The 459,508-nt window shown below is 70.5% G+C and carries 384 protein-coding genes, 1 tRNA gene, 23 pseudogenes and 3 riboswitches (1 of these 411 cut by a window edge); of the genes and pseudogenes, 205 read left to right on the top strand and 203 right to left on the bottom strand.

Features of this window, described 5'->3' with window-relative positions; genetic code table 11:
- From ACIQRL_RS25380 to ACIQRL_RS25355, 6 genes are all read right to left on the bottom strand, one after another.
- Positions 1-1,620, bottom strand: the 5' portion of a protein-coding gene (locus ACIQRL_RS25380) for a PP2C family protein-serine/threonine phosphatase (protein ID WP_401335397.1). The gene continues 180 nt to the left of window position 1, outside the view; the window shows 1,620 of its 1,800 coding nt (coding positions 1-1,620); it begins with the start codon at positions 1,618-1,620; the stop codon falls past the left edge of the window.
- A complete protein-coding gene (locus ACIQRL_RS25375; RefSeq protein ID WP_401335394.1) occupies positions 1,617-2,690 on the bottom strand; it encodes a SpoIIE family protein phosphatase in 1,074 nt (357 codons plus the stop codon). Before ACIQRL_RS25375 ends, ACIQRL_RS25380 begins: the two co-directional genes overlap by 4 nt.
- Positions 2,687-3,082, bottom strand: coding sequence for an anti-sigma regulatory factor (locus tag ACIQRL_RS25370; RefSeq protein WP_401335540.1), 396 nt, complete (start codon positions 3,080-3,082; stop codon positions 2,687-2,689). Before ACIQRL_RS25370 ends, ACIQRL_RS25375 begins: the two co-directional genes overlap by 4 nt.
- A gap of 47 nt (positions 3,083-3,129) precedes the next feature.
- Entirely contained in the window at positions 3,130-3,549 is a 420-nt protein-coding gene (locus ACIQRL_RS25365; RefSeq protein WP_401335392.1) for an STAS domain-containing protein, read from the bottom strand.
- Positions 3,546-4,445: an STAS domain-containing protein gene (locus tag ACIQRL_RS25360; protein ID WP_401335391.1), complete on the bottom strand. Its 900-nt coding sequence runs from the start codon at positions 4,443-4,445 to the stop codon at positions 3,546-3,548. The genes ACIQRL_RS25365 and ACIQRL_RS25360 overlap by 4 nt, the downstream gene beginning before the upstream one ends.
- 111 nt (positions 4,446-4,556) lie before the next feature.
- On the bottom strand, positions 4,557-5,810 hold the full coding sequence (locus ACIQRL_RS25355; protein WP_401335388.1) for a PP2C family protein-serine/threonine phosphatase: 1,254 nt from the start codon (positions 5,808-5,810) through the stop codon (positions 4,557-4,559).
- A 212-nt stretch (positions 5,811-6,022) separates the two neighbouring features.
- Between ACIQRL_RS25355 and ACIQRL_RS25350 the strand changes: the two genes are divergently transcribed.
- Entirely contained in the window at positions 6,023-6,454 is a 432-nt protein-coding gene (locus ACIQRL_RS25350; RefSeq protein WP_401335386.1) for a MarR family winged helix-turn-helix transcriptional regulator, read from the top strand.
- A gap of 147 nt (positions 6,455-6,601) precedes the next feature.
- Here the strand turns inward: ACIQRL_RS25350 and ACIQRL_RS25345 are convergent, their stop codons facing one another.
- Positions 6,602-6,970, bottom strand: coding sequence for an STAS domain-containing protein (locus tag ACIQRL_RS25345; protein ID WP_401335383.1), 369 nt, complete (start codon positions 6,968-6,970; stop codon positions 6,602-6,604).
- 200 nt (positions 6,971-7,170) lie between these two features.
- Here ACIQRL_RS25345 and ACIQRL_RS25340 point away from each other — a divergent pair, with 200 nt between their 5' ends.
- From ACIQRL_RS25340 to ACIQRL_RS25330, 3 genes are read left to right on the top strand one after another with little or no spacing between them, the layout of a single operon-like run.
- The gene (locus ACIQRL_RS25340) at positions 7,171-7,626 is read left to right on the top strand and encodes a MarR family winged helix-turn-helix transcriptional regulator (protein WP_401335381.1); all 456 of its coding nucleotides are present in this window, start codon (positions 7,171-7,173) and stop codon (positions 7,624-7,626) included.
- Positions 7,623-8,630, top strand: coding sequence for an ABC transporter ATP-binding protein (locus ACIQRL_RS25335; RefSeq protein ID WP_401335379.1), 1,008 nt, complete (start codon positions 7,623-7,625; stop codon positions 8,628-8,630). Before ACIQRL_RS25340 ends, ACIQRL_RS25335 begins: the two co-directional genes overlap by 4 nt.
- Complete coding sequence (locus ACIQRL_RS25330; RefSeq protein ID WP_401335376.1) at positions 8,590-9,450, top strand: ABC transporter permease; 861 nt, start codon at positions 8,590-8,592, stop codon at positions 9,448-9,450. The genes ACIQRL_RS25335 and ACIQRL_RS25330 overlap by 41 nt, the downstream gene beginning before the upstream one ends.
- Positions 9,451-9,645: 195 nt before the next feature.
- Here the strand turns inward: ACIQRL_RS25330 and ACIQRL_RS25325 are convergent, their stop codons facing one another.
- Positions 9,646-10,308, bottom strand: a complete 663-nt coding sequence (locus tag ACIQRL_RS25325; protein WP_401335374.1) for a hypothetical protein — start codon at positions 10,306-10,308, stop codon at positions 9,646-9,648.
- A gap of 514 nt (positions 10,309-10,822) precedes the next feature.
- Positions 10,823-11,005 (bottom strand): hypothetical protein, encoded by a 183-nt coding sequence (locus ACIQRL_RS25320; protein ID WP_401335373.1) that lies wholly within the window; start codon positions 11,003-11,005, stop codon positions 10,823-10,825.
- Here ACIQRL_RS25320 and ACIQRL_RS25315 point away from each other — a divergent pair.
- Together ACIQRL_RS25315 and ACIQRL_RS25310 are read left to right on the top strand one after the other, a co-directional pair.
- Positions 11,004-12,680 (top strand): trypsin-like serine peptidase, encoded by a 1,677-nt coding sequence (locus tag ACIQRL_RS25315; protein ID WP_401335370.1) that lies wholly within the window; start codon positions 11,004-11,006, stop codon positions 12,678-12,680. The genes ACIQRL_RS25320 and ACIQRL_RS25315 overlap by 2 nt on opposite strands.
- A 301-nt stretch (positions 12,681-12,981) precedes the next feature.
- Complete coding sequence (locus ACIQRL_RS25310) at positions 12,982-14,583, top strand: MFS transporter (protein ID WP_401335368.1); 1,602 nt, start codon at positions 12,982-12,984, stop codon at positions 14,581-14,583.
- Positions 14,584-14,787: 204 nt separating this feature from the next.
- On the opposite strand, the gene ACIQRL_RS25305 is transcribed toward ACIQRL_RS25310, so the two are convergent.
- Positions 14,788-17,520 carry a SpoIIE family protein phosphatase gene (locus ACIQRL_RS25305; RefSeq protein WP_401335365.1) on the bottom strand — a complete coding sequence of 911 codons (2,733 nt, stop codon included), beginning with the start codon at positions 17,518-17,520 and terminating at the stop codon, positions 14,788-14,790.
- A 189-nt stretch (positions 17,521-17,709) separates the two neighbouring features.
- On the opposite strand from ACIQRL_RS25305, the gene ACIQRL_RS25300 reads away from it, so the two are divergent.
- The gene (locus ACIQRL_RS25300; RefSeq protein ID WP_401335363.1) at positions 17,710-17,946 is read left to right on the top strand and encodes a DUF6296 family protein; all 237 of its coding nucleotides are present in this window, start codon (positions 17,710-17,712) and stop codon (positions 17,944-17,946) included.
- Between the two features lie 149 nt (positions 17,947-18,095).
- Here the strand turns inward: ACIQRL_RS25300 and ACIQRL_RS25295 are convergent, their stop codons facing one another.
- Positions 18,096-20,378, bottom strand: coding sequence for an MMPL family transporter (locus ACIQRL_RS25295; protein WP_401335360.1), 2,283 nt, complete (start codon positions 20,376-20,378; stop codon positions 18,096-18,098).
- 225 nt (positions 20,379-20,603) lie between these two features.
- Between ACIQRL_RS25295 and ACIQRL_RS25290 the strand changes: the two genes are divergently transcribed.
- Entirely contained in the window at positions 20,604-21,455 is an 852-nt protein-coding gene (locus tag ACIQRL_RS25290) for an SMP-30/gluconolactonase/LRE family protein (protein WP_401335357.1), read from the top strand.
- A 514-nt stretch (positions 21,456-21,969) separates the two neighbouring features.
- Positions 21,970-24,363 carry a M4 family metallopeptidase gene (locus ACIQRL_RS25285; protein ID WP_401335355.1) on the top strand — a complete coding sequence of 798 codons (2,394 nt, stop codon included), beginning with the start codon at positions 21,970-21,972 and terminating at the stop codon, positions 24,361-24,363.
- Between the two features lie 85 nt (positions 24,364-24,448).
- Here the strand turns inward: ACIQRL_RS25285 and ACIQRL_RS25280 are convergent, their stop codons facing one another.
- The gene (locus tag ACIQRL_RS25280; RefSeq protein ID WP_401335352.1) at positions 24,449-25,069 is read right to left on the bottom strand and encodes an L-threonylcarbamoyladenylate synthase; all 621 of its coding nucleotides are present in this window, start codon (positions 25,067-25,069) and stop codon (positions 24,449-24,451) included.
- Positions 25,070-25,150: 81 nt separating this feature from the next.
- Between ACIQRL_RS25280 and ACIQRL_RS25275 the strand changes: the two genes are divergently transcribed.
- Positions 25,151-26,224, top strand: a complete 1,074-nt coding sequence (locus ACIQRL_RS25275) for a dihydrodipicolinate reductase (RefSeq protein WP_401335349.1) — start codon at positions 25,151-25,153, stop codon at positions 26,222-26,224.
- 9 nt (positions 26,225-26,233) lie between these two features.
- Positions 26,234-26,713, top strand: coding sequence for a carboxymuconolactone decarboxylase family protein (locus ACIQRL_RS25270; protein ID WP_401335538.1), 480 nt, complete (start codon positions 26,234-26,236; stop codon positions 26,711-26,713).
- Positions 26,714-26,782: 69 nt separating this feature from the next.
- On the opposite strand, the gene ACIQRL_RS25265 is transcribed toward ACIQRL_RS25270, so the two are convergent.
- A complete protein-coding gene (locus tag ACIQRL_RS25265) occupies positions 26,783-28,426 on the bottom strand; it encodes a GMC oxidoreductase (protein ID WP_401335346.1) in 1,644 nt (547 codons plus the stop codon).
- Between the two features lie 251 nt (positions 28,427-28,677).
- Here ACIQRL_RS25265 and kstD point away from each other — a divergent pair, with 251 nt between their 5' ends.
- Positions 28,678-30,480, top strand: coding sequence for a 3-oxosteroid 1-dehydrogenase (gene kstD, locus ACIQRL_RS25260; protein WP_401335343.1), 1,803 nt, complete (start codon positions 28,678-28,680; stop codon positions 30,478-30,480).
- A 67-nt stretch (positions 30,481-30,547) separates the two neighbouring features.
- Here the strand turns inward: kstD and ACIQRL_RS25255 are convergent, their stop codons facing one another.
- Positions 30,548-31,699 (bottom strand): PP2C family protein-serine/threonine phosphatase, encoded by a 1,152-nt coding sequence (locus tag ACIQRL_RS25255; protein ID WP_401335340.1) that lies wholly within the window; start codon positions 31,697-31,699, stop codon positions 30,548-30,550.
- 288 nt (positions 31,700-31,987) lie between these two features.
- Between ACIQRL_RS25255 and ACIQRL_RS25250 the strand changes: the two genes are divergently transcribed.
- The gene (locus ACIQRL_RS25250) at positions 31,988-33,664 is read left to right on the top strand and encodes a sulfite oxidase (RefSeq protein ID WP_401335338.1); all 1,677 of its coding nucleotides are present in this window, start codon (positions 31,988-31,990) and stop codon (positions 33,662-33,664) included.
- 82 nt (positions 33,665-33,746) lie between these two features.
- On the opposite strand, the gene ACIQRL_RS25245 is transcribed toward ACIQRL_RS25250, so the two are convergent.
- Entirely contained in the window at positions 33,747-34,616 is an 870-nt protein-coding gene (locus tag ACIQRL_RS25245; RefSeq protein ID WP_401335335.1) for an ANTAR domain-containing protein, read from the bottom strand.
- A gap of 299 nt (positions 34,617-34,915) precedes the next feature.
- Here ACIQRL_RS25245 and ACIQRL_RS25240 point away from each other — a divergent pair, with 299 nt between their 5' ends.
- Both ACIQRL_RS25240 and ACIQRL_RS25235 read left to right on the top strand, forming a co-directional pair.
- Entirely contained in the window at positions 34,916-35,773 is an 858-nt protein-coding gene (locus tag ACIQRL_RS25240) for a DMT family transporter (protein WP_401335333.1), read from the top strand.
- A 123-nt stretch (positions 35,774-35,896) separates the two neighbouring features.
- Entirely contained in the window at positions 35,897-36,610 is a 714-nt protein-coding gene (locus ACIQRL_RS25235; protein ID WP_401335330.1) for an HAD family hydrolase, read from the top strand.
- A 207-nt stretch (positions 36,611-36,817) separates the two neighbouring features.
- On the opposite strand, the gene ACIQRL_RS25230 is transcribed toward ACIQRL_RS25235, so the two are convergent.
- From ACIQRL_RS25230 to ACIQRL_RS25220, 3 genes are all read right to left on the bottom strand, one after another.
- Positions 36,818-39,235 (bottom strand): SpoIIE family protein phosphatase, encoded by a 2,418-nt coding sequence (locus ACIQRL_RS25230; RefSeq protein WP_401335327.1) that lies wholly within the window; start codon positions 39,233-39,235, stop codon positions 36,818-36,820.
- Between the two features lie 98 nt (positions 39,236-39,333).
- Positions 39,334-43,611: a HAMP domain-containing protein gene (locus tag ACIQRL_RS25225; RefSeq protein ID WP_401335325.1), complete on the bottom strand. Its 4,278-nt coding sequence runs from the start codon at positions 43,609-43,611 to the stop codon at positions 39,334-39,336.
- Positions 43,612-43,967: 356 nt separating this feature from the next.
- Positions 43,968-44,849 (bottom strand): RNA polymerase sigma factor SigF, encoded by an 882-nt coding sequence (locus ACIQRL_RS25220; RefSeq protein WP_401335322.1) that lies wholly within the window; start codon positions 44,847-44,849, stop codon positions 43,968-43,970.
- 430 nt (positions 44,850-45,279) lie between these two features.
- On the opposite strand from ACIQRL_RS25220, the gene ACIQRL_RS25215 reads away from it, so the two are divergent.
- Positions 45,280-46,215: an anti-sigma factor RsbA family regulatory protein gene (locus tag ACIQRL_RS25215; RefSeq protein ID WP_401335320.1), complete on the top strand. Its 936-nt coding sequence runs from the start codon at positions 45,280-45,282 to the stop codon at positions 46,213-46,215.
- Positions 46,216-46,310: 95 nt separating this feature from the next.
- On the opposite strand, the gene ACIQRL_RS25210 is transcribed toward ACIQRL_RS25215, so the two are convergent.
- Positions 46,311-46,880 carry a Dps family protein gene (locus ACIQRL_RS25210; protein WP_401335317.1) on the bottom strand — a complete coding sequence of 190 codons (570 nt, stop codon included), beginning with the start codon at positions 46,878-46,880 and terminating at the stop codon, positions 46,311-46,313.
- Positions 46,881-47,150: 270 nt separating this feature from the next.
- Between ACIQRL_RS25210 and ACIQRL_RS25205 the strand changes: the two genes are divergently transcribed.
- The 8 genes from ACIQRL_RS25205 (at position 47,151) to ACIQRL_RS25170 (ending at position 54,451) form a co-directional block, all read left to right on the top strand.
- On the top strand, positions 47,151-47,510 hold the full coding sequence (locus ACIQRL_RS25205) for a DUF5133 domain-containing protein (protein WP_401335314.1): 360 nt from the start codon (positions 47,151-47,153) through the stop codon (positions 47,508-47,510).
- 726 nt (positions 47,511-48,236) lie between these two features.
- Positions 48,237-48,584 (top strand): hypothetical protein, encoded by a 348-nt coding sequence (locus tag ACIQRL_RS25200; RefSeq protein WP_401335313.1) that lies wholly within the window; start codon positions 48,237-48,239, stop codon positions 48,582-48,584.
- Between the two features lie 289 nt (positions 48,585-48,873).
- Complete coding sequence (locus ACIQRL_RS25195) at positions 48,874-49,050, top strand: hypothetical protein (protein WP_385404471.1); 177 nt, start codon at positions 48,874-48,876, stop codon at positions 49,048-49,050.
- A 161-nt stretch (positions 49,051-49,211) separates the two neighbouring features.
- Entirely contained in the window at positions 49,212-49,577 is a 366-nt protein-coding gene (locus tag ACIQRL_RS25190; RefSeq protein WP_401335310.1) for a PRC-barrel domain-containing protein, read from the top strand.
- Between the two features lie 624 nt (positions 49,578-50,201).
- Complete coding sequence (locus ACIQRL_RS25185) at positions 50,202-50,861, top strand: fasciclin domain-containing protein (protein ID WP_401335307.1); 660 nt, start codon at positions 50,202-50,204, stop codon at positions 50,859-50,861.
- A gap of 709 nt (positions 50,862-51,570) precedes the next feature.
- Entirely contained in the window at positions 51,571-52,494 is a 924-nt protein-coding gene (locus tag ACIQRL_RS25180; RefSeq protein WP_401335304.1) for a YihY/virulence factor BrkB family protein, read from the top strand.
- Between the two features lie 81 nt (positions 52,495-52,575).
- Positions 52,576-52,854 carry a GlsB/YeaQ/YmgE family stress response membrane protein gene (locus tag ACIQRL_RS25175; protein WP_401335302.1) on the top strand — a complete coding sequence of 93 codons (279 nt, stop codon included), beginning with the start codon at positions 52,576-52,578 and terminating at the stop codon, positions 52,852-52,854.
- Between the two features lie 388 nt (positions 52,855-53,242).
- Positions 53,243-54,451, top strand: a complete 1,209-nt coding sequence (locus ACIQRL_RS25170) for a cysteine desulfurase-like protein (RefSeq protein WP_401335299.1) — start codon at positions 53,243-53,245, stop codon at positions 54,449-54,451.
- Between the two features lie 111 nt (positions 54,452-54,562).
- Here ACIQRL_RS25170 and ACIQRL_RS25165 read toward each other — a convergent pair whose 3' ends face one another.
- The 4 genes from ACIQRL_RS25165 to ACIQRL_RS25150 all read right to left on the bottom strand — a co-directional run bounded on the left by ACIQRL_RS25165 (position 54,563) and on the right by ACIQRL_RS25150 (position 59,244).
- Positions 54,563-55,597 carry a MerR family transcriptional regulator gene (locus tag ACIQRL_RS25165; RefSeq protein ID WP_401335297.1) on the bottom strand — a complete coding sequence of 345 codons (1,035 nt, stop codon included), beginning with the start codon at positions 55,595-55,597 and terminating at the stop codon, positions 54,563-54,565.
- 466 nt (positions 55,598-56,063) lie between these two features.
- Positions 56,064-56,951 carry an oxygenase MpaB family protein gene (locus ACIQRL_RS25160; protein WP_401335294.1) on the bottom strand — a complete coding sequence of 296 codons (888 nt, stop codon included), beginning with the start codon at positions 56,949-56,951 and terminating at the stop codon, positions 56,064-56,066.
- A 320-nt stretch (positions 56,952-57,271) separates the two neighbouring features.
- The gene (locus ACIQRL_RS25155) at positions 57,272-58,222 is read right to left on the bottom strand and encodes an ornithine cyclodeaminase family protein (protein WP_401335291.1); all 951 of its coding nucleotides are present in this window, start codon (positions 58,220-58,222) and stop codon (positions 57,272-57,274) included.
- Positions 58,219-59,244, bottom strand: a complete 1,026-nt coding sequence (locus ACIQRL_RS25150) for an IclR family transcriptional regulator (RefSeq protein WP_401335288.1) — start codon at positions 59,242-59,244, stop codon at positions 58,219-58,221. The genes ACIQRL_RS25155 and ACIQRL_RS25150 overlap by 4 nt, the downstream gene beginning before the upstream one ends.
- A gap of 154 nt (positions 59,245-59,398) precedes the next feature.
- On the opposite strand from ACIQRL_RS25150, the gene ACIQRL_RS25145 reads away from it, so the two are divergent.
- The gene (locus ACIQRL_RS25145; protein ID WP_401335285.1) at positions 59,399-60,790 is read left to right on the top strand and encodes an amidohydrolase family protein; all 1,392 of its coding nucleotides are present in this window, start codon (positions 59,399-59,401) and stop codon (positions 60,788-60,790) included.
- Positions 60,787-61,866 (top strand): dipeptidase, encoded by a 1,080-nt coding sequence (locus ACIQRL_RS25140; RefSeq protein ID WP_401335283.1) that lies wholly within the window; start codon positions 60,787-60,789, stop codon positions 61,864-61,866. Before ACIQRL_RS25145 ends, ACIQRL_RS25140 begins: the two co-directional genes overlap by 4 nt.
- A gap of 87 nt (positions 61,867-61,953) precedes the next feature.
- Here the strand turns inward: ACIQRL_RS25140 and ACIQRL_RS25135 are convergent, their stop codons facing one another.
- A complete protein-coding gene (locus tag ACIQRL_RS25135) occupies positions 61,954-62,646 on the bottom strand; it encodes a hypothetical protein (RefSeq protein ID WP_401335282.1) in 693 nt (230 codons plus the stop codon).
- 342 nt (positions 62,647-62,988) lie between these two features.
- On the opposite strand from ACIQRL_RS25135, the gene ACIQRL_RS25130 reads away from it, so the two are divergent.
- Both ACIQRL_RS25130 and ACIQRL_RS25125 read left to right on the top strand, forming a co-directional pair.
- The gene (locus ACIQRL_RS25130) at positions 62,989-64,338 is read left to right on the top strand and encodes a transaminase (protein WP_401335279.1); all 1,350 of its coding nucleotides are present in this window, start codon (positions 62,989-62,991) and stop codon (positions 64,336-64,338) included.
- Between the two features lie 44 nt (positions 64,339-64,382).
- A complete protein-coding gene (locus ACIQRL_RS25125) occupies positions 64,383-64,823 on the top strand; it encodes an Lrp/AsnC family transcriptional regulator (RefSeq protein ID WP_328557476.1) in 441 nt (146 codons plus the stop codon).
- An 84-nt stretch (positions 64,824-64,907) separates the two neighbouring features.
- Here the strand turns inward: ACIQRL_RS25125 and ACIQRL_RS25120 are convergent, their stop codons facing one another.
- Both ACIQRL_RS25120 and ACIQRL_RS25115 read right to left on the bottom strand, forming a co-directional pair.
- Positions 64,908-67,181: an FUSC family protein gene (locus ACIQRL_RS25120; RefSeq protein ID WP_401335276.1), complete on the bottom strand. Its 2,274-nt coding sequence runs from the start codon at positions 67,179-67,181 to the stop codon at positions 64,908-64,910.
- On the bottom strand, positions 67,178-67,315 hold the full coding sequence (locus tag ACIQRL_RS25115) for a hypothetical protein (protein WP_401335274.1): 138 nt from the start codon (positions 67,313-67,315) through the stop codon (positions 67,178-67,180). The genes ACIQRL_RS25120 and ACIQRL_RS25115 overlap by 4 nt, the downstream gene beginning before the upstream one ends.
- A gap of 18 nt (positions 67,316-67,333) precedes the next feature.
- Here ACIQRL_RS25115 and ACIQRL_RS25110 point away from each other — a divergent pair, with 18 nt between their 5' ends.
- Positions 67,334-68,047: a GNAT family N-acetyltransferase gene (locus ACIQRL_RS25110; RefSeq protein WP_401335271.1), complete on the top strand. Its 714-nt coding sequence runs from the start codon at positions 67,334-67,336 to the stop codon at positions 68,045-68,047.
- 149 nt (positions 68,048-68,196) lie between these two features.
- Here ACIQRL_RS25110 and ACIQRL_RS25105 read toward each other — a convergent pair whose 3' ends face one another.
- Complete coding sequence (locus ACIQRL_RS25105; RefSeq protein WP_401335269.1) at positions 68,197-69,651, bottom strand: MFS transporter; 1,455 nt, start codon at positions 69,649-69,651, stop codon at positions 68,197-68,199.
- 184 nt (positions 69,652-69,835) lie between these two features.
- On the opposite strand from ACIQRL_RS25105, the gene ACIQRL_RS25100 reads away from it, so the two are divergent.
- Together ACIQRL_RS25100 and ACIQRL_RS25095 are read left to right on the top strand one after the other, a co-directional pair.
- Positions 69,836-70,291 carry a MarR family winged helix-turn-helix transcriptional regulator gene (locus ACIQRL_RS25100; protein WP_261705405.1) on the top strand — a complete coding sequence of 152 codons (456 nt, stop codon included), beginning with the start codon at positions 69,836-69,838 and terminating at the stop codon, positions 70,289-70,291.
- A gap of 86 nt (positions 70,292-70,377) precedes the next feature.
- Positions 70,378-70,965, top strand: a complete 588-nt coding sequence (locus ACIQRL_RS25095) for an exonuclease domain-containing protein (RefSeq protein WP_401335266.1) — start codon at positions 70,378-70,380, stop codon at positions 70,963-70,965.
- A gap of 7 nt (positions 70,966-70,972) precedes the next feature.
- Here the strand turns inward: ACIQRL_RS25095 and ACIQRL_RS25090 are convergent, their stop codons facing one another.
- Both ACIQRL_RS25090 and ACIQRL_RS25085 read right to left on the bottom strand, forming a co-directional pair.
- The gene (locus ACIQRL_RS25090; protein ID WP_401335264.1) at positions 70,973-71,707 is read right to left on the bottom strand and encodes a hypothetical protein; all 735 of its coding nucleotides are present in this window, start codon (positions 71,705-71,707) and stop codon (positions 70,973-70,975) included.
- Between the two features lie 117 nt (positions 71,708-71,824).
- Positions 71,825-72,418, bottom strand: coding sequence for a DinB family protein (locus tag ACIQRL_RS25085; RefSeq protein WP_401335262.1), 594 nt, complete (start codon positions 72,416-72,418; stop codon positions 71,825-71,827).
- Between the two features lie 571 nt (positions 72,419-72,989).
- Here ACIQRL_RS25085 and ACIQRL_RS25080 point away from each other — a divergent pair.
- Together ACIQRL_RS25080 and ACIQRL_RS25075 are read left to right on the top strand one after the other, a co-directional pair.
- The gene (locus ACIQRL_RS25080) at positions 72,990-73,364 is read left to right on the top strand and encodes a VOC family protein (RefSeq protein ID WP_401335260.1); all 375 of its coding nucleotides are present in this window, start codon (positions 72,990-72,992) and stop codon (positions 73,362-73,364) included.
- Positions 73,365-73,708: 344 nt separating this feature from the next.
- On the top strand, positions 73,709-74,419 hold the full coding sequence (locus tag ACIQRL_RS25075) for a beta-glucanase (RefSeq protein ID WP_401335258.1): 711 nt from the start codon (positions 73,709-73,711) through the stop codon (positions 74,417-74,419).
- Between the two features lie 747 nt (positions 74,420-75,166).
- On the opposite strand, the gene ACIQRL_RS25070 is transcribed toward ACIQRL_RS25075, so the two are convergent.
- Positions 75,167-75,970: a maleylpyruvate isomerase family mycothiol-dependent enzyme gene (locus ACIQRL_RS25070; RefSeq protein ID WP_401335255.1), complete on the bottom strand. Its 804-nt coding sequence runs from the start codon at positions 75,968-75,970 to the stop codon at positions 75,167-75,169.
- 354 nt (positions 75,971-76,324) lie between these two features.
- Between ACIQRL_RS25070 and ACIQRL_RS25065 the strand changes: the two genes are divergently transcribed.
- Positions 76,325-77,071 carry an alpha/beta hydrolase gene (locus tag ACIQRL_RS25065; protein ID WP_401335252.1) on the top strand — a complete coding sequence of 249 codons (747 nt, stop codon included), beginning with the start codon at positions 76,325-76,327 and terminating at the stop codon, positions 77,069-77,071.
- Here the strand turns inward: ACIQRL_RS25065 and ACIQRL_RS25060 are convergent.
- The gene (locus ACIQRL_RS25060; protein ID WP_401335249.1) at positions 77,068-77,298 is read right to left on the bottom strand and encodes a hypothetical protein; all 231 of its coding nucleotides are present in this window, start codon (positions 77,296-77,298) and stop codon (positions 77,068-77,070) included. The genes ACIQRL_RS25065 and ACIQRL_RS25060 overlap by 4 nt on opposite strands.
- 511 nt (positions 77,299-77,809) lie before the next feature.
- Positions 77,810-77,982, top strand: a riboswitch (cyclic di-AMP (ydaO/yuaA leader).
- Between the two features lie 1,372 nt (positions 77,983-79,354).
- Between ACIQRL_RS25060 and ACIQRL_RS25055 the strand changes: the two are divergent.
- A pseudogene (locus tag ACIQRL_RS25055) lies at positions 79,355-79,699 on the top strand (C40 family peptidase); the annotation flags it as partial.
- An 82-nt stretch (positions 79,700-79,781) separates the two neighbouring features.
- Here the strand turns inward: ACIQRL_RS25055 and ACIQRL_RS25050 are convergent.
- Positions 79,782-80,099, bottom strand: a complete 318-nt coding sequence (locus tag ACIQRL_RS25050; RefSeq protein ID WP_401335246.1) for a hypothetical protein — start codon at positions 80,097-80,099, stop codon at positions 79,782-79,784.
- Between the two features lie 357 nt (positions 80,100-80,456).
- Positions 80,457-80,621 carry a hypothetical protein gene (locus tag ACIQRL_RS25045; protein WP_401335244.1) on the bottom strand — a complete coding sequence of 55 codons (165 nt, stop codon included), beginning with the start codon at positions 80,619-80,621 and terminating at the stop codon, positions 80,457-80,459.
- 259 nt (positions 80,622-80,880) lie between these two features.
- On the opposite strand from ACIQRL_RS25045, the gene ACIQRL_RS25040 reads away from it, so the two are divergent.
- Positions 80,881-81,573 (top strand): hypothetical protein, encoded by a 693-nt coding sequence (locus tag ACIQRL_RS25040; RefSeq protein WP_401335241.1) that lies wholly within the window; start codon positions 80,881-80,883, stop codon positions 81,571-81,573.
- Between the two features lie 72 nt (positions 81,574-81,645).
- Here the strand turns inward: ACIQRL_RS25040 and ACIQRL_RS25035 are convergent, their stop codons facing one another.
- Positions 81,646-82,824 carry a PP2C family protein-serine/threonine phosphatase gene (locus ACIQRL_RS25035; protein ID WP_401335535.1) on the bottom strand — a complete coding sequence of 393 codons (1,179 nt, stop codon included), beginning with the start codon at positions 82,822-82,824 and terminating at the stop codon, positions 81,646-81,648.
- Positions 82,825-83,242: 418 nt separating this feature from the next.
- Between ACIQRL_RS25035 and ACIQRL_RS25030 the strand changes: the two genes are divergently transcribed.
- The 4 genes from ACIQRL_RS25030 (at position 83,243) to ACIQRL_RS25015 (ending at position 86,988) form a co-directional block, all read left to right on the top strand.
- Positions 83,243-85,336, top strand: a complete 2,094-nt coding sequence (locus ACIQRL_RS25030) for a DUF1996 domain-containing protein (RefSeq protein ID WP_401335238.1) — start codon at positions 83,243-83,245, stop codon at positions 85,334-85,336.
- 201 nt (positions 85,337-85,537) lie between these two features.
- On the top strand, positions 85,538-85,969 hold the full coding sequence (locus tag ACIQRL_RS25025) for a hypothetical protein (protein WP_401335235.1): 432 nt from the start codon (positions 85,538-85,540) through the stop codon (positions 85,967-85,969).
- Positions 85,970-86,178: 209 nt separating this feature from the next.
- Positions 86,179-86,252: transfer RNA gene (locus tag ACIQRL_RS25020), tRNA-Met, on the top strand.
- Positions 86,253-86,394: 142 nt separating this feature from the next.
- On the top strand, positions 86,395-86,988 hold the full coding sequence (locus ACIQRL_RS25015) for a uridine kinase (RefSeq protein ID WP_401335232.1): 594 nt from the start codon (positions 86,395-86,397) through the stop codon (positions 86,986-86,988).
- Positions 86,989-87,011: 23 nt separating this feature from the next.
- Here the strand turns inward: ACIQRL_RS25015 and ACIQRL_RS25010 are convergent, their stop codons facing one another.
- Positions 87,012-90,059 carry an AfsR/SARP family transcriptional regulator gene (locus ACIQRL_RS25010; protein WP_401335229.1) on the bottom strand — a complete coding sequence of 1,016 codons (3,048 nt, stop codon included), beginning with the start codon at positions 90,057-90,059 and terminating at the stop codon, positions 87,012-87,014.
- A 396-nt stretch (positions 90,060-90,455) separates the two neighbouring features.
- Here ACIQRL_RS25010 and ACIQRL_RS25005 point away from each other — a divergent pair, with 396 nt between their 5' ends.
- The gene (locus ACIQRL_RS25005; RefSeq protein ID WP_401335226.1) at positions 90,456-91,160 is read left to right on the top strand and encodes an IclR family transcriptional regulator; all 705 of its coding nucleotides are present in this window, start codon (positions 90,456-90,458) and stop codon (positions 91,158-91,160) included.
- A 353-nt stretch (positions 91,161-91,513) separates the two neighbouring features.
- Positions 91,514-91,966: a flavodoxin family protein gene (locus ACIQRL_RS25000; RefSeq protein ID WP_401335223.1), complete on the top strand. Its 453-nt coding sequence runs from the start codon at positions 91,514-91,516 to the stop codon at positions 91,964-91,966.
- A gap of 90 nt (positions 91,967-92,056) precedes the next feature.
- Here the strand turns inward: ACIQRL_RS25000 and ACIQRL_RS24995 are convergent, their stop codons facing one another.
- Positions 92,057-93,685, bottom strand: a complete 1,629-nt coding sequence (locus tag ACIQRL_RS24995) for an FAD-dependent monooxygenase (protein ID WP_401335220.1) — start codon at positions 93,683-93,685, stop codon at positions 92,057-92,059.
- A gap of 230 nt (positions 93,686-93,915) precedes the next feature.
- Between ACIQRL_RS24995 and ACIQRL_RS24990 the strand changes: the two genes are divergently transcribed.
- Positions 93,916-94,512 (top strand): hypothetical protein, encoded by a 597-nt coding sequence (locus ACIQRL_RS24990; RefSeq protein WP_401335218.1) that lies wholly within the window; start codon positions 93,916-93,918, stop codon positions 94,510-94,512.
- 47 nt (positions 94,513-94,559) lie between these two features.
- Here the strand turns inward: ACIQRL_RS24990 and ACIQRL_RS24985 are convergent, their stop codons facing one another.
- Positions 94,560-95,738 (bottom strand): PP2C family protein-serine/threonine phosphatase, encoded by a 1,179-nt coding sequence (locus ACIQRL_RS24985; RefSeq protein ID WP_401335216.1) that lies wholly within the window; start codon positions 95,736-95,738, stop codon positions 94,560-94,562.
- Positions 95,739-95,908: 170 nt separating this feature from the next.
- Positions 95,909-96,364, bottom strand: a complete 456-nt coding sequence (locus ACIQRL_RS24980) for a hypothetical protein (RefSeq protein WP_401335214.1) — start codon at positions 96,362-96,364, stop codon at positions 95,909-95,911.
- A 222-nt stretch (positions 96,365-96,586) separates the two neighbouring features.
- Between ACIQRL_RS24980 and ACIQRL_RS24975 the strand changes: the two genes are divergently transcribed.
- On the top strand, positions 96,587-97,234 hold the full coding sequence (locus ACIQRL_RS24975) for a TetR family transcriptional regulator (protein ID WP_401335533.1): 648 nt from the start codon (positions 96,587-96,589) through the stop codon (positions 97,232-97,234).
- A 472-nt stretch (positions 97,235-97,706) separates the two neighbouring features.
- Here the strand turns inward: ACIQRL_RS24975 and ACIQRL_RS24970 are convergent, their stop codons facing one another.
- From ACIQRL_RS24970 to katG, 6 genes are all read right to left on the bottom strand, one after another.
- Positions 97,707-99,269: an MFS transporter gene (locus ACIQRL_RS24970; protein ID WP_401335212.1), complete on the bottom strand. Its 1,563-nt coding sequence runs from the start codon at positions 99,267-99,269 to the stop codon at positions 97,707-97,709.
- A 376-nt stretch (positions 99,270-99,645) separates the two neighbouring features.
- A complete protein-coding gene (locus tag ACIQRL_RS24965; protein WP_401335209.1) occupies positions 99,646-100,368 on the bottom strand; it encodes an FAD binding domain-containing protein in 723 nt (240 codons plus the stop codon).
- 252 nt (positions 100,369-100,620) lie between these two features.
- Positions 100,621-101,343 (bottom strand): ABC transporter ATP-binding protein, encoded by a 723-nt coding sequence (locus ACIQRL_RS24960; RefSeq protein ID WP_401335530.1) that lies wholly within the window; start codon positions 101,341-101,343, stop codon positions 100,621-100,623.
- Positions 101,344-101,467: 124 nt separating this feature from the next.
- A complete protein-coding gene (locus ACIQRL_RS24955) occupies positions 101,468-102,202 on the bottom strand; it encodes a hypothetical protein (protein WP_401335206.1) in 735 nt (244 codons plus the stop codon).
- A gap of 18 nt (positions 102,203-102,220) precedes the next feature.
- Positions 102,221-103,621, bottom strand: a complete 1,401-nt coding sequence (lpdA, locus tag ACIQRL_RS24950) for a dihydrolipoyl dehydrogenase (protein ID WP_401335203.1) — start codon at positions 103,619-103,621, stop codon at positions 102,221-102,223.
- A 138-nt stretch (positions 103,622-103,759) separates the two neighbouring features.
- Positions 103,760-105,982, bottom strand: coding sequence for a catalase/peroxidase HPI (gene katG, locus ACIQRL_RS24945; RefSeq protein ID WP_401335200.1), 2,223 nt, complete (start codon positions 105,980-105,982; stop codon positions 103,760-103,762).
- A 595-nt stretch (positions 105,983-106,577) separates the two neighbouring features.
- On the opposite strand from katG, the gene ACIQRL_RS24940 reads away from it, so the two are divergent.
- Positions 106,578-106,988 carry a Fur family transcriptional regulator gene (locus ACIQRL_RS24940; protein WP_401335198.1) on the top strand — a complete coding sequence of 137 codons (411 nt, stop codon included), beginning with the start codon at positions 106,578-106,580 and terminating at the stop codon, positions 106,986-106,988.
- Between the two features lie 173 nt (positions 106,989-107,161).
- A complete protein-coding gene (locus tag ACIQRL_RS24935; protein WP_401335528.1) occupies positions 107,162-107,653 on the top strand; it encodes a GNAT family N-acetyltransferase in 492 nt (163 codons plus the stop codon).
- Here the strand turns inward: ACIQRL_RS24935 and ligA are convergent.
- Positions 107,641-109,725: an NAD-dependent DNA ligase LigA gene (gene ligA / locus ACIQRL_RS24930; RefSeq protein WP_401335195.1), complete on the bottom strand. Its 2,085-nt coding sequence runs from the start codon at positions 109,723-109,725 to the stop codon at positions 107,641-107,643. The genes ACIQRL_RS24935 and ligA overlap by 13 nt on opposite strands.
- A 148-nt stretch (positions 109,726-109,873) precedes the next feature.
- Between ligA and ACIQRL_RS24925 the strand changes: the two genes are divergently transcribed.
- Both ACIQRL_RS24925 and ACIQRL_RS24920 read left to right on the top strand, forming a co-directional pair.
- Positions 109,874-113,629 carry a S8 family peptidase gene (locus tag ACIQRL_RS24925; protein WP_401335192.1) on the top strand — a complete coding sequence of 1,252 codons (3,756 nt, stop codon included), beginning with the start codon at positions 109,874-109,876 and terminating at the stop codon, positions 113,627-113,629.
- Positions 113,630-113,718: 89 nt separating this feature from the next.
- The gene (locus ACIQRL_RS24920) at positions 113,719-114,693 is read left to right on the top strand and encodes a helix-turn-helix domain-containing protein (RefSeq protein WP_401335190.1); all 975 of its coding nucleotides are present in this window, start codon (positions 113,719-113,721) and stop codon (positions 114,691-114,693) included.
- 27 nt (positions 114,694-114,720) lie between these two features.
- On the opposite strand, the gene ACIQRL_RS24915 is transcribed toward ACIQRL_RS24920, so the two are convergent.
- The 9 genes from ACIQRL_RS24915 to ACIQRL_RS24875 form a co-directional block, all read right to left on the bottom strand.
- Positions 114,721-115,140: an ArsR/SmtB family transcription factor gene (locus ACIQRL_RS24915; RefSeq protein ID WP_401335188.1), complete on the bottom strand. Its 420-nt coding sequence runs from the start codon at positions 115,138-115,140 to the stop codon at positions 114,721-114,723.
- 199 nt (positions 115,141-115,339) lie between these two features.
- Positions 115,340-115,714, bottom strand: coding sequence for a hypothetical protein (locus ACIQRL_RS24910; RefSeq protein ID WP_261705830.1), 375 nt, complete (start codon positions 115,712-115,714; stop codon positions 115,340-115,342).
- Between the two features lie 225 nt (positions 115,715-115,939).
- Complete coding sequence (locus tag ACIQRL_RS24905) at positions 115,940-117,943, bottom strand: acetoacetate--CoA ligase (RefSeq protein WP_401335184.1); 2,004 nt, start codon at positions 117,941-117,943, stop codon at positions 115,940-115,942.
- Between the two features lie 29 nt (positions 117,944-117,972).
- Entirely contained in the window at positions 117,973-118,554 is a 582-nt protein-coding gene (locus tag ACIQRL_RS24900; RefSeq protein WP_401335181.1) for an RBBP9/YdeN family alpha/beta hydrolase, read from the bottom strand.
- On the bottom strand, positions 118,551-119,903 hold the full coding sequence (locus tag ACIQRL_RS24895) for an MFS transporter (RefSeq protein WP_401335178.1): 1,353 nt from the start codon (positions 119,901-119,903) through the stop codon (positions 118,551-118,553). Before ACIQRL_RS24895 ends, ACIQRL_RS24900 begins: the two co-directional genes overlap by 4 nt.
- Positions 119,904-119,937: 34 nt before the next feature.
- On the bottom strand, positions 119,938-120,846 hold the full coding sequence (locus ACIQRL_RS24890; protein WP_401335175.1) for a TauD/TfdA dioxygenase family protein: 909 nt from the start codon (positions 120,844-120,846) through the stop codon (positions 119,938-119,940).
- A 50-nt stretch (positions 120,847-120,896) separates the two neighbouring features.
- On the bottom strand, positions 120,897-121,871 hold the full coding sequence (locus ACIQRL_RS24885; protein ID WP_401335173.1) for a quinone oxidoreductase family protein: 975 nt from the start codon (positions 121,869-121,871) through the stop codon (positions 120,897-120,899).
- Between the two features lie 534 nt (positions 121,872-122,405).
- Positions 122,406-123,458 carry a 3-keto-5-aminohexanoate cleavage protein gene (locus tag ACIQRL_RS24880; RefSeq protein ID WP_401335171.1) on the bottom strand — a complete coding sequence of 351 codons (1,053 nt, stop codon included), beginning with the start codon at positions 123,456-123,458 and terminating at the stop codon, positions 122,406-122,408.
- 378 nt (positions 123,459-123,836) lie between these two features.
- Complete coding sequence (locus tag ACIQRL_RS24875) at positions 123,837-124,838, bottom strand: AraC family transcriptional regulator (RefSeq protein WP_401335168.1); 1,002 nt, start codon at positions 124,836-124,838, stop codon at positions 123,837-123,839.
- A gap of 156 nt (positions 124,839-124,994) precedes the next feature.
- Here ACIQRL_RS24875 and ACIQRL_RS24870 point away from each other — a divergent pair, with 156 nt between their 5' ends.
- Positions 124,995-126,074: a TauD/TfdA family dioxygenase gene (locus ACIQRL_RS24870; protein WP_401335166.1), complete on the top strand. Its 1,080-nt coding sequence runs from the start codon at positions 124,995-124,997 to the stop codon at positions 126,072-126,074.
- Positions 126,071-127,564: a long-chain fatty acid--CoA ligase gene (locus tag ACIQRL_RS24865; RefSeq protein WP_401335163.1), complete on the top strand. Its 1,494-nt coding sequence runs from the start codon at positions 126,071-126,073 to the stop codon at positions 127,562-127,564. The genes ACIQRL_RS24870 and ACIQRL_RS24865 overlap by 4 nt, the downstream gene beginning before the upstream one ends.
- 183 nt (positions 127,565-127,747) lie before the next feature.
- Here ACIQRL_RS24865 and ACIQRL_RS24860 read toward each other — a convergent pair whose 3' ends face one another.
- The 4 genes from ACIQRL_RS24860 to ACIQRL_RS24845 all read right to left on the bottom strand — a co-directional run bounded on the left by ACIQRL_RS24860 (position 127,748) and on the right by ACIQRL_RS24845 (position 131,448).
- Positions 127,748-129,358, bottom strand: a complete 1,611-nt coding sequence (locus ACIQRL_RS24860; protein ID WP_401335161.1) for a cation acetate symporter — start codon at positions 129,356-129,358, stop codon at positions 127,748-127,750.
- Complete coding sequence (locus ACIQRL_RS24855) at positions 129,355-129,789, bottom strand: DUF485 domain-containing protein (RefSeq protein WP_401335158.1); 435 nt, start codon at positions 129,787-129,789, stop codon at positions 129,355-129,357. Before ACIQRL_RS24855 ends, ACIQRL_RS24860 begins: the two co-directional genes overlap by 4 nt.
- 381 nt (positions 129,790-130,170) lie before the next feature.
- Positions 130,171-130,812: a hypothetical protein gene (locus ACIQRL_RS24850; protein ID WP_401335155.1), complete on the bottom strand. Its 642-nt coding sequence runs from the start codon at positions 130,810-130,812 to the stop codon at positions 130,171-130,173.
- Positions 130,813-131,079: 267 nt separating this feature from the next.
- Positions 131,080-131,448 (bottom strand): winged helix-turn-helix transcriptional regulator, encoded by a 369-nt coding sequence (locus ACIQRL_RS24845; protein ID WP_401335153.1) that lies wholly within the window; start codon positions 131,446-131,448, stop codon positions 131,080-131,082.
- A gap of 682 nt (positions 131,449-132,130) precedes the next feature.
- On the opposite strand from ACIQRL_RS24845, the gene ACIQRL_RS24840 reads away from it, so the two are divergent.
- Positions 132,131-132,865 (top strand): alpha/beta fold hydrolase, encoded by a 735-nt coding sequence (locus tag ACIQRL_RS24840; protein ID WP_401335151.1) that lies wholly within the window; start codon positions 132,131-132,133, stop codon positions 132,863-132,865.
- Positions 132,866-133,189: 324 nt separating this feature from the next.
- Here the strand turns inward: ACIQRL_RS24840 and ACIQRL_RS24835 are convergent, their stop codons facing one another.
- Complete coding sequence (locus tag ACIQRL_RS24835) at positions 133,190-133,681, bottom strand: peptidylprolyl isomerase (protein ID WP_355841877.1); 492 nt, start codon at positions 133,679-133,681, stop codon at positions 133,190-133,192.
- 432 nt (positions 133,682-134,113) lie between these two features.
- Between ACIQRL_RS24835 and ACIQRL_RS24830 the strand changes: the two genes are divergently transcribed.
- On the top strand, positions 134,114-134,488 hold the full coding sequence (locus ACIQRL_RS24830; protein WP_401335148.1) for a hypothetical protein: 375 nt from the start codon (positions 134,114-134,116) through the stop codon (positions 134,486-134,488).
- Between the two features lie 440 nt (positions 134,489-134,928).
- Here the strand turns inward: ACIQRL_RS24830 and ACIQRL_RS24825 are convergent, their stop codons facing one another.
- Positions 134,929-135,279 (bottom strand): ArsR/SmtB family transcription factor, encoded by a 351-nt coding sequence (locus ACIQRL_RS24825; protein ID WP_401335145.1) that lies wholly within the window; start codon positions 135,277-135,279, stop codon positions 134,929-134,931.
- 206 nt (positions 135,280-135,485) lie between these two features.
- Here ACIQRL_RS24825 and ACIQRL_RS24820 point away from each other — a divergent pair, with 206 nt between their 5' ends.
- Entirely contained in the window at positions 135,486-135,749 is a 264-nt protein-coding gene (locus tag ACIQRL_RS24820) for a hypothetical protein (RefSeq protein WP_401335143.1), read from the top strand.
- 16 nt (positions 135,750-135,765) lie between these two features.
- Here ACIQRL_RS24820 and ACIQRL_RS24815 read toward each other — a convergent pair whose 3' ends face one another.
- From ACIQRL_RS24815 to sigK, 10 genes are all read right to left on the bottom strand, one after another.
- Positions 135,766-136,158 (bottom strand): STAS domain-containing protein, encoded by a 393-nt coding sequence (locus ACIQRL_RS24815; protein WP_401335140.1) that lies wholly within the window; start codon positions 136,156-136,158, stop codon positions 135,766-135,768.
- Positions 136,159-136,216: 58 nt separating this feature from the next.
- Entirely contained in the window at positions 136,217-136,633 is a 417-nt protein-coding gene (locus tag ACIQRL_RS24810; RefSeq protein ID WP_401335138.1) for an ATP-binding protein, read from the bottom strand.
- Entirely contained in the window at positions 136,633-137,049 is a 417-nt protein-coding gene (locus tag ACIQRL_RS24805) for a pyridoxamine 5'-phosphate oxidase family protein (RefSeq protein WP_401335135.1), read from the bottom strand. The genes ACIQRL_RS24810 and ACIQRL_RS24805 overlap by 1 nt, the downstream gene beginning before the upstream one ends.
- Positions 137,046-138,776 carry a SulP family inorganic anion transporter gene (locus ACIQRL_RS24800; RefSeq protein WP_401335133.1) on the bottom strand — a complete coding sequence of 577 codons (1,731 nt, stop codon included), beginning with the start codon at positions 138,774-138,776 and terminating at the stop codon, positions 137,046-137,048. The genes ACIQRL_RS24805 and ACIQRL_RS24800 overlap by 4 nt, the downstream gene beginning before the upstream one ends.
- Positions 138,773-139,114 carry an ArsR/SmtB family transcription factor gene (locus ACIQRL_RS24795; RefSeq protein ID WP_401335131.1) on the bottom strand — a complete coding sequence of 114 codons (342 nt, stop codon included), beginning with the start codon at positions 139,112-139,114 and terminating at the stop codon, positions 138,773-138,775. Before ACIQRL_RS24795 ends, ACIQRL_RS24800 begins: the two co-directional genes overlap by 4 nt.
- 153 nt (positions 139,115-139,267) lie before the next feature.
- Positions 139,268-139,627, bottom strand: coding sequence for a zinc ribbon domain-containing protein YjdM (locus tag ACIQRL_RS24790; protein ID WP_401335128.1), 360 nt, complete (start codon positions 139,625-139,627; stop codon positions 139,268-139,270).
- Positions 139,628-139,831: 204 nt separating this feature from the next.
- Positions 139,832-141,349: a glycerol kinase GlpK gene (gene glpK, locus ACIQRL_RS24785; protein WP_401335126.1), complete on the bottom strand. Its 1,518-nt coding sequence runs from the start codon at positions 141,347-141,349 to the stop codon at positions 139,832-139,834.
- 33 nt (positions 141,350-141,382) lie between these two features.
- A complete protein-coding gene (locus ACIQRL_RS24780; RefSeq protein WP_401335123.1) occupies positions 141,383-142,228 on the bottom strand; it encodes an MIP/aquaporin family protein in 846 nt (281 codons plus the stop codon).
- A 154-nt stretch (positions 142,229-142,382) separates the two neighbouring features.
- Positions 142,383-143,129 carry an anti-sigma factor domain-containing protein gene (locus ACIQRL_RS24775; RefSeq protein ID WP_401335121.1) on the bottom strand — a complete coding sequence of 249 codons (747 nt, stop codon included), beginning with the start codon at positions 143,127-143,129 and terminating at the stop codon, positions 142,383-142,385.
- Complete coding sequence (gene sigK, locus ACIQRL_RS24770; RefSeq protein WP_401335119.1) at positions 143,129-143,722, bottom strand: ECF RNA polymerase sigma factor SigK; 594 nt, start codon at positions 143,720-143,722, stop codon at positions 143,129-143,131. Before sigK ends, ACIQRL_RS24775 begins: the two co-directional genes overlap by 1 nt.
- 527 nt (positions 143,723-144,249) lie before the next feature.
- Between sigK and ACIQRL_RS24765 the strand changes: the two genes are divergently transcribed.
- The 5 genes from ACIQRL_RS24765 (at position 144,250) to ACIQRL_RS24745 (ending at position 147,918) form a co-directional block, all read left to right on the top strand.
- Positions 144,250-144,609 carry a hypothetical protein gene (locus ACIQRL_RS24765; RefSeq protein ID WP_401335116.1) on the top strand — a complete coding sequence of 120 codons (360 nt, stop codon included), beginning with the start codon at positions 144,250-144,252 and terminating at the stop codon, positions 144,607-144,609.
- A gap of 115 nt (positions 144,610-144,724) precedes the next feature.
- Positions 144,725-145,084, top strand: a complete 360-nt coding sequence (locus tag ACIQRL_RS24760; protein WP_401335114.1) for a DUF6204 family protein — start codon at positions 144,725-144,727, stop codon at positions 145,082-145,084.
- A gap of 61 nt (positions 145,085-145,145) precedes the next feature.
- Entirely contained in the window at positions 145,146-145,604 is a 459-nt protein-coding gene (locus ACIQRL_RS24755) for a MarR family winged helix-turn-helix transcriptional regulator (RefSeq protein WP_401335111.1), read from the top strand.
- 219 nt (positions 145,605-145,823) lie between these two features.
- Positions 145,824-146,582, top strand: a complete 759-nt coding sequence (locus ACIQRL_RS24750; RefSeq protein WP_401335108.1) for an IclR family transcriptional regulator — start codon at positions 145,824-145,826, stop codon at positions 146,580-146,582.
- A gap of 91 nt (positions 146,583-146,673) precedes the next feature.
- Positions 146,674-147,918 carry a PP2C family protein-serine/threonine phosphatase gene (locus ACIQRL_RS24745; protein ID WP_401335106.1) on the top strand — a complete coding sequence of 415 codons (1,245 nt, stop codon included), beginning with the start codon at positions 146,674-146,676 and terminating at the stop codon, positions 147,916-147,918.
- A gap of 72 nt (positions 147,919-147,990) precedes the next feature.
- On the opposite strand, the gene ACIQRL_RS24740 is transcribed toward ACIQRL_RS24745, so the two are convergent.
- Positions 147,991-148,626, bottom strand: a complete 636-nt coding sequence (locus tag ACIQRL_RS24740) for an expansin EXLX1 family cellulose-binding protein (RefSeq protein ID WP_401335102.1) — start codon at positions 148,624-148,626, stop codon at positions 147,991-147,993.
- 10 nt (positions 148,627-148,636) lie between these two features.
- Between ACIQRL_RS24740 and ACIQRL_RS24735 the strand changes: the two genes are divergently transcribed.
- The gene (locus ACIQRL_RS24735) at positions 148,637-148,825 is read left to right on the top strand and encodes a hypothetical protein (RefSeq protein WP_401335099.1); all 189 of its coding nucleotides are present in this window, start codon (positions 148,637-148,639) and stop codon (positions 148,823-148,825) included.
- A gap of 426 nt (positions 148,826-149,251) precedes the next feature.
- Here ACIQRL_RS24735 and ACIQRL_RS24730 read toward each other — a convergent pair whose 3' ends face one another.
- Positions 149,252-150,673: an MFS transporter gene (locus ACIQRL_RS24730; RefSeq protein ID WP_401335097.1), complete on the bottom strand. Its 1,422-nt coding sequence runs from the start codon at positions 150,671-150,673 to the stop codon at positions 149,252-149,254.
- A 162-nt stretch (positions 150,674-150,835) separates the two neighbouring features.
- Here ACIQRL_RS24730 and ACIQRL_RS24725 point away from each other — a divergent pair, with 162 nt between their 5' ends.
- A complete protein-coding gene (locus ACIQRL_RS24725; RefSeq protein ID WP_401335095.1) occupies positions 150,836-151,126 on the top strand; it encodes a hypothetical protein in 291 nt (96 codons plus the stop codon).
- Between the two features lie 170 nt (positions 151,127-151,296).
- On the opposite strand, the gene ACIQRL_RS24720 is transcribed toward ACIQRL_RS24725, so the two are convergent.
- Complete coding sequence (locus tag ACIQRL_RS24720; RefSeq protein ID WP_401335092.1) at positions 151,297-152,094, bottom strand: glutathione S-transferase family protein; 798 nt, start codon at positions 152,092-152,094, stop codon at positions 151,297-151,299.
- A gap of 113 nt (positions 152,095-152,207) precedes the next feature.
- Positions 152,208-152,318, bottom strand: a complete 111-nt coding sequence (locus tag ACIQRL_RS24715) for a putative leader peptide (RefSeq protein ID WP_401335089.1) — start codon at positions 152,316-152,318, stop codon at positions 152,208-152,210.
- Positions 152,312-152,458, bottom strand: a riboswitch (SAM riboswitch). It overlaps the preceding gene by 7 nt.
- Before the next feature lie 461 nt (positions 152,459-152,919).
- Here ACIQRL_RS24715 and ACIQRL_RS24710 point away from each other — a divergent pair.
- The 9 genes from ACIQRL_RS24710 to ACIQRL_RS24670 all read left to right on the top strand — a co-directional run bounded on the left by ACIQRL_RS24710 (position 152,920) and on the right by ACIQRL_RS24670 (position 161,954).
- Positions 152,920-153,924 carry an amino acid ABC transporter permease gene (locus ACIQRL_RS24710; protein WP_401335086.1) on the top strand — a complete coding sequence of 335 codons (1,005 nt, stop codon included), beginning with the start codon at positions 152,920-152,922 and terminating at the stop codon, positions 153,922-153,924.
- A gap of 98 nt (positions 153,925-154,022) precedes the next feature.
- Positions 154,023-154,787 (top strand): amino acid ABC transporter ATP-binding protein, encoded by a 765-nt coding sequence (locus ACIQRL_RS24705; protein ID WP_401335525.1) that lies wholly within the window; start codon positions 154,023-154,025, stop codon positions 154,785-154,787.
- A gap of 141 nt (positions 154,788-154,928) precedes the next feature.
- Positions 154,929-155,954: a transporter substrate-binding domain-containing protein gene (locus ACIQRL_RS24700; RefSeq protein WP_401335083.1), complete on the top strand. Its 1,026-nt coding sequence runs from the start codon at positions 154,929-154,931 to the stop codon at positions 155,952-155,954.
- A gap of 91 nt (positions 155,955-156,045) precedes the next feature.
- The gene (locus ACIQRL_RS24695) at positions 156,046-156,819 is read left to right on the top strand and encodes a GNAT family N-acetyltransferase (protein WP_401335081.1); all 774 of its coding nucleotides are present in this window, start codon (positions 156,046-156,048) and stop codon (positions 156,817-156,819) included.
- 110 nt (positions 156,820-156,929) lie between these two features.
- Entirely contained in the window at positions 156,930-157,046 is a 117-nt protein-coding gene (locus ACIQRL_RS24690) for a putative leader peptide (RefSeq protein ID WP_401335079.1), read from the top strand.
- A 71-nt stretch (positions 157,047-157,117) separates the two neighbouring features.
- Positions 157,118-158,326 carry an LLM class flavin-dependent oxidoreductase gene (locus tag ACIQRL_RS24685; protein WP_401335077.1) on the top strand — a complete coding sequence of 403 codons (1,209 nt, stop codon included), beginning with the start codon at positions 157,118-157,120 and terminating at the stop codon, positions 158,324-158,326.
- Positions 158,327-158,345: 19 nt separating this feature from the next.
- Complete coding sequence (locus ACIQRL_RS24680) at positions 158,346-159,722, top strand: NtaA/DmoA family FMN-dependent monooxygenase (protein ID WP_401335075.1); 1,377 nt, start codon at positions 158,346-158,348, stop codon at positions 159,720-159,722.
- Positions 159,719-160,810: an LLM class flavin-dependent oxidoreductase gene (locus ACIQRL_RS24675; RefSeq protein ID WP_401335074.1), complete on the top strand. Its 1,092-nt coding sequence runs from the start codon at positions 159,719-159,721 to the stop codon at positions 160,808-160,810. The genes ACIQRL_RS24680 and ACIQRL_RS24675 overlap by 4 nt, the downstream gene beginning before the upstream one ends.
- Before the next feature lie 16 nt (positions 160,811-160,826).
- Complete coding sequence (locus ACIQRL_RS24670) at positions 160,827-161,954, top strand: LLM class flavin-dependent oxidoreductase (protein WP_401335071.1); 1,128 nt, start codon at positions 160,827-160,829, stop codon at positions 161,952-161,954.
- Between the two features lie 28 nt (positions 161,955-161,982).
- Here the strand turns inward: ACIQRL_RS24670 and ACIQRL_RS24665 are convergent, their stop codons facing one another.
- The 13 genes and pseudogenes from ACIQRL_RS24665 to ACIQRL_RS24605 form a co-directional block, all read right to left on the bottom strand.
- Entirely contained in the window at positions 161,983-163,134 is a 1,152-nt protein-coding gene (locus ACIQRL_RS24665) for a homoserine O-acetyltransferase (RefSeq protein ID WP_401335522.1), read from the bottom strand.
- Positions 163,131-164,494 (bottom strand): annotated as a pseudogene (locus ACIQRL_RS24660) (bifunctional o-acetylhomoserine/o-acetylserine sulfhydrylase). The gene ACIQRL_RS24665 and the pseudogene ACIQRL_RS24660 overlap by 4 nt, the downstream one beginning before the upstream one ends.
- A gap of 363 nt (positions 164,495-164,857) precedes the next feature.
- Positions 164,858-165,415 carry an NADPH-dependent FMN reductase gene (gene ssuE, locus ACIQRL_RS24655; protein ID WP_401335068.1) on the bottom strand — a complete coding sequence of 186 codons (558 nt, stop codon included), beginning with the start codon at positions 165,413-165,415 and terminating at the stop codon, positions 164,858-164,860.
- A 251-nt stretch (positions 165,416-165,666) separates the two neighbouring features.
- Entirely contained in the window at positions 165,667-166,440 is a 774-nt protein-coding gene (locus ACIQRL_RS24650) for an alpha/beta hydrolase (protein ID WP_401335065.1), read from the bottom strand.
- A gap of 1 nt (position 166,441) precedes the next feature.
- A complete protein-coding gene (locus tag ACIQRL_RS24645; protein ID WP_401335062.1) occupies positions 166,442-167,476 on the bottom strand; it encodes an LLM class flavin-dependent oxidoreductase in 1,035 nt (344 codons plus the stop codon).
- A gap of 113 nt (positions 167,477-167,589) precedes the next feature.
- On the bottom strand, positions 167,590-168,930 hold the full coding sequence (locus ACIQRL_RS24640; protein WP_401335061.1) for an LLM class flavin-dependent oxidoreductase: 1,341 nt from the start codon (positions 168,928-168,930) through the stop codon (positions 167,590-167,592).
- Positions 168,931-168,983: 53 nt separating this feature from the next.
- Positions 168,984-169,865 (bottom strand): ABC transporter ATP-binding protein, encoded by an 882-nt coding sequence (locus ACIQRL_RS24635; RefSeq protein ID WP_401335058.1) that lies wholly within the window; start codon positions 169,863-169,865, stop codon positions 168,984-168,986.
- The gene (locus ACIQRL_RS24630) at positions 169,862-170,770 is read right to left on the bottom strand and encodes an ABC transporter ATP-binding protein (protein ID WP_401335056.1); all 909 of its coding nucleotides are present in this window, start codon (positions 170,768-170,770) and stop codon (positions 169,862-169,864) included. Before ACIQRL_RS24630 ends, ACIQRL_RS24635 begins: the two co-directional genes overlap by 4 nt.
- Positions 170,767-171,663, bottom strand: a complete 897-nt coding sequence (locus ACIQRL_RS24625) for an ABC transporter permease (protein ID WP_401335053.1) — start codon at positions 171,661-171,663, stop codon at positions 170,767-170,769. Before ACIQRL_RS24625 ends, ACIQRL_RS24630 begins: the two co-directional genes overlap by 4 nt.
- A 2-nt stretch (positions 171,664-171,665) precedes the next feature.
- On the bottom strand, positions 171,666-172,694 hold the full coding sequence (locus ACIQRL_RS24620; protein ID WP_401335051.1) for an ABC transporter permease: 1,029 nt from the start codon (positions 172,692-172,694) through the stop codon (positions 171,666-171,668).
- A 31-nt stretch (positions 172,695-172,725) separates the two neighbouring features.
- On the bottom strand, positions 172,726-174,288 hold the full coding sequence (locus tag ACIQRL_RS24615; RefSeq protein WP_401335049.1) for an ABC transporter substrate-binding protein: 1,563 nt from the start codon (positions 174,286-174,288) through the stop codon (positions 172,726-172,728).
- Between the two features lie 702 nt (positions 174,289-174,990).
- Positions 174,991-175,908, bottom strand: a complete 918-nt coding sequence (locus ACIQRL_RS24610) for a DsbA family protein (protein ID WP_401335046.1) — start codon at positions 175,906-175,908, stop codon at positions 174,991-174,993.
- Positions 175,905-176,339: an RrF2 family transcriptional regulator gene (locus tag ACIQRL_RS24605; RefSeq protein ID WP_401335043.1), complete on the bottom strand. Its 435-nt coding sequence runs from the start codon at positions 176,337-176,339 to the stop codon at positions 175,905-175,907. Before ACIQRL_RS24605 ends, ACIQRL_RS24610 begins: the two co-directional genes overlap by 4 nt.
- A gap of 139 nt (positions 176,340-176,478) precedes the next feature.
- On the opposite strand from ACIQRL_RS24605, the gene ACIQRL_RS24600 reads away from it, so the two are divergent.
- From ACIQRL_RS24600 to ACIQRL_RS24580, 5 genes are all read left to right on the top strand, one after another.
- A complete protein-coding gene (locus tag ACIQRL_RS24600; protein ID WP_401335041.1) occupies positions 176,479-177,003 on the top strand; it encodes a cupin domain-containing protein in 525 nt (174 codons plus the stop codon).
- Between the two features lie 217 nt (positions 177,004-177,220).
- The gene (locus tag ACIQRL_RS24595) at positions 177,221-178,309 is read left to right on the top strand and encodes an enoyl-CoA hydratase/isomerase family protein (protein ID WP_401335038.1); all 1,089 of its coding nucleotides are present in this window, start codon (positions 177,221-177,223) and stop codon (positions 178,307-178,309) included.
- A gap of 163 nt (positions 178,310-178,472) precedes the next feature.
- A riboswitch (cobalamin riboswitch) is annotated at positions 178,473-178,619 on the top strand.
- 40 nt (positions 178,620-178,659) lie between these two features.
- Entirely contained in the window at positions 178,660-178,881 is a 222-nt protein-coding gene (locus ACIQRL_RS24590; protein WP_365877220.1) for a CbtB-domain containing protein, read from the top strand.
- A 21-nt stretch (positions 178,882-178,902) separates the two neighbouring features.
- The gene (locus tag ACIQRL_RS24585; RefSeq protein ID WP_401335035.1) at positions 178,903-179,664 is read left to right on the top strand and encodes a CbtA family protein; all 762 of its coding nucleotides are present in this window, start codon (positions 178,903-178,905) and stop codon (positions 179,662-179,664) included.
- Positions 179,665-179,941: 277 nt separating this feature from the next.
- Positions 179,942-180,157, top strand: a complete 216-nt coding sequence (locus ACIQRL_RS24580; RefSeq protein WP_401335032.1) for a histone-like nucleoid-structuring protein Lsr2 — start codon at positions 179,942-179,944, stop codon at positions 180,155-180,157.
- Between the two features lie 123 nt (positions 180,158-180,280).
- Here ACIQRL_RS24580 and meaB read toward each other — a convergent pair whose 3' ends face one another.
- From meaB to ACIQRL_RS24565, 3 genes are read right to left on the bottom strand one after another with little or no spacing between them, the layout of a single operon-like run.
- Positions 180,281-181,264, bottom strand: coding sequence for a methylmalonyl Co-A mutase-associated GTPase MeaB (meaB, locus tag ACIQRL_RS24575; RefSeq protein ID WP_401335029.1), 984 nt, complete (start codon positions 181,262-181,264; stop codon positions 180,281-180,283).
- Positions 181,261-183,435, bottom strand: coding sequence for a methylmalonyl-CoA mutase (gene scpA / locus ACIQRL_RS24570; RefSeq protein WP_401335027.1), 2,175 nt, complete (start codon positions 183,433-183,435; stop codon positions 181,261-181,263). The genes meaB and scpA overlap by 4 nt, the downstream gene beginning before the upstream one ends.
- Complete coding sequence (locus ACIQRL_RS24565) at positions 183,435-185,243, bottom strand: methylmalonyl-CoA mutase family protein (RefSeq protein WP_401335024.1); 1,809 nt, start codon at positions 185,241-185,243, stop codon at positions 183,435-183,437. Before ACIQRL_RS24565 ends, scpA begins: the two co-directional genes overlap by 1 nt.
- A 131-nt stretch (positions 185,244-185,374) precedes the next feature.
- Here ACIQRL_RS24565 and ACIQRL_RS24560 point away from each other — a divergent pair, with 131 nt between their 5' ends.
- Positions 185,375-185,878, top strand: coding sequence for an NUDIX hydrolase (locus ACIQRL_RS24560; RefSeq protein WP_401335022.1), 504 nt, complete (start codon positions 185,375-185,377; stop codon positions 185,876-185,878).
- A gap of 78 nt (positions 185,879-185,956) precedes the next feature.
- Here ACIQRL_RS24560 and ACIQRL_RS24555 read toward each other — a convergent pair whose 3' ends face one another.
- Positions 185,957-190,138 (bottom strand): molybdopterin-dependent oxidoreductase, encoded by a 4,182-nt coding sequence (locus ACIQRL_RS24555; protein WP_401335519.1) that lies wholly within the window; start codon positions 190,136-190,138, stop codon positions 185,957-185,959.
- A 1,080-nt stretch (positions 190,139-191,218) separates the two neighbouring features.
- On the opposite strand from ACIQRL_RS24555, the gene ACIQRL_RS24550 reads away from it, so the two are divergent.
- The 6 genes from ACIQRL_RS24550 (at position 191,219) to ACIQRL_RS24525 (ending at position 208,260) form a co-directional block, all read left to right on the top strand.
- Positions 191,219-195,235 (top strand): amino acid adenylation domain-containing protein, encoded by a 4,017-nt coding sequence (locus ACIQRL_RS24550; RefSeq protein ID WP_401335020.1) that lies wholly within the window; start codon positions 191,219-191,221, stop codon positions 195,233-195,235.
- The gene (locus ACIQRL_RS24545; RefSeq protein WP_401335017.1) at positions 195,232-204,681 is read left to right on the top strand and encodes an amino acid adenylation domain-containing protein; all 9,450 of its coding nucleotides are present in this window, start codon (positions 195,232-195,234) and stop codon (positions 204,679-204,681) included. Before ACIQRL_RS24550 ends, ACIQRL_RS24545 begins: the two co-directional genes overlap by 4 nt.
- A 26-nt stretch (positions 204,682-204,707) precedes the next feature.
- Positions 204,708-205,778, top strand: coding sequence for a GSCFA domain-containing protein (locus ACIQRL_RS24540; RefSeq protein WP_401335015.1), 1,071 nt, complete (start codon positions 204,708-204,710; stop codon positions 205,776-205,778).
- Positions 205,723-206,421: a hypothetical protein gene (locus ACIQRL_RS24535; protein WP_401335013.1), complete on the top strand. Its 699-nt coding sequence runs from the start codon at positions 205,723-205,725 to the stop codon at positions 206,419-206,421. Before ACIQRL_RS24540 ends, ACIQRL_RS24535 begins: the two co-directional genes overlap by 56 nt.
- 111 nt (positions 206,422-206,532) lie before the next feature.
- Positions 206,533-207,405 carry a TauD/TfdA dioxygenase family protein gene (locus ACIQRL_RS24530; RefSeq protein ID WP_401335011.1) on the top strand — a complete coding sequence of 291 codons (873 nt, stop codon included), beginning with the start codon at positions 206,533-206,535 and terminating at the stop codon, positions 207,403-207,405.
- A gap of 69 nt (positions 207,406-207,474) precedes the next feature.
- Positions 207,475-208,260: a hypothetical protein gene (locus tag ACIQRL_RS24525; RefSeq protein WP_401335009.1), complete on the top strand. Its 786-nt coding sequence runs from the start codon at positions 207,475-207,477 to the stop codon at positions 208,258-208,260.
- Between the two features lie 131 nt (positions 208,261-208,391).
- Here the strand turns inward: ACIQRL_RS24525 and ACIQRL_RS24520 are convergent, their stop codons facing one another.
- Positions 208,392-209,900: a hypothetical protein gene (locus tag ACIQRL_RS24520; protein WP_401335006.1), complete on the bottom strand. Its 1,509-nt coding sequence runs from the start codon at positions 209,898-209,900 to the stop codon at positions 208,392-208,394.
- A 678-nt stretch (positions 209,901-210,578) separates the two neighbouring features.
- Between ACIQRL_RS24520 and ACIQRL_RS24515 the strand changes: the two genes are divergently transcribed.
- Both ACIQRL_RS24515 and ACIQRL_RS24510 read left to right on the top strand, forming a co-directional pair.
- Positions 210,579-210,782 (top strand): cold-shock protein, encoded by a 204-nt coding sequence (locus ACIQRL_RS24515; RefSeq protein WP_037751662.1) that lies wholly within the window; start codon positions 210,579-210,581, stop codon positions 210,780-210,782.
- A gap of 990 nt (positions 210,783-211,772) precedes the next feature.
- On the top strand, positions 211,773-212,342 hold the full coding sequence (locus ACIQRL_RS24510) for a lamin tail domain-containing protein (RefSeq protein WP_401335002.1): 570 nt from the start codon (positions 211,773-211,775) through the stop codon (positions 212,340-212,342).
- A gap of 183 nt (positions 212,343-212,525) precedes the next feature.
- Here ACIQRL_RS24510 and ACIQRL_RS24505 read toward each other — a convergent pair whose 3' ends face one another.
- Positions 212,526-213,404 carry a UbiA family prenyltransferase gene (locus tag ACIQRL_RS24505; RefSeq protein WP_401334999.1) on the bottom strand — a complete coding sequence of 293 codons (879 nt, stop codon included), beginning with the start codon at positions 213,402-213,404 and terminating at the stop codon, positions 212,526-212,528.
- A 144-nt stretch (positions 213,405-213,548) separates the two neighbouring features.
- On the opposite strand from ACIQRL_RS24505, the gene ACIQRL_RS24500 reads away from it, so the two are divergent.
- The 4 genes and pseudogenes from ACIQRL_RS24500 to ACIQRL_RS24485 all read left to right on the top strand — a co-directional run.
- Positions 213,549-214,607, top strand: coding sequence for a type III polyketide synthase (locus tag ACIQRL_RS24500; protein ID WP_401334997.1), 1,059 nt, complete (start codon positions 213,549-213,551; stop codon positions 214,605-214,607).
- 41 nt (positions 214,608-214,648) lie between these two features.
- Positions 214,649-215,182, top strand: a complete 534-nt coding sequence (locus ACIQRL_RS24495) for an isoprenylcysteine carboxyl methyltransferase family protein (RefSeq protein ID WP_401334995.1) — start codon at positions 214,649-214,651, stop codon at positions 215,180-215,182.
- Positions 215,179-216,192: an NAD(P)/FAD-dependent oxidoreductase gene (locus ACIQRL_RS24490; protein ID WP_401334992.1), complete on the top strand. Its 1,014-nt coding sequence runs from the start codon at positions 215,179-215,181 to the stop codon at positions 216,190-216,192. The genes ACIQRL_RS24495 and ACIQRL_RS24490 overlap by 4 nt, the downstream gene beginning before the upstream one ends.
- 494 nt (positions 216,193-216,686) lie before the next feature.
- Positions 216,687-216,873, top strand: a pseudogene (locus tag ACIQRL_RS24485) (fic family toxin-antitoxin system, toxin component); the annotation flags it as partial.
- A gap of 51 nt (positions 216,874-216,924) precedes the next feature.
- Here the strand turns inward: ACIQRL_RS24485 and ACIQRL_RS24480 are convergent.
- The gene (locus ACIQRL_RS24480; RefSeq protein ID WP_401334990.1) at positions 216,925-217,713 is read right to left on the bottom strand and encodes an SAM-dependent methyltransferase; all 789 of its coding nucleotides are present in this window, start codon (positions 217,711-217,713) and stop codon (positions 216,925-216,927) included.
- Between the two features lie 378 nt (positions 217,714-218,091).
- Here ACIQRL_RS24480 and ACIQRL_RS24475 point away from each other — a divergent pair, with 378 nt between their 5' ends.
- Both ACIQRL_RS24475 and ACIQRL_RS24470 read left to right on the top strand, forming a co-directional pair.
- The gene (locus tag ACIQRL_RS24475) at positions 218,092-218,859 is read left to right on the top strand and encodes an alpha/beta hydrolase (RefSeq protein ID WP_401334988.1); all 768 of its coding nucleotides are present in this window, start codon (positions 218,092-218,094) and stop codon (positions 218,857-218,859) included.
- A 314-nt stretch (positions 218,860-219,173) separates the two neighbouring features.
- Entirely contained in the window at positions 219,174-220,127 is a 954-nt protein-coding gene (locus ACIQRL_RS24470; protein WP_401334985.1) for an Ig-like domain-containing protein, read from the top strand.
- A 57-nt stretch (positions 220,128-220,184) separates the two neighbouring features.
- On the opposite strand, the gene ACIQRL_RS24465 is transcribed toward ACIQRL_RS24470, so the two are convergent.
- Entirely contained in the window at positions 220,185-221,066 is an 882-nt protein-coding gene (locus ACIQRL_RS24465) for a diacylglycerol kinase family protein (RefSeq protein ID WP_401334982.1), read from the bottom strand.
- 181 nt (positions 221,067-221,247) lie between these two features.
- Complete coding sequence (locus ACIQRL_RS24460) at positions 221,248-222,837, bottom strand: FAD-binding oxidoreductase (protein WP_401334980.1); 1,590 nt, start codon at positions 222,835-222,837, stop codon at positions 221,248-221,250.
- Between the two features lie 74 nt (positions 222,838-222,911).
- On the opposite strand from ACIQRL_RS24460, the gene ACIQRL_RS24455 reads away from it, so the two are divergent.
- The 4 genes from ACIQRL_RS24455 to ACIQRL_RS24440 all read left to right on the top strand — a co-directional run bounded on the left by ACIQRL_RS24455 (position 222,912) and on the right by ACIQRL_RS24440 (position 227,139).
- Complete coding sequence (locus ACIQRL_RS24455; RefSeq protein WP_401334978.1) at positions 222,912-223,520, top strand: TetR/AcrR family transcriptional regulator; 609 nt, start codon at positions 222,912-222,914, stop codon at positions 223,518-223,520.
- On the top strand, positions 223,517-225,115 hold the full coding sequence (locus ACIQRL_RS24450; protein ID WP_401334975.1) for a glycerol-3-phosphate dehydrogenase/oxidase: 1,599 nt from the start codon (positions 223,517-223,519) through the stop codon (positions 225,113-225,115). The genes ACIQRL_RS24455 and ACIQRL_RS24450 overlap by 4 nt, the downstream gene beginning before the upstream one ends.
- Positions 225,116-225,457: 342 nt before the next feature.
- Positions 225,458-226,195: a YoaK family protein gene (locus ACIQRL_RS24445; protein ID WP_401334972.1), complete on the top strand. Its 738-nt coding sequence runs from the start codon at positions 225,458-225,460 to the stop codon at positions 226,193-226,195.
- Between the two features lie 158 nt (positions 226,196-226,353).
- The gene (locus ACIQRL_RS24440) at positions 226,354-227,139 is read left to right on the top strand and encodes a hypothetical protein (protein WP_401334969.1); all 786 of its coding nucleotides are present in this window, start codon (positions 226,354-226,356) and stop codon (positions 227,137-227,139) included.
- Positions 227,140-227,201: 62 nt separating this feature from the next.
- Here ACIQRL_RS24440 and ACIQRL_RS24435 read toward each other — a convergent pair whose 3' ends face one another.
- The gene (locus tag ACIQRL_RS24435; RefSeq protein WP_401334968.1) at positions 227,202-228,059 is read right to left on the bottom strand and encodes a ribonuclease BN; all 858 of its coding nucleotides are present in this window, start codon (positions 228,057-228,059) and stop codon (positions 227,202-227,204) included.
- Positions 228,060-228,238: 179 nt separating this feature from the next.
- On the bottom strand, positions 228,239-230,140 hold the full coding sequence (locus tag ACIQRL_RS24430) for an arabinofuranosidase catalytic domain-containing protein (protein WP_401334965.1): 1,902 nt from the start codon (positions 230,138-230,140) through the stop codon (positions 228,239-228,241).
- 516 nt (positions 230,141-230,656) lie between these two features.
- Here ACIQRL_RS24430 and ACIQRL_RS24425 point away from each other — a divergent pair.
- The 7 genes from ACIQRL_RS24425 (at position 230,657) to ACIQRL_RS24395 (ending at position 239,993) form a co-directional block, all read left to right on the top strand.
- Positions 230,657-233,440, top strand: a complete 2,784-nt coding sequence (locus ACIQRL_RS24425) for a phosphoenolpyruvate synthase (protein WP_401334962.1) — start codon at positions 230,657-230,659, stop codon at positions 233,438-233,440.
- Positions 233,437-235,134 (top strand): hypothetical protein, encoded by a 1,698-nt coding sequence (locus ACIQRL_RS24420; RefSeq protein WP_401334960.1) that lies wholly within the window; start codon positions 233,437-233,439, stop codon positions 235,132-235,134. Before ACIQRL_RS24425 ends, ACIQRL_RS24420 begins: the two co-directional genes overlap by 4 nt.
- A 67-nt stretch (positions 235,135-235,201) precedes the next feature.
- Complete coding sequence (locus ACIQRL_RS24415) at positions 235,202-236,353, top strand: SDR family oxidoreductase (protein WP_401334957.1); 1,152 nt, start codon at positions 235,202-235,204, stop codon at positions 236,351-236,353.
- Positions 236,350-237,294 (top strand): nucleoside-diphosphate kinase, encoded by a 945-nt coding sequence (locus tag ACIQRL_RS24410; RefSeq protein ID WP_401334954.1) that lies wholly within the window; start codon positions 236,350-236,352, stop codon positions 237,292-237,294. The genes ACIQRL_RS24415 and ACIQRL_RS24410 overlap by 4 nt, the downstream gene beginning before the upstream one ends.
- Positions 237,295-237,305: 11 nt before the next feature.
- Entirely contained in the window at positions 237,306-238,289 is a 984-nt protein-coding gene (locus tag ACIQRL_RS24405; RefSeq protein ID WP_401334951.1) for a ScbA/BarX family gamma-butyrolactone biosynthesis protein, read from the top strand.
- A 169-nt stretch (positions 238,290-238,458) separates the two neighbouring features.
- Positions 238,459-239,358 carry a hypothetical protein gene (locus tag ACIQRL_RS24400; RefSeq protein WP_401334949.1) on the top strand — a complete coding sequence of 300 codons (900 nt, stop codon included), beginning with the start codon at positions 238,459-238,461 and terminating at the stop codon, positions 239,356-239,358.
- Positions 239,355-239,993 (top strand): nitroreductase family protein, encoded by a 639-nt coding sequence (locus tag ACIQRL_RS24395; RefSeq protein WP_401334947.1) that lies wholly within the window; start codon positions 239,355-239,357, stop codon positions 239,991-239,993. The genes ACIQRL_RS24400 and ACIQRL_RS24395 overlap by 4 nt, the downstream gene beginning before the upstream one ends.
- Before the next feature lie 108 nt (positions 239,994-240,101).
- On the opposite strand, the gene ACIQRL_RS24390 is transcribed toward ACIQRL_RS24395, so the two are convergent.
- Positions 240,102-240,842, bottom strand: a complete 741-nt coding sequence (locus ACIQRL_RS24390; protein WP_401334944.1) for a DUF4142 domain-containing protein — start codon at positions 240,840-240,842, stop codon at positions 240,102-240,104.
- 362 nt (positions 240,843-241,204) lie between these two features.
- Between ACIQRL_RS24390 and ACIQRL_RS24385 the strand changes: the two genes are divergently transcribed.
- The 3 genes from ACIQRL_RS24385 to ACIQRL_RS24375 are packed head-to-tail and all read left to right on the top strand — an operon-like array spanning position 241,205 to position 244,745.
- The gene (locus ACIQRL_RS24385) at positions 241,205-241,882 is read left to right on the top strand and encodes a TetR/AcrR family transcriptional regulator (protein WP_401334941.1); all 678 of its coding nucleotides are present in this window, start codon (positions 241,205-241,207) and stop codon (positions 241,880-241,882) included.
- Positions 241,879-243,243 carry an MFS transporter gene (locus ACIQRL_RS24380; RefSeq protein ID WP_401334938.1) on the top strand — a complete coding sequence of 455 codons (1,365 nt, stop codon included), beginning with the start codon at positions 241,879-241,881 and terminating at the stop codon, positions 243,241-243,243. Before ACIQRL_RS24385 ends, ACIQRL_RS24380 begins: the two co-directional genes overlap by 4 nt.
- A complete protein-coding gene (locus ACIQRL_RS24375; protein ID WP_401334936.1) occupies positions 243,243-244,745 on the top strand; it encodes a pyridoxal phosphate-dependent decarboxylase family protein in 1,503 nt (500 codons plus the stop codon). Before ACIQRL_RS24380 ends, ACIQRL_RS24375 begins: the two co-directional genes overlap by 1 nt.
- 179 nt (positions 244,746-244,924) lie before the next feature.
- On the opposite strand, the gene ACIQRL_RS24370 is transcribed toward ACIQRL_RS24375, so the two are convergent.
- The 4 genes from ACIQRL_RS24370 to ACIQRL_RS24355 all read right to left on the bottom strand — a co-directional run bounded on the left by ACIQRL_RS24370 (position 244,925) and on the right by ACIQRL_RS24355 (position 247,329).
- Positions 244,925-245,098 carry a hypothetical protein gene (locus ACIQRL_RS24370; RefSeq protein WP_401334934.1) on the bottom strand — a complete coding sequence of 58 codons (174 nt, stop codon included), beginning with the start codon at positions 245,096-245,098 and terminating at the stop codon, positions 244,925-244,927.
- A 44-nt stretch (positions 245,099-245,142) separates the two neighbouring features.
- Positions 245,143-245,499, bottom strand: a complete 357-nt coding sequence (locus ACIQRL_RS24365; protein WP_401335516.1) for a PRC-barrel domain-containing protein — start codon at positions 245,497-245,499, stop codon at positions 245,143-245,145.
- Positions 245,500-245,625: 126 nt separating this feature from the next.
- Complete coding sequence (locus ACIQRL_RS24360) at positions 245,626-246,387, bottom strand: vitamin K epoxide reductase family protein (RefSeq protein ID WP_401334931.1); 762 nt, start codon at positions 246,385-246,387, stop codon at positions 245,626-245,628.
- 519 nt (positions 246,388-246,906) lie between these two features.
- Positions 246,907-247,329, bottom strand: a complete 423-nt coding sequence (locus tag ACIQRL_RS24355; protein ID WP_401334928.1) for a pyridoxamine 5'-phosphate oxidase family protein — start codon at positions 247,327-247,329, stop codon at positions 246,907-246,909.
- A 90-nt stretch (positions 247,330-247,419) separates the two neighbouring features.
- Between ACIQRL_RS24355 and ACIQRL_RS24350 the strand changes: the two are divergent.
- A pseudogene (locus ACIQRL_RS24350) lies at positions 247,420-247,733 on the top strand (MFS transporter); the annotation flags it as partial.
- 29 nt (positions 247,734-247,762) lie between these two features.
- Here the strand turns inward: ACIQRL_RS24350 and ACIQRL_RS24345 are convergent.
- Entirely contained in the window at positions 247,763-248,206 is a 444-nt protein-coding gene (locus ACIQRL_RS24345) for a GNAT family N-acetyltransferase (RefSeq protein WP_401335513.1), read from the bottom strand.
- Positions 248,207-248,588: 382 nt separating this feature from the next.
- On the opposite strand from ACIQRL_RS24345, the gene ACIQRL_RS24340 reads away from it, so the two are divergent.
- A complete protein-coding gene (locus tag ACIQRL_RS24340) occupies positions 248,589-249,404 on the top strand; it encodes a DUF427 domain-containing protein (RefSeq protein WP_401334926.1) in 816 nt (271 codons plus the stop codon).
- A gap of 60 nt (positions 249,405-249,464) precedes the next feature.
- On the opposite strand, the gene ACIQRL_RS24335 is transcribed toward ACIQRL_RS24340, so the two are convergent.
- The 5 genes from ACIQRL_RS24335 to ACIQRL_RS24315 all read right to left on the bottom strand — a co-directional run bounded on the left by ACIQRL_RS24335 (position 249,465) and on the right by ACIQRL_RS24315 (position 256,001).
- A complete protein-coding gene (locus tag ACIQRL_RS24335) occupies positions 249,465-250,865 on the bottom strand; it encodes an FAD-dependent oxidoreductase (RefSeq protein WP_401334923.1) in 1,401 nt (466 codons plus the stop codon).
- A gap of 125 nt (positions 250,866-250,990) precedes the next feature.
- Positions 250,991-252,298 carry a DUF6545 domain-containing protein gene (locus ACIQRL_RS24330; protein WP_401334920.1) on the bottom strand — a complete coding sequence of 436 codons (1,308 nt, stop codon included), beginning with the start codon at positions 252,296-252,298 and terminating at the stop codon, positions 250,991-250,993.
- 106 nt (positions 252,299-252,404) lie between these two features.
- A complete protein-coding gene (locus ACIQRL_RS24325; protein WP_401334917.1) occupies positions 252,405-253,583 on the bottom strand; it encodes an MAB_1171c family putative transporter in 1,179 nt (392 codons plus the stop codon).
- Positions 253,584-253,586: 3 nt separating this feature from the next.
- Complete coding sequence (locus ACIQRL_RS24320) at positions 253,587-254,165, bottom strand: toxin-antitoxin system, toxin component (protein ID WP_401334916.1); 579 nt, start codon at positions 254,163-254,165, stop codon at positions 253,587-253,589.
- 279 nt (positions 254,166-254,444) lie between these two features.
- Entirely contained in the window at positions 254,445-256,001 is a 1,557-nt protein-coding gene (locus ACIQRL_RS24315; RefSeq protein WP_401334913.1) for an alpha/beta fold hydrolase, read from the bottom strand.
- 98 nt (positions 256,002-256,099) lie between these two features.
- Between ACIQRL_RS24315 and ACIQRL_RS24310 the strand changes: the two genes are divergently transcribed.
- The gene (locus ACIQRL_RS24310; protein ID WP_401334910.1) at positions 256,100-257,014 is read left to right on the top strand and encodes a MerR family transcriptional regulator; all 915 of its coding nucleotides are present in this window, start codon (positions 256,100-256,102) and stop codon (positions 257,012-257,014) included.
- A gap of 150 nt (positions 257,015-257,164) precedes the next feature.
- On the opposite strand, the gene ACIQRL_RS24305 is transcribed toward ACIQRL_RS24310, so the two are convergent.
- Both ACIQRL_RS24305 and ACIQRL_RS24300 read right to left on the bottom strand, forming a co-directional pair.
- Positions 257,165-257,722 carry a pyridoxamine 5'-phosphate oxidase family protein gene (locus ACIQRL_RS24305; RefSeq protein ID WP_401334908.1) on the bottom strand — a complete coding sequence of 186 codons (558 nt, stop codon included), beginning with the start codon at positions 257,720-257,722 and terminating at the stop codon, positions 257,165-257,167.
- Positions 257,723-257,937: 215 nt separating this feature from the next.
- Positions 257,938-258,195 carry a hypothetical protein gene (locus tag ACIQRL_RS24300; protein WP_401334906.1) on the bottom strand — a complete coding sequence of 86 codons (258 nt, stop codon included), beginning with the start codon at positions 258,193-258,195 and terminating at the stop codon, positions 257,938-257,940.
- A gap of 549 nt (positions 258,196-258,744) precedes the next feature.
- On the opposite strand from ACIQRL_RS24300, the gene ACIQRL_RS24295 reads away from it, so the two are divergent.
- Positions 258,745-259,494, top strand: coding sequence for a hypothetical protein (locus ACIQRL_RS24295; protein WP_401334905.1), 750 nt, complete (start codon positions 258,745-258,747; stop codon positions 259,492-259,494).
- A gap of 151 nt (positions 259,495-259,645) precedes the next feature.
- On the opposite strand, the gene ACIQRL_RS24290 is transcribed toward ACIQRL_RS24295, so the two are convergent.
- The 3 genes from ACIQRL_RS24290 to ACIQRL_RS24280 all read right to left on the bottom strand — a co-directional run bounded on the left by ACIQRL_RS24290 (position 259,646) and on the right by ACIQRL_RS24280 (position 262,705).
- Positions 259,646-260,932: an MFS transporter gene (locus ACIQRL_RS24290; RefSeq protein WP_401334902.1), complete on the bottom strand. Its 1,287-nt coding sequence runs from the start codon at positions 260,930-260,932 to the stop codon at positions 259,646-259,648.
- Between the two features lie 289 nt (positions 260,933-261,221).
- Positions 261,222-262,145 (bottom strand): RNA polymerase sigma-70 factor, encoded by a 924-nt coding sequence (locus ACIQRL_RS24285; RefSeq protein ID WP_401334899.1) that lies wholly within the window; start codon positions 262,143-262,145, stop codon positions 261,222-261,224.
- 86 nt (positions 262,146-262,231) lie between these two features.
- Positions 262,232-262,705, bottom strand: a complete 474-nt coding sequence (locus ACIQRL_RS24280) for a carboxymuconolactone decarboxylase family protein (RefSeq protein WP_401334897.1) — start codon at positions 262,703-262,705, stop codon at positions 262,232-262,234.
- A gap of 173 nt (positions 262,706-262,878) precedes the next feature.
- On the opposite strand from ACIQRL_RS24280, the gene ACIQRL_RS24275 reads away from it, so the two are divergent.
- Positions 262,879-263,379, top strand: a complete 501-nt coding sequence (locus ACIQRL_RS24275; RefSeq protein ID WP_401334895.1) for a GNAT family N-acetyltransferase — start codon at positions 262,879-262,881, stop codon at positions 263,377-263,379.
- A gap of 139 nt (positions 263,380-263,518) precedes the next feature.
- On the opposite strand, the gene ACIQRL_RS24270 is transcribed toward ACIQRL_RS24275, so the two are convergent.
- The 4 genes from ACIQRL_RS24270 to ACIQRL_RS24255 all read right to left on the bottom strand — a co-directional run bounded on the left by ACIQRL_RS24270 (position 263,519) and on the right by ACIQRL_RS24255 (position 266,836).
- Complete coding sequence (locus ACIQRL_RS24270) at positions 263,519-264,004, bottom strand: 2'-5' RNA ligase family protein (RefSeq protein ID WP_401334892.1); 486 nt, start codon at positions 264,002-264,004, stop codon at positions 263,519-263,521.
- A gap of 218 nt (positions 264,005-264,222) precedes the next feature.
- Positions 264,223-264,828 (bottom strand): hypothetical protein, encoded by a 606-nt coding sequence (locus ACIQRL_RS24265; protein ID WP_401334890.1) that lies wholly within the window; start codon positions 264,826-264,828, stop codon positions 264,223-264,225.
- Positions 264,829-265,177: 349 nt separating this feature from the next.
- Positions 265,178-266,140 (bottom strand): NAD(P)H-dependent flavin oxidoreductase, encoded by a 963-nt coding sequence (locus tag ACIQRL_RS24260; RefSeq protein WP_401334887.1) that lies wholly within the window; start codon positions 266,138-266,140, stop codon positions 265,178-265,180.
- A 78-nt stretch (positions 266,141-266,218) separates the two neighbouring features.
- Positions 266,219-266,836, bottom strand: coding sequence for a TOPRIM nucleotidyl transferase/hydrolase domain-containing protein (locus ACIQRL_RS24255; protein ID WP_401334885.1), 618 nt, complete (start codon positions 266,834-266,836; stop codon positions 266,219-266,221).
- Between the two features lie 243 nt (positions 266,837-267,079).
- On the opposite strand from ACIQRL_RS24255, the gene ACIQRL_RS24250 reads away from it, so the two are divergent.
- Complete coding sequence (locus ACIQRL_RS24250; protein ID WP_401334883.1) at positions 267,080-267,628, top strand: DUF1062 domain-containing protein; 549 nt, start codon at positions 267,080-267,082, stop codon at positions 267,626-267,628.
- Between the two features lie 264 nt (positions 267,629-267,892).
- Here the strand turns inward: ACIQRL_RS24250 and ACIQRL_RS24245 are convergent, their stop codons facing one another.
- The 5 genes from ACIQRL_RS24245 to ACIQRL_RS24225 all read right to left on the bottom strand — a co-directional run bounded on the left by ACIQRL_RS24245 (position 267,893) and on the right by ACIQRL_RS24225 (position 280,523).
- A complete protein-coding gene (locus ACIQRL_RS24245) occupies positions 267,893-269,833 on the bottom strand; it encodes a hypothetical protein (RefSeq protein WP_401334880.1) in 1,941 nt (646 codons plus the stop codon).
- Positions 269,830-273,477 (bottom strand): DUF5682 family protein, encoded by a 3,648-nt coding sequence (locus ACIQRL_RS24240; RefSeq protein WP_401334878.1) that lies wholly within the window; start codon positions 273,475-273,477, stop codon positions 269,830-269,832. The genes ACIQRL_RS24245 and ACIQRL_RS24240 overlap by 4 nt, the downstream gene beginning before the upstream one ends.
- A complete protein-coding gene (locus ACIQRL_RS24235) occupies positions 273,474-274,634 on the bottom strand; it encodes an AAA family ATPase (protein ID WP_401334875.1) in 1,161 nt (386 codons plus the stop codon). The genes ACIQRL_RS24240 and ACIQRL_RS24235 overlap by 4 nt, the downstream gene beginning before the upstream one ends.
- 115 nt (positions 274,635-274,749) lie before the next feature.
- The gene (locus ACIQRL_RS24230) at positions 274,750-279,660 is read right to left on the bottom strand and encodes a DNA-binding protein (protein ID WP_401334873.1); all 4,911 of its coding nucleotides are present in this window, start codon (positions 279,658-279,660) and stop codon (positions 274,750-274,752) included.
- Entirely contained in the window at positions 279,657-280,523 is an 867-nt protein-coding gene (locus ACIQRL_RS24225) for a DUF4132 domain-containing protein (RefSeq protein ID WP_401334870.1), read from the bottom strand. The genes ACIQRL_RS24230 and ACIQRL_RS24225 overlap by 4 nt, the downstream gene beginning before the upstream one ends.
- 166 nt (positions 280,524-280,689) lie before the next feature.
- Here ACIQRL_RS24225 and ACIQRL_RS24220 point away from each other — a divergent pair, with 166 nt between their 5' ends.
- The 3 genes from ACIQRL_RS24220 (at position 280,690) to ACIQRL_RS24210 (ending at position 282,083) form a co-directional block, all read left to right on the top strand.
- Complete coding sequence (locus ACIQRL_RS24220; protein ID WP_401334867.1) at positions 280,690-280,812, top strand: DUF6368 family protein; 123 nt, start codon at positions 280,690-280,692, stop codon at positions 280,810-280,812.
- Between the two features lie 41 nt (positions 280,813-280,853).
- The gene (locus ACIQRL_RS24215) at positions 280,854-281,645 is read left to right on the top strand and encodes an inositol monophosphatase family protein (RefSeq protein ID WP_401334865.1); all 792 of its coding nucleotides are present in this window, start codon (positions 280,854-280,856) and stop codon (positions 281,643-281,645) included.
- A gap of 99 nt (positions 281,646-281,744) precedes the next feature.
- Positions 281,745-282,083, top strand: a complete 339-nt coding sequence (locus tag ACIQRL_RS24210) for a hypothetical protein (RefSeq protein WP_401334863.1) — start codon at positions 281,745-281,747, stop codon at positions 282,081-282,083.
- A gap of 77 nt (positions 282,084-282,160) precedes the next feature.
- Here the strand turns inward: ACIQRL_RS24210 and ACIQRL_RS24205 are convergent, their stop codons facing one another.
- Both ACIQRL_RS24205 and ACIQRL_RS24200 read right to left on the bottom strand, forming a co-directional pair.
- The gene (locus tag ACIQRL_RS24205; protein WP_401334860.1) at positions 282,161-282,619 is read right to left on the bottom strand and encodes a hypothetical protein; all 459 of its coding nucleotides are present in this window, start codon (positions 282,617-282,619) and stop codon (positions 282,161-282,163) included.
- 495 nt (positions 282,620-283,114) lie between these two features.
- Positions 283,115-284,089, bottom strand: a complete 975-nt coding sequence (locus tag ACIQRL_RS24200; RefSeq protein WP_401334858.1) for a hypothetical protein — start codon at positions 284,087-284,089, stop codon at positions 283,115-283,117.
- Between the two features lie 594 nt (positions 284,090-284,683).
- On the opposite strand from ACIQRL_RS24200, the gene ACIQRL_RS24195 reads away from it, so the two are divergent.
- Positions 284,684-285,427, top strand: a complete 744-nt coding sequence (locus tag ACIQRL_RS24195) for a phosphotransferase family protein (protein ID WP_401334856.1) — start codon at positions 284,684-284,686, stop codon at positions 285,425-285,427.
- A 479-nt stretch (positions 285,428-285,906) separates the two neighbouring features.
- On the opposite strand, the gene ACIQRL_RS24190 is transcribed toward ACIQRL_RS24195, so the two are convergent.
- Positions 285,907-286,554, bottom strand: coding sequence for a TetR/AcrR family transcriptional regulator (locus ACIQRL_RS24190; protein ID WP_401334853.1), 648 nt, complete (start codon positions 286,552-286,554; stop codon positions 285,907-285,909).
- A 135-nt stretch (positions 286,555-286,689) separates the two neighbouring features.
- On the opposite strand from ACIQRL_RS24190, the gene ACIQRL_RS24185 reads away from it, so the two are divergent.
- The 12 genes and pseudogenes from ACIQRL_RS24185 to ACIQRL_RS24130 all read left to right on the top strand — a co-directional run bounded on the left by ACIQRL_RS24185 (position 286,690) and on the right by ACIQRL_RS24130 (position 301,485).
- Entirely contained in the window at positions 286,690-287,835 is a 1,146-nt protein-coding gene (locus ACIQRL_RS24185) for a VOC family protein (RefSeq protein WP_401334850.1), read from the top strand.
- 26 nt (positions 287,836-287,861) lie between these two features.
- Positions 287,862-288,800 carry a fumarylacetoacetate hydrolase family protein gene (locus tag ACIQRL_RS24180; RefSeq protein WP_401334848.1) on the top strand — a complete coding sequence of 313 codons (939 nt, stop codon included), beginning with the start codon at positions 287,862-287,864 and terminating at the stop codon, positions 288,798-288,800.
- A 40-nt stretch (positions 288,801-288,840) separates the two neighbouring features.
- Positions 288,841-290,433: a bifunctional 3-(3-hydroxy-phenyl)propionate/3-hydroxycinnamic acid hydroxylase gene (locus tag ACIQRL_RS24175; RefSeq protein ID WP_401334845.1), complete on the top strand. Its 1,593-nt coding sequence runs from the start codon at positions 288,841-288,843 to the stop codon at positions 290,431-290,433.
- A complete protein-coding gene (locus ACIQRL_RS24170) occupies positions 290,430-292,406 on the top strand; it encodes an acetoacetate--CoA ligase (RefSeq protein ID WP_401334843.1) in 1,977 nt (658 codons plus the stop codon). The genes ACIQRL_RS24175 and ACIQRL_RS24170 overlap by 4 nt, the downstream gene beginning before the upstream one ends.
- 259 nt (positions 292,407-292,665) lie before the next feature.
- Positions 292,666-293,205 (top strand): ArsR/SmtB family transcription factor, encoded by a 540-nt coding sequence (locus ACIQRL_RS24165; RefSeq protein WP_401334840.1) that lies wholly within the window; start codon positions 292,666-292,668, stop codon positions 293,203-293,205.
- On the top strand, positions 293,202-294,497 hold the full coding sequence (locus tag ACIQRL_RS24160; RefSeq protein WP_401334837.1) for an MFS transporter: 1,296 nt from the start codon (positions 293,202-293,204) through the stop codon (positions 294,495-294,497). The genes ACIQRL_RS24165 and ACIQRL_RS24160 overlap by 4 nt, the downstream gene beginning before the upstream one ends.
- A gap of 495 nt (positions 294,498-294,992) precedes the next feature.
- The gene (locus ACIQRL_RS24155) at positions 294,993-295,826 is read left to right on the top strand and encodes a helix-turn-helix domain-containing protein (RefSeq protein ID WP_401334835.1); all 834 of its coding nucleotides are present in this window, start codon (positions 294,993-294,995) and stop codon (positions 295,824-295,826) included.
- A gap of 152 nt (positions 295,827-295,978) precedes the next feature.
- The gene (locus tag ACIQRL_RS24150; RefSeq protein ID WP_401334832.1) at positions 295,979-296,671 is read left to right on the top strand and encodes an SDR family NAD(P)-dependent oxidoreductase; all 693 of its coding nucleotides are present in this window, start codon (positions 295,979-295,981) and stop codon (positions 296,669-296,671) included.
- A 90-nt stretch (positions 296,672-296,761) separates the two neighbouring features.
- A pseudogene (locus tag ACIQRL_RS24145) lies at positions 296,762-296,987 on the top strand (IS5/IS1182 family transposase); the annotation flags it as partial.
- 114 nt (positions 296,988-297,101) lie between these two features.
- Entirely contained in the window at positions 297,102-298,181 is a 1,080-nt protein-coding gene (locus ACIQRL_RS24140) for a protein kinase family protein (RefSeq protein ID WP_401335510.1), read from the top strand.
- Between the two features lie 199 nt (positions 298,182-298,380).
- The gene (locus ACIQRL_RS24135; RefSeq protein WP_401334831.1) at positions 298,381-299,139 is read left to right on the top strand and encodes a DUF899 domain-containing protein; all 759 of its coding nucleotides are present in this window, start codon (positions 298,381-298,383) and stop codon (positions 299,137-299,139) included.
- A gap of 702 nt (positions 299,140-299,841) precedes the next feature.
- On the top strand, positions 299,842-301,485 hold the full coding sequence (locus ACIQRL_RS24130; RefSeq protein WP_401335509.1) for a dolichyl-phosphate-mannose--protein mannosyltransferase: 1,644 nt from the start codon (positions 299,842-299,844) through the stop codon (positions 301,483-301,485).
- 354 nt (positions 301,486-301,839) lie between these two features.
- Here ACIQRL_RS24130 and ACIQRL_RS24125 read toward each other — a convergent pair.
- A pseudogene (locus ACIQRL_RS24125) lies at positions 301,840-302,055 on the bottom strand (hypothetical protein); the annotation flags it as partial.
- Between the two features lie 430 nt (positions 302,056-302,485).
- Between ACIQRL_RS24125 and ACIQRL_RS24120 the strand changes: the two are divergent.
- Positions 302,486-302,629 (top strand): annotated as a pseudogene (locus tag ACIQRL_RS24120) (DUF6192 family protein); the annotation flags it as partial.
- Between the two features lie 94 nt (positions 302,630-302,723).
- Here ACIQRL_RS24120 and ACIQRL_RS24115 read toward each other — a convergent pair.
- The 3 genes from ACIQRL_RS24115 to ACIQRL_RS24105 all read right to left on the bottom strand — a co-directional run bounded on the left by ACIQRL_RS24115 (position 302,724) and on the right by ACIQRL_RS24105 (position 304,640).
- Complete coding sequence (locus ACIQRL_RS24115; RefSeq protein ID WP_401334830.1) at positions 302,724-303,563, bottom strand: RNA polymerase sigma factor SigF; 840 nt, start codon at positions 303,561-303,563, stop codon at positions 302,724-302,726.
- A 214-nt stretch (positions 303,564-303,777) separates the two neighbouring features.
- Complete coding sequence (locus ACIQRL_RS24110) at positions 303,778-304,131, bottom strand: PRC-barrel domain-containing protein (protein ID WP_401334829.1); 354 nt, start codon at positions 304,129-304,131, stop codon at positions 303,778-303,780.
- A gap of 338 nt (positions 304,132-304,469) precedes the next feature.
- Complete coding sequence (locus ACIQRL_RS24105) at positions 304,470-304,640, bottom strand: hypothetical protein (RefSeq protein WP_033279275.1); 171 nt, start codon at positions 304,638-304,640, stop codon at positions 304,470-304,472.
- 181 nt (positions 304,641-304,821) lie between these two features.
- Between ACIQRL_RS24105 and ACIQRL_RS24100 the strand changes: the two genes are divergently transcribed.
- Positions 304,822-304,998 carry a CsbD family protein gene (locus ACIQRL_RS24100; RefSeq protein ID WP_401335506.1) on the top strand — a complete coding sequence of 59 codons (177 nt, stop codon included), beginning with the start codon at positions 304,822-304,824 and terminating at the stop codon, positions 304,996-304,998.
- A 1,687-nt stretch (positions 304,999-306,685) separates the two neighbouring features.
- Complete coding sequence (locus ACIQRL_RS24095) at positions 306,686-307,000, top strand: MerR family transcriptional regulator (RefSeq protein ID WP_401334826.1); 315 nt, start codon at positions 306,686-306,688, stop codon at positions 306,998-307,000.
- A gap of 406 nt (positions 307,001-307,406) precedes the next feature.
- Here ACIQRL_RS24095 and ACIQRL_RS24090 read toward each other — a convergent pair whose 3' ends face one another.
- A complete protein-coding gene (locus ACIQRL_RS24090) occupies positions 307,407-307,766 on the bottom strand; it encodes a hypothetical protein (RefSeq protein ID WP_401334823.1) in 360 nt (119 codons plus the stop codon).
- Between the two features lie 445 nt (positions 307,767-308,211).
- On the opposite strand from ACIQRL_RS24090, the gene ACIQRL_RS24085 reads away from it, so the two are divergent.
- Entirely contained in the window at positions 308,212-308,997 is a 786-nt protein-coding gene (locus ACIQRL_RS24085; RefSeq protein ID WP_401335504.1) for a hemolysin III family protein, read from the top strand.
- Between the two features lie 567 nt (positions 308,998-309,564).
- Here the strand turns inward: ACIQRL_RS24085 and ACIQRL_RS24080 are convergent.
- Together ACIQRL_RS24080 and ACIQRL_RS24075 are read right to left on the bottom strand one after the other, a co-directional pair.
- A complete protein-coding gene (locus ACIQRL_RS24080; RefSeq protein ID WP_401334820.1) occupies positions 309,565-310,002 on the bottom strand; it encodes a DUF2267 domain-containing protein in 438 nt (145 codons plus the stop codon).
- A gap of 200 nt (positions 310,003-310,202) precedes the next feature.
- Positions 310,203-310,517 (bottom strand): annotated as a pseudogene (locus tag ACIQRL_RS24075) (Hsp20/alpha crystallin family protein); the annotation flags it as partial.
- Between the two features lie 334 nt (positions 310,518-310,851).
- Between ACIQRL_RS24075 and ACIQRL_RS24070 the strand changes: the two are divergent.
- The 5 genes and pseudogenes from ACIQRL_RS24070 to ACIQRL_RS24050 all read left to right on the top strand — a co-directional run bounded on the left by ACIQRL_RS24070 (position 310,852) and on the right by ACIQRL_RS24050 (position 315,069).
- Positions 310,852-311,739 (top strand): hypothetical protein, encoded by an 888-nt coding sequence (locus tag ACIQRL_RS24070; protein ID WP_401334817.1) that lies wholly within the window; start codon positions 310,852-310,854, stop codon positions 311,737-311,739.
- Between the two features lie 472 nt (positions 311,740-312,211).
- Positions 312,212-312,676, top strand: a complete 465-nt coding sequence (locus tag ACIQRL_RS24065; protein ID WP_401334814.1) for a hypothetical protein — start codon at positions 312,212-312,214, stop codon at positions 312,674-312,676.
- 326 nt (positions 312,677-313,002) lie between these two features.
- The gene (locus ACIQRL_RS24060) at positions 313,003-313,584 is read left to right on the top strand and encodes a transposase family protein (protein ID WP_401334811.1); all 582 of its coding nucleotides are present in this window, start codon (positions 313,003-313,005) and stop codon (positions 313,582-313,584) included.
- Positions 313,585-313,687: 103 nt separating this feature from the next.
- Positions 313,688-313,981, top strand: a pseudogene (locus tag ACIQRL_RS24055) (integrase core domain-containing protein); the annotation flags it as partial.
- 665 nt (positions 313,982-314,646) lie between these two features.
- Positions 314,647-315,069 carry an Imm1 family immunity protein gene (locus tag ACIQRL_RS24050; protein ID WP_401334808.1) on the top strand — a complete coding sequence of 141 codons (423 nt, stop codon included), beginning with the start codon at positions 314,647-314,649 and terminating at the stop codon, positions 315,067-315,069.
- Positions 315,070-315,350: 281 nt separating this feature from the next.
- Here the strand turns inward: ACIQRL_RS24050 and ACIQRL_RS24045 are convergent, their stop codons facing one another.
- Complete coding sequence (locus ACIQRL_RS24045; RefSeq protein ID WP_401334806.1) at positions 315,351-316,730, bottom strand: Fic family protein; 1,380 nt, start codon at positions 316,728-316,730, stop codon at positions 315,351-315,353.
- A gap of 259 nt (positions 316,731-316,989) precedes the next feature.
- Here ACIQRL_RS24045 and ACIQRL_RS24040 point away from each other — a divergent pair, with 259 nt between their 5' ends.
- On the top strand, positions 316,990-317,616 hold the full coding sequence (locus ACIQRL_RS24040) for a class I SAM-dependent methyltransferase (protein ID WP_401334803.1): 627 nt from the start codon (positions 316,990-316,992) through the stop codon (positions 317,614-317,616).
- Between the two features lie 492 nt (positions 317,617-318,108).
- On the opposite strand, the gene ACIQRL_RS24035 is transcribed toward ACIQRL_RS24040, so the two are convergent.
- Complete coding sequence (locus ACIQRL_RS24035; RefSeq protein ID WP_401334801.1) at positions 318,109-319,344, bottom strand: serine hydrolase domain-containing protein; 1,236 nt, start codon at positions 319,342-319,344, stop codon at positions 318,109-318,111.
- Positions 319,345-319,559: 215 nt separating this feature from the next.
- Positions 319,560-321,749 carry a recombinase family protein gene (locus ACIQRL_RS24030; protein WP_401334799.1) on the bottom strand — a complete coding sequence of 730 codons (2,190 nt, stop codon included), beginning with the start codon at positions 321,747-321,749 and terminating at the stop codon, positions 319,560-319,562.
- Between the two features lie 301 nt (positions 321,750-322,050).
- Here ACIQRL_RS24030 and ACIQRL_RS24025 point away from each other — a divergent pair.
- The 5 genes and pseudogenes from ACIQRL_RS24025 to ACIQRL_RS24005 form a co-directional block, all read left to right on the top strand.
- Positions 322,051-322,179, top strand: a pseudogene (locus ACIQRL_RS24025) (IS5/IS1182 family transposase); the annotation flags it as partial.
- 62 nt (positions 322,180-322,241) lie between these two features.
- Positions 322,242-322,571 carry a hypothetical protein gene (locus ACIQRL_RS24020; protein ID WP_401334796.1) on the top strand — a complete coding sequence of 110 codons (330 nt, stop codon included), beginning with the start codon at positions 322,242-322,244 and terminating at the stop codon, positions 322,569-322,571.
- A gap of 50 nt (positions 322,572-322,621) precedes the next feature.
- A complete protein-coding gene (locus ACIQRL_RS24015; RefSeq protein WP_401334794.1) occupies positions 322,622-322,876 on the top strand; it encodes a hypothetical protein in 255 nt (84 codons plus the stop codon).
- Between the two features lie 345 nt (positions 322,877-323,221).
- Positions 323,222-323,715: pseudogene (locus tag ACIQRL_RS24010) on the top strand (DUF6879 family protein).
- Positions 323,712-323,834, top strand: a complete 123-nt coding sequence (locus ACIQRL_RS24005) for a hypothetical protein (protein ID WP_401334791.1) — start codon at positions 323,712-323,714, stop codon at positions 323,832-323,834. The pseudogene ACIQRL_RS24010 and the gene ACIQRL_RS24005 overlap by 4 nt, the downstream one beginning before the upstream one ends.
- A 418-nt stretch (positions 323,835-324,252) precedes the next feature.
- On the opposite strand, the gene ACIQRL_RS24000 is transcribed toward ACIQRL_RS24005, so the two are convergent.
- Both ACIQRL_RS24000 and ACIQRL_RS23995 read right to left on the bottom strand, forming a co-directional pair.
- On the bottom strand, positions 324,253-324,654 hold the full coding sequence (locus ACIQRL_RS24000; RefSeq protein ID WP_401334788.1) for a hypothetical protein: 402 nt from the start codon (positions 324,652-324,654) through the stop codon (positions 324,253-324,255).
- 134 nt (positions 324,655-324,788) lie between these two features.
- Positions 324,789-325,355, bottom strand: a complete 567-nt coding sequence (locus tag ACIQRL_RS23995) for a thioredoxin family protein (protein WP_401334785.1) — start codon at positions 325,353-325,355, stop codon at positions 324,789-324,791.
- Between the two features lie 658 nt (positions 325,356-326,013).
- Between ACIQRL_RS23995 and ACIQRL_RS23990 the strand changes: the two genes are divergently transcribed.
- Positions 326,014-326,268, top strand: a complete 255-nt coding sequence (locus ACIQRL_RS23990) for a hypothetical protein (RefSeq protein ID WP_401334782.1) — start codon at positions 326,014-326,016, stop codon at positions 326,266-326,268.
- A gap of 246 nt (positions 326,269-326,514) precedes the next feature.
- Here the strand turns inward: ACIQRL_RS23990 and ACIQRL_RS23985 are convergent, their stop codons facing one another.
- Positions 326,515-327,747: an MFS transporter gene (locus ACIQRL_RS23985; RefSeq protein WP_401334780.1), complete on the bottom strand. Its 1,233-nt coding sequence runs from the start codon at positions 327,745-327,747 to the stop codon at positions 326,515-326,517.
- A complete protein-coding gene (locus ACIQRL_RS23980) occupies positions 327,744-328,199 on the bottom strand; it encodes a hypothetical protein (RefSeq protein WP_401334777.1) in 456 nt (151 codons plus the stop codon). Before ACIQRL_RS23980 ends, ACIQRL_RS23985 begins: the two co-directional genes overlap by 4 nt.
- Positions 328,200-329,413: 1,214 nt before the next feature.
- Here ACIQRL_RS23980 and denD point away from each other — a divergent pair.
- The 5 genes from denD (at position 329,414) to ACIQRL_RS23955 (ending at position 335,209) form a co-directional block, all read left to right on the top strand.
- Positions 329,414-330,442 carry a D-erythronate dehydrogenase gene (gene denD, locus ACIQRL_RS23975; RefSeq protein WP_401334774.1) on the top strand — a complete coding sequence of 343 codons (1,029 nt, stop codon included), beginning with the start codon at positions 329,414-329,416 and terminating at the stop codon, positions 330,440-330,442.
- Positions 330,443-330,698: 256 nt separating this feature from the next.
- A complete protein-coding gene (locus ACIQRL_RS23970) occupies positions 330,699-333,098 on the top strand; it encodes a beta-L-arabinofuranosidase domain-containing protein (protein WP_401334772.1) in 2,400 nt (799 codons plus the stop codon).
- A 647-nt stretch (positions 333,099-333,745) separates the two neighbouring features.
- Positions 333,746-334,276: a hypothetical protein gene (locus ACIQRL_RS23965; RefSeq protein ID WP_401334770.1), complete on the top strand. Its 531-nt coding sequence runs from the start codon at positions 333,746-333,748 to the stop codon at positions 334,274-334,276.
- Positions 334,277-334,402: 126 nt separating this feature from the next.
- Complete coding sequence (locus ACIQRL_RS23960) at positions 334,403-334,591, top strand: hypothetical protein (protein ID WP_401334767.1); 189 nt, start codon at positions 334,403-334,405, stop codon at positions 334,589-334,591.
- A 219-nt stretch (positions 334,592-334,810) separates the two neighbouring features.
- Complete coding sequence (locus tag ACIQRL_RS23955) at positions 334,811-335,209, top strand: DUF4440 domain-containing protein (protein WP_401334764.1); 399 nt, start codon at positions 334,811-334,813, stop codon at positions 335,207-335,209.
- A gap of 93 nt (positions 335,210-335,302) precedes the next feature.
- Here ACIQRL_RS23955 and ACIQRL_RS23950 read toward each other — a convergent pair whose 3' ends face one another.
- The 4 genes from ACIQRL_RS23950 to ACIQRL_RS23935 form a co-directional block, all read right to left on the bottom strand.
- A complete protein-coding gene (locus tag ACIQRL_RS23950; RefSeq protein ID WP_401334762.1) occupies positions 335,303-335,884 on the bottom strand; it encodes a hypothetical protein in 582 nt (193 codons plus the stop codon).
- An 85-nt stretch (positions 335,885-335,969) separates the two neighbouring features.
- The gene (locus ACIQRL_RS23945) at positions 335,970-336,854 is read right to left on the bottom strand and encodes a NucA/NucB deoxyribonuclease domain-containing protein (RefSeq protein ID WP_401334759.1); all 885 of its coding nucleotides are present in this window, start codon (positions 336,852-336,854) and stop codon (positions 335,970-335,972) included.
- Between the two features lie 816 nt (positions 336,855-337,670).
- Entirely contained in the window at positions 337,671-338,888 is a 1,218-nt protein-coding gene (locus tag ACIQRL_RS23940; RefSeq protein WP_401334756.1) for a bifunctional class I SAM-dependent methyltransferase/NUDIX hydrolase, read from the bottom strand.
- A gap of 245 nt (positions 338,889-339,133) precedes the next feature.
- A complete protein-coding gene (locus ACIQRL_RS23935) occupies positions 339,134-339,640 on the bottom strand; it encodes a DUF6584 family protein (RefSeq protein WP_401334753.1) in 507 nt (168 codons plus the stop codon).
- A 117-nt stretch (positions 339,641-339,757) separates the two neighbouring features.
- On the opposite strand from ACIQRL_RS23935, the gene ACIQRL_RS23930 reads away from it, so the two are divergent.
- Positions 339,758-340,258, top strand: coding sequence for a GNAT family N-acetyltransferase (locus ACIQRL_RS23930; RefSeq protein ID WP_401334750.1), 501 nt, complete (start codon positions 339,758-339,760; stop codon positions 340,256-340,258).
- 107 nt (positions 340,259-340,365) lie between these two features.
- On the opposite strand, the gene ACIQRL_RS23925 is transcribed toward ACIQRL_RS23930, so the two are convergent.
- The gene (locus tag ACIQRL_RS23925; protein WP_401334747.1) at positions 340,366-340,932 is read right to left on the bottom strand and encodes a hypothetical protein; all 567 of its coding nucleotides are present in this window, start codon (positions 340,930-340,932) and stop codon (positions 340,366-340,368) included.
- 334 nt (positions 340,933-341,266) lie between these two features.
- Here ACIQRL_RS23925 and ACIQRL_RS23920 point away from each other — a divergent pair, with 334 nt between their 5' ends.
- The 4 genes from ACIQRL_RS23920 to ACIQRL_RS23905 all read left to right on the top strand — a co-directional run bounded on the left by ACIQRL_RS23920 (position 341,267) and on the right by ACIQRL_RS23905 (position 345,468).
- Positions 341,267-341,773, top strand: a complete 507-nt coding sequence (locus ACIQRL_RS23920) for a hypothetical protein (protein ID WP_401334744.1) — start codon at positions 341,267-341,269, stop codon at positions 341,771-341,773.
- Between the two features lie 40 nt (positions 341,774-341,813).
- On the top strand, positions 341,814-343,970 hold the full coding sequence (locus ACIQRL_RS23915) for a hypothetical protein (RefSeq protein WP_401334741.1): 2,157 nt from the start codon (positions 341,814-341,816) through the stop codon (positions 343,968-343,970).
- 626 nt (positions 343,971-344,596) lie between these two features.
- Entirely contained in the window at positions 344,597-345,031 is a 435-nt protein-coding gene (locus tag ACIQRL_RS23910; protein ID WP_401334739.1) for a MarR family winged helix-turn-helix transcriptional regulator, read from the top strand.
- Entirely contained in the window at positions 345,028-345,468 is a 441-nt protein-coding gene (locus tag ACIQRL_RS23905; protein WP_401334736.1) for a hypothetical protein, read from the top strand. Before ACIQRL_RS23910 ends, ACIQRL_RS23905 begins: the two co-directional genes overlap by 4 nt.
- A 475-nt stretch (positions 345,469-345,943) precedes the next feature.
- On the opposite strand, the gene ACIQRL_RS23900 is transcribed toward ACIQRL_RS23905, so the two are convergent.
- A complete protein-coding gene (locus tag ACIQRL_RS23900) occupies positions 345,944-347,320 on the bottom strand; it encodes a serine hydrolase domain-containing protein (RefSeq protein ID WP_401334734.1) in 1,377 nt (458 codons plus the stop codon).
- 115 nt (positions 347,321-347,435) lie between these two features.
- On the opposite strand from ACIQRL_RS23900, the gene ACIQRL_RS23895 reads away from it, so the two are divergent.
- Positions 347,436-348,134: a TetR/AcrR family transcriptional regulator gene (locus ACIQRL_RS23895; RefSeq protein WP_401334731.1), complete on the top strand. Its 699-nt coding sequence runs from the start codon at positions 347,436-347,438 to the stop codon at positions 348,132-348,134.
- A gap of 76 nt (positions 348,135-348,210) precedes the next feature.
- Positions 348,211-349,338 carry a methyltransferase domain-containing protein gene (locus ACIQRL_RS23890; RefSeq protein WP_401334729.1) on the top strand — a complete coding sequence of 376 codons (1,128 nt, stop codon included), beginning with the start codon at positions 348,211-348,213 and terminating at the stop codon, positions 349,336-349,338.
- Positions 349,339-349,664: 326 nt separating this feature from the next.
- Here ACIQRL_RS23890 and ACIQRL_RS23885 read toward each other — a convergent pair.
- The 5 genes and pseudogenes from ACIQRL_RS23885 to ACIQRL_RS23865 all read right to left on the bottom strand — a co-directional run.
- Positions 349,665-349,829 (bottom strand): annotated as a pseudogene (locus ACIQRL_RS23885) (glyoxalase); the annotation flags it as partial.
- A 161-nt stretch (positions 349,830-349,990) separates the two neighbouring features.
- On the bottom strand, positions 349,991-351,751 hold the full coding sequence (locus ACIQRL_RS23880) for an ABC transporter ATP-binding protein (protein WP_401334727.1): 1,761 nt from the start codon (positions 351,749-351,751) through the stop codon (positions 349,991-349,993).
- 290 nt (positions 351,752-352,041) lie between these two features.
- Positions 352,042-352,179, bottom strand: coding sequence for a SapB/AmfS family lanthipeptide (locus ACIQRL_RS23875; protein WP_107065889.1), 138 nt, complete (start codon positions 352,177-352,179; stop codon positions 352,042-352,044).
- 255 nt (positions 352,180-352,434) lie between these two features.
- The gene (gene lanKC / locus ACIQRL_RS23870; RefSeq protein WP_401334723.1) at positions 352,435-355,224 is read right to left on the bottom strand and encodes a class III lanthionine synthetase LanKC; all 2,790 of its coding nucleotides are present in this window, start codon (positions 355,222-355,224) and stop codon (positions 352,435-352,437) included.
- Positions 355,225-356,173: 949 nt separating this feature from the next.
- A complete protein-coding gene (locus ACIQRL_RS23865) occupies positions 356,174-356,731 on the bottom strand; it encodes a hypothetical protein (RefSeq protein WP_401334720.1) in 558 nt (185 codons plus the stop codon).
- A 363-nt stretch (positions 356,732-357,094) separates the two neighbouring features.
- Between ACIQRL_RS23865 and ACIQRL_RS23860 the strand changes: the two genes are divergently transcribed.
- Complete coding sequence (locus ACIQRL_RS23860; protein ID WP_401334718.1) at positions 357,095-358,672, top strand: FMN-binding glutamate synthase family protein; 1,578 nt, start codon at positions 357,095-357,097, stop codon at positions 358,670-358,672.
- A gap of 46 nt (positions 358,673-358,718) precedes the next feature.
- On the top strand, positions 358,719-360,446 hold the full coding sequence (locus ACIQRL_RS23855) for a thiamine pyrophosphate-dependent enzyme (RefSeq protein WP_401334715.1): 1,728 nt from the start codon (positions 358,719-358,721) through the stop codon (positions 360,444-360,446).
- A 166-nt stretch (positions 360,447-360,612) separates the two neighbouring features.
- Here ACIQRL_RS23855 and ACIQRL_RS23850 read toward each other — a convergent pair.
- Positions 360,613-360,747 (bottom strand): annotated as a pseudogene (locus tag ACIQRL_RS23850) (helix-turn-helix domain-containing protein); the annotation flags it as partial.
- A 28-nt stretch (positions 360,748-360,775) separates the two neighbouring features.
- Positions 360,776-361,573 (bottom strand): alpha/beta fold hydrolase, encoded by a 798-nt coding sequence (locus tag ACIQRL_RS23845; RefSeq protein ID WP_401334713.1) that lies wholly within the window; start codon positions 361,571-361,573, stop codon positions 360,776-360,778.
- Positions 361,574-361,609: 36 nt separating this feature from the next.
- Between ACIQRL_RS23845 and ACIQRL_RS23840 the strand changes: the two genes are divergently transcribed.
- The 5 genes and pseudogenes from ACIQRL_RS23840 to ACIQRL_RS23820 form a co-directional block, all read left to right on the top strand.
- Positions 361,610-362,230, top strand: coding sequence for a TetR/AcrR family transcriptional regulator (locus ACIQRL_RS23840; protein WP_401334710.1), 621 nt, complete (start codon positions 361,610-361,612; stop codon positions 362,228-362,230).
- 176 nt (positions 362,231-362,406) lie between these two features.
- On the top strand, positions 362,407-362,973 hold the full coding sequence (locus ACIQRL_RS23835; protein WP_401334708.1) for a GNAT family N-acetyltransferase: 567 nt from the start codon (positions 362,407-362,409) through the stop codon (positions 362,971-362,973).
- Complete coding sequence (locus ACIQRL_RS23830; RefSeq protein WP_401334705.1) at positions 362,933-363,295, top strand: helix-turn-helix domain-containing protein; 363 nt, start codon at positions 362,933-362,935, stop codon at positions 363,293-363,295. Before ACIQRL_RS23835 ends, ACIQRL_RS23830 begins: the two co-directional genes overlap by 41 nt.
- 34 nt (positions 363,296-363,329) lie before the next feature.
- A pseudogene (locus ACIQRL_RS23825) lies at positions 363,330-363,407 on the top strand (winged helix-turn-helix domain-containing protein); the annotation flags it as partial.
- Positions 363,408-363,593: 186 nt separating this feature from the next.
- Positions 363,594-363,815 (top strand): annotated as a pseudogene (locus tag ACIQRL_RS23820) (IS630 family transposase); the annotation flags it as partial.
- Positions 363,816-363,987: 172 nt separating this feature from the next.
- Here ACIQRL_RS23820 and ACIQRL_RS23815 read toward each other — a convergent pair.
- From ACIQRL_RS23815 to ACIQRL_RS23805, 3 genes are all read right to left on the bottom strand, one after another.
- Positions 363,988-364,926, bottom strand: a complete 939-nt coding sequence (locus ACIQRL_RS23815; protein ID WP_401334702.1) for a MerR family transcriptional regulator — start codon at positions 364,924-364,926, stop codon at positions 363,988-363,990.
- Between the two features lie 544 nt (positions 364,927-365,470).
- Complete coding sequence (locus ACIQRL_RS23810) at positions 365,471-365,824, bottom strand: hypothetical protein (RefSeq protein WP_401334699.1); 354 nt, start codon at positions 365,822-365,824, stop codon at positions 365,471-365,473.
- 333 nt (positions 365,825-366,157) lie between these two features.
- Positions 366,158-366,496 carry a hypothetical protein gene (locus ACIQRL_RS23805; RefSeq protein ID WP_401334696.1) on the bottom strand — a complete coding sequence of 113 codons (339 nt, stop codon included), beginning with the start codon at positions 366,494-366,496 and terminating at the stop codon, positions 366,158-366,160.
- Positions 366,497-366,832: 336 nt separating this feature from the next.
- Here ACIQRL_RS23805 and ACIQRL_RS23800 point away from each other — a divergent pair, with 336 nt between their 5' ends.
- The 4 genes from ACIQRL_RS23800 to ACIQRL_RS23785 all read left to right on the top strand — a co-directional run bounded on the left by ACIQRL_RS23800 (position 366,833) and on the right by ACIQRL_RS23785 (position 371,575).
- Positions 366,833-367,147, top strand: a complete 315-nt coding sequence (locus ACIQRL_RS23800; RefSeq protein WP_401334693.1) for a hypothetical protein — start codon at positions 366,833-366,835, stop codon at positions 367,145-367,147.
- Between the two features lie 226 nt (positions 367,148-367,373).
- Positions 367,374-367,769 carry a hypothetical protein gene (locus ACIQRL_RS23795; protein WP_401334692.1) on the top strand — a complete coding sequence of 132 codons (396 nt, stop codon included), beginning with the start codon at positions 367,374-367,376 and terminating at the stop codon, positions 367,767-367,769.
- A gap of 405 nt (positions 367,770-368,174) precedes the next feature.
- Positions 368,175-368,522, top strand: a complete 348-nt coding sequence (locus tag ACIQRL_RS23790) for a hypothetical protein (RefSeq protein WP_401334689.1) — start codon at positions 368,175-368,177, stop codon at positions 368,520-368,522.
- The gene (locus ACIQRL_RS23785; protein ID WP_401334687.1) at positions 368,519-371,575 is read left to right on the top strand and encodes a tetratricopeptide repeat protein; all 3,057 of its coding nucleotides are present in this window, start codon (positions 368,519-368,521) and stop codon (positions 371,573-371,575) included. The genes ACIQRL_RS23790 and ACIQRL_RS23785 overlap by 4 nt, the downstream gene beginning before the upstream one ends.
- Positions 371,576-371,849: 274 nt before the next feature.
- Here ACIQRL_RS23785 and ACIQRL_RS23780 read toward each other — a convergent pair.
- The 3 genes and pseudogenes from ACIQRL_RS23780 to ACIQRL_RS23770 form a co-directional block, all read right to left on the bottom strand.
- Positions 371,850-372,948 (bottom strand): annotated as a pseudogene (locus tag ACIQRL_RS23780) (tyrosine-type recombinase/integrase); the annotation flags it as partial.
- 251 nt (positions 372,949-373,199) lie between these two features.
- Positions 373,200-373,415: pseudogene (locus tag ACIQRL_RS23775) on the bottom strand (hypothetical protein); the annotation flags it as partial.
- A gap of 24 nt (positions 373,416-373,439) precedes the next feature.
- The gene (locus ACIQRL_RS23770; protein ID WP_401334684.1) at positions 373,440-373,925 is read right to left on the bottom strand and encodes a hypothetical protein; all 486 of its coding nucleotides are present in this window, start codon (positions 373,923-373,925) and stop codon (positions 373,440-373,442) included.
- A gap of 276 nt (positions 373,926-374,201) precedes the next feature.
- Between ACIQRL_RS23770 and ACIQRL_RS23765 the strand changes: the two genes are divergently transcribed.
- The gene (locus ACIQRL_RS23765) at positions 374,202-375,140 is read left to right on the top strand and encodes a MarR family transcriptional regulator (protein ID WP_401334682.1); all 939 of its coding nucleotides are present in this window, start codon (positions 374,202-374,204) and stop codon (positions 375,138-375,140) included.
- Here the strand turns inward: ACIQRL_RS23765 and ACIQRL_RS23760 are convergent.
- The 3 genes from ACIQRL_RS23760 to ACIQRL_RS23750 form a co-directional block, all read right to left on the bottom strand.
- Entirely contained in the window at positions 375,080-375,790 is a 711-nt protein-coding gene (locus ACIQRL_RS23760) for an IS701 family transposase (RefSeq protein ID WP_401334679.1), read from the bottom strand. The two genes, ACIQRL_RS23765 and ACIQRL_RS23760, sit on opposite strands and share 61 nt — an antisense overlap.
- An 881-nt stretch (positions 375,791-376,671) precedes the next feature.
- On the bottom strand, positions 376,672-377,463 hold the full coding sequence (locus ACIQRL_RS23755; RefSeq protein WP_401334676.1) for an SDR family NAD(P)-dependent oxidoreductase: 792 nt from the start codon (positions 377,461-377,463) through the stop codon (positions 376,672-376,674).
- Positions 377,460-378,380, bottom strand: a complete 921-nt coding sequence (locus ACIQRL_RS23750) for an alpha/beta hydrolase (protein WP_401334674.1) — start codon at positions 378,378-378,380, stop codon at positions 377,460-377,462. Before ACIQRL_RS23750 ends, ACIQRL_RS23755 begins: the two co-directional genes overlap by 4 nt.
- A gap of 60 nt (positions 378,381-378,440) precedes the next feature.
- Between ACIQRL_RS23750 and ACIQRL_RS23745 the strand changes: the two genes are divergently transcribed.
- Entirely contained in the window at positions 378,441-378,893 is a 453-nt protein-coding gene (locus ACIQRL_RS23745) for a MarR family winged helix-turn-helix transcriptional regulator (RefSeq protein ID WP_401334672.1), read from the top strand.
- 223 nt (positions 378,894-379,116) lie between these two features.
- Here ACIQRL_RS23745 and ACIQRL_RS23740 read toward each other — a convergent pair.
- Positions 379,117-379,371 (bottom strand): annotated as a pseudogene (locus ACIQRL_RS23740) (ATP-binding protein); the annotation flags it as partial.
- A 146-nt stretch (positions 379,372-379,517) separates the two neighbouring features.
- A complete protein-coding gene (locus ACIQRL_RS23735) occupies positions 379,518-380,381 on the bottom strand; it encodes a LysR family transcriptional regulator (protein WP_401334669.1) in 864 nt (287 codons plus the stop codon).
- Positions 380,382-380,474: 93 nt separating this feature from the next.
- Between ACIQRL_RS23735 and ACIQRL_RS23730 the strand changes: the two genes are divergently transcribed.
- The 5 genes and pseudogenes from ACIQRL_RS23730 to ACIQRL_RS23710 all read left to right on the top strand — a co-directional run bounded on the left by ACIQRL_RS23730 (position 380,475) and on the right by ACIQRL_RS23710 (position 383,714).
- Positions 380,475-381,212 (top strand): SDR family NAD(P)-dependent oxidoreductase, encoded by a 738-nt coding sequence (locus tag ACIQRL_RS23730; RefSeq protein WP_401334666.1) that lies wholly within the window; start codon positions 380,475-380,477, stop codon positions 381,210-381,212.
- Between the two features lie 173 nt (positions 381,213-381,385).
- Positions 381,386-381,646 (top strand): annotated as a pseudogene (locus ACIQRL_RS23725) (3,4-dihydroxy-2-butanone-4-phosphate synthase); the annotation flags it as partial.
- 46 nt (positions 381,647-381,692) lie between these two features.
- Positions 381,693-382,082, top strand: a complete 390-nt coding sequence (locus ACIQRL_RS23720; RefSeq protein ID WP_401335501.1) for a 3,4-dihydroxy-2-butanone-4-phosphate synthase — start codon at positions 381,693-381,695, stop codon at positions 382,080-382,082.
- Positions 381,983-382,732 carry an HAD family hydrolase gene (locus ACIQRL_RS23715; protein ID WP_401335499.1) on the top strand — a complete coding sequence of 250 codons (750 nt, stop codon included), beginning with the start codon at positions 381,983-381,985 and terminating at the stop codon, positions 382,730-382,732. The genes ACIQRL_RS23720 and ACIQRL_RS23715 overlap by 100 nt, the downstream gene beginning before the upstream one ends.
- 319 nt (positions 382,733-383,051) lie before the next feature.
- Entirely contained in the window at positions 383,052-383,714 is a 663-nt protein-coding gene (locus ACIQRL_RS23710; RefSeq protein ID WP_401334663.1) for a class I SAM-dependent DNA methyltransferase, read from the top strand.
- A gap of 702 nt (positions 383,715-384,416) precedes the next feature.
- Here ACIQRL_RS23710 and ACIQRL_RS23705 read toward each other — a convergent pair.
- A complete protein-coding gene (locus ACIQRL_RS23705; protein WP_401334660.1) occupies positions 384,417-385,346 on the bottom strand; it encodes an alpha/beta hydrolase in 930 nt (309 codons plus the stop codon).
- 114 nt (positions 385,347-385,460) lie between these two features.
- Between ACIQRL_RS23705 and ACIQRL_RS23700 the strand changes: the two genes are divergently transcribed.
- Positions 385,461-385,907, top strand: a complete 447-nt coding sequence (locus ACIQRL_RS23700; RefSeq protein ID WP_401334657.1) for a MarR family winged helix-turn-helix transcriptional regulator — start codon at positions 385,461-385,463, stop codon at positions 385,905-385,907.
- A 47-nt stretch (positions 385,908-385,954) separates the two neighbouring features.
- Here the strand turns inward: ACIQRL_RS23700 and ACIQRL_RS23695 are convergent, their stop codons facing one another.
- From ACIQRL_RS23695 to ACIQRL_RS23685, 3 genes are all read right to left on the bottom strand, one after another.
- Positions 385,955-387,712 carry an amidohydrolase gene (locus tag ACIQRL_RS23695; RefSeq protein ID WP_401334654.1) on the bottom strand — a complete coding sequence of 586 codons (1,758 nt, stop codon included), beginning with the start codon at positions 387,710-387,712 and terminating at the stop codon, positions 385,955-385,957.
- 312 nt (positions 387,713-388,024) lie between these two features.
- Complete coding sequence (locus ACIQRL_RS23690; RefSeq protein ID WP_401334652.1) at positions 388,025-388,240, bottom strand: hypothetical protein; 216 nt, start codon at positions 388,238-388,240, stop codon at positions 388,025-388,027.
- A gap of 88 nt (positions 388,241-388,328) precedes the next feature.
- Positions 388,329-389,936 (bottom strand): hypothetical protein, encoded by a 1,608-nt coding sequence (locus ACIQRL_RS23685; RefSeq protein WP_401334650.1) that lies wholly within the window; start codon positions 389,934-389,936, stop codon positions 388,329-388,331.
- A gap of 77 nt (positions 389,937-390,013) precedes the next feature.
- Here ACIQRL_RS23685 and ACIQRL_RS23680 point away from each other — a divergent pair, with 77 nt between their 5' ends.
- Positions 390,014-390,310: a hypothetical protein gene (locus tag ACIQRL_RS23680; RefSeq protein ID WP_401334647.1), complete on the top strand. Its 297-nt coding sequence runs from the start codon at positions 390,014-390,016 to the stop codon at positions 390,308-390,310.
- Between the two features lie 85 nt (positions 390,311-390,395).
- On the opposite strand, the pseudogene ACIQRL_RS23675 reads toward ACIQRL_RS23680, so the two are convergent.
- The 3 genes and pseudogenes from ACIQRL_RS23675 to ACIQRL_RS23665 form a co-directional block, all read right to left on the bottom strand.
- Positions 390,396-390,542: pseudogene (locus ACIQRL_RS23675) on the bottom strand (DUF1015 domain-containing protein); the annotation flags it as partial.
- 392 nt (positions 390,543-390,934) lie between these two features.
- Positions 390,935-391,150, bottom strand: coding sequence for a DUF6243 family protein (locus tag ACIQRL_RS23670; RefSeq protein ID WP_393055604.1), 216 nt, complete (start codon positions 391,148-391,150; stop codon positions 390,935-390,937).
- Between the two features lie 212 nt (positions 391,151-391,362).
- Positions 391,363-391,755: a hypothetical protein gene (locus tag ACIQRL_RS23665; protein ID WP_401335543.1), complete on the bottom strand. Its 393-nt coding sequence runs from the start codon at positions 391,753-391,755 to the stop codon at positions 391,363-391,365.
- 21 nt (positions 391,756-391,776) lie between these two features.
- Here ACIQRL_RS23665 and ACIQRL_RS23660 point away from each other — a divergent pair.
- From ACIQRL_RS23660 to ACIQRL_RS23640, 5 genes and pseudogenes are all read left to right on the top strand, one after another.
- Positions 391,777-392,490: pseudogene (locus ACIQRL_RS23660) on the top strand (IS5 family transposase); the annotation flags it as partial.
- A 409-nt stretch (positions 392,491-392,899) separates the two neighbouring features.
- Positions 392,900-393,556: an HAD-IA family hydrolase gene (locus ACIQRL_RS23655; protein ID WP_401335496.1), complete on the top strand. Its 657-nt coding sequence runs from the start codon at positions 392,900-392,902 to the stop codon at positions 393,554-393,556.
- Positions 393,525-394,072 (top strand): annotated as a pseudogene (locus tag ACIQRL_RS23650) (transposase family protein); the annotation flags it as partial. The gene ACIQRL_RS23655 and the pseudogene ACIQRL_RS23650, both read left to right, overlap by 32 nt.
- A gap of 484 nt (positions 394,073-394,556) precedes the next feature.
- Positions 394,557-394,946 (top strand): hypothetical protein, encoded by a 390-nt coding sequence (locus ACIQRL_RS23645; protein ID WP_401334645.1) that lies wholly within the window; start codon positions 394,557-394,559, stop codon positions 394,944-394,946.
- 1,085 nt (positions 394,947-396,031) lie between these two features.
- Positions 396,032-396,868: a transglutaminase domain-containing protein gene (locus ACIQRL_RS23640; RefSeq protein ID WP_401334642.1), complete on the top strand. Its 837-nt coding sequence runs from the start codon at positions 396,032-396,034 to the stop codon at positions 396,866-396,868.
- A gap of 235 nt (positions 396,869-397,103) precedes the next feature.
- On the opposite strand, the gene ACIQRL_RS23635 is transcribed toward ACIQRL_RS23640, so the two are convergent.
- The 3 genes from ACIQRL_RS23635 to ACIQRL_RS23625 form a co-directional block, all read right to left on the bottom strand.
- On the bottom strand, positions 397,104-398,027 hold the full coding sequence (locus tag ACIQRL_RS23635; protein WP_401334639.1) for an ADP-ribosylglycohydrolase family protein: 924 nt from the start codon (positions 398,025-398,027) through the stop codon (positions 397,104-397,106).
- 1,129 nt (positions 398,028-399,156) lie between these two features.
- The gene (locus ACIQRL_RS23630) at positions 399,157-399,804 is read right to left on the bottom strand and encodes a DUF4328 domain-containing protein (RefSeq protein WP_401334636.1); all 648 of its coding nucleotides are present in this window, start codon (positions 399,802-399,804) and stop codon (positions 399,157-399,159) included.
- A gap of 154 nt (positions 399,805-399,958) precedes the next feature.
- A complete protein-coding gene (locus ACIQRL_RS23625; RefSeq protein WP_401334633.1) occupies positions 399,959-400,120 on the bottom strand; it encodes a hypothetical protein in 162 nt (53 codons plus the stop codon).
- A gap of 315 nt (positions 400,121-400,435) precedes the next feature.
- Between ACIQRL_RS23625 and ACIQRL_RS23620 the strand changes: the two genes are divergently transcribed.
- A complete protein-coding gene (locus tag ACIQRL_RS23620) occupies positions 400,436-401,095 on the top strand; it encodes an MSMEG_1061 family FMN-dependent PPOX-type flavoprotein (protein WP_401334631.1) in 660 nt (219 codons plus the stop codon).
- A 194-nt stretch (positions 401,096-401,289) separates the two neighbouring features.
- Here ACIQRL_RS23620 and ACIQRL_RS23615 read toward each other — a convergent pair whose 3' ends face one another.
- Complete coding sequence (locus ACIQRL_RS23615) at positions 401,290-401,976, bottom strand: pyridoxal 5'-phosphate synthase (protein ID WP_401334628.1); 687 nt, start codon at positions 401,974-401,976, stop codon at positions 401,290-401,292.
- 97 nt (positions 401,977-402,073) lie between these two features.
- On the opposite strand from ACIQRL_RS23615, the gene ACIQRL_RS23610 reads away from it, so the two are divergent.
- On the top strand, positions 402,074-402,283 hold the full coding sequence (locus tag ACIQRL_RS23610) for a helix-turn-helix domain-containing protein (RefSeq protein WP_401335493.1): 210 nt from the start codon (positions 402,074-402,076) through the stop codon (positions 402,281-402,283).
- Between the two features lie 183 nt (positions 402,284-402,466).
- On the opposite strand, the gene ACIQRL_RS23605 is transcribed toward ACIQRL_RS23610, so the two are convergent.
- The 5 genes from ACIQRL_RS23605 to ACIQRL_RS23585 form a co-directional block, all read right to left on the bottom strand.
- On the bottom strand, positions 402,467-403,135 hold the full coding sequence (locus ACIQRL_RS23605) for a Type 1 glutamine amidotransferase-like domain-containing protein (RefSeq protein ID WP_401334626.1): 669 nt from the start codon (positions 403,133-403,135) through the stop codon (positions 402,467-402,469).
- A 482-nt stretch (positions 403,136-403,617) separates the two neighbouring features.
- Positions 403,618-404,058, bottom strand: coding sequence for a hypothetical protein (locus ACIQRL_RS23600; protein WP_401334624.1), 441 nt, complete (start codon positions 404,056-404,058; stop codon positions 403,618-403,620).
- Positions 404,059-404,206: 148 nt separating this feature from the next.
- Positions 404,207-406,243, bottom strand: coding sequence for a hypothetical protein (locus tag ACIQRL_RS23595; protein WP_401334621.1), 2,037 nt, complete (start codon positions 406,241-406,243; stop codon positions 404,207-404,209).
- Between the two features lie 146 nt (positions 406,244-406,389).
- Positions 406,390-407,121: a hypothetical protein gene (locus tag ACIQRL_RS23590; protein ID WP_401334619.1), complete on the bottom strand. Its 732-nt coding sequence runs from the start codon at positions 407,119-407,121 to the stop codon at positions 406,390-406,392.
- Between the two features lie 51 nt (positions 407,122-407,172).
- Positions 407,173-407,520 (bottom strand): hypothetical protein, encoded by a 348-nt coding sequence (locus tag ACIQRL_RS23585; RefSeq protein WP_401334616.1) that lies wholly within the window; start codon positions 407,518-407,520, stop codon positions 407,173-407,175.
- 244 nt (positions 407,521-407,764) lie between these two features.
- Here ACIQRL_RS23585 and ACIQRL_RS23580 point away from each other — a divergent pair, with 244 nt between their 5' ends.
- Positions 407,765-408,346 carry an AAA family ATPase gene (locus ACIQRL_RS23580; RefSeq protein ID WP_401334614.1) on the top strand — a complete coding sequence of 194 codons (582 nt, stop codon included), beginning with the start codon at positions 407,765-407,767 and terminating at the stop codon, positions 408,344-408,346.
- Between the two features lie 219 nt (positions 408,347-408,565).
- Here the strand turns inward: ACIQRL_RS23580 and ACIQRL_RS23575 are convergent, their stop codons facing one another.
- A complete protein-coding gene (locus tag ACIQRL_RS23575; protein WP_401334611.1) occupies positions 408,566-409,261 on the bottom strand; it encodes a 2-phosphosulfolactate phosphatase in 696 nt (231 codons plus the stop codon).
- Positions 409,262-409,357: 96 nt separating this feature from the next.
- Between ACIQRL_RS23575 and ACIQRL_RS23570 the strand changes: the two genes are divergently transcribed.
- Positions 409,358-409,501 carry a hypothetical protein gene (locus ACIQRL_RS23570; RefSeq protein ID WP_401334610.1) on the top strand — a complete coding sequence of 48 codons (144 nt, stop codon included), beginning with the start codon at positions 409,358-409,360 and terminating at the stop codon, positions 409,499-409,501.
- A gap of 507 nt (positions 409,502-410,008) precedes the next feature.
- Here ACIQRL_RS23570 and ACIQRL_RS23565 read toward each other — a convergent pair.
- From ACIQRL_RS23565 to ACIQRL_RS23550, 4 genes are all read right to left on the bottom strand, one after another.
- Positions 410,009-410,677: a dihydrofolate reductase family protein gene (locus ACIQRL_RS23565; protein ID WP_401334607.1), complete on the bottom strand. Its 669-nt coding sequence runs from the start codon at positions 410,675-410,677 to the stop codon at positions 410,009-410,011.
- On the bottom strand, positions 410,677-411,183 hold the full coding sequence (locus tag ACIQRL_RS23560) for an SRPBCC family protein (protein ID WP_401334605.1): 507 nt from the start codon (positions 411,181-411,183) through the stop codon (positions 410,677-410,679). The genes ACIQRL_RS23565 and ACIQRL_RS23560 overlap by 1 nt, the downstream gene beginning before the upstream one ends.
- A gap of 3 nt (positions 411,184-411,186) precedes the next feature.
- Positions 411,187-411,528, bottom strand: coding sequence for an ArsR/SmtB family transcription factor (locus ACIQRL_RS23555; protein WP_401334603.1), 342 nt, complete (start codon positions 411,526-411,528; stop codon positions 411,187-411,189).
- A 552-nt stretch (positions 411,529-412,080) separates the two neighbouring features.
- Positions 412,081-412,659, bottom strand: coding sequence for a TetR/AcrR family transcriptional regulator (locus ACIQRL_RS23550; RefSeq protein ID WP_401334602.1), 579 nt, complete (start codon positions 412,657-412,659; stop codon positions 412,081-412,083).
- A gap of 90 nt (positions 412,660-412,749) precedes the next feature.
- Here ACIQRL_RS23550 and ACIQRL_RS23545 point away from each other — a divergent pair, with 90 nt between their 5' ends.
- The 3 genes from ACIQRL_RS23545 to ACIQRL_RS23535 all read left to right on the top strand — a co-directional run bounded on the left by ACIQRL_RS23545 (position 412,750) and on the right by ACIQRL_RS23535 (position 414,995).
- The gene (locus ACIQRL_RS23545; RefSeq protein ID WP_401334600.1) at positions 412,750-413,196 is read left to right on the top strand and encodes an anthrone oxygenase family protein; all 447 of its coding nucleotides are present in this window, start codon (positions 412,750-412,752) and stop codon (positions 413,194-413,196) included.
- A gap of 505 nt (positions 413,197-413,701) precedes the next feature.
- Positions 413,702-414,535 carry a PIG-L family deacetylase gene (locus ACIQRL_RS23540; RefSeq protein ID WP_401334597.1) on the top strand — a complete coding sequence of 278 codons (834 nt, stop codon included), beginning with the start codon at positions 413,702-413,704 and terminating at the stop codon, positions 414,533-414,535.
- A 223-nt stretch (positions 414,536-414,758) separates the two neighbouring features.
- Positions 414,759-414,995, top strand: a complete 237-nt coding sequence (locus ACIQRL_RS23535) for a DUF5302 domain-containing protein (protein ID WP_401334594.1) — start codon at positions 414,759-414,761, stop codon at positions 414,993-414,995.
- A gap of 447 nt (positions 414,996-415,442) precedes the next feature.
- Here ACIQRL_RS23535 and ACIQRL_RS23530 read toward each other — a convergent pair whose 3' ends face one another.
- The 7 genes from ACIQRL_RS23530 to ACIQRL_RS23500 all read right to left on the bottom strand — a co-directional run bounded on the left by ACIQRL_RS23530 (position 415,443) and on the right by ACIQRL_RS23500 (position 421,594).
- Entirely contained in the window at positions 415,443-416,453 is a 1,011-nt protein-coding gene (locus tag ACIQRL_RS23530; RefSeq protein WP_401334591.1) for a DUF6215 domain-containing protein, read from the bottom strand.
- Between the two features lie 152 nt (positions 416,454-416,605).
- Positions 416,606-417,337, bottom strand: coding sequence for an NUDIX hydrolase (locus ACIQRL_RS23525; protein WP_401334589.1), 732 nt, complete (start codon positions 417,335-417,337; stop codon positions 416,606-416,608).
- Positions 417,334-418,425 carry an AAA family ATPase gene (locus tag ACIQRL_RS23520; RefSeq protein ID WP_401334587.1) on the bottom strand — a complete coding sequence of 364 codons (1,092 nt, stop codon included), beginning with the start codon at positions 418,423-418,425 and terminating at the stop codon, positions 417,334-417,336. The genes ACIQRL_RS23525 and ACIQRL_RS23520 overlap by 4 nt, the downstream gene beginning before the upstream one ends.
- Positions 418,422-419,051, bottom strand: coding sequence for a nicotinamide riboside transporter PnuC (gene pnuC / locus ACIQRL_RS23515; RefSeq protein WP_401334584.1), 630 nt, complete (start codon positions 419,049-419,051; stop codon positions 418,422-418,424). Before pnuC ends, ACIQRL_RS23520 begins: the two co-directional genes overlap by 4 nt.
- A 245-nt stretch (positions 419,052-419,296) precedes the next feature.
- Complete coding sequence (locus ACIQRL_RS23510; RefSeq protein WP_401334583.1) at positions 419,297-420,130, bottom strand: fumarylacetoacetate hydrolase family protein; 834 nt, start codon at positions 420,128-420,130, stop codon at positions 419,297-419,299.
- Positions 420,131-420,140: 10 nt separating this feature from the next.
- Positions 420,141-421,022, bottom strand: a complete 882-nt coding sequence (locus ACIQRL_RS23505) for a fumarylacetoacetate hydrolase family protein (RefSeq protein ID WP_401334580.1) — start codon at positions 421,020-421,022, stop codon at positions 420,141-420,143.
- Positions 421,019-421,594 carry a carboxymuconolactone decarboxylase family protein gene (locus ACIQRL_RS23500; protein WP_401334578.1) on the bottom strand — a complete coding sequence of 192 codons (576 nt, stop codon included), beginning with the start codon at positions 421,592-421,594 and terminating at the stop codon, positions 421,019-421,021. Before ACIQRL_RS23500 ends, ACIQRL_RS23505 begins: the two co-directional genes overlap by 4 nt.
- 130 nt (positions 421,595-421,724) lie before the next feature.
- On the opposite strand from ACIQRL_RS23500, the gene ACIQRL_RS23495 reads away from it, so the two are divergent.
- The 7 genes from ACIQRL_RS23495 to ACIQRL_RS23465 all read left to right on the top strand — a co-directional run bounded on the left by ACIQRL_RS23495 (position 421,725) and on the right by ACIQRL_RS23465 (position 430,443).
- Positions 421,725-422,483 carry an SDR family NAD(P)-dependent oxidoreductase gene (locus ACIQRL_RS23495; RefSeq protein WP_401334575.1) on the top strand — a complete coding sequence of 253 codons (759 nt, stop codon included), beginning with the start codon at positions 421,725-421,727 and terminating at the stop codon, positions 422,481-422,483.
- 11 nt (positions 422,484-422,494) lie between these two features.
- On the top strand, positions 422,495-423,274 hold the full coding sequence (locus ACIQRL_RS23490; protein ID WP_401334572.1) for an SDR family NAD(P)-dependent oxidoreductase: 780 nt from the start codon (positions 422,495-422,497) through the stop codon (positions 423,272-423,274).
- Position 423,275: 1 nt separating this feature from the next.
- Complete coding sequence (locus ACIQRL_RS23485) at positions 423,276-424,559, top strand: amidohydrolase family protein (RefSeq protein ID WP_401334568.1); 1,284 nt, start codon at positions 423,276-423,278, stop codon at positions 424,557-424,559.
- Positions 424,556-425,332, top strand: a complete 777-nt coding sequence (locus ACIQRL_RS23480; protein WP_401334567.1) for an alpha/beta hydrolase fold domain-containing protein — start codon at positions 424,556-424,558, stop codon at positions 425,330-425,332. Before ACIQRL_RS23485 ends, ACIQRL_RS23480 begins: the two co-directional genes overlap by 4 nt.
- Positions 425,329-426,801: a glycoside hydrolase family 43 protein gene (locus ACIQRL_RS23475; protein ID WP_401334564.1), complete on the top strand. Its 1,473-nt coding sequence runs from the start codon at positions 425,329-425,331 to the stop codon at positions 426,799-426,801. Before ACIQRL_RS23480 ends, ACIQRL_RS23475 begins: the two co-directional genes overlap by 4 nt.
- Positions 426,802-426,883: 82 nt before the next feature.
- A complete protein-coding gene (locus tag ACIQRL_RS23470) occupies positions 426,884-427,846 on the top strand; it encodes an alpha/beta hydrolase (protein ID WP_401334561.1) in 963 nt (320 codons plus the stop codon).
- The gene (locus ACIQRL_RS23465; protein ID WP_401334560.1) at positions 427,843-430,443 is read left to right on the top strand and encodes a family 78 glycoside hydrolase catalytic domain; all 2,601 of its coding nucleotides are present in this window, start codon (positions 427,843-427,845) and stop codon (positions 430,441-430,443) included. Before ACIQRL_RS23470 ends, ACIQRL_RS23465 begins: the two co-directional genes overlap by 4 nt.
- Here the strand turns inward: ACIQRL_RS23465 and ACIQRL_RS23460 are convergent.
- Positions 430,433-431,254: an IclR family transcriptional regulator gene (locus tag ACIQRL_RS23460; protein WP_401334557.1), complete on the bottom strand. Its 822-nt coding sequence runs from the start codon at positions 431,252-431,254 to the stop codon at positions 430,433-430,435. The two genes, ACIQRL_RS23465 and ACIQRL_RS23460, sit on opposite strands and share 11 nt — an antisense overlap.
- Before the next feature lie 129 nt (positions 431,255-431,383).
- On the opposite strand from ACIQRL_RS23460, the gene ACIQRL_RS23455 reads away from it, so the two are divergent.
- The 6 genes from ACIQRL_RS23455 (at position 431,384) to ACIQRL_RS23430 (ending at position 440,815) form a co-directional block, all read left to right on the top strand.
- Positions 431,384-432,925: an ABC transporter substrate-binding protein gene (locus ACIQRL_RS23455; protein ID WP_401334554.1), complete on the top strand. Its 1,542-nt coding sequence runs from the start codon at positions 431,384-431,386 to the stop codon at positions 432,923-432,925.
- Between the two features lie 90 nt (positions 432,926-433,015).
- Positions 433,016-433,957 carry an ABC transporter permease gene (locus ACIQRL_RS23450; protein WP_401334552.1) on the top strand — a complete coding sequence of 314 codons (942 nt, stop codon included), beginning with the start codon at positions 433,016-433,018 and terminating at the stop codon, positions 433,955-433,957.
- Entirely contained in the window at positions 433,954-435,915 is a 1,962-nt protein-coding gene (locus ACIQRL_RS23445) for a dipeptide/oligopeptide/nickel ABC transporter permease/ATP-binding protein (protein WP_401334549.1), read from the top strand. Before ACIQRL_RS23450 ends, ACIQRL_RS23445 begins: the two co-directional genes overlap by 4 nt.
- Positions 435,912-436,895 (top strand): ABC transporter ATP-binding protein, encoded by a 984-nt coding sequence (locus tag ACIQRL_RS23440; protein ID WP_401334546.1) that lies wholly within the window; start codon positions 435,912-435,914, stop codon positions 436,893-436,895. The genes ACIQRL_RS23445 and ACIQRL_RS23440 overlap by 4 nt, the downstream gene beginning before the upstream one ends.
- A 79-nt stretch (positions 436,896-436,974) precedes the next feature.
- Positions 436,975-438,210 (top strand): family 1 glycosylhydrolase, encoded by a 1,236-nt coding sequence (locus ACIQRL_RS23435; protein ID WP_401334544.1) that lies wholly within the window; start codon positions 436,975-436,977, stop codon positions 438,208-438,210.
- On the top strand, positions 438,203-440,815 hold the full coding sequence (locus tag ACIQRL_RS23430) for a glycoside hydrolase family 78 protein (RefSeq protein WP_401334542.1): 2,613 nt from the start codon (positions 438,203-438,205) through the stop codon (positions 440,813-440,815). The genes ACIQRL_RS23435 and ACIQRL_RS23430 overlap by 8 nt, the downstream gene beginning before the upstream one ends.
- 198 nt (positions 440,816-441,013) lie before the next feature.
- On the opposite strand, the gene ACIQRL_RS23425 is transcribed toward ACIQRL_RS23430, so the two are convergent.
- Both ACIQRL_RS23425 and ACIQRL_RS23420 read right to left on the bottom strand, forming a co-directional pair.
- Entirely contained in the window at positions 441,014-442,636 is a 1,623-nt protein-coding gene (locus tag ACIQRL_RS23425) for a glycoside hydrolase family 76 protein (protein WP_401335491.1), read from the bottom strand.
- 514 nt (positions 442,637-443,150) lie between these two features.
- Positions 443,151-443,573: an ester cyclase gene (locus ACIQRL_RS23420; RefSeq protein WP_401334539.1), complete on the bottom strand. Its 423-nt coding sequence runs from the start codon at positions 443,571-443,573 to the stop codon at positions 443,151-443,153.
- Between the two features lie 192 nt (positions 443,574-443,765).
- Between ACIQRL_RS23420 and ACIQRL_RS23415 the strand changes: the two genes are divergently transcribed.
- Together ACIQRL_RS23415 and ACIQRL_RS23410 are read left to right on the top strand one after the other, a co-directional pair.
- Entirely contained in the window at positions 443,766-444,266 is a 501-nt protein-coding gene (locus ACIQRL_RS23415) for a TetR/AcrR family transcriptional regulator (RefSeq protein ID WP_401334536.1), read from the top strand.
- A gap of 89 nt (positions 444,267-444,355) precedes the next feature.
- The gene (locus ACIQRL_RS23410; RefSeq protein WP_401334534.1) at positions 444,356-444,940 is read left to right on the top strand and encodes a hypothetical protein; all 585 of its coding nucleotides are present in this window, start codon (positions 444,356-444,358) and stop codon (positions 444,938-444,940) included.
- Positions 444,941-445,077: 137 nt separating this feature from the next.
- Here the strand turns inward: ACIQRL_RS23410 and ACIQRL_RS23405 are convergent, their stop codons facing one another.
- Positions 445,078-445,449: a VOC family protein gene (locus ACIQRL_RS23405; protein ID WP_401334531.1), complete on the bottom strand. Its 372-nt coding sequence runs from the start codon at positions 445,447-445,449 to the stop codon at positions 445,078-445,080.
- Between the two features lie 254 nt (positions 445,450-445,703).
- Here ACIQRL_RS23405 and ACIQRL_RS23400 point away from each other — a divergent pair, with 254 nt between their 5' ends.
- On the top strand, positions 445,704-446,828 hold the full coding sequence (locus ACIQRL_RS23400) for a S8 family peptidase (RefSeq protein ID WP_401334529.1): 1,125 nt from the start codon (positions 445,704-445,706) through the stop codon (positions 446,826-446,828).
- A 37-nt stretch (positions 446,829-446,865) separates the two neighbouring features.
- Here ACIQRL_RS23400 and ACIQRL_RS23395 read toward each other — a convergent pair whose 3' ends face one another.
- From ACIQRL_RS23395 to ACIQRL_RS23370, 6 genes and pseudogenes are all read right to left on the bottom strand, one after another.
- Positions 446,866-447,342, bottom strand: a complete 477-nt coding sequence (locus ACIQRL_RS23395) for a GtrA family protein (protein WP_401334526.1) — start codon at positions 447,340-447,342, stop codon at positions 446,866-446,868.
- 14 nt (positions 447,343-447,356) lie between these two features.
- Positions 447,357-448,346, bottom strand: a complete 990-nt coding sequence (locus ACIQRL_RS23390) for a glycosyltransferase family 2 protein (RefSeq protein ID WP_401335489.1) — start codon at positions 448,344-448,346, stop codon at positions 447,357-447,359.
- Entirely contained in the window at positions 448,346-450,928 is a 2,583-nt protein-coding gene (locus ACIQRL_RS23385; RefSeq protein WP_401334524.1) for a YfhO family protein, read from the bottom strand. The genes ACIQRL_RS23390 and ACIQRL_RS23385 overlap by 1 nt, the downstream gene beginning before the upstream one ends.
- 214 nt (positions 450,929-451,142) lie before the next feature.
- A pseudogene (locus ACIQRL_RS23380) lies at positions 451,143-451,250 on the bottom strand (IS5/IS1182 family transposase); the annotation flags it as partial.
- A gap of 103 nt (positions 451,251-451,353) precedes the next feature.
- On the bottom strand, positions 451,354-451,692 hold the full coding sequence (locus tag ACIQRL_RS23375; protein ID WP_401334521.1) for a thioredoxin family protein: 339 nt from the start codon (positions 451,690-451,692) through the stop codon (positions 451,354-451,356).
- 94 nt (positions 451,693-451,786) lie between these two features.
- Positions 451,787-452,986 (bottom strand): hypothetical protein, encoded by a 1,200-nt coding sequence (locus tag ACIQRL_RS23370; protein ID WP_401334520.1) that lies wholly within the window; start codon positions 452,984-452,986, stop codon positions 451,787-451,789.
- Positions 452,987-453,469: 483 nt separating this feature from the next.
- Here ACIQRL_RS23370 and ACIQRL_RS23365 point away from each other — a divergent pair, with 483 nt between their 5' ends.
- Positions 453,470-453,919 carry a spore-associated protein gene (locus ACIQRL_RS23365; RefSeq protein WP_401334518.1) on the top strand — a complete coding sequence of 150 codons (450 nt, stop codon included), beginning with the start codon at positions 453,470-453,472 and terminating at the stop codon, positions 453,917-453,919.
- 367 nt (positions 453,920-454,286) lie between these two features.
- Positions 454,287-454,901: a dihydrofolate reductase family protein gene (locus ACIQRL_RS23360; RefSeq protein WP_401334515.1), complete on the top strand. Its 615-nt coding sequence runs from the start codon at positions 454,287-454,289 to the stop codon at positions 454,899-454,901.
- Positions 454,902-455,342: 441 nt separating this feature from the next.
- Here the strand turns inward: ACIQRL_RS23360 and ACIQRL_RS23355 are convergent, their stop codons facing one another.
- Positions 455,343-456,008, bottom strand: coding sequence for a hypothetical protein (locus tag ACIQRL_RS23355; RefSeq protein ID WP_401334512.1), 666 nt, complete (start codon positions 456,006-456,008; stop codon positions 455,343-455,345).
- A gap of 536 nt (positions 456,009-456,544) precedes the next feature.
- On the opposite strand from ACIQRL_RS23355, the gene ACIQRL_RS23350 reads away from it, so the two are divergent.
- The gene (locus ACIQRL_RS23350; RefSeq protein WP_401335487.1) at positions 456,545-457,534 is read left to right on the top strand and encodes an ornithine cyclodeaminase family protein; all 990 of its coding nucleotides are present in this window, start codon (positions 456,545-456,547) and stop codon (positions 457,532-457,534) included.
- 429 nt (positions 457,535-457,963) lie between these two features.
- Entirely contained in the window at positions 457,964-458,896 is a 933-nt protein-coding gene (gene hemC / locus ACIQRL_RS23345; protein WP_401334510.1) for a hydroxymethylbilane synthase, read from the top strand.
- Positions 458,897-459,508 lie beyond the last annotated feature (612 nt).

Here is a 459,508-nt window from a genome sequence, read left to right as displayed (position 1 = left end):
GATGCCCTGGGCCCGGCGTTCCACCAGACCGTCCGTGTACAGCGCGAGCGTCGATCCCGGCGGAAGCCGCGCCGTGTGGTCCTGGATCTCCTGGTGCAGCGGGATGCCCAGCATGGCACCGGGTTTGGCGTCCAGGACGCGTACATTGCCGTCCGGAGTGCGCAGCACCGGTGGCGGGTGCCCTGCGGCGGCCCAGGTGACGGTGCTCTCGTCCGGGTGGAAGCGGGCGATGACCGCGGTGGCGTACAGATCGGGCTGGAGATGGTGCAGGAACACGTGCAGGCGGGTCAGGAGCCGGCCGGGTGTGCCGCCGTCGACCGCGTACGCCCTCAGGGCGGTGCGCAGTTGGCTCATCATGACGGCCGCGTGCAGCCCGTGGCCGGTGACGTCCCCCATGACGGCGACCAGACCCCCGTCGGGCTGGCGGAACGCGTCGTACCAGTCCCCGCCGATGTTCAGACCGTGGGTGGCGGGGAGGTAGCGCGCGGCCAGGCTGAGCCCGGGTGTCGTGGGGAGATCCGTGAGCAGGGCGCGTTGCAGGGTCTCGGCGATGTCCCGGTTGTGCTCGAAGCGCTGGGCGTGGTCGATCGCGATGCCGGCCCTGCGGGCGAGTTCGACGAGCATGACGGCGTCGTCCGCGCTCCATCGCTCCCGCGGCGGTGTCAGCGTCAGCACACCGAGGGGCGTGTGCCGGCTCGGCAGCGGGATGCACAGCAGGGGCTGCCGCGGGTTCAGCGCGGAGGGGGGCTGGTCGTCGACGCCGGGCAGCGCGCTCGGGTGGTCGGCGGCGTACTGCGGGCGGCCGGTGCGGGCGGCGGCGACGGCGGCCGCCGGGTGGGCGGCGTGCCCGCGGGCCCTGGCGTCGTCGGCGAAGAGCCATACGTCGACGCTGCGGGCGTAGTCCGGCACGAGCAGCCGCGGCAGCCGGCTCAGGATCTCCTCGTGGTTGAGCGAGGCGGTGAGGGCCGCGCTGGCGTCGGCGAGGAAGGTCAGTCTGCGCCGGGCGCTCTCGGCCTCGGTACGGGCCTTGCGCTCGGCGCCGAACAGCTCGCGCTGGACCCGGCCGGCCGCGTCGAGTTCCGCGTGCAGCGCGAGCACCCCCTGGTTGGTCTGGTGCAGCTCCTCCCGGTGGAAGGCGACCAACTGCTCCTGTTCGGCGAGTCGGTCGAGCACCCGGGAGGTGTCCTCGTCGGCGCTGAGCAGGGCGTCGGCGAACGGCGTACGGTCGCGCGGTGCCCGGGCCGCGCCGGCCTCGACGTCGGTGCCGTCGGCGTGGCCCGGCTCCGGGAAGCCGACGCTCGCCTGCCAACTCGGCCTGTTCCCGGCCCCGTTCGCCCCCGCCCCCTTCGCCTCCGTCCCGTTCACCCCGGCGCCGTTCGGCTCCGCGTCGACGGTGACCGTGAGCCGGCCGGGGCGCTGCGCCCCGGCGGAGGCGGTCGTCCGCAGGGTCAGCAGCCAGCTCCCTCCCTTGACCAGGCGCTGCCGGAGCTGAGCGCTCAGCTCGGTGACCAGCCGGGTGCGCTCCACCGTGGAGACGCCGTGCGCCGCGGCGAGCCGAGCGGCGGCGATACGGGCACGGGCGGCGTCGTCGACCGAGGTGATCTGCCAGGTATGGGTCATGATCGGTGATCCTGCGGGGTGGGGGTCAGTACGGCCACGGTGGTGTCGTCCCGCACCGGGCGGGCGGCACTGCTGGAATCCCGCACGATCACGGCGGCGGTGACGGCGGGGTCCCAGGAGGTCAGGGGGGCGACGGGCGGGGGAGTCCAGCGGCTGGGCAGGCCGTCGCTGTGGAGCACGAGCAGGCTGTCCGGGGTCCACGGCAGCCGGCACTGCGGCAGCCGCGCCGGACGGTGGGCGCCGACGATCCCCGGGTGGGACAGCAGCGGACGCCAGCTGTCGCCGGACCGCAGCCGGGCTCCGATGTTGCCGATCCCCGCGAAGTCGAGGTGTTCGGTCGCGAGGTCGAGCCGGGCCACCGCGACGGCGGCTCCACGGGTGTCGCGCAGTGCCGTGTGCAGCGCTCCGAGCAGTTCCGCGGGCGGCAGATGCGCCAGGTGGTGCAGTTGTTCCACGGCGGCTCCGGAGGCCTTCGCGGCGGCAGGGCCGTGGCCGAGACCGTCGGCGAGCAGCAGCGTGATCCGCTCGCCCGAGCGGACACAGGCCCAGGCGTCGCCCGAGTACGCGGCGGCGGCGAGGGGGATGTTGATGCCTCCCGCACGCACCGGGGCGCCCGTGGCGGGGAAGCGGTGTCCGGGCCGGTCCCTGCGGGCCGCGTGGACCCGCGCGAGCGCGATGGTGCCCTGGCCCGGCACGGTGTGCACCTCGAAGTGGTCGGCGATACGGCGGCAGGTGCCGAGCCCCGCGCCGAGCGAGGACGTGGTCGAGAACCCGTCGCGCAACGCGGTCGTGAGGTCGGCGATGCCGGGGCCGTGGTCGATCGCCGCTATCTGGACGGCCGGGCCGCGTCCGGTGCCGGGGTCGGCGAGGTCCGCGTCCACGGTGTCGATCAGTATCTGTCCGCCGCCCCCGTGCTTGAGCAGGTTCGTCGCCAGCTCGGTGGCGACGAGCGCGGCGACGGCCGTACGGTCGCGGCCGAGCCCGGTGTGGGCGGCCGCGTCCTCGGCCGCCACCCGGACGTCCCGGACCCGGGTGGAATCGTGGACGGGTACGTCCCAGACGCGTGTCATCGGCTCTCCTCGCGGGGACGCGGGGGAGCCGCGGTCCAGCAGATCACGGTCACGGCCGTGCCCTCGCCCGGACGGCTGTCGATGGAGAACTCGTGCACCAGGCGCCGGGCTCCGCCCAGCCCGAGGCCCAGACCGCCGCCGGAGGTGTAGCCGTCGCCGAGGGCCCGGTCGATGTCGGGGATGCCGGGCCCCTGGTCGGAGAAGGTCAGGCGCAGCCCCCGGGCGGCCCCCGACTCCAGGACGGTGGACTCGACCTGGCCTCCGCCGCCGTGCACCAGGGTGTTGCGGGCGAGTTCGCTGGCCGCGGTCACCAGCTTGGTCTGGTCCACGAGTCCGAAACCGAGCTGGGCCGCCGCCTGGCGCACATGCTGGCGCACCCACGCGAGATCCATGTCGGTGCGGATCGGCAGGCAGGCGGTGACACGGCCGGAAGTGTCCGTCACGGGCTCTCCTGGCGTACTGGACTGTGGTGAAGTGGCGTCGTCGCCGGGGAGAGCAGTCGCATGGCCTCCTCGGCGTCGAGCGCGGTGCGCAACCCGGGCAGCGTGAGGCCCAGTTCGACCAGGGTGATGGCGACGGCGGGGCGCATGCCCGCGACCACCGTCTGCGCGGCGAGCAGCTTCGCGTGCGCCGCGACCTCGGCGAACACGCGTCCCAGGAAGGAGTCGACGATCTCCACCCCGGAGATGTCGATGACCACACCGGTGACGGAGCTGGCCGCGATGGCCTCGCCGATGTTCCGCTGCAACTGCTCGGCCGCCTCGTCGTACAGGTCGCCCTGCAGCGTGACCAGGAGGACGGTGCCGAGCTTCAGCACGGGCACCTGGGTGCCCGATGAGCCGGGGATCGGGGCGCTCACCGCGCGCTCAGGCCGGAGTGGTCCTGGGCGACGACGGCGATGCCCTGCCGGTGCAGGGCGTACGCGAGGGCGTCGGCGAGGCTGGCCCGCGTCACCACCGTACCGAGGTCGATGCCGAGGTGGACGATGGTCTGCGCGATGGCGGGCCGGATGCCCGAGACGATGCACTCCGCTCCCATCAGACGCGCCGCGGCCACGGTCTTCATCAGGTGCTGGGCCACCAGGGAGTCGACGGTCGGCACCCCGGTGATGTCCAGGATGGCGAACCGGGCCTGCTGGGCGACGACGGCGTCGAGCAGGCTCTCCATCACCACTTGGCTGCGCGCGCTGTCGAGGGTGCCGATCAGCGGGACGGCGACGACACCGGTCCACAGCTTGATCACGGGCGTGGCCACCTCCAGCAGTTGGAGGCGCTGCCGGTCGATGAGTTCCTGTCCGGCACTGAGCGCCGTCTCCAGGACGACCAGACGGAGCGTTCCCAGCAGCGCGGTGAGCGTGACCGCGCACGCCTCGGCGAGTTCGCGGGGCCGGTCGGCGAGGTCGGCGCTCAGCAGCTCGGAGGCCGCGGGGCGCAGAGCCGCCACCTCGTCGGCGATCCGGGCGGAGGTGGCACCCGTCCGCGCGCGGGAGGCGGCCATCCGCCCCAGCTGGTCGCGGACGGTGGCGAACCCGGCGGCACCGAGATCCTCGACCCGGCCGGCGGCCGCGACCGCCGCCAGTGCCTCCACGACGGCCCGGCCGGCCTCCACGGCCTCGTCCCGGGAGACGGTGAAGACGGTGCGGAACAGCGCCTCGTCGGCCCAGCGCTGGGCGATCTGCTCGCGCCGCCGACGCAGGAAGTCACCGACCTCCTGGGCCGACGACTCCTGCTGTACCGCTGCCTGGTGATCCGCCACGTGTTCTTCTCCTAGGTCCGTGCGCCGTGCCGACATCAGGGATCCGCCGTCCGGCGCGATCACTTGTCGTACGACAACTGTAATCATGGTCCGAGCTGGCACGACGGCCGCTCATGTCACGCGGATCGCGCGGGGTGCCGGCCCGGCCGGCCGGGGCTCACGCGTCGCCCGGGGCCGGTCGTGGTCGGCGAGCCGTCGCCCGGTCGGTGGCCCGTGCCAGTCGAGACACACCACGAGGGCGTCGTCCTCCGGCCCCGGCCCGCCCCGGTGACCGGTGAGATCCCTGAGCACGGCGCGGGGCACGTCCGTCGCGGGCAGCAGCCGGGTGGAGGTGATCGCCCTGGCGAGAGCCCGCTGTCCGTACGTCTCCCCGCCGGGCCCGGCGACGGCGTGGACTCCGTCGCTGACGAAGAGCATCCGGTCACCGGGCTCCGCTTGGAACTCCTGAACGAAGTAGTCGGTCTCCTCGAACATGCCGAGGGGCAACTGGGCCTCGAAATCGACGCGTTCGACGGTCCGGCCCCGCAGTCGCAGCATCCGGGGCGACCCCGCGTCGATCACCCGCGTCCGCCCCGTGGACAGCTCGAAGTCGAGCAGGAGCACGGACAGATGGGCGTCGCCGCGGTAGTGGGCGTGGATCGCCTGGTCGGCGAGAGCCGCCTGGTCCTCCAGCGAGATGCCCGCGCGCCGCGCGTTGCGCAGGGCGTTGATTCCCAGGTTGGTCAGCAGCGAGGCCTCGATGCCCTCGCCCATCCCGTTGGTGACGTACAGCAGCAGCCGGTCGGCGCCGGCCGACCAGTCGAAGGTGTCGCCGAAGATCGCGTAGGCGGGCTCCAGTTGGGCGCCGAGTTCGTACTCGGGCCGTGCGCAGGAGCGGCCGGGCAGCAGATGCCACTGCATCTCGGCGGCCAGCGTCAGCCGGTCCTTGCGGCGCGCCCGGAGATAGAGGTCGGTGTCGCGCTCGGCCACGAGCACCTCGTGGCCGAGGACCTCCGCGATGTCGGCGAGCTCGGCGAGCGTCTCCACGTCGCACGCCGAGGACGGCAGGGTGACGGACAGGACACCGAGCCGGTCGCCGCGCACCGTCACGGGGAGGTGTGCTCGTACATCGTCGCCGGAGCGTTCCTCGACGAAGGGTTCCTGCGCCCCGAAGGCCCGGCCCTCGGGGCTGCCGTGCACGGCGACGGGCTCCAGGGTGTGCGGAAGGACCGACACGGGCTGGAGCACGGTGAGCCCGTAGTCGGCCATGAGGAGTTCGACGCGGCCGGCCGCGTAGTGACCGCACAGCACGTCACGGACCGCGTCCGGCAACCGGTGGGGGGCCGCGGTGCGCAACGCCCGCTCCGCGGCCAGGAATCTGTTCACGATGTCGGATACGCCATTCTTCGACTAGTACGATTCCGGGTCCACGCCCGGCGGGTCCGTGCTCCGGTGGAGCCGGTGCCTGACGCGGGGCGCCGGTATCTATCGCTTCGTTCCTGTCGGCGCGCCGACAGGCTGACAGTGCTCTGGAAGACTGGGAGAGTTAGACGGTGACTTCCTCCGGCCCGCGTCCGCAGCCCGGTGAGGTGGCTCACGTGACCGCTGAGGCCGCCGAGCTGCTGGAGATCCTCTGGGGGCGTGCCTCGACGGCTCCCGTCTCCACATCCCAGCTCCGGGTGCTGTTCGTCCTGGAACACGACGAGGGCATCAACCTGAGGACACTGGCCGAGGCGTTGGGCTCGACGCCTCCTTCGACCAGCAGGCTCTGCGACCGGCTGCAGGCCGTGGGGTTCATCGAGCGGACACCGAGCGCCGTCAGCCGCCGGGAGCTGCGGCTCTTCCTGAGCGCGCGGGGCCGGACCTTCCTCACGGAACTGCGCGCACGTCGTGAGCGGGCCGTGGAGGGGGTCCTCGCGCAGATGCGGCCGAGCGAGCGGACGGCACTCGCGGAGGGGCTGGCCGCCTTCTGTGCCGCCGCGGCGGCACAGGTGCGCGAGGGCGCCACGGTGGACGCCCGCCCGGCCTGACCGGCGCGTCCGCCCGGAACCGGCCGTCGGTGATCCGCCTGGCGGTGGTCCGCCCGGCACTGGTCCGCCCGGCACCGGTCCGTCCGCCGAGGGTTCCCCCGGAGCGGCCGTCGCCCAGGGGCGTACGCCCTCGCGCCCCGCGCCACCTCAGGCCTCCTCGCCGATGTGGGCCAGTGCGGCGTCCACGTCGTCCAGCGACGCGATCGTGAGGCTGACGCCGGTCAGGTCCAGAATCCGCCGCACGACCGGCGCCGGGGACACCAGGCACACGCTGCCTCCGGCGCGTCCGGTCGCGTCGTGCGCCTTGAGGAGCGCGTTGAGGCCGGACGAGTCCATGAAGGGGACCGCGGACAGGTCCAGCAGCAGATGCCGCCGGCCGCCGCGTATCTGGTCGGCGAGCCGGTCGCGCAGTTCGGGGGCCGTCTCGACGTCCAGTTCCCCCGCGACGGTGACCAGGGCGATGCCCTCGCCGCACAACGTCACGTCGATGGACACAGGAGCTGGTTCGGCCGACACGGTTACCTCCAAGGGGTCCTGACTTGTCGGGTTCCATCCGGCGCTGAGGACGCCGGCGAGCAGGTGACCGGTTACCCACCGAATCGAGGTGCACACCTCGCGCTCCCTCCCTCGCCCGCGACGACGGCCCCGCCCGGTGCTGGCGACCTCTTGACCGTCCCTTTCCCGTATTACCTCTGATACAGAGATATCTTCGATACGTGGAGTCGGAGAGTTTCCCCGAGGCCCTGGCGGACGCCTTGGCCGGACTGCAGCGGCTGATCAGACGGCGGCTGCGCGTCGGCACGAGCGGACCGCGGCTGCGCGGTGCCGAGGTCGACCTGCTGCGGCTGGTCGTCGACCGGCCCGGCATCGGTGTGTCGGAGGCCGCCAAAGAGCTCTACCTGGCGGGCAATTCCGTCTCGACGCTGGTCAACCAACTCGCCCGGGACGGCTATCTGGTCCGGGAGACGGATCCGGCGGACCGGCGCGCCGCGCGCCTGGTGTCCACACCGGCGGCCGATGCCAGGCTGCGCGACTGGCGGGAACGGCGCGCGGTGCTCGTACGGAGCCAGGTGGCACGTCTCGACGACGCCGACCGCGCCGCGCTGAGGGCCGCCCTACCCGCCCTGCGCAAGCTGGCGGCGAACCTGCACGAGGAGGGCGAGGAGTCATGACACGGTACGAGAGCGAGCGGACGGACCCCGCACGGCGGGGGAGCCCGGCAGCCGACGGCGACGGGACGACCGCGGGCACCGCCGCGGTGGAGGCGGTCCCAGCCACATCGGACGGCGAGGGTCCGTCGGTCGATCGGGCCGCTCCGGGCGGCGAGGGTCCGTCGGGCGAGCCCGCCGCCACGGACGCCGTGTCGTGTGCCGGACTCGTCTACGCCTTCGGTGAGACCACCGCCGTCGACGGTCTCGACCTCGCCGTCCACGACGGCGAGGTGTTCGGACTGCTCGGGCCCAACGGCGCGGGCAAGACCACGGCGCTCCGGTGCATCACCACGCTGCTGCCGGTCCCGGCCGGGAAGGTCCGCGTCTTCGGGCACGACACCACCCGTGAACGCATGTCCGTACGGCGTCTGTTGGGCTACGTACCGCAGCAACTGTCCGCGGACTCCGGACTCACCGGCCGGGAGAACGTGACCCTCTTCGCCCGCGTCTTCGACGTGCCCCGCCGTGAGCGTGCGGCCCGGGTCGCCCAGGCCCTCGCCGCGGTCGACCTCACCGACGCGGCCGACCGGCTCGCCAAGACGTACTCCGGGGGCATGGTCCGCCGCCTGGAACTCGCCCAGGCGCTGGTCAGCGCGCCCCGGCTGCTGATCCTGGACGAGCCGACCATCGGCCTCGACCCGATCGCCCGCACCAGTGTGTGGGAGCACATCAACGCCGTACGGGCCGCCACCGGCATGACCGTGCTCGTGACGACCCACTACATGGACGAGGCCGACCAGTACTGCGACCGGGTCGCGCTGATGCACCGCGGGCGCGTCCGCGCGCTGGGCACACCGCGGCAGCTCAGGACGGGCCTCGGTGAGCGGCGCGGAACCACGGGCGAGGGTGAACTGCCCACGCTGGAGGACGTCTTCCGTGACGTCGCCGGCAGTGGACTCGACGACCATTCAGGAGACTTCAGCGATGTCCGAAGCACCCGCCGTACCGCTTCCCGTGTCGGCTGAGCGCATCCGTCCCGGAGACCTCGACCTGCTCGTGATCCCGCCCAGGGCCCGGACGGGCTGGCGCGTGCTGCCCGCCCGGGTCGCCGCGATGTGCGCGGTCGAACTCCAGAAACTCCGCCACGACCGAACCGAGCTCTACACGCGGGCGATCCAGCCGGCCCTGTGGCTGCTGATCTTCGGCGAGACATTCACCCGGATCCACGCGATCCCCACCGGCGGCATTCCCTACCTCGACTATCTGGCGCCCGGCATCATCGCCCAGTCCGCGATGTTCATCGCCATCTTCTACGGCATCATGATCATCTGGGAACGGGACGCCGGAATCCTCACCAAGCTCCTCGTCACCCCCACACCCCGCTCCGCGCTCATCACCGGCAAGGCGTTCGCTGCCGGGGTGAAGGCACTGATCCAGGCCGTGGTGGTCGTCGTGATCGCCGCGCTGCTCGGGGTGGCGATGACCTGGAACCCGCTGCGGCTCCTGGGAGTGGCCGTTGCCGTCGTGCTCGGTTCGGCGTTCTTCTCCTGCCTGTCGATGACGATCGCGGGCATCGTGCTCACCCGGGACCGGCTGATGGGCATCGGCCAGGCCATCACCATGCCGCTGTTCTTCGGCTCCAACGCCCTCTATCCGGTGGCCATCATGCCCGGCTGGCTGAAGGCCGTCAGTCTGGTCAACCCGCTCAGCTACCAAGTCGACGCCCTGCGCGGCCTGCTGCTCGGCACACCCGCGCACCTGGCCCTCGACTACGGCGTCCTGGTGGTGGCCGCGGCCCTCGGCATCGTGTCCGCCTCCTCGCTGCTGGGCCGGCTGGCCCGGTGAGAGCGGGGCCCGGGATCCGGCCCCGGAGGGGCGTTGCTTGAGGTTGTCGGACGGCCAGGAGAGGCGCATCCCCCGCCCGGGATGTTCTCCCAACTGGTGCCGCCAGTGAGCTTGAGGGTCGGTGCGGGTGCGCGGGCCGCCCGATCGCGTCAACGCAGTAGCGATCCAAGCCGGCCGACGAGCGGCGAGGCGCGCTCAGGCGGAGCGTGTGCGGCGGGAGTTCGCCCACAGGAGCAGTGCGGCGCCCGCTGCGACGACGAGGAGTACGCCACCCGCGGCCCAGGCCACCGTGCCGGTACGGGATGTCCCGGCTGACTGCTTTGCGGCTTGCTGAGCAGCGCAGGCTTTTCCGTGTGCGGCGGGGGCGATCCGCAGACGCGCCCATGGTTTGTCGGGGCCGGCCCGGTCGACGTCGTGCCGGTAGACGACGTAGATGCCGGGTGCGGAGTCGCAGGTCAGAGTGGTGGTGGCGGTCAGGACGGCTTTGGCGCCGCGCAGGACGGGGCGGTCGGTGAAGGCCCGGGAGGTGAGGGTGATGTCTCCGTCCGATCCCTCGTCGTCGTTGTCCGTGATCGTTATGCGGCTGCCGGCCAGGAAGGTCCGCACGTCCCATTCCGACTGGGGCCACGTTCTGTCCGGAGCCCAGCGCTCCTCCAGCCTGGGCGGAGGCAGATTCCTGGCCTTGTTCCGGCAGGCGCGGCGTGCAGCCTCGTCAGCGGGTTCCACGCGCACCTGTGCCCATCGGAACGGATGCTCGTCCGGGCCCACGTCTCCGGCGCCGCGCCGCGTCACCGGGTAGGTGCCGGGCCGCGCGTCGCAGGCGATGGTGACGGTGGTGGTCAGCACCGGATGCATCATGCGCAGTTTCCCTGCCGCAACGAACGCAGGGGAGTTGATCGTTGCGAGGTAAGTGGCATCGCTGGCCGCGGTGTTGACCGTCAGTGGGTCGCCGGGATGCACCGAGCGGACACTTCCGAACGGGAGCGAGGGTCCGGGCGGCGAGGCCGAGGCCGGCCCGGCTGCCAGGAAGGGGAGCAGGAGAGGGAGTGCCGCCCACGCGGTCTTGCGGAGTCGGTCCATCGCCTCGCCCATCTCCTATTTGACGATATGTCGGTTATTGTTCGATAGTGTAGTGCTATAGAACTCGTGTACGGCAAAGGGGAGTTCGGGGCTTGTTCACCGTACGACTCCCTACAAGACGGAAAGGCACCTTGTTGCGTTCCAGACACAGATGGATTCCAGCGCTGGCGCTAGGACTGGGCGTCGGCGTTCTTGGCGCCGGGACGGCATCGGCCGCGACGGGCCATCCGGCACCGGCGCCCTCCGCCCCACCGACGGCGTCCGCGTCACCGGCCGCTCCCAGCGCCAGGCCTCAGGTCCCCCCGAAGTCGTCGGCACCCTCGACGCCGTCGACGGTCGCGGGGGTCTTCGAGTCGACCGGTTCCGCCGCGCCCTCGGCGTCCTCGACGCGGTCCGCCGAGCCAACCTCCGCTCCACCCCCCTCGGACGGGCCGAGTCTGAGCGAGGAAGAGAGGTACTGGACGGCGGACCGCATGGACGACGCGGTCCCGGTCGACTCCCCGTCGACCCCCTCTTCGGCCGTAGCGAAGCCCGGCAGCACGGCCGGCGCCGCCGCCGCGCACCGGCCGCCGCCGTCGGGCACCCCCACTCCGGAGCACTTCCTCGGCCACCCGATGGTGGGCACGTTCTTCTTCGACGGCAAGCCGCTCGGCGGCCCGAAGACGTACTGCACCGGCAGCGTCGTCCACACGGCCGCCAAGGACATCGTCCTGACCGCCGGACACTGCGGCCGCGGCCTGGAGAGGGCCACCCACCGCGTCTTCGTTCCGCGGTACCGCTCAGGCAGGTCCGCCGTCGGGCAGCCGTTCGGCGTCTACCCGGTGTCCCGCCTGTACATAGACCCGCGCTACGACGCGAACACCAAGAAGCCGACCTCCGACTTGGACCTGGCCTTCGCGCAGGTCGGCCCCAACACGCGGGGCAAGGTGGAGGACGTCACGGGGGCTTTGACCTTCACCCCGGCCGGCGGCTTCAAGCACAAGGTCACCGTCATCGGCTATCCCGGCGACGCCGGTGTCAACCCCGACCACGTGCCGGTCCGCTGCCCCGTCAGCACCTCTCGACTGCCAGGATTCCGGCAGATGCGCATGACCTGCACCGGCTTCTACGGTGGTGTTTCCGGCGGCCCGTGGATCGAGGACTACAACAGCACCAACGGCACCGGCAAGGTGATCGGCAACACCGGCGGATACAACGGCGGTGGCAACGACGCCAACGACGACTGGGTGACCTATGCACCGATCTACGGCAAGGACGCCCAGGACCTGTTCGCCGACGCCGCCGCGCATCGGAACGTGGATGACGACAAGCCGCCGTACCGGCCGTCCGGAGATCCCTGGCTGCCCGGCGCGGCGACCACCTGGCAGAACGCCGGCCTGATGGCCTCGGGCGACTTCCGCCGGACCGGCCACAGCGACATGATCGTGGTCTGGTCCGACGGTGAGGTCACGCTCTACCCCGGCAACGGACACGGTGGCTACGACCCCGAGCGGCAGCTGCTGTCCAAGAACTCCACGTGGAAGAACGCCAAGACCATCACGGCGGGCGACTTCACCGGGTCCCACCAGTTCGACCTGCTGGTCCGCTGGGTCGACGGCGAGGTGACACTGTACGGCGACGTCGGCTCCAAGGGACTGAACCGGGCCGGCACCCAGATGATCAAACCCAACGACCTCTGGAAGAACGCGACTCAGATCGCCGCGGGCCGCTTCGCCGCCTCGAAGTACGTCGCCGACCTCATCGTGCGGTGGGTCGACGGTGAGCTGACCCTCTACACGAACGTCAGCGCCGGCACCTTCGGGCAGGAGCACCAGCTGAAGCCGAAGAACGACACCTGGCGGGACGCCACACTCCTGACGGCCGGTGAGTTCTCCGGCAACCAGAAATGGGACCTCATGGTGCGCTGGACCGACGGCGAGCTCGACAACTATGTCGGTACGTCGACCTCGGGCCTCGGCGGCGAGCATCGCATCCTGGACCCCAGCGGGCTCTGGAAGCACGACGCGGCCATGACGACCGGCGACTTCACCGGCAACGGCCGTGCCGACGATCTCGTCATCCGCTGGTCCGACGGCGAGACCACCATGTACACCGATACCCTCGCCGACCAGCTGGGAACCGAACACACGCTCGTCGCCCCGACCTCCTGAGCCCACCCGCACCACGCAGCCGGGCGCGGGACGACCTCCGCGCCGACCAAGGCTTCGCTGGATCGCGCCGGTGGCAGAAGCACGGCGAAGCCCCGGGCCCACAGACCCGGGGCTTCGTGCGGCCTCGGCATCCTGTCCGCCTCCTCGCCGCTCGGCCGGCCGGCCCGGTGAGAGCGGGGCCCGGGCCGGACCCGTTGATCGATTGGTGAGGCCGGGCGGTCAGGCTTAACGTCGATGGAGTGAACATCCATGTTCACCGCCGACCCGAGATGCAGGGCCATCCCCCATGACGGCCGATCACGTGACATCCTCCGAGTCTGCCGACTCCCCGCAGCGGGGACGGGGCAGCGGTATAGCGCTCCTCGTCATCGCCTCGTGTCAGCTGATGGTGGTCCTGGACATCACCATCGTGAACATCGCCCTGCCGCACATCCAGACCGCGCTCGGCTTCTCGACCGAGAACCTCTCCTGGGTGATCAACGCCTACACGCTGACCTTCGGTGGTCTGCTGCTGCTCGGCGGACGCTCCGGAGACATCCTCGGCAGACGCCGGGTCTTCATGTTCGGCGTGCTGCTCTTCGCCTTCGCGTCGCTGCTCGGCGGACTCTCCCAGGAATCCTGGCAGTTGCTCGCCGCTCGCTCGCTGCAGGGCGTCGGCGGGGCCATCGCCTCGCCCACCGCGCTGGCGCTGATCACCACCACCTTCCGTGAAGGGCCGGAGCGCAACAGGGCGTTCGGCGTGTTCGCGGCCGTCTCCGCGGGCGGCAGCGCGATCGGGCTGCTCGCGGGCGGGATCCTCGTCGAGTGGCTCGACTGGCGCTGGGTGTTCTTCGTGAACATCCCCATCGGCCTGCTGATCGTGCTCGCCACCCCCCGCTACATCAAGGAGTCCGAGCGCCACCCGGGCCACTTCGACTTCCTGGGCGCCCTCACCTCCACGCTGGGCATGGTGCTGCTCGTCTACGGCTTCATCCGGGCCTCGGAGAAGGGCTGGAGCAACCCCGTCACCCTCGCGGCCTTCGGGGCGGCCGTGGTGTTCCTCATCGCGTTCATCGCCACCGAGAGGCGGTCGAGACAGCCCATCACGCCGCTGTGGATGTTCCGCGACCGCAATCGGTCGGGTGTCTACGCGATGATGCTGAGCCTCTCCGCCGCGATCTTCGGGATGTTCTTCTTCCTGACCCTCTTCGTGCAGAACATCCTCGGCTTCAGCCCTCTCAAGGCCGGTTTCGCCTTCCTGCCGATCAGCGCGATCATCGCGATCGGCGCGGGAGTGGCCTCGAACCTGCTGCCCCGGTGGGGGCCGAAACCTTTCATGGCCGTGGGCGCGGTCCTCTGCGCCCTGGGCCTCGGCTGGCTGACGCTGACCGACGTCGACAGCACGTATCTCGGCAGCATCCTCGGACCCACCCTGGTCTTCGGCTTCGGCATGGGCCTGCAGTTCGTGTCGCTGACGCTGATGGCCGTGTCCGGAGTCCAGCCCAAGGAGACGGGCGCCGCCTCCGGCATCCTCAACGCCACCCAGCAGGTCGGTGGTTCCCTCGGCCTCTCGGTTCTGGTCACCGTCTTCGGCACGGCGAGCAGGAACGAGGCGACGAGTCAGGTCGCGAACTTCCTGTCGACCGCTACCCCGGCGCAACGGCTGCAGTTCCGAAGAACGGGACAGCTGCCGGCGCCCTGGAGCCAACAGGTGCTGACGTCCGGCGTCTCGGGGGCGTTCGTCGCGGCCGCCGTTTTCGCCGTCTTCGCCGCGCTGGTCGCCCTGTTCGTCATCCAGGTGCGCCCCTCCGACCTGGAGCGGCTCCAGGGAGGCGCCGCTTCCCTCACTCCGGCGGACGGAAGCGCCGACGCGGCGGGCGTGACGGCGCGCGGCACCGACAGAGGATCCGGCGGCAGCCCGTGAGGGACCGTCCGGTTTCCGGCCTCCGGCAAGCCGGCGGTCCGTGAGGGACCGTCCGGTCCCGGGTGTCTCCGGTCGTCGCGCCGCCCCGGCATTCCGGCCGCCGCCCGTCTCGGGCCGCCGCCCGTCTCCGGCCGCACCCGGCATCCCCGCCCCATTCGGCCCGCTCTCTTCTGACTCCTGGCTCCCGCCTGCGGGAAGCCCGGCTCAGGGCAGTGGCTGTTCCGCCCAGATGACCTTGCCCTCGGGCGTGTAGCGGGTGCCCCAGCGGTCGGTGAGCTGGGCGACCAGGAACAGGCCCCGCCCGCCCTCGTCCGTCGTCGCCGCGTACCGCAGATGCGGTGAGGTGCTGCTGCCGTCGAAGACCTCGCAGATCAGCGTACGGTCCAGCACCATGCGCACGCCGATGGGCCCGTTGCCGTAGCGGATCGCGTTGGTCACCAGCTCACTGAGGATCAGCTCCGTGGTGAACGTCAGCTCGTCGAGCCCCCACCGGGCCAGTTGCCGGCTGACCGAGGCACGCACCTCGCCGACGGCGGACGGTTCGGACGGCACCTTCCAGGAGGCGATCCGGTCGGCACCCAGGGCGTGGGTCCGGGCCACGATCAGAGCGATGTCATCGCTCGGCCGGGCCGGCAGAAGGGCGTCCAGCACGGCCCGGCAGGTGTCCTCCGGCGAGCGGTCGGCTCCGGCCAGCGCCGTGCGCAGCAGTTCGAGTCCGACGTCGATGTCCCGTTCCCGGTCCTCGACGAGGCCGTCCGTGTAGAGCACCAGCCGGCTGCCCTCCGCCAGCTCCAGCTCGGCCGTCTCGAACGGCAGACCGCCCAGGCCGAGCGGCGGACCGGCCGGAACATCGGGGAACTCGACGCTGCCGTCCGGACGGATCACCGCCGGCGGCGGGTGCCCGGCGCGGGCCACGGTGCAGCGCCGCGTCGTCGGGTCGTAGACGGCGTACACGCAGGTGGCGCCCGTGACCGCGGCCCTGCTGTCCTCCGTCATCTCGTCCTGGTCGATACGGCCGACCAGCTCGTCCAGGAGCCCGAGCAGTTCGTCGGGCGGCAGATCGAGCGCGGAGAAGTTGTGGACCGCCGTACGCAGCCGCCCCATCGTCGCGGCGGCCAGCAGCCCGTGGCCGACGACATCGCCCACGACGACGGCGACCCGGGCGCCGGGCAGCGGCAGGACGTCGAACCAGTCGCCGCCGACACCCGCCTGCGCGGGCAGATACCGGTAGGCGAGGTCGAGGGCGCTCTGATCGGGCAGCGTGCGCGGCAGCAGACTGCGCTGCAGGGTCACGGCCATCGTGTGCTCGCGGGTGTAGCGGCGCGCGTTGTCGATGGAGACCGCCGCGCGGGCGACCAGCTCCTCGGCGAGGGCCAGGTCCTCCACGTCGAAGGGCTCGGGCCTCTCGGAGCGCCAGAAGTTCACCACCCCCATGACCAGGGGTCCGACCCGCAGCGGAACGGTGATCAAGGAGTGGATTCCGTAGTCGACGACCTGCGCGGTGCGCTGGAGGTCCTGGGCCAGCCAGCCCGGGGCGCCGCCGAGATCCGGTTCGACGACGGCCTCGCCGGTGCGCAGGCTGTGGGCCTGGGGCGTGGAGGGCACGAATCCGATGTGCTCGCCGACCGGATAGAGCGGGGCGTCCTTGCGGATGCCGCCGGAGGCGGTGCGGCGCAGGCCGGCGCCCGCGTCGGGCTCCTGCCCGCGAAGGACCGCGTCCGCCAGGTCCACGGTGACGAAGTCCGCGAACCGCGGGACGGCGACCTCGGCCAACTCCTCGGCGGTCCGCGTGACATCCAGGCTCGTGCCGATCCCCACTCCGGCGTCGTAGAGGAGTTTCAGCCGTTCGCGGGCGATCTCGGCCCGGCCGGAGAGCGCGCGCAGTTCGGTCGAGTCACGGAGCGTGGCGACGCTGCCGGCCGGGCCGCCCTGCAGGTCCGTGGGCCGCTGGTTGATGGCCAGGAGCTGGTCCCCGACGAGATGCACCTCGTCGGTGGCGACGCGTCCCGAGGCCAGCAGATCGGCGGTGGCCGTGTCCAGGCCGAGCTTTTGGACGTGCTGTCCCTCGGCGTCCGCGGGGAGGCCGAGCAGGCGGTTCGCCTCGTCGTTGGCCAGAAGCAGCTGACCCTCCGCGCCGACGATGATCACTCCCTCCCGGACGGAGTGCAGCACGGCGTCGTGGTGTTCGTACATCCGGGTCATCTCGTACGGGCCTAGGCCGTGCGTCTGGCGCAGCAGGCGCCGGCTCACCAGCGCGGTGCTCGTGGTCGCGAGGGCGAGCGCGACGGCGGCGGCGCCCAGCAGGAGCGGCAGCTGGCGGTTGGCGGCGCCGCCCACGTTCGCCGTGGTGATCCCGGCCGACACCATGCCGACGACCTTGCCGTCGGGTGCCTTGATGGGGACAGTGGCCTGCACGAGCGGTCCGAGCGTCCCGGTGATCTGCTCGGTGATGGAGTGCCCGGCCAGCACCGGTGCCGTGGTCCCGACGAACTTCTTTCCGATCCGGTCGGGCTTGGGGTGGGTGTAGCGGATCGCGTCGGTGTTCAGTACGACGATGAAGTCCACGTCCGAGGCTTTGCGGGCGGCTTCGGCGCTGGGCTGCAGCAGGGCCGTGGGGTGCGGCGCCTTGAGCGCCGCCCGCGTGCCCGGCGCGTTGGCGAAGGTCTCCGCGACGGCGAGCGAGCGGTTGCGGGCCTCCTGGGTGCTGTCGTGGCGCACCTGCAGTACCAGTGCGACCACCGCGGCGACGACCAGGAGCAGCACGATCACCACTTGCAGGACGAACACCTGTCCGGCGACGCTGCGCAGGCTGAGAGCGGAACGCAGCCCGTTGGACGGGCCGTGCCTGTGCTTGCCTTCGTGTGACCCACGTTGCTGGTGCGCTGTGCCGGGGCGGCGGGTCGACTGAGCCCGGGTTCGACCCAATAGTCCGACCATGTGCTATGTCTACACTGCCGGGCGCCTGGTGGCGAGAGGCGTCACGCACAGTGAGCTGTCGCCGTCCGGTTCGCGAGGCCGGTCGGCGGGCCGGTCGGGCGCGGGCGACCATGCTCGCACGGGAGTCCGGCCGCATGATGGAGACGTATCTTTTCACCCGGATATGGCGCTTCGGCGCGGGAGGCCCAGATGACGACCGTGGACCGCTACCGGCTGACCTTCACCCACCCCGGACCCGATGCCCGCATGGTGACGGACGAGGTGGTCGTCGAACGGACCAGTACCAGCGGGCCGGGCGGGAATCCGGTGTACAGCGATCCCACCGGCATTCTCCGCGCCGAGATCAGCCCGGCGGGCGAGGTCCGCATGCTGGCCAGCGGCGCCTATCAGTCGCCGATCATTCCGGCCGCCGAACCGATCACCTGACGGGTCGCACGGCGGGACCGGGGTTCCGCCGACCCCGCGCGGCGTCGAGCCCGGCGAAGCGGGCGTCCCGCCGTCGAACCCGGCGAGGCGGGCGTCCGGCCGTCGGGATCGGCGCGGCGGAACAGGGTGTCAGCCGGTGTCCGTCGGTGTCACCCGGCGGCCGAAGGACCCGCGGGGCCCGGGACGGCCGGAGCCTGTTCGCCCTCCGGGTCGAGGTGCGGGAGGATCCGGTCCAGCCAGCGCGGGATCCACCAGGCGTGAGCGCCGAGCAGCGTCATCACGGCCGGCACGAGCAGGAGCCGTACGACCGTCGCGTCGATCAGGACGCTGACCGAGAGTCCGAGGCCGAGCATCTTGACGACGATGTTGTCGCTCAGGATGAACGCGGCGAAGACGCTCACCATGATCAGGGCGGCGCAGGTGATCACCCGGGCGGTGATCTCCAGGGCGTGCGCGACACTCCCCTTGGCGTCCCCGGTGCGCAGCCAGAACTCGTGGACCCGCGACAGCAGGAAGATCTCGTAGTCCATGCTGAGCCCGAAGATGATCGCGAACATCATCATCGGCACATAGCTCTCGATGGGTACCTTGCCCGAGACCCCGAGCGCCGGTCCGCCCCAGCCCCACTGGAAGACGGCGACGACGACACCGTACGAGGCGGCGATGGACAGCACGTTCAGGACCGCGGCCTTCAACGCGACGAGCAGTCCGCGGAAGACGATCAGGATGATGATGAAGGCGAGCGCGACCACCACGAGGATGATGAGAGGCAGCCGGCTCGCGACGATGTTGCGGAAGTCGACCTGGGCGGCCGTGGTCCCGGTGACGTAGCCCTTGGCCTTCGTGCCGGACACCGCCTGCGGCAGCGTGGTGTCGACCAGACGGTTCGTCAGGTCGGTGGTGTACCGGTTCTGCGGGGACACCTTGGAGAAGACGGTGCCCACCAGCACGTCCCCGTCCTTGGTGGCCGTCAGGGGTGTGACCGCGGCGGCGCCCGACACACCGTTGAGTGTCTTCTGCGCCTGCGACGCCAGCGCGGACCGCTGGTCGGACGGAACGCCGGTCTGGTCGATGACCACGGTCAGCGGACCGTTGGAGCCGGGCCCGAAGGCGTCCGACATGATGTCGAACGCCCGCCGGTCCGTGAACGAGGTGGGATCCGCGCCGTCGCCGATGTGCCCGAGCTGGATGGTGAACAGCGGGATGGCCAGCACCAGCACCGTGAAGAGGCCGCCGGACAGGAACCGCCAGGGATGCCGCTGTACACGCAGGGCGTAGCGGTGCCAGGTGCCGTGCGCGGGCGTCCCGGGCTCGGCGTCCGTCTCCGCGACCGGCTTGCGTACGTGAAAGCGGTCGATGTTCTTGCCGACGAGCCCGAGCAGTGCGGGTACGAGGGTCAGCGCGCCGAGGACCGCCGAGACGACGGTCACGGCCGCGGCGAGGCCGAGTTTGCTGATGAAGGAGACGCCGGAGACGGACAGCCCGGCCAGGGCGATGATCACGGTGCAGCCGGAGACGAGGACGGCGCGCCCGCTCGTGGTGGTGGCCCGGCCCGCCGCCCGTACCGGATCGACGCCGTCGAAGAGGTTCTGCCGGTGACGGGTGATCAGGAACAGGGCGTAGTCGATGCCGACGCCGAGTCCGATCATCGTGGCGAGAGTCGGTGACACCGTGGCGAAGGTGAACGCGGCGGCCAGCAGCCCCAGGCAGGCCAGGCCGCCGACCACGCTGATCAGGGCGGTCACCAGCGGCAGACCCGCCGCGATGACACTGCCGAACCCGACGAGCAGCACGACGATCGCCACCGCGAAGCCGATGGCCTCGCTGATCCGGTCGTTCGCGGCGGGCCTGGCCAGTTCGCCCAGCGGGCCGCCGTACTCGACGTCGACGCCGGCCGAACGCAGCGGCTTCACCGCGCTGTCCACACCGTGGAGGTAGTCGTCACCGAGGGTCGAGGGCTGCACATCGAAGCGGACGGTGATGTAGCCGGTCTTCCCGTCGTCGGACAGCGGTCCGACGTTCGGCTGCTGCGACTGCCCGGACGGCGGCTGCGAGCCCGGCGGCGGCAGCGGATTCTGCGCGGACAGGACGTGCGGCAGCTTCTGCAGGTCGCCGACGGTCTGGCTCATCTGGGAACTCAGCGACGTCAGGGGCTTCTGTGTGTCGCGCAGGACGACCTGGCTGCTGTAGCCGCCTGCCGCCGGGTCGTGCTCCTTGAGAACGTCGAGGCCCTCGGTGGACTGCACTCCGGGGAGCGTGAAATTGTCCGAGTACTCTCCGCCGAACGAGCGGTTCAGGGTCTGCAGCACGGCGAGCGCGATGAGCCAGGCCACGATGACGATCACGAAATGGCGGGCGCACCACTCACCCAGCCGCTGCAGTCTCCCGGGCTTGCCCCGCCCGCTCCCCGAAGTGGCTTGCGTCGCCGACATGCGCTGCTCCTGCTGGGAAGACGACACCTCCGACTCCGTCATTAGACGATGTGACGATCGTCGCGGCCCGGCGAGATCCGTGGAGAGCCACCCGTTCCCGGCCGGGTGGGGGACAGCCCCCGGCCGGTTCGGCGTCGGACGGTCCGGGAACTGTCGATCCGGCCGGTGTCCGTTCGTTCTGTCAGTGGGACACCGGTTCCGAGCCGGTACGGAACGAAGGCTGTGATGAGGATGTACGAGGTACGGACGCTGCTCGACGGGCACGGGCTGGTCGAGTCGCCGCGCTGGCACGGGGACCGGCTGTACTTCTCCGACTGGACCGCGGGCGAGGTCGTCGCCCTCGATCCGGCGGCCGGTCGCGCCGAGGTGGTCGCACGGGTGGCGTCGCTGCCGCTGTGCACCGACTGGCACCCCGACGGCCGCCTGCTGATCGTCTCCTCTCGGGACGGCCTGCTGCTCCGGCGGGAATCCGACGGCTCCCTGGTCACGTACGCGGACCTGGGGCGGCCCGGCTGGAACGACATCGTGGTCGACGGCCGCGGGAACACCTATGTCAACCGTGCCGACTTCGACCCGATGACGGGCGAGGCGGCCAAACCGGGCTCGGTCTCGCTGGTCACCCCGGACGGCTCGGTGCGTCAGGTGGCCGACGACATCGCGTTCCCCAACGGGATGGCCGTGACGCCCGACGGCTCCACGCTGATCGTCGCCGACTCCTACCGGCACAGTCTGGTCGCGTTCGGCATCGGCGCGGACGGCGGCCTGTCGGGCCGCCGCGTCTGGGCCGACCTGGGAGAGGGCACCCCGGACGGCATCTGCGTCGACGCGCACAACGCCGTCTGGTACGCCGACGTACCGGGCCGCCGCTGTGTGCGCGTGGCCGAGGGCGGAGCCGTCCTGGACCGGGTCGACCTCGACCGCGGCGGCTTCGCCTGTGTGCTGGGCGGCCACGACAGGCGGACGCTGTTCATCGTGGCCGCCACCTGGCGCGGCATGACGGAGTCCGAGATGGTGACCCCCGGCTCCGGTCGGGTGCTCGCCGTGCGGGTCGAGGTTCCGGGAGCGGGCCGGCCCTGACGTGGCGGCCCGGCACCGGCCCAACAGAGTTGCCACGGCGGGGAGTTCGGCGAGCCGTGCATCAGGGAGGCCGCGTCGGGCATCTCGGGGAGTCGCGCGTCCGGGACGTGGTGGTGTCGGCGCTTCGGGGTGATCGTGCGGCACAGCGCTTACGGCGGACGGCTCGGTGAAGTCATCGACCGGGGCCGCGAGTTGGGTGATTCGGGGAGCAAGTCCGCTCCGGGGAAGGCGGATTCGACGGTGACCGCGCGTCGATCGGCGGCCTTGATGTCCGGGCACGGCGTGCGGCAGGGGTTTCGGCGCGCGGGCGTAGGGATAACCCTCGATTGCCAACGAGTGCATGTCATGCCTAGGTCAACGGTGCGATCCTTCCTCCACCTGTAGGGCAGGTTGCCCCACGTCCTGCCCTCGGTCGCGTACCCGCACGCCCCTGCTCAGCTCTTCCCGGACAGCACATCCCGTCTGCCCGGTCTGTCGCCGGCCGCCGACCGCGGCCGAAGCAGTAGGAGTACGAGTGAGACGTTTCCCCCGTCAGGCGACCGCGGCCGGAGCCCTGGTGGCCACCGCCGCGTTCCTGGCCGTCGGTATACAGACGGTCCCGGCAGTCGCCAAGCCCGCCCCCCACACAACCCCCCTGCGCACCGGGGGACTTGAGGCCAAGCTCAGCCCGGCCCAGCACGCGGCGCTGCTGATGAAGGCATCGAAGCAGACCGCGGCGACCGCCGGCACCCTCGGCCTCGGCCCGAAGGAGAAGCTGGTCGTCAAGGACGTCGTCCAGGACAACGACGGCACCGTGCACACCCGTTACGAGCGCACCTACGCCGGCCTCCCGGTCCTCGGCGGCGACATCGTCGTCCACACCCCGCCCGCCTCGCAGGCCACCGGCACGGTCAGCACGACCTTCAACAACAAGCACACCATCAAGGTCGCCGCCACCACCGCGACGTTCACCAAGGCCGCCGCCGCGGCCAAGGCGCTCGGTGTGGCCAAGTCGCTCAAGGCGGAGAAGCCCGCCGCCGACAGCGCCCGCAAGGTCATCTGGGCCGGCACCGGAACCCCCAGGCTCGCCTGGGAGACCGTGGTCAGCGGCTTCCAGGACGACGGCACGCCCAGCAAGCTGCACGTCATCACGGACGCCACCACCGGCAAGGAACTGTCCCGGTACGAGGGCATCGAGACCGGCACCGGCAACACCCAGTACAGCGGATCGGTCACGCTGAACACCACGCTGTCCGGCTCGACGTACCAGCTCTACGACACCACGCGCGGTGGTCACAAGACGTACTCGCTGAACAACGGCACCTCCGGCACCGGCACCCTGATGACCGACTCCGACGACGTCTGGGGAACCGGCGCCGGCTCCAACACCCAGACCGCCGGCGCGGACGCCGCCTACGGCGCCCAGATGACCTGGGACTTCTACAAGAACACCTTCGGCCGCAGCGGCATCAAGAACGACGGTGTCGCCGCCTACTCGCGCGTCCACTACAGCTCGGCGTACGTCAACGCCTTCTGGGACGACAGCTGCTTCTGCATGACCTACGGCGACGGCACCAGCAGCACCCACGCGCTGACCTCGCTGGACGTCGCGGGCCACGAGATGAGCCACGGTGTCACCTCCAACACCGCCGGCCTGAACTACACCGGTGAGTCCGGCGGTCTGAACGAGGCGACCTCCGACATCTTCGGCACCGGCGTGGAGTTCTACGCCAACAACTCGACCGACGTGGGCGACTACCTCATCGGCGAGAAGATCGACATCAACGGCGACGGCTCGCCGCTGCGTTACATGGACAAGCCGAGCAAGGACGGCAGCTCCGCCGACAGCTGGTACTCCGGCGTCGGCAACCTGGACGTCCACTACTCCTCGGGCCCCGCGAACCACATGTTCTACCTGCTCTCCGAGGGCAGCGGCAGCAAGGTCATCAACGGCGTCACCTACAACAGCTCGACCTCGGACGGTGTGGCCGTCGCCGGTATCGGCCGGGCCGCGGCCCTGCAGATCTGGTACAAGGCGCTCACGACGTACATGACGTCGAGCACCAACTACGCGAGTGCCCGTACCGCCGCCCTGAACGCCGCGACGGCGCTGTACGGCTCCAGCTCCGCGCAGTACGCGGGCGTGGCGAACGCCTTCGCCGGCATCGCCGTCGGCAGCCACGTCACCCCGCCGACGAGCGGTGTGACCGTCACCAACCCGGGCAGCCAGTCCTCCACCGTCGGCACCGCGGTGAGCCTGCAGGTCTCGGCCAGCAGCACCAACAGCGGCTCCCTGACCTACGCCGCGTCCGGACTGCCGACCGGTCTGTCGATCAACAGCTCGACGGGCGCCATCACCGGCACGCCGACCACCGCGGGGACGTACAGCACGACCGTCACCGTGACGGACAGCACCGGCGCGACGGGCACCGCGTCCTTCACCTGGACGGTCAGTACCTCGGGCGGTGGTGGCACCTGCACCTCGGCGCAGCTGCTGGGCAACCCCGGCTTCGAGTCGGGCAACACGACCTGGACCGCGTCCAGCGGGGTCATCACGACGGACACCGGCGAGGCGGCCCACGGCGGCTCCTACAAGGCGTGGCTGAACGGCTACGGCTCCACCCACACCGACACGCTGTCCCAGTCGGTGGCCGTTCCCAGCGGCTGCAAGGCCACACTGACGTTCTACCTGCACATCGACACCGCCGAGACGACCACCAGCTCCGCGTACGACAAGCTGACGGTCACGGCAGGATCGACCACGCTGGCGACCTACTCCAACCTCAACAAGGCCACCGGCTACACGCAGAAGACGTTCGACCTGTCCTCCTTCGCCGGCACGACCGTCGCGCTCAAGTTCAGCGGCGTCGAGGACTCCTCGCTCCAGACCAGCTTCGTCGTGGATGACACCGCCCTGACGACCAGCTGACCGGCAGTACCCCACATCCCCCCACAACGGCAGCGGCGTGGGTCCTCCGCGAGGACGACCCACGCCGCTGGCGCCTTTTCCGGACCTACTCGAACCGGGAGGGGTCACCCGCGCCGAGCCGCACGAACTCGGGCTCGGCGCCGGAGAAGTCGATGACGGTCGTCGGCTCGGTGCCGCAGTCGCCGGAGTCGATGACGGCGTCCACCACGTGATCGAGCCGGTCCTTGATCTCCCAGCCCTGGGTCAGCGGCTTGTCCTCCTCCGGCAGGAGCAGGGTGCTCGACAGGAGCGGCTCGCCGAGTTCGGCCAGGATCGCCTGGGCGACGACATGGTCCGGGATCCGCACCCCGACGGTCTTCTTCTTCGGGTGCAGCAGCCGTCGCGGAGCCTCCTTCGTCGCCGGCAGGATGAAGGTGTAGCTGCCCGGAGTCGCCGCCTTCACCGTGCGGAAGACCGCGTTGTCGATCCGTACGAAGTGCCCGAGCTGCGCGAAGTCCTCGCACATCAGCGTGAAGTGGTGCCGCTCGTCGAGCTGGCGGATCGAACGGATGCGGTCGATCCCGTCCCGGTTGCCGAGCGCACAGCCCAGCGCGAAGCAGGAGTCCGTCGGGTAGACGATCAGCCCGCCGCTGCGGACGATCTCCACCACCTGGGTGATGATGCGCCGCTGCGGGTTCTCCGGGTGGACGTCGAAGTACTTGGCCATGTTTCGAGCTTAGGGGGTGATCCGGCTTTTACCCGGTCACGGCTATAGGAACCTCGACGCCGTCTCGCTACCCTCCGCCGCATGATTTCCACGGTGGTCTGGGGTACCGGCAATGTCGGCCGCGCGGCCATCCGCGCCGTCGACGCCCACCCGAAGCTCGAACTCGCGGCCGTGCTCGTCCACGACCCCGGCAAGATCGGCCGCGACGCGGGCGAGCTCGCCGGCCTCGACCACGGCCTCGGCGTCGCCGCGAGCGACGGCATCGACGCCGTCCTGGCCGCGGGCCCCGGAGCCGTGGTCTACGCGGCCACCGGCGACATCCGCCCCGACGAGGCCCTCGCCGACATCGGCAGGGCGGTCCGGGCCGGTGCGGTGGTCGTCACGCCCGCCCTCTACCCGCTCTACGACCAGCGCAGCGCCCCGCCGGAGTTCCGGGACCCCGTGCTCGCCGCCATCGCGGACGGTGGTGGCTCCCTGTTCGTCTCCGGAGTCGATCCCGGCTGGGGAAATGACGTCCTGCCGCTGATCGTCAGCGGTCTCGGCACCACGATCGACGCCATCCGCTGTCAGGAGATCTTCGACTACTCCACGTACGAACAGGAGGAATCCGTAAGGTACTTGATCGGCATGGGGCAGCCGATGGAGTACGAGCCCCTGATGCTCGCCCCGTCGATCCCCACCATGGTGTGGGGCGGCCAGATACGGCTCATGGCACGCGCTCTCGGCGTCGAACTCGACGACATCCGCGAGACGATGGAACGGCGCCCGCTCACGGACACGGTGAGCACCCGCACGATGGGCGAGTTCGCGGCCGGAACCCAGGGCGCCGTGCGCTTCGAGGTGAGGGGGATCGTCGGGGGAGAACCCCGGATCGTCATCGAGCACATCACCCGTATCCACGCGTCCTGCGCCCCGGACTGGCCGACGCCGCCCGACGGGGACGGCGCCCACCGCGTGATCATCGAGGGCCGCCCGCGCATCGAGGTCACCGTCGCGGCCACCGACGAGGGCGAGAACCGCTCCGCGGGCGGGAACGCCACCGCGGTCGGCCGCCTGGTCGGCGCCATCGACTGGCTGGTGGACGCGGAACCGGGGCTCTACGACGCACTCGACGTCCCGCTGCGCCCGGCAGTCGGCCGACTCGGAAGGAAGTGACCCATGACCCTGCACATCGACATTCCCGAGGGACAGGAACCGATCGGATACGTGTGGGGCGAGATGGTGCCCGGCATCGGCATGGCCGCCGCGAACTTCTCCCTTTCGGTGTACGAGCACACGACACTGGGCCTGCGCGAGTTCGAGGCCGCCCGCCTGCGCATCGCGCAGATCAACGGGTGCCTGTTCTGCCTCGACTGGCGTACGGAACGGGAGGGCCAAAAGGTCGAGGAGGAGTTCGCCGACGCGGTGACCGGGTGGCGTACCACCGACGTCTTCGACGGCCGGACACGACTGGCCGCCGAGTACGCCGAGCGGTACGCCCTGGACCACCACGGTCTGGACGAGGAGTTCTGGTCCCGGATGACCGCGCTCTACAGCCAGCGGGAGATCGTGGAGCTGACCATGAGTATCGGCTCGTGGCTGGCCTTCGGCCGGCTCAACCATGTGCTGGGCCTGGACACCGTGTGCGTGCTGCCGACCCATTGAGCAGAGCCGGGGCGCACGGCGAAGCCGCCCCACTGAGCGGATCCGGGCCGCACGGGCGACCCGGACTCGCTAGAGGTCGACGGCGATGATGTTCTCGATGTTCCGTTCGGCGAGGGCCGTGATGGTGACGAACGGGTTGACGCTGGTGTTGCCGGGAATCAGCGCGCCGTCGATGACGTACAGGCCCGAATAGCCCTTCAGACGGCCGTAGTTGTCGGTCGCCTTGTTGAGCACGGCGCCGCCGAGCGGGTGGTAGGTGAGGTGGTCGCCCCAGATCTTGTACACACCGAAGAGATCGGTGCGGTAGATCGTCCCCTCCTTCGCGTTGATCTTGTCGAAGATCGACTTGGCCATGTCGATGGCGGGCTGCTTCCAGGCGGTCTGCCAGTTGAGGTCGACGGAGCCGGTGGAGGCGTTCCAGGTGAACTGGGCGCGGTTCGGGTTCTTGGTGATGGACAGATAGAACGAGGCCCAGGTCTCGATGCCGGTGGGCAGCGGTGCCACCTCTGCGAAGGCGCCGCCCGCCGTCCAGTTGTCGATGCCGCCGCAGGGGATGCTGGCCTGGAGCGAGCCCGTCGGATCCCAGATCTGGTTCGCCCGGCCGCACATGACGTTGCCGTTGTCGCCCCAGCCCTGGCCGATCTCGCCGTTGAGGCCGGGCAGCGCGCCGGTCGCCTTGAGCTTGACCAGGAGCTTGCTGGTCCCGACGCTTCCGGCCGCGAAGAACACCCGGTCCGCGGTCACCGTCTTGGAGGCCGTGGCGTCGCCGTTGGTGTCGATCTGGTCGATCAGGACGGTGTAGCCGCCACCGGCCGCGGGGGAGACCGAAGTGACCTTGTGCAGCGGTGAGATGGTGACCCGGCCGGTGGCCGTGGCCTGGGCGAGATAGGTCTTCTGGAGCGACTTCTTGCCGTAGTTGTTGCCGTAGAGGATCTCCCCGGCGAGCGCGGACTTGGTGGCCGTGCCCGCGGCCTCCTGCTTCATGTAGTCCCAGTCGTACACGTCGGGCACGAAGACGAAGGGGAACCCGGAACGCTGGGCCTGCTTACGGCCGACCCGCGCGTACTGGTAGCAGTCGGTGGTGTCGAACCACGCCGGGTCGATGAGACCGGTGCCGAGCCCCGCGTTGGCGCGCGGGTAGTAGGTCGCGTACATCTCGTCGGCGTTCACCGACGGGAGGATCGCGCCGAAGTTCTCCCGCTTGGGGGTGACCGCCATGCCCCCGTTGACCAGCGATCCGCCGCCGACTCCGCGGCCCTGGTACACGATGATCTGGCCCATCTCCTCGGCGTCCAGGATCCCGGTGTAGCGGGGGATGTCCTTGTCGATGGGGAAGCCGAGGAAGTTGCTGAGAGGCTGTTTGGTCTTGGTCCGCAGCCAGTACGAACGCTGGTCCGGGCTGGTCGTGTTGGCGAAGATCTTGCCGTCCGAGCCCGGGGTGTCCCAGGCCATGCCCATCTCGACCATCTGCACGTCGACACCCGCCTGGGCGAGGCGCAGTGCGGCGACGGAGCCACCGTATCCGGTGCCGATCACCAGGACGGGGACGTGTGCTCCGGAAGGGATCGACGAGGCCGCCGTGGCGATCCGGGCCGGGGCCGCGACGGCGCGGCCGGCGAGGGACACTGCTCCAAGAATAGAACCTGTTCCAGCAATGAATCGTCGGCGCGAGACACCCCTGGAATCCTCGTTGTGCTGGTTGATGTCGCCCATGCGACACTCCTCACTCTCGATGAGTGGGAACAGGTTCTACTGTTACTGGCTTGTTAAGTCACTACATACCGGTTGGTAACTTGTGTCCGATCTTGGGGTGATCGGCGAGGTCTGATCCGCTTGCCCTTGACTTCACAAGACCCTCGCGCGACATTTCCTGACGCTGCATCAGAACCGGTACGGCGGGGGTCTGTCGGCTCCCGGAGCACGGAACCTCCTCACATTCCTTCGCCCCGCTGGAGCGCCCTGCCATGTCCCCGAGCGCGGACCCCGCCCGACGTACCGGCTCCCTCCCGGCCCCCGGCCCGTCACGGCGCCGGGTGCTCGGCGCGGCCACGGGCGCCTCTCTCGCGCTCGCCGCCGGAGCCGCCGGTGTCGCCGGTCCCGCCGCGGCGGCCGACCTGCCCCTGCTGGGCACGTACGACGTCGTCGTGATCGGTTCCGGAGCCGCGGGGATGACCGCGGCGCTGACCGTCGCGAAACACGGACTGAGCTGCGTCGTCCTGGAGAAGGCGGCCACCTTCGGCGGCTCCGCGGCACGCTCCGGCGCGGGCATCTGGATCCCCAACAACCCGGTGATCCTCGCCGCCGGTGTGCCCGACACCCCGGCGAAGGCCGCCGCCTACCTGGCGGCCGTGGTCGGCCCGGACGTCTCCGCCGCCCGCCAACAGGCCTTCCTCGGCAACGGACCGGCCATGATCTCCTTCGTCCTGGCCAACAGCCCGCTGCGCTTCCGCTGGATGGAGGGCTACAGCGACTACTACCCGGAGCTCCCCGGCGGCCTCCCGGGAGGCCGCTCCATGGAGCCCGACCAGCTCGACGGCACCATCCTCGGAGCCGAACTCGCGCACCTGAACCCCGCGTACATGGCGGTCCCGGCCGGGATGGTCGTCTTCAGCGCCGACTACAAGTGGCTCACCCTCGCCGCGGTGAGCGCGAAGGGCGCGGCCGTCGCCACCGAGTGCCTGGCCCGGGGCACCAACGCGGCGCTGCTCGGCCAGAAGCCGCTGACCATGGGCCAGTCGCTCGCCGCCGGGCTGCGCGCGGGCCTGCTCGCCGCCCAGGTCCCGGTGTGGCTGAACACCCCGCTGACCGACCTGTTCATGGAGAGCGGCGCCGTCACCGGCGCGGTGGTCACCCAGAACGGCGCGTCCGGCCTGGTGAGGGCGCGGCGCGGGGTCGTCGTCGGCTCCGGCGGCTTCGAGCACAACGCGGCCATGCGCGCCGAGTTCCAGCGGCAGCCCACCGGAACCGCCTGGACCGTGGGCGCCAAGGAGAACACCGGTGACGGCATCCAGGCGGGCCGGCGCGCGGGGGCGGCGCTCGACCTGATGGACGACGCGTGGTGGGGCCCGGCCATCCCGCTGCCCGACCAGCCCTACTTCTGCCTCGCCGAACGCACGCTGCCCGGCGGCCTGTTGGTCAACTCCGCCGGAGCGCGCTTCGTCAACGAGGCCGGGCCCTACAGCGACGTCGTGCACACCATGTACGACCGCGACCCGAGCGCTCCGGACATCCCGGCGTGGCTGGTCGTCGACCAGAACTACCGCAATCGCTACCTGTTCAAGGACGTCGCGCCGACCTTCCCGTTCCCCGACTCCTGGTACACCTCAGGCGCCGCGTACAAGGCGTGGACCCTGGACGACCTCGCCGGCCGGATCGGCGTCCCCGCGGCCGCCCTGCGCACGACCGTCAGCCGCTTCAACGGTCTGGCCCTGAGCGGCACGGACACGGACTTCCATCGCGGCGACAGCGTCTACGACCACTACTACACGGACCCCGCGGTCCTCCCCGATTCCTGTCTGACCCCGCTGTGGCTGCCGCCGTTCCACGCCTTCAGGATCGTCCCCGGCGACCTGGGCACCAAGGGCGGCCTGCGCACGGACGCCCGCGCCCGCGTCCTGCGCCCGGACGGCACGGTGATCCCCGGCCTGTACGCGGCGGGCAACGCGAGCGCCGCCGTCATGGGCCACAGCTACGCGGGCGCGGGCTCGACGATCGGCCCCGCGATGACGTTCGGGTACATCGCGGCCCTGGACATCGCGGCGACCTGACGGAGCGGGAGACACGGACGGAGGGCGGGGTCATGAACCCGCCCCGACCCCGCCCCGCCTCAAGCCATCAGTCACTCCTGCCGTTGCCGTCGCCGTCGCTGTCGCCGTTGGAATCGTGCTCGTCGCCCCGGAGACGTGGTGTCAGGACCAGGATCGACACGTCGTCGCGGATCGAGGGGCAGAACGCGACGAGGTCCTGCCACACACAGTCGATGAGCGTGTCCGACGGCTCCTCGGCGAAGGCGGCCAGCCGGTCCGGCAACGGATAGAAGACGCCGGTCTCGTCCCGGCTCTCACTCACGCCGTCCGACGCCAGGAACAGCCGATCGCCGGGCTCCAGGTCGACCGTGCGCCCGTGCGGTGGAGACAGCTCGAAGAATCCCAGCCCCAGCGGGGACCCCGGCTCGGTGTCGAGTTCGAGGGCCTTCGTGCCGCGCAACAGCAACGGGGAAGGGTGCCCGCAGGACACCAGCCGCACCGTATCGGCGCCGGGCGGGAACTCCAGGAGCAGCGCGGTGGCGAACAACTCGGCGTGATCGACCGCGGACGAGTCCACCACCAGCCTGCGGTCGAGCCGGGCCGCGGCCGCCTCCAGATCGCTCTGGTCCAGCACGGTTTCCCGGAACGCCCCGAGCAGCGAGGCGACCGTCCCCACGGCCGACAGCCCGTGTCCCTGTACGTCGCCCATCACGGCCCGTACTCCGAAAGGCCCGTCGCGTACGTCGAAGAAGTCGCCCCCGACCAGCGTCTCCCGTTGCGCGGCCCGGTACAGCCCCGCGCAGCGCACCGCGCCGACCCGTTCGGGGAGCGGCGGCAGGACGGCGAGCTGAACGGCCTCCGCCACCGACCGCACGGTGACCAGATGCGCGTCCCTGCGGCTGCGGACGAGGGACACGAACACGCTGAGCACGGAGATGAAGCAGATGGTGAGCAGGTCCGCGTTGCCCGGATGGTTGAGCTGCAGGGCGGGGATGGTCAGCAGAAATACGACGATCGCGCCGAAGGCGGCCGTCGCGAGGGGCCCGTAGGAGAGGACGGCCAGGGAGGGAATGGCGCCGAGCAGAAAGCCGATGTCCAGGGCGTGGCTGCTCGCGAGCTCAGCGACGCAGACCCCTACCAGCAGGACCGGCGGAAGCAGTCGCACCCAGCGCGGAGGGGGCGAGCCGCGCAGCCATCCCCGGTGGTCGTCCCGCTGACCGGGCGCGGCCTTCGTGGCCATGGCACTCCTCCTTCAGCCACCACGCTCCTCCATTCCGTGCCGCCGCGCATTCCGATCGGCCGCGCGCGGAGCCCCGCCACCACGGGGATGAGGTGACGGGGCTCCACAGGGCGGATGCCCCGTCGACGGCGGTTCATCCCACCGACGTCCTGGATGTGTCGACCGGCGGGTCGACCCTCGTGAGCCGGGGGCCGACCCTTCGAATCCCGGACGCACGGGTCCGGGGCGTGAGTTCGTCGGATCGGGTGAGCGACCAATCCGCCGGACCCGCGGATCCGGATTCCGACCGTGACGACAGGACAGAAGGATCCGCGTGCCCCCGCGACCTGGGTACGGAACGCGCTGGGCGCCCTCAGCGGCGTTCTCGCCGGCCTCGCGGCCCTCGCCGTCGCCCAGGTGGTGTCCGCGCTCGTACGACCCGAAGCGGGCCCGGTCGTGGCGGTGGGGGGCGCCGCGATCGACCGCACCCCGCCCGCGGTGAAGGACTGGGCGATCCGTCATTTCGGCACGAACGACAAGCTCGTGCTCCAGCTCGGCATCCTGGCCGTCCTCGCGCTGTTCGCCTGTGTGCTCGGGGTGCTCGCGGTGCGCCACCGCCGCGCCGGAGCAACGGGAGTGCTCCTCTTCGGTGTGATCGGCGGTGCCGCCGCGCTCGACCGTCCCGACTCGACGAGCTGGACCGACGCCCTGCCGTCGGTGGCCGGAGCCCTGTGCGGCGCACTGCTCCTGTACGCCCTGACCGGCAGGCTCGTCACGGCCCGGCCCAAGCCTTCCGCGCCGGACCGCGCGCCGGGTTCCGATCCGGCCGGGGACGACCCGTTGACGGCCGAGGGGACGGCGGACCCGGCCACCGCGTCGAGGTCTCGGGAGTCCGGCTGGGACCGGCGCGGCTTCATCGTGGCCGCGACGGCGGCTGCCGCCGCTTCGGCCGGGGCCGGGGCACTGGGCAGCTCGCTGAACGGCTCCCGTGGCCGGAACGCGGTGGCCTCCCGCGCGGATCTGGTGCTGCCCGCAGTGGCGTCCCCGGCCGCGCCGATTCCCCGCGGCGCGCAGGTTCGCGTGCCGGGCGTCAGCCCCTTCGTGACGGCGAACGCCGACTTCTACCGGGTGGACACCGCCCTGGTGGTTCCCAGAGTGGACGCCACCGGCTGGCGGCTGAGGATCCACGGCAAGGGCGTGACCCGCCCCATGACCCTGACCTTCGACGAACTGCTGCGGCGCGAGCTGATCGAGCGGGACATCACGCTCACCTGCGTGTCCAACGAGGTCGGCGGCCCCTACGTGGGCAACGCCCGCTGGATCGGAGTGCGCCTGGCGGACCTGCTCGCCGAGTGCGGGGTGCGGCCGCCGTCCCGGGGCGGTCCGGCCGATCAACTGGTGGCGCGCTCGGTCGACGGGATGACGATCGGCAGCCCCGTGGACGACGTGATGGACGGCCGTGACGCTCTGCTGGCCGTGGGGATGAACGGCCGGCCGCTCCCGTTCGAGCACGGTTTCCCGGTGCGGATGCTCGTACCGGGTCTGTACGGTTATGTGTCCGCGTGCAAGTGGATCAAGGACATCGAGCTGACCACCTTCGACGCGTACGACCCGTACTGGGTGCGGCGGAACTGGGCGCGCAGGGCACCGATCAAGACGCAGTCCCGTATCGACACGCCCAAGCCCTTCGCACGGCCCAAGGCGGGCACCGTCATGGTCGCCGGGGTCGCCTGGGCCCAGCACCGGGGGATCGACAGGGTCGAGGTGCGGGTCGACGACGGGCGCTGGCAGGAGGCTCGTCTGGCGGCCGAGGACACCGTCGACACCTGGCGGCAGTGGTCCTTCCCCTGGCGGGCCACCAGCGGCGGCCACACCCTCACGGTCCGGGCCACCGACCGCACCGGTCACGTACAGACCGAGAAACGCACCCGGACCATTCCGGACGGCGCCGACGGCCGGCACTCCGTGGTCGTCACCGTCGACTGAGGCGACTGAGGCGACTGAGGCGACCGAAGCCGACTGAACGCCGGGTCCGGTACGTCCAGCGGGTACGGCGGACCCGGGACGCTCAGCGCTCCTCCGTGGCCGCCGTGTGCAGATGGTCGAGCGCGTCGAGCACGACGGTGTGCCGGTGCCAGGAGAGCCAGCGGCCCACCATCAGGCCGGTGGCCTCCAGGGCGTGGAGCTGGGCGTGGGTGAACCCGGGCAGCGGCCGTTCGTGGTGGGAGGAGGCCATGCCGACCGGCACACCGGCCCGGTTGACCAGGGGCACGCTGTGGCAGGCCCGGCTGCCCGCCCCCAGGATGACGCGCCGGGAACCCTCGTCGAAGACATCGGCCGTCGCCACGTCACGGACGGTCACCTGTCGGCGGTCCTCCGCGGCCTGCGCGCACGACGTGGTGGGCGAGTCGACGAACGCGAAGAAACTCGTGAACTCGCGATCGAGACCCGAGTGCCGCACCATCCGCAGCCGCCCTCCCTCGGCGAGCTGGACATTGCCCATCCCCGTCTGGGTGATGTCCAGGACCCGGTGCAGGGCGGCGCTGAGCACTTCGCCCTGGTGGGTGCGATCGGCCCCGGCGGTCCGCAGACCGGGCAGCGGGGGAGGGGACGTCCGGGTGCCTTCCGCGGCGCGGGCCGGTCCGGCGGGGCTGTGCGGGGTCCGTACGACCGCGTCCGCCAGCGTGTGCAGTTTGATGTTGAACCGCTGCGACGCCTCGCGCAGCAGGGTGAAGGACACCTCGGGCGCGGGCAGCCGGTAACGCTCCATCAGCACGCCCTGGGCCAGCGATATCGCCGGGTGCGCGTGCAGACGCTCCTGAAGGTCGGCGTTGTGCCGGCGCAGCCGGACGATCTCGCGGCGCAGGCCGGCGGAGTCCGCGTCCGGCTCGGGGACACACCCGTCGATGGCGGGCGGGAGCTGTGACTCCTGACTCATGGTGCTCGGCATCCTCACTGACGGCGTCGGTCTCCATCGGCAGCCCGAACGCCCGGGGAAGGCGGAGCAGGCCGCCACCGCGGGGCCGGGGCGCGCGACCGCGCGGCCCGCGGACATCACGCGGTGCGTGCCTGCTTCCCAAGCACTGGCGCCGACTTTATCCCGGGGAGCCGTCCGCTCCGCAAGAGGTCCAGCCGAGATCCGGCCGAGCTCCGCACGACGGTCCCGCCCCGGCATCACGTCGTCCGGCCGGCGGGCCCGGGGAGGCCCGGCCCGCCGGCCCGGGGCATGGTGGAGGGGTGACAGGACTGGCCGTGCTGTTCGCGCTCCTCGGCGCCGCCAGCAATGCCATGGGCACGGCATTCCAGCGCAAGGCGGCCTCCCGGGTGGCCGAAGGCGGCGGACTGCGGCTCATTCTCCGGCTGGCCCGGCAGCCCCCGTGGCTCATCGGCATCGCCGGGGTGGCCGGGGCCGCGCTCTTCCAGGCACTGGCACTGGCGAACGGACCGCTGTCCCTGGTGCAGCCCCTGTTCATCCTGGAACTGCCCTTCGCCCTGATGATCGCCATCCCGGTGATGCACCGCCGTCTGTCCCGCGCGGGGTGGTGGGCCGTCGCCGGCGTGGTGGCCGGTCTCGGTCTCGTCCTCCTGTCGGCCGCTCCCTCGGGAGCACGGTCCGACGCCGCCATGGAGCGCTGGATCCCGGCGTTGATCCTGTGCCTGGGAACCGTGGCGGTCGCGGTCGTCGTCGCCCGTCCGGGCCGCCCGCCGCTGTTCCGCGCCGCCGTGCTGGGATCGGCGTCGGCCATCAGCAACGCGCTGACCGCCGCGCTCCTGAAATCGGCCGTGGGCACGCTCGACGACGAGGGGTTCGTCGCCTTCCTCGGCGTGTGGCAGACCTACGGATTCGTCGTGACCGGTATCGTCGCCGTCCTGCTCCTGGAGAACGCCCTGCAGGCGGGCCCCCTGGTCGCCTCGCAGCCCGCGCTGACCATCGGCGACGCGACGCTGAGCCTGGTGCTCGGCGTCACCCTCTTCGGCGAGACGATCCGCACCGGCTGGTGGCTGCTGCCCGAGCTGATCGGGGCCGGCATGGTCCTGTGGGGCGTCGTGCGGCTGACCAGGGTGGTACCGCACCTCGTGGACATGTCCCACTGACCCGCGATCGACCCGGCCCGCCCCGGCGCCGGAGCACGAACCGAAGCCGGTGCCGGAGCGACGTACCCGGACTGGCCGACACTCGCTCGCTTAGCGACTGCCGGGACTGGACAGACCAAGGTCGTGACGAGTGGGAGCGAGCACGTCCGGGAACTGGTCGCGCGGACACGGTACGTCCTCTTCGGTTTCGACGGGCCGATCTGCCAGCTGTTCTCCCGGCGCCCGGCGGAGGCCGTCGCGCGGGCCCAGGAGGAGTGGCTGAGGGAACGGGGCCTGTACGCGGCGCTCACCGAGGAGGAGCGCGGCCGCGGGGACCCGTACGACACGCTGGTGGCGGTGGCCGGGCGGCAGCCCGGCAGCGAGCTGGTGGCCGAACTGGAGGAGCGACTCACCCGCTTCGAGCTGCAGGCGTCTCGCACCGCGTTGCCGACGGCCTACGCGGATCCGCTGATCCACACCTGGGCGGCGGTCGGGGCGAAACTCGCCATAGCGACCGGCCATTCGGCCCGGACCGTCACCTCGTACCTGGACTCGAGAGGGCTCACCCCCCGCTTCGCTCCGCACATCTACGGCCGTTCCCCGGACCTGGGCCCGCCCGATCCGCGACCCGCGATCCTGGAACGAGCCCTGAACGGGATGGAGGCGGTGCCGGAGGCCTCGCTGATGATCGGCTGCACCCCCGCGGACCACGCGGCGGCACACCGGGCCGGTGTCCCCTTCCTCGGATACGCCCGCAACGACGTCAGAGCGAGCCTGCTGCGCGAGGCCGGGGTCCCCCCGCGGCTCGTCGTGGCCTCCCTGGAGCCGCTGCTGCGTGTCCTGCGCGAGCGTTCCTGAGCCGGTCACTCCGCCATACGAGGGGAATCCCGGCCGGAAACCCGTGTGCATGGATCGCCGGGACCGGGGCAGCAGCATCCTGAGACAGCTCGGGGGAGCTACCCCCCTGGCGAACCCGAGCTGCACGGCCCCGCAGGCAGTCACTCCCCCCGGCTGTCGGCGGGGCCTTTCGTGCGTTTCGCGGCCCGGACCCCGGCCGTCCCAGTCCTACTGGACCTGGATACCGACGATGCACGTGTCGTCGTCGGTGTCGGACCTGCTGTACGTCAGGAGCCGGTCGAGCTGGTGGTCCAGGGTCCTGGAGGTCGTACGGGCCGCGTTGAGCAGTTGGCGCAGCGACACCTCCACCGAACGGTCACGCCGTTCGATCAGGCCGTCGGTGTACATCAACAGCGTGTCGTGGACGGCCAGTTGCACTTCGTCCTCCTCGAACGTCGCCTCGGGGACGGCGCCGAGCAGGATGCCCTTGAGCAGCGGAAGCGGGTTGGCGTCCGCGTCCCGGACCAGAACGGGCGGCAGATGTCCGGCCCTGGCCCAGCGCAGAACGCGGCGACGCGGATCGTAGATCCCGCAGACCGCTGTGGCGGTGACCCCGCCCGTCAGATGGTGCGCCACGATGTTGAGCCACGACAGCAACTGGCCCGGCCCGGCGCCCGTCACGGCGAGTCCGCGCAGCGCGTTGCGCAGCACCACCATGCTGGTCGCCGCCTCGATCCCGTGACCGGCCACGTCCCCGACGCACAGCAGGACCAGGCCGGAGGGCAGGACGACGGCGTCGTACCAGTCCCCTCCGACGAGATGTTCGGTCTCCGCCGGCCGGTAGCGCACCGCCACGTCGAGACCAGGCGCCCGCAACGGCGCATGCGTCGGCGGCATGATCGCGTGCTGCAGCTGAAGGGTCAGCCGGTTGCGCTCGTGCGCCTGCTGTTCGGTGTGCGCGAGCTGGTCACGGGTGACGGCCAGCGCGACCTCGGTCCAGTACTGCGCCGAGATGTCCTGGTAGGCCCCGCGGACCACGAACAGCCGGTCGTCGGCGTCGAGCACCGGCTCGGCCACCATGCGGATGTGCCGGGTGACGCCGTCGGGACGCTGCAGCCGGAACGCGGCCGTGGCCGGCCGGCGATGGTGCAGGACCGTGCGCAGGAAGCGGCCGATGGTGACGGCGTCGTCCGGATGGGCGTGCGCGGCCAGTTCCTCCAGCGGCACGGGAGCGCCCGAGGGGGAGCGGCCGTACAGGTCGAAGAGCGTCTCGTTCCAGATCGTCTCGCCGGTGAGCAGGTTCTCCTCGAAACCGCCGATCCTGCCGAGCCGTTGGGCGTGCTGGAGGAGACTCGCCAGGCGCGCCGTCTCGTCCTCGATGCGCCATATGAGCAGCACGGTTCCGCCGTGCCGGCTGACGTTGATGTCGGCCACGGCCGACAGCGGCACCTGGTCCACCAGCGCCGTGAGGTCCATGCGCCGCGCCCGGAACGGTTCCCCGGTGGCGTAGACCCGTTCGATGCACTGGAAGAGGCCGCTTTCCCCGGCGACCAGCGGATAGGCCTCGAGGAGCAGCGCTCCGTGGACGGTGCCGCGGGGCCTGCCGGCCGGATCGAGGAAACGTCCGTTCACATGGCGGATACGGAAGTCCGCGAGCCGTCCCTGGTCGTCGAGATGGGGCACCAGGACCAGGGCGGGGTCGTGCAACCCGTCGACCAGGTCGATCAGTTCGGACACATCGCTCGTCCCGCGCACGTCATGGCATTCGCCGGGAAGGGAGTGGGTCTCCAGTGTGTGCGAGCACAGCTCCGCGAGCGCCTCGACCTGACGGACGACCTGCGGGGGCTGAGGTTCCAGGACGGACGGCCAGGCGATCTCCAGGACGCCGTGGATGCGGCCCCCGGAGCCGGCCGGTACGGCGACCCTTCCGCCGTCCGGATGGTCCGCGTGCCCGATGGACGGCAGTCCGGTGCTCGCCAGCGAGTCCGCCCACTGGGTCGTACGTTCGGACAGTGCGCGGCGGGCCATCGTCGCGACGCCCGGCGGGACGTAGCGCCACCGTCTGGCCTCGGCCGCCGAGAAACCGGCGCTGCCCGCCAGGGAGAGCGAACCGTCGGCGCCCGCCGCCCAGATGGCGACCGAGACGGCGCCGAGCGGGGTCAGCGCGTGCTGGAGCAGGGAATCGGCCACCGCCTGGGTGTCGTCGGCCGCCAGTGCGCCGCTCTCGGCCGCGCGCAGCCGCACGGCCGGGGCGTCGTCGTCGGGCGTGCGCTCCGCCGTGACGGAGAGGAAGGTGTTGGTCACCTCCGAAAGCCGGTCGTGCGCGGCCTGGTTGATGATCTCGACCGCGAGCTGGAGCTGCGGCACCTTGGCCTGTTCGGCCAACTCGGCGAGCTGGCGGGCGGCTTGTGCCGGCCCGCAGCCCAGCCGCTCGACCAGGATGCCCTTGGCCAGCTCGATCAGGGCCCGTCCGTCGGCCTCCACCTGGGCGGTCCGCACCTCGCGGCGCAGCCGCTCGACGGTGGCCGCCAGCCGGCCCACGGGAGACGTCCCGGCCGCGCCCGGGAGATCGCCCGACTGTTCGCCGTCCGCGACGGTGTCCCCGGAATCGGCGACGTCCGTCTCGGTTGACTCAGGAATGTTCACGGTGCGGCCGCCCCTCTGCGGGGACCCTGTGGAGGGCGGGGGAGGGACGGCGGCGGGCGCCCTGTCGCCCGGCCGCGTGGTGGGTGAGGAGCGCCATGTCAGGCCCCCAGCCAGCGTCGGACGCAGGCGATGAGGTCGTCGGTGTCGACCGGCTTGGTGACATGGTCGCTGGCACCCGACAGCAGGCTCTTCTCCCGGTCGCCGGGCATGGCCTTCGCCGTCACCGCGATGATCGGCAGGTCGGCGTACTGGGGCATCTTGCGGATCTCGGCGGTCGCGGCGTACCCGTCCATCTCGGGCATCATCACGTCCATCAGGATCAGCGCGACCTCCGGCCGGCTCAGCAGCGTCTCGATGCCCTTCCTGCCGTTCTCCGCGTGCAGCACCTGGAATCCGTGCAGCTCCAGGATCCCGCTGAGCGCGAAGAGGTTGCGGGCGTCGTCGTCGACGACGAGCACCGTACGGCCCTGGAAGGCGTTGTCGATCGGCTGCGCGGGCCGGCTCCTCGCCTCCTCGGCGCGGACCAGCGGGACGACGTCGCCCGGCTGTTCCGCGGACAGGTGCAGCGCGATGCGCTCGCGCAACTCGTCCAGACTGGAGAGGAATTCCAGTGACCTGGCTCCGGAGCGGGACTGCAGTGCCTGCTCCTGCGCGAGGTCGACTCGGCTGCCGTTGTGGACGAGGACGGGGACCGTCGCCAGGGCCGAGTCGCCCTCGACCGCTTCGAGGAACCGGGCCGTCTCCCCTTCCGGCATGCCGAGTTCGAGGACCACGCAGTGCCAGGGTTCCGCCGCCAGGGCGCTCGCCGCCTCCTGCGCTCCCACGACCGTGATGACGTCGACGCTCTCCCGCGCGTCGCCCTCGTCCCGGCTGCGGGCGACGTCCCCGACCGCGCTCTCGGCCACGAGCGTGAGCAGACCCCGCGGCCGTTCCTCGACGACCAGCAGCCGCCGTCGTCGCTGGCGGGGCAGGCTGATCGAACCGGCGATGGCGCGCCGCGGTTCGGTGCGCGCCGCGGCACCCCCGTCCGCCGTCGCGTCGGACGTGCGGCCGCCGGCCAGCAGTTCCTCGAAGTCGGGCCGGGCGACCGGCAGGAAGAGGGTGAACGTACTGCCCTTTCCGGGGGTGCTGTCGACGGTGACCGCTCCGCCGAGCAGGTGGGCGATCTCCCGGGTGATGGACAGCCCCAGACCTGTCCCGCCGTACTTGCGGCTCGTGGTGCCGTCGGCCTGCTGGAACGCGCCGAAGATCGTCTCCAGCTGCTGCTCGGGGATGCCGATCCCGGTGTCCTTGACCCGGAAGGCGGCGATGGTGCCGCCACGCCGTACGCCCGCGGGGATCTCCTGGTCGGCCGCCGGCTCGATCCGCAGCTCGACGCGTCCCCGCTCGGTGAACTTGACCGCGTTCGACAGCAGGTTGCGCAGCACCTGGCGCAGCCGGGAGTCGTCGGTGAGGAGGTCGACCGGCGACCCGGGGGCGGTGCTGACCGTGAACTCCAGGCTTTTCTGCGAGGTCATCGGGCGGAAGGTCGCCTCGACGTACTCCAGGAGCTGGCGCAGGGGGACCCGCTCGGGGGTGACGTCCATCTTGCCGGCCTCGACCTTCGACAGATCGAGGATGTCGTTGATCAGCTGGAGCAGGTCGGAGCCCGCGGAGTGGATGATCCCGGCGTACTCGACCTGCTTCGGCGTGAGGTTGCGCGAGGGGTTCTGCGCCAGCAACTGGGCCAGGATGAGCAGGCTGTTGAGCGGGGTCCGCAGTTCATGGCTCATGTTGGCGAGGAACTCGGACTTGTACTTGGAGGCCAGCGACAACTGCTGGGCCCGTGCTTCGAGTTCCTGCCGGGCCTGTTCGATCTGGAGGTTCTTCGCCTCGATGTCGCGGTTCTGGGTCACGAGCAGCGAGGCCTTGTCCTCCAGCTCGGCGTTGGAACGCTGGAGTTCGTCCTGCTGGACCTGCAACTCCTCGGAGCGTGCCTGGAGTTCGGCGGTCAGACGCTGCGACTCGCCCAGCAGCTCGTCGGTGCGGGCATTGGCCACGATGGTGCTGACATTGACGCCGATGGTCTCCATCAGCTGTTCCAGGAAGGTGCGGTGGCCCTGCTTGAAGCGGGTGACCGAGGCGAGCTCGATGACGCCGAGCACCTGTTCCTCGACGACGATGGGCAGCACCACCAGGGCCGTCGGCGCCGTCTGTCCCAGGCCCGAGGAGATGGTGACGTAGCCCGGCGGAACCTCGTCCACCGTGATGGCACGGCGGCTGCGGGCGGCCTGCCCGACGAGCGAGCGGCCCAGCGGGATACGGGTGGGACGCCCGGCCTCGTCGGGATAGCCGTAGGACCCGACCAGCCGCAGCTCCGTCCCCTTCGCGGTCTCCTCGGCGAGGTAGAAGGCGCCGTACTGCGCGGTGACCAGCGGGGTGAGCTCGTCCATGATGAGGTCGGCCACCACGTCCAGGTCGCGATAGCCCTGCATCAGACCCGAGATGCGGGCCAGATTCGTCTTGAGCCAGTCCTGCTCCTGGTTGGCGCGCGTGGTCTCACGCAGCGACTCCACCATGGAGTTGATGTTGTCCTTCAGGTCGGCGACCTCGCCCGAGGCCTCCACGGTGATGGACCGGGTCAGGTCGCCCTCGGCGACGGCGCTGGTGACCTCGGCGATGGCGCGGACCTGGCGCGTGAGGTTGCCGGCGAGTTCGTTCACGTTCTCGGTCAGCCGCTTCCAGGTGCCCGAGACGCCCTCCACCTCGGCCTGACCGCCGAGCCGGCCCTCGCTGCCGACCTCCCGGGCCACGCGGGTGACCTCGGCGGCGAAGGCGGAGAGCTGGTCGACCATGGTGTTGATGGTCGTCTTGAGTTCGAGGATCTCGCCGCGGGCGTCCACGTCGATCTTCTTGGACAGATCGCCCTTGGCCACGGCCGTCGTCACCAGGGCGATGTTGCGCACCTGTCCGGTGAGGTTGTTGGCCATGGAGTTGACGTTGTCGGTGAGGTCCTTCCAGGTGCCCGCCACGTTCGGCACGTGCGCCTGGCCGCCGAGGCGTCCCTCGGTGCCGACCTCGCGGGCGACGCGGGTGACCTCGTCGGCGAACGCGGACAGCGTGTCGACCATCGTGTTGATGACGTCGGCCAGGGCGGCGACCTCGCCCTTGGCCTCGACGGTGATCTTCTGCGACAGGTCGCCACGGGCCACCGCGGTGGCCACCTGAGCGATGGAGCGGACCTGACCGGTCAGGTTCGACGCCATGACGTTGACGTTGTCGGTGAGGTCCTTCCACGTGCCGGACACACCCCGCACCGTGGCCTGCCCGCCCAGATTGCCGGCCGTGCCGACCTCGCGGGCGACGCGGGTGACCTCGTCGGCGAAGGCCGAGAGCTGGTCGACCATCGTGTTGATGGTCTCCTTCAGCTCGAGGATCTCGCCGCGGGCGTCCACGGTGATCTTCTGGGAGAGGTCGCCCTGCGCCACCGCCGTGGCCACCTGGGCGACATTGCGGACCTGGGCGGTGAGATTGCCCGCCATGAAGTTCACCGAGTCGGTGAGATCGCGCCAGGTGCCCTTGACGCCCTTGACGTCGGCCTGGCCGCCGAGGCGTCCGTCGGTGCCGACCTCGCGGGCGACGCGGGTGACCTCGTCGGCGAAGGCCGAGAGCTGGTCGACCATCGTGTTGATGGTGTTCTTCAGCTCGAGGATCTCGCCGCGGGCGTCCACGGTGATCTTCTGGGAGAGGTCGCCCTGCGCCACCGCCGTGGTCACCTGGGCGACGTTGCGGACCTGGGCGGTGAGATTGCCCGCCATGAGGTTGACGGAGTCGGTGAGGTCGCGCCAGACGCCGCCGACACCGGGGACCTGCGCCTGTCCGCCCAGGTTGCCGGCCGTGCCGACCTCGCGGGCGACGCGGGTGACCTCGTCGGCGAACGCGGACAGCTGGTCGACCATGGTGTTGACGGTCTCCTTCAGCTGAAGGATCTCGCCGCGGGCGGGCACGTCGATCTTCTGGGACAGATCGCCCTTGGCGACCGCCGTGGCCACCTGCGCGATGTCGCGGACCTGCGTGGTGAGGTTGCCCGCCATGGCGTTGACGGAGTCGGTGAGGTCGGCCCAGGTGCCGGACACGCCCGGCACCTCCGCCTGGCCGCCGAGCGTCCCTTCCGTGCCCACCTCGCGCGCGACTCGTGTCACTTCGGAGGTGAACAGTGACAACTGGTCGACCATGCCGTTGAACACGGTGGCGATGTCGCCCAGCAGACCACCCGCCTCGTCGGGGAGCCGGGTGCCGAAGTCGCCGTCACGCACGGCGGTGAGGCCGGCCAGCAGTTGGCGCAGTTCCTGTTCGCCCGGCGTCCGTACGGACGTCTCGCTCGCTGCCCTTGTCATGTTCACCCTCGTTCCGCTCCCCTGGAGTCCCGCGTCACGGGACTCGGAACCACGTCGGGCCCACGGTCGGCCCCCGCCCGCCCGTGGAATTCCCGCAGATCACGGGTCTTCCCGTTAAGAAAATACGCCGCAGGCTAACCCAGAAGGCAGGTGGTGAACAAAGCGTGAGGACGAACTCTTCGGCGGCCCAAAAATTTTGCCGGTGACAGGAATAACCGCGAGTGAAGGGGATACACAGAACCCTTTTGGCCCGGGGTCGTCCGGACCGGGTACGCGAAGTCCCGCCGACCCGCTCCGGACCGGAGTCCAGGGGCGGGGCGACGGGACCGTCGTACGGGCCGTTCCGTGCGGAGGTGTCAGGCGACCGCGGGGTCGAGGAGCCCCGCGCGCAGCCGCTTGATGATGCGCGTGATCAGCCGGGAGACATGCATCTGCGAGATACCGAGCTCCTCGCCGATCTGCGCCTGGGTGCGCTCCTCGACGAAACGCATGTGAATGATCAGGCGCTGACGGTCGTCGAGTTCGGCGATCAGCGGGGCCAGCGAGTTGAAGTCCTCGACCAGTTCCAGCGAGGCGTCCTCCTCGCCGATGAAGTCCGCGAGGACGGCCTCGCCGTCCGCGCCGCCGTCGGCCGTGAGCGCGGCGTCGAGGGACGAGGAGTTGTAGCCGTTCGACGCCTTGCGGGCCTCGATGACCTCTTCCTCGGACAGGCACATCAGCTCGGACAGTTCACGGGTGGTGGGCGTACGGCCGAGGCGGGTGCGGAGTTCCTCCGTCGCCTTGGCGAGCTCCACGCGGGCCTCCTGCAGCCGGCGCGGCACGTGGACGGCCCAGCTCGTGTCACGGAAGAAGCGCTTGATCTCACCGACGATGTAGGGAACCGCGAAGGAGGTGAACTCGACCTCGCGGGACAGCTCGAAACGGTCGATGGCCTTGATGAGCCCGATCGTGCCGACCTGGACGATGTCCTCCATCTCACCCTGGCTGCGGCTGCGGAAGCGCGCCGCCGCGTACCGGACGAGGGAGAGATTCATCTCGATGAGGGTGTTGCGCGCGTACTGGTATTCGTGCGTGCCCTCTTCGAGGACGGAGAGCCGGTCGAAGAACTGGCGGGACAGCTCGCGCGCGTCCTTCGGGCTGATCTTCAGCGGCTCGTCGATCTGCGGAAGGACGCCCCCCTCGGCCGTCGCTGCCTGGTATGCCGTGTCCGTTGCCTTCGCTGTCGCCACGGCCGCCATGCCGTCCACCCCAAATCGTCCGAAGGAATTGATGCCAGGGCCCGTCTGCCCCGCATCACACCGCTCATGCCACCCGGTCGCCGAAATTCTTCGGGACGCGTACGTCCCGCCTCCCCTCCGGCGCCGGGTCAGGTCTACTTCTGTCCGGGAACACTGTTCGGATGCGGGCGGCGGCGTCAATTTTCGGTCGGGGCCCGAGCGCTTCTCCCGCGGAGCCGGGGCAGGTGACGACCGGGCGCCGCCGACGCGGTGCGGCCGCGGCTTCCGAGGGGGCCGGATCGCGTGCGGGGGCGGCCACGTAAAATGGGCTCCGAGGTGAGTCCGTGGGCATGGAGCGGCGAGTGGTCCGAGCGCAGACGTTCGTCCCTTCGGCGTGCCCCGACGCGGGGCCCCCCTCGGGACGCGGACTCGGGGGCGCGGTGGTCGTGGCATGACGGCGGCGGCACTTCGCGGCGAACCCTTCGTCCACCCCGCGCTCCTCTATCGCGGCGACCGTGAGTACGTGGAAGGGACGACGCGTTTCGTGTCGGACGGCGTAGCCGCCGGGCAGCCGGTGGCGGTGGCCGTTCCCCCTTCACGACTGGAGCTCATCCGCGGCGCACTGGGACCGCTCGGCGCCGGCGTCCGCTGGATCGACATGACACGGGCCGGCCGCAATCCGGGCCGGATCATCCCCTCCGTTCTGCGGGCGTTCGCCGACACCCATCAGGGTGTCCATGTCCGGATCATCGGCGAACCCGTCTGGGACGGCCGTACGGCGGTGGAGTACCCGGCCTGCGTCCAGCACGAAGCCTTGATCAACACGGCGTTCGGCGGACGGGACGTGACGATCCTCTGCCCCTACGACGCGCGAGCCCTCTCCCGCGACGTGATCGCCGACGCCCACGCCACGCACCCCGTCGTGATCAGCGGAGGGCATCAGAGCGTCAGCCCGTCCTACGACCCGGACGGTGTGCTGGCCCGCTGGAACGAAACGCTGCACCATCCGCCGGGAGCGGCGACGGTCCGCTTCGACGCGGAACTCCTGCCCGCCGCCCGCGACTTCGCGATGGGCGAGGCGCGGGAGCGCGGGATGACACGGGCCAGGCTGCAGGATCTGAACCTGGTCGTCGCCGAGCTGACGACCAACAGCGTGGTGCACGGGGGCGGTTCGGGGACTCTGAGGATCTGGGCCGAGAGCGAGCAGATCGTGTGCGAGGTCCGTGACGAAGGACGGCTCAGCGATCCGCTGGTCGGCCGGCATCCCGTGCGCCCCGATCAGATCGGCGGACGGGGCCTGTTCCTCGTGCATGTCATCTCGGACCTCGTCCGTGTGCACACCGATGTCTCCGGAACGACCGTGCGCAGCTACATCGACCGCGCCTGACGGGTCCGGACCGCGTGAACGGCGGGACACCGTGGCCGCCCCGTGTCACCCCCTGCGTGATGTGACCGTGGGCGACCGCGGCCGGCCCCGTCTCGCTATCGCGCGCTGCCCTGCCGGGCCGCCCGTGCCGCCTGGCGCTCCGTGCGGGTCCCGGCGTGCGACAGTGACCCGCCCGAACTCTCCAGGTGTGCCCGGACGAACCACTGGAACTGTTCGAGTGAGCGCAGCTGTTCGATGAGAAGGTCCTCGGTCACCGGGTCGATCTTGCCGACCTCGGCCAGGGCGGCGCGGTGGTCCTCGACGATTCCCGTGTAGACCAGGTCGAGGGCGCCGAGGTGGGCGATGGCATCGGCACGGCCGACGCCGTAGTCGTCCCAGGTCCGTTCGGCGACGAGCGCGCCCGGTGTGCCGTGCGGCACCCCGCCGAGGGCGGAGATCCGTTCGGCTGCGTCATCGGCCATGTCACGTACGCGGTCCACCTGGGGATCGAGCATTTCGTGAACGGCGATGAAATGCGGACCCACCACATTCCAGTGGATGTGTTTCAGCGTGAGCGAAAGGTCGTTGAGAGCGTGCAGCCGCTTGCTCAGCACGTCGATGATCCGGCCGCCGTCGGTCGTGCTGAGGCCGGGAACCGTGTAATGCGGTGTCGTGGAAGTGGCCATGTTCCTTTCCTTCGCACACAGATCTCTGGTGGATGTTCGCGGTCGCGGATTCCCACGGTGGGATTACCAGCGGCCCCGGCTCCAAGTGCCCTGGTTTCTTTGCGTCACACTTTTCGCCGGCGCCGATCCGTGCCGCCCGTGACGCCGGAGGCGGCGGGATTCCACCGCGGAGACGGCATTGGGCCAAATAGGTTGTCTGGGGCGGCTGTTGCGAATGAACCGTAGTGAACCGGGGCACACGGACGGAAACTCGAGAGAGGAGCCCTCGCCGTGCTCGTGCCCGACCCGAAGGTTGTCCGGAGGCTGCTGACGCGTTACGCGGCCCTGAAGATCGCGTATGCCGAAAGGGAGACGCTGGAGACGGCCCGTCGGCTGGAGGACGTCACGTACACGCTCTGTGTGATGACCGGAACGACCAGTGTGCGCGACGCCGTCGTCGCCGCCGACGCCCTGCTCGTGGCCGGAGGGAACCGCCAGGACCCGCTGAGGGGCGCACTGCTGGGGAACGGGGCATCAACGGCCGGCCCGTCGGACGTGGTGCCCGCGGTCACTTCGCCGCTGACACAGCCGCACATCGAGGTGCGCGCTCTGAACGGACAGGGCGTCGGCACGCCCGATCCCCTCCTCTGATCGCCCGGCGTGTTCATGGGGTGGGGCCCCGCCCGGCCGGGCGGGGCCCCACCCCATGTCCCTAATCGCCGCGATGTCGCCAATACCAGACCAGGCCCGCGACGAAGGCGCACAGGAAGAGGACGGGCAGAATCAGTCCTGGGACGCGGGCCGCCGTCATGACAGGGCTCCGGCAGGAGAACAGGCCCATGGGGACCAGGTGTTGGCCATTGCTATTCGCTTTCGACGAGCTGCCGGCCACCGGGACGCGCGGCGACGGGACCCGTCCCGACGGCGGCCGCGCTCACGTGGCGAGGGCTCAATGATGGCCGGAAGATCGGCCAAAGGATCCCGGCCGGGAGCGGCCGGATGTGTGTGCGAGGAAATCGGGCGGGCGTACCCGTGGCACCGGGGCACGGAATCGATCCGTTTCCCGGCCGTCGACGACGTTCGCGCGATGGCCGTTCGTCCTGTGGAGGAACCGCGGAGCCGAGGAGCCGAGAGCCGAGGAGAAGCGCGTCCCCGGACGGCCGGGCAGGGATTTCACCAGGGCGTCACGCCGCGTGCCTATCCTTCGAACGGCTGAACTACCTTGTCGGCTCTTCCTCGTTCTCCTCCTGTGAGCATCGTCGAGGCGGAGATGAGGAATCGATGAGCCGACACCGCAAGGGCCGTAGGCACCGCAAGGTGAACATGACGCCGCGTCCGGTCGGACCGAGGAGATCACCGCGCGCAGTGCGGGAGCAGGTGAGCACGCGTGAGGCCCGGGTGGTACCGGCCAAGTCCGCGATTCCCGGGCAGAACAAGGACGGGGAGCGGGTCGGCGTCGTGTCCAGGAAGGTCAGCGAAGGCGGTCTGAGCCGCCACGCGGTGCGTACGTGGGAGCGGTTGGCGGAAGCCGGCTCCGGCGGAGCCGAGGTCGCCGAGCTCAGCGCGGCCGTGGGCTTCCAGCGTTCCACCGTGCTCGGGCACCTGAAAGGCCTGGCCGAACTCGGGCTGGCCGAGGACCACGAGAGCGGGTGGCGCGTGATCGGACCGGTGGACGACACGGTGGCGCGTGAGGACGTTCGGGCTTCGGCCGGGAGCGTTTCCTAGGGCGATGGCCCGAGGGCGCGCCTGCCGGGGTGTCTGAGCGGGCGCTTGCCGGGGTGACCGCCCTGGCAAGCGCCCCTCGTCGTCCACAGAGCAGTCCATCGGCTCGCGCCGTCCACCGGGCGATGGATCCGCCGGCCACGCCGCGTTCCCGGCGGGGACGAGGCGGGCGCGCCCGGCGGATGCCGCGGATTCGTCACGCGTCGTAGTGTCGGGCGGCTTTCTCGGGGCATTCGGATCCCATCGTTTCGGCATCGCCTGTCCACCATCGACCATCGACAAGGGAGATCCCATGCTCGGCATCGCTGCCGCCGTACTGCTGTTCATCGCGTTCCTGATCAACGCCGGTGAGGTTTCGACCAATCACGTGTTCACGTCGACCAACGTCATGCTCATAGGGCTCGCCCTGCTCGCGCTTCACCTCTCCGGCGTCGGCGCCGGCTGGACGACGCGCAGCCGCCGTCGCTGACGGGCCCGGCAATTCCGCCGAGTGCGGACGGGGCAGCAGGGTATTTGCAGCGCTGAGGCGGCACGGGGGCGGATTCCCGCCGCGGGGCCTCTCCCTGCCGCGTCCCCGCCACGGGTGGGTTGTCGGCAGGACGAACCGGCGAGCTGACGGAGGAAAAAAAGATGACGGTCGACGGAATCTGGTCGTACGCACCGGAGTTCAACCACCCCGAAGTGCGCGAACTGGCCGGCTTCAGCGTGGAGGCGACCGACGGGACCATAGGGCACGTCGACCGGCAGGTGGACGATGCCGGGATGCGGCACCTCATCGTCGACACCGGCGTGTGGGTGTTCGGGAAGAGCGTGCTGGTACCCGTGGGAGTCGTCGCCGGGATCGACGCGGAATCGCGGAAGATCACCGTCGCCTGTACGCGCGAGGAGATCAAATCGGCGCCCGCGTTCAGGACCGACCGCGAGACGCTCGACCCCGCCTACCTGTCGAGCGTCGGAAGCTACTACCGGGGTCTGCCGCCGAGGCAGCCCGCCTGAGGTGTCGTGAAGCGGGGCGATACGGCGTGAGGGGCGACCGTCGGCCTGACGACGACGGTCGGCGCCGGATCACTTCGGCTTGCGCACGAGCGCGACGGCCTGCGCACGATCGCTTCGGCTTGCGCACGAGCGCGACGGCCTGCGCACGAACATGACGGCCCGCGCACGAGCACGGTCCTTGACACCCGACCAGGAGCCACCGCCTCAACTGCCCTTCTCCGGCAGGTGACCCGCCCGACCAGGGGCCACCGCCTCAACTGCCCTTCTCCGGCAGATGACGCCGGTCCCCGAGCCACGGCCTTCGCGCCGTGGCCTCGCTGCGTCGGAATGCCGGAGCGGAGACAGCCGTGGGCGTCTTCTCCGAAGCTGCGCGCTTCCCGGATTGGTCCCGGGCTGAATTTCCCTCGAATCGGTGATCCCGCATCCGCCGACCAATCCAGGACGGCTCCTGTCACGGATTCCCCGTGTGAGCCGAAATTCGAAGAGTTCGACGCGTGCCCCCGGGCCCTCCGTCGGTGCCTCGCAGAGGTCCGACCGTTCGTTCTCCACGGAATTCCGCTCGAAAACCACGGCATTCCCCGGTCCGCGCCGCGAAATGCCGCTTCGTTCCGACAGGAGAACCTCATGAACATGCGTATCCGTCGTGTCGCGGTGGCTGTCGCCACCGCCGCTGTGCTGCCGATCGTGCTGACGGCTTGTTCCGACGGCGGCAAGGACAGTGGCGCGTCGAATTCGGCGAAGGCATCGGCCTCCGCTCCTGTCTCGGACGGGGAGTCGACCGGTTCGACGGGAATGGCGGGGAGTTCCGACGAGCCGTTCGGTCCTGGGTGCGCGTCGGTGCCGAAGGACGGGGCGGGGTCGTTCGACGGGATGGCCAAGGATCCGGTGGCGACGGCTGCGTCGAACAACCCGGCGTTGTCGACGCTGGTGACGGCGGTGAAGAAGGCGGGTCTGGTGGACACGCTGAACAACGCCGAGAACATCACGGTGTTCGCCCCGACGAACGAGGCGTTCGCGAAGATTCCGAAGGCGACCCTCGACAAGGTGCTGGCGGACAAGGCCCAGTTGACGAAGATTCTGACGTATCACGTCGTGGGCCAGAAGCTGACGCCGAAGCAGTTGGAGAACGGTTCGTTCGAGACGCTGGAGAAAAGCAAGCTGATGACCAGCGGCTCGGGGGAGTCGTACACGGTGAATGACTCCGCCAAGGTGGTGTGCGGCAATGTGAAGACCGCCAACGCGAACGTGTACATCATCGACACCGTCCTGATGCCCAAGAGCTGACGCGACGAATTGTTCCGATCCCGCGGTCGACAGTCGTGGGGCCGGAGGGAGTTTCCTGTGGCGGGCGGGAAAAGGGGAGCGGCCGGGACACACGTCCGTTCCGGCCGCTCCCCGTCGTTGCCCGCCGATGGACGCGCGGGGGCCGCACACGATTCCGCTGACGGCGTCCCGCGCGGACGACCGATTCCCGGACCGATTCCCGGAGAGCGGCGGCGAGGAGGCGTAGGAGAACCCGCGCGTGGAAGGAGAGCCCCGACCGACCTCGCCAGGCATGGGGCCGGGAACGCCGGCCGGACCGGCGCCGAGAGGTGAGGGATGAGCAGACGAATCGTCGGAAGGTTCCCGGAGGCACGGGACGCTGCCGCCCTGCGCCGGAACCTGACCCTGGCCCTCACCCGGGTCCCCGCCCGGCTCCGCACTCGGGTCCTCGCCCGGGTCCCCAGGGGGGTCTCCGCCCGGCTTCGCACGCAGGTCCTCACTCAGGTCCCCACGGGGGTCTCCGCCCGGCTCCGCACTCGGGCCCTCACCCGGGTCCCCACGGGGGTCCTCGCCCGGCTCCGCACTCGGGCCCCCACCCGGGTTCCCGCCCGGCTCCGCGTGGAGGTCCCCGCCGGGGACCCCACGCGACTCCCCATCCGCGTCCCCGCCCGGGATCTCACGCGGCTTCCTACCCGGATACGGACCGGCGACCGCCCCCACCGGACCGCGCATGTCCGCTGAATCCGGGTCGAACAGCGCCGTCGAGGCGGTGCGGCCGGCCCGGCCGCGTCGGTACGGGCCGCGGCGGCCCGCCCTCTGGTGGCCGGCGCTGCGCCGGACCCCCGTCTCGATGTGGAACGACGACGTCGCCGACTGGGCGGCCGCGCTGACGTACTACGCGATCCTGGCCGTGCTGCCCGCCATGCTGGTCATGGTCATCGCCTTCGGCCTGATCAGTCCGGACACCGCCCAGCAGTTCATCGCACACGTCACGGCGTACGCTCCGGCCCAGTCGGGGGCGGAACTGCACCAGGCGCTGGGGGAGATGCTGCGGCAGCGGTCCGCCGCCTGGACACTCCTGGTCGCCGGTGCGGCGAGCGCGCTCTGGTCGGCGTCGAGCTACCTCGCCGTGTTCCGCAGGGCCCTGCACCGCATGCATGACGTGGCGGACCGCCGCTCGGCCTGGCGCACCGCGCACCGGCTGGTGCTCACCGCGCTGGCACTGCTCGGGCTGCTCGTGGTGAGCGCGCTCGTCCTGCTGCTCACCGGCCCCGTGGTCGAGGCCGTCGGCCGCGTCTTCGGCCTGGACGGCCCGGTGGCCGTGGCGTGGGACCTGCTCCGCTGGCCCTTGCTGATGTGCCTGGTGGCTCTGCTGGTCCTCGTCGTCTTCCACACGGGTCCGCCACCCGCCAGGCGTCGCCGGTACAGCCTGCCCGGCGGCCTCCTGGCGGCGTTCCTCTGGCTGGCCGTCTCCGCCGGATTCGCGCTGTACGCCTCGGGCTTCGGCGCCTACAGCAGGCTCTACGGCTCTCTCGCCGGCCCCGTTGTCTTCCTCGTGTGGCTGTGGCTGTCCAACCTCGCCCTGCTCGCCGGGGCGCAGTTCACGGCCGAACTGAACGGGGCGGCGGCGGCGAGGAATCGGGCAACAGTTTGAGGCGGACAGGTTTGTTCCGGCCGGGACGGCGCACACGGAGTGAGGAAGTCACATCTTGTACGGACGAACGGTGGAGGAACTGTGGGAATCATCGCCTGGATTCTGATCGGGTTGCTTGCCGGTGCCATCGCCAAGCTGCTCCTGCCGGGCAAGGACCCGGGCGGGATCATCATCACCATGCTCATCGGTATCGCCGGAGGCCTGCTGGGCGGCTGGCTGGGCAAGGTCATCTTCCACGTCGACTCGATCGACGGGTTCTTCGACGTGTCGACCTGGATCGCCGCCATCGCCGGATCGCTGATTCTTCTGGTTCTGTACCGGGTACTGACCGGCAACCGCCGGTCGCACCGTCACGCGTGAAGGGGCTCAGGCCCGTTCGGCGCGTCATGACGCACGGCCTGGGGCCGGCACCGGAGAACTCCGGTGCCGGCCCCAGGCCGTGCGTCGTCCGCCGGAAGCCCGTTCGAGTGAACGCGGGGCACATTTCGGAGTGTGTTCCCCGACGAGGGGTACCGGTTGCGCCAAGCCGCGGGTTGGGAGCAGCAGTCCCGCGGGCCAGCATTCCTCCGGCGTCCCGGGACGTCCGGGGGTGCGCCCAGGACCCTGAGTCGCCTTCCCACCACGGCGGACGCCCTGTCATGATCACCGGAGATCGTGTGCGCCCGCCCGGTCAGGGGCTCCGGCCCGCCGGACCCCGTTCCGGGCCGACCGGCACGGGCCGCGACGCCGCCGCCCGTGAGGAGCCCTAGTGACGTACGACGTCGGCGCACTGCGTGCCGAGATCCCCGCCCTGCTGTCCGGTGTCGCGCACTTCGACGGTCCGGGCGGAACACAGACCCCGGCCCGGGTCGCCGGTGCGATCGCGGACGCGCTCACCGGACCGCTGTCGATCCGGGGGCGCCTGACCCCCGGAGAGGTGAACGCGGAGGGATGTGTCCAGGGGTTTCGCCAGGCGGTGGCCGACCTGGTGGGCGGACATCCTTCCGGGGTCGTCTTCGGCCGCAGCGCCACCCAGCTCACGTACGACGTCTCGCGCACACTCGCGCAGGACTGGGCCCCCGGTGACGAGGTCGTCGTCAGCCGTCTCGACCACGACGCCAACATCCGCCCCTGGATCCAGGCGGCGGAACGGGCCGGTGCCCGCGTGCGGTGGGCGGACTTCGATCCGGAGACGGGTGAACTCCCGCCGTCGGCGGTGGGTGAGCTGCTGACCGAGCGCACCCGGCTGGTCGCGGTCACCGCCGCCTCGAACCTGATCGGGACCGTGCCCGACATCGCCGGGATCTCACGCCTGGTCCACGGGAACACGAGGGCGCTGCTCTACGTGGACGGGGTGCACTACGCGGCCCACGCCTTCGTGGATCTCGGGCGGCTCGGTGCCGACTTCTTCGTGTGCTCGCCCTACAAGTTCCTCGGCCCGCACCACGGCGTCCTGACCGCCTCCCCGGAACTGCTGGAGGGGCTGCGGCCGGACAAGCTACTGCCGTCCACCGACACGGTTCCCGAGCGCTTCGAACTGGGAACGCTGCCCTACGAGTTGCTCGCCGGCACCACCGCCGCGATCGATGTCCTCGCCGGGCTCGGCACCGTCACGACGGGCGGGCGCAGAGAGCGGCTGAGGTCGGCCTTCGCGGCGATCGAGCGGCATGAGGGGATGCTGCGCGAGCGGCTGGAGGAGGGGCTGGCCGAGCTGCCCGGCATCACGGTCCGCTCCCGCGCGGGCGACCGTACGCCCACCCTGCTGCTGACGTTCGAGCACCGGGACGCGGCCGACGCCTCTCCGTTCCTGGCGGCCCGTGGTGTGCACGCGCCCGCCGGATCGTTCTACGCGCTGGAGGCGTCCCGGCACCTCGGCCTCGGCGACACCGGTGGCCTGCGCGTAGGACTCTCGCCGTACAACGACAAGGACGATGTCGAACGGCTGCTGGAGGGCCTGGCCGCCTTCCTGAGGTCGTAGGCACGGGCGGCTCCCGGCGTCATGGGGCGGGGTCGTGCCGGGCCGGGTTCGGCCTGGCACGGCGGGTATGGAGCCGTCGTCAGGCCCACGAGCGCACCGCGGCCGTCGGGTTCAGTCGTCCGGCGCGGTGATCAGACCGACTGCTTCGGCCAGGTGACGTGGGCGGAGCAGCCCCGGGCTCGACTGTCCGCCCCAGCCCGGTCCGCTCAGCAGGACCCGGCTCCGCGTGCGTGCTCCCCGTACCCCCCAGCGGGTGGCGGCGATGTGACGGGCGAGCGGAAGGTTCGCCGTGGTCGGCGACTGCGACCACAGGACCACCGCCCGTGGCCCGACGCGCTGCACCGCCGCCATCAGCGCCTCGGGCGGGACGGCGGCACCGAGCGTCAGGGCGGGTACCCGCCGTTCCGCCAGCGCCGCGTTGAGCGCCTCCAGCGGCAGGGTGTGCTGCTCGTCCGGAAGGCAGGCCAGCAGTACCGGCGAGGTCATGGTGCGAGGCTCGTGCCCCTCCGTGGACACATAGAGATGCCGCAGGGTGGCGGAGACGTGCCAGGACAGGAGGTGCTCGACCTCGACGTAACGGTCTCCCGAGGACTCCCATGAGCGGCCCACCTCCCGCAGGGTGGGCACCATCACCTCCTCCCAGGCCTTGGTGAGACCGTGGGTCCGGACCACGGCCGCGAGCTGCTCCCGTACGGCGAGGGCGTCCAGGCGGAAAGCGGCACGCGCGAGTCCCCGGCCGTCCCGGCCCACGTCACCCGGCGGCGGCCCGGTGCCCGACCGGGACCCCGTTGGTCCCGGGCCAGGAGCCGTCAGCGCCGCCCGCTCCGGGACCCGGACGCCCGCCCGTGTCCGGTCGGCGAGGAGCGGTGATACCGCGACCCGGCCGCGAGCCGCCTCCTTCGCGGCGCGGGCGGCCTCGGCGGGAGGCAGGCCGGCGGCGGTCAGCCGGCACATCTCCTGGACCATGGCCACGTCATCGGGAGCCCATCGGCGGTGCCGGCCGTCCACCCTCACCGCGGGCCCCAGCCCGTACCGTCGGTCCCAGGAGCGCAGCGTCGTGGGTGAGACCCCGAGCTTCCGTGCCAGGAAGCCGGTGGTCACTCCCACGTCGGCGGTCTCCGCCTCGTCTGGGCTGCTCAGTTCCACGGGGCGGCTCCGGGAGGAACGGTGGACGACGTTCCGGCGGAAGGGGCGCCCCACCCGGGCGTGGCGGGTTCCGGCGCGCGACGGCAGCAGATCATGACGGGGGCCTCGCCTCGATTCCGGAGCCGTCCGGGACCGGCCGGTCCACCGGGCTCACCCGTGCTTCGGCCTGGGGCCGCCCGCCGGATGCAGCGAACGGAACGGTCGTGGCGACGGACCGGCGAGCGCGCCGTCCGCCGTGATGATCGGCTCCGTCTTCCCGCCGCCGTGTTCACCGGGGAGTCGGGCCGCGTGGCGGCTCTGGTTCCTTGCTCCGCACGGTGGGTCCGGAGTCGGGAAGAGGGTCGGCCCCGCAACCCGAACCGCAGGGTCCCTGGGCCTGTCCCATGCCGGTGGGCCTACGACACGATCCCCCGGGAGCGGAGCAGGCACAGGTGGGCTCGGGCGTGCGGGACGGCGCGGTCGCCGGTCACGCGACCGGCGTGAGGGCTCGCGCTCGCTGCGGTGCCATCGCCCAGCGCACGGCCGATGTGAACGCGCAGCCGAGCGGACGTACACAGACACTGTCCACCAACTGCAGCCGGGGAAGCCGCAGTTCGGCAGCGGCCCAGGCGGGCAGCAGGGACACCGCGTTCGCGGCGAGCACCCCGTACGGCAGGCGGGCGACGAGCGGCACCGGCGGGTTCAGCAGGAGGAACCGCGCGGCATCGCGTGCCTCCGGCGTCGCCCGCACCTCCCCGCGGTACGCGGTCAGCCGCTCGGCGAGCTCGGCACGGTTCGTCGGCGGGTCCAGGACGCCGAGAGCGGCGGCCACGCGGGCCGTGTCCGCCACGTACGCGTCGTAGTCGGCGCCGGACAGCGGACGCGCGCCGTACCGCTGATGCGCGCGCAGGAAGCTGTCGACCTCCGCGACGTGGACCCACCCGAGGAGATGTGGATCGGCCGCGTGGTACGCCGTTCCCTCCGAGGTCACCCCGCGCACCCGCTCATGGACCGCCCGTACCCGGTCGCAGGCGTCCTGGGCGCTCTCGGCCGTCCCGTACGTCGTCACCGCGAGGAAGGTGCTCGTGCGCTGGAGTCTTCCCCAGGGATCCCCGCGGAAGCCGGAGTGCGCCGACACGGCGGCCATGGCGAGCGGGTGGAGCGACTGGAGCAGCAGCGCGGAGAGTCCGCCGATGAACATCGACGCGTCCCCGTGCACGGTGCGGATCGGGCGGTCCGGGCCGAACCAGCGCGGTCCGGGCGTGCCGTGGATACGGGCGCGGTTCTTCGGTCCCTCCGGGCCCGCGACCCGGCTGAACAGAGCTCTGCCCAGCCGTTCCCGCACTCCGCCGCCGTCCGCTCCGGTAGGTCTCATGGGGCGATGGCCTCCTCCGCGTCGTGTTCCGCCGGGCCCGTAGCACCGGCCAGGCCGACCGGCCGGTCGGCCCACGTCACACGGCGGGCCTGCCGCGGTGGATTCGCCGCCACGGGGGCTGGCGGATGCGGTCCGCGACCATGGTCCCGGGCCGTGTGCGCACCGGCGGAAGCACTGTTCAGCATGGCCGAACCCAGGGACGAAAGTCCACGGGTGGACGGTGGCCTCCCATCGGCGACGCCCGCGGCGCCCGCGACGCGGGCTCAGTGACCCGTGACCCGTGACGCGGTTCGCCGTGCGCTCGCCGGCACGGATGCGGCTCACATGGCGACGCGGGTGCCCCATGACTTCGCGCGGGCGACGGCGTCGGCGACGTGGGCGGCCGCGACGTCCAGGGCGGCGTGGCCCGTCGACTTGAACAGGGTGAGTTCGGCGTCGTCCCGCCGACCGGGGTGTTCGCCGCCCAGGACCGAACCGAGGAGCGTCACGGTCCGCTCGGGCGGGAGGTCCTGCAACTCGTGGGCGCCGGAGGGGGGAGGGGTCGTGGCGGCGCCGTGCCATTCGGCGAAGAGGGTGGCGTCCCGGACGGTGTCGGCGTCCAGCTCGGGTCCGTGGGAGCCGCCCACCGAACTGATGTGGGTGCCGGGGGCGAGCCACGCGCGACGGATCACCGGTCGCACGGCGCCGGTGCAGCAGAACACCGTGTCGGCCTCGCGCACCGCCTCTTCGATGTCGTCCGCGGCCCGGCCGGCGGGGTGGAGGGCGGCGGCGCTCTCGGCACGCCGGGGATCGCGGCCCGCGACCGACACGGGGGTCTCGGGATCCATGGCCGCCAGCAGGGAGATCTGGGCACGTGCCTGGGCACCGGTACCGATGACGGCGACCCGGGTGGCGCCCGGACGGGCCAGAGCCCGGGCGCTCAGGGTGGCGGTCGCCGCGGTGCGGATCTCGGTGAGGGGCTCGGCGTCCATGAGGGCCAGCGGGCGGCCGTCCGCCGCGTCGAAGAACGCGACGATGCCCCGGTGACTGCTGCGACCGGGCCGCGCCGGATCGGCGAACACGGAGACGAGCTTGGCCGCGAGTCCGAGCCCGGGCACATGACCGGGCATCGCGCCGAGCAGGCCGCCCGGGGCGTGCGCCGCGATCCGCGGCGGTACGGAGACCTCGTCACGGCCGATGGCGACGAGTGCCGTCGCCACGGCGTCCAGGACGCGGTGCGGCTCGAGTGCGGCGCGCGTCTGCGCCCCGTCGAGGAAGAGGATCTCGCTCATGCCGGACCTTCGGTGGACGTGGACGTGGACGGTGGCTGGGGCTGGGACGTAGGTGTGGCCGTGGGCCGGGGCGATGACCCGGGATGGGAGGAGGCGTGTCCAGAACTCCCGGGCCCTTCGGGGCTACCGGATCGTTCGGAGGCACCGGAGGCACCGGAGGCACCAGAGACACCGGAGGCACCGGAGACGCCGGCAGCCCCCGAATCCTGGGAGACCCGGGGCGCCCCCGAGACCTCGGCCGCCTCCGAGACCGCGGGGCCTCCGGACGTTCCGGGATATCCGGGGTCCGAGAGGATCCGCCCCAGCTCGTCCGTCGCTTCGCGCAGTCGCTCCCGCAGGCGGGGCAGCCGGGTCTCGTCGAACTCCGAGCTCAGGCCGACCAGGGTGAGGGCGCAGACAGGGGCGTCCGAGCGCGTGACCACGGCACGGGCGAGCGAGGCGACCGGCTGTTCGTTGCGCCCGTACTCGACGGCGAACCCGGTCCGTTCGGCGCGCTCGATGTCGGCCAGCAGCCCGTCGGGTCCGGACAGCGGGTACCCGGCCTCCTCCGCGGCGCGCAGATAGGGCACCCGGTCGGAGGGGGCCAGGGCCGCGACGAGGGCGAGCGGGCCGGCGAACCGGTGAACGGGCAGCGCCTCGCCGGTCAGACTGCTGATCATCGCCAGGCGGTCCGGGCGTACGACATCGATGACGCGTGAGCGGTCGGCCTCCGGCACCTGAAGGTTCACCATCATCCCGGTGTGCTCGGAAAGCGCCGCGAGAACCGGTCGGGCGAGCGCTCCGAGGGAGTTCCTGGCCGCCGAGGACGACAGTTGCAGGACCGCCGTGCCGGGCAGATAGCGGTCGCCGGCGCGCAGCACCCAGCCGCGCCGGACCAGGTCGACGAGAACCCGGTAGGCCGTCGCGCGATGCAGTCCGACCTCCTCGGCCAGGTCGGTGAGGCGCGGGGGCCGGGACGCGCGGGCCACGGCCTCGACCAGGTCCAGGGCCTTGTCCACCGCGGTACGGGGTGCTTCGGGCACGTCCGCCCCCCTCCTTGTGGCGTGATGAGCTGCGAGCGTACGGTAGCGCATGTTGCGAGAGACGATACGTCTGTTACGTAGAGCGTAACAACGTCGGATCGAGCCACTGATTGGTCCGGACAGAGCGACTACTGAAGCGACTACTGAGGTGAAGATGACGGACGAGGCTTCGGGCGCACCCGCCCCGCACGCACCCGCGGTGAAGGGAGCCGTCGCGGTGTACCGCGGCGCGACGCTGTTCGACGGAACCGGGCGGCCGGCCCGGGGCTCGACGTCGATCGTGGTCGACGGCCCGGTCATCCGCGCCGTCGGGGACGATGCCGTGATCGCCGAGAACCTGCCCGCCGACGCCGAGGTCTTCGACCTCGACGGCCGCTTCGTCGTCCCCGGCCTGATCGACGCGCACCAGCACATCGCGACACCGCCCGACCGGCCCGTCGCCGAGGCGGTGCTGCGCCGGCTCGTCTACAGCGGCGTCACGGCGATCCGCGACATGGCTGACGACCTGCGCCAGGTGGGCGATCTGGCGAGGGCCACGCTCGTCGGTGAGATCCCCGGCCCCGACATCCGCTACGCCGCGCTGATGGCGGGCCCCGGCTTCTTCGACGACCCGCGCACCCACCAGGTGTCCCAGGGCGAGACGCCCGGCGCCGTGCCGTGGATGCAGGCGATCACGAAGGACACCGATCTGCGGCTGGCCGTTGCCCTGGCGCGCGGGACCCACGCCTCGGCGATCAAGGTGTACGCGGATCTCGACCACACCACCGTCGCCGCGATCACCGCGGAGGCGCATCGCCAGGGCGTCCCCGTCTGGGCCCACGCCACCGTCTTCCCGGCGACGCCCGGCCAGATCGTCCTGGCCGGCGCGGACAGCGTCTCGCACGTCACCCTGCTCGCCTTCGAGGGCACGGACTCACCGCTGATCAGCTACAAGAACAAGCCGCGGGTCGAGTACGAGCGGTTCGCCGCCGGCGACGACCCCCGCATCGAGGAACTCTTCGCCCTGATGCGGCAGAAGGGCACCGTCCTCGACGCGACCGCGGGCATGTGGGCGAGCGAGGCACTCGCGGGCGACGGTCCCGAGGACGCGGCGCGCGCGGCGGCCAACACCGAACTCGCCGCCGTGCTCACCGCCCAGGCCCACCGCGCCGGCGTCGACATCGCGACCGGCACGGACTACGAGACCGACCCCGAGGACCCCTTCCCGGCCCTGTACGACGAGTTGGCCTTCCTCGTGCACCGCTGCGGGATGTCACCCGAGCAGGTCCTGCGCTCGGCCACGCTGATCGGCGCCCGGAGTGCCGGCGCGGAGGACATCATGGGCAGCGTCGAAGCCGGCAAGCTCGCCAACTTCGTTGTCCTGGAGGACGATCCGCTGCGGGACATCGAGCACCTGCGCAGCGTCACCCTCACCGTCAAGCGCGGCCGGCGCTTCGAACGGCGGGAGTTCGAGGGTGCCTTCCCCGGCGCCGGGCGGCCCGACCGCGTCCAGAACCCCGAGGCCGTAGAGCCCGCGGCGACCCACCCCGTCGAGGAGACCCGATGACCAACCTCCCCATGATCATCAACGCGCTCGGGCAGCTCGACAACCCGAACGCCCCCCAGTCGGCCGAGGCCGCCGCACAGCTCAATCCCTCCAGCGAGCAACTGACCGTCGACGCCCGCACGTTGGCCGATGCCCACGCCTCGGGCCTCACCGCGGTCAACATCACGCTCGGCTACACGATGGGCGATCTGCCGCCGTACGAGCACACGTTGCACGAGATCGCCGTGTGGGACGGGATCATCCGGGACAACGCGGCCGACCTCCTCAAGGTCCGTACGGTCGCCGACCTCCACCGGGCCAGGGAGGAGGGCCGGATCGGCGTCATCTACGGCTTCCAGAACGCCGTCGCGGTCGGTGAGGACACCGGGCGCGTCGCCACCTTCGCCGACCTCGGCGTGCGGGTCGTCCAGCTCACGTACAACCAGGCCAACCACATCGGCGACGGCTCGATGGCGCCCGCCAACCGGGGGCTGACCGACTTCGGCCGGAGCCTCGTCGAGGCCCTCGACGAGCACCACCTCATGGTCGACCTCTCGCACAGCGGTGAGCGCACCTGCCTGGAGGCCGCCAAGATGGCGCGGCGCCCCGTGTCCATCAACCACACCGGTTGCCGGGCGCTCGCCGACCTCCCCCGCAACAAGACGGACGAGGAACTGCGCCTGGTGGCCTCGCGCGGTGGCTTCGTGGGCATCTACTTCATGCCGTTCCTGAACGTGTCGGGCCATGCGACGGCCGCGGACGTCGTGGAGCACATCGTCCACGCGGTCGACGTGTGCGGCGAGGACCATGTCGGCATCGGCACCGACGGGACCGTCACGTCCATCGACGACCTCGACGCCTACCGCGCGCATCTCGCCGAACACGTGGCCCTGCGCCGCGAGGCCGGTGTCGGCGCGGCGGGGGAGCGGGACGACACGCTCCCCTTCGTGCTCGACCTGCGCGGAGTGGACCAGTTCCGGGACCTCGTCCGCCTCCTGGAACAGCGTGGGTACTCCTCCGAGCGCATCGAGAAGATCCTCGGCAGGAACTTCCTGGACTACGCCGACCGCGTGTGGGCCCCGGAGAATTCCCGCTGACGGCTGTCCCGTCCGATTCCGCACCCGCGTGGCGCGACGGCCGGGTGCCGTCCCGCCGCCCGACCCCGACCCCGATCCCGACCGCGGTCAGCCGAAAGCCGCGAGCCCCGTGAGCCGTACGCGTACGAGCAGGCCTTCGGCCGAGGTCGTTCCGGCGGTCGTGGCGCCGCTCGGGTCCGGGGTCGGTGACGGTGTGGCCTCCCCGGGCGTGCCGCTCGGGGAGGGGGACGGCGAGCCGGACGCCTCGGCGGGCGGGACGGCGGGAGCGACGCGCGGAGGAGTCGCACTGGGCCGGACGCTCGGCGCGACTGCCGAGGGCGAGGGAGTCGCGCTCGCGCCGCGGTGAGAGGGCTGCTGCCCGGACCCGGCCGCGCCGGCCCGCCGGTCGGTGACCGGGTCCGCCGTCGGCAGGGGCATGAACCCGGCGGACGACCCACGCGGACTCGGGGACGCGCCGTCACGTCCCGCGGCCGAGGGGGACGTGGTGTCCGTGGGCCGCGCCTCGACGCGCGACGCGGCACCTGCGGCCGAGGTGTCCTTGTGCGCCTTCTCCGTCCCGTTCGGCAGGGGCAGCCAGGGCGCCGCCGAGTCGCCCCCGCTCACCACGGCCGCGAGGGCCGTGGCGAAGCAGACGCAGGAGACCGCGACGATCCAGCCCATGCTGCGCAGCCAGGAGCGCCGCCGCCCGCTCTCGTCGACGAACACCGCCCCTTCGCCGGACGCGACGACTTCCGTCCGGCTCTGTCCCGCACAGGTCGAATCCCCCGTATTCCCGGTCATGCCCCACTCCTTGACGATGCTTGTCGCCGGTCGCCCCTCGGCGACTGCGCGCTGGTTCGGATGGCGACTCCGCGCTGATCCAGAGATACGAAGGTGATCGCTGGTTGACTCATTCCGACCGGTTGTGATGCATCTGGGGCGGGTTCGCTTCGAAGAGGGTGTCTGGTGCATCCGTCACCGCGACAGATGATTCAGTCGCTGACACGAACGAATCAATCGTGAGTTCTTGCTCTGGCGGCCTTTACATTCGTACTCTTGCTGAATCCGCTCACCGGCGGAGATCGGCGACCGAGTTCGCCGATGGAGTTCATCTCCGGAGTTCACCGACAGAGGAGTCCCGCGATGGACCGCACTCGCCTGCAGCAGCTCCTGGCTCGTGAGAGCGCCGAGGCCGAGCGCCGCAACCCGCGGTCCAGGGCCGCGTACGAGCGTGCCGACCATCTGTTCGGCCGGGTCCCGATGACCTGGATGAACAAGAACGCGGGGGCGTTCCCGCGCTATCTGGACACCGCGCGGGGTGCCCGCATCACCGACATCGACGGACATGAGTACATCGACTTCTGCCTCGGCGACACGGGCGCGATGGCCGGTCACTCCCCGGAGGTGGTGGCCGAGGCGGTGCGGACCCGGTTCGCCGAGAGCGGCGGCGCGACCGCGATGCTCCCCACCGAGGACGCGGAGTGGGTGGGCGCCGAACTGACCCGCCGCTTCGGGCTCGCGCGCTGGAGCTTCTCGCTCACCGCGACCGACGCCAACCGCTGGTCCATCCGGCTGGCGCGGGCGGTCACCGGCCGCCCGAAGATCCTGGTGAACAGCTACAGCTACCACGGCAGTGTCGACGAGTCGCTGATCGTGGTCGGCCCGGACGGGCACGGCACGGCCCGCCCCGGGAACGTCGGCGCGCCCTGCGACGTCACCCTCACCAGCCGCGTCGCGGAGTTCAACGACCTGGCGCAGTTGGAACGCGAACTCGCCCACGGGGACGTCGCCGCCGTCCTCATGGAACCCGCGCTCACCAACATCGGCATCGTGCTGCCCGAGCCTGGCTATCTGGAGGGCGTCCGCGAGCTGACGCGCCGGTACGGAACCCTGCTCATCAACGACGAGACGCACACCTTCTCCGCCGGTCCCGGTGGCTGCACCGCCGCCTGGAACCTGGAGCCGGACATGCTCACCATCGGAAAGGCGATCGGCGGCGGGATCCCGGCCGGAGCGTACGGGCTCTCCGCCGAACTCGCCGACCAACTGCTCGGCCGCGCCGACCTGGATCTGGTCGACATGGGCGGCGTCGGCGGCACCCTCGCCGGGAACGCCCTCTCCGTGGCCGCGACGCGGGCGACCCTGGAACACGTCCTCACCGACACGGCGTTCGACACGATGGCGAAGCTCTCCGAACGCTTCGAGGCCGGGGTGCGGGCGGGCATCGACGCATGGGCCCTTCCGTGGTCGGTGAGCCGGCTCGGAGCCCGTACCGAATACCGGTTCGCCGACCCCGCGCCGCGCACCGGAACGGAATCGGCCGCGGCGGCCGACACCGAGCTGGAGGACTTCCTCCACCTGTATCTCGCCAACCGGGGCATCCTGCTGACCCCCTTCCACAACATGGCGCTCATGTGCCCGGCGACCACCGAGGAGGACGTGGACCGCCACACCGACGTCTTCGCCGCCGCCCTGGCCGAACTGATGGGCTGAACGCCGCCGTTAACCTTGGACCGGGCCAGCCGGAGAGGAACAGCGTGGACGAGATCGACCGGGCCATCCTGCGGGAACTGCAGATCGACGGCCGTATCGCCTATGCCGAACTCGGCCCCAAGGTCGGGCTGTCCGCGTCGGCGGCCCGTCAGCGCCTGCAACGCCTGCTCGACTCGCAGGCGGTCCAGGTCGTCGGGGTCACCGACCCGATGGGCATGGGCGGTCAGGCGATGGCCCTGCTCGGCATCGCCGTCGACGGCGACCCACGAGCGGTCGCCGACGCGCTGGCCGAACGGGCCGAGGTCGTCTACTCGGTACTGACCTCGGGTGGCTTCGATCTGTTCGCCGAGGTGGTCTGCCCGGGCCCGAGGGATCTGCTGGACTTCGTCAACGACGTCGTACGGCAGATCGAGGGCGTCCGGCAGGTGCAGTCGTTCCCCTACTTCGGGATCCACACGCACCGGTTCCTGTGGAACGTGGGCTGAGCCGCCTCCCGCGACGGCCACCGTGCGACAGCCGAACCGTCGCCGCGGTACGACGCCTCCCCGCCGCACAGGTCAAGGATCAAGTCAGCGTGCCGCGCTCCGGGCCGGCTTCTTGGCGGGTGTCGAGATCCGCACCCCGAGCGGGCGGGCCAGACCGATCACGCCCTCGTCGAGACGCTGCAGATGGCGCAGGACGCGGCCCGTGACGCGGTCGTGCCGGGGCGAGTCCGGCGTGTCCAACTCCAGCATGGCGGCGAGGCTCGCCCCGGTCTCCGCGACACCGTCCCCGGCGTCCGCCGCCACCCGGGCGACGAGGACGTCGATGTTGTGGCTGATCCGGCGGCCCGCCAGTTTGAGCCGGGGATCCGCCGCGACCGACCGGCTGTACGGGAGGAGCTCGGCCGTCGCGGCGAGGGACCGAGCGTGATAGGCGCACGTCTCCAGCAGGGCGACGATGTAGCGGGCGGTCTGACGGCGGGCCCGCCACGGAGTGATGGGGTGGGTCAGCGGTTTGGTGGAGGCCCGCAGTTTGTCCAGGGCGACGTCCAGTTCGCGGGCCTTGCCCAGCAGATCGAGGGCGATACCGCCGCTGAGCTGCTCCACCGCCGCACCGCTGACGTCCCCGAGCCGGACGAGCACGGCGGCGAGGAGCTCGTCCGTACGGCGGTCGGTCTGCACCGGAAGGACCACGATCGCCGCGACCATCCCGCAGATCGCGCCGAGCGCCGTCTCCTCGATCCGCAGGACGAGCACCGCCGGACTGTAGGTGTTGAGCACCGTGTACAGCAGCCCCAGCATCGCCGTCACGAAGAAGGACAACAGGACGTACGACACGGGAGCGGTGAAGTACATGGCGAAGATGAACAGCAGGACCAGGGCGAACGCGGTCCAGGTGTGGCCACCCACCACATCTGCCAGAAGGACACCCGCGACCACGCCCAGGACCGTCCCCAGCAGCCGGCGATAGCCCTTCACCAGGATCTCCCCGGTCGAGGAGGTGTTCAGGAAGACGACCCAGCACGTCAGCACGGCCCAGTACCACCGCTGCGGGGAGAGCAGTTCCCCACCGACGATGGCCAGGGTCGATCCGACCGAGACCTGTACCGCCGCCCGGGTCGTAGGCCGGTCCAGTCCCGTGGGGTGCGGCTCCTCCTCTTCGCCCTCCTCCGCGGCGATGGAGGCGTCCTCGGCGTCCAGTTCCTCGCGGGAACGTTTCGTCTCGGGGGAGTCGTCGGATTCGTCCTGGGGGCCGTCGAGCGCCAGCCGCAGTCCGAGGGCCGCCCGCGTCGCCTCGCCGATGCCACGGAAGACGTCCTGCACGGCCGCCGGGGCGTGCGGCAGGTTCTCCTCGTCCCGGTAGCCGAGCAGCCGGTTGCGCAGCTGGGCCACCCCGGCGCCGCGCTCACCCGAGACCGGGCCCGCGACGAGCACTTGCAGTGCTTCGAGGTCGCGGTGCAGCGTCTCGACGGTGTCGTCCTGCTTCAGGAGCCGGTCTCCCGGCTCGGGCAGCGGCGCGTCCGGCAGGTGCAGGGCGAGCGTGTCGGCCGGCTCGGCGCTGCGCGCGGTGAGGATGAGGACGCCGAGCCGTTCCGCGGCGATCTCGGCCTCGGCGACCCGCCGCTGGAGCAGCGAGGCGGTCGCGCCGTCGGCGGTTCCCTCGTCCAGGCGGTCCTGGATCATCATCGCGCTCTCGTGCAGCCGCGAGGTGTGCAGCCGTACGTCGTCCAGAGCCTTCTCGACGTCGTCGGGACCGGCGTCGAGAAGGTCGATCTGGACGGAGACCAACTGGGCCACGCGAGCCCGGAACGCCTTGCGCAGCCGTCTCAGGACCCGCTCGGTCGACTCGACGATCACGGCGAAGCGCACCAGGGCACTGCAGGCGAAGCCGATGGCCAGCGTCGCCCAGAGTTCGCGGAGGGAGGCGTAGGTCGCTCCGCCGAACAGGGACAGGAAGTAGACCTGGAAGGCGATCAGCCCGAGTGCCGTACCGCGGTCTCCGTACCGGCGGCAGTAGACCGCCGCGAAGATCAGGGCGATGAAGCACGCGTCGCTCGCGAACGTATGACCGTGCAGCAGCGCGCCCAGCGACATCGCCGTGATCGCCACGGGCAGGCCGAGCGCCAGTGTGACGGCCTGTTCGCCGCGGTGCTTCTCCTTGATGGAGAACGTGGCGACCATGGCGGTCATGGCTCCGGTCACCATGCGGCTGGGACCGGATCCCATCAGGCCGAGGACGGCGAGGGTGAGGGCGATCGCGCCGACGGTCCGCAGGCCGGCCATGAGCCGCAGCAGGCCCGGGTCGGATGCCACGAACCGGTTCCAGATCGTCGCTCGGTTCGGCCGAGTCACTGTCCTCACGCTGCCGTCGTTCCCTGCTCCCAGGTCGTGATCCGGTACTTCAGCATGGCACCTCGTGGCAGCTCGTGCCGGATGGTGCCCGGGCGTCCCGCCCCGCCGAGGGTGCGACCGACCTCTTGTGGGAGCGCTCCCATGCGAGGGAGGATCCGTCCATGAACCCAGTGCCGACCCTTCGCCCCTACCGGTCCACCGACCGCGCCGCCGTCGCGGAGGTGTGCGTGAGCACCGCGGACCTCGGAGGGGATTCGCGTGCCCTGTATCCCGACGAGGAGCTGATGCCGACGCTCTTCGCGGCGCCCTACTGCCATCTGGAGCCCGCACTGGCCTTCGTCCTGGACGACGGGAGCGGCCGGGCGGTCGGCTACGTGGTCGGCACCGGGGACACCGCGGAGTTCGTCAAGCGGTTCCGCGACGCGTGGATCCCGCGTGTCGCGCACCGCTATCCGGCCCCTACGGCACCGGCCCGCACGCCCGGTGAGGAGATGGTCGGGCTGCTGCACACCCCCGAGCGCATGATCCTGCCCGAACTCGCCGGCTATCCGGCCCACCTGCACATCGACCTGCTGCCGGAGTTCCAGCGGCGCGGTTACGGAAGGGCGCTGATGAACACTTTCCTGACCGCCCTGCACGACCGTGGGGTTCGGGCCGTCCATCTGGGCATGGTCACCGCCAACAGACCCGCGCGGGCGTTCTACGACCGTCTCGGCTTCCACGAGATCCCCGTCGACGACCCCGGACCGCTCACCTACCTGGGCAGGTCGACGCTGGTGGAGGCAGCGGCGGAGACGCCGGCCCGCGCCGAACGGCTGCCGGCCGTGCCCGCGTCGGGAGTCCTGACCGTCCGTAACGGGCTCGGGGGGTTCTGACCGTCCCTGGCCCGGTCGGGAGGTTCCGGGCGTCTGCAGCCGGGCCGGTGTGACGGGCGGTGCGATCGCTTCGGGCGTCCTACGGCGCGAGCGCACCGGTTACGGCGGACAGTGGCCGCCGTAACCGGTGCGCTCGGGGGATGCGAACCTCAGCGTGCGGCCGAGGCGGTCTCCGGCGTGGCGGCGGGGTCGGTCGTGTCGCCGCCGAGGGCGGCGCGGGCCGCCGGGATCACGGCCGCGATGGCGGCGGCCACCAGGGCGACGCAGCCACCGACGATGAGCCCGGTGCGGAAACCGCCCTCGGAGGTGAAGGTGTAGCCGGCCGCGCTGGTCGTCATCTGGGCGAGGATGACCCCGACGACGGCCGCGCCGACCGAGGTCCCCAGGGAGCGCATCAGCGAGTTGAAGCCGTTGGCGGCGGCGGTCTCGGAGAGCGGGACCGAGCTCATGATCAGGGCCGGCATCGCACCGTAGGCGAGGCCGACGCCGCTGTTGATGACCATGCCGGTCAGCATCAGACCCCAGGGCGTACCCATGAGGGCCAGCGCCAGTCCGTAGCCGAGGGCGATGACGAGGACACCGCAGATCAGCGTGAACTTGGGGCCGCGCGCGTCCGTCAGCTTCCCGCCGAACGGGGAGACGATCATCATCATGATGCCGCCGGGCGCCATCCACAGGCCTGCCGCGAGCATCGACTGGCCCAGGCCGTATCCGGTGGCGTCGGGGAACTGGAGCAGCTGCGGGATGATCAGCATGCTGGCGTACATGCCGAATCCGACGAAGACCGAGGCGACGTTGGTGAGCAGGACCCGGGGGCGGGCCGTGGTGCGCAGGTCGACCAGCGGGTCCTTGGTGCGCAGCTCCCAGGCACCCCAGGCGGCCAGGACCACCAGGGCGGAGACGAACAGGCCGAGCGTCGTCGCGGAACCCCAGCCCCAGTCGGCGCCCTTGGAGACGCCGAGGAGCAGGCAGACCAGGCCGACGCCGAGCCCGAGGGCGCCGAGCCCGTCGAAGCGCTGACCCTTGGCGCTGGCCGGCACGTCCGGGATGAGGAACCAGATCAGCGTTCCGATCACCGCAGCGAGCACGGCGGAGCCCCAGAACAGGACGCGCCAGTTCGCGTACTGGGCGACCGCTGCGGAGATCGGCAGGCCGAGGCCGCCGCCGATGCCCATGGAGGCGCTGACCAGCGCGATGGAGGAACTCAGCTTCTCGGCCGGCACCACGTCGCGCAGCAGGGCGATACCCAGCGGGATCATGCCCATGCCCATTCCCTGCAGGCCCCGCCCGACGATCATCGGGACGACGGACGAGGAGAGCGCGCACACGACGGAGCCCACCACGAGCGGGACGGAGCAGGCGAGCAGCATCCGCCGCTTGCCCAGCAGGTCGCCCAGACGGCCGGAGACCGGGACGCAGACGGACGCGACCAGCAGCGTGACGGTGATCACCCAGGCGGAGTTCGCGGGCGTGGTGTGCAGGATCTGGGGCAGCTCGGCTATGAGCGGAGTGACCAGCGTCTGCATGATCGCCGCCACGGTGCCGGCGAAGGCGAGCGTGGCGACCACGCCGCTTGCTCGGGCGGTGGGCTGGGGGGCGTCCATGAGGGACTCCTCGGGTCTGACTGCGGGGCAAGGGATGTGCATCGTACATGCTCTATGTATCACGCATGTGATGTGGCTCATGCATGTGATGTGGCTCGTGCACGCGGGTATGGGACCATGGAGCCGGGCCGTACCGATAGGCGCGGGACGCGCGGCTCAGGTGACAGCGGGAGGCGGCAGGCGGATGGTCAGGCCCACACACGAGGTCGAGTACGAGCAGATGCTGCTCAGCCGCCATGGACTGATGAACCACAGGGGCGGCCGGACCAAGGACGGTGTCCTGGAGCGCAGCGCCTACATTTTGCTCAGCCGGATCCGGGTCCAGGGGCCGATGTCGATCGGTGAACTCAGCGACGCCTTCGGGCTGGACGCCTCCACCCTCAACCGGCAGACCGCCGCCGCGAAGCGCGCCGGGCTCGTCGAGCGCATCCCCGACCCCGACGGCGGCATGGCCCGCAAGTTCCGCATCACGGACGAGGGGGCGCGGCTCCTCGACGAGGAGCGGCAGGGGCTCATCAGTTCCCTGGACCGTGTCATGGCGGACTGGCCGGAGACGGACATCGCCGCCTTCGCCTCCTATCTGCGGCGCTTCAACACCGACATCGAGCGCATCGGCGGACGTCCCTGGCCCCGTCCGTGACCCGGAGCGCCAACTGCCGCCGGACCGAAGCCGCGTAGCGGAAAACCCGGTGACGCGGCAGCGCGCCGCCTCCTACGCTCACTCGCATGAACAGCGCCGGGGGACTGCTGAACGTCGTCGATGTCGAGGCGACCTGCTGGGACGGGCCGCCGCCGCCCGGAGCCGTGAGCGAGATCATCGAGATCGGTCTGACGGTCGTCGACCTGGACATGGGCGTACGGGTGGAGAAGCACCGCCTTGTGGTCCGGCCCGCCCGGTCGACCGTCAGCGCCTTCTGTACGGGGCTGACCGGGCTGACCCCGGGCGAGGTCGAGCAGGGGCTCGAATTCGCCGAGGCCTGCCGTGAGTTGGCCGCGCGTCACGGTACGGGGGAGCGGCCGTGGGCGAGTTGGGGCGACTACGACCGCCACCAGTTCACCCGGCAGTGCGCCGCGACGGCGACTCCGTACCCCTTCGGCCACCGGCACACCAACGCCAAGGCGGTTTTCACCACGGCCCACGGACTGCGCAAGCGCCCCGGGATGGCGCAGGCCCTGGGCCTCGCGCAATTGCCCCTGGAAGGCAGACACCACAGGGGCGAGGACGACGCGTGGAACATCGCCGCCCTGATCCTCGACCTTGCGGGAAGAGGGACTTGGCCGGACGCCTCCGCGTCGCCGGCCGACTTGAGCTGACGGTTCGTCAATCCCCTGTAATCGGGGCGTCGGATTCCCGTTCCAAGCCGAACCAGGGCCCGCGGTCCAGGCGATCCTGAACGACCTCGCGCGCGTCGGCGTCGGCGATCCCGTCGGTGAGGCGCTGGGCACGGGTCTTGAGCTCCCCGGCGTCCGGAGCGCCGGTGGCGGCGGCCGTCCGGGCCAGGATCTCGATGGAGAAGGCGATGTCCCAGTCGGTGAAGGCACCGGGATGCTCGGCGATCAGTTCCGCGTAGCGCGGGGCGTGGTGGGCGGCGATCCCGGGGCGGCCGATGGCCAGGGCGGTCTGGGCGATGGCGTACTCGGCGCGGCCGTGGTTGGCGGGCGTGCCTGCCTCCAGCCAGTGGTAGCACGCCGCGTAGGCCTGGTAGAGGGCGCGGTCCTGCTCGTCGCGCGGGGTGCTGGGGGTCAGGTCGAAGAGCAGGTCCCCGAGTGCGTTGTTGAGCTCGACGGCGAACCAGCGGTGCAGATCGCGTTCTCGTGGCCGGCGATTGCCGAACGCGCTGACGACGTCCTGCCAACGGGCGAAGCCGTGTTCGCGGGCGATGACGTGCTGAGCGTCGCGCAGGGAGAACCGGCCGGGGTCCACCGGGCCGCTTCCGGCGACGCGTTCGGCGGCGCCGGGCTTGCCGTGCAGAACGGCCAGGCGCAGGTCCTTGGCCTGGGTGCGCAACTGCCCCAGGTCGGCCTGGGGCGGAAGATCGGGGGCGGTGCCGGTCATGGATCGATTCCCTTTGGACGGGCCGGGCGTGGAGTGTGCGGGGCATGCGCGGGCCATGCGCGGCGCATGATCAGCGCGATGCACCGCGACGCCGGTCCGCACGGTGCGGGACAGCCCTCAAGTGACGTGGCCGGCTTCCTTGGCCGCGCGCTCCACCCTGTTCCGATAGTCCTCCCACCACGCCGAGTCGCCCGTTGTCATGCTGTCGTTGGCCTTGTCCATCCCGACGGCGCCGTCCAGGAGCTCCCGGATGATGTCGGCGTGCCCGGCGTGCCGTTGAGCGTCCGCGATCACACGCACCACCGCATGATGCAACGTCACCTCGTCCTTCCCGGTGGGCCACCATGGCACCCTGCCGGTCGTCTCCAGCGACAGCGCCTCGATCGTCGCGTCCGCGTGTGCCCAGGCCCGGCGGTAGAGCCCCGTGATGTCCTCGCGTGACTCGTCGGCGGTGGCCCACATGTCCGCGTTCGTCTCAGCGGCGTCCTCGAGCCAGGGCAGCAGTTCACCGGACGGCCGTCCGAAGGTGTCGCCGAGGTAGCCCAGCTCCACGGCGGTCACATGTTTGACCAGGCCGAGGAGGTTGGTGCCGGTCGGTGTGAGCGGGCGGCGGATGTCGTACTCCGAGAGACCTTCGAGCTTCCACATCAGGGCGTCACGAGCCGACTGCAGATAGCGGTGAAGGTCAGCCTTGGGATCCGGTGCGGTCATGGCGGCCAGTCTGCCGCTCACGCGATCCGTCCACCGCCCTTTCCCCGGCTCGTGGCGAACCGGAGCGTCCGACCCGACGAGCGAATCGGAACAGATCGCCTGAAACAGTGGCCAGGTCGCCTGAAGCCGAACGGCTGCGCCGTCATGAGACGTTCGGGTTTCCGCGCCATGAACTGGCGACCGTTCTCTTCGCTCCTTCGCCAGGTTCCTGCAGCAGTCGAGAGGTGACGACGAGTCCGGCCCGCTCCAGCAACGCGACGATGCGCTTCGGGGGTTGCAGGTGAGGAGGGCACCGACAGCCGGGGCGATCGCACACTGCCAGGCGATCTCTGGCGACGACTTCCTCGGGGCCCGTCCCCCGAACCGCACGTTGTCGTGGTCGAGTCGATTGAGTAGGGTCACCGACATGAACACCGGACCGGCGCTACGCCACTCACGGATGGGCCACCCGGTGGACGGCTGATCACGCGGCGGGTGCGCGAAAGGCACCCTCTCGGTTCGTCACGCGGACCTCCCTGTGCACATGCACCGCGAGTCCGTTTTCGTGTCGAACACCATTGAGGTAAGCCGTATGACAGTCACGTTCAACCACACCATCATCGCTTCCAAGGACCGCCACGCGTCGGCACGCTTCTTCCGGGAGCTGTTGGAACTGCCGGAAGCGCCGTCCTGGGGCCCGTTCACCAACATCCAGCTTTCCGATGGTGTGCTGCTGCAGTTCGCCGAGCCGCCGGTGGAGATCCAGATGCAGCACTACGCGTTCCTCATCGACGACGAGCTGTTCGATCGGGCGTACCGGCGGCTCTGCGGCCACGGCATCGAGCACTGGGCCGATCCGCAGATGCGACGCTCGGGCGAGATCAACAGCGAGCACGGCGGTCGAGGCGTGTACTTCAAGGATCCCGCCGGTCACGCGATCGAACTGATCACCCGCCCGTACCTGTAGCCGGACGGAGCCTGGTCGGGCACCCGAGACGCGGCACCCGACCAGGCAATCGGTCGAACCATGCAATCGGTCGAACCATGCAAATCGGCGGAGCCGAGACCATGGTGAGCCGGCCGTGCCACGGCTTCCCTTTCCTGGCCGCACCCAGACGGTCCCCGACCCGCGCGGGTGGGCGACCGCCTGGGCGCGGATACATCGGGAGAAGCAGGGCGTGGTGCGCCGGAGTGCGGCTGGTTCACCCCGTCGGGTTGTTTTGTGGCGGGTCGTGGTGAACGGGGTGTGGGCGCAGGCCCCTCGGGGAGAACCTGGGGCGTACGCGAAACGCCGTCATCGAGGAGTGCCGCGTGTCCGATGTCGTCTTCACGGCGGATTTCGCCTCGGCCCGTCAATGGGTCGCGGGCCACTCCTGGGCCTATCCCGACGGCGGTCCGGTCAATCCGGGCGACGGCAAACTCGACCACCTGGTGACCGACCCCGCCTACTGCCGGACGGGTCTCTTCCGGGCCACCCGGCGAGCGGACGGTGACTGGGACGCGGGCCTCCTCACCACCGAGGGCAGCTCGGACGCGTTCATGGTCCGCACGGGCGACGTGCTGGAGGCGCGGCTCCGGCTGCCCACGGTGACCGGCGCCTGGCCGGCCATCTGGACGTGGCGGGACGGCGGTCAGGAGATCGACGTCTTCGAGTACCACCCCGACAACCCCGACCTGCTGGAACTCTCCAACCATGTTCGCCGCACAGAGCACTACTACCGGGACCCTTCCATCGGGCCGGGCGCTTGGGTCGACCTCGTCGTCGAGTTCGGCGCCCATCGCGTCGTGTGGTGGGTGAACGGAGTCCGGGCCTTCGACGACCGGCACGGGGTGGGCAGAGGCTGGCACGCCTATCTCATCGTCAACCTGTCCGTGTGCTCCGGGCGCTATCACCCGCCACCACCCCCCGAGGCCTCCGAGATGGACTTCGAGGTGGCCCATCTGACCGTCCGCAGGACGCGGTTCGACGGGCCGTTCCCGGCTGTGGCCGAGGACGAGATCGAGGTCGAGATCCTCGACTGACGCCCGGCCTGGGGAGAATCGGCGACTGGAGCCCACGGTTCGCGACGGGGAACGGGTGACTGGTATCCGGCGGCAGACACCCAGCAATTCGGCTGCTCGTCCGATCACCAGGTCGTCCCATCTTCCGGTTTGCGTCGACGGCGGGCAGCAAGTCGCGTACGGCAAGCGGGAATCGGTCCTCGGCAGGTGCATCCGCCGTCGGCCCCGGGGCGGAAGTACGGCATCAGAAGCGGCGATGCGCTCGTGCACGTCGCGCCGACGGGTGCCGAGGGCCATGACGAATCCGCAACCGGGGCAGGACGCCCCCGAGGCCGCGTACGTCGGTCACGTCGGCAGTTGCCGCACGTGTCAGAGGGAGTCGGGACGTTGCCCCCGGGCCGCGCGTCTGTGGCGTCTCTATCAGGAGTGGCGCAACGGCTACCGCGCTCGGCCCGAGGACTCGGACTGAGCGCGAGGACAGACACACTGAGGGCACGCGCGGACGGACCGAGCGCACCGACTGGCCGACCGAGAGCACGGACGGACAGACGGAGGACACGGACAGATGGGCTGATGGCCCGAGCGTGCCCGGATGGATCGCCGTGCCTGCGACCCGGCTGTGACCCGGAACCATGGCCGCCGCCTTCGTCAGCCGCTTCGCAGCCGTGACGGTCCGCTCCCCCCGCGGCCCCGAGGCCACCACCGCGTGGTCGTAGCCGTTGGCGGGAGGCATGCCCCGGGGCGTACGAGGGGGCGCTTCGTCACGTCCTACTCATCCGGGTCCCAGGCGCTGAGCTGGTCGAAGAGACGTCGGTCGCCGTCGAGCTTCAGGGAGTCGAACGGGATACGGTCGTACAGGATGAAGACCAGCTCACTGGCCGTGCCCCGAGCGGAGGCGGAGGCGGAGGCCGCGTCCGGGTCCTGGCCGGTAGCGGTGGCCGATAGGGTGTCGGGCCCGGGGAGACGGGCGGTCCGTGCGCCGTCGGCGGAGAGCGAGAGGCGCCAGGAGCGGCCCTCGGAGGCGTGGAAGTCGATGGCGGCGGGCTTGTGCGGCCAGGCACTCGTCGTTGCGACGCAGGTGGACAGGAACTCGTCGACACCGTCGAGCGCCACCTCGGCCGGCAGCGGCTGCGGGGCACCCACGGTGATCTGGGCGTCGTACGTGTGCACCGCCATCTGCTGGAGCTGGTGCCGAGCTACGGCACCGGAGGTCTGCGGCGACTGCGACGTCTCCCACCACGTCCAGCAACCGCGATCCGGGCCGGCCTTCCGCAGTGCGTCCAGCAGTTGCTCGGTGGACTCCGCCAACCAGGCCAGCAGGGCCTCGCGCTCCCGAGGCGCAGCCGGGGCGCCCTCCGCTGCGGACTTGGCCGGAGCAGGCCCTGCGGCGACGGTGGCGGCCCAGTCGCGGCGCCCCTCGCCGATGTGCTGCGCCAGATCGAACAGCGTCCACTCGGGGCAGGTCGGCACCTGTACGTCGAGGCTGGGCGCGGAGGCGACCGCGGCGCGGAAGGCAGTCGACCGTTCGTCGATCAGTCTCAGCAGAGCGGGGTACTCGAGTGTCGTTGTCACCCTGGATCTCTATCACTGGGTTCCGGCAATCGGACAGCGGTTTTCACAGCCGCCATCGCGGGCGGACCCTCACCACCGCGGAGAAATGATGGAGGACCTCTCCGCCGCCGACCGTGCGTTACACACGGTTATTCTCATAAAGGTTCATCGGTGACCGCCACCGCGAAACGCCACCGCAGGTGCAGGTGCAGGTGCAGGCGCACGCGCGGTCGTCGGTGGCGACGAGGCCAAGACGTGCGAGGTGCTACCCATCCGCCGCTGCTTCGGCTACGGATATCAAATGGTCGGTGAGACGGTCCCTCCTCTCGGTCGGGTGCGAGGCGTGGCGTGGCACCGTGAGGATGGAGAGGTGTCATGCGAGGCTCCGCGCGGATGTCCGCCGATGATGTGTCCGGGTCCGAGGTGACCGGCGCCCCCACGGCGCTGCTGCCGTATCGCCTCACCCGCCCGGACGCGGGTCCGACGCGTGCCGCCGTACTGGTCCTCCATGGAGGCGCCGTCGACAGCAGGGCCCCGTCGCGACCGTGGAATGTCGCGCGTGTGCGCATGCGGCCCTTCGCGCGCGCCGTGACGCGCGCGCTGCCGGCCGAGGACACGTTCGTCGGGCAGGTGCGCTACCGCCACAGAGGATGGAACGGCGCGGACGCCGACCCCGTCGGCGATGTTCTGCGGGCACTGGCCGAACTGGCCGAGCTGGTGGGGGAGGTGCCGGTCGTCCTCGTGGGCCACTCGATGGGCGGGCGCGCCGCGCTGCGTGCCGCGGCCGCACCACAGGTCCGGGCCGTGGTGGCTCTCGCGCCCTGGTGCCCGGAGGGTGAGCCGGTCGCCCACCTCCGGGACAAGCGCGTGATCGTGCTGCACGGTGACCGGGACCGGGTCACCGATCCCGCGGAGTCGTTCGCCCTCGTCCGCCGGGCCGCGGAGGCGGGCTGCTCCGCGAGCGCCGTGCGGGTCGAGGGCGGTGACCACGCGATGCTTCGGCGCGCGCGGACCTGGCATCGGGCCACGGGCACGACGGTCGCCGCCCTGGTGGACCGGATCGACGGTGGGCTCGACCTCCTCTCCGTCGAACGGCCGGGCGGCGAACCGGGCGTTCTCTAGCGTCCGGTCGAGTCCAGCCGTTCGTCGGGGTCCGGGCCCGGGGAGAAGGGGCGGCGGGCGCCGGACGCCAGCCGGGCGGCGGACGCGGGAAGCGGGGCGCCCGTCGACGGATCCCAGCTCAGGATCCACTCGAAGTCGCGTTGCAGCCGACGGGCTTCGCTCCGGACGAGCGTCGGTATGTCGCCGCGTTCGGAGATCAGTTGGGCATAGATCGGCGCATCGTGCACGTGGGGATCCTCGACTCGCTCTCGTGGTCTGACGTGCCTCGAAGGTACGGCCGGGACGTGGCCGCAGCGGTCATCCGGCCAGCTCGGCCAGAACCGGTCGAAGTGTGACCAATGGGCGCCGCAGATGTCGAACGAGATGCCAGGGAACGCCAGTTCTGCGCACACTTCCGACACATCCGAGATGGCGGGGTGCGCGAACGGCGGGTCGGGGCAGGCTGGGCCGGCCGGTCGGACAGGAATGCCGGCGGGAACCCGGACCGAGCGGGTCGGACCGGCGGGACGGGAGTCCGGTCGGGGCCGGGACGGGAGTGGGGTCGCGATCGTCCCAACGGGCGTGCTCAGCCGCCGTTTCGAGCACGGCGTGTGTCCTCACCGTTGCGCTGCGAGGTGATGCGATGAAGGTCACGAAAATGTATCGGACATCTGGGACGTGGATCTTCACATCGGGTGCACAACATGGCTAAGTTGGCGACCAGGCCGCCCGACTCCCTCCGGCGAAGCTCGCCGGGCGGTGCGGCCTCCGCCGAGTCCGGCCTGTCCTCGTGGCAGCTGGAGCCGGGGACCCACCGAACTTGGGGTGAATCGACCCAACTGCCTTACGGGGCAGGGGTCGTAGGGCATACCTTCCGGAATCGTCCGCCCGAACCCGACAGCTAACCCGGTAGGCGGACGACGGAAGGAGCACCACTCCATGGCGCCGGAACGCACCCCGCCGAGCGGCGAAGAAGTCCGCCGACGGCTCTCGTCCCTCTACGACCAGGCGGAGAGCGCCACCGGCAACTTCAACGCGACCCGCGCCGTGGCGAACTCCGGCCGCAAGTCCGAACGGCGCGCCCCCGCCCAGGGCCGCGCGGCTGTCGATCCCGCCCAGGAAGCCCTGATGCGGCAGTGGTTCGACGGGGCGCGCTCCCGGTTCGGACCCTCGGCCCCGGCCATCCTGCCGACCGACAGACTGCCGGACCGCGGTGGGGAGGGCGTCCGCCCGTCCGAGGGTGCGAGAGGTCCGAGGGAGCTCCCGGCGGAGCTTCCGACGGTGTATCAACTGGAGCAGACGGCCCGGCCCGTGGCCGAGTTGACGGCTGCGCCGGTACGAGAGCTGACGGCGGGTCCGGCCGCGGAACTGACAGCGCGCCCCGTCCTGGAACTGACCGCGGGTCCCGTGGCCGAGATGACGGCCGGGCGCGCCCCGGCGGTACCCGGACCCGAGGCGGCCGTCCGCGCGGCGCTCCCGACGGCCTCCGCCCCCGCCGCCCCGTCACAGAAGTCCTCGCTGCACCTCAAGAAGGACAGCGCCCGGCGCAAGCTGGCCGCCGCGCAGGAACTGCTGTCGCGGCACGTGGCACGGCAGAGCACGCCGGTCGTGCAGGCCCCGGCGATGGAGTACCGGCCGGTGGAGGAGCCGCAACTGCCCTCGTTCCAACCGGCGCCTCAGCCCCCCGCGTACGGGTCGGCACCTCAGACCCCCGCGTTCCAGTCGGCGCCTCAGCCCGCCGCGTACGCGTCGACGGCTCAGCCTGCCGCGTTCCAGTCAGCTCCTCAGCCGACGGCGTATGCGTCGGCACCTCAGCCTGCCGCGTTCCAGTCGGCTCCCACGCCCACTGCTTTCGAGTCGGCCCCCCAACCCACCGCGTTCCAGCCCGCGCCGCTGCCCACTTCGTACGAGTCGGCCCCTCAGCAGCCCGAGTACAGGTCGGTGCTGCTGCCTCTCGCGTACGAGTCGGCGCCGCTGCCCCGTTCGTATGAGCCGGCGCCTCAGCAGCCCGAGTACAGGTCGGTGCTGCTGCCCCTCGCGTACGAGTCGGCGGCCCAGTCCGCCTCGTATCAGTCGGCTCCCATGCCTCCCGCGTACGAATCGGCACCCCCGCCTCCCCCGGCCCCCGCGTACGAGCCGGCGCCCGCGCCGGTCGACGACACCTGGCGGCAGTCGTTGCGGACCGGCGGGGAACAGGTGTGGCCCGCCGCGCCCGGGCCCGTCGACACGAATCCGGGGTTCAGCATCGACAGCCTCGTCGCTGCCGCCGCCCCGCCGGTCGTCGGATACGACAGCAGGGCCTCGGAGGCGGTCGCCTTCGCTCGTGCTCAGGTCGGCAGGCCGTGTGTGTGGGGAGCGTCCGGACCCGGCTCGTACGACCCCTCGGGCCTCACTCAGGCGGCCTGGAAGAGCGCCGGGGTGATGCTCCCCCGCGCGACGGCAGACCAGGCGCGGGTCGGTCCGGCGGTCGCCCTGGCAGGCATCCAACCGGGTGACCTCGTCTTCTTCCACGCCAACGTGAGCCACGTCGGCCTCTACGTCGGTGACGGCATGATGGTCCATGCGCCGAGTCCCGGAGCGCGGATCGCCGAGGAGTCGATCAACTACGTCGGGCAGGCGGCCATCCACAGCGTCGTACGGCCGGTCTGAGACCCGCCGCACGGCCGGCCCGAGATCCGGCCCGGCCGTCCGAGGGCGCGGTCGTCCGCGAGGATGACCTGACGGTGAGCCGTCAGAATTCCCGGTCGATCCCCGTGACGGCGGCCGGCCCCAGCGGGGCGTCGTCCTCGGACAGGCCGCTGTCGCGGAGCGCACCGGAGACGAGTCGCACGGCCTCGGCCTCGGCGCTTCTGCGGTCCGCCGCCTCGACTTCGAGCCGGACGGAGAACGTGTTGTTCTCGTCGACGGTCAGCAGGCTCAGCTCCTCGCTCTCGCCCAGGTCCGTGTTCTGCGGGTCCTGAGGGCGAAGCCTGCGCTCCACGTCGGCACGGGAGACGTCCGGCAGTCCGTGGACGAACGTCCCGGGAACGGTGATGACGAAGGTGGTCACAGGAACTCCTAGTGCGGGTGCCCGGCGGGCCTGAAGTGCGGTCGGCTGTGTGATCGCCCGTCTACCCCGCATTGTGCCGGGCACCCGGATCTTCTTCGCGTCGGGCGGAGCCTGCCGTGCGGTGCCCGCGCCCGGTGGTTCCCGCCACCCGGTGATCGCGTGGCGATACGGTCGCCCCATGGCTCACGCCCGGTTGACCACCGCCTCGTATCTCGTCCTCGGCGTCATCGGCAAGCTGGGCGAGGCCAGCGCGTACGACGTCAGGGGGAGGCGGCACGCACCGTCGCGCCCTTCTGGTCGGTTCCGCACGCGCAGGTGTACGCGCAGTGCGACCGGCTCCTCGACGCCGGGCTGTTGTCACAGGTGCGGCAGGGGAGCGCTGCCGGGCGCCGCCGTCGCCGTGTCCGTCGTGCTGGCCTGCCGCGCCTCGGCCGTCAACTGGTCCTCGGGCCCGGCTCTCTGCCTCGACTGCAGGGTGGCCGGGCTACTGCCGGCCGGCGTCGGCGGACGTGTACTGCTCACGAAGTCCTTGGCTCCGCAACCCTGGCTCTGAGGGCGGATGTGGGCAACACCGTTCTGCGTCAAGGTGTTTGACGCTCCGTCGCCTGAAGGTGAGGGTGACGGTCGGCCCCCGGGGAGCGCGGACGGCGGGCTTCGCTGCCGACTCCCGGAAACGTTGTCCACGCCATCTGTTCCGGACGGAGGCAGGGTCGCGGTCCGCCGTGAACGGCAGGATACGAGGCGCTGACCGACGAGGAACGACGCTGGAGGTGGGAGAGGTATGCGCCGGTGGCGTCTTCCTCCGCCCGCCCCGGAGCCGGACCTGACGGAGCACCTGCGGAGCACGGTGTGGGGGCCCGCGGAGTTCGTCGGATGGCCGCCCCGGTGGCTGGTGGGGGAGGGGATCCTCGCCGGGGTTCTCGGGGCCGGGTCCATCGTCGGCGTGGGGGTCGTCGGCGATCGGACCGGGGTGCCCGTACTGGCCAGTGGTGAGGCGGGGCTCGTGTGTGCGGGAGTCCTCGTCCTCCACCTCGTTCGCGTGCGGGCGGGGCGGGCGTTCGTCGGCATCGTCGCGGTGCTCGGCGTGTGCCTCGCCCTCCAGGCCCCGCAGGCCGCCGCGGGTGTGGTGCCGGAGGACGGGGAGCGTGTGGCGCCCATGGTCGTCACATCCGTCGAGGGCGGCGAGCGGGCGGGCGCGGGCCGCTCCCGGTACCTGTGCTCGGTGGTCGCCCGGGACGGCGTACCGCTCAAGGTCCGCGTACGGCGGGGCTGCGATCGGACCGTACGGCCGGGGGACGTACTCGCTGTCGTCTACGACCCCGAGGGGCGCCTGGCGCCACGCGCCCTGGCCGCGGGACCGGTGACGACCGGGCCGCTGCGCGGACTGGCGGCCCTGGCCGCCGCACTCCTCGCCGGATGCGTGCTCGCCGTTGTCCGCGCCCACCGCCTCACCTCCGCGGTCTCCACCGCGTGACGCCGTCCGGAAGCCCTCGTGGCCGGGAGCCGCGGGTCGCGGGCGGTGACCGCCGTACGTCACCGGTCCCGCTCACAGCTGGAGGATGACCAGCGCCGTGTCGTCGGTGGCCCCGCCGGGCGGCAGCAGGTCCGACAGGAGGGCGTCGGCGAGTGCCTCGGGCTCGGCCTCCCGGTGCTGGGTCAGGGCGGTGGCGAGGCGCCCGAGGCCGACATCGATGTCTTCGACGCGGCGCTCGATCAGACCGTCGGTGTAGAGGACCAGGGTGTCGCCCTCGGCGAAGCCCGTGGTGGCCTCGGGGCGGGCCACGTGATCCGGCCGGGCCCCGAGCGGCGGGTCGGTCGCCCGGTCCAGGAACTCCACCCTCCCGTCGCCGTGCAGCAGGGCGGGCGGGAGGTGCCCGGCACTGCTGTACGTGATGGTGTGGGCCTCCCAGTCGATCCAGGCCGTCACCGCCGTGGTGGATTCGGCGCCGTCGACGGAACGCGCGTACAGCCCGAGCACCTCAAGTGCCCGGGCGGGGCCCCGGGAGGCACGGGACGCGGCACTGAGGGCACTGCGCAACTGGCCCATGACACAGGCGGCGGACAGGCCGTGCCCCACGACGTCCCCCACCGCGACCGCCATACGGTCGCCGGTCAGCGCCACCAGGTCGTACCAGTCGCCGCACACGTTCAGCGCACTCGTGGCCGGCCGGTAGCGCACGGCGGCATGATGGGGCCCGATCTGGTGCGGTGAGGGCAGCAGTGCGTCCTGGAGGGCGACGGCGACCTCCCGTTCGTGTTCGTGGGCCCGCCGCAGGCGGTCGTTGACCTCTTGGAGTTCCCGGCCGCGGGTGTACAGCTCGGCCTCCATCACGGGGCTCCGGTCGCCGTGCGTCGGCCCGCCGCGGGCCCGGATGAGTTCGGTGACCTCCTCCACCCGGTGGACCACCAGCACCACGGTGCCGTCCTCGTCGAGCACGGGGGCGTTGACCGGGCTCCAGTACCGCTCCTGCCAGACGCCCGGCCGGTCCAGGGACTCCACGTCGTAGCGCTGCAGGGCCATGGCGTCGCGCTCCCCGGATTCCACCACCCGGCGCAGGGACGCCTCCAGGTTCCGCATCCCGTTGGCGGCCGGATCGTCCGGCCGGTCGGGGAACACGTCGAACAGATACCGGCCGACCAACTGCTCACGGGAGCGGCCGGAGTTGCCCAGGTAGTCATCGTTGGCGTCCACGAAGACCAGATCCGGGGTGAGCAGCGCGACCATGCCGGGCAGGGAGTGAAAGACCCCGCCGTAGTCGATCTCCGCTCCCGCCACCAGTTCACCCGCCTCGACGCCGTGGCCCGGTCGTGCCCACGGTGGCAGCGGCGGAGCACCTGACCCTGCCCCACTCGCCCGGGCCATGGCCGGGCCCGGATCCAGGACGTACGTGTGGTGCAGTGCTCTCATTCGGCCACCGCTCCGCGTCCGGTGCAACCGGACAGCCGCCGCGGGCCGCGTCCGCCCGTGCCCGTTCGCCCGGGACGATCCGGTCTCCCGGCTGTTCGCCGAAGTGTCCTCGGGCCGTTGCTCCGTACGGGGTTGCTGTGAATTCGAGAGACGTTTGAACACGACGCGACCGGCTCGCGTATAGGGGCAGGGGAAATTCCATGCCGAGCCGACCACGACGCGTAGGAGCACCACCTTGGGACGCAACACGCGCAGACGCCCCACGGGCGCACGACGCGCGACCACACTTGCTTTCGCACTGATCTTGGGCGGAGGCGGGCTGGTAGCAGTCAACGTCTACGCATCGGCGACCGAGACCGGGACGGGCGGCGACCCGCTGGGCGTCCACGTCCTGTCCGCCGGCTCCGCCACCATCGACTGCCCTGACGTCGGTGCCCAGTTGACGACGGTCCCGGACGCCGCGAAGGGAGATGTCGACAAGGAACTCGCGCTCCTGGACCAGCAGATCGCCGCGGCCTACCAGCAACTCCAGGCAACCGCCGACCAGATGCAGCAGAGCGGCGACAGCGGCGCCGACGCCGTCATGAATCCGCTGAAGGAGAAGCGGGCCGAGTCGATCGGCCGCATCGTGGCCGCCATCGACGCCGCGGGCGACCCGCCGAGCGGACTCGACGGTTTCGCGGCCTGCACCCTGCGTCCTTCCGGCATGCAGCCCGGCAGCGGGGCAAGCGCCGCTCAGAGCAGCCCGCCGCCGAACCAGAGCGGCGCTCCGCAGACCCAGAGCAGCCCGCCCCAGAACCAGGGCGGCCAGCAGGGCGGCGCCGCTCCGGTCGGCAACGGCCCCGTGGCCGCCGACTACGCGGACATCATGTCCGTCCAGCCCAACGCGCAGACCCCGCAGCCCCAGGGCGACGCCTCCCAGGGCCAGTTCGCCTCCAGTTGCGGGGTGAACGCCAACGGACTGTTCAACTCCGACAACGTGATCGTGGCTCCCGGCGTCTCCAACGGCGCCCACCACTTCCACGACTACGTCGGCAACCAGTCCAACACCGCCTTCGCCAGTGACGACGACCTGGCCAAGGCCGACACCTCCTGCCAGGACAAGGGCGACAAGTCCTCGTACTACTGGCCCGTGGTGCGCCTCCAGAACGGCAAGCAGGAACGCGACGCGGGCGCGCCCGGAGGCGGGACCGAGGGCAACGCCGGGCAGATCGTCACGCCCAAGCAGGTCACCCTGACCTTCGTCGGCAACCCGCGCAGCAAGGTCACGGCGATGCCCCGCCTGCTGCGCATCATCACCGGTGACGCCAAGGCGTTCGTCAACGGCACCGCCAACGCCAACGCCTCCTGGAGCTGCACCGGCTTCGAGGACCGGCAGTTGAAGGACAAGTACCCGCTCTGTCCGCAGGGCAGCGACGTGGTGCGCACCTTCAAGTTCCAGAGCTGCTGGGACGGCGCGAACATCGACAGCGCCAACCACCGCACCCATGTGGCCTTCGCGGACGCCCAGGGCAACTGCCCCGGCAGTTTCAAGGCCATTCCGCAGCTGGTGCAGCGCATCGTCTACGCCATCAACGCCCCGAGCCTCCAGGACGGCGGCCGTACGTCACCGCTGTTCGCGGTGGACTCCTTCCCCGAGCAGGTGCACAAGCCGGTCACGGACCATGGCGACTTCATCAACGTCTTCGACGAGAGCCTGATGAATCACGTGGTCGACTGCATCAACAGCGGCCGGAAGTGCGGCGCGGGCGCCGGCAACGGTGGCGGCAACGGCAACGGCAACGGCGGCGGACAGCAGGGGACCCCTCCGGCCAGCGAAAAGCCGTCCCAGAGTGCCGAGCCGAACCCCTCGGAGGCGGCCCCGAACCCCTCGGAGCCAGACCCGAACCCCACCGGGAACCCGTCGGAGCAGCCTGCACCCACCGCGGCCGACCCGTCCGAGGGTGCGGGGGGCTCGGCCGCCGGTGGTAACGGCGGCGGCCAGACCGAGGAGCCCACGGCCGGAGCGCCGGGCACCGAGCCGGCGGGCGGCGACGCGCCTCCCGTCAGCGTGGAGCCCAAGTCCGACGTGACGTCGGCGGCCGGGGACGGCTCGTCCGCCGCACAGGAGACCCCGGGCACCGACCAGGGCGGCCAGGTGGGGACACCCGCGCAGACGGAGCCGGCGGCCGGGGCCTACCCGTCGGCCACTTCGGGGATCGAGCCGCAGGCGGTCGGGACCGGCGCGCTCGCCGAGACCGGGGCGAACCTGTGGCCGGGCGTGATCGGCGGGATCTTCGTCCTCTCCGGCATCTTCGTGCTCTACCGCATCCGGCGCACCTACATGTGACACGGACCTGACCCGGACGGACGAGCCCGGCGGACGGATCCTGACGGAAGAGTTTGAAGGGGGCTCGTGGCCTGTGCGAACAGGGCACGAGCCCCCTCGGCCGCTTCCCGGGCGCCCGTCTCGACCGGCGGTGTGCGCCGATTCACAGCATGCTGGTGGGAGACGCGATCATGTCGTCCACATTGGGGAAGGCGAAGCTCCATGGACGCATCAGAGCAGGCACCGGATGACCGGCCCCTCGACCTGTACCTCGAAATGCTCCGCCTGCGTATGGCTCCGGCGGACTACGCGCTCTTGCTGCGCATGGTCGAGCCCGTACTCGAAGCGATCAGGGAGGAGAGGGCGGGAGCGATCGAACTGTGCTTGGACGGCGCGGAACCCGACAGTGTCCCGCAGGAGGTCCGCGACGAGGCGTCCCTCGTGGTCGCCGTGGCCGTCACGGGACGCCTGGACAACCGGATCGTCGAGCTGGAGACCGAGGAGATCGGTGTGGTCCGGGTCGTCACGGATTCGGGTACCGCCGATGATCCCGAGCGGTGCAGGGAGATCGCCGAATTCATCGGCGAGCGCCACCGTCAGGACGAGGAACTGCGCGGAATCGCCGAGGTCAGCGGTCTGCCCACCGACGTGTGACAGCCCGCGGAGCGCTCCGGCCCGCCCGCACGGCCGGAGTGTCGCCGGCATGAGCCACTGTGAGCTGCCATGGCCCGCGGCGCGCCGCCACGGGCCGGCCGCAGCACCCGGTGGAACCCGCCCCGCGCTGTCCGGACCCCCTGGTCGCCGGTCCGCGGGCGATCATGGTCGTGGGAGCCGAAAAGATGACGTAGAGTTGAGTTCAACGACGCGGGGTGGAGCAGCTCGGTAGCTCGCTGGGCTCATAACCCAGAGGTCGCAGGTTCAAATCCTGTCCCCGCTACTCGAAGATCGAGGGGCCGACATGAAAATGTCGGCCCCTCGATCGTTTTCGTGCGGTGAGTGACGGTCGGTGCCCGCGAGCCGAGTGAACGCCGGGTGCCGATCGGGCAGCGCCGAGCGCGCGGTGCCGACACAATCACCTGATGACGAAGATCCAGAGCGTCGCCGAGCGGGTCGTGGCCGCCGCCCGCTCCCGCGTCCGCGAAGGGTTGGTGCTGATCGCGGTCGACGGCATGGGCGGTTCGGGCAAGTCGACCCTGGCCGCGGCCGTGGCCGGGCTCGGGGAAGCCACCGTCGTGCACGGCGACGACTTCTACCGTCCCATGGCCGCGGACGAACGCGCGGGACTGACGCCGGCCGAGGGCTACGACCGCTACTTCGACTGGCAACGGCTGCGCGACGAGGTCCTCACCCCCCTCGTCTCGGGCCGGGACGCCCTCTACCGGCGCTACGACTGGTCGACCGGGGCTCTGGCGGCGGACGGGCCGTGTGCCGTGGCCCGGGGCGGCCTTGTCCTCGTCGAGGGGGTCTACACCGCTCGTCCCGAACTGGCGGGCCACTACGGCCTGGTCGTCTACGTCGACACCCCGCCCGCCGAATCCATGCGCCGGCTCCGTGCCCGCGGTGACGACCACGGCCCCATCGACTGGGAGGCCCGTTGGCGCCTGGCCGAGGAGTACTACCTGACCACGACCCGCCCCTGGGAAAGGGCGGATCTCGTGGTCCCGGGAAACTGACCCCGGGACGGTGACATGCGGCCTCAGGCAAGGGCCGAGCCCGGCCGGTGGTGCGACCGGGCGCCGCCGGGACGGGCCTGCCCGCCCGGGCCGGGAATGTGGGGGAGACGGAGTCGGGGGAGCAGACCGGTCCGCAGCGGGTCCGTGTCGGCGAGGCCGAGCCGGTCGGCGATCGTCAGAGCCCGCGCCCACGCGCCGTGGGCGGCGCGGGGAGCGGAGCAGGCGTGATGGATGTCGCCCAGGCAGACGAGGCTCGCGGCCTCGCTGTGGAACTCGCCGGTCCGGTGGAACAGGGCGACGGCCTGCTGGTAGCAGTCGACGGCCTGGGCGTACTGGGCGAGATGGTGGTGGATGTAACCGAGGCTGTCCCAGGTGTGCGCCTGCCCGTTGGGATCACCCGTCTCCTCGGCCAGGACCAGCGCCTGCCTGCAGTAGACAAGTGCCTTCTCCTGATAGCCGAGTTGAGCGTGCAGCCACCCGATGTGGTTGAGGGCGGCGGACTGCCCGGCCCGGTCGTCGGCCGCCCGGTAGTGCGTGAGGCTGTGGTGGGCGTGCGAGAGGGCCTGCTGGTGGAGCTGCTCCGCGGCGCTCATCCGGGCGAGATGCTGATGGGTGCGGGCCTGTCCGGCGTGGTGGCCGAGCGCGCCGAAGAGCTGGAGGGCGAGCAGGTAGTGGGTGCGGGCCTCGTCGCGCCGGGTCAGCCGGTCGTGCGCCAGGCCGAGCCCGCGGTGCGCGTCCGCCTGGCCCGCCGTGTCGCCCTGCCGTCGGGCGGCGTCCAGGGCGGCGGTCTGCACGGCGGCCAGCGCCCGCCAGTGTCCGTGCCGGTCGAGGAAGGTGGTGAGGGCCGAGGCGAGCGTCGAGGTGTGCGCGTCGAAGCCCTCGGCCGCGGCCCGGTGCACGGTGGCCAGGAGCACGGGGAGTTCGCCGCCGAACCATTCCTGAGCCTGTTGATGATCCGTCAATTCTAGGGGCTGAGAACCTGGTTGGGGAGTCGGGAGAGGCACCGGACGGGGCTGGGGGGTCAGCAGTACGTCCGCTCCGTGGGCCGTGTGCGCGTAGTGGTCCAGCATCCGGAGCGTGGCGTCGTGCCGGACGGCCTCGGTGTCGTGCGTGGCGACCAGCTCGGCGGCGTAGGCGCGCAGCAGGTCGTGGAAGGAGTACCGGCGTGCCGCGGTCTCCGTCAGCAGGTGCCCGCGCACCAGTTCCGTGAGCAGCGGACGGGTCTCCGCCGGTCGCGCACCGGCCAGCGCGGCGGCCGCCGCGAGTCCCGTGTCGGGTCCGGGATGCAGCCCGATGAGCCGGAACAGCCGGGCGGCCTCGGGGCGCAGCGCATGGTACGACCAGGAGAACACGGCCCGTATCTGGCTGGCCGGCTCCCCGCCGTCGAGGGCGTCGAGCCGGCTGTCGGCCAGCCGCAGTTCCTGGGCGAGCCGGGAGAGCGGCAGCCGCGGATCGGCGGCGGCGCGCGCGGCCACGACGGCGAGCGCGAGCGGCAGTCCGGCGCACCGGTCGACGATCTCCCGCACCGCCGACGGCTCGGCCTCGGTGCGGCGGGCGCCCAGCCGGGTGGTCAGCAGGTCCAGCGCATCGTCGGGGGTGAGCAGTCCCAGGGCGAGCAGGTGGGCGCCCTCGGCGGCGGCCAGTCCGGTGAGCAGGTTGCGGCTGGTCACGAGCGCCATGCAGCCGGGCGAGCCGGGCAGCAGGGGTCGGATCTGCTCGGCGTCACGGGCGTTGTCGAGGACGACGAGGACGCGCCTCCCGGTGAGCAGACTGCGGTAGAGGCCCGTCTGCGCGTCCAGGCCGACCGGAATGCGGCCGGGCGGCACACCGAAGGCGTCGAGGAAGCCGCGCATGGCTTCCGCCGGGCCCATGACCGGTCCGCCCGGGGCGAATCCGCGCAGGTTGACATACAACTGCCCGTCGGGGAAGGCGCCTTGCGCGGTGCGCGCCCAGTGCACGGCCAGCGCCGTCTTGCCCACGCCGGCGGTGCCGGACACGGCGCAGATCGCCACGGCCCGTGGTGGCCCGGCCGCCGCCGCGAGGAGTCCGTCGAGATGCGCGAGTTCGTCCTGGCGGCCGGTGAACCCTCTTACCCCCATGGGTAGTTGGGACGGTAACTCGCCCAACCGGGCTGTCGCGGTGCGCGACGGCGGAGGCGGCGGAGGAGGCGCCGACGGTGCGGGGGGCGCCGGGGTGAAGGACAGCGCGATGGTGGTGTCGTCCCCCGCGCCGGTGGCCGTCGGCCAGGCCGGGGGAGGGGAGAGGCTGCCGCGCAGGATGGCCTGATGGACGTCCTGGAGGCCGGACGAGGGGTCGGAACCGAGCTCCTCGGTCAGCCGTCGGCGCAGAGCGGCGTAACAGTCGAGGGCCTCGGCGCCGCGTCCCGCCGCGTGCAGCGCGCGCATCAGGACCTCGCTGAGCGGTTCCACCAGCGGATACTCGCCGAGCAGATCGCCGAGCGGGCCGATCACGGTGACCGGGTCACCGGCCCGCAGTGTCAGCCGGGCCCATCCGACGGCGGCGTCCACATGCTGCCGTCGCCATGCCTCGCGCACCCGGGCCGCCCACTGGCCGCTCAGCCCGGCGAGCGGTTCACCGTGCCAGAGCCCGAGGGCCTCGCGCAGCAGGGACGCCCGTGTGCCGTCGGAACGTCCCGAAGCCCGGGCCCGGCCGACGAGTTCGCGGAAGCGCAGGATGTCCACCTGGTCAGGGCCCGCCTCCAGAACGTATCCGCCGGAGCGCCGTACCAGCCTGAACCGTACGTCGTCCACCTCGCCGAGCTGCTCGCAGAGCCGGCGGATCCGGGCGATGTGCGCATGCAGGGCGCGGCGCGCGCCGTCCGGGGGTTCCGTGCCCCAGACCCTCGCGATCAGTGTGTCGGTGGCCACGGGCAGCGCGGTGTCGACGGCCAGTGCCGCCAGTACGGCACGTCGCTGCGGCGGACCCACTTCCCTCGCGTGTCCGTGCTCCGCGAACTCCACCGGGCCCAGCAGCCGTAATTCCACCACGATGTCCGCACCCCCGTGCAGATCGCCCTTCACCGTCGCGCATCCGCAAGTGCTGGGCGACAAGCTATCGACAACGTTGCGACCCACGCTCGGAGGCCACGCTGGTGGCGCGGCGGAATCGCACACGCCCGCGACCGCCGCGGTGCGAAAGGGCGCGTGCAGGAGCGAAGTGCCGCGCGGGACAAGGGAGTTGGGTCAAGAGTTACGACGCCCGTCCCCGCTCCGGCGGTGCCGCGGGCCCGGCAGGCCGGACGGACCGCTCCGGGCATGACCGGCCCGGGGCGGCCGGGTGCGCGTGTCGCACGGACGGCCTGCCGCCGGACCGCACACGGGGAAGTGATCGGGGGAGTGTGACGAGCGATGGACACGCACGAGAGGCACCGCACGGAGACGGCCGGCACGAGGGGTTCGGACAGGTACCCACCACGCCACGCGGACCGGTCGGCGGAGCCGGTCGCCGTGCCGTCCACGGACACCGGTGGCCGGAGCGTACTGGAAGGCGCCTTCGCGTTGCTGGGAGCGCTGGAGCGGGCTCAGGTCGCGGGTCTGACCCGGCTGGCGGCGGACTGCGGTCTGCCCAAGAGCACCGCCTACCGGCTGCTGGAACAGCTGGTGGACCTGGGAGCGGTGGAGCGGTGCGCCGGCGGATACCGGATGGGGCCGAGGCTGTTCCGGCTCGGCCAGCGGTGGCAGCCGCATCCCGGACTCAGGGCGGCGACCTGGGACTCGACCCGCCGTCTGGCCCAGACGACCGGTGCGATGGTCGGGGTCAACGTGCTGCGGGAGGGACAGACGCTGGTGCTGGACTGGACCGCCGGCGCCCCCGACGCCGTACGTGATCAGCTGCGCCTCGACGTGGTGTGGCCGTGGTTCACCGCGGCGGGCAAGGTTCTGGTCGCCGGGGCCCCTTCCCGGCTGCCGCTGGGCCCGCAGCCGGCCGCCTGGCGGCGGGAGGCGGCCGTCATCCGGGAGGAGGGTGTCGCCTTCGACCGGGAGGAGTTGGTGACGGGCGTGTGCTGTGTGGCCGTGCCGCTGAAGGGGCCGGGCGGCGCCACGGTGGCGGCGCTGTCCGTCGTCACCGACGCCGGACGCCGGCTGGACCGCCTCGCCGACGCGGTGCAGCGGGCGGGAAGGACGATCAGCTCGGGGCTGCGGGGCCGCTGAGGTGAGGCCCGGCTCTCGGGCCGTACAAAAGAGCACCGCCTCCGGTATGACCGGAGGCGGTGCTTGTGGAGCGCCGGGCAGGCCTTGCACCTGCATTTCCCCGCAGGAAGCGGGGCGTCTTTCCTTGGACCACCAACGCCGGGCTCGTCACCGAGTGATCGGTGCGGGCTCAAGACCGAGCATATCAGCTCACCACAGGGGCCCGAGCCGACCCCGCCCGTCCGCAACGCACACGGTGAAAGGGAGTGCCTCACGCGGGACGCGGGGGCTTCGGGCGAGCCTCCCCCGGCGGGCCGTCGGCGCGTCGGGGCGGTGCTTGCGGTGGTGGCGGGCGGCGCGGCAGGGTGCGGGGTGTGCCTACTCTGCTGATCGTGCATCACACGCCCTCGCCCAACTGCCAGGCCATGTTCGAAGCCGTGGTCTCCGGCGCGACCGCGCCCGAGATCGAGGGCGTCCGGGTGGTGAGGCGGGCGGCGCTGGAGGCGACCGCTTCGGATGTGCTCGCCGCCGACGGCTATGTGCTCGGCACCCCGGCGAACCTCGGCTACATGTCGGGCGCGCTGAAGCACTTCTTCGATCAGGTCTACTACCCGTGCCTGGACGCGACGGCCGCGCGCCCCTTCGGCTCCTACGTGCACGGCGGAAACGACGTGACCGGGGCGGTGCGCGGCATCGAGTCGATCACGACGGGCCTCGGCTGGCGCCGCGCGGCCGAGGTCGTGAAGGTGACCGGTGAGCCGGGCAAGGCCGATATCGAGGCGTGCTGGGAACTCGGCGCGACCCTGGCCGCCCAACTGATGGATTGACCCGACTGATGCACTGACGCACGGGTGTGGGGACAGTCGGGGTGCGACCTTCGTGGCGTGGTCCCGCTGGTCCTCGGCGTTCTGGCCGTTCTAGGCGTTGGGTGCGAACGTGCGGGCGAGGTGGGCCGTCAGTTGCGCCGCGATCGGCGGGGAGAGCCGGGCGCCGATGTACCCGTCCGGACGGACCAGAAAGGCCGTCCCTCCGTCGGCGATCGCGTAGAGACGGGCGAACTCGCCGAGCGTGTCGACGTACGCCGGTGGACCGGACATGTCCGTGGCGGATCCGGCGGGCCGGATCACACAGGTGTCGACCCGGCCTTCGGAGAACTCGTGCGCCGCGTCGGCGAGTTGCCCGCTCCGCTCGCCGTCCCCGTACACCAGCAGGACATGTCCGCGATCGCGCAGGAGGTCGTACAGGCGCAGGGGAAAGGCGGCGATGCGCGCCGAGAGCCCACCGCAGTCAGGCGCCCGGTCGCCCGGCTGGGGTCCCGGTCCCCCGGACACGGCGTCCACGAGCGGGCTGCCGCGGTAGCCGACGAGGAGTTGGGCCTCGCGCAGCATCATGGTCTGCGGATCGATCCGGTCGGCCTGGACGCCCTGAGCGGCGTGCCGGACCGTGCGCTCGACGACTTCCTCACCGACCGGCCGCCGCTCGGTGTCGTAACTCGCCGTCAGGCCGCGGTGCGTGCCGCCCTCGATGGCGAGGGCGAGCTTCCAGGCCAGGTTCCAGGCGTCCTGGATACCGGTGTTCATGCCCTGGGCGCCGGTCGGGGGGTGGATGTGCGCCGCGTCCCCGGCGACGAAGACACGGCCGTCGCCGTACCGGTCGACGATCCGGTGGCTGATGCGGAACACCGAGGACCAGCGCAGGGCCGAGGCGGTCGTGGGCTGCGGGGACAGCCGGTCCAGTACGGCCTGGATGTCGGAGAGCGCGGGGGCGTGTCCGCTCTCCAGGCCGTGGACGACACCGTCGGCCGGCCCGTCCCGCCGCCCCGCCGTGGAGAGTTCGGGCGGGACCATCATCGACATCCGGTATCGTCCCCGGCCCGGCAGCGGGATGCACACCAGCAGGTCGTCCACCTCGCCGTCGGCGTCCCGGTGCATGGCGCGGACGCCGAACCCCGCGGGCAGGTCCCAGTCCACCTCGACGTCGCCGAGCATGTACTCCTCCGGGAACGCGCTGCCCTCGAAGGTGAGACCCAACTGCTTGCGCACCGTGCTGTGCGCGCCGTCGCAGCCCACCAGATAGCGCGCCCGGACCTCCTCCTCGGCGCCGGACGCCGACCGCAGGGCGACCGTCACGCCGTCGGCGTCCTGGCCGAACGAGACCAGTTCCGTGCCCCGTTCGATCCCGGTCCCGAATCGCGCGAGGAACCCGTCGAGGATGCGCTCGGTCTCGTACTGCGGCAACGCGGCGAAGCCGTACGGCACTTCGGGCGGCAGGACGAGGTCGATCCGGTCCTGTTCGACACCGTTGACGTAGGCCAGTTGCCCGTACATCGGTACCGCGGCCTCCAGGGCCGTGCGGGCCAGCCCCATGTGGTCCCAGATCTCCAGGGTGCGCGGCTGGATGCCCACCGCCTTCGCGTACGGGAGCCGGGCCGCGAGCCGGTCGACGATACGGCAGCGCACCCCGCGTCGGCGCAGTTCCGCGGCGGCGGTGAGGCCCACCGGGCCCGCGCCCGCGACCACCACGTCGGTTCCGAAGGTGTGCGCCACGGGAGCCTCCCTGCGTACGCCCCCTGTGCCGAGTGGATCTCCTTCCATCGTGGCCCTGTGGCGAGCGGCCCCGCTACTCGGGCACGGGCCCGGGCACGGGTGGCCCGCGCGCGACCGGGCGTGACCGAGCGCGATGGCACACCGGATGCGAACAAGGCAGGTGGAAGCCACGATGGTCGAGAGGGGCGGGCACGTGGTCTCACCCTGGACCGCCCCACGGGAGGTGCGCGGTGGCAGGCACCGGACCGGGCAGAAGGACGGGCAACATCTTCTTCGCGTTCGCGCCGTGGATCATCTTCGATGTCGTGGCGGGCCCCAGCACCTGGAAGTACGCGGCGCTGGCCGCCCTGCTGGCGTCGGTCGTGCTGAACGTCGATGACATCCGCCGCGGCCGGCCGAAGATCCTGGAGGTCACGGGCATCGTCTTCTTCGCCGTTCTCAGCGTGCTCGCGCTCGCCGTGGACCGGCACGAGCTCATCTGGCTGGAGACCTACGCACAGGTACTGGCGAACGGTGTGATCGCCGTCGTCGCCCTCGGCTCCCTCGCGTTCGATCCGTTCACGGCTCAGTACGCCCGTGAGTCGACGCCGCGCGAGTACTGGGACTCGCCCCCGTTCCGGCACATCAACCTCGTCCTCACGGCGGTCTGGGGCGGCGTCTTCGTGGGCATCGCCGTACTCGGCCTCGTCGCCGTCCACACCGAGGGCTCCTCGGACTGGCTGAACTGGGTGATCCCGGTGGCCCTCCTGGTCCTCGCCGTCAGGTTCACCGAGCGCTACCCGGACGAGTACACCGCACGGCACGGCACCGAGCGGGCCGCTGTCTGAAGGTCACACAGGTCCGCGCCGCCTCCTACTCCGCACCGCGCGCCGCCTCAGCGTTGCGCGGGAGGCGGCGATCCGTCCGCTTGGAGCCGGTGGTGGCCGTCCAGGGGACGGTGGGGGAGATGGAGGTGGTGGGTCGCGGTGCGCTCGATCACCAGGAAGGCCGCGTCGTCACCGGGCTCATGCCCGACGTGACGTACGAGGTCGTCGTGGATCCGGCGCAGCAGCACCTCGGGGCTGGAGGCGGGAAAGGTGGCGACCCGCTCGGCCAGGGGGTAGAAGGTCCCTTCCGGGGAGCGTGCCTCGATGAGGCCGTCGGTGTAGAGCAGCAGGAAGTCGCCGGGCTCGAAGGTGAACGGGTCGGTGCGGTGGCTGGCGGCGGGCAGCTCGCACATGCCCAGCGGGGGCACGGGGTGCCGTGCGTGCAGGACGGTGACCCGGTGGTCGCGCAGGAGCAGCGGCGGCGGGTGGCCGCAGTTGATCGTTTCGATCTGTGTGCCGTCGTCGGGGATGTCGAGAACGAGCGCGGTGATGAAGTGCTCGCCCGGATCGTGTGCGGTGTCGGCCACCTCGTCCAGGTCCCGGCACACGCTCACCTCCAGGGCCGCGGTCAGCTCCGGCAGGGTGGCGTACCGGTGGGCGCCCTCACGGAAGGCGCCGAGCAGCACCGAGGCCTCACCGATGGCGCCCAGCCCCTTGCCCCGGACGTCGCCGATGATGACGCGGGTGGAGGAGCCGGCGGCACGGGTGACCGCGAACAGGTCACCGCCGATCTGGGTGTCGTCCTCGGCGGCCAGATACAGCCAGGCCACGCGCAGCGGGCCGATCCGGCGCGGCGGGGGCCGCAGCAGAACCCGCTGCGCGGTCTCGGCGACCGAGCGTGCCCGCACCAGCTCCCGGGCCCGCCGCTCCCGTACATGGCACACGAACACCACCAGGGCGGAGAGCACCACCAGGGCGATGATCTGCGCGATGTGGTTGGTGGTGCCGATTCCGCCGTGCAGGATGGCGATGACCACCTGGGCGGCCACGGCCAGCACCCCGACCAGAGCCGTCAGCGCGGGGCCCGCGAGCGAGGCGGTGAGGGTCGGCGCGATGACGAGCAGCGGGCCGAGGTGGACGTCGGTGGGGGAGCGGATGTCCACCACGGTGATCACGACGATCAGCGCGAGCGGGATCGCCACCAGACCGCGGCCCGACGGTCGCTCCACGAGACGGTCCACTGACATGCGCCGGTTACCCACATGCCCCATTTTGTACCTGTTTCTGTGGCTGTGGGCTTCCCCGTGCCGTCCGCCGTCGACGGTCCGTTGCCGGCGTCGGTTCCCGGGTGACCCGGTCCGAGTGATCTCGGGCCGGGTCCGTCAGCCCACGATGCCGGGCCCGCGACGGACGGGCGTCAGTTCCACAGCGGGTAACTGACCGTGTGCGCGTATCCCTCCGGCCGGTCGTGGGGGTACACCAACGTCAACTGCGAGTAGTGCTGCAGTTGGGGCCTCTTCTTCCACTCCTGCGGGTGGTCCAGCAGGACGACGACGGGGTACGAGTGGAACTTGCCCGCCGCGCAGTACGGCTTGCAGTCGTTCACCATGTTGACGCCCTCGGCGACCGCGGAGTGCTGGTTCCAGTGCGACCAGTGGAGTGAGACGAGGCGGCTGTTGCCGTCACCGCAGGCCAGGATGAAGTTGGCGGGGCGCACATCCGGGTGCCAGAGGCAGTCCACGAGTACGGGGGTCGCCTGCCGTTGCTTCGCGGCGTGCGAGGCCGCGGGGGCGGCGGACGCGGTCCCCATCACTGCTGCGAGCGACGCGGCCGCGCAGACGGTGATCGCGGTCCGGATTGAGTTTCTGCGCATATCAGCTCCGTGCGGGACGCTCTGTCATGTGGCCGTCAGCGTTGCGGCTCTGCCTCGACGCTACGGCTTTGATGTGTGATGTTCCACTCGTACGGATTAACGACACCATTTCGTGAGAAGTGCCCAGGACCGGAACGCACCGGAAGTCACGGAGTTACCCGGCATTCCGCCGGGTATCCGGCCCCGGTGTCCCGCCTGGCACCGCCCTAGAATTCCTCCGTGATGAATAAATCCGGGCCGCAGCGCGGGCGCAGGCCGGGAAGCCAGGACACCCGCGCCGCGATCCTGGAGGTCGCGCGGCGCCGCTTCCTCGAGGACGGCTATCACGCGGTGACCCTGCGGTCCGTCGCCGGTGAGGCCGAGGTCGATCTCGCGCTGATCAGCTACTACTTCGGGTCCAAGAAGGGGCTGTTCGGCGCCGCTCTGGCGCTGGGCGCGAACCCGGCCGAAGTCCTCGCGAGAGTCATGGAGGAAGGGGACCCCGGTACGTTCCCCGAACGCGTCGTCCGCCAGGTCGTCGCCGTCTGGGACGATCCCGTGACGGGCCCGCCCCTCCTTGCCATGCTGAAGACCGCGATCGACGACGACTCCCTCGGCGGACTGGTCAGGGAGGCGGTCGAGCGCGAGATCGTGGACCGGATCGCGACCCTCGTGCCGGGACGGGACGCCCGGCAGCGCGCCGCGTCGTTCACGACCGTGGTCGCCGGGCTGATCGTCACCCGCTATCTGCTGCGCCTGGAGCCGATCGCTTCCATGACGACCGACGAGTTGGTCCGCTCCCTGAGCCCGCAGTTGCGGCAGGCCCTGCGCGGCCCCGGCCGCCCGACGCCGAACGCCCGACCGGCGCAGCGACGTGCGCCGCGCCCCTGACGGGCGGGGTGGCTTGCGCCGCGCTTGTGACGGGTGGGGGCGGCCTGCGCTGTGCTCCTGACGGGCTGGGCGCTCGGGGCCGTGTTCCTGGCCGGCGGGGGTGCCTTGCGACGCGTGCCGGAACCGGTGGGGCGCCCCGAGCCGTGTTCCTGACGGGTGGAGCGCCCGGAGCCGTACTCCTGGCCGACGGGGCGGCTTGCCCAGTGCCTTTGGCGGGCGGGGCGACCAGCGGCGAGCCGCTGACCGGTGAGGCGACAGGCCCTGCGTTCCTGACCGGTACGGGACCGGTGCCGTACTCCGGGATCCGCTCCCGGGGTTCTGGCGCACGTACGGCGGGGCGGGGCGGCGTGGCGTGGCGTGGCGAAGGCCGGCGCCTCGCTCAGTGAGAGGCGCCGGTCAGGACAGCTCAGGGGGTCGGCCGGGACAGCTCAGGGGGTCGGCCGGGACAGCTCAGAGGGTCGGCCGGGACAGTTCAGAGGTACGAGGGCTGCTCCGCCGCGCCGACGGCGTGCGGCACCTCGTGGTCGTCGGTGGACAGCTCCGGCCGCGGAGCGGAACGCAGCAGCAGGGCGACGGCGACGGCGGCGAGTACGGCGGCCGCAGCGGCGCCCAGGAGCGCGAGGTGCATACCGTCGATGAAGGCGGTCGTCGCCCGGCCGGAGACCGGGCCGCCGATGGTGTGCGCGGCGGCCAGCGAGGAGCGCGCCGCATCAGCGACCTGCTGCGGCAGACCGGGCAGGCTCAGGTGGTCGCGGTAGGCGGCACTGAGCAGGCTGCCGAGGACGGCGATCCCCAGGGCGCCGCCGAGTTCGCGCGCCAGGTCGTTCATGGCGGAACCGACGTTCTGCAGCGAGCGCGGCAGCGCGTCCGTGATGGACGTCGTGGCCGGTGTCATGGCCAGGCCCATCCCCGCGCCCAGTGGCACGAGACCGGTGGCGACGATCCAGTACGGGCTGGACGCGTCGAGTCGTGAGAGGACCCCCATGCCCGCCGCGACACCGGCCAGTCCGACCACCCACGGCCCCCGGAAGCCGAACCGGGCCACCAGCAGGGGAGCGGCGCGGGAGACCGGCACCATGGTCACGGCCATCGGCAGCATGGCGGTGGCCGCCATCAGGGCGCTGTCGCCCCGCACCAGTTGCAGGTACTGCATCATCACGAAGACGAACCCGAAGAACACGAAGAACTGCAGCATGATCGACAGCGAACCCGCGGCGAAGTGGCGGTTGCGGAACAGCCGGGGGTCAAGGAGCGGGTTCTCTCGGCGCAGCTCGTAGAGGACGAATCCCGTCAGCACGGCCAGGCCCAGCCCGATCCCCGCGAGCGTGACGGGGTCGGCCCACCCGCGGGTCGGCGCCTCGATGACCGAGTAGACCAGCGCGACCAGGCCCACCACGGCGAGGAGGGCGCCTCCGACGTCGAGCCGCGGCTGCTTCGGTTCCGCGGACTCGGGCACGAACAGCAGCGTCCCGACCACGGCGACCAGGGCCAGAGCGACGTTCAGCAGGAACACCGAGCGCCACGACCAGCCCTCCAGCAGGGCTCCGGTGGCGAACAGGCCCACCAGGGCGCCGGCTCCGGCGACCGCGGCCCAGACGCTGACGGCCCGTGCCCGCTGGGCACGCGGGAACGTGCTGGTGATCGTCGACAGGGTGGCCGGCATGACCAGCGCCGCGCCGACGCCGAGGACGCCCCGCAGGGCGATGAGTGTCGAGGGTTCGGTCGTCAGGGCGGCGGCGGCCGACCCGGCACCGAAGATCGCCAGTCCCGCGAGCAGGGCCCGCCTGCGGCCGAAACGGTCACCCAGGGCGCCGGCCGGCAGCAACAGGGACGCGAAGACGAGGCTGTAGGAGTCGATGATCCAGGACAACTGCGTCTGCGTCGCGTGCGTCTCGCGGGCGAGATCGGGCAGCGCCACATTGAGCGAGGCCATGGCCGCGACCACCGTGCCGAGGGCGACGCAGGTGACCACCAGGATCAGATGGTGACGGGCGGCCGGTACGGAACCGGCGGCAGGGGCGCGCGTGGAGGGCATGGTGCTCTGTCCTTCGTCCGAGCGGTCCGGGGGGATCCCGGTGCCTGGACCCAGAGTCGGGAGTCCGCCGAGCGATTTCCACGTTGATGAATTAGAGCTGCGCTCCGATGGACGGTGCCGAGGGACAGCGTTCGTACGCCACCCCTCGGCACCCTGTCGCACAAAAGCGCCGGTCAGCTCATCGCAGAGCCCGGCACGGCGGCCCACCCGGGACGAGTGCGCCGACGCCCCCGCCCCTGGATCGGCACAACTGACCTGCCCCTGTTGAATTTCTCGTCCCCCTGCTCGAAGCGTTCGGGGGAGCGCGCTCCGGATCTCGGGACCTCGGCGCCGTCCGCACGAGGACCCGGACCTCCGCGCGCGCCTAGGACCTGTCCTAAGCGCCGACCGGTCGCGCCAGTAGTTGTGTCACCTGCCGGTCGACGAGCTCCCAGGCCGAGGCCGGAAGCCGTCCGAAGGAAGCGCTCCGCAGTGTCCGTAGATCCTCTTCGACATCGCTGTGGCACACGGTGCTCTCGCTGAACACCTCGTCGTCGTCGCGGACGGCGACGCGCAGGCGCGTCCGCCCGCCGTCTGCGGAGTGCAGGGCGGCGGCGACGACGAGCGGCGATGGTCCGCCCGGCTCGCCCGCGGCCTTGTGGTAGCTGCTGGCGATCGGTGCGCGCCAGCGCAGGCTCAGCAGCAGGTGGCGCTTGGCCAGCACCTCGGCCAGATCGGTCTCGGAGACACCTTCGGGTTCCAGGATCACCGCCCGGGCGTCCAGGACGAGTGCCGCGGGCAGCAGACAACGCAGGGTGCTGCCGACGATGTTGCCGCCCACCGTGGCCGTCCGGCGTACCGCTCCGGTTCCCACGGTGGCGGCCGCCCGGCGCAGTACCTCCGGCACGCGTTCGTCGATACGGTTCAGCACGACGGCCGAGCCCAGGGTCTCGTGCCCGATCGCGTTGGCCTCCGGGAGGTCGCGCAGCGACATGGCGTGGTCGGGGAAGCCGTCCCGTTGCCAAGTGGCCCACACCAGCGTGGCGCCGCCTATCGGCACGGCCCCTTCGGTCATGCACTCCTGCGCTTCGGACAAGGACGTGGGCAGACGCAACAGCACGGCAGCCGACCTGCTTTCCTGGTGACTTGGCGGCGGGTACTCGGTGTCTGGGCCGCATGACCGTCGACAGGCGCATTTTCACCGTGCGGACGGGGGCGCGTACAGGGCACACTCATTCAACTGGTGCGCCCCGCCGGGCGGATGCGTTCACGATGAGGGCCTCCGCCGGTCCCGCACCAGTCGTTCGCACTCGTCGAGCGGCAGCCGCCCGCCACTTCCCTTTCCCACGCCTCGACCTGCTTCGTACCGCTGTCAACTGCCCTGGTGGCGGCCGGAGTAGGCCGCGCATCGCCCCTCGTGCCGGAGCGCGGTGATACGGCGTCCGAAGCAGCTCGTCAGCCAGGAATCGGTCGGGGTGTCCTCGACAGGACCGCGTGCGAGGACGTGCCCCTCGCGCAGGAGCAGGGTGTGGCTGACGGCCGGGGACAGCTCCTCCAGGTGGTGGGTGACCGTCGCGGTGGCCAGGTCCGGGCGGCTCACGGCCAGCCGGTGCATGGCCTCGACCAGGTCCTCGCGGGAGGGCAGGTCCAGGGCGTTGAACGGCTCGTCGAGCAGCAGCAGGGCCGGTTCGGCCATCAGTGCCCTGGCGATCAGGACGCGGGCCCGCTGCCCGCCCGAGCAGACCCCGTACGGCCGGTCGGCCAGCTCCTTGATGTCCAGTTCGGCGAGCAGTTCGTGGCCGTGCCGACGCACCTCGCGGTCGTACTTCCGCCACAGCGGTTGCACGGTGCCGGTGTGGCCCGTCAGGACGACGGCATGGGCGTCGAGGTCCTGCGGCACGCGCTGGGCCGTACTCACATGGCCGATGCGGGCCCGCAGTTCGCGCACGTCGACCCGGCCGAGCCGGGAACCGAGGACCTCGACGCTCCCGGTCGCGGGGTGCATCAGCGCGCCCAGCAGGGTCGTCTTGCCCGCTCCGTCGGCTCCGAGGAGGGCCCAGTGCTCACCGGCCCGGACCGTCCAGCAGCGAGCAATTTGCTGCCCGCGCGTCCGCTTCCTGGACGGTCGCGCGGGCTCGTGTGCGGAGGGAGGGGCGGCCCGTCTCCGGCCGCGACGGGTGGCGGTCGCGGCGGGACGGCGGTGGTGGAGGGGGTGGCGGTCACTGGAGGATATTGACGGCGCGGGCCACCACCAGCACCACGGTCACCAGCGACACCGTGGACTGGAGCATCATCAGCATCTTGGCCCAGCGGGACAGCGGCATCACGTCGGTCGGGCTGAACGCGGTGGAGTTGGTGAACGAGAGGTACAGGTAGTCCAGGAACGCCGGTTCCCAGTCCGGGGGCGCGGATTCGGGGCTCTGCATCTGTACGAAGAGGAAGTCGGGGAACTGATGGTGTCCCATCATCCGGTCCGCCGGTCCGCCGCGGTCCCACTCCCAGTACCACAGGGCGAACACGATGACGTTCGTCAGCCAGATGTTGCCGCCGGTCAGCAGCAGCGTCGCGGCGTCCGACCCCTCGGTGCCGTGCACCAGGCCCGTCACGAGCTGGGCCGCCGCCCAGCCGTTGGCCAGACTGATCAAGCAGATCAGAGCCAGGCCCAGCCACCGCAACCGCTTGTTCCGGGGCTCGACCCGCCGGGGGTTGGCGGCGATGAGACCTATCAGCAGGACCAGTTCCAGGACCGGCAGCGCCCAGGAGGGCAGCAAGGTCAGCCGTTCGGGCACTTTCAGCTGGAGGGCGACCGCCACCAGGATCGCGGCGGTCACCGCCCAGCGCGGCTCACCGCGCGTCACCCTCTGCCAGGCGGGTGCCACTTCGCGCTCGCCGGACTCCAGGAGCCGCTCGATCCTGACGAGCCGGCTCTCGGTGTCGTTCGATCTGTCGTTCATGCAGGTGATTGTCGCGTGTCACATGTTGATCATGTGACCGGCCAGCCCGTGAATGGCCTCCTTGACCGCCTCGCCGAGCGTCGGGTGACCGTGCACATTGCGCGCCACCTCGTGGACCGTCAGGTCCCACTGCTGGGCGAGCGTCAACTCCGGCAGCAGCTCGGTGACTTCGGGGCCGATCAGATGGGCGCCGAGTAGTTCGCCGTGGCGTGCGTCGCTGAGGATCTTGACGAAACCCGCGGTCTCGCCGAGGCCGTGCGCCTTGCCGTTGGCGGTGAACGGGAACTTCGCCACCTGGACGTCGAAGCCCCTGTCGCGGGCCTGCGCCTCGGTCCAGCCGAAGCTGGCGATCTGCGGCTGGCAGTAGGTCGCCCTCGGGATCATGACGTAGTCGAGTTCCATCGTCTCCGCGTCGGCGATCGTCTCGGCCGCCACGATGCCCATCGACTCGGCCGCGTGGGCCAGCATCAGCTTCGCCGTCACGTCACCGATGGCGTAGATGTGCGGCACGCTCGTACGGCAGCGGCCGTCGATGTCGATCGCCCCGCGGTCGGTGAGCTTCACCCCGGTGTTCTCCAGGCCGTAGCCCTGCACCCGCGGCTGGAAGCCGATCGCCTGCAGCACCTTGCCGGCCTCCAGCGTCTGCCGCTGGCCGCCCGTGGTCACCATGACCTTGACCCTGTCCCCGGAGTCGTCGATCGCCTCGACGCGGGTCGACGTGAGGACATTGACGCCGAGCCGCTTGTAGCGGCGGGCCAGTTCGGCGGAGACCTCCTCGTCCTCCAACGGAACGATCCGGTCCAGGAATTCGACGAGGGTGACCTCGACGCCGTAGTTGTGGAGCACATAGGCGAACTCGACGCCGATGGCACCGGCGCCCGCGATGATGATGCTGTCCGGGAGCGTGTCCGACAGGATCTGCTCCTCGTACGTCACCACACGCTCGCTCAGAGAGGTGCCGGGGAGCAGCTTGGTGGTGGCCCCGGCGGCGATGACGCAGTGGCCGAAGGTGACCGTTTCCGCGCCGCCCTCGGACAGGGCGACCTGGAGGGTGTGGTCGTCGCTGAAGGTGCCGTGGCCGGTGTACTGGGTGATCTTGTTCTTCTTCATCAGGTAGTGGACGCCCTTGACCCGTCCGTCCGCCACCTTGCGACTGCGGGTGAAGGCGGCGCCGTAGTCGAAGCTCACCTCACCGTTCACCTGGATGCCGAAGGTCTTGGCCTCCTGGGTGAAGATATGGGCGAGCTCCGCGTTGCGCAGCAGCGCCTTCGACGGGATGCACCCCACGTTCAGGCACACACCGCCCCAGTACTTCTCCTCGACGATCGCCGTGCTGAGTCCGAGCTGCGCGGCTCGGATCGCCGCGACATATCCTCCCGGGCCGGCGCCCAGGACCACCACGTCAAAGTGTGTGCTCATGGCGGCCAGCCTAGAACGCCCCGCCCCGGGATCGCCGATCCTGCTGGTCCGCCGGGCCGTGGCCCCGGCATGCCGAGGGCCCGTGCTCGCCGGGACGTCCGGGCCGGCCCCGCTCGGGGCCGGCCCGGACGCCGGATGTCAGACGAGGTCGAACCGGTCCAGGTTCATGACCTTGTCCCAGGCCGCGACGAAGTCCGACACGAACTTCGCGTGCGCGTCGTCGCTCGCGTAGACCTCGGCGATCGCGCGCAGCTCGGAGTTCGAGCCGAAGACGAGGTCGGCGCGCGTGCCGGTCCACTTGATCTCGCCGGTGGCGTCGTCGCGGCCCTCGAAGGTGGTCGCGTCCTCGGACGTCGGCGTCCACGTCGTGCCCAGGTCGAGCAGGTTGACGAAGAAGTCGTTCGTCAGCGTCCCGGGGGTTCCCGTGAGGACGCCGTGCGAGGAACCCTGGTGGGTCGCGCCCAGGGCGCGCAGACCGCCGACGAGGACGGTGAGCTCCGGCGCGCTCAGGGTCAGCAGGTTCGCCCGGTCGAGCAGCAGGTACTCGGCCGGCAGCCGGTTGCCCTTCCCGAGGTAGTTGCGGAAGCCGTCAGCGCGCGGCTCCAGCGCGGCGAAGGACTCCGCGTCGGTCTGCTCGTCCGTCGCGTCGACGCGGCCCGGGGTGAAGGGCACCTGGACGTCGTGACCGGCGTCCTGGGCGGCCTTCTCGACGGCCGCCACGCCGCCGAGGACGATCAGGTCGGCCAGCGAGACGTTCTTGGCTCCGGCGTTGAAGTCACGCTGGATGCCCTCCAGCGTGCGCAGCACCGACGCGAGCTGGTCGGGGTCGTTGGCCTCCCAGCCGCGCTGCGGCTCCAGACGGATGCGGGCGCCGTTGGCTCCGCCGCGCTTGTCGCTGCCGCGGAACGTCGAGGCCGAGGCCCACGCGGTGGAGACCAGCTCCGAGACCGTCAGGTCCGAGCCGAGGATCTTCGCCTTGAGCGTGGTGATGTCCTCGGCGCCGATGACCTCACCCGCCGCCTGGGGCAGCGGGTCCTGCCACAGCAGGGTCTCCTCGGGGACCTCCGGGCCGAGGTAGAGGGACTTCGGGCCCATGTCGCGGTGGGTCAGCTTGTACCAGGCCCGCGCGAAGGCGTCCGCGAACTCGGCCGGGTTCTCGTGGAAGCGGCGGGAGATCGGCTCGTAGATCGGGTCGAAGCGCAGCGACAGGTCCGTCGTGAGCATCGAGGGAGCGATCTTCTTCGCGGGGTCGTGGGCGGCGGGGACGGTGCCCTCGCCCGCGCCGTCCTTCGGCTTCCACTGGTTGGCGCCCGCGGGGCTCTGGGTCAGCTCCCACTCGTAACCGAAGAGGTGGTCGAAGAAGCTGTTGCTCCACTGGGTGGGCGTGGTGGTCCAGGTGACCTCCAGGCCGGAGGTGATGGCGTCCGCGCCCTTGCCCGTGCCGTACGTGCTCTTCCAGCCAAGGCCCTGCGCCTCGATCGGGGCGGCCTCGGGGTCGTCGCCGACGCTCTCCGCCGGGCCCGCGCCGTGGGTCTTGCCGAAGGTGTGGCCGCCCGCGATCAGGGCGACGGTCTCCTCGTCGTTCATCGCCATCCGGCGGAAGGTCTCGCGGATGTCGCGGGCCGCGGCGAGCGGGTCCGGGTTGCCGTTGGGGCCCTCGGGGTTGACGTAGATGAGGCCCATCTGGACGGCGCCGAGCGGGTTCTCCAGCTCGCGGTCGCCGGTGTAGCGCTGGTCGTCGAGCCAGGTGGTCTCGGGACCCCAGTACACGTCCTCCTCGGACTCCCACACGTCCTCGCGGCCGCCGGCGAAGCCGAAGGTGTCGAAGCCCATCTGCTCCAGGGCGACGTTGCCGGTGAGGATCATGAGGTCGGCCCAGGAGAGGTTCTGGCCGTACTTCTTCTTGACGGGCCACAGCAGACGGCGGGCCTTGTCCAGGTTGCCGTTGTCCGGCCAGCTGTTGAGCGGGGCGAAGCGCTGCTGACCGGCACCGGCTCCGCCGCGGCCGTCGCTGATGCGGTAGGTGCCCGCGCTGTGCCAGGCCATACGGATCATGAAGGGGCCGTAGTTGCCGAAGTCGGCGGGCCACCAGTCCTGCGAGGTGGTGAGCACCTCGGCGATGTCCTGCTTCACGGCCGCGAGGTCGAGGGACTCGAAGGCCGCGGCGTAGTCGAAGTCCGCGCCGAGCGGGTTGGCCACGGCGGGGTTCTTCGCGAGGATCTTCAGGTTGAGCCGCTCCGGCCACCACTGGCGGTTTCCACCGCCCTGGGTCGGGTGCGGGGCGCGCCCGTGCGCGACGGGGCAGCCGCCTCCGGCCTCCGTTTTCGCGTCGGTGACGATCGCATCATGGTTCTCAGACATGGGAATCCTTCCAGGCGGGGCGGATCTCGGTGCTCAGAGACTGCGGGTGGGGGAACAGCCGGGGCGGGGGCCCCGGCGGCCGGCCCCCGAACCATCGACGGAGTCGACGGGGAGGCCATGGTCTTCGGACGGGAACGGGCAGGGGGCGCGGCCGGCCGCACAGCCGGGGGCGGGGCCGCGGCACACCGCGCGCGACGGGCCGGCGGGACCGGTCCGAGGCGGGGTACGCGTCCCGCCGCGGCGAGCGGACGGAGGGCCGAGTACGACGTACGGGGGGATGCGGCGCCCGGTCGGCGCACCCTGGCAGCGAACGCGTCGTCGCCGGGGTGGCCCAGGGCTCCGGGAGGGGCCCGAGCAGCGTGTCATGGGCGGCCGTCACGCGCAGGCCGACGCCGCGTGGTTCCACGGCGGTGGTCCCGACATCTCTGTCTCTCCTGCCCGTACTGGAGTCTCTCTGTCCCTTGGCCAGTGCCAAAACCGATCCTACAATGGACAGAGTCCAAGTCAAGAAGGGCGCCAACCCCGTATCCGATCGGACCCCGGATGCGCACCGATAAACTGCGCGTTCCCCCTGATCCCGAAAAGGTGAACCCATATGAGTGACCTGCTGGAGCGACTGCGAGGACGCGGCTGGCGGATGACCTCCCAGCGGCGTGTCGTTGCGGAGGTCCTCGACGGCGAGCACGTCCATCTCACGGCCGACGAGGTGCACGCCCGCGCGGCGGAGCGGCTGCCCGAGATCTCCCGGGCGACCGTCTACAACGCCCTGGGGGAGCTGGTCTCCCTCGGCGAGGTCATCGAGGTGTCCACCGACGGCCGCGCCAAACGCTACGACCCCAACGCCCACCACCCGCACCAGCATCTGGTGTGCTCCAACTGCGGCACCGTGCGAGACGTCCATCCGACCGGAAACCCGCTGGCCGACCTTCCGGCCACGGAACGATTCGGTTTCACGGTGGCCGCCGTCGAGGTCACCTACCGGGGGCTGTGCCCTTCGTGCGCGTAGGACCCCGTCCGGCGGCCGGCGGGCGCGTCCGTGATCCGGCCGGCGGCGCGCTGTGCTGTGGCGGCCCGCCTCGTGATGCCTAAGCTTCCGCCGTGAACGACACCACAGGGGACATCACCCGGGAGATACGGATCAGGCCGGGCGGCCCGGCCGACGCGCAGGCCATTCTGGACATGCTCGACGCGGCGGTGGTCTGGATGAACGGCCGCGGCAACACCGAGCAGTGGGGCACCACCCCGTACTCGCGGACGTCGGGCGGGGCGGAGCGGGTTCATCGGTACACGACCGAGTGCGCCCCCTACATCGCGGAGTCGGACGGAACACCCGTCGGAGCCATGGTGCTCGACTCCGGGCCCAGCCCGCAGATGCCGATCGAGCCCGCCGGGGAACCCGAGCGGTACGTCCGGCTGCTGGTGTCCGACCGGCGCTGCGCCGGCCGGGGCATCGGGGCGGCGCTGCTGGCCCACGCCGAAGAGGAGACCCGGCGGGCCGGTGTCGCGTTGCTGCGGGTCGACTGCTGGGCGGGCGGCGGAGGCGAACTGGTCGCGTTCTACGAGCGCCAGGGATTCACCCCCACCGACCCCTTCCTGTCCGGGACCTGGCCGGGCCAGGTACTGGCCCGGCGGATCGGCCCACCGCGCGGACCGGGCGATCAGCCGAGGTAGTCGGCGACCAGCGCGGCGAACTCCTCCGGTGCCGCGAGTCTGATCCCCAGAGTCTCGGCCTTGGCGCGCTTGGATCCCGCGCCCTCCCCGGCGACGACCAGGGTGGTCTTCTTCGACACGCTGGAGGAGGAACGCCCGCCGGCCCGCTCGATGAGCTCGTTCATCTGGTTGCGGCTGAGGGGTTCCAGGGCCCCGGTCATCGCACCGGTGACCACCACCGTCATCCCGGCCAGCGGACCGCCCGCGGCTTCGTCGCCCTCGGAGCCGGCATCGCCCTCGACGGCCGGAGCGGGCGGAGTGGCGCCGGGCTCGGTCATGTTGACCCCGGCGGCGACGAGCTTGTCGATGAGCGGGGCCAGTTCGGCCAGCTCGGCGACGATCGAGGGGGCCTTCTCCGTGCCGATGCCCTCCACCCGCTGCATCGTCTCCGCATCCGCCGCGCGCACCAGGTCCATGGTGGCGAAGTACCGGGCGATGCGCCGGGACATGGAACGGCCTGTGCCGCGCACACCCAGCGCGCACAGCACCCGCGACAGCGGCCGGCCCTTGGCCGCCTCGATCGCCGCGAGCAGGTTGTCGGTACTGGTCTCGCCCATCCGCTCCAGACCGAGGAGCTGATCGCGGGTGAGGCCGAACAGATCGGCGAGATCGGCGGCCAGACCGGCCTCGACGAGCTGGACGACCCGTGTGTGGCCGAGGCCCTCGATGTCGAGCTGGTCGCGGCCGGCCGCGTACGACAGCGCGGCGACCAGATGACAGTTGCGGCCCTGCTCACAGCGCCAGCGCTGCTCGCTCGTGTCGATGGCGGACCCGCAGTTCGGGCACGCCTCGGGGAAGACGATGGGCTGTTCCTCGCCGGTGCGCAGATGCGCCACGGGCGCCTCGACGCGCGGGATGACGTCTCCGGCCCGGTGGACCATCACATGGTCGCCCAGCCGCAGATCCCGACGCGTGATGTCCGCCGGGTTGTGAAGGGTGGCGTACGTGATGGTCGAACCGTCGATCTCGACCGGCTCCAGCACCGCGCGCGGGGCGATGATGCCCGTACGGCCCACGTTCCACTCCACCGCCAGCAGCCGGGTGATCTTCTCGACGGCCGGGAGCTTGTAGGCGATCGCCCAGCGCGGCGCGCGGGTCCCGGACCCCGCGGCCCGCTGGTCGGCGGCCAGGTCGGCCTTGACGACGATCCCGTCGATCCCGAACGGCAGCTCGGCGCGCAGCGCCCCGATCTCCTGGACGCGGGCGAGCACCTCCTCGGCGGTCGCGGCGGTGATGCCGGGAACGGCGGTGCCCGCCGTGGTGTTCACACCCAACTCGGCGGCGCGTGCCATGAGTTCGCTGTGCGCGAGCTCGCCCAGCCGGGCGGCCGTATCGGCATCGGTGCCGGACACCGGCAGAAGGCCGTAGCCGTAGAAGGTCATCGGGACGGTGTAGGCACGCTCCTTGGCGCGCAGGGTGCCCGCCGCGGCGTTGCGCGGGTTCGCGAACGGCTGCCCGCCGTGCGCGGTGCGCACCTCGTTGGCGTGCTCGAACTGGGCCGTCGTCATGAGGACTTCGCCGCGCACCTCCAGGGTGAGAGGTTCGGCGAGTTCACCGGGGAGTCCCTCGATCGTCCCGATCGCGTGCGAGACGTCCTCACCGGCCGTCCCGTCCCCGCGCGTGACCAGTCGCGTGAGCCGGCCCTGGCTGTAGCGCGCGGCGATGGCCAGACCGTCGAGCTTCGGCTCGACGCTGAAGTGCTCCACCTCGTGACCGATCCGCCGGGCCACCGACACCGTCCAGGCGGTGAACTCCTCGGGCGAGAACACATTGTCCAGGCTCAGCATCGCCACCGTGTGCGGGACGTCTCCCTCGACGGCGCCGCCCGCGACCTTCCCGGTCGGTGAGTCGGGCAGCACCTGATCGGGATGTTCGGCCTCCCACGCGGCGATGCCGCGCACGAGCCGGTCGTACGCGTCGTCGTCCAGAACGGAGGTGCCGCCCTCGTAATAGGCGGCCGACGCCTTCAACGCGTCCTCGACCGCCTGCGCGTAGGCGACGGCATCCACGATCACTGCGACTGGTGTTGTCATACCCGTCATCCTGCCTGCCACCACTGACAATGCCCTCCGGCCGACCCGCCCGCCCCGGCAGGATCCCGCTGGCACATGTGAGACGTGGCGCTTTGGTGCCAGCCGCCGGGCGTTCCCCGGGCCGTCGCCGCCCGGTAGGACCTAGCCCATGGTTTCCCACATACAGCGCCGCCCACGAGGCAGACGGGCCCTCGCGGCAGCGGCGGCCGTCGCCGCCGTTCTCACCTCAGTCACCGGCCAGGCGGGTGCCGCGAACGGCGCGCCCACGGCTCCCTCCGCCCCCTCCCGCACAGGCGCCGACCACACCGTCACGCTGATCACCGGAGACGTGGTCAAGGTGATGGACCTCGGCGGAGGCAAGCACTCCGTCGACGTACGACGGCCGCGCGGTGCCACCGGCGGCGTACGCACCGAGACGGTCGGCAAGGACCTCTACGTCTACCCGGACGAGGCGTTGCCCTATCTCGCCGCGAACCGGCTCGACCGGCGCCTCTTCGACATCACCGCCCTCATCGAGCAGGGCTACGACGACCAGCACAGCGCCGGACTCCCGCTGATCCTCGGCTACCGCGGCAAGGTGGCCGCGACACTCACAGGCACCACCCGGGTGCGGTCGCTGAAGAGCGTCAACGGCACCTCTGTCCGGGCGTCCAAGAAGCAGGCCAGGAAGCTGTGGAGAGCGGTCGCCACCGACGCCCCCGCGCAGCGCCCCTCGTTGAAGGGCGGCCTCTCCAAGATCTGGCTGGACGGCCGGGTCAAGGCCACCCTGAAGGACAGCACCGCGCAGATCGGCGCGCCGGCCGCCTGGAAGGCCGGTCTCGACGGCAAGGGCGTCAAGGTCGCCGTGCTCGACACCGGCGCCGACAGCCACCACCCCGACCTGGCCGGCCGGATCAGCAGCGCGGTCAGCTTCGTACCCGGTGAATCCGCCGAGGACGGGCACGGGCACGGAACCCACACCGCGTCCACCGTGGGCGGCAGCGGAGCCGCCTCGGACGGAGCCGAGAAGGGGGTGGCGCCCGGCGCCGATCTGCTGATCGGCAAGGTTCTCGCCAATGAGGGCTACGGAGACGACTCCTGGGTCATCGCCGGCATGGAATGGGCCGTGGACCAGGGCGCCAAGGTGGTGAGCATGAGCCTCGGCGGCTCCGAGCCCACGGACGGCACCGACCCGATGAGCGAGGCCCTGGACCGGCTCAGCGAGAAGAGCGGCGCCCTGTTCGTCGTCGCCGCGGGCAACACCGGCACGGAAGCGTCCATGAGCGCCCCGGGAGCCGCCGACGACGCGCTGACCGTGGCCGCGGTGGACTCCGACGACCAGCTCGCGTACTTCTCCAGCACGGGCCCGCGCTACGGCGACTACGCCCTCAAGCCGGACATCGCCGCACCCGGCGTGGACATCCTCGCCGCGAAGGCCGGGGGCAGCGCCGAGACCGGCTGGTACCAGACGATGAGCGGCACCTCGATGGCCACGCCGCACGTCGCCGGCGCGGCCGCGATCCTCGCCGAGGAACACCCGGACTGGACCGCGCCCCAGCTCAAGGACGCCCTCATGAGCACGGCGAAGGAGCTCCCCGGCCTGAGCGCCTATCAGGTCGGCGCGGGCCGGGCCGATGTGGCGGCCTCCGTCGCCGCCACCGTGACCGCCACCGGCTCGGCGTACTTCGGCTTCGACGCCTGGCCGCACAGCGGTCCGGAGACCGTCGACCGCACGCTCACCTACCGCAACACCGGTGACACCGCCGTCACTTTGAAGCTCGCCGTCACCGCGGCCGTGGCCGGCGGACCCTACGACGTCGACCCGGGAGCGGACGCCGGAAGCCCGGCGCCCGAGGGGATGTTCTCCCTCTCCGCCGACTCCGTGACCGTCCCCGCGCACGACACCGCCTCCGTCACCGCCACCGCGCGGCCGAACCTCGGCGCGAACGGCCGCCGTTACCTCGGGCAGGTGTCCGCGAGCGACGCGTCGGGCGCGGTGCGGGCCCGTACCCAGGTCGGCCTGTACCGGGAGGAGGAGCGCTACTCGCTCGACGTCACACTCAAGGACCGCTCCGGCGAACCCGCCTCCGGATACGTCCAGTTGCAACGCTTCGGCAGCGACGCCGACCCGCAGATCGTCCCCGTCGGCGAGACCGGCACGGCGACCGTGCGACTCCAGGCCGGCACCTACAGCGCCCTGACCTACCTCGACGTCGCCGGCAGCCACGGCCCCGACTCGCTCGGCATGGCCCTGCTCGGTGATCCGGAGATCGTCCTCGACCACGACCGGAAAGTGGACCTGGACGGCAGCAAGACCCGCGAGGTCACGGCGGTGGTGCCGCGCAGGGCCGAGGACCGGATGCTCTACATGAACTGGTACCGCTCGGACGGCGGCGTCAGCACCGTGGACTCCGAGTACCTGCTGCCGCCCACGTACGACAGCATGTTCGTACTGCCCACCCGGAAGGTCACCCAGGGCACCTTCGAGTACGAGACACGCTGGCGCAAGGCGTACCCGCTGCTCTCCCTCAGCAGCGACGGCAAGGCCCTCACCCCCCTCGGCCAGGCCGGATCCGCCTTCTACGACGGCCAAAAGCGGATGGACGTGGTGTACGCGGGATCCGGTAGCCCGGCCGACTACGCGGGGCTGCGCGTCAAGGGCAAGGCGGTGCTGGTGACCCGGTCCGACGCGGTCACCGGGACGCAGCGCGCGCAGGCGGCGGCCGACGCCGGGGCCGGACTCCTGCTTGTCGTGAACGACCAGCCCGGCAAGCTCCTCGAATGGGTCGGTACCGACGAGGGCGGCTACAGCGCCGTTCCGGTCGCCTCGCTGACCGCGCGTGAGGGCGCCCCGCTCATCAAGCAGGCCCAGCACGGAACCCCGCGCCTGAACGTCGAGGGCACGCCCAACTCGCCGTACGTGTACGACCTCGTCGACCCGCACCCCGGCCGGATCCCCGACACGGGTCTGACCTATCGGCCGAAGGCCTCCGAACTGGCCGTCGTGGACATGCGCTTCCACGGCACCACCAAGTACCCGAGCGGCGAATACCGTTGGGACTACCGGCCCTACCGCACTTACGCCGTCGGATTCCCGCTGCGCACGGACATGCCCGCGACGCGCACGGACTACCTGTCGGCGCAGCCGGGCACCTCGTGGGCCGAGGACTCGATCACGGGGCCGAACCTGGCCCTGGAATCACGCGGCGGAATGATCACCTACAAGGCCGGGAAGCGGGTCACCAGCGACTGGTTCGCCCCGATCGCGCATCCGCGCAACGGCAGCGGCTTCTGGTGGTCGGAGCGGCAGGCGGGCTTCGTGTCCTTCAACGTCCAGCCCTGGACGGACAGCGGTTCCGACCACGGCGGTTACATGGAGGACGGCAACGACAGCCTGGACTTCAAGGTGTACCAGGACGGGGAACTGGTGAAGACCTCGGCCTGGGCGTCGGCGACCGTGTATCCCGTACCGGACGTTCCGAGCACCTACACGCTGGATCTGCGTGCCGAACGCGACGCGGGCGCCTACCGGTTGTCGCCGCGCACGCACACTGTGTGGAAGGTGCGATCGGCGCCGGTGACCGATCCCATGAAGATCGACCGGATGGCGCTGATGCAACTGGACTACGGCGTCACCACCGACCTCGCGGGCGACGCGCGCGGCGGCCGGCAGACCCTCGGCCTGACCGGGTCGCACCTGCCGGACGCGGCCGGAGCGGGACGGGTCGCGGGCGCGACCCTCGCCGTCTCCTACGACGACGGCCGCCACTGGCTTCCGGTCCGCCTCGACCGTACGGCCGCCGGCCACTGGACCGCCCGATTCGACGCCCCGCACGACGGATTCGTCTCACTCAAGGCCCGCACTTGGGACGATGCGGGCAACAGCGTCATTCAGGAGGTGACACGGGCCTACGGCTTGAAGTAGACCTTGGCGGAACCGTGAGATCCGGCTGGCCCCGGGCGTTCGCAGCCCGGGGCCCGTCGGATTCACCCGCCGACTTCAAGGAGTGGCCCATGCTCGCCGCGCTGGGTCTCGGTCCGGCCGAGGAGGAGATCTACCGCCTTCTGGTGGCCCGGGGACGGGCCGCCGTCCATGAACTGGCCGCCGACGGTGGTCGCCACGAGTCCGAGGTGCGTGAAGTCCTCACCGAGCTGGCCGACCGAGGTCTCGTCGTGCGCCAGGCGAGCGAGGACACGGCCACCATGTTTCTCGCGGCACCACCGGCGGTGGCGCTGGGCGGGGAACTGCGAAGGCGCCGCGACGAGTTGAGCGCGGCGGAGCACGCGGTGCTCGATCTCGCGGAGCAGCACCGCACGGGTGCCGAGGGCGGCGCGGTGGAAGTGATCAGCGACATCGACGCGGTACGGCACCGGTTCAGACAGCTCCAGGAGTCCGCCCGGCAACAGGTGCGGGCGATGATGGTGCCCGAACAAACCGTTGTGTCCCGCAGCGACAACGCCGCTGAGGGGGCCGGAGTCCGGCGTGGCGTGCTCTACCGGACCATCCTGCACCGGGAGACGCTGACCGAGCCGGGAACGGTCGCCCAGGCCCTCGCGGCGCTGGAAGCCGGACAGCAGGTCAGGGTCGCCGACGCCGTGCCGGTCAAAATCATGATCGCGGACCACGAACTGGCGATGCTTCCCCTGTTCAGCGGCCGCAACACCGCGGCCGCCTCGGTGCTGGTGCACGCCGGAGGACTGCTCGACGCGCTGGTCGCCTATTTCGAACTGGCCTGGGAACAGGCGTATCCACTCTCGCCCCACACGACGGGCGACGGCCTCGCCGAGCAACGCCCCGACGCCATAGACGAGTTCGACTCCCGGATGCTCGCCCTGGTCCTCGCGGGACTCACCGACCAGGCGGTCGGCGCGCGCCTCGGCGTATCCCGCCGCACGGTGCAGCGGCGCATCGGTGAACTCATGGCGCGGGCAGGGGCGGAGAGCCGCATCCAGCTCGGCTGGCACGCCGCGCGCAAGGGCTGGGCCTGACGGGCCGCCCGGGGGTCGATCCGGGCGTCAGTGTCCCCGGACGGCGGGCGAAGGGCGCGCGGAGCGGGTGATGACGATGTCCGGTTCGCGTGGACCGGACAGGCCCGTGTCGAGGTCGGCCTGCCGCAGTTCGGCCAGCAACTCGGTCTGGCCGGAGAGCAGTTCGGTGAGGATGCGGCGGGCGGCGCGCAGGAGTTCGGCGACATCGCCGCCGGCCAGCGCGTAACTGACGGTGGAGCCCTCGCGGATGGACACCACGATGCCCGAGCGGCGCAGTACCGCCAGTTGCTGCGAGAGGTTGGAGGGCTCGATCTCGATCTCGCTGAGCAGGTCGCGCACCGAGACGGGGCCGCTCTGCAGCAGTTCCAGAACCCGGATGCGTACCGGGTGTCCGAGCATGCGGAAGAACTCGGCCTTGGCCTGGTAGAGGGGGACCTGCCTGGTCAAATCGTTCGCTCCCTGCCGCCTGGGACGGGCTGTTTCTCCGGCTGGTGCGGTGGCTGTCTGCGCGCCCCCGCGAGCGGTGCCGTGAGCCGATCCTCTCGGCTCCACCTCCGCACACCCACGGGATTGACTTGATCTGGATGTACCCAATTGAAGAAGTCTTCAAGTCGTGGGCATGCGGAGGCGCGGAGAGGGTGGCTGTCTATACCTCTAGTTCGGCCTCGATGCGGGCCAGCTGATGACGGGCCATGGCCAGGTTGGAGGTCGCCTTGTTGAGCACCAGGTACAGGAACAGCCCGTTGCCGTCACGGCTCTTGAGCGGCCGGAGGAGGTGGTACTGGTCCGCGAGCGTGATCAGTACGTCTTCGATCTTGCTCTTGAGGCCGAGGTGCTCCATGGTGCGCACCTTGGCCCGGATCACGTCGGTGTTGCCCGCCGCCGCGACAGACAGGTTGAGCTCCTTGCTGCCCCCCAGCGTGCCCAGTGCCATGCCGCTCGTGTAGTCGACGAGGGCGACGCCCATCGCGCCCTCGATGGACGTCATGGTCTCCTTGAGGGAGATCTCCACATTTGCCATACCGATGTCTCCTCCTGGTCACTGCGCGGGCGGAGGAGTTCCCGCCCGGTCAGTGACCAGGACCCTACGTACCGTCCGTGGCGGGCAGCCGAGTTGTTTCGGGACTGGCGGAAGGAGCGTCGAAATGCACGTCGCACAGGCTTTATTGATCACTGTTGTGCGGTCGATGACCATGGATCACGGGCCTGGCGGAACGTCCGGTGGTGTCCGGTCGGCGGACGGGGCTCAGCCGGCGGCCGAGGCCCGTGACGCCGCCGTGCGCGTCGCGAAGTCCGCGAACCAGACGAGCATCTCGGGGTGGGTGATGGATCCCTCGCTGCTGACCTCGGAGCTGCGGGCGCCCTGGAGGATGCGCTTGACCGGGACTTCGAGCTTCTTGCCGGTGAGGGTGCGGGGCACGGCGGGGACCGGCACGATCGCGTCGGGCACATGGCGCGGGGACAGCCGGCTCCTGATGGCCGCGGCGATCCGCCGGCGCAGACCGTCGTCGAGCGCGGTGCCCTCGGCGGGCACGACGAACAGCGGCATGAAGTAGTCGCCGTCGGGCTGTTCCACACCGATGACGAGACTGTCGGCGATCTCCGGGAGCTGGTCGACGACGGCGTAGATGTCGGCGGAGCCCATGCGGACGCCCGAGCGGTTCAGGGTGGAGTCGGAGCGGCCCGCGACGACCACGGACAGGTCGGTGTCGATCGTGACCCAGTCGCCGTGCCGCCAGACTCCCGGGTAGGTGTCGAAGTAACTGGCCCGGTAGCGGGCGCCGTCGGGGTCGCCCACGAAGCGGAGCGGCATGGACGGCAGTGGCGCGGTCACCACCAACTCGCCCTGCTCGCCGGTCAGAGGGTGTCCCTGAGCGTCCCAGGAGGCCATGGCGACCCCCAGCGCGGGGGCCTGGATACGGCCCACGCGGACGGGCAGCAGCGGGGTGCTTCCCGCGAGGACCGAGCAGACGTCCGTACCGCCGCAGATGGACTGGAGCCGCACATCGGGTGTCAGCCGGTCGTGGACCCAGCGCCAGGTGCTGGGCGGCAGCGTGGACCCGGTCTGCAGGACGGTCCGCAGGCTTTCCAGGCCGAACATGTCCGCGGGCCGCGAGTCCGCCTTCTCCCCGGCGGTGAGATACGCGGCGCCCAGGCCGACCACGGTCGCGCCGGTCCACTCGGCGATCCGCCAGGCGCCGTCGATGTCGGGAAAGGTCGGACTGCCGTCGTACAGGATGACGGTGCTGCCGTGCAGGAGCCCGCCGACCAGGAAGTTCCACACCATCCAGCTCGTGGAGGTGATGAAGAGATAGCGGTCGTCCGCGCGCAGATCGACGCCCAGGCCCAGGGCCTTGAGCAGTTCGACCACGATGCCGCCGTGCCCCTGCACGATCCCCTTGGGTATCCCCGTGGTCCCCGACGACCACAGGATCCACAACGGGTGGTCGAAGGGCACGTCGGCGAACTCCAGCTCCTCGTCCGCCGCCGGCAGCGTCGACCAGGCGTGCTGTACGACGTCGGGCCGCCCCGACCACGGCTCGGCCGGGGGCGGGAAGAGGCTGTCGACGGCGAGGACGTGGCGGACGGTGGGCAGGCCGTCCGCGAGCTCGGCGACCTCCGCGCGCTTGTCGTAGGCCTTGCCGCCGTAGCGGTATCCGTCCGCGGCCACGAGGACCGTCGGCTGGGCCTGGCGGAGCCGCGCGAGCACGCTGGGCGTGCCGAAGTCCGGGGAACAGGCCGTCCATACGGCGCCGACGGCCGCCGAGGCCAGCAGCGCCACGACGGTCTGGCGGAGGTTGGGGAGGTATCCGGCCACACAGTCGCCGGGCTCCACGCCCATGCCGCGCAGGGCCGCCGCGACATCGGTGACCTGCCGGCGCAGATCGTGCCAGGAGATGTCCTCGGGAGTGCCTCCCTCGGTCAGGCAGACGAGCGCGGGGCGGGCGTCCGTGGCCTGGGCGAAGCAGCGTTCGGCGAAGTTCAGCCGAGCACCGGGAAACCAGTCGGCTCCCGGCATCGACGCCTCGCCGAGCACCTTGTCGTAGTCGGTGACCGCGTCCAGCCCGTAGAACTCCCATACCGCCGACCAGAATCCAGCGAGGTCGGTGGAGCTCCACCGCCACAGCTCGGCGTAGTCGGAGAAGTGGAGTCCCCGTACTTCGCTGACCCAGTCCATGAAGCACGCGACGTTGGAGTCCTCCAACTCGCGGCGACCGGGGGACCACAGCAGGTCGGTGTCGGTGTTCATCGTTTGCCTTCCTGGGCTGGACGCGGCGTTCAGCCGGTTTCTTCTATTTCGCGGAGCAGTTCCTCCGCGCGCGGCCAAGGACCGTGGCCGGACGCGGGGTTGAGATGGCCGACCTCGCCGAGGTCCACCAGAGCGCTGCCCCAGTCGCGGGCCAGTTCCGTGACCCGCTCGACCGTGCCGAGGGGGTCGTCGGAGCTGAACGCGACGATGCTGGGGAAGGGCAGCGGCGTCCGCGGCACCGGTGTCCAGCCGTTCTCCGCGAGCACCTCGGGCCTCGGATAGCCGTCGGGCAACGGGGTCTCGAAGTCCGGCGGTGTCGCGAGAAGCGCTCCGCGCACCTGTGCCGTGCTCCCTTGGGCCCAGTGGACCGTGGTGATCACGCCGGCGCTGTGCGCGACGAGGACGACGGGGCCCTCGATCTCCGAGACCACCTTGTCGAGCGCCGCCACGCGGGCCTCGCGGCTCAGGGCGTCCTCGGTGAGCGGCGGGACCGTGCGGACGGTGCGCCCGGCCTCGGCCAGCCGGTCCGCCAGCAGGGTCTGCCAGTGGTCCGGGACGTGATCGCGCAGTCCGGGGACGATCACGATCACCGGTTCGGCGGTGGCGCTCACGCGGTCACCACCGCGTCCTCCGGCTCCGCCGCCGGGACCGGTCCGCCCGTCAGACGGCGCAGATCACGCTCGTAGAAGTGGCGGCCGATCAGGAAGGCGACGGTGGCGGCGACCGCGGTGAGCGGGATGACCCGCAGGGCGCCGAGCAGTCCCATGTGGTCGGCGAGCGCACCGGTCACGGCGGGCCCGGGAGCCAGCCCGAGCAGGCTGTTGGCGAGGGTCAGGGTGGCGAAGGCCGTCGCGGAGATGGACGCGGGGGTCAGGTTGGCCACCATGGCGGTCGCGGGACCGGCCGTGCCGGCCGACAGCAGGGCTCCGGCCGCCAGCACGGCAAGCTGGAGGGGGCCGGTCGGCAGCCGGAACGCTGTCATGAGCAGGACGAGGGAGCCGAGGCTGCACGCGATGGCAACGGCCCATTTGCGGATGGGGAAAGCTCGGCAGAGGCGGTCGGAGACGATGCCGCCGCCGATCATGCCGATGCCGATGACGAGGATGAAGATCCCGGCGGTGGCGCCCGCCTTCGCGGTGGGCATGTGGTAGTAGCGGTTGAAGAAGCTGGGCAGCCAGGCCATGAGGGAGGCGGCGATGAAGAGCTGGAGACCGCTGCCGACGTACGCGCTGATCACCGAGACGGAGGAGAACAGCCGGGGCAGCAGCACGCGCAGCCGGCCGCGTGGTCCGGGGTCGGGCTCGGCGTCGGTGGCCCCCGCTCCGGGGGTCAGCTTCTTCTCGGTGACGACGAGGCCGTAGACCGCGGCCAGGACCAGGCCGAAGATGCCCATGACGCCGAACGCCCAGCGCCAGCCGAGGTGTTGGGCGACCGCGCCGCCGATCGACACACCGAGGACCGAACCGAAGGCGCCGCCCGCTATGAAGGCGCCGGAGAGGGTGGCGCGCAGGCCGATCGGGAAGATGCTCAGGACGACGGCGATGCCGACGCTTCCGTACGCCGCCTCGCCGATGCCGACGAAGAGCCGGCCGACGAACATCTGGTCGTAGCTCGCGGAGACCGCGCAGCCGAGGGTCGCCGCGCTCCACAACGCCGCCGCGAGCAGCAGGCTCTTCACCCGGCCCCAGCGGTCGGCCATCAGCGACATGGGGAAGGTGAGCAGACCGACCATGAGAGCGACGACGCTGCTGAGCGAACCGAGCTTGGCGTCGGTGAGCAGCCACTCGCTCTTGAGCATGGGGAAGACGGCGTTGAGGACCTGCCGGGACATGTAGTCGGACAGCAGCAGCCCGAAACTGAGGGCGAAGACCACCCAGGCATAACGGCGGGTCACGGGCCATCCGGACGAGGCGGTCGTGTCCGTCTCGGGGATGGGTGCAGCAGTGGTGTGCAACTCCATTGTCATCACCTCACGCGCTGTTGGAGGAAGGGGGTTAGAACGGTCTGTCGCCGACGATTCCGGCGCGCTCCATCCGGCGGACGGCGGGCCAGTAGTCCTGTACGGCGTAGTGCTGGGTGGAGCGGTTGTCCCAGATGGCGACACTGTTCGGGGTCCAGCGCCAGCGCACCTGGTACTCCGGGATCGCGGCCTGACCGATCAGGTAGTTGAGCAGGAGGCTCGCGCCGGGGGCGAAGTCCTGCCCGAACCGGATGTTCTCGGGCGTGTGGTAGTTGACGAAGTGCGTGGTGAACGCGTTGACGAAGAGGATCTCCTCGCCGGTCTCCGGGTGGACGCGGACCACCGGGTGCTCCGCGTCCGGGAACCGCGCCTTGAGGGCGTGTCGCTTCTCCTGCGGCATGGCGGCGCCGAACGTGGCCTCGATGCTGTGCCGGGCCCGCAGGCCACGGATCGTCGTCCGGATGTTCTCCGGCAGTCGGCGGTAGGCCTCGGCCATGTTGACCCAGATCGTGTCCCCGCCGACGGGGGGACCCTCGATACACCGCAGTACGGCGCCCATGGGCGGGTTCTCGCGCCAAGTGGCGTCGGTGTGCAGGGCGTTCTCGTAGTGCTCCGCCGGGCTGTCCAGGTCCTTGTAGATCCGCACCAGGCCGGGGTTCTCGGGGTCGCTGCCAGCCACCGGGTGGTCCTCGAGCGCGCCGAAGCGCTCGGCGAAGGCCACGTGTTCGGCGCGCGTGATGTCCTGGTCGCGCAGGAACAGCACCTTGTACTGGAGCAGCAGGGCCCTGATCTCTTCGAACAGATCCTCGTCGCGTGAGGCGTCGCCGAGGTTCACTCCGGACAGTTCCGCGCCGATGGTACAGGTCAGCGGTTCGACCTTGATCGAGCCACGGGTATGGGCGAGGACCGGTGCGCCCTCGGGGGGAGCGAGCGTGTGATCCATGGTGCTTCCTCCTGGAGAGAGTGGAGTTGAACCGCGCGGAGTGGTGGGGATCAGAGGACGAAGACGGACGATCCGGTGGTCTGCCCGGCCTCCAGGTCGCGGTGCGCCTGGGCGGCGTGCTGGAGGGCGTACCGCTGGTTGACCTCGATGGTGATGCGGCCAGAGGTGACGTGGTCGAAGAGCTCGCCAGCGAGGTCCGCCCGTTCCGCGGGGTCCGCGATGTAGTCGGCGAGAGCGGGCCGGGTGACGAACAGGGAGCCCTGGACGGCGAGTTGCATGGCGTCGATGGGCGGGACGGGGCCGGAGGCGGTGCCGAAGCAGACGAGCAGGCCGCGGCGGCGCAGTGAGGCGAGCGAGGAGGCGTACGTCGTCTTGCCGACGCTGTCGAAGGCCACCGGCACCCCGGCGCCGTCGGTGAGTTCGCGTACCCGCTCGGCCACGTTCTCGGACCGGTAGTGGATGACGTGGTCGCAGCCGTGCGCTCGGGCCAGTTCGGCCTTCTCCTCGGTAGAGACGGTGCCGATGACGTTCAGACCGAGCAGCTTGGCCCACTGGCAGACGATGAGGCCGACGCCGCCCGCCGCCGCGGTCAGCAGGATCGTGTCACCCGCCTTGAGGGGGTGGATCCTGCGGAGCAGGTACGCGGAGGTCAGACCGCGCATGGTCATCGCCGCGGCGGTCTCGAAGGCGATGCCGTCCGGCAGCTTGATCAGCGAGTCGACGGGCATGACCCGCTCGGTGCTGTAGGCGCCGAGCGGACTTCCGGTGTACGTGACCCGGTCGCCCTCGGTGAACTGCGTGACGCCCGCGCCCACCGCCTCGATCACGCCCGCCGCCTCGACGCCCAGCCCGGCGGGCAGCGGCGCGGGGTAGAGCCCGGTGCGGAAGTAGGTGTCGGCGAAGTTGAGTCCTACGGCGTGGTGGCGGATCCGGACCTCGCCGGGGCCGGGGTCGCCGACGACGACCTCCTCCCAGCGCAGGACCTCGGGACCGCCGGTCTCCTTGAATCGAATGGCGTGGGCCACGAGAGCGCTCCGTGTTTCGTGTCGGGTGGAAGGGGAGGGGAAGGGCCGCCGGGGCCGGGGGGCCTGGCTCCGGCGGCCGCGTGGCGTGATGAGCAGAGCGGCGCCACGGTGGTTCCGGCCGCGACCGGCCGATCGCGCGGTGGCCGACGGTCGGTCGGGCCGGTGGTACGGGGACGCGCGCGACGGTCGGTCGGGCCGGCCCGGCACCCGGCCGAGCCGACCTGAGCCACGACCACCCCGGCGCACGCGCCCCCGCCATGGCCTGGGGCCAGGACGGTGGTCCTTGCCACGCTCGGGCGGTGTGGACCGTGGCCCCTGCCGTGGCTGGGCGGGCGAGGAGGATGATCCTTGCCGTGGCAGCCGTGGCAGCCGTGGCAGCCGTGGCAGCCGTGGCAGCCGTGGCAGCCGGGAGGCCGGGACCGTGGTCCTTGCCCCGGCCGGTCGGGCCACGGTGGTGGACCGTGCGGCCGTCGTACCGTCCGTCCGGACGGTCTGCGCCCGCCGGACGGACCGGCGCGGTGGTCCGCCGTCGGATCAGGCGTCGCGCAGCATGAAGCCGCGTCGGCCGGGACGGCGGTTGGGCACCATGCCGAGCTGGGCCAGCGTCTCGTCGGCGTCGGCGTAGGTCTCGCCGAGCTTGTAGATCTTCCTGGCCTCCGCGCCGGTCGCGATGTCACGGCCGAGCGCCTCGGAGATCTGCACCATCTGCTCGACCTGCTCGACGCTGGACATGCGCTCGCCCTTGCGCCGCCACAGGTTGTCCTCGTTGCCCACCCGGACATGCACGCCGAGCGCGATGCCGATCGCGTTCATGGGCGCCACGGCGCGCATGGAGCTCTCGATGGTGAGGACGGCGCCGTCGGGGGCGCGACGCACGAACTCGATGAGGTCGGCCGGGTGACGGCCCGCGAAACCGCCGCCGATCGCCACGTAGTTGAGGATCAGCGGACCGGTGTGGATGCCGGCCCGGATGAGCCGCTCGACGGTCTCGAGCTGGGCCAGCGTGGCCAGCTGGAAGTGCGGCTGGATACCGCTCGCGGCCAGTCGCTTGAGGTGCTCCAGGTAGAAGTCCGGACCGGCCTCCAGGTACATGTCCCGGTACGCCTTGTAATAGTCCGGCTTGGCGATCGAGGTGCCTTCCAGATCGTCGTCGGTCATGATCTCGACGATGTTCATCTGGCTGGTGTTGATCGCGATGGTGACCTGGTCCGGCTTCGGGTCCAGGTCGGCGAGCATGTGGCGGCTGTCGAAGTCGAGCCACTTGGCGTCCGCGCCCTCGCCCTCCGGGGCGAACGAGATGGACCCACCGATCTGGAGGACCATGTCCGGCACGGCCTCGCGCAGGCGGCCGATCAGCTCGTTGAACATGGAGAGCCGCTTGGAGCCCTTGCCGTCGAGCTCACGTACGTGGATGTGGAGCACGGTGGCGCCGGCGTTGTAGCAGTCGACGGCCGCCTGCACGTGCTCGTCCATCGTCAGCGGAAGGTCGTCGGCGTCTCCGGGAAGCCATTCGGGCCCGTAGGGAGCGGCCTGGATGACGAGCTTTTCCTGGTTCTCGGGGAACAGTGAGTCGTCGTGGAAGTGCACGGTCCGTCTCCTTCGTCGGATCGGTGATCACTCGCCGGGAACATCGCCGCGCACTGCGCGGGCCTGGGATGTCCGGCGGGGATCGATGCGGGTCACCGGGTGACAGCGGGCGCGAGGTGGCCCGCTGCGATCGGCCGTTCCGGAGGGAGTGCCGGGGGAGTGGCACGGCTCCCTCCGGCGGCCGACCGCGTCTTCTGTGCGGTGGTGCAAAGGTAGGGCCGAGGCCACGGGTGTGCTTGCTGTCAGGGGACAGATGATTTGTCATTTGGGGACATCGACGCTGTGACCCGTCGCGAGGGACGGCGGACGGCCCGGACGTCCGTCCCACCCGTCACGCCAGTTCCCTAAGGGGAGTTGGGGTGCGGGAAGGGAGAGTCGCTACGGAGCGTTGCTTCCCCGCCACGCTCTCGGGCTGCACCCGAACTGCTCACGGAACCAGCGTGAGAACCCGCTCAGGGACGAGAAGCCCAGCAGGTCGGAGATCTCCGTCAGGGAGCGCCGCGGGTTCGCGACGAACTGCTCCGCGAGATGGCGGCGGGTGACGTTGAGGAGCGAGGAGAACGTCTCGCCCGACGCGGCCAGGTGCCGGTGGACGGTGCGCCGGTCGACGCCGAGACTGCGCGCGACCTGCTCGATCGAGCAGCGCCCGGTCGGCAGCAGGACCTCGATCAGTTCGCGCACCCGGTCCGCGGCGGTGGTGTCCTTGGGGACGGCGATCGCGTCGAAGTACTGGCGGGCGTACTCGCGCATCAATGGGTCGGCCATGGCGTTGGGTGCGTCGAGGTCGTCGGCGTAGAAGACGATGCCGTCGAGTTCGCGGTCGAACTCCACGATGGGCCCGAACGCGCGCCGGTGCGCCGTGGTGTCCGTCGGCGCGGAATGCCGGAACCACACGGAGAGCGGCTGCCAGCGGGTGTGCAGGAAGTCGTTGAGGATGCGGTGGAAGGCGGCGACGGCCAGCTCCGTGGCCTGCCGGGACTCCATCACCTCACCGAGCCGCAGATCCACCTTCAGTGTGGCCAGCCCGTCGCCCTCGGACAGCCGGGCGTGCAGCACCTCGTTGTACATGTACTGATGACGGATCAGCAGTTCCAGCGCGCTGCGTACGTCGGGTTCCTCGCGGACGACCAGACTGATGGGGCCGAGATTGGAGAAGCGCCGGAACTCGGCCAGCAGCACCCCGAAGTCCTCGTGGCCGGACTCGGCCGCCGACAGTTCCAGCACCTGGACGGCGGCCGTGCCGGAGATCCACCGGTCCTGGACGGTGAGGGCCGCGGTGTCCAGACCCACCCGCTTCAGCAGCGCCTGGGGATCGACGCCGAGGGAGCGGCACAGCTCGACATAGCCGCTCAGGGCCGCGGTGCGGACCAGAGGTCTCATGGCACACTCCAGAGATGTCCCGAAAAGCCTAGTCTCCTGTCCCGTCACGACAAGCGCGGCGGTGGTCGAGGAACCTAGCATGACGCCACTCACCGGCCGGCCCGCCCAGGGGGACCACTCGCGGGCAGGTGAACACGCGACGGATCGGAGGCGAACATGACAGGTACGACGGACGCGGACCAGGCACCGCCCACACCCACGCCCGGTTCGGGCCCCTCGGTGTGGCGGAGCCGGGACCTCACCCATCCCGAGGAATGGCGGCTGGACCTGTCGGCGCCCCGGCTCGCCGAGATCGACGCCGCCCTGCACGAGGCACGCAGGCGGGGTCGCACCCTGCTGAGGCTGACGGCCACCGATTTCCCGCTTCCCACCCTCGCCGCAGACCTGGGGCGCCTCGCCGGGGTGCTCGAACACGGACGGGGGTTCGCGGTCGTCCGGGGCGTCCCCGTCGAGCGGCTGGGCGAGAGTGCCGCGAGCACCGTCTTCTGGGGCCTCGGCCGGCACCTGGGGCACCCCGTCCCGCAGAACGCCGACGGACTCGTCCTAGGCCACGTCCGGGACACCGGACAGAGCCTGAGCGATCCCGCCGTACGCGGCTATCAGACCCGCGAGGCCCTGCCCTTCCACACCGGCGGCGCCGATCTCCTCGCCCTGCTGCCGCTGCGGACGCCCCGCACGGGCGGACGACTGTCCCTGGTCAGCTCGGCCGCGGTGCACAACGCCGTACTCGACCGGCGCCCCGACCTCGCCGGGCGCCTCTACCGTACGTACCACTTCGACCGCCGCGACGATCACGCTCCCGGCGAGCCGCCCTGCACGACCGCCCCGCTGGTCTCCCGCGCCGACGACCCCTCCGGCGCACTGAGCATGCGGTACAACCGGCGCTCCATCGAATCCGCCCAGCGCTTTCCCGAGGTGCCCCGCCTGGAGCCGGCGGACCGGGAACTCTTCGATCTCATCGACTCCGTGGCCGGCTCCCCGGAGTACCGGCTCGACCTCGACCTCCGGGTCGGGGACCTGCTTCTGCTCAACACACACCGGGTGATGCACGCCCGCTCGGCGTTCGAGGATCACCGATCGCCGGAACACAGACGCCATGTGCTGCGCCTGTGGCTCGCCTTCCCGCAAGGGCCCGGTAGCCAGGACGCACGCCAGTGGGTCACGCTTCGCGATGTGATCCGACCTCGCGGCACCTGCGCGCACGGCGCGACGAATTCAAGGAGATACCCGGCATGACCACCCTCGTCACCCTCCTGGCCGCCACGGTCGCGGCCCACGGCGAGCGTGTCGCCGTCCGTCACGACGACAGCACGCTCACGTACGCCGAACTCGACGACGCCAGCGCACGGGTGGCCGCGCTGTTGCGGGACCGCGGCCTCCGGCCCGGCGACCGTGTCGCGCTGACCATGCCCAACGTCCCGCTGTTCCCGGTCCTCTATTACGGCATCCTGCGGGCCGGCGGTGTCGTCGTCCCGCTGAATCCGCTGCTCAAGGCCCGCGAAGTGGCCTTCGCCCTGCGCGACTGCGGGGCGCGTATCGCGCTGGTCTTCCCGCTGTTCGCCGACGAGGTGACGAAGGCCGCCGCCGAAACCGGTGCGGAGTGTCTGGTGACCGAGCCCGAGGCGTTCGGCGCGCTGCTGCGCGGCCACGAACCGATGCGGGACACCCCGGACCGGACGGACGACGACGCCGCGCTGATCCTCTACACCTCGGGCACCACCGGAACGCCCAAGGGCGCCGAGCTGTCCCACCGGAACCTGGCCAGCAACACCCTCACCACGGCCGAGACGCTCCTCCAGGTCGGACCGGAGGACGTCCTCTTCGGCGGCCTGCCGCTCTTCCACGCCTTCGGCCAGACCTGCGGGCTCAACACCGCCGTCGCCGCCGGCGCCACACTGACCCTGCTGCCCCGGTTCGACCCGCAGTGCGCTCTGGAGATCATCGCCCGGGACGGGGTCACCGTGTTCCTGGGCGTTCCGACCATGTACGCGGCCCTGCTGCACGCCGAACTCCCGGACGGCTTCGACACCGGCCGGCTGCGCCTGGCCGTCTCGGGCGGGTCGGCACTCCCGGTCGAGGTACTGCACGGTTTCGAGGGGCGCTTCGGTGCCGCCGTGCTGGAGGGGTACGGACTGTCCGAGACCTCGCCGGTCGCCGCCTTCAACCACCCCGACCGCCCGCGCAAGCCGGGGTCGATCGGGCTGCCCATCCGCGGGGTCGAGATGCGGCTCGTCGCCGAGGGCGGCGGTGAGGTCGAGCCCGGCGGGATCGGCGAGATCGCCATCCGCGGCGAGAACGTCATGACCGGCTACTGGAACCGCCCGGACGCCACGGCGGACGCGATCCGCGAGGGCTGGTTCCACAGCGGCGATCTGGCCCGGGTCGACGAGGACGGTTTCTACTTCATCGTCGACCGCAAGAAGGACATGATCATCCGCGGCGGGTACAACGTCTACCCGCGGGAGATCGAGGAGGTGCTGTACGAGCACCCCGCCGTCGCCGAGGCCGCCGTCGTGGGCGTACCGCACCCACTGCACGGTGAGGAGGTCGCGGCGGTGGTGACGCTCCGGCCCGGTGCCGAGGCCACGGCCGAGGAGATCCGCGCCCACGCCAAGGAGCGGGTCGCCGCGTACAAGTACCCCCGCATCGTCACGATCGCGGCCGAACTGCCCAAGGGCCCCACGGGCAAGATCCTCAAGCGCGAGATCGTGGTCAGCGCCACCTGACCGGGAGTCCGTGGTCAGCGCCACCTGACCGGGAGTCCGTGGTCTGCCCCATCTGACCGGGAGTCCGTGGTCTGCGCCACCTGAACGGGAGGCCATGGTCGGCGACACTCGACCGGGTGACGGCGGTGGCGGTTTCCGTGCGGCTGCGGCCGCGCGGAAACCGGACCGGTCGCCCTGCCGTCGTCAGCGCTCCCTCGGTCGCGGCCCCGCGAGGATCAGGCTCTCGACACCCTCGTACACGCCTCGTTCCCGGTCCCCCGCGCGTCGGCCGGACAGCAGGCTGCCGAGCCAGCCGAAGGCGAAGCCCAGCGGGATGGACACCAGCCCCGTGGTCGTGAACGGGAACCAGTTGAAGTCGGCGGCGGGAAAGGCGGACGTCGGCGAGCCGGACACCAGTCTGGTGCCCGGCATCAGGATCAGGACGGCGAGGGTGCCGCCGATGAGCGTGCACATCAGGCCGGTGCGCGTGTACCGGCGCCAGAAGAGGCTGTAGACCAGGGCGGGGGCGATGGCCGAGGCGCCCACGCAGAAGGACAGGGTGGCGAGCGGCTGCAGACTGCGGTGCTGGACGAGGACCGCGAGGGCGATCACGGGCGCGCCGACCACCAGCGCCGAGCCGCGGGCGAAGGCCGTCTCGCGCTGCGGCGACATGGCGGTCTCGCGGCCCGCGAAGACGTCGTGGGCCAGCGAGTTGGCGCACGCGAGGGTCATCCCGGCGACCGACGCGAGCAGCGTCAGGAAGATCGCCGTGGTGACCGTGGTGAACACGAGGGTCTCCGCCCGGGACATCACCGGGCCGAACGCGGCCAGGGAACCCAGCAGATAGGCCGTGTGCCCGTGCGGGTCGGCGGTGGTGACACCGGCCCGGCCGATCATCGCCGTCGCCCCGATGGCGACAACACCCGCCACCAGCATGAACAACGCCACCGAGGACACCGCCCAGGACATCGAACGCCGTACCTGGCGGGCGCTGTTGGCGGTGAACATACGCATGGTCACATGCGGCAGACAGGCGCCTCCCAGCACGATGGCGAACTGCGTACTGATCATGTCGAGCCGGGGGTGCGGCCCACCGGCGAACTGGAGCCCGCCGTGCAGGTACGCCGCCGGCGAGCCACTGCGCTGCGCGGCCGCGGTGAACAGGACCCCGGGGTTCCAGCGGAACTTGCTCAGTATCAGCAGCGCGACGACGATTCCGGAGCCGAGGAGCACCACCATCTTCAGAAGCTGGATCAACGCGGTGCCGCGCATCCCGCCGATGGCCGCGTAGATGATCATCAGGGTCCCGACTCCCACGATGCAGCCGGTCTTCATGGAGTTGTCGGAGAAGCCGAGGATGAAGGCCAACAGCTGCCCGGTGCTGGCGAGTTGGACGAGCATCATCGGCACGAGCGCGGCGATCGTGACGCCGCACGCGGTGATGCGTACGGCCCGTCCGGGCATCCTGCGCGCCAGCACGTCGCCCATCGTGAACTTGCCCGTGTTCCGCAGGGGTTCGGCCAGCAGGAACATCAGCACCAGCAGCGAGAGCAGCGTGCTGAGAGCCAGCACGACACCGTCGAAACCGCACAGGGCGATCACGCCCCCGATGGTCAGCACGGTCGCGGCGGAGATGTAGTCCCCGGCGATGGCGAGTCCGTTGCGCAGCGGCGACAGGGAGCGGTAGCCGGTGTAGAACTCGGCGAGGTCGTCGCTGTCGGGGCCGGTCAGCACGCACAGCAGCAGGGTCACCGTGACGGCGACGGAGAAGGCGACGAGGGACCAGGACTGCGTGGAGCCGCCGAAGTCGCTCATCGCTCCCGCTCCTGCTCACCGCTCGCCCAGGGAGTGCTCCGGTTCACCCGGCTTGCGAGGGGGTCGACGAACCGGCGGGCGGTGCGTTCGTAGACGAGCACGGCGAGCCAGGTGGCGGGGATCTGGGAGAGGGCGAGCACCAGGCCGGTCGACAGGCCTCCCGTGACGGGACGGTCCATGAAACCGGGGGCGCCGGCGGAGAGACCGAGGAAGAGGGTGAAGCAGCCGAGCACGGCGAACGTGGTCACGCGCCGTTGCCGCCGGTAGGCGCGGCGCAGGATGCGCAGATCGCGGTGCTGCCCGGTCCAGGTGCGGGGTGATGCCCCGCCGCGTAACGGTTCCCCGGCGGGGTCCGGGACACGGCGGCCGGGGGAGTCGTGCTGTCCGTGCGGCGGACGCGGGGGACGCGGGGCGGAGTTGTCGTACGACATGCCGGTCTCCTGGTGGGGATGCGGGCCCGGCGTACATGGACCGCGGGACGGTGGGGACGGCTCGGGTCCTCGCACGCTATTCGGCCCTTCGGCCTGTGCGAAGGGCTTTCCTTCAAGTGCCTGGTCGGAACGTGTTCACGCCGCTGACCTCGTCCGTTGTCGATGTAACCGCTGTTGCGCCCCGTGTTTCGAGTGAGGGGAGTGGCACGGGTGTTCGGGCGTCCGGTGCGCGCGGACGGGTCGCCCGCGGCGTCGAGCGGCGGGGCGCGGAGGGCGTCCTGGTCGGTGGAGGCGGCGGTCCGGCAGGCGTTTCGGGGGCGTTTCGGCGTGGTGCCCGCGGCTCGGGTCCCGCGGGGGATCGGCGCTCATTCCGGTGCGGGCTCAGGAGGTGTCGCTCAGTTCGTTCAGCGGTGTCCCGTGCGCCCAGCGTCGCAGGCACGAACCGTCGATCAGCCGAACGCCGCCCTGGCGCCGCGCCCACTGGACGTCACGCCGCGTGAACGCCCCGCGGTGCACCACGAGTCGGAGCGGGGGGCCGGGACCGCCCGGACGTCCCGCGCGCGAGGGTGTGTCCTCGTCGGGCAGCGGCTCGGCGACGGGCCGGAACGCGACCTCCAGCCGCCGCCCGCGACCGTCCCGCGCACGGACCCGGACGCGGTCCTCGGCTCTCCGCTGGGGGAACACGCGCCAGCCGTCCCGGCGCAGCATCCGGGACACGGCCAGGGCCAGTCCCGCCGTGTCCAGCTCGGCCAGTTCCTCGGGCGTGTAGAAGCCGAGGCGCCGACGGGCCCGCGGACGGTGCCGCCGCACCGCGGCCGGGGCGGCGACGGCCACGACGGCCAGCGCGCCGAGGGGTACGCCGATGCCGGCCACCCGGTAGCCGACGGCGAGGCCGGCGACGACCGCGCACAGGGTGACGACGACCCCGGCGAGGGCCGGCAGCACTTCACGGAGCAAGGGCCCGTACTGCCCTTCGGCGCGCAGCCGGCGGACGGCTCGCTGCCGCTGCGCGCGTCCTGACAAGCGTTTCCCTGGTGTCCGCCCCCTCGGTGTCACTCGGGCCAGCTCCCCCCAACCCTCGCGCGCTTCGGCGTGTGCGGGAAGGGGCTACCCCTCGCGGGCGGGCCGGTCCCCTGGAGTACGGGATCCGGCCACGAATCCGGCTGAACTCTTTCGCGGCCCCGCGACGCATGGGGCACGATCGGTTCCGGTGGCTCGGGAGTCCTGCGCGGCGGACCTCACGGTGGGCCCGGCGGGGGCGTCGTACGACCGCCGCGACCGCGGTGGCGCCTACGCGTCCTTGGCCTCGGCCGCCTCATGAAACGCGACGACCGCCTCACCGTTGGACCTCGCCCAGTCGGTGAGCCTCCTGATGGGCTCCTCAAGGGTGCGCCCGAGCTCGGTCAGGCTGTATTCCACGCGGGGTGGCGCTTCGGCGTACGCGCGCCGCTCGACGAGCCCGTTGTCCTGGAGTCGGCGCAGCGTCTGCGTCAGGACTTTGCGCGAGACGCCGCCGATGAGCTCGACCAGCTCGCCGTGCCGAATCGGACCGTCACTCAGCGCGAAGAGCGTGACCACGGCCCACTTGCCGGCAATGATTTCGATGGCCAGGCGGGCCGGGCAGTCGGCGAGGAACACGGTTCCCGGACGGAGGCTCATGAGCCGAAGGGTACCTTTAGGTACCTATCGGCTGCCTAACGTCGACTGCATGCACCGCACCACTCCGAAGGCCGCCGACGTCGTGCTCGGCCTCTTCTCGCTCACCGACACGGTCCCGGATGCCACCGGCTCGCGACGAGTCCGCGACACCGTGGACATCGGCGTCCTCGCAGACCAGGCGGGGCTCGACGTGGGCGGGGGGCCCCCCCCCCCCCCCCCCCCCCCCCCCCCCCCCCCCCCCCCCCCCCCCCCCCCCCACACAACCCCCACACCAAGTCGCGAGCCGTGACCGTACAGGTCCGGCTCCCCCCCCGGGGGGGGGTGGGGCGGCGGCCGGGGGGGGGGGCCCCCCCGCGGGGGGGGGGGGGGGGGGGGGGGGGCCCCCCCCCCCCCCCCCACCCCGGTTCACGGTGTCCTCGCCGGCAGTCGTCCTCGCCGCCAGAACCTCCCCCGTCACCTAGACGAGAGCCGTCCCGGTCCTGAGCCTGCTCGACCCCGGCCGTCAGCGTGCTCGACCCGTTGTCCCTACCAGGACTTCGCGCGACTCCTGCTGAACCGTCGGCTCAGCCGCCGCCCTGTGCCGGGGTCCGTCCACCACCCCGTACCCGCGTGCACGCCCGGACGTGCGCGTGCGCGCACCTTCACCTGACAGCAGATCCACGCCCACGCCAAGGAAACAGTCATGCCGAACCCGACCACCTACGTCCTCGTGCACGGCGCCTGGCACGACGGACAGTGCTGGAACCGCGTCACCCCGCTGCTCACCGCCCAGGGCCACCGGGTCTTCACACCGTCCCTCACGGGCCACGGGGACAAGGCACACCTGCTCAGCCCCGAGGTCGGGCTCACCACCCACGTCGACGACATCGTCGGTCTCATCCTCGACCACGACCTGGACGACATCGTCCTCGTCGGACACAGCTACGCGGGAATGGTCATCTCCAGCGTGGCGAACCGGGTCCCCGAGCGCGTCTCACGCCTGGTGTACATCGACGCGATGGTGCCGACGCACGGTGAGAACGCCATTGACGTCATGCCGCTCACGCGGGCCCTCATCGACGGTGCCGCCGACAGCGTCGAGCCCTGGCGCATTCCGCCGCTTCCGGAGTTCCCCGCGCCGTTCGGCCTCTGCGGCGTCACCGACCCCGATGACATCGCCTGGCTCAGGACCACGCTGGTGGACGAGTCGGTCCTCTGCTTCCAGCAGCCGGCCGAGATGGACAACCCCGCACAGGCGTTGATCCCCCGGGCTCACATTCTCTGCGTCGGCAACCAGCCCGAGGGTGTCACCCGTCGGCCCGTTCCGGAGACTCAGCCCAACGGCGAGGCGTCTCGCGTCCACGAGCTGGAGTCCGGTCACGACTGCATGATCATCAAGCCCGCGGAACTCAGCGACCTGCTGCTCGAAAACGCCTGACCCGCGAAACGAGCACGAGCCGGTCATCCCACCCGTACCTGCTCCACCCCGTCGAACAGCTGAGGTCTCGCCATGTTCATCACGTGTCGCCATCGCCGTCATCGCATTGCGCGCCGCAACCCTCTGACCGCCCGCCACCACCTGATGCGGCATTGAGGTGACGCCGTGGGTCCGGCCACCGGCGTCCGGTCGCGGCGATGCGGCCGGGTGCCGTCCCGGACTTCGACCCGCCGGAGCCGAGCGCCGCCCGGCGGAGGCGGCGGGTGATGCGCCGCCGCCTCCGTCAGCACGCGTCCGTGGCGCGGACCCGGGCTGCCGGACCGCTCAGACGGTGCCGCAGTCGGAGACGACGATCTTCTTCGAGGTGGTGCCGGAACGGCTGCCGAGCGCCTCGATCGCCTTCACGACGTCCATGCCCTGGACGACCTCGCCGAAGACGACGTGCTTGTTGTCCAGCCAGTCGGTGACGATGGTGGTGATGAAGAACTGCGAGCCGTTGGTGTTGGCGCCCGCGTTGGCCATGGACAGCTGACCCGGCTTGGTGTGCTTGAGCGTGAAGTTCTCATCGGCGAACTTCTCGCCGTAGATGCTCTTGCCGCCGGTGCCGTTCTGCCGCGTGAAGTCGCCGCCCTGGAGCATGAAGTCCGGGATGACCCGATGGAACGGCGAGCCCTTGTAACCGTAACCGTGTTCGCCGGTGGCGAGCTCACGGAAGTTCCGCGCGGTCTTCGGGACGACGTCGTCGTAGAGTTTGAACTCGATGCGGCCCAGCGGCTTGCCGTCGGCGGTGACCTCGAAGAAGACGTTGTCGCTCATTGCTCTGCTCCTCATGGATGCGAATGTTCGCCCCCGAGCATAGAGAAGCTGAGGCGGTGGGCGGGTGACCGGGGGTGATCATTCGGCGCGTGGCCCCGGGACGGCGGAGGAACGGGCCGCGGGTGAAACGCGCCGCGGACATCACCGGGGACACCGCGATCTCCGGCGCGTGGCATCCGTCCGCGCCGGCGGGTGTGAATCGAGCTGCGTCCAGCGGCCCGGAAGTTCACCGACAGCGACCGCCCTGGCGGGGGCGCGATTCTTCGACAGGAGTAGTCGGTAAGCGGTTCTCTTTCGCTCATGCCCGGTCACCGGATGTCAGCCTCGGAGATGTTCCGCAGGTGACTCGGGCCTGCGCATACGGTGCGGTCACGTGGCAGGAACGGACCATTGCCGGTCCTGCCGCGTGACCGACAACCAAGGGGAGACGCAATGGCGAGTGTGGAAGTGTCGCTGAAGGAAATGATGACCGAGGCCGAGGGAGCGTTGGGGGCCGCCGTCGTCGACTACACGAGTGGCATGGCACTGGGCACGCTGGGAGGGGGCAAGGATCTGGACATGACGGTCGCCGCCGCCGGCAATACGGATGTCGTCCGCGCGAAAGTGCGCGCCATGGAGCAGCTGGATCTCAAGAGCCGGATCGAGGACATCCTGATCACGCTCGGAAACCAGTACCACCTCATTCGGCCGGTCGCCGGGCGCAACGGCAACGGCTTGTTCCTGTATCTCGTGCTCGACAGGGCGCGCTCGAACCTGGCGATGGCCCGCCACCACCTCAAGCGCGTCGAGGGGCAGTTGGAGATCTAGACCGGCCGGAGCCCTGGGCTGACGTGTGCCCACGATATGAAGACTTCTTCAAGTCGCCATATCAGCACAATCTCAACAGTGGATGCGCGTGGCCACGAGCGACAGGACCGGTACGCGCGGACACGTCCTGCGGCGGCGCCCTTCCGGGTGTCGCCGCGCCGCGGCGAGGCCCGCGTGCCGAGCCGTCCTCCGGGGGCCGGGCCAAAGGACCCTGATGCGGATCCGGTGGCGGCTGACGGATCCGACAGGGCAGGGCGGGGCGGAGGGGACGGGGGACGGTCGCCTGGGCCGCGCGGTCCCGCGGTGGACCGTTTCGAATGGCCGCCGGCCGGGCCTGGCCGCCTGTTGCCGTGGAGCGTCCCGCCCAAGGGAGCAGCCGCCTCCAGGTACCTCGAACGGTGTCCGACCTCCAGGAGGCGGCCGCCGGTCGAGGGCCGCTGCTAGGACGGCGCTTTCATCTCCCGCTGCGCGGCCTTCAGGTCGGCGAGCAGCTCGGCCTGGCCGGTCAGCACCCCGGACAGGATGGTCCGCGCCACCCTGAGCAGCTCCGCCACATGCGGGCTGGTCAGGGAGTAGTACACCGTCGAGCCCTCCTTGCGCGTCACCACCAGGTTCGCTCGGCGCAGCACGGCCAGCTGCTGGGACAGATGCGCGGCTTCGATGCCCACCTCGGGCAGCATCTCCGAGACGGCGTGTTCACGCTCGCTGAGCAGTTCCAGGACGCGGATGCGGGCAGGGTGCCCAAGGGTTTTGAAGAACTCGGCCTTGAGCTGGTACAGCGGCGTGCTCATCGTGCTGTCGCCTCCCCGGAACAGATGTCCGGCCGAGCTGGCCAGTCCTTGGTGCATCGCGTCCATCTACTCGTCAACGACATGGCGCCCATCTTCGTCCGCGGAGTCGGCCGGGCCGAATCCGCGGGCGAGGACCCGGCCACACGTTCGAGCAGTGAAGGTCTCATTACTTGCAAAGATCAGAAATTCAATATATCGCGTGAGCGATGGTGAGAAGCACCCCGCTGCGGCTGGGCGTCGGCTGGCTCAAGGGCCCCGCAGGCCGCCTCACGTACTGTCCCGGCGCAGACGGGCAGCGTCCGCTCCGCTGCGAGGCCCGCATGCTGAAGCTGTCCTTCGGCGGCCGGGCCCAGAGCCCCGCCGTGGACGCGAGCCGCGAAACAGGCCAGGCGCTGTTCACGGATGACGGCCTGTACGCCGAGGTTCATACGCTGCCGCTCCGCCTTCTTCGAGTCGAGCGTGCCGGGTGAGGACAGCGGCCCGCAATCAGGTGGACCAGCCGCTGGTACGCCACTGTTGCCGACCGTCTTCGCTCTGGACGTGGGCGTCATGTTCGGCGACGGCCGCCGCGAGGTCGGTGTGGATGGTGATGGGCGGGCGGTCGCCGTCAGGTACGAGGGAGCCGTCGGCGGGGATCGCGGCCAGTTCCAGGCTGCGTCCGTGGGCGCTGAGTCGGCGCGCTGCCTCAACGACGGCGAGCTGCCCGTTGACGGACCAGCTGCGCAGCCCGCTCATGTCGACGACGACCGGGCCGGTGCCGCGGGCCAGGACCCAGCCGACGGCACCGGCGAAGCGATGCGCACCCTCGGGTCCGAGGTGCCCGGAGAGGGAGAGGACACTGAAATCCTCTCCGGCGGTGTAGTGCCATTCGATCGTCATGATGATGAACCTTCTTGTGGGTATTGCCTGTTCGGCTCGTCTCCTGGACCGGCTCGGGTCACAGGGGCAGGGTGATCCAGATGCTTTTGCCGTTTCCGTCGGCGTCACCCCGGACGACGGCGGTGCCGCCCAGGCTGAGCGTGAGTTCCATGACGGTGCCCAGACCACTGGCCCCCGTGTCGATCGCGGTCCCGTACAGGGCCGGCTGGTGGGGATGTCGGTCGTGGACGGCGAAAGCCAGGCAGTCGGAGCCGGCCGCATAGATGACGGTCAGCTGGGGGGAAAGCGTCACCGCGTGCCGGACGCTGTTGGTGACCAGTTCGCCGAGGATCAGCAGGGCAGGGTCGACGGTGGGGTGGCGCAGGCTGATCCCCCATTCGGTCAGGGACTGTTCAGCGGTCTGGCGGGACAGCCGGACAGCGGACGGCTCGTTGGGCAGGGTGAGGACGTGCCGGTAGGGCAGGGCTTCGAACATCAGGTCCGCGTCCCTCCGGCCGGCCGGAAGCCGGATACCGTCCGGGGGCGGCTGCGGACGATCGCATCGTGCGGGCCGTGGCTCCAGCCGGCGAGCGTACGGCGGTAGTGGGCGGCCTCGTTCGGGTCGGTGACCACCTCGGCGGGCCCGGCGACGGTCACCGTCCAGCCGGTGCCGGCGCTGGTCGCGGCCCGGACCTCGTCCACGGGGTACGTCGCAGACAGCCGGACCGCAGCGGCCTGCACCGGGGTACGCACCACCAGCCGCCCGAAGTCCCCCACGTGCCGGGCCGGGCGGATGACGGTCAGATCCCGCCGCACGAGGACGAGGCGATCCGACGCGGCCCCCTCCAGCAGCCACAATGCCTCCGCGCCGGTGACCTCGACCCTGCGCAGGGCGGCGGGAGCGGCGCTCATCGGGGTGTCTCCTCTCTCGTCTCCGTGACGTTGTGGGTGGACTTCCGGGCAGCGCGAAGGACCCCGGCCTTCTCCAGGTGGTCGCGGGCCCCGTGGATCGCTTCGGGGGTAGTGGCGTACTCGGGGCCCTCCAGCCGCAGGAGGTCCAACACGCCGACGGAGTCGAGCACTTGTCGCTGCTCCGGCCTGATTCCGGAGGTCAGGACGACGATTCCGCGCCGGTTCAGCTTCTGGACCGCGTCCTTGAGCACCAGCGCCCCGGTCGCGTCCATGGTCGACACCCGTGACATGCGAAGGATCACCACACGTACGTCGGCCACCTCTGTCATCTCCAGCAGGAAGCGGTGCGCGGCGGCGAAGAACATGGGCCCGTCGACGCGGTAGGCAATGATGTGCTCGGCGAGCAGGGCATGTTCCTCGGCGGTGTGGTCTCCGCGGTCGAGAGGAACCTGGTCGAAGCGGGCCTGCTTGGCGACGGCGCGCAACGCGAGGGCGCCCGCGACGACCAGGCCGATGATGACGGCGTACACGAGATCGAGGGCCAGCGTGGCGACGGCGGTCAGGACGAGGATCAGCGCGTCCGAGCGGGTGGCCTTCACCATCGCCCGCAGCGAACCGACCTCGACCATGCGGATCGCGGTGGCCAGCAGCACACCGGCGAGGGCCGCCAGCGGGATCTTCGAGACGAGAGGCGCTGCCGCGAAGACGATCACCGCGAGGATCGCGGCGTGAGTGAGGGCGGCGAGCCGGGAGCTCGCACCGGTGCGCACGTTGACCGCGGTGCGCGCGATCGCCCCGGTCGCCGGCACGCCACCGAACAGCGGGGCGGCGATGTTGGCAAGGCCCTGGCCGAACAGCTCCCTATCCGGGTCGTACCGCTGGCCGACGGTCATGCCGTCGGCGACCGAGGCCGACAACAGCGACTCCAGCGCGGCCAGCGCCGCGACCGCCACCGCGGGGGCCGACAAGGAGCCGAGCGAGCTCAGGTCGAGGAAGGAGAGCGAGGGCGCGGGCAGCCCCGACGGCAGTTCACCGATCGGTTTCGCCCCGGTCAGCCCGGCGGCCTGTGCCACGACCGTGGCGGCGATCACCGCGACGATGGAGAACGGCACGGTCGGACGCCACCGGGCTCCCAGGAGCATGACCGCGGCCACCGCGACGGAGACGGCGACGGCCGTCCAGTTCGGGTGCCGCACGAACTCCTCGACGGCTCGCCAGGCCACCACCAGGACCCGGTCGCCCTCCGGTTCGGGCACGCCGAGCGCGCCCGGAATCTGCTGCAGTCCGATCACGCACGCGATGCCCAGCGTGAAGCCCTCGACGACCGGCGCGGGCACGTACTGCATGTACCGTCCGGCCTTCAGCACGGCGAGGCCGACGAGCATCACTCCAGCCATCACGCCGACCGTGAGGACGCCTGTCGGACCGTACCGGCCCACGATCGGTACCAGCACCACCGTCATGGCGCCCGTCGGCCCCGACACCTGCAGATTCGATCCGCCGAACAACGCGGCGAGGACGCCCGCGACGACGGCGGTGGCCAGGCCCGCCTCGGCGCCGAGCCCGGAGGAGACGCCGAAGCCGAGGGCGAGCGGCAGCGCGACGATGGCCACGGTCAGCCCGGCGAGCAGGTCCCGGCGGGGATTGCGTCCCATTTCCGCAAGGTCGCCGCGGGTGGGCAGCAGCGAGGTGATCCGGGCCCGGACCCGGCTGATCCCCGATGTCATTGCGCGGCGACCTCGGTCTCCAGCAGCTCGGCCGGCAGTTCGTTGCGCCGGGACGGCATCGGGGTCAGGATCCGGCGCGCGGCCTTCATCAGGTCTGCCACGTCCCCGTCGGCCATTCCGTACACGACCGTCGAGCCGTCCCGCGTGGTGGTGACGATCCCGGACCGGCGCAGTGCCGCCAGCCGCTGAGACAGGCTCGACGGCTCCACCTCGATCTCCCCGAGCAGTTCCCGTACCGGCCGGGGGCCGTCCTGGAGCAGCTCCAGCACCCGTATCCGTACGGGATGCCCGAGCATCCGGACGAGCTCGGCCTTGGCCTGGTACAGCGGAACGGACACAGCCCCTCGACTTCCCCGGACGGCGCCCCACCCGGGGCGGACAAGGGCTGTGCCCACGACTACCTGCAGGTACAGCGAATACAGCATCTAACCAATTGCTAAATTTGGCAATTCAGCAAGAGCCTGCCGCCCCGGTCACCCGCGCGTCGCGGATCAGGCCTTCTTGACCACGCTGGACTTGAGCTGCATCGCCCCGAAACCGTCGACCTTGCAGTCGATGTCGTGGCCGTCGACGCCGTCGACCAACCGGATGCCGCGCACCTTGGTGCCTGCCTTGATCCCCGAGGGGCTCCCCTTGACCTTGAGCGCCTTGACGACAACCACGCTGTCGCCGTCCCGCAGCACATTGCCGACAGCGTCCTTGACGACCCGCTCCCCGGTGGTGGCCCCACCCTCGGCGGCGCTGGCGTCGGGAACCCATTCGTGGCCGCACTCCGGGCACACCACAAGGGCGTTCATCTCGTAGGTGTACTCACATGAGCACGTCGGACAGGGAGGAAGATTTTCGATCATTCCGCCAGGGTATCCGGCCCTGGCCACCGGCCGGCCCGTAGCTCCGGCCTGCTGGATCCCGGCCACATCGACGGATCCGAGCGGCCTCGGGTCGGAACGGGACGCGCACGTGGGGATTGGGGGTCGCGTTCAGCCCCTGACGCCAAACGAGCCAGGGGCTGAACGGAGCGCCCTTCGGTCGCCCCGTGTGGTCGACGGGTCCGGCTACTCCACTTTCGCCCAGTCGAGCGTGCGCTCCACCGCCCTCTTCCAGTCGGCGTACCCCTGCTGGCGCCGGTCCTCCGACCACTGGGGCTCCCAGCGCTTGGACTCCTGCCAGTGGGTGCGCAGTTCGTCGGTGTCCTTCCAGAAGCCGGTGGCCAGACCCGCCGCGTAACAGGCGCCGAGCGCCGTGGTCTCGGCGACGACGGGACGGCTGACCGGTACGCCGAGGACGTCGGCCTGGATCTGCATGCACAGGTCGTTTGCGGTCACGCCGCCGTCGACCTTCAGCACGTCGAGGTGGACTCCGGAGTCCTGCTCCATGGCCTCGACGACATCGCGGCTCTGGTAGCAGATCGCCTCCAGGGTCGCCCGGGCCAGGTGGGCGTTGCTGTTGTATCGGGCGAGACCGACGATCGCGCCGCGGGCGTCGGAGCGCCAGTAAGGGGCGAACAGTCCCGAGAACGCCGGGACGAAGTACATCCCGCCGTTGTCCTCCACGCTGCGGGCCAGCGTCTCGCTCTCGGCCGCGTTGGTGATGATCTTCATCTGGTCGCGCAGCCACTGCACCGCGGATCCGGTGACCGCGATGGAGCCTTCCAGCGCGTAGACGGCGGGGCTGTCGCCGAACCGGTAGGCGAGGGTCGTCAGCAGGCCGTGCTGCGAACGGACCAGCTCCGTACCGGTGTTGAGGACCAGGAAGTTGCCCGTGCCGTAGGTGTTCTTCGCCTCGCCGGGCGCGTAGCAGACCTGTCCGACCGTGGCCGCCTGCTGGTCACCGAGCACCCCGGTGATGGGGATGGAGGCGCGCAACGGCCGCGAGGTGCGCGTCGTACCGAACGCCTCGCGGTCCGACGAGGAGTTGATTTTGGGCAGCATGGCGCGCGGCACGCCGAAGAAGCCCAGCAGTTCGTCGTCCCAGTCGAGGGTTTCGAGGTTCATCAGCATGGTGCGGCTGGCGTTGGTCACGTCGGTGGCGTGGATACCGCCGTCGGGGCCGCCGGTCAGGTTCCACAGCACCCAGGCGTCCGTGTTGCCGAAGAGCGCGTGGCCCGCTTCCGCCGCTTCGCGGACGCCGTCGACGTTCTCCAGGATCCACTGGATCTTGCCGCCGGAGAAGTAGGTCGCCGGAGGCAGCCCCGCCTTGCGGCGGATCACGTCGCCCTGGCCGGAACGTTCCAGGGCCGCGGCGATGGAGTCGGTCCTGGTGTCCTGCCACACGATGGCGTTGTAGTACGGACGGCCGGTGCGCGGGTCCCACACGACGGTGGTCTCCCGCTGGTTGGTGATGCCGATCGCCGCCAGGTCCTCCGCGGTCAGGTTTCCGTGCCGCAGGGCGTTCTGGATCACCGAGTTGGTGCGTTCCCAGATCTCCACCGGGTCGTGCTCGACCCACCCGGAGCGCGGAAGGATCTGGGCGTGTTCCAGTTGATGCTTCGCCACCTCGTTGCCGGCGTGGTCGAAGATCATGAATCGGGTGCTGGTGGTCCCTTGGTCCACCGCGCCCACGAAGTCAGCCATGTGGTGCCGCCTCTGCTGGGGGTGTTGCGGGAGTCAGGACTGGGACGGCGGGACGCGTCCCGCCGGTTCGGCCTCGGCCGTCGGCAGGAAGCGGCCGACGAAGATCTTGTACACGCCGGCGCCGAGCACGCCACCGATGAACGGACCGAGGATCGGCACCCAGAAGTAGAAGTTCCCGTACTGATCTCGCCACGCCCCTCCGTATCCCGTGAGGAAGCTGGCCAGCCGGGGACCGAAGTCACGGGCCGGGTTGATCGCGTAGCCCGCGAGGGTGCCCCAGGCCATCCCGATGCCCACGACGAGCAGGCCGACGATGAACGGGCCCAGGTTCGCCCCGGGAGGGGTGTTCAGCAGGTCCGTGACGGCCATGATCACCAGCAGCAGGATCGCGGTGCCGATGATCTGGTCGCGGAACGCGCCCCACTCGTGGACCGGCAGGTTCGGGTTGCCGTTGGCGGGCAGCGTGGAGAAGACGCCCTGGGTCTTGATGGTGTGCCCGGGGTCGGCCTTCGCCAGCGCGTCCGTGTAGTTCCAGCGCACGATCAGCGCCGCCACGAAGGCACCGAGCGTCTGGGCCACCACGTAGGGCGCCACCTTGCGCCAGGGGAATCCCCTGAACGTGGCCAGGGCGAGCGTCACCGCGGGGTTGAGGTGCCCGCCGCTCAGCCGTGCCGCGACATAGACGCCCATGGTGACGCCGATACCCCATGCCCAGGCGATGCTGTCGTGGTTTCCCAGACCGCCGGGTGGCGTCGTGAGGGCGCCGCCGGCGACCACCTGGGCCACCACGCCGCACCCGAAGAGGATGAGGATCATCGTGCCGAGGAATTCGGCGGACACTTCGCCGATCAACCCCGACTTTCTGTACCACTCAGTCATGGAAGCCCACTTCCCGCCGGTCCAGGACCGGCCGTTGACCGCCGCCCGAGCCCTCCCTCACATCAGCATAGAATGATCAAGAGTGAATCGCATCAAAAGGTAAATATCCTGTTTTGTTGCTCCATGTGACAGGTGAGGGCGGGCGCCGGAGGCATCAGGCCGGCACGGTGACGATGCCGAGCGGTGCGCTGGTCGGCTGTCGCGATCCACCCGCCGGTTCGGCCGTGATGCCTACGGCGCTGACGTCGTCCAGGGATCCGTGGAGCAACTGCGCGTGTCCCCCGCCTGAGCCGGGGACCAGGCCCGCCGGGCGAAGGCCGCCGGCCTTCGCGGCGTACCAGAGTTCGTAGACCTGGTCATGGGAGAGGCGGGGCAGGCCCGAGGCGATGAAGGCCGCCCGGCCCTGCGCACGGGAGGCGACCACACTGATGTCGGCTCCGTTGGCCAGCTTCCGCGTGCTGATCGTGGCGTCCCGGGCGGTGAGGACGTCGGCGAGCGCGGAGGCCTGTGCCTTCCTGGCCGCGACCTCGGCGCGCGCCTCGTCCGCCTGCGTGTGCTGCCATGCGGCGAGGCCGCCGAGCGCACCGGCCAGGGCCAGGCACGCGGCCAGGGCCAGGCGCAGCGCCCGCTGACGGACCGGAAGGCCGCGTCGAACGCCGTGCGGGAGGCGCTCCTGACGGGTGTGGGCGATCCGGTCGAGGACGCGTCGGCGCAGCTCGGGGGAGGGGTCCGCCTCCTCCGCCGAGGCGAGTCGCAGCGTGACCCCGGACAGTTCCGCCACCTCGTCCCGGCAGTCGGCGCAGGCGGCCAGATGGTTCTCGAAGGACGCTTCCTCGGCCGCCGGCAGGGCGTGCAGTACGTACGCCCCGACGAGCTGGTGCGGGTCTTCGGCGCCGCTCATCACCTGGCCTCCAGACACCTGCGGAGCACGCGCAGCCCCGAACGCATCCTGGACTTCACGGTGCCCGCCGGAGTGGCCAGACAGGCGGCCACCTCCAGATAGGTCATGCCCTGGTAGTAGGCGAGCACCAGCGGTACGCGCTGATGCCGCTCGAGGGTGGCGAGGCAGCGCTGGACGCGATGGTGGTCCTCGTGCCGCTCCACGGCCTCGGCCACCTCGTCGAAGGGCCGGTCCTCCGCGAGCAGCGCGCTGCGCCGTTCACGCGCCGTGCCGGCCTCGACGTACCGCACCCGGTCCACGGCCCTTCGGTGCGCGAGCGTGAGCACCCATCCCCGGGCGGTGCCGCGTTCGGGTCGATAGCGTTCCGCGGTCCGCCAGATCTCCACCATCACGTCCTGTGTCACCTCCTCGGCCTGCGCCTCGTCCCGCAGCACACGGCAGATCAGGCCCTTGACCGGCCGCGCGAGGGCGTCGTAGACATCGGCGAACGCGTCGTGGTCGCCCTGCGCCGCTCGCTCGAGCCGGGCGTCCAGCCACGCGTCCGCAGAGGTGCGCTGTCGCGAACCGTGTCCGTCCTGGCCGGTCTTGGGCATCACTCACAGAATCCGTCCGTCGCCGCCTTCTCACCTGAACCGCCCCGGCTCGACTCTCCGTCGCTGCGGTCTTCTCCGCAGCCCGGCGCGGCCGTTCGCCGACCAGGTGCCCAGGTGCCCAGGTGCCCAGGTTCACGGTGCAGGTCACCGTGCCGGAGGCCGCGCCGTCCGGCGGTGTCGGCGGACCGGGCCGCGGAGGCGGCGGGCATCGACACCGTGTACGTCGACACCGTGTATTCGTAGCCACCCCGTGCCTCGTACGAGTCGAGCGTGCCGCGATGTGCGCGCGCCTGGCCATGAGGCTCGGCAAGGCTCTGGGCACCCGAGGACCGGACCTGTCCGTCTTCTCCCGAAAACTCGTAGGGAAAACTTACTGAGGTCTATCCTCATACATACCTTTCGTCGCTCCGAATACCTTATGTCCCGCGCATCGAGGGCCTTGGAACGTACCGACAGTCTCGGCGCGAACTCCCGTGACACCGGCTCCCGTTGTGCACGTCCAACACATTCCGAGGGAGGTGAGTCCGATGACCACACGCTTGAGCGCCCGGCGCCTGCTCGCCGGTGCGGCCGCGACAGGCCTGCTGGCCGGCGGGGCCGCGCTCGGCCTGTCCGGTTCCGCCGCCGCGACCACGGCACCTTCGCCCACGCCGTCGGCGACCGCTGACCACCACGGTCACCACGACCGCTGCGAGTGGAAGAAGGGCCACTGGGAGAACAAGTGGGTGCCCGGACACTGGGTCAAGAAGTGGGTCCACCAGGACACCCGGCACCACGGCCATCACAGCCACGGCTGGATGCAGAAGTGGGTCTACGTTCCCGGCCACTGGGACCACGTGTGGGTCAAGGGCCACTGGGACTGCCGCCAGCACGACCACCAGCACTGAGCGTTCCGGTCGAGGTGTGAGGACCGGGTGCGGCCATCCCGCTCCCGGTCCGCCTGACTCTGGGCGCGCCGGAAACGCGTTGAACAGGACCGATGCCGTTGGTTAGGCTCGCCCGATGACCACACGCACTTTCCGTATCACCGTTCGCGGTGTCTTCGACGGGCTCAGCGCCGACCAGCGTGCCGAACTGCTGGCCCGCGCGGCAGAGCATGACGTCCTGCAGGCATCCTTCACCCCCGAGGGGCATCTCAGCTACGACGTGGCCGCCCGGCCGGCCTTCACCTTCCGCTTCCTGGACTCGGGAGAGGCGGAGGAGGACATCCTGGAGGCGGTCGAACGGGCCGAGGCCGCCGCGACAGCCTGGCTGTCCGAGCGCGGCTACGGCTTCAAGCGGCTCAAATCCCAGGGCGAGGATCTCTCGCAGGCCCCCCTCGGCAAGCGGCAACGGCGGGCCATCGCCCAGGCCGCCCCCTGATCCCTTGCGCTTCATGGGGCGCTCATGTTCCGGATATGCTTGAGTAGTCAAGGAGGTGTCAATGAGCAGGGGACTGGACGCGGCACTGCGCCTGGTGAGGGCACAGGCCGCCCTGGTGAAGCGGTTCGACGCGAGCCTCGGCGGACTGCACGGGGTGAGCCTGGCCGACTTCACGCTGCTGCTGCGTCTGTCCGAGGCCCCGGGCGACCGTATGCGCCGGGTGGATCTGGCCGAGGCGCTCGGGCTGACCGCCTCCGGCGTCACCCGGGGTCTCGTACCCCTGGAGCGCATCGGCCTGGTCAGGCGGGACGCGGACGCCCGTGACGCGCGGGTCGCCTACGCGGCGCTCACGGAGACCGGCCGCGAGCGGCTGGCGGACATGCGCGTCACCGCCGAACAGGTCGCCGGGGAGATCTTCGCCGAGCCGCCGTGGACCAAGGAGGAGGCGGCACAGTTCGCCGGCCTCCTCGGCCGTCTCGGCGGCACGGGGCTGGCCCGGCGCGAGCCGGGCGGCTCCTGATCCGTGCCGCTGCCGGTCTCGGACAGAGCTGCCACGGGGCGATCCGATCGAGGCCGGCATCCCGCGCGGTGGGTGTCCGCTTCCGAGGTGGCGCTCCTTCCGAGGCCACGGTCCTTCCGAGGCGGCCACGAACGCCGTGCCGCCAGGTGGGGGGCGTCGGCGCGGCGGCCGGGCCTGTGACGCCTTGCCTGTCTCGTGAGCTCGGCGCACTCTGGGGGCATGGGAGCTCGCGACGGGCCCACGCTCATCACCTCCGTTCAGCGGGCCTTCCGCCTGCTGGAGGCGGTGAGCGCGCACGAGAACGGCGCGCCCGCCAAACAGCTGGCACGCGAGACCGAGCTGCCTCTCGCCACCGCCTACCACCTGCTGCGGACCCTCGTCCACGACGGATACATACGCAAACTTGACGACGGTGGCTTCATCCTGGGTGACAAGATGCAGACGCTGCGGACCCAGGGCCGCGGGCAGGCGCTGCTCAGCCGGATCCGTCCCACGCTCGCCGCTCTGCGTGACGAACTCGCGTCCGCCGCCTACCTCACCTTCTACGAGGAGGGCGAGATCAGGGTCGCCGAGATCGTCGACGGGCCCCGGGCGCCCCGAGTCGACCTCTGGGTCGGATTCGAGGACGCGGGGCACGCCACCGCGCTGGGCAAGTCCGTACTGCGCGCGCTGGACGAGGAAGCCCGCAATGACTACCTCGCCCGGCACACCCTCGCCGACCTCACACCGCGGACCATCACCAGCCGACCGGAACTGTTGCGGCGCCTGGCCTCGTCGCCCGTCGCCCCGGCCGTCACGGACCTGGAGGAGTACGCCCTCGGCACGGTCTGCGTCGCCGTACCGGTCTACAGCGGGGACACGCTCGGCTCGCTCGGCGTGTCACTCCCCGCCGAACGGTTGCCCCGGCTGGAGGAAGTCCTGGCGCGACTGATCCCGACCGCAAACCGGGTGACCAGAAGCCTGTCGCTCACTATCTGAAATCCCTGTGCTTGTGGCGGACGCCTCGAACGTCTTTCCTGTATCAATCGGACATTTCAGTGATGAACCCAGGTGAGGACTGCGGACAAACATGAGTCAGGCCCGAGAGCCCGGTAGCGAGCACTGGCCGGAACGGACGTTCATGAACCGAGGAGTCGGTTCGTGGGCGGCGGTCCGCAAGCGCGCCGCCCACCTCGCCTTCGGCACGCCGGTGCTGCCTTTACTGATCGTCGCAGCCATCGTGCTCGTCGACCTGGCCGGCGGAGCGGGGGTGATCTGGCTGCCGCTGCTGGCCGCCGGACCCGCGCTGGCTGCCACCACCAGCCGGCCGTACGGAGTTCTCTGTGTCGGCCTTCTGGCCGCGGCGCTGAGCGCGATGCTCGGCACCCGGGACGGTGTCCCGGGCGGCGAGCTCGCGGCCGTCCTGTCCGCCCTGGCCGCCGTCACGCTGGCGAGCGCCCTGGCCAGCGCGCTGCGCTGGCGCCGGGAGCGGGTCCTCGCGGCCGTCCGCTCCGTCGCCGAGGCGGCCCAGCACGCCGTGCTCGCGCCCATACCGTCGAGCGTCGGACCGTTCCAGGTGGCCGTCCGCTACAGCGCCGCCGCGGCGGAGGCACGGATCGGCGGAGATCTCTACGCGCTGGTGCCCACGCCGTACGGGGTCAGGATGATCATCGGTGACGTCCGTGGCAAGGGGCTTCCTGCCGTGGGTACGGCCGCGCTCGTACTCGGTGTCTTCCGCGAGGCCGCCTACGACGAGCCCGACCTCCTCGCCGTCGTCGGCCGCATCGAGCGGAGCCTGGCGCGGAACCTGGGGTACGACGACTTCGTGACCGCCGTGGTCGCCGGGTATCCGGAGCCGGGCCGGCTGGAGGTCGTCAACTGCGGACACGCGCCCCCGTTGCACGTCCGTGCGTCCGGGAGTGTGGCGTCGGTCGACCCCGTGAACCCCGCTCCGCCCCTGGGGCTGCGGGCCCTCACGGGAGAGTCGCCGAGTCTTCAGGTGCTGCCTCTGGCCGACGGTGACCAGCTTCTGCTCTACACCGACGGGGTCACCGAGGCCCGCGACCACGGTCGCGAGTTCTACGCCCTCGCCGAAGGGCTGGCACGGCATGTGTCCGACGAGCCGGCGTCCACCCTCGCCGCGCTCGACGCCGAGCTCCAGGCGCATGTGGGCGGCCGTCTGCACGACGACGCGGCCCTGCTCCTGTTGCGCAAGCCGGCCGTGTCCGACCCGTCGCCCGCGGTCGTTACGGGCGGCGGCTCCGTCACCGTCCCCTCCCCTCCCCGGCCGCCCGCCGCGGGAGCGGGTGTGGGCTGCGGCCGGGTGGCGGAGTAGCCCTTCGGAGCGGTCGCCTTCGCATCCGCCGAGCCCCCGCGCGCGACTGCCGACAGGCCGTGGCGAACGGGGTCAGTGCCGGGCGAACTGGACCCGCGTCGCTTGCACGGTGTCGGGTCGCAGCGCGATTCCGTTGACGGTCAGGCGTTCACCGTAGATGTCGGTGATCCTGATCGCGCCGCCACATCCGCCGCCGTCGTCGGCGAGGAAGTAGTTGTAGTCGGTACGGGACAACTGCCGCCACCCACTGGTGGTGCGCAGTTCGAGCCGGGCCACCGGATTCCGGTGGCCGATCACCTGGACCGCGCACCACCAACGGCTGGACCCGGTCTTGTACCGGACCGCGATCGTGTCGGAGGTGCTGGGGCTGAGCAGTTTCCATGTGATCGGGATCTTCCCGGCCGAGGGGTTCGCGAGCCGGGCGAACGCCTGCGCGCTGAGGTCGAGCTGCCCCGGCGCGCAGCCCACCGGGCATTCATTGGTGATCCGCACGGTGACGGTCGCGCCGTCGGCCGCCCGGACGAGGACGTACGCCCCGCACGCCTTGGACGTCTCGTAGTCGGTGTGGTTCATCGCGGCGGTCAGGACGTCGTCGGTCGGCCCGAAGGAACAGGCGCCGTCGCCCGTTCCGGCGTCGTAGGTGGTGGCCACTCCCCGGTAGCCGACCCCGGGGCGGATCCGTCCCGCCAGCGAAGCCGTCGTCGGCACGGTGCGAGACGTGCTCGAAGCCGACGGTCGCGCCGGTGCGGTGGTGCCGTCGGCCGCCGCGCTCGCGGAAGCCGTCGAGCTCGGCGACCGTTTCGCCGTCGGGGACGCCGATCCGGCCGCAGTCCCCTGGGCAGGAGTCGCGGTCGCCCGGGAACCGGCGACGGCCGAGGCCGTGGTGGGCCCGGCGCTCGCTTTGTGATCGGGGCGGAACGCCACGACCAGGAACACGAGAGCGCCCACCGCGATCAGCGCGATCGGGGCGACGGCGAACAGTCTGAGCCGATGCCCGCGGCGCCGCGCGGCCTGCCTCGTTGCCTTCATGTGTATCCGTCTCCGAGGATCGAGCCGATGATCTGTCCATCAGTGGCCGCGGGAACCGAAAAGGTTGCCGCCCGTGTCCAGCCGCCGCTGGACCGGAGGGTGAGAATCGCCGAAGGCCGCGCCACCCCCGTATGACGACCGCCCCCTGTCCGTTGCGGGCGGGTCATGTCTACTACGGAAGACGCGTTGACGGGGTCACGACGACCGTATGCGCCGAATCCGCCGTCGGCCCCGGGCCCGGCCCGGCACCGCGGGACGCCGGAGCCGCATTTCCGTAGGGATGGTTCGGCGTTCGTCCGGGGGATCAGCCGTCGATTCGTGCCCCGGTGCCCACCGTGTCGCGGGTGATGACGGTGGTCCTGGGAAGAAGGATCGCGGCCGTGAGTCCGAGGAGGCCGAGGACAGCGAGTGTGACCATGGCCGCGGCGTAGGAACGGGTGGTGAATCCGGCCACGAGGATGGTGCCGGCGACGGCCGTGCCGAGCGAGGAGCCGAGGTTCGACACACTGCGGGACAGGCCGGAGATCTCGCCCTGCCGGTCCTCGGGGAAACTCGACTGGACGATGTTCACCGACGGCGTCAGCATCACGCCCAGGCCCAGTCCGACCAGGAGGAGGCCGGGAGCGAAGGCCCAGGGGCTCGCGAAGCTGTTGACCATGGCGATCAGGACGATCACGCCCGCGATCGTGACGACGAAGCCGACGATGATCAGGGTGCGTTGGGGGCGGCGCTCGGCGAGACGTTCGGCGGCCAGGGAGGTGGCGAGCAGACCGAGGGTGGCGGCGGTGAAGATGACGCCGGTCGCGATGGCGTCGTAGCCGCGCACCACTTGGAGGTAGGCGGCCACGGTGAACGAGGATCCCATGAGCAGCAGCCATTGGATGTTCTGGGTGATGAGGCCGAGGTTGGACGTGCGGTCGCGGAACAGGCTGGTGGAGAGCAGCGGTTCCTTGCCCGCCGCCTCACGGGCCCGCACGGAGCGGAAGAACCACAGCAGCGTCAGCGCACCCAGGACGAGCAGGCCCGTCATCAGCCAGACGTTGTTGTCGGCGGCCAGGATGCCCATGACGACGAGGACGAGGCCGGTGGCCGAGAGGACGGCTCCGACGGTGTCGAATTCGCGTGTCGGATCCGGCGGGAGCGGGTCCTCGATGTGCCGGCTCAGCACGATGATCAGCGCGATGACCAGGGCCTGGAACACGAACGCCGCCCGCCAGCTGATCCACGAGGTGATGAGCCCGCCGATGAGGGGACCCGCCGCCGCGCCGATGCCGCCCAGCGCCATGACGACGCCGAAGGCCCGGGCGCGGGAGGTCATGTCCTGGAAGAGGAGCGTCGTGAGGATGTAGACGGGCGGGATGAGAAGAGCGGTTCCGACGCCTTCGAGGATCGAGTTGCCGAGGATGAGGACGCCCAGACCGGGGGCGGCGGCACTCAGCAGGGCGCCCACTCCGTACACCGAGAGCCCGGCCAGGAAGCAGCGTTTCCGGCCGTAGCGGTCCGTCAGCTTGCCGCCGGGAATCATCAGCGCGGCCATGACGAGCAGGAAGAGCGTGATCGCGATCTGCACGCCCTGAACGGTGGTGTCGAGGTCCTCGCTGATGTCGTTGATCATCACGTTCATGTTGGAGCCGGCGAAGCTGCAGATGAACTGGGCGAGGGCGAGTGGGGCGAGCACCCGGCGCTGTGCCACCGACGGCCGTCTCGACGGGCCTGATTCAGCCATCGTCATTCCTTCTGGCCGCCGGACGTGTGGGGTGCGTTCCGCGCTCCTACGCTCATAGAGTGCGCCGAACGTCCACGGACCGCACGTGGACGGGGGCGGACCGGCGGAACGTCCCGGCACGTGCCCGCCGTTCTCCGCGGCGGGCATGCAGGGGATCAGGGGATGGGACAGAGTGTGGTCATGGGGCGCCTGTGGATGACGTGGTCGATCGAAGGCGTCGGATCGGCCGGCCAGAACGTCGCCGACGTGGAAGCGGCCTGCCGTGCTCTGGTCGGTTCCGTCGAGCGGTCCCGGCGCGCCTTCGACGTGCCGGAGCCGTGGGAGGAGCTCCGCGCGTCGGCGCTGATCATCCAGGACCGGATCCTGGGCTCCGGGCGCGAGGTCCTTGACCAGGGCCGGCAGTGGACCTCGACCCTGGAGGGCGTGAGCATCGTCCTGGTTCCGCGCGAGTGAACGGTCCGGACGCCGGGCCCGGCGTCCGGTTCTCCGCTCGGCCCGCCACGAGAGAACCCCACCCCACCGTCCGGAGGACGGCCGTCGACATGTCGGCTGACCGTTTCGACGACCGCACACCCGGTCGGGCTGATGGGCCGAGTGGGACCTCCCCTCGATTCCGCCGGGGGTCAGGCGTCGGCCGCCACGGGCGCCGTGTCGATCCCGCCCCGGAAGGCGGGGTGGTCGCCCAGACGGCGTACGTAGTCCCGGAGCCGGGGATGCGGGCGAAGGATGTCGGCTGGGCCCGGCTGGGTGAGCGCCACCCACACGTCCACGTCCGCCGCCGTCAGGTCGTCGCCCAACACGTATGGCCGCGTGGCGAGTTGGCAGTCCAGCAGCTCCAGGGCCGCCGACAGGTCCGAGGGCTGGGCGGACGGGGTGACGTCGCGGTCCAGCAGGTCGCGCAGGGCCTCGATGTCAGCGGTGAGGGCCGGCGGGCACAGCGTGGAAGGGCGGCCCGTGGTGTGGCCGGAGAGCAGCCCGGCGAGATCGCGGAGGATGTCGGGCGTGTGGTTGCTGACGATGCGTCCGCTCCAGCGGTCGCACAGCGCGGGTGCCGTCAGCGGTCCGTCGTAGTGGTGCTCGGTGGCTTCGTAGGCGCGGCGCAGTGAGGCGAAGGCGTCGGGTGTCCCGGCGGGGTGTGCCAGGATCGTGGTGGCGACCGAGTCCGTCAGGCCGAGCAGGTCGAGGGTGATCGCGATGCGCAGTGAGAGGGGACAACTCCCCGACAGATACAACTCGTAGCGGTGCGGCGCCGGGTAGAAGCCGCCGGCCAGGCCCACGCCGATACGGCTGTGGACGCTGTGCGGGAGCTCGGACGGTGTCGCCGCCGCCTTCAGGCCGGGGCGAAGGCCCGAGGGGAACGAAACCTGGTCACAGGGACGCGAGTTGGCTGAACCGGAAGGGCGCGAAGCTGTCTCGGGCATGACTCTCCCTTGGGGAACGAGGAAGCCACCGCCGCCTTGTGGGCACCAGCGGCCGAAATGCGGATTGACTGCGCTTGTTCGCACCGGTCCGGATCGAACGGACCGGTCACGGATCAGTAAGCGCTGGAGACACGCAACAGATCGATGTGCAGGCGCCTCGTCAAACCGTTCCTGGGCAATTCCCCACCGGTCCCCGCTCCAGGGCTCGCGAGACGCGAGACCACGCTTGTCCCACCGCACCGGCGGGACCCGGTCGTCACCCGGGGCACCCCGTCGCGGTGGAAGGGTTGCCTGTCAGCGGGCCGGGGCCGATGACCACAGGAGCGGGGGCGAACCCGCGCCGTGGGCGCTGACAATCGTGACCGTCCACGCCAGTCTCGGTGCGACCTGTTGCGCCGTCAAGAAGGCGGACCACGCGGTCTCACCTGGTGGTCACCCGCATTGACATTCTTTTCGGGGCGGGCCTAACGTGCGGCGGACAACGGGATGCCTCAGGGCCGGAGAAGAGAAATGGTGACGGCGATGCACGCAGCTGACGGGACGGCCGCATGGCGGCGCCCCGGCCGCGATGTGCTCTGCGCCGACCGCTCCGTGGACCTGCTGCGTGTCAACAGCGCGCTGTGTACGGGCACATGTCGCTCCCACTGCCAGGGCTGACGGCTCTTCTTCCGAATCTCTGACGACCACCGCTGTCGCGGTGTGTCTCTTCTCCGTCCAGCCTCCGTTCCACGTGCACCCATGCGTCTTTCGCGCCGAGCCGTTCCGGCTCCGCGCCGTGCTGCCGCTCGCCGTGGTCCGGGGTGTCCGAATCCGCTGGAGCTCTCCATGAGTGAATCTCCGGGCATAGCTGTGTCCCCTGGATCAGCGCCGCCCGCCGAGGCGATCCCCCGTCCCCACGTCCCCACCGCGCCCAAGCCCCTCGCGGCCCAGCGGGTCCTTCCGCTGCGGCGTCCCGGCCGCTGGATCATCACGGCCGTCGTGCTCGTGCTGGTCGCCCAGATCACCCACGGCCTGGTCACCAACCCCTTCTACCAGTGGGACCGCTTCCAGTACTGGTTCCTGCGGCCGACCATCCTCGACGGACTGCTCATCACCCTCGAAGTCGCGGCCTACAGCGCGGTGTTGGGCCTGCTGGGCGGCATCCTGCTCGCGCTGGCCAGGCTCTCCCCGAGTCCGGTGCTCCGCGCGGTGAGCTGGGTCTACACCTGGCTGTTCCGGTCGGTACCCCTCATCGTGGTCCTGCTGTTCCTGTACAACTTCAGTGCCCTGTACCGGACGTTGAGCGTAGGCGTTCCGTTCGGGCCGGCCTTCTTCACCTTCGACGAGTCCCATCTGGCCACCGACATGGCCGTCGCCGTCGTCGGACTCAGCCTGAACGAAGCGGCGTACGCCTCCGAAGTGGTGCGCGGTGGCCTCCTCTCCGTCGACCAGGGGCAGCACGAAGCGGCCTCCGCGCTCGGCCTGCCGAAGCGGTACCAGTTCGCCAAGATCGTCTTCCCGCAGGCGCTGCGGTCCATCACCCCCAACTACGTGAACCAGCTGATCGGCCTGATCAAGGGCACCTCACTGGTCTTCTACGTGTCCCTGCTGGACCTGTTCGGCTCCGTGCAGAGCATGGGCAGCACGTACCCCGGCGACATCGTGCCGCTGCTCCTCGTGGCCACCGCCTGGTATCTGATCCTCACCAGCGTCGTGTCCGTCATCCAGTTCTACGTCGAGCGGTACTACTCGCGGGGCGCGCTGCGCACCCTGCCGCCGACCCCGTTGCAGAAGGTACGGAACGGTCTGCGCGACGTGCGTGCCCGGGTCCGGAGGGAGACGGCGATATGACCGGCGAAGCGCGTCAGACGACGGTGAAGGACAGGACGGATCAGGCGGACCAGGAGGCGGGGACGGCTCCGGCGGCCGAGGCCATCGAAGCGCTCGGGATCCAGCCGGCCGCGGTCGAGGTGCACGACGTGCACAAGTGGTACGGCTCCCACCAGGTCCTGAGCGGGGTGGAGTTGACCGTCCGGCCCGGAGAGGTCACGGTCGTCCTCGGACCCTCCGGCTCCGGCAAGTCCACGCTCCTGCGGGTCATCAACCACCTGGAGAAGCCCGAGATCGGCCACGTCAGCCTGAACGGCGAGCTCATCGGCGTCCGCAGGCACGGCGAGCGCCTGAAGGAACTGAGCGAGCGCGTCATCCTGGACCAGCGCAGCCGCATCGGGTTCGTCTTCCAGAACTTCAATCTCTTCCCGCACCTGACCGTGCTGGACAACGTGGCCGCGGCTCCGGTGGCGACCGGGAAACTGTCCAGGCCCGAGGCCCAGCAGCTGGCCCGTGATCTGCTCGCCCGGGTGGGACTGGCGGACAAGTCAAGTGCCTATCCAAGGCAGTTGTCGGGCGGACAGCAGCAGCGGGTGGCCATCGCCCGCGCCCTCGCCCTGAGGCCCGGGGTCATCCTCTTCGACGAGCCGACCTCGGCGCTCGACCCCGAACTGGTCGGTGAGGTGCTCGCCGTCATCAAGGATCTGGCCAGAAGCGGCACCACCCTCGTCATCGTCACCCACGAGATCGGCTTCGCCCGCGAGATCGCCGACCGGGTCGTCTTCATGGACGGTGGCCGAATCGTCGAACAGGGTTCGCCCGCAGAGGTGTTGGACCACCCACAGCAGGAGCGGACCAGGGACTTCCTGAGCAAGGTCCTCTGAAGCAAGGCCCTCTGGCCCACAGCCCGCCGGCGAACAGCGAAGCACCGGTCGCCGTACGCCGTCACGCCCGTCCACCCGATCTCGCGGCCCGCCGGGACCGCGCCCCCACACCCTCACCGCACACACCCGACAAGGACAGCCATGCGCACCCTCCCCCTGAACAGCAGAATCCTTCGCGGCGTCACCGCCACCGCGGCCGTCGCCTCCCTCGCCGCCGGGCTCGCCGCGTGCGGGGGAGACAGCGACGCGGCCACCCGGACGCGGAGCGACTCCGCCGGAACCGTCACCATCGGCGCACTCTCCAACGGCGCCGCCAAGGAGACCGAGTTGAAGGTGTCCGAGGTGAAGTCGATCAGTGCCGAGCTGCCCAAGTCCGTGGCCAAGAAGGGCACGTTGGTGGTGGGCATCGGCGCCCTGCCAGCCGGATCGGCGCCGTTGAACTATGTGGGAGCCGACCAGAAGACGATCACGGGTACCGAACCCGACCTCGGCAAACTGGTCGCCGCCGTCCTCGGGCTGAAGCCGGAGGTGAAGAACTCGACCTGGGAGAACCTGTTCGTGGGCGTCGACAGCGGCAAGGTCGACGTCGCCTTCTCCAATGTCACCGACACCGAGGAGCGCAAAACGAAGTACGAGTTCGCCTCGTACCGGAAGGACAACCTCGCCTTCGAGGTCCTGAAGAAGAACACGTGGAGTTTCGACGGCGACTACCGGACCCTGGCCGGCAAGACCGTCGCGGTGGGTGCAGGCACCAACCAGGAGAAGATCCTTCTGGAGTGGAAGGCGAAGCTGGCCAAGGCGGGCAAGAAGCTCACCGTCAAGTACTACCAGGACAACAACGCCACGGCCCTTGCCCTGTCCAGCGGGAAGATCGACGCCTCCTTCGGCCCCAACCCCGCCATCGCCTACCACGTCACCCAGAACGCCAAGACCCCCAACCCGACGCGCAACGCGGGCCAGTTCTCCGGCGCGGGCGAGACGCTCCAGGGCCTGATCGCGGCCACCGCGAAGAAGGACAGCGGGCTCGCCAAGCCGGTCGCCGACGCGATCAACTACCTGATCAAGAACGGCCAGTACGCCAAGTGGCTGGCCGCCTGGAACCTCTCCAACGAGGCCGTCGACACCTCCCAGGTCAACCCGCCCGGCCTGCCGCTCGACAACTCCTGAACCAGCGCCCACCCCAAGGGACTCCGCGGCGCCGCGGCGGAGTCCCGGGGCGCGTCCGGCCGCGTTCCAGATACGGAGAACCCGCACCGCCATGTCCACCACCGTCCACCCCGCCCTCTCCCCGAGCCCGGCCGCACCGCACATCCTCGACAACGCGGCGTGGGCCGCGCTGACCGGTCCGCACGCCCACCTCGCCGAGCGCGTCGGCCGGGCCGCCCGCTACCCCACGGACGTGTCCCCGTTCGCCGCCCTGGCCGACCCTACCGACCCCCGTTCGTGGGACGACCTGGCCGCACTCGTCGGTCCGGGCGCGGTCACCCCGGTCACCGCCGTCCAGACCGTGCCCGAGAGCTGGACGATCGAACAGGGCGGCGACGGGGTCCAGTTGATCGCCACCGCGCTGCACTCCGAGCCCGCGCCCGAAGCGGTACGACTCGGCCTCGCCGACGTGCCCGAGATCCTCGACCTGATCGCCCTGACCCGGCCGGGCCCCTTCCTGCCCCGTACCGTCGAACTCGGCACGTACCTGGGCATCAGGGAGGGCGGTCGCCTGATCGCCCTGGCCGGCGAACGCCTGCGCCCGCCGGGCTGGACGGAGATCAGCGCGGTGTGCACCCATCCCGACCACCGCGGCCGGGGCCTGGCCACACGCCTCGTCCGCGCCGTCGCGGCGGGCATCAGGGAACGCGGCGACATTCCCTTCCTCCACGCCGCCGCCGACAACGCGAACGCGATCCGGCTCTACGAGTCGATCGGGTTCACCCTGCGCCGCCGCACGCGGTTCGTGCTCGTCCGCACGCCCGGTGGAGAGCAGGCCGCGTACGAGGGGCAAAAAGAAGCCGGGCAGCCGGAAGAAAGGGCATAGCCGTGCGGTTGTGGTTGTCCAGGACCGTGCGGCGCCCCCTTCGGGCACCCGCGAGGCCAGGCGGACCAGGAACCCGGGAGCACGGGGCCGAAAGGGCGGAGGTGAGGCACATGCGTCGCGTGTCCCGCCGCCGCGTACCGAGACCGCTCCCGCCCCGCCGCCTGGACCTGTACGGCCGGCCGCACATCGATCTGCTGCGGGTCGCCGGCGCGCTCTGTCGCCCCTGACCCGATCCCACGCAGCCGCGCCCCCTTGCCGGGGCGGGCTTCCTCGTACGGTCGATCAGGAAGGCACCTCCGTGTCCTCGTCACCCACACCCCTGCACCTCGCCGTCGCGCTGGACGGCGCGGGCTGGCACCCGGCCGCCTGGCGCGAGCCCGTGGCCCGCCCCCGCGAACTGCTGACCGCCGCCTACTGGACCGGCCTGGTCGCCGAGGCCGAGCGCGGTCTCCTCGACTTCGTGACCATCGAGGACGGACTCGGCCTCCAGTCCTCCTCGCTGTACGGACCGGACGGCCGCACCGACCAGGTCCGCGGCCGCCTGGACGCCGTCCTCATCGCGTCGCGGATCGCGCCGCTGACCCACCACATAGGCGTGGTTCCGACCGTGGTGGCCACACACACTGAGCCATTCCACATATCCAAGGCGATCGCCACTCTCGACTATGTGAGCCTGGGCCGTGCGGGCCTGCGCGTGCAGATCAGCGCACGCCAGAACGAGGCCGCGCACTTCGGCCGCCGGACGGTCCCGCCGATCCGTTTCGAGGACTACGACACCCCCGCCGTAGAGGAAGTGGTGACCGACCACTTCGACGAGGCCGCCGACTACGTCGAGGTCGTGCGCAGGCTCTGGGACAGCTGGGAGGACGACGCCGAGATCCGGGACGTCGCGACCGGCCGCTTCATCGACCGCGACAAGCTGCACTACATCGACTTCGAGGGAAGCCGCTTCAGCGTCAAGGGCCCCTCCATCACTCCCCGGCCGCCGCAGGGCCAGCCGGTCGTCACCGCCCTGGCCCACGCGACGATCCCGTACCGGCTGGTGGCCAGGTCCGCCGACGTCGGCTACGTCACGCCGCACGACGCCGACCAGGCCCGCTCCATCGTCCAGGAGGTCCGCGCCGAACAGGACGCGGCCGGCCGGACCGGCGACACCGTGCACGTCTTCGGTGACCTGGTGGTCTTCCTGGACGACGTCCCGGGGGCAGCCGAGGCCCGCCGGGAGCGGCTCGACGCGCTCGCCGGCGAGCCGTACACCAGCGACGCGCGCATCTTCGCCGGGACACCCTCCCAGCTCGCCGATCTCCTCCAGGAGCTGTCGGCCGCGGGGCTCTCCGGTTTCCGGCTGCGGCCCGCCGTCCTGGGCCACGACCTTCCCGCGATCACCCGCGGCCTCGTGCCCGAACTCCAGCGCCGGAACGTCTTCCGGAACGCCTACGAGGCCGACACCCTGCGCGGACTCCTCGGGCTCGGCCGCCCCGCGAACCGCTACGCCACGACCGCCTGAGCCGGAAGGACCCCCGACCATGAGCAAGCCGCTCAAGCAGATCCACCTCGCGGCGCACTTCCCCGGCGTCAACAACACCACCGTGTGGAGCGACCCCGAGGCCGGCAGCCACATCGAGTTCAGCTCGTTCGCGCACTTCGCGCGGACCGCCGAGCGCGCCAAGTTCGACTTCCTGTTCCTCGCCGAAGGCCTGCGGCTGCGCGAACAGGGCGGCGAGATCTATGACTTGGACGTCGTGGGACGGCCCGACACCTTCGCCGTCCTCGCCGCGCTCGCCGCCGTCACCGAACACCTCGGCCTGACCGGCACCATCAACTCCACCTTCAACGAGCCCTACGAGGTGGCCCGCCAGTTCGCCAGTCTCGACCACCTCTCCGACGGCCGGGCCGCCTGGAACGTCGTCACCTCCTGGGACGCCTTCACCGGCGAGAACTTCCGCCGCGGCGGCTTCCTGCCCCAGGAGGAGCGCTACTCCCGCGCCAAGGAGTTCCTGGCCACGGCGAACGAACTCTTCGACTCCTGGCACGGGGACGAGATCGTCGCCGACCAGGAGACCGGGGCCTTCCTCAGCGACGCCAAGGCCGGAGCGTTCGTCCACCAGGGTCAACACTTCGACATCGAGGGGCAGTTCAACGTCCCGCGCTCCCCGCAGGGCCGCCCGGTGATCTTCCAGGCCGGAGACTCCGAGGAAGGCCGGGAGTTCGCCGCCGCCGGCGCCGACGCCATCTTCAGCCGGTACGCGACCCTCAAGGAGGGCCAGGCCTTCTACACCGACGTCAAGGGGCGCCTCGCCCGCTACGGCCGACGCCACGACCAGCTCCTGATCCTGCCCGCCGCGACCTTCGTGCTCGGCGACACCGACGCCGAGGCCGAGGAGCGCGCCCGCGAGGTACGGCGCGCCCAGGTCAGCGGCGCCACCGCCATCAAGCACCTGGAGTTCGTCTGGAACCGTGACCTGTCCTCGTACGACCCGGACGGCCCCCTGCCCGACGCCGATCCGGACCTCGGCGAACACACCATCGCCCGCGGCCGCGCCCAGGTCCGGATGTACCGCGACCCGCTGGCCACGGCCCGTGAGTGGCGGGAGCGGGCGGCCGCCAACAACTGGTCCATCCGCGACCTCGTCATCGAGACCGGGAGCCGACAGGCCTTCGTAGGCAGCCCGGCCACGGTCGCCGAGACCATCAACGACTTCGTCCAGGCCGACGTCTCCGACGGCTTCATCCTCGTCCCGCACATCACACCGGGCGGCCTGGACTCCTTCGCGGACACCGTCGTCCCCCTCCTCCAGGAACGCGGCGTCTACCGCACCGACTACGAGGGCAGCACCCTGCGCGACCACCTCGGCCTGGATCACCCCGACGCCGAGCCGCAGGCGGAGCGGGCCGCGTCATGAAGTTCCTGGCGATCACCCTGATCGTGCACGCCCCCCATCCGGTCACCGGCGTCCAGAAGCCGACGAACGACCGCTTCCGCGAAGTGATCGACAACGCGCTGCTCGCCGAGGAGCTCGGCTTCGACGGCTTCGGGGTGGGGGAGCGGCACGAGCGTCCGTTCATCTCGTCCTCGCCGCCCGTGGTCCTCAGCCACATCGCCGCGCTCACCTCAAGGATCCGGCTGTTCACCGCGGTCACCACGCTCAGCCTCCTCGACCCGGTGCGCGCGTACGAGGACTACGCGACCCTCGACCATCTGTCCGGCGGACGCCTGGAGTTGATCGTCGGCAAGGGGAACGGCGCCGCACAACGGGAGCTGTTCCAGGTCACGACCGACGACCAGTGGGACCGCAACGCCGAGAGCTACGAGGTGTTCCGCCGGATCTGGCGGCAGGACAAGGTCACCGCGGCGACCCGCTTCCGCCCGGAACTCAAGGACGCCGAGGTGTGGCCCCGGCCCCTCCAGCAGCCCGTCCGGGTCTGGCACGGCAGCGCCACCAGCAAGGAGTCGGTCGATCTGGCCGCCCGCTACGGCGACCCGCTCTTCTCCGCCAACGTCACCAACCCCATAGAGCCGTACGCCGAGTTGATCCGCTACTACCGGGAACGCTGGGAGCACTACGGCCACGATCCGGCCGGTATCGCGGTCGGCGCCGGGACGGCGGGCTTCTACGCGGCGCGGACCTCTCAGGAGGCACTCGCCGTCTACCGGCCCGTGTTCGAAGGCAACCTGGCGTTCCAGAAGCGCCTCGGCCTGGAGCCGGTGTTCCCCACCCTGGAGGACTACGTGGAACGCAGCTCCGCGCTGATCGGCAGCCCCCAGCAGATCATCGAGAAGGTGCACCGCTATCACGAGCGGTTCGGGCACAGCGTTCTCCATCTGCACGCCGACGCCGGTGGGCTGACCGATCGTCAGCACCGTGACGCGCTGGAACTCTTCCAGTCGGACGTAGCCCCCGTGCTGCGCCGGGAGATCCCCGACCCGCCGTTCCCGTGGGAGCCGGTCCTCGCGCCCCCCGTTCCCGAACCCGTGCCCGCCGACCACTGAGGAGCCCTGAACCACTATGTCCGACATCCCTCTCGGCGTTCTCGACCTGGTCCCGATCTCGTCCGGTTCCACCGCCACCGAGGCGCTGCGCAACACCATCGACCTGGCCCGCAGGGCCGAGGACCTCGGCTACGCCCGCTACTGGTTCGCCGAACACCACCTCAATCCGGGCGTCGCCGGCACCTCGCCCGCGGTCGTCCTCGCCCTGACGGCGTCCGCGACCTCGACGATCCGGATCGGCTCCGGCGCCGTACAACTGGGCCACCGCACCGCCCTGTCCACGGTCGAGGAGTTCGGCCTGATCGACGCCCTGCACCCCGGCCGTCTCGACCTGGGACTCGGCCGTTCCGGCGGACGGCCTCCGGGCGGGCCCGCCACGCCGCTGCCGACCGCGACGCCCGTCGTCGACGGCCGCACGCCCAACGGGCTGCGCATTCCGCCCCGTTTCTCGTTCGAGCATCTGCTGGGCTCACCACGGGTCGCGCTTCAGCGCACCCTCCTCCAGCAGCCGAACGCCCAGTCGCAGGACTACGGCGAGCAGATCGACGACATCCTCGCGCTGCTCGCCGGCACCTACCGGTCGGCGGAGGGGGTCGAGGCACACGCCGTGCCGGGCGAGGGCGCGGACGTGGAGCTGTGGATCCTGGGCAGCAGCGGCGGCCAGAGCGCCGACGTCGCGGGCCGCAACGGGCTCCGGTTCGCGGCGAACTACCACGTCAGTCCGGCCACCGTGCTGGAGGCGGCGGAGGGCTACCGGGCCGCGTTCCAGCCGTCCGACGTCCTCGACAAGCCGTACATCAGCGTGTCCGCGGACGTCGTGGTGGCCGAGGACGACGACACCGCCCGCGAACTCGCCACCGGATACGGCCTCTGGGTCCGCAGCATCCGCAACGCCGAGGGAGCGATCCAGTTCCCCACCCCGGACGAGGCACGCACCCACGTCTGGTCCGACGCGGACCGCGCGCTGGTCCAGGACCGCCTCGACACCCAGTTCGTCGGCTCCCCGGGCAGGGTGGCCGACCAGTTGGCGCAGCTCCAGGAGGCCACGGGCGCCGACGAGTTGCTGATCACCACGATCACCCATGGCCACACCGACCGGGTGCGGTCGTACGAGCTGCTCGCCGAGGAGTGGCGCAAGCGGTGAGCCCGAGCGGGACGGACGCCCAGCGGTCCTAGCCGATCAATTCACGCACCAGTGCGGCGACTTGTTCCACCTCGATGAGGAAGCCGTCGTGTCCGTACGGCGATCCGATCACCCGGAGGCGGTCCGCCGTGGGGATGCCGGCGGCCAACTCGGCCTGCTGGGAAGGTGGATAGAGACGGTCGGAGTCGACGCCGGCGACGAGCGTCCGCGCGGTCACCCGGCCCAGGGCTGAGCGCGTGCCGCCCCGGCCGCGTCCGACGTCGTGGCTGTTCATGGCCTCCGACAGCGTCACGTAGCTGCCCGCGTCGAAACGCCGGACCAGCTTCGCGGCCTGGTGGTCGAGGTAGGACCGTACCTGATAGCGGCCGCCGTCCCACGGATCCTCCGTGCCCTGTGGCGCGCGGCCGAAGCGGACCGCCAGCTCGGGTTCGCATCGATACGTGACGTGGGCGAGGCGGCGGGCCAGGCCCAGCCCCTCGTGCGGTCCGTGACCGGGGGCGGCGTCGTGGTAGCCGCCGCCCCGCCAGTTCGGGTCGCTTCGGATCGCCTGGGTCTGGATGTCGGCCCAGGCGATCTGCTCCGCGCTCGCCGCCGCCGTGGTGGCCAGCAGCAGGAGCGCGTCCGTACGCTCCGGATACGAAACCGCCCACTCCAGGGCGCGCATGCCGCCCATGGAACCGCCGACCACCAGGGCCCATCGGCCGATGCCCAGCGCGTCGGCCAGGCCGGCCTCCGCCGCCACCTGGTCGCGCTGGGTCAGGAACGGGAAGGCACTGCCCCAGGCCGCCCCGTCCGGGCGGGGCGAGGACGGACCGGTGCTGCCCTGGCAGCCGCCGAGCACGTTCGGCGCGACGACGAACCAGCGGCGCGGGTCCAGGGCGAGTCCGGGCCCGACCAGACCGTCCCACCAGCCGGCCGTCGGGTGACCGGACCCGGCAGGTCCGGCGACATGGCTGTCGCCGGTGAGGGCGTGCAGCACCAGCACGGCGTTGGAACCGTCCGGCGCGAGCCGCCCCCAGGTCTCGAACGCCAGCCGCACACCGGGCAGTTCACCGCCTGCCTCCAGGGGCAGCGCCTTGTCCTGGAGGTGCCACTGTCGGCGTCCGGGCGCGTCCCCCTCCCGCCAGCCCCCGGAGGCCGGCGGGAGGGGAATCTCGGACGGTGTGAGTACGGTGTTCAGGACGCGCCCTTCGCCGCGCGGAAGCCGGCCTCCAGGTCGGCCTTGAGATCGGCGAGGTTCTCGATGCCCACCGACAGCCGCACCAGACCGGGCGACGTACCGGTCGCCGCCAACTGCCCCTCGTCCAGCTGACTGTGGGTCGTCGAGGCCGGGTGGATGATCAGGCTGCGTACGTCCCCGATGTTGGCGAGATGACTGAACAGCTCGACCGCGTCCACGAACCGCTTTCCGGCCTCGACCCCGTCCCGCAGCTCGAACGCCAGGACCGCTCCGGCACCGCGCGGAAGATACCGCTGCCCTGCCGCGTACCAACGGTTGGACTTCAGTCCCGGGTAGTGGACGGCGGCGACCTCGTCGCGCTGCTCCAGCCACTCGGCCAGGGCCTGGGCGTTCGAGGAGTGCCGCTCGATGCGCAGGCTGAGCGTCTCCACCCCCTGGAGCAGCAGGAAGGCGGAGTGCGGCGAGAGGGCCGGCCCGAGGTCCCGCAGCAGCTGCACCCGCAGTTTGACCGCGAAGGCACCCGGGCCGAGCGCCGGCCAGTACTGGAGGCCGTGGTAGCTGGGGTCCGGCTCGGTGAAGCCGGGGAAGCGTTCGGCGTGCGCGCCGAAGTCGAAGCGGCCGCCGTCGACGACGACACCGGCGATGGTGGTGCCGTGTCCGCCGAGGAACTTGGTCGCCGAGTGGACGACGATGTCGGCGCCGTGCTCGATGGGCCGCAGCAGATACGGGGTCGGCACCGTGTTGTCCACGATGAGCGGCACGCCCGACGCGTGCGCGACGTCGGCCACGGCCCGCACGTCGAGCACGTTGCCGCGCGGATTGCCGAGCGTCTCGGCGAACAGGGCCTTGGTGTTCGGCCGGATCGCCGCACGCCAGGCTTCGGCGTCGTCCGGGTCGTCGACGAAGGACACCTCGATGCCGAAACGGGGGAGCGTATGGCGGAACAGGTTGTACGTGCCGCCGTACAGGGACGTGCTGGACACGATGTGGTCCCCGGCGGACGCCAGCGTCAGGGGATGGCGAGCGTCTCCGCCGCCTGTCCGGACGCGAGCGCCACGGCGGCGACGCCGCCCTCCAGCGCCGCGATGCGCTGCTCGAACACGTCCTGGGTGGGGTTGTGGATGCGGGTGTAGATGTTGCCCGGCTCGGCCAGCGAGAACAGGTCGGCGGCGTGCTGGGTGTCCCGGAAGACGAACGAGGTCGTCTGGTAGATCGGCACCGCCCGCGCCCCGGTCGTCGGGTCGGGCACGGCACCGGCGTGGATCTGCTTGGTCTCGAACGACCAGGCCGAGGTGTCGGGGCCGGTGGGCTCGTCGTCGGGGGTGTGCCCCGCGGTCACGGAGTCGACGGGCTGGCTCATGGTTCTCCCTTGTGCGGTGTGCGCTCTGTGGAGACGCACGGGGTGCGTGGAGTGCGCTGGTTCAGGCGTCGGCGAACGCACCGCGGGGCCGCGAATTCGCGCCCGGGCAGGGGCAGCGGGCAGCGCGGAGCGTGGTGGAGAAGGGTGTCCGGAGACCGGAGCGAGGGGGTCAGCTCACGGTGCGACAACCGGTGGTGGTGACACGCACGTAGTCAACGTGGCGGCGGGTCACGAGCACGGTCATGGAGCCAGGTAACCACAGATGGTCACGGCGCACCAGCATGAACGCCGGGCCGCGGAGTTGACGCACAGCTCGGGCCCCGGACGCCTGTCGAAGTGGCCCCGCCCTGACGCCGGACGCCCTCAGCCGGTGGACGCGAGTGCGGTCGTACGGCCTCCCAGCGCGGCGGAGAAGTGGTCCGTCACCTGCGCCAGGGCCTGGGCGGCGGCGGGTGCGATGACCGGTGAGCCGTCCTCGCCGACGGTGACGTCCTTGTCGAGCGTGAACCAGCCGGGCACGATGTGCGAGGCGCCCATGGAACTCAGCACCGGGCGCAACGCGTAGTCGATGGCGAGGACATGGGCCGTACTGCCGCCCGTGGCGAGGGGCAGCACCGTCTTGCCCGTCAGCGCGTACTGCGGGAGCAGGTCGAGGAGCGACTTCAGCAGGCCCGAGTAGGCCGCCTTGTACACGGGCGTGCCGATCACCACTCCGTCCGCCCCCTCGATCAGGGCGGTGGCCTCGACGATCGCGGGGTGCTGGAAGTCGGCTCCGAGCAGCGCGTGGGCGGGAAGGGCACGTACCTCCAGCGGAATCACCTCGTGGCCCTGGAGGCGGAGCCGGTCGTCCAGGTGACGCAGGAGACGTGTGGTGCGGGACGTGGGGGAGGGGCTTCCGGAGACGGACACGATCGTGGCCATGGCGGACCTTCCGGGTCGGATGCGGTGGTGAGGTGGGTGTGCGGCGCAGGGGTGAACGGGTGAAACGGGTGTCCGGCGCACGGTGGTGTGTGCCGCGGGCGCTCGGGGAGCCATGACGGCCGCACGCGGCGCCCTGGGCGCCCGCGGCGGTCCGGGCGTGCGCCCCGCGGACGGTGATGACCGTGCGGGCCGGGCGTCGCCGTGGGACAGGGGCGTCGTCCGACGTCCGGCGACGCCAGGCCGACGGGCCTTCACCAGGCGCTCGACCGCACCGTGATCAGCGGCCGCAGTTCGTTGCGGAGTGTTTCGAGGAAGGTGACGACCTCGGCCGCCACCGAGCGGTGCTGGAGGTCGTTGAGGACGTCGTGGTGGGCGCCGCGCACGACCGAAAGACGAGCCAGGGGCAGCGACTTGGCCAGGCGCGCGAGCGCCTCATGGTCGGCGAGCGGATCGGAGTCGCCGACGAGCAGCAGGGTGGGCAGGGGTGCCTCGCTGTCGTAGGCCGAGCCGAGCAGGGCGTCCGGCACCGCGTCGTTGAGCGACCCGCGTCGTACCTGGGGGTCCTGGGTGAGGTTGCCCCGGTGGGTCGGGCACGAGGTGCGGACGTCGAGTTCCTGGTCCCACGTGTCGGCGGCGCCGGTCCCGGCGGACGGCCCGGGAAGGCCGGCGAGGACGAGGGCGTCCGGCTGCCAGCCGGCCCGAGCCTGTGGCCGGCCCAGGAGCGCGGCGAGCGCGGCGGCCCCGGAGTCCGTCCCGACAAGGACGACGGGCCGTACGACACCGTCCTCGGACGCGGCGTCCTCGACCGCGTCGGTGAGCCGGGCGGCGAGGTCGGCCAGGGACGCGGCCGGGTCCTCGGCGTCGAGGTCCGGGGCGTCGATCACCCGGACGCGGTAGGCGTCGGCGGCGATCCGCCGGCCGAAGCGCGTGTAGGTCGCCCGGGTCTCGCCGCGGCCGGGAACCACGAGAACCGTGCCGCGGACAAGGAGGCCTTCGGGGCCGTGGTGGTCGGTGTACTGGGTCATCTCATACTCCTGCGGGTGCGGGTTCGGCCGTGTGCGCGGGCTGCCAGCCCAGGGCCGGCGCGACCTCGGTGGCGATGAGTTCGAGGGCACGCACGGCGGCGTCGTGGTCGGGGACGGCCGGGTTGAACTGCGCGATCAGGTCGGTCGCGACGGGCAGGACCTTCTCCTGCCGCAAGGCTTCGACGATCTCGTCGGGATGGCCGTAGAACGAATGGAAGCGGCGCAGCGCCTCGTCCGCGTCGAGCCCCTTGGGGAACGCGCCGCCCTCCGCCATGCGCAGCGCCGCCCGGTGCACGTCGTCGCCGATCACGCGGAGCGCCGTGCGCCGGTCCTTGGCAGGGAAGATGAAGCGGGACAGGCCGACGCGCGGGCGGTGCGGCTGGTCCCACGCGGCGAGGAAGGCGTCGGCCCAGGGGCGCTGCACCTCGTCGGTGGGGGCGTCGAAGCCGTACGCCGCCCGGTTGAGCAGCAGGTTGGAGCCGCGGCTCGCCGCGTACTCGGCTCCCCGCGCGCTGAACACGCCCTGCCAGACCCGGCGGCCGAAGTCGCCGGGGCGGGGCTGGATGCGGAAGTCGGGGGTGCCCACGTCGTCGTGGGCCAGGGCCCGCCGCAGGACGTCGAGGTTCTCACTGGTCAGTTCGCGCTTGCGGTCGGCGTCCTTGCCGAAGGCGGCGTACTCCAGGCCGCTCGTCCCGCTGCCCACGCCGATCTCGACGCGGCCGCCGCTGAGCGTGTCGACGGTGGCGATGTCCTCGGCGAGCCGGACGGGGTCCTCCAGCGGCAGGACGGTGACGGCGGTGCCGAGCCGGATCCGCTTGGTCCGCGCCGCGGCGTGGGCGAGGAAGGTCCACGGCGAGGAGAGTCCGCCGCCTCCGAGGGCGACGTGGTGCTGGGCGACCCAGCCGACGTCGAAGCCGAGTTCGTCGGCCACGGCGAACAGTTCCTGCGCGTTGCGGTAGGTGCGGGCGATGTCCTGGTCGCGTCCCTGGACGTGGGTGAGGAAGCCGAGCCGGAAGCGTGGTCGCTCGCTCGTCATGCGTGTCGGCCTTTCGGTGTCGGGCCGCCGCACCGGCCGGTTCCGGGTGAGCCGGCCGGTGTGCGGGGCCGCGGGGCGAGGGTGTGCTCGAACGGTCGGTCGCGGCGGGGACCTCAGTCGTTCACGAGCTGGGGCTCGCGGGTGTGGCGGTTGGCCGGGACGGGCAGGCCGAGGTTGCCGCGCAGGGTGTCGGCGGCGTATTCGGTGCGGAACAGCCCGCGCTTCTGGAGGATCGGGACGACGCCGTCGACGAAGAGATTCAGTTCGTCCTCGGTGCGGAAGGCCAGGTTGATGCCGTCGAAGGTGCCGGCGTCGAACCAGTTCTCGATGGTGTCGGCGACGGTCTCCGGCGCTCCGACGAAGGGCGAGCCGCGGAACTGGTTGACGGAATCGGCTACTTGACGCAGCGTCAACTTCTCGGTCCGGGCCCGCTCGATGAGGGCCGCCGCGCCGGTGCGGCCGCCCTTCTCGGCCAGGTGCGCGACGTCGGGGAACGGCGCGTCGAGGTCGTGGACGCTGAAGTCGTAGGCGCCGAAGGAGCGGCCGAGCAGCGCGAGGTTGCGGTCGAAGTCGTTGTCCTCCTCGAAGATCTCCCGCTCGCGACGCCGGGCCGCCTCGTCCGTGGCGGCCACGACCGGGCTTCCGTGGATGAAGATCTTGATGTGCTCGGGGTCGCGGCCGTACGCCGCGGTGCGCTTCTTGATGTCGGCGTAGTACTCCTGTGCCTGCTGGAGTGTGCCGCCCGGCGCGTAGATGCCCTCGGCGACCTGGGCCGCCAGGTCGCGGCCCTCCTCGGACACCCCGGCCTGGAAGATGACGGGCTGGCCCTGCGGGGAGCGGGAGAGGTTCAGCGGTCCCGCGACCTTGAAGTGCTCGCCCTCGTGGTCGAGGGCGTGCAGCTTGGCCGGGTCGAGGAACACGCCCCGGTCCACGTCGGCCGGGAACGCGTCGTCCTCGTAGGAGTCCCACAGGCCCCGGGCGACCCGGACGAACTCCAGGGCGCGGCCGTACCGGGCGGTGTAGTCGAGGTGTTCGTCGAGTCCGAAGTTCCGGGAGGTGCCGGTGTCGAAGCTGGTGACGACGTTCCAGCCGGCCCGGCCGCCGCTGATGTGGTCGAGGGAGGCGAACCGGCGGGCCAGGTTGAACGGCGAGTTGTACGTCGAACTCGCCGTGCCGACCAGGCCGATGTGCCGGGTGTGGGTGGCGACCGCGGACAACAGGGTCAGCGGTTCGAGGCGGTTGAGGTAGTGCGCCGGGTAGGTGGCGTTGATGAACTGGCTGTCGACGATGAACAGCGCGTCGAAGAGGGCGTGTTCGGCCGCCTTCGCCAGCCGGATGTAGTAGTCGATGTCGATGCTCGCGTTCTTCGCTACGCGCGGGTCCTTCCACAGGCCGTGCTGGCCGGGACCGCCGACGCCGTAGGGGTGCAGGGCGAGATGAATGGTGCGGGGCATGGCTGTTCTTCCTGTCTCTCGTGGGTTGCTCAGGTGTTCAGGCGCTCAGGTGCTCAGGCATTCAGGAGGGCGCGCAGGGCCGCGCGTTCGGCCCGGCCGGCCGACGCGGAGTGCAGCGTGGGAGCGGAACGGACGAGCAGGCGCGTATAGGCGTGCTGGGGCCGGGTGATGACGTCGCGCGCGGTACCCGCCTCGACCAGCTCGCCCTGGTACAGCACGGCGATGCGGTCGGCGATCCCGGCGACGGATCCGAGGTCGTGGGAGATGAAGACGAGGGCCACACCGTCGTCGCGGAGTTCCTGGAGGATCCGCAGGATCTGGACGCGGTTGGCCGAGTCCAGGGCGCTGACCGGCTCGTCGAGGATGACCAGCCGGGGTTCGGTGACCAACGCCCGTGCCACCGCCACGCGTTGGCGCTGCCCGCCGGAGAGTTCACCGGGCAGCCGGTCGAGCAGGTCCTCGGAGAGGTGCACACGGGCGAGGAACGCGCGTACCCGGCGAGCCGCCTCGTCGCGGGACACACCCCGGACGAGCAGCGGTTCGGACAGGGAGGCCTCGATGGTGAGATCCGGGTCGAGGCTGCGCAAAGGGTCCTGGAAGACGTACTGGATCACACCGCGGCGCCGCAGGGCGCGCCACTGGCGCCCGCTGTAGGCGCTGACGTCCTCACCGCCGACGAGGACGGACCCCGCCGAGGCGCGCACGAGGCCGAGTACGGCCCGGGCGAGGGTGGACTTGCCCGACCCCGTCTCGCCGATGACGCCGACGGTTTCGCCCGGCGCGACTCTGAGCGAGACGCCGCGCAGCGCGGGCCTGCGTCGCCGAAGCGTTCCGTAGTGCACTTCGAGGTCCTTGACCTCCAGGACGGGTTTCGTCGGCTCCTCGGTGGAACTGGTTCGCGGGGAGGGCTCGGTGGCCACGGCTTCGGTGCTCATGCGTCCCCCTCGGGATCGGGCGCGAGGAACTTCTCCAGGCCGTACTGCTCGTGTTCGGCGATCAGCAGCCGGGTGTACTCGTGCCGCGGACGGTGGAGTACGTCCCTGGTCGGGCCCTGTTCGACCACTTCGCCGCGGCGCATGACGAGGACCTCGTCGCAGAGCTGGGCGACGACGGCCAGGTCGTGCGAGACCACGACGAGGGCCAGCCCGGTCCGCTCGCGCAGGTCGGCCAGCAGGTCGAGGATCTCGGCCTGGACGGTGACGTCGAGCGCGGTGGTGGCCTCGTCGGCGATGAGGATCCGGGGGCCGGCGGCGATCGCCACCGCGATGAGGACCCGTTGGAGCATGCCGCCGGACAGTTCGTGCGGGTACTGGGCGTGAACGAGTTCCGGGTCCCGCAGATGGACCGCCCGCAGCAGTTCGACCGCCCGGCGGTGTGCCGCGCGCCGCTTCAGTCCGGTCTTGACCCGGACGACCTCGGCGATCTGCGCCCCCACGCGGATCGAGGGGTTGAGATAGGAGGCCGGGTCCTGGAAGACCGCGCTGATCGTGGCGCCCCGCAGGTCCGTCCACTGAGCGGGCGACAGCTCGGCGATGTCGCCGCCGTCGATCTCCACCGAACCGCCGGTGATCTCGAAGTGGGCGGGCAGGATCCCCAGCGCGGCACGGCAGGTGAGGGTCTTTCCGCTGCCGGACTCGCCGACGATGCCGACCGCTCTGCCGGGCGTGAGCGTGAAACTCACGCCGTGGACGATCTCCCGGTCCCCGGCCCGGTCGCCGATGCGGACATCGCGTACCGCCAGCACCGGGGACGGCGGATCGGCGGGCTGTGCCGAACCGGGCTCGGTGGTCTCCTCGGTCTCCTCGGCCTCGGCGAGGAACTTCTCGGACAGGGTGGTCATCGCACACCTCCTGCGGAAGCGGATTCGAGGTCGGCCTCGCGGCGGCGGTTGGCGCCGGCCCTGCGGCTGTTGGCCAGCGCGCGGCCCGCCTCGCCGGAGACGTCGCGGATCGCGTCGGCGAGCAGGTTGCAGGCCCAGACGGTGATCATGATCAGCAGGGCGGGGGCGAGCGGCGCCCACGGTTGGTGGCCGAGGTAGCCCAGATCCGAGGCGAGCAGGCCGCCCCAGGTGGGCGCGGGGGGCTGGACGCCGATCCCGAGGAAGGTCAGGCTCGACACGATGACGAAGCCGACGCCGACGGTCTGGGCGAGTGCGACCGCGATCGGCGGGAGCACCTTGGCCCAGACGTGACGGCGTACGACCCAGCCGATCGAGGCGCCGGAGACGATCGCGGCCTCCACGTACGGCGAGCGGGCCACGGCGAGGGTGGCCGCGCGGGCCACGCGGTAGAACAGCGGGGACACCAACGCACCCGTGACCAGCATCGCCTGGGTGAGACCGTTGCCGAGCAGCGCGATGACGGCGACGGCGAACAGCAGGAACGGCAGGGCCACCAGGGTGTCGGCGAGCCGGAGGGTGACCCATTCGAAGACCCGGCCGAGCTGGACCGACAGGATGCCGGGGACGGCGCCGATGGCCAGGGCCGTGAACGCGACCTCCAGTGACCCGAAGACGCTGACGCGGGAGCCGTCGAGGAGCCGGCTCAGCACGTCGCGGCCGAGGTAGTCGGTCCCCAGCCAGTGGGCGCCGGAGGCGGTGGCGAGCGTGTGGTCGCTGGTGGCCAGCGGGTTCTGCGGAGCGAGCAGCGGCCCGAACAGGGCGAGTACGGCGATCGTGGCGAGGACGGCCAGGGCGATCCGGCCGGAGGTCAGGGTGAGGACGCGGCGCACCATGGTCACACCCCCCGTCCGGAGGCCGGTGTGACGCGTGCCAGCACCAGGTTGACGAGCAGGTTGAAGGCGACGACCAGCACGATCGACACCACGAGGACGCCCTGCACGGCCGGTACGTCCCCGGCCTGCGCGGAGTCGTTGGCGAACCGTCCGAAGCCCTGGAGTCCGAAGATCCATTCTGTGACGACGGAGGCGCCGACCAGCGCCGGGAACTTCAGACCGAGGGTGGCGAGGGCGGGTCCGAGGCCGTTGCGCAGCACATGGCCGAAGAAGATCCGGCGCGGACTCAGCCCGCGGACCACCGCGCCCGTCACATAGTTCTCGCGGTACGCCCCGACGAGGCTGCCGCGTAGCTGCCGGGCGACATCGGCGACGACGTCGAAGCTCAGCGCGATGGCGGGGAGGGTGATGTGGGCGAGCCACGGACCGAAACCCTGTTCCGCCGGAACGTATCCGGCGGAGGGGAACAGGTGCAGTCCCACCGCGAAGACCGCGACCAGCACGATGCCGACGACGAAGGCCGGCATCACCGAGATCACCGTGACGAAGCCGGTGATCGCGCGGTCGACCCAGGTGGTGCGGCGCAGTGCCGCGACCGTGCCCAGGACGAATCCGGCGACGACGCCGATGAGCAGGGCGAAGGTCGCCACCGACAGGCTCACGCCTAGGCCGAGGCCGATGAGGGTGGAGATGTCGGCGCCGTTGGTCCAGCTCGTGCCGAGCCGTCCGTGCAGGACGCCGCCGAACCAGTCCGCGTACTGGACGAGGAAGGGCCGGTCGAGGCCCCAGTGGGCCTCGACACGGGCGACCGCTTCGGGAGTCGCCTCCTCGCCCAGCTGGATGCGCGCCGGGCTGAGCCCGCTCAGTGACCGCAGCGCGAAGGTCACGAACGTAGCGACCAGGAAGACGGGCACGAAGATCGCGACCGAGCGGGCGAGGGTGGCCAGGACCCGGCCCAGGGTGTGCCGTGCCCTGGCCGCGGCGGCCGGGAGACGGACGTCGGGCGGGGCCGGTGCCTCCGTCGTCGTCATGGGTTGCCCCCTCTCTGTCGTGGACGGAGTGTCAGTTGGAGCCGGCGATGGTCACGCCGGTCCAGTCGATGTGGGCCGGGTTCTTCGGCAGGGCGGAGATGGACTTGCTCTTGGCGATGAGGTTGGGCGAGGAGTACGTGAAGACCAGGGCCTTGCTCTCCAGACCGGCCCGGGTCGCCGCCTGCAGGACCTTCGCGTAGTCGGGCGAATCCAGCGGGGTCCGGCGGACCTTGGCGATGGCGGCCTCGAAACCGGCGGGCTCATAGGGCGAGCTGAGGTTGAGCGGGCCGTTCGGGCCGAAGTGCGCGGTGAGGGTCTGCGCCGCCGAGTCGCGCCCAGTGGTGCCGTACAGCGAGAACGTCAGGTCCTTGGCGAAGAACGGCGTGGCCCAGTTCTTGTCGATCTTGATGGTGACGGTGATGCCGACCTTCGCCAACTGCGCCTGGACGATCTCGGCTTGGGGGTCCTCGGCCGGGATGACCAGGTTGAGCTTGAGGGCACCCGCCTTGTAACCCGCCTCGCTCAGCAGCTTCTTCGCCTTCGCGGGGTCGTAGGCGTAGGCGTTCGCCGACTGCGGGTCGAAGGCGACGTACCCCTTGGGGAACGGCTGGTTGGTCACCGAGCCGTAGCCGAAGGTCAGCTTGTCGACGAACTCCTGACGGTTGATCGCGTACCGGACCGCGTCGACGACCTTGTCGTTGTCGAAGGGCGCCTTGTTGGTGTTGAGGCTGAGGTTGGAGGCGTTGAAGCCGGGCTGCACGAAGACGTCGAGTCCGGCCTTCTTGGCGGCGTCGGCCTGACTGGGCGCTATGTCCGCGAAGTTGTAGACGCCGGTCTGGAGGCCGGAGACCACGGTGGAGGCGTCGGGAGCGGAGCTCAGCTCGACGTTGTCGATGTGGATGTTCTTGGCGTCCCAGTAGTCCGGATTCTTCTTCAGGACGGCCTTGGTGCCCGGGACGAGCTGGGCGACGGTGAACGGGCCGGCGCCGACCGGGTTCTGGTCCAGCTTGTCGGGGGAGGCCGCCGCCTTGGGACTGGCGATCTGCAGGACGCGCTCGCCGAGGAGTTGGGGGATCTGGTAGTCGACCTGGCTGAGGTGGATCACCGCGTCGAGGCCGTTGGCGTCCACCGACTTGATGGAGGTCAGGTCGCCGAAGAGAGCGGAGTTCTTCTGCTTCTGGGCCCGTTCGATCGCGGCCTTCACGGCGGAGGCGTCGACCGGCGCACCGTCGCTGAACTTCAGGTGAGGGCGCAGGTGGAAGGTGATCACATCACCCTTGGCGTTGTAGTCCCAGCTCTTGGCCAGGTCGGGGACGGCCTTCCCGTTCTCGTCCGTCCGCGTCAACGAGGAGTACACCAGGGCGAGTTCGCGGAACTGGGCGCCGCTGCCGCTGACGACCGGGTCCCAGTGGGCGGGGAAGTAGGAGGAGGTCCATTTCAGCGCGGCGCCGCCGGTGGCCGACGCTGCCTCGCCGCCGCAGGCGCTGAGCGCGGGGACGAGCACGGTGGCAAGGGCGGTCCCCAGGGCGGCGGCGCGCAGCCGGTCGGAACGGAGGGTCGCTGTGCGGTTGCGGAGCGTGAGTCGTCCGGGCATCGGTTTTCTTTCTGCGAAGGCACCCGGCCGCCGCGCCGGGGCGGCGGGCAGGGAGCAAGGGCGGCACGCCCCGTGGACGCGGACACCGCACCGGCCGGGGACGGGCATGCCTGCGTGGCTTCGGTGCGCACGTGGGCGTGCCGCGCTCAGGGCAGGAGGCGTCGGCGGATCACGGGGGAGGGCCGGGAAGCGAGGGGAGTGGAAGCGACGAAACGCTGAGGGGACGGCGCGCGATGACGGGGGCCGGGCGGCGAAGCGGAGCGGGGCCGGTTCCGGCGTGAAGGCGTCAGGCGCCTGGGGGCCGCGGTTGGCGGGCGGTCAGCGACAGAGAGCGCTGCAGGTGCGCCGCAGGTCCACGTAGCGGCACACCACGCCGGGGTGCGTCGTGAGCATGGTGCACATCCTGGGGCCGGTTCTCCGCGGCTGTCAATGGACACCAATTGGTGTCTCATTGGTCGGGACGGACCTGACGGCTGATCAGAGGGCCGCCGGGGAACGGCAGGCAGCACCGCCACCGGTCACACCGCGCACCTGATCAGGAGCCCGTCACACGAGGACTGGGCCCAGCGGCGATCCGCCCGCGCTTCCGACCCCTGATCAGGAACCCGTCACGGGAGGAGGGCCCCTGATCAGGAACCCGTCACGGCGGAGCACAGGCAGGGCGGCCACTCGCCCGTGGCCTGACCTCCGCTCAGAAGCCCGTCAGGGCGCGGCGGGAGCGCCCGGGCCGCCGGCCGGGTGTACGGCGGCCTCCTCCGGGTGCAGCCACAGGGGGCCGTTGCCGGTCTGGACGCGTACGGCGTCGTCCGGAGGCCACGGGCCGTCGGTCAACGCCCCGCGCTCCGGATCGGTCAGGCTCCGGTAGCGCCTGAGCGCTTCCGCGGGACTCGGCCGCACGGCATCCGTCAGCAGCCCGGGTGCCAACTCCTCGAAAGCCGACGCGTACTCCTCGTACGGCCGCCAGCCCGGCACCACGCGACATCCAACGGGAGCGCGGACCAGCAGGGTCGGCAACGCGTAGCGGTACCCGCCGTCGGCGGTCTCCTTCGCGGCGCCGGGATGCGGCGATCCGCCGCGCACCGACAGCACCTCGCGGACCGGTCGGCGCGCCTCGGCGCGGTCGGCGCGGACCGCCTCCAGCACGGCCTCCGACGCGGCGTCGGTGGCCAGCCGCGCACGGTCCAGACCGGGCACGCTCCGCACCGCGGACTCCGCCAGCGCCGCGGTGTCCGCCGGCTCCCCGAGCACGAAGACGCTCTCCCGAAGCCGCCGCAGCACCCGCCCGGCCACCTCGTCGCCCTGGCGCTCGGCGGCCTTGGCGACCAGCGATGACGGCCATGAACTCGCCGCGACCCGGCTCAGTTGTCGCGCCCGCGGCGCCCTCGTGTGGGCGCTGACGTCCTCGACGTAGCGTGCGTACCAGGCGGTCTCCGCCGCCGGATCGGGCGCCGGGTCGTCGTCGTGGTCGAAGAGAACGCAGTACGCGCGGCGCCAGTGGACCCGGTCCGCGAGCGCGGCGCGGAGCCTGCGGAACACCGGTTCCGAACCCCAGGCCCAGGGACACAGCGGGTCGGTGTACTCCACCACCTCCACCGCGGGCCGCTCCGTCGCGCGGGTCACGCGGCTCCTTTGCGGTGCACCTGTTCGGCCGCCCCGGCGGGCAGCAGCGCGGTCAGGGTCGTCCCGCCCAGCACCGCCGCGGCGTCCGCCTCGATACGACGCCACACCCCCGGCAGTCCGGAGGCGGGACCCGGGTAGGCGAGCCCGGCCAGCGGCTCGCCCCGCAGGGTGATCAACTCACCGTCCACGGCGCGTACGACGTCCAGCAGTGTGATCTCGTCGGCGGGCCGGCCGAGCCAGTACCCGCCCTCGCAGCCCCGCTGGCTGCGCACCAGGCCGGCCCGGCGCAACTCGCCGACCACGGACTTCAGGAACCGGAACGGAACGTGCTGCGAGGAGGCCATGGCCTCGCATGTGAGGGGGCGGGCGGGTTCGCGGGCGAGCTCCAACAGGGCCCGTGTGGCGTAGTCCGCCTTCGCGGAGATATGCATGCGCACATGATGCCCGACACGGGGTGCGCCGGCAGGCCTTCCACCGGTTCCCCGCATACATTGCGGGAACATTGCCGCAGGTGAAGGGCAATGGACACCTCTTGACATCCTTTTCGGGGCCGCTCTAGCGTCGCCCTTCATGAGCGAGCCGTTGACCACCCCCGGCGAAGGTTTCCACCCCCATCTCCCGGACGCCGAAGGGCAGTCCGTACGTCCCCTGCGCACCCGCCTGCACCACATCCGCGCCGACGCTCTCGACGGCGACACGGCGCAGACCGGGGGCATGCGCAGATTCGCCGCCGTCAGCGGCACCACCGTCGGTTCCGAGAAGCTGTGGATGGGCCAGACGCACGTCGCCCCCTCCACCGCGTCCTCGGACCACCACCACGGAGAGTCCGAGACCGCGATCTATGTGGTGAGCGGACACCCCGAGTTCGTCTTCCTCGACGACTCCGGGGTGCAGCCCGAGGAAGTACGTCTGCGCACCTCACCCGGTGACTACATCTTCGTGCCGCCGTTCGTGCCGCACCGCGAGGAGAACCCGGACCCCGCCGACGAGGCGGTCGTCGTCATCGCCCGCAGCACCCAGGAGGCGATCGTGGTCAACCTGCCGCGGCTGTATGTGCTGCGGGACGGGGAGGAAGGCTCCGCAGAGGAAGCCTGACAGGACGGGCCGTTCGACCCGCGCGTCACGGCGAAGCGGTACGCCACCGATCCGGGGTACCGGTGGCGTACCGCACTCCCCACCCGTACGGGGGCCACGCCCCCCGGTGAGTACCGTAGCGAGAAGATCGTCGTGACCCGCGAAACCGCCGGACCCCGGAAGGAACCAACGAGATCATGCACGTCATCGTGGCCCGCGGACTGACGGAGGCTCTCGGATGAGCGGCACCGAGGCACCCGCCGCCGAGGAATCCGTCCTGGTGCACACCGACGGACGGGCCGGCCACCTCACCCTCAACCGGCCGAAGGCGCTGAACGCCCTGAACCACGCGATGGTGCGCCGGATCGACCGGGCGCTCACCGCCTGGGAACACGACCCGGCCGTCGAGACCGTCGTCATCACCGGCGCCGGGGAGCGCGGGCTGTGCGCGGGCGGCGACATCCGCTTCGTCCACGACGACGCGCGCGACGGGGACGGCACCGCGTCCGCCGCGTTCTGGCGCGACGAGTACCACCTCAACGCCCGCATCGCCCGCTACCCCAAGCCGTACGTGGCGGTCATGGACGGCATCGTCATGGGCGGGGGCGTCGGCGTCTCCGCGCACGGAAGTGTCCGGGTCGTCACCGAGCGCTCACGCGTGGCCATGCCCGAGACCGGCATCGGCTTCGTCCCCGACATCGGCGGCACCCATCTCCTCGCCCACGCCCCGGGCGAACTGGGCACCCATCTCGCCCTCACGGGTGCCTCGATCGGCGCCGGCGACGCACTGCTGTGCGGCCTCGCCGACCATTACCTGCCGTCCTCGTCGCTCAGGCAGTTCACAGCCGACCTCGCCGCCCTCCCGGTACCGGAGGCCCTGGCCCGCCAGGCGCAGCCGGCACCCCGGGGCGAGCTGGCGGAGCGGCGGGAGTGGATCGACGCCTGCTACAGCGCCGACACGGTCGAGGAGATCGTCCAGCGACTCCTCGCGGTGGGCGACCCGGCGGCGAAGGAGTCGGCGGAGACCCTCCTCGGCAACTCGCCCACGGCCTTGAAGGTCACACTGGCCGCCCTGCGCCGCGCCCGGCGGCTCGGTTCGCTGGAGCGCGTTCTGGACCAGGAGTTCCGCGTCTCCTGCGCCGCGCTGTCCGCCCCCGACCTGGTCGAGGGCATCCGGGCCCAGATCATCGACAAGGACCGCGACCCGCACTGGTCCCCGGCCACGCTCGCCGAGGTCACCGACGCCGACGTCGAGCGCTTCTTCGCCTCGCTGGGCGAACGTGAGCTGGGGCTCGCCGACCCGGGCGCGGCGACGGTGAGCGACTGAGGTCGGGCGAGCGGGAGGATCGGGTCCACGGCTGAACGAAGCGCAGCCGCCGGGCAGTTCTTCGGGCATCGTCCGAAACGGCACCCGGTGACCCGCTGTTCACAGAGGACCCGCCGACCTGGGACGAGAGGAAGATCACCCCAGGTGGCGCGGTCTTGGCCAGGTACGCGGCACGCGGTACGGTCGGTCCGATATTGATGACGTCAAGACGGAAGCCGGTGGAAATCCGGCACGGTCGCGCCACTGTGAACGAGCCGCTCCAGCCACGCTGGGCGCCCCGTGAGTCAGACCCGTAGGCGTCATCCTGTGCACCACCGAGATGGGACGCGAACTCCCGAGGAGGTCCTGCCATGGCGCAGACCGTCGCTCAGCCGACAGCCACCACCCCCGCACTTCCCGCCAAGCTGCCGCTGACCGCGATAGCTCCCTGGGCGGTCTTCTTCGGCATCCTGATGCTGGTTCTGCTGTACTTCGTCGGCGCCGAACAGGGCGCCACCTCCGTCGTCTCCGGCGAGGACGTCCACGAGTGGGTGCACGACGCCCGCCACCTGCTCGGTTTCCCCTGCCACTGACGCGAGGGACGACACACGCTCATGAACTCCGCAACGGTAAGAAACCTGCTCGTGCGAGGCATGCTCGCCGGCCTCGCGGCCGGTGTACTCGCCCTGGTCGTCGCCTACTTGCTCGGTGAACCGACCGTCGACAGCGCGATCGGCTTCGAGGAGGCCCACGCTCCAGCGCACGGGCACGAGGTCGAACTCGTCTCCCGCAGCCTCCAGTCCACCGCCGGCCTCGCCACCGGTGTCCTGGTCTACGGCATCTCCTTCGGCGGCATCGCCGCGCTCGCCTTTTGCTTCGCACTCGGCCGCGTGGGCCGCTTCAGTCCGCGCGCGACGGCGCTCCTGCTGTCCGGGACCGCGCTCCTCGCCGTGTACGTCGTGCCGTTCCTGAAGTACCCGGCCAATCCGCCGTCGGTGGGAGACCCCGACACCATCGGCAAGCGGACCACGCTGTACTTCCTGATGATGGTGCTCAGCGTGCTCCTGGCCGTCGGCGCCACCATCCTCGGCAAGCGCCTCGCGCCCAGCCTGGGCACCTGGTACGCCACCGTCACCGCGGTGGCCGCCTTCGCCGTCCTGATCGGCCTGGCCTACGAGTTCCTGCCCGTGATCAACGAGGTGCCCGGGGACTTCCCGGCCACCCTGCTGTGGCGGTTCAGGCTCTCCGCGCTGGCCATCCAGGCCACCCTGTGGGGCGGATTCGGCCTCGTCTTCGGCGAGTTGGCCGAGCGCATGCTCAACCCCCGGCCCGCGGCGGTCCCGTCCGGGCGGCGGTCGGTTCCGGCCGCGAACTGAATCCGTCGGGACACGAGAAAGCCCCCGGATGCTTCCGGGGGCTTTCCGGACGACGATGGTGGCGAGCCGCTCGCGGCCGGCCGGTGCTCCTTGCCGTCCTCGGTAGCGAAATCGATACGGCGCTCGATGGCGTCGAGCAGGGCGACCTGACCGCCTACCACGTTCTCCGATCGCTGCGGAGCGTGACGGTCTCTACGGGACGTTTCTGGACACGCTCAACGGAACCATCGGAACGTGGGCTGATGCACACGATCCCGAGGAGGGTGTATACGCCTCGTTGTCCGCTTTCTTCCAAGAGGCGGCGGACCGGCTGGAAGGGGTGTCCTCGGGAGACGGGAGAGGCCCCGGCAAGTCCGCTGGAACCCGTAAGCTCGATCCCCGTCCGGAGGACGAGCCGATACGCATGTGGGCACGCACCAACGGCTATCTGGTAAATGATCGGGGAGGTATCCCTGCGTCCATCCGCGAGGCTTACGAGGCAGCACAGAGGTGAGCACAGGATCCGGCCTGCGCCGGGTCCGGCCGTGAACGCGAACACGGGCGGTGACCGGGCTCAGCCCCGTCACCGCCCGTGCGGTTCAACTGCCTTCGCCCTGCCACCGCCCGAGCGGCCGGCTCAACGGGCTTCGCCGCCGAAGACCTTCAGAATGCGCTCCGCCGCGAGCGTGGCGGTCAACCCGCCCTCCCGTACCTGGCGTTCGAGGTCGGGGGTGATGGCCCGTACGGCCTGATCGCTGTGCAGGCGGCCGAGGAGTTCGTCGCGGACCATCGTCCAGGTCCAGTCGACCTGCTGGTCACGGCGCTTGTCGGCGAGACGGCCCGTCGAGTCGAGGAGCGTGCGGTGCTGCTCCAGGCGGTCCCAGACGGTGTCAAGACCGGCCGATTCGCGGGCGCTGCAACTCAGCACCGGAGGCGTCCAGGCCGCGTCCCTGCCGTGCATCAGCCGCAGGGCGCCCGCCAGTTCGCGCGCGGCGGACTGCGCGTCGCGCGCGTGCGGACCGTCCGCCTTGTTGACGGCGATCACGTCGGCCAGTTCCAGGACGCCCTTCTTGATGCCCTGCAACTGGTCCCCGGTGCGGGCCAGCGTCAACAGCAGGAAGGAGTCGACCATGTTGGCGACCGCGGTCTCGGACTGGCCGACCCCGACCGTCTCCACCAGCACCACGTCGTAGCCGGCCGCCTCCATCACCACGATCGACTCGCGGGTCGCCTTGGCCACCCCGCCGAGCGTTCCGGCGGTGGGGGAGGGGCGGATGAAGGCGGCCGGGTCCACGGCGAGGCGCTCCATCCGGGTCTTGTCACCCAGGATCGAGCCGCCCGTACGACTGGAGGACGGGTCGACGGCGAGCACCGCGACCCGGTACCCGAGCGAGGTCAGCATCGTGCCGAACGCGTCGATGAACGTCGACTTGCCCACGCCGGGCACCCCGCTGACGCCGATCCGCCGCGCCTTCCCGCTGTGCGGGAGCAGCTCGGTCAGCAACTCCTGCGCCAGCGCCCGGTGCTGGGGCCGGGTGGACTCGACGAGGGTGATGGCGCGGGCGACGAGCGCCCGCTTCCCGTCGAGTACACCCTTGACATAGGTGTCGAGTTCGATCACAGGGCGTGCCCGAGGTCGGCAGAGAGCCGCTGGACGAGGTCGTAGGCCGCGTCCGGGATCACCGTCCCCGGCGGGAACACGGCGGCCGCGCCCATCTCCAGCAGGGTCGGCACGTCCTGCGGCGGGATCACCCCGCCGACCACGATCATGATGTCCTCGCGGCCCTCCGCCGCCAGTTCCTCGCGCAGCGCCGGTACGAGGGTGAGGTGTCCCGCGGCCAGCGACGAGACGCCCACGATGTGCACGTCCGCCTCCACCGCCTGACGGGCCACCTCACCCGGCGTCTGGAACAGCGGGCCGACGTCGACGTCGAAGCCGAGGTCGGCGAAGGCGGTCGCGATCACCTTCTGGCCGCGGTCGTGACCGTCCTGGCCCATCTTGGCGACCAGGATGCGCGGGCGACGGCCCTCGGCCTCCTCGAACGCGTCCACCAGCGTACGGGTGCGGTCCACGGACGGGGACTCCCCTGCTTCGTTGCGGTACACCCCGGAGATCGTACGGATCTGGCCCGCGTGCCGCCCGTACACCTTCTCCAGGGCGTCGGAGATCTCCCCGACGGTGGCCATCGCGCGGGCCGCGCGCACCGCCAGCTCCAGCAGGTTGCCCTCGCCGCCCGCCGCCCGCGTCAGGTCGTCGAGCGCGTCCTGGCACGCCCGCTCGTCGCGCTCCGCCCGCAGCCGCCGCAGCTTCTCGATCTGCTGGGTGCGTACGGAGGAGTTGTCGACCTTGAGGACGTCGATCTTCTCGTCGGTCTCGACGCGGTACTTGTTGACGCCGATGACCGGCTGGCGGCCGGAGTCGATGCGGGCCTGGGTGCGGGCCGCCGCCTCCTCGATCCGGAGCTTGGGGATGCCGGCGTCGATGGCCTGCGCCATGCCGCCCGCCGCCTCGACCTCCTCGATGTGCTGCCAGGCCCGGCGCGCGAGGTCGTACGTCAGCTTCTCGATGTACGCGCTGCCGCCCCACGGGTCGATGACCCGGGTCGTGCCGGACTCCTGCTGGAGCAGCAACTGCGTGTTGCGGGCGATCCGCGCGGAGAAGTCGGTCGGCAGCGCCAGCGCCTCGTCCAGGGCGTTGGTGTGCAGCGACTGGGTGTGGCCCTGGGTGGCGGCCATGGCCTCCACACACGTACGCGTCACGTTGTTGAAGACGTCCTGCGCGGTGAGCGACCAGCCGGAGGTCTGCGAATGGGTGCGCAGGGAAAGGGACTTGGCGTTCTGCGGGTCGAACTGCTTCACCAGCTTCGCCCACAGCAGGCGCGCCGCCCGCAGCTTGGCGACCTCCATGAAGAAGTTCATGCCGATCGCCCAGAAGAACGACAGCCGCGGCGCGAACGCGTCCACGTCCAGGCCCGCCTCGCGGCCCGCCCGGATGTACTCGACCCCGTCCGCGAGCGTGTACGCCAGCTCCAGGTCGGCCGTCGCGCCCGCCTCCTGGATGTGATACCCGGAGATCGAGATGGAGTTGTAGCGCGGCATCCGCTGCGAGGTGTACGCGAAGATGTCGGAGATGATCCGCATCGACGGCTTCGGCGGATAGATGTAGGTGTTGCGGACCATGAACTCCTTCAGAATGTCGTTCTGAATGGTCCCGGCCAGCTTCTCGGGCGGCACGCCCTGTTCCTCGGCTGCCACGATGTACAGCGCGAGAACGGGCAGCACGGCGCCGTTCATCGTCATCGACACGGTCATCTTGTCCAGCGGGATGCCGTCGAAGAGCTGGCGCATGTCGTAGATGGAGTCGATGGCCACACCGGCCATGCCGACGTCGCCCGTCACGCGCGGGTGGTCGCTGTCGTAACCGCGGTGCGTGGGCAGGTCGAAGGCGATCGACAGGCCCTTCTGGCCGGCCGCGAGGTTGCGGCGGTAGAAGGCGTTGGACTCCTCGGCCGTGGAGAAGCCCGCGTACTGGCGGATCGTCCAGGGCTGGTTGACGTACATCGTGGGGTACGGACCGCGCAGATACGGGGCCACGCCCGGGTACGTGTCGAGGAAGTCCAGGCCTTCCGTGTCACGGCCCGTGTACAGCGGCTTGACGGCGATGCCCTCCGGGGTCTCCCAGAACGCCTCGCTCCCGCCCGTCGCCTTCTCTGCGGCGGCACTCCACTCGTCGGCGCTGCCTTCGGTGGTGGGCGTCCCCAGTTCGATTCCGGAGAAGTCGGGGATTCCCATCAGGACACTCCCATGCGGTCGAGGGTGGCGGAAAGGACGGCGACGGCGTCGCAGCCCGCGAAGACATAGTCGTCCACACCGGGGTACTGCCCGGGACGGCCGGCCAGGAACACATGCCGGGCACCCGCGGCTGTGAGGGCTTCGGCCGTGCTCGCGGCCTGCTCCTCGTACAGGGCGTCACTGGAGCACAGGCAGGCCTCGGTGGCGCCGCTGTCCTCGAACGTGCCGTCCGTGACCGGCTCGATGCCGCCGGCCTGGAACAGGTTCGCGACGAACGTCGACCGCGCGGTGTGCGCGGCGGCGGGGCCGATCGTGGCCAGGTAGATCCGCGGACGGGACCCGGTGGCGGCGAGGTGCGCGTCGGAGCGGGCCCGCAGTGCCTCGTACGCCTCGTCCCGCCGCACCCGCGGCAGGCCGCCGGACGGCGCCTCGGGCGCGGGCTCACGCTTCACCGGGCGCTCGGCCAGGTTCGGGAACTCGCTGACGCCGGTGATCGGTTCGCGCCGCTTGGCGAGCTTCACCGAGCGAGCCGCCCAGGTCTCCGCCAGGTCCTGGCCGAGACGCCCCGAGCGGAGTGCGGCGGCCTGGCCACCGCTCTGCTCGATCCCCTGGAAGAACTCCCAGCCCGCGTGGGCGAGTTCGTCGGTGAGCTTCTCCACGTACCAGGAGCCGCCCGCCGGGTCGGTCACCCGGGACAGGTGCGACTCCTCGATGAGGATCGTCGACGTGTTGCGGGCGATGCGCCGCGCGAAGGCGTCCGGCAGGCCGAGCTCGTGGTCGAAGGGCAGGACGGTGACGGAGTCGGCGCCGCCGACCCCGGCCGCGAGCGTCGCGATGGTCGTGCGCAGCATGTTCACCCACGGGTCGCGGCGCGACATCATCACCGGCGAGGTCACGGCGTGCTGCACCTGCGCACCCGCGCCCGGCGCTCCGCACACCTCGGCGACCCGCGCCCACAGCCTGCGCGCCGCCCGCAGCTTGGCGATCGTCAGGAACTGGTCGGCGGTCGCCGCGTACCGGAACTCGAGCTGGGCACAGGCCTGTTCGACGGACAGCCCCGCTGCGGTCAGCTCCCGCAGATAGGCGACACCGGTCGCCAGCGAGGCGCCCAGTTCCTGCGCGGCCGAGCCGCCGGCCTCGTGGTACGGCAGCGCGTCCACGGTGAGCGCCCGGAGCCCGGGGTACTCCTCGGCACACCGCAGGGCGAGCGGGACGACCGGGGCGAAGTCCATCGCCTCGCCCGTACGGGCTTCATGGCCGAGCGGGTCCGCGCCGAGGTTGCCGCGCGCGGCACTCGGGGCGACGCCGTTTTCCTCGTACAGCCGGAACAACTCCTGGGCCGCGGACACGACCTCGGTTCCCGCGTCGAGGACGACGGGGGCCAGATCGAGGTAGACGCCGGCGAGGACGCTCCGGAGCGAGGAGACCGGAAGGCCGCCCTCGCCGACGGCGAGCCACAGCGAGGTGACGCCGTTCTCCAGGTCACCGAGCACCAGGGCGTTGTCGGCCGCTGTGTGCCGCTGCCGTACGTCCCAGCCGCCGGCGGTGTTGCCCTCGGGCCGGCTACCTCGGACGAAGGGGGCGAATCCGGGGAAACCGGCATCGGCGGTCGTGTCACGCGCCGTGTACAACGGCCGGGTGGCGAGCCCGTCCTCGAGCGAGGTGGACAGCGCGGCTTCGGCTGTCGCGCTCGAGACCTCCTTGCCCGATTTGCGCAGCACGCCTTCTACCAGGAGCTGCCACTGGTCATGGGTCGCGGAAGGGAACTCGGCGGCCAGCGCGAGCCCGTCATTGGGCAGGACTGTCATGCTCGGATGCTAGGTCAGAGTTCTGGAGCGACAGCAGAGGGTAAGCCTGTGACCTTGGCCTCTTGCTGCCGGTGATCCAGATCTCAAGCACCCGGTCGACGCCCCTCGGGCCGTTCTGGCAGGGTGAACCGATGCGGATTCCCAGGCAAGCAGCCAGAGTCGCCGTACTGGATCCGGCGGGGGCTGTCTTCATGTTCCGGTACGACAACGAGGAGGTCGGCGCCCACTGGGCGCTGCCCGGCGGCGGAATGGACCCGGGCGAGACACCGCTCCAGGCGGCCGAGCGCGAACTGCGCGAGGAGACCGGGTGGACGGACATCGAGCTCGGCGGCACCGTGCTGTGTCTTTGGGAGCACGACTTCACCCGGGCCGGTGTCCCCGTGCGGCAGCACGAACACATCTTCCTCGCGTACGGGCCCCGCCGGGAACTGGTGGGCGAACTGGGCGAGGCGCATGCGGCGGACAGGATCCTTCGGGGGAGATGGTGGTCACCGGGTGATCTCTCGAACGCGGGAGAGCCGCTCTGGCCGCCCCGGCTCCCGGAACTGCTGGCTGCCGTACGACGGGACGGCCCACCCGCGACACCCGTCGACCTGGGCTTCGTGCCGAACGGGCCCGCCGGCGCCTCGTCCTGACCGCGGGGAGGACGCCCCTCAACGGGCAGGAAAGGAAGCCCGCGCACCTGCCTCGGCGGGCCGCCGACCCGCGGCCGATCAGTAGACGTCACGGACGTAGCGCTTCTCGGCCGCGAGTTGCTTGACGTACGCGGTGGCCCCGTCCGCGCTGTGGCCGCCGTGGGTGATGGCGATGTCCCGGAGGGCCTGGTCGACGTCCTTGGCCATACGGGAGGCGTCGCCGCACACGTAGAAGTGCGCCCCCTCCTGGAGCCAGGACCAGAGCTGCGGGCCGTGCTCGCGCATCCGGTCCTGGACGTAGACCTTGGCGCGCTGGTCGCGGGAGAAGGCGGTGTCCAGGCGGGCGAGCGTGCCGTCGGCGAGGAACGCGGTGAGCTCGTCCTCGTAGTAGAAGTCGGTGGCCCGGTGCTGTTCGCCGAAGAACAGCCAGTTGGGGGCGCGGTGGCCCAGGGCGCGACGTTCGTGCAGGAAGCCGATGAAGGGGGCGATCCCGGTGCCGGGTCCCACCATCACCATGGGCGTGGCGGGGTCGGCCGGTGGCCGGAACTTCGGGGAGGGCTGAACGAACACCGGTACCGGGGTGCCGGGGGCCGCGTCGGCGAGAAAGGGCGAGCAGACGCCCTGACGCGGTCGGCCGCCGGGGTTCTCGTACCGGACGACGGAGACCGTGAGCGAGACGAGGTGGGGGTCGGTCAGCGGGCTGGACGAAATGGAGTACAGGCGGGGCTGGAGCGGCCTCAGCACCTCGGCCCACTCCTGGGCGTCGGCCCGGACGGGGTGTTCGGCGATGACGTCGACGGCCTGACGCCCCCAGGACCACTTGGCCAGTTCGTCCTTGTTGTCGGGGCGCAGGAGTTTCTTCAGTACCCGGTCATGGGTGCGTTCGGCGACGAAGCGCAGCAGGTCAGGGGTGATCCGTGTGATGTCCAGACGCCGGTGCAGGGCCTCCTGGAAGGGGATCTGCCGGATCTCCCCGTGTCCGTTCGCAGTCACCGCGGTGTCCGGGGCGAGCCCGGTGGTGGCCAGCCATTCCCTCACGAGGCCGGGGGAGTTGACGGGACGCACGCCGAGCGCGTCGCCGGCCCGGTGGACGAGCGGGGTCTCGCTGTCGCGGGTGTCGAAGGTGAAACGCCGGACCTCCTTGCCCGCTCCGGGCAGGCTGAGCAGCCGGTTCCCGACCAGGAGCGTGGTGACGGGGGCCGGCCTCCTCTGCGGAGGAGGAACGGACGACGGCGCCGCCGGACCGGCCGATGCGGTGGGCGGCGCGGGCGGTACGGGCGACGTGGGCGTCGAGGCCGACTGCGAGCCGCTGGTGCCGTCCGTTCGCTCGGTTCTCTCGGTTCCCTCGGTCAGTGAAGCGAGGACCTGGTCGAGCCAGGCCAAGGCCGAGGGCTCGTAGGCGGGCTCGCAGTCCGTGCGCGGGGCGAGCCGGACGGCGCCCAGTTCGTCGAGGCGCTGGTCGAGGCGGCGGCCGTGGCCGCAGAAGTCGTCGTAGGAGGAGTCGCCGAACGCGAGCACCGCGTAGCGCACGCCGTCCAGGCGGGGCGTGTCGGGTGCGGAGAGGGCGTCCCAGAACCCGGACCCGTTGTCGGGGGCGTCGCCGTCGCCGAAGGTGCTGGTGATGAGGAGGATGTCGGCGCCGGTGGGCAGTGTCCCCGGGTGGGCGTCGTCCATGCCGACCAGGGTGGCCTTGTGCCCGGTGGTGGCGAGCCGGTCGGCGGCGGCCGTGGCGAAGTCCTCGGCGTTGCCCGTCTGCGAGGCCCACAGAACGACGACCTCCCGGACGGGGGTGGCTGGGGTCCCGGCCGGGGTCGGTGTCTCCGGAACGGCCCGGGAGTACATGCCGGCCAGCACACCGTTCACCCACAGGGCGTGCTCGGGGCTGAAGGGCGCACCCGGCGGCAGCACCGGCACGCCGGGCGCGCCCGACGCGAGGCCGGCGAGAAAGCCGATCAGATACCGCCGCTCGTGCTCGGCCAGGACCGGCGGCGGAGCCGGCTCGATTCCGAAGACGTCCGTGTGCCCGGAGGGTGCCGTGGGATCCGTGGGATCCGAGGGACCTGCGGGGGGCGCGGCCGACCGGGTCGGCCCCCCGGACCCGGCGGCCACCACGGCTGCGCTGTCCTGGGCGGTACTGGCGATACCGCCCACGGCCGGGGCCGTCACGGACACCGGAGTCGCCACCCTCGCGAGGGACACCGCGCAGACCTTGAACTCCGGCTGGAAGGACAGCGGATCGACGGCGTCGCTGGTGACGGCGTTGACGCTCAGGTACTCGCCGAACAGGTCGTTCCAGTGGAAGGGCGCGAAACAGCAGCCCGGGCGGACCCGGTCGGTCACCACGGCGGGCAGCACCGCCCGCCCGCGCCGCGAGGCGACCTCCACCGAATCGCCGTCGGCGATACCGAGGGCGGCGGCGTCGTCCGGGTGCACCTCCACGAAGGGTCCCGGGTCGAGCTTGTTGAGCTTGGCGACCCTGCCCGTCTTGGTGAGCGTGTGCCACTGGTGCTGCAACCGGCCGGTGTTCAGGACGTACGGGTAGTCGTCGTCCGGCATCTCGGCGGCGGGGAGGTGCGGGCGGGCGTGGAACACCGCGCGGCCGCTCGCCGTGGGGAAGACCGGACCGCCGCCGTCGGCGTCCAGATAGCGGATGGGATTGCGGTCGGGGCCGTCCTCGCGCGGGGCGGGCCACTGCACCGGGGTGGACCGCAGCCGGTCGTAGGTGACACCCCGCAGGTCGTAGCCGGTCTTCGGGTTGTGGGCTCGCTTGATCTCCTCGAAGACCTCCTCCGCGGAGTCGTACGAGAAGCCCCGCTCGTATCCCATCGCACGGGCCACAGCGGCGATGATCCGCCAGTCCGCCATCGCCTCACCGGGCGGTTCCACGGCGGGCCGGGCGAGGGTGACATTGCGCTCGCTGTTGACGAGGACGCCCTCCGCCTCGGTCCACAGGGCACCCGGCAGGACGACATCCGCGTACGCGTTGGTCTCCGTCTCGGCGAACACGTCCTGGGTGACGACGAACTCGGCCCGTTCGAGCCCCTCGATGACGGTCTTGCGGTTCGCCACGGAGGCGACGGGGTTGGTGCAGACGATCCAGCACGCCTTGATGTCACCGTCGGCCATCTTCCGGAACATCTCGATCGTGCCCTGGCCGACCCCGTCCTTGCGGACCGTGCCCGGGGGCAGCTCCCACAGCTCCTCGACGAAGGCGCGCTCCGCGTCGACCAGAACCGACCGCTGGCCGGGCAGCCCCGGACCCATGTAGCCCATCTCCCGGCCGCCCATGGCGTTGGGCTGACCGGTCAGCGAGAACGGACCGCTGCCCGGCCGGCAGATCGCGCCGGTCGCCAGATGCAGATTGACCAGCGCGTTGGTGTTCCACGTGCCGTGCGTGGACTGGTTGAGGCCCATGGTCCAGCAGCTCATCCACTCGCCGGCCTCGCCGATGAGCCGCGCCGCCTCCCGGATGTCGTCCTCGGGGACGCCGGTGATGCCGGCGACGGTGGCGGGCGGGTAGCCGGCCAGGAACTCCGGCATCGCCTCCCATCCCTCGGTGTGGGCGGCGATGAACCCGGGGTCGGTGTGCCCGTTCTCGTACAGCAGGTGCAGCAGGCCGTTGAGCAGGGCCAGATCCGTTCCGGGCCGGACCGGCAGGAAGAGGTCCGCCTTGTCGGCGGTCGCGCTGCGCCGCGGGTCGACGACGATCAGCTTGGCGCCGCCCGACCTGACCCGGTCCATCATCCTGAGGAAGAGGATGGGGTGGCAGTCGGCCATGTTGGAGCCGATGACGAAGAAGACGTCGGCGTGCTCGAAGTCCTGGTACGAGCCGGGCGGGCCGTCCGCGCCCAGCGACAGTTTGTAGCCGGTGCCCGCGCTGGCCATGCACAGCCGGGAGTTCGACTCGATCTGGTTCGTCCGTACGTAGCCCTTGGCCAGCTTGTTCGCCAGGTACTGGGCCTCCAGGCTCATCTGCCCGGAGACGTAGAACGCGAGGGCGTCCGGACCGTGCTCGTCGATCACCGCCCGGAGCCGCCGCGCGGTCTCGGCGATTGCGGTGTCCACCGGGACGGGCTCGGCCTCGGCCCCCCGCTCGGCGCGCACGAGGGCCGAGGTCAGCCGTCCGGGGGCGGCGAGCATGTCCGCCGTGGTCGCGCCCTTGGTGCACAGGCGCCCGAAGTTGGCGGGGTGCGCCTTGTCACCGGACGCCTTCAGCACCGTACGCCGGCCGCCGGGACCCGTCCCGATGTCGAGGACCATCCCGCAGCCGACACCGCAGTACGAGCAGACCGTCCGTACCCGCTGGGTGTTCGTGGTCACGAGCGGCCCCTCCGTGTGATCGGTACCTTCCTCCACCGACGCTACGAAGTGCCCATTACGCGGTTGTCACACCGCTCGATCAGCGGGGGTTACGCGCTCCACACACTCACGCGCCGACGCCTGTGAGGTGCGGCCCGCGGGGACGGGACCACGGCGCGGTGCGCGAGGTCCGTCCCCTCGCCGGGACCGCATCGGATCCATCGCATCGGCGGGGAGCGGGAGTCCGGGGGCTTCCACGAGGAGTCGCTCGACCTCGGACGGCTGGTCCGAGGCCTCCTGAGTCCGCGGGCGGCGACCCGGTCCGCCGGTGGGCGGGAATCCCCGGACCTTCTCCTGAAGTCCACCTCGCACAACGCACTTCGTCACCCGCTCCGATTTTCCGTTCGGAATCACCAGGTCACCGAGGGAAGAGTGGTCATACCGTGAGGCATCGTCAACTTGCTTTGACCTGAAGGTCATTGACATCGGTTGAGTGGCTGATCGATGATCACACTGCGCTTCCCGAGCTCTTCAAGGAACTCACGGGAATGTGATTTCGTCTGTTCAGTGTGAAGCCGAGGGAGTCAACGTGCGCAGCACCGATCGCGCGGGAGAACAGGTCATGACTGTCCATGAGGACTTCGGGGTCCTGCGGTAGATCGGGCAGTCCGCCCTCCGCTCCGGTCCGACGGGAGCGGCCCGTGGGGCCACTCGCCCCTTCATCCTCGTCCGAATGCCTGGCTTCTCCTGGTATGACCGCCCGGCCGGGCGTTCGACCTGTCCCCCAGCCTCCTCTGTGCGTCGTCGCTGTTCGCGACGCCATTCCCGACCCCTATTCCCTTCGGCTCTTCGCGGTCGTCCGTGCTTCCCGGCTCTCCGAGCGGTGATCCCGTCCGTCCGGTCGAACGACGCCAACCGTTCCCCAAAACATGGGAAGGCCAGGTTTCGGCTGTGCAGAAATCCCCCCACGCAATCCAACGTGATCCCGGCCTGCGGAATGCGGGATTACCCTTGAGTAATACCGCGGGCGCGCCGCCCCGTATGCGAGATGCTTCCTTCGCGCAGCAGCGTCTCTGGTTCCTGTCGCAATTGCCGGGAGCCAAGGAGGCCTACAACGAGGCACTCGCCTTCCGGCTCGAAGGGCCCCTGGACACCGACGTGTTCGGACAGGCCCTCGACGCGCTGGTCGCCCGTCACGAGGCGCTGCGCACGCGGCTCGTCGCCGTCGACGGGGAGCTCCGGCAGTGCGTCGATCCGCCGGTCGCGGGATTCCTCCTGCTCCGCACCGAACTGGCGGGGAGCCCGGACGCGCCCGAGGCGCTGTCCGCCCTGCGCGAGGCCGAGGCCCGCGTCGCCTTCGACCTCTCGGCCGGGCCGCTGTGCCGCGGGCATCTGGTCACGCTCGAACCCGAGGTTCACGTCCTGCTGCTGACGTTTCATCACAGCGTCTACGACGGCTGGTCGATGAACGTCATGATGCGCGAACTGGCCGCACTCTACGAGGCGTTGCTCGTCGGAGAAGCCGACCCGCTGCCGCCGCTCGCCGTCCAGTACGCCGACCACGCCGCCGCCCAGCGCGCCTCCGTGGCCGGTGGAGCGCTCGCGGCCCAGGAAGCCCACTGGCGACGCACCCTCGACGGCGCGCCCCCGCTGCTGGAGCTGCCCACCGACCGTCCCCGGCCCGCCGAACAGCAATACACCGGCGGACGTGTCGAGTTCCGTCTCGGCCCGGAGGACACGACGGCTCTGCGCACCCTCGCGCGGCAACACGGCGCGACCCTCTTCGTGGCCGTCCTGACCGGCTGGACGATCCTGCTGTCCCGGCTCTCCGGACAAAGCGACATCGTTGTCGGCAGTCCGGTGGCCAACCGCCGCGACCCCGGAGCCCGCTCCCTCATCGGCTTCGTCACCAACTCCCTCGCCCTGCGTACGGACCTGTCCGGCGCACCGTCCGGCGCCGAGGCCCTCACCCGCGTCCGCGCTGTCGTGCGAGCCGCCCTCGATCATCAGGACCTGCCCTTCGAACGGGTCGTGGAACTCGTCAACCCGCCGCGCAGCGCGGCCCATCCGCCCCTGTTCCAGACCATGCTGGCCTGGGTCCCCGACCGCGCGGGCCTGCTGCGCCTCAACGACGTCACCGCCGAACCGCTGCCCATCCCGCACGCGCCCGCCAAGTTCGACCTCGCCCTGTCCGTCACCGAGTCCGACGGCGCCCTCGCCGGCCATCTCGACTACGCCGTCGCCCTCTTCGACGCCGCCACGGCCCGGCGCTACGCCGACCACCTGCGACGCCTGCTCACCGACCTCGCCCGCCGACCCGAGACGGAGATCGGCGCCCTCGACCTGATGAGCCGGGAGGACCGCGACCGCCTGCTCGCCGAGGGCGAGGCCACCACACCCCCGACCTCTGACGGCACCGGCCGCGGCGGCCTTCCCGAGCACGCCGCACGTCACGTACCCGGCCTCACCGCGCCGGTCCCGTGGGCACCCGGCTCCCCGCTCACCGCCGACAGCCTCCTCGATCTGTTCGAGGCACAGGTCCGCGAGCGGCCGCGGCAGCCGGCGGTCGTCTGCGAGGACGGCACGACGGACTACGCGACGCTGGACCGCAGGGCCAACCGGCTCGCCCACGCCCTCGCCGCCCGCTCCGTGGGCCCCGGCGATGTGATCGGCCTGCACACCGGACGCACCGCCGACCTGCTCGTCGGCATCCTCGGCATCATGAAGGCGGGCGCGGCCTATCTGCCGCTGGATCCCGCCCAGCCGCGGGCCAGGCTCGACGGCATGGTCGAGGATGCCGCCTGCCCCCTGGTCCTGACGGACAGCCCCGAACACGCCCGCTCCTCGGGCTGGTCGTCCCTGGCCGCCATCGAGGCGCGGGGCACGGCGGCGACGCAGCCGCCCCCGGCCGTACCGCGGGCCCAGGACATGCTGGCCTACGTCATCTTCACGTCCGGCTCCACCGGCCGCCCCAAAGGCGTCGCCGTCGAACACCGCAGCGTGCTCAACCTCTTCGACAACTGGCAGGAACGGATGGGCACCGGGCCGGGCGACGCCGGATCCGCCTGGGCGAGCATCGGCTTCGACGCCTCCGTGCACGAACTGCTCCTCCCGCTGACCACGGGCGGCAGCGTGCACATCGTGCCCGAGGAACTGCGCGGCGACCCCGAAGCCCTCGTGGCCTGGCTGCGCGAGCACCGCGTCGTCCAGGCCTTCCTTCCCCCGGCGTACGTCCGCTGGCTCGACGAGGACCCCGGAACCCGCCTCCGCGGCCTGCGGCTGCGCACCCTGCTCACCGGAGTCGAGGCGCTCCCCGAGGCGGCCCTGCACCGCCTCACCAGCCATCTCCCCGGACTTGAGGTGTGCTTCGGATACGGGCCCACCGAGGCGACCCTGTACAGCACCGCACACTACGACCCGCGGCCCCTGGACCGGCAGAGCCCGCTGGGCCGCCCGCTGCGCAACACCCGGCTGCGCCTGCTCGACGACCACCGCCGGCCCGTACCCCCGGGCACTGTCGGTGAGCTGTACCTCGGGGGCGCCTGCCTGGCCCGCGGTTACCTCAACCGACCCGATCTCACCGCGGAACGATTCGTCCCCGACCCCTACCTGCCGGGTGAACGTCTCTACCGCACCGGCGACCTGGCCCGGCGGCTCCCCGACGGGCAACTCCACTACGTGGGCCGCGCCGACGACCAGGTGAAGCTGCGCGGATTCCGTATCGAACCCGCCGAGATCGAGGCCGCGCTGCTCGCCCAGCCCGGTGTGCGGGAGGCCGCCGTCCTCACCGACCGGGACGCCCCCGGCGGGCCGCGCCTGGTGGCGGCCGTCGGCCGCGGCCCGGCCGCCGGGGACGACGGGCATCCGTGGCGGACCGCGCTCGCCCGGCACCTGCCCGACTACATGATCCCGGCGGTCGTCCTCGACCTGCCGGACCTGCCGCTCAACCGCAGCGGAAAGGTCGACCGCCACGCCCTGCTCGACCTCGCCCGCTCCCACCACAGCGACCAGGTGAACACCGCCAGCCCACGCGACCACTTCGAACACGCCCTGTACCGCATATGGCGGGACATCCTGCTGCACCCCGACATAGGCATCGGCGACGACTTCTTCGAACTCGGGGGCACCTCCCTGGCCGCCATCAAGATGGCCCACGCGGTCGCCGAGGAGTTCGGCACCCACATCCCCGTCGCGGAGATCCTGCGCCGCCCCACCATCGAGGCGCTCGCCGGGACCCTGCGCGCCGGCGGGACCTCCGAGCCCCCCGGGAGCCTGGTCGAGCTCCGGGCCGGGACACACTCCACCGCCGGCACCCCGCGGGTGGTCTGCGTCCACCCCGCCGGCGGCACCGCGTTCTGCTATCTGCCCCTCGCCGCCCGGCTGCCCGAAGGGGTCGGCCTGTACGGCATCCAGTCGCCCGGTGTGAACCCCGGAGAGGACCTTCTGCCCAGCGTCGAGGCCATGGCCGAGGCCTATCTCGACCTGCTCGGCCCGCTCGACCGTGCCCCGCTCGTCCTCACCGGTCTGTCCTACGGCGGCCTCGTCGCCCATGAGATGGGCCGCCTGCTGGCCCGCGCCGGCCACACCGACGTGAGTGTCGTCCTGCTCGACACCCAGGCCACCGACGACCCGGCCGAACGCGCGGAGATGCAGTCCGTCGACATGACCGAATTCCGCGACAAACTCGTGAGGTTCAACGGGATGTACCCCGGTATCGACGACGCGCAGGTCGAGCGGTACTTCCGGATCTACAACCACAACCGCGCCACCGCCCGCGACCACCGGCCGCACCCGTCACCGGCCCGGCTCGTGCTGGCCCAGGCCGTCGGCGACGGCACCGACACCCCCCGTCACGAGGACGTGCGCGGCTTCTGGCAACGGCGCGCCCAGGGGCACTTCCGCGTGGAACCCGTGCCCTGCGACCACTGGGAGATGCTGGAGAAGACCGAGGCCGGGCGGGTCGCCGACGTCATCGCCGCCGAACTCACCCACCACTCGGCACCACCCCCCGCGCCCGTCCACCCCGGCCAGGCCATCCCGGCGGGGGAGGGACGATGAGCGACGCCGTCCTGTCGCGCCTCGCCGACGCCGTCCGCGCGCAGGCCGCACGCACCCCGGACACGCCGGCCGTCGAGGACGCCGGCCGCGTCATCGACTACGCGGAACTCGACGCCTTCGCGGACCGCGTCGCCGCCCGGCTGCGCGCCGCCGGCGTCAGCCCCGGACAAGCCGTCGCGGTGGCCCTGCCCCGCTCGTGGCAGCTCGTCTGCGTCATGCTCGGCATCCGCCGCAACGGCTGCACGGTCGTCCCTCTGGACCGGCTCAGCCCGCCGGACCGACGCGGCCACATCCTCAAGGACTCGGCCACGGTCGCCCTCGTCCACGACGGGACCGACGAGGCCGACCCGGCAGAGCGGCTGCTCCCTCCGGCCGCAGAGGTCGCCGCGGCCGTCGTGAGTCACCCGGTCGCGCTCACCGCCGACGCGCTCACCGCCCCCGGACCGGTGCCCGAAGAGCCCGCCCGCGGTGACGGAGCGGAGACCGGATTCCTCTTCTACACCTCCGGCACCACCGGCCGGCCCAAAGGCGTCGAGGTCACCGACGAGGGCGTGCTGCGCCTGGCCCGCCCCGGATACCTCCGCCTCGAACCCGGCGACCGCTACGCCTGCCTGGCCAACCCCGCCTTCGACGCCCTCAGCTTCGAGGTCTGGACACCCCTGCTCACCGGCGGCACCTGCGTCGTCCTCGACGACAGCGTGGTGCACGCCCCGGTCCGGCTGGCCGAGGAACTGCGCGACCGGGCCGTGGACACCGTGTTCATCACCGTGGCCCTGTTCAACGTGGTCGTCGACCAGGTCCCCGACTGCTTCGCCGCCGCCCGTCAGGTCCTCGTCGGAGGGGAACGGGTCGACGCCGGGATCCTCCGCGCCTGGTACCGGGCCAACCCGGACGCCCGGACCACCCTGCACAACGTGTACGGGCCCACGGAGGCGACCACGTTCGCCCTGTGCTTCGCCGTGCCCCGGGACTTCGAGGGCGACGAGGTCCCGATCGGCACACCCCTGCACGGAACGCGCTGCGCGACCGTCACGGAACAGGGCACCCCGGCCGCGCCCGGAACCGTCGCCGAACTCCTCCTGGCGGGCCAAGCGCTGGCCCTCGGCTACCGCAACCTCCCCGAGGAGACGGCCCGCAGCTTCGCCCCGCTGCCCGGCAGCGGCGATGACACCCGCTGGTACCGCACCGGCGACCTCGTCCGCCTCGACGAGGACGGCCTGGTGACGTACCTCGGACGAGCCGACCGCCAGGTCAAGGTGCGCGGCTTCCGCATCGAGCCGGGTGAGATCGAACGCGGCCTCATGACGCACCCCGCCGTCCGCCGCGCCGCTGTGTGCACCCGGCGTGACGACAGCGGCCGGAACGAACTTCTCGCCTTCCTCGTCCTCGAAGGGGATCTGTCCCACGAGGCGTACGAACGCCATCTCGACGCCGCCGTCCCGACGTACATGCGGCCCCACCACACCTACCGGGTAAGGGAGTTGCCGCTGACCGTCAACGGCAAGGTGGACGCCGCCCGGTTGCTGCGCGAGCGCGGCACACCCTGGCGCGCCGAGCCGCAGGCGGACACGCCCGTCACCGCGGACCAGCGCGGAGTGCTGGAGCTGGCCGAGGAGATTCTCGGCGTACGGGGTCTGCGACCGCAGGACCGCTGGATACCCAGCGGCGGTGACTCCCTCGCGGCGCTCCGCCTCCGCTTCGCCCTCCTGGAACGCCACGGCGCCGACCTCCCGCACCAACTCGTCCTGCGCGCCGACTTCGCGGCCATCGCCGAAGCCGTCCACGGGGCCGGCGCCCCGACCCGCATCCACCCGCCGGTCCGCGTCGCCCCCGGGACCCGCACCGCCCCCGCGACCAGCGAACAGCAACGGCTGTGGCTGCTGCGCCAACGGGACCCCGAGGACCGCTCCTACGACGTCCCGCTGGCCTTCCGTATCGAGGGCGCCGTGGACCGCGACGCGCTCCGGCACGCCCTTCGGGCCCTGGTCACCCGCCACCCGGCACTCCGCACCGGCCTGACCGCCACCCCGCAGGGACTCGTCCAGGAGACCGCCGAGCCCTACGACCCCTGGCGAGCCGCCGACACCCGCGCGGGGGAGGCATGGCAGGAGTCGGCCCGCCGGTTCTTCGCTCCCGGGTTCGACCTCGCCGACCCCCGGATGCTGCGCGCCGGATTCCTGCCGGACCCCGACGGCGGGGTGCTCCTGCTCCACCTGCACCACATCGCGGTGGACGGCTGGTCGCTCAACCTGCTCTTCCGCGACATCGGCACCGAATACACCGCCTCACGCGACGGCACCCCGGCGGCCACCGCCCCCGGACCGACCGTCACCACACTCGACTTCGCGGCCTGGCAGGACGAGTGGCGCGGCAGCCCCGCGTACGGCCGGACCCGTACCCGCCTGGCCGGGCAGTACCGGGCAGCCGCCGAACCCTCCCCCCTCCTGGAGACGGCACCCGGCTCCGGCTCCCAGCGCGGCGCCCGTCTGACGCGGACCTCCATCGACCCGGCACACCGCGCCGAACTCGACCGATTCGCCGCCCGACAAGGCGTGACCCGCTTCCAGTTGCTGCTGTCCGCGTTCGCCTGCGCCGTCTATGGCGTGACCGGACAGAGCCGCCCCCTGGTCGCCGCCCCGGTGACGGGCCGCTCTCGACCCGAATTCGCGGACACCGTCGGGATGTTCGCCAACACCGTCCTGCTGCCCCTGCACACCGCGCCCGGACGCAGCCTGCGCGCACAGCTCCATGAACACGCGACCCACGCCGACACCGTCCTGAGCGGCCAGGAGATCGCCCTCGCCGACGTCCTGGAGGACCACGCCTTCCGTCCCGGCGGCCCCCTCTTCGACTACCTCTTCGTCCTGGAGAACACCGAGTTCGACGCACTGCGCCTGCCGGGCTGCGCGCTACGGCCGCTGTGGACCGACCCTCCCGGCGCCAAGTGCGCCCTGACCCTGTCCGTCGTGGAACACGACTCCGGCCTCGAAGCCCTGTGGGAGTACGATCCCGCTCGGCTGCCGGCCGACCGGGTCGACGCCGTGACCCGGCTGTTCCGCACGGCCCTCGACCAGTTCACGCGCGACCCGGACGGCACCGTGGCCGAACTCGTCGCACCCTGGCGGACCGGTGCGGCCGCGACGGGTCGCGGCAGCGCGCTGCCCCCGGAGTACACCACGATCGCCGAGGGCTTCGCACGCCAGGTGCGGCGCACCCCGGACGCGCCGGCGCTCGCCCACTCGACGACCACTCTCAGTTACGCCGAACTCGACGCGTACGCAGCCTCGTTGGCCGACAGGATCGAACGTCTTCACCCGCTGCCCGCCGACCCCGCCGCCCCGGCCGCGGTGGCCCTCTACCTGGACCCGTCCCCCGAGCACATCGTCGCCCTGCTCGCCTGCGCCCGCCTCAACCTGACGGTCGTCCCCCTGGACCCCGCCTACCCGCCCGCCCTGCTGAACCATGTCCTGCGGCAGGCCGAGCCGCTCTGCGTCCTGTACGCCCCGGGCGCCGCCGAGGCCCTCGACGCCGTCGCCCCGGAGAGCCTGGCACGGCACCCGTTCGCCCTCGCGGACCTGCCTCCGGCGGGAGCCGGTCGAGGTCCGCACTCGGCGCAGCGGCCGCTCTACACCCTGTTCACCTCCGGCTCCACCGGCGTCCCCAAGGGCGTCCAGGTCCCGGACAGCACCCTGTGCAATCTGATCGCCTGGCAGCAGCACGAGGCGGGACCGGCCGGACCCGCCGTCACCCAGCAGTTCTCCATGCTGTCGTTCGACGTCTCCTTCCAGGAGATCCTCACCACCCTGTGCACCGGAGGCCTGCTGCGTCTGGTGGAACCCGCCTGGCGCCAGGACCTGGCCACCCTGCTGGAGCGGCTGGAGACCGACGGTGTGGAGCGCCTGTTCCTGCCGTACGTGGCCCTGCAACTGCTCGCCGAACACGGCGTCCGCAGCGGGCAGTACCCCGCCCGGCTGCGCGAAGTGATCACCGCGGGTGAGCAGTTGGTGTGCACGGACGCGATCCGCCGCTGGTTCGCCCGACTGGACGGCGCCCGCCTCTACAACCACTACGGGCCGACCGAGACCCATGTGGTCAGCGGCCTGTGCCTGAGCGGCGATCCGGCCGCGTGGCCACTGCGCCCGGCCATCGGCCGCCCGGTCGCCCACGCCGAACTGCGGGTCGTCGACGAGGAGGGCCACCCCGCCCCGCCGGGCGTGACCGGCCGCCTCCTTGTGGGCGGCCCCATGGCCGCCCCGTGCTACCTCGGCGATCCCGGCCTCAACCGCGGCCGCTTCACCTCCGGCCCCCACGGCGGCACCCTGTACCGCACCGGCGACCTGGCCCGCTTCGACCCACAGGGGCTGCTGCACTACGCCGGACGCGAGGACGCGCAGATCAAGTTCAGCGGGCACCGCCTGGAACTCGGCCAGGTCGAGGCCGCGTTGCTCCGGTATCCCGGTGTCACCAACGCGGTCGTGGTCGCCGAGCAGGACCGACTCGTCGCCTGCCTGGAGTGCCGGGGTCCCGACCCCGACCCGGCCGACCTGCACCGTCACCTGGGCGAACTGCTGCCCGCGTACGTCAGGTTGGCGCGGGTGCGCCGACTGGCCGCGCTGCCCCGCACCCCCAGCGGAAAGCTCGACCGAACCGCCGCCCTCACCGCCGACGGCGTCGACCTCGGTGGCACGGAAACCTCCGGCGAGGCGCTGTCGCCGACGGAAGTCCGGCTCACCAAGCTGTTCGCCGAGGCCACCGGCAAGCGGCCCCGCCCCGAACAGCACTACTTCGACGCGGGCGCCGGCAGCCTCGACCTCATGCGATTCCACCTGCGCTGCACCACGGAACCCGGACTGTCCTTCCGTATGGCCGACCTGTTCGAGCACGTCACCCTGCGGTCCCTGGCGGCATCGCTCGCGGGACCGGCCTCCACCGGGGTCCCTCCGACGGCCGCACCCCAGGCGGCCGGTACGGGATCACGGCCGGGGCCCTCCCCACGGCCGGACGCGACCCTGCACCCGTTGGCGACCACCGGCCCGTCGGTCACCACCGGCCTGTCCGCGGCCACCGGCCCGTCCGTGTCCACCGGCCCGTCCGCGGAGCCCGTCGCCGTCGTCGGAATGGCCGTACGGCTGCCCGGAGCCCCCGACCTCGCCGCCTTCTGGGAACTCGTCACCTCCGCAGGACGCGGCGTGGAGCACTTCCCGGCCTCGGGCCGACGGGTGGGCGCGCGCAGCCAGTCGGCGAGACCTCTGGCCTTCGACCCGGTGCGGTTCACCATCAGCCCCCACGAGGCACGCCTGATGGATCCCCAGCAGCGGCTGATGCTGATGGTCTGCGTGGAAGCCCTCGCCCACGCGGGCATCGCCGAACCGGCCGCCCGGCCGGTCGGGCTGATCGCGGCCTGCGGCGAGAACACGTACTTCCAGCGGCTGATCCGCGAGGCCGGCCCCGACGACCTTCCCGACAGCTTCAGGCTCGCCCTGCACCACGAGAAGGACTTCCTGGCGACCAAGGCCGCCTACCATCTAGGCCTGACCGGGCCCGCGTTCAGCGTCCAGTCCGCCTGTTCCAGCTCCCTGGTGGGCGTCCACCTGGCAGCCCAGCTCCTCCGGCAGGGCGACGCCGAGGTCATGCTCGCCGGGGGAGTCCTGGTGGACACGGAACTCACCGACGGCTACACCTACCGGCCCCAGCACATCTTCTCCCCGGACGGCCACTGCCGCCCCTTCAGCGCCGACGCCGACGGCACCATCGGCGGCAGTGGCGCCGCCGTCGTCGTCCTCAAGCCGCTGAGCCTGGCCCGCCGCGACGGCGACACGGTCTACGCCGTGGTCACCGGCTCCGCCGTCAACAACGACGGCACCCGCAAGCTGGGTTACAGCGCTCCCTCGCTTCCCGGACAGCGGGCGGCCATCCGTACGGCGCTGCGCCGCGCCGGACGCCGAGGTGCCGACGTCGGCTACGTGGAGGCCCACGGCACCGGCACCCGCCTCGGCGATCCCGTCGAGGCGGGCGCACTGCAGGACGCCTACGAACTGCCGCCGGGCCATCGGGTCGCCGTGTCGTCGGTGAAGAGCCAGATCGGCCACCTCGGCGCGGCCGCCGGAGTGACCGGCCTGGTCCGGGCGGTCCTGTCGGTTCACCACGCGACGATCCCCCCGACCGCCGACTTCGACCGGCTGAACCCGGAGATCGACGCCGGCGCCTTCCGCGTCCCCGTGGCCGCGGAGCCCTGGCCGCGCACCGGGCCACGGCTCGCCGCGGTCAGCAGCTTCGGCATCGGCGGGACCAACGCGCACCTCCTGGTCGAGGAGGCCGCACCGGCCCAGGACACGACAGCGGCGGAGGGCACCGCACCGGCCGAGGACGCAGCGACGCCGGACGCCGTACCGGCCGAGGACGCCGAACGCGTGATGGGGTCGTTCACACCGCTCCTCGCGCTGTCCGCACACAGCGCCTCGGCGCTGCGCGCGGACGCCCGCCGCATCGCCGACCACCTGAGTGCCCACCCCGGCGACTACGAGCACGTCGTACGCCATCTGCGCACCGGGCGACCGGCGTCGGCCCACCGGGCGGCACGCGTCCTTCCCGACGCGACGGCGGCCGTGGCGTGGCTGCGCGCCCTGGATCCCGCGACCGTCAGCGAGGCCCGGCCCGAGCGGGTCGATGCCCTCGCCATGACGGCGGAGGAGGTGGCGCGAGCCTGGATCGCGGGCCACGACGTCGACTGGCGGGAGCGGTCGGTCCCGGCCCCCTGGGACTTCCCGCCGCCCTCCTTCGACCTCACCGACCACGACCTCCGCCGCTCCGGCACCCCGTCGTCCGCCGACACGGAACCCCGGTTCCCCCCGCGGCTGCCGTCCGACCGGTGGCTCCACCAGAACCACTGGGTCCGCTGGCGCCGGGCCCGCTCCGGGGCCTCGCCCGCCTCAGGGCGCACCGTGGTGGTCGTCGGCGACGCTTCGGCCGAAGCGGCCTCCTGGGCGGCGCCGGCAGAGGGCGGCGTTCGCGTGGTGCGGGTTCGGGAGGACACGCGCGGCTTTGCCCGCCTCGGCCCCGACGAATACCGCGCCGATCCCGCTGACGCTCGTCAACTCGGGCGCATCCTCGCCGACTTGGAGGCGACCCCGGGCTCGCGGACCGACTGGCTGCACACGCTGCCCCTCGCCGTGCGCGGCCCCGTGGCCGAGTCCACGGCCGATGCCGCGGTCCGGGCCTGCCTGGACACCGTCGCGGCCCTGTGCACCGCGCTGGCGGACGTGCCCGCCGGCTCACGGCCCCGGCCCTGGGTGCTGACCCACGGGGCCCAGCCCGTGACGGGCCCAGTGAGCAGACCCGAACTCGCCCTGGCGGCCGCTGTCACCGAAGTGCCACGTCAAGAACTGGGGCTGACCGTACGCTGGGTGGACCTGCCGAATGACGAACCGGCCGACTGGGCCCACCAGTTGTCGGACCTCTTCGAGGCCGGCCCACCTCCCGCCGCACGGCTCGCCCTGCGCGACGGCCACTGGTGGTATCCCGTCCATCGGCCCGTGACCGAGATGGCCACCGGCGGCCTGCCCGCACCCGGCTCCTCCTCACGGCCGCAAGCCGGCACCCATCTGATCCTCGGCGGCACCGGCGGCATCGGCGCCACCCTCGCCGCCCGCATCCTGCGCGAGGCGGACACCAGGCTCGTACTCCTCTCCCGCACAGCGGAACTGCCCGCCCCGCTCGCCCCCTGGGCCGGCCGGATCACCTGCGTGCGGGCCGACCTCGCCGAGGAGCCGCTGGACGACATCACCAGCCGTCTGAGCCCCCACCTGGAAGGACTCACGGGCATCGTCCACGCGGCCGGTACCGCCCACGGCGCGCTGCTGGCACGCCGGGACGCTCCGGCCACCCGCCGCGCCATCGCCGCGAAGCTGCGCGGCGCCCTGCTGGCCGAGCGCCTGATCGCCACGCACCGGCCCGGCACCGTCCTGTATTGCTCCTCCATGGCCGCCGAGCTGGGCGGGACCGGACAGTTCGACTACGCCGCCGCGAACGCCCTCCTCGACGGCTTCGCCCACCACACCGGCGAAGACACCGCCACCGTAAGAACCGCACTCGCCTGGGACGCCTGGCGAGAGGTCGGCATGGCGCACAACACGCGCGTCCGGGACGCGCGCCACCGAGCCCACCTCCAGGTCGCGCTCACCCCGCAGGAGGGCACCGACGTCTTCGACCGGGCGATGGAACTCCAGCTGCCCCGTCTCCTGGTCTGCACAACCGACTTGGCCGACGCGGCGCGCTTCTACGAGGTCGCGCGGGAGGACACCGCCGCTGCGGGCGCCGACGCGGTGGCGCCGACCGAGGCCGGGACGGAGGTCCCCTCCGGGCCCGGGGAAGGGCACGGGGAAGGGCACGGGGAAGGTGACCCGGCCACCCGGCTCCGGGAAGCGACCCGATCCCTCCTCGGCCTGGACACCCTGGATCCGACCGCTTCCCTGTACGACCTCGGCGCGGACTCGCTGACCCTGCTGGAGCTTCTCGACGAGGTCAAACGGCTCTACGGCACGGACCTCGACCTGTCCCGGCTCAGCCACCGGGTCACCCTGGACGAGATCCTCGGCCACCTCACCGGCGGTGCGCTCGCGGCCGAACGGACCCGCACCGTCGCGGTCGACGTCTGGCAGCACGGCACCGGTGCCGACGTGCTCTGCCTCGTCCACCCCGTCGGCGGTGACGTCCAGGCCTATCGGACGCTGGTCTCGGCCTTGTCCGCCCATCTGACGGTCTGCCTGATCACCGACCCCGCTCTGAGCGCGCCGGACAGTCCCGACTGGTCCCTCACCGAACGCGCCGGCCACTACCTGACCGCCGTACGACGGAAGTTCCCCGCCTCCGATCATCAACTGCGCTTGGGAGGCTGGTCGTTCGGAGCGTGGACGGCCCTCACCATGGCCGCCCTCGCCGAAGAGAGCGGCGAGCCGGCCGAAGCCCTCTATCTGTTCGACCCGCCGTCCCCCGACCCGGGAAGCCGTCCCGCGCTCGACGATGACCAGGTCGCGGCCGTGTTCGCGCACGAACTGCGGGGCAACCGGGCCGACGAGGCACTCACCGAGCAGGGCAAGGCTTACGCCGACCGCCTCGCCCATTGCTGCAGGGCCAACCTCGCGGCCATGGCCGAACACCGGCTGCCCCGCGTGAGGAGCACCCCGAGCACACTGTGGCTCGCCCGACGGGCCGTCCAGGAACTCCCGGTGGCGATGGCCGCTCCGTCCACGGCGGGGGAGTGGAACACCCTTCTGCCGTCCTCGACCCGGATCCACCAAGTCCCCGCCACCCACTACGAACTCGTCGCCGACCCCCACGTGCGCGCGGTGACCGCCGCCATATCGAGCGACCTCACCACCCCGCCGCAGGCCCTCGCGGCCCCCGCGACCACCACCGGCGACCGCCGCGCCCCCGCGGCCCGCTCCTGACCCCGTCAGCCGAGGAGACCGACGAAGTGGCACACCCGTACACCCGACTGCCCGCCCGCTCGTTCTGGCGCACCGCCGTCGCCGAACCCGACCCCCAGGACATCCACGACCTGTGGAGCCCCAAGTTCCCCATCGGACACGACGATCCGGTCGTCACCGCGGGCTCCTGCTTCGCCCGCCACATCGGCCGTGCCCTGCTCGCCGAGGGCATGCACTGGTACGACGCCGAGCTGCCGCCGCCCGGACTGACCGCTGCGGAGCAGGACAAGCGCGGCTACCGCCGGTTCTCCTTTCGCACCGGCAACATCTACACGGCCGCCGCCCTGCGCCAGTGGGTCGCCTGGGCGCTGGACGAGGAGAAACCACCCGAGGAACTGTGGGGCGCTCAGGGCGCGTTCCTCGATCCGTACCGGCCGACCATCGAACCGGGTGGGTTCGCCTCGGCCGAACAGGCCCTCGCCGCGCGGACGGTGACCCTCGGCGCGATCCGAACGGCGCTGACCCGGGCGCACTGCCTCGTCTTCACCCTCGGTCTGACCGAGGCATGGTGGGACACGGCACACGGCACCGTCCTGCCCCTGTGCCCCGGCACGGCCGGCGGCACCTTCGACGCCACCCGGCACGTCCTGCGCAACCACACGGTCGCGGAGGTGGCCGACGACCTGAGGGCGGTGCTGGACCTGGCCCGCAGCGTCAACTCCCGGCTGCGGATGGTCCTCACGGTCTCGCCGGTGCCCCTGACGGCGACCGCCACCGGCCGGCACGCCCTCGTCGCGACCACCCACTCCAAGTCCGTGCTGCGCGCCGCGGCGGGTCAACTCGCCGACGAACTCGACCATGTCGACTACTTCCCCTCGTACGAGATCGTCACGGGTCTTCCCTACCGGGCGATGCACTACGAGCCCAACCTGCGCACCGTCACCCCCGACGGGGTCGCCTTCGTGATGCGGCACTTCTTCGCCGCGACGACCGGTCGTCCCCTTCGCACGGGGCCCACGGTCCCGCAACCCCACCCCACCGTCGGCGCAGAGGAGCAATGGTGTGACGACGTCATACTCGACTACTACGGCCCCGGCCAGGTTCCTCCTGCTCGGTGACTCCCATGCCGGAGCCGTCGGCCGCGCGGCCAAGGACGCGGACCTCCCCTTCGCGGGTGGTCCGATCGGCTCCGGGCGGGACTTCCTCGGGCCGTTCTTCGACCCGTCGGGAACGGACGACGTCACCTTCCGCGATCCTGAAGCGCAGGGTCTGTACCGGGAGTTCCTCGGCACGCTGGACACCCCGGCCCTGGGCCGGCTGACCGTGCCGCTGGTGTGCACCTTCGGCCTGAGCGTGCACACCGTGGCCACCGCCGCCAACTGGACGGTGCACCGGGACCCGCACGGCGCCTACACACCCGGCTTCCTGAACAGCGCCCACTTCAGGGACCTCGTACGCGCCACGGCCACCGGCGCGTTGGCCTTCTACGACCGCGCCACCGCCCTCGGACTGCGGACGCTCGTCCTGCTCCCGCCGCAGCGGGTCCCCGGCATGTCCGATCCCCGCGTGTTCTTCGCGGCCCAGGACGTACTCCACGGCGAACTGCGTGCCCGTGGCATCGAGAGCGTCGACGTTCGCGCCCGGGTCACCGGGAACGACGGCCTGCAACGTGCGCCGTTCTGCCAGGCGGACGACACCATCCACGGCAGCCTCGGCTTCGGCCGCCTGATCCTCTCCGAACTCCTCGACCGGGGTCTGTGACCCGGCCGGCCCCGCACCCCTGCCCGAACCCGCCGCAAGGCCCTGTGAGCCAGCGGCCCCGCCGCACATCACGACCACACCACCCACTCCACGGACAAGTGAGGACACCTCATGGAAGCGCACGCCCTGGAAGCCGTCGAGCGGCTCACCACCCGCCCCGCCGAGCCCTACGAGACCATCACCGTCGATCCCGTCACACCGCTGATCGGCGCCGAGGTGTCGGGCGTCGACCTGAGCGAGGAGCTCACCCCGCACCAGGAGAAGGAGATCCGGCACGCGTTCCTCGCCCACCATGTGCTGGTCTTCCGCGACCAGGACCTCACCACCGAGCAGCACAAGCGCTTCGCCGGCCTGTTCGGAGAGCTGCACCCGGTCGCCCTGCCGGAGGAGGGCAGCGACCCCCACGTCCTGGAGATCCGGGCGACCAAGGAGTCCCGTGCCGTCGCGGGCAACGGCTGGCACGCCGACGGCACCGCCGACGCCGAACCCTCCCTCGGCTCCCTGCTGCACATCACGACCGTCCCCGAGGGCGGCAGCGGTGGCGACACCCTGTTCGCCAACATGCACCTCGCCTACGAGCTTCTCTCGCCGGCCATGCGGACCTTCCTCGACGGCCTGACCGCCGTGCACGACGGCGCGCTGCCCTGGATGGGACAGCCCATACCGCCCGAGTACGACATCCCGCGCAACGAGCACCCCGTCGTGGTGCGCCACCCCGACACCGGCCGCAAGCTCCTCTTCGTCAACGGCCCCTACACCTCGCACATCACCCAGCTCTCACGCCCCGAGAGCGCGGCCCTGCTGGACATGCTCTACTCGCACATCGCCCGCACCCCGCTCCTTCAGTGCCGGGTCCGCTGGCAGCCGCGCACGCTGGTGTTCTGGGACAACCGCTGCGTGCAACACCATGCAATCTGGGACTACTTCCCCCACAGCCGCTACGGCCGTCGCGTCGCGGTCAACGGCACCCGCCCCCAGGCCTGACACCGAACAGGGCCAGCCCACCGAACATCCGACCGCCCCCCTCCTGCCCGGAAGCAAGGGACACCGCCGATGAACGCGCCCCCCGACACCGACCCGTCTCTCACCACGGAGGGAGAGCCGACCCGCGTCCGTGCCGGGGAGCCGGCCGGCCCCGGGGGCCCGCCGCACTGGGCCGAGCAACTGACCACGGTCCTGCGGGAGTTCCTCCCCACGCCCGAGGGCGTCCCCGGCACGGACGACCTGCGCCGTGCCGGACTGTCGGCGATCCACCGGTGGCAGGCCAGGACGGTCCTGCCCCTGCTGACCCGCGCGGAGCCGGACGGCGGACCGGTCGCCGAGCCCGGCGACGGTGCGGGAGCCGAGCCGGGGGCCGAATGCCCATCGCCTCCGCTGCCGACCGAGCGCTTGATCGGCCTGCACCTGCGCGCCGCCCGGGGCGACACCGCGGACGAGCCGGCCTGGGCCACCGCCCTGCACCCGGTGCTGCTCGACACCTACCGCAGGGCCTATCCGCACGCCGCCGCCTACGCCGAGGCACACGCCAACGCGCGCGACTACGCCCTGGCCAACGGCCGGTCGCCCGCCGAGGCCGACGACTACGGGCACGCCTATGCCCGGCTCAGCACCGCCGCGAACGCCGAGTCCTTCGCGACCGCTCACGCCGACGCCCTCACCCCCGCTCTCGCCCACGTCTACGCCACAGCCGACCCGGACGCCTACACCGAAACCTTCCCCGGATCCCAGGCCCGCGCGGCAGCCCACGCCTGTGCCCCCGCAGGCCGGCCACCGGACCCCGCCGTCTTCCGCCACCTGACCGAAGGCCTGGGGGCGGCCTTGACCGACACATCGGTCTGACAAGCCGTTCCGGCGCACTCCGCGACCGCGCGGGAGGAGTGCGGCACAAGGGAGCCGGGCGGTCCGACGGTCCGGCGGTCCGGCGGTCCTCATCCACCCGGGCCCCCGGAATCCGGGGGCCCGGCCCCGCCTCAGTAGCCGAGGCTCGTCATGTACGCGCACTCGGTGTAGACGTAGCCAGGCGACAGCTTGGCGGTGTCCGAGGCGGGGGATTTTCCGGTGCCGCTCCGGGACTTGTGCACGAAGTAGGTGGTGCCGACGGGCAGCCGGATGGTCCGCTGCGGGTAGTGCTTGCCGCTGTCGCTGCACGGCTTGAAACCGAGCCCCAGCGTGCTGCCGAGGCCGTACGTGGCGCAGCTCCCGCAGGCCGCCAGGTTGAAGCTCCCGGTCACCGGTCCGGTGTACAGGACAGTGATCTGGTCGGGGCTGTCGTTCTTGACCGTGACGGCGATGCTGCCGCCCGACGCGGTGGTCGGCAGTCGCTTGCCGGCCGCGGGCACCGTCTGCGCGACCTCGGCGGCGATCGCTATCTTCTGGGCGCGCGCCCGGTTCCTGTCGTGCGGGTTGGTCCTGGCGAAGTCGTTCATGGTGGTGACGGCGTCGCTGAAGTTCCCGTCCCTGTACTGATGGACCCCGCAGGCGTACGCGCCCGAACGCGCGCTCCGCGCGGCCCGGTCGGCGTCCTTGGCCAGGGCGTCGGCCAGGCCGGCCTGCTCTCCGGGCAGTCCGCGCACCCGGGTGTCGAGACCGTTGAGCTGCTGGACGGCGGCACAGGGGTCGTCGCCGCCCACCGTCCGGACCGCGTTGTCGACCGCGGTCCTCACGGCGGGCTCCACCCTCCCGGCCTGCGTGGACTTGGGGAAGGTCGACAGGAGCTCGCCGAACTGTGTGGTCCAGTCCGCGCCCCCGCCGCTCAGTGAGGCTGCCGCGCACTCGTAGAGCGAGGTGGCCAGGCGGTCGTCCGGCCAGGTGGCCAGGTTTCCGAGTTCCTTCCTGCTCATCGTGCGCGGGACGGTACGGAGGTACTTCAACGGCGGCACGGCCGAGCAGTAGTTCTTCTGCGCGTACGGGGCGCCGACGGTGGCGTAGAAGGTCTTGAGCCGGTCGGGAACACGCCGGGCGGCGCGTGAACCCGGGTGGTCGTCGCCGAGCGCGCGGTAGACGGCCAGCGCGCGGCGGTAGTCGGGCTCCGCGGACTCGAACGTCTGCTTCCCGGACTGACCGACCAGCTTGTCCGCCCGGTCGAGCCGGTCCAGGAGCATCTGCTCCGTGGCTTCGTCGCGCGCCCCGTCGTACAGGACGACCGCTCCGGCGGGTACGGCCAGCAGTACGACGCCGAGCACGGCCGCGATCAGGGCGCTCGGCAGGAACGCCAACCTGGTCCGCAGGCCCACGGCAGCGCCGTGCGCCGCCGCGAGCGCGAGGAAGATCAGGTAGAGCACGATCGTCGCGCCGGGAACCCCGTCGGGGTCCGCGGGCAGCGCCACCAGGAGCAGGACCGCCGTCGCGCCCCAGCACACGGCCATCAGCCCCCAGCGCCGGACGACCGCGTAACCGAGCCCGAGCCCGCTGAGGTTCAGCAGCGCCACCGCGACGGCCCGCCATGGATGGGCGGGAGCGGGCGGCGGGGCGGTCGGCATCGGTGGAACGACGATGTCGTCACGAGCACCTTGAGGATCCCAGGACATGACGGTTCCCCCCGTCAATCACGCCTGAAGTTCTATGACTTGTCAGCGTACGGTCAGAATGCGACCGGCGACAGGGCCGGAACCCGGCATCTCCAACCCGCCCGCCCCACCGGATGCCACACACCCCATCGGGCCGGATCTCCTGATTGTGCTCTGCGTCACTTGGGGCCGACCCGGCCGGTATGTCCTCGGGGGCTCTTCGCGCTCACGGGGACGGTGGCGCCCGTGTGGTCCGCCGGGCGGAAGGCCGTCGGAACGGCGGGCAACCACACCTCGCCGTAACGGAAGCGAGGCAAGATCGTCTTCTTGGTCCCGTTTGATGCCATCTTGGCGGACGGTTTGTGACGGAGCGCCATGTGCGGCCCACGCGTCGGCTCCGCTCGGCCACCAGGTCCGTTCACGGAGACCGAGTCGCCATGGCACTCATGTGTCGGCGCTACCGGTCCACCTGACGGCCCTTGCTCTCTGGTGAGAGGCGCTCTCGCCGTGTAACGTCGCTGGCAGATGTCGTGGTTCGCAGTACCTGCCCGCGCCGTGGTGCGGGCGTTTTGCTGTGCAGTGCCCGAGGACCAGGACGACTACCTCCGGGTCCGCGCGGTGCGGATCCGTCATCGAGTGAGAGGCACTGGCATGGCCAGCGGAACTGTCAAGTGGTTCAACGCCGAAAAGGGCTTCGGTTTCATCGCGCAGGACGGCGGCGGCCCCGACGTCTTCGCGCACTACTCCAACATCAACGCGAGTGGCTTCCGTGAGCTCCAGGAAGGCCAGGCGGTGACCTTCGACATCACCCAGGGTCAGAAGGGCCCCCAGGCGGAGAACATCACCCCCGCCTGACCATTGCGTCACGCCGGCACGGTGCCTCAAGGAACACCCACGTTTGAGGCACCGTGCATCGCGGCGGATCGCGAAGGCTCCGCCGATCTCCCGAGCGGACGGCCGGGTCGTCACGTGACGACGCAGCGGTAGCGCCACTCGCCCGAGGGGCGACCGCGCAGCATCTTTCCGGCGCCATCGGCGCCGAGGATCGGACGGCCCAAGTGCCGCCGCCCTCCCTCGCCCACGTCACATCCCGCGTCGATTCCATGGCCCACGCGGCCGTGTCGATGATGCGTGTCCTTCCTTCCGCCGCGGAAGCGCCCGCCCGCTCATCGGCTCCGCCGGCCCCTTCAGCGCCGACTCCACCGCCCCTTCAACGGCGCTTCGAGTGCGGTGCGTACGGCGTCGTAGGCCGTCGGCCTACCAGGGCGGACAAGGATCACCCGTCCGGCCCGTGCGGCCTCCCGGACCGATGGGGCGACTGCGGCACCCTGACCGAGAAGGACTTCTTTTCCCCTCCCACCGTGCGTGCGGTTCCGCACCGCCATCGGGTGACGGACTGGCAGAACGCTTACGCGAAGCCGCCGCCCATCGGATCGGGGCCGGTCACGGTGACGAGGTCTGCCCGGTGGCGAGCCCCGCCGGTCGTGTCACGCGGTCGGATCGGACCGGAGTGGTGTTACCCACTTTCGGGTGACGGGTGGGTGAGGTGCGACGATGTCACGGATGCCCGTTTATCACCTAGATGCTGTAGGAGTACGGGAGTTGGGGATGACAGACAACTACTCTTCGGCTTTCAGCAGTTAAAGGGCTGATACAGGTGCCTGTAACCGACATGTTCGCAATTGGTAACAGGGGCCGGTTGTTGCCCGTACCGGCCGGGGGTGTGGAGCAACTTATGAGTCCTCGGCCACCGGGCCGGGACTCGCACAGGGTCGCACCGTGCAGATCCCCGCAGTCGGGGTGCTCGCACGGGGTGTGCCGGCTCTCGAACCTTGAGGAGCATTCATGTCCGTTTCCACGTCTGTCACGGCCCGCCGTATGGTGGCCGCCGCTCTCGCGGCCGGCGCCTTGGTCGGCTCGGCCGCCGTGTCGGCCTCGGCCGCGGAGCCGCGCTTCGAGCGCACGCACGTCGCCATCAGCAGGGTGCAGGCCGACGCGCCGGGCTTTGACGACCGCTCCAGCCGTTCCCTGAACGCGGAGTGGGTGGAAATCACCAACGCCGACCGTCACGGGGTGAACCTGGACGGCTGGACGCTGTCGGACAAGGACGGCAACCACTACACCTTCCACCACTACCGTCTGGCCGGCCGTTCCACCGTCCGTGTCCACACGGGCTTCGGTCGCGACACCAGCCGTGACCTCTACCAGGACCGCCGCAACGAGGTGTGGGACAACCACTCGGACGTCGCCACGCTGCGGACCGACCGCGGCCGCTTCGTCGACAGCGTCTCGTGGGGCCGCCACCACGACCGCGACCACGGCCGTGACGACCACCGCGGGCACGGTGACAACCGTGGGCACGGCGACACCCGTGGGCACGGCGACAACCACGAGGGTGGCCACCACGGGCGCTGAACGGCCCTTGACGGCACGTCCGTTCAGAGGCTGGGAGATGGAGATGACCGGCTGAGTGCCGGGCACCGTCACACCCCGTGATCACTCGGCCTGTCGGACGGACTAGCTGAGGAAGACCCGCACCGGACGGTGCGGGTCTTCCGCGTCCCGGCGCATGTCACCGGGCACGGCGTCGCACGGAGCTCATGGCGCGCCCGTCCCGATCCCGATGCCGCCGAGCAGCAGGGTCACATCCACCGTTGCCACGACGATCGCCGTCGCGAACGCCAGCCGCTCCCAGCGGCGTCCGAGCACCGTCCCCGTCACGGCCACCAGGAAGACCATCGCCAGGGCCACCACCTCACGTCTGCCGGGCGGTCCCGCCGGCCCCAGGGCCAGCAGCGCGGACGCGATCACCAGAGGCACCGGAAGCAGCAGCCGCGCACGATCGGGCCCCAGCCGCTGCGGCCACCCTCGTACACCCGTCGCCAGATCCCCACGGATGTCCGGCAGGACATCGCCCAGATGCGCTCCGACCCCCAGCAGCGCCCCGGCTCCGAGGACCCACCAGGCCGGCCACGGACGGCCCGGCAGCCCGAGTGACACGAACGCCGGGAGCGCGGCGAAGGCCAGCGCGTAGGGCGCCCAGGACCAACGGGTGGCCTTCAGCCGCACGTTGTACGCCCAGCCCGCCCCGACCCCGGTCAGGTGCACGAGGCCGGCCCACAGGCCGCAGAAGAGCGAGAGCGGCACACACAGGGCCAGCGCCGCGTACGCGGCGGCCCAGACCTGCGTCACCCCGAGCACCCCGTCCACGACCGGCTTGCCACGCCGTGCCGCCGCAAGGTCCCGCCGCGCGTCGAACGCGTCGTTGCACCAGCCGACCGACAACTGCCCCGTCATGACGGCGGCGCCCACCAGGACGCAACCCCCGGTTCCGCGGCCCGCGATCACGGCCAGCGCCGCCGCCAGTGCGGTGACGGCCACGACCGGCCCGGGGTGGCACGCCCGGCCCAGACCACTCACCCGGCCGGACCCTTTTCCCGCGGTGTCACCGGTCGTCGAATGCTCGGGAGTACCCACCCCGCGATGGTAGGAGGCTTCGTCCGTCGGGCTCGGGCGCGCCACGGGACGAACCGCCGGACGGGCGATCCCTGGTGGCGAAGTACCGGTCCGGGGAAGGCATGCGGAACAGCCCACCCCAGTCGGTTTTCGGACGGGAGCCCTATGACGCGGATCGCCGCCGTGCACGGTGCCCTCGCGCCGCACCGCCATACCCAGTCCGAGATCACCGACATGGTGGCCCGCACGTGTCTGCCCGAGGGCGCCGACCGCCGTGTCCTGGACCGGCTGCACCGAGGCGCTCAGGTCCGTGCCCGCCACATGACGCTGCCGCTCGAACAGTACGAGGCCCTGGACGGATTCGGCGCCGCGAACGATGTCTTCATCACGGCCGCCACGGACATGGGAGCCAAGGCCGTCCGAGAGGCTCTGCGTCTCGCCGGTCTGTCCGCGGCCGACGTGGACCTGCTGATCTTCACCTCCGTCACGGGCATCGCGGCGCCCTCCATCGACGCCCTGATCGCGGGCCGCCTCGGACTGCGCCGGGACGTCAGGCGACTGCCGATGTTCGGCCTGGGCTGTGCCGGCGGTGCCGCGGGACTGTCCCGGATGCACGACTATCTGCTGGGCCGGCCCGAACAGGTGGCGGTGCTGCTGTCGGTCGAGCTGTGCTCGCTCACGTTCCAGCGCGGCGACCCTTCCCCGGCCAACATGGTCGCGACCGGTCTGTTCGGCGACGGCGCCGCCGCGGTGGTGGCCTGTGGATCGGGTCGTACGGGCGAGGCCGTCGGCCCGGCGATCGTGGACACGCGCAGCCGGCTGTACCCCGAGAGCGGTCGCATCATGGGCTGGGCCATCAAGGACTCGGGTTTCCAGGTCGTCCTGGACCCGGAGATCCCCGACGTGGTGCGCCGTCACCTCGCCGATGACGTCGAGGGGTTCCTCGGTGACCACGGTCTGAAGCCGCAGGACGTGAGCGCCTGGGTGTGCCACCCCGGAGGACCCAAGGTCCTGGACGCCGTCACCGAAGCGCTCGATCTTCCCGACGACGGCCTCGATGTGACCTGGCGTCATCTGGCCGAGGTGGGCAATCTCTCCTCGTCGTCCGTGCTTCATGTACTGCGCGACACGCTGGCCACCCGCCGCCCGCCCGCCGGTACGCCGGGTGTGCTCCTGGCGATGGGGCCGGGCTTCGCCTGCGAGCTGGTGCTGCTGCGCTGGTAGCCGCGCCCGGCGCACGACATGGAACGGTGGGACACGGACACATGATCTGGTACGGACTGCTGGTGGCCGCCGTCGCCGCCGAACGGGTCGGCGAACTCGCCGTCGCCCGCCGCAACGAACGGTGGAGCCACGCTCGCGGCGCGATCGAGGCGGGCCAGGGCCACTACCCGGCGATGGTCGCCCTGCACACCGCCCTGCTGCTCGGCTGCCCGCTCGAAGTATGGCTGGCCGACCGGCCGTTCCTCCCCGCCCTCGGCTGGCCGATGGTGGCGGTGCTGGCGGGCGCCCAGGCACTGCGGTGGTGGTGCATCGCCACACTGGGGTCCCGCTGGAACACCCGGGTGATCGTCGTGCCCGGCCTTCCGCTGGTGGCCCGTGGCCCGTACCGGGTCCTGCGGCACCCGAACTACGTGGCGGTCGTCGCGGAGGGCGTGGCGCTGCCGCTGGTGCACACCGCCTGGGTCACCGCGGCCGTCTTCACCGTGGCCAACGCGGCCGTCCTGACGGTACGCATCCGGTGCGAGAACCGGGCACTGGCCGCCCTGACCACCTCGCTCACCTCCGCTCCGGCGTGATCGACGTCCTGGTCGCCGGTGGCGGACCGGCCGGACTGGCCGCCGCGATGCACAGCGCGCTGGCGGGTCTTGAGGCCGTGGTCGTCGAGCCGCGGACCGCGCCCGTCGACAAGGCCTGCGGTGAAGGCGTCATGCCCAGCGGCGTCGCCGCGCTGCGGGCGCTCGGCGTCGAGGTCGACGGCATGGAACTGCGCGGCATCCGCTACGTGGACGGCACGGCCCGAGCCGAGGCGCTCTTCCGCGGCCGCAGAGGGCTCGGAATCCGCCGCACGGAGCTGCACCACGCACTCCACCAGCGTGCTCTGCGCCTCGGCGTGCGGATCGTGCCGGGCAAGGTGGGGGAGGTGCGCCAGACGGCGGACACCGTCACCGCCGCGGGATTCACTGCACGGTGGCTGATCGCCGCCGACGGCCTGCACTCCGGCGTCCGCCGCGGCCTCGGGCTGGAGCTGCCCGGCAGCGCGCACCGGCGTTACGGACTGCGCCGGCACTACCGCGTCGAGCCCTGGACGGACTTCGTGGAGGTCCACTGGTCGGGGCACGGCGAGGCGTACGTGACACCGGTCGGCGACGACCTGGTCGGCGTCGCGGTCCTCAGCCGTCTGCGCCGCGGCTACGACGAGCACCTGGGCGCGTTCCCGGCTCTGACCGCGTCGCTGCGCGGGGCCCCGGCGACCGAGGTGCGGGGCGCCGGGCCACTGCTGCAACGGGCGCGGCGCCGCGTCGCCGGACGCGTCCTGCTCGTCGGTGACGCGGCGGGCTACGTGGACGCCCTCACCGGGGAGGGCATCGCCCTCGGGCTCGGGACGGCCGGCGCCGCCGTCCGCTGCATCGCTGCGGGACGCGTCACGGACTACGAACGGATCTGGTCGCTGCTGACACGCCGTCACCGGCTGCTGACCGCAGCCCTGCTGACCGCGAACCGCCGTCCCGGCACCGCCCGCCTGATCGTCCCCATGGCGTCCCGGATGCCCCCGGTCTTCACGGCCGCGGTGCACGCGTTGCAGTAGCGCCTACGACAGAGGGGTCTCGCGGCCTGTTCAGGCGAACCGCGTTCGGCGTCCTGTCGTCGCGGTCGCTGCGGAGCTGTACCTTTTCGTCCGGTCTCGGTAGTCGGTGCCCCGGGTGTCTCCGGAGCCGGTGCGGGACGTCGTTCGGGAACCCATGGGTGTCGCCGGATGCCCGCGGTGGGCACGGCGGCCGGGCGGCCGTCACCACCGCGGACACGTGCGGGTTGCACGACGCGTGCGGGCGTCGTGGAGTCAGCGGTTGCGGATCGCGCTGGTGGTGAAGAATCCGGTTGCCGCGGCGGCGACGAGAGCACAGACAGACAACAACATGGTTCGACGCATGGGGCGTCCTCTCCGAATGATCGTGGGCAGGCACGTTGCACAACGCCGGTCATGCCTCCGGGGGCTCGCCGCGGTCCCATATGCCACCCGCATGGACGCGATCCCCGGTGCCGGGGCGCGGACGGAAGGGACGGGAAGCGAGCTCTCCCCGACTCGAGCGTTCCAACATGGCCGTCGCGGCGGCCACGGGCGTCATGTACCTGGAGGCCTGGGGCGTCCCGGTGAAACCCACCCGGGACGACGCCGTAGCCCCGCGTGATCTGCGATCTGCTCCGCGATCCCGCCTGCACCGTCGCGAGGATCGCCGTGCTGCTGCGTTCCTGGCCCGCGGTGACCTGATCCGCGGCGATCTGATCTGCGTGTGTCGGCTCCTCGGCGGGCCGGGCCGGCTCAGAGGACGCGGGCCACTCCCGCGTAGATGCCGCTGTCCTCCGGCCTCGGCCTGCGGGCCGACTTGAACCACTCCGTCGCCGTCACCAGGCCGGGCTCGACCATCTCGAGGCCCTCGAAGAAGCTCTGCACCCCTGTCCGGTTGCGGAAGCCGAGTTGGATGCCGCCCTTGGCGTACTCGGCGGTGACCTGGTCGGAGAGCTCCGGGAACAGGTCGGAGGACGCGTGCGACAGCACCAGGTAGCTGCCCGAGGGCAGGGTGGCGATCAGGTTGCGGACGATGTCGTGGGCGTCCTGCTCGTCGGGGATGAAATGCATCAGCGCGATCAGCGACAGTGCGATCGGGCGGGTGAAGTCCAGTATGTGCCGGGCGTGTTGGACGATCTCCTCGGGCCTCCGCACATCCGCCTGGATGTAGTCGGTGACTCCCTCGGGCCGGCTGACCAGCAGCGCCTCGGCGTGACGCAGGACGATCGGGTCGTTGTCCGTGTAGACGACCTTCGCCGTGGGCGTGATGTCCTGGACGATCTGGTGGAGGTTGGGCTTGGTCGGAATGCCGGTGCCGATGTCCAGGAACTGGTCGATGCCCTGCTCCGCGAGCCAGCCGGACGCCCGGTGCATGAACTCGCGATTCTGCCGGGCCGCGTCCCGCGCCTCCGGCGGCAGCTTCTCTCCTACGGCCTCGTCGACCGGGTAGTTGTCCTTGCCGCCCAGCAGCCAGTCGTAGACCCGCGCGGGATGCGCCTTGCTGGTGTCGAGCGTCGGAAACGACTGTCGGTCGATCGTCATGGAAGCTCCCATCGCACCACGAAAACGCGGCAGGCCGAGTGTTCGATCATCCTACTCGGAAGCGCCATGTGGTAACGGCCGTAAGGGAGTTGGACCGAGAACCGACCGCGCGGACTTGTGCGTGCACGGCCGACGCGGCGAAGGAGGTCGAGGTGACTCCTGGAACTCGCTCCGAGGCCAGGACCTCGTCAGGAAAAGACTTGGGCGGGACACCGCCCGGGCTGGTAGCTTGCAGGGGCCGTGACGTCGTACGAGGAGGTGAGACCCATGAACGCTGTATGCATGTGGGTGCTCCCCCCGTTGGTCACGGTTCGGCCTTTGACATAGGTGTCGCCGGGAGCGCCTCGACCACCAGGCGAACCCGAAAGGCAACAACCTATGCATTCTGTGCATTTCACCGCGGAGACATCGTCGAACGGTGTCGTGGAACGCGACTTCACCGTGGGTGAGGTCACCGGCGTGCTCTGGTCCCCCGCATCCGGCTCCGAACGGGCACCCCTCGTACTGATGGGGCACGGCGGCGGTACCCACAAGAGGGCGCCCGGCATGACAGGCCGTGCGCTCCGCCTCGTGACCGACGGCGGTTTCAACGTGGCCACGATCGACGCGCCTGGTCACGGCGGCCGGCCCCGCACGGCGCACGACGAGCGCGAGATCGCCGAGCTGTACCGTGCGAGGGCGGCGGGCGAGCCGGAAGGCCCGGTCGTCGTCCGCTACAACGCCCACCTCGCGGAGCGTGCCGTGCCGGAGTGGCAGGCGACCCTGGACGCGCTCCAGGAACTGCCGGAGATCGGCCCGGAGGGGCCGGTCGGGTACCTCGGCATCAACATGGGGACCGCGATCGGCGTGCCGCTCGTGGCGATCGAACCCAGGATCAGGGCCGCGGTCTTCGGCCAGCACTGGCCCGACGCCCTGGCCGAGAAGGCCCGGCAGATCACCGTTCCGGTCGAGTTCGACCTGCAGTGGGACGACGAGCACATCCCGCGCGCGTCCGGTCTCGCGTTGTTCGACGCCTTCGCCTCGAAGGAGAAGACACTGCACGCCAACGCGGGACGGCACAAGGAACTGCCCAGGTTCGAGGCCGACAGCGCTGTCCGGTTCTTCGTACGGCATCTCGGCCGGGCCGGTGTCGACTCACCGGCGTGACCTGACCTGAGCTGACGGGCGTCGGCGTCCGGCCACCGGCCGGGCGCCGACGCCGCCGTCCCGACAGAGCGTCATGCCGTGGTCGCCTCGCGCCTTCTCGCCGGTTCGCGCGGTCGGGCCGAGGCCGTACGAGGGCGGCGGGAGGGTCTCGCGGGTCCGTCGATCTGCGCCGCGGGGGACCTCTCGTGTCGGGTTTTGAATCGCGCTTTACACATCGTCTGCAACCGTGGGGGAACGCAGGTAGTCCAAAAGAACAGTGAGACAGGCACGAATGGTGAGCCGGGGTAGATGTGAAGCGACGTAGCGGTATATCGATGGCACTCGTCATGGTCGCGGTGCTGGCTGGCACCAGCGCCTGTGGCGGGGGGACACCGAAGGCGAGTTCCGACGACGGAAAGGCCGGGACAGGCAAGGCGACGGCCAGCGTGAAGCCGTCTCCATCGAAGCCCGCGGGGCCACCGATGCTGCTGGAGACGATCACGCCGCAGACCGGTGCCACGGTCGGCGTCGCGATGCCGATCTCGGTGATCTTCACGAATCCGGTGGGGGAGAAGGCCCGCGCCGATGTCGAGAAGCACATGAAGGTGACCAGCTCCCAGCCGATGACGGGCGCGTGGCACTGGTTCGGGGACCGGCGGGTCGACTGGCGGCCCAAGTCGTACTGGGCCACCGGTACGAAGGTGAAGATCACCGCTGACATGAAGGGAGTGGCCAACGGCAACGGCCGCTTCGGCACGCGTTCCTACGTGCACGACTTCACCGTCGGCGATGACGTCCGCGCGGATGTGTCCGTCACCGGACACACCATGAAGGTGACGAAGAACGGCGCGCCCGTGCGCACGCTGTCGATCAACGCGGGGAGCGCCGAGTACCCGACGTGGAACGGCGTCATGGCGGTGATCGACAAGCAGGAGAAGGTCCACATGACCTCGTGCAGCGTCGGCATCAGCTGCACCAAGGGCGCCGCCAACTACTACGACCTGACGCTGCCCTGGGATGTCCACCTCACCCAGTCCGGCACGTACGTCCACTACTCGACGGGTGACCCGAACCCCGGCAGCGGCAGTGCCCGGGGCTCGCACGGCTGTGTCCACCTGTCGATGTCCGACGCCAAGTGGTTCTACGGCCAGGTCAAGCAGGGCGACCCGGTCTCCGTCACGGGCTCCCCGCGGGCGAAGGCGTCGGCCGACAACGGCTACGCCGCCTTCAACCTGAGCTGGGACCAGTGGCTGGCGGGCAGCGCGAGCGGCGAATCCACCGCCGGGTGACGTGCGCGTCCGCGACGGGTCCGTCGCGGACGAGCCGGTGCACCGGGTCCAGCCTGGTCAGAAGAGCATGGCCAGATCGCCCGGCCGCACCCGGGCCGTGACGGGGAGGACGGCCTCGACCTCCCCGTCGGCCCCGTAGGGCACGGGCCGGTCCGCCTCGATGCGGATCTCCCGGCCCCGCAGGATCACCACTTCGGGCCGCTCGGTGTGGGCGCCGGTCTTCAGCTCGTTCATCAGGGTGAAGAACAGCCGGCGCGGGGCCTGGCGGATCATGACGACGTCCAGCAGGCCGTCGTCCGTCCGGGCCGCCGGGGCGATGATGCGCCCGGAGCCGTAGTAGGCGGAGTTGGCGGCCACGACGGTGTAGCCGCGGTGCAGATGTTCGTCGCCGTCGACGGTGACGCGGTACGACGCCGGACGCCAGCCGGTGACCGCGCGCAGACCCCCGGCGTAGTACGAGGCGGCCCCGCGCAGCACACGCGCGTTGTTGGCGTACTGATTGGCGAGCGCGTCGACGCCCGCGTAGACACTGCCCAGGACCACGGTTCGGGAGTGCGCAGCCGATTCCACCTCGATGGTGTCGACGCGTCGCGGCTCGTGACGCAGCAGGACGCGCGCCAGGTCCTCCGCGGCGGTGGGCAGTCGGAGCGCACGGGCGAAGTCGTTGCCGCGGCCGGCCGGTACCAGGCCCAGTACGGTGTCCGTCCCGCTGAGGGCGCCGCCGATGCCCCCGGCGATCCCGTCGCCGCCGACGGCGAGGACCACCCGGCCCTGCTCCCCGGCGCTCAGCGCCAGTTCCTGGGCGTGGGCCAGGCTGCGGCTGTACTCGGTCTCCAGTCCGGCTCCGGCCTCTCGCAGCAGACGGGCGACCGGGAGCAGCGCCGCCGCCCCGGTGGAGCCGCCCGCGGTCGGGTTGACGACGGCGGTGAACTGTCGCATCGGTGTGCCTCCGGGCGGTGTCGGGTGGGACGAAGGGGATTGGGGCGGATCCTGAACACGGCGACAAGCCGTAGCCGCGGCCGTAGCGGAGCCGGATCCCGGGCGCGGCAGCGGCGTCGGAGCCGGAGCCGGATGACGCACCGGCGGCCCCGAGGCCGCCGGGCGGCGTTCACGGTGGTGGTCAGTCGATGGGCAGCAGGATCCCGGGATTGAGCAGGCCGTCGGGGTCAAGCCGTCGCTTGACGGCGCGCAGGGCCTCGACGCCCAGCGGCCCCGCCTCCCGGAGATACCAGTCGCGGTGGTCCGTGCCCACTCCGTGGTGGTGGCTGATGGTTCCGCCCGCGCTCAGGACGGCCTCGTTGGCGGCCCGCTTGGCCGGCGCCCAGTGCGCCACCGCGTCCTCGCCCTGGGCGGAGACGACGGTGAAGTAGAGCGAGGCGCCGTTCTCGTAGACGTGCGAGATGTGGCACATGACCAGGGGCGGGGTTCCCGCGGCCGAGAGCGTCTCGGTCAGCGCGGTGCGCACGGCCGTGTAGAGCTCGGGAATGCGTGACCAGAAGGTCGCGGTCTCCAGGGTCTCCGCGAAGGCCCCGGCGTCGAGCAGCGCGTCGCGCAGATAGGGCGCCGAATAGCGGCCGTGCGCCCAGCGTTCACCGGGCTCGGCGCCCAGGTAGGTGCCTCCGGCCGCGCGCAGGACCGCGGCGGCCCGCTCACGACGGTACGCCGTGTCGTCCTCGGTCCCCTCGTACCCGGCGATCGCCGTGCATCCGGCGTCCGGCGGTGCCCCGGCCGACCCGATGGCGTCGGGCTGGGCGAGACCGACGAAGGTCTCGGTCTCGTCGGACAGCCGCAGCACCGTGGGGCGCGGTCCGTCCTGCGCGAGCCGGCGCAGGGCGGTGGCGCCCTCCTCGAAGGACGCGAACCGCCACCCTTCGTAGATGCGGGTCTGCGGCAGCGGCCTGATCCGTACGGTGACGGAGGTGATGACCCCGAAGGCGCCCTCGGAGCCGAGGATCAGCTGCCGCAGGTCGGGGCCGGCCGCCGAGCGGGGCGCGCGGCCCGTGTCCAGGGTGCCTTCCGGGGTCGCGACGGTGAGGCCGAGGACCATCTCGTCGAAGCGGCCGTATCCGGCGGAGGCCTGTCCGCTGGACCGGGCCGCGGCGAATCCGCCGATGGTGGCCCACTCGTAGGACTGCGGGAAGTGCCCGAGGGTGAACCCGTACTCGGCGAGGAGCGCCTCCGCGTCCGAGGCGCGCAGGCCCGGCTGGAACGTGGCCGTGCGGGAGACGGGGTCGATGTCGAGCAGGCCGTTCATCCGGCGCAGATCGAGGGCGACGAAGGCGCTCCGCTCGGGGGCGAGGCCGCCGACGACGGAGGTACCGCCGCCGAACGGGACGACGGCGAGGCCGTGTTCCGCGCAGGCGCGCAGCACGGCGAGCACCTCGTCGTGGGTGGCGGGCAGGACGACGGCCGCGGGGGCGTCCCCGGCGTCGCCCGCGCGGATCTTCAGCAGGTCGGGCGTGGACTTTCCGCGGGTGTGCCTCACGCGGCTCTCGGTGTCGGTGAGCACCTGGTCCGCACCGCCGACGGCGTCCGCCAGCGCGCTCAGGACGAGGGCGGACGGGGGTTCGGGGACGGAGATCTCCTCAAGGGCGTGTACGCCGGTGTCCCGCGGCTTGACGCCGAGCAGATCCCGCAGCAGGCCGGTCACCGCGTCGGGCAGCGGCGCCGCCTTGGCCGGGTCGCCCCAGCCACTCCACAGCATGTCCATGAACGTAGTCCTCATCGGTCGGTTCGCGACGCGCCGTCTCCCGCACGGCCGCACAGGGCGTTACACTGTTACACATGGCGCCTATTCGTCACAACCAGTCGGAACGCTCGGACAGCGATCCCGTCCTCGACGCCGTACGCGACTGCGTCCTGGCCGTGGGCGTCCGGCGCACCACCCTGACCGACGTGGCCCGCCGCGCCGGCGTCTCGCGCATGACCCTCTACCGGCGCTGGCCCGATGTGCGGTCGCTGGTCGGCGATCTGATGACCCGTGAGTGGGTCGACGCGGCGACCGGCGCCATGCCGGAGCGGCGGCCCGGCCAGTCGACGCGCTCCCTGATCGTGGACGGACTGGTGGCCGGGATCGAGGCATTCCGCGCCCACCCGCTCTTCCGCAAGATCATCGATGTCGATCCCGAACTGCTGCTGCCCTACGTACTGGACCGCCGCGGAGCCAGTCAGGAAGCTCTCCTGGGCCTCCTCGCCGACTCCCTGGCGGAGGGGCACGCCGACGGGTCGGTGCGGCTCGCGCCCACGAGACGGCAGGCGCGTGCCGTGCTGCTCGTGGTCCAGTCCTTCACCCTGTCGCTGCGGACCATGACCGACGAGGACGACCCCGAACTGACCAGCGCCGCCTTTCTCGACGAGCTGCGCATCCTTCTGGAGAGGACCCTCACGCCATGAGCCCCACCAGCAGTCCGTCCGGCCCGGCGGCCCCGGCCCCCGGATCGTCGCTCTCCGCCGCCCGCCGCCGCCGTGAACTGACCGAGGCCGTGGGCGGCGACGTGGTGGACGTCCTGGTCGTCGGGCTCGGCGCCACCGGCGCGGGCGTCGCCCTGGACGCCGCCGCGCGCGGTCTCAGCGTCGTCGCCGTCGACGCCCACGACCTCGCCTTCGGCACCTCGCGCTGGAGTTCCAAGCTCATCCACGGCGGACTGCGCTACCTGGCCTCCGGACAACTCGACGTCGCCCACGAGAGCGCGGTCGAACGCGGGGTCCTCATGGAGCGCACCGCCCCCCATCTGGTGCGCGCCCAGCCCTTCGTCCTGCCCCTGACGCCGCTGGTGTCGCGCGGTCAGGCATCCCTGGCCTGGGTCGGATTCAGGGCCGGGGACACCCTGCGGCTGGCGGCCCGCACCTCCCGCGCCACCCTGCCCGCGCCGCGCCGACTCTCCGCGGTGGAGGCCCGCCACCTGGCACCGTCCGTGCGCCCCGGCGGACTGCGCGGCGGCCTGCTGTCCTGGGACGGCAAGGTGACCGACGACGCCCGCCTCGTCACCGCGCTCGCCCGCAGCGCCGCCGTCCACGGCGCGAAGATCCTCACCCGGGTCAGGGCCCTGGAGGTCCGCGGGACCGGCGCCGCCGTCCGGGACGAACTCACCGGGGAGCAGGGCGAGATCAGGGCCCGCGCGGTCATCAACGCCTCCGGCGTGTGGGCGGGCGACCTGGTCGACGGCATCCGCATCCGCCCCTCCCGCGGAACCCATCTGGTCCTGCGCGCCGACCTGTTCGGGCCGCTGCCCGCCGGCCTGCACATCCCGATCCCGGGCGAGACCAACCGATTCGTCCTGGTCCTGCCGCAGGACGACGGCCGTGTGTACGTCGGCCTGACCGACGAACCCGTCGACGGGGACATACCGGATGTGCCGCAGGTGCCCGAGTCGGACATCGGCTTCCTGCTGGACGTCTTGGGCTCCGCCCTGGACACACCGGTCAGGCGAGAGGACGTCGTTGGCGCCTTCGCGGGGCTGCGCCCGCTGCTGGACTCCGCGCCGACCCGCTCGGGAGAGACCGCCCGCACCTCCGACATCTCTCGCCGGCACGCCGTTCTCACCTCTGGCGACGGAGTGACCACCGTGGTCGGCGGCAAGCTCACCACGTACCGGCGCATGGCACAGGACGCCGTGGACGCGGCGATCGACGCCCGGAGTCTCCGCGCCGGTCCTTCCCCCACCGCCTCGCTGCCGCTGGTCGGAGCCGCGGCCCCGCACCGGCTCGGCTCGCTGGCCGCACCCGCCCATCTGATCCGCCGCTACGGCGCCGAGGCCCCCGCCGTCCACGCGCTCGGCGCACGCGACCCCGAGCTGAACGAGCCCGTGGTGCCCGGACACCCCGTCACACGGGCCGCGCTGCTGTGGGCCGTGCTCCACGAGGGCGCCCTCGACGAGGCCGACCTCCTGGACCGGCGTACCCGCATCGGCCTGGTGCCGCAGGACCGGGCGGCGGCCGTGCCCGCCGCCCGGGAAGCCCTCGACGCGGCCGCCGCCCGGCCTGCCTGACACCGTCACGGACCGCCGCCGACGGACGGCCCTGAACCGGTCCGAAAGCGGCACCGTCCCACCGCCCGTGCCGCCCCCGAGGCGCCCGTGCCGTCCGCGGTGGCGCGTGGTGGAGCCATGCGGCGTCCCGGGCCTCGGGCACGGCCGGTCCGCCGGACGGCCGGCTCCATCGCACGTGGTGACGCTCCGAGCGCACACCCACCGCCGAGGCGCGCGTCGGAACCGGTCGGGCAGGGCGACACACCGACGGTGGGCCCCGCCGCACCGTCCATTGGCGGCACGCGTATCGCGTATCGGCCCGGCCACCACGGCTGCGGAGTCCGGGTTCCCGAGACTGACCCCATGAGCGACGAAGCCGGACCAACGTGGTCGGACGCACGGCGTGAACGTCAGCGGACCGTCGTCATGGCGACCCTCACCGTCCTGGCGGGAGCGGTCGACGCGGTCAGCTTCCTGACCATGGGACACGTCTTCACCGCCCTGGCCACGGGCAATCTGCTCTTCCTGTCCTTCGCCGTCGCCGGTGAGGGACAGGTGCCGGTGGCCCGCCCCGCCGTCGCCCTGATCGCCTTCGTCCTGGGGGCCGCGGTCGGGGCCCTCGCCACCCGTGTTCTCGTCGCACGACACCGGCACTGGTTCGCGGCAGCCCTGGCCGTCGAAGGGGTGCTCCTCGCGCTCGCGGGGGCGACGGCCCTGTGGCGGCACGGCTCCGGCTCACTCATCGACCACCCGGACAACCTGGTCATCGCCATGGTCGGCTTCGCCATGGGCCTGCGCGCGGACACCGCCCTGCGCGCGGCTGTTCCGGGGATGCCGACCCTGCTGGTCCAGGTGTCGCTGGTCCGCCTCATCCACGGCCTCACCGGCGCCACTCCCGCGACCGAGCAGCGGCCCACGATCCGGGGCCGGCTCGTCGCGACCGTCCTCGGAATCTTCGCGGGCGGCGCCCTGGGCACCCTCATCACCCCGTGGGGGACGGGCCACGCGCTGCTCGCCATCGCGGCCGCGGTCCTGGTCATCGCCGCGCTCAACGTACTCCTGGCCCGGTACCGCCTGCTCTCGCCGGAGCTCATCGGCTGAACGCCCGGGGGCCCCTCGATGTTGCCGGACACTGGCAGCGCAGCGGGAGTTCAACGCTTCCTAGTCGTATCCTGTCGGCCGATCGGGTGTGTGTGGCTGACTGCTGCTCCCGGAACGAAGGGGACACGGCAGTGGCTGCGCGGACGGTGGACAGGTGGGTGTCGGCACGGATCCGGCAGGAGTGGAGCCGTTCGGCGGCCTGGGCGCTGCTCGGGCTGGCCCTGCTGGCGGGGATGGCGGGCCCGAGCGCCTTCGTTCCCGGGAAGGTCGCCACGGAGGAGGCGTTCCTGGCCGCCCGCCCGTGCCACGGCGAAACGGCGGCACCGGACGTGACGAACTGCACGCGCACGACGCGTGGGACGGTGCTCAGCGTCGAATCGGCCAAGAGCGGCAGGGCGACGGTCTTCCGGGTGCGGCTGCGGCCGCCGATGCCGGCCCCTGCCGATCAGCCGATCGACCTCGACCGACACGGTGACCTGTCGGAGCGCATCAAGCCGGGGGAACAGGTGGAGGTCACCACCTGGCGGAACGTTCTGGTCGCCGTCAGCCAGGACGGCGTCCGCGAGACACTTCCCGGGCTGCCGGACGAGGATGCCACCGTCTTCGTCGCCGTCGCACTGATGGCTCTCTGGTCGGCGGCCCTGGCCTTTGTCGCGGCCTTCGGCGCCGGCCGGCGGGCACGCCGGCTTGCCACCGGCCGCCCCGCCCTTCCGCGGGTCTCGTTCGGCGGAGGCAAAGGTGTCGGCGTGATCGTCGTACCCGCGGCCGCGGCCTTCTGCGCCGGTCACTTCTGGGACGCCTGGACGGCTGTCGTCATGACGGTGATCGTCTGGGCGGTGGTGGCGGTCCCGGTCACCGTCCTCGCTCTGTACTGGGACCGGGAGCCGTCCCCGGCGTCCTCGTCAGCCGGGCAGCCCGACGCCGAGCTGGAGCGGTCCAACTGACGTGGTGTGAACCGGGGTTCGAGGCGCCGTACGTCCGTGTTGTCGAACCCGGCCGCCCGCGGTCAACGCTCTCGATCGCGCGCACGCTCCTTCAAAGCCCGTGCCACGGTGGAGATCTCCTCGGACGCCAGTCGCCCCAGCAACGCGCCGGCGAAGACGACGACGCCCACTCCGACCAGCCAGGACTGGACGACCAGGACGGTGCCGAAAGGGCCGTAGGTGACGGCGCTGGAAGCGATGAGCGGTGAGAAGACCAGGCGTGAGAAGAACCGGAGACCGAGCAGGCCCAGCGCGGTGAGGAACGCGCCGGGCAACAGGGCCCTCACCGCGATCCGGCCGCCGAGCAGCATCCACTGCGACCACCAGAAGAACAGGACGGCGGTCAGGGTCGCGGTCAGGGTGCCGACGGCCGAGTGGCGCCACAACGTGGTGGTCGCGGACACGTACAGGGATCCGATGAGCACGGCGAGCCACACCAGTTGGCGCCATCGCGCGTACCAGCGGGCCGGCGGCAGGTCCCAGACCTTCTCGTAGCCGGTCTGTACCGCCGCCCCGAAGCTCAGACCGAACACGGCGAGGGCGGCGAGGCCGAACGCGGTCGTGGTCTGCAGGACCTGCGCGGGCCCGGAGAAGAGCCGCGCGACCTGGTGCCGGGCGGCTCCCGACACCCCGAGCCCGTCGCCCAGCCACTGCGCGAACCCGCGCCCGTGCGCCGGATCGGCGGCCGAGACGACGATCAGGAGGGGGACCAGGGTGAGGAAGCCGAGCGCCGCGAAGCTCAGTGACCTCTGCCCGAGTTCGATCGCTCTGCTCCGCCGCAATCCCCGGCCTGCCGGGGAATCGCGCAGCGCCCGGCACACCCGTACCCGCGCGGGTGGTTGGCCGCGGTGGTCGTCGGCCGGGGGAGCCTTCTTCGGCATGCAGATCGATTACCACAGTCGGCGGCCTTTCCAACAGCTCGGGGAGAGAGCCGTGTTGGCCTGGTCTCCGCCGAATCCCGCGGAGGGCGGCCGACGGTGGGACATCCGTGCCCCGCGTCATGGGCGGGCCCGGCCGGACGTCGAGCGGTCCGGCCGGGCCGAGGGGCGACGAGACGGGGTCAGCCCAGTGCGAACTTCTGGGCGGCAGCCCCGTTGCAGTCCCAGATCTGCAGACGGGTGCCGTTGGCGGTGGCGCCGTTGGGGGAGTCCAGGCAGCGGCCCGACTGCGGGTTGAGCAGAGAGCCGTCGGCCTGCTGCTGCCAGATCTGTCCGCCGGCCGAGCCGCAGTCCCAGAGTTCGACCTGGGTGCCGTTGGCGGTGCCGTTGCCGATGATGTCGAGACAGCGGCCCAGCGTGTGCAGCCGCCCGTCCGAGCTGTGGAACCAGTGCTGGTCGACCGCGTACGACTGGCAGCCCCAGAGCTGTACGGCCGTGGCGTTGGACCCGTTGTCGTCGCCGGCCACATCGGCGCAGGTGCCGCCCGGTCCGATGACGGGCGCGCCCGCGTTGACGGCGAAGTTCTGCGCGGCGGAGCCGTTGCAGTCCCAGATCCGCAGACGGGTGCCGTTGGCGGTGGCGCCGTTGGGGGAGTCCAGGCAGCGGCCCGACTGCGGGTTGAACAGCGAACCGTCGGCGCGCTGCACCCACTTCTGGCCGCCGACCCCGTTGCAGTCCCACAGTTCGACCTGGGTGCCGTTCGCGGTGCCGTTGCCGATGATGTCCAGGCACCGGCCGATGGTGGCGAGGGATCCGTTGGCGTTGTGCGTCCAGTGCTGGTCCTCGGCGTACGACTGGCAGTTCCACAGCTGTACGGCGGTGCCGTTCACCCCGGTGTCGTCGGCGGCCACGTCGACGCACTGGTTCCCGGGGCCGGTGACGGTGGCCTGCGGGCCGTTCGGGACGTTGGTCTGGCCCGCGTAGCCGACGGAGACGATGTTCGCCTGGACGGAGTTCTCGGCCGCGTCGGTCGGATAGCCCGACACCATGACGCCCTCGAAGAACGACCCCATGTTCCAGTTGCTGTTGTCGCCGCCCGTGCCCAGGATGATGCCGCCCTCCTGCTGCATCGGCCGGTAGCCGCCGCGTGTGGGCAGTGCTCCGTCCCACCAGGTCGACAGCCCGCCCGTCTGTGCGTTGCCGCCCTTCAGCGCGTAGGTGGTCTGTCCGTTGTTCTTCAGGACGGCGGTCACGTACGTGCTGTTGTTGCCCTTGTTCGCGGTGTTGGAGCCGTTGTCGCCCTGGAACATGCCGTTCTCCAGGTCGGCTTCGATCCAGGGGCCGGATCCGCTGCACGGCGCGAAGTAGCAGGTGGTGGCGATGGACACGGCGTCCATGTGGCCGTTGCCGGTGTCGGCCGGGGTGGACTCCGCGTTGCCGTAGTCGAAGCAGCAGGCGGAGCCGACGTGGGTACCGCTGGCGACCATGTAGGCGCCCTCCGGCTGGCCGTTCACGGCGACGCCCGAAGCGGCGCCGTGCGAGCGGTAGCCGACACCGGGGGAGATCCAGATCCCGTACACCTTGTGGCCGCCGGCGGTGACGGCCAGCTCACTCGCGTCCGCGCCTCGGTCGGCACCCATTCCGGCCGTGCCCGCGGGGCCGGGGAACAGGTCGTTGTGGCGGGACGTCTGGTCGTACACCTTGGAGATGCTGCACGTGGTGTTCGCGCAGAAGCTGTCCTGCTGGGCTGCGTTCGCGTAACCGCCGGCCGACAGCAGCCCGATGTCGGCGGTCGCGCCGTCGGAGGCACGCGTGACTTGATAGAGCGGACCGTTGTAGGCCGAGAACAGCGCGCGGGTCGTGCTGTGGGCGGCGACGCACGGGGTTCCCGCGCCGGCGTAGATGTCGCAGGGCTGCGATCCCGCCGCCTGGGCGACACCGGGCATCGCGACCAGAACGGTCACCAGGAGGCCGAGGGCGGCGGCGACGGACAGCAGGGCGCGACGCAGTCGAGCCCATCGGGGTACCGGCCCGGCCGCCGGAGAGGGGAAGAGACGCGAGGAGGCAGATCTTCTTCTGCGCATGTGTGCTCCCAAGGTGGAGGGTGGAGCTACAACTCGCCCTCGGAACAGCCGAGTTCAGGCTGCCTGACGACTGCGTCGGAAGTTACGCGCGTTGGTCGATTGCGTCAATATTTGTTGCTTTCCTTTCTGGTCGACTCTTGCCTGTGTCCGAATATGTGGTTTTGTGGCAACCAATTGCCGGTGCGGTGCGGTGCGGTGCGGTGCGGTGCGCTGTCCGGCCGCAAGCTCCTCGCTCCACCGGAGCGTCGTGCCGATCCGGACGGATGCGGTGGTGCCGCCGGGTGCCGCCCGCCGCGGCCCGGCCCGCCGTCCGAGCCGGGGTGACCCACTTCGGCCTGATCGTCCCGTTACCCGGCGCGCCCGCGGCGCTCGCCCTGAACAGCGGCTTACGGATGGGAATTTGAAAAGCCTACGACGACCGAAAAGCGTCTACGGCGGCCCGCCGGAGTTTTTTTGACCGGCTTCGCTGTGCAACATTCGGGCGAGGTCGAGTAACACCCTTGGAGGGGAAACGCGTTGTCGCCCACCACGGGATCCGAACATCGGTCCCTGCACGTTCTCACGCCATCCAGTGACGAATCCCTTACCATCGAATGGGCCGGTGGGAAAGGGAAGAACCTGTACACCCTGACCGCGTCCGGATTTCAAGTACCGCGCTGGTCGATCATCGGCCTGGACGTATTCGCGGAATTCTGCCGCGGCGGCGGACTGGACGAGCGTCTGGCGCAACTGCTCACCGACGGCTGGGAGTCGGACGCCGGGCGGATCGCGGAGGAGATCGGCCGTCTGATCGAGGCCGCGCCGTTCGACGACCATGTCACCGACGCCATCGGACTGGCCTACGGGCTGGCCGGCGGCGGCGCGGTGGCCGTGCGCTCGTCCGGGGCGCAGGAGGACGGCGCCCGCCACTCCTTCGCCGGCCAGTTCGACAGCTTCCTCAATGTCCGCGGCCTCGGCGAGGTCGTCGCCCACGTCCGCCGCTGCTGGGCCTCCGCGTTCTCCGAACGGTCCCTGCGCTACCGCGCGCGACACGGGCTGCCGCCCGACGCCGGTGGCGTGGCGGTGGTCGTGCAGCGCATGGTGGCCGCCGAGCGCAGCGGCGTGCTGTTCACCGCAGACCCGACGACCGGACGTACCGACCGGCATGTCGTGAGCGCTGTCCACGGGCTGGGGGAGGGGCTGGTCTCCGGCGCGGTCGACGCCGACACCGTCGTCCTGGACGCCACCACCGGCGAGCCGCTGGCCACGGTGATCGGCGGCCAACAGGAGCGCTACGACGCCGGGTCCGGAGCCGGCTGCCGGGTGTCACCCGTCGCCGACGAGGACCGCGCGGCGCCGGCCCTGACCGCCGCCGACCTCGCCCGGCTGCACCAGGCGGGGGTCCGTGTCACCGCTCGCTACGGCGCCCCCCAGGACATCGAATGGGCCATCGCCGAGGGCACCCTGTGGATCCTGCAGAGCCGACCGGTCACCACCCTCGGACCGGTCACCACCCTCGGACCGGCCGCAGGCCTCGTCCCGGAGCCCGGGGGAGACCTGCGGATCTGGGACAACTCCAACATCATCGAAAGCTTCAGCGGGGTCGTGTCCCCGCTCACCTACAGCTTCGCCGCCGACACCTACGCGAAGGTATACGACAGTTACGCCCGCGCCCTGGGCGTCCGCGGGGAGCAACTGCGCGCGGTGCAGGAGTGGACCCCGCACCTGCTCGGCTATGTCCACGGCCGGGTCTACTACAACCTGTTCCACTGGTACCGCATGGTGCGCCTCGCCCCGTTGTACCGGCTCAACCGGCGCGTCCTGGAGAAATCCCTGGGCGTCGCCGAGAGCGTTTCCGACGAAGTCGCCGACACGCTCCAACCGTTCACGCCCCGGCCCGGACTGCGCGGCCGGATCGCACGCCTGACACGTACGGCGATCTTCGCGGCGAGATTCCTCACCATCCGGAAATCGGTGGAGACGTTTCACCGAGATTTCTATCGGGCCTACGCGGTATTCAACAATGTCGACTACGAAACCCTGCCCGGGGACGAGACCTACCGTCGATTCCGGCGGCTGCAACGGGAACTCATCGAGAAATGGGGCCCGATGCAGACCCTGGACGCCACCATCCTGCTCTCCGTGGGACTGCTCGCCCTGCTCACCCGCAGATGGCTGCCGGGCGCGCCCGAGTGGTTCACCTGGGCCGCGGCAGCCCCCGGCAGCGGCGTGGAGTCCGCCGAACCGGTGTGGGCGCTGCGTGAGTTGGCCGCACAGGCCCGCGCCGACGACGAGATCCCGCGCCTGCTGGAGCGCACCCCCGACGCCGAGGCCCACCGGGCGCTGCGCGACGCCGGCCACACCCGGTTCCTGGCCGCCGTCGACGCCTACATCGCCGACTACGGCTACCGCAGCCCCGACGAACTCAAGCTGGAGGTCCCCGATCTGCACGAGAACCCCGCGGGACTGTTCGCCCTGCTGCGCGACGCGCTGCCGGAGACCGGCGACAGCCGTACACCGGATCGTAGCGGCGAGGCGGACGCCTACCTCGACGAGCAACTGACCGGCCCGCGGCGTCTGTTGTACGAACGGGTGCGGGGCAAGGCCCGCGCGGCGCTCGCCGACCGGGAACGGCTGAGGTTCTGCCGTACCCGCGCCTTCGGAGCGGCCAAGCGCATGCTGCGCGCGCTGGGCCGCGATCTCGCGCGCGCCGGTGCCATCGACGCCTGGGACGACGTGTTCCTGCTGCGCCTGGAGGAGATCAGGGGCGCCTACGAGGGCATGATCGCCCACACCGAACTGCGGGACCTGGTGGCGCTGCGCCGCGGGCGACTCGCCGCCGACAGCGAGCTGCACGCCCCGTCCCGCTTCACCACCCGCGGCGCCCCCTACTGGTCGGGCAACCTGGAACGGGCCGGCTGGACCGGCGGCCCGGCCGCCCGCAGCGGTGCCCGCGAACTGCGCGGCGTCCCCTGCTGCCCCGGCGTCGCCGAAGGACCCGCCGTCGTCATCGACACCCCGCGCGACGTCGGCGGCGGCATCCTGCTCACCTACCGCACCGACCCGGGATGGGTGACCGCGCTGCCCTCGGCCGCCGCCCTCGTCATCGAACGCGGCAGCCCGCTCACTCATGTCGCCGTCGTGGCAAGGGAGTTGGGCATTCCGACCGTGGTGCAGGTCAAGGGCGCCACCACCGAGATCCGCACCGGCACCCGGCTGCGGGTCGACGGTGCCGCCGGGACGGTCGCCGTCCTCGCCGACCCGCCCGGCGACAGCGCGACCGCCGCGGCGGACAGCTCCCGAACGGAGGCCCATCAGTGATCCTGAGCGAGGACCGTCTGCAGGACCTGCTCGACAAGTCCCTCGCCGAACTGCCCCCGGGCGACTGGGCCGTGACCCTGGAGGGATCCATCGCGGAGGGGTTCGGCAACCCCTCCTCCGACATCGACTTCCTGCTCATCGGCCGCTGCGACGAGGACCTGCCGACCATGCCGTCGCTGCTTTTCGTGGACGGACGACGGGTGGAGATCCGCACCCGTTCGGTGCGCCAACTCGCCGACCAGTCAAGGGCGGTGGAGCAGGGAGCCGAGCGGCCCGGCCGGCTCTCCGAGGATCTCCTCAACCGCTGCCAGCGGGTGCTGCACAGCCACCCGCTGCGCGGCCACGCCCTGGTGGAGGAGGTGAAGGCGATGCTGCCGTTGGAGCGGTTCCGCCGGATCACCGCCGACTGGTGGGCGCACCGGGCCCGTCAGTCCCTGCGGCACGCGATGGCATTGCAGTGCCTCGGTGAGCGCGACGAGGCCCTCGACTGGACCCGCGCCGCACTCGTCCAGAGCGTCAAGTCATGGGCGGCCGGCCTGGGCGAGACCTATCTCGAACCCAAGTGGCTGTCCATGCAACTGGACCGGGCCGGCCGGGCCGACATACGCGACCGCTACTGGGAGTTGGAAGCGGCCGCTCTCCACCCCGCCGACGCCGACGCCCACGCCCACGCCGACATCGACCTCGACGACGACATCCAGGGTGGCACCGCCCAAGCCCACTTGGCCGCCTGCCTCGACTTCGCCGAGAGTCTCGGAATCGCCGACGTCCCCCGGCAGCCCGAGCGGCTGACCGTCCGACGCGTGGCCGGGGTGACCACCTGGCAGACGGGCGAGCGGGTCCACGTCATCCGCGGCCGACGCGACGTGTTCGCGCTCGGCGACGAGGCCGGAACCGTCTGGCGCTCCCTCGTCCTCGGCAAGCCGCTGCCCCGAGTGCTGGCCCGGGCCGCCGGCACCGGCGTCCGTGACCCCGGCCCGCTGCTCGCCGTCTTCCTGCGCTACGGACTGATCCGCCTGTCCTGGAAGGGCGGCGGCACCGTCACCCCCTCGCTGCCGCTCGCCGCCCCGCCCGGCCCCGTAACCCCGCCGCCCTCCACGGCGCAGCCGCTGCTGTCGGTGAGCGGCGCGTCGGTCCGCCGACCCCGGGCGGTCGACCTGATGCCCGTGCCGGCCGACCGGTTCGCCGCCGCCGCCATGGCCCTGGTGTGGTCCAACGTGGTCGTCGAGAACGCGGTCGAGGATCTGACCGGGGCCCTGCAACGCGGTCAGTGGAGGGTCGCCGAACTCACCGCCCGGCGCGCCGTGCACGCCGCGCTGCGCGGACTGGTCAGTGCCCACGGAGTCAATCCGCTGCCGGCCGACTCCGACCTCGTACGCCGAATGGACCTGCTGCCGCCCGCCGCATGGCCGCTCGGGGCACGCGCCGGGGATCTGCTCCGGTTCGGTGTGGACTCGGCCAAGGAAGGCGACGCTCTCCTCGGGGAACTGCGCTTCTTCATCGCCCTGGTGCGCGGGGCTGTGGGCGCCGACTCCTTCCCGCTCTCCTTCGACTCCGCGGACACCTGGCGGGCGACGCTGCAACTCGGCCACGACTGGCTGCGTATCGGCGCCCATCTGGGCGCGGAGCTGCCCATCGAAGAGGCCCGCGACCTGCTGGCCGGCAACGGGGACCGGCCCCACCAGGCCCCGTGACGGCACCCGGCTCCTGGACGACACCCGGACAACACCCCACCCCACGCTCCGCGCGGAGGATCCCCCGATGCCCGATCCGATCATGTCCGATCCGGATACGTCCCATCCGGTCACGTCCGAGCCGACGACGTCCGAGCCGATGACGGTCCTGGTGACCGGTGCCAGCGGATTCGTGGGCGCCGAGGTGACCGCCCGGCTCACCGCCGCGGGCCACACCGTGCTGGCGCTGCTGCACCGCAACGGCGACCTCGTCCGCAACAACGGCAGAAGACTCACCCCCGGTCCGGGCGCCCTCACCCGGATCGGCGGCGACATCACCCGCCCCGGCCTCGGCCTGAGCGACGACGACCGGCGGCTCGCCGCCTCCGCCGACCGGATCGTGCACTGCGCCGCCGTCACCGACTTCGGACTGCCCAAGGACCGGTACGAGCGCGTCAACATCGAGGGCACCCGGAACATCCTGGACCTCGCCCTGACAGGCCGTACGCCACTGGTGTACGTCAGCACCGCCTACGTGTGCGGAGAACGTGACGGGATCGCGTACGAGGACGAACTCGACCTCGGGCAACGCCCCGGCAACGACTACGAGAAGAGCAAACTGGCCGCCGAGGCGCTGGTCCGCAAGGCCGCGGGAGACGGCCTGCCCGTGACCGTGGTCCGCCCGAGCATCGTCACCGGCGCCACCCGCACCGGCCGCGTCCGCGACCTCAAGACCGTCTACCCCGTGCTCCGGGTCCTCACCAGGGGCCTGGTGCGCACCGTGCCCGGCCACCACGACGCCGTCCTCGACCTGGTCCCCGTCGACCGCGTCGCCGACCTGGTGACCGCGGCCGCCACCCGTTTCCATGAGGCCGGAGGCCGCACCCTGCACGCCGTCGGCCACGAACTGACCCTGCGGGACATGTCCGACGTCCTCGCCGAGTACCCGGCCTTCCACGTGCCGCGGTTCGTCCCCCCGTCAGCGTTCTCCGCCACGGCGCTACCCGACCGCGAACGCCCCTACTACGAACGGATCGTGTCCCTGTACGCCCCCTACTTCCGGCGCCGCGTGCGCTTCGACGCCGCGCACGCCGAGGTCTTCGGCCACCGCCCGGCTCCGTCCGGCGGACGGCCGTACCTGCGCCGGCTCCTGGACCACTGCCTCGCGACCGGCTACCTCGGCCCGCCCCCGCGCAGGGAGCCGGCCGCCGCCCGCCCCGAAGGGAGCACCCACCGATGACCCCCGCCCACCTCGCCGAGCCCTCGTACGGCATACCGGTGTCCCCTCTGCTGACCTGCCACCCCGACAAGCGACGGCTGTACGGCGCCGACACCTACTTCCAGGAGGGTTACGAGCAACTCGCCGCCCTCACCGACGACATCACCGGTTTCGCGCACCGGCACGCCGCGCTGCTGCTCAAGCCGGACGCCGTCGTGGCCCGCAGGCTGGACGCGGCCGTGGACTGGCTGGCCGGGCAGGGCTTCAGGATCGTCGGCGCGGCGGTCACCCGACTGACCCGCACCATGATCCGCTCCCTGTGGTACTTCCAGTGGAACCTCGCCACCCCCTACCGCAGGCGGCTGGCGGCACTCTTCCTGGAGGACGCCGACGCCCTCGTCCTGCTCGTCCGCGCCGACCACGACCTGGACGTGCCCGCCTCGGTCGAACTCACCCGGCTCAAGGGGCCCACCGACCCCGACGCCCGCCGGCCCGGCCAGCTCCGTCATCTCCTCGGCCGTTACAGCTACTTGCTGAACCTGGCGCACACTCCCGACGAACCCGCCGACGTCCTGCGCGAGTTGGCCGTCCACTTCGACGACACCGCGCGCGACCGCCTGTTCCGCTCCGCCCTCGCCGAAGAGGACCGAACCGCCGACGCCCTGGAGTTGACCGGCCGGCTGTACGCCGCCGCCAAGCCCCGGGCCCTCGACTTCGACCCCGCCGTGTCACGGCTGCGCGAGGCCGTCTCCCGGCACGGCGGTGCCGACCCCATCGCCACCCCGTGCGGGCTGCTGGAGTTCGCGTGGGAACGCGGGATCGACCTCGATCCGTGGGACACCGTCATCGTCGGCTCGAAGGTGCTCCCCATGCGACAGCCCGGCCGCGCGCCCGTGCTGGACGGAGCCGACGCGGACGCCTGGCGCCGGCACCTGGGCACTGTCCGCTCCACCGCGAACTGAGGGGGAGGCCCGTGCAGTTCACCCGGACACTTCCCAAGGACCTCGTGCACCGTTCCGCCGTCGCGGAGGTCTTCCTGACCGACGCCGAACGCCACAGCGAGGACGAGACGCTGCTGGCCGCCCGGTTCCCCCGCCGCCACGCCTTCTACGACGACACCCTCGGATCCCGCACCCGCCACGATCCCTTCCTGCTCCTCGAGGCGTGCAGGCAGGGCATCTTCGTGGTGGCCCACCGCAGCCTCGGCGTCCCGCCGGGGCACAAGTTCCTGCTGCGAGCGGTCGAGTTCGAGGTGCCGGACCCGGTGGCCCGCACGCGCGGCGACGGCCCCACCGAAGCGGTCATCGCCACCCGGATCGAGCGGCGGTTCCGCACCCGGGCCGGAGTGAGGGGCCTGCGGCTGCGCTTCACCCTGACCATCGGCGCACGCGAGGCCCTGCTGGCCCACATCGACTACTCCTGGATGCCCCCCGAGGACTGGGCGAGTCTGCGTGCCGGACAGCGCGGCGCGCTCGGCCTGCCCGCCGTGCCCGTCGCCCTGCGCGGACCACACATCGACCCCGCCCTCGTCGGCCGACGCGCCCCCGCCAACACGGTCATCTCCCCGCCGCGCATCGCGAACGACGGCACCCACACGGCGCGCCTGTTCGCCGAGACCACGCATCCGACCCTGTACGACCACTGGGTGGACCATGTGCCCGGCATGCTGGAGCTGGAGGCCTTCCGCCAACTCGCCCTGCGCGCGGCCACGGCCGCCGGAACCGTCCGTACGGCCGGTGCGTTGCCGGTCGCTCTGGCCGCACGGTTCCGGCGCTTCGCCGAGATGGACCTGCCGCTGGAGTGCCGGACCGCTCCGGTCCTGCCCGGCGCCGACATCGAGTGCACCCTGCGCCAGCCCGGCGCCCTGGCCGCCGAGGCCCGGATCAGGCTCGCCGATCCGGACACCGCCGGACCGGCACGTGCCCTCGCGGCGCCGACGACCCACGCGGCCGCGTGAACCATCCCGCACGCATCCCACAAGCACCCGCCCCGCAAGCCCACACCACAAGCACCCACCCCGCAAGCTCACCCCACAAGCACCCGTCCACGCGCACCGCCGGCACCCGAAGGCAGCCGACAGGTACCCCACACGCTTCCGACACGCACCCGACCGGAAGGTCCCCGCAGTGACCGCCGTCGCCGCTCCACAAGTGCCCGCCAGACTGGGCCGGTTCGTGCTGCGCATGTTCCGGCCGCGGATCTACGTCACCTACGGACTGCTGTGGGTCCTCGCACTGGAGGGTTCCGCGGTGGCCGCGACCGGCACCGCCTGGCGTCCGTCCGGTGCCACCTGGGTGCGGGTCGTCAGCGTCGTACTGGCGCTGCTGTTCATGCGGATGCTGGACGAGCAGAAGGATCTCGACCACGACCGTGTCCACCACCCGGACCGGCCGCTCGTCACCGGCGCCATCACCTCGACCGAACTGCGCGGCGCGATGGCGGTGATCACCTCGGTGGTGACGGGCCTGAACGCGGTCCGGTCGGCCACCGACGCCCTGCTGATCCTCGCGGCCCTCGGATACGGGCTGTTCCTCGCCGTACTGGAAGGCCTGTCGCCCGCGGTGCGCGACCGGCTGCTGCTGAACCTCGCGGTCACCTACCCGGTGCAGTTGCTGCTCGGCGGCTATGTCTACGGCTCGCTCGTCGCCGCGGGGACCGTCACGGCGGACTGGCGCGGTGCGGCACTGCTCGCCCTGTGCGCCTGCGTCTTCCTGCACTTCGAGTTCGCCCGCAAGACGGCCTGGGAGGCTCCACCCGGTGCCCGCCTGTACTCGGGCCGCCTCGGTCCGCGCCGCGCAGCCCTGGTCACCGCGGGTTTCGCGGCCGGGGCGGTCGGCTGCCAGGTCCTGCTGTTCGCGCCGCGCGGCCCGCTCGCGCTGCTGCCCTGCCTGGCGGCCGTCCTGCCCGCACGGGCCGCTCGTCGATTCCTGGCGGCCGGACGCGGCGGGTGGCCGATGACTTCCGCGACGGGCTTCGTCGTGGCCACCTACCTCGCACTGGCGGTCATGGCGGCGCTGCTGCGATGACCGACGAACTTCCCCTGTCCAGTGAGGAGTTGCTGACCACCACGCGCTGCGTGCGCTACGGCCTGGACCTGGAGCGGGCGGTGGACCCGGCCCTGGTCGAGGACTGTCTGCGGATCGCCCTGCAGGCCCCCAACGGCAACAACCGGCAGAACTGGCGATGGATCCTGCTGACCGACCCGCCGATCCGCGCGGCCGTCGCCGAGGTGTACCGAGCCGCGTTCTACGACCGCAACTCCGCCGCGCTGGAGCGACTGGCGGAGCGGCCCGACGCGTCGCGCTCCGTGCTCACCGCCGCCCGTGCGCTGGCTGACCGGCTGCACCGGGTGCCGGTCCTGGTCATCCCCTGCCTCGAACTGGCCGACGAACGGCTGCCGACGGGCAACCAGGCCGGTCTGTGGGCGTCGTTGCTCCCCGCTGCCTGGAGCTACGCGCTGGCCGCCCGCAGCCGTGGACTGGTCACCGCGTGGACGGCGGTCCATCTGGACCGGGAGCGGGAGGTGGCCGACCTGCTGGGTCTGCCGCCCACCGTCCGGCAGGGCGCGCTGCTGCCGACGGCCCACCCGCTGCGCGGCACGTTCCGTCCGGGGCCACGGCTGCCTCTGGACCAGGTCCTGCACCACAACGGCTGGCAATGACATGAGCGTCTTCTGCCCCTGCTGATCCGAACCGCCGACGCCCGGGTGCCGTGGAGGCGCCCGGGCGTCCGTGTTCCCGCCAGGCCTTGCCCGGGTGCGGTGCGGCGGTCAGCCGACCGTCGGGCTGGGCGTCGGGGAGTCGGTGTGCACGTTCAGGTCGGGCCGCGCGGTGAGGACGACCATCGGGGCACCCGGCTGCGGCGGGGGCGGCGTGAGCTGGTCCTTGGGGAGCGTCGGCGGGGCGGTCTGCTGGGCGAGCACCTGGGCGAAGTCGATGGTGCCGGTCTTCTCCATCATGGTGATGTGGTCGAGGACCGTGTCGTTCGCGAGGTCCGCGAGCGCGCGTACGAGCGAGTTCTCGGTGGTGGCGCGGACCTTGGCGATGACCGAGAAGATGCTCCCGTGCGTGACGCGCAGGATATTCGCGGCGGTCGTGTCGAACTGCTTGCCGTTCTGGGCGACCGAGGTCGCCACGAACTGCTGCTGCTGCGGAGACGCCTGGTTCGGCAGAGTGATGTTCAGTTGTACGGCTACCTTGCGGTCCAGATCGTCGAGGCGGGCGTGTCCCACGATCAGGTGCTTGCCGGCCTCCCGCATCGCCGGTGTCGAGCCCTTCTTCAGCGCGATCTCACCCAAGGGGTACTCCCACAGCCCGGCCGCGCGGACCTTGACCACGAAGTCGCGGTCGGCCTCGGTGAGCGGGCCCCACTGCGTGTTCGCGATGACGCGGGTCTGGGCGCTGGACGTGGTCTGGAAGCCCAGCATGGTGGGGTAGGCCAGCGCGGTGAGCGTCAGGGCCACCGCGCCGCCCACGAAGACCGCTCCTGCCAAGTTGCGTGAGACGGGCATGATGCCTCCTGCCGTAAAGATGGGATTTCGCAGGTGGTACGGCCCTCGCGGCTCCATTGATCATCGTGTTGGGTAAAAAACGCCACCTCGCCCTGTGTCGTGCGTCACAGGGCGGATGGTGCGGAGGACGGTTCCTCCCTTGGCGCCGCCTGTGAGGCGGGTCGAGGCCGGCGGGGCCGCGAGGCGTCGCGTCCCGGCCGGGTGAGATCGGTCGGGTGAGGTCGGTCGGCCGTGAGGTGTGGGGTGCCGGTCGGTCGAGGCCGGTGGGGCCGCCGAGATCGTGGGTGCGGTCGGGTGAGGTCGGCGAAATTACCTCCATCAATCGATTGATCGGCGTGCTCCGGCGACGTATCGTCCCCGCCATGCCCGACTCACCGCCCGCCTCACCGGCCCCCGCGCCACCGCCCGCCGACGCCAGTCGTGAACGCATCATCGCGGTGGCCACCTCCCTCTTCGCCGAACACGGCTACGACGGCACCAGCACCCGTCGGATCGCCGCCGACGCCGGGCTGAACATGGCCACCGTCGCCTACCACGTCGGCGGAAAGCCGGACCTCTACCGGGAGGTCATGCTCCGTGCGCACCTCGCCGAGCAGCGGGTGCTGGCGGACGCGCTGGTCGAGTTCCGGGCACTCGCGCCCACCGATCCGGTCGCGGCCGTCACCTGCCTGGTCGACCGGTACCTCGACTTCTGTCTCGACCAGCCGCACATCCCGGCCCTGTGGATGCGCCGCTGGCTCTCGGACGCCGCCGAGTTCGCGGATCTGGAGGCCGCCTACGCGCGCCCGCTGATCGCATCCGTCCGCGACACGGTGCGTGAGGTCGTCCCGGCCGCGCTGACGGCCGGGGCCGCAGCGCCCGCCGACATCGAGATGACCGTCTGGACGGTGCTGTGGAGCACCCACGGCTTCTGCCGCTCGGGCATCCGCGCCGAGGTCCCGCGCTTCCGCGCCCACCTGCGTGCCCTCGTCCTGCGTGATCTGGGGCTCGGAGCCCAGGAACCGCGCGCCCAGGAACCGCGCGCCCAGGGGCGCGGATGACGACCGCCCTGGTCCCCCCGACCACCGACGACGAGATCACCCGCCGCCGCCTCTTCGTCTACGGCATCGGCTCGGTCGGCACCGGTATCTTCTCCACCGTCCCCGGCCTGCTCCTGCTCTACTTCATGACCGACGCGCTGGGCGTCCCCGCCGGTATCGCCGGACTCGTGGTCGCCCTGCCCAAGGCATGGGACGCCGTGTTCAACCCCCTGGTCGGTGCGGCGAGCGACCGGGAGGCCGTCCGTACCGGCCGACGGACCCGGCTGCTCGTCGCCGGCGGGCTCGCACTGCCCGCCGCGTTCGCGGCGATGTTCCTGTCCCCGATGACCGGCACGGGCGCGGCGGTCTGGGTGACCGTCACGTTCGTCCTGGCCGCGAGCGCCTTCTCACTGTTCCAGGTGCCGTACGTCGCCCTGCCCGCCGAGATGTCGCCCGTGCCGGCCGTCCGCACCCGGATCATGGTCTGGCGGATCGTCTTCCTGACCCTGGGCATCCTCGTCGCGGGCGGCGCGGCCCCCCTCGTCGTCAGCGTCGCGGGTGGCGGCCGTACCGGCTACGGAGCGATGGGCCTGATCGTGGGCCTGGTCGTCGCGGCCGTCCTGCTGGTGCCCGCCCTCGGTACCCGCTGGGTGCGTTCACGGCCCGGGCCCGAACCCCTCGGCCTGGTCGCGGCCTTCCGCACCGCACGCGGCAACCGCGCGTTCTTCGCGCTGCTCGCCTCCTTCGTGCTGCAGGCCGCCGCCGTCGCGATCATGCTCGCCGCCGCACCGTACGTCGCCACCTACCGCCTGGGCGGCTACGGCCTGACCTCGGTGCTCTTCGTCTGCCTGGTCGCACCCAGCGCCGTCGCCGTCCCGCTCTGGGCCAAGGCCGCCGGACGCTGGGGGCGGCTGCGCTGCCTCACGGTCGCGACCTGCGGATACGCTGCCGGCGCGGCGGCCCTGCTCCCGGCGGCCGGCAGCGGCAGCGGCACCGTGGCTGTCGCCGCGACGCTCGCGCTCTGCGGGCTGCTCGGCGTCTGCTACGCCGCCCTGCAGGTCCTCCCGCTCGCCCTGCTGCCCGACACGGTGCACGCCGACAAGGCCAGGACCGGCCAGGTCCAGTCCGGCGCGTTCACCGGACTGTGGACGGCCGGTGAGACCGTCGGCCTCGCGGCCGGACCCGGCGCGTACTCGATCGCGCTGGCCGCCACCGGCTTCGTCTCCTCGACGCTGAACCATCCGGTCGCCCAGACCGCCACCGCGCGGACCGGCATCCTCCTCGGCTTCAGCCTCGTCCCCGCCCTGCTCATGCTGCTCTCGCTGCCCGCCCTGCGCGCCTACGGCCGCCGCCGCGCCGCGCAAGAAACGGAAACCCTCTGATGACGACTCCCCAGCAGGCCACCGTCCCCGCCCCGGCCGCCCACCCCGGCCTGCCCGAGACCGGCCGCGCCGGCGCCGACCTTCTCGCCGAACTCGCCGTCCTCACCGCCGCCGACCTGCCCACCCGAGGCGGACACACCACGGCCTACGTCTACGACAGCGGCCGTCCCGAGGTACGCGAAGCCGCCGAACGGGCCTACCTGACGATGATGGAGGTCAACGGTCTGGACCCGACCGCGTTCCCCAGCATCGTCGCGCTGGAACGCCAGGTCGTCGGCGCGACCGCCGTCCGCCTCGGCGGCGACGACAGCACCCCGGGCATCTTCACCAGCGGCGGAACCGAGTCGATCATTCTCGCGGTGAAGGCCGCCCGGGACGCCCGCCCGGACGTCCTCGCCCCGGAGATCGTCGTACCGGTCACCGCCCACGCCGCCTTCCACAAGGCCGGCAGCTACCTCCGGGTCACCGTACGCAGCGCACCCGTCGACCCCCGTACCTACCGGGCCGACCCGGCCGCGATGGCCGCGCTCTGCAACGAGAACACGGTCCTCGTCGTCGCCTCCGCCCCGTCCTACGCCCACGGCGTCATCGACCCCGTCGAGGAGATAGCCGCCGACGCCGCCGCCCGCGGCATCCCCTGCCACGTCGACGCCTGTGTCGGAGGCTGGCTGCTGCCGTGGCTCGCCGAGGCCGGCGCGCCCGTCCCGGCCTTCGACCTCTCCGTCCCCGGCGTCACCTCGCTCTCCTGCGACCTGCACAAGTTCGGCTACGCCCCCAAGGGCGCCTCCGTGCTGCTGTTCCGCGACGAGGCCCTGCGCCTCAACGCCTACTACGCCTGTGCCGCCTGGCCCGGCTACAGCGTCGTCAACTCCACGATCCAGAGCAGCAAGGGAGCCGGACCCCTCGCCGGGGCCTGGGCCACACTGCAGGCTCTCGGCGCCGACGGCTACCGCGAACTCGGCCGTGCCGCCCTGTCCGCGACCCGCCGGCTGATCAGCGGCGTGAAGGAGATCGACGGCCTCACCGTGCTGGGCACCCCCGAGGCCACCCTCGTCGCCATCGGCACCGACCCGACGGCCGAGACCCCGCTCGACCTCTTCGCCCTCGCCGACGAGACCCGCGCCCGCGGCTTCTTCCTCCAGCCCCAGCTCAGCCTCGACGGCCTCCCGGCCAACCTGCATCTGACCCTCACGGGGGTCAGCGAGCACGGCGTCGAGGAGCTGCTCGCCGTCCTGCGCGCATGCGTCGACCTCGTCCGTCCGCTCGGGCCCCCGACACCCCCCGCCGACATCGTCGACCTGCTCCAGCAGGTGGACCTGACCGAACTCGACAACGCGTCCTTCGCGGCACTGCTCCCCGCCGCGGGCGTCGACCTGAGCGGCGACAACGCGGCCCGGATGGCCCCGGTCAACCGCCTCCTGGACGCCCTCCCGGCGGCGACCCGCGAGGTCATCGTCACCCGCTTCCTGTCCGCGCTCTACAGCCCGTACCTGGGCGGCTGAGGACAGCTCCGGCAGGCGCCGTGAAGGTTGTCGCCCAGGAGCCGTCAGGGCCACGACGGCTGTGGCCGGGTACGACGAGGACGTACCCGGCCATGATCGCTTTCGTCCCGGTACCGCCGGCCAGGAGGGCCGGACGAGGGCGTCCGCTGCCGGGGAGCCCGGTGCCGGGCCGCCCGGGCTCAACGGGCTGTGCGATGCCTTCGTCCGCCGCGGCGGAAACGCATGCCGGCATAGGCGAGATCGGCTATCAGGACGAGGCAGCCGATGATCAGCAGGTAGAACAGTCCGTGGGCGGTGAATCCGATGATGCCCAGGACGAGGGCTGCGAGGAGCAGGAACAGGAACAGGCTCATCGGCTCTCCCAGGGACTTTCGGGGCTTTCGGGGACTTTCGGCGGTCAGCGACGGGCGAGACGGCGCTCGCCCTTGACGCCCGGTGTGTAGGTGAGTTCGTAGTGTGCGAAGACTCCCGGCTCGTCCGTGGCGGGCAGCACGCCGTCCGTGTCGATGGCGGGGGCCTTCTTCACCAGGTTCTTGTCGTGAGCGACCTTCAGGTACCCGGGCCCGACGGTCGCGCCGTCAAGGGGTACGAACACCAGGCGACGGCGCGTGGGCAGGCCCACGGTCACGGTGGCGAAGGACGGACTGTCGGTCGCCGTGTCGACGTAGACGGATTCCAGTGTGCCGATCTTGTGGCCACCGGGATCCACCACGTCGTGACCACGCCACTCGCGGATGTCACCTGCCTCGAACATCATGAACCTCCACAGGGCAGGTACCCCCGATCGTCGGCCTGATGCGCAGGTCGCCGACGTTGCGCCGCCGGGAACCGGCCCGGACGGCCGCGATCACGCGGAAATCGATCGCCGCGGCGGGCCGGGTCACAGCAAGCTGCTCCAGTACGGCCAGAAGCGGGTGAGGACGAGCAGGGCGATCACTCCGTACCAGGCGCCGAGCAGCAGCAGATGGGTGTCGCGGAGGACCATCAGCACGCGTCGCGGCGCGGGGAGGATTCCCTGTTCCAGGCAGTGCAGGGTGACGTACCAGAACAGAGCGATGGTGGAGATCCACACGCAGGCGCAGTAAGGGCAGATCTTGTTGAGTTCGTAGAGCGACTGGACGATCAGCCAGTGGACGAACACCACCCCCGTCAGCGCCCCGGCGTCCAGCGCGAGCCAGAGCCCGCGGTGCAGTCGGGCGCCGGTGAGGACGGCGACCCCCAGCGCGGCCACGGCGGCGAAGGCACCGAGCCCGAGCAGCATATTGGGGAAGCCGAACAGGCTGCCCTGCGAGCTGGACATGACGCTGCCGCAGCTCACGACCGGGCTGATGTTGCACGGCGGTCGGTAGGTGGGGTCGCGGAGCAACCGCCAGTCGTCCACCGTCAGTTGGAAGGAGGCGAGCCAGCCGACGATTCCGGTGATGAGCATCACCAGGGCCGTTCGGCGGCCGGCTCCCGTCGTCTGTGCGGCCGCGGCGGCCGTGGACCGCGCCGAGAGCACGGGACCGTGGCTCATCGGGTCCGCCCGGAGGGGGAGGGCCGCCGGGTCCGGCTCGCGGCTGACGGGAGCGGCGCCGGTGCGGCCCTCCGGCGGCAGACCAGGTCGCGACGCCTGCCCCCGTACGTTCTGATCGTTCTCCATGATGGGGACGCTAGGGGCCCCGGACCTCGGCGTACCTGGTCCGGCGGGCCCTGCCCGACCACCATCCGGCCCACTCCGGTCGGTCGCGACAGGGCCGAACGGTCCCTGTACCGGGGTCCGGTCGGCCGATGGGTCGGAATCGCCGCGGCGGGCCACGGCATCGCACAGGCCGGGGACCGGAAGTCCTTCCGGTGTCGTGCCCACCCCGATCGAGGCCGCCCGGAGCGAAGCGGCGGTGTGCCCCGCACGTACTGATCCGCTTCGGATACGGCACCGACGGGAGGCGCCCGCCGCGTGCCTGCGTGGACCCCGTACCGGGTACGGTCACGGGGCCGGATCCCGAAGATCGCTGACACGGGCACTGACACCCGGATCCGTACGTGGACGGGGCCGACGGTTCGACCCGGTGGGCCGAGGACACGGCCCGTCCTCACGCGCCCTGGCCGCGCAGCCTCGGCACGTGTCCCTCGACCGTGCGGCGGGCGGTTCCGAGACCCCGGCCGGCGCGGACGGGTGCCGTCACTGCGGCCCGTACGCTCCCCGGAGGTCGCGTCCGGTGACGAGGTCCGAGTCGATCCGCACGAACACCACGTTCCGCAACGGCATCCACGACGTGGGGCCGACCTGCGACAGCCGTGCGTGCTCGGCGGGGTCGGCCACGACAGTGGCACGTCCCGTGACGACCACGCTCCACCCGGACCGGGTCTCCGTATCGAACTCGTCCGCCTCGAAGGCGACCACGACACCGTCGATCGCGCGGACGAGATCCGAGTCCGACGAGGTGCGCAGCAGGACAGAACTGTCCGTGTCCAGGCAGAAATTGACAGGAAGGACCGCGGGCAAGGCCTGTCGGGTGTACACCACGCGGCCGACCGGGACCTTGGCCAGGAGGCGTAGGCACTCCTGCCGGTCGAGTTCGTGAAAGACGTCGTCCTGGGACATCGGACCATCGTCTCTCCGCGCGCCGGGACCGTGTAGGGCCGGTCGGCCCTACTCCGGGGCAGGCCAGGACGGAGTTTGCGGGCGTGGCCGATGCCGGCTCTGGCCACCGTCGGCTTCGCCGTGAACTTCTGGGCGTGGGCCCTGGCCAGCCCGCTCGGCCCCGGTTCAAGGACACCCTCGACATGTCGTCGCTCCAGCAGTCGCTGCTGGTGGCGGTGCCCGTCGTGGTCGGATCCCTGCGCCGTGTGCCGGTCGGCGCGCCGACCGGCCGGTACGACTGTCGCGTCCTGTTCCCGATCGTGTCGGCGGCCACCGTTCTGCCGGTCCTCCACCTCGGCCCGGCTGGGCACTCCTCCCTCACCGCGCTGCTGATCGGCGGCTTCTTCCTCGGCATCGGAGGCACCCACCGCCTTCGCCGTCGGCGTGCCCCCGGCTAGCGGGCGAGTTCGCGCACCATGAACACATCCACCGGATTCTCCGACTCGACGGTGAACCCGTGCCGCTCGTAGAGCCGTTGCGCCGGACTGCCCTGCAGCACGTTGAGCCGGATCGGGACACCCAGGTCATCGCACCGCTTCAGCAACTCGCTCAGCACGCCCGAACCGATTCCGCTGCCCTGAAGATGTGGCGCCAGGTAGAAATGCTCGAGCCAGTGCGCGTCCTCGGCCGGTCGCAGGGCCACACAGCCGGCCGGCGCACGACCGACCTCGATCACCCAGGTGTGCGCCGGGTCGAAGCCGTCCCGCAGCCGCTGCCGCACGCGTCGGGCGTCGTACCGCCCGAGCCGTTCCAGATCCGCCCGCAGCACCACGGCACGCAACTCGGCGACCGCCTCGACATCTCGAAGCGACGCCGGCCGAAGCTCCCAATCCACCATGATCATCACGCTACCGCGCGGTGGGCCCACCGGTGCCGGTTGCGTGCGGTGCCGACTCGGTGCCGTCATGTCGAGCAGGAGCGGGCCGTCGTGGTCGAGTGCCGGGCTCGGCCGTGTACACGCCGAGGCGCCGGCCAACCGACGCCTGGACGGATGAACCAGTCGGCGGGGGCGGCGGACGCCCAGCGGACCGTCGCTGTCCGACCGCCGCGCGGCGGCAGCCGCTCCGAACCGTGCCACTGTGGAAGCGGGCCAGTAGCGACGTCGACAGGGGCCCGCCCGCGGATGTCCGGCGCCCCGGACGGCTCGCGGGAGGGCAGGGGACCGCCCCGCTTCGCCCTCGCCGACGTCGCGTCGTGTGCGATCCGAAGAAGGGCCGGTCATGACCACATTTCCCACCGCGCGAGCCGTCCGGACAACCCCGGAGGGCCTTCTCTGGGAGCCCAGTGAACGCTGGGTGCGCGGCCGCGAGGGCGAGGTCACCGTCGTGGACAGCAGGCACCCCGTCCTCGTGTGGGAACCCTCGGTACCGGTGCCGCTGTACGCCTTCCCGCGCGGCGAGGTCCGCGAGGACCTGCTCCGCCCCGCGAAGAACCCGCCGACGGGCACGCACACCGGATCGCGGATCTTCTACGATCTCGAACTCGACGGCGAGCTGCTGGAGAACGCGGCCTGGACGTTCCCCGCCTCCGACCTGGCCGGTCACATCGCGTTCGAGTGGTTCCGGCGCACCGGCCGCGGCCTGCAGCACTGGTACGAGGAGGAGGAAGAGATCTTCATCCACCCACGGGACCCGCACAAACGCGTGGACGCCATGCCGAGCAGCCGCCACGTCCGGGTCGAGGTCGACGGCACCCTCGTCGCCGACACCCACCGCCCGGTCCTGCTCTTCGAGACAGGCCTGCCGACGCGGTTCTACATCCCGCGCGAAGACGTCCGCCTGGAACTGTTCGTCCCCACCGACCACCACACCGGCTGCCCGTACAAGGGCACGGCCCGGTACTGGTCGTGGCGGGGTGGACCCGCCGTCCCGCCGAACGTCGTCTGGAGCTACCCGGAACCGCTGCCCGCCGTGGGCCCGGTCAAGAATCTCCTGGCCTTCTACAACGAGGCGGTCGACATCACCGTGGACGGCGAAGTCCTGGAGCGTCCCGTCACCCCGTTCACCAAAGGGCTCGCGGAGCAGACCCCGCACTGACGGAACCCCGGCGCCGAAGTCTCCCTGTTCTTGAACTCCTCTTCCGCGTGGGTCAGTTCCTCAGGGGGTGACGGCCTCGCGTTCGTGCTCCGTCAGCGGCGGGCCTTCCAGGGAAGGCTCCTTCCGGCCGAGGTAGACAAGGGCGAGCATGTCGGGCATCAGCAGCCGGGCGGGCGGACTTTCCATGCTCATCACATCCAGCAGGATGCGCAGGGCATGCGGATTGCGCGAACCGGCGTCGACCGCCTTGTCGACGAACGCGGCGAGAGCCCTTTCGAGGCGGGTCGGAGGCTGGTCACTGGCGCCCGGGTAGAACACGTCCTGGCCGACGGCAAGGTTCCAGGCGTTCTCCACCGGGCGCGCCGCGGCCTTTTGGATACGCCGTGCGGTGCCGGGTGCGCTGATGTGCCGTTGCCGCAGGATGCGGCGCAGGGCGATGACGCTCTGCGCGGCGGCGCTCAGCCCGTGGCCGTAGACCGGGTTGTAGCCGGCGACGGCGTCGCCGAGCACGGCGAAGCCGTCGGGCCAGCGGACGGCCTTCTCGTAGTAGCGCCGCTTGTTGGCTGTGCTGCGGGTGGTGATGACGTCCGTTTCGGGTTCGGCCCCGGCCAGGAGTTCGCCGATGACGGGATGAGGCAGGCTCAGGGCGAAGGCCAGGAATTCGTCGTTGTCGCCGCTGGGCTGCCCGCCGCGGGTTCCGGAGAGCGTCACGAGCCATCGGCCGTCTTCGATGGGGGCGATGATGCCGCCGCGGCCGGGGACCTGGCGGGGATCGGCCTGGACATTGACGATGGGGAAGCCGTCCGCCGCTCTGCCGGGTGCGCGGTATATCCGGCTGGCGTAGCCGGTACCGGTGTCGACGGACCGCTCCTCGATCGGCGGCAGTCCGAGATCCTTCAGCCAGGCGGGGGCACGGCTCGCCCGACCGCTCGCGTCGATCACCATGTCGGCCGGGATGGACTGTTCGGACCGGTCCGCCCGAATCCTGACGCCGGTCACACGGGCCCCGTTGCCCTGCAGGCAGAGCAGTTCGGTCCGCTGGAGGAGGGTGACGCGTTCGTCGCGCAGAACCCTGGTGCGGATCACGGCGTCGAGGAGGTCGCGGCTGCACAGGAGGTTGGTGTGGCGTGCGTGGTCGAACCTGCGGAACCACTGGCCGGACGGAGCCTTGGACACCAAGTCGGTCATGATGCGCGGTGTGTGGGCACCGTGGGCGACGAGCTGCGCGACGATGCCGGGCAGGAGTTCATCGAGGGCTTTGACGCCGCCCGACCACAGCACGTGAGCGTGGCGGGCCTGCGGAAGTCCCTTGCGGGGCTGTGGGCCGTCGGGCAGCACATCGCGCTCAATGATCCGAACGTCTGCGAAGTCGGCGAGCACGGCTGCGGCGAGCATGCCCGTCATTCCGCCTCCGATCACCACCACGGTGGGACGGGAGGCGGTTCTGGCAGACGATGGCATGGGGTGCACTCATTTCTCTTACGGGCAACGGTCGTACGTCGGTCTGTTCAGCTCTGCGCGACAGCGGCGTCAACTGCGACCGGGGCGTGGACGGCGGGGTCCTGCTCCGGCAGGTTCCATCGCCGCTACGTCTGCCGGGTGGCCTGGGCGGCGGCGCGTCGCCGTGCCCCGGCCACGACCGGCGACGACGACAGCGCTCGCGAGAGACGCACCATCAACTGCGGTTTCGAAAGGGACTGCAGCGCCCCCGCCCTCGCCGGTACCTGGACGCTTTCGTTGTGGACGACGTGCACGCGGGCCGCGGCCAGCATCGCCGCCTCGGCGACCAACGCGGCCTGGTGGGCAACTTGCCCGGGTACGCCGTCAGTTGCGGGCGTCATCGGCGTCATCGGCGTCATCGGCGTTGCGCGGAAGGGTTGCACGACCGCACCGGCCGTCGACCGCAGGAACGTTCGTACTCCTGAAGTACCGGCAGCGGCCGAGGACGCCACAGCCTCTGTGTACGCGGTCGCGCGCACCTGGTCGTCAAGATAGGGCGAGCAGGCCAGAACGCCGTCCCAGATCGCGATCTCCTGACGGGCCAGGCGTACGACGGGCGGATCCCACCAGCGGATGATCCCCTCCGTCGGCGTCCGCAGCGTCCGCATCTCCGCCCACAGGGGCTTCAGCAGCCGGTAGCGCCGCCAGGCACGGAGATTGTCAACGGCCGGCGGCCCGACCCTGGGTACGGCGAAACCGCAGGCGCAGGTCACGCCGGCGAGCATGACCAGCGGTGGGGAGACGTCGGTGGAGAGGAAGTCCCAGTCGACGCCTGCCCAACGGGCCGCCATGGCGGTGTACTTGGCGACCTGGTAGCCCGCGTCGAACGTCAGGCCGACGACGAGCAGGACCAGGCCGGCGCGGGTCACGCCCCGCACCTCCCGGAGCCAGTTCACGCTCATGGCCGCGAGGGCGACGGTGGCGGCGGTGTGCGCGACCATGTACAGCACGATCATTTCGCGCATGTAGGGCGTGTTGGCGTAGTAGGTGTCCAGATCCCGGGCCCGTTCCACGGGCACGTCCGCCTGGGCGAACAGGACCCAGATGCCCGCGATCACCAGCCCGTACACGGCCAGCACGAGCCGGACGCCGCGGTGTCGGGTATCCGGCGGCCCACCCCTCCAATTGACCATCAGAACGAGGTAGGCCGCGCTGAGCGCGGTCATGCCCGAGTAGACCAGTGGGGCGCTGAAGTTCGCCACGCCGGTCGCGTCGTTGACGAACCGGATCGTCGGCGGGGCGGACAGGATGCACGCGGACGACCCGGCCAGAAGGATCGCGCTGCTCGACGCGATGAGCGAGTCGCGCCAGACGGCCGTGCCCGCCGACAGTTTCAGCCCAGCGGCAAGCAGGAGGACGACACCGGGGATGTAGAAGACGACGCCGCTGTCCACTAGGCCGTCGCTCCTTCGGGGGCGTGCGCCGGACTCGGTCGTCCCGTCGGCGGTCGGCCGGGTGCGACCGGGCAGGCGGGTAACGCGAGGTGGAGGGTGGAGAGGGTCATGCCCGGGTCCCTTCGTCGACTGCGGCCGCGGCACGTGCTGCCGCGACGATGGGGGACGAACGCAGAGCACGTGCCACACCCACCAAGGTGGCGCGCGTGGAGAGACCGGCACAGGGGTCGAATCCGTTGCTCGGGGACGGAGCGTCGTCGGACCGGTTGTGTACAGCGGCAGTGATCATCGCCGCGAGGCCGATGTGTGAGGCGTCCTCGCCCTCGAGGCCCGCGGACCGGGCCGCCGTCTGCGCGCGCGAGCGAACCCGGTCGTCGAGATGCGGGCGGACGAGGTTCAGTCCGTCCTGAATACCCGCCTCACGCTGGGTGAGCCGCACGGCGTACGACGAGTACCAGGGGATGGGGGCGACGAGCCGGCTGTGGGGGGAGGCGCTGCTGAGCTCATGCCACAGCGGTCCAAGCCGCCACCAGGTGACCACGCCGTGCCACAGCCGGACCATCCGCGGTCCCAGCAGCGGCACCGTGAACCCGACGGTGGCGATCGTGGCGGCCAGGCCCACGAGACCGGGCGCCAGGAGGGTGCTCAGCACGTCCCAGTCGTTGCCGGTCCACCTCGCCGCCACGGCGATGATCTTGAGCGTGCTGAACGAAAGGTTCAACAGCCAGGCCGCGACGAGGAGCCACAGTCCGGCCCGTAGCCATCCATGGACCTGCAGCGCCCAGCGCCAGCACAGTGCTGTGGTGGTCACCGCGGCGGTCATGTGGCCGAGCAGGTACAACGCGATCATCTGCCCTATCCAGGGCGTGGTGGCGTAGTAGGTGTCAAGATCTGTACGCCGCTCGACGGAGGCGTTTCCCATGATGAACAGGACGACGAGCAGCGCGATCAGGACGGTGTAGCCGATCTGCCAGCGTCGGGCCACACGTCGTACACGGCCGGTCGGCCCTCCGCGCCAGTGAAGAATCAACAGCAGGCAGGAGGCGCTGTAGGCGCTGACGATGGCGTAGTCGAGGGGAGCGGCGAGATTCGGGATGCCGCTGGCATGGTTCACGGCCGCGACGGTCGGCGGCGCGGCGAAGACGAATCCGGCACCCCCCAGGAAGATCACCCAGCAGACCGACCGGATCAGCGGGTCACGCCAGGTTCGCACCAGATCGGGCAGTTTCGCCGCGAGACCGGCCCACAGGGCAAGCGCGGGTATGTAGTAGGGCGAGGCGTCCACGGGTCAGGCCTTGGACCGGCGGTGTCCCAGTGAAGCTCCGATCCGGCCCGCGATCTGGGTCCGGTCCGCGGCGGGACTGCCCGGTTCCCCCTCCAGCCAGATCCGCAGATGCGTTACCGCCCGGAGGGCGAAGGTCTCGGCTTCCTGCTCCGAGCGCTCGTGGAATTCGGTACGCGCAGCCGCGGCCCGCACCGCCTCGTGGAGGTCGGTCCGTTCGTTCAGGGCCCGTTCCGCGACGGAGACGCCCGCCGCGTGTTGCCCGCAATCCCCCTCGATCATGTGCCAGATCTCGTGGCAGATGATCGCCAACATATGGACGGGCGCCGCACGCTTGTCCACCACGATGATGTCGTGCTCCGGCATGTCGAGCCACAGGCCCGTCGCAGTGCGGTGCGGGAACTCTTCCTTGAGGAGGATGACCGGACGGCCCCGGATTTCGGAGACCCTGTCGATCAGCGCGGCGAACAGGGTGTCCGGGGTCGTCGGAACGGGCGGTTCGAGTCCGTCGGCCAGTCGGCCGATCAGCTTACGCATCTCCTTGGCTTTGCCTGTACGCACTGCTCTCCCCGCGAAGCTCAGCATGAGCGCCGCCGCACGGCGCCCATCGTAACCACCTTGCCCGAAACACCCAGCCGAAGAAGTTCACGGCTCGTGCCGACGACTCGATCGCTCCCGGCGGGTCACGCGTCCCGCCCATCCGGTCATCAACTGGACTTCATCCTAGGTAAGTTACTGTGCTCGCGCGGCCAACTCCCGTAGTCCGCACGTGTTGCGCAGCCGGACCCGCCGATGGGCCGAGGGACGGGGCGCAGAGTCCCCGGGGTGGCGGAGACGCCGGGTCCGGCTCGGGCGGCGGTCCCCTCAGCCCCGCAGATACCCCAGCACCGACCGCACCGCGCGTTCCACCGCGCGGGCCGCCTGCTCGGTATGGTCGGTCGTCTCGAAACCGTGGTGGCCGCCTGGTACGTCGATCACCTCGACCTCGGCGTCGCACTCCTTGGCGGTGGCCAGGAACTCCTCGACCGTCACCGCGATCTCCGCGCGCTCCCGTTCCACCCGGGTCACCACGATCGGCAACCGGCCCGCGGTCCGTACCGCGACCGCCGGGCGGAAACGGGAATCGACGAGCGCCCAGTTCGGCAGCGGTGCGAGGACCGGATAGGTCGCCGCCACACACCGCAACCACGGTGGGGGCGCCGCCAGCCAATCCGCCGACAACAGCCCGCCGGCGGAGAAGAACCACAGCGCCACGCGGTCCTCATCGACGCGCGGATCAGCCCGTACGAGATCGACCGCTTCGGCGAGGTCGTCGGCGGCCCGCCCGTAGTCGGCGAGATCGTGCAGCCGATGGTCCAGTGTCACACCGACCGCTCCCATACCCGCCACGCAGCGGGCGTAGCCGATGAAGCCCGGCCAGTCGCGTGGAGTCGGCCGCACGTCGGGGTGGACCGGGCCGCCGTGGACGAACACCACCGCCGGCCAGGGACCCTCGGCTTCGGAGCGGTCGCCGGAGAGACCATCGGAGACGCCCTCGGGGACGCCATCGGGGAGGTGCAGATCGACCCGCCCGATCCGCTCGCGACGTTGCTCCGGCACCTCCATGAGGAACGGGCGGAGGTGCGACGGTGGTCCGCTCGCCGCGGCGCTCACCCGGTGCCCCTCTCCCGCGGCGGCCCGGAGCAGTATCCCGGCCACGTCGTCGGCGCGGGAGAGCATCGGCCAGTGCCCGGTGTCGAGCTCGAAGAAGCTCACCCGAGGCTCGGCGAGGGCCTGGAAACGGGGGTCACCCAATCCCACCAAGCCCTCGACCATCGCGATGCTCGAACCGTTCCCGGTGCACAGGACGCCGGTCGACGGCAGCGAGGACACCGCACCCGACAGGCGGAGCGGCTGGGTCAGTGTGCCCACCGGCTGCGGGACGGCGTTCTCCGCCAGCCGGGCCAGGACGGCCGACGGGAGTCCTGCGACGCTGCCCCAGCGCTGCCACTCCTCACGTGACGGCGGAGAAATCCGCCAGTCGTCCTCGGACGCACCGGCACCGTGCAGAAGACGGTCGCGGACCTTGTCGTCGGGCACCAGGGCCAGGGCCCGGTCGCCGTGCTGGGGCGTGCCGGCATCCAGGTGGACGATCCGGGCGATCCGCTCCGGACGCCGGTCGGCCGCGCCGAGTACCGGATAGATGCCGTAGCAGTGACCGACCATCACCACCTCCGCCGCGTCCACCTCGTCGATCGTCCGCAGCACATCGTGGACATGCGTCTCCAGGTCCGTGTCGGGCCCCGCCGCCGGGCCGCCCTCCTCCATGCCGGTGAGCGTCACGGGATACACCTGCGCCCCCGACTCCCGTAGCCGGGCGGCCACTTCCCGCCATACCCAGCCGCCGGTATGGGCGCCCGCCACCAGGATGAATGCCGTCATCAGCGTCTCCTCGCACACGATGGTCCGCGGAGCCGGCCGTACCGGAGCTCCGCGCTCGCCGGTACGGTAGGAACTCCCCCTGAGGGAGGTTCAAGCCCGTGTCCCCCGACACCATGTGGAGCATCGGAGAGCTCGCCGAGCGCGCGGGCGTCACCGTCAAGACCGTCCGCTTCTACTCGGACCAGGGTCTGTTGCCCGAAGGCGCCCGCAGCGGCGGCGGCCACCGCCGGTACGGCCCCGAGGCGCTCGACAGGCTCCATCTCATCCGCTCCCTGCGCACCCTCGACCTGCCGGTTCCCCAAGTAGGACGGGTCCTCGACCAGGAGGACACCCTGGAGGACGTCGTCGCGGGGCAACTGCGGCAGATCGGCTCCCGGCTCACCGCTCTGCGCTGGCAGGAGGCGGCCCTCCAACTGCTCCAGGACTGCGCCCCCGAGGAACGTGCCGAGCGGCTGCGGCTGATCGGCGCCGTGTCCGTGCCGCCCAGCACGGCACCGTTGGCACGCTTCTGGCGGCGCTGGCTGCCGCCGCGGCTCCCGGCCCGCCTCGTCTCCGCCATTGTCGAACACTCCGTCCCGCAGCTCCCCGAAGGCCCGACGCCGGCCCAGGTGCTGGCTTTCACCCGGCTGCACGCCTTCGTCTCCGCTCCTTGCCCCGGCACGGGCAACGGCCAGCCCGCGGCACACCGGCCCGACGGGGGCCGTCCCGCTGTCCTCTACGACGGTCTCGTCGAGGCGTACGCGCTGGCATCGCCGCACCTGGTGGCCGAGCGGACACCGCACGAGGGCGAGGCACTCGACTGCTTCGTCTCCGCCTACGCCCGCTCACGCGACACGCGGGACACGCCCGCCTTCCGCCGCCGACTCAGCGGGCAACTGGCCGCGGACCCCCGTATCGACCACTACTGGAAACTCACCGCCGAGCTCTGCGACACGCCACAGCCGACCCCCGGCGCCACCCACGACTGGCTCTGCACCGCGCTGGACAACCAGATCGCCCGCTCGGCGGACTGAACCGGGCGGTTTCCGGTGGCTTTCCCCGTGGTCGGGCAAGCCACCGCCCCGCGTCGGATCCCGGCTCGCGGCTCCCGGACGCACAGGTGAAGCGACAGGCTCACGGGCCCGGCATCCTCCGGATGCCCGAGCCTCAGGGAGCCTCGCCGCTCAGAACGCCCACCGCGTATGGGTGTAGACCCCGTCGTCGCGGCCGAAGCCGTACGCCGTGGCCGGGGCCACCCCGAACACCGTCACGTCCCCTTTTCGGAACCCGTCCCCGATCCCGTGGAAGGTGCCCTCGGGCGAGGTGATGTGCGATCCGTACTTCGCCTCGTACGCCGCGATCACCTTCTCCAGCGTCGCCGGATCGGCAACGTGCTCCGCCCTGCCCTCGATCACGAGGTCGAGCCCCTCGGTGAGCGAGTTCCCGCCCGTGGTCAGCGCGCAGTGACCGTCGCGGGCGAGGTTCTTCGCCTTCTGCTCCCCAGGGCCGGTGGAGAAGTACAGCACCCCGGCGTGCCAGGCGGCGATGACGGGAGTGACGTGCAGCCGACCGTCCGGCCGCACCGTCGACAGCCAGAAGATCTCGGCGCTCTCCAACTGCCGCTGCGCCTCGGCCCACTCGGTGGCGGTGACGTCCGCGGCACCTGGACGCGGATTGACAGCGGAGCTGTAGCGGGGATCGAGCTCGGTGGTGGGTAGCTCCACGGGTTCCTGCGTCGGCATGGCGGATCACCCTTCCTCTCGCTGATAACGACCGGCCGCCCGCCCCGAAATCATCGCTGCGTCGGCTGCTTTTCTGCCAGCTGACGCGGCTCGCCCTGCGTTGATGGTCCGGACCGGCTCCGGAATGTGCGTCCGTCCGGGATGCGTCCACGGTGAGGGGGTTCGTGCCGTCAGCCCTGCACAGCGCCCTCGGGAAGAGCGGGCACACGGCCGGGTCAGGAACCGACGACGGCGTTCAGCCCGTAGTCCAGCTCCGAGCCGTCGACGAGCACTGCCTCGACCGTGCGCGTACGAGGGTCGATGTCGGCCACGATCCCGTCCCCCGCGTAGCGCGGGTAGCCCGTTTGGCCCGTCTCGCCGGTCGCTTCGACGACCGCCGATCGCACAGCCGAGTCCTGCGGGGAGGCCGCGCCCGTGTTCTCGAGGTATTCGGGGACCAGCAAGACGGTGAACCGCTGAGACTCGGTAGCCATGGTCCGCTATTTAAGTGCCTCTCCCGGCGCCCGTAGCGCAGGCGCACGGTAGGTCTTTCGCACACCGGATCCATCGGTAGGAACGGGCGGCTTGTTGGTGCCGTTCTGAACGCGTTGTCGACGCGTGGGTCGGCCGAGCGGGCGATGGCAGGGGGATGCGACGCGTCACGGGGGAAGGCATCGACCATGCCGCCGAGCTGGGCGCCGCCCGAACCCACGACGGCGTCTCCGTTCCGGACGGGCGCTCGTCGTACCAGCGGTGCTGCTCTGTGCCCGAGCGGCGGCAACCGTTTCCGCAGACGGTCGGCCCCGCGCCGACCGTCGAGAACAGATGGGCGAAACGTGAAGCGCAGGACAACGGAATCAGGAACGCGCGAAACGTCGACCGGTGAGGGCCGCAGGGGACGCTGGGCCCGGCGGATCGCGGCCACCGCAGGGGTCTTCGTGCTCTGTGCACTGCCCACCGGACCGGCGGGCGCGACACAGGAGGATGGTCCCTCACCGGCCAGACCGCCTCTGTTCGTGTCCGACTACGGCAACGACCGCGTCGTGAGATCGCCGGCGAACGGGGATGGTCAGACGACGGTGCCGCTCAACGGCGTAGTACGTCCGACCGGCCTGGCGTGGGACACCGCCCGTGAGCTCTACGTCTCCGACACGGGCAACAACAGGGTCGTGAAGCTCGAGTCGAGGGGCGGGGAGCAGGCCACCGTCCCCACCGTCGGCCTGTCACGCCCCTTGGGCCTCGCCGTCGACGCGCATGGCAGCCTCTACATCGCCGACAGCTTCAACGACCGCATCGTGAAGGTCCCCTCCGACGGCAGCGGCCAGACGACCGTCCCCACCACGGGACTTCTCCATCCCTGGGGCCTGGCACTGAGCACCGGCGGGGACCTGTACATTTCCGACTTCGTCAACAACCGGGTGGTGAAGGTTCCCGCGGACGGCAGCGGTCAGATCACCGTCCCCGCCGTCGGCCTGTCCCAGCCGACCGGTCTGGCGCTGAACGCCGCCGGGGACCTGTACATCTCGGACAGCGGCAACAACCGCGTGGTGAAGCTGCCCGCGGACGGCGGTACGCAGACCACGGTACCCACCACCGGTCTGAGCGATCCGCTGGGCCTCGCCCTGGATGGCCGAGGCTTCCTCTATGTGGCCGATGGTCTCAACAACCGGGTGGTACGGGTCAGCGAGGCCGGCGGCGGGCAGGACACCCTTCCCGCTTCCGGCCTCAACACCCCGACCGGTCTCGCGTTCCCGCCGATCGACAACCGGCCCTCGGGCACTGACGACCACTAAGGAAGGAGCGGGCTGCCGACGCTGCCGGGCCGGATCGGATCGGGTCGGGAGCAGAGCCCAGGCGCCGGTGTGGTGGCCCGGTTCCTGCTCCGGACCCGGCCCCTGATACCGACCGGTGCAGCACCTGGGCGTCGGCGCGCGGCCGAGGGCGTCATGATCCGTCCGGTACGGAGGCGGTCACGGCCTGGAGCGGTGTGGGCCCGGTGTGGACCTCGGGGACGGAACCGCGGCGTAGTTCCGGCGTCTTCGCGCCGACCCAGACGACCGCGAACAGGCAGAGGAGCCCGCCGCTGACCAGGGCGGTCGCGCCGGACGCCCAGCCGGCGACGACGCCGCCACGCAGGTTGCCGAGGTTGGGGCCGGCCTGGCCGACGATCTGCTCGGCCGCCGTCACCCGGCCCAGCAGGGCGTCCGGCGTGTGGGTCTGCACGATCGTGCTGCGCGAGATCACCGAGACGGCGTCGGCGGCGCCGGCGAGGACCAGAAGCCCGAGCCCGGCCCACGGATCGTGCGTCAGACCGAAGCCCGCCAGGGCCAGCCCCCAGATCCCCGCGCCGCAGAGCATCACCTGCCCGGGACGCCCGAGCCGCGTGACCCGGCCCGACAGCGTGGACGCGGCGATGCCGCCGACGGCCAGTGCGGACAGGAACAGACCGAGCGTGCGTGGACTGCCGCCGAACCGTTCGGCGTTGACCAGCGGGAACAGACTGGTCGGCATCGAGAGCACGGTGGCGGCCAGGTCGGTGATCAGGGCGCCGCGTACCGCTCGGTGCCCGGCCAGGAAGCGGAGGCCGTCCAGCACCCCGTGCAGCCCGGCCCGGGACGGTTCACCCGAGGGAGGCAGAGCCGGCAGTCCGAACGCGCCGTAGAACGCGAGCCCGAAGGACAGGGCGTCGACGAGGTAACAGGGGCCGATACCGACCCAGCCGAGCAGGATGCCGCCGAGCGCCGGACCGGCGAGCATCATCGCCTGACCGGAGACCTGCTGGAGCGCCAGCCCGGCCGCCACCTGGTCCTTCGGCAGCAGCCTCGGCACGAACACGCCCGCCGCGGGACCGCCGACCGCCGAACAGCAGGACTGAGCGGCGACCAGGCCCAGCACGCCCACCACCGGGACGTGCCCGGTGAAGCCCTGCACCGCGAGCAACAGGGAGACGGCCGCCTGGCCGACGGTGGCGAACAGGAAGATGCGCCGACGGTCGCCACGGTCCGCCCGTGAGCCGGCGAACAGCCCGAACACCACCATCGGCAGCGCCTGCGCCAGCCCCACCGCGCCGGTCCAGACCGCGCTGTGCGCCATGTCCCAGACTTGGTACATGACGGTGACCATGGTCATGAAGCTGCCCAGCACCGACACGGTCCGGCCGATCAGCAGACGCCTGAAGACCGGGGACGTACGCAACGGCCGGACGTCGATCAGGGTTCGGGCGAGACTCATGAGGGACGGCGGGATGCGCGGGGGTGGTTCACGTCGCGCAGGGTAACGGGCGCGCCCTGGCCAGGGCGAATCGTTTTGGCCTCAGCCCCCGCCGTGGCCGTCGCGGTTGCCGTCGCCGCTCTCCGCGCGGAGTCGGCCCCGCTGCCGGGCCCGGCGCCCGCAGCGGTGGCCCCGTGGCCCCCTTCAAAAGCATCGAGCACGACGAGGAACTGCGGCGCATCGGCCGAGGCAGACTCACACGGCTCGTCCGATCCCACCGATGCCCGCTCCGGCAGACGGACGCACCGCGTCAGTGCGACCGACGGCGGGCCTGCCTCACCTCCCGGTCGACCGCCCAGACGTCGGTGACCGGCCCGAGGTGGCCGAGCTTGTCAGGATTGATCACCGCACGGATCGCCTGGATCCGCCCGTCGAGCACGTCGAGGGCGAGGATGTGCAGGATCTTGCCGTCCCGGGCGCGGAAGATCGCACCGGGCTGGCCGTTCACCTCGTGCGGTTCGCACGTCACATCGATCCGGGCCATCAGAGGGAAGACGGAGGCAAGCAGCCGGGCGACGTTGTCGGCCCCGCTGACGGCCCGGGCCAGCTGCGGGGCCTTGCCCCCGCTGTCCCCGACCAGTTGTACGTCGGCGGCCAGCACACCCCGCAGCGCCCCCACATCACCGTCCCTCAACGCGTCGAAGAACCGCGCCGCAAGTTCCTGCCGCTCCTGACGGTCCGCCTCGAACCGGGGCCGCCCGGCCTCCATGTGCCGCCGTGCCCGCACCAGCAACTGCCGGCACGCCGCCTCCGAACGTCCGACGGCCTTGGCGATCTCGTCGAACCCGAACGCGAACACCTCCCGCAGGACGAACACCGACCGCTCGAGCGGGCTGAGCCGTTCCAGCAACAGCAGCGCCGCCATCGACACGGAGTCGGCCAGCTCCGCCGAGCGCTCCGGATCCTGGTAGGGATCGTTCAGCAGCGGCTCGGGAAGCCACGAGCCCACGTACTCCTCCCGCCGTACGCGCGCGGAGCGCAGTACGTCGATCGACACCCGCGTCACCGTGGCGGAGAGAAAGGCCTTGGCCGACGTGGGCGCGGTCGTCGAGCGGTCGAAGCGGAGCCAGGTCTCCTGCACCGCGTCCTCGGCCTCACTCACGCTGCCCAGAATCCGGTAGGCGATCGAGAAGAGCAGCGGTCGCAGCTCCTCGAACTCCTCGACCTTGTCCACGGCGAGTCCCTCTCTCTTGGCCCGGCGTCGGCAACTCTCCTGGCCCGGGGTCGGCAACCGGGCCTCGAACCCGATGCCGGTGCCGTTCAGTGGAACTGTCCGGGCTCGTAGTCGCCGGCCGGCTGCTGGGTGATGATGTTCAGCCTGTTCGCCGAGTTCATGAAGGAAACCAGGATCACCAGGGCCGTGAGCTGTTCCTCGTCGTAGTGCTTGACGGCGTACGCCCACACCTCGTCGCTGACGCCCTTGGCCGCGTCCGCGACCCTGGTGCCTTCCTCCGCCAGCGCCAGCGCGGCCCGCTCGGCCTCGGTGAACACCGTGGCCTCCCGCCACACCGCGACGAGGTTCAGCCGTACCGAGGTCTCGCCGGCGGCGGCGGCCTCCTTGGTGTGCATGTCGACGCAGACGGCGCATCCGTTGATCTGGCTCACACGCAGTGCCACCAGTTCCTGCGTCGCGGCGGGCAGCGGCGAGTCCTTGAGCGCCTTGCCGGCCGACATGAAGTACTTGAGGGCCTTGCCCGCGGTCGGGCTGGCGAAGTAGTTCAGCCGCTGATCCATGTTGGAGCTCCTCGGTCGTCGTCAGTGGTTGTATCCCTTGAGACGAGGTAGCCCGGTTCCCTGTGACATGAACGAAGGCGACCCCCATCGCATCACCTCGGCGCGCGGGGCGTGCGGCGGTCGACGGAGCACCCATCGTCCTGGACGGTCGTGCCGCTGGTTAACCTGCCCGGATGTCACCGTTGTCGCTCACCCCGCTCCGTTTCTCCCCGGAAGAGATCGCCGAGGTGGTCGGTCTCTACGCGAGCAACCCGGAGTACTGCCGGGCCGCGGGCGAGTACGATCCCGAGCGCATTCCGGCCGACAGGGTCGAGGCGGATCTGCGGGAGGAAGCGGAGACCGAGGGCTGCGAGGTCCTGCTCGCCCGTGACGGGCAGGACCGGATCGTCGGCTTGTTGTGTCTGCTCGACCGTCACCCCACCGACGGACATCCGTGGATCGGGCTGCTGCTGGTGCACGGGAGTCTGCACCGGCACGGGTTCGGCCGACGGTTGGCCGGGCTCGTAGAGGAACGCTTTCGCCGCGACGGCAGGGAGGGCCTTCGGCTGGCCGTCCTGGAGAACAACCCCGCCGCGTTCGCGTTCTGGACCTCCCTGGGCTGGCAGGAGATCGACCGTCGAACCGACATCCAGTACCGGCGTCCCTGCATCGTCCTGCACAAGCGACTGGTCTGACGGGCGGGCCGCTCCCGCCGAGCTCAACGGCTGGAGGCCGCTGTCGGCCGACGGTCCCTACCGGGAAGCGGGTTGCGTCGAGCCGCAAGCCGGTCGCTGAGAGCCGACGACCGAACGCTCTCGCTCTCTCGTCGCGGTGTCAGCGGAGCGCGAACGACGCCCGCTGCCGCCACCGCGATCCGTCATGGACCATGAGATCGACCGACGACACATCGACCAGGACGGGAAGCCGGCCGCGAAGGTCGGCTTCGGCCTCGTCCAGGGCTGTGTCGTCCGGTGCCTGGGCGATGGTCAGATGCGGGACGATGTCATCGAACTGCCCGCCGAACGGCGGGGTTTCGGGCCACCGACTCACGATGGCCTCGGTGAGCCGACGAAACGGCGCGTCCGGTTCAGGGGCGAGATACAGAACCCCGGGGAATCGACCGAAGTGCTCGAACCGGGCCTCGAAGGGGTGATGACGCCCGATCACGCCATCGATGGCGGCCAGGGTGTCGCTGTCGATGCGGCTCTCGTCGAGAAACGGGAAAAGCACGGTGACATGCGCCGGGACCCCCGCACGGGCCGACGGGTCCAGCCGGTCCCGCCACGCCCGTACGACAGGTTCCAGTTCAGGGACCCTCACGACCAGTCCTGACTGCCCTGCCTGAGATGCGCCGGAGTTGTCACCTGCCATCGCACCTGTCTACCAGCTCGGTCACCGGGTGCAGAAGGCCACGACCGATCGTCTCTGCCAGCGGGGGCGGAAGGCCCGGCCCGATCGTCGAAGCCGGGCCTTGAGGGAATTCACGCCGATCGCCTGGATCGCTTGCCCTCTCGTGGGGCCGGTGTGCGCTTCGCGTGTCACGGCCGCAGGCCCGCCTGCCTCAGGGTCACCTTGGACAGGTCGGCGATGACCTGTTGGTCTCCGCGCCGCCAGGCGTCGGCGAGGCCACCCGGCGGGGTGGGGACCGCGGCGAGATCGCGCTGCCGTCCGGTCAGGGCGCGCAGGGCGAGCAGGTCGGCGCCTCCAGGGGCGTCCAGGAGACGTCGGGTGGTGGCACTGCGCCGGATCCAGTGCAGGCGAGGAGGAAGCCACAACAGCAGGACGAAGGCCACGGAGAGCACGATCAGGGCGATGGCGGCCAACGTGGCCACGCGGCCCACCAAGTCCGCCAACGATTGACCGGCGTCGGAGAGACCGGTGGCGGCGTCGGCCGCGGACAGGAGCGGCTTCTTCAGGGAGCCTCCGACGAACGGCACCTTCGAGGCCGCGTCGCCGGCGTCACCGAGGCCGCCGGCGAGGCTGTCGCCCGCGCTCTGGGCCTTCCGCCCCGGCTCGGCCAGCAGCAGGATCGCGTCGCGGACGGCCAGGGCGAACCACACCGCGGCCGCGATCAGGGCCACGGCGATCAGGTCGGCGAGTACCTGACGGCTCCGGCGCGCTGGGGTCTGGGCGTAGAGGCGCATGAGTGTGCTCCTGTTCCGGCGAAGCCATCGAACCGGGCCGGCTCCCGTCACGTGAGGTGCGGCGATCGTGATGGCGAGGCTCGGCCGGTCGCGTGCGTACGTGGGACTCGAGGCGGGTTGCGAGGCACGGGTGTCCACGGCCCGTGAGGTGATGCGGAGCGGTCGAGAGGGGCGGTCCAGGATGCCGATGGTTGCCACGGGGGTGGGCTCGGAGCGGTTCTCCGGGCCATGGTGACATTCCGTCAGAGCTCCTACCCGTCTTTCGCGAAGTTGTGCACGGTGCCCGACACGGGGGGAGGGCGGCCCTGTCAGGAACGGCGGACCCTCCGGCCCTGGAGCGTCGCTCCGGTCAGTCACGCCCCGCCCGGGCCAGGGCACGGCCGGCCTCGGAGGCGAGGGCGGCGACAAGATCGGCCGCGGGTGGCAGGTCGGTGACCAGGTCGACGCCCTCGCCCGCCCAGACCGGCGACGCGGGTACATCACCACGGGCCACCTCGCCCTCATAGGCCAGGCGGGCTGCCGCGGGGTCCGCGGCGAGTTCCGCTTCCCGGCTCCTCCACCGGTCGAGGTAGGGGTGGCCCAGAGTGCGAGCCGTGTACCTCGACGGCCATCGGGAGTTCCGGGCGATGTCGAGGATGCGGTTGCGCTCCGTGTCCTGTCCGCGTCCCTCCACGAGCGCCTTGGCGGTCGAGGGGTCGACGAGGGCCTCGGACGTGGCCTGGAAGCGGGTGCCGATGACCGCCCCGGCCGCGCCCAGCGCCAGGACGGCCGCCAGGCCACGGCCGTCCGCGATCCCACCGGCCGCCAGTACCGGTACTCCCTGCGCCAGATCCACCACCACCGCTACGAAGGGGAGGGTGGACCGCCCGTGCCGGGCGCCGTGCCCGCCGCTCTCCGTGCCCTGCGCCACGACGACGTCGGCGCCCAGGTCCAACGCCTGCCGGGCTTCCTCCAGATCGGTGACCTGGATGATCACCGCCGCGCCGGCCTCATGGACCCGTTCGACGAACGGGCCCGGATCTCCGAAGGAGAACATCACCGCTCCGGGGCCGTGCTCAAGTGTCAGCTCGATCACCTCGATGGTGGTCGCCCAGGCCTGGAACCCGACGCCCCACGGCACCCCGGCACCCGCCACGATCGGCAGCTCGCGCGCCAGCCACTCCGGGTCGCCACCTCCGGCGCCCAGCAAGCCGAGCCCGCCCCCGCGCGAGACGGCCGCGGCCAGCTCACCGCCGGCCGAACCGCCCATCGGAGCCAGGGCGATCGGGTGCCGGACACCGAACAATCTCGTGAACGCCGTCGACAGTGTCATGGCTGCCATCGTCGCCCGAACGGACGGCGCCACGCCATCCCGCGGACGAGGTGTCCGGGAACGGTCGGAGGCCGGCGGTCAGATGCTGTTGAGCAAGCCGTCGAGCGGGGCAGGCACGCGGTCGGGGGAGAGTGCCTCGGCAAGGACACGGCCGTAGCGGATCTTGCGCCCCTTCTTCGTGCTGAGGAAACGCCGCAACTGCCGCTGTAGGGTGCGCCCGTGCTGTGCGGGCTGACGCAGGAAGGTCCGCAGGGCGCGCAAGTCGCCTTCTTCCCGGACGAGTTCCTCCACCCGCGTCACGCCGAGCGCGCGGATGAGTTCGTCCTCCAGATCCGCGGCGCAGACGAAGAAGCCTCGCTCCGCCGCACCGGCCCGCTCCAAGCCGCGTGCGTAGTAGCCCTGTTCCGCCTCGTCGCACAGTCCCGTGAGACGGAGGCCCAGGCCCGGCGGCCCGAGGAGTGACGCGAAGCGCGCGACGCTCATCGCACCGCCCATCGCCAGGACGCAGACGCCCTCGGCCTCCAGGTTCCTGCCGCGGCTCTCGGCCAGTGCGCTGACCGCCGCGGCATCGCTCGGTCCTTCGAGCAGAACGGCAGTCCGGACGGACAGCCGCGCGGCCACCTCGCGCGCCGGGTCACCGGGCCCACCGGCCGCCCACGCGGTAACGGCCTCGCGGAACGCCTCCATGTCACTCACCCGCAGAGTCTGAGCCTTCCGCGACCGGCACGACAGCCAATTTCCTCGCCGGCCCCGGACGCTCGAAAACCAGTGGAACAGCGCCGCCGTGTGCCCATACCGTGCTGCCGACCCAAGTCGTCTGGTCAAGGACGTGCCGTTGTACACCCTGTGAGACCTCCCGAGCGCTGAATCGTCGCGCGTCGCGCCTGTGCGCCGCGCTCCTTTTTGCTGCGGACTTCTCACTGGAACCGGTGTACTTCTGTGCTCGAAAACTGGGTGGTCGTGCCCACCTGCCTGCCGATCGTCCTCCGCCGTTGCCACGCGTGCGCGTCCGAGCGCCTCCGGGCAAGCGGCAAATTCCGCGTCAACGCCCACCACAAGCTCCTTGACGTCTGGCTCCTCGCGCTCTGTACCGCGTGCGGGGAAACCGCCAAACTCACCGTCCTGGAGCGGATGAACGTGCGGTCCATACGACCTGAGCTGCTGGACCGACTGCATGCCAACGACCCTGGCCTGGCAGCGGAGCTGCTCCAGGATCCGGTCGTACGGCGCCGTAACCGCGTCGCCCTCGACTGGGGCAACGCCTGGCGTCTCGACACCGGCGGACCGGATCATCCGGACCGCGAGGTGATCGACGTCTCGGTCCGGTTCGCGGCGCGGATCCCCGTCAGGCCGGGGCGACTGATCGCTGAAGGGTGCGGTCTCTCGCGGGCCGACGTCGAGAGACTGATCGCGGAGGGCAAACTCGTCTCCGCAGTCCGGCTGAGCGGCAAGCTCTCCGGCGACTTCACCTTCACGCTCAAGCGCTGAGCCCTGCTCGGAACCAGGGCCTGCCCGGCAAGACCAGCCGGGCAGGCCCTGGTCGACAGCCGTCCCGTGACACGCGGGGCGGACCGGCCCCGGCGCTGCCGACGGGTGGCGGCTCCCTCCTGCCCGGCGGATGACACGACCGCCCACCACCTTGCCCGCACGCATCGGCCGGCACTTCTTGTGCCGGTGTGCGGAAACCCGCGCATCAGGTGCAGGAGCGCCGCCGGGCCTCCACCGGCGGCACACGACGGCAGTCGCCGGCAATCAGCAACTGGCGCTCTCCGGCTGCCAGGTGGTCCGTATCAGCGCCCGCTCGACCCCCGTCAGATAGACGGCCGCGGCGAGCCACGCCCGGGCGTAGCGGTCCGGGTCGGCGTTGTCGGTGCGGCCGAAGACGTCGCGGGTGCGCCGGTCCGCCTCCGCGGCGAGGTCGGCCGCCAAGTCCGCGGCCGTGTGGAAGCCGCCGCGTCGCATGGCCGCACCACCCCCGCTCCGGTCGCCGTCGCGCGCGGGTTCGGCTACGGCCCTGCGGCCACCCGACACGGCGACCTCGGTCAGCCGCCGCAGCCGCCACAGGGGAGCCTCTGCCAGCGGGTCCGGTGGCATGTCGCTCGGGCCGTCCACGGCGGGCGTGGCAGGCATGACGTCCGGAGGCGGCACGTGCGCGCCCTCCAGACGGTCGTAGCCCAGGTCGGCGTGGCCCTGCCAGGCCGCCGGAAGTCGCAGCGTCGCCTCGGTGTCCGGCAGCGGGGCGACGGCGAGGGGACGGAACGTGGCGGCGCGGTCGGGGTCCAGACGGCCGATCACGCGGAGCCGCAGCCCCGGCCGGGACGCGAGCCGACGGAAGTTGACCGTGTGGGCGAGGCCGGGGTGGCCGTCGGACGGGGCCAGGCGGATCAGCAGGCCTTCCGTGTCCGGCCGTCCGGCAGACAGTTCCCGGGCGATCAGGTGCTCGCCGACCGCTCCGACGAGGACCACGTCGCAGCCGATCAGCTCGCGTGCCGCCCGCTCCGCCCGCTCCGGGTCGGCTCCCGGTGCCACGGCGAGCCGTTCGGCGACAACCTCGCTCAGCGGGCGCGCGAACAGCGCGGCGAGCGGGCCCGATGTCCACGACTGACCGGTGAGCGGAGTCGCCCGAACTCCCTTGCCGGAGCCGAGGCGCCCGTCGGAGGAGACCGTCGCGCCGGTGATCAGAAGTCCGCCACGGGCGAGTTGGGCATGGTCGAGGCTTCCCGAGCCGAGCACGACCGTGGCCGTGGCCGCGCCCTGGGCGCGGGCCGGGCCGCCGGGCTTGACGTCGGCGACCGAGAACCAGCGTCCGTCGTCGGAGACGAGATGGGTGACGACTCCGCCGTACCCGGTGGCCGCGATCACCGGTTCCCGGCACACTCCGTGAACCCGCAGGCTGCCGCCCGGTCGGTAGGTGCGGCGGGCGGTGCCGATCAGGTCCTGTTCCGGGTCGGCCGCGGCCAACAGGGCGGTGGTGAGCAGCAGTTCCCGCACGGCGGCGACGAGGTCGGCCAGCCGGTGGCCGTCGTGGCGGGCACGCGCTCCACGCAGCCCCCGCACGACGCGCAGCGCGGCCGCCTCGGCGCGGTGCAGCCCGGCGAGCCGGGCCGTGTGGGCGGCCCGCAGCAACTCGGCCTGGGGGACCGCGCCCGCGGCGGGCACCCCGGCGGCGAGGACGGCCGCTGCCGCCGCCCACAGCTCGGACGCGGCGGCCGACTGGGCATCGGTGAGCGGGTTCGGCTCCTCGGGCTCCGGGACGGTTTCGGCGCCGAGCGATGGGGCGGGCCGGGCGCCGGTCGTCGCACCGGGGGTCGCGGCCGCCACGGCGTCGGAGTCCTCCCGCGGCACGCCGTCGCCATGGCCCTCGTCGTCGGTACCGGTATCAGCGGCGGCTTCGGCGATCGTGTCGGCCAGTGGGCAGGCGCCGAGGACGGCGGCCCGGTGCAGGCAGCGGGGGGCGAGCAGACAACTGCACACCACCTGGTCCGCGTCGGTGACCGTGCCGGAGGGACCGGGTGTGAGCGTGACCTCCGCGTCCTCACCGCACCGCACGCGCCGGACGGTGCCGTCGGTGACGACCGGTACGGCCGCGTACGACTCGATCGTGGCGTCCAGCTTCTTGCGCAGCCTGGTCGTCAGACTCTCCACGGCGCCGGCGACCACATCGGGCGCCACCGGGGGCAGTTCGGTGTTCATCGGGTCGCTCCGCGGAGACGGTCGCCCACCCAGCGGGCGAGGGCGAGTGGACTGAGCGCGGCGACGGGCATGCCTGCCGCGACGAGCTGCTGGGCGACGGGAACCGAATAGCGCGGGGTGCCGGTGTCGTCCAGGGCGGCGCAGCCCATCAGATGCACCCCGGAGCTCGCCAGGGCCCGTACCTCGCCGAGGAGTCCGCCCAGCGGGTAGCCCTCCTCGAAGTCGCTCACCACCACGACGAGGGTCCGGCTGGGCACGGTGACCAGGGAGCGCGCGTGGGCGAGCCCGGCCGCGATGTGGGTGCCGCCGCCGACCCGTACTTCAAGGAGCAGCGACAGCGGGTCCTGGACCCGGTCCGTCAGGTCGATCACGTCCGTCGAGAACGCGAGGAAGTGCGTGGACAGGGTGGGGACGCCGCCCAGGACCGCCGCGGTCAGGGCCGACCAGATGACGGAGGCCTCCATCGACCCGGACACGTCGACCACCAGGATCAGCCGCCAGTCGGCCTCCTTGCGCGAGCGGGTGCTGAACACCGGCCGCTCCGGTACGACCATCGTCCGGCCGTCGGCCGTCCGGCGTGCGTGGGCGAGGTTGGCCCGCAGGGTGCGCGGCAGATCGAGCCGGCCGCCGAGCCGTCGGGTGGGGCGGGGTGTCGCGAGCCCCGTGAGGGCCGGACGCATCCGGGTGGCGAGTTCCTTGGCGAGTTCGTCGACCAGCCGGCGTACGAGGGGGCGCAGCCTGGCCAGTTGCCGCTCGGGCATCCCGCCTGCGAGGGACAGCACGGAGGTCAGCAGGTCGACCGACGGCCGGACCGCGGCGGGGTCGAGTTCGGCCAGTACCTCGGTGCGCCCCTGGTCGGCGGCGCGTGCCAGCACCTCCTCACGGACCTCGGCTCCGAACAGCGCCTCCAGTTCCTCGGCCCATTCGCGAGCCGTCGGGAAGGACGCGTCCCGGCCGCCTCCCTGGCCCCGGGCGGCGCCTTCCCGGCCGAGGTCCGAGGAGCCCTCACCGCGGCCGGTGCCGTACAACTCGTCGAGCGCGTGCGCGTATCGGCGGGCGCTCTGCGGGAGTTTGTCGGTCTCCCGGCCGAGAAGCAGCCGCCAGCGGTCGGTGGGGGTGATCCGGAGGGCGGAAGCGGGGTCGGTCGGGCCGGCTGTCTGTACGGAGTGCGGCGCTGCAGAGGGCGTGGATGCTGCGGGGTCGTCGGCTTTACCCGGGACCGCCGGGGGCTCGGAGTCCGCGCAGGCCGCGCCGTTCGTTCCGGTCGGCAGGCGCAGTGCGCGCAGGGCCGCGAGGCCCTCGGCGTCCGCGGCCGTCCACAGGGCGAGGAGTCGCGGCGAGGTGGTGAGTGACAGGTCGAGGCGGTCGCCGAGCCGCTCGGTCACGGTGTGCAGGAGACGGTCGCGGCCGGCCGGGGTCAGCGTGTCGAAACCCCCGCGCAGGGCGGGCAGTCGGTCGAGGAAGCCCTGATCGGCGAGCGTGTCGATGCGGTCGAGGAGCGGGTCCAGTGCCGTCGGTGCCGACTGGAGCAACGCGGCCGTGCCAATGAGCAGCCCGCCGAGCCTTCGGCCCAGCGCAAGGCGGGTTTCAGGGCCGGTGGCCGTGTCGATCCAGCCCGCCGTCCGCGCGCCGAGGGTGCCAGCGTCGTCGAGGTCGAGCAGGACCCGGGCGGCCAGCGCGGCGCCCTGGACCATCGGGGAGCCCGTGCGAGCGAGGGTGTCGAGGGCGTCGTCCATCCGCAGCCCGAGACGGTGTTCACCGGCCCGGGAGGCCAGCTCGATGAGCGCGGCCGTGTCCTCCGGCCGGTCACTGCCCGCCAGCCCGGGCAGGGCGCGGACCGCCGACCCCAGCAGGTCGGTGGCCAGTTCGGCGGCGGCCTGTCGACTGTCCGGGGTGGTGCCGGGCAGATGACCGCGGCACAGCGTCTCCAACAGGTCCAGTGCGGTGAGGAGTTCGGGCAGGGTGGCCGCAGCGGGGAGTACGGCGGCGGCGTCGGCCAGCCGTTCGGTCACCAGCGCCGGCAGATCGCAGCGGGCGGCCGCACCGAGTGCCGCGAGGACATGGGCGCAGGTGGGCCCGCCGTCCGCCGTCTCCCTGCGGAAGGTCTCCCGCAGGGTGCCCTCGGCGGCCAGGGCCACGGTCACGCCCCGTATCCCGGCCAGATCCAGCCGTACGGGGACGGCCGGTGTCCATGACACGCGCCAGCGGGTGGTCAGGGCGGCCGCGTCGCCCGTACCGGCCACCGCCACGGCCTCGCCGTAGCCGGCGCCGCACACGGCGAGCCGCTGGAGGAGGATTTCGCGGCGCCCGTCGAGAGCGGAACGCAGCGGGTCGAGCCGAACCTCGCGTGCCGAGGGGTCGTCAGGGCCGGGCAGCCGCAGGGCGGCGACCTCGGCCTCCACACACGGGCCGAGACCGGAGCGCGGGGTACCCGGCGCGATCCGGCCCCGGTCGGTGCCGACCAGGACGACTTCGAGCGCCCGGGCGAGGGCCCGGCCGCGGCCGAGCGGTTCGCCCTGGCCCATCACGGTCGTCAGCGCTTCGATGACCTCGCCCCGCCCCGGTGCCGGGAGTCCGCGCACCCGGGCGAGGTCCCCTGCCATCCGCAGGGTCTCGGCGGCCTCGCCCGTACCGGCGGTGTGCCCGGCCGCGCGGAGTTCCCGGCACACGTCGGTGACCGCTCGCGCGGCGGCGCCCCGCACCTGCTCGGGATCTCCTGCGGCCGTGAACACCGCCTGCTGCCAGCGGGGGTCCCGGATGCCGGCCGGGTAGCCGGAACGGGAGTCCAGCAGATCGAAGGCGTAGGGGACGAGGGAGGTGACCGTGCCCGGGTGCTCCCCGACAACGGCCTGATCGACCACGGTCGACACGGCATCGGTGGCACCGGGGCCCGGAAGCGGAACGGGACCGGCCGACAGGGCGGCCGGTGTCAGTGCCGGGGCGTGGAACGCGCCGACGACGGCCGCGACCCGCCGCCCCGCCCCCGTGGCGCGGGCGATCGTCTCGCGCATGTGGGCCTCGCGGGCCAGGTCCACCGAGGGAATCCCGCCCGCGGTCTCGGCGTCGCTGCGCAGTGCCCAGCCGACGCCGAGGGCAGCGCGGCGGATCGCCTCGGCGGTGGATCCCGGGGCGAGGACCTCCACACAGCGGTCCCACAGATCGTCGCCGTCCCGGCCGGTCCCGGAGGCGGCGAGCGCGTTCCCGAACGTCACGGCGGGGATCTCGGACACCCCGTCGGCGACCGCGGACCGCGTGTCGCCCGACGGGAGGGGGCCGTCCGACGTCCACCGCGGATCGGACATCGGCAGATCGCAGCACACGACCTCCGCTCCCCGCTCCCGCGCCCAGCGGACGGCGGCCAGCTCCGGGGAGAAATCGGCGAACGGATAGAAGCCGAGCCGCCCGTTCCCACCCGCACCGGCGAGCGCGACCGGGGCGACCGTGCCCGGCGCGGCCAGATGGATCAGCCACGGCTGGAAGTCCGCGGGCAGTTCCACGCAGACGACCTCCGCCCCGCAGGCGTCGAGCAGGGCGGGCACCGCCGCGGCGAGCGCCGGGCTGTGGTGCCGTACGCCCAGCAGGTACGGCGCCACGGAGCCGGCCAGGGCGGTGACGGCCGCCCGTGGATCCTGGGTGTATGTCACCGGAGGTTCTCCCGCAGGTCCCAGAGTCGGCGCCACAGCGCGGAACCGTCCTCGGCGCGGCGGCGCACCGGGCCGTCCCAGTAGCCGAGCAGCCGTGCGTGGTCGGCCGGGTCGTCCTTGCGGACCACGCCGAGGAGGTGACCGGGGACCAGGTCGAGGGAGTCGGCCCCGGGGAGGTAGGCGGCGGCCACCCCGAGGGAGACGGCGACCTGCACGGCCTCGGCCGTCGACATCACCGTGCCGGGCCGCTCCACGTCCCAGCCCTCCGCGGACCGTCCGGCCCGCAGATCGCGGAAGACGGTGACCAGCACATCCAGCACCGCGTCGTCGACGCCGAAAGCGGCGCCCGCCCGCTCGACGGCCGCCACGGCCTGCCGCCGTACGAGCTCGGTCTCGGCGTCGACGTCGGCGATCGGGTGCACGGTCTCGAAGTTGAAGCGGCGCTTGAGAGCGGCGGACATCTCCGACACTCCGCGGTCGCGCAGGTTGGCGGTGGCGATGACGGTGAATCCGGGTGCGGCGGAGACCTGGGCGTCGTCCGTGCCGACCAGTTCGGGCACGCTCATCCGCCGGTCGGACAGGATCGACACCAGGGCGTCCTGCACCTCGGGCAGACAGCGGGTGATCTCCTCGACACGGGCCACCCGGCCGGCCCGCATGGCGGCCAGCACCGGGGAGTCGACCAGCGCCTCGGGGGTGGGGCCCTGGGCGAGGAGCAGGGCGTAGTTCCACCCGTACCTCAGGGCGTCCTCGGTGGTGCCCGCGGTGCCCTGCACGGTCAGCGCGCTGGTGCCGCAGACGGCGGCGGACAGCAGCTCGGAGAGCATCGACTTGGCTGTGCCCGGCTCACCGACCAGCAGGAGACCGCGCTCTCCGGCGAGGGTCACCACGCACCGCTCCACCAGAGCGCGTTCGCCGACGAACTTCGGGGCGACGACCAGGCGGTCCGGCAGCGTCGCGTGCCGCTCGGCCAGCTTGAGCGCTTCGCCGCCGCTGCCGCAGACGAAGGTGATCGCGGAGCGGGGTGTCAGCCGCCAGCCGGGCGGGCGGGGGCCCGTGTCGTGGGCGGCGAGGAAGGCGAGTTCGGTGGCGTGGCGCTCTTCGGCGGGCAGGGTCTGCCGGGCCGGAGGGGCCGTAGCCGTGTCGGTCGGGGGCATGCGTGTGTCCTTGTTCGGTAGGTCGGTCGGTCGTTGTGGCAGGGGGTGGCGGGGGCGCCGGCCGGTCGGGGCCGGCGCCCGGGAGGGAGGCCGGTGACCGCGCCCCGGAGGTACGTCAGCGGCGGCGGCCCCGCCGCACCTTGAACTCCTGGAACCGGGGCCCGCCACTCTCCTGGACCAGTTGCCAGACCCTTCGGTACAGCTCCGCCGCAGGCTCGGTCGGCACGATCACCCCCAGCAGAGCCTCGTCGCCGTACAACAGGCAGTCGAACAGCGGCCGTTTCCACTCCTCCAGCGGAGCGCGCGGAGCGCTCGGCTGGATCCAGCCGCCGGGCAGGAAGAGCGAACGTCCGGCCCTGGTGCGGGTGGCCTCCACCACCAGGTCGGTGGCGGCCAGTTCGGCCCGGGCGGCCTTGAGTCGAGCGGGCTTCCAGCCCGTCCACCGGGCCGTCATGCGGTCGGTCGGGTCGGGCATGGCGAGCAGCATCAGATAGATCGACGCGGCGTCCTCGCTCAGGCCGTACTCCTTCGCGGCCTCGGTCACCAGATCCGGCACCGAGCGGCTCGGGTCCTGCGGCCACCAGGTGCCGTCCTTGCCCCGCTCGCCCGCCCGGGGGTCGCCCGGATCGGCGAGGAGAGCCGAGAAGTGCGCGGAGCGGGCCAGACGCAGTGCCACCTCGACCCGATAGGGGCGTTGGCCGTCGGCCCGCAGTGCGGGCAGGTACGGGTCCTGGCCCGCCTCGTCGAGCAGCGCGACCCGGAGGGCGGGGCACGGCTGGTCGTCCTGGGTGGCGAGGACGACGGCACCGTACCGCTCGAATCCCTTGCCGACCTGGGTCGGTGCGCCCGCGGTCTTCCGGAAGCCGGGGAGGTTCACGTACTGCCCGAGGTCGAGCAGCAGTCCGGGGTGGGCCAACCGCTCCCGTACGGCGTCGAGCGCGGCCGGCAGCGCGGCACGGATCGGATCGCCGGCGGGCAGACGGTGGGCGAGCCAGGCGGTGAGACCGATGGCGCCGTCCAGCGTCCGTCCGGTGAATCCGACCGCCTCCTTGTCGACGGGCTTGACCCGGTCGCCGTCGACCGCCCACTCCAGATCGCGGGTGAGCTGGGGCTCACCGGCCGGGTTCAGGAGTGCGGGCAGCGCCTCGCGGACGAACCACTGGCTTTGCTTGAACGTGCGTACCACTTCGCTCAGCAATTCCTCGGGTACGGCCTCCCGCCGGCCCTTCCTGCTGTTCCAGACCTCGGCCGCGGCGGCCCAGTCCGGCCCCTCGGTCCACAGCCGGGCGGGATCGGCCGGCAGGAGAGCGGCCACCACCGCGGTACGGATCGCGGGACCGATGAATCGCAGTTCGTCCTTCGCGACCGCCGCCGGGGCGGCCTTCACCCCGATGGCGTCGCGTGCCTGCGTGGTCAGGAACGCCCGCTCGTAGACGTCGACCTGCGGCAGACCGGCCACGATCAGCCGGGCCATGCTTTCGGTGACGCCCGTCAGCCGCGCGAACCCTTCGGCCGCCTGCGGGAACCACGGTGCCGGTCCGCGCGCGGCCAGCTCCGTGAGAAACGCGCCGAGCCGGCCCGCGTGCCCGTCGTCGCCCAGCGGGGCCGACGACCGGAGCGTGTAGGGCTCCGGCGTCGCGAAGCGCCCGGCCGGATCGTGGAAGTAGCCGGTGAACACGCAGCCCTCGTCACCCTGCGCGGTACGTCCCACGACGGCGATGAAGGAACCGCCGCCCAGGGGCAGCAACCCGTTCCACGCGCCCTCACGCCACTCGCCGGACGGGGTGCGCAGCAGGCCCGCCTCCACGTGCAGTTCCACCTTGCGCCAGAGCGCGGGCTCGGCGGCCGGCACCAGGCCCAGGGCTTCGAACTCGGTGAGCAGCGCGTGCAGCGCCTTCCGGTGGTCCTCGGAGGTGGTGCCAGCGGCTGTCCGGAAGGCCAGGGCGGTGATGCGGTCGAGCAGCGTCTCCAGGCCGGGCCTTCCGACGGGGAGCGGGCGCCCGTCGAGATGGAGACGCGCGGCCGGTTCCTCCACCACGGCGGAGTCGCGGCGTTGGGCCGCCCGCTTGAACTCGCGCAGGACGCGGAACACGGTGTCGGCCTCCTCGTCACGGCTCCACCACGTGCGGGGGGAACCGCCGAGACCGTTCATCGCCTCGATGAGCACGGCGTCCGGCGGCCCGGCCGGGCCTTCGTCCCGCAGGTCGCCGTCGAGTGCCCGGGTCAGCCTGACCACCGCCGCGTCCAGGACGGCCTGCTGACCGGCGGCGTGGCGCACGACTCCGGCGATGCCCGCGAGCAGCGCCGTGTGGGTGACCGGGAGGAGGGAACGGATGGCGTCGGGCAGCACCTCCTTGTCCTCGTGGGCCGCGGCGACCAGCAGGGCCGCCGCGGTGTCGCGGTCGATGTGCCGCAGCGACTCCGAACCCTGTGGGTCGCGGGCTGTCAGGCACTCCCAGTACTGAACCGGCGGCAGCAGCAGCGAGCCCTCGCCGAAGGCACCGGGCGCACGGTCGGTCTTGGCCACCGAGGTGGTGACGCCGTCCGTGTCCACGATGGCGAGCCGCCAGCTGTTGCGGACGACGGCCCGCGCCTCCTGGGCGCCGGGGAAGACCACGAGCTTGGCCGGCCGGCCGGTTTCCGCGGGCAGGGTGACGGTGTGTCCGGACAGATCCTGGGCGCGCAGGGAGCCGTCGGGCAGCCGCACCACGCGCAGACCGACCAGCCCGTCCACGGGCGCGCACGCCGGCGTGGTGCCGGTGGTCGGCGAGGGGCGCAGTCGGCCACCTTCGAAACGACTGCCCTCAGGGGCATCGCCGAGCGCGTCCGCGAGGAAGGCGGGCCTGCTCATACGCCCCCGCTCACCCGTCAGCGGGTCGTACTCGTACCAGCCGTGCGCCTTGTGGTCCTCGCCCTCCGCGTTCCACACCCAGTACGAGGTGCCGTCGCAGAGGACGGGCCGCTCCGCGGGCAGGGTGGTGTCTCCGGCGTGCAGGACGCCGCCACCGGTGGTCCGGCCGCCGCCGGGGAGCGGCAGCGTGATCGGCATGTTGCCCCGGTACCAGTCCATCTGGGTGCCCCGCGAGTTCCGGGCGCCCTCCAGGGACTGGGGGCGGTCGGCGCGGGTGTGCCAGTAGCCGCGCAGGCCGTCGGTGCGGTCGTTCCAGTAGACGAGGAGCTCTCCGTCCACGTGGTGGAAGCCGGGGTCGCCCCAGCTGCTGTTCGCCGGGATCCGCAGGTCGTGGGTGAGGAGGGTGCCCTCGGCGCCGATCACCCGGGCCTGGGCGGCGCCGGCGACGATGAGGTTGGGCCAGGCGTCGGCGACGATCACGTCCTCGATGTCGGCCTTGGGAACCAAGGTGGCGACCGCGTCCTCCCAGGCGGGCCAGCCGAGTTCGTCGAAGAGCCCGGCCCGCAGCGTGCGCGCCAGTACCGGAGCGAGGTCGGTGCCGGCGGCCTCACGCACCGCGTCCTCGGCCAGCGCCAGCGCCTCGGCGGGCAGCCACTTCAGCCGGGAGAGCGCTTCGGGCAGCTCGGGAAGACCGACCGCGGTGAACCGTCGTACGACGGTACGCACCCAGTCCGCCAGCAGCGGGCTGCCGCCCGGCGACGCCGCCAGGAGCCTGATCGCCCGCAGCGAGTGGTCGTCGTTGCCGAACCGGTCCGCGCCGCGCCGGAAGGCCGCGCGGAATCGGGTGTCGGCCGCCAGCGACAGCAGGTCACGGTGCCCCTCGCCCGGGGCCCACTGCGACAGCAGCAGGACGTCGTCCTTCTGCGGAGCGGCCACCGGAACACCCAGGGACAGCAGCAGGTCGATCAGGTCGAGGTCGTGGAGGACCTTCAACGCGCCACCGGAAGCGGCGAGTTCGGTGTGCAGCCGGTCCGCCGTCCGTTCCACCAGCGGATACAGCTCGGCCATACGACCGGAGTCGCGCCACGACCGGGCCCGCTCTCGGTAGGTCAGGAACCGCTCCAGCCAGCCCGCCGTACCGTCGTTCGGTCGCTGGTCCTGGGGCAGGGAGGCATCCCACAGTCCGGCCGTGGCACCGGAGGCCTCCAGCAGCCCGAGCCACATCGCCGGCATCTCGGTGTCGTGGCTCGAAGGGAGCAGGCCGAGCAGAGTGCCCCGCACGCGCGGCTCGCGCTCGGCCAGCGCCACCAGCGCCGTACGGTGGCCCTTCCACCAGCCGGCCGCCGCGCGCAGAGTCGCCGGCAGACCGAGCAGCTCGGCCAGGTACTCCTGTTCGACGAGGTTCGCGTCCCGGCCGGCGGCTCGGGCCAGCTTCCGCAGGTCGTTCGCCATCTGTGCCGACGGCGGCAGGCCGCCCGCCGTCCGGCGCAGGCACAGACGGGTGAAGCGCCGCAGTGCCTCCTCGGCCGGCACGCGGGCCGCGAGTTCCCGTGCGTAGGCCGACAGCACCTTCACCGGGAGCGCCCCGGCCAGCGCGAACTCCAGGAACACGGCGTCCAGTCGCTCCTCCTGGACCGTCAGCCCGTGCTCCGCCTCGGCCCTGCGGGCGCGGGTGAACAACTGGGCCGCGTACGTGGCGTTCTCCTCCGCCAGGAACACCCGCCCGGCCTGCTCGTAGAACGTCGGCAGGAAGTGCGGCACCGAGGCCGCCAGCCGCTCGCCGAGTTCCACGAAGGCGTCCATGGCGGCCTTCGGACGGGACTTGGCCTGCCGGGCCGCCCGCTCCAGGTCCGGCACGACGCCCAGGGCGTGATGGCCGTCCTTCGGATGGTGCACCAGCACCCACTCCGGAAAGCCCAGCGACTGACGCAGTCCGATCCCGACCACGGCGGGCTCGGTGTCCTGCTCCAGGCCGAGGAATCCGGCGGCCAGGTCCTCCGCCGCCCCCAGCTCGCCGGCGACCAGCCGCACCACCACCCGGTCGTCCAGGCCCGGGTGACGGTACGTCCGTGCCGTCAGCGGCACCCCCCGCTCCCCGCTGTCCTCCGTGTCGGGCGGCAGCACCGCGCCCGCCGTCAGCAGTCCCTCGTACGACACCTGCGTCCCCCCGCTCATGCGCTTTTGCCCTCCTCGATGACGCGGCCGGCGTACAGCGCCGCGGCCATCCGCATCCCCTCCGACCAGGCGACCGGTCCCACCTCACGCAGCGGCAGGGCACGGCCGTCCTGGTCCTGCCAGGTGAGCGCGCCGGTCTCGACCCCGTCCTCCCAGTACGGCTCCCCGATCCACACCGAGGCTTCGACGGTGTGTCCGCCGTCGCGCACCCTGGCGGTCGCGTAACCACCGGACACGCGGTAGCCGAGCGAACTGGCCCGGGCGGCGAGCGCGAAGCGGGAGCGGAACGAGCCCCCGGTGAAGTCCCGTATCTCGGTGGATGTGGCGTCGAGGTTTTCGGGCCGCCGCCACATGGCCCGGTGGATCTGCTCGACGCGCTGGACGATGCCCAGCTCAGCCGCGAACTCCCGCAGTTCGTCGAGGTCCGGCAGCAGCACCGGGTGCGGCAGCGTGACCGTGCGCGGGGCCATCCGGACGGTCTCGCCGTCCAGGTTCACCAGCCGCAGTTCACCGGCTTCGGTGGCGCCGCGCAGGAAGCCCACCTCGTCCGGGTCGTCGCCCACCACGGCCAGATCGCGCAGCGCGGACTGCCAGGCCTCGTCCGGCCACACCCGGGCCAGCAGCCCGGTGGGGACGGGCAGCGACGACACCATCCACGCGTCGACCTGTGCCACACACGCCGAGGCATGCCGGTCCAGCCACTCGGCGAACCGCCGCAGCCGGTCCACCTCCGGGTGGTCCTTGAGCGCGCGCGGGAGCGACTTCAGCTGCCGTCCCGCCGATCGGCCCGAGGTGGCACGCGCCGCCACCCGCCCCTCCACAAGGGCGACTTCATACCCGTCACCCGCTGACAGCCAACCCACGCGCCACAGCCTTCCGCGTCAAGAACACCAGATGAGAGCACACTTCAGCCAGGGGAGTCCGTCCCGGGCCGAGTGCGACTGTGAGCTGAACGCTAGTGCCGACCACTGACAATCGGTCTCGGCCCGGGCGTGGGGGAGTGGGCGGCTGCGGTCGCGCTCAGCGGTCATGTCCGGTCGCCGCTCGCGGTGTTGCCCGGCTGCGATGGTGTTCGGCGACCGAACGGCGTACGGCCCGGCGGAATTCCTCAGGGCGTGGGTCCGGCAACCGGGCTTCCGGCTCTTGAAGTAACCGCGGACCGGCCCGCTGATTCCGCCGATATCCTGCGTGACGTGATCAACTCGTATGCGAGCGTTGGTGATGCCGAGGTCGCGACGGCCGCGGCGGGTGCCGGTGCGGACGTGGTGCGCGCCCTGTACGGCCGACGCCTCACGCGGGTCGACAAGGGCGGCGGAGACTTCGCCACCGAGGCCGATGTGGAGGCCGAGAAGACGATCCTCGGCGTCCTTCGCGCCGCCCGGCCCGATGACGCCGTACTGGGTGAGGAAGGTGGGCAGCAGGGCGCCGCGGACGGCGCGCGCCAGTGGTTGGTGGATCCCCTGTGCGGCACGCTGAACTACGCCGTCGGCACCATGCTGGTGGCGGTCAACGTGGCGCTTCGCGGCGGTGCCGCGGCGGTGGCCGACCCGTTCAGCGGCGAGGTCCTCTTCACCGACGGTGAGAAGGCGTGGGTGCGGCACGACGGTGCCGATGCCCCGCTGGTGCCCACATCCGCCACCCGGCTCGTGGACGTCAATCTGGACCCACCGTTCACCAGCGCGCCCGACTTCAGGGCCGTGGATCTGCTGGCTCAGCCCACCTTCGTCGAACGGTTTCGGCCCCGGGTCGTGTCCACGACATTGGCGTTGGCCTGGGTCGCCGCGGGTAAGCGCGCCGCGTACGTGACGGACGGCGGCGACCTGTCCGGGGGCGTGCACTTCGCCGCCGGCATCGCCTTGTGCCAGGCCGCGGGCTGCGTCGTCACCGGGATCGACGGTGGCCCGCTCGGGCAGGCCGCCCGGGGACTTGTGGTGGCGGCGGACGACGAGACCCACCGGCTGCTGATGTCGATGATCCGAACCTGAAGCGGGCACTTGTGCCTGAAGCGCATGCGATGAGTCGGCTCTCGCGGCAGGCGCTCGGGTGAGTGGGAGTAGGAAACGGGAGTGACGAATGTGATCGACATGAGTGAGCGTGAGTTCTTCGCCCAGCTCGCCCAGCGGACCAGCATGTTCATCGCCCCCACATCCCTCGCGGGTGTGACGGCCTTCATGGTGGGCTACGACCTGGCGGCCCGTCGGCACGGTGGCCCGGGTCTGGGCGGTTGGCGTGAATGGCTGATGGCGAACTACGAGGTCAGCGGCAACCTCGTGTGGGAAGCCCAAGTCCGCGAGATCGCCCTGCCGAACCGGACGGGCGGCCGGAAGCTCACACCCGAGCAGGAAACGCATGTGCTCACGGTGCTCTTCGACCTCTTCGACACCTTCCTTGCCGAACGTGAGGGTGCCGATTCGGGGCCGTGAGGTACCTGTCCCGGCCGAGGGGGTGGTGTGGCCGCGGTGGTGTGGCCGCCCCCGTTCATTCCGTCCCTGGTTGGGATTCAGAAGCCTTGGGCGCCCGCGAGGATGGCGGCCCGCTCCATCATGCGTGTCGGTTCACGGCCGTTGGCCCAGGCGTCGTTGAAGGACGGCACGGATTCCACGTGAGGGCCGAACTCTCCGCGGATCGCTTCCAGCAGCACCTCCAAGGCCTGCGCCTCCATGCGACGGTCGCCGCCGGACTCCCTGCGGATCGCGCCCTGGGAACACAGGCTCCCTTCCTCATCGATCAGCGCTCCCGCGCACCAGCCACCCTCCCGTAGCCGCAGGGAGGCGCGGTGCAGGAGCGCCGCAATCGGTGTGGCGTACGGGCAAGGGGCGGGGAGCGGTGCGACGGGAGCCAGCGGGGCTGCGATGGTGGACCAGTCCACGGGGGCGGTCTCGATGTGCGCGGTGTTGACCTCGTAGGCGACGGCCGCCAGCGCGAGCCGGGCGTCCATGTCCTTTTTGACGGCGGCCATGCGGGCCTCCAGGCCGTCGCAGGGATCCCGTACCGGCCTCGCCCCGACAGGTGGGACGCAGCCGGGGGACTCGGCGGGGGCTGGTCCGGCGGCGGTGCACGTGGAGGGCTGCATGATGGATGGATTCCTCGCGCCCGGGTGACCTCAGCGCCGCCAAACGGGCGGTATCGGCAACACATGCCGCGGGGCGGACCGGGCCCTTGCCCACCTGCGGCGTCCTCGCCCACGAGAACAGGACCCTGACGAAGTGCACGGCGACCGGATGGCCATGCGGGCGGTCGCGTATCCCCGGTGTCGTGCACGCACGGCATGCGTCTGGCGCGATCGCGCGGACCGGCGTCCCGGGCCCTTTCCCCTTGACCGGCGTCGCGTCGCCCGTGGCACCGGCCGGGTTGCCGGTCCGCGCGAAGGACCGCCGCCCCGCCGCCCCGCTGGCCCGCCGTCCCGGCGCTGCGACGTCGGGGCGGCAGAATGGGGCAGCTACTCGACCGAGCCCTACTGTCCGTTCGGGTCGAGGAAGAAGGCGGGCTTCCGTACGGTGAGGGACTTGGCCATGACCCTCAGGTCGTGGTCGGAAACGGTCCGACCGCCGCCGGTGAGCACCACGATGACGCCTTCGCGTCGCGCGATGTAGCGGATGGACCCGTACCGGGACGAGCGCCAGGTGCCAGGGGCCACTTGTTCGCACGGGCCCCCGTCGGCCCATGTGCCGCCGCTGTCGACCTCGCACGCCTTCGGGGGCGCGAAACCGGCGACCTGTGGGGCGACGGTCACCCGGACCCCGCGGTCCTCCCGGTCGGCGGCGCTGGTCTTCACCGGCCGGGGCAGCAGCAGATAGCCGAACGTGCCGCTGTACTCGTCGGCCCTCGGAAAGTAGACGCGATAGCCGTGCAGCTCGGGTGCCAGCAACGGGACCCGGGAAGCCGCGAGTTCCTGCTCCGTGTGCTCGCGGATGCTGCGTTCGCCGAGGACCGCCGTCAACGGCCACATCAGCAGCAGGACGGCGGCGAGCACCCCCCAGCGCCGGAGGGAGCCGACTCCGGGCAGCGCGACAGCCGCCGCGGCCGCGTAGGCCGCGGCCAGCAGGAGTGGTGCCGTGTACGAAGCCAGGAGTGGCCCGCCTCCCGCCCGGGTGGACAGGTGCTCGGCCGCCAATGCCAGAACTCCGCCCAGGGCGGCCACCCGCCAGGCAGGACGGACACCTGCCACGCGCAGCAGCACCCAGCCGACCAGAGTGGCGGCGAGTGGGACGGCCGCGAGCAACATGAGTCCGAACCCCAGGCACCCCCAGGGCTCCTCACTCCGGCATAAGTCGTCGAACGTCCAGGGCAGCGCCTCCACGAGCAGGCACATGACACCCAGCAGCGCACCCGTACCGGCGGGCCGGGCCAACGGCCTGAGTACCGCACGGCCGCCGTGCGCACTTCCGCCGTCGCTCTCGCCGCCGCGTTCCTCCACGGTCGCACCCATGCCTGTTGTCCCCCTCGGTGAAGATCCGTTCCAGGACCCATCGTGGCTTGTAGGCATGCTCACGCCATGAGTACGGATACTCATCCTGACGGGCAGTGACAGCCGTGTCCGAGCCGTACCCGCCGGGACACTCTCGCGGCCTGCCCGTCCGGAGGGCCCCGTTCGTCGGGCGGACCCTTGGACGGCGGGCGGGACGGAGTGCACCTTGTCGAGAGGGGGCGGAAGGGGGCCCGCCGGAGCTGCGAAGATCCTCCAACCGCGGCTGTCGAGGTGGAGCAGCGTGGCTCCGAAGCCGAGGACTCGCTCCTCGGCCTGGTCAACGTCTGGGACATCGAGGTCCAGAGGAAAGTGCTGCGGATGTCTGCTGGAGGGTGCGTGGCCAGACGCCCAGCAGCTTTGCGATCGAGGTGACGGAGTGGCCCGGGCCGGTCGGCAGCCCCGGCGCCCGGACCCCGGCAGCCGCCCTCGGGCCCGACCTGGCGACCAGCGCAGGCGGCACCTTCGTACTGGACTGACCGCGCCGACGCCCGCTGTCTCGATCGCACGCCATAATCCCGTCGACGCGGACGGTCATCCCCGGGATACTGGTCGCCCATGGATGAGGTCGAAGTCGTCGTCGCCCATTCCGAGCGCGCGACTCTGCGCGTCGGCGATGTGTTCCTGAAGGTGGACGGCGATCAGACGCGCATCGACGTCGAGGTCGCGGCGATGGCCCTGGCGCCGGTCCCGACCCCGGAGGTCCTGTGGCGCAAGCCGCCCGTGCTCGCGATCGCCGCACTCCCGGGGACGACGCTCGGACGCCTCGGCGGGCCGTCGACCGGGTCGCCGGCGGCGTGGGCCGCGGCGGGTGCCGCCATCCGGAAGCTGCACGAAGCGCCCCTGCCGCCCTGGCGAGACAGGGGAAGAAGCCTCGGTGAGTTGGCGGCGGAACTCGACGACGAGTGCGAGCGGCTCGTGACGAACGGCGTCCTGCCCGCCGACCTGGTCACCCGCAACCGCCAGGTCGCCGAGGCCGCGCTTCGGCCGTGGACTCCGGCGTTCACGCACGGCGACCTGCAGATCGCCCACGTCTTCGTCGACGCCGACGAGGTCACGGGCATCATCGACTGGTCCGAGGCGGGCCGGGGTGATGCCCTGTACGACCTCGCCACCTTCACGCTCGGACACGAGGAGCGCCTCGACGACGTCGTCGCCGGCTATGGCACCGACGTCGACCTCGATGTGATCCGCGCGTGGTGGTCGTTCCGAAGCCTGCTGGTGGTTCGCTGGCTGGCCGAGCACGGCTTCGACCCGTTCGCGCCGGGCTGCGAGGTCGACGTGCTGAGATCCCGTATGTGAGGCTGCGCGGGCCCGACTCCTCCGTGTGCGTTCTGACGCGTCGAGCAGGCCATCTCCTCCGAACCGGTGCAGCAGCGCGACCGCTCCGTAGCAGGCGCCGGGACCGACCCGCCGCTACGGAGGGGGGGCACCGAGCGGTTGCGACGGACGGTGGGTGACTACGGAACGGTCGTGATCGACGCCGAGACCCCACCAGGTCCTCGACCTGCTGCCCGAGCGCGATGCCGCCACACGTGCCCGTGGCTTGCGGCCCATTCCGGAATCCGGGTCATCTGCCGCGACCGCGCGGGCGTAAACGCCGAGGCGGCCGACACTGCCGCACCCCAGGACCTCCAGGTCGCCGACCGGTTCAGCACGGCGACGGCCTCCATCACGCGGTCCGAGCCGTCGCCCACGCGCGCCAGCTCGCCGGTACCGCGTGATCAGAACACCCCAGGTCAGGACCCTGACCTGCGCATCACAGGCTTCCGCGCCAGGCTTCAGGCGACGGGGGAGACGAGGTCGGGAAGAGGGCGTCGGGCGACCTCGCGGGCTTCGTCCGACGGGACGCCCAGCATGCGCAGGACCATCTCGGCGAGGTTCGCCGCGGCCTTGTCCCCGTCCAGGTCGGGGCGCGCGAACCGCAGCTCCACCAGGGCCAGGAGGGTTCCGCCCAGAGCCGTGAGGGCGACCGCCGGATCGACGGCGGTGAAGCGGCCGGAGGCGACGCCCGCCTGGAGGTCCCGCAGCGCCCGGGCGGCCAGGCCGTTGTCGGAGTGGATGTGGGACAGGCCGCAGTGGCGCAGGACCTGCATCAGTTCCGGGTGGGACGTGGTCAGCCGGGCGCTGAGGCGGAAACCGGCCGCGACGAGCTCGGCCGGGTCGTCGATGCCGGTCAGGCTCTCGTCGAAGGTCCTGCCGAACTCCTCCAAGGCGTCGACCGCGGCCGCGTCGAACAGCTCCGTCTTGGACTCGAAGTGGTTGTAGAAGGAGCCGAAGCCGACATCGGCGCGTTCGGCGATCACCTGGATGCTGGCGCTGGTGTCCCCGGTCTCGGCAAGGATCTGCCGGGCCGCGTGGACGAGGGCGCCACGGGTCTTGGCGCGGCGCCGATCGAACCGGTTGCCGGGCGGGGCTGACGTAGGCATGCGCAGATTCTAACCGCTGCGGCGATGACAGTCACAGTCCTGATGAACTCATCATTTCCCGTCGCGAACATATTGACGAAAGAACCGTCACAGTTGATGATTTCATCATAACGGCGATGTCGCTGGGAGGACACCATGTCGGAAACCCGCCTCAACGGGGCTGACGCGAAGACAGCCCATCAAGACCTCCACAGTGAGCAGGGCGCCCAGCGCGGTGAGCATCCGGGACGCTCCCGGAATCCCGTGATCAAGGTGGCGGACCTGGCCTGGCTGGAATTCGAGAAGCCGGACCTGGACCGGGCGGAAGTCTTCGCCCGCGACTTCGGCTTCCACACCGCCGCACGCACCGAGCACGAACTGTGGCTGCGGGGCACCTTCGCCGGATCGCCCTGCATGGTGATCCGGCGCGGCCGCACGTCCCGCTTCATCGGCCCCGCCTTCCGCGCGGCCGAACGGGACGACCTGGACCGCCTCGCGCGCCATACGGGTGGCGACGTGCGCGGTGCGGACGTGCCCGGCGGCGGCACGGTGGTCGACCTGCTCGACCCCTCCGGCTTTCCGGTACGGGTCGTACACGGCGCGGAACCGCTCGCCGAACTGCCGGGTCAGCAGCCGCAGCTCCTCAATGTCGGCACCGATCACCGTCGTACGGACGCCACCCAGCGCCCACCGCGGGAGCCGTCCCGGATCCAGCGCCTGGGACATGTGGTGCTGGAGACACGGGTGTTCACGCGGGCCCTGGACTGGTACCTCGACACCCTCGGCATGATCGTGTCGGACTTCCTGTTCCTGGACGGGCAGCGCGGGCGCGGCCCGACGATGGCGTTCATCCGCTGCGACCAGGGCGGTCTGGCCGTCGACCACCACACCCTGGCCATGCACCTCGGCCCCGCCAACGGCTACGTCCACTCCGCCTACCAGGTCACCGACCTGGACTCGATCGCGGCAGGCGGCGAATACCTGCGCGAGCGCGGCTACAAGCGGAGCTGGGGCATCGGCCGGCACATCCAGGGCAGCCAGCTGTTCGACTACTGGCGCGACCCCGACCGCTTCATGCTGGAGCACTTCGCCGACGGCGACCTGTTCTCCTGCGACCTCGAACCCGGCTGGGCGCCGATGTCGACCAGCGGACTGGCCCAGTGGGGGCCGCCCGCCACCCGCGACTTCCTCGGCGCGAGCCCCTCCTCGCAACGGATCCGCGACGTGATCCAGGCCCTGCGCGGCGACAACGAGATGGACCCCGCCCGTCTGCTCGGCCTGTTGAAGGCCACCAACTCCTGACCCCGCCCCCTCACAAAGGCACCGACATGAGCACCAACATCCTGCGCACCGCCGACGGCTGGTGGGTGGTGCGTGACGAGCACGCCGTCCTCATCGACACCAAGGCAGTCACCACCGCCGACCTGATCGCCGACCGCCAGGCCGTCCGTGCGGCCGCCGAGAGCACCGCGACGGGCACGCCCGTCGCGGACCTGGCCGCCCTCTCCCCGGTCACCACCCCCTGCCGGGTAGTCGCCCAGATGGTCAACTACCGCAGCCACGCACGCGACTCCGGCTTCACCGGCGACATCCCGCCCACCTTCTTCCGTAAGGCCTCCGGCTCGGTGAGCGGCCCGGCCGATGCCATCGTCCGCCCCCAGCATGTGCGGTTCCTCGACTACGAGGTGGAACTCGGCCTGGTCATAGCCGCGCCGCTGACCGTCGGCACCGTCGTCCAGGAGCGCGACCTGCCCTCGTACGTCGCCGGCCTCGTCATCACGAACGACGTCAGCGCGCGGGACGTGCAGTTGACCAAGACGCAGTTCTACGAGAGCAAGTCGTACCCGACCTTCACCCCCACCGGCCCCCACCTGGCCCTGCTGGACGCGGAAGACTTCGCCCACCTCCTCGACCTGCGACTGAGGTTGAGTGTCAACGGCGACCTCCGCCAGGACCGCACCCTCGCCGACATGATCGTGCGGCCGGCCGAGGCGCTGACACTGCTCGCCCGGTTCCAGACCCTCGACGCCGGAGACCTCCTGCTGACCGGCACCCCCGGCGGCACCGCGCTCAAAGCCCCGCCGAAGGCCATCGAGAAGATCGGCGCCCTCCTGCCGCCCGCAGTGAAATGGAAGGCGTTCTTCAAGAGCCAGGCCCGCAATCCTCACTACCTGCACCCCGGCGACGTCGTGACCGCGACCATCGCCACCCCGGACAGGCGCATCGACCTCGGCGAGCAGCGCACGTGCGTGTCCGACGTGAAGTGACCGACGTGACCGACGTGAACTGAACCGAAACGAGCCGCACATGACCGTCGAGCACATCCCGGCCGACATACCCGTGGTGATCATCGGCGCCGGACCGGTGGGCGTGACCGCCGCCCTCCTCCTGGCCCGGCGCGGAGTCCGTACCGTCGTCCTGGAACGCCACCACGCCCCCTACCCGCTGCCACGCGCTGTCGCAGTCGACGACGAGGTCCACCGGATCCTCCAGGCCGCCGGTGTCGGTGAGGAGTTCACCGCGATCAGCCGCCCGGCCCGCGGACTGCGACTGCTGGACGCCCGGCACCGGGTGATGGCCGAGTTCCCGCGCGCGGCGCTCGGCCACCACGGCTACCCGCAGACCAGCATGTTCGACCAGCCCGAGCTGGAGCGGCTGCTGCGCGACGCCCTCACCCTGCGCCCGGAGTGCGAACTGCGCAGCGGCGCGGAAGTGACCGGCATCCGCCAGGACGGCGCGGGCCCCGTCCGCGTGACCTACCGCGACGAGCACGGCGAGCACCAGCTACGGGCGGAGGCCGTCCTGGGCTGCGACGGTGCGAACAGCATCACCCGTACGGCCATCGGCGCCGCCTGGGAAGACCTGCGCTTCGAAGAGCGCTGGACCGTCCTCGACATCCGCACCGATGCCGACATCCGCTGCTGGGAGGGGGTCGAGCAGATCTGCGACCCCCACCGGCCGGCCACCTTCATGCGTGTCGGCGAGGACCGCTACCGCTGGGAGTTCCGCCTGCAAGACGGCCACGAGACGGTCCGTGAGCTCCTCGCCCCATGGCTGCCGCCCTCGCACGCAGGAGACTTCGAGGTCGTCCGTGAAAGCCAGTACACCTTCCGGGCGCTCGTCGCCGACCGGTGGCACAGCGGACGCGTCTTCCTCCTCGGCGACGCCGCCCACCTGACACCGCCCTTCGTCGGACAGGGGCTGTGCTCGGGCCTGCGCGACGCCTACAACCTCACCTGGAAACTCGCCCGCGTCCTCGAACAAGGCGCCGACGAACGGCTGCTGGACACCTACGAGAGCGAACGCAGGCCGCACGCCCGGCACATGATCCGCCTCGCGGTCGCCATGGGCTGGGCCATGACAGGCGGCCAGGACGGCGCCGCGGCACTCCGCCGCAGACTCCTGGCCGCGGCCTGCCGCATACCCGGCCTGAGTGCGGCGGCGGCCCGGGACCTCAGCCCGGCCCTGACCGCCGGTCCGCTCGTGCGACGCCGGAGGCGGCCCGGCCGGCGCGGCCTCGCGGGCACCCACTGCCCGCAGCCGTGGACCGACATCACCACAGGCGGAACCCGCCTCGACGACCTGCTCGGCGACACCTTCACCATCCTAACCGCCGACGCCCCCACCCCCTCGCTGAGCGCCCTCGCCCACAGCCTCGGCACCCGCCCGATCCGCGTGTCCGAACTGGGCGACGACGGCACCCTCGCCGCCTGGCTGCGCGCCGGCCGGGCGGACGCTGTCCTCCTACGCCCCGACCGCGTCGTCCTGGACGTCATCCCCACAGGCAGAGGCGCCTTCACCGACACCGCCGCCTGGGCATTCCTCCTGCACACCACGCGCAGCCCCCGCCCCTGCCCACAAACCGCCCGGAAGAACCCGCTGAGGAGCGCCACCCGATGACCACCAGTCCCGACCCGGCGCCCTTCACGACACCCGACCCGAAGGACGTCGCCGACAGCCGCATCGCCGACTTCGCCCGCCACGCAGGACTGGACGGCACCGACTACGCCGCCCTTCACCACTGGTCGGTCACCGACCTCGAAGGCTTCTGGCGTTCCGTGTGGGAGTACTTCGACATCGACGCCGACACCCCTTACGAGCAGGTGCTCGCCGAAGAGACCATGCCCGGCGCCCGTTGGTTCACCGGAGCCACCCTCAACTACACCCACCACGCCCTGCGTCATCTCCCGGACGACCAGAGCGCCGTCATCGCCCTGGACGAGACCGGCGCCGCCTACGAGCTGACCGGCAGCCAGTTGCGCGCGCGTGTCGCTTCCGTCGCCGCCACCCTGCGCGACCTCGGCGTCCGCCCCGGCGACCGCGTCGTCGGCTACCTGCCCAACACCCCGCACGCCATCGTCGCGTTCCTGGCCGCCGCGAGCCTGGGCGCCGTCTGGTCGGTGTGCGGGCAGGACTACGCCCCCACCGCGGCCGCCGACCGGTTCGCCCAGCTGGAGCCGACCGTCCTGGTCGCCGCCGACGGCTACCTCTTCAACGGCACCACACACGACCGGCGCGATGCCGCCCTCGAACTGGCCGGCGCCCTGCCCACGCTCAAGGCCACCCTGCTCGTGGACCACGTCGGCCTGCCCTGGCCGTCCCGCACCTGTCCCTCGCTCGTCGTCCCGTGGGAGGACGCCTCCACCCGCTCGGAAGAACTCACCTGCACACCCGTACCGTTCGACCACCCCCTGTGGGTCGTCTTCTCCTCCGGCACCACGGGCCTGCCCAAGGGCATCGTGCACGGCCACGGCGGCGTCCTGCTGGAGCACCTCAAGACCCTCGGCCTGCACTCCGACCTCGGCCCCGGCGACCGTCTCCTGTGGTACACCACCACCCACTGGATGATGTGGAACCTGATCGCCTCCACCCTCCTGACCGGCGCCACGACCTGTACCTACGACGGCAGCCCGGCACCGTTCGCACAACCCGCCATCCTGTGGAAACTGGCCTCCCGCCACCGGGTCACCGTCTTCGGCACCAGCCCCCAATACCTGCTGGGCATGGCCAAGTTCGGCATCGATCCTGCCGTCCACGACCTGTCGTCCGTCCGCGTGGTCGGCTGCACCGGCTCCGCCCTGCCCGCTTCCGCCTACCCCTGGGTCCGCGACCACGTCGGCGAGGGCGTCCTGCTCGCCTCCACCAGCGGCGGCACCGACGTCGTCTCCGGCTTCGCCGGCAGCGCACCCAACACCCCCATCCGGGCCGGAGAACTCTCGGCACCCAACCTCGGCGTGGCGCTGGCCGCCTACGACCCCGCGGGGCTCCCCGTCACCGACCAGGTCGGCGAACTCGTCGTCACCCGCCCCATGCCGTCCATGCCGCTGTACTTCTGGAACGACCCCGACGGCACCCGCTACCGCGACGCCTACTTCACCGCCTACCCCGGCATCTGGCGTCACGGCGACTGGATCACCCTCACCGGGCACGGCTCGGTCATCGTCCACGGCCGATCCGACTCCACCCTCAACCGCAACGGCGTCCGCCTGGGCAGCGCCGACATCCACGACATCGTCGAACGCCTCCCCGAGATCACCGAAGCCCTCGTCATCGGCGCGGAAGAGCCCGACGGCGGCTACTGGATGCCGCTGTTCGTGACCCTGACGACCGGAGCCGTCCTGGACGACGACCTGCGCAACCGGATCAAGGACGCGATCCGCAGCGGCGTCTCACCCCGCCATGTCCCCGACGAGATCCTCGAAGTGCCGGGCATCCCGCACACCCGCACCGGCAAGAAACTGGAAGTCCCCGTCAAACGCCTCCTCCAGGGCGCCCCGGTCGAAGACGTCGTCAACCCGGCCACGGTGGACGCGCCCGACCTCATCGACTACTACGCCCGCCTGGGCACCGAACGCCGAACCCGAGTGGCATGACGGCCGCACAGATCACCCTCGCTGTGCCGTGCAGGACCACCTGGTTACTGAAACCCTCTTGACCATTGCCCGTCGTGTTGCGGGCCATCGGCATCTCGTAGTCGCGGCACAAGGCGCAGCTGTCACGTGTTTGTCCGACCCGGTGTTTCACGCCTGCTTCCCGGTCCGGGTCTGGAGGTCCGGGGTGATGACAGGTCCAGGGCCGGCGCAGCGAGAAATCCCCTTGCGCAATGGTCAAGAATCGTTGACCATTGCTGGCATGCCTACCGAGGATCTTCCCGAGACGTTTCACGTCACCACCGACGACCAGTTGCGCGCCGTCTCCAATCTCACGCGCCACCGGATCATGGCCGTGCTCCGCTTCGAGCCGGCGACGATCACACAGATCGCCGAGCGACTGGGCCTTGCGAAGGGGAGTTCCAGCTATCACGTGCGGCTGCTGGAGCGGGCCGGCCTGGTGAAGGTGGTGCGGACGCGAAAGGTGCGGGGGGTCACCGAGCGGTACTACGCGATGGCCGCACGATCGATCGAGCTGCCGGACCCCGGGGTGGGGCAGCCCGATGTGCTGATGCGGCATGCGGTGGCGGACTTGGAGGCGTCGCCGGTGGAGGGCGAGCGCCATGTGGGAATGGCTCATCTACGGCTCACCGAGGAGCAGTTCACGCAGCTGGGGGCGCGGCTGGAGACACTGGTGGAGGAGTACCGGGAGCTGTCCGATCCGTCTCTGCCGGACGCGTCGCTCGTCTTCGCACTGTTCCACCCGGCATCGCGCCAGCAGACCGAGGAGGGCACCAAGTGACCTCGGACATCCGGAAGTTGCCGACCGGGTTCGGACGGCTGTGGACCGCGCAGACGATCTCCTCGCTCGGTGACGGGGTGACCCATGCCGCGCTGCCGCTGCTCGCGTTGACGTTGACGCGGGATCCGATGGCGCTCGCCGTCGTCACGGCCGCGGGGACGCTGCCGTGGCTGCTCTTCGGGGTGCTCGGGGGTGCGCTGGTGGACCGCTGGGACCGTCGGCGCACGATGTGCATCGCGGACACGGCTCGTGCGGTGCTGCTCGGGATACCCGCGGCGGCGGCCGTGCTCGACGTGCTGAGCATTCCGCTGCTCGCGGCCGTCGCCTTCCTGCTCGGCCTCGGCGGACTCTTCTTCGACACGGCCGCCACGGCCTATCTGCCGGATCTGCTCCGCCGCGACCCCGCACTCCTGGAGCGCGCCAACTCCCGCTTGCGCGGCGCCCAGACCGCCATGTCCGGCTTCGCGGGGCCGCCCGCGGGCAGTGCGCTGCTCGCGCTCGGGCGGGCGGTTCCGCTGCTCGCCGACGCGGTGTCGTTCATGGTCTCCGCACTGCTCGTACGTACGCTGCCCGCGATGCCCCAACCCGAGCCGGAGGTCCGCGAGTCGCTGCTTCGACAGGCGCGTGCCGGGGCCTCGTACGTCTTCCGGGACCGGTTGCTGCTCGGGCTCGCGCTCCGCCCGGCGGTCGGGAACATCGCCTTCCTCGCCGTGGAGACCGTCCTCGCGCTCTTCGCGCACGACCGCCTCGGCATCGACACCTACGGCTTCGGCCTGCTCCTCACGGCAGAGGCCACCGGCGGAGTGCTCGGCGCGGGCATCGCCTCCTACCTCGGCCGACGACTCGGCACCGGCACCGCACTGACCTGCACGGCCGCCGTCGAAGGGCTTGCCATCCTCGGCCTGGCCGCTGCCCCGAATCCGTACGTGGCCGGGCTGGCGCTCGCGGTCTGCGGGGCCGGCATGGGCGCCACGATGGTGCTCGGGCCCTCCCTCCGGCAGGCGATCGTTGCGCCCCACCTGATGGGCAGGGTCGCCTCCACCTCCCGCATGCTGGCCATGTGCGCCGCCCCCGCCGGAGCCTTCCTCGGCGGCTGGCTGGCCACCACCTACGACATCCGCACCCCGCTCTACGCCGCCGCCGCCATCCTCCTGGCGATGACGGGCGTCACGGCATCCATGACCAGCAACCGCCGGGTCGAAGCGGCGCTGCGTGCCGTCGCCCCGGCCGGCGGTCCAGATCACCCGGCATCGAAGGATCCGGCCCAGGAGAGCGCATCCGACTTGTTGTGACGCCTGCCGCGAGAGGGTCACACAAGTCGGGTGCCAGGCCCTCGCGGGAGCGACGAGTGGCCGGGTCGGTCGGGTGGGCCGGCCGTCAGTCCTCTTCCTCGCTGCTGAGGGCATGGGCCGGCGCGAGTTCCGGGTTCCGGATGCCTTGCGGCTGCCGGCGTTCCTACGGCGGGCGCCCTCGCGCCGACCGGCCCAGCGGCTCGGCCTGACGGTCGTGGCCGGCGGCCCGGAGACGCCGGGCAGCTTGCTGGCACCAGCGACGGTGAACCGGATCCAGCCGCCGGGTGACGGTCCGCAAGCGCGACGACCACCCGCGCACGGTGACGTAGTGGTTCGACGTGGTGGTCATGCCTGCTCCTCCTGACTCCGAACAGCAGCGTTGTGCGCCGTTCACGACTCGACACTCAGCCCCGGGAAGCGTCGGCGGGAGCTACGGGACTTCGTGGGACAGCGCGTACCACCCAGCGGGGCGGGGTGTGCGCGAGGATGGCGCGCATGGATCAACTCGGCGCCGCGCTGCGGGCGTGGCGGGACCGACTGGACCCCGCGACGGTGGGCTTCGCGCACGGCTCACCCCGTAGGGTCCCCGGTCTGCGACGCGCCGAGCTGGCGACGCTGGCCGGCATCTCGGTCGAGTACGTGGTCCGACTGGAGCAGGGACGGGTGGCGACGCCCTCGGCGCAGGTCTGCTCGGCCCTGGCTCGCGCCCTGCACCTGTCCGTCGACGAGCATGCGCACCTTTTGCGCATGGCCGGTCACGCAGCGGATCCGAGCCGGGTTCCGCGCATGGTCCCAGGGACCCTGTACCGGATCGTGGACCAGCTCGCCGGCAACCCGTTGGCGATCTACGACGCCACCTGGCAGTTGCTGCACTGGAATCCGCTGTTCGCGGCCACGTTCGGCGATCCCACGGTCCGCGGTGGGGGAGAGCGCAACGTCCTGGCCCGACAGTTCCTGGGTGAGCTGCCCCGGGTCCGGCAGACGGCGGCCGAGCGGGCGGCGTTCGAGGAGTCCCTCGTCGCCGACCTGCGCGCGACGACGAGCCGGTACCCCGACGATCCCGACCTCGCGGCGTTGGTATCGAGGCTGAACCTCAGCCCACGGTTCCGCGAGTTGTGGAGCCGCCGAGCGGTGGGCGGTCACCAGAGTGCGCACAAACTCGTCCAGCACCCGGATGTCGGAGACATCGCGCTGAACTCCGACATCCTCAACACCCAGGACACGAACCTGCGTCTCGTGGTGTACACGCCGCAGCCAGGCACCGACGCCCGCAGCAAACTCGAACTCCTTGCGGCCATCGGGGTCCAGAGGATGTCTCCTCAGAAATGAAGGCCCGCGTTGCGCCTCGTCCGGTGGACCAGGCGGCTGGGTGGTACGCGCGGTACCAGGAAGTTCCGTAGCTCCCGCCGGCCCTCCCGGGGACCCAGCATGAAGTGCGTGAACAGCGCACGACCGTGCTGTTCGGACCAGGAGGAGCCAGCATGACCACCACCTTCATCACCGGGGCCAACAAGTCCCTCGGTTTTGAAACCGCTCGTCGCCTCGTCGAGGCGGGGCACACTGTCCTCCTCGGTGCCCGCCACCGTGAGCGCGGTCGGGCCGCGGCCGAGTCGCTCGGCGCCCGGTTCGTTCAGATCGACGTGACCGACGACGCCTCGGTCCAGGCCGCGGCCGCGGATGTCGCCGCGCATGAGGGAACGATCGACGTCCTGGTCAACAACGCCGGCCTCCTCGGCAAGGTCGGCCCCGTCGAGGAGTACACCGCGGCCGATGTGAGCGCCGTGCTCGACGTGAACGTCGTCGGGATCGTGCGCGTCACGCACGCCTTCCTCCCGCTGCTGCGTAAGTCGCCCAATCCCGTCATCGTCAACGTGTCCAGCGGGATGGGCTCCTTCGGCATGACCCAGGACCCGGCGCGGATCGAGTCGCGGTATGCCCTGCCCCTCTACTGCGCCTCGAAGGCCGCGGTCACGATGCTCACGACGCAGTACGCGAAGGAACTGAAGGACGTGAAGGTCAACGCCGCAGACCCCGGGCAGACCGCGACCGACTTCACCGGCGGCCTCGGACACAGCGTCGCCGACGGCGCAGAGTCCATCGTGACCCTCGCGACGATCGGCCCGGATGGGCCGACGGGACAGTTCATCGACCGATCCGGGAACCTCCCGTGGTGAACCTGCCCTGAGCTCAGGGTCGGCCGACCCGCCGCCCTGCGCGTACCTCGTGCTCGTCATCTCTCTGCTCAGTGATCACGAAGGACGGCCGTGCTCGCGCTGGTCCATGGTTCCGGCTACGAGCGGATCTCCCCGCACGGATGCTCGGACCGCACCATCCGCCGACGCCTCAAAGAGCGCTCCCGGCAAGGGACTTCCACAAGCGCTGCACGCTCTCGCCCTGGATGCCTACCACCGGATCATCGGCCTCGACCTTGGCGAGATCTCGGTGGACGGCTGCATCACCAAGGCCCCGTCCGGCGGGGAGAAGGCCGGGGGCCAGCGTTCCGGGCGACTTCGCGTACCTGATCCTTCGGCAGGCCTGGCGGATAGGCTCGACACCGTGCGAGAGACCACCAAAGCCCTGGTTCCGGGCACCGAGGACTCGTCCATGCACCAACCGGACCCGCGGCATGCCGCGCGGCTCGCCACCTATGGGACCGTGGCAACGCGCCTGTCCCTGCTGAGCGACCGTCAGCTCGGCGAGGTCGTGGCCGCCGCCGACCCGCTCGGGTCCGGCATCGGCGGCAGGTCGGCCGAGCTGGACATCGACGGCACGCGGGTGTTCGTCAAGCGGGTCCCCCTCACGGACACCGAGTTGCGGCCGGAGAACGCGCGGTCGACGGCGAACCTCTTCGGACTGCCGATGTTCTACCAGTATGGGGTGGGCTCGGCCGGGTTCGGGGCCTGGCGGGAGCTGGCCGTGCATGTCATGACCACCAACTGGGTCCTCGGGAACGAGTACGAGGGCTTTCCGCTGATGTACCACTGGCGCATCCTGCCCGACTCCCCTCCCGAGGGTTTCACCGACGCGTTCGGGGGCGTCGACGGGGCGGTCGTGCACTGGGAGGGATCATCGGCCGTGCGTGAGCGTCTGGAGGCCATCGGCTGTTCCTCGTTCAGTCTGGTGCTCTTCCTGGAGCACGTTCCGCAGACACTCGCCGACTGGCTGCACGACCACCGGACCGCCGCGCCGGAGGTCAGCGAGGGTTCGCCGTACCCATGGGTGGAGGAGGCCCTGGCGCGCGGGAGTGGCTTCATGAGCTCGCGCGGACTCGTCCACTTCGATGCCCACTTCGCCAATGTCCTGACCGACGGTCAGCTGCTCTACTTCGCGGACTTCGGGCTCGCTCTGAGCTCCGGTTTCGAACTGTCAGCGGCCGAGACGGAGTTCCTCTCCGACCACCTCGTGTATGACCGCTGCCACACCGTGAGCCATCTGCTCCGCCACCACCTGCCCGATGGTCTGCGCGGCGGTATGGAACACGAGGCGTTCCTGCGCGAGTGGATCGCCGGTTACCGGCCCGGTGACGTCCCGCGCGAGATCGCCGCGATCATCGACCGGCATTCCCGAGCTGCCGTGGTCTTGGGCGAATTCCAGCGCCGCTTTCTCACCGAGAACAAGCGGACGCCATTTCCGGCCGCCGAGATCGAGCGGGCCTGGGGCACTGCGGTCGCGGCGCCTCACTGAGGCCGGCCTTCGGCAGAAGACCGCCGTCAGGACGTCTCGCCCGGTGATGTGATCACCACGCACGAGACCCAACCAGCCGTCGGCATTGCCGAGATCATCGAGGTCCTGCCGCCTCGCGTCTGAGGAGGCGTCCGCATTCCGTTCGGAGTTTTGATCGGTCGAACGATGAGTTCTTGCGGGCTGCCGGGTCAGTACGGACATGACTGCAACGAACACGCCGCCTGTCGTCTCCCGTCTGGAGTGGCTGGCCGCAATCGATACCCTGCGCGCCCGGGAGAAGGCGCACACCCGGGAGGGCGACGCGATCGCCGCCGCCCGGCGCCGCCTGCCCATGACCGAGGTGGACCCCTCGACCCCGCTCGTCGGAGACAAGGGACCCGTCCCCTTGATCGACGTCTTCGAGGGCCGTACCCAGCTGTTCGTGTCGTATCACATGTGGCATGACGGCCACACGGCCGCCGAGCAGTGTGAGGGCTGCACCTTCTTCACCGGCCAGGTCCGTGAACTGTCCTATCTGCACCAGCGTGACGTCACTTTCGCTGTCTTCTGCCAGGGTCCCTACGACGAGTCGGACCGCTACCGTCGCTTCATGGGCTGGGAGCTGCCCTGGTACTCCGTACCCGCCGAGTCCCACGAACGGCTCGTCGCCGAACGCCACTTCGGGATGAAGGCGTGCTACCTCCGCGACGGGGACCGCGTCTACGAGACGTACTGGACCACCGGCCGCGGCGTCGAACCCATGGCGGCGTCGTACGGCATCCTGGACATGACCGTCTACGGGCGGCAGGAGACCTGGGAGGACTGCCCGCCGGGCTGGCCGCAGCCGTACGAGACCCGCGGTCAGCAGTTCCGCAAGGACGGGCGGCCGACCGCGCAATGGGCACGGATCGCCGCAGGGCACGACGACGCCCTCCACGACGGACAGGCCGGCACGGGCAGCTCGGGCTGCTGCTCGTGAAGCCGGGCCCGAAGGCCACAGCCCAGCCGGATCCGAGACAGTAGTCCGAACATGCACCCCACCGCGCCGAAAACCTCACGCCGGCCGCTGCACGCAGCCGCTCAGAAGGCATCCGCTTGCCGTTCGGCGGTCTTGACCAGTCGAACGAGGTTCCTGATGGGGTGATGCCGGCGGTGCCGGGGCATGACGGCAGGGCCTCTTGGTGGTTCGGGGGTGCGAACCGATCCGAGTACCGGGAGGCCCTGGTGTCGCAGTCTGTCGTGTCGACGACGGCTACGCCGTTGACGGCCTCGCCTGGCAACGGGCAGCGCTGCAGGCCGGACAGCGGCAGAGATGGGGGAGCGGGTACGGCGCAAGATCAAGCGGCTCGGCAACGAGGACACGCGCCGCCGGAACCCGGCAGCCGCTCCTGCCCGCTCAGCCTCCGCTGCCAAGAGGGTGCCGATGCCGTATCGTTCCTCAACGCCCGAGCCGGTGCCGACCTCAACCCCCTCCAGGCTGGGCCTTGTCCAGGTTCAAGCAGTTCCGTTCAGCGAGGGCTGTTGAGCCGGCGTGACGACCACTGATCGCCGGGCAGATGCTCCCGCTCGTCCTGCTCTCCAAGAGTAGAAGGCTCACCACGTGATCCATGAGAAAACGCCCGCGTTTGTCGACGAGCCGCGGGAGGGGGCGAATCGCCGGCCGGTCTCCTGGGAGCGGCGGCTGCGGCACTTCGGGCACGTCGAGCGCCCGCCTACGTCGGTGCGCGACCGCCTGGTCGTGCCGTTTCCCGAACCCGGGTCACGGCTTTGGCTCACGCTCGGGCTGTCCCCGGTGGCGGCGTGCCGGTTGGCGCGCTGGTCGCAATGGGGCTGGCCGCTGCTGGTGGCGCTCCTTGCCGGGCTGCCGCGCTTTTGGCGTCTGGGCAGCCCGAGGGCGGTCGTGTTCGACGAGACGTACTACGCCAAGGACGCATGGTCCTTGCTGCGGTTCGGCTACGAGGGCACCTGGCCCAGCAGCAAGATCTCCGACCCGCAGATCCTGGCCGATCCCCAGGTGATCCCGCTCTCCGACACCGGGTCCTTCGTCGCCCACCCGCCGACGGGCAAATGGGTCATCGCCCTCGGCGAGTGGATGTTCGGCCTCACCCCCTTCGGCTGGCGCTTCATGACCGCGCTCCTCGGCACGCTGTCGGTGCTGATGCTGTGCCGAATAGGACGCCGCCTGTTCCGTTCGACACCGCTGGGCTGTCTGGCCGGAGCACTGATGGCGGTGGACGGTCTGCAGTACGTGATGAGCCGCACCGCTCTGCTCGACCTCGTCGTCATGTTCTTCGTACTGGCGGCGTTCGGCTGCCTGCTCATCGACCGCGACAGCGCGCGAGCCCGGCTCGCGGCAGCTCTGCCGGTCGACGAGGACGGCCGGGTGCGCCCGGACGGACACACCGGCGACCATGCCGGGACGGGAGCGCGTCCCTGGCGGCTCGCTGCCGGCCTGTGCCTGGGACTGGCGGCCTCGACCAAATGGAACGGCCTGTACTTCCTCGCCTTCTTCGTGATCCTCACCCTGCTGTGGGACGTCGGCGCTCGCCGCGTAGCGGGGGCGCGCCACCCCTACCGCGCGGTGCTGCGCAAGGACCTCGGCTGGTCGGTGCTGTCCCTCGTACCGACCGCTGTCCTGACGTACCTGGCGGCATGGACCGGCTGGTTCCTGTCCGACAACGGCTACGGACGCCACTGGGCGGACGCCCGCGGCGGCACATGGTCGTGGATTCCGGCCCCGTTGCGCAGCCTGTGGCACTACGAGCACGGCGTCTACCAGTTCAACGTGGGGCTGAGTACTCCCCACAAGTACCAGTCGAACCCTTGGAGTTGGCTGGTCCTCGGCCGCCCTGTGCTGTTCCACTACCAGTCACCGGCACCCGGGAAGGACGGCTGCCACGCGACGGCCGGCTGCACACAGGCGGTCCTCGCCCTGGGAACACCGGTCCTGTGGTGGTCGGCGTGCTGCGCACTCGTGTACCTGCTCTACCGGTGGGCGCTGCGCCGCGACTGGCGCTCGGGTGCCATCCTCTGTGCGGTAGGTGCCGGCTATCTGCCCTGGTTCCTGTACCAGGACCGCACGATCTTCTCCTTCTACGCGGTCGTCTTCGTGCCGTACCTGTGCTTGGCCGTGACGATGATGCTGGGGGCCCTGCTGGGTCCGGCGGGAGCGACTGAGAGGCGCCGCATACGAGGTGCGGTGGCCGCGGGCGTACTTGTTCTGCTCATCGCCTGGAACTTCATCTATTTCTTCCCGATCTACACCGGACAGACGATCCCGTATGCCGACTGGCGCGCCAGAATGTGGCTCGACACCTGGATCTGAGCCCGGCCCCCAGTACGCGACCTGCGCGTGCCCTCGACCGGATGGGGACCGGTCGGTGTCACCCACGGGGCTGCGAACGACGTGAACCCTCAAGCAATTCCGCACTGTCGGGGACCAGTTGGGCCTGCGGCAGTCCGTTCGCGTCCGACAGGACGTGCAACTCGGACAGGCCTCGGGAGAGGCTTGTGCGAAACCTCGCACGGAACTCGGGTCGACAGATCGTGCCCTGATCTCCCGGTCAAACGGTTCATGCGACAGGCGGACGCCGCTTGAGCAGCCGGTTCATGTGGCTGATCGCCTCCCGTTGGGTGTCGTGCACGACATACGTACAGACGTCCGTCGTGATGCTGAACCTCAGGTGCGGTTCCCCGCTGTCGGCAGCGCAATGCCGTCGTAGCCCGCCTGCCGGTCCCGCACCTCGTCCGACACGGATGTGGCGGCGCGGACGAGCGCCGCCGTGGCCGTCGAACGGGACTGCTGCGGCCAGGCGATGACGAGGACCGCGGGTGGAGCGTCCGGGACCGGGCGGTAGACGACGCCCGGACGCGGATAGCGAGCGGCGACGCCCGCTGACCGAGCTGTCGGCGAGCCGTCGTACGTACCGGCTGTGCACCCGAGACGACAGCGTCCCGCACGCTGGACATACGGCCCGCTCCGCAACCGCCCGGGCCCGCACTACCACCAACTCGCCGTCAGGCACAACGTTTTCGATCACGACACCTTGGACCTGGTGGAACCACAAGTTCTGGAGGAGGACATCAGCCACGGCCGTTCATGATCGCGGTTTCGGTGACCCTCCGTGGCCCCAGCACTGAAAGTGATCCAGAACCAGGATTCGAGCGACGCCGAGAGCCTGGGCCACGTCGAACACGCCGGTCATGCCGCGACCGTACCGGAAGCACACGCCGCATCACCCAGAGACGATCAGGCCGCCAGCGAGAGCAGACATACCGAGTCAGTCCGAAGCTCCTCGCCAAGATCTGTACGCCCTGGGCGAGGACGAGTGATCGTGCACCAGAACGTCGCGAAGGTGCGGGCGACGCTGGACTGGATCGAGACTGCCGTGGACTCCGGCAAGGTCGACATGGGCGACGAGGTCGAGCGCAGCAGGCGAGTTGTGCCCAAGACCCGCACCAGTTGTTGAAGCATGTGCACGCGTCGGGACCCGCTGATGAAGAGACCGGTGGCGCTGCCCACCCTGCAGAGGAGGCAGCGCCACCGGTGTTTTGCGGGCGTGCTCAGTTGGTAGTGAGCATGCCTTCGCGGAGTTTGGCGAGGGTGCGGTTGAGGAGGCGGGAGACGTGCATCTGGGAGATACCGAGGTGTTCGCCGATCTGGGCCTGGGTGAGTTCGTCGACGAAGCGCATGTGGATGATGCGGCGTTCGCGGTCGTCGAGCTGGGCGATCAGAGGGGTGAGGGCGTGGAAGTCCTCGACGAGTTCGAGGGCGTTGTCGTCCACCCCGATGAAGTCGGCGAGTGCGGCTTCGCCGTCTTCGCTGGAAGTGATTACGGCATCGAGGGAGGTTGACGTGTAGCCGTTGGAGGCCTTGCGGGCCTCGATGACGTCCTTCTCCGACAGGGACATCAGCTGGGAGAGTTCATGGGTGGTGGGCGTGCGCCCGAGCCGGCTGCGTAGTTCTTCGGTGGCTTTGGCGAGCTGGACGCGGGCTTCCTGGAGGCGGCGGGGTACGTGGACGGCCCAGCTCGTGTCGCGGAAGAAGCGCTTGATCTCACCGACGATGTAGGGGACGGCGAAGGAGGTGAACTCGACTTCGCGGGACAGCTCGAACCGGTCGATGGCCTTGATCAGTCCGATCGTGCCGACCTGGACGATGTCCTCCATCTCGTCCTGGCCGCGGCTGCGGAAGCGCCCGGCGGCGTACTGGACAAGGGTGATGTTCATTTCGATGAGGGTGTCGCGCACGTACTGGTACTCGGGCGTGCCCTCTTCCAGGACGGCGAGCTGGTCGAAGAACAGCCGGGACAACTGCCGGGCATCCTTGGGGGCGATCCGGGAAGGGTCCGCGATCTCGGGCAGCACCGCGGTGCGTGCCTCTGCTGTCTTCGTCACTGTCATGTCAGGCCCCTCCTGCGTGATCCAGCCTTCAGCCACCGGCCCCGTGCACGCCGGCGACAGACGATGTACCCGGGTCCGAAAAATGCATGCCGGCAGATTTTAGAACGGACTCAGCGCACCCGAGCGACCGCCTGGCGGGCGGTCTCCGGCACACGAGAAGTGGGGCCACCCGGAACGTCTCCGGGTGGCCCCACTTCTGGGCTGGTGCTCGACGTCAGATACCGCGCTGGGTCTGGTAGTAGCCGCCGACCTGCTCGTGATAGCCGGCGTCGCCGACGTGCTTGTCCTTGTCGAACTCGGGGGAGTCCTTGATCTGTTCCTTGGTGAGGTCGACGTAGATCTTCCGTTCGGCCTGGTCGACCGACTTCACGGTCCCGGCCGGCAGCAGAACGTGCTTGCCGAAGATCCATACGCCGGTGTCGACGACGAGGTAGGCGGAGTTGACGTCGTCCGAGTGCTTGTCGACCTTGCCGATGCTTCCGTCGGTGGCCTCGACCTTGTATCCGATCAGGTCGGTGCCTGCGGTGTGGCCGGTGGTCGGCTGGTAGCCCCAGATGTTGTCACTCATAAAGAACGGCTCCCTTGTCGAGATTCCTTGCTGCTGTCGCAGCCGAACTGCGGGTTGTAAAGGCGTCATCGAATGCGGTGACGCCTCCTCGGAAAGCCGGGTTCCCCGGCCTCCCGGGCCCCACACATTCACGTCGAGACGAAATGCGGATGGCCGGAGGTGCCGTGCTGGAGGCCATGGTTCCTGGCGTCACGGCCACCTCCGGCCATGGTCTCCAGGTACCCCGTATCGGCAGAATCACCACTTTCATCCCTGCAGTGACAGGAAGACAGGAAACGGGTGGGGCCCGACGCCGTGGCGTCGGGCCCCACCCGTGTTGGTGCGCTGCTCAGGCCCGCTTACCAGCGGTACCAGCGGCCGCGCTTGCCGCCGCTTGCCGCAGGCCGGATCACGAAGCCGAGAACCCACACCACCAGCACGATGACGGCGATCCACCACAGGGCCTTCAGCGCGAAACCGGCACCGAAGAGGATCAGGGCGAGCAGAAGAACCAGAAGAATAGGAACCATAGTTATCAACCTCCGATCCGTCGTGTGCCCTGCGGATCGATCTCCACTCCTACGGATCTTATTTAACTTTTAGAGCGCCCGCAGCTACGGAGCATCTGTGCGGCAGTCTTGCGGTTTAGCGGTGGAATCCGGGGTGACACGGGGGATGAACCTATTTCGAGTGAGACAGGGTGTGAGCGTTGTGGCTGCGGACGGGAAGGCTCAGGCCAAGGGCGAGCAGGCCAAGGGCAAGGTCAAGAAGGTCCTCGGCGGAGCGGTCGGCAACGAGTCCCTGAAGGCCAAGGGGCAGGCCGAGGAGTCCAAGGGCGACCTGCGCGCCGCCAAGGAGAAGGCCAAGGACGCCATCAAGCCCAAGTAGGCGCATCACTCCTGATCCCGGCAGCCTGTTGGCTGCCGGGATTTGTACTGTCCGGCCCGGCAGCCGTCTGTGCCGCCCACCCGAGGGTGCCCTCTCGTCGAAAGTGTCTCCCGCCGCACCGAGCCCCACGCGCGAGCGGGTCGTGCGTCGACGCCCCGGGGCCACTTCGCATGTCGCGGCTTGGTCGAGGCCGATGAGTTCGGGAGTCACTGCGCCCTTCGTTGCCGCGTCGTGTGCCGCCATCCTGGGTTCGGGGGTGATGCAGGTGCCGGGGCGGCGCCGGTGTGCGCTCGAGAGCTGGGGCCGTCTGCCGGCGAGGAAGAGTCTGCGCACCGCCGGTATGACGGTCCTCACTGAGGCGCCGACGCTGACCATTTGGTCATGACGGAGGCCGCTGGTCATCCGGTCGGTGGTCGACGCTTTGGCGCCGACGGGGGAGGAGGGCGCTGGCGGTCTTGCCGTCGGCGGCGCGGTGGTGGTGCGGGCGGGATGGTTTGACCGTAGGCCCGGCCCGAGCCCTCCGGTGCCGCCGTTCAGGCCGGGGGTGCGCATGCGCGGCGTCCGCGGACTGCGGTCATGCGCGGCCACCTCGATGTGTCCGAGTGCGAGGTCAGGTCCAGGGTGCAGATTCCGCCGCCGTGGCGCAGGGCATTGGTGACGAGATCCAAGACCACCAGGACCACGGGTTCCACAGCCTTTGGCCGTGATCGCCGGGGCGAGGTCATCGAGGAAGCGCCGGGCGCTCACGCGCGCGTCGGCTGCGGATGCCGTGGAGCGGACGGTCGCGACGCTGACGCTCTTCGTGTCCATCAGGTCCCCTGGTCCCTGCATCGTCATCGCCGTTCGTCCGCGCGATGCCTGTGCCCTGGCCCGCTGCTCGCTAACCCGGCTGTGACGGCTTCGCTCCTCTTGGCGTAGCTGTTCGAGGCCGACTACCTCTCCGTCGGACACGCGAAAATCTATGTTGGGCAGAGTAGACATTGGATGGTGGCATGGCTATGGTTTCTCTCGTAGCCCAGAGAGACAGCAGGGCCCGGCAGACACGAACTGCCGGGAGCAGTACATGCAGTTGCAGTTGGCAGGACGGTGCGGTGGTGGAGTTTCGAAGCCAGGGTGGTTGCAGGACGGCGACGGGACTGACGGCCGGACCGGGTGGCCCGCAGTGATCAGGGGTCACCGTGAGCAGACCGCAGTTGATGCAGTGGCATTACCCGCAAGTGCAGTTCGCAGTGCCCAGCAGTGAAGTCAGTGAGCAGTACCTCGGTAAAGGCGTCGGCTGCGGGCGCGCGTACCGGGAGGTTCGGCAGTGGGGTTCCAAGCCAGAGCAGACGCAGGACGGGCGACGGGGCTGGCTGCCGAAGAGTGGCGCTCACTCAGGCCACCAGCAGTACAGAGCAGTGGGCAGTCCCCGACGGTAAGTGTTGGTCAAGAGGGAAAGAACGGAGGAGCCGAGCGCCATCAGGATCGCCCGGGCGGAATGACTGAGCCCGGGTACCGCAGGACATCGATAGTGAGGTGGTCTCCGGTCGAGCAACCGCGATCCCCGCATTCCCCGTCCTCTCCCGGGTGGGCGTGCGGAAACAGAAGGCCGGCGCAGTATCAGGGCCGGCAGATGGTGTAGCAGTTCCTTCGGGGCCCTGGCGCTACTGGCGCCAGGGCCCCTCCACGCGTTCAACAGAGAGGTGCAATGACAGCAGACGACTCGTACGGCCGACTCGATGACGACGACTACCCCGCCTACACGATGGGCCGGGCCGCCGCGTTGCTCGGCACCACCCAGGGCTTTCTCCGCGCTATCGGCGAGGCCCGCCTCATCACCCCGCTGCGCTCCGCGGGAGGACACCGCCGCTACTCCCGCTACCAGCTGCGCATCGCCGCCCGTGCCCGGGAACTCGTCGACCGGGGCACTCCCATCGAGGCCGCCTGCCGCATCGTCATCCTCGAAGACCAGCTGGAAGAAGCCCAGCGCATCAACGCCGAACACCACCTCGCCGCCGGATAGCGGACCACATGCCAGGGCCCGAGGCAGCTTGGGACCGGCACTTCCTCTCCGGTCTGATACTTAGGCCTCGGCAGCAGGGATCCGGCGATGAAGTCACCGGAGCCCCTTCACGTTCCCACAGGCAAGTCGGCCAGGTCGTCACCCGCCAGGACCGCTGTGATTTCACCGCTGGCGAGGTCCTCCGGCCTTGACGCGGCTCGGCTGCACCTGCCGCACTCTCCCAAGGCCGCGCCCGTGCTCATCCTCAGCTCGCTCCAGTGTGCTTCCGCGATGCTCCGCGCTTCCGTATCCGTCTGACCGAGGGAAACAGGCGCGAGCCGGCACCTGGACAGCAATGTGGCCCCGGCCGGCGTGCACTGGTCGGGCCCACACTGCGTGGGTAGCGGATTCGTGCCGCAGTGGTTCCTCAGTGGTCGGAGTAGCTGAAGTCGCCCATGGTCCAGGCGCCGACGTCGGCGATCGCCACGCGGTACATCCCGCCCGTCTCCGGGATCCCCACCGTGCCCTGCAGGATCCGGGCGACATGGAAGTGCAGATGCGTGGGCGGTCCGTTCTTCTGCGCGGGAGTGTCGAAGACGATGGAGAACTCGCCCAAGCGGGCGGAATCCGTCAGCACGTCCGACACCCTCTGCCTCCACACTGCTTCGGGAGCCAGCCGGCCGGTGATGACCGCACCACCGGTGACCACGGTCAGGGACATCTGGTTGCTCTGCCCGGACTCCACCAGGGTGGCGACGTCAACGAGCAGTTCGTCAGGCTTGGACATGGGGAAGATTATATTTAGTGGCCCATCCGGTCTTTTGAGCGGTACCGGCAGCGGGTGGGGCGGGCGTTCACGGTATTGGCGCCGAAGGCCCGGCGGGTAACTGCGGTGGCGCGTGCGAGACGATGAAGCCTGGGCCAGCCGAAGCCGGCGCTGCCATCGTTCTGGTCAAGGGCGCGCCGATGGCGGCGGTCTGGGGTCCATTGGGTGAGGACCCATGGCGGTGGTGACGATCATTGACTCGCGGTCAGTCAAGCGGCGCCGACTGTCGGGAAGGACTCCCGCGGTTACGACCCTGAAAGAAGCGAAATTCAAACGGTCGCGGGACACCGTAGCGACGACGCGAGCGTGCGTTTCGTGACCTCCTAAAGGCTGTCCAGGTGCCGTCTTTTAGCATGGCCCCATGATCACCGGTGACGCCCAGGAATCCACAGGAGGACGGGAAGCTGTGTCCCGCGACGCCGCTGAAGCCGAATACATTCACGTCGCCCCAGGGCGTGGAGAACGTCGTGAAGACGGGCTGCCCGTCGGATCACGAGATGACAAAGCAGAAGAGATCGCTCATCCGGTTGCCGCTCTGGTGGAGCGGGCAGCCGGCCTGGCTGAGCCGATCAAGCCGAGGTTGCGTGGCTGGCTCCATGCAGGAATGGTCCCCGCCTCACTGATCGCGGGCATCGTGCTCATCTGCCTGGCCCGCACGCCGCAGGCGGCCCTGGCCTGTGCCGTGTACTCGGTCACCGCCTGGATGCTGTTCGCAACGAGCGCCATCTACCACCGCGGCACCTGGGGGCCGCTCGGCGAGGCTCTCCTACGACGTCTCGACCACGCCAACATCTTCCTCATCATCGCCGGCACCTGCACGCCCCTGGCCGTACTCCTGCTCCCGCCGGACCAGCGGTCCATTCTGCTGTGGATCGTGTGGGCAGGCGCACTGGCCGGCATCGCGTTCCGCGTCTTGTGGGTCGCAGCTCCGCGCTGGCTGTACACCCCGTGCTACCTGGCCCTGGGATGGGCACCGGTGCGCTACCTTCCCGACTTCCTGCACACCGGAGGAGCGGCTGTACTTACCCTGATCGTGGTCGGCGGCCTCCTCTACAGCGCGGGAGCGGTCGTCTACGCCCTCCAGCGCCCCGACCCCTCACCCCGCTGGTTCGGCTTCCACGAGGTATTCCACGCCCTGACCGTGGCAGCCTTCACCGCGCACTACATCGCCATCTCCCTGGCCACCTACTGACCGGCAAGCCCGCGCCGCTCGTCGCGCTCGTTCGTGCTGACAGTCCGGAGGGGCCCTGGCGCCGTTGGCGCCAGGGCCCCTCCACGCATTCCGTGAAAGAGGTGCCGGACCGCGGACGACTCGTACGGCCGTCTCGACGACAACCACCCTGTTCTTCACCATGGGCCCGGCCGCCGAGATGCTCGGCACCACCCAGGGCTTCCTCGATGAAGCGCAGCGCATCAACGGCGAATACCGGTGCGTTGCCGGATCAGCGAACCCAGCGGTCGGGGCCTGAGGCGGGTAGGTTCTGCAACTTCCCTGCGGGCTTCGCGGCTGCCGCTCATGCAGACTGCCCGGAACGCAAGCGTTCCGGGCAGTCTCGTCTTTGAAAGACCTGGGGCTGAGAGCGATCCAAGGTACGGAGAGGCACTCTCACTGGAATTCGCTGCTGAACCGCTGCGGCATCAGGTGTGGTCGCTTTGGGCGGCGTTCGTGGTGCCGCCGCACTGCTCGGGCGGGCACGACGGCCACTCGGACTTGCGTGCCGTCCTTGTCCGGTAGCGATACTGGGTTCCGCCTTGGTTGTCAGGCAGCCCGAGCGAGTTGGGCCCGTCCGAACAGCAGGGCGTAGCCGTCGGGGAGCTGTCCGATGATCCGGGCGATCAGGTCGTCTCCGGCCAGGCGGGCGACGACGCCAAGGACCGATCCGGTGTCCCAGCGGGTTGTCGCCAGAGAGCCGCCGGTCCGTTCGGCGAGGTCCTTCACGAAGTCCCAGCCGGTCAGGGGACTGCTGGCGGGGATCTGCGAGGCGAGGTAGCCGGCTGCTTCCTGGGGCAGGCGGGCGGCGAGCTCCACCCGCTCGTCGCCCGTCAACTGGCGGCCCAGCGCCTCAAGCACCCGGCGTACGACGTCTTGTGCCTGTCGGCGTGTGGGGTAAACACCTTCGTATCGCACCTTCTCCAGCATCTGGTCGAAGGTGACTGCCGTCGGAACAGAGGGCGCGGGGGGAGAGAGAAGAGTCATGGCGACGACTTTCCTTGCGTGAACCGTTATTCCTGCTGCGGTGAACCGATTGCCCCGTGCGGACCGCGTGAACCGCGCTCCTCGAGGAATCGGTTCTCCGGTGTGGAGCAAGGGACCAGAACCGGGGCCGCCGGGGCCCAAGGCGGAAAACGTGGGTGAACAACCCTTGGGCCCCGGTCGGCGAAGGTGCGGCCGGAGGATCAGCTGTCGAGTTCCTTGCGGTCGCCGGTACTGCGGACGCTGATCTTGCGGGGCCTGGCCCGCTCGGCGATCGGGATGCGCAGCGTCAGGACGCCAGCCTCGTAGTCGGCGGCGATCCGCTCGGTGTCGAGGGTGTCGGCCAGGACGAGCTGGCGGGAGAAGGCACCCAGAGGCCGTTCGGACAGTTCCGTCTGGGCGCTCTCGGACCGCGGCAGCGGGCGTCGCTCCGCCCTCACGGTGAGCATGTTCCGCTCGACGTCGATGCCGAGGGCGTCGGGGTCGATGCCCGGCAGGTCGAAGGCGATGACGTACTGAGGAAGTTCCATCGTGATTCATGCAGGTCAATGGTCCTGGTGTGATGAGTCGTTGGGGTGCTCGCGCAGCTCATCACGGTGATCATTGGGGGGAGATCATCGGTCACCGAGCCACCTGGTGGTGCGTCAGCACCAGAAGGGCCCGCACCAACGCGGTCGCGTGCCGCGGATGCATGCGCACCTTGGTCAGGAGAGAACTGGTTGCAGGGCAGTAGTCGCCGGAGCCGCTCTCCGATAGCGTACCGACCAGACGGTACGGCTAGGTGTGCCCCACGCGCCGTCGTGTGCTCGATGAACAGCAACGTTTCATCCGCCACAGGACGGAGAGCCCCTCATGGCGCAGAACACGGACCGCGACAGCCTGGCCCTCGCTCGCCAGACCTGGAGAACTCTCGAGCCCTACCATGGGGCTGTCTACTTCTCGCCCGAAGCCGCGGGCCAGTACGCCGAGTTGGGCGTGGACGTCAGGACGGGGTACTTCGCGTCCCGCTCCGCCGCGCTCGGCGCCGCTCCGGCGGATCTGGTCATCGCCACGTTCTACAACTTCAATCCCCAACTGGTGCGCCGAGCCATACCCGCGGCATGGGAAGCCGCCACGCCGCAGCGGTTCGCCGCCGCCCGGCTCACCGGGATCGATACCACGCTCCGCCGGATCCTCGGCGCGGACGTCTCCTCACCGGCGCTGGCCCGCGCAGCGGAATTGGCCCGTACCGCGGCTGAAGTGACCGTGCGCCATCCACAAGGCCGCCCCCTCTTCGCCGCGCACGCCGCACTGCCGTGGCCGAGCGCACCCCACCTCGTGCTCTGGCACGCGCAGACTCTGCTGCGGGAGTTCCGTGGCGACGGTCACGTGGCGGCACTACTGACTGCCGGACTGAGCGGGCTCGAGGCTCTCGTCACGCACGCCGCCACAGGCGACATCGACGCAGGTGTGCTGCGCGACTCGCGGGCATGGACGCCGGAGCAGTGGGGACAGGCCGTGCAGAACCTGCATGAGCGTGGATGGCTCGACGACGGACCCCACCTGACCTTGACCGAGGACGGTACGCGGCGCAGGGCGGAGATCGAGCACACCACCGACAGGCTGGCTGCCCTCCCTTACATCACGCTCGGTCCTGCCGCCTGCGCCGAACTTCGTTCGCTGGTGAGGCCGTTCAGCCTTGCAGTGGCCAAGGAGCTCCTTCCGTGGGCAGTCGACCGCCTCAGCGAAGAGAGCGCATGAGAGAAGAGAGCGAGGTCGGGAATTCTCGACGGCGGGTCCATCTCGACGCCCCCCGAAGCAGCCGAGGTGCTCGCGGCACTGCCCTGGCGCACATCGCCTGGCCTGTGGAGTTGAGGCGCCTCGACCGGCACAGGCTTCTGACCTGACTGGAGTCGCCTCCCTGACCGACCCGCATGCGGTGCGCTCGGGTGTGGACGGACAGGTCGGCGCCATGGGGAAGGAACTGAGGAAGTCTCGTCGTGGATCGACAGGTCAACGGCCCTCGTGTGACGGGCGGTTGGGCTGCTCGCGCATGTCACGAGCGTGATCGCGTCGGGGAGATCATCTGTCGGCCCGCTTCGGGTCGTCCTCCTCCGATCTCCTGCACGCTGCGCACTGGTGCCCCTACCGTGCGGGCAGGGTCGCGACGGCGAGCCCGCGAAGGGAAGGGGACATGGCCCAGAACCTGATGGTGTGACTGATAGAGCGCCGGGTGGTGCTGGAAGAACGCGCCGCGCAGCTGCGCAAGCAGTTGGCCGACACCGAGGCCGAAGTGGCCCGGCTCGGGGCCGCCGAGGTCGTCTACCAGCAGTACCAGGAGGAGGATGCCGAGGCCGGGCACCCTGACGCCGCGGCCTGGCAGCAGGCCCTGGAAGAGGCCACCGGCGGCACGCCCGCGGCGCCCCCGCGTCCCGTCGGCACGCCCGGAGCCGCCGGCCAGCTGCTGATTCCCCACCGCGGCCCCGGCACCGGCACGGACGACCTGCCCGCCGACTACCAGAAGATCATGGAGATCGTCGCGGGCGGCGACAGCCCGCTGCAGGCCAAGGACGTGGCCCGCGAGCTGGGATTGGATGCGGCGCCGGCGAAGGTGGAGCCGGTGCGCGGGAAGCTGCGCAAGCCGGCCGAGCGCGGCTGGATCACCCGCACCCCCGCCGGACGCTACCTGCCCCGGTAGCCTGCGGCCGACCTGCCACAACGGCCGATTCCTGCCGCAACGCAAGCGCCCCCGGCGGGTGTTGGCCCATGCGTGAACAAGAACACCAGCCCCACCGAGGGCGACACCGGCCTTGTCTACTCCGTCCGCCTGCCGCTGTCCAGCGCGACCGTCAACCGAGTGGCCGGCCTGATCCGCGCCCACCGCAGACAGATCCGCTCCCGGTGGCGCAAGCTCGACGCCGGGCAGATAGCGCTGATCGTGCTGGCCCACCTGCGCAACGACGAGCGCCTGGCCGACCTGGCTGGCGGGAACGCGGTCTCGGCCTCCACAGTGCGGCGCTGGGTATGGAGGTGCTCGGCCTGCTGGCCGCACGTTCCCCCCGCCTGGACCGCGCGCTGGCCAAGGTGGCCAAGGACAGCGGCTGCGTGGTCTTGTTGGACGGGACGCTGATCCGCACCCGGCGGCGCAGCGGGCGGGCGAACCGGAAGAACTACTCGGGGAAGCACAAGGCGCATGGCCTGCTGTTTCTCGCCCTGACCGATGCGAAGGGGCGGCTTTTGTGGATCTCCTCGGCCCGCCGCGGCGCCTGCAGCGAGATCACGGCGGCCAGCTACGAGAAGCTGTGCGCGCGACTGCGCGAGCTGGAGCCTGCAGCGGTGGCCGACCTGGGGTTCGTCGGTCTGGACGAGGGGGCCGAAGAGCAGCCGGCGGTCATCACGGGGTTCAAGGCGAGCAGCGGCAAGCACCTGTCTGCACCGAAGAAGGTCGTGAACCGGCTGATCAGCAGCCTGCGGGCGCCGGCCGAGCACGGCTTCGCGAGCCTGAAGACCTTCCGGATCCTGACCAAGGTGCGCATGCATCCGCGGCACGCGACCGCGTTGGTGCGGGCCCTTCTGGTGCTGACGCACCATCAGGTGGCTCGGTGACCGATGATCTCCCCCCAATGATCACCGTGATGAGCTGCGCGAGCACCCCAACGACTCATCACACCAGGACCGTTGACCTGCATGAATCACGATGGAACTTCCTCAATACGGCTCCCGGGCCTTCGCCGGCCTCTGCGACCAGCTCGGGGTCACCCGGTCGATGGGTGCGGTCGGCACCAGCGCCGACAACGCGGCCTGCGAGAGTTTCCACGCGTCCCTGAAACGCGAGACCCTCCAGGGCACCCACGACTACGGCGACGCTGACACCTGCAGAAGGACCGTCTTCGCCTGGCTGACCCGCTACAACACCCGCCGTCGGCACTCCGCCAACGGCCACCTCAGCCCCAACGAATACGAACGCCGACACCACACCGCTAGACTCACGCTCGCCGCGTGATCAATATCCGCGTGCCCACCTTCACGGGGGAAGGCCCGGCCACGCCGTCACCAGATTCCTTCTCCCCGGAACCGGCTGCCTGTGGTGCGACGGACTGATCAACCCCCCCCGACCTCGCCATCGACATGCACACTCCCACCGACCGAGCCGCCGCACAATACGTCCCCGGCACACCAGCCGCCAGCGTCCTCCCCCTCAACGCCCTCACCGCCGCCGAAGGCATCAGCCACTTCATGCACGCCGTCAGCTGCCTCCACGACGACGATCTCGACCACGCCAACGTCTTGCACCGCCCCCGCACCCGAACACGAGAACTCATCAACTCCCGCACCAATCCTGACTGCCGATGGTGCGCCCCGAAAGAGCAGTTCGCGCTCGGAGACCGACCGGCAACGTGGCAGGCATCCAGCTGACAGAGCAGCCTCACGAACCGAAGCGATTCACCGAGAGTTTCCCTTCGGTAGCGGGACCTACCAGCGCATGCCCAACTGATCGAGTTCCGCGCGGCGCTCCGGGCGAGCTTGTCGGCCCGCCGCCGGGTGTTGTCGAGCCACCCTCCGAGGCGGACGGACGTACCGTTCCTCATGCAGGTGCTGACAGTCCATCACTCTCATGACTGACTGGGAGGGTTGGGCCCGGAGAGTGAGAAGTTGGAAGGGGAAATAGTGCAGGGGAAGGCTGAGGTCTTTTATCGACGAGAGCATGCGGACAAGCACCCCGTGTTGGGCGTCGACGATATTAACGGCCTCATCGACACGCTTCTCGCCAGTTCAGAACTCGAGAATACGGCCATCCTGTACTGCTTGGATCGGCCGCTTCTCGAGTATGGTAATCCGGATCATGAGCTCCGGGTCGGCGTGGACAAGGACCTCCAGGTGGGGATTCTCGCCTTCATCGACGAAATGGGAAACTTCGTTTCGCTCGATAGTGGGAAAGGGCGTGGGGTTGTTACCTACGGTCTGGATGGGGAAGGGAAGGACTTCCCTGAGTGCTCGGAAGTTCCTGTTGTTCTCGTGCGCCAGGCCTTGAAAGAGTTCTTGACTTCCGGGGGGCAGCGACCCTCGTGCCTCCGGTGGCAGGACTGGTGATGCCACATCTCATGGCTCGGCCCGTAGGGGACCCGCGCCATGAGGCGGTTGGGCACCACATGCGATTGCGCCGTTGAGAGGAACAGGCCTGGTTGTCAGCAGGGGACGGGCGGGCCGGCGAGGAAGGCTGCCGCGCAGGAGGAGCCGGCGGCCAGTGGAGCGTGGACGTGCCGGGCCTGTTGCGCGCGACTGCTGCTTGCTTCCCGGTGGTGGGGCGGCGAGCGTGGTCCGGCCGAGTCTCTGGCTCATCCGGATCCGTGGGCGTTCGCCGACTCGAGTGTTCACCCCGGTGCCGAGACGGCCGGGGCGGTGGCACTGCCGCGGGTCTCCGCAAGGTGGATGTTGATATAGCGGATGAGGGTCAGCGGGTCCTGAGGGTGGTCAGCCTCGAAGGTGACGCGGCGCAGAAGGCCGACTGAACCGAGTGCGACGCCCTCGCGGGCCAGCACGAAGACTAGGGCGAGAAAGGCGGACCGGGCGTTGCCGTCGTCGAAGGGGTGGAAGAAGCAGACGTCGAGGTAGGTGCGGGCGGCGCGGGCGGTAAGTCCGAGGGGTTCGCCGGCGGTGGCTGCGCTCTCGGCCAGGCTGGTGTCGAAGCGGGCGGGCGTGTCCGGTCCGAGGCCGTAACGCTCCCGGCCGCCCTTGGCGAAGGCGGAGAAGGTGCGGAATGGCGGCGGCTGCGGAGAACCCAGGACGTGCTGATGCCATGTGCTGAGCAACGCGAAGTCGAGCCGCGCTCCGCGTGCCGCGTCGGCCCGGAGCAGTTCGAGGGCGCGGAGCAGGCCTTCGGCCCGAGCAGGGTCGATGACGCCGTCGAAGGCCCGGATGTCCTCCGCGGGGCCGTCGCGTAGGTCGGCCACTGGTCCGTCCGCGCCGGCATCCGGGATCTCGTGCCACGGCACCGACGCGCGGATCGCGAGCCAGCGCTGCAAGTGGTCCTGAGCCTGGACGGCCGCTCGAGTACCGCCGTCGCCCGGCTGTAGAGAGCGAGCGAGCTGCTCAGCGACGTCGTCGATGACCACCGTGTCAGGGCCGGTCCAGCTGTGGAATCGTCCACCGACCGCCTCCTCGACCAGGCCCTGGGCTACCTCCACCGCGACTCCCCAGCGGTCGAGGAACCAGGCGAGCACCTGGCGGCAGTGGTTGTGCCAGCCGCTGCCGCACCCCGTGCGGTCGACGACCTGCAGAATCAGGTTCCGCGCCGCGCGTTCCCACAGGATCCGCTGGTCTTCGATGGCGCTGAGGTCCAGCGGGTAGGCCTCGAACCAGGCGGCGAGGTGTTCCAGCCACTCGCGCCACTCCCGCAGGGCCGCCTCCACACGGGCCAGTGTCTCTTCCGGCGTGGTGATCGAGTCCCGCGGGCAGCACCAGTTCCCCACCGGTCCGCCGTCGAAGTCACCCTCGTCGTGAGCCCAGCGCCACCCGAGGGTCCACCGACCGTAGTGCAGGACGAGCGCATACGACATGGCATCGGCCCAGGACTCGGCCTCTTCGCTGCTTCGTGAACCGCTGTCAGCAGCAGGAACGTCGGGGCGGATGGGCACGCACCGGGCAGGACCGAGCGAACGCACCGTCTGCGCTACGGATGCGCTGTCGAAGGCGTGGCGGGCGGGGTCCACGTCGGCCCAGGTCAGGAAGCGAGGAGCCAGGTCAACGATCACCGCGTAAGCATGCCAGGCCCGTCAGCACGGGATCGACGCACGAGGGTCTCCATCAATTCATGCACATCAGGGCTATGAGCCTTCTGACCAGCCAGAATGCGCACAGTAACGCGTGCCGGGATCCGCGATCATGCGGGGGTCCATATGTTTTTGGTCAAGAAACACCGACCACTTTGCGCCAACAGGTGGAAGACAAAGCTTCCTGGGACGCCCTCCTGCAGACCACTAGACTGGTCAGGAGCGACGGAGGTCGGTTGCCATGGGCTTCTATGCCAAGCAGGTCGTCCCGCGGATCATCAACGTCGTCTGCGGAATGAAGGAGGCCGATCGTCTTCGGCGCCGGGTCTGCGAGGGCCTGGAGGGCGATGTCCTGGAGATCGGGTTCGGCTCGGGGCTGAACGTTCCGTTCTATTCGGAAGCCGTCACGCGGGTGGACGCGGTCGATCCATCCGACGTCGGATGGAAACTTGCAGGCAAGCGCCTCGCGGCGACACCGGTCCGCGTGGAGCGCACCGGCCTGGACGGCCAGGTGCTGCCGTTCGCCGACCACAGTTTCGACGCCGCCCTGTCGACCTGGACGCTGTGCACCATCCCGGACACCGATGCCGCTCTGCATGAAGTGCGACGTGTCCTCAAACCGGGCGGGACGCTGCACTTCATCGAACACGGCCTCGCCCCGGCCGAAGACGAGAGCGTGCGCCGCTGGCAGCAGCGACTCGACCCCATGGAACAGCGGCTCTTCGACGGATGCCACCTGACCCGGCCGATCGTCGACATGCTGACCACAGCGGGCTTCGTCATCACCGACCTCGACGTCTTCTACGAGAAGGGCGCCCCGAAGCCGATGGGTGCCGACTCCCTCGGCATCGCCGTGTCCCCTGGCTGACCGCTCGACGAACATCAGGTCGACGCGCCCATCCGGCGCGACCCGGGCTGGATGGGTCCGGCCTTGATGTCAGCCGACTCTCACCCGCACCGTCAGGGCACCCGGACGGCCAAGCGCCGCATCGGCGCGTGACTGACCTCCGGTCTGCACCACTCACTGGCCGGACTGAACACGACGCACGCGCAGCTCCGCTTCACGTGACACGCCCGCGGCGGATAGTGCGGCACACCCCGCTCGGGATCGGGTTTCTCATGCGATCCCAGGCCGTGACCGCACCGTCCGCACGAGCTTCGCCCGCACCCACTCGACCGCCGTGTCCATACCGGCCCAACGAGCTGTACGGCAAACCCGTCACGACCACCGACATGTCATGTTGGCCTCAGGAACAGGCTCTCAGCTTAAGCTTAGGTCAGCCGGTTGGCGGTGTTCTCGGTCCACAGCAGCGTCCATTCCACTCCGGCCTGACACCCAGACTTCCACCGGTCCTGCGTCTCAGCCACCACCCCCGTCGTCGGGTGAGACTCCGGTGATGGCATGTGTCTCCCGTTCGATCATCTCCACCAACGGCACGTCGTCGCGGTTGGCGAGGATGACGCCGACCCAGTCGGTGTCCGGGTAGCTGCTCCAGTTGGCGCAGACACCGGGGTCGCCGCCGGCGCGCTGGATCGCCCACTGGCCGCCGACGATGGAGGCCGAAGGGCCGTACGTACCGAACCCCGTCGCGCCGTGGGGGATCTTGGCCGCGGTGAGGACGTCGGCCCAGGGCCGGTCCAGCAGCGTGCCGTCGCCCAGCGCGCGGACAAAACGGACCAGGTTTGGCGCGGTGGCGAAGCCGCCGTCCCCCATGGGGTCGATGAAGGCACGGCCCGGGTTCCTGTCGAGGATGTAATCGTCCGGGCTGCCCTTGTCCAGGTTGCGGACGGCGTCTACGTAGCTGCCGTCCTCCATTTTCATGTACGGGTGTGCGATGTGTGCGTCGGTGAGCCACTGCGGCCTGGTGTAGAACGCCGAGGCGGTCATGCCGCAGCGCCGGAAGATGTTCTCCTCGACGTAGTCCCAGTACGTCTTGCCGCTCACGGCCTCCACGATCAGCGCGGGAATGACGGTGTTGGCGCCGGCGTGAAATTCGTCGGGAACGCCGGGGGTGCCCACCAGCTTCGACTGCCGGGCCCACCACTCCTGGTACTCATGGACTTCCTCCCGGCTCTGGAAGACCCGCTGGATGTCCTCTTCGGGGGTGTTCAGCCCGGAGATACCGGAAAGCATGTAGTGGATGGTCACCTTTTCGGCGATGTCCTGGTCGAAGCCCGTCAGGTGTTCGCGGACCAGGTCCGACAGCTGTAACTTGCCCTGCTGCGCCAGCTGCAGGATGGCTATCGCGTTGAACGGTTTGCCCGCCGAGCTGAGGGCGAACGCGGTGCCCTCGCCGTTGGGGATCCCCTTCTCCTTGTCGGCCATGCCGTAGCTGCGTAACAGGACCGTCCGGCCGCGGTGCGACAGCAGCACCACGCCGGAGAACTTGCCCTCGGCGGCCAACTGCGCCACGTACCGGTCGTAGGCTCCGCCGGGCAGGGTGTCCGGCGGGATCCGGTCGTTTTCGGCCGAGTCGGCGTTGCCGATCCCGGCGCTCACCAGCGGTGCCCCGGCCGCCACCACGCCGGCGGTGGCCAGCCCGCCCCATCTGAACAGCTGCCGCCGGTCGATACCACGTGCCGAAACCGATTCCATAATCACGGTCCCTTCCAGTCAACAAACCTGACGCTGATGGTGGTGCGCTGTGGTCCAGTACCTCCACTGAAGACGGAAGACCGTTGCGGTGGCGTATGCGTTTTTCGATACGCCCGCGATACGCGTTCCGGGAAGGCCGGTGGGCGGCCTCCGGCCTTCGACCGCGAGGACTACAAGGCCCGGCACGTCGTCGAGATGAGCAAGCCGCAGTGCTGTCATACGTGTGGTTCGACGTCATCGCCGTGGTTTCCTTCCTCGTCTCGGATTGTCGTCGCCTGCTGGTGGTCGAGCCAGGCTTGTCGTGGTCGGTGGCCGCGGGACTGCTGGTGGAGCTGGCGGAGTCGCTCGACTTCTGCGGGGTCGGCGTGGATGGTCCAGGACCGCCGCTGGTCGGTGAGCTGGTGGGCAGTGACCCAGTCGCGCTTGATCCATCCGAAGAGCGTCACCCGGGGCATGCCGAGCTCGCGGGCGAGGTCGGTCAGCCACCACTCGTGGTGGCCGAGTGGTGCGGCTCCTCGCCGAAGAGCTTGTTCCTGCTGGCTGACACAGCCCAGTTCCTGCAGCAGCAAGCGGACGCCCTGGGTGCCGAAGTGTTCGCGACGTTTGGGCGGGCGGAAGCCCTCGGAGTTGAGGATTTTCGCGATGGCCGTGGCGGAGTGGCCGGCTTCGGCGAGTTCGCGGGCCCGCGCGGCCAGGCGAGGAAAGTAGCTGAGCTGGTCCAGGCGGGCGACCGGGCGGACGAGTTCGCCGGCGGTGCGGTGTCCGCCGGCCCAGGTGACCTGGGCGGTGACGCGCTCGCTGTCCCCGACGACGGTGACGGTGACCCTCTCGATCAAGTGCCTGGTCAGCTGTTTTCGGTCCGCATCGGTCGTGGTGGGTGCCTGCCAGACGGCGGGGAGGTCGGCGGCCAGGGCCCGGATCTGGTCACGCTCGGCGACGGTGAGGATGCGGGGCCGGGTTGCGATGAAGCGGTCGTACTCCTCACCGAGCCGCCGCCGTTCGGCCAGCGCATGCTCCCAGTCCTTCTCCAGTTCCCGCACCACCAGGCGGTTCTCGGGCTCGGCCAACTGATACTGGCGCCGGGCCCGGTCGGCCGCATAGCCCGCTCGTTCCAGACGCTGCTGCCAGATCCGGTCCACCTCTTTGCGCCGTTGCTGGGCCTGCCCGGCCGCCTGCAGCGAGACCTCCAGGGCGGCCGGCGCCATCGCTGCAAGCAGTAGACCGGTCACATAGCGGTCGACGCAGATCCCGGACAACTGCTGGCACAGCTCACCGCCGTAGTCGGCCTTCGCCCGGCTGCACTCGTACTTTGGCCACAGCTTTCCGCCCTGGCCGCGCTGGTAGTGCACGACCATGCGAGTGTCGCACCGCCCGCAGAAGACCAGCCCGACCAGCAGGGCCGGCCCGTCGCGCAGGGCGCCCATGCTCTGGGAACGGGCCCGGTTCGCCTCGATCCGCGCAAGGTTGCGTTCATGCCGCTCGGCGCTGATATAGGCAGGCAGGACGTCGGGCAGATAGACCAGCCAGTCCTCGGGCGGCCTGCGGACGCGCCCGGTGAACGGGCGTCCCGCCACACGGCGGCGGGGATCGGTGCGGCTGCGGCCATAGACATAGACCCCGGCATAGGCGGGGTGGCGGAGCATGTTCTGGATCACGATCCGGCTGGGACGCCGCCAGGCCAGCGTCCCGCGTTCGGGGCCCTCGCGCACCCGGATGCCTATCTGGATGCCGTGGTCGGCCAGGAACCGCAACACCGCGTTGATCGTGGCGAGTTCGTCGAACAGGTCGAAGACCAGACGGACCACGGCCTGCACCTGCTCGTCCGGATCACGCACGACCTGACCGTCCGGGCGGCGCAGATAGCCCACGGGCAGTGGCACTGCCAGCTCGCCGCGACGGGCCTTGCCGATCCGTCCGTTCCACATCCGCTGCTTGATCAGATGCAGTTCCGCTTCGCTGATCGTGCCCTTCAGTCCCAGCAGCATCCGGTCGTTGTGCTCGGCGGGGTCATAGATCCCGTCCGGGTCCGCCAGCAGAGCACCCGACAGCGCGCACAGCTCCAGCAGTTGATGCCATTCGCGGCCGCTGCGGGCCAGGCGCGACATTTCCATGCCCAGCACCAGGCCCACGTGGTCCAGGCCGACCTCGGAGACCAGACGCTGGAATCCGGCCCGGTCCACGACGCCGGATGCGGAGTGGCCCAGGTCCTCGTCGATCACCAGGACCCGGGACGCAGCCCAGCCCAGGTCGACGGCCCGTTGCGTGAGTCCGTACTGCAGCCGGGTGGACTCGGCGTGATCGAGGACCTGCTGGGGAGTCGACTGACGGACATGGACCACCGCGAGCCGGTCACGATGCCACGGCTGGATCTTGCCCTCAACCCGGTCCCATGGCGCTGCAGCCATCGTGCTCACCGAGGTCACCCCCGTCCTGCGCGTCCGGTTCCGCCGCGGTCACCATCCGTGCGGCCAGCACTGCCAGCAACCGCACCACGAGGTGGCGGTTCAGCTCCGGAACGGCTCCCCACTGCGGAATCTGGGGAGCTCAGCGGCGGCATGTCCGTCCAATGACCCTCACCGCCCTCTTCGTCATCAGCCAGTCGCTCACGCAACTGCCGAACAAAAGCAGCGGTGTTGAGCAGGCCATCAACCCCTACAACAGGCCTGTTCCCCGCCTCGGGCACATCTATGTGGGCATTACGGCTTGCTCCTTGAGCGCGGGATCAACCGGCTCAAGCGCAACCGGGCGGTCGCCACGCGGTTCGACAAACTCGCAGTCCGCTTCGAAGCCACCGTCCCGCTCGCCGCGATCGGCGAATGGTTAAGACCGGCCTGAACTGTCGGTTCCCCGTGCCATGCTGACCGCGACCAGGGTGAACGGGCGAAGGAGTGGCATCGATGGGAGTCCAGTACTACGGCGCCGACAGTGAGAACGGTGATCGCATCGACGACCCCTCCGAGGACGCGCTGTTCATGATGATCAGCGACCTCAACGACTCCGACAACACCTTCGTCGTCGTTCAGCCCGACGAGGACGAACCCGTCTGGTTCACCTCGGTAGCCGTCCTGGACAACGGGGGCTACGAGATCGTCCGCCGCGACACCACCCGAGCCGAGCACGAGGTCACCACCTCGACCAGCGTCAATGACATCGCCCGCGACCTCACCATCTGGATGGCCGCCCGCCACTTCCCCGGACGGACAGCCAGGCAGATCACCGACTTCTAAAACAGGGCCTAGCCAGGGCCGACAAGTGTCGTGATCGCCGTAACGCCATCGTGCACGCCATCTGTGCGCCGGCCGAGTCTGGCGTCGGCATCGAGGCGATGAACCCGATGGGTAAGAAGCTCGGTTACCGCGTGTCCTCCATTTCCATCGAGCAGATGGAGGCGCTCGCGGATGAGGTCACCGTGCTGCGCGACGATATGTTCCGCGCGGGGTGGAACGCTCATGCTGGAAAGATGCCTGGCCTGGGGCTGATCCCTCCGCGCGCCCCCGGCCAGACCGTCAACGGCATCACCCCGAAGCAGTAGCCGTCGCGCGCCCGCCGGGCGGCCAACGGTGCCCTGGCAGATCCGCCGCGCGACGGGCTACGGTGCGGGCCACCGTCTACCCAAGGGGGACCTCATACCCGCAAGCTGTGGAAAGTCGGCACGAACTCCGGCAACGACGGATGCCCCACCTTGTACGAGATCCCTGGTACGGACCGCTTCGTCGTGCAGGGCGACCGCGTCACCGACGCCGGCGAACTCGGCCAACTGGAGAACCTCACCGCGGACGAGGGCGCGGTGTCCGTGCCGCGTGAGCTGCTCGCGAACTTCGGCCCGAAGGAGCCCGTGCACGTGCCCCAGTTCGTCAGCTTCGAGGACTTCGGCGGCATGTTCACCCAGCTGAAGCACTCCACCTGGAGGCTGGAGACCCGCCGCCGCTACGCCTCCGACGAGACCACCGATACCTACGCGCAGTTCCTCGCCAAGGGCCGCCTCGACTGGGACCTCGACGACCCGTGGTGTGTCGGCCGCCCGAACAGTCCGCGCTCGGCAAGCGGTTCGAGCGGGTCCGGATCCTCGACGGGCCGCCGACCCAGGGGCAGCGGTACCTCCTCGACAACGCGCGCCGCAACACCGCGGTGGGCGAGGACATCCGCGTCCTGGCCCGCACCCGGGCCGACGAACTGGTCCTCCCGCGCGAGGACTTCTGGATCTTCGACGCGCGGGTGGTCGCCCTGCTCCACCACGACGACGCCGACAACCTGACTGACGCCGAGCTGATCACCGAGCCTGTCCAGGTGCTCCGCTATGCCCAAGCCCGGGAAGGTGCTTGGCATCACGCGGTGCCCTACGAGCGGGCCGCGGGTAACTTGCCGATGTGACCACGGACTTCCAGCAGGCCCGCGAGGCGCTCGGCCGCCGGCTCCGCGAACTCCGCGGCGACCGGACCCAGCGGGACGCCCAACCCCTCTCCTCGATCACCGCAATGCGACCAAAGTGAGGCGAGCACAACAGAGGCAGGGTCAGAACGCCGGAAACCGGGACAACAGGCCGTCAGATCGGCCACAGAAAGCCACTTGTCACTTGGTGGCAGCTTCGGGAGTACAGGGCCATGTCGGGCCGGCAGGTCCTGTGGCTGTGCCGGATGGCGGCGCGGACTTCACCGCCCTGGCCGGCATCGCCTCCAACCTCAGGGAGTGGAACACCTGTCGCTTCCTCGCCGCGGTCGGCGTGGGCGAGAGGGCCATGGTCGGCACCCTGCTTGCCGAGGTCATGCCCGAAGGGGTCCGCGAACTTTTCGGCGGGCTCCTGCACTCTTCGCGGGCGATGGCCGGCGGCGGACGGCGGGGTGCGGTGGGACTCGATGGTCTCGCGCACGATCGCGGCCAGGATGTCGGGTGGCAGGGTCTGAGGCGTTCTCAGCCCGCCGAGCCAAGCTGCAGGGTCACCTCGTGGTCGCGTACGGGTGGCAGGCAGCCGGTGGTCTCGCTGCACGCCCCGTACGTGAGGAACACCCTTGCGCTGTCGGTGCCTTCGACCCGCCGGACGGGGAGTTCGAGGGTGACGAGCCCGTCCTTGTAGACCGGCAGCCTGACGTCGAGGCCGGCCGGGCGCAGTATCCGCGGCTTCGCGTCGGTGGTCGCCGGGCCGGTGGCCCTCAGACCGCCTTCGGTACGGATACGGGTCGGTATGCCGATCCCGTCGACGCCGCCGTTCGGAAGGGTGAGGCTGTAGAGGTGAAAACCCGCCCGCTCCGGCCGCAGCTCCGCGAGGATCCGCAAGCTGCCCTCATGGGATTGCGCCCGCACCGTGACAGTCACGCCGCCGACCGTGACAGGGGCGGCATTCGTTGTGGTCCTGCTCTCTCCCGGAGTTGCGCACCCGGTGAGTACGGCAGCGGCGGCCGCTACGAGCGCGCAGCCGACCTTCGAACGGTGGGCCCGGAGCCGAGCGGCTACTGCCATCGCTTCAGGAACTCCTCGACCTGCGCGGTCGGCATCGTGCGGGCGTTGGCGAACTCGCCCCGGTTCGTGGCCACTTCGATCCGACCGGACGCGGGGTCCAGGACGGTCAGGGCAGGTATGCCGCTCGTGCGCAGGTCTACGTAGTGTTCGGCCACGTTCAGGTTGTGGTCGAACTCGCCGACGTCCACCTTCACTACGTGGTACTTGACCAGTAGCGCGGACGGTCCGGACTCCTTGAACCGGGCGCTCAGGACACGGCAGTCCAGGCACCAGTCGGCGCCGAAGTCGACGAGCACCGGACGGCCGTCCCGCTTCGCCGCCTTGAGAGCGGCCGCTATGTCGGCCGCGGCATCCGCCTTCGGGTTGTATTCGACGACGCCCTTCGCCGCGGAGGGGGCCTGCGAAGTCCTGCTCGGTGACGCCGATTTCGTGGCAGGCGCTGTTGAGAGGCCGTCAGTGCCCCCGTGGGAGTCGATGCCCTCGCTGTCGCAGCCGCTGAGTGCCGACAGGGCGAGTGCGGCCAGTGCCAGTGCCGCGGGAAGCAGGGGACGTCTCACGTGACTCCTTGTCGTTCTCTCCTCGGAACCCGTCGCCTGTGCGGGCGCCACTGGTGTCCCGGGTGTCCTGCCGAAAGCGGCAGATGCGCGCGTATCTTCGCATACGCGCGGGTAGTCGCCGCCCTCCGGGTTCCCCGTGGCCACCCCGCGGCAGTCCCGGCACACAGGCTGTCCACCTCGTCGATACGCGAGGCCGAAGTCAGCCAGGTCTCGCCGACGCCCGTACGAAGCAGGGGCATTCGCAGCACAGGCAGGGGTGAACGAGTGAACGTACGGCTACGACAACTTCGTCGATGCTCCTCGCATTCAAAGTCCCACGGAGAGCGGGGTGTTGACGGGCTGCGCATGGGCGTCGTCGTGTGAGGCGTCGGCGCGGCAGCCCGCCGGTCTTCTCGGCCAGGGCCGTAAGCGGCGGATCGCCGAAGAAGGCTGGCTGAAAATGCCCTGGTGGCCCGTCAGATGGTTGGCGCCGCGCGCACCATGTTCAGCGTCACGCGGTCGGCCGCGCCTCCTCCTTCTCCTCGTCCTGGTCCACCTCGACGCTCTCCCAGCCGTCGGTGTACCGCAGCACGTGGACGGCATCTCGTGGTCGGCGGCGGCGGGCGTGTGACTGAGTGCCGCAGTTGTCCCTTCATAAGGCCCTCGGATGGCCCATCGTGTGCGTGACCTGAAGATTTCCAGGTTGATCCCCTACACCACGACAGGGGGCACGATCGACCTGGTCGTCACTGCGCTTTTGCGGGGGCAGGCCCCGGGCGGCCGCGACCTGGAGAACCAGGGGCTTCAGGAAGGCCAGGTCGTGTCCCTTGACGTGGAGCGGCGAACAGAAGGAGTCCGAGTAGGTGTCGAGTGTGCCGCCGCTCAGCAGCACGATCTCGCTGCCGTCGACGGCCATTCGGTGGGCGCGCGCTGACACCGGCAGATGCACCGTCTCCGCCAACCCCGGCCACTCGGCCGGGTCGAGCCGGACCGGGATCTCGTCGTCCGTCCGCGTGACGCTCGACGACGTGCAACTGTCCGCCTCGGTAGAGACATCTGGAAGGCGGGGGAGTTGGGGTCGGCCAAGACAGCCTCGGGGGAACCGGGGTCCGCGAGCCGTGGGCAGGGTCTGTTCCCGCTCAGCCGCCGCCGGAGAGCCGTGGGCACGGTCTGTCCCCGCTCAGCCGCCGCCGGACAGCAGCCCGCGACCCCCGGTGCGGTCCGCGGGCGCCGGTGTCTGTTTGGCCGGTCGCAGGGCCGGGGCGCCGAGCGCCACGAAGAAGACCAGGAGCGCCGGGAGGCCCAGGGCGAGGGGCAGACCGACGAGTGTGCTGACGCTGCCGATGACGAGGGGACCGACGAGGAAGCCGACGTAGCCGAGGCTGACCACGAGGGAGAGCGCGGCACCCGCGCGGGCAGGATCGCGCTGTCCGGCCGCCGAGTAGACCTGCGGGGCGATGCAGGACATGCCCGCTCCCAGGCAGGCGAACCCGGCGACCCCGGCCCACGGCTGGCCGACGGCCAGGGCGGCCGTCATGCCGACGGAGGCGAGCACACCGCAGCCCCGGACGAGGGCCACCGGCCCGAACCGCGCCGTGAGCCGGTCGCCCAGCAGCCGTCCGGTGGTCATCGCCACCGAGAACGCGGCGAACGCCGCCGCCGCGAAACCGGGGGAGCTACCGAGGTCCTCGTGCAGGTAGACGGCGCTCCAGTCGGCCGCCGTGCCCTCGCCCACCAGAGCACACATCGCCAGCGCGCCGAGGAACCACAGCTCCGGCGAGCGTATGACGCTGCTCCCCGACGCCTTGGCGGGCGCGTCCTGCGGCCCGGCGGAAGCAGGTTCGGTGGGCAGCGCCCAGGCGGTCGCCCAGAGAGCCATGAGGAAGACGGCGGCACCCACAGAGATGAACGTCGCCCCGGCGCTCAGGTCCTGACGGGCGAACAGACCGCCGACCGCGGAGCCCAGGAAGCCGCCGATGCTGTAAACGGCGTGGAACGACGACATGATCGGCCGACCGCAGGCTCGCTGGACCTTGATCGCGTTGGCGTTCATCGCGATGTTCAGGGTCCCGTGCACCAGGCCGAACAGGAACAGGGCCAATATCAGCCCGGCGAGGTCCGGCACATAGGCCAGTGGGACGAGGAGAAGCCCCTCCAGCAGGGCCGTCGGCACCATGACCCGGGTGCTGCCGAGCCGGTCGACGAGCCGGCCGAGCACCATCATGCCGGCGATCGCCCCCAGCGCGAAGGCGAGCAGGGCGAGGCTCAGCAGACCGTCGCTCAGGCCGAGGCGGCTCTTCACACTGGGGATGCGGCTTGTCCAGGAGCCCAGGGCGGTGCCGAACAGCAGGAAGAGGAGTGACGTGGCGGTGCGTCCTCGCCGCAGCGCGGCGCGGTCTGTCACGAGTGTCATGTGTGCTGTCTCCAATTGGCGCCGACGGCGAGATCACCGGGGGGCGGTGGTTTGGGGGTCGCAACTGTCTCGTGCGGGCAGTCGGCTTCAGGCGACGGGACGGCCTTCGCAGGTGTCCCGGACGAGCGCGGCACGGATGCCGTCAGGGGGAGAAACAGGGTCAGCACGGCCATCAGCGCGAAGGAGCCAGGCAGCGCCGTGGTGGCGTCGGAGATGAAGCCCATGACGGCCGGGGGGAGCAGATGGGAGGTGTAGGCGATGGTCGCGACACCGGCGATGGTGCGGCTGGGGTCGGTGGCTGCCGTCCCTGCGGCGGTGAAGGACAGCGGCAGGACGACCGCCACGCCGATCCCCAGCAGGGCGAGGCCGTAGATCGGGGGTGCGGGGGTGCGCGCGACGACGAGGACCGTACCGGCGGTGGCGACCGCCCCGTTGAGCCGCACCGTGTTCACCACGCCGATCCGCCGGACCACGTGGTCGTCGAGCAGCCTGCTTGTCGGGAGGGCGCAGGCGAGTGCAGCAGCCGACCGTGATGCCGTCGGAGGCGTGCGCGGCGGAACTTGGATACAGGGCGTCCAAGGAGCCGAGGGCCGGGGCAAGCAGGGCTACGCTCAGCGAGCCGTCACTTATGTCCAGATGGGAGACGATCCACGGGATCCGGGTGGCGAAGCTGCCGTCGACGGCGCCGCGCACGGCGAAGACGGTCGAGGCGCGGACCCGGGCCTCCCGTAAGCCGGGGACCTGCTGGAAGGCCCGCTCGGTCGTCGCGTCCATGCAGGTTCTCCTCGGGAGGTGCGGTGACGGCACGTGCTGGTGGTGGGTCCGGGACGGGATGCTCGTCCGGACCTCTTATTGTTCAGGGAGCTTTCCTGAAAAATAAGGGCGGGTATTGGTCGTTGGGATCCACAGGTCCCCGGCACTCGGGGTCGCATGCGCTCCGGGCCGGGTACCCGCACCACACCACCGAGCCGCCTGAGCACGGGAGTTGGCCCGTTGAGCATCGTGGTTGCCCCGGCACCGCGGCCGGCGCTCGTCGCGAGGCCGGAGGCCGGCGCTCGCTGCGGCGAGCGCGCGCACGCGAATTCGCCCGCGAACACGCCGATCGCGCGGTTGCCGAAGAGCGGGCCGAGCGAGCGATGATCCTCGTGCAGGAACCACGCCTTCCGGTCGCCCAGTACGTCATCCGGCTGCTTCTGGAGCACCGCCGCAGCTCCCCGACCCCGAGCACACCACCGGGTAGCAACGGCCACCGCACTGACCACAGCGGTGCGCACCCCGAGCCGGCCACCACAAAGGTGACGGGACACCGGATATTCGAGTCGATGTGTGGTGGGGCGCGGTCGGTTCAGCGGTCGGCGCGACAGGGGGCCGATGTTCTGCGATCAGCCGCTCCACCGGCTCTCTCTGCAGGCGACGCCCGCCCTTGACGCAGGCGACGCCCGCCCTTGACGTAGGCGCGAGCGCGCGCCGACGGGGCTCGTCAGGCCATGACGCCAGCGGCAAGAGGTGCTCGATGGCGATGCCGGCGGCCGTGAACGGGTCAGCCGGCAGCGCCCGTCCGGGAACGTGGGCACGGCACGCAGGACGGGCCTGTCGCGGGAGACGGCGGGGCATACGGTGATGACGTCCGCCATGCTGTGCTCGGCCACGGGTGAGGAGACGCCACATGAGGATCGTCGTCACGGGCGCGTCAGGATTTCTCGGCCGCCTGCTTGTCGGGCGCCTTGTGCGGATGCGGACGTTCGCCGGCGCGCCGATCACCCGTCTGGTGCTCGTCGACCGAGTCGTGGCGCCCGGCTGCCGTTCGGCGGACGACCCGCTGGTGGATGTGGTGCACGGTGATCTGACCGACCGTCTCGAGGACGTGTTCGCGGAGCCGGTTGACGTGGTGTTCCATCTGGCCGCCGCGGTGTCGGCCGCGTGCGAGGCGGATTTCGATCTCGGTATGAGCGCGAACCTCGACACCACTCGTGCCCTGCTGGAGGCGGTTCGGGCGCAGTCGCTGACTGGCGGGCCGGTAGCACGGTTGCTGTTCGCCAGCAGCCTTGCGGTCTACGGTTCCGACGCGGCGCTGCCCCTGCCGGCCGTCGTCAGCGAGGCGACGGTGCCCCTGCCTCAGTCGAGTTACGGAACACAGAAGCTCGCGTGCGAACACCTGATCGCGGACTTCACTCGCCGTGGCTTCGTCGACGGACGTGTCGCCCGCCTGATGACCGTCGTGGTGCGGCCCGGCCGGCCGAACGCGGCCGCTTCCGGTTTCCTGTCCGGCATCATCCGCGAACCGCTCGCCCAACTGCCCGCAACTTGTCCCGTGGACTCAGGCATGCGGGTGGCCCTGGCCTCGCCGCGACGCACCATCGAGGGAATCCTCCGTGTCGCGGAGGCCGAGCGTGGCACCCGGCCGGGATGCCTGCAGGGTCGGCTGCCGGTCAACCTTCCCGCGCTCACGGTCGGCGTCGCCGAGATGCTGGCCACGTTGCGGCAGGTGGCCGGCGATGCCGCCACCGACCTGGTGACCTTCACACCCGATCCCGTCATCGAGGCCGTCGTCGGTTCGTGGCCGGCCGTCATCGACAACCGGCGCGCCGCCGCGCTCGGTCTGGAGCCCGACCCGAGTTTCCTGTCGGTCGTCCAGGACTACGTCACCGATCACCCCGACGCGGTCACCGTTCATCGGTCTGGCCCTGGATGTTGATACTGCCCCGGGCGTCGTGCGGGGGTCGGGTGTCTTCGTGGTGTGCGTGAACTCTGGACAGGCGGACTTGGCCGTGCTGTCATGTCCGCGGCATGAATTTCCAACGTTGTAGAGGACCAAGGCGCTCCCCACCTTCCACCTGGAAACGACGCTGTGGATCCGTCGTTCCGCATCTGGATGATCTGGCGTTGTCCAGCAGGGACGGACAACGTTGTCGCGCTGAGAGTCGACCCCTTTTGGAAGGCAGGTCACCTGCATGTCCATCAGCAGGCGGAAAATCCTCGGTATAGGTTCCAGTGCTTTGGGGGCCGCGGCTCTCGGAGTCACCTTCGCGGGAGCCGCGGCCGCGGTGCCCCAACCGCGAGCTGAAACGCAGTTGCCCGACAGGTTCCAGAAGTTGCCGCCAGGCAGCGTGGTCGCCCGTGGCTGGCTCGCCGGCCAACTCCGGTTGCAGCTCAACGGATTGTGCGGCACGTACGAAAACCTCTCGCACTTCCTCGACTTCTCCGCCACCGGCTGGGTCCATCCCGAGCACAATGCCTGGGAGGAGGTGCCGTACTGGCTGCGCGGCTACATACCGCTGGCGATCGCCACGGGGGACCCGCACGCTCTGACCCGTTCGCGCGAATGGGTGGACGGGGTCCTCGCAACCCAGCAGAGCGACGGATTCTTCGGACCGCGTGCCTTACGCACCGCACTCAACGGCGGTCCGGACTTCTGGCCGTTCCTGCCTCTCCTGCAGGCTCTGCGAACACACGAGGAGTACACCCACGATCAGCGGGTGGTGCCGTTCCTGGTCCGCTTCCTGAGCTACATGAACGCCCAGGGGCCGGGCGCCTTCAACACCAGCTGGGTGTCGTACCGCTGGGGCGACGGTCTCGACGTCGTCGTGTGGCTCTACCGGCGAACCGGCGAGGCGTTCCTCCTCGATCTCGCCGCCAAGATGCACACGTACGGCGTCGACTGGACCGGCGCCACTCCGAGTCGGCACAACGTGAACATCGCCCAGGGCTTCCGGGAGCCCGCTCAATATGCCCAGTTGACCGGCTCCGCCGATCTCACCCAGGCCACCTACCGTGCCTACGCCACCGTGATGGACACCTACGGGCGTTTCCCCGGGGGCGGGTTGGCCGGCGACGAGAACTTCCGGCCCGGGTTCACAGATCCCCGGCAGGGCTTCGAGACCTGCGGCATCGTCGAATTCATGGCCAGCCACGAGCTGTTGACCAGGATCACAGGGGACCCGGTGTGGGCGGACCGCTGCGAGGACCTGGCCTTCAACATGCTCCCGGCGTCCCTCGACCCCGACGGCAAATCGGTTCACTACATCACCAGCGCCAACAGCATCGACCTCGACAACCGTCCGAAGACACAAGGGCAGTTCCAGAACGGCTTCGCCATGCAGGGATTCCAAGCCGGCGTCGACCAGTACCGCTGTTGCCCCCACAACTACGGCATGGGCTGGCCGTACTTCACCGAGGAACTCTGGCTCGCCAGTGCCGACGGCGGTCTGGCCGCCGCCCTCTACGCTCCGAGCAGGGTCCAAGCCACGGTCGCAGGCGGAACGACGGTGACCGTCACCGAAGAAACGGGCTATCCCTTCGCGGACACGGTCACCCTCACCGTCTCCACGCCCCATCCCGTGCGCTTCCCCCTGCAGTTGCGAGTTCCCGGCTGGTGCAAAGGCCCCCAACTGCACGTCAACGGCACTTCGGCAGTGGCTTCGGACGGCCCGTCGTGGGCGCGGGTGGACCGCGTCTGGCTCGACGGCGACGTCGTTCGTCTGCGGTTGCCGCAGCAGGCCCGACTCCGTCCCTGGCCCGGCCAGCACGGTGCGGTCAGTGTCGAACGAGGCCCGCTCACCTACTCGTTGAAGATCGGCGAACGCTACGACCGTTACGCGGGAGACGCCACGTTCCCCGCATACGAGGTCCACGCGACCACACCATGGAACTACGGCCTCCTTCCCGATACGGCGCTCACTCCCACCCAGACCAGCACCGTCGTGTCGGACCAGCCTTTTACTCCCGGCACCACGCCTGTGTACATCTCGGCGCAGGCCCGGAAGATCCAGGAGTGGGTCGCCGACGACGAACATGTGGTCGCGCCGCTCCAGGACAGTCCCGCCGGCAGCGATGCTCCGGCGGAGACGGTCACCCTCATCCCCATGGGCGCCGCGCGGCTTCGCATCGCGTCCTTCCCCACGACGGCACCCGACGGCCCACGCTGGACACCGGAACCCGCCTTCCGCAGACTCGCCAACAAGAACAGCGGCAAGGTCCTCGCCGTCGACGGAATGTCCACCGAGAACAGCGCACGCGTTGTGCAGTTCGACAACACCGGGACGGGTGACCACGCCTGGCAGCTCGTCGACAAGGGTGACGGCTGGTATCTGATCCGCAACGGCAACAGTGGCAAGGTTCTCGGCGTCGACCACATGTCAATGGACAACAGCGCGATCGTTGTGCAATTCGAGGACAACGGAACAGACGATCACTTGTGGACACTGGTCGACAACGGCGACGGCTGGTATCGCATACGCAACAAGCACAGCGGAAAAGTCCTCGGCGTGGACGGCATGTCCATCGAAAACAGCGCGAAGGTGGTCCAGTTCGACGACAACGGCACCACGGACCACTTGTGGCGGTTCCTGTGAAGGACTGACCCGGAAGCAGCGGCGATCGGCGGCCGCCTCCAACCGGCCGCCGGCCTCGGTCCACCGGTCCTTCGTGCCTAGTGCTGGATTTCTCTTTCATCGGCATATGTCCTGGTGGCGGGGTAGTTGAGGGAGCCTCGCGGTAGTGGGGCAAGGTGGGTGGCCCCAGCCCGCCGTAGGCGGGCGCATGCGGCTTCGCATCGGCGGGCCGGGCGACCTCCACCGTCTACCCGGGGAATCTGGAGGCGCGTGTTCTACATGGCGGGCCGCCGCGAGCCGCTGTGGTGTCCCTTGAGGAACACCACCCGGGACCGCGAATGTACGCGTTTGATCTGCTGGTGATCACAGTGCCTTGCGGAGGTGAATTTTTGCCCCTCCCTGCTTAATGGGGACCGGTATTCTCCTTCATTGATCGCGAGCCCCAGTAAGAGCCTCTCGCTTGTAATCTCGGCTGCATGGCTGAAGCGATTGGCGGGGGGCAGCCTGTACCCGACGGCGAGCCCACTCCTGCGGCTGGTTCCGACGGTGGTGCTCCTGCGGACCCCACACCTCAAAATCCTGCAAGCCCCACCCCTGATGACGACGCTCCTACTGACCCCACCGTTCCTGTGCCGACATGGGAGACGATCGGGAAGGGAGTGGTTGCGGTGATCACCGTTGTTGCTGCGGCCGGGGGGTTGTTTCTCGGTGTCAGGTCGGAGCAGCGCGCTGGCAGGGAGGAGCAGCGTGCCGCCGCAGAGCGGAGGCACGCGGTTGAAGAGAGTCGGAAAGCAGATCTGAAAGCTCTCGCTGAGCAGATCGACTTCTACCGAACGCGGTCCACGGTCGTCGTGATGAACAGCAACCGCCACCCGCTACCGATGCGTTTGGTCTTGCCAGAAAGGCATGTTTGGTGGAATTTGTATTCGCTGCGGCCGTGCAGCCAGATCAAGATCCCCACTGATGATCTACGTGCCAGCATGCGCAAGGCGGTCCCATCTGTGTGGGTCACCGATGGAGAGCTGTCATCGCTGTGGTTGGAGTTCGGGGACGGAAGGGGCAATTTCTGGATCCGCAGCGGGAGCGGTGGAGCGCTGGTCTCATCCCCGCGGGAGGCGCAGCGCGGCGTGCAATTGGTCGACTCCGACGAGGGCTGGATCAAGACCTCGGAGGACTCACCTATTTGCGGTGCGCCTTGAGAGCCTGCTTCCGGGCTGTTCTTCAGGGGAACGCTGCCGTGTTCCCCTGAAGAACAGCCCGGCTGGAGCGCGCGGCAGCGGCGAAACCTGCTCGACCGTACGCACGATGAAGGCAATCATGAGCTGGTGACCTCGATCGAAGCAGCAGCAACCGAATACGGCGACAGAACGCAGGCGCAGGTCGATGCGATGTCACGGCCGAAGTTCTTCGGCTCACGCAGCATCCTCGTGTTCCAACCGAACCCACGGGTCTACCGACCTGAAGCAGACCGGTGCACCCGTGGGTTCAGGCTGAAGGACTTTCGGTTTCTTTGAACCCGCGGGGATCCTGGGGTGTGACCGAGATACGCGTCAAAGGGGCAACGAGGTGATCTTGAAGCCCTGATGCCCTCGGCTCGCAGCGGCCTCCGAATTCGGTCCGAGGCCGGTGCTTGACCGTCCTGAACGACCTTCCCGAGATTGACCGTTGCCCTCCTTGCGCATGGTTGCCGAGACCGACGATGTGCGGCGCGTCATCGCTGTTACCGTCACGCCATGTCCAAGATCGAGATAGACGCCGTGACCGCCGAGTTCTTCGGTTCCTTTGACAACCGGGGCGGCAGGGCTGCCGACGTGGCCCGGATCCGCCGGCTGGTTCTTCCGGATGGCGTGATCGTCAAGACCGGCCGGGAGTTCACGGTCTACACCGTGGAGGAGTTCATCGAGCCTCGCCGGCGCCTGCTGACCGACGGTCGGCTGGTCGAGTTCTCCGAGTGGGAGACCTCTGAACGGACAGAGATCGCGGGCGATATCGCGTCGCGGTTCGGCGAGTACCGCAAGTCCGGGATCTTGGATGGTGAGGCGTTCGAGGGAGGCGGGACCAAGACCATCCAGTACGTCCGCACCCCAGACGGCTGGCGGATCGCAGCATTTGCCTGGTACGACGAGCCCTGACCGTTCGTGAGGTCACGCCTGACCACTGACCATTCATCGCGAGCCGAACCAGCCCTGCAAATGCGGCACGCAGAGCTGGTGCGGGAGCGAGTGTCAGTCTTGTTCGCCGGGGTGCGTGTAGGTGGTGGTGTAGTCCTCCACGGGCGTGGCCATGTCGGCGGCGTAGTCGGCGCGTGCCTGGAGGTCGGCCTCGGTGATGTCGGGGTGGGCGGGGGGTGTGGGGGGTGCGGGCCAGAGTTGGACCAGGTGGCGTTCCCCGTGGTCGCCGATGCCGGGTTCGGGGTCGTCGGCGTGGCAGTACAGGCGCATCCGCACCCAGTGCGACTCGTTGGATGGGAACTCCAGGAGAGGCTCCTCATCCGGCCACGCGTCCAGGAGGTCGCCCTGCTCGAGGGTTGCGACGTGGAGGGCGGGGAGGTCGGCCCGAAGGCTGATCTCCTCCGCGGGCTCCCACTCGCCGCCCTTCTCTGGGGTCGGCGGGGCATCATGGACCTGGACGGTCAGCTGGAGGGGGCCCGTGTCGGTGGTGGTGAGGACGACGGCGCCGGCGTCGGTGGCCGGGCCGCAGCGCCAGCCGAAGGGCATCTCTTGGGGGTACGCGTAGTCGTCGGTGAAGCCGATCAGGTAGCCGCCTTCGCCGAGGTCGACGGTGAACGAGGATGCACGGACCAGCATGGGAGTCTCCTTGAACGGGGCAGGGTGCCCCCTCCCGGACGATGCGGGAAGAGGCACCCAAGTCTTGCGGGGACTGTCGTCGTGTTCAGGCGATCACGAAGAACGGGTCGTGATCCATGACGTGCATCTGGCCGCGCCATGCGGTGATGCGTCCGCCCTGGGACTTGTTCTCGTTCACCTTGACCCAGGTGATCTCCCGCTGGGCGGCAGCAAGGGCGGTGCCGCCCTCGTAGGTGGAAGCGAACGGGTACTCGTCACACGAGGTGCGGCCGGCGCGCCGCATGTCCGCCGGTGCGGTCCGCGGGCACACCGCGGCCCGGTTGCGGGCCTCCTGCGTCTTGTTGATCATCCAGTGCAGGGGCTTGCCGCCGTTCGGGTCGCCGTAGTGGCCGCCGCGGGAGCGGAGGTTGCGGATGCCCTCGTCTATGCGGGCCAGGCCGACCATGCTCACCCCGGTGGGCGCGTCCGGGATGGCGCATCCGGCCCGGCTGGCCCGGGTGCTGCCGTAGTAGTTGTCGCACCGGTAGACGGCGGAGGCGTAGGAGACGCCGGCGGGGCTGTAGCCGGCCTTGGTGAAGGTGTAGCCGTAGGTGGTCTTCGCCTTGGGGTTGATCTTCTTCGGGGCGATCGCGGCGGTCTTGTAGTCGACGCTGCCGCCGGCCGCGCTGTCGAGGGTGTGGCCCTGCGGGAAGTGCGCGGTGGCACGGGTGCCGCCGCCGGAGGTGGCGGAGAACTTGACGGCCACGCCCCTGCCTTGGCCGGTGGTCGCCGCCCTGGAGACGGTGAACTTCTCACTCCAGTTGGCGGAGTTGGTCTTGAGCGTCATCTGGTGCTTGACGCTGAAGTCGGCGGTGCCCTCAAGGACCGGGCTCCCGTTGACTATCTTCACGACGTCGAGATGGACGGTGACCCACTCGCACTCGCTGAAGCGGTTGACCGTGATGCGGTTGACGGTACAGGACGCGTTCACGGCCGCACTGGCCGAAGCGCTCGCCCGGGACCCGGGCCGGCCGATGGTCACGCGCAACTGTCCGGCCCCCGAATGGCCGGCCGCAGCCAACGCTGAAGGAGCGGCGGCTGTCACCAGCAGCCCCAGCGCCACGGCCCCTGTCGTGAGCAGCTTTCTCGATTTCAAGTTGTACCCCCGGTTGTTGGTCTCAGCCAACGGAGGAACAACGTCAACTCACGCGTACCCCCGTCGCGTTGACGACATCCAAGCACAGCCAACGTAAAGACTGCCAACCGTTTTGGTCTGTTTCAGTCATAGGTGATCGGGTGTCACGCATTGACGGCCGATATCACCCAGCCTGACAGCGCGCACAGCGCAGCAGGCCTCACGCTGTGGCAGGGGCTGCATCCCGACCACCGTGGTGATCAGCCCGCTCACAGACCGGGCGGCCGGTCTGTCCAAGGTTCTGTGCGAGCACCACCCGCACTGCGTTCTGCTCGACGGGACGCTCGCCGAGTGCGACCGCGTCGGCGGCGACAGGACCGACTACTCCGCCAAGCGCCAGGTCCAGGGCCAGCCGCTGCCCGGCGTCGTCGGCCCGGGCACCGTGGCTGCTCACCGCTGCGCTCGCCATCCTGCTGGCCATCGCGATGTTGACCGTGCTCCCCGCATGGGCCCACACCCGCAAACCCGCAGGGCCGGCCCTCAACGCCGAAACCGCATGACGGATCCCTTCACCGGGCCACTATGGCTCTGTACGCGAGAACGACCTGGCCATCAGTGACGGCAAGCACCGTTGCCGTACTAGCCGCGATGTGTGGCGGTCACGAGTCGGGGTCATGGGATGTCGTCCGTCGCGGCCGCAGTCGCGGTCGGCGGCGGCGCCTTGTGGTAGTCGTACGGGGTGAAATGCGCGGGTGTGTGATCGATGGGCAGGTCGGGCCGCCAGGCTGTGAGGATCTGGGCGCTGCACACGAACAGACCGTCAGGCAACTGGTCCAGGGGATACCAGGCCCAGTCGCCGACGCTTTCGTTCGGTTGGGTGGCAGGCCGGCCCCGCCAGTCCTCGACGATGGCGCCGACGGTGACCCGTACGACGTCCTCGATGTGGTCGACCAGCGTGCCCAGGAGCCTGACATCGGAGAGCCCGGTGACCAGGCCGGTCTCTTCGGCGAGTTCGCGGATCACGGTCGCTTCGAGGGATTCGCCGGGCTCTACGGTTCCGCCGGGTAGTTCGAGAGTGCCGTGACGGTGGCGGCCGAGGAGCAGACCCTCGTCGCTGAGGAGGATGGCGCCGACACCGACGGTCGCGTGCGGCGCGGGTCGCCCCGGGGTGCGGGGGCGGCTCGAGATCCGTGCGGGCTGGTCCGGGAGGCGGCGGGCCCGGATGAGCTGCTGCACGACCGGGACGTTCTTGTCGGGGTGTCGCAGGAGGTCGACGGCCTCGACTCGGAAGCCGTGTTCCGCGAGCAGGTCCTCCCACAGCTCGGGTGCCAGGACCCACATCTGGACAGCCAACGGAGGATCCTCCCGGAGCCTGATCAGCTGTTCGCGCGAGGCGACGGTCGCGGACGGGCCGCGCTCGTCGAGGTCCGTGTGGAGGAGGGACAGGATCAACGGCGCTTCGGGACGGAGTCCGTTGCGCAGAGCGGGCAGGGCGCGGTGCGGGTCGGTGAAGGCGAGACTGCCGATGGCGTACGCCGCGTCGAAGGGTTCTGCCGTGGGGAGGTAGTCGACCACGTCGCCCAGGACGAACTGGACACCGGGAACGCCGGCGTGGGAATCGATGGCGCGTTGGTGCTGGGTGGGCGACAACTCGATCGCGGTTACCTGCGCGCCGTGGGTGCGGGACAGGTGCACGGCGTGGTGGCCTGCGCCGGAGCCGATGTCCAGGACGCGTTTGCCGGTGATGGCACCGAGAATCTCGGCACCGGGGCCGATGCCTTCCCACGGGGTCCAGGTCAGCTGCTCCGGGACGGGCGGCACGTACTTTCGATTCAACTGACGCCGGCCGTAGACCGTCCAAGCGTCGGCGTTGAGGTCCTCATCGGACACGGGAACTCCCGTAAGCGGTAGAGGGGATGACTGTGTGACAGGTCCAACAGTCCATCCACGTTGCCGTCTCGCATGCGTTGCACGTGCAGCTCCAGTGGACTTGAGCGTATCGGGGGCTGCCTTGTCGACTGCGAAGGTCACCGCGGGCAACCCGTGCCCGCTTGTTCGGCGGTGGAGCCACTGGTCGCGGAGCCTCAGGATGCATTGCATCCTGAGGCTCGCGCTTTCAGTCGGTGCGAATCGAGTCAATCAAGAAGGGCGACGAGCCCGTTCACCCAGATCGCGAGGAACACGAGCACCGCCACCAGGCATCCGGCCCCGGCCAGGAGACCGGCGAAGGCGCCACGCTTGCTCTCTGTCTCCTTGCCGGATGGCACGGCGTCCCAAATGACCGTGTGCCCCATGTCGTCGGAGCAAGCTGTTCGCACCGCTGCCAGTTGTTGTCTGGCAAAGGCCGTTTGGGCAACCGACTCGGGACCATGCCAGGCAAGTGCCCGCATGCGCTGCGGGCCGGTGCCGTACCTCGCCTCGAAGGCCGAGGTCTCAGACGCGTCCCGGTCCTGTTCGAGGTACATCCAGCGGCCCGCTTCCGCAGGCTCTCCGTACAGCCGGTACGTCTCGGCCAGGCGCCGACGGAGCATCAGGTCGTTCGGAAAGGACGACACCAGCCCGCGCAGGCGCTGGCGCGCGACAGGGATGCGGCCGGCGGCCAGGTCCGCGTCGACTCGGGCAAGGGTGTCTGTCAGTGGCATGGGTGCATGATAGGGTGCAGCGTGACCGCCGTCGACCCGGTTTGTGGCGCAGTGCTCGCTCGTAAGTCTCTGGCGGCGTGCAGCGTGAGGTCAGACCCGGGCCGTCAGGTGTCTGCCATGATCGTCGTCATGGGGATAGTCATAACACCGGCCGAGGTGGCCGACTTTCATGAGGTCCTGGCGGATCACCCCCGATACTGGGGCGAACGCGACCTGCGCTCGCTGCATCTTCTGGCATTGGTGCAGGAGTTCGGTTCCATGTGCTTGATTGCCCGTGCCGAGGACGGAATCCGCGGGTACGTCTTCGGGTTTGTCACGCCGGACGGCACCGGCTACGTGCATCTGATCGCGACGCGGGACGACGCCCGCGGAACCGGTCTCGGGCGCAGTCTCTATGCGGCGTTCGCCGAGGCGGCGATGCGTCACGGTGCACACAAGTTGAAGGCGATCACGTCCGTCGAGAACACCGACTCCATCGCTTTCCACCGAAGCCTCGGCTTCGACGCGAAAATCGTCGACGATTACAACGGCCCCGGCCGGAGTATGGCCGTGTTCCACCGCGACCTGCCGCTCAACTCTTCGTCGTCCAGGTCGAACTGCCGTCACTCACACCCGTAGCCCCCAAGCCGTATACCAGGCAGGCGTGTTGACCTCTCCTGGATATCAACGGCGGCGCGGGGGAGTGAAGTCGATCGGAAGCGGCCGAGGCCGCTCTTGAAGCGTCGTCAAGCGCTGGGGTCAGCCTTCGATGCGATGGCTGTCCAGACCTGCTGAGCGAGGTCGGTGGCGGCGAGGCTGCCGTCGACGACGAGGTCGCAGACGTCTCGCAGGGGTTCGACGTACTGGTCGTGGGCGGCACGTCGATGGTTCAAGTAGTTCCGCAGCAGGACATCGAGGGGGAAGCCGTCCCTCAGGCATTTTCGTTGGATCTTACGGGCCAGGCGGACGTCGGCCGGGAGATCGACGAAGACGTCGAAGCGCGCGCACGCGCGGTGTGGAGCGACGTGCCGGGCGAACAGGCCGTCCACGACGGTGACCCGCGAGGTGGCCAGCGCGGTTTCGGTGTCGTGGGAGAGACTCACGAAGTCCAACGACCGGGGGTCGCCGACATCCAGTCGATCGACCCCGGCCTCATCAGGGACCCACGCTCCGTGCTCACGCGTCTGGAAGTAGTAATCGTCGCCGTGGAGCACCCGAACGGGCGCCCCCGGCGTTCCGGGCGCGGTGGCCATCAGCGCGGCCGCCAGTGTCGTCTTGCCCGCCCCGGCTCCTCCGGTCAGTGTCACCAGCATGTGATGCCCGTCCTCCTCACACTCAAGGCGATAGCTCGCGAAGTCGTCGTCCAGCGACTCCGGTTCGCGGGTTCCGGCTCAGCTTCTGGGCCACGCCACGGTACGTGTTGACCAAGGTCCGCTTGCCAGTGGTGCGCGGATGGCAGGTCTTCGCGGGGTGGCGGAGCGGTACGGGTACGCGGTCACCGCGCGCGCGGACGCACGTGCACGCACGGACAAACGTCGACGAGCACCGTAGGAACCCGCAAAGTAGAATGACCAAGGGTGTCCGGGATTGTTCTCCGGAGCAGGGTTGAACACTTCCGCTGGGCGTTGTCACGATTGAGGTGTTCGTATGCTCGCCCATGATTACCCCTACATTCGCGACCTGGTGACCATCGACGCGGGGCTGCAGGAATTCTGCAACAGACCTGGTGACGGCCCCGTTTTCCTGTTGGGACGGAAAGTCGAACATGCTTCCGGGTTCGATCTGCGGGTAACCGAAAGGCCGTTGATCATCGTCGCCGATACCTACGACGGCACGAACGGGATGATCGACGCGCGGGGCGCCGACGGTGTTGGTGGCGGGGCCTCCGGAGCGAACGGTGTGTATCCCTGGCCGGATTCTGTCACCGACGCATCGGGTGAGGATCATCCGGTCGGGCCGGGCGGCAGCGGGCAAGGCGGGGGACCAGGGGTCCACGGCAAGCCCGGCGGATCGGTCACGGTGATGTGCCGGCGGTCGATCAACGCACGCGTGAGCGTAGCGGGCGGCAAATGGAACCGGTGGCGGTCCGGGCGGCAACGGCACGCAAGGGGTGAACGGGCACGTCACTCCGGATCGACAGGTCTTCGTCGATGACGAGCCGGGGAGTGAACCGCCGGTCGGACACTATGAGTTGGTGCCCGGCCAGACTGTTCCCGGAACCGCGGGCGGCGATGGCGGCTGGGGTGGCAGAGGTGGTGACGGCGGTAGTGGCGGCACGATCGCTTTCACCAGCATCGTCGACGACACGTCGCCGGTTCTTGAGGCCACCGGCGGCCGGGGCGGGCCGGGCGGGCCAGGTGGAGCGGCGGGCCCCGACGGCGCCGGCAGCGAGGCAACAGCCGTCGAGGGATCGTTCGGAACGGACGGCGCTTCGGGCATCGATGGGCAGGTTGTCCAGAGCAATGTCGCCGAGCCCGACTATCCGGCGGGACTGCGGCCGCTGCTCGACAGCACCGGGCCGTCCTACGCGAACTACTGGGCTCCGTTCCGGATTGTCACCGGCGAGTACTACTACCACAGGTACAACCCGAGCGTGCCGGAGCGCGTCGACTTCGGCCGTGTAGCCGCCGGCGAGTTCGAGCGGGCCCTCGAACTCCAGCCTGACAACGTGGATGCCCAGCGACTCCAGCAGCAACTCGTCGGCTTTCCGACGGGCGATGGCGCTGTGTGGGCCGGTGGAGGAACCAATGCACTCGGGCTTCCGCGCGACCTCGATGTACTGCCCAGCTTCGACGAGTACATCAACGCGTTCACGGGATTTGAGGATCCGGTCCTGACCTTTCTGAGCCTGGGTATCAACACGATCCTCGCTCGGAAGACGATCAGCGATCTGGCCGAAATCGTTGATCTGAAGCGTCGGGAGTCGGTTGCGGCGCGTGACAACAGCAGTGATGATCTGGACATCGCCAAGTCGGAGCGGAAGCTGGCGGGCGACGAGGTCGCATACGCGCAACAACAACTGGACCAGGCGACGAGCGATATACAGACAGCCTTGGTCGAGATGCAACAGCAGGGTTCGCCGAGTGTCAGCTTCGGCGACATCATCGGAACGGTCGCCGAGATCGGCGGTGTTGTCCTGAGCGTGGCGGCGGCGGTGGCGACCGGCGGTGCCAGCCTTGTGGCGCTCGTGCCCGCCATGGTGGCGCTGGCGGACTCGGTGACCGACAACGCGGCGCCGATCGCCAAGGCGGTGTTCTCCGGTGAAGAGGCCGACACCATGGCGGTGGAGGACGCCTACGAGAACGTCGACCAAAATGCGTCGACGGTCATCGCGGGCGCCAGGTCGATCGTCAACTTCGTGAACGTAGTGCAGAAGCTCGGCCAGGCGACGACGCCCGAGAATTCCGCGCCCATGGCCCTGGTCAGGCGTGGCACGGAGCTCACGCACCAACTGTTGATCGCCCGGAACCGCGCGGCGCTCGCCCAGCAGCGCGTCGACGCGGGACAGGCCCGGTTGTCGCGCGCGGACGATGTGGTGCGGCAGGCGGAAGCGCTGCAGAGCGGACTGGCGATGGACGCCGAGTCCATCAAGCAAGCGGGACTCCTGGCGATCGCCACCGCCCAGTCGAAGGCCGAGGCTTTGCTGGGCCTCGCCTTTCGTGCGCAGCGATCGGTTGAGATCTACACCCTGCAGAGGGAGGAGGAACACCTCGTTTTTGAGGCCGGCTTGATCAGTCCCGATGCCGCGCTCGCCTACTACGAGGAGGACATGCGCGAGGACGAACTCGCGCAGCGCCTCATTTCGTCGTGGGGAAGCATGCTCGATCCGCTCCATATCCAGTCGGACTACATCTCCTATTTCGACCAGCCGCACGATCAGGACACGCTCAGGCGATCGTTCAAGGCCGCCGATCCGCAGCTGGGCGACATCAGGACACGGCATCAACTCACGTTTCGGATCGACGGGTCCGAAGTACCGGACGGTCATTTCGACGCGAAGATCAAGAGCGTGCGGCTGGCGCTCGTCGGAGCGTCGCATCCGGCCGGCGAGATCTCGTGCGAGGTGCGACATGGCGGGACGTATGAGCAGCGACGCTCCGACAACAGCATCGCGATCCAACTGTTGAAGCCGCGCGTCAGTACGCGGCCCGCCAAGACCACGCCGCTGGCGCCCGACGAGGGGCTTGGCGACGACCCGCCCCTGACAGCCCCGCGATCCCTGGCGTTTTGGGGCCGAGGCGTGGGCGGGGACTGGCAAGTGGCGATCCCACAGGGGCAGTTCGACTCGGGCCTGGATCTGAGCGGGCTGACAGAGGTCCAAGTCTGGATCGGCTATCAGTTCGTCCGCTGACGGCGCCCGACAGGCCATCAACGACCGGGTGGTGAACCCCTGCCCCGGGCCTGCCTGTCCAGGTACTCGATCAACCCGGATTCGCTCCGTTGGATACGCTCCCGCTGATCGTGGGGCAACGATGCCAGCGCATCCACGAGAACGCGCTTCCGGGGAACGAAAACCATCGAGCCGGTGTAGATCCGGCAGCCGGAGCACCATGCGAACCCGACGCATCGCTCGAACATGTCGGACTCAGGCGGATAGTACCGGTACTGGTACGAGCGGACAGGCGTCCCGCAGGCAACACAGAACCGCCGGTCCCCGTCGGCAACCGTTTCCCAGGTCCCGACCTTGAGCCATTTGTGCCGGTCGGCCGGTGCTCTTCACATCATCATGCCGAGCATTCTTCCTCATGACGAACCCTCCCTGCATCAAAGTTTCGGGCCCCTGCGTGCAGCCGCACGTTCGCTGCTCGGGAGCTTGATGGGCTCATCGCCTCCACCTCTGGCAGGGGAGTGCGCCCCGCACGTCGAGGATGTGAGCGCCGGAACTCCGACGCATCGGTCTACCGGCTGTTCGGTGGCGTCGAGATCGTCCTGAGCAGGACTTGCGGTCGGTAGTACGATTTCGTAATATACGAAATCGTGAAGTCGGAATCCGTGTCACCCGAACGGTCGGCGCTGCTGACCCTGCAGCGCGCGACCCACGCCACCTTGCAGCTGATCGCCACCGAACTCGTCGACCTCGACCTGACCGCCTCCGAGATCAACGCATTGGCCAACCTCGCCGACGGCATGGGCCGCACCGTGTCCCAACTGGGCGCAGCCGTCGGAGCCCGTCCCACAACGCTGACGAGCGTGCTCGATCGCTTGGAGCGACGCGGACACATCACCCGGGGCACGCGCGCCGGGGACCGCCGCTCGGTGCTCATCGAACTCACCCCGTCCGGGCATGCGACGGCAGTGCTGATCAAGCAGACGCTCAACGACATGGAGCGGCGCGCACTGGACGGCCTGCCCACCGAGGCGGTCGCCGGCTTCTATGCCGTACTGGAGGCGCTGACAGGGGAGAGGAAATGATGGCGCATCACGACGGCGAGAACGAGCCGCCCTCACCCTTCGCGGAACTGATGGGAGAGGTGATGGCCGCAGCCGAACGTTTTGGGCACCGTCAGCACATTCATCTCACGTGGTTGGCCGTCCGGCGCTTCGGAACGGCCGAGGCCGTTGACCTGGTCAGCGACGGGATCCAGCGCACCGCCCGCTACGCAGGCGCACCGCAGAAGTACAACGCCACCGTCAGCCGGGCCTGGGTCGAACTGGTGGGCCACCACGCGGAAGAGTCGGACGCCACCGACTTCAACACCTTCGCGAGCCGGCAGCCTGTCCTGCTCCACAAGAAGCTGCTGACTCGTTTCTACCGGCCCGCAACCCTGGCAGGCGCGGCGGCCAGGACCGGTTGGGTCGAACCCGACCTCGAGCCCTTCCCTTGGCGGCAAGGTGCGAAGGGGCGATGACCGCGCGGCCTTGTTCCCTGTCGTGCTGAACTTCGGCCTTGGCACACGCCGGGAGGATGGCTGAGCGTGCGACAGCGCATAAGGCCGACAGGGCGCGTTGTCAAGGGGTAGCGGAAGTGGTCTGTGAGTCACCCGACGACCGCGATCACCAAGCGGTCGTCCGCGTTCGCGCCGCCGTGATCTCCTGTCCGCCGGTCTGGACAGCCGGCGGTGGAGCCGCACACGTCGGTCCCGGGCCGCCTCGGGCGCGGCGTCGTCAAGCCCGGTCGGCGAGGGATCCCTCAGCAGGGAACTCCGGCCCGCTGTCGCTCACTTGAGGTGGTCCTCGCGGCTGGACGGAGGACCACCTTCCTTGGTTGTGGAGCGTAGGCAGGAACTGGAAGCAGTACTTGCTGGTGTCCGTGCGGCCCCCGGTGGAGGTCGCGGGACGGGCTCCGGCAGAGGCTGCCACCAGTCCGCCTCTGCCGGCGGTGGATCAGGATGCTCGTGTGACCCGCCCGAAGAGTCGGCCGGCGAGGTCGACGCCTGTGATCGTGCCGTTGGTGTCGCGGGAGAAGTAGCCGCGCTGCCCGTCGAGTCCGCCTTCGGTGATGACGTAGTCGTCACCGTCGCCGGGAAGGAAGCCGATGCTCGCGGCCGGGTAGTCCGGGGGCATGTCCTCGTCCGAGGCCGCGCGGATCTCCGGTTTGATCCCGACCCTCAGGGTGAGACGGTTTCCGTCGGTGGCGATGTCGAGGTTCATGGCGTCCATCTCGTAACGTCCGACGACCTGTTGGGCCCGTCCTTCGTCGTACGGGAGCGGTTCCGCGGACTTCTTGGTGACCCCCAGGTAGTGCTCGAGCGCCCACTTCACGACGGACTGGTTGAAGGGGTATCCCTCCGGACCGAGGTTGGACAGGCAGGCCACGGCGAAATTGCGCTCGGGCACGATGAGCAGTTCGGCGAACTGGCCGTTGCCCGATCCTCCATGGCCGATCGCGCGGAGGCCGTCGAAGTCGTGCAGGAACCAGCAGATGCCGAAGCCGTCGCCGAGCGTACTGGCGCGCAGTGCGACCGTCTGCTCCCGCATGCGGTGCAGGTCCGCGGCGGGCAGCACACCGTCGCCGTCGCCGAGTTGAAACCGCGCCCAGCGCAGCAGATCGCTCATGGAGGAGGCGAGTCCGCCACCGGGGTTGTCGCCGCGCGCACCCTCCCTGAATGCGCTCCACGGTCGAGCGGCTCGCAGCGTGCCGTCCTCGTCGCGGTTGTAGCCCACGGCGAACTTACGGACCATCACCTCCGCCAGCCCGTACACGGTGTCCTCCAGACCCACCGGCTCCAGGACGAGTGAGGCCATGGCCTGCTCGAAGGGAAGGCCCGTGACCTTCTCGACGATCCGGCCGGCCAGGTTGTAACCGGCCTGGCTGTACGAGGCGCGGGTCCCTGGGGGCGCGATCAGCGGAAGCCCGGGCAGCTTTTCCACCAGCCCGGCCAGGGAACGGTCGCCCTCGCCGTCGTCGATCAGGTTCCAGTCCAGACCCGCGGTGTGGTTCAGCAGGTTGAGGACGGTGATCCGTGCCGCGGCCTGTTCGTCGGCCAGTTTCAGTTCGGGAACGTAGCGCCGCACCGGGGCGTCCAGGTCCACCCTTCCCTGCGCGACCAGGCTCATCAGCGCGGTCGCCGTGAAGGTCTTGGACACCGACGCCACGGGGAAGAGGGTCTTCTCGTCCACCGGCATCGGGTTGGCGAGACCGGTCACACCGTGCGAGGCGTAGATCTCCTGCCCGTCGAGCAATACGCCGACGGAGACTCCAGGAACGCCGAGTTCCGTGGCCTGCGACGTGACGAACTCCGAAAGCTTGTCCTGCGACATGGCTCCCCCTTTTTCGACGTTTTCGGCGCTTGAACTAAGTACGAGTGCGAGCGTAGAGCTCGCTTGAACAAAGTGCAAGACTCGTCATGAACTAAGTTCAAGTAGCATGGTGGCCATGCCACGGGACACGCTGACCGCAGACCGGATCATTCGTGCGGCCATCGAGCTGCTCGACGACGAGGGGCTGGACGGCCTCAACATGCGGAGCCTGGCGCAACGCCTCGGCTCGGCCGCCACGGCCGTCTACTGGCACATCAAGAACAAGGACGACCTGGTCCGGCTCGCCAGCGACGCCGTCTGGCAGGAGGTGGAGGCGCCCGATCTCGACGCCGCCGACTGGCGTACGGCCGCCACCGCCCATGCCGTCGGCGTGCACGCGATGCTCACCCGGCACCCCTGGCTCGTCCAGGCGTTCGGCAGCCACCTCCTGTACGGCCCCGCCCAGGCCCGGCACAACGACCTCAGCCTGGCCATCTACGAGCAGGCCGGTTTCGCAGCCGCCGACGCCGACCGCGCGGCCGGCGCCGCACTCGCCTTCGTGCTCGGCAGCACGCTCGGGCCCGCAGCGCAGGTCTCGCTGAACCGCAGGCTGAGCATGAACGGCGCGGACGCCGAGCAGCGGTTGGCCGACGCCATGGCACGCGCCACCGAGACCGCCATGCAATTCCCGCACCTGCGGAAACGCCTCGACACCACGGCCGCCGTGGAATACGCGGGAGCGCCCGACCATTCCTTCGAGTTCGGTCTCCAGTCCCTCCTGGACGGCTTCGAGGCCCGTCTTGCCGTCGACAGCGGCGGGACAGGCGCCCGCTGACACGCCGGCCTACTGGGCGGTCGGGGGCCTGGGCACCGGAAGCCAACCCCTTGACCCTCACGTGGCGTCATGCCGCATGGTCGGTGGCGTGGAGGAACACCTGACTGTGGGACGCGTGGCCGAGCTGGCCGGGGTGAGCGTTCGGACGTTGCATCACTACGACGAGATCGGCCTCGTACAGCCGTCCGCGCGGACCGCGGTCGGGTATCGGGCCTACTCGGCGGGTGACATGGAGCGACTGCGGGAGGTGCTCGCGTACCGGCGGCTCGGCTTCGGATTGCGCGAGATCGCGGATCTGATCGACGACCCGGCCACCGACGGGGTCGCGCACCTGCACCGGCTGCGCGGACTGCTGCTGGAACAGCGCGACCGCGCCGCTGCCACGGTGACGGCCATCGACACGGAACTGAGGGCGCGAGCCATGGGGATCAGGACGACGTCGGAAGAACAACTGACAGCGGTCGGGGCGCAGTTGTACGAAGCCATCGGGTCCGCCTACCCGGCGACGCGGCGCACCGAACCGCGGATCGCCGCGAGGGTGTGGGACGCGCTCGGCGACGCGCGGACGGTACTGAATGTCGGGGCCGGCACCGGCTCGTACGAGCCCCCCGACCGCGACGTGATCGCGGTGGAACCGTCGGCGGTCATGCGGGCCCAGCGTCCCGCGGGCGCGGCGCCGTGCGTGGCGGCCCGCGCGGAGAGCCTTCCGTTCGAGGACCAGTCCTTCGATGCCGCGATGGCCTTCAGTACCGCTCATCACTGGCACGATCCGATCGCCGGGCTGCGCGAGATGCGGCGCGTGGCCCGGCGCGTGGTGGTGTTCACACACGATGCCAGCGACGCAGGCTGGCTTCACCGGTTCTGGCTCACCCGCGACTATCTGCCCGAGGCCGCCGGCCTCGTCGTGGGCCGGCCCTCGGTGGACCGGCTGGCCCGCGCGATCGGGGCCCGTATCGAGCCGGTGCTCATCCCGTGGGACTGCGCCGACGGCTTCTTCGAGGCCCACTGGCGCCGGCCCGAGGCGTACCTGGACGATCCTGTGCGCCGCGCGGTATCGGTCTGGACCAGAGTCGGGCCGGAGGCCGAACAGCGGGCGGTGAACAGGCTCCGCGACGACCTTTCCTCGGGCCGGTGGGCCGAGCGCAACCGCGACCTCGTCGATCTCGACGCGGCAGAGCTCGGCCTCCGCCTGCTCGTGGCCTGAACCAACGTTCGCGAAACCGCGGCAAGGGAGCCGGTCCGCCGGGATCACTAAATCTTGCCGCGGCGGAGCGTCGACGTCGTGAGGCAGTTCGGCGGCTTTGCCGGGAAGCGGACGGAGCGGAGGCCGGTCGGTGTCCTGGGGGCGATCGGCGGTATTCGCGGGGTCGTCACCGTTCGGCCTTCGGCAGGGGCCGGGTCTGCACGAGTGCCTGGAAACGCCGGAACGCATCGCGGCGGACGCCCGGCGGCGCCGACGTCATCGGCTTCATGGATAACGCCCTCACGGCCGGCGCGACAACGCTGAAGCCCGCCACGAAGTCCCTGTGGGGGCTGGGACACGGTGAGCGCCAGGGTGAATCCGCGGAAGCCGGTCGTGGGCGCCTCGGACGCTCGCAGGCGCACCAGGGAGCCGAGTTTGAAGGCGGCGGCGTAGAACTGCTCGGTGGTGGCCGGGTCGTCCACCTCAAGGGTGACGGATGCGATGGACGTCATACCGATCACGGTAGGCGTGGTTCGGTCGATTCGGCTTTTTCATTCCTGATCGATCCGCTCACGGGGTGAGTCACCCGCCCCGCGGTGCCGCATGGTCCGCCTGCCGACCGGTGGAAGCGGGGGCCGAGGGCCGACCGGTTGTCCCGTCCTGCCTGGTTCTCTCAGCGTCCGGTGACTGCCTGGCTCGCGATGAGCTCTTGGTAGGGCGCGCAGCGTGCCAGGAGTGTGGGGTGGTTGCCGGTGTCGGTGATGGTGCCCTGGTTGAGCATGATCACGTGCTGGGCGTGCTGGACGGTGGACAGGCGGTGCGCGACGACGATGACGGCGCGGGTGGTCGCGAGGTTTTCGATGACGGTGCGGAAGCGTTGTTCGTTGAGGCCGTCGAGTTGGCTGGTGGGTTCGTCGAGGAGGACGATTTCGGCGTCCGAGAGCAGGGCACGAGCGAGTGCCATGCGTTGCCTCTGGCCTCCGGAGAGGTCCGTTTCGCGGCCCAGGTGGGTGTCGAGGCCCTGGGGGAGACGGGTGATGTCCTCGGCGAGTCCGACGGCGTCCAGGGCGGTGGCGAGTTCGGAGTCGGTGGCGGGGGCGGTACGGCCGAGCTGGAGGTTCTCGCGGGCGGTGGCCTCCAGGAGAGTGAAGGTCTGGTCGACGTACGTGATGCGGGCACGGAGGGCGTTCAGGGGCCAGTGCCGGGTGTCGTGGCCCAGGACGGTGATGGTGCCGGAGGAGGGCCGGATGAACCGGTCGATGAGGGCGAGCGTGGTGGTTTTGCCGGCTCCCGAAGGGCCCACCACGGCGGTGAGGCCGGTACGGGCGGTGGTGAAGGAGATGCCCTGCAGGGTGGGGTGGCCGGCACCGGCGTGGGTGTAGGAGACGGAGTCGAAGGTGACGGCGGGTGCGTCGGGCAGCGGGGAGGGGGCGGCCTTGTCGTTGTCGGCCGGGTCGTTCTCCGGCGGGAGCAGCAGCAGGTCGTTGCAGCGGTCGCGGGCGGCGAGGCCGGACTGCAGGCGGCCGAGGCCGGTGGCCAGGGTGTTGACGGAGGGGATGGCCTGCAGGAGGTAGAGAAGGAACGCGGCGAAGGCGGCGGCTCGGATGTCGCCGGCGGCGAGGCGGGCGCCTCCGGTGAGGATCACGGCGATCATGGCGAGCTGGTTGCCGAGGGTGAGCACGGCGGGGATCAGGGTGCCCAGGCGGGCACCTTCCAGGGAGATGGCGCGCAGCCGCTCCGCGTCCGCGGCCAGAGCGCGGGTGGCCAGCTGCTCGGCCCGGTTGGCCTTGATGGTGGTGAGCGCCTCCAGGTTCGCGGTGAAGCGCTGGGCGATGTGTCCGACGGCGTCCTGCTGGCCGGTCACGTTGGCCCGCATGCGGCGCAGGACCAGCATCACCATGAGCGTCAAGCCGGTCAGGGAGACGAGGGTGACCAGGGTGAGGACCCAGTCGATCCACACCATCACGGCCAGTGTCGCGGCGATGGTCACGGTGGCCAGGGGCAACTGGGTTGCCACGTCGACGACTTGGCGCAACAGCAGGGCGTCGGACGTGATCCGGGCGGCGAGTTCCCCGGTGCCCTGGGTCCGGACGACGGGCAGGGGCAGTCGTAGCGCGTGTTCCATCAGGCTGATGCGCAGCCTGTAGGCCATGCGTTCGCCGATACGGGCGAGGAGGAAGCCGGAGCAGGCCTGGGTGAGGGCGCCGGCTGCGGCGGCTGCGCACATCAGGGTGATGTGGCCGGCCAATGGGTGGTGGCCGGAGAAGTCGGTGATGACGTCCTGCAGGAAGAGGGGGAGGGCGAGAGTGGCGACGGTGGCGGCGAGGGCGAGGAGCAGGGCCGCGGTGAGCGGGCCGGGCTCGGCGGTCAGTTCACGGCGCAGCCGCAGCGGGCCGGTTGTCCGGGGGGCGGGGGGAGGAGGCTCGTCGGCCACGGGGAACCTCTCTGATGGGCGAGTGGGTGTCGCATGTGGGCGCGCACTTGGCGGAGGGGCGGGGCTGTCGACGTCGAGGCCGAGGGGCGCCGGGCCGGAGAAGTCGTGGGCGCGAGCCGGGCCTTGGCGGTTGCGCGCAATGGCGGGAGGGTGTCGGGACAGCGTGACCTGTGACCTGTGACCTGTGACCGGGGGCCTGTGACCTGGGACCTGGGGCCGGTGGGCGACCGGCCGGGCCGCTGGTGGCGGCCCGGCCGGCTGTGCTGTGTGCCCCTACGGGGTGGTGCTGGTCAGACGCAGAGGATCGTGCTCACGGTGCTGGTGCCGCAGTTGAGCACGCTCAGGGAGCTGGTGCTGGCGAGGGTGTCGTCGATGGGGGTGGCCTCGGTCTCGGGCAGGTCCATCGTCTGGAGGTCGAGGATCATCATGGTTGTTCTCCTTTTTGTCACTGACAGGTGGATCACCCGGCCGGCGGCCGGGGGTCTGGGGTGCGCAACTCGGCTGCGCCTGTCGCGGCTTGTGATGACGTGGTCTGTGGTGGCCGGCCGCTTGGGTCCGGGCGGCGCTCAGCCCGGGCCGACCGTGTCCGGGCGGAGCTCAGCGAGGGCCGGCGATGCGCGGGCGGCGCTCAGCGAGGGCCAGTGGTACCTGGGCGGTGTGGTCGGCGGTGGCTGGTGACGTTCTCAGCGGCGGTCGGCCGTGGCCGGTGGTGCGGTCAGCGGTGTCCGGCCGTGGCCGGCGGCGCCGTGTTCCGCCGCGGTCGGGTGGTGGCCGACCGCGGCCGGTGCCGACGGGGTGGGGGCCGGTGGCGTCGGAACGGGTCCGCTGGTCCAGGGGAGGAAGGGAGTGCCGGCCAGGGCGGTGCCCAGCGCCAGGAGGACGCCCGCGGACCCGGTCGCCAGGTCTGCGGAGAGTCGTAGAAGCTGGTCTCCGGGGAAGGCGAGGTGGCCCTGGTAGGAGATCTGGTGGAGGGCCAGGAGCCTGCGGTGGCGGTCCAGCGCTGTCCGGTAGCGGTCGGCTGCGTCCGGACCGTCCGCATACGGGGCGTCCAGGGTGCGCGAGCCGTCCGTGTCCGGTGCGTCCAGGGTGGGGAGGCCGCCCGAAGCGGGCGGGTGTGGCTGGGGCCGGGTGAGGGCGAGGTAGCCGAGGAGCCCCGCACGGCCGTTGAACAGGCCGGGCTGGATGATGAATTCGGGTTCGGCCGCGCGGCCGATCGGCGCCCGGTAGCGGGCTGTGGGGCTGGCGGGATGGTGGGCGAGCAGGGCGTTCAGTGCCAGTCCGATGCCGACGCTGCCGGTTTCGATGTAGGGGAGTACCCGGTACTCGTCGAGGACCTGGACGGTACCGTCCGCCGCGGTCACGCATCGTTCGAGGTCCAGTTCGAGCAGCGTCTGCGCCCGGTCGAGGAGAGTGTGGTCGCCGGTGTGCTCGTAGAGGCGGACGAGGGCGAGGGCCGCGCCGGACGCTCCACCCATCAGGCCGGCTTTGCGACGGCCGCCCGAGGGTCCGGCTTTCTCCAACTCGTCGGCCGCGGCCTGCGCGTGGGTGAGGGAGGCGTCCAGCAGGCCGGAATCGCCGGTGGCCGTGGCGAAGTGCAGGAGGGCCAGGGCGATCCCTGCTCGGCCGGACGCGAGATCCGGGCCGAGCGGGCTGTCCGGGGTGGCGCGGGTGAGCCGCTCCAGCAGGTCGATTGCGGCTGCCCGTTCGCCGAGCAGGTCGAGGGTGTACGCCACCCCGTGTCCGCCGGTGTAGAGGCCGGGTTGAGCCGGACGGGTGAGGGCGGCGTCGGTGAGCCATCGGACGTGTTCGGCGTCGACGGCGGCCCCGGTGGTGTGCAGGGCGTAGAGGACGCCGGCCGCTCCGTGGGACAGGCCCAGGCTGCCCTGGGTGAACTGGGCGATGTCGCCGGGGAAGAGCCGGTCGCTGCGGCGGGGGGTGGCCATCGCCTGGATGCCGGCCGCGAGCGAGTCGCGGATGGCGGTCCAGTCGGCGTGCGGCCCGCTCAGCAGGGCCTGCGTCTGGGCCCTGCGCAGGCCCAGTTCGGGCCGGGGGATGCGGCCGTCCGAGGCCGAGGGGGCGAGCAGGCGGCGGATCTCGGCGGTGTATCCGGGAGGTACGGGGAAGCGGCGTTCGATGACGTCGGCGAGTTCGGCGCCCTTGCCCGCGTCCAGGGTGGGCAGTTGCGCCAGCGGCAGGAACAGCCACAGCCGGATCGCGGCCAGCCCGTACCGGTCGATCTCGGGCCCGGTGTATCCCCTCGGAGCGGTGAAGCCCGCGGCGCCCAGCGCGGGACGCACGAAGTCGTCGACGGGGCTGGCGAGTTCGAAGTCGATGAAACAGATGTCGCCGTCCGGCCTGATGATCAGGTTGCGGGGGTGGAGGTCTCCGAAGACGACCCCTCGGGCGTGCATGGCCCCGAGGATCCGCTCGATCCCGTCCACGAGAGCGATCGCCTCGCGGGTGTACTCGGCGACCGTGGTGTCGTCGGCGTCCGGATGGATCAGCGGGTACTTCGCGGTCAGCCACTCGCTCAGTGACTGTCCCTCGATGAACTCCTGGACCAGGAAACGGTGTTCCCACACCGTCAGCATTTCGTGCAGGGCGGGGACGCCGGGCAGTCCGGCCAGGCGGGCCATCATGTCGTGTTCCTGCTGCAGCCGGGTGACCGCGTCGACCCCGCGCTGGTCGAGGCCCGCATGGGGGCGGGCCTCCTTCAGCACCACCTGCGGACTGTCGGCGTTCTTGCGCCCCAGGTAGACGCCGCCCGCGTTGGAGAAGTGCAGGACCCGTTCCACGGTGTAGGGCAGCGCGGGCTCCTGCGGCGCGGTGCGCTCGGCGATGGCCGACGCGACGAACGCGGGCACGGGCGCCCAGTCGGGGACCGAGAAGCCGGGGCCGCGGACATCGGGGACCAGCCGGCCGTCCGGGTCTTCGAGGGCCAGCACCCGCTCGCCGGCGTCGTTGCGGCAGTGGCGCTCGGCGAATCCCCCGTAGCGCAGATACAGCGGGCCGTCCCCCCAGCGCAGATCGCTGAGGATGTACGGTCCGCGGCGGCCCGCCAGCAGCCGGCCGAGACCGTCCAGACACCGTCGCAGTTCGGCGTCGCCCACGGGGTAGATCGTGCAGAACTTCCCGCTCGAACCGCGTGGCGAGTACTTGGAGTTCTGCATCTGCAGGATCGGCAGTCCGCGCAGGAACTTGAACGTGAGGTGTTCGCGCAGGCAGTAGTCGTAGACCTGCTCCAGTACCTCCTCGGCGTCCTCGGTGCACGCGGACACGTGGATCTTCCAGCCCTGCGGGGGCAGTTGTACGTCCTGGGGGCGTACCACCGACCAGATCTCCAGGTCGCCGAGCTCCCATCCGGCGGGGAGCGGCCGGCTGACGGCCGTGAACTCCTCCTGTGCGCCCCACCGTCGCGGGGAGTCGTAGAAGATGGGATCTGCATAGGCGTAGGCCTCGTACCGGTTGTCCATCGGACTTCTCCTCAGGGCAGGGACGTGTGCGGGCGGGGACAGCAAAGGGGAGTGGGGAGCTGTCCCGGCCCGGGAAGCGGGAGCGGGTTGCGCTTCTTCGGTGGTGGCCGGATTCCCTGGCAGGGCTGCGACAACTCGAAGTATCGGGAAAGCGATACTTCGTCTACAACAGCGCGAAAGAAGGCTTTTCCGAAGATATTCACCCCGGCGTGATCGCTGGACCGTGAAATTGCATGAGCGCCAAGGCGCACACCGGATCACTGCACCCGCCCGCCACGCCGCGCGGTTGTCGTCGCGGTCAAAGTCGATACTGTCCCACCGGCGCTGTGACCAGCGAGTTTCGCGGGACGGGGTCGTGTCGAGAGTCCGCGATCAGGTGGGCCCTGGGGCGCGGCGAAGACGGCATATGCCGGGGTGCCGGGAGAAGCAGAGTATGACCCGGGTGTGTTGCCGCGCCCCCGGCGATCTATTTGTCGTACCGGCGCGGGCGGCGGACAGGTGGCTCCGCGGGCCGCCCGGACCCCGATCGTGGACCCGGCAGCGGGTCGCGGGGCGATGTCCGCCCGCTCAGGACCTGCGAGCCGGACCGGCTCGGCGGGTCGCGGAATTTACGGGCGCCATCGCATCGCCGGGTTTCATGGCACGGCCGTACGGGGTTTGCCCAGCCGCGGAAGGACGAACGTCAGCGCGGGTTCCCGGTCGCCGGTCGGTCGCCCGTCGGCGAGTGCCGGACAGCGCGGTGCGAACGGTGGGTCCGGGGCGGAGGGCCAGCGGGCGGGCAGCCGTTCGCGGGTACCGCGTCGGCCGCGGCCGGTCCGAGCACGGCGAGGGCACCGTGCCCGTACCGCGGCCTGGGCCCGAAGCCCCTCGCGGGCTGGAGCGCCCAGGCCAGACCCCGCTCGACGGGTACCTGAAGCGGGCGTCAGGAAAGCGGCGGCCTTGTCGTCGCTCAAGGGTGCCAGCGGGGGGCCTCGTCGTCCGGGGTGTCCGCACTGGCGAAGTGGAAGGGGACCGAGAGGTGGGCGGCCAGGGAACTGCCGGCCCGCTCGGCGGCTACCGCTGCGGGGTGGCGCGACGTCTGGTTCTCGTCCTCGCCGAGGTACCGCTTGGCCGTGGACCAGTAGACGGTGGCCATCTGAGCCTCCCCCGCAGGGTCGGCGGTGATGGCCAGCAGCTGCACGAACCAGTCGTGGACGGTGTCGCCGTCCCAGACGGCCTCGATCGCGACGACGCGGCCGGCGCACCCGGCCGCCCGGCACGCCAGGGACTCCAGGTCGAGAGGACTCTCCGGCTCACGGGCGATCCGGTCCCCGTAGTGGAGGTAGCGGTCGTTGGCGATCAACTGGGCGGTGTCGAGGCCTATTCCATGAGGGACGCGGCCGATGTCGAGGATGACGCGCACCGCCCTGAGGAGGGAATCCTTGAGGACGTAGCCGTCGATCTCCTCGCGGATCCCGGCCGGCAGATTCTCCCACCACACGGTCCTGGCCGCTTCGTCCATCACCATCAAGAGCCCCGTTCCCCCGTCGGCCCTCCCAGTGGGGCCTGCGCCAGTCTACGGAGGACGGCACAGGTGTCCGTATGGCGGGCGGGTAGGGCACCCCGTCCTGGACGTGGTGGAAGCACACGTTCGGCGCGCCGTCCGAGTGGGGATCAGCTCGTCGATCGTCGTCATCGGGCGACACCGTCCAGGACAGCCGTCGCCCAGCGATCGAGTACCGGAGACCCGGATGCGGGATCACGCGTGTCCCGCGCTCGTGACCGGTGACCTGGGATCCGTGCGTCCCCCGCGTGTTACCCGTGACCGGGATCAGTGTGACCAGCGCTCGTGATTAGGCATCCGGCTCGGGGACAGAAGGGTGTGGTGCTGATGAAACGACTGGTCGTCCTGCTCGGCCTGCTGGCGGTGGGCGGTCTGGTGGCCGCCGTCCTCGTATCCCCCTGGTGGTGGGGTGCGGCCGTCCCGCTGCTCCTGGCGGTGGTGGTGGCCGTGCACGATCTTGTTCAACGACGGCACTCGGTGCTGCGCAACTATCCGCTGCTCGGGCATCTCCGCTTCGCGCTGGAGGCGCTGCGGCCCGAACTCCAGCAGTACTTCATCGAGCGGAACTTCGACGGCCGCCCCTTCGACCGCGACACCCGCAGCATCGTCTACGAGCGGGCCAAGGGAACCGCCGCCGAGGAGCCGTTCGGCACGGAACTCGACCTCTACCGGGCGGGCAGCGAGTACCTCACCCCGTCCATGGCCCCCAGAGCCGTGCCCGACGACCCGCCCCGGGTCCGGATCGGCGGCCCCGACTGCGAACATCCCTACGACATGGCCCTGCTCAACGTCTCGGCGATGAGCTTCGGTTCCCTGTCGGCCAACGCCGTGCTGGCGCTCAACACAGGAGCCCGGCTCGGCGGCTTCGCCCATGACACCGGCGAGGGCGGCCTGTCCGAGTACCACCTGCGGCCGGGCGGCGATCTCGTGTGGGAGATCGGTACCGGCTACTTCGGCTGCCGGACGCACGACGGGGGTTTCGACGAGCGGCAGTTCGCGGACAAGGCGGCACACGAGCAGGTCAAGTGCGTGTCGTTGAAGATCAGCCAAGGAGCCAAGCCGGGAATCGGCGGGGTGTTGCCGGGCGCCAAGGTGAACGCGGAGATCGCGCGGGTCCGCGGCGTTCCGCAAGGAGAGACGGTCGTCTCACCCCCGTTCCACCGGGTGTACTCCACGCCGCGTGAACTGGTGCGTTTCCTGGGCCGGATGCGGGAACTGGCCGGTGGCAAACCCGTCGGCTTCAAGCTGTGCGTCGGATCGCGCCGTGAATTCCTCGCCGTGTGCAAGGCCATGTTGGCTGAAGGCATCGCGCCGGACTTCATCATCGTCGACGGCGCCGAGGGCGGAACCGGCGCGGCTCCGCTGGAGTTCGCCGACAATGTCGGACTGCCGCTCGGCGAGGGACTGATGACCGTCCACAACGCCCTCGTCGGCGTCGGGTTGCGGGACCGGATCCGCATCGGCGCCGGCGGAAAGGTCGCCACCGGCAGCGACTTGGTCAAGCGCCTGCTCCAGGGCGCCGACTACACCAACGCCGCCCGCGCCATGATGTTCGCGATCGGATGCATCCAGGCGCAGCGCTGTCACACCAACACCTGCCCGGTCGGGGTCGCCACCCAGGACGAACGCCGCGGCCGCGCCGTCGACATCGCGGACAAGTCCCGGCGCGTGCACCGCTATCAGCAGGCGACGGTGAAGAGTGCCCTGCAGATCATGGCGTCGATGGGCGTCGACGATCCGCGGGGCCTGCGCCCCCACATGCTCCTTCAGCGGGTGGACCCGCACACCGTCCGTTCCTACGCCGAACTCCATGAATGGCTCACGCCCGGGCAACTGCTCGCATCGGTCCCGGACAACTGGGCAACCGACTGGCAGGCGGCCGACCCGGACCGCTTCACCCACTGACCCGGGCTCCCGCGCCGAGGGGCCTACCGGACCGAAGGACATTCCTGTGGCACGCACTGTCGCCCAAGTGATCGTCGACGCACTCGAGGAACTGGGCGTCAGGCACGTCTTCGGAGTCGTCGGAGACGCCTTGAACCCGCTGACCGACGCCATCCGCACCACGGAGGAACTGACTTGGGTGGGCTGTCGGCACGAAGAGGCCGCGGCCTTCGCCGCAGGGGCCCAGTCGCAGCTCTCGGGCACCCTCGGAGTGTGCATGGGCACCGTGGGACCGGGCTCGGTACACCTGCTCAACGGACTCTACGACGCGGCCAAGAGCCGGACTCCGGTCCTCGCGATCTGCGGGCAGGTGCCCCTCGCCGAGATCGGCAGCGAGTACTTCCAGGAAGTGGACAACGACCTGCTCTTCCGCGACGTGGCCGTCTACCGCGCCACCGTCACCTCTCCGGATCAGATGCCGCGGATGCTCGAGTCGGCCGTACGCGCGGCGGTCAGCCAGGGCGGAGTGGCCGTCCTGACCGTCCCCGGTGACCTGGGCGACCAGGAACTGGGCGAGGACCGGCCGGCACGCTTCGCCCTCGACCGCGCCCTGACCCGGCCCGACGACCCCGCGCTCGTCGAGGCGGCCGAACTCCTCAACAGCGCCTCGCGCGTGACCCTCCTCGTCGGCCGCGGGGCGCGTGATGCCCGCGCCGAAGTGCTCCGCACCGCCGAGCTGCTCGCCGCGCCCATGGTGCTCACCCTCAAAGCGAAGGAAGGGTTCGAGGCGGACAACACCTTCCAGGTCGGCCAGACCGGCCTCATCGGAAATCCCGCCGCCGCCCACGCGCTCGACAAAGGTGACGCACTCCTGATGCTGGGCACCGACTTCCCCTACCGCGACTGGTATCCGCAGGACTGCAAAGTCGTACAGGTCGACGCCCGAGAGGAGCACCTGGGCCGCAGGGTTCCGGTGACCGTGGGCCTCGCCGGTGACGTCGGAGCCACGCTGCGCGGTCTGCTCCCGCTGCTGGAGGCGGCGTCCGACCGTGCCCACCTGGACGGTGCCCGCGACCGGTTCGCCCAGTGGCAGGAAGGACAGCAGCGCCTGGCCCGCCCCGACCACGATCACCGCTGGACCGGAAAGCTGCGTGCGGCGCTCGACAATCGCGACCACGAGATTCGCCCTGAAGCGCTGGCGGCCGCGGTCGACACCTACGCCGACGAGGACGCCGTCTTCACCTCCGACACCGGCATGGCCACCGTCTGGCTCTCCCGTTTCGTCACCATGAGCGGCACCCGGCGCCTGATCGGCTCCTACAATCTCGGCTCCATGGCCAACGCCATGCCCCAGGCCCTCGGTGCCCAACTCTGGGCGCCGGACCGCCAGATCGTCGCCTTCTGCGGTGACGGCGGGCTGAGCATGCTCCTGGGAGACCTCATGACCATCAAGACGTACGAGTTGCCGGTGAAGCTCGTCGTCTTCGACAACCGCCGCCTCGGCATGGTCAAGCTGGAACAGGAACAAGCGGGCCTGCCCGAGTTCGGCACGCAACTCGACAACCCCGACTTCGCCGCGGTCGCCACCGCACTCGGCCTCACCGGAATCCGGGTCACCGACCCTGCCGAACTCCACGACAGTGTGCGCCGGGCGTTCGACACACCGGGTCCGGTCGTCCTCGACGTGCTGACCAACCCCGAGGAGGTGGCCGTGCCGGGCAAGCCGACCGTGTCACAGGGCTGGGGCTTCGCCATCGCCAAGATCAAGGAAGTCCTGTCGAGCCGCGAGAACTGACGCACTCGGACGTCGGTTGTCTGCCTCGCAGGGATGCTCAACGGTCGGCCGCGAGCGTCTTGCCCACGACTCCTGACCGGGTGACACCGGCGACTGCCACACAGATGCCGAAGACACGATCGTGGCTGGTCCAGCCGTTGACGCGGCCACGGCTATTGCTGATCTGCAGGCCGAGCTCACCATGACGGCGGTACTGGTTGACCCACTTGGAGGCGCATGCCCTGGAGATGCCCATCTCCGCAGCGACGTGGGCGGCCGGACGTGACTGGCATCGCTCGACCAGTCGCCTGCGGTCCTCCATGGAGAGCGGTGCGGTGGCGTGAGTGCCATCAGATCGCGGCGAGTTTGTTGAGCAGGTGGCCCAGCTCTGCCGGCGCCTGGATGTGGGCCAGGTGGCCCTGGCCAGGGAGTTCGTGGACTTCGGCGTGCGCGACGTGCTGCCGCACGTGGTCGAACGACGTTCCGTAGGGGGCCGTTCCGCGATTGCGCTGGCCGATGATCAGGTCTGCTTGATCTGCCTGCTGTGCCATCAGATCCGGAGGTAACTCCGCGTTGAGGGCGCTGAGTTCGGCGTACAGCGGTCCGCTCAATCGACGCAGTGTCGCCCAACTGTGGGGATCGGCCCGAAGGTCGTCGACATGTGCTGCGGAGAAGCCGGAGATCTGCCGATTGACGATCTCGACGCAGCGATCCCAGTCCGCCGTCCCCTCGGCGGCCTTTAGGTCCGGCAATGCATGACGTCCGAATGGTCGCATCACCGGCTCGTAGGCGATCACCTGGGGAATCGGGCGCTCGTTGGCGGCCAGCAAGGCGATCAAGCCGCCGTAGCTCCAGCCGAAGAGAGTCCGCGCGCTGTCGAACGCGTCAAGGACCACGCCGAGGTCCTCGATCTCTGTCCGCAGCGAGTACGAGTTGGCCAGCGCCCCCGAGGGGGCGCGGCCCCGGCGGTTTACGACTACCACCGAGGGCCAGGCGTCGACGGAGCCCGCAACGTGGCGCCACGTGTGCGCGTCGCTCATCACGCCGGGGACGACGACGAGGCCCGGAGCGTCCGGCTCCCCGTACACATCGACCGTCACCCAACTGTCCCCGCCGACCGGCAGCCTTTTCTGAATCGTTCGCTCCATAAATTTATTATGGAGCAAACGATCTACAATGCAAGCGTGACCGAACGAAAGCGTGGACGACCACGAGCCTTTGACCGTGACCGCGTGGTCCTTGATGCAGCTCGCCTCTTCTGGCGACGCGGCTACTCCGGCACTTCGACCCGCGCCCTGACCGCGGCCCTCGGTCTGTCCACCTCCAGTCTCTATGCCGCCTTCGGCAGCAAGGCTGGACTGTTCGAGGAAGCGGTTCGGACCTATGCCGAGCGGTACCGCGAGATCTATCAGCAGGCGGTCGCCGAGAACGACATCCTGACCGTGATCAAACGCATCCTTGCCGACTCGGTGCACGAGTTCACCCAGCCAAGCGACACGCACCCCGGCTGCCTCATCAGCAGTGCCGTGATGAGCGACAGCACGAGCACGCTCGACACCAGCGCCTACGTCGCCGAACTGCACAGCTCGAACGAGCAGGCCCTCCTCGCACGCATCGAACGAGCGATCCAGGAAGGGGAACTGGCCGCCGGCACCAACGCAGCGGTCCTGACCGGGCTCGTCCAATGCGTCTGGCACGGATTGTCAGTGCGATCCAACGGCGACACATCTCGCGAGGACCTGCTCGCGACGGCGCAACTTGCTCACCATCTGATCTGCCGACAACTCACGTCACCAACGTCCTGACCCGCAACAACTAGAGATCTTTAATGATGCGGGCTACTTCGGGTCGTGACGGGATGGTGTCCTGCCGGGTGGTGTAGGCCGTGAGGATCTGCGCAGCGGGTCTGGCATGGACCAGGACCGTAGGGTTCGACATAACCGATCGACGTCCCTGATCTTGATCAGGTTGGCTGGGTGGCATGCCAGAGCTGCGAACCGATCGTCTTCTGCTCCGCCGGTGGCGGGAGTCCGACCTCGGACCGTGGGCGGCTATGAACGCCGATCCTGAAGTCCGAGAACACCTGGGAGCACTGCTGACGCGGGAGCAGAGCGATGCAGCGGTGGCACTCATGCAGACGGAGTTTGACGAGCGAGGTTGTGGGTGGTGGGCGCTCGAAGCGCGGGAGACTGGTGAGTTCATCGGCCGTGTCGGCTTGGACGAGGTGGGCGAGGACATGCCGTTCGCGGGGGTGGATATCGGTTGGCGGTTGATGCGTTCGGCGTGGGGTCACGGTTACGCCACCGAGGCCGCCCTGGCCTGCCTGGCTTTCGGCTTCGAGGCCCTCGCGCTGCCGGAAGTGGTGGCGTCGACGACTGTCCACAACCTTCGTTCCCAGGCAGTGATGCGGCGGATCGGCATGGCCCGGGACCCGGCCGACGACTTCGAGGATCCGAGCGTGCCCGAGGGGTCGCTTCGACAGTGCGTGCTGAACCGGATCTCCCGAGATGCTCACGACTTGCACCACGGGGCGAGGCACGACCCGTGACGGCCGTCGTGGGCTGCGCTGTGCCGGGAGGATGAGGTGTCCCGATGGTGGTGGACTGACGGCCGAGGAACGGGCTCGGCGCGAGCGAGTCCGGCTCGCTGCCGCTCACCTGATGGAGGCGGGGACCAGTGAACGGGAGGTGGCCCGACGGTTCAGGGTGACCCGGATGTCGGCGAACCGCTGGCGGCGGGCGTTGGCTTCCGGTGGTCGGCAGCTCTGGCCTCCAAGGGACCTGGCGGCGCCCGCTGCAAGCTCGATGCGGGACAACTCCGTCTTCTGGAGACGGTGTTGGATGCCGGCCCGGCCGCCTCTGCTGGAGTGACCAGTGCTGGACGCTGGCCCGGATCGCCGAGATCGTGCGCCGCCGGTTCGGTATCGAGTACACCCTGGCCGGGCTGGACCTGCTGCTGCATCGCATCGGCTGGAGCGTGCAGGTCCCCTGCCGCAAGGCCACCGAGCGCGATGAGGAGAAGATCGCTGCCTGGAGGGATGAGCAGTGGCCCGTCGTAAAAAGACGGCGGCGGACCTGGGCGCCTGGATCTGTTTCGAGGACGAGGCCGGCCAGGGGCTGGAGGCCGCCCAAAGGGCGAACCTGGGGCCGACGAGGCCACACACCCGTCGTGCGGGTCACCGCCGCGGGCACCAAGCGGGTCTCGGTGGCGGCGCTGATCTGCACCAGGCCCGGCCGCCGGTCCCGGCTGATCTATCGCATCCACCTCGACCGCGGCCCTGCCAAAGGCCGGCGCAAGGGCTCCACCGAGACCGACTACGCCCGCCTGCTCGACGCCGCACACCAACAACTCGGCGGCCCGATCGTCCTGGTCTGGGACAACTTGAACACCTCGACCAATGCGGCAACGTCCTCCACGCGCCAGGGGCGAAGAACGAGAGCGGGAGAGACCGGCGACGCGGCCGCCTGAAGTACGACCGGGGCACTCATCAACCGATCATATGTGGCGGCGTTTTCACCCGACGCCAGCCGCGTCCGCCCCATGCCGCCTCGGGACCGCCCCGTCATTGCTGTGTCCGGACGTGCAGAGCCTGGATGGACCAGTCGAACACTGGAGCCAGACTCTCCGGGGCCGGCCAGCCGTTGACCACTGCGAGCAGCTGGAGGTATCGCTCCCTGCGGGGGTCGTTCACGCTCTCCAGCCGAGTCGCCAGCCGGCGGCGAAGCGCGACGTCGTCGGGGCGGCCGAGGAGGTGCGCGTAGTGCGCCGTGAACGCCGAGACGATCGGATCGGCCTGGGGCGAGGCCGGGTCGATGCCGGCGGTCAGGGCCGGGCCGACCTGGTCACGGACGACTGCGGCAATGTCGCGGCGCGGGACCATCATGTCGCTTCGGGTCTGCTGGGCTGCCTGTTCCTCGGCCATCCGCCGCACCAGGGTGCGGAAGCCCAGGTCCAGGGACATTTCGGCCAACTCCACCCACGCCTGGACCTGCTCTGTCTCCGGGTTTTCGGGCAACTCGGCGGTCATCGAGCGCATGACCCCTGCGAATGCGGGGGCGGCGTCAAGACCGCCGAAGACGGCGTCGAGGAAATCGCCGATCAGATGTCGGCGTTCGTCCTCGGAAAGCTGGGCCAGCCGGTGCATGAGTTCCGTCTCCTCAGGTGTGGACCCGCGCTCGGCCACAGTCATCAGCACCGCGCGCCGCAGGCGCAGGACGCGGATCTGCACTGCCAGTGCTTCGGCGTGCGCCGCGGCGACCTCGGGAAGCGAGAGCTCGCGGTCCGCGACCTTGTGGATCGTGGGAAGGTCCAGTCCCAGCTCGCGCAGGGTCCGCACGAGGTCCAGGCGTGCGACCGCGTCGATGCTGTAGAGGCGGTAGCCGGCCGGGCTGCGGTCCGTCGGCGCCACGATTCCGCGATCGGAGTAGAACCGAATGGTCTTGACCGTGAGACCGGTCCGTCGAGCGAGTTCGCCGATCGAGTAGAGCGTGTCGCCGTCCATGCCCCCACCTTTGTGTCTCCCCCTACTGGAGACTCAAGTCCCTTCGCCTGCCAACAGGCAACCACTCCTCATCCACAAGTCTTGACAATTCCTCGCGGCCAGGGCGTCAAGGTCGTTCGTGCAGTGGCGCGTTCCACCTTGGCGCCCTGAACCACGCCCGCTCCACGGTGTGTGGGCCGACGGCAGACGGGATGGAAGCTCGGGTAAGTGGTGGGTGGGCGCAAGTGGGATCATCACGCATGAAGTTTGCGGAGGACATGACAGACACCGAGGAAGATCGATGGTGGCCGCAGGGGCTCGGGTGCACGGCCGGAGCGGTCTGGGCCGGCGTCCGCGCGTTGGGCGGGGGTCAACCGCCGTTGATTCGGTGGGGCCTGGGCATAGGGGCGTTGTGCTTCTTTATTGGACTTGTGTTGCCCATCGTCAACCGCATCCGGGCAGCCAGGCGAGGCCGCAAGACCTCTGCGGTTGACACTGGCACAGGTGAGCGGCATGAGCCTTGACGCCAGACGGCATGGGAGTCAGCTGTCGTCCGCGGTTGTCGCTACGAGCCCGCCGCAGGGTCGCCGTCGCCGAGGCCTATCCACCAGTGCCCGTCATCCTTCACCAGCAGCAGTTCCTGCCGCTGACCGGTTTGCTTGTACGCCACTGTCACCGGGTTGAAGTAGCTGACGGATCCCTCCAGTACGGTGACTTCGACGGGGCCGCCCGCTGCCTGGCCGTACTCGGGCACGTAGTTGGCCGCGGTAGGCCCGGGCTGCTTGTAAGCGGGGCCGGCCAGCTCGGCTATTCCCTTCGCGTCTCCATCCTTGAGCCGCTGCACGTAGACCCGTACGAGAGTGTCGACGTCCTCGGTCGTCTCCTGCACGTCGGGGTACGTGGACTTTTCCGCGCGCACCTTCACGTCGACCTTGGGCGCGTCGGCCAGGGCGTAGGGCTCGCGGAATCAGTTCCACCACACCCCTGCGGTGATCCCGACGACCAGCAGGCCGCTGCCGAGCGAAACAGCCAACTTCGTCATATGCACCTTCCGCTAGTGCCAGTTGAACTTGACGCGGTGAACGTGCGGTGCGCGCTGACCGAGATCACAGGTCACGTCAACGGGGTGCGCGATCGGGAGGAGCCGGCGAGCCTCCTGACGACCCTGGCCCACCTGCGCTGCAACGGCACCTTCGCCGAGTACGCATCCAGATTCCGCGTGGGTCTGCCCCAGCCGTACCGCCGCTCGAAGTCAAGAACCAGCCTGCGGAGGAATGTCTGATCGCACGAGGCGGACTCGCGCGGCTGGTATGCGGCCGGGCAGGTAGAAGAATCCGTTGCCGTTGTCGAGGAGCAACCCCTCATCGACCCCGTCCACGGACCAGAGATCAACCGGCCCACCGGTGTTGTTGATCTGAAGGAAGAACCCCGTCTCCTCGTCCCGACAGACGAAGATCCCCTCCACTTCAGGGCGGCGGCTGCCGGCGATTCCCCGAGCGGCGCCCATCCGGGTCCAATCCAGGCCATGCTGCGCGATCGACCGCCGATTGAGCACGGACGAAACGTGGAAGAGGTTCGACGTATCAAGCACGGCAGGAGTGTAGGAAGCGGTGAGGCTTCCTCCTCAAGCTGGGGGGCTGCTCCAGGGTGAGGACAGCCTTGACACCGCGGCCGTGTCGAGTGGCAGGAGCGTTCATCGGCTCGTCTCAGTTTCCGTCTCATTCAGACCCGTTCACCGCCGTTCAGGCGAGACTACGAGTCCGACACGACGCGAGGCCACGACGTCCATGAACGCAGGTGAACGCGCCTGCACTCAGCCCACCGCCCCACCAACACAGTTGGACAGCGTGTTGGTCTCGCGCACCCGAACGTGGAGGCGTTGCGGTCTCCTGTCGACAACGCTCGCCGCTCTGACCATGATTGGCCCATGCCCGAGTTCAGTTGGCCGGACCGTTCCCTGGTTCCAGCCTCGGATGTCATAGGCCAGTGCTGGCCAGCAACAGTCTCCGCACTACCCCTTGGATCTCACGTCAGCGGACGAGTCATCGGCCGACAGCCGTTCGGCGTCTTCCTCCTCCTCGATGGCGTGCCGAACGCAGTAGGCCTTGCCGAGATCACCGCCATGCCCCGCAGCATGGAACTGCCTGCCTTGGGTGCCACCGTCGCCGGTGAGGTGATCTGGCACGCGGACCACAACTGTCAGGTGAAGGTCCGCCTCGATGAATGGCGCGTGCCCGGCTGATCGCCCCCTGGTCGCCGCAACTCTGCACCACTACCGCACCAGAACGAGCGGGGAGCAGCGGGGAACCACGGTAAAAGCTGCCGAACCCGGAAGGGGCAGGATCCGAACGTTCACCCAGGTCAGCGCCCGAACTGGCCTCAAAGAACGCAGCTTCCCAAGCTCGTGTCTCTGCGCGCCGTTGGGAGGGCGGATCGCGATGTCAGACCTGCGCTGTACGGTCCGCTCCATGGCAGAAAGACCTACGACGAGCTGGCGGGATGGCATAGCCGAGGAAGCCGCGGAACCGGCCGCCGGCACTCTCGATCCTGGGTGCGGGTGTATGGCGGAGCTGTACCCCGAAGAACTGCTCGTGGCGACCGATGCCGTCCTCGACACCTTCGAGGAAGAGCTCCCCGCGCTCGCCGAGGCAGACGATACGCAGATCTTCGCCGCAGTGGAACGCGTCGTCGTCGCCCTGAACTCGGTGGACGAAGTCCACAACGGATTCGAGACTGACGAGCGGGAAGCGCTGTGCGATTACATCGACCAGTCGCTCACTGAGCACGGCGTAGACGTCGTTGCGCTCACCGCCCGCCACGGACTGGGCCAGTACCAGCTCACGAACAAGTGGCGGAAATGGTGAAGGCATCTTCTGAGCCCGTAGCGCTCTCTGCGTGCCACAGTCGTGCCACATAGTGCGGTCAACCACGGTCAACGGCGGTTCGCCACAGTCGAGATGCGGCGATGGGGCGGTCCCTCGCCGAACCCGAGGTGACCTGCGCGCCTTCGCTGCCTCGCACAGCCGCCCTTACAAGGCCGCGGTCGACGAGCCTTCGGTGCAGTCGCGCTCGGGCCGGCAACTGACCATGGATTCGCGAGCCGCTTCAGGCGATTCGGATGTTTTGGCCTCAAGGTCAGGGCGTTGTTTCTACGCTGAGTCCTTTCGGAGCCGCATAGGTTGGGGGATCAAGTGGGTGCGGAAATCGTACAGTTGGCCGGGCAGGCGGCGCCGGCCGTGACGGCTGCGGTCGGGGCATATGGGGCAGCTGTGCTGACCCGTGCGCAGGATGCTGCGGCCGACGCCACGGTTGGTCTCGGGCAACGGATCATTCAACTCGTCTGGCGACGACGGGACGAAGCGGGTCGGACGGAGCTGGAACGCGTGGTGGACGAGGCCGCCGACGAACAGGACAAGTCCTACACCGCTGCGGTGCTGGGCAGGCTGCTCCGGCGCGCGTTGCAGGAGGATGCCGAGTTGTGTGCGGAGCTGTCCGCGATGCTGCCGGCCCCGGTCGCCGGTTCGGTCAATGTCACGGCGTCCGGTGAGCGGTCGATCGCCGCTCAGCACATCGGTACCGCGATCACCGGTGACGGTCACACCGCACCACAGCTGTGAGCAGTAATGAAGACACGTCTCGGCCGAGGATTGAGGCGGCCGGACCAAAGTCGATCGCCGCCGAGCGAATCGGCAACGCCTTCACGGGCGATGTACTGCCTGCCGAGGCACTGCAGGCGCCGGGCAAGGTCGCTGCGGCGCCGGGTACCTCCAATCTGCCCCCGGCCGCCCTCTGCCTGGGGCGTGAAGAGGAACTGGCCCGGTTGCGGCTTATCCTGACCAGCCGCCATGAGAGTGCGATCACGCAGAGCGGGACGGTGCACGGTCTCGGCGGAATCGGCAAGAGCACGCTCGCCCTGCGCTACGCACACCGCCACCGTGGCGACTACGCCCTCATCTGGTGGATCAACGCCGCGTCCCCCGATGAGATCGAGACCTCCCTTACCAGCCTCACCCACACTTTGGTACCCGACTGGGCCACCACCGCTGAGCGGGAGGCACAGGTGGCGTGGGCGATGCAGTGGCTGGCCTGGCATCCGGACTGGCTGCTGGTCTATGACAACGTGGAGAACCCCGACGATCTCATCCCGTACACCGGCGCCCTCCATCAAGGTCATCACCTTGCCACCAGCCGCCGTACCGTTGGCTGGCCCGACGGCGCCCCCACCCTGACCCTGGGCAATCTCGACCCCGACGACGCCACCACCTTGCTGGGCCGACTCGTGTTCAAGGAGACCCCTCCCACGCCCCGGCAGCAGGCCGAAGCCCGCTCCCTTGCCGCCGAGTTGGGGTACTTCCCTCTGGCGATCAAACAGGCCGGCGCCTACCTGGCCCAGAACCGCGGCATCAGCCCGGACTCCTACCGCCGCCGTCTGGACACCAAACTCGCCAAGACCGCCCACGGCACCGATACCGAGCGGACCCTTGCCCGCATCTGGAACGTCACCCTCCATGCCTTGGAACAGGCCGATCCGCTGGCGGTCGAGGTGCTGCACACCGCCGCTTGGCTGGCCCCCGACGACATCCCCCATAGCCTGCTCACCCCGCCCGGCACCGACCCGGACAACGTCGCCGAAGCTGTCGGAATCCTTGCCGCCTACAGCATGGTCACTGACACCGGCATCACTTTGAGTATCCACCGCCTGGTCCAGACCGTCCTGCGTAGCACTCAGAACACTGACGACACACAATTGCCCCGATACCTGGAGGGGCGCGACCGCGCTGAACGAGCGGTCCTCCACAGCCTGACCCCCCTCCCCGCCCAAGACACCGCTGCCGAAGAGCAGTGGGACACGCTGACACCCCATCTCGTTGCCCTAGCGGGCACCAGACAGGCCGAACACCACGACAGCCCATTGACCAGCCTTTACGAGATCGCCGGCCATCGGCTTCACCAGCAAGGCCACACAGCGCGCGCCATCCCCCTACGCGAAGCCACCCTCGCCCAATACGAGCAGGCCTTGGGCGACACCCACCCCAACACCCTCGGCAGCCGCAATAACCTCGCCAGCTCCTACAGTGCGGCGGGCGATCTGCAGCGCGCCATCCCTCTGTATGAGGCCACCCTCGCCCAGTACGAGCAGACCTTGGGTGACACCCACCCCAACACCCTCAACAGCCGCAACAACCTCGCGAGCGCCTACTACGCAGCGGGCGATCTGCGGCGCGCCATCCCCCTGCTGGAAGCCACCCTCGCCCAGTACGAGCAGGCCCTGGGTGACACCCACCCCAGCACCCTGCGATGCCGTAACAACCTCGCCAGCTCCTACGAATCCGCGGGGGACCTGGGCCGCGCCATCCCTCTGTACGAGGCCACCCTCATCCAACGCGAGCAGACCCTGGGCGACACCCACCCCGACACCTTGCAAAGCCGCAGTAACCTCGCCTACGCCTACAAGGCGGCGGGGGACCTGGGGCGCGCCATCCGCCTGCACGAGGCCACCCTCACCCAACGCGAGCAGACCTTGGGCGACACCCACCCCGACACCCTCAACAGCCGCAACAACCTCGCCAGCTCCTACAATGCGGCGGGTGACCTGGGGCGCGCCATCCCTCTGTACGAGGCCACCCTCACCCAACGCGAGCAGACCTTGGGCGACACCCACCCCGACACCCTCAACAGCCGCAACAACCTCGCCATCGCCTATCACGCGGCGGGCGATCTGCGGCGCGCTATCCCTTTGCTGGAAGCCACCCTCGCCCAGTGCGAGCAGGTCCTAGGTGATACCCATCCGGACACCCTGAACGGCCGCATCAACGTCGCCGGTGCCTACACGGCGGCAGGGAAACCTGACCGTGCCGTCCCTCTGCTGGAGGCCACCCTCGCCCAGTGCGAGCAGGCCCTGGGCGACACCCACCCCCACACTCTCAACAGCCGCATCAACCTCGCCAGCTCCTACAAGGCGGCGGGGGACCTGGGCCGCGCCATCCCTCTGTACGAGGCCGCCCTCACCCAATTCGAGCAGATCCTGGGCGACACCCACCCCGACACCCTCAACGGCCGCAACAACCTCGCCTACGCCTACAAGGCGGCAGGGGACCTGGGCCGCGCCATCCCTCTGTACGAGGCCACCCTCACCCAATTCGAGCAGACCCTGGGCGACACCCACCCCAACACCCTGACCAGCCGCAACAACCTCGCGAGTGCCTACACGGCAGCGGGCGATTTGCAGCGTGCTCTCCCTCTGTACGAGGCCACCCGAGCACAGTGCGAGCAGGTCCTCGGCGACACCCACCCCCACACCTTGCAATGCCGCAACAGCCTCGCCAGCGCCTACTACGCGGCAGGCGATCTTCTGCGCGCCAGCCCACTACTAGAAGCCACCCTCGCGCAGTGCGAGCAGACCCTGGGCGACACCCACCCCCTCACTCTCAACAGCCGCATCAACCTCGCCGTCGTCTATCACGCGGCGGGCGATCTGCGGCGCGCTGTCCCTCTGCTGGAAGCCACCCTCGCCCAGTGCGAGCAGACCCTAGGCGACACCCACCCCCACACCTTGCAATGCCGCAACAACCTCGCCAACGCCCGTCAACAAGCCGAAGCTGTACAGCACGGAAGCACAGCAACCTCAGCGACCGAGGCTGTACCTCAAGAGCCGTCCACGGCTGATTGAGCAGCCCCAGAACCATCAATGACCTACCTGCCGAGAGTTCGGGACGAAGAGGCCGTGCCAGACCCGTGCCAGATCGTGCGGGGAACCACGGGCAACACCGGGGAGCCAGCTGGCCTCGCACCGTGCGCCGATACCGCTCAGCAGCAGGTCAGCCTCGGAGCAAGCTCCAGATCACCTCAGCTTCCCAAGCTGGGAGTGCGAGTTCGATTCTCGTCACCCGCTCCATGACAGAGGCCCAGGTCATCGACCCGGGCCTTGTCGCTGTCCGCTGTGATCACTCGCCGCGTGCCAGATCCGTGCCAGAGCGCAGATCGTCTGGATCACCGGTGTTCTCCGCTGGCACGGCAGCAGCTTCCTGTACTTCCTGGCGCGCTCTGCGGACGGTCGCGTCGAGTCCGGCAGCAACTTCCTGCTGTCGATCGTCGTCGGAGTGCTGATAGATCAGCGCCGCCCTCTCCGAGGACTGCCCGGCCCGCACCATCGTGTCCTTGAGCGTCGCACCGGAGCGCGTGGACAGAGTGTGACCGGTGTGGCGGAGATCGTAGAACCGGAAGCCCTCGGGCATGCCGACCATCTCACGTGCCTTTCTCCACTTCCGGCCGAAGGAACTCCGCCGGAAAGGGGCGCCCTTCTCCCCGACGAAGATCAGACGATCAGGCCCGGCCTCGGCGTACGACTCCAGATGCCAGCGCAGCTCGCGGCGGAGGAACGCTGGAAGGACGACCGTCCGGGAGCCCGCCGCGGACTTGGTGTCGCCCTGCACGCGCCGCCCGTTCATCCGTTCCGGCTCGGCGAGGCAAACGCGAATGCGCAGGGTGTCGAGGTCGACGTCTCGGCGACGGAGGCCGGCCAACTCTTCCGGCCGCATCGGGCCGTAGGCGCCGAGGTAGACCATGAGGCGCCACCGCATCCCGACAGCGTTGGCGAGAGCGTCAACCTGGGGGACGGTCGCGATGCGCCGCTCGACTGCCTTCTCTTTGCCGCCGCCCTTGATCCGGTACGGGTTGCGCGGGATCAGCTCGTCATCAACCGCCGTTTCCATGATGGCTTTGAGGAGCCGGTACGCCTTGGCGGTGATCGTCTTGGCGCCGGTGGTCCGCAGCCGCTCGGTTCGCCACTCGCGGACGCAAGGTGTGGTGCTCTCGTCCAAGTCCGTGCCGGCGAAGGCGAAGGGGTGCTTGTCGAGGAGGTACCGGTAGAGATCTTGGGTCAGGGGTGCGAGTTCCCGCTCCGCGACCCACTTGTCCGCGTACGCACGGAAGCTCACGGCTCCCGCCTCGGGGTCACGCCACTCGCCCCGGCGGATCTCGGTCTGCTTTTCAGCGAGCCAGTCGTCCGCGTCTGCCAGTCTCGAAGGTGAACGGCGCCGGACGGGTCTACGCCCCCTCACGCGGGAAGTCGTCTGGCACCGGGCGATCGGGCTCGAGCAGTATCTGGAGGCGCTTGCCGAGGAGGAACGGCCCGCAGAGACGGTCGTCAGGGTGTCACAGAGGAAGCCGGTCGGACCTCGACGTGCCGTGCCGCATGGGCCGGTGCGTCGACCAGACGTATCGGCCGGCCCCGCACGGTACAGACAAGGCCGCTCGCGCGAGAAGAGCCCGAAGAAGGCCGCGGCCTGGGTCCACGGCAGAGTCGGCGTCGCCTCCACCAGCCAGCCCCGTTCCAGCAGCCTCTTCAGACGAGCCCTCGAGCCCTCGACGCGCGAGGCCAACGCGCTGGCCCAGCCGAGTACCACAGCCGCCCGCCTGGCACCCAGCCCCTCGACTCCGGCCTCCGCGGCGGCAGCCATCACCGCCTGATAGTCCACCGACAGGTCCTCGACCCCGGCCGCGTTCTCCCTCGCACCGCTTCCTTCCGAATAGGGTCAGCAGCCGCCCGAGTGCGGGCCGTCCCAGTCCTGCCCGCCGTACCAGTGCTCCGTGCCCAACGCCCAGGAGCCGCAGTTGTTCACGATCGCCCGCGCGTGCCAGGCGTCCGGGTTCGCCGAGTGGATGTCAACTGTGCCTGTGGGGACGTCCTTGGTGTAGGTGTACCCACCGCCGTATCCGTACACAGCGCTGTAGTAGGAGATGATGTTGACGTCCACCCACGCGCCTGGGTGGGAGTTCTGGAAGCCGCCCGCCCACTGCCAGTGCGCGGACGCCTGCCCGTTGCAGGTGTTGTACTGCTGCTCGACCTGCCCGGCGTACTCACCGCCGTAATTGACGTTGCCGGGCAGCCCGATGTTGATCACGCCGCAGCTGAGGGCCTTGGCCGGCTGGCGGGGGGCGGTCTGTGCCGAGGCGGTCCCCGCCAGCGACGCTGCGAGCATTCCGGTGGTTAGGGCGAGCAGTGCGAGTTTCTTGATCATCTCGTGGTTCCCCTGTTCCTGTTCGTGACTTGGATGGTTCGACGGCGATGAACCACGCGGTGGTGGTTGACGTCTTCGTTCTCAGCACAACGCCCATGGGCAGGTGCTCGGAACGCTGCTTCCGCAGTGACTCGGTGCCTCTACGATTGCCCGCCGGCCGGGCGTCCGACTACGCTTTTGCGCCGGCGCGCAAAGGCCTCAGGACATCAACGCAAGGCACGAGTTGGGGGACTCAGGTTGATACGGATACGCCTCGGCGCCGATGATCTTGAACGGGTGCAGATTGCTGATGCGCCCGACTTCGGCTATGAACTCGCCCTGGGCGGGTCCGTGTTGGCCGACCGGACCCGAGCCAGTCATCTCTCACAATGGCGACGTGAGGTCGCCCGCAACTGGAACCCGGGCTACTCCAGGCTATTTGACCTCTATACCCCGGGCTATCTGCCGACGTTCTCCGGCCTGGCCGCCCGTCCCGTCCAGGCCCAGATGGCCCACCCGGCCGTCGATCCCGACTCCACCGGCACTGTCCTCCACGTGCGCGACCTGGCTCGGGCCCGTGCCCTGACGCCCTTCACCACTGCTCTGGCCGATGGACATGCTCCCGCGTACAGCGCGTTAAGCAAGCTGGTCTCCGGCTTCCAGACCATCGCGTTGGATCCGTTCCGACGCCGGATCACCTCCGTTGTGGCTACCGCTTCGGCTCGGGCCGGAACCCGGACTGCGACATCCGGTATCGATGCCATGCTGCGCACTCTGCACCCCATGGTGCACTGGGACGGGTCTGTACTGGCCCTGGACATCCTCCACGACTGCCACGAGCCGCTTGAAGGCCGCCCGTTGGTTCTTCAGCCCTCGGCGCTCGCGATCGGGATCAGCATGAACCCCGCTGCCGACTCGGTCACCATCACGTACCCGGCAACCAACGGTGTCCTTGCCCTTGATCCCGCATCACGCGCGCCCAGCTTGGCCTTGGCAACATTGCTCGGCTCCACCAGGGCGGCCGCTTTGGCCGCCGTGGTCGAGGCTCCGGCTCTGACCACCGGAGACCTCGCGGCGGTCCTGGGCCTGTCTGCTGCCGCCGCCTCCCGGCAGGCCACCGCCCTGCGCGAGGCCGGCCTGATTGCCACGTTCCGCAACGCCCAGACCGTTCACCATCACCCGACCCGGCTCGGTAGGGACCTGCTCAGCGGCTCGGACGACGCCAGGGACCGGTGAAAGGGGAGGTGACGACATCTCGAACGCTCTCCCCGCGCGAGCGGGGGTGGTCCGTTCCCCCTTCCGGGATCGAGGGGAACCTCCCCGGTTCTTCCTGCACAGGCGGGGGAGTCCGGCTGCGGGTCACGGCCGTAGCCGGCGTCGGCCAGCACCCAGGAGAACGGCACGTGGGTTGCGCGGGCGTGCTCGGGCGTCGTGCTGGCCAGTTCGGGCTTGGTGGCGAAGCCGACGTCCTGGGGCACCCCGGCTTCACGGCATCGCTGCTGGTCGGCGGTCCATTCCTCGGGCAGGTACAGGCGGCGGTCGATGAAGGCATGCCCGGTTTGGATGGCGTAGGTGAGCATCACCATGGTCCGGCAGTTGGGGACATCGCTCGTCAGACCGCAGTGCCGGTAGGCCACCCCGACCGACTTGGTGACCTTCTTCTGCGCCTGTGTGTCGATGATCACCAGCGAGGCGTCCGGATCGCCCAGATGTGTCACGACGTACTCGCGGACCGCGTCCCGCAGCAGGTCAGCACACCACACCGAGCCGTGCAGCAGCCACTGCATCCGATCCGCGGTCACATGCCCGGCCCGCTCGGCCAACGTCCAACCGTTCTTCCTCGGCAACTCCGCCAGCAGCCCCGCGACGAACTGCGCGAACACCACCCAGGCTCCGGCCGGTTGAACAAACGCCCAATCGAGCCGCTCAGTTCGGTCAGCGCTGCGTCCCACCCGGCTATCTCGGCCAACCTTCGAACCTCGCAAGCCACCTGGACGCCTTCAGGGACCTGATGGGCCCGGTGAACGGCGTGATGCTGCTGGCTGTAGGCACTGAGACCTACCGCAACGGTGGTTCCATGGGCTGGCCCATCGCGGGAGCGGTCCTGCTTGTGATCAATCTCCGGGTTGCCTGGCGCCGCCTCGCCAGGCGCCGGAATCCGACCCCCTCGCCGTAGAGATGCCAGACAACCGTCAGCTTCTGACATCCACGGCAGACCGTGAGGATGCCGGTGGTCCCGCCTTGGGGCCTGGCTCTCCATCAACGGCGCCGGACGGGGGCGACTCCAGCGTTCAGTCCGCGCCCTCGCACCAGTCGCCGACCGCAGCAGGAGCGGGTTCGGCGGCGGCGAGGTTGTGATTTTCGCCTATGGCCCTGATGCGGAAGCTCTGCCGTGTGATGGAGCCCGACTTGCGCGCGCTCCCGTTTCGGCCGGCGCACGCCGTATTGCGCTACGGATGGCCTGCCTGACGGTGTCCTGACAGAGCGCATGGAGCTCTGAGCGTGCGTGCCGACGACGGGGAGAGCCTCCGGCAAAGGAGGTTCATGGCTCTGTCGAATACGCGTCGAAGGTGCACTCGACTTCTGAAGTGGCTGTTGCCATGCCTGCTGCCATGCTGGTCAGTGGCCTGTCGGTATCGAACCGACCAGCCTCTTCCAACGACCAGGTTCCCGAGTGACCGGGTCGCCCCGAGCGGGAGGCCGCGGAGACCCGCCCTCTGCGCGGGCGGGTCCTCGGGTGGGACAGCCGTGTGGCGGTCCGAGCGGTTCATGCGACCGGTGGCTGCCGGTAGCGGAGGGCGAGGCGGGCGTGGTTGCCCCGGTGGAGCAACGTGGGTTCGGTGTCCGTCCAGTTCTGGATCGTCTCAGGGTTGTCGATGCCGGGGACGCACAGTGTTTCGTCGTGCCGGTGGGCGATGAGCAGGGCTTGGGCGACGTCCGGGGCGGGCATGGCGCGCGGGTCGGTGTGGTTGATCCCGCCGGACCATTCGGCGTCGACCAGGCCCGGGCACACGACGGTGGCCTTCACCCCGGTGCCGCGCAGTTCGCCCGAGAGGCTTCGGGTGAAGGCCACGACGGCGGATTTGGCGGCGACGTAGAGGGTGCGGGGGAAGCCCATGTCGAGGCCCGCGCTGAAGGCGAGCAGGGAGGCGACGGTGATGATGCCCCCCGAGCCGGCTTGGAGCATCGCGGGGAGTACCGCGCGGGCGAGGGTGATGTGAGCGGTGGCGTTGAGCCTCCACAGGCGGTCGACGTCGTCGGGGGAGAGGTCGGCGAGGGCGGTGTAGCCGCCGGTGCCGGCGTTGGACACCAGCAGGTCCACGCGTCCGGTCCGGGCGCGGTCCACCACCGTGCGCAGGCCCTCGCTGTCGGCGAGGTCGGCGGGCAGTGTCTCGACCCGGCTTCCGGAGCGGCGCAGGGACTCGGCCTCGGCGGTCAGTCTGTCCTCGCGGCGGGCCACCAGGATCAGGTCGTGGCCTTCCTGGGCGAGCAGGCGGGCGGTGGCGAGGCCGATGCCGCTGCTGGCTCCGGTGACGAGTGCGGTGGGCCGGTCGGTCATGCCACGGCCTGCTTCGGCGAGGTGACCGTGTCCAGGCGGTGGCGCAGGAAGGCCGCGGCCCGGTCGAGTGCCGCCGCGGCCTCGTCCAGGACGGCGGCGAACGCCTGGAAGACGTGCGGTGCCCCGGCCACCACATCGAGGGTGACGTCGAGGTCGCACTCGGCGGCGCGGGCCGCCAGGCGTACCGCGTCGTCGAGCAGGACCTCGTGGCTGCCGGCCTGGATGAGGAGCGGTGCGAGGCCGCGCAGGTCGGCGAAGACGGGGCTGGCCAGCTCGTCCGTGGGATCGGTGTCGCCCAGGTAGTCCGCGGCTCGTACGCGCAGCGCGGTGGCGGTCATCGAGGGGTCGGCCTCCGCCTTGGACCGGAGGCTGCGGCCCGACTGGGTCAGGTCCGCCCAGGGGGACAGCAGCAGTCCCGCGGCAGGCTGGGGCAGCCCCGCCCGCCGGGCGCTCAGCAGGGTCGCCACCGCCAGTCCGGCGCCGGCGGACTCTCCCGCGACGGCGATCCGCGCGGGGTCGCCACCGGCTTCCAGCAGGGTGCGGTATGCGGTGAGGGCGTCGTCGGTGGCGGCCGGGTAGCGGTGCTCGGGGGCGAGCCGGTAGTCGACCGAGAGCACCTCGGCGCCGGTGCGGCGGGCGAGGCCGGCGACCAGGTTGAGGCTGGTTTCCGGGGCGCCGACGGCGTAGCAGCCGCCGTGGAAGTGCACGATGGTGGCGGTCGGGACGGTCCCGTCGACGCGCACCCGAAGGGTGGGGACCCCGCCGAGTGTGGTGCGCTCGGTCCGTACGTCCGCCGGTACGGGGGCGGCGGTGAGCATGGCGCGGAACACCGGCCGTGTCTCGAGCGGATCCCGGGCCAGGTCCAGTGCGGCGTTGCGCAGAATCGCGGTGACATTGTCCATCTGGGTGGTGCTCATGGTTGTGGTCCTCGACGTTGTCCGGAGATGCAGTTGATTAGGGCTAATATACTAAGTGCTATGAACCATGAGAGCAACACTTCGAGGAGCGGATCAGTGGACAACGAGGACTTCCTGCGGCTGCTGGTGCGCGCCCAGATCCACCTGTGGGACGTGGCGGACAACGCGCTGCGCGCCGGTCACGGCCTGCCGCTCGCCCACTATCTGCCGATGCGCGTCATCGCCGGGACCCCCGACTGCCGCGTCCAGGACATCGCGGACGGGCTCGCCATCACGAGCGGTGGCGCCAGCCAGGCCGTCGACCGGATCGAGAAGGCCGGTCACGTCCAGCGCCGACCCCACCCCGCCAACCGGCGTTCCTCCATCGTGGAGTTGACCACGCAGGGACGCACGCTCCTGGACGCCGCCGCGACCACGCTCGACCAGGAGGTCGAACGCCACTTGACCTCACTGTCGCCGACCGCTCGCACTCAGGTCGCCGACGGTCTGGCCGCCATGCTTCCCCAGCGCTGATGAAGGCGGTCTCCGGACCGGGCCCCGGAGTCGTCCGCCGAGGCCCGGTCCGGGATTCCAGTCCCTCAGCCCGTCCGTGCGGTCGCCTCCGGCGGTGGAGCGGTGGGCAGCGTGATGACGAGTCGGGCGCCGCCGTCGGGGTTCTCCGCGGCATGGATGCTGGGTGGTGTGCCTTGGCGATTTCGCGGGCGCTGACCAGGCCGAGGCCGTCGTTCCCCGTGCGGCGCTCGCGGCTCGCGTCCGGACGGATGAAGCGGTCGAAGGTACGGTCACGGTCGGCGGCCGGGATGCCCGGGCCGTCGTCGGTGATCTCGACGACGGTGTCCTCTCCGGTGGTCGCGGCGGTCACGTGGACGGTCGTACGGGCGTGGCGGACCGCGTCGTCGATGACGTTGCCGAACAGTCGCTCCAGGCGGTCCGCGTTGCACCACCGGGTCGAACTCGCCCCGGAATCCAACGGGTTGCCTCCCCTCCTCATCGCCTGCACCGACGCGCCCCGGCCCGAGGGCGAGGCGTACGTCGAGGCCGACGGCCCCGTCCACCCGGTCGAAGAACCCGCGGTGCCCCTGCCCTGAGCGGCTTACGAGACCGAGCCGCGGCGTTCCAGGACGGAAGGCGACAGGGTCACAGCCGTGTGGCCGTGCGGACCAGCCCGGCGAGGGCGAGCGAGCGGCTGTGCGCGGGCCAGGCGATGTGGGTCACGACGGGCGGCGCGTCCGCCAACGGGACGGCGACGTGATCGGCCCACAGCCAGGTGCGGGCGGAGTCGGGGAGGACGCCGACGGTGCGTCCCAGGGCGATCAACTGGGCCAGCTGCGTCTGGTCGTGGATCTCGGGCCCCGGGCCGGGCGGGTACGTGCCGTGGCGGGGCCAGCGGGCGAGCGGAAGATCGGGGATGTCGCTCACCTCGGCCAGGGACAGCGTCCCGCGCACGGCGAGAGGATGCCCGGCGGGCAGCACGGCGATCTGTCCCTCGGTCATCAGTTCCTCGCTGTCGAACCCGGCGAGGGAGTTGAACGGCGCGTGCATGAGCGCCACATCGGCGCTGCCGTCCCGGAGCAGCCCTCCCTGCTCACACACGCCGCACGGCAGGACCTCGATCTCGGCGGCGCCGGGCTCGGCCGCGTAGGCGTCGAGAAGCTTCCGCAGCAGTTCGTGGGACCCCGCGGCCTTCACCGCCAGCACCAGGCGATTGCGGCGGCCCCCCGGACCGTCGGCGCCACCGGCACGGCGGGTGCGGCGAGCGGCAGCGGTGGTCGCGTCGAGGGCCGCGCGGCCCTCGACGAGCAGCACCTGTCCGGCATCGGTCAGGGAGACTCCGCGGCGGTTGCGTTCCAGGAGGCGGACGCCGAGGCGTCGTTCAAGCTGCTGGATCGCCCGGGACAAGGGTGGTTGGGCCATGCCCAGGCGTTCGGCGGCGCGGCCGAAGTGCAGTTCCTCGGCGACGGCGATGAAGTACCTCAACTCGCGGGTCTCCAAGATGTCCACCGCACCAGCGTAAGCCCGTGATACCTGCAGGGTATGACTGGGCACCGTATCGGTGTTGGATGCGCCACGCCTCCGCGAGCGAACATCAACGGTATGAGCGAAACGAAGACAGCGCTGGTGACCGGCGCGAACAAGGGAATCGGCTACGAGATCGCGGCCGGGCTGGGCGCCCTCGGGTACCGCGTGGGCGTGGGAGCCCGCGACGACGCCCGGCGTGCCGCCGCCGTCGGGAAGCTGCGCGCCGCCGGGGCGGACGCCTTCGGCGTGCCGCTGGACGTGACCGGCGACCGGAGCGTCACCGATGCCGCGGAACTGCTCGAACAGCAGGCCGGGCGCCTGGACGTCCTGGTCAACAACGCCGGCATCTCGGGAGAGACGGGTCCGGGATGGGTGCAGGACCCGACCACCCTCGACCTCGACCTCGTCCGCGCCGTCGTGGACACCAACGTCCTCGGTGTCATCCGCGTGACCAACGCGATGCTGCCGTTGCTGCGCCGCTCGTCGTCGCCCCGCATCGTCAACGTCTCCAGCGCGGTCGCCTCCCTGACCCGGCAGGCCGACCCGGACATCGAGATCGGCCCCGTCATGGCGGCCTACGCGCCGTCGAAGACGTTCCTCAACGCCGTCACCGTGCAGTACGCCCGGCACTTCGCCGGCACGAACATCCTGATCAACGCCGCGTGCCCGGGCCTGGTCGCGACCGACTTCACCGGCTTCCACGGACCCCGCACTCCTGAGCAGGGCGCGGCCACGGCGATCCGGCTCGCCACGCTGCCCGACGGCGGCCCGACCGGTTCGTTCGTCGAGGACGACGGCGTCATCTCCTGGTGAGCGAACCTGCCGTGGTCACGCCGTGGTCCCCATTGGAACGGCCTCCGGAATCTCCCTTCGGACGCGCGGCTTGTCAGAGAACTCGTTCCCTTGGCGTACAGGCTTCTCAAGGTCAGGTGTTCGGTCACCGATACATCCGCTGGAAACCCGATTCCTAGGAAAGGCTTGTTGCTGTGACATCAGCGTCGGTGCCGCAGTTGCCGGACCCGCTCGCGCTCGCCGTCGACGATCTGCGGGCCGAGAGGCCGGTCATCGTGGTCGACGACGCGGACCGGGAGAACGAGGGGGACCTGGTCATGGCGGCCGAGTTCGCGACCTCCGAGGCCATGGGATTCTTCGTCCGCTGGACCAGCGGGCTGATCTGCGCGCCCATGGCCCCCGAGGTCGCCGACCGGCTGGAGCTCCCGCTGATGGTTCCGCCCGCCCCCGGGACGGACATCATCGAGACCACCGCCTACACGGTCTCCGTCGACGCGGTCGGTGTCGGCTCGGGGGATCTCCGCCGCGGACCGGGCACTCACCGTGCGCGCACTGGCCGACCCCACGACCCGGCCCGAGCGGCTGGTCAGGCCCGGGCACGTTTTCCCGCTCCGGGCCCGCCCCGGTGGGGTCGCCGAACGGCGCGGGCACACCGAGGCGAGCGTCGACCTGCTGCGGCTGGCCGGTCTCTCGCCGGTCGCAGTGATCAGCGAGGTCTGCGAGGACGACGGTTCCGTCGCCGGCTCCGACGGTTTGCGCGCCTTCGCCGACCAGCACGGCCTTGCGGTGGTATCCATCGAGGAACTGCCCGACGCCCTGCGGCTCGCCGACACGGCGACCGTATCACCTGGACGCACCGTGCGACGGTCTTCGACCTGGACGACACACTGATCGACACCGCGAGCGCCTGGGCGCGGGCGTGCGCCCGCTTCACCACCGGTCACGGGCACGTCTGGCGTGCCCAGGACACCGCCGCACTGCACGGAAACGGCAACTGGGCCTCGTACGTCGCCGGTCTGTGCGGTGGTACGGCGACCACCGCCGAGGTCGTCGAGGCCTGTACCGCCGAGATGGTCGACGCCTGCGCGGCAGGAGAGGTGCGGGCGCTGCCAGGAGCGGTGGAGCTGGTCCTCGAAGCCCGACGCCACGGACCGGTCGGCGTGGCCAGCGCCAGCCCGCGCCGCTTTGTCCGGGCCGCCCTCGAAGAGGTGGGCCTGGCCGCGGAGTTGCGAGCTGTGGTGTGCGGTGAGGACGTGGTCCGGGTCAAGCCCGCACCCGACCCCTATCTCCGCGCGGCGGCCGAGATCGGGGTCCCGCCGTCCGGCGGCGTGGCCGTCGAGGACTCCCCGGACGGCATCAGGTCGGCGGCCGCCGCCGGCATGCGGGTCCTCGCCGTGCCCCGCGCGGGCATGACCCTGCCGGACGATGTGGCCCACCTGCCCGTGGCCCTGGCCCGCACCGCGACCGAGGCACTGCCCCTGCTGACCCGGCTGCTCACCTCCCGGCCCGAGCCCCTGATCCGCGTAACCACCCCCACGTGACCAAGGGAACCCGACCCGCCGCCGAGGCGGGTCGGGACTCGGCCCGGACCTCGCCACCGCTGAAGGGTTCCGGCTGAGCGCCGCCCGCGCGTCAAGTACCGCTGGTGCGCCACCCAGTGGAGGAGATACTCGGTGTCAGTGACGGGCCACTTCGCCACGGTGTTCTCGTCCGACGGCCGAACGGATCGACGTGGTCGGCCTTCACCACGTTCTCGCAGGAGCGCGTGGTCGGCGGCGGCCGGGTCGCCCGAGCGACCGTTGTGAGGGCAGATCGCGATGGGCCAGGCTCGGACCGGTGCCGGGAAGTACTGTCGCGGGCATGGTCGAACATGATGTCCTCCGCGTGACCCGCGAGGCCTACGACGATGTTGCCCCCGTGTATGCGCAGCTGTTCCGCGACGAGCTGCGGGAAAGTCCTTTGGAGCGTGCGATCTTGAGTGCGTTCGCCGAGGTGGTAGGTGCGAGTGGGGACGGTCAGGTCGCGGATCTGGGGTGTGGACCTGGCCATATCACGGCTCATCTTGATGGGTTGGGGCTGTCGGTTTTCGGTGTCGACGCTTCGTCCGCGATGGTCGCATTGGCTCGACAGGCCTATCCGGGCCTGCGGTTCGACATGGGCACCATGGCCGAGTTGAACATCGCTGACGGCGCGCTGGGCGGCGTACTCTCCCGTTGGTCCATCATCCACACTCCGCCGCCAGAACTCCCCGCCATCCTGGCGGAGTTCCACCGTGTGCTGGCACCTGGCGGTCACCTTCTGGTCGGATTCTGGGCCAGCGAAGATCCGTCCCATCCGACGCAGATCTTCGACCACACCGTCGCGCCGGCCTATCGCTGGTCGCCTGATCACCTCTCAGCGATGCTCCGCACGGCAGGGTTGGCCGAAGTGGCCCGGATGGTTCGCGAGCCCGAGCCCACCGACCGACGCCAGTTCCAGGCGATTCATCTGCTCGCACGCAAGGCTTCGGCAGGGACTGTCTGATGGAACGCATGACCGCGCGGGCTTCGTAAAGCGGGAGCGCGGTGGGCCAGGAGCGCGGTGTGCTGGGCTGCTTCGGGCAGGGTACGGGTCCGGTTCGCCGCGGTCGAAGCGGTGCTCGCCGCTGGGGCCGGTCGGCAGGGGGAGGGGCGATCGTCGTCGAGTCGCCGCCATGGTGCGCGAGAACGCCTCCCACGACCACGGCAGCGGTCCGGAAGGCGGCCGACGCCTTCCTGGAGGCCGAACGGGACGGGAACCCCGTGCCCGCCGGTGCGCGACCTGTTCGCCGACACGGACACCGTCTCGGCCTATGCCGTCCATGCGGATCGACATCGAGCGCAGGCTCGACGCGGGCCGCCGGATCGTCGGCCGCGAGATCGGCCCCACCTCACCCGCCATGCAACGCCAACTGGACCTCGGGCAGCCCGACTTCGGCGCGCTGCTCTCCGACATGGCCCTGGCCGACGGCGGAGTCGTCCCCCACGGGCGGCCGCTCCAGCCCAAGATGCGTGCCTCGTCGTCGCCGACGTCATCACCCTGGTCGCCGTCCGCCGTCGTTCATCTGCCGGGTCCGAGCCCGAGGGCAGCGGCAAGACCAGCTAATGAATCAACCCACCAACAACGTAAGGAATTTGAACTCGTGATGTCGGCGATGGTGCTGCTGCGGGCGTCGCCGACATCGCGTGGAGGCCGCCAGGGTCGGCGTCAGTGGGCCCGCTCGAGACGGTCGGCGTCCGGGTGTCCGGCGCTCAGGTGGGCGGTGAGGAAGCGGGCGGCGCGGTCGAGTGCGGCGTCCGCCTCGTCGAGGTGGCCGTAGTGGTGCTGGAAGACGTGGGGGAGGCCGGGCCCGACTTCGAGGGTGACCTCGACGTCGTCGGCGCCCGCGCGGCCGGCCAGCCTGACCGCGTCGTCGAGCAGCACCTCGTTCGCCCCGACCTGCACGAGTAGTGGGGGCAGCCCGGTGAGGTCGGCGAACACCGGGCTGGCCAGGGGATGCGCCCGGTCACCCGCGCCGACGTAGGGATCGGCGTAGGCGCGCACGTCTGCCTCGGTGAAAATGGGGTCGACGCCGTCCTTGGAACGGATGCTTTCGCCCGTGAGGGTGAGGTCGGCCCACGGGGAGAAGACGACCACGGCGGCCGGTTGCGGCAGCCCGGCCTCGCGGGCCGCGAGCAGCGTGGCGATGCTCAGGCCGCCACCGGCGGAGTCACCGGCCATGACGAGGTCCCGTGCGTCTGTGCCCGCCGCCAGCAGCTCGCGATAGGCCGCCAGCCCGTCGTCGACGGCCGCGGGGAAGGGGTGCTCGGGCGCCAGCCGGTAATCCACCGATATCGCTCGCAGTCCGGCGCGGCGGGCCAGTTCGCCGACCAGTCCCGCATGGGTGTCCGGTGAGCCGACGACGTAGCCGCCGCCGTGCAGGTAGAGCAGTCGGCCGCGGCCGGAGACTTCGGCCGGCTCCAGCTCCAGGGCCGGCCGCCCGCCCAGGACGGTCCTGCGGGTGAGCACGCCCTCCGGCGCGGGGCGGGTGACGGCTCCGGCGAAACCGCTGCGCTGCTTCCCGGGAGCGGGCCGCGTCTCGCTGCGAGGGGCGGAACGGAGCATGGCGTCCAGGGCGTCGCGCTGCTGTCGGGACATGAGGGCCTCCATGGGGTGGGCGGGATGCGAGGATGCATTCCTGGGAATCCATCCGCCTGAGCCCAACCAGATTCCAAGGAAGATGATTCCCAGGAATCTACCTGGAGGGATACTTTGAGCCACGTCACCCCGATCTTCACCGACCTCGTCCGCGTCGAGACCCGGCTCTACAACGCGGTGAGCGCCCGGCTGCGCGCCGAACAAGGCCTGGGGCTGGGACAGTTCGAGTTTCTGGAGATCATCGACCGTGTGCCGGGGTGCCGCGTGCTCGACATCGTCGGCGAACTGGCGATCACCGTCGGGGCCGTCAGCAAGGCGGTCGACCGGCTGGTGGCTGTCGGCTGGTGCCTGCGGGTCGCGCACCCCCAGGACCGCCGCTCGTCCGTCCTGCGCCTCACGTCCGAGGGCGAGAAGCAGTTGGCCGCTTCCCGCCCCCTTGTCGAAAGCGCACTCATCTCGCTGACCGCGACCATTCCCCCTGACGACCTGACCCGCATCGCCGCAACCCTGACCACCCTTCGCGCGACCCTCGAAGAGGGCTCCCACGGCCGACCGGGCTGAGGGGACATGACCCACGCTCGGCCCCGCGAGGGCGACATCCCGGGGCGTCAGCAGTGGTGGGCTGCGGGCATGGCCTTTCGCAGAACGGGGGCGGGGAGCGTGGGAGAGGGCGGGTAGACGGTCCTGCCCTCCTTGATGGTCTCCACGACGGTGATGTCCTTGATCTTCCGCTCGGGGATCGTGAGCGGGTTGTGGCTGAGGATCACGAAGTCCGCGAGCTTGCCCACCTCGATGCTGCCCTTGGTGTCCTCTTCGAAGTACTGGCGGGCGGCGTTGATGGTGATGGACTTCACCGCGTCCAGCGCCGACACGCACTGGTCCGGACCGAGAACGCTTCCTGAGGTGCGGGTGACGCGGGTGACCTGGCTGGACAGGATGGCGATCGAGTTGGGCAGGGCCACGGGTGCGTCGTGGTGCGAGGTGTAGGCCATGCCGCGGTCCACCGCCCACCGGGCGGGCGAGATGTCGACGGCGCGTTCGGGGCCGAGCACGGTCTTGCGGTACCAGTCGCCCCAGTAGTAGGTGTGCATGGAGAAGAACGACGGGATGATCCCGAGTTCCCGGAACGCCTCGATCTGGTCCTCACGGGCCGTCTGGCAGTGGATCGCCGTCGTACGCCGGTCCTGTCCGGCTTCTTCGGTGGCCGAGCGCACGCACCGGATGAGCTGGTCGATGGCGGCGTCGCCGTTCACGTGCGCGATGACATGCCAGTTGTTGGCGAATCCCGCCCGGACCTGGGCCAGGACATCCTGGTCCGGCAGGGCCGCATAGCCGCAGTACTCCTCGTCCTGGCCGTCGGGCGGGGTGAGGTAGGGCTCGGTGAGCCAGGCGGTGCGCCCCTGGGGTGAGCCGTCCAGGACCAGCTTCACCCCGGCCGCGCGCAGGCCCTTGGTGTACTCCCGGCTCGCCTGGACCGTGGCAGGGGATTTCATGGCCTGCTCGGCCTTCACGTAGACGACCACGTCGGTGGGCAGGCCGGCGGGGTAGGCGTCCGCGACCTGCCGCATGAGGCCCAGGACCTCCAGGCTCGCTGCCCCCTCCTGCACGGTCGTGAAGCCGAAGCTCGCCGCCGACAGGAGGCCCACGGTCAGGAACTGCCCGCTGTCGACGGGGTCCATCCCGGCGACGGCCAGGTCGGCGGCGGGGATGAACGCGGTCTCTTCCAGCACGCCGCTCGGCTCCCCGTACACGGGCCCGGAGTCGGTTGCGCGCTCCAGCCTCCGCCGGATCACTCCGCCCTCCGGGTCCGGTGTCATGGCGGTGTACCCGAGTCGTTCGAGCCCCAGGCTGTTGACCGCTCCCAGATGGAAGGACTGATGGATCGCCAGCACGGGCTTCTCGGTGGACACCGCGTCCAGGTCGTCGCGGGTGGGGTGCTTGCCGTCGGCGAGCATGGAGTCGTCGTAACCGAAACCGATGACCCAGTCCGAGCGTTTCCCCACCTCGCTCTCGGCGAACTCGCGCAGCTTGTCCTGGAGGGACGCGATGTCGGTGATGTCGCCGTCGGGAGCGGCCAGGAGATTGGCGATCGTGGCCTGCAGGCCGGTGCCGGTGACGTGGCCGTGTGCATCGATGAAGCCCGGCAGCAGAGCCTGATCGGGCAGCAGTGCGTGCATCCGCGTGTCTGGTCCCTGCCACGCGGCCCGCGCCTGGGGCAGATTGCCGACGAAGACGATCCGGCCGTCCTTGACGGCCACCGCCTCGGGCGCTGCCGACTTGTCGTCGGTGACCGTCACGATGGAACCGCCGGAGAAGATGATGTCGGCATCCCCAGACCGCGCTCCCGGCGGGATTACCTGAGACATCACACACCACCTGTTCGCCTATGAGTGACCAGCCTTCACTACGAAGAGTAGTCACTTGCATGCGAATCGCGAGCGGGCGACGCCGGCCAGTAGCGCAGGGTGAAGCCGACTCGGCACATCGCACACGGGACTCACCCGACGAACGTCTCTGGGACACCCGGGATCGGCAGAAGGTCGCGGCGGTGCGCCGGACATCGTGAAGCCGTCCGCCACGGACGCTCGCCGCCGGGCCGCATCGGGTCAGGAGGAATACCAGACGAGCCCGTCGCCGTCGTCGTGGGCGATCGTTTGAGCCATGACATCGCCGTCATGTCAGTAGAGCCCGTGTGTGCCGGTGAGGAAGCCGTAGGCCGACGCAAGCGACGCGGTATCGCACGCAAGGCCGTTGTGGATGCAGAAGCGCTCGACCAGGACCCCCGGGAACTGAGTGAGGCCGGCTCCGGGCGATGTGAAGCCGAGCGCGCTCCAGCCCTCGGGGACCACAGCCCCGATCCCGGTGCCGGGCTGCATCGGGTCGGCGTAGAGCATGCCGTCGCGGGCGCTGCTGCTGCGACCGTCACCGACGGCTTCCGCCCCTGACCCGTCCGGGGGCCCCTCCGGACCCCCGGACGACGTGTCAGTTCCCGCCGCGGGACCGTCGGGAGAGCGCTACGGCCACACCACCGGCCAGCAACAGCGCGCCGGCCGCCCCGACGATCCAGCCGCCGCCGAATCCGGTGTCGGCCAGCGGTCCGGACCCTGTCGAAGGGCCGCCCGAAACGGAGCCGGACGCTCCGGCCGCGCCGCCGGAGCCGGACCCGCCGGGCGTACCGCCGCCCCCGGACCCGCCGGCCGTACCGCCGCCCCCGGACCCGCCGGCCGTGCCGCCGCCCGCGGAGCCGTCCTGCGCCAGCCGCAGGGTCAGCGCCGCGCTGTCGTTGGAGGCGTCGGGGTCGAGCCCCTTCATGACCTCCAGCGTGCGGACCTGTCCCGTGGAGACGGCCGGGGTACGGGGGCCGATAGCGACGGTGAACGACAGGACGTGTCTGTCCCCCGGGGCGGGGTCACCGAAGTAGCACTGGTAGGAGGACCGGCCCATCCGGGGGCCGGGGTCCGACCCGTCGTCCGTGGGCGGCGGCTGGCAGTTGTCCGGGATCTTCGTGGCCTTCGTGCCCGGCGGCAGCTTGACGAGGACCGGGAGGAAGGCCTCGTCGTCGAGGAGGTCCTCCACCACCGCCGGCCCCCGGTCGATCACCGTGGCGTGCAGCGTGGCGTGACCGCCACGCCGCCCGGTGACGGTGTCTCCGGTGACGGCGAAGTCGGCGTGGTTGACGCTGTTGACGTAGGTGGTGAAGTACGGGTCGATGTTCCCGTCGGACGGCATCGCGCCCCTCGGGACCAGGGTCAGCGGGGTCCCGGGGCCGTTCGCCGGGGCGGCGCTGGTCAGCGGGGTGAATTCGTAGAAGATCTTGTCGCGCAGGGCCTCGTCGCCGACCTTGACGCGCAGCGGCGACGACAACGCGTACTGCCGGCCGGGCTCCACCGGGGTGGGGAAGTCGCACAGGGTCTCGCGCACGATGTGCCCCCCGCGGCCGCTCGCGGACACGTCGCGGCAGTTGGCCCAGGAGCCCTGGAGGTGCAGCCCGGCGGTGGTGTCGATCCGCAGCTCCACCCCCTTGGCCGCCGGGCGTTGGCCGTTGTTCCACACGTCGAGCGGAAAGTTCAGCATGTCGCCCGGCACCTGGTCCAGCTGCTCGGCGGACGCGCTGACCTTCAGCTGCGTCTTGCCGTTGGTCAGGGTGAGGTGGTCGCCGGTGACGGTGGCGTCCGACGCCGTGCCGGAGACGGTCACGGTGCCACTGCTGCCGACGGCCGCACCGGGCTTCGGCACCAGCGTGATGGCGTGGAAGTCCGAGGTGGCGGACGCCAGGTCCAGCGTGCAGAGGTTGCCCTTGCAGTGCTCCGACGGTGCCGGCTCGGCGAAGTCGGCCACTCCGGACAGGTCGACGGTCAGGTGGACGTGGTGTGCTGTGCCCCCGCCGGCCACCTTCCACCGGTAGGACAGGTTCACGCTCGCCGGCTCCGTCCCGATGAAGAGCTCGTGCTCGGCGAACTGGACCGTCATCCCTCGTGCGGCGTCCGCCGTGTCGGCGCGGGCCGGACCCGTGCCGAACACCCCTGCCACCAGCGCCACCGCGCCCGCCGCCGCCGTCGCGACCGCGCGTACCCGTGCTTGTCGTGCCATCCGACCGAAACCTTCCCCGTGCGCCGGGAGGGTCCCGGCCCGCCGTGCTTCGCAGGTGTGACCCGCAAGGTGCGTAAATGGTTGTGGCCCGCCGTGAATCAGGTGTCCGCGCCGCCGGGCACGATGTGACGTGGTCCAGGAGGCCGGACACGGATGAGCACAGTCGTCGACCTGTCGCGCTCAGGCTCGACGCGCTTCTCGCCGCCGGGCGTGAGGGCGAGGCACGCGAGTGCTTCGCCAAGACGGTCGAGTCCGACAAGGACAGCAGCACGGACGCCTCCGACCGGCTCGCGGAGCTGGACGGCGTCGAGTTCGTGGATGCGCTCGTCGAGGACGACCGCGAGGACGACGCTCCTCACCGTCCGCAGAGCTGACGCCGGTACCGCGGCGCAAACACGTGGGCGGCGGGACACTGGAAGGTGTACCGCCGCCCACGTGGCGTTTCCGGGGCCGCGACCGTCAGGGAGTCAGCGCCCGCAGGACCAGTCCCGACGCCGGCTTCGGGCCGAACGACGTCGAGTTGCGCGGCATCGTGACCCGCTGGCGGGCGAGATCGCGTACGACCTCCTCGTGGACCGGGTGCATCAGGACGGCCGTGCCTCCGTCCGGCGGCGTCGGGACACCCAGTGGGAGGCCTACGAACTCCTTGCAGGTGCCCGAGAGTTACGCATGACGACGTGCGCGGCTCAGCACGCAACGCCCCGACCTCAGTGGCGAGCTGAGGCGCAGTACCGAGTCGACTACCCTCCGCGGTCGGACGGCGCCCAGGCCGGGGCACTGGACAGGCATTTTGCAGCGCATCGAACCGAGCCCCGACCTGACGCACTCTGACCACGCGCGTATCGCCGCACATGGTCAGACGACGAAGTCCACCTGGAGGAGGGGGCTATCGCATGATCTTGTGGGGAGCCTGGCGGCCGTCTTGCGTGCCTTACCCGGACCGGGCGTCGCGGGTCCGGGCCCTGCCTCGTGCGGTGCCGCCCTGCGGCGGCGGTGCGTCAGCTCTGTGCGGTGTCGTCGCCCGCCTGCCCGGCGCCCTCAGCTGCGGCTGCCTTCTCGCGCATCTTGCGCACCAGCTCCGCCTTCTGGTCGGCTGCACCCTGTCGGTCGAGGTTGCGGTGCGGACCGTTGTTCTGCCGTTCGGCGCGGGACAGCCTCTTGCGTTGGCCGCCGCCCATGCCCACGGGGTTGTTGATGTTCTTGCTCACGGTCACGGGTTCTCCCGGTAATGATGTGAAGTGATCTACGGATTCAGCGGTGGGGACGGGCGGCGCCGTCGAAGGAGGTCAGCGGGGGCCCGTCACGCTCTCACTCGTAAATCGGCGTCTGGAAGAACATGGCAAAGACGTTACCCGGTTCCGTCGGCCCCGCACACCAACCGTTTCGCCGTCCCGGCGTCGGCCGGGTCTTCGGCGAGTGCCCGGGGTCAGCCGTTTCCCTCCGGGAATCTCAGCACTGCCGGCACCTGCCGATGGTCGCCGCCCGACCGGGTGGGCAGACCCCATTCTTCGACCGGGTACGGGCTGTCGACAATGGACAGCGCCTGTTCGCGGTGGCCGATGCCCATGACCTGGTCGAAGGGCACATGGTCGGGAGCCCATGAGGTCGGCCGGCTTGTGGGGAAGGCGTCCCGACTGGATACGACCAGGCCCCCGTTCTGCTTGCGGAGGAGACCGAGCAGGGAGACAGGGAGCGTGACGTTCAACAGCCGCTCAGCCTCCAGAATCGCCAGGTCGGTCAGAGGCAGTTGGACTCCACGGTCGCTTTTGATGTCCCAGAACGGTTCCGGCAGATCTTCACCGTGTGCCATGAAGCTCATCCTAGGAGCCCGGCCGAGGAAAGCTGGCAGACCTGTTACGGCCGGCACCGGCACTGGTCCGCGGATGGCACTTGGGAGAGGATCGTCCGGGCCGTCCAGGCTGGTGCCGACGCGGACGGCCGGATCGACTGGTCCATGGTGAGTGTGGACTCCAGGGTGTGCCGCGCTCATCAACACGCCGCCGGCGCACGCAAGCAGGCGCCGCAGTAAGCGCGCGAGCGCACCCGGCCCGCTCAGCACCGCCCCGATGAGGCGCTGGGCCGTTCGCGCGGCGGCCTGACAACGAAGATTCCCTTGGCAGGTGAGGGCGGTCTTCGGCCTCCTGCCATGCTGGTCACCCCCCGGCCAGTGGGGCGATGCCCCCAGCTGATCCCGGTTCTCGACCGCCTTCGCGTGCCTCGGCTGGACGGCGGCCGTCCCCGCACCAGGCCGGACCATCTCAGCGGCGGCAAAGCGTACTCGTCACGCCGCAACCGCCGTTACCTGCGGCGTCGGCAGATCAAGCACACCATCCCCGAACGCCGTGATCAGCGGGCCCACCGCCTGCGCCGTGGCAGCAGCGGCGGCAGACCCACCGGCTTCGATGCGGCACGCTACGGCCCCAGAAACGAAGTCGAGCGGCTGATCAACCGATTGAAGGCGAACCGGGCAGTAGTCATGCGCTTCGACCAGAGGGAGTATGTCTTTTACGGCACCGTGACCGTCGCAGCCCTGCACCTCTGGCTTTGCGCATGACCCGCCAACAACCTAGCGTGAGCCGAGGAACTCGATCGCCCGCTGGGTCAGGAGCTTGGCGGCGTCCGGGTCGTAGGACGACAGCGAATTGGAGCTCGCCAACGACTACGCGCAGCTCACGCGCGCAGGCGATGTGGTGTATGGCTTCGCGGCCGGGCTCTACCCGACCGACTATCCGGCGCTACCGGAGGCTGAATCTGCCGCAGCGGACGCGGACTGACCCGTACCGCAGATCGCGTCATCCATAACCGCGACTTACAGCATCGGAACCACCTTCACCACCCTGCCCCGAACAACCCGCCAACTCGCATGATCCGTCGGCCAGGCTAAGACTTGTCGCGCCAACTGCCTGCTCAGGGACCGATGGCATGATCGAAGCGTGATCAGTGAATCCGGTCGGTCCGGTGCGATGAGGTATGTCCTGTTTGATGTTGATGGCACGTTGATCGACGCCGTGGACAATCAGCGCCTGGTTTGGCGAACGTGGGCAGAGCGATACGGACTGGACCCCGATGAGGTCTACCGAGTGGCGTTGCGGACGAGGCCGATGGAGACCTTCGCGCAGGTTGCTCCGGACCAGGATCCCGGGGAGTGTCTTGCCTCACTGCATGCGTTGGAGGATGAGGACGTCCGTTCCGGTGTCTATACGGCCTTCGGTGGCGCCGCGGAGCTGCTGAGTGCTCTGCGGCCCGGGTCCTGGGCGTTGGTGACTTCGAACTATGGGCACCGGGTGCGTGGACGTTTCGCACGGACGGGCTTGCCGGTCCCGGAGGTCCTGGTGGATGCGGCCGCCGTGGAGGAAGGCAAGCCGTCGCCTGTGCCGTATCTGCAGGCAGCCGCGCGACTTGGTGCCAGACCGGAGGACTGTCTGGTCATCGAGGACGCTCCTTCCGGGGTGGAGTCCGGGCTGCGTGCCGGGATGACGGTGTGGGGTGTCAACGCCCCTGCGGCGGTGGACGGCGTACATCGTCACTTCGGCAGCCTGCGCGAAGCGGCCCGCGACGTCCTTGCCTTCGTGTCCGGACCCCACCCTCATGGGCTGGAGGGACCAGCCGCGGTGGAATGATCTTGACGGGGCTGGTGTGATCACGGCGTCGGAGCCGTCTTGGACAGTCCCGTACTCCGGGCTGAGCCCGCGCCAGTTCATGAAACTGGTGACGGCGCCGCGTCGCGAGGGGGTCGACGCCACCCGCCGGGGCAGGGCGTGGAGCCTGCCGCCGGCAGACAGGACGCTGTTGGTCACGGCGTACTGGCGCACAAACTTGACGATGCGCCGGCTCGCCCCGCTGTTGGCATCTCTAAATCCGCTGCCGACCGCATCATCGACCACCTCGGTCCGCTCCTCGCGCTTCAGCCCCGGCGCCGCTTCGCGAGAGGCGCCGTACTCATCGCGGACGGCACCCTGGTATCCACCCGCGACCACACGATCGCCGAGCAGTCCAAGAACTACAGGTACTCCACCAACCACCAGATGGTCATCGACGCCGATACCCGCCGGGTCGTCGTGGTCGGCCGGCCTCTGCCGGGCAACCGCAACGACTGCAGGGCGTGGGAGCAATCCGGCGCCAAAGCCGCTGCCGGGTGGTGTCCGCGGCACTGCGGTCGCTGCCCTGGCCCAAGGTGAGCGCCTGCCACTATCAGCGCGGACGTGGGCACGGCCGCCGTGAAACCCGCGCGGTGCGCGTGCTCACCATCACCGACCTGGGCCTGGACTTCCCCCACGCAGTCCAAGCCGCCCGGATCACCCGATACCGCATCAACGTGAAGTCGGCGAAGCTGACCCGGCAGACCGTCTACGCGCCACTGACCCGTCGCACCAGCAGGCCTCACCCCAACGGATCGGGGAACTCGCCCGCGCGCAGTGGACCATCGAGAACCGGCTACGCTGCCAGGGGATTCATGCTCGTCCGCCGCCAGGTCCCGCTCGATCCGTACCGGTCAAGATGGCTCGGTGTCCGAGTTTGAACCGAATGCCCAGTGGACCTCACAGCCGGGGCGTGCCCTGCTGGCCGTGCACAAGGGAGAATCCGCGGTTGGTCGCGCTTGCGACGCAGTACCGTGGGCCGGTGGATGAGATGCCAGCCCCGACGCCGGGTATGACGATCAGCGTTCGGATGCGCCAGGACGTGGTGATCATCGATCCGGAGCGCTTTGTCGCTTCGGCCCGCGAGGCGTACCGCGAAGCCTCCCCTGAAATCACCGACGAAAGGGCAGCCGAGGAAATCCGTGATGTCTACGACGCTGTGTGGGCTCTGCTGGACCGCTTCGGTCGACTCGCAGCCGACGCACCAGCGTCCGCCGGACTCCCAGGCCAACGAGTTCTGGACCGCCCAGACGGACTCTCACCTGCGGGCGAGTGGAAGCGCATCGTGCTCAACGATCCGCAACCACTGCAGGACTACGGCTGTTTCATGCCTGAGGGGTATGACCCGTTCGCCATCCCGTCAGGGATGTGATTCCGTCCACCGCGACAGGCTGGTTCGCAAGATCATTTCTCTGAGAAAACCTCAGTAACGGGATTGAGGATTCCGGGCTGACCCGCAGGTCAGTCATGGCGGCGTCCGGCACCTCGCGCTGCTCGGCCTCAGCTCGCGCAGAGTTCCCCGGCCGTGTCCGCCTACGGCTTGAACGTCAGCGCGAGCGACTCCGGTGTCATGATGCTGCCCGGCCGGCCTGGTAGCCGCCCCGGCGGCGACGTCGTGGCGACGCTGTTCGCGGCGGCCGCGACCGCTCTTGCCCTGCCGTCTCTCCTTCAACGCGATCGGGAGCCCAGGGCGACTCGGCAGGTGGTGACCACCCGCCCGTCCTTCGCGGGCCGCGCCGCTGGAGTCCCCGCCGGGCCCGGGCCCGGCGGCGCGACCCAAACGTCGGAGCGGTAGCGGTGCGAGCGTCGGCGGTCGGGCTGCCGCGAGCACGAGCGCTCCGCGATACCGGGGGTGACTCTTACGGGAGTCTGACGTGAGTCCCCTGTGTCTTCAGGTCCGCCGGTACATCCGCGACTCTTGTCCCGTGCGCACCGGGTCAGGGCAGGGGAGCGGCGCGTGACCATGGGCATCGAACGGAGGTCGAAACCGCGGAGGTGAATCATCTGCACGGGCGACGGTGTCGTAGCCGAGGCGGCCGTTGGTACCGCGGCCCTCGCCGGTGTACGTTGCGTGCGGGCACGCCCCTGCGGAGAGGATCTCGCGTCGTCTTCGCCCTCCAACGAACCGGGTGACCGAACTGTGCACTTCCTGCGGTACGGCACAGAGGACAGGCCCTCCCGTGGAGGGGCGTATGCGATTGCTGGAAAGCGCGGGATCCCGGTGCGACGCAGCGACCGGCTCGCTCGCGCGTTGAGGGTTGCCCGAGCCTCCGGCAATCCTGACCTCGTACGCGACCCTCAGCCGGCGATCAGCGGACCGACGGAGGGTCAAAGACACTGTTCGCCGGCCTGGCTGTGATGACGGCTGCACGGGCCGTCGCTCCTCTCGGGACGTGACTTCGCCACCGCACTTCGATGTGGCGTCAAAACATAGGGAATCGGTAAAGGTAGGCATCCGTGGTCAACGTCGTAATCGATTACGTCCAGCACGGTCCGATGACGTTCCTCGATCCGGGTCAGCACTGGCTGCTCGACGGTCTCCCCGACGATCCCGTGTCGATCTGTGCGTCCGCGCGGAGTCTGGTTCTCTCGCCGGAGGACGCGACTGCGGCCGGTGTCCCCAAGGACAGGCTCAAGGAGCAGAACATTCGGCCGGTCCGTGATCTGCTCGCCGTCCTGAGCCGGTTGTGGCCGGAACGTCTCGTCAGCCCGCGTCCGCTCGAAGCCCGCGTGGTGGGCACGACGCGCCATTCCGCCACCCTGGCTTGTTCCTTGCTGCGGGCGCGTGGCTACGCCGCCCGCGTACGCTGCGGCTTCCGCACCGCCACCGGCCGGCAGACGCCTCCCATGCGGTGGACAGCGGAGTGGTGGAGCGCCTGCGACGAACGCTGGATACGCATGGATCCCGACCCGGCCGGCACCGGGGCCCCTGCCGGTGCGGCAGAGGCGTCGATCGACTTCGTCACGGCCGGTGAGACGTGGCAGCTCTACAGGAACGGTTCGTTGGACCGGCGTGGGTCCAAGGCGCCGGGCACCGACAGCGCTCACATGGCACCCGGGATCAGTGCCGGTGTGGTCCTGGATCTTGCGGCGCTCTGCAAGCTGGAGATGCTTCCCACGGACAGGTGGGGCCGCATGGCAGTGCCTCAGCACGGTTTCACATCAGCCGCGTATCCCCATCTGATCGACGTGGTCGCCTCGCACTGTGTCCGGGACGAACCCGCGGGCCTGGCACGTCTCTTCGCCAGCGCCGACCTCGCGGTCCCGCCGCACTTGATCGAGCCGCCGCTGTGAAATCTTGCTGGCGTTGATGGTGATCGGCGACAAGTCTCAGTGCCGTACGGGCTCGTCGAGCCGCAGGGCCAGCGCGCCGTAGGTGAGTGCGTCCGGGAGACGGCCTCGTAGGAGTCTCAGGTGCTGGAGCTGGGTCGGGCGGAGTTGGTAGGCGGAGGCGGGACGGCCGGGACCGTTGCCCCGTGAGCCGGTGACGACCGACAGGGTTCCGCGGTCGAGGCCGGTCCAGTGCCCCTTAGCGCAGACCCGCGCCGGAATCCCAGCGGCTCCAGGCGGGAATGTCTTCGCGGGCCTGCCGCCAAGCGGCCGGGACACCACCTGTGCCGGTGCGGGCCGCGACGATGCCTCCCGCGATGGCGCAGGTCGTATCGCGGTCACCCCACCCGGCGACGGTCTGCCAGAGAGCTTCGGGCAGGTCGTCCAGTTGCCCGGCGGCAGACCACAGGGCGAACGGCACGGTGTCCGGAGCCGAGATCAGCGTCCCCGAGCCCAGTACGGACGCCGCGTGGCGCACCGAAGTGCGCTCGGAGAAGTCCGCGGCCACCCGCAGCCCGGAGCGGACGTCGCTGTCCGGCACGTGCGAGGCGACTTCACGCAGGAACTCGGCGCGCGGCGGAGCGTCCTGCCCCACGCTGGAGGCTGCCAGCGCGGCGGCGACGGCCACGGCCACTGCCCCCGCGACCGCCTCTGCGTGAGCGTGGGTGGTCAGCGCCGACAGCCGGGCCTGCTCGACGGCGGCCGTCAGGTCGTCCCGGAACCAGGCCCCCAGCGGGGCAACTCTCATGGCGGCGCCGTTGCCGTAGGAACCCTGTCCGCCGAACTGCCCCGTGGTGACGGCCTGCCAGTCCGCGCCCTCACCGACGCGCCGCAGAACACCGTGCATGGACGGTCCGTACTTACGCCCCGGGTCGCGCTCGTACTCGGCGGCGAACTCCCGTGCCAGGTCGTCCTGACGGATCTCCCCATGAGCCGTCAGATGCGCGAACAGGACGAACGACATGGCCGAATCGTCCGTCCACAGCCACGGCACAGGCCGCGGACTCCGCGAAGCCAGCAGATCCTCGGCGCACTCGTCGGAGCGAGTGAACCAGCCGTCACCGAAGGCGTCGCCCATCGCGAGCCCGTCCAGGCTGGAGTGGGCGTGCTGGTGACTGCTCATGGCAAAGCTCCTCAGATGATCGGTGGCCTTGGCATTCTCGCCGTAGGACGGCTGAGTGTGCGAGCGGGTTGTCAGGCAGCAGCGAAGCCGCGGGGGCCCTGGCGGTTGGCCGAGGTGCTGGAGGCCGTGGACGCGGCGCTGGACCTGCCGGTGATCGTGCGGGCCGGCGGCGGATTAGGCGTAAACACGGTCCAGGCGGGGGAGCCCGCGGGCATGGCACCCACGAGCCTTCGCCCGCGACGAGACACCGGATCGCGCGCACCTGGCGGTGACAGCAGTCTTCCGGCTGCTGCCCGCCCCGCACCGGGAGCCGGGCAGACGCCGACGGCAGCGGCCGCAACCGGAGCCTGGCGGGAGGCCAACCCTCTGCCCATCTTGTGCACCCGATGCCTTCGGCTGTTCCATACAGGGCTATGGCGCAACGATCTTTCACCGGCGAGCTCAAACGACTTTTCAGCCCACACCCCGCTCATATTCCACGAACAATGTGGCTTCGGCTCAACCGAGCCAAAACGGACTCAGGGTGGCCGCTACTGGCCATCAACTTGTGCTATTTTATTGGTTTTTCAATTCTTTTCCTGTATTGGGCAATGTCAGGATCGGGGGTCATCTCGGCCTTCTTGTACTACGGAACCGTCGGTTCGTTTCTTGGCGCGCTTCGGACGGGCTACGTGATGCTGTGCGTCGCCAGAGGTCAGACTGGCCGGCTGGCGCCAGAAAGGCCGGAAGCCTCGGCTGGTGAGCGGCTGCGTCAACGGGGGAGACATACCTGATTTCTACGCGCCCTGGGGTCCCGTGATCGTGCCGCGATCCCCGCGGCTGCCTCCGGATCGGGTGCGCCCGCACGCCGACGATCGACCGTCACCAGGCCCAAGTGGCCGCCTGACGTACCGGCAGACCTCAGAGACCCTTCGCGAGCAGAGGTGACCTCGGCTGCCCTGACAGGCATTCGGTGCGGGCGGTCCGAGCAGGACAGAAGCCCGGAAGTTCACATCGAGCCGGCAGCAGCGCCCGTACGCAACATTCCTGGGGTGCGCGGGGTTGGAGGGACGTCGAAAGAGACACCGCCGACCGCCTGGGCATGCACAAACCCAGGGATTCAGGCTCCGGGTCCGCTCGCCCGGCAGACCTAGGCGGGGGCTGTCGCCGTCAGTGCGCGTTCCAACCTGTGAATGAGCTGCCAGACGACGATGACCGACAGTGCGGCGGCACAGATGTCCAGGCCGTCGCTGACCATGATCTGGCGCAGAGCCTGGCGAGCCTGGCTCGCGGTGGCCGCCCTCTTCAGTTCCTTGGGGGCATCGGTGTACGTATTCGCCGCGACGAGGACGGACAGCCACCATGCCGTGAGCAGGGGATGTCCGCGACGGCGCCGCGGTTCTGGCCGGGCGGCAGCCCACAGGTCGTTGACGAACATCTTGGGTACGAAGAGCTGCGCCACCGGTATCACCCAGCCGAAGACCAGCCACGCCCTGCGCCGACGCTGTCCCTGCCGCCAGAGGACCTCCGCGACGTCGCGCATATTCGCGAGCCAGATGCTGAACTGGAGCAGGGCGGCGAGGAGCAGCCCTGTCCGCCAGCCCATCAGGTTTCTGAAGTACGTGTCGACCTCGACCAGTGGGTTGTCGACGTACGGCCCGGGTGCGGCTGATCCCGCGAGCAGTTGGTACTTGTGCCATGCGGCCAGCCCGGCCGCGACGGTCACCAGCGCGAACGCGGCGAGCGCGACGCAAGCGAACCGGCCCTGCCCGCGCGGAATTCTGACCGCTTCCGCCATTTCACACCCCCTGGAAGCCGCCCATTCGGACTTCCCGCAGGTCGGCAGCGGATCTTATCCCCGGGGAAGCTCGGGTACACAGTGGGGCGAAGCGACAGGACGGTAGGCCGGAGCGGTCCGTGACGTGCGAGCAGGCAACCGCGACCACTGGACCTCAGCTTTTGACGGCCTCTGCGATGTCGAGCACGCGGGCATCCCATGCCGACTCATTGACCACCCGCACCGGCAGTCCTTCATCGTCGGAACAGCTGCACCCCGTAACGGCGATGGCAGTGATGCTCATCGTGACCAGCAGCGAAATAGTCGCTGGTTTCATGCTGCGACGGGACGCGGTGTTGAGACTTCGTAGCCTCAACAGTCGCATGTCTGAAGTCCCCTGTGATCATCATGGATCGGCCTCGGATCATGGCAGGTCATGGACCTGATGAGCAACGGGCCAAACCGCTATCGGTCTGACCTGGTGTGCGGCCGGTTGGGCGGGGTAGTCCGGGGCCAGAAGCGGCGTCGTCGAGACGGAGACTCGTCCTCGTCCTCGTCCTCGAAGAGGGTTGTCTCCATATCCCGGTTGTCTCCATGTCCCCATACCCACCGACCACGATCAACCGAACGTCGGCCCCATAGGGTCGGAGGCATGACGACACCCCTTGCCGGCAGTGCCTTCGACTCGCTCCGCCTCGACGCCGTACCCGACCAGGAGACGCTGCGCCAGGTCTACGAACTCCCCGGTGACGCGGCCGTGCGCAAGCAGATGTCCGAACTCACCGAACAGACCCGGCGGTTGATCGGCTGCTCATCATTGGTCCTGATCGCCAGCGCGGACGCCGACGGCAACTGTGACGTTTCCCCGCGCGGCGGCCCCGCCGGGTTCGTCGCCGTCCTGGACGCACGGACGCTGGCGATACCCGACGCGACCGGCAACAAGCGTCTGGACACCCTGCAGAACGTCGTCGCCACCGGACGGGCCGGACTGCTGTTCCTCATCCCGGGGCGCACCACGACGCTCAGGGTGAACGGCCGGGCCTGCGTCTCCACCCGCCCGGAGCTGCTGTCGCAGCTGACCGCCGTGGGCAAGCCGCCGGCCAGCGCGCTGGTGCTGGGGATCGAGGAGGTCTACCCGCATTGCCCCAAGTCGCTTCTGCGCAGCGCGGCCTGGAAGCCGGAGCAGTGGCTGTCGGCGGACGCCCAGCCGACCTCCGCCGAGGTGACGCTGGCTCAGCTGCGGATGCCGGAGCTGACGATCGCCGACATCCAGCAGGCGGAGGCGGACTCGCTGAAGTACCGGTACGAGTAACGGGCCGACCGGTGGCCGCTGAACCACCAACCCCGCCCCAGCCCCAGACCAAGCACGTCCCGAGATCAATCGCGGCGCGTCCCGTAATTGGCCTTCTGGGCACCCCTGTTGACAGGTGCATCCGGGCCGCTCGGGTACGGCCCTGCGGAGGTGGTGGCCGCCAAGGCCGCGCGGCTTCCCCTCCGCCGGCGGAGCTACGGCCACAGCATGTGGCGTTCCCACGAGCTGTGACGATCAGGGCGTTCGTAGCGCAGCCGGGTGTGGAGACGGCCCTTGTCCGCCTGCCAGAACTCGACCGTGCCCGGAACGAGGGTGCAGAGCGTCCACTCGGGGCTGATCTGAGTGGGATCCGACTCGATGCGGGCCAGCGCCGTACGGAAGGCGCGGTCGCGCTCCTCGGAGCTCTCCAGACGCTCGCTCTGGCGGCCCAGCAGCACCTCGGCGCGGGCGGAGGGCGCCCGGGCCAGCAGATCGGCGGCGCTCTGCTCGGGGGACTCGCGCTCCAATGTGCCCCGCACCCGCACTTGGCGGCCGAGGAGGGGCCAGTAGAGGGTGAGCGCCGCGCTGGGCCGATCGGCCAGCTGGCGGCCCTTGGGGCTGCCGGCGTGCACGGCGAACTGCCAGCCATGGGCATCCACGTTCTTGAGGATGAGGACCCGGGCATCAGGGCTGCCGTCCTCGGCGACGGTCGACAGCGTCATGGCATGGGCATCGGGCACACCTGCGGCGACGGCCTTCCTCAGCCAGCCGAGGAACAACGCGACCGGCTCAGTCGGGGCGTCGGCAGGCTCGAAGTCCGCGAGCGGGCCCGCGAACACTTCCAGACCCCGCAGCCACTCCCGCACGCCAACGGCCTCCCGAGCACCATCATTCGCGTCCACTGGGCCCCCTTGATCGTCAGTACCTCGGACCGGAATCCCCTCGACCCTATAGAGCCGTGGTCCGGGAAGCAGTGCCGCAACTGACTGAGCGGCGTGGATCGGGACGGCGCACGGCCGAGGCCCTGACCTGCATGTCAACACGGTCCACTACCGCGTCCAGCGCATCGAGCACTTCACCGGCCGCGACCTGTCCCGCCCCGCCGACCGCTTCGACCTGTGGACCGTCCTGCTGTGCCACGACAACCTGCCACCGTCGGATACGAAGGTGCCCGCCGCGCGCGCTCGACGTGCACGCTCGTCGAGCTGAACCCCACGCACCGGGCGAAGCGGGAGTGCGAGCGGCCCGTGGCACGGCGGCAATCGTGGGTGCCGCACCCGGAAAGACAGCGGCGCCAGGCTGTCGCCATGACCGTTCTTGCGCCGCTGTCCTGTCCGTAGCCGCGCATGGCGCTCCGCAGGGAAGTCCTGACGTCCAAGATCCCGGACAGCGTCACCTACCGAGCAGCCTCCAGTGCCCTTCGGAGACGACCTCGACGCCGTCGTCGGTCACTTTGATGGCGGTCTGAGCGTCGATGGCGTACGCCGGACCCCCTATCTCGGTGGCCCATCGTTCCGCCTCGGCCATGGTGTTCTCCGGACAGCCCGGGCTGTCGAGGTGCGGGAAGATGGAGAAATCGACGACTCCCAACGTGCTGTCGTCACCGGTGGGCGGCATCCAGCCGACGAAGGCCTCCCCGATGCGAGGAGTCAGGACCATGCTCCCGGCGCTGAGCCCTACGTAGACCGTGTCGCGCAGCGACGGGAAGAGGTCGGCCAGTCCGGACTCCCGCATCCAATGGCACAGGTACAGCGAGTCGCCGCCGTTCACGAGGAGAACGTCTGCCTCTTGGACCCAGGAGACCCAGCGTCCCTTGTCCATGCTGGGCAGTGCGGTGAGCTCCAGCACGCCCACCGACTTCCACCCCAACTCGGTCATGGGATTGGGCGACCGTCCGCTGAGGAATCGCCATGGGCCGCCTGGATCCCCGTACGGGCCCCCGTACCCTGCTGTGGGGATGCAGAGGGCGCTGGCCTCGGCGATCGGCTTGCCCAAAAGATCGACCAGCGCCGCCAGCATGCTGGCGTTCCTGACACCGGAGTCGGTAAGGAGAAGCTTCATTACACCACCCTAAGCCGACGACCACGTCAGCAACCGCTCGAACGAGGCCGCAGCCAACCGCTGTTGAGGCGGGCCGAATCTCCGGTGCTGTCGGCGCGGCGAGAACGTTCAACATCGGTCTATTGGTCCTTCGTGGCCTTGGGGCCGGCCTGGCCCTGGCCTCATGGGGGGTGAGCCTGTACGAGCGTCGGCGGGAGGGCGTCGCAATTCGTGACGAGGAATGTCGTCGACAGGTTGAATCGGGAGCCTGTTGACGGCTCGGGTGCAGCAGTAGGGCCGGGAGAGAAGATCTTCCCGGCGAGGAGCGCAGATCGTCGGCGTCCTCCGCTTGCCCAGGGGTCCTGACCTAGGCGTGGGCGCGAGGCGGCGGCTCACAGCCTGGCATGCCGCCGAGCAGGCTGGAGGGGTTTGAACGGCCGGTAGGCCGTTGCGATATACAACAAGACCGGCTTCGCATGGATCGTGAGGGGGAGGGGGCGCGTTCATGCCCGGGGGCCGAAATGGTTGTCCTGGCGGTTGTGGTTGCCGACCTGGAACGCCGTCGGACCCTGGAAGACGTTGCCCGACACCCGTGCGCCCGGTCCGGCAGCACCGGGGGCGGCTTCCTCGACCAGCGCCCGCAGCTCGGCCACCGCTCGGTCACGCTGCTCGCCGTCGAGGCTTTCCAACAGGATCTCGATACGAGCCTGCCAGGACGCCTCCTGACGTATCCTCACCTGCTCCGCTTCCGGCCCCCCAACGGCGGTGAGCTCGGCAGCGCTGCTGTCCAGCCGCTCCAACTCGGCCCGTTCCCGTTCACTGTCACCGCGACCGAACCAGCCTGCGACCCTTCCTCTCAAGGCCGACCAAGCGTCGGTGCCCGCCGCCTGCGCCACCGCCGTACCGCCCGCCGCGGCCAGTGCTGTCAACGCCGTCTCCAGCATTCCGTCCCACCCCACTCAATTCCCTGTCATTCAGGTCGATTTGTGACCGTGGTGTCGTCCACCCGATAGCCGCAAGTTTCTTGCCCGTACCCACGCGCGAAATCCCGTTGTCCTGTGCCCGGCTCACCCAACGGCCCGGCCTCAAAACTCAGGACGCACGCTCGTGCTGCACGCGTCCAGCGCGCGGAGCGAGGGCGTCCTGGGCCAGGCACTGCTGCAGACGACCGTGCATGAACTGGTAAACGGGTCCCACGGTGCGCAGGACACCGCGGTCGCGTGCGTCCTCGAGGAACGTCATCAACCGGAGCGGGGTCTCTTCCTGCAAGGCCAATTGCGCTGAAGCCAGTGCGGTCGTGCAGGCCAGGTTTCCGACCGGACCCGACCACAGAGAGGACCACATGGCTATGCCGATGGCGGTGTACAGGGCCGTCGTGGGACCGTAGGAGGAGATGAGCAGCACGCCGGGGCCGAGCCCCGCGGCGAGCCCTGTCAACAGTCCCAGCGGCAGGCGGAATTGGAGATGGTGGCGCCAGGCGGAGCGCGGGGTGATGCAGCGCGCCTGCATCTCGGCCGGCGGTCGTTCCTCGTCGGCGGGGAGCATGGAGGAGCCGATCGCGAATGTGGTTGCCTTGGTCATCTCGCGTCCCGCGCCGCGCACCAGCATGGAGCCGAATCCGTAGCAGGCGGCGAAGAAGACGGAGACCCACATCGACGGGGCGGGTATGCCAAGCAGCGGAAGCGGGTTGGCGAAGTTCAGCAGCAGGCCGGTACCCAGACCGGACAGAAGACCGAACCGGACGGTTGATCTGTTCACGATGTCCCGCCACCGGGTACTGGACAGAGCGCGTTGGTCGCCGATTGTCGCGGTGCGGTAGGCGACGGCGCCGCAGTTCACGATGCCGATCAGGGCACCGATCCATGGTCCTGCCGGGGTGTGGAGTGCCGATCCGATCAGGACGGTGGATCCGGGCACGAGGAGCAGCCCGCACACCACGGCGGTGAGCACGATCCGCACCCGCCGGTCGGCCCAGGCGGGAATGTGCCACCACAGCAGATCACGCGTGCCGTCCGTCTCCAGCCGCCGGGCGATGAAGCGCAGAGTGCGCACCGCGGTCTCCGGCGAGAACGGCGGGGCCTTGTACCCCTCGCGCGGTGTGTAGGCGGCCCGCACCAGATGGCTGAGAAGGTGATTTTCGATCGCCTCCTGGCTCGCGTGCAGGCTTTCGTCGAAGAGGTCTTCGACCGGCCCGCCGTCGAGGTAGACGTCGCACAGCAGGCGGATCGCGAGCGGGCTGGACAGCGCCTGCGCCAAGGGGCTGTCCGGGGCCCGGCGCACGCGTCTGGTCAGCTCCTGCCAGACGGGCGGGGCGGGCTCATGGAACTTGTTCAACAGGTACGCCGCCGCCTCCTCGGCGGGCACCGGCAGGACCTCCAGTGCGACAGCCCCACCCAGCCTGCACCGTCTCCCGCGACCCGCCACGACGGCCTGGCGCGCCCTGGAGAGCACCACCAGCCGGAACGTGGTGGCCTCCAGCGCACTGAGCACCACACGGGGCCGGGGAACCTCGTCCAGCCCGTCCAGGAATACCGCGACACGTCCGCTGGTCAGCAACTCCTTTGCCCGAGTGAGCCTGTCACGGCCCCAGGGCAGGACGTACTCGGAGGACAGCTTCTCCGCGAGCCACTCCGTGGCTGCCTGCTCCTTGGGGTCCCAGCCGTGCAGGGTGAACATCACCGGGACCGGGACGCGGGCCCGGTCGGCCTTGGGAACTTTCTCGCGGTAGGCGAGGGCCTCCAGCAGCAGATGTACGGCCGCTGTCGTCTTTCCCGCCGCGGGAAGCCCCGTAAGGAGCAGGCGCCCCGAGGCCAGGCCCCCGTAGACCTCATGCAGTTCCTCCCACCCGCCGCCCCGGTTCAGCGACTTGAGGGTGGTCGCCCGCAGCCCCGGCAGCGGATCGAAGGCGGTTCGTCCCCCGGCGACCGCCCCCTCGATGCGGTTGCCGACGGGGCGGCTGCTCACGCGCCAGTGCAGGGGAAGCAGGTCGCCAGGCCCGATCCGGCGCCTGGCGGCTTCTGCGGTCCACTGCCCGAGTACGGCGTCGTACAGATGCGCCGCCAGGACATCCGCACGGCTGGGGGCGAATCCGAGGTGGATCTCATTGTGCTGGACATTGTGATTGCCCATCTGGACGCCGGCCGGGCCGTAGAAGGTGTGATTCGGCGGGCCGCCCGGCGACTCGGGCTCCCGCGGCTTCCCGATGGGTGGTTCGGGATCGTGTGACCGGCTGCCTGGTTCCGGCTCAGGCTTCGGCTCCTGTGGTTCTCCCGTGGTCATGACACGGGCCCGCAGTGCATGTCCTGGTTGCGGCGTTCCCCGGTCGGGAACACAGCGGCTCCCTCGCCCCCGCACCTGTACGCAGCCGTGTCGGCGACCCGCTCGGTCGCACCGGCGTTCCGGGACGGGGTACGACGCTGACTCACCCACCGCCCGGGCCGGGCGCCGCGCCCGCCCTCCCGAAGACGCACGTGTTCCTGGGCCGCCCGCCACCAGGCGGGCTGGCTGCTTGCGCCGGCAGCCCTGGCTGCCCCGCCATCTTCCACTGTCGTCAATCCCCCTCGCCGATGTGCCAGGGAATCTACTGACGGATATGTCCGTACAGCATTCGAAAACGCCAAGATGCTGTGTTGCACCCCCTTGACGGTGAGCAGCGCCGGGCCGCCGTTGTGGCGGAGCACCTCGTCACCGTGGCCGCGGTGTTCGGGGGCGAGCACGGTCGCGGCCGACAGCGGGACGACGCGCGTCGACCAACGGTGGTCGTTGCTGCTGTTGGCGGTCGTGACACGCAGGTGGGTGGCGTCAGCGGGCAGGTAACAACGTCCGCGGTATTCATCGATGACGGAGATCAGAGAAACGCCGGTGTCGGTCAGATCCTCGGTGCGCGTCACGGTCCGCGGGAAGAAGTTGCCCTCGCCGGTGACATCGGCCTCCACCAGGGCTGGCCAGCCGGACTCGGGACGGTCGATGAGCACCTCGGTCTTCCCGTCGCCGAAACCGGTCGACACATGACGTTCGCCGGTGCCGGTGAGCGCTCGCGGGCGGCTGGGGCCGGCGGTCTACGGGAGGGCGTCGACCGGGACCGGTGGTCGGCCATTGCGTCGGGCGTCGAGACGGATCATGGCAGCGCGGCGATCGCGCAGGGCGGTCAGCGCATCGGGTTCCGTGCGCGCCGCACTGGCCCGGTCGTACGCCTCCAACGCCGCCCGGCACTCCTTCAGGACGACCGGGGTGGCGTCGGTGCCGTTGGCTTCGAACTCCAAGGCGGCGACCTCCTCCCCGAAGACGGTCACCGACTCCTGCACCGCTGCGGGCAGTTCCGCAGCAGGTAGTTCCACGGCGTCGGGTCGGCGCTGACGCAACATCGGGTAGAGCCCGCCCAGCCCCAGACCGAGTAGGAAGCTCACCCGTAGCCGATCACGACCGAGACCCTCGCACAGGCGTCCACCACTCAACTGCCCCTACAACCAATCCAATCGCTGGCCGGGTGAACCATCCGGGTCAGGGCACCAGTCGCGCCCGAACAGAACCAGTGCGACTGAGCGCGTCAGCCGAAGCGCGGTATTTGCAGCAAAGCTGCCTCGACGTCGCTGCGGGCCCGTCCCAGGTCGAGCTTGACCCTTGAGTGCGCCGGGGAAGAGTATTTCCTCGATGAAACGAGTCCTGGTCGCCGGAAGTACGGGCGCAGGCAAGACCACCCTTGCCCGCGCGATCGCCGAGCGCCTCGCGATCCCCTTTCACGAGATGGATGCGCTGGCCATCGTCGGCCCCCAATGGGAGGAGAACCCACGCCTGTTCGAGGACGTGTCCCAGATCAGCTCCGGCCCCTCGTGGATCTTCGACTCCTTCGGCTACCCGCAGGTCCGAGACCTGTTGTGGTCCCGAGCCGACACTGTCGTCTGGCTCGACTACTCCCGCCCGGTGATCATGCGCCGCGTATTGCGCCGGTCAGCGGCCCGTACCCTGTTCCGCCGTCGGATCTTCGGCGGAAACGTCGAAACCGCGAGCGACTGGTTCAGGGCCGATCACCCGGCTTGGTGGGCCTGGTCGCAACACGCGCATCGCAGGGTTGACATCGCCACCCGCTGCGCCGACCCCCGGTTCGCACCCCTCGAAGTCATCCACCTCGCCACCCCACAGGCAGCGCGGGCATGGCTCAACATCGCCACAACGGCTGGTGACAAGACGATGGCAAATCAGGTGAAATTGACGGAATCGTTTCCTCGTCGGTGACAGCCGGATTGCTTCAAGGGATATGCGCGGACCAGGTCAGCCCACCTGTGGCGGACCAGGTCAGCCCACCTGCGGGTGACAGCTAGCCTGCTGCGGCTCAAATGTGGCTGAGCGCTCCAGTCGGCCGGCTGAGTGTTCTGTTGGTTGGTTCTGTTCTGGTGTCCGGCGATGTGAATGAGGGTCGGCACCCGCGTTCAGGCGTCCGGGGCTCGCCGGCGATCAGATCGGGGCGCCGTCGGTCTGCGAAGGCTTGGTACGCAGGACCATGAGCGAGTCCTCCCAGGCCGCCACCATGGCAAAAGGGAACCGGTCGAGCTCAAGACAGAGCGACACGTCATCGGGATGGACTCCTTGGCGCACGCCCTCCCTCAGTTCGGCGGCGGCGCGCGACTCGGCAGCACGGCGCAGGAAGTCAGCGGCATCCGTCCCAGCCTCGTTTGCCCTCCGGGCGATGTATTGAGCGCACGCCAGATCTTCGTCGGCCCGACCGTCCTCGCCAGTGACCACGAACGTGACACGGTCACCCCCGCGTGACCGCAAGAGCCTGGCCGTTGCCTCCGCCACCACGAAGCCGGCGCACAGCACCAACGACGCGTCCTTGACCGCGAGGGCACCGACCGTCCCTGCCGTGGTCTTCTGCACAACGGTCCGTCCGCCAAGGTCACTGGACCGCAGCAGGCCCGGCGAGTTGACGAGGTCGAACCCGGGCGCGGGCGGACCGTCCTTGAGCGCCACCCAATCCGGGCGGCGGGCCTTGAGTGTCAGGGCTTCGTCCAGCGACTCGGCAAGAACGATCTTTTCCGCCCCTCGGGCAAAGGCCCAGGCGGCCACGGTGAATGCACGCATGACGTCGACCACGACCGCCACGGACGGGGCTTCGACCAGCTCAGGGATGCCAAGGAAACGAGCGTCCATACCGATCATGATCGCGCATGTCCGACCCGAAGCGCCCAGGGAGTCGCCCGCGTCACAGCGGCGGCTCAAAAAGCAACACCTCCGACCGTCTGCGGCGTGGGCCACCAGGCCGCCCACCCCGCCGAGGTGGAGGGCCTGCAGGTCAGCCTCGTCGGCGCTCAGGACGAGCTCGCGCAGCTCGATGCCGAAGCGAAGCGCGCTGCCAATACGGCCAGCCTCGGTATCCCGGCTTTCGGCTAGATCACCCTCGGTCAGATCACCTTCGGCCGCGGGAGATGGGAGCTCCCTTCCAACTGCTGACCGGGGTGCGGTCAGTGGTTCAGAGGTACGGTTCCTGGCTTCACTCGGTGCGCTGTCCGACACGCAGGACGCTCAGATAGCGGCGTGACGCTCGGGTGCCTACCGCAGCCCACCTCCAGCACCGACGACTTCTGGTCCATGGCGGTGATGGAGACAAGGTCTGCGAACAGCTCGTCGGGGTATCCCGGCCGGACTCGGTCGTAGAGTTCCGGCACCTCGTTGAACACCCGTCCGAGGGCATGCCGATTCGGGTGCGCCACCGGGTCATCAGCCACGAGCGCACAACCTACGAGTCTCGTCCACGGAGACGCGAGGGATGACCGGCTGCCGCCGGTGGTGCAGAGAAGTCCCACATGTCGTGGCGGAACCTCACGGCTGATGCCGGATGGATTCAAGCGTGCGCGTGCGCCGTGGGTGCCCGGGGCGCTATGTGGAGTGGCGGCGCGGCTATCGTGGGCGTACGGCGTAGGTCAGGTGGGTTACGCGCGAGGACGGCTCCGATCGGACCGGCTCCAGAGCGATCCTGGACGCGTCCACGCCGTCGAACAGGCGGGTGCCGGCGCCGAAGAGCACCGGTGACAGCGTGATCGAGAACTCGTCGACCAGGCCGGCGTTCAGGTGCTCCAGGATCGTCGCGCCGCCGCCGGCGATGCGGACGTCGCGGTCGCCGGCGGCCTCGCGGGCCTGGTCGAGGGCGTGCTCGATGCCGTCGTTGACGAAGTGGAACGTGGTGCCGCCGGGCCGCTCCCAGGGGTCACGCTTGGTGTGTGTCACGACGAAGACCGGGGTGTGGAACGGCGCCTCCTCCGGCCATGACTGCTCGCCCAGGTCGAACATTCGCTTGCCCATGACGCTGGCGCCGGTGCGCTCGAACGTCTCCCGGGCGACGTCGTCGTCTCGGCCCTCCTCGCCGCCCTCGCCCAGCTTCAGGTTCTCCCGGAAGAATCGCAGCGGGAAGATCCACTGCTGCAGTTCCATCCACTGCGCCATCCAGCGCTGAACGTCGGGGTCGTCCTGCTTGTCGGGCGCGAAGAGCTCGTCTTCGACGGGCACGGACTCGGGCGCGATGAAGCCGTCCAGCGACATCGACACGCTGAAGAACACCTTCCCGGCCATCAGCCCTGCGCCCCCTTCCGCGCGAGATCGGCGACGTAGGCCGCCAGGCTGCTCAGGGTCTGCCGGCCGCCCTCGATCGCGTGGTACTTCTCGACCGCCTCGTCGCGCAGATCCTTGGTGGGGAACACCGTGTGCATCACGATCCGGGTCGCCGCGCCGTCCGGCGCGAAGGTCAGGACCGACTCGAAGGCGTTCGGGTCGTCGCGTGACTCGCCGTGCAGCAGCGTGATCCGCTCCGGCGGGACGATCCGCAGCCAGCGGATCCACTCGGAGTAGTCGGTCCCGTCCGGCCCGTGCAGCACGAAGTCCCACTCCCCGCCCTCGCGGAACTCGAAGGACCGCGTGGTGGCGGTGAACCCCTCCGGACCCCACCACCGCGACAGGTGCCGGACCTCGGTGAACGCCTCGAACACCAGCTCCCGCGGGGCGTCGATGACCCGGGAGATCACGATCTCCCGGTCGGCCGTCGCCGGCTCCGTCCGCGTTTCTTGCCTCGCCCTTGCCATCGGTCAGTCCTCCTGCTGTGTCTGCTTGAGGTCCTGCACGTAGGTGTCCAGCCGGTCGAAACTCTCGTTCCAGAACCGCTCGAATCCGCCGACCCACTCGTGGACCGGCCGCAGCCCGCGGGCGTCCAGGCCGTAAAGGCGCTGCTTGCCCACCCCGCGAACCCGCACCAGCCCCACCTCCCGGAGCACCCGCAGGTGCTTGGACGCCCCCGGCTGGCTCATCCCCAGCTCCTGGGCCAGGTCGGTCACCGGCCGCTCACCCGCCCGCAGCAGCGCCAGGATGTCCCGGCGCTGCGGCTCGGCGATCGCGTTGAACGCGTCCGACGTCGTCGCTGCTCGTGCCATGTCGTCATCGTATTCCCATATCGGAATACGTCAAGCGGACTGGGAATCCGGCGGGTCTTGTGGAATGGCTATTGCCCCATATTTGGTGTTTTACGTCATTCGCCTGGTCCGGCTCTCGCTGTACCCGCCACGGGTGGGACTGGCCTCGCAGCCGGGACTGACCTCGCAGCCGTTCCGGGTGACCGGGTGACGCGGCGGGGGAGCGGCGCCGGATCGCGCATACGCCGGACTGCTGCGCGCGGCTGGAGGGCGATTCGGGCCTGGTCGTCCATGTCCGGCTGACGGACCAGGTCGGCCCGGAAGGCGCGGGGAAGCTCTCGGCAATCGAGGCGATGTGCCGCCCTCGACCCCAGAGACCTCTACCTGGCGACGACCGCCGAGTTGGCCGACGATTCGCGCGGTTTCGTACCGCCCTCGGAACCCAGGGCCCGCCTGCCGGAGGTTCTGCCTCGATCTGCGGCTCCGCGGCGTGGGCGGCGAGGGGCCGGAAGCGATGCGGCAGCCGGCAGCCGGGCCGGAAGACCCCGGCTGCCCGTTCGTTCGGACGGTGTGTCAGACCACGGCGAGCCGGTCCACCAGCAGCTCCACCCTCCGCTCGGCGTCCGCCGGCGGCAGCCGTCCCGCCCGGGTCAGCGTGGCCAGCCCGTGCAGGGCCGCCCAGAACACCTCGGTGAACAGCCCTGGGTGGACGCCGTCCCCGGCGACCTCGCCGAGGCTTTCCAGCAGGGCGGCGAAGGCGTCCTTCAGCGGCTCCGGCGTGTCCTCGTGTGCGAACGCCAGCCCCCCGTCGAGCTGGAACATGGCGTCGTAGACCGCCGGGTTGCTCTCGGCGAAGTCGAGGTACGTGCGGGCGAGGGCGGTGACCCGGGTGCGAGGGCCGTCCGCGGCGGAGGTCGCGGCCCGCAGCGCCGCGGCCATCTCGGCGGCACCTTCGAGGGCGACAGCGCCGATGATCTCGCGCTTGCCGCGGAAATGGCTGTAGAGGACGGGCTGGCTGTATTCGATGCGCTCGGCGAGCCGGCGGGTGGTGACCGCGTCCCAGCCCTGCTGCTCGGCGAGTTCGCGGGCCGTCGCCACGATGAGACGCTCACGGCCCGCCCGCTCGCGCTCCTTGCGTTCCTGTACCGACATGACTCGATCCTAGCACCGCTAGACAATCGATCGGCAGTAGCGCTAGCGTTGCCTCATCAGCTAGCGACACTAGATCCCAGGGAGATTGTCATGCTCAACGCACTAGAGGTCCTCACCACCGTGGTCGTCGGCCTGATGGTGGGGGTGGAGTTCTCCGTCGCCTTCGTCATGAACCCGATCCTCGACGCGCTCCCCGAGGACAGCGGCCAACTCGGCCACGCCCACGGGGGCCGGATGCTCGGCGCCGTGATGCCGTTCTGGTACATCGGCTCCCTCGTCCTCGTCGTGGTCTGGGCCGTCGCCGGACGGCACGACCCCGGCACCGGCCTCGTCATCACCGCCGGCGCGCTGTTGCTCCTCAGCGTGGTCATGTCGATCCTGCTGCTCGTCCCGATCAACAACCGGAGCAAGACGTGGACCCCTGACAACAGGCCCGCCGACTGGAAGCAGCAGATGAAGCGCTGGGACCGCTACCACTACGTCCGCGTCGCCGTCATCATCGCCGCCTTCGTCCTGCTGGCCGCCGCCCTCGCCTGAGCCCGCGGGCCGAGACCGCGCCGGTGGCGGCGCTCCTTTGCTCCGCGGGCCGTAGCCGACGCATACTCCGCAGGTGGTAGCCGGTCATTCGCAGGGATCCACACCACCCTCGGAACCCAGAACCCCCTCTGCGGGAGGTTCTGCCCCTATCGAGATCGCGTCTTCGGCGAAGCCGGGTCGTTCGAGAACCACGGGCCTCCGCCTTCTCGATCGACCTGGCATCCCTGCAGGCCAATGGCTCGCTGTCTGACAGATGCGCTGCCACAGGGCACAGGTCGTGCCTGCAGGTCGTTCTCGTTGGAAAGCCGACGCTTGGAAGGCCAAGCGCCCGCGCCGGGAACATCCGGTCCGGTCGGCACGGTTGCATCGACCGGGGGACCGGCGCCGCACGGGTGAGGAACACGGAGGCCACGAGGTCGCCGCCCCACCCGGATCCTGGGCCCAGGATCGCGCTCCGCCCGCCGCGCCTTTGGACCAAGACGTATTTCCGCAGGAGGACTTTTTCATGACTGACCGGCCCTTGACGCTCATGGCAGTACACGCCCACCCCGACGACGAGGCCACCGGAACCGGAGGGGTCCTCGCGCAGTACGCGGCGGAAGGCATCCGCACGGTTCTCGTGACGTGTACCGACGGCGGTTGCGGTGACGGACCGGAGGGTGTCAAGCCGGGCGATCCCGGGCACGATCCGGCGGCGGTCGCCTTGATGCGCCGTCAAGAACTCGAGGCGAGCTGCGAGGTCCTGAAGGTCAGCGATCTGGAGATGCTGGACTATGCCGACTCCGGGATGATGGGCTGGGCGAGCAACGACGCCCCCGGATCCTTCTGGCGGACCCCGGTTCAGGAAGGTGCCGCCCGACTCGCGGAACTCATGCGGCATTACCGACCTGATGTGGTCGTCACCTATGACGAGAACGGCTTCTACGGCCACCCCGATCACATCCAGGCCCACCGCATCACGATGGCGGCGCTGGAGATGACCGAGCTGACGCCGAAGGTGTACTGGACGACGATGCCCCGCTCGATGATGCAGCGGTTCGGCGAGATCATGAGCGAGTTTCATGAGGACATGCCGGAGCCGGATCCTGCCGAGGCCGCCGCGATGGCCAAGATCGGCCTCCCCGACGACGAGATCACCACGTGGGTGGACGCCACCGCGTTCAGCGGTCAGAAGTTCGACGCGCTGGCCGCGCACGCCAGCCAGGGCGAGAACATCTCCTTCCTCAAGATGGGCAAGGAGAGGTTCGGCGAGTTGATGGGCATGGAGACCTTCGTACGTGTCCAGGACCCCACCGGCGCGGCCGTACCCGAGAACGATCTCTTCGCCGGACTGCGCTGATCCGCTCGTCCGACCGGCCCGGGAAAGCCCATCGACCGAACGGCGCGATCGAGCAGGGCACACCCCCGGAGACCGATCGGCGGCGGAGAGTTCTCATCCGTGTTCAGCGTCGACGATCCGCGACGGCGGTTGGCGGTGCGGGAAGCGGCTGCCTCGAGCGGTGCCCGCCGTGACAAGCTGTGCTTTGCCCTGCCTTTCCATTGCACAGTCCCAGGAGGTCACCATGGCCACAGAGTCTCCATCACCCGAAGAGCCGGTTGACGGCGAGAGCCCTGCCCTTTCGCCCGACGATGAGGGCCAGGACGACTTGAAGCGCAAGTTCCGGGAGGCTCTGGCGCGCAAGCGTGGTACGCAGGCGGATGCCAATGACCTCGCTGCGCGCACGAACACGTCGAAGATCCACGGCGCGCACGGCCCGGCCGCCAGCCAGCGGTCGTTCCGTCGAAAGAGCGGTGGCTGAGTCCCGGAACGGACTCAGGCAGGAATCGCCAGCGTCAGGCGATGCCTGGCGCTGGCCAGTTGGGCCGCGACCATGACGACATCGAGCGGTCCGCCCTGGACAACGACTGCGAACCGGCCGACTCGGCCGGGATGATCGCGGCGTGCTCAGCTGGTTGCGGGGCGGCCGGGCCGCCGCGCCGCGTCGTGTTCCGTCCCGGCGGCAGAGCCGGGACGGACGACACGGTGTCCCGGTACTGTCCTTCGGGCGCCGAGCCGCGCCAAGGGGTGAGGCCGGAGGGTTCCGCCGGATGGCGGTACCGCCGTGATCGTCCGGCTGCTGGGCGGCCCGCCCGCTGCTCGCCACCGGCAGTGCCGCTACGCGTTGACGCCCTGAGGAGTTGCACGGCTGGTGCCGTCGCCGTCGGCGCGACGGGGCCGATCGTCTCGCCGAGATCTTGTCGGCGTCTCATCGGGCAGTTCGTTCGGGGATCCTCGGAAGGACCTTCTGAGCGATGTCGAGGAGAACGCTGTCGTTCGGGAGAGCTCCGGACTTGCTCCACACGGTGATCTCGCAGTAGCCGCCTCGGTCCTTGCGGTCCAGGGCCACGGTCAGCGTCCTGGCCGGTGGGCCCTGTTCGACCGGTCCGCCGGATCCGCCACTCCCGAGATTGATCTCGATCTTCATGGTGTGATCCGAGGAGAGGACCGCGGGCCGACCGAGAACCGTAAGGGTCTTGATGTCCGTCTCATCCCCGAACTTCATCAGCTTCACGTACTGGTGGGTCGACAGCTCGTTGTAACTGGCCGAGACATTCAAGGTGTACGTGTCGAACGTGACCTCGGTCTCCGGTTGGGCGACCTTCCCATCGGTCAGCGGACCGGTGTCGCTGCTGCTGGAAACATCGGTCGCGGTCTCTCCGGGCGTCCCAAGGAGCTTGGCCAGGTCGGGCCGGTTGACCGCGTTGCACAGCTCTTCACCGGTCACAGGCCGGGGCGTCTGCTTGAAGACCTTCGGCAGCTTTTCCTTTGACCCGTCCGAACACGACGCGGGCTGCGGAACGTTGTCGTCGGCCGGCATGAAACGTGGGCCCAACCACACCGTGGCCGCGAGGGCCCCGAACACGGCAAAGGCCGCGAAGGCCTGGCCCCACGCGTTGTGATCCTTCTCCGGAGTGCTCGGGCCGGGACGCGGCCCGGTTCCGGCCTGGGCCTGGGCCTGGGGTTGGGCGGCAGCATCGGCTGCCACCCCGTGTGCGGGGGCGGCCGTACTCGGGTTCCGGCGTGCGCGCAGGGCCCGGATCACCGCGTAGACGCGTATGGCGGTGAACACGAGGAACAGCACGCCGAGACCGGCCGTGCCCCAATGCTGATCGCGGACGGCGAGGTATATGAGTCGTACGCCGAGAACAGACCCGACCGCGATGAGCAGGGGCTCACGGACCCAGAACGGCAGAAGACGGAGGATGAAACCGAGCATCCGGCGATCTCATCAGGACAAGATCACATTCGCCATGATGGAAGCCACAGTTCCGGGTACGTGGTACGTGGTGCGCGAGGGCTGAGGGCTGTCGACGGGCGCCCGGGGTGTGGTTCCGGACGGCGGGACGGCCGTCTCGCCGTGCTGGGCGGTCATCGGAGGGTTTCCGGTCGGAGCAGGGGCGGGTGCAGGGCGGTGGCCGGGCCGGCGCGGTACAGCGCGGCGGGTTTGCCGCGGCCGCCGGTCAGGCGGGCGCCGCCGGGGACGGCCTGCACGAAGCCGGGCGTGGCGAGCACCTTGCGGCGGAAGTTGGGGCGGTCGAGGCCGGTGTCCCAGACGGTTTCGTAGACGGCTTGCAACTCGCCGAGGGTGAACTCGGGCGGGCAGAAGGCGGTGGCCAGGCAGGTGAACTCCAGCCTGGCCTGGACCTGTTCGCGGGCATCGGCGAGGATGCGGTCGTGGTCGAAGGCGAGGGCGGCGACCTCGGCCTCGGCGAGTGGCACCCAGCGGGCCTGGGCGGCGTCGCCGCCGGCCGCAGGTTCGGGCAGATCGGGGACCAACGCGGCGAAGGCCACGGAGACCACCCGCATCCGGGGGTCGCGATCCGGGTCGCTGTAGGTGCGTACCTGCTCCAGGTGAAGGCCGTCGAGCAGGGACTCCGGCAGGCCGGTCTCCTCGGCGAGTTCGCGGCGGGAGGCCTCCTCGGCCGACTCGTGGGGAAGCAGGAAGCCGCCGGGCAGCGCCCAGGCGCCCGCGTACGGCTCCTGGCCGCGCCGGATCAGCAGCACATGAAGGGCGGCGGCGCGCACGGTCAGCACGGCGAGGTCGACGGTCACCGCGAACGGCTCGTACGCGGACGGGTCGTACGAGGCGGCGGATGTCACCGGTGCTCCGGGAGCGGGTCGTTGAAGTGCCAGCCCTCGGTGAGCAGGCCGTCCACCGCGGCCACGGCTGTGCGCAGCCGCTCCTCGGGGCTGCCGGTGACCAGCAGGAACCGGCGGCCGGTGCGCTCCAGTTCCTCCCGGAAACGGCCGGTCATCCACGGGCGCAGGTGCGGGCCGTCACGCAGGCCGTCGTCCTCGAAGGGCACGCCCTCGTGGTCGGTGAGCAGGTACAGATGGCGCGGGGTGCGGGCGGCGACGGCGGCCACCTCGGGGCTGGGCGCGCCGAGGTAGCGCTCGTGCCAGATCGTGGTGGCGAACGAGTCGGTGTCGCAGATGAGCACGGGGGAGCCGTCCCGGGCTGCGCGCTGTTCGTCGGCGTCCTGGCGGCGGGCGATGACGGGGAACTCCTCCGAGGCGAACTCGGCCTGCGCCCAGTCGGCTTCGGGGTCGGTGGCCCTCAGTGCGGCGAGCTTCTCCTCGCTGTACGCGCGCCCGTACTCGGGTACCCAGCCGGTGTCCGTCCAGATGCCGCCGCGCGCACGGTAGTGGGCGGCCAGTGCCAGGGAGAGGGTGGTGGTGCCGGTGGACTCGGCGCCGAGGACGACCACGCGCCGGACGAGGGAGGCGCGTACGCCCGGGCCGAGGAACGCCCAAGAGCCCACCGGGTCCTTGCGTACGGCGGTACCGGAGACGGGGTAGGTGGTGCGGTCGGGGTCCACGCTGACCTCGGCCGCACCGAACCGGCGGGCCAGCTCGGCGCCGTAGGACTCGGAGGTGAACACGGCGTCCACCGGCTCCGGGACGGCCGTACGGAAGACAGCCATATGGGCGTCCCACACCGCGGGGTCGTGCAGGTCGACCGGGTGGTCGTCGACGGCGCCGACGACCACGGCTCCCGGGTGGGCCTCGCGCATCCACGTCACCCGGTCGGCGAGCGGCACCGACTCCACGGAGGCGGCGCAGACCAGGACGGTCAGCCGGTCGCACTGCGCGAGGGCGGTGCGGACGAGGTGGTGGTGGCCGGCGTGCGGCGGATAGAACTTGCCGAGCACCAAGCCGTGTCGGTACGGGCGGGTGGCGGCGCTCATGCGGTCACCGCCCTGGCGGGGCGGGGGTCGGCGGCCACGAGGGTGCGCCGCCAGCCGACGAGGCCGGTCACGCACAGGGCGAGGAAGCCGACGTACAGCAGGGACGTCAGGTACAGGCCCTTGTAGGCGTACAGCGGGATGTAGACCAGGTCGGCGGCGATCCACAGCCACCAGGACTCCAGCAGCTTGCGGCACTGGCCGTACGTGGCCGTCAGGGAGAGGGCGGTGGTGAGGGCGTCCCAGAAGGGGACGGTGGAGTCGGTGGCCTGGTCCAGCAGCAGGGTGAGGGCGGCGGTGCTCAGTACTCCGGCAGCAGCGAGCCAGGCCCATTCGACACCCGTCGTGCGGCGCACGGGCAGGGCCCCGGCGGTGGCGGGTCCGCCGCCGTGGGCCCAGCTCCACCAGCCGTAGGCGGCCAGTGCGATGAAGACAACCTGGAGGCCGGCGTCGGCGTACAGGCCGGACTCAAGGAAGAGCGCGATGAAGAAGACGTTGTTGGCGATGCCGACGGGCCAGTTGGCGATGTGCTGGCGGGCCACCAGCCAGACGCAGAGGGCGCCGGTGGCGAAGCCGAGCGCTTCGGTCCAGCTGAGGTTCCAGTTCACGGACGACTCCTTTATGGTCATCGTGACTATAAAGGAGTCGGCGGGTGGAGGACAAGGGAGAAGCCCGCAGTGCCACGGGCGCCGCGGGCGGGTGGATCGGAGGCTGCTTTGCTGTGCCCTGGCCGCCCTGGCCCGCCTGGCTGGTCTTGCGGTGCGGCGCCGGTTCGTGGGACTGGGGCCTTCGCGCGGTGTCGCGGCTGCCGTCCGGCTCATGACGGAGCGGACCCGCGCCGGCGTCCTGGGTGGCGGTCGGCGCGGGCCCTTGTTCAGCGGAAGGTCTGCCGCATCTCTCCCAGGCCGTCGATCCGGCTGACCAGGACGTCGTCGGGACCGAGGAACCGCTGGGGAACACGACGGTTGCCCACCCCGGCCGGGGTCCCCGTGAAGATCAGGTCGCCGGGGTGGAGCGGGCACACCGCACTGATGAACTCCACCAACTGGGGAACGGAGAAGATCATCTCGCTGGTGCGGGCCGCCTGGACGCTCTCGCCGTTCAGCAGGCACTCGATCGCGATGTCGTCCCGGTCCGGCAGTTCGTCGGGGGTCACCAGCGCCGGACCCGTCGGGCCGAAGCCCGGGTACGACTTGCCCAGCGAGAACTGCGGCGGCTTGCCCGTGAGTTGGAGGACGCGCTCGGAGAGGTCCTGCCCCACGGTGAGCCCGGCCACCGCCTCCCAGCCCTCGCTCGCGGGCACCCGATGGCAGGGTGCGCCGATGACGGCGACCATTTCCAGCTCCCAGTCGACATTGCCCTTGGGCAGTTCGACCTCCGCGGCCGGGCCGACGATGCAGCTGGGGAACTTGGTGAAGAGCAGCGGGATCTCGGGCGGGACGTAGCCGGCTTCTGCGGCGTGAGGACGGTAGTTCAGCGCCACCGCGAAGACCTGGCGGGGGCGCGGGACAGGCGCGTCCAGATCGGCGGTCCGGTACGGGCTCGCCGCGGGCAGCTCGGCACTCCCGGCCCAGGCCCGGAACTCGGTCCAGTCGGTCAGAACGTCCATGGGGTCCGGGCCGAAGCGTCCCGAAGAGGCGTCGGCGATGTCGACCGCGCCGTCCTCGGTGAGCAGGACGGCCCGGTCGGAAAGCGTGGCCAGTCGCATCTGTTCCGCCTCAGTTCGCCGGGCCGTAGAGGTCGATGGAGAACGGCTCGGTGTCGTGTGCGTCCTTCCAGCCGATCACGTGGTTCCGCAGCGTGCCGACGCCCTCGATCTCCGCCTCGATGCGGTCACCCGGCTTGAGATAGAAGTCGAACGGGTTCGGCTGCACGGCGGCGACGCCCGAGATGGTGCCGGTGGTGATGATGTCGCCGGCCGTGTAGCCCTGGGCCGAGTGGTAGGCGACCAGGTGCGGGATCGAGATGATCATCTTCTTGGTGTTGCCGGTCTGCCGCCGCTCGCCGTTGACCCGGAGCTCCATCGCGAGCGCGTGCGGGTCGGGAACCTCGTCCTTCGTGACGATCCAGGGGCCGATGGGGCAGAAGGTGTCGATCCCCTTCGAGAAGGAGAAGACGCCCGACTGCATCTCGCGGCGCTGGATGTCACGCGCGGTGATGTCGTTGAAGACCGTGTAGCCGGCGATGTAGTCCTCGGCTTCCTCCGGGCCGAAGAACTTGCCGCTCTTGCCGATCACGATGGCCAGCTCGAGCTCGTAGTCGAGCTCCTTGGTGAGCCCCTCGGGGTACACGATCGGCTGGTCGGGACCGATGATCGCGTCGACGTTCTGGAAGAAGACGATCCCCTTGTGCACCGGGTGCGACCAGTCGACGGCGGTCAGCTCGTCGTGGTGGTCGGTGAAGTTGCCGGCGGTGTGGAAGAACTTCTTGGGGACGATGGGCGCCTGAAGGGTGACCTCGCCGAGGGGGAATCGGCGCCCGGTCTCCTCGACCCTCCCTTCCTGTTCGAAGTAGTCGCGCATCGACGGGACGTCGAGCTCGACCACGGCCTCGCCGTCGACGTAGCCGACCTGGCCGTCGTTGAAGGTCACGAGTTTCATGCGGAGTCTCCTGGTGTTCCGACGCGGAAGACGCGCAACTGCAGCGCGAGCGTTGCGTAGTAGCCCACCAGGGTGGTGAGCTCCACCACCGCCTCCATGCCGTTCAATGAAACGGCCCGGTCGAAGACGGCGTCGTCGGCGTCACCGCTCGCGACCAGGACCCGCGCCAGTTCGAGGGCGGCGGCTTCGGCGGGGTCCGAGAGCTCGGGTGCCGTGCCGGCGCTCACCGCGGCGATCTCCGCGTCGGTCAGACCCGCGGCCCGGCCGATCGGCTCGTGGGCGTAGCGCTCGAAGGCCGAGTCCCAGTGGGCCGCGACTGCGAGGACGGCGAGTTCGCGGATCCGATCGCTGAGCGAGGTCCGGTAGCGGATCGCCGAGCCCAGCTCTTGGAGGGCAACCCCGACCCCGGGTGCGAACAGCAGCGCGTTGAAGGGGCCGTTGAGTCTTCCCTGTGTATCGGTGAGGGCGAAGAGCTGGGGACCACTGGCGCGGGGCCCTCCGGTGATCGCGTCGTAGAGGCGGCGTTGGCCGAGGTCGAGTTCACCTGGGGCAAGGCGGGGCAACCGAGTCATGGCGCCCAGTGTCGTGCGCGCACCGGAGCACACGCGGTGCTGTGCCAAGCAATGGCATCGCGCCTTCGCGGGTTCCAATGATTGAAACGAACGTAGTGCGGATCACACGGCATCGCCTTTCATCCCTCGCATGGATGACTGGCTCGGACTCGATCATCGCTCGGCCTTGGTGGCCGGTGCCGGCGGCATCGGTGCGGCTGCGGCCCTCGGCCTCGCCGAACACGGTGCCCGCGTGACCGTCACGGACGTCGACGAGGAGCGACTTGCCGCCCTCGCCGAGCAGGCCGTGGAGGCGGGACTCTCGATCGCGACCCGCGCGGCCGACCTCACCGACCCGCGGAGCGCCCGTTCCGCGGTCGACGAGACAGCCGAGACGATGGGCGGCCTCGACGTCTTCGTCCACGCGGTCGGCATCAACGACCGGCGCCCGGTGCTCGAGACGCCCGACGACGTCTGGCATCGGATCATCGACGTCAACCTCAAGAGCGCCGTGTGGAGCGCTCAGGCGGCCGGCGCCCTGATGGTGTCCGGTGGTTACGGCCGGATCGTCCTGCTGTCCTCGGTCTCCGGATTGCTGGCGCACGCCAACCACGCCCCGTATGCCGCCACCAAGGGCGGTGTCAACCAGCTCTGCCGCGTCATGGCCCGCGAGTGGGCGCCGCACGGCGTCACGGTCAATGCCATCGCGCCCGGTTACACGGAGACCGACCTGACGCGCGCCTACCTCGACAAGCCCGGCATACGCGAAGGCATGGTCGGTCTCGTTCCGGCCGGCCGGCTCGGCACCGCCGACGACGTCGTCGCCCCCCTGCTGTTTCTCTGCTCCCCGCAGTCCGCGTTCGTGACGGGTCACGTCATGTACGTCGACGGCGGTCGCACCCTCGTCTGAAAGGCGGACCCATGAATCATCCGCAGCGCTTCACCGACAAGGTCGTCCTGGTCACCGGTGCCGGCACCGGCCTCGGCGCCGAGATCGCCGTCCGGGCGGCCCAGGAGGGCGCCGACGTGGCGATCCACTACCGCAGCTCGCAGGCGGGTGCACGCCGTACGGCCGACCGGGTCGAGGCCGAGGGGCGCAATGCCTTCCTCGTCCAGGCCGACATCGTCGAATGGGCGCAGATCGCGCGCATGGCCGACGAGGTGTGGGGCCACTTCGGCCGGGTCGACGTGGCGATCAACAACGTGGGCGACATGGCCAGTGACCAGATGTCGTGGCGTGAGATCACCGAAGAGGCGATCGACCATACGCTCGCCGTCGACCTCAAGGGCACCTTGCTGTGCACCCACGAGTTCGGCTCGCGGATGCTCGAGCAGTCGGGCGGCGGCTCGATCGTCAACGTTGGTTCCACGGTCGTGGTCCGCGGCAGCGCGAGGGCGCCGCAGTACGCGGCAGCGAAGTACGGCATCCTCGGCATCACGAAGTCCTACGCCCAGGCCTTCGCGCCCAGGGTCCGGGTGAACACCTTCGCACCCGGATTCATGGAGACCGAGCGCATGCTCAACCGTGAGGACTACAAGAACGGACGCGGCGAGAAGCTGCGGGAGATGACCCCGATGCACCACATCCCGAAGCCCGAGGAGGTCGCCGGTACGGCGCTGCTCCTCGCGACCGCGGACGCCCAGCACATCACCGGCAGCTACTTCGTCGCCGACGGCGGCTACAACATGATCGGGGCCTGACATGTCCGAGCGGCGCATCCTCTTCGTCAACGGGAATGTCTTCGACGGCTCGGGCGCCCCGGCCGTCCGTGCCGATGTGGTCGTCCGCGGCGAGACGATCGAGGCGGTCGTCGTCGGCGGTGGCGTACAGACGCAACCGGGCGACCAGGTCGTCGACTGCACGGGCAGGACGGTCATGCCGGGAATGATCGAGTCGCACTGCCACCTCACCTTCCCCTCGGCCGTCGGTCACATAGATTCCTCCTTCAACCCGCCCCTGGACGTCAGCTTCTTCCGTCACATGCCGACGCCGGACGAGCACCTCGAGATCGCGAAGCGCAACGCGCGCATCCTGCTCGACCAAGGCTTCACCAGCGCCTACTCGGCCGGCTCGCTGACCCCGGTGCCGACCGAGGTGATCCTCCGCGACCAGATCAAGGCCGGTGCCGCGGTGGGACCCCGGATGCGTGCCGCGTCGTTCGAGCGCGACAACAACCCGGTGCGGATGGGCCCCGACGGCCCGCGCGAACAGAAGACGGGGCCGGACGCGGTACGCGCGTTCATCCGTGAGCAGGCCGCGATCGGCTTCGACAGCGTCAAGCTGCTGATGAGCAACGACGACGTCTTCTTCGAGGGCGGCTCGATGGTGACGCAGTACAGCGCCGAAGAGGCACTGGCCGCCGGGGAGCAGGCGCGCGAGTCCGGTGTCTGGCTCAACTGCCATGCCCAGAACCCCGAGTCGATCAAGCGGGCGGTCACCAGTGGCTTCCGCTCGATCTACCACTGCTCCTACGCCGACCAGGAGGCGATCGACCTGCTCGAAGAGGCGAAGGACTCGATCTTCCTCTCGCCTGCTGTCGGCATCATGTGGGCCAACGTCCACGAGGGCGAGGAGTTCGGCATCGACACCGCGATGGCCCAGAAGATGGGCTCGGTGAAGGCGCTCGACGCGATGACGAAGCTCTACCCCGAGCTCCGCGCGCGCGGCCTGCGCGTGCTGCCGGGCGGCGACTACGGCTTCCCCAACAACCCGATCGGCCGCAACGCCCGCGACCTCGAACTCTTCGTCAAGCTCTTCGGCTACAGCCCGCTCGAGGCACTCAAGGCGGCCACCTTCCACGGAGGTCAGGTCCTCGACTTCCCGGTCGGCCTCCTGGCCCCGGAATACCTGGCCGACATCCTCGTGGTGGACGGAGACCCGACGAAGGACGTGAGCGTGCTCCAGGACGCCGAGAAACTCGTCGCCATCGTGCAGGGCGGCCGGTTCCACAAGAGCGCCGAGCACCTCACGCGTGATGTCGCGTGAGGCGGTTCGACGGCATCGAGTACGCCGCGATCCCGGGCTTCCGCCCGCTCGAACTCGACCTGTACCTGCCCGACGCGGAGTCCGCGGCGGGCGCCGTCGAGGTGCCGGTCATCGTCCACGTGCACGGCGGTGGATGGCGACGCGGTTCGCGTCGTCACCCGCTGCCGCGCCTGGGTGAGGACTTCTACCCCGCGATGGTGCGGGCGGGCTTCGCGGTGGCGGCGATCGACTACCGGCTCAGTGGCGAGGCGACCTACCCGGCCGCGGCCGACGACGTTCGCGCCGCGGTCGCGGCCGTGGCCGAGATCATGGCGCCCCACGAGGTCGGCGCGGGGCAGGTGTTCCTCTGGGGCGACTCCGCCGGCGGCCACCTCGCCCTGCTGGCCGCGCTGACCGGCTCCGCCGTGGCCGGAGTGGTCGCGTGGTTCCCGGTCACCGACCTGACCGCCATGCCCGACCCCGCCGATCCGCAGACGCGCGAGGCGCTCTTCCTGGGAGCGCCCGCCGCGGAGATCCCGGACCTCGCCCGTGAGGCCAGCCCGATTCACCACGTGCGTGCCGACGCGCCGCCCGTGCTGGTCATGCACGGCGACAGCGACACGATGGTGCCGACCGCGCAGAGCGTCGACTTCGCCGCGGCCATGACCGCGGCGGGAGGGTCCGCGCAGGTGCAACTCGTGCCCGGCGCGAGCCACTTCTGGGACGGCGCCGAGGACGTGACCGCACTGCAACAGGAGTCGCTCGCCTTCCTGCAGAAGCTCGTCACGCCGTGACCCGTCCGTTGATCCCGGGATTCAACCCGGACCCCAGCGTGGTGCGCGTCGGTGACGACTACTACCTCGTCACCTCGTCGTTCGAATACCTGCCGGGGCTGCCGGTCTACCACAGCACCGATCTGCTGGACTGGCGTCAGATCGGTCATGTGGCGACCAGGCCGGAGCAGGTCGAACTCGATCGGATTCCGACGCCCGGCGGAGTCTGGGCCCCGACGCTGCGCTACCGAGACGGTGTCTTCCACCTCATCGTCACCGTCTTCCTCGGCGGCCGGGGCTGCGTCGTCTTCACGGCGACCGATCCGGCCGGACCGTGGAGCGACGGGGTGAGCATCCCCGCCGTCGACGGGATCGACCCCGATCTCGCCTGGGACGACGACGGCACCCCGATCGTCACGTTCGCCCGCCATCCCGACCCGATCCAGCAGGTCCGCGTCGACCTGACGACCGGCCGGGCCATCGACACACCCCGCGCGATCTGGGCCGGCAGCGGCGGTTACTCGCCCGAGGGCCCGCACCTCTACCGCCGTGGCGCCTGGTGGTACCTGGTGGTGGCCGAAGGCGGCACGGACCGAGGCCACGCCGTCACGGTGGCCCGCGCCCGAAGGCCGGACGGACCGTTCGAGGGCTGCCCGGGGAATCCGGTCCTCACCGCCGCCGGCACCGGCCGGCCGGAGCAGAACCTCGGCCACGCCGACCTGGTCGAGACCGACGCAGGGACGGCGCTCGTCTGCCTCGGGGTCCGACCCGTAGGGCTGGCGCAGTCGTTCTCGCCCCTCGGCCGCGAGACCTTCCTGGCCGACGTCGACTGGGCCGACGACTGGCCGACCGCGCGGCTGACCGAGTTGCCGCCGGCGCCGGACGAGGAGGTGACCTACGACCTCGCCGCTCCGGACGCGCTGACCGACCCGGTCTGGATCGCCGTACGCCAGTTGCCGGCCGCGGTCGCCACTCCCACGCCGGACGGCCTCGTCATCCGCCGCACTCCCGGTCACACCGGGCTGGACGGCCCACGCCCGGCCTTCGTCGGGCGTCGGCAGCGGCATCTGGGCACCGTGGTGAGCGCCGTATTCGACGTCCGGGAGGGGCGCGGGGGCCTCGCGTTCCGCAACGCGGAGGACAACCTGGTGGCGCTGGAGGCCCACGCCACCGGAACCGGGGTCGAGGTCGAGGCGCGGGTGGTGGTGGCAGGATTCGACCGGGCCTGGCACGCCACCCTGCCGTACGGAGACGTCGAACTCACCATCGCGACGGCGCCGCCATCCTCCGACTTCTCCGCCGGTGCGGTCGGGGGCGACCGGATCCGGTTGACCGCCCGGGTGGCCGACCACGAGGTGACGCTTGTCGAGCTGGACGGCCGACACTGGTGCTTCGAGACCGCCAAGGCGTTCACGGGCCGGGTCGTCGGGCCGTTCGCGACCGAGGGCGCGGTACGGGTCCGCCGCCTCCGGTACTCGGGCCGGTCCTGACGCTCCGTTCCGTCGGTCCTGGCGTTCCATTCAATGGAGCGGCCAGGTGACGTGGATCAGCGCGAACGGAACGCTGCGAGGCATGCCGATTCATCCTGAGACCCTCCGGCGCTTCGCGCACATCGAGGGTGTTCCCAGCATGCAAGCCTTCTTCGAGGACCCGCAGTACGCCGAGCGGCGGGTCGCGTTCGAGTCCTGGCCGGACTATGAAGTCCCCGACGTCGTGGTGCGCGCGGCGCAAGCGCCCGGGCCGCACGGTCCCGTGCCGGTACGGATCTACGGCGAGCGTCCAGGCGCGACCGGGCGCCCCGCACTCGTGTGGATGCACGGCGGCGCCTTCATGATGGGCGACCTGGACATGCCCGAGGCGGACTGGACCTCGCGGGAGGTGGCGCGGCGTGCCGACGCGGTCGTGGTCTCGGTCGACTACCGGCTGTGCCAGAACGGCGTGCACTACCCGGTGCCTCACGACGACGTCGTGGCCGTGGTGCGCTGGGTCCGCGAGAACGCGGCCGAGCTGGGTGTCGATCCCGAGTGGATCTCGGTCGGCGGGGCCAGTGCCGGGGCCAACCTCGCCGCGGGAGCCGCCCTGAAGCTGCGCGACGAGGACCGCCGGCCACCCTCCCACCTGATCTTCGCCTACGGGGTCGCCCACGCGGTGCTCCCGCCGCTCGGTCCCGAGCTGGCCGAGCTGATGAGCCACGTGCCCCAAGTGCTGCATTTCCCGCCGGAGATGCACGGCTTCTTCAATCACAACTATCTCGGTGGTCCCCTCAGCAAGGCCGACGGATACGCCTTCCCGATCCTGGCCGACCTGCGAGGGATGTGCCCGACGCTGGTGCTCAACGCCGAGTACGACGACCTGAGGGTCTCCGGCGAGGCCTTCGCGGCGGCGCTCGCGGCCACGGGTGTGGACGTGCGCCAGGTGATGGTGCGCTCGATGATGCACGGCTACCTCAACCTTCCGGCCACGTTGGGGCCGACCGCCGCCGCGCTGGACCTGATCGCAGCCGCAGTCGGCCGACCCGTGCCGCTCGACGTATGAGCGCGCCGACCGCGTCGGCCGTCGAACATCTCGGTTCTCCGCTCGGGCTCGGTGAACCCGCGCCCCGGCTGTCCTGGCGGCTCCCGGAGGACACGCTCGCCCAGACCGCATACCGGATCCGGGCGGAGTTCGGTGGCGTGGTGCACGACTCGGACTGGGTCGAGTCCCCCGGAAGTGTCCTCGAGGCATGGCCCTTCGATCCGGTCGGGTCGGCGCAGCCGGTGAGCTGGCAGGTGCGGGTGCGCACCGATCGAGGTGAGTCCGGCTGGTCGGCCGTGGCGAGCTTCGAGACAGGTCTGCTCGCCGCCGGCGACTGGACCGCCTCGTGGATCCGGCCCGGCGAACCGGAACCGCTTCCCCAGGCCCCGCGCCCCGCTTATGAGTTGCGCGGTCGCCTGGTCATCCAGAAGCCAGTACGCCGCGCTCGGCTCTACGCGACGGCGCACGGTCTCTACGAGACCTTCCTCGACGGGGTCCGGGTCGGCGATCTCGAGTTGACTCCCGGGTACACGCACTACTCCGCCCGGGTGCCGGTTCAGGCCTATGACGCCTCCCCGCTGCTCCGGCCGGGGCCGGTCACCTGGACGGCTCTGCTCAGCGACGGCTGGTTCCGCGGCCAGGTCGGGATCTTCCGTGCGGTCGATCAGTGGGGTGAGCGCACGGCGTTCCTCGCGCAGTTGCACGTGGAGTACGACGACGGCACCACCGAGGTGTTCGGCACCGACGCGGGTTGGGAGTCGCGGCCGTCGAGCCTCGTCCGCGCCGACCTGATCGACGGGGTGTCCGACGACCGGCGTGCCACCGACGCGGCCGGATGGCGCCCTGTGGAGCCGGCCGGCCTGGGTTACGAGACGCTGTTCTGGTCCCCGGCGCCCCCGACACGTCGCATCGAAGAGCTACGGCCGAGGTCGGTGGTGCGACGCGGCGACGACCGACAACTGGTCGACCTGGGCCAGAACATCAACGGCTGGGTCCGTCTGGGCAACCTCGGCCCGGCGGGCGGCGAGGTGACGCTCGTGCACGGTGAGGCGCTCGATCCGGACGGCGATCTCACCACCGACCACCTCAGACCCGCGGTGCCGTTCCTGCCCGAGCCGCTTCCCGCCGGGCAGGTCGACCGCGTCGTCTCCGCCGGTCGGCCCGGCGACGTGTTCGAGCCGCGGCACACCACCCACGGCTTCCGGTACGTCACCATCGAGGGTCATCCCGACGAACTGACCCCGGAGGATGTCACAGGCGTCGTGGTGCACAGCGATCTGCGCCGCACGGGATGGTTCTCGTGCAGCGACGAGCGGATCAACCGGCTCCACGAGGCCGCCGTGTGGAGCTTTCGAGACAACGCCTGCGAGATCCCAACCGACTGTCCCCACCGGGAGCGGGCGGGGTGGACCGGCGACTGGCAGCTCTACGCACCGACGGCCGCGTTCCTGTACGACGTCGCCGGATTCTCGGCGAAATGGCTGGGCGACGTCGCGATCGAGCAATGGCCCGACGGCACGATCGCCAACATCTCGCCGCACGGTCCGGCGGAGGGCCCGGACGGTCCCACCGCGCCGCTGCAGGGTTCGGCCGGCTGGGGTGACGCCGTCGTCATCGTGCCCTGGGAGCTCTACCGGGCGTACGGCGACGAGCGGATCCTGGCCGAGCTGTGGCCGAACATGGTGCGCTGGGTCGGCCGTGCCGAGCGGATGGCCGCCGCCGGCCGGCACCCCGGTCGCACCGGACCCGAGGCGGCGCACGAGCGCTACCTGTGGGATACGGGCTTCCACTGGGGTGAGTGGCTGGAGCCGGGCAACGAGGTCGACGACTTCGGCGCCTTCGTCGCCGCCGACAGGAGCGATGTCGCCACGGCGTACTTCGCGCATTCGGCGGGGCTGATGGCCCGTATCGCCGAGGTGCTCGACAAGCCCGCGGAGTCGGCTCGGTACGCCGAACTCGCCGCCCGCGTCACCGCCGCCTGGCGCACCGAGTTCCTCGCCGCGGACGGCACGGTGCGGCCCGCCACACAGGCCAACCTCGCGCGGGCACTGACCTTCGGGCTCGTCCCGGAGGACGCCGTGCCGGACGCCGTGGCGCAGCTCGTCGGCCTCGTCCGGGCCGCGGGCACCCATGTCGGCACCGGCTTCCTGGCGACGCCCTTCCTCCTGCCGGTGCTGGCCGAACACGGCGAGGCGGATCTTGCCTACGAGCTCCTGTTCCAGGACGGTCCGCCGTCCTGGCTGCACATGCTCGATCGCGGTGCGACCACGATGTGGGAGCGCTGGAACGGGATCGCGGACGACGGCACGCCCCACGAGTCGCTCAACCACTACTCGAAGGGAGCGGTGATCAGCTTCCTCCACCGGCACACCGCGGGGCTGCGGCCGCTCGATCCGGCCTACCGCCGCTTCCGGGTGGCCCCGCTTCCGGGCGGTGGTCTCACCCAGGCCTCCGCGACGCTCGACTCGCCCTACGGGCGCATCGGTTCGGCCTGGCAAATCAGAGACGGGCGGTTTCTTCTCGAGGTCGTCGTGCCCCCGGGCACGACCGCCGAGGTCGTCCTGCCGAACGGAAAGGCGGACAGGGCCGGCCCCGGTCGGCACACCTTCACGACCTGAGTGCCGCCGGTGGCAGGGCCGCGCTGGGGGCGCCGAGGGCCCGCGAGATGCCCTGCGCGGCGATCCTCACCGCGTACGTGAGCCGGCGTGGCTGCGCCTCCCGTTCGGGGAGCAGCACGCCGATCGCGGCGACCGCTTCGTCGCGCTCGTCGAAGATCGGCGCCGCCACGGCCACCAGCGTCTCCAGCTCGGTACGACGGAAGATGGCCACCCGCTCCCGGCGCACGTCGGCGAGCGTGCGCCGCATCGCCGCGGCCGGAATCAGCGCCTTGTCCGGCTCGCTGTGCAGCGGCCGCGCGAGCAGTTCGTCCTGCACCTCGCCCGGTGCGAAGGCGAGGAGCGCCAGCCCCATGCCGGTCGCGTGCAGCGGCATCTTGCCGCCGACCCGGTACCGCACCTGGACCGCTCTGTGCGCCGAGAGACGCTCGACCAGCGTCGCCTCGAGACCGTCGCGGACCGCGAGCTGCACATGCTGATGCGTGACCGCTCCCAGGTCGCTCATGAAAGGCAGAGCTGTCTGGCGCAGCCCGTGACCGCGCGGGGCGAGGGAGGCAACCTCCAGCAGCCGCAGGCCGATCGAGTACCGGCCGGCCTCGTCCCGTTCGAGAGCACCCCAGTCGAGCAGCCGGTTGGCCAGCCGCAACGTCGTGCTGACCGGAATGCTGCTGAGCACGCTCAGCTCGCGCAGGGTCAGGTGCCGCCGCGTCGCGTCGAACGTCTCGAGCAGCGACAACGCCCGGTCGATGACGGGTTCCCCCTGCGGTGGTCGCTTGCCCCGGCGTCGGGTGGGGGCGGCATCCGTCTCGCTCACCAATGAGTCCTTCCGATGAAGCGCGCGTTTCAATCAATGGCAATCATGGCTGACTTGTGTGACTGGCGCCACTCATTGTTCTCGTCAAGTTGGGCGAAGGCCCCGACCCGGACAACCCGAGAGGCTTCGATGACCGGCTTCACCTTCAAGCGTCTGGCGGCCAGCACACTGGCCCTGGCGGTAGCCACCGTCTCTCTGGCGGCGTGCGGCTCTTCGACGAACAGCGCAGATGGTTCTTCGAGCACCACGCTCACCCTCGGCTACGACTCCGACCCGGCACCCCAGGCCTACGACCCGCTGCTCTACGGCGGCGGCCAGCGACTCTTCTACGAGTCGGTCTACCAGTCGCTCTTCGCGGAGGGCCCCGACGGTCAGCCCGTCCCCGAGCTCGTCTCGAGCTTCGGCTACAACAAGTCCAAGACCCAGATGACGCTGAAGCTCAAGTCCGGCGTCACCTTCACCGACGGCTCCAAGCTCACCGCTCAGCTGGTCAAGGCGAACCTCGACCGTCGCACCGACTCCAAGCTCCAGGCCTACTCCGGCTTCGCCAAGGGCGGCTCGACCGAGATCGCCGACGTCAAGGCCCCGAGCGCGGACACCGTGGTGCTCACCTTCCCCGCCGCGCAGGGGTCGTTCCAGACGAACCTCGAGGGCGTCCCCGGGACGATCGTCGGAGCGAAGGCGATCAGCGACCCGAGCCTGCTCCATCAGGGTCCGGACGGCTCGGGCCCGTACAAGATGAACTCCGCGGTCAAGGGCAGCAGTTACACGATGAGCCGCCAGCCCGGCACGAACGCGGGCACCTACCCGTTCCGGACGATCGTCTACAAGCCGTACCTGGACAAGAACGCTCGTCTGAACGCGCAGATATCCGGCCAGACCGACGCGTCGCTCATCGACACGTCCACGGAGGGGACGGCGGAGTCCAACCACGTCTCGCTGGTCAAGAACGGCGGCACGATGCTGGACCTGCTGGTCTTCGACAAGAGCGGGGTGAGCTCGAAGCCGTTCGGCAAGAAGGACGTCCGCCTGGCACTGAGCTACGCGATCGACCGGAACGCCTTCGTCAAGACCGTGGCGAAGGGCGCCGAGCCGACGGCCAACGCCTTCCCCAAGTCCTCGCCCGGCTACGACCCCGCCCTGAACACCCGCTACGCCTACGACGTCGCCAAGGCGAAGCAGACGCTGAGCCGGGCCGGCTACCCGAACGGCTTCTCGTTCACCATCACCGCCAGCCCGACCGATCAGGCCGCGCTGGAGTTCCTGCAGAACGAGTTCAAGGCGATCGGCGTCGACATGAAGATCGACGTCACCACCTCGACCGGCCAGCTCTTCGCGGCGGTCAACACCCAGCCGGCGGGCTTCATCCCGCTGACGATGAGCAACGAGATCGGCGTCACCGCGGGGGTTCTCGTGGGCGGCTTCGCGAACCCGCACAAGACGCAGGACCCGGTGATCGGGGCCGCGCTCGGGGCGGCGTCGAACGCCTCCGGTGCGGACCACCCCGCCGCGCTGAAGAAGCTGAACGGCTCGCTGATCGACGAGGGCTGGCTGATCCCGGTCGCCGAGCAGTACGCGTACGCCGGCTACAACGCCAAGGTGCTCAAGGCTCCGACCTATCCCGGCACCGACGGCTACCCGCTGCTCAGCTCGTTCAAGCCGGTCGCCTGACCGTTCCGGCGGGTCGGCCGGCGGTCCTCAGGACCGTCGGCCGACCGACGGGACAGCACGCCCGGTGCCGTGATCTCGGAAAGGAACCGCATGCTCACCTACCTCGCCCGTCGTATCGGACTCGGTGCCGTCACCGTCCTGGTGGCGTCCGCCCTCAGCTTCCTCCTGGTGCACGCCTCCGGCGGCAGCCCAGGAGCCATCACCGCCGGGGAGGGGGCCACCAGGGCCCAGATCGCGGCGGAGAACGCCCGGCTCGGCTGGGACCGCCCGCTCGTCGCCCAGTACGCGAGCTGGCTCGGACACGCGGTCCGCAGCGACCTCGGGGTCTCGTTGATCGACGGTCGCGGCATCTGGCCGGACCTGACGCAGCGCATACCGGTCACCGCTTCGGCGGCGGTCTTCGCGACCCTGTTCAGCGGGATCCTGGGGATCCTGGTCGGAGTCGTGGCGGCGGTACGCCGGGGCCGACTCGATCGCCTGATCACGGTGACCAGCGGGATCATGCTCTCCCTGCCGCAGTTCTGGCTCGGCATCCTGCTGGTGTACCTGCTCTCGGTGAAGGCGCATCTGCTGCCCGCCACCGGCTATGTCGGGTTCATGACCTCGCCGACGCAGTACGTCCGAAGTCTCGTTCTCCCGGTGCTCGCGCTGGGCCTGACGGGAGCCGCGATCATCGCGCGCACGACCAGGGCCGGCATGGTCGACGCACTGCGGCAGGAGCACATCCGCACCCTGCGCGCCCTCGGCACACCGGTCTGGCGGATCCGCTACCTGCACGCGCTCCGCTTCGCCGCCGCGCCGGTGGTGTCGGTGCTCGGCATCCAGTTCATCGCCCTCTTCGGCGGCTCGGTCATCATCGAGCAGCTCTTCGCGCTGCCGGGGCTCGGCCAGGCCGCACAGGCCGCGATCAACACCCACGACTTCCCAGCGGTCCAGGGCGTCGTCGTCATCGCGACGGTGGTGGTGGTTGTCACCAACCTGCTCCTCGACCTCGTCCTCGCCGCCCTCGACCCGAAGGTTCGTGCCGCGTGAACGCCCTCACCCAACCCGTCCAGGTGCCCCCGGCGTCCGAACCGACGCCCGGCCGGCGCCCCCTGCCGGCCTCGCTGCGCCGCCCCGGCACCGTGCTCGCGATCGCCTGGCTGGTCGCGATCGTGATCGCCTCGGCGACCACGCACTGGTGGGTGCCGGTCCCTGTCGACCGGCAGGACCTCGCTCACGTCCTGACCGGCCCTTCGGGCGGGCACTGGCTCGGCACCGACGAACTGGGTCGCGACATCTTCTCCCGGATCGTCACCGGTGGCTGGATCTCCATCGGCCCGGCACTGCTGGCCGTGACGGTGGCCTTCTGCGTCGGCGTGCCGATGGCGTTGCTCGCGGCCGAGCACGGCCGGAGCGTCGAACGGACCGGCAGCCGCGTCGCCGAGCTGCTCCTGGCACTGCCGACCACCGTGATCCTGCTCGCCTTCGTCGGCGCGGTGGGGGTCCACGTCTGGGCCATCATGGCCGTTCTCGGGCTCCTGCTCGCGGCGCCGGTGTACCGGATCCTGCTCGCGCTGGCCCAGTCGCTGCGCACCCGCCTCTATGTCGACGCGGCGAAGGTGAACGGCGTCGGCTCCCTCCTGGTGAACGTGCGTCACGTACTGCCCGGCATGGCGACCACGATCGCCGTCCAGGCGGCGCAGCTCTTCGCCCTCGGCATCCTGATCGAAGCCGGCCTGGCCTTCATGGGCTACGGGCCCGCCATACCCGCGCCGAGCTGGGGCGGCCTCATCGGCGACGCCCAGCAGCACATCTACGACGACGCCTGGATGATGGTCCCCACCGGTGTCGTGCTCGCGCTGACCGTGATCGCGGCCAACCAGATCGCCGACGCCCTGGCCGGTGAGCGGGAGCGGACCGCCCCGGCTCGCCGCCCCGCGCGACGAGCGACGCGACCTCCGACAGCGGCTCCGGCGGCGGGCGAGGCACACCCCGGGACCGACGGAGCCCTGCTCGCCGTGCGCGATCTGCACGTCGGGGTCGTGGAGGGTACGGAACTGGTCACCGGTGTCTCGGTCTCGGTCCGGTCCGGCACCGTGCTCGGCCTGGTCGGCGAGTCCGGGTGCGGCAAGACGATGACCGCACGGTCCCTGATGGGACTGCTGCCCGACGGCGTCGAGGTCAGCGGCGGTTCCATCCTCTTCGAGGGCCGGGACCTGGTCGGGCTTTCCGACAAGGAGTACCAGGCCGTCCGCGGGCGGGACATCGCGCTGATCTCCCAGGAGCCGATGGTCGCGCTCGACCCGATGTTCTCCATCGGCCATCAACTCACCCAGCCCATCCGCCGCTTCCGTGGGGTCGGCCGCGGCGAGGCCCGCCGTATCGCGCTCGACCTGCTGGCCCAGGTCGGCATCGTCGACCCCGAGCGGATCCTGCGCAGCTACCCGCACGCACTGTCCGGCGGCATGGCCCAGCGTGTGTGTATCGCCCTCGCGCTCACCGGCTCGCCGAAGCTCCTGATCGCCGACGAGCCGACCACCGCTCTGGACGTGACCGTGCAGGCCGAGATCCTCAGCCTGCTGCGCTCACTGGTGCGCGGCACCGGCCTGTCGGTCGTCCTGGTCAGTCACGACCTCGGTGTGGTGGCGGACCTGTGCGACGACGTCGCCGTCATGTACGCCGGCCAAGTGGTCGAGTCCGGGACCGTGGCCGAGGTCCTGGACCGGGCCGCGCATCCCTACACGAGCGCGCTGCTCAGCGCGAACCCCCACATCCCGCAGGGGGAGGAGGTCCCGGACCGGCTGCCCTCGATCCCGGGCACGGTGCCGGCGCCGAAGGACTGGCCCACCGGCTGCCGGTTCGCAAGCCGGTGTCCCCTCGTCACCCCGGAATGCCACGAGCCGATCGCGGCGGCGCCGGCGCACGGCGCGGGAACCGCGCGCTGCATCCATCCGCTGGCCCCGGCGCCCAGCACGGCCATGCCGAACGAATCCGGAGCCGTCCGATGAACCAGTCAGCCCTCAGCGTGCGGGATCTCGTCGTCCACTACGGACGCCGCCACAGGACGCCTCCCGCCGTCGACGGGGTCAGCTTCGACATCGCGCCGGGCGAGACCCTCGGGCTGGTCGGTGAGTCCGGCTCCGGCAAGTCCACCATCGGCAAGGCGATCCTGGGACTTCAGGCGGCGAGTTCCGGATCGATCACGCTGAACGGGACGGACATCACCAGGGCCTCGCTGCGACAGCGGCGGGTCAGCGCGATCGACCTGCGCGCGGTCTTCCAGGACCCCTACTCCTCGCTCAATCCGGCCCAGAGCATCGGCCGGACCCTGGTGGAGCCGCTCCGGGTGTTGCGTGTCCCGAAGCAGGAGCAGTGGCAGCGGGCCCGAGACGCACTCGAAGCGGTCGGTCTCCCGAAGGACGCGATCGACCGCGACCCGGCGCAGCTCTCCGGCGGCCAGCGTCAGCGCGTGGCGATCGCCCGTGCCCTGGTCTGCGACCCGAAGGTGATCGTGCTCGACGAACCGGTCAGCGCCCTCGATCTCTCGACCCAGGCGCAGGTGCTGAACCTGCTGGCCGATCTGCGCGACCAGCGACAACTCGCGCTGCTCTTCATCGCGCACGACCTGGGCGTCGTCCGGTTCCTCTCCCAGCGGGTCGCGGTTCTCTACCGAGGCCAGGTGATGGAGCAGGGCGCTGTCGAATCGGTGACCCAGGAACCGCGTCACCCCTACACCGTGGCGCTGACCGCGGCCGCACCTGTGCCCCATCCGGCCGAGCAGGCTCTCCGCCGCGCCGCGCGCGAAGCCTTGGGCATCGGCGCGGCCGGGACCGCCGGGGCGGCACCGAAGGGCTGTCCCTTCGCGAACCGGTGCCCGCTAGCGGAGGACCTCTGCCGTACCGAACGGCCCCCTCTCAGCGGCACCGGTGACGCCTCCGCGGCCTGCCATCGCCTCGACGAGGTCGCCGCACTTCGCGCGACCTCCTGACCCTGGCACCACCTTGCGACCTCCTGACCCTCGCACCACTTGCGACCCACTGAAACCTCGCACCACCTACGGAGATCTCATGCACCAGTTCCCCGCCGACTTCCTCTGGGGAGTGGCCAGTGCCGGCCACCAGACCGAGGGCGACAACGCGACCAGTGACTGCTGGTTCGCCGAGAACGTGACACCGACCGTCTTCAAGGAGCGGTCGGGCAAGGCCTGCGACGGCTGGGAACGCTGGCGCGAGGATGTCGACCTGGCCGCCGCCATGAACCTCAACGCCTACCGCTTCTCCGTCGAGTGGGCGCGGGTCGAGCCCGTCGAAGGCGAGTTCTCCGCCGCCGCGCTGGCCCACTACGAGGCGATCGTCGACCACTGCGTCGAGCGGGGTCTGGCGCCGGTCGTCACGTTCCACCACTTCGTCGCCCCGCACTGGTTCGCCGCGCGCGGCGGATGGCTGGACGCCGAAGCCCCGGAACGGTTCGCGCGCTTCTGCGACCGGATCATGGCAGCCTTCGGCGACCGGATCGCGGTGGCGGTGACGATGAACGAACCCAACCTGCCGCCGATGCTCGCCTGGGCCGGGCTGCCCGACTTCGTCCGGGACCTGGAGCGCGCGACGCTGGAGGCCTGCACCCGGGCGGCCGGCGTCGAGCGCTACCGCCTCACCAACATCACGCTCGCCGAGGAGTCCGGCGCCCTGCTCGCGGGCCAGGCCGCGGGGCACCGCGCGGCTCGCGCGGCGATCAAGGCGCGTCGCGCGGATCTTCCCGTCGGCCTGTCGATCGCGATCGTGGACGACCTCGTCCACGGCTCGGACCCCACCCTGCGTGACCGCAAGCGCGCCGAGGTCTACCAGCCCTGGCTGGAGATCGCTCGCGAGGACGACTTCATCGGAGTCCAGAACTACGAGCGCCACTACTACGACGCGACGCGGGCGGTGAACCTCGACGGCACACCCGCCGAGGGCGGGGTGATGAACCGCACCGACCCGGCGTCGCTCGGCAGTTGCGCGCAGTACGCCCACGCGGTGAGCGGCGTGCCGGTCCTGGTCACCGAGCACGGCATGCAGGCGGACGACGACACGCAGCGCGCCGTTTTCATCGAGCCGTCGCTGGCAGGTCTGCAGCAGGCGATGGACGTCGGCGTCCCGGTGCTCGGCTACTTCCACTGGACTCTTGTGGACAACTTCGAGTGGATCTTCGGCTTCGGGCCCAAGCTCGGGCTGCACAGCTTCGACCCCATCACCTTCGAGCGCACACCGAAGCCGAGCGCGGGCCGCTACGGCGACCTGGTCGCGGAGCTGCGTCGTGGATGAGGTCTCCGCCGTCCGCTTCGAACATCGCGACGATCCGCTCGGCATCGGGGAGGATCGCCCGCGACTCTCCTGGCAGGTCGCCGGCCAACAGGGCCGGCGACAGGCCGCCTACGAACTGACCATCGGCGACGAGTTCTTCCACGTCGACTCCGCCGACTCCGTGCTGGTGCCGTGGCCCGCGAGGCCACTGGCGTCCCGCGAGGCGCGCGAGGTCCGGGTCCGCGTCATCGGCACCGAGGGCGAAGTCTCCGACTGGAGCGACCCGGTCGGCGTGGAACGCGGTCTCACCGCCGACGACTGGAAGGCCGCGCTGATCGAGCCCGCCGGAGACGAACGCGGGCCGGCGGCACTGCTCCGACGCTCCTTCGTCGCCGACGGCACGATCGCCCGCGCCCGCCTCTACATCACCGCGCACGGGCTGTACGTCGCCGAACTCAACGGCGAGCGGGTCGGCGACGACGCCCTCGCCCCGGGGTGGACCAGCTACCACCACCGGCTGCGCTACCAGACCTACGACGTCACCCGGCAGGTGCGCGCCGGTGAGAACGCGATCGGGGTGCAGGTCGCCGACGGCTGGTGGCGAGGCCGGGTCGGGTTCGTGCCCGGCTGGCGCGACACCTACGGCAGCTCACTGGGGCTGCTCGCCCAACTCGAGATCGACTACGTCGACGGCCGGCGTCAGGTGATTGCCACCGACGAGGGCTGGTGCTCCTCGACCGGGCCGATCCGGTCCGCGGATCTCTACGAGGGCGAGACCTACGACGCGACGATGGCGCTCCCCGGCTGGTCGAGTCCCGGATTCGACGACCTGGAGTGGGGCGGGGTGCGCCGCGGCGAGCGCGACCCCGCCACTCTGGTGGCTCCGTCGGGGCCTCCGGTCCGGGCGGTCGAGGAGCGCGTTCCGGTCGACACGATCACCACTCCCTCCGGCCGTACCGTCCTCGACTTCGGCCAGAACCTGGTGGGACGACTCCGCATCCGGGTGTGCGGCCGCCGCGGCGCGACGGTCACCATGCGCCATGCCGAGGTACTCGAGAACGGCGAGCTGGGGGTCCGACCGCTGCGCACGGCGACGGCCACGGACCGGTACGTGCTCGCCGGGGATGCCGACGGCGAGTACTGGGAGCCGTCCTTCACCTGCCACGGCTTTCGCTACGCCGAGGTGAGCGGTGACTACGACGAACTCGAGGCGACGGCCGTCGTCTACCACTCGGACATGCGCCGGACCGGCTGGTTCGAGTGTTCCGACCCCTTGCTCAACCGTCTCCACGAGAACGTCGTGTGGGGGATGCGCGGTAATTTCGTCGACGTCCCCACCGACTGTCCGCAACGTGACGAGCGCCTGGGCTGGACCGGTGACATCCAGGTCTTCGCGCCCACGGCCGCCTACCTCTTCGACTGCGCCGGCCTGCTCACCTCCTGGCTGGCCGATCTCGCCGCGGACCAGACCGCGGAGGGCGTCGTCCCGCTGTTCGTGCCGCGGATCGACTTCCCCGGCCCCTTCGCGGAACCGGCCCCGACGGCCGGCTGGAGTGACGCCGCGGTGATCGTCCCCTGGGTGCTCCACCACCGGTTCGGCGATGCGGAGCTGCTCCGTCGCCAGTATCCGAGCATGCGGGCCTGGGTCGACGGCGTGACCGCCTCGCTGGGGCCGGCCGGCCTCTTCGACAAGCCGGCGTTGCAGCTCGGCGACTGGCTCGACCCGGCGGCACCTGCCGACGCTCCCTGGCAGGCCGAGACCGACGCGCACCTGGTGGCCACCGCCTACCGCGCGCACGTCGCCGGCCTGCTCTCCCGGATCGCCGCGGTGATCGGCGAGGTGGCGGACGCGGTCAAGTACGGCGAACTCGCCAACGGAGTCCGGCAGGCGTTCCACGACGAGTACGTGACGCAGGGGGGCCGGATCGCGAGCTCCGGGCAGACCGGCTATGCCCTGGCGCTCGAGTTCGCTCTGCTGACCGACGCCGAACAGCGCGAGCGGGCGGCACGGCAACTGGTCCGGCTGGTGCGGGAGAAGGGGCACAAGGTCGCCACGGGCTTCCTCGGTACCCCGGTGATCTGCGACGCCCTCACCTCCGCGGGAGCGATCGACGACGCGTACCAGATGCTGCTCCAGACCGAGTGCCCCTCCTGGCTGTATCCGGTGACGATGGGGGCCACCACGATCTGGGAGCGCTGGGACTCCCTGCTTCCCGACGGTTCGGTCAACCCCGGGGAGATGACGTCGTTCAACCACTACGCTTTCGGCGCGGTGGCCGATTGGATGCATCGGGTGGTCGCCGGGCTCGGACCCGGCTCGCCGGGGTACCGGTCCCTGTGGGTCGAGCCGCGACCCGGGGGACGGCTCTCGTGGGCACGCACGGCGCACCGCACTCCCTACGGCTTGGCCGAGGTCGCGTGGGAGCGAGCCGAGGGCGAACTCCGCGTCGACGTCACCGTGCCGACCGGATCGGTCGCGACAGTCGTCCTGCCGGGTCTCGAACCCCAGGAGATCGAATGTGGCCGGCACCGCTTCGTGGTGCCGCACCCGGGCCCGCTGGACGATCACGAATGGCACCCGTCCCCACCCTTTCCGCTCGACCTGTTTGCCGAGGGAGAACGCTGACGGACAAGGCCACGGGTTCGGCTGCCGCGGCGGTGACAGCCGAACCCACTGGCGGCGCCGTTGCGGTGGGCGACTTGGGCCGGGCGCCATCCCGGCCTCGTCAACCGGGAGCCGACTCCCAGGCGGCCGCCATCGGCAACTCGGAGGTCGCCTCCCGCAGCCCCCGCCCGTTCCCGTTCCCGTTCCCGGCCCCGGTCGTCAGCCCGCGGCGGCGGTGAGCGCTCCGAGGGCGCTGGCCTGGGTACGCCAGTCGGTCTGCTGGGGGACGGTGCCGGCCCACCGTTCACCGAGGGCGTTGAGGGAGCTGCGGTCCTGCGCCCACAGGGAGTCCGCCTGCTTCTGAACGTAACTCTGGTAGGTACTGGACCCGGTGGCCTTCGCGAGGTCGGCGAAGTTCCGCATGAAGATGCCCTTGAACTGCTTCTGGTTGTCGTCGCATGACGCGGAGCCGACATCGCAGGACTCGGTGAGGACTCCGCTCCGGGTCAGCGCAGGGCTGCTGATCGCGGCGTCGGCAAGGGTCCGCGCGGTGGCCAGCGGAGCAGCGTCCCCGGTCGCCCTCCACAGTTCGGTGAAGCCGCCGATGGCCAGTCCCTGGTTGTAACTCCACACGGTGCCGCCGTTGTTGGCACAGGCCGAGGTGAGCCCGTCGTTCACCAGACCCGAGGAGTTGATCATCCCGCTGGACCGGTACCAGGCGGCGGCCGTCCTGGCCCGCTGGAGCCAGACGGTGTCACCCGTGATGCGTCGGTGCAGCGCCGCGGTCAGCCAGAGGTACTGCCCGTTCGTCACGGCATTCTTGTAGGTGCGCTCGCGGTCCCACCACACGCCGCCGCCGCAGGTGCCGGGGTCCCAGTACTGCTGGACGTAGTCGGCGATGGTGACGGCCTCGCTCAGATAGCGGGCGTCGCCTGTGTAGTCGTACGCGTCGAGCCAGGCGATGGCCCACCAGCCCGAGTCGTCGATGGAACGGCTGATGAAGTGGCCCTCGATCGCGTCCGAGCTGCGCACACCGGCGGCGAAGACGCCCTTGTTCTGGTCGAAGGTGCGCGCGATGACCCAGTCGTAGTCGTGCCGGCCGGTGGTCTTCGCGAAGTCGACGAGGGAGGTGAGCGTGGCGGCGGAGTTCCACCAACTGCTCGGCCACCAGCCGTTGTAGGGGTCGTACGCGGTCATCAGCGCGTCCGCCGCGGCGCGCGCCCTGGTCGGCGCGGGCCTGACCCACGCGGTGCAGCTGCCCTCCTGGTGCGCGGCCTCCCGGCCGCACGCGCGGACCGCGCCGCCGGGAAGGAGGCCGCGCGGATCGCGGGTGGCGTACATCGCGGTACGGGTGCCGGTCGCCCCGGACGGGGTGCTGGTGCGGCCGAGGGAGGAGCCGTCGGGCCAGGTCGCGCCGCCGTCCCAGGAGCGGTCGAGCCAGATCTCGTCGCCGGCGCCGCCGGTGTCGATACCGGCCCAGGCCATGGAGTTCTTCTGGTCGACGTGCAGGCGGATCGTGCGGCCGTAGAGGGTGGTGGACGGCACCGGTTGATCGTCAGCGGCCGCCTGGCCGGCGTCGGTTCCGTCACAGAGCGCGTCGCACACGGCGGGGTAGGCCCAGTTCGTACAGCCGACCCCGGCGGCGTCGCCGCAGGCCCGCACGAGCCCGCGTCGGTGGTTGCGCGGATCGGTGATGTTGTACATCAGCGTTCGGGTGCCGGTCCAGGTTCCCGGGACGCTCGCCTTGCCGAGCAGCCCCTCCCAGGTGGCGCCGCCGTCCCAGGAGCGGTCCAGCCACACCGAGTCGCCGGTCACGCCGTCGTCGATGCTGGCCCAGGCCATGTCGTCCGTGTCGGAGACGTGCAGTTCGAGGCGACGGCCGTTGAGGTTCTTGTTCGGCACGGGGAAGCTCTCCTGCCGTGCCTGCGACGGGTCCAGCGTGTCACAGGCCAGTACGCACACCTGCGTGGTGGCGGCGGCGGGCGTCGCGGCCGGGCCCAAGGCCACGAACGCCAGCACGGTCGTCAGCAGGAAGCTGAGGAGTCGTGATCCGACAACGATGTCTGGGCTTCGTGAGAACACCGGAACTCGCCTCGATTTCACGATGGGGGCCAACGGCTCGCATCGAGCCGGGCGGCAATCGAGCACTGGTCCATACCTTCCTCGGAGGCAGTGAACCGGCATGACGAGGTCCTGTCAACAACTCAAGTCGTGGCTTCTGCGGGGGAGTTCGAGGATGCCGCGAAGGATGGACACTTCGTTTCGGCACCTCTGTCGTCGGCGCAGCTTCGGCGAGGCGAGGTGCCCCGTAGATCCACTGGCACGTTGGCGGTGGCAGCACGCCGGAGCGACGACCTCACAAGCCCAACTGGTCGCGCATCGCGTCGGCGTCGCGCAGGGCCCAGTGCTCGACGATTCGGCCGTTGCGGACACGGACCATGTCCATGCTGAGAACCTCGTAGCGCCGGCCGGAGTCCGTGTGGGTGCCCCGGCTGGTGTACCGGTTGACGGAGGTGTCGCCGGAGACGACGTTCTGCTCGATCGTCACCGAGACGTCGTGGAACGCGCTGGCCGCGCTCATCCGCTCCCACTTCTCTCGCCAGGCTTCGCGTCCCCGGTGATCGCCTTGGGTGCCTCCCCGGTGGTCGACGACCTCAGGGTCGATCAGCGTCAGGGCAACTTCGAGCCGGCCTTCCAGGATCTGCGCATAGCTCTCGACGATGCGCCGGTGAATCTCTCCCGGGCCCGGGTGTGCGATGTCTCTTGCTCCCTGCGGCATGCGGCATCTCCTCTGATGGGGATACGTGAGACAGCAAGTGGGGAACTCCCCGTTTAGCTGTTCGGCTACCGTAACCGGGGGAGTCCCCGATTAACAAGGAGGGTCATGCCATCGCAGAGCGCCGGACCTGCGCCGCGTTCGGAACCTCAGCGCCGTCGTCGCGCGGATGCCCAGCGCAACTACGACCTGCTCGTGGCCGCGGCCAGGGGTGTCTTCCACGACCACGGCGTCGACGCCCCGCTCGACGACATCGCCCGCCGGGCCGGCGTCGGGAACGCCACGATGTACCGACACTTCCCGACGCGCCGCGAACTGATCATCGCTGTCTACTCCGAGGAAGTGGCCGAGCTCTGCGCCCGGAGCCGGTCCCTGCTGGCCGAGGATCCTCCCGGCGACGCCCTGTTCGACTGGCTTCAGGATTTCATCGCACACGTGGCAGCCAAGCGGGAACTGGCGCTGTCGATCACTGATGACCGCACCGGTCAGCGATCGGCGCTGTTCGACCGCTGGCACCACTCGATGCATACAGCCGCGTCCGCGCTGCTGACCCGGGCGCAAAGCGCCGGTACTGTCCGGCCCGACCTCACCGCATCGGAACTGCTCGCCCTGGCCAACGGGATCGCCCTGACCACCGCCGACGCCACTCAGGCAGAGCGACTCGTCGAGCTCGTCAGACAGGGCACAGACGTGTAGACCGGCTGGTGATCCGCAGAGGTTCGATTCGGTCGCCTCAGCTGATAAGTGCTGGCTCGCGCCCCGTCTCGTGCCTCAGAATTCTCGGCGTGACAGACACGGAACCCACCGAAGAAGAGACGCCGGACGGGCTGTTGGGCTGGTGCCTGGTGGCCAACGTGGCGCGAGAAACCGCGCACGGCGAGAGCGGCCTCGACATCCAGCACGGCACGAAGCACTTCCGCACAGGTGCCCTGCTGTGGCTCCCGCCCGTGCGCTGGGACCCCGGCTGGGGTCGCTGGCCTGCGGTGGGCCGCCACCGAGGCAACACCCGCCGGTACGTCAACATGATCGTACGCGCGGAAGACCTGGAGAACTTCCGGGTCAAGGGTGTCTACAGCGAAGCTCTGGTGCGCAGCCTCAACGGCTACGATCACGACCCGACCGCCCCGCGGACCCTGCAGAACCCGTGGACCCGCGAGCGGGCCCAGGACTGGGCGGACAGCGGGAACAGCCACCGGGAGCCTCTCTTCATCGAAGGCCACCCCTACGCCCACCCGCGGATCTCCGTTCCGAACCCGCCGCCGGCAGAGATCCAGCTCGACGGTGAGACCCTCCATCTCGCCCGCTACGGCACCAGAGGCGCGCACTACAGCCGCATGCCCCCTCCCGTGGAATGGACCCCCGAGCCGTGATCCGCACGTTCGAACGGCAGGGCGGGGAAGTCTGGCGTCACGGGTGGGGAACTACGTGACGTTCCGCAACTCGTTTCCTTGCTGGAGAGCGGGCATCGCCGAGCGGCAGCAGAGGTCCAGCCTGCCTCTCGTCCTCGTCAGCCACGGAGGAGGCAGAAGGGGTGGCCCGCCGGATCTGCGAAGACCCTCCAACCGCGGGGGTCGACGCGGAGCAGTGTGGCGCCGAAGCTGAGGACTTGCTCCTGGGCCTGGTCCAGGTCCGGGACGTCGAGGTCCAGATGAAACTGCTGCGGATACCTGCTGTCCGGCCATTGCGGCGACCGGTAATCCTTCACGCGCTGAAACGCGAATACGAGGCCAGAGCCCGTGTGAAGGGTCGAAAAGTCGTCACTGACCGCCCACCTGGGATCGGGCTGGTCGACCTCGCCGCCGAGGAGCGACTGGTAGAACGTGGCGAGTTCAAGGACGTCCGGACAGTCCAGAACCACGCACTGCAACTTACCGATCACTGGTGATCCTCCGACAGCAAGGGCCCCGGCTCCGGTGAGCCACGGCCCGACGTGCAGGAAGCACAGCGTGGGGCCGCCGAGCGCGTAGACCTTAGCCGCATCCGAGATGCGGTACTCGGGTGTGGGGATCCGGGCCGGCGCCCTTCACCGTCGAGCCCGTGGACCGGCCGGTCGACACGCCCCGGCGGAACCGCCCGCCCCTCGTGGTCGTCTTGTGCGCTGACTGTGCGACAAGCGGGGATACGGGGGACGTTGTGACGCGGAACGTAACGAAGGCCGGTCTTCTGCTGGCGGCCATGGTGACGGTGCTCGGGGTCTCGGCCTGCGGCGGGGGAGGCGGCGCGGCGGCTGCGGGGACCGGCGGGGCGGTTCCCGTGCACGGGAAGGGGGAGTCCGTGGCGCCCTTCGGGTACGCGACGTCGTCCGGCTCGGCGCCGATGTCTCCCGGCACGGTGGGGACGTTGTCCGGGATCACGCGGACCGCGGCCTCGCCCATCACCCGGCACGTGCCATGGAACCTGGACATTCTGGATCAGCGAGCGCGGCCGCTGAACGGGAGGTTCACAACAACCGCCACGGGCAAAGGCGTTCACGTCTATGTGATCGACACCGGGATGGACATCGCCCACAAGGAGTTCGGCGGACGCGCCCGCCTCGGTGCCGACTTCGTGGGCCCGAAGGACTCCGGTGACTGCTTCAGCGAAGGGGGTATCGGCCACGGCACGTTCGTCGCGGGCATCATCGGCGGGGCCAGGTACGGGGTGGCGCCCAAGGCGGAGCTCGTACGGGTCCAGGGCGTCCTGTGCGAGAGCGAGGGAGGCGGTTCCCCGGCAGCGGCCGAGGCGGCCGTGGTGAAGTCGGTCAAGTGGGTCACCGCGCACGCTCAGAAGCCTGCCGTGGTGAACATGTCGCTCAACTTCGACCACCGGTCGGCGGCCGTGGAGTCCGCCGTGAAGAAGATGGTCGATGCGGGGATCCCGACGGTGGTGGCGGCCGGCAACTTCCACGACGACGCCTGCAAGCACTCCCCGGCCGGCGTCCCCGGCACGATCGTCGTGGCGGCCTCCACCTCGAACGACCGTGCGTGGAGCGACGGCGGGTCCTATGGGTCGGGTTACGGACGGTGCGTGGACCTGTACGCCCCCGGCCAGAAGGTGACCGCCGCGCTGGCCGGCGGCGGTACGACCACGGAGAACGACGGCGCGACATCCTGGGCCGCACCGCACGCGACCGGCGTGATCGCGCTGTACCTGTCGGTACACCCCCACGCCACGGCTCACGAGGTTCACGTCTGGCTCGACCGCACGGCCACTCGCGGTGTCGTACACGGCGTCCGCTCCGACACTCCCAACCGGCTGCTCAACACCGGCGGCCTGTGACCCGTTCCGGGAAAACGCTCACTCTCGTCACCGCCGGCTACGGGACAGAGCCGTTCTCCTTGCAGTCCCGTTCCGGTCGGTGTTGATGTGGGTACTTGCGCATTTTGACGGGGCCGCCCCCGCTTGGACGTTGCCCTTCCTTCGTGGGCACGAGAATGCGTTTCGACAACAGGTACGTGAAAGGGATGGCGACGACTGCGGCCACCAGCGGTGCGTACCGCTTGTCCAGACCCATCCAGTGCACCAGGGCGAACAGGCCCGCGCTCTGCACCACGAAATTCGTGATGTTGGTGAGGGGGAAGAGGAGAAATTTCTTCCAGGTGGGTCGGGTTCGGTAGGTGAAGTACGTGTTCATGAAAAACGAGCCGAGCATGCTCAGCAGGAAGGCGATGGTGTAGGCGCCGAAGTAGGGCATCCACGGCAGCAGCAGCCGATAGAAGACGTAGAACGTTCCGGTGTTGACCGCGCCGACCAGACTGAAGCGAAGGATCTGTTGCAGTTGTCCGGCGCTCATCCGGCGGGGCAAGATCAGATCACCCGGTCGTGTCGGTCGGCGCCCCGCCCGTCACGCCGATCGACGCGTTCGGGGTTGCCGGAGCACCGGTGGGCCTCCTTCACGAGGAAGTGAGGGCGCCGCTTGGTCTCGTAGTAGATGCGTCCGACGTACTCGCCGATCAGACCGAGCATCACCATCTGTACACCGCCGAGGGCCACGATGATCGCGACGAGCGTGACGTAGCCGGGTGTGCTGATGCCGTTGGTCACTGCCTGGACGATGATCCAGAGGGCGTAGGCCGCGCCGACGGCGACCAGACTCAGGCCGCCCCAGATCGCGATGCGCAGTGGCCGGTTGTTGAAAGAGATCAGGCCGTCCATGCCGTAGTTCAGCAGGGAACCGAACTTCCACTTGGTCTCGCCGGCTTCTCGCCGGGCGTTCTGGTAGTCGAAGGTGACGGTGTCGAAGCCGATCCAGGAGAAGAGGCCTTTGGAGAAGCGGTTGTATTCGCCGAGGGAGAGCAGCGCGTCCACCGCGGGCCGGGACAGCATCCTGAAGTCACCGGCGCCATCGGCGAGTTCCACGTCGATCCACCTGTTGACGGCGTAGTAGTAGAGGTGGCTGAGAGTGGAGCGGACCTTCTTGTCTCCCGTGCGGGAGCGACGCGCGATGATCTGGTCATGCCCGAGCTCGTACAGGTCGAGCATCTTCTTGATGAGTTTCGGTGGGTGCTGCAGGTCCGCGTCCATGATCACAACGGCGTCGCCGGTGGCTTCGCGCAGGCCTGCGATCATGCCTGCCTCCTTGCCGAAGTTGCGGCTGAAGGAGACGTAGCGGGTGGCCGCCGGCGCCTTGCGGGCCAGGGCGCGCAGCTTGGCCAGGGTCCCGTCGCAACTGCCGTCATCGACGTAACAGATCTCGTACTCGATCGCCAGGCTGTCGAGCACGCTGCGGGTTGTGGCGTCGAACTGGTCGATGACCGCTTCTTCGTTGAAGCAGGGGACGACGACCGACAGCTTCATCATCGGTTCCTCCTGGCCAGGGAAGCGGTTGAGCGGGTACGGACCACGCCGACGACCGCGGTGGCCAGCAGCACGGCCATGGCCAGAGCGCTCATCAGCAGTCCCGACCTGAGCCCGGGAGTGCGGTAGGAGCAGGCGATGCGCGAGCCGTTGCCCCCCAGATGTACGGCGATCAGCCCACCCAGGGTCCCGGGGGCCCGGGCCGCCTTCCCGCCCACAGAGCACTGCCAGCCCGTCACCGCCGGGACCGAGACCACGGCGGTGCCGGTGGTTCCCTTCGGGAAGGTGGCCGCGATCGAGTGACCGCCGGCTGAGATGTTCGAGGGTCCCGTTTCTCTGAGGTGTCCGACGGCGCGGTCGAGCTTCGCGCGGTCCAGGCAGCCAACCGGGGACTTCGGGATGTACTGCGCCTGGGTGGCGGCGATCTGGACGGTGAGCTTCCCCCCGGCGGCCACCGTGCCCAGCGGGGCCATCCCGTTACTGGTCATGTTGAACAGTCCGGCCTGCTCGAGACCGGGGCCGAGGGCCTTTCCGCGGGAGTCGACCGCGTACACCTGACCGTGGTACCAGGGCGCGTACCAGAGGGCTTCGCTTCCGGACGGGCAGCTCGTCGTGAAGGAGGTCCCTTTGGCGCTCCCGGCGTGGCCCGGCACGTGCCAGTCGCCGTTCCGCCCGATGGCGGGTGCGGGGCCGCCGGCGGGGGCGAGCGGGGGCACTGTGTAGACCTGGGCACCGAGCACCCGTTCCTGGTGTGCCCAGACGGTGGTGTCTTCGACGCGTCGGGTCTGGTCGCCGGGGCGCAGCGTCACCACCGGCGGCGCAGGGGTGGAGTGCTGGGTGAACCCGTTCTTGTTCTGGGCCCGGTCGAGATAGCTGCCTACGCCCATGATCGCGCGGCCGACGGGGTCGTTGAAGCTGAGTGTGTGGCGGCCCTGGATGTACCAGCCGGCGCCCAATGCGTGCAGGGCCGCGGCGGTCTCGGCGGGCACGTAGCTGCTGTAGTACGAACCGCCGGAGCCACCGATGAGCAGAGGATCATTGTCGGCGAACTCGTGCGGGCCGGGGTCGCTGCGGGTGGTGGGCCAGTGATCGTGGGCACGGACCGCGTCGTAGGCGGCCAGGGATCGGCTGCTGAAGGTGTTCTTCGGCCTCCACCAGGGGTTCTCGTCGCGGATCGCGGTGACCGAGAAGACGGTGTACGCGGTGGCGAAGAAGACGGTCATGGTGAGGGCGCCGGTGACGGCGAGCCGGATGCGGCGGTCGGCCTGTCCGCGGTACAGCAGCACCAGCAGGCCGAGGGCGACGGCGCCGCCGGCGATGGTGAGAATCCAGGTGCCGTGAGTGAGGTAGTTGCTGGGACTGACGACCAGGACCAGCACCGTCGTGACGGCCGCGCCGGCCAGAAGCTCCGAAGGGCGTGGAGAGCGGGCAAGGGCCAGCCAGGCGACCATCACCAGCATCGCGGTCAACGCGATGGAGGCACGGTAGGGGCTGCCGTTCGGCATGGCGAGGCCATGCCACAGCAGGATGGTGGGTACCCAGACGTACGAAAGTGCGACCACCACCAGCAGGGCGCACCAGATGAGGCGTTCCTTGCCACGGATGCGACGCATAAAGGGAAAGGTGAAAACCAGGAGCAGCGGCAGCAGGCCGACAGAGATCTGCGGGGCCGCCGGGTTCAGGCCTCCGGGCAGCAGATGAGCCAGGTAGTCGCGGGTGTGTGGCGCGCCCCTATAAGTAGCGGCTGGAGGGGACTGGGAGAACTGACGGGCCTTGAAACTGACCGTGAGGACGGGCGCCGCGAGAAGAATGCCCGTCACGGTCATGGCGGCGGCCCGGAGCAGGGCGTGCCACCGCATGCGTGCAGGGCTCTCGTCGAGCAGCACGCGCACCACGAGGACCAGGACCATGCCGATGGTGGCCATGGCGGCGGTGTAGAAGTTGCCGGCCCAGGCGGCGAAGACGAAGAGGGAACCGAGGATCCAGCGCCGACCCTGCAGACACCAGTCGAAGGCGATGCCGAGAAGGGGGAAGGAGACCAGGCCCCACATCCACATGGGATCGGAGAAGCCGTCAGAAATCATCCAGGCGCTGACCGCGTACCCGACCGCCAGCAGGGCGCGCAGCCAGGGCGAACCGGAACGCAGCCGACCCAGGAAGAGGGTCATCAGGCCGGCCGCGAGCCCCACACTGAAGAGCGTGACGAAGAAGACCGGCAGTTCGACCATGTCGCGAGGGAAAATTCCGACGAGCCAGGAGAACGGGTTCATCAGGTAGGTGATGAAGTCGACGAGAAACGGTGAACCGAATCCACTGCCCCAGTTGAAGATCAAATCACCGTTGGTGTTGCCGTGGATGAGATCCCATAGATGGGCATGGAACGGCACGAACTGATTGCCCAGGTCGTTGACCGCTCGCGACCGCGCGCCGAAGGGATATGTCCCGTGCGCGACCATCGCCAGGCAGTACGCCCCCATGGAGACGGCGGCCGACAGGAGCGCCGCCAGGATCTGCGGACGGGGAGAGTGCCGCGTCGCGGTGGGACAGGTAGGCGTGCGCACTTCGGGGGAAGGTCTCAGCACCGCTCTCTCCCACCCGTCAAATCCCCTCATGTGGCGAACAGTCATAGTTCACCATGAAGTGCCGAAATCTGCCGCGCACGAGGCTCCTGCGTGGCGGCCGCTGCCGAGTCATCGGGGTGCGCCCATTTGGACGGTTGGCTGCTCCCCGGGAACTGCAGAGATCGGACTGCTCCGCTCGGCATACCTACGTCGGGCGGGTGAGTATCGCTGCGCGACGACGGTGGTGCCGACGGCGGTCGGCGAGTTTGTCTCTGTGGGGCTTGCGGGGGCGTCGTCGGCGAGGTCCTCGCCGGGACCGGATCGGTGGGTTGCCCCGCCCCAGTTCTCCGCGGCCGCCGAGCCGCTGCCCGTGGGGGAGCCCAGATAAGCAGGCCCACGGCTTGCGTGCTGGAGGGACGGAGAGGCCGCAGTGCCCTGGCGGTCGCTCAGAGGTGGTCGTCCAGGAACTCCCGTATCTCGGTCATGGTCAGGGGCCCCGAGCCGTGCGCGACCGCCTCTCCTTCCTTCAGCAGGACGTAGGAGGGGGCTCCGGTGATTCCGTATCGCTCTGTCGCGGACGGGCAGCGCGTGATGTCGGTGCGGACGGCCGTCAGGCGGCCCGTGTACTCGTCGGCGATGTCACCCACGACGAGGTCCATCGCCCGGCAGGGCTCGATCGCCTTGGGCCAGGTCCCGGTGAAGTAGGCGAGGACCGGGACTCCGCTCATCCGGAGGATGAAATCGAACTCCGCGTCCTCACGGGGCTGGTGAACCCGCTTCGCCATGCACGCTCCTGACCTCGCGTTCCGTCATTCCTTCCCCATCATCCCCCGCGCGTTGCGGCGGGCCGGACCGGTCGGCTTGCGAGAAGCACGGCAACTACGACCGGGCAGTGACGGCTGTCGCCGTGCTCCGTGCGCCGGGCAGGGTGATGTCCTGGTCCTGTGCGGCCGGCCCTGGGCGGAGGGTCCATGGCACCGGATCGGTATTCGTCAGCCAGCCGGTGGACAGAAGGTGTTGCACGATGAGCCCGCGCATCTGACGCCTCTTGCCCCAGCCCAGGCCCGCGCACAGTTGGCCGAACGAGGGACCATGCCCGTGTTCGGCCCGGTACGCCACGGTGAACCTGGCGACCAGCGGGCCGCACTCCGGGTGCGCCTCCTGCCACCGGTCGTACGCGGCCTTGGCGCCTTCGGAGACGGACGGAGGCGGGTAGGGAGTCATGAACGCCTCCGCAACCCGTTCCGGAGGCAGTGCGCACAGGGCACAGCGCTCGACGGCCTCCGCGTGCCGTCGTAGGGCTGGTGTGGCCGAGTTCTTCCACTCGGCCCATGCGTCAGCGCTGAATTCGAATCTCGGCGTCCTCGGCGGCACGGCCTCGGCGCGGGCAATCGAGGGCGCTGCCACCTCCTCTTCGCCGGTATGCGGACGCAGGCCCGACAAGTGCCGTACTTGAGGGTCCAGGCGGAACCGGTCGGCGGAGAGCTCGGCGAGGAAGCCCTTGTCCAGAAGGCTCGGCACAGCTGCCCGGCAGGCTTCGGGAAGGTCGGACGGGATCTGCCCGAGGAGCGTGGAGGTGCCGTGCGCGGCGAGGAACAGGCCGGCCAGCCGTGCGGCGGGCGGGAGCTTCTTGACCGGCTTGACGGACAGAGCACGTGTGGTCCATCCGGACACGCGCGAGCGCATGATCTTCCCGAAGGGCAGCGGGTGGTCCGTCCCGCAGGCCAGGTCAGGAACGGTGATGGGCACCGGAGGCGCGGCGGGATCGACGTCGAAGAGCGCGTCTCCCACCTGCCAGCCCAGACCCCGAAGGGCATCAACGGCTTCTCGCGAATCGCCCAGCCGCAGAGCGGACAGGTCCGCCCCGGTGACGTTGCCGACGCCACTGCGTGCGGCCCGGACGGCCACCACCACGGCAAGAAGCTGCGCGTCGGGTCCGGGAAGTGACAGCGAGACCACATAACTCAGCAGCCTGCGAGCCGCTTCGCCCTGCTGGGGGGTCAGCAGGAACGGCAGTTGCCGAGACCCCTCGACCGTGACCGCGACGGCGCTGCTGGAGCTGGATTCAGGTTGTGGCACGACCTGTTCAACGCACGAGACAGACCAAAGTCACCCTCCACGTCGACCCTGCCACGCGGGTCACCGAAGAAGACGAAGGTCCCACCCAGTCGCCGGTCCGCCGGCTGACCGCTGGCAAGGCACGCTCCGCCGGAGTCGCTGAACAACGTCTTGTAGATCATGGCCTGGGTGCTGGTGTCCTTGGGCGAGTGGGTTGCCCAGGAAGCCGTCTTCCGATGTGCCCTGGGCCCCAGGACCCGTGAAGACGCTCGGGCCTGGGTGGCGAAGCCGGTCGGCCGCGTGAGATTGCCCAAGCCCGGCTGTATCCCTTCGGCCCGCACGCCTCTCGGTGGCGACCTGCGCAAAGAGCGATCGCGCGCTCCGGCCGGGTCGTCGGCCGGGGAGCCCGCCGCACATATTTTGCGGACGCCGCACAACCCTTCCGATGTCCCGCGGGTCACATCAGGCAGGAGCAAACATCTCCAAAGATCACAAGGGGGAAATATGCGATTCAACCGTTCTGTCCTGACGGCGGCCGCGTTCGCGGCCCTGGCGGTGGGGGCGTCCACCGCTCTGGCGGCGCCCGCCTCGGCCGCGCCCAACACCACGCCGCAGAAGGTCTGCGGCAGCGCCTACAAGACCGTGAACTCCGCGCCCGTCGGCTCCCTGGGCACCGTCTACCTGACGTACAACTCCTCCAACGGCCAGAACTGCGTCGCGACCATCCGCAACAACCCGGGCACCGCCGTGGACATGTCCACTTGGATCTACGTCTCCGACACCGACCAGGGCGACCAGGACTACGGCCAGTACACCTCGTACGCGGGACCGGCCTACGTCTACGGCAAGGGCCACTGCGTCGACTGGGGCGGCAACATCAGCAACGTGTACACCCAGGTGACCGGCTCCAACTGCGCCGCCCTCAAGGAGAACCGGGTCACCGTCACGCGCTGACCCGCCGTTCCCTGCCGGCCGCCACACTCCCGCACCGCCGTCTCCTGACTCGGGTGCCCAGAGCCGACGGGCCCCGGGCCGATGCCCACAACCCGATAGCGGCGCGGGAACGCGACGGCCGACTCGCCCTGGCAGACTCACCGAGTTCTGCCGGGGCGAGCACGTGTTTCAGCTTCCGCAACTCCGCCGCAGACAGGACCCGGTTCCGGCTCGTCGACCGGACCGGTGGCGCGCATCCAGGGTCCGTCCGTGCAAGCTTCGCAACGGATCACTGGATCCCCGCTACCCGGGGACCTTCGGGTTCGCGTCCCGCACATTGTTCATCGGCGAGCGATGAGTTCGGGCAGCGGATCAGGTCTGCCCTGGTATGACTCGAATCATCGCTGACATCTCGGTCTCCCTGGACGGTTTCGTCACCGGGCCCGACCCCGGTCCGGACAGCGGTCTGGGCACCGGCGGCGAGGCCCTGCACACCTGGGCGTTCTCCGATGACCCCGAGGACCGCCGATTCCTCCGTGAGGGGACTGCCCGCTCGGGTGCCGTCGTCCTCGGCCGTCGGCTCTTCGACATTGTCGACGGGCCGAACGGCTGGGACGACGAGACCGGCTACGGCGCCGGCGAGGTCGGCACGCCCGCGTTCGTCGTCGTGACGAGCTCACCGCCGGAGTCGGTGCGGCTCACCGACCTCGACTGGACGTTCGTCACCACCGGTCTGCCCGACGCCGTCGCCGCCGCGCGCGAGCGCGCCGAGGCGGCGTCGTCGGACACCGGCAGGGACCTCGACGTCGTCCTCATGGGCGGCGGCGCCACCGTCGGCTCGGCGCTCGACGCCGGACTGGTCGACACCCTTTCTCTGCACCTGGCGCCCGTCGTTCTGGGCGCCGGAACACCCCTGTTCACCGGCAAAACGCCGCGCACGCTGGTGCAGCGGAGCGTGACCTCGACATCGACCGCGACACATCTGACCTACGACGTCCTCTGACGCGTCGTCGCGACCGGGCTGCGCGGCGACGGCCTCGCCGAGTTCGGCGCCGTCGTACGGCCAGTTGGCGCCTTCACCGTGGGTTCGGCCGGGCGCCGAGCACGGTCGCGACCGGGCCCTGGAAGAGGAACGCACCGGGCGTCTCGGCCAATAACCGGTCGTGCCGTCGGCCCGGACCGAGCCCCCCGGCGGCCGGACCGAGCCCCCCCGGCCGCCGGTCCGCCCGGCGACGGCCGCCACGGTCCGGGACCCGCTGCAGCCGACCCCGATCCGGGGCTGTCCGTACTGCCGGCGGCGACCACGATCGTCGCGCTGCCGGTCACCCCGGAAGCTGCCCGGCCCACGATGCCGCACCTGCGGACCGACATCGTCCCGATCCGCCGTACGCAGTGATCAGCCGGTGGCCCGCTCACGAGGCGAGGCGGGCCGCCGTACAGACGCTCACAGCCACGCGTTCGCCCACGCCACCCCGGTCGGCCGGGCTGCCGGATCCCGCCTGAAGTCCACGAATACGGAGACCACTTGCTCACGGTCATCGAGCACACAGCGGTAGTGACGCTCGGGTGAACCGTCACGGAACTCGACCGCGTAGCCGCCGTCAGCCGCTCCCGCCCGGGCACCGGTTCCGGCCTGGACGTACCGTCCTGACGGACCTTCGAGGATCACGAACCAGTTGTCGTCCGACAAGCGGAGTACGGCCCGTTCCACGGTCTCCAGATCCGGGTCGTCGACCGGCAGGCCGACACACGACCGAAGCCCCAGGGCATCCGCACTCCGCAGCGCGGGCGGGGCATGCACGACGTCGGCCTGCGGGTCGAAGCAGATCAGCCCGCTCTGACCGGCCAGTTCGACGACGCGTGGCGCCACCTCCGCTGCCCGGCCCCACTGCATCCCCATGAGCACATAGCCGTCGCCGACATCCAGGCCCGCCGACCACGGCGACGACTCGTCCGTCGCATCCTCAGCCTCGGGAAACTCGGCAACCAGTGCCGCATAGAACCCGGACAGCCCCGCATGAGGCCGGACAGCCGCGGCCTCGCCGGCGCACAGACGCCGGTGCGTCTCCGACGCCGCGGCAGGCGAGGGGCGCACCTCCTCGAACCACACCGCAAGATCAAAGCTCACGACATCCCCCTGCGAAGATCACCAGCCTCCGACGAAGCGGGATCCTACGCGACCGCACTGACAACCGGCCCTCCGTTCGCCATGCCCCCGGACCGCTACAAGATCCAACAATCTGAGGCGGGGAGCCACCCTGAGGAAAAGTGCCGATCCTCATCACCGGAAGGTCGGGCCGTGCGGTGGGCGGCCCGGCTGACCCCAACTACGGCCGCGACGCCCTCGCCCATGGCCATGGGCCGCACCCGAGCCCTCTCCCGCCGAGGCGGGCCGGACCGGCAACCGGTGGAACTGATTCCGTCGCAAGGGGCAGCGCTGCGGGTGTCTGTCGGCCTCACCGGCCAACTCCACGTCGGCTGATGGGCTGGCGGACAGGCGTCGGCGTACGCGCTGATGTCCGCAGGCGCGCACGGATGAACGTGTTCAGGAAGGACTGCGTGTCGGAGTGGGGCGACGGGAGCCCGGGTTGACGCTTGGGCCGGGCGATCGTCGGCAGGATGACCGGTATCAGGAGGCTGAAGCGCATGCTTGTTCTGGGCCGCTCGCAGGTCGAGGCGCTGCTCGACATGGACGCGCTGATCGATGCCCTGGCGTCGGCGATGGCGGACCTCAGCGCGGGCCGCGCCTCGGTACCCGACCGTGTCGCCGCTCTGGTGCCCGAACGCGACGGATTCCTGGCGGCCATGCCAGGCTTCCTGCCGTCGGCCGGGGCACTGATGACCAAACTGGTGTCCCTCTTCCCGCACAACGACGGGGCACGGATGCCTACCCATCAGGCGCTGATCGTCGCGTTCGATCCGGACACCGGCGAGCCCACCGCCCTACTGGACGGCACCGCCATCACGGCTGCGCGGACCGGCGCCTGCTCCGCGTTGTCGGTGCGCCTGCTGGCCCGGGAGGACGCGACCGTGCTGGCCGTGCTGGGCACGGGCGTCCAGGCCCGGTCCCACGCTCGTGCGATCTGCCGGGTCCGCCCGATCCGGCAGATCCGCGTGGCCGGCCGGGACCCGGCGAAAGCCACGGCCCTGGCCGAGGAACTCTCAGCCGTACTGGAGGCCGAAGTACAGGCCGTGTCCAGCTATGCCGAGGCGCTCGACGGCGCGGACATCGCCGCCGCGACGACGCACGGTGTCGAACCCGTGATTCGCCGCCCCTGGCTGACACCCGGGGTGCACATCACGTCCGTGGGGTTCAACCCGGCGGGCCGGGAGATCGACGACGCCACGATCGCCGAGGCACTGGTGTGCGTCGAATCGCGCCACGCCGTGCTCTCCCCGCTCTTCGGGGGCAGTAACGACCTGCTCATGCCGATCCGCGACGGCCTCATCACAGCCGACCACGTACACGCCGAGCTGGGCGAACTCGTCGCCGGCAGCAAACCGGGGCGCACCGCGCCGGACCAGATCACCCTCTACAAATCAGTCGGCGTGGCAGTACAGGACGCCGCGGCCACGGCCCTGGTCGTCGCGTCCGCCCGCGAGCAGTCGATCGGCGAGGAGATCACCCTGCGCTGAGGCCGCTACCAGCCAACGATTCCCCCGTGCCGAGTGGGGTGTGATCCCGCAACGTAGAACCGTCGCCACCGCACACTTCGGCCGGGGCAGCCGCATCACCTCTGTCCAGGACAGCGCCGACGCTCGGCTCACATACAACCGTGCAGGCTCCTTGTTCGATCTGGTCTATGTGGACTGCCGTCCGGGGAGGTTCCCCCGCCTTGCCGACCTGATCGCTCTCCTCAAGCCGGGCGGCCTGTACATCGTGGACGCCCTGTTGCCACAAGCCACCTGTCCCGCAGACCACCCGGAACGCGTCAACGACTTCTTCGCATGCCTGAACGACTTCTTCGCACGCTTGCCCGATACGCCAACTCCCTTGCCGAGCCGCCTAGATGGGCCTCGGGGTTGATGGAGAGAGCCCGGCTCTGACGCACTATCGTGTACGACATGTCCGCCCCTGAGCTGATCCGCATCGTTTCCCGTGACTCGCCCATGGCCCTGGCCCAGGTGGAGCGCGTCCGCGCCGAACTCGACGCGCTCCACCCCGGCATCCAGACCGTGGTGATCCCGGTCAAGACCACCGGTGACAAATGGATGGGAGACCTCTCCAAGGTCGAGGGCAAGGGGGCGTTCACCAAGGAGGTCGACGCCGCGCTCGTGGCCGGGGAGGCGGACCTCGCGGTGCACTGCGTCAAGGACGTGCCGGCGGACAGACCGCTCCCGGCCGGCACGACCTTCGCGGCGTTCCTCAAGCGCGACGACATCCGGGACGCCCTCGTCCACCCCGGCGGACTGCTCCTCGACGAGCTCCCCGCGGGAACCCGGATCGGAACCTCGTCGGTGCGCCGGGTCGCGCAACTCGCCGCCTCCCACCCGCACCTGGAATGCGTGCCGTTCCGCGGCAACGCCAACCGCCGCCTGGACAAACTCGCCGCGGGCGAAGTCGACGCGCTGCTGCTGGCCGCCTCCGGCCTGGAGCGCATCGGCCGGCCCGACGTGATCACCGAGATCCTGTCGACCGAGGCGATGATCCCACCCATCGGTGCCGGCGTTCTGGCCCTTCAGTGCCGGGAAACCGACACCCCCACGATCGACGTCATCAGCGCCCTGAACGATTCCGACACCTACCGCGAGACCACCGCGGAACGGATGTTCCTGCACGTCCTCCAAGGCCACTGCAACAGCCCGATCGCCGGATACGCGAAAGCGTCTCGGGGTGATCTGTCGCTGCGCGCCTGTGTGTTCAGTCCCGACGGAAAGACCGTCCTGAACGCCCATGAATGGGCCGGGCGACTCAGTCCCTCAGACCTCGGTGCCTCCGTCGCACTGGCTCTACTGAGGCAGGGAGCTCGCGAACTGATCGACAGCATCGCCCACTGACGTACGAACGCCAGGCCTGCGTTCTCTCGCGGGAGGACAACAGTGAGGACGGGCCGGCTGCCCCGTCTCCCTCATGTACCCCGTCTCCCTCACACAACCTGGCCGCGAGGGCTGTCGGCGGCATCGGTGGTAGGAGCTCTCGATGCGCCCGGCAACGTTCTCAGGCCGGGCAACAGCGTTGTTCAGGCGGTCACGGCGGGGCGGGACCTTCCGTGCTGACCCCGAGCTCCCGGGCCACCTCCGGGACGGTCTTCCCGGAAAAGTGCCGAGAGCGACCGTGTCCCGTTTGAACTCCTCCGTGTACTGCCCGCAGAGGTCGTCCTTGCTTCCCACCTGGCACTACACCTTTGTGGGACCTCACGTCCCGGTCTCCTAGCGTCCATGATCAAGGGGAAGGTGTACTCCCGACGGCCACCCGGTGTGCGTGGGCACCCGTTGACCTGCTAGCGTCCTCCTCACCTCGAAAACCTGTTGACACGGGTCGAGCGGGGAGGCAGGGTTGAACAGTTGCCTAGAGCTGGACACGTCCGGCGGCAGCGGTTAGAGTTTGCTCGCTTCTCAAAGAAATCGACACGTCGATTCAGAAGAAGCCACTCCTGATGATTCAGAAAT

Origin of the sequence: Streptomyces sp. NPDC091209 (assembly GCF_044757755.1) — a bacterium.
In the GTDB taxonomy this organism is placed as follows: domain Bacteria; phylum Actinomycetota; class Actinomycetes; order Streptomycetales; family Streptomycetaceae; genus Streptomyces.
The sequence above is the reverse complement of the archived record's forward strand: the minus strand, read 5'-3'. Positions and strand labels throughout refer to the sequence as shown.

Bases quoted from the DNA above. Each gene is read 5' to 3' on its own strand.
- ACIQRL_RS25375 (WP_401335394.1), bottom strand. From the start codon at position 2,690: ATGACACGCGTCTGGGACGTACCCGTCCACGATTCCACCCGGGTCCGG.
- ACIQRL_RS25370 (WP_401335540.1), bottom strand. From the start codon at position 3,082: ATGGATCTCGCGTGGGTGCGCCAGCATGTGCGCCAGGCGGCGGCCCAG.
- ACIQRL_RS25335 (WP_401335379.1), top strand. From the start codon at position 7,623: ATGACACGGTACGAGAGCGAGCGGACGGACCCCGCACGGCGGGGGAGC.
- ACIQRL_RS25330 (WP_401335376.1), top strand. From the start codon at position 8,590: ATGTCCGAAGCACCCGCCGTACCGCTTCCCGTGTCGGCTGAGCGCATC.
- ACIQRL_RS25325 (WP_401335374.1), bottom strand. From the start codon at position 10,308: ATGATGCATCCGGTGCTGACCACCACCGTCACCATCGCCTGCGACGCG.
- ACIQRL_RS25315 (WP_401335370.1), top strand. From the start codon at position 11,004: ATGGACGACGCGGTCCCGGTCGACTCCCCGTCGACCCCCTCTTCGGCC.
- ACIQRL_RS25320 (WP_401335373.1), bottom strand. From the start codon at position 11,005: ATGCGGTCCGCCGTCCAGTACCTCTCTTCCTCGCTCAGACTCGGCCCG.
- ACIQRL_RS25305 (WP_401335365.1), bottom strand. From the start codon at position 17,520: ATGGTCGGACTATTGGGTCGAACCCGGGCTCAGTCGACCCGCCGCCCC.
- ACIQRL_RS25300 (WP_401335363.1), top strand. From the start codon at position 17,710: ATGACGACCGTGGACCGCTACCGGCTGACCTTCACCCACCCCGGACCC.
- ACIQRL_RS25295 (WP_401335360.1), bottom strand. From the start codon at position 20,378: ATGTCGGCGACGCAAGCCACTTCGGGGAGCGGGCGGGGCAAGCCCGGG.
- ACIQRL_RS25290 (WP_401335357.1), top strand. From the start codon at position 20,604: ATGAGGATGTACGAGGTACGGACGCTGCTCGACGGGCACGGGCTGGTC.
- ACIQRL_RS25280 (WP_401335352.1), bottom strand. From the start codon at position 25,069: ATGGCCAAGTACTTCGACGTCCACCCGGAGAACCCGCAGCGGCGCATC.
- ACIQRL_RS25275 (WP_401335349.1), top strand. From the start codon at position 25,151: ATGATTTCCACGGTGGTCTGGGGTACCGGCAATGTCGGCCGCGCGGCC.
- ACIQRL_RS25265 (WP_401335346.1), bottom strand. From the start codon at position 28,426: ATGGGCGACATCAACCAGCACAACGAGGATTCCAGGGGTGTCTCGCGC.
- kstD (WP_401335343.1), top strand. From the start codon at position 28,678: ATGTCCCCGAGCGCGGACCCCGCCCGACGTACCGGCTCCCTCCCGGCC.
- ACIQRL_RS25255 (WP_401335340.1), bottom strand. From the start codon at position 31,699: ATGGCCACGAAGGCCGCGCCCGGTCAGCGGGACGACCACCGGGGATGG.
- ACIQRL_RS25245 (WP_401335335.1), bottom strand. From the start codon at position 34,616: ATGAGTCAGGAGTCACAGCTCCCGCCCGCCATCGACGGGTGTGTCCCC.
- ACIQRL_RS25225 (WP_401335325.1), bottom strand. From the start codon at position 43,611: ATGACAAGGGCAGCGAGCGAGACGTCCGTACGGACGCCGGGCGAACAG.
- ACIQRL_RS25220 (WP_401335322.1), bottom strand. From the start codon at position 44,849: ATGGCGGCCGTGGCGACAGCGAAGGCAACGGACACGGCATACCAGGCA.
- ACIQRL_RS25215 (WP_401335320.1), top strand. From the start codon at position 45,280: ATGACGGCGGCGGCACTTCGCGGCGAACCCTTCGTCCACCCCGCGCTC.
- ACIQRL_RS25210 (WP_401335317.1), bottom strand. From the start codon at position 46,880: ATGGCCACTTCCACGACACCGCATTACACGGTTCCCGGCCTCAGCACG.
- ACIQRL_RS25195 (WP_385404471.1), top strand. From the start codon at position 48,874: ATGCTCGGCATCGCTGCCGCCGTACTGCTGTTCATCGCGTTCCTGATC.
- ACIQRL_RS25190 (WP_401335310.1), top strand. From the start codon at position 49,212: ATGACGGTCGACGGAATCTGGTCGTACGCACCGGAGTTCAACCACCCC.
- ACIQRL_RS25185 (WP_401335307.1), top strand. From the start codon at position 50,202: ATGAACATGCGTATCCGTCGTGTCGCGGTGGCTGTCGCCACCGCCGCT.
- ACIQRL_RS25180 (WP_401335304.1), top strand. From the start codon at position 51,571: ATGTCCGCTGAATCCGGGTCGAACAGCGCCGTCGAGGCGGTGCGGCCG.
- ACIQRL_RS25160 (WP_401335294.1), bottom strand. From the start codon at position 56,951: ATGAGACCTACCGGAGCGGACGGCGGCGGAGTGCGGGAACGGCTGGGC.
- ACIQRL_RS25155 (WP_401335291.1), bottom strand. From the start codon at position 58,222: ATGAGCGAGATCCTCTTCCTCGACGGGGCGCAGACGCGCGCCGCACTC.
- ACIQRL_RS25145 (WP_401335285.1), top strand. From the start codon at position 59,399: ATGACGGACGAGGCTTCGGGCGCACCCGCCCCGCACGCACCCGCGGTG.
- ACIQRL_RS25140 (WP_401335283.1), top strand. From the start codon at position 60,787: ATGACCAACCTCCCCATGATCATCAACGCGCTCGGGCAGCTCGACAAC.
- ACIQRL_RS25135 (WP_401335282.1), bottom strand. From the start codon at position 62,646: ATGACCGGGAATACGGGGGATTCGACCTGTGCGGGACAGAGCCGGACG.
- ACIQRL_RS25130 (WP_401335279.1), top strand. From the start codon at position 62,989: ATGGACCGCACTCGCCTGCAGCAGCTCCTGGCTCGTGAGAGCGCCGAG.
- ACIQRL_RS25115 (WP_401335274.1), bottom strand. From the start codon at position 67,315: ATGGGAGCGCTCCCACAAGAGGTCGGTCGCACCCTCGGCGGGGCGGGA.
- ACIQRL_RS25110 (WP_401335271.1), top strand. From the start codon at position 67,334: ATGAACCCAGTGCCGACCCTTCGCCCCTACCGGTCCACCGACCGCGCC.
- ACIQRL_RS25105 (WP_401335269.1), bottom strand. From the start codon at position 69,651: ATGGACGCCCCCCAGCCCACCGCCCGAGCAAGCGGCGTGGTCGCCACG.
- ACIQRL_RS25100 (WP_261705405.1), top strand. From the start codon at position 69,836: ATGGTCAGGCCCACACACGAGGTCGAGTACGAGCAGATGCTGCTCAGC.
- ACIQRL_RS25095 (WP_401335266.1), top strand. From the start codon at position 70,378: ATGAACAGCGCCGGGGGACTGCTGAACGTCGTCGATGTCGAGGCGACC.
- ACIQRL_RS25090 (WP_401335264.1), bottom strand. From the start codon at position 71,707: ATGACCGGCACCGCCCCCGATCTTCCGCCCCAGGCCGACCTGGGGCAG.
- ACIQRL_RS25085 (WP_401335262.1), bottom strand. From the start codon at position 72,418: ATGACCGCACCGGATCCCAAGGCTGACCTTCACCGCTATCTGCAGTCG.
- ACIQRL_RS25080 (WP_401335260.1), top strand. From the start codon at position 72,990: ATGACAGTCACGTTCAACCACACCATCATCGCTTCCAAGGACCGCCAC.
- ACIQRL_RS25065 (WP_401335252.1), top strand. From the start codon at position 76,325: ATGCGAGGCTCCGCGCGGATGTCCGCCGATGATGTGTCCGGGTCCGAG.
- ACIQRL_RS25040 (WP_401335241.1), top strand. From the start codon at position 80,881: ATGCGCCGGTGGCGTCTTCCTCCGCCCGCCCCGGAGCCGGACCTGACG.
- ACIQRL_RS25035 (WP_401335535.1), bottom strand. From the start codon at position 82,824: ATGGTCGCGCTGCTCACCCCGGATCTGGTCTTCGTGGACGCCAACGAT.
- ACIQRL_RS25025 (WP_401335235.1), top strand. From the start codon at position 85,538: ATGGACGCATCAGAGCAGGCACCGGATGACCGGCCCCTCGACCTGTAC.
- ACIQRL_RS25015 (WP_401335232.1), top strand. From the start codon at position 86,395: ATGACGAAGATCCAGAGCGTCGCCGAGCGGGTCGTGGCCGCCGCCCGC.
- ACIQRL_RS24985 (WP_401335216.1), bottom strand. From the start codon at position 95,738: ATGTCAGTGGACCGTCTCGTGGAGCGACCGTCGGGCCGCGGTCTGGTG.
- ACIQRL_RS24980 (WP_401335214.1), bottom strand. From the start codon at position 96,364: ATGCGCAGAAACTCAATCCGGACCGCGATCACCGTCTGCGCGGCCGCG.
- ACIQRL_RS24975 (WP_401335533.1), top strand. From the start codon at position 96,587: ATGAATAAATCCGGGCCGCAGCGCGGGCGCAGGCCGGGAAGCCAGGAC.
- ACIQRL_RS24970 (WP_401335212.1), bottom strand. From the start codon at position 99,269: ATGCCCTCCACGCGCGCCCCTGCCGCCGGTTCCGTACCGGCCGCCCGT.
- ACIQRL_RS24955 (WP_401335206.1), bottom strand. From the start codon at position 102,202: ATGAACGACAGATCGAACGACACCGAGAGCCGGCTCGTCAGGATCGAG.
- lpdA (WP_401335203.1), bottom strand. From the start codon at position 103,621: ATGAGCACACACTTTGACGTGGTGGTCCTGGGCGCCGGCCCGGGAGGA.
- katG (WP_401335200.1), bottom strand. From the start codon at position 105,982: ATGTCTGAGAACCATGATGCGATCGTCACCGACGCGAAAACGGAGGCC.
- ACIQRL_RS24940 (WP_401335198.1), top strand. From the start codon at position 106,578: ATGAGTGACCTGCTGGAGCGACTGCGAGGACGCGGCTGGCGGATGACC.
- ACIQRL_RS24935 (WP_401335528.1), top strand. From the start codon at position 107,162: ATGCTCGACGCGGCGGTGGTCTGGATGAACGGCCGCGGCAACACCGAG.
- ligA (WP_401335195.1), bottom strand. From the start codon at position 109,725: ATGACAACACCAGTCGCAGTGATCGTGGATGCCGTCGCCTACGCGCAG.
- ACIQRL_RS24925 (WP_401335192.1), top strand. From the start codon at position 109,874: ATGGTTTCCCACATACAGCGCCGCCCACGAGGCAGACGGGCCCTCGCG.
- ACIQRL_RS24920 (WP_401335190.1), top strand. From the start codon at position 113,719: ATGCTCGCCGCGCTGGGTCTCGGTCCGGCCGAGGAGGAGATCTACCGC.
- ACIQRL_RS24910 (WP_261705830.1), bottom strand. From the start codon at position 115,714: ATGGCAAATGTGGAGATCTCCCTCAAGGAGACCATGACGTCCATCGAG.
- ACIQRL_RS24905 (WP_401335184.1), bottom strand. From the start codon at position 117,943: ATGAACACCGACACCGACCTGCTGTGGTCCCCCGGTCGCCGCGAGTTG.
- ACIQRL_RS24895 (WP_401335178.1), bottom strand. From the start codon at position 119,903: ATGGAGTTGCACACCACTGCTGCACCCATCCCCGAGACGGACACGACC.
- ACIQRL_RS24890 (WP_401335175.1), bottom strand. From the start codon at position 120,846: ATGGATCACACGCTCGCTCCCCCCGAGGGCGCACCGGTCCTCGCCCAT.
- ACIQRL_RS24875 (WP_401335168.1), bottom strand. From the start codon at position 124,838: ATGAGACCTCTGGTCCGCACCGCGGCCCTGAGCGGCTATGTCGAGCTG.
- ACIQRL_RS24870 (WP_401335166.1), top strand. From the start codon at position 124,995: ATGACAGGTACGACGGACGCGGACCAGGCACCGCCCACACCCACGCCC.
- ACIQRL_RS24865 (WP_401335163.1), top strand. From the start codon at position 126,071: ATGACCACCCTCGTCACCCTCCTGGCCGCCACGGTCGCGGCCCACGGC.
- ACIQRL_RS24860 (WP_401335161.1), bottom strand. From the start codon at position 129,358: ATGAGCGACTTCGGCGGCTCCACGCAGTCCTGGTCCCTCGTCGCCTTC.
- ACIQRL_RS24855 (WP_401335158.1), bottom strand. From the start codon at position 129,789: ATGTCGTACGACAACTCCGCCCCGCGTCCCCCGCGTCCGCCGCACGGA.
- ACIQRL_RS24845 (WP_401335153.1), bottom strand. From the start codon at position 131,448: ATGAGCCTCCGTCCGGGAACCGTGTTCCTCGCCGACTGCCCGGCCCGC.
- ACIQRL_RS24840 (WP_401335151.1), top strand. From the start codon at position 132,131: ATGCCGAACCCGACCACCTACGTCCTCGTGCACGGCGCCTGGCACGAC.
- ACIQRL_RS24835 (WP_355841877.1), bottom strand. From the start codon at position 133,681: ATGAGCGACAACGTCTTCTTCGAGGTCACCGCCGACGGCAAGCCGCTG.
- ACIQRL_RS24830 (WP_401335148.1), top strand. From the start codon at position 134,114: ATGGCGAGTGTGGAAGTGTCGCTGAAGGAAATGATGACCGAGGCCGAG.
- ACIQRL_RS24825 (WP_401335145.1), bottom strand. From the start codon at position 135,279: ATGAGCACGCCGCTGTACCAGCTCAAGGCCGAGTTCTTCAAAACCCTT.
- ACIQRL_RS24820 (WP_401335143.1), top strand. From the start codon at position 135,486: ATGGTGAGAAGCACCCCGCTGCGGCTGGGCGTCGGCTGGCTCAAGGGC.
- ACIQRL_RS24815 (WP_401335140.1), bottom strand. From the start codon at position 136,158: ATGACGATCGAATGGCACTACACCGCCGGAGAGGATTTCAGTGTCCTC.
- ACIQRL_RS24810 (WP_401335138.1), bottom strand. From the start codon at position 136,633: ATGTTCGAAGCCCTGCCCTACCGGCACGTCCTCACCCTGCCCAACGAG.
- ACIQRL_RS24805 (WP_401335135.1), bottom strand. From the start codon at position 137,049: ATGAGCGCCGCTCCCGCCGCCCTGCGCAGGGTCGAGGTCACCGGCGCG.
- ACIQRL_RS24800 (WP_401335133.1), bottom strand. From the start codon at position 138,776: ATGACATCGGGGATCAGCCGGGTCCGGGCCCGGATCACCTCGCTGCTG.
- ACIQRL_RS24790 (WP_401335128.1), bottom strand. From the start codon at position 139,627: ATGATCGAAAATCTTCCTCCCTGTCCGACGTGCTCATGTGAGTACACC.
- glpK (WP_401335126.1), bottom strand. From the start codon at position 141,349: ATGGCTGACTTCGTGGGCGCGGTGGACCAAGGGACCACCAGCACCCGA.
- ACIQRL_RS24780 (WP_401335123.1), bottom strand. From the start codon at position 142,228: ATGACTGAGTGGTACAGAAAGTCGGGGTTGATCGGCGAAGTGTCCGCC.
- ACIQRL_RS24775 (WP_401335121.1), bottom strand. From the start codon at position 143,129: ATGAGCGGCGCCGAAGACCCGCACCAGCTCGTCGGGGCGTACGTACTG.
- sigK (WP_401335119.1), bottom strand. From the start codon at position 143,722: ATGCCCAAGACCGGCCAGGACGGACACGGTTCGCGACAGCGCACCTCT.
- ACIQRL_RS24765 (WP_401335116.1), top strand. From the start codon at position 144,250: ATGACCACACGCTTGAGCGCCCGGCGCCTGCTCGCCGGTGCGGCCGCG.
- ACIQRL_RS24760 (WP_401335114.1), top strand. From the start codon at position 144,725: ATGACCACACGCACTTTCCGTATCACCGTTCGCGGTGTCTTCGACGGG.
- ACIQRL_RS24755 (WP_401335111.1), top strand. From the start codon at position 145,146: ATGAGCAGGGGACTGGACGCGGCACTGCGCCTGGTGAGGGCACAGGCC.
- ACIQRL_RS24750 (WP_401335108.1), top strand. From the start codon at position 145,824: ATGGGAGCTCGCGACGGGCCCACGCTCATCACCTCCGTTCAGCGGGCC.
- ACIQRL_RS24745 (WP_401335106.1), top strand. From the start codon at position 146,674: ATGAGTCAGGCCCGAGAGCCCGGTAGCGAGCACTGGCCGGAACGGACG.
- ACIQRL_RS24730 (WP_401335097.1), bottom strand. From the start codon at position 150,673: ATGGCTGAATCAGGCCCGTCGAGACGGCCGTCGGTGGCACAGCGCCGG.
- ACIQRL_RS24725 (WP_401335095.1), top strand. From the start codon at position 150,836: ATGGGACAGAGTGTGGTCATGGGGCGCCTGTGGATGACGTGGTCGATC.
- ACIQRL_RS24720 (WP_401335092.1), bottom strand. From the start codon at position 152,094: ATGCCCGAGACAGCTTCGCGCCCTTCCGGTTCAGCCAACTCGCGTCCC.
- ACIQRL_RS24710 (WP_401335086.1), top strand. From the start codon at position 152,920: ATGAGTGAATCTCCGGGCATAGCTGTGTCCCCTGGATCAGCGCCGCCC.
- ACIQRL_RS24700 (WP_401335083.1), top strand. From the start codon at position 154,929: ATGCGCACCCTCCCCCTGAACAGCAGAATCCTTCGCGGCGTCACCGCC.
- ACIQRL_RS24695 (WP_401335081.1), top strand. From the start codon at position 156,046: ATGTCCACCACCGTCCACCCCGCCCTCTCCCCGAGCCCGGCCGCACCG.
- ACIQRL_RS24690 (WP_401335079.1), top strand. From the start codon at position 156,930: ATGCGTCGCGTGTCCCGCCGCCGCGTACCGAGACCGCTCCCGCCCCGC.
- ACIQRL_RS24680 (WP_401335075.1), top strand. From the start codon at position 158,346: ATGAGCAAGCCGCTCAAGCAGATCCACCTCGCGGCGCACTTCCCCGGC.
- ACIQRL_RS24675 (WP_401335074.1), top strand. From the start codon at position 159,719: ATGAAGTTCCTGGCGATCACCCTGATCGTGCACGCCCCCCATCCGGTC.
- ACIQRL_RS24670 (WP_401335071.1), top strand. From the start codon at position 160,827: ATGTCCGACATCCCTCTCGGCGTTCTCGACCTGGTCCCGATCTCGTCC.
- ssuE (WP_401335068.1), bottom strand. From the start codon at position 165,415: ATGGCCACGATCGTGTCCGTCTCCGGAAGCCCCTCCCCCACGTCCCGC.
- ACIQRL_RS24650 (WP_401335065.1), bottom strand. From the start codon at position 166,440: ATGACCCAGTACACCGACCACCACGGCCCCGAAGGCCTCCTTGTCCGC.
- ACIQRL_RS24645 (WP_401335062.1), bottom strand. From the start codon at position 167,476: ATGACGAGCGAGCGACCACGCTTCCGGCTCGGCTTCCTCACCCACGTC.
- ACIQRL_RS24640 (WP_401335061.1), bottom strand. From the start codon at position 168,930: ATGCCCCGCACCATTCATCTCGCCCTGCACCCCTACGGCGTCGGCGGT.
- ACIQRL_RS24635 (WP_401335058.1), bottom strand. From the start codon at position 169,865: ATGAGCACCGAAGCCGTGGCCACCGAGCCCTCCCCGCGAACCAGTTCC.
- ACIQRL_RS24630 (WP_401335056.1), bottom strand. From the start codon at position 170,770: ATGACCACCCTGTCCGAGAAGTTCCTCGCCGAGGCCGAGGAGACCGAG.
- ACIQRL_RS24625 (WP_401335053.1), bottom strand. From the start codon at position 171,663: ATGGTGCGCCGCGTCCTCACCCTGACCTCCGGCCGGATCGCCCTGGCC.
- ACIQRL_RS24620 (WP_401335051.1), bottom strand. From the start codon at position 172,694: ATGACGACGACGGAGGCACCGGCCCCGCCCGACGTCCGTCTCCCGGCC.
- ACIQRL_RS24615 (WP_401335049.1), bottom strand. From the start codon at position 174,288: ATGCCCGGACGACTCACGCTCCGCAACCGCACAGCGACCCTCCGTTCC.
- ACIQRL_RS24605 (WP_401335043.1), bottom strand. From the start codon at position 176,339: ATGCATATCTCCGCGAAGGCGGACTACGCCACACGGGCCCTGTTGGAG.
- ACIQRL_RS24600 (WP_401335041.1), top strand. From the start codon at position 176,479: ATGAGCGAGCCGTTGACCACCCCCGGCGAAGGTTTCCACCCCCATCTC.
- ACIQRL_RS24595 (WP_401335038.1), top strand. From the start codon at position 177,221: ATGAGCGGCACCGAGGCACCCGCCGCCGAGGAATCCGTCCTGGTGCAC.
- ACIQRL_RS24590 (WP_365877220.1), top strand. From the start codon at position 178,660: ATGGCGCAGACCGTCGCTCAGCCGACAGCCACCACCCCCGCACTTCCC.
- ACIQRL_RS24585 (WP_401335035.1), top strand. From the start codon at position 178,903: ATGAACTCCGCAACGGTAAGAAACCTGCTCGTGCGAGGCATGCTCGCC.
- scpA (WP_401335027.1), bottom strand. From the start codon at position 183,435: ATGGGAATCCCCGACTTCTCCGGAATCGAACTGGGGACGCCCACCACC.
- ACIQRL_RS24565 (WP_401335024.1), bottom strand. From the start codon at position 185,243: ATGACAGTCCTGCCCAATGACGGGCTCGCGCTGGCCGCCGAGTTCCCT.
- ACIQRL_RS24560 (WP_401335022.1), top strand. From the start codon at position 185,375: ATGCGGATTCCCAGGCAAGCAGCCAGAGTCGCCGTACTGGATCCGGCG.
- ACIQRL_RS24555 (WP_401335519.1), bottom strand. From the start codon at position 190,138: ATGGTCCTCGACATCGGGACGGGTCCCGGCGGCCGGCGTACGGTGCTG.
- ACIQRL_RS24550 (WP_401335020.1), top strand. From the start codon at position 191,219: ATGCGAGATGCTTCCTTCGCGCAGCAGCGTCTCTGGTTCCTGTCGCAA.
- ACIQRL_RS24545 (WP_401335017.1), top strand. From the start codon at position 195,232: ATGAGCGACGCCGTCCTGTCGCGCCTCGCCGACGCCGTCCGCGCGCAG.
- ACIQRL_RS24530 (WP_401335011.1), top strand. From the start codon at position 206,533: ATGGAAGCGCACGCCCTGGAAGCCGTCGAGCGGCTCACCACCCGCCCC.
- ACIQRL_RS24525 (WP_401335009.1), top strand. From the start codon at position 207,475: ATGAACGCGCCCCCCGACACCGACCCGTCTCTCACCACGGAGGGAGAG.
- ACIQRL_RS24520 (WP_401335006.1), bottom strand. From the start codon at position 209,900: ATGCCGACCGCCCCGCCGCCCGCTCCCGCCCATCCATGGCGGGCCGTC.
- ACIQRL_RS24515 (WP_037751662.1), top strand. From the start codon at position 210,579: ATGGCCAGCGGAACTGTCAAGTGGTTCAACGCCGAAAAGGGCTTCGGT.
- ACIQRL_RS24510 (WP_401335002.1), top strand. From the start codon at position 211,773: ATGTCCGTTTCCACGTCTGTCACGGCCCGCCGTATGGTGGCCGCCGCT.
- ACIQRL_RS24500 (WP_401334997.1), top strand. From the start codon at position 213,549: ATGACGCGGATCGCCGCCGTGCACGGTGCCCTCGCGCCGCACCGCCAT.
- ACIQRL_RS24495 (WP_401334995.1), top strand. From the start codon at position 214,649: ATGATCTGGTACGGACTGCTGGTGGCCGCCGTCGCCGCCGAACGGGTC.
- ACIQRL_RS24480 (WP_401334990.1), bottom strand. From the start codon at position 217,713: ATGACGATCGACCGACAGTCGTTTCCGACGCTCGACACCAGCAAGGCG.
- ACIQRL_RS24475 (WP_401334988.1), top strand. From the start codon at position 218,092: ATGCATTCTGTGCATTTCACCGCGGAGACATCGTCGAACGGTGTCGTG.
- ACIQRL_RS24470 (WP_401334985.1), top strand. From the start codon at position 219,174: ATGGCACTCGTCATGGTCGCGGTGCTGGCTGGCACCAGCGCCTGTGGC.
- ACIQRL_RS24465 (WP_401334982.1), bottom strand. From the start codon at position 221,066: ATGCGACAGTTCACCGCCGTCGTCAACCCGACCGCGGGCGGCTCCACC.
- ACIQRL_RS24460 (WP_401334980.1), bottom strand. From the start codon at position 222,837: ATGGACATGCTGTGGAGTGGCTGGGGCGACCCGGCCAAGGCGGCGCCG.
- ACIQRL_RS24455 (WP_401334978.1), top strand. From the start codon at position 222,912: ATGGCGCCTATTCGTCACAACCAGTCGGAACGCTCGGACAGCGATCCC.
- ACIQRL_RS24450 (WP_401334975.1), top strand. From the start codon at position 223,517: ATGAGCCCCACCAGCAGTCCGTCCGGCCCGGCGGCCCCGGCCCCCGGA.
- ACIQRL_RS24445 (WP_401334972.1), top strand. From the start codon at position 225,458: ATGAGCGACGAAGCCGGACCAACGTGGTCGGACGCACGGCGTGAACGT.
- ACIQRL_RS24435 (WP_401334968.1), bottom strand. From the start codon at position 228,059: ATGCCGAAGAAGGCTCCCCCGGCCGACGACCACCGCGGCCAACCACCC.
- ACIQRL_RS24430 (WP_401334965.1), bottom strand. From the start codon at position 230,140: ATGCGCAGAAGAAGATCTGCCTCCTCGCGTCTCTTCCCCTCTCCGGCG.
- ACIQRL_RS24415 (WP_401334957.1), top strand. From the start codon at position 235,202: ATGCCCGATCCGATCATGTCCGATCCGGATACGTCCCATCCGGTCACG.
- ACIQRL_RS24410 (WP_401334954.1), top strand. From the start codon at position 236,350: ATGACCCCCGCCCACCTCGCCGAGCCCTCGTACGGCATACCGGTGTCC.
- ACIQRL_RS24395 (WP_401334947.1), top strand. From the start codon at position 239,355: ATGACCGACGAACTTCCCCTGTCCAGTGAGGAGTTGCTGACCACCACG.
- ACIQRL_RS24390 (WP_401334944.1), bottom strand. From the start codon at position 240,842: ATGCCCGTCTCACGCAACTTGGCAGGAGCGGTCTTCGTGGGCGGCGCG.
- ACIQRL_RS24385 (WP_401334941.1), top strand. From the start codon at position 241,205: ATGCCCGACTCACCGCCCGCCTCACCGGCCCCCGCGCCACCGCCCGCC.
- ACIQRL_RS24380 (WP_401334938.1), top strand. From the start codon at position 241,879: ATGACGACCGCCCTGGTCCCCCCGACCACCGACGACGAGATCACCCGC.
- ACIQRL_RS24375 (WP_401334936.1), top strand. From the start codon at position 243,243: ATGACGACTCCCCAGCAGGCCACCGTCCCCGCCCCGGCCGCCCACCCC.
- ACIQRL_RS24370 (WP_401334934.1), bottom strand. From the start codon at position 245,098: ATGAGCCTGTTCCTGTTCCTGCTCCTCGCAGCCCTCGTCCTGGGCATC.
- ACIQRL_RS24365 (WP_401335516.1), bottom strand. From the start codon at position 245,499: ATGTTCGAGGCAGGTGACATCCGCGAGTGGCGTGGTCACGACGTGGTG.
- ACIQRL_RS24360 (WP_401334931.1), bottom strand. From the start codon at position 246,387: ATGGAGAACGATCAGAACGTACGGGGGCAGGCGTCGCGACCTGGTCTG.
- ACIQRL_RS24355 (WP_401334928.1), bottom strand. From the start codon at position 247,329: ATGTCCCAGGACGACGTCTTTCACGAACTCGACCGGCAGGAGTGCCTA.
- ACIQRL_RS24345 (WP_401335513.1), bottom strand. From the start codon at position 248,206: ATGGTGGATTGGGAGCTTCGGCCGGCGTCGCTTCGAGATGTCGAGGCG.
- ACIQRL_RS24340 (WP_401334926.1), top strand. From the start codon at position 248,589: ATGACCACATTTCCCACCGCGCGAGCCGTCCGGACAACCCCGGAGGGC.
- ACIQRL_RS24335 (WP_401334923.1), bottom strand. From the start codon at position 250,865: ATGCCATCGTCTGCCAGAACCGCCTCCCGTCCCACCGTGGTGGTGATC.
- ACIQRL_RS24320 (WP_401334916.1), bottom strand. From the start codon at position 254,165: ATGCTGAGCTTCGCGGGGAGAGCAGTGCGTACAGGCAAAGCCAAGGAG.
- ACIQRL_RS24315 (WP_401334913.1), bottom strand. From the start codon at position 256,001: ATGACGGCATTCATCCTGGTGGCGGGCGCCCATACCGGCGGCTGGGTA.
- ACIQRL_RS24305 (WP_401334908.1), bottom strand. From the start codon at position 257,722: ATGCCGACGCAGGAACCCGTGGAGCTACCCACCACCGAGCTCGATCCC.
- ACIQRL_RS24300 (WP_401334906.1), bottom strand. From the start codon at position 258,195: ATGGCTACCGAGTCTCAGCGGTTCACCGTCTTGCTGGTCCCCGAATAC.
- ACIQRL_RS24290 (WP_401334902.1), bottom strand. From the start codon at position 260,932: ATGAGTCTCGCCCGAACCCTGATCGACGTCCGGCCGTTGCGTACGTCC.
- ACIQRL_RS24280 (WP_401334897.1), bottom strand. From the start codon at position 262,705: ATGGATCAGCGGCTGAACTACTTCGCCAGCCCGACCGCGGGCAAGGCC.
- ACIQRL_RS24275 (WP_401334895.1), top strand. From the start codon at position 262,879: ATGTCACCGTTGTCGCTCACCCCGCTCCGTTTCTCCCCGGAAGAGATC.
- ACIQRL_RS24265 (WP_401334890.1), bottom strand. From the start codon at position 264,828: ATGCGCCTCTACGCCCAGACCCCAGCGCGCCGGAGCCGTCAGGTACTC.
- ACIQRL_RS24260 (WP_401334887.1), bottom strand. From the start codon at position 266,140: ATGACACTGTCGACGGCGTTCACGAGATTGTTCGGTGTCCGGCACCCG.
- ACIQRL_RS24245 (WP_401334880.1), bottom strand. From the start codon at position 269,833: ATGAACACCGAACTGCCCCCGGTGGCGCCCGATGTGGTCGCCGGCGCC.
- ACIQRL_RS24235 (WP_401334875.1), bottom strand. From the start codon at position 274,634: ATGCCCCCGACCGACACGGCTACGGCCCCTCCGGCCCGGCAGACCCTG.
- ACIQRL_RS24230 (WP_401334873.1), bottom strand. From the start codon at position 279,660: ATGAGCGGGGGGACGCAGGTGTCGTACGAGGGACTGCTGACGGCGGGC.
- ACIQRL_RS24220 (WP_401334867.1), top strand. From the start codon at position 280,690: ATGTCCGGTCGCCGCTCGCGGTGTTGCCCGGCTGCGATGGTGTTCGGC.
- ACIQRL_RS24210 (WP_401334863.1), top strand. From the start codon at position 281,745: ATGAGTGAGCGTGAGTTCTTCGCCCAGCTCGCCCAGCGGACCAGCATG.
- ACIQRL_RS24205 (WP_401334860.1), bottom strand. From the start codon at position 282,619: ATGGCCGCCGTCAAAAAGGACATGGACGCCCGGCTCGCGCTGGCGGCC.
- ACIQRL_RS24200 (WP_401334858.1), bottom strand. From the start codon at position 284,089: ATGGGTGCGACCGTGGAGGAACGCGGCGGCGAGAGCGACGGCGGAAGT.
- ACIQRL_RS24195 (WP_401334856.1), top strand. From the start codon at position 284,684: ATGGATGAGGTCGAAGTCGTCGTCGCCCATTCCGAGCGCGCGACTCTG.
- ACIQRL_RS24190 (WP_401334853.1), bottom strand. From the start codon at position 286,554: ATGCCTACGTCAGCCCCGCCCGGCAACCGGTTCGATCGGCGCCGCGCC.
- ACIQRL_RS24185 (WP_401334850.1), top strand. From the start codon at position 286,690: ATGTCGGAAACCCGCCTCAACGGGGCTGACGCGAAGACAGCCCATCAA.
- ACIQRL_RS24180 (WP_401334848.1), top strand. From the start codon at position 287,862: ATGAGCACCAACATCCTGCGCACCGCCGACGGCTGGTGGGTGGTGCGT.
- ACIQRL_RS24175 (WP_401334845.1), top strand. From the start codon at position 288,841: ATGACCGTCGAGCACATCCCGGCCGACATACCCGTGGTGATCATCGGC.
- ACIQRL_RS24170 (WP_401334843.1), top strand. From the start codon at position 290,430: ATGACCACCAGTCCCGACCCGGCGCCCTTCACGACACCCGACCCGAAG.
- ACIQRL_RS24165 (WP_401334840.1), top strand. From the start codon at position 292,666: ATGCCTACCGAGGATCTTCCCGAGACGTTTCACGTCACCACCGACGAC.
- ACIQRL_RS24155 (WP_401334835.1), top strand. From the start codon at position 294,993: ATGGATCAACTCGGCGCCGCGCTGCGGGCGTGGCGGGACCGACTGGAC.
- ACIQRL_RS24150 (WP_401334832.1), top strand. From the start codon at position 295,979: ATGACCACCACCTTCATCACCGGGGCCAACAAGTCCCTCGGTTTTGAA.
- ACIQRL_RS24140 (WP_401335510.1), top strand. From the start codon at position 297,102: ATGCACCAACCGGACCCGCGGCATGCCGCGCGGCTCGCCACCTATGGG.
- ACIQRL_RS24135 (WP_401334831.1), top strand. From the start codon at position 298,381: ATGACTGCAACGAACACGCCGCCTGTCGTCTCCCGTCTGGAGTGGCTG.
- ACIQRL_RS24115 (WP_401334830.1), bottom strand. From the start codon at position 303,563: ATGACAGTGACGAAGACAGCAGAGGCACGCACCGCGGTGCTGCCCGAG.
- ACIQRL_RS24110 (WP_401334829.1), bottom strand. From the start codon at position 304,131: ATGAGTGACAACATCTGGGGCTACCAGCCGACCACCGGCCACACCGCA.
- ACIQRL_RS24105 (WP_033279275.1), bottom strand. From the start codon at position 304,640: ATGGTTCCTATTCTTCTGGTTCTTCTGCTCGCCCTGATCCTCTTCGGT.
- ACIQRL_RS24095 (WP_401334826.1), top strand. From the start codon at position 306,686: ATGACAGCAGACGACTCGTACGGCCGACTCGATGACGACGACTACCCC.
- ACIQRL_RS24090 (WP_401334823.1), bottom strand. From the start codon at position 307,766: ATGTCCAAGCCTGACGAACTGCTCGTTGACGTCGCCACCCTGGTGGAG.
- ACIQRL_RS24080 (WP_401334820.1), bottom strand. From the start codon at position 310,002: ATGACTCTTCTCTCTCCCCCCGCGCCCTCTGTTCCGACGGCAGTCACC.
- ACIQRL_RS24070 (WP_401334817.1), top strand. From the start codon at position 310,852: ATGGCGCAGAACACGGACCGCGACAGCCTGGCCCTCGCTCGCCAGACC.
- ACIQRL_RS24060 (WP_401334811.1), top strand. From the start codon at position 313,003: ATGGAGGTGCTCGGCCTGCTGGCCGCACGTTCCCCCCGCCTGGACCGC.
- ACIQRL_RS24040 (WP_401334803.1), top strand. From the start codon at position 316,990: ATGGGCTTCTATGCCAAGCAGGTCGTCCCGCGGATCATCAACGTCGTC.
- ACIQRL_RS24035 (WP_401334801.1), bottom strand. From the start codon at position 319,344: ATGGAATCGGTTTCGGCACGTGGTATCGACCGGCGGCAGCTGTTCAGA.
- ACIQRL_RS24030 (WP_401334799.1), bottom strand. From the start codon at position 321,749: ATGGCTGCAGCGCCATGGGACCGGGTTGAGGGCAAGATCCAGCCGTGG.
- ACIQRL_RS24020 (WP_401334796.1), top strand. From the start codon at position 322,242: ATGGGAGTCCAGTACTACGGCGCCGACAGTGAGAACGGTGATCGCATC.
- ACIQRL_RS23985 (WP_401334780.1), bottom strand. From the start codon at position 327,747: ATGACACTCGTGACAGACCGCGCCGCGCTGCGGCGAGGACGCACCGCC.
- denD (WP_401334774.1), top strand. From the start codon at position 329,414: ATGAGGATCGTCGTCACGGGCGCGTCAGGATTTCTCGGCCGCCTGCTT.
- ACIQRL_RS23970 (WP_401334772.1), top strand. From the start codon at position 330,699: ATGTCCATCAGCAGGCGGAAAATCCTCGGTATAGGTTCCAGTGCTTTG.
- ACIQRL_RS23955 (WP_401334764.1), top strand. From the start codon at position 334,811: ATGTCCAAGATCGAGATAGACGCCGTGACCGCCGAGTTCTTCGGTTCC.
- ACIQRL_RS23950 (WP_401334762.1), bottom strand. From the start codon at position 335,884: ATGCTGGTCCGTGCATCCTCGTTCACCGTCGACCTCGGCGAAGGCGGC.
- ACIQRL_RS23935 (WP_401334753.1), bottom strand. From the start codon at position 339,640: ATGCCACTGACAGACACCCTTGCCCGAGTCGACGCGGACCTGGCCGCC.
- ACIQRL_RS23930 (WP_401334750.1), top strand. From the start codon at position 339,758: ATGATCGTCGTCATGGGGATAGTCATAACACCGGCCGAGGTGGCCGAC.
- ACIQRL_RS23925 (WP_401334747.1), bottom strand. From the start codon at position 340,932: ATGCTGGTGACACTGACCGGAGGAGCCGGGGCGGGCAAGACGACACTG.
- ACIQRL_RS23920 (WP_401334744.1), top strand. From the start codon at position 341,267: ATGCTCGCCCATGATTACCCCTACATTCGCGACCTGGTGACCATCGAC.
- ACIQRL_RS23905 (WP_401334736.1), top strand. From the start codon at position 345,028: ATGATGGCGCATCACGACGGCGAGAACGAGCCGCCCTCACCCTTCGCG.
- ACIQRL_RS23900 (WP_401334734.1), bottom strand. From the start codon at position 347,320: ATGTCGCAGGACAAGCTTTCGGAGTTCGTCACGTCGCAGGCCACGGAA.
- ACIQRL_RS23895 (WP_401334731.1), top strand. From the start codon at position 347,436: ATGCCACGGGACACGCTGACCGCAGACCGGATCATTCGTGCGGCCATC.
- ACIQRL_RS23890 (WP_401334729.1), top strand. From the start codon at position 348,211: ATGGTCGGTGGCGTGGAGGAACACCTGACTGTGGGACGCGTGGCCGAG.
- ACIQRL_RS23875 (WP_107065889.1), bottom strand. From the start codon at position 352,179: ATGATGATCCTCGACCTCCAGACGATGGACCTGCCCGAGACCGAGGCC.
- lanKC (WP_401334723.1), bottom strand. From the start codon at position 355,224: ATGGACAACCGGTACGAGGCCTACGCCTATGCAGATCCCATCTTCTAC.
- ACIQRL_RS23865 (WP_401334720.1), bottom strand. From the start codon at position 356,731: ATGGTGATGGACGAAGCGGCCAGGACCGTGTGGTGGGAGAATCTGCCG.
- ACIQRL_RS23860 (WP_401334718.1), top strand. From the start codon at position 357,095: ATGAAACGACTGGTCGTCCTGCTCGGCCTGCTGGCGGTGGGCGGTCTG.
- ACIQRL_RS23845 (WP_401334713.1), bottom strand. From the start codon at position 361,573: ATGGAGCGAACGATTCAGAAAAGGCTGCCGGTCGGCGGGGACAGTTGG.
- ACIQRL_RS23835 (WP_401334708.1), top strand. From the start codon at position 362,407: ATGCCAGAGCTGCGAACCGATCGTCTTCTGCTCCGCCGGTGGCGGGAG.
- ACIQRL_RS23830 (WP_401334705.1), top strand. From the start codon at position 362,933: ATGCTCACGACTTGCACCACGGGGCGAGGCACGACCCGTGACGGCCGT.
- ACIQRL_RS23815 (WP_401334702.1), bottom strand. From the start codon at position 364,926: ATGGACGGCGACACGCTCTACTCGATCGGCGAACTCGCTCGACGGACC.
- ACIQRL_RS23800 (WP_401334693.1), top strand. From the start codon at position 366,833: ATGCCCGAGTTCAGTTGGCCGGACCGTTCCCTGGTTCCAGCCTCGGAT.
- ACIQRL_RS23795 (WP_401334692.1), top strand. From the start codon at position 367,374: ATGGCAGAAAGACCTACGACGAGCTGGCGGGATGGCATAGCCGAGGAA.
- ACIQRL_RS23770 (WP_401334684.1), bottom strand. From the start codon at position 373,925: ATGATCAAGAAACTCGCACTGCTCGCCCTAACCACCGGAATGCTCGCA.
- ACIQRL_RS23755 (WP_401334676.1), bottom strand. From the start codon at position 377,463: ATGACCGACCGGCCCACCGCACTCGTCACCGGAGCCAGCAGCGGCATC.
- ACIQRL_RS23750 (WP_401334674.1), bottom strand. From the start codon at position 378,380: ATGAGCACCACCCAGATGGACAATGTCACCGCGATTCTGCGCAACGCC.
- ACIQRL_RS23745 (WP_401334672.1), top strand. From the start codon at position 378,441: ATGAACCATGAGAGCAACACTTCGAGGAGCGGATCAGTGGACAACGAG.
- ACIQRL_RS23730 (WP_401334666.1), top strand. From the start codon at position 380,475: ATGAGCGAAACGAAGACAGCGCTGGTGACCGGCGCGAACAAGGGAATC.
- ACIQRL_RS23710 (WP_401334663.1), top strand. From the start codon at position 383,052: ATGGTCGAACATGATGTCCTCCGCGTGACCCGCGAGGCCTACGACGAT.
- ACIQRL_RS23705 (WP_401334660.1), bottom strand. From the start codon at position 385,346: ATGTCCCGACAGCAGCGCGACGCCCTGGACGCCATGCTCCGTTCCGCC.
- ACIQRL_RS23695 (WP_401334654.1), bottom strand. From the start codon at position 387,712: ATGTCTCAGGTAATCCCGCCGGGAGCGCGGTCTGGGGATGCCGACATC.
- ACIQRL_RS23690 (WP_401334652.1), bottom strand. From the start codon at position 388,240: ATGCTCTACGCCGACCCGATGCAGCCCGGCACCGGGATCGGGGCTGTG.
- ACIQRL_RS23685 (WP_401334650.1), bottom strand. From the start codon at position 389,936: ATGGCACGACAAGCACGGGTACGCGCGGTCGCGACGGCGGCGGCGGGC.
- ACIQRL_RS23680 (WP_401334647.1), top strand. From the start codon at position 390,014: ATGGTTGTGGCCCGCCGTGAATCAGGTGTCCGCGCCGCCGGGCACGAT.
- ACIQRL_RS23665 (WP_401335543.1), bottom strand. From the start codon at position 391,755: ATGAGCTTCATGGCACACGGTGAAGATCTGCCGGAACCGTTCTGGGAC.
- ACIQRL_RS23655 (WP_401335496.1), top strand. From the start codon at position 392,900: ATGAGGTATGTCCTGTTTGATGTTGATGGCACGTTGATCGACGCCGTG.
- ACIQRL_RS23635 (WP_401334639.1), bottom strand. From the start codon at position 398,027: ATGAGCAGTCACCAGCACGCCCACTCCAGCCTGGACGGGCTCGCGATG.
- ACIQRL_RS23630 (WP_401334636.1), bottom strand. From the start codon at position 399,804: ATGGCGGAAGCGGTCAGAATTCCGCGCGGGCAGGGCCGGTTCGCTTGC.
- ACIQRL_RS23625 (WP_401334633.1), bottom strand. From the start codon at position 400,120: ATGAAACCAGCGACTATTTCGCTGCTGGTCACGATGAGCATCACTGCC.
- ACIQRL_RS23620 (WP_401334631.1), top strand. From the start codon at position 400,436: ATGACGACACCCCTTGCCGGCAGTGCCTTCGACTCGCTCCGCCTCGAC.
- ACIQRL_RS23605 (WP_401334626.1), bottom strand. From the start codon at position 403,135: ATGAAGCTTCTCCTTACCGACTCCGGTGTCAGGAACGCCAGCATGCTG.
- ACIQRL_RS23600 (WP_401334624.1), bottom strand. From the start codon at position 404,058: ATGCTGGAGACGGCGTTGACAGCACTGGCCGCGGCGGGCGGTACGGCG.
- ACIQRL_RS23595 (WP_401334621.1), bottom strand. From the start codon at position 406,243: ATGGGCAATCACAATGTCCAGCACAATGAGATCCACCTCGGATTCGCC.
- ACIQRL_RS23580 (WP_401334614.1), top strand. From the start codon at position 407,765: ATGAAACGAGTCCTGGTCGCCGGAAGTACGGGCGCAGGCAAGACCACC.
- ACIQRL_RS23575 (WP_401334611.1), bottom strand. From the start codon at position 409,261: ATGGACGCTCGTTTCCTTGGCATCCCTGAGCTGGTCGAAGCCCCGTCC.
- ACIQRL_RS23565 (WP_401334607.1), bottom strand. From the start codon at position 410,677: ATGGCCGGGAAGGTGTTCTTCAGCGTGTCGATGTCGCTGGACGGCTTC.
- ACIQRL_RS23560 (WP_401334605.1), bottom strand. From the start codon at position 411,183: ATGGCAAGGGCGAGGCAAGAAACGCGGACGGAGCCGGCGACGGCCGAC.
- ACIQRL_RS23555 (WP_401334603.1), bottom strand. From the start codon at position 411,528: ATGGCACGAGCAGCGACGACGTCGGACGCGTTCAACGCGATCGCCGAG.
- ACIQRL_RS23550 (WP_401334602.1), bottom strand. From the start codon at position 412,659: ATGTCGGTACAGGAACGCAAGGAGCGCGAGCGGGCGGGCCGTGAGCGT.
- ACIQRL_RS23545 (WP_401334600.1), top strand. From the start codon at position 412,750: ATGCTCAACGCACTAGAGGTCCTCACCACCGTGGTCGTCGGCCTGATG.
- ACIQRL_RS23540 (WP_401334597.1), top strand. From the start codon at position 413,702: ATGACTGACCGGCCCTTGACGCTCATGGCAGTACACGCCCACCCCGAC.
- ACIQRL_RS23535 (WP_401334594.1), top strand. From the start codon at position 414,759: ATGGCCACAGAGTCTCCATCACCCGAAGAGCCGGTTGACGGCGAGAGC.
- ACIQRL_RS23530 (WP_401334591.1), bottom strand. From the start codon at position 416,453: ATGCTCGGTTTCATCCTCCGTCTTCTGCCGTTCTGGGTCCGTGAGCCC.
- ACIQRL_RS23520 (WP_401334587.1), bottom strand. From the start codon at position 418,425: ATGAGCGCCGCCACCCGCCCGTACCGACACGGCTTGGTGCTCGGCAAG.
- pnuC (WP_401334584.1), bottom strand. From the start codon at position 419,051: ATGACCATAAAGGAGTCGTCCGTGAACTGGAACCTCAGCTGGACCGAA.
- ACIQRL_RS23510 (WP_401334583.1), bottom strand. From the start codon at position 420,130: ATGCGACTGGCCACGCTTTCCGACCGGGCCGTCCTGCTCACCGAGGAC.
- ACIQRL_RS23505 (WP_401334580.1), bottom strand. From the start codon at position 421,022: ATGAAACTCGTGACCTTCAACGACGGCCAGGTCGGCTACGTCGACGGC.
- ACIQRL_RS23500 (WP_401334578.1), bottom strand. From the start codon at position 421,594: ATGACTCGGTTGCCCCGCCTTGCCCCAGGTGAACTCGACCTCGGCCAA.
- ACIQRL_RS23495 (WP_401334575.1), top strand. From the start codon at position 421,725: ATGGATGACTGGCTCGGACTCGATCATCGCTCGGCCTTGGTGGCCGGT.
- ACIQRL_RS23490 (WP_401334572.1), top strand. From the start codon at position 422,495: ATGAATCATCCGCAGCGCTTCACCGACAAGGTCGTCCTGGTCACCGGT.
- ACIQRL_RS23485 (WP_401334568.1), top strand. From the start codon at position 423,276: ATGTCCGAGCGGCGCATCCTCTTCGTCAACGGGAATGTCTTCGACGGC.
- ACIQRL_RS23470 (WP_401334561.1), top strand. From the start codon at position 426,884: ATGCCGATTCATCCTGAGACCCTCCGGCGCTTCGCGCACATCGAGGGT.
- ACIQRL_RS23465 (WP_401334560.1), top strand. From the start codon at position 427,843: ATGAGCGCGCCGACCGCGTCGGCCGTCGAACATCTCGGTTCTCCGCTC.
- ACIQRL_RS23455 (WP_401334554.1), top strand. From the start codon at position 431,384: ATGACCGGCTTCACCTTCAAGCGTCTGGCGGCCAGCACACTGGCCCTG.
- ACIQRL_RS23450 (WP_401334552.1), top strand. From the start codon at position 433,016: ATGCTCACCTACCTCGCCCGTCGTATCGGACTCGGTGCCGTCACCGTC.
- ACIQRL_RS23440 (WP_401334546.1), top strand. From the start codon at position 435,912: ATGAACCAGTCAGCCCTCAGCGTGCGGGATCTCGTCGTCCACTACGGA.
- ACIQRL_RS23435 (WP_401334544.1), top strand. From the start codon at position 436,975: ATGCACCAGTTCCCCGCCGACTTCCTCTGGGGAGTGGCCAGTGCCGGC.
- ACIQRL_RS23425 (WP_401335491.1), bottom strand. From the start codon at position 442,636: ATGGCCTGGGCCAGCATCGACGACGGCGTGACCGGCGACTCGGTGTGG.
- ACIQRL_RS23420 (WP_401334539.1), bottom strand. From the start codon at position 443,573: ATGCCGCAGGGAGCAAGAGACATCGCACACCCGGGCCCGGGAGAGATT.
- ACIQRL_RS23395 (WP_401334526.1), bottom strand. From the start codon at position 447,342: ATGAGCGCCGGACAACTGCAACAGATCCTTCGCTTCAGTCTGGTCGGC.
- ACIQRL_RS23390 (WP_401335489.1), bottom strand. From the start codon at position 448,346: ATGAAGCTGTCGGTCGTCGTCCCCTGCTTCAACGAAGAAGCGGTCATC.
- ACIQRL_RS23375 (WP_401334521.1), bottom strand. From the start codon at position 451,692: ATGGCGAAGCGGGTTCACCAGCCCCGTGAGGACGCGGAGTTCGATTTC.
- ACIQRL_RS23365 (WP_401334518.1), top strand. From the start codon at position 453,470: ATGCGATTCAACCGTTCTGTCCTGACGGCGGCCGCGTTCGCGGCCCTG.
- ACIQRL_RS23360 (WP_401334515.1), top strand. From the start codon at position 454,287: ATGACTCGAATCATCGCTGACATCTCGGTCTCCCTGGACGGTTTCGTC.
- ACIQRL_RS23350 (WP_401335487.1), top strand. From the start codon at position 456,545: ATGCTTGTTCTGGGCCGCTCGCAGGTCGAGGCGCTGCTCGACATGGAC.
- hemC (WP_401334510.1), top strand. From the start codon at position 457,964: ATGTCCGCCCCTGAGCTGATCCGCATCGTTTCCCGTGACTCGCCCATG.